This window comes from Variovorax sp. F042 (assembly GCF_057814215.1).
In genome coordinates this window covers 289,253-738,462 of record NZ_JBVASX010000002.1, presented here as the reverse complement: position 1 = coordinate 738,462, position 449,210 = coordinate 289,253, and the positions used below count along the sequence as shown (strand labels likewise).

Sequence of the window (449,210 nt, the reverse complement as noted above, 5' to 3'; positions counted from 1 at the left end):
TTGCCACGGCCTCCCGTGCGCTGGCCGGCTCCAGCCTGACCAACCACGCGACGCAGCGGCACGTGATCCAGGTCGCCGCCGCCCTCGGCTACCGCACCAACACCTTCGCCCGGGCGCTGAAAACCAAGCGCTCGCGGCTCATCGGCCTCACCGTGCACAACCTGGAGAACGCCTCGTTCCAGGTGCTCGCCTCGGTGGTGCAGACGCGCATGCAGGCGCTCGGCTACCAGGTCATCCTGAGCATCAGCGCCGACGACCCCGAGCAGGAACGCGACATCTTCAAGACCCTGGTCGACCACAGCGTCGACGGCCTGATCGCCGTGCCCAACGGTGCCAACGGCGCCCAGCTGCTGGCCATGGAGCACGCCGACATCCCGGTGATCTGCGCGGTGCGCCGCGTCGAGGGCGCCACGCTCGAATCGGTGCTCGCGGGCGACCTCGACGGCGCCTATGCCGGCACCAAGCACCTGCTCGACCTCGGCCACCGCCGCATCGGCCTGATCGTGGGCATGAGCGACACCACCTCCGGCAAGGAGCGCCTCGCGGGCTACAAGCGGGCCATGCAGGAAGCGGGCCTGCCCATCGATCCGGCGCTGATCCAGGCCGGCCGCTATGCGCCCGAAACAGGCGTGGTGGCCGCCAACGCGCTGCTGTCGATGCCCACGCCGCCCTCGGCCCTGTTCGTGGCCAACCACGAGTCGTCGCTCGGCGTGCTGCGCGTGGTGTCGGAGCGCAGGCTGCTGATTCCCGACGACCTTTCGCTGCTGTTCTACGAAGACTCGCCGTGGTTCGAGTGGCAGCGCCCCGCCATCAGCGTGGTGGACAGCGGCGCCTTTGAGATGGCCAACCTCGCGGTCGACCGGCTGGTGCAGCGCCTCTCCGGCGTGGCCAACAGCGGCCGCGAATACCGCGTCGGCTCGCGGCTGATACAGCGCGCCTCCTGCCGCGCCGTCGAAGCGCACTGAAACAACCTCTCCCCGACATGCCCTATCTCGAAATCCTGGCGCCCAGCGCCCCCGAAACCCGCAAGCGCACCGCCAGCCGCGCGCTGACCGACGGCGTCGTCACGTCGTTCGGCGTCGAGCCCTCGACCGTGACCCTGTACTTCATGTCCATCGCGCCCCACGACTATGCCCACGAGGGCCAGTTGGGCCACGACGGCGGGGGAGAGGGCACGCGCGTGTTCGTCAAGGTGCACGCCTACCGCCGCACGCCCGCCCAGCGCCGCGCGCTGGCCGCCGCCATCACGCCCGCGCTGGCTACCTGCTTCGCCACCGGCAGCCACAACGTGGCCGTCTATTTCCTCGACCGCGAACAGGACGAAGTCGCACACGACGGCCACCTGGCCAGCGACGAAGCAGAGCAGCAATCCGATCACACCGCCTGAAGACCATGACCCATTTCCTCACCGAAGACCAGATCTCGCTGCGCGACACCGCGCGCCGTTTCGCCGAGGGCGAAGTGCTGCCGCGCGCCGCGGCCATCGACCGCGAAGACAAGTTCGACCGCGTGCTGTACCGCGGCATGGCCGAACTCGGGCTGTTCGGCGTGAGCCTGCCCGAGGCGGCCGGCGGCTCGGGCTTCGACACCGTCAGCACCTGCCTCGTGATGGAAGAGCTGGCGCGCTGCTCGGGCGCCATCGGCAATGCGTTCGCGATTCCCGTCGAGGCGGCGCTGTTCCTGCACCACCACGGCAACGAGAGCCAGAAGGCGCTGATCCCCGGCATCCTCGACGGCTCCGTCGTCATGGCCACCGCGATGTCGGAGCCCGACTTCGGCTCCGACGTGGCCAGCATCACCACCACCGCGCGCGCCGTGGACGACGGCTGGGTGCTCAACGGCACCAAGGCCTGGGTCACGCTCGGCGGCGTGGCCGATCGCATCATGGTGTTCGCGCGCACCGGCAAGGAGGCCGGCCACAAGTCGATCAGCTGCTTCATGGTCGATGCGCACCAGGCCGGTGTGAGCCGCGGCAAGAACGAGGAACTGCTCGGCATGCACGGCCTGGAAGACTGCCAGATCGTGCTGCAGGACGTGCACGTGCCCAGGACTGCGCTGATCGGCGCCGAGAACCAGGCCTTCAAGACGGCCATGGGCAACTTCAACTTCAGCCGCCTGCTGATGTCGTCCATGGCGCTCGGCATGGCGCAGGCCGCGATGGAAGACGCCGTGGCCTACGCCACCACGCGCAAGCAGTTCGGCGAGCCGATCATGAACTTCCAGGCCATCCAGTTCATGGTGGCCGACATGGCGACCGACATCGCCGCGGCGCGCCTGCTAATCCACCACGGCGCGCGGCTGCAGGACGCCGGCCACTCCATCGCCAAGGAAGGCGCGCAGGCCAAGCTCTTCACTACCGACATAGCGATGCGCCACGTGTCGAACGCGCTGCAGATCCACGGTGGCAACGGCTACTCGCGCGACTACCGCATCGAGCGCATCTTCCGCGACGTGCGCCTGGCGCAGATCTACGAAGGCACCAACCAGATCCAGCGCCTGATCATCTCGCGCCAGGTCGTGAAAGAACTGGCTTGAGGACGCAGCCATGATCGACTGCATCACCCCCGACGCCGCCGCCGCGCTGCTGCGCGATGGCGACATGGTGCTGGCCGGCGGCAACGGTGGCTCGGGCGTGCCCGAAGCCGTGTTCGAAGCCATCGAGCGGCGCTTCACGGCCGGCGACGGCCCGCACGACCTCACGCTGTTCCACGTTACCGGCGTGGGCGCGCTCACCGAGAAAGGGATGTGCCACTTCGCGCACCCGGGCCTGGTGCGCCGCGTGATCGGCGGCAACTTCGGCATGCAGCTGCCGTTCATGAAGATGATCCTCGCGCAGGACGTGGAGGCCTACAACTTCCCCCAGGGCGTGATGACGCACCTGTGCCGCGCGATGGCGGGCCGCCAGCCCGGCGTGCTCACGCACGTGGGCCTCGAAACCTACATGGACCCGCGCCAGGACGGCGGCCGCATGAACGCGCGCACCACCGAGGCGCTGGTCGAGCTGGTGCACGTGGCCGACCGCGACTGGCTGTTCTACCGTGCGCCCGGGGTGCCGAACGTGGCGCTCATCCGCGGCACCTCGGCCGACGAAGACGGCTACGTGAGCATGGAGCACGAAGCCACCGCGCGCGAAGACCTCTCGATGGCGCAGGCCGTGCACAACGCTGGCGGCATTGTCATCTGCCAGGTCAAGCGCATCGTCAAGCGCGGCACGCTGCATCCGCACATGGTGAAGATCCCGGGCTTCCTGATCGATCACTTCGTGGTCGAGCCCGAGCAGATGCAGACCTACACCACGCGCTACGACCCGGCGCGCTGCGGCGAGATCGTGGTGCCGGCCTCGAGCATCGCGCCAGACCCGCTCGACGTGCGCCGCGTGGTGGCAAGGCGCGCGGCCTTCGAGCTGCGCCCGCGCGACGTGGTGAACCTCGGCGTGGGCATCTCCGCGATGATTCCCAACGTGGCCTCGGAAGAGGGCATTGCCGACCTCATCACGCTCACGGTCGAGTCGGGCGTGGTCGGCGGCGTGCCCGGTCATGCGCGCGAGTTCGGCACTTCGGTCAACCCGCGCGCGATCCTCGACCAGTCGTACCAGTTCGACTTCTACGACGGTGGCGGCCTGAGCTGCGCGTTTCTCTCGTTCGCGCAGGTCGACCCGCAAGGCAACGTCAACGTCACGCGTTTCGGCAAGCGCTACGACGGCGCGGGCGGCTTCATCAACATCACGCAGAACACGCAGCGGCTGGTGTTCAACGGTTCGCTCACTGGGGGCGACTTCGACATCGGCGTGGCCGACGGCGAACTCAAGATCCGCCGCGACGGTGCATTCAAGAAGTTCGTGCCGGCGGTCGATCAGATCAGCTTCTCGGGGCGGCTCGCGCGAGAGCGAGGCCAGCAAGTGAGCTTCGTGACCGACCGCGCCGTGTTCGAACTCGAAGCCGACGGGCTCGTGCTCACCGAGATTGCGCCAGGCGTGCGACTGAAGGAAGACGTGCTCGAGAAGATCGGCTTCGAGGTGCGCGTCAGCGAGCAGTTGCGCACCATGGACGCACGCATCTTCCGCAACGGCCCCATGGGCGTGCACGACGAGTTCATTGCGAAGGCACCACGCCACGCTGGCAACACGGCGCAAGGAGAGCGGGCATGAGTGACGTGTATTTCGAAGACGTGGTGATCGGCGCAGAACTGCGCAGCGAAAGCCACGTCGTGAGTGCCGATGACATCGGCCGCTTCTGCGATCTCACGCACGACCACCATCCATTGCATACCGATGCGGACTACGCGCAGTCGCGCGGCTTTCCGGGCGTCATTGCGCACGGGCTGTTCGGTCTCTCGCTGATGGAGGGGCTGAAGACCGCATTGAAGATTTACGAGAACAGTTCCATCGCTTCGCTCGGTTGGGATCAGGTCCGGTTCTTGCGACCTGTTGTTGCAGGCGATGCGGTGCACGTGGTGTTCCGCTTCACCGACAAACGTCTTTCGTCGCGCGGTGGCCGCGGCGTGGTGACCGAGAGCCTGCAGCTCGTCAACCAGCGCGCGGAGCCCGTGATCGAAGCCGTGCACGTGGCGCTGGTTGCATGTCGACAAGCGACCCAGGCGGCCTGACTTCGATTGCCCGAGTTCTTCTCTTTCTTTCCTTCCCTGTCTTCAACGAAAGCATCTCATGCACATGATCAAACTATCCCTGGGTTTCATCGTCGGCCTCGTGCTGAGCGGCTCGGTCCTTGCCCAGACCTGCACACCCAAAGTCTCCGCCGAACACCTGACCGCACCCGGCAAGCTCCAGATGTCCACCAATCCGACGCTGCCGCCGCAGCAGTTCGTCGACAGCAAGGGCGAGTTGCAGGGGCTCAACATCGAGCTCGGCCGCGCTGTCGCAAAGCAACTGTGCCTCGAGCCCGTCTTCATGCGCATGGACATGCCGCCGATGGTGCCCGCGCTGCAGGCCGGCCGCTTCGACGTGATCAACACCGGCCTGTTCTGGACCGAGGAGCGCTCCAAGCTCATGTTCCAGGTGCCGTACGGCCAGCAGTCGATGAGCATCTACACCGTGCCGAACAGCAAGCTCGCGCTGACCAAGTTCGAAGACCTCTCGGGGCACGTCGTCGGTATCGAGACCGGTACGTATGCCGAGCGCAAGTCGCGCGAATCGAATGCGGCCATGGTCGCCAAGGGCATGGCGCCTATCGACTTCCGCACCTTTGCAACGGCCTCCGAAACCACCGCCGCGCTGCGCGCCGGCCAGCTGGAAGCGGGCATCAACATCGACGAGACGGCCATTGCCTTCGAGGAGCGCGGCATCGTCAAGATCCGCGCGAGCGGCCTCTACGGCACCGACATCACGCTGTCGTTCCGCGACCGCGCGGTTGCCGAAGCCGTGGCGCAGGCCCTGACCGACCTGAAGGCCGACGGCACCTACGACAAGCTGTTCGACAAGTTCCGCATGACGCGCCTGAAGGACACCACGAAGTTCGCGATCCGCGGCCCCGGCCCGTCGCCGAAGTAAGCAGGTTGAAGAGGGTCCGGCCGTGTTCAATTTCGATGCCTTCCTGTCCTACTTCGTCAACCCGTTCCTCCTCGGGGGCGTGGGCATCACGATCGGACTGACCATCGCGACCATCGTGATCGGCCTGGCCCTGGCGCTGCCACTGGCGCTGGGCAGCATGTCTTCGCATCGATTGTTGTCGGCGCCGGCGCGTTTCTACATCTGGGTGTTTCGCGGCACGCCGCTGCTGGTGCAGATCGTCATCATCTACACCGGGCTGCCGCAGCTGGGCCTTCGCTTCGACGTGCTGACTTCCGCGGTGCTGGCGCTGAGCCTGAACGAAGCGGCGTACCTGTCGGAGACCATTCGCGGCGGCTTCTCCGCCATCGCGAAGGGGCAAATCGAAGCGGCCAAGGCGTTGAGCCTTTCGCGCTTCGCGACCTTGCGGCTGGTGACCCTGCCGCAGGTTTTGCGGGTGATCATTCCGCCACTGGGAAACTCGGTAAACGGGCTGCTCAAGGCAACCTCGCTGGCGTCGGTGATCTCGATGGAAGAGCTGATGCGCCGCGCCCAGGTGCTCATGCAGGAAAAATTCGAAGTGCTCGAACTCTATTGCGTCGCGGCCTGCTTCTACCTGGTGCTGACCACGCTCTGGGATCGCGTGCAGGTGCGGCTGGAGCGCCACTACGGCAGGGGCTATGCGGCTGCGCGTGGCGCGGCCTGAACCGGATTCATCTGAACCATGTCCACTTCAACCTCCGACTTCGACCTTGTCGTGCGCAATGCGCGCGTCGTCACCGCTTCAGACACCTTCGATTGCGATATCGGCATCAGCGAAGGGCGCATCGTGCAGCTCGGGGCGAAGCTCGGCACCGCCGCGCGCGAGATCGATGCGGCCGGCCGCACGGTAACGCCCGGTGGCGTGGATGCCCACTGCCATCTCGACCAGCCGATGCCGCCGCCCACGCGCAACGCCGACGACTTCGACACCGGCACGCGTTCGGCGGCTTGCGGAGGCACGACGACCGTGATTCCGTTCGCCGCGCAGCAGAAGGGCCAGTCGCTGCGCGCTGCGGTCGAGGACTATCGTGGCCGCGCCGCCGGCAAGGCCCACGTCGACTACGCCTTCCACCTGATCGTGAGCGACCCGACGCCCACGGTGCTGAAGGAAGAGCTGCCGGCGCTGATCAAGGAAGGCTTCACGTCTTTCAAGATCTACATGACCTACGACGACATGAAGCTCGACGACGGCCAGATCCTCGACGTGCTGGCGGTGGCGCGCGAACACGGCGCAATGGCGATGCTGCATGCCGAGAACTCCGACTGCATCGAGTGGCTGACCAAGCGGCTCGAGGCCGCAGGCCGCACCGCGCCGCGCTTTCACGCGCATGCGCGGCCGATGCTGGTGGAGCGCGAGGCGACGCACCGCGCCATTGCGCTGGCCGAACTGGTCGATGTGCCGATCCTGATCGTGCACGTGTCGGGCCGCGAAGCCGTCGAGCAGATCCGCTGGGCGCGTGCGCATGGCCTGAACGTGTTCGCCGAGACCTGCCCGCAGTACCTGTTCCTCACCGCTGAAGACCTGGGCATCGACGACAGCTACAAGGGCGCGAAGTGCGTGTGCAGCCCGCCACCGCGTGACAAGGCCAACCAGCAGGTGATCTGGGACGGACTCAACGACGGGCTCTTCACCGTGTTCTCGTCTGACCATGCGCCGTTCAAGTACGACGCACCGGAAGGCAAGAAGCCCGGTGGCGAAGAGGTCGCGTTCCGCCACATTCCCAACGGCATTCCGGGCATCGAGACGCGCATGCCGCTGCTGTGGTCCGAAGGCGTGCTCTCGGGCCGGATGACGGCCAACCGTTTTGTCGAGCTCACGGCCACGGGCCCGGCCAAGGCCTACGGTCTGCATCCGCGCAAGGGAACGATCGCGGTGGGTTCCGATGCAGACATCGTGATCTGGGACGAACGCGACTTCGTGCTGAAGAACGAGCAGCTGCACCATGAGGTCGACTACACGCCGTATGAAGGCATGCCGCTCAAAGCCTGGCCGGGCGTGACGCTGAGCCGCGGCGAGGTGGTGTGGGACGGCAGCAGCTTTCATTCGCACCAGGGGCGCGGCGAACTGCTGGCCTGCGGTGTGCCGACGTTGATGCCCAGGCGTCGTTGAGAAAACGCCGGAGGCCGCCAGTCGATGACATTGCGAACCGGTTAATCAAATCTTAAAACAGCTAAAAACTTATTAAAGCCATCCCTTCAGCATCGGCTCCAGAAGGCGACGACATGGTGTCTGTCGCCGACCATTCGTACTGGAGCCTCCATGCTGAACCACCTGAAGTCAAACTGTCTTTCGAGCCGAGAAAAGAACAGCCGCGCGCGCATACCTTTCAGAACCATCGCTGCGGGCGTCGCCTCTGCGGCATGCGTTTCGTCGGCATGGGCGCAAGTTGCACAAGACCAGCTCTCCGAAGCGGGTTCGCAATGGGGCATCGGCATTGCCGCTGGCATGGAGCGCAAGCCCTATCGCGACTTCGACAACAAGGGCCTGGCCATCCCCATGCTCACCTACGAGAACAAGTGGGTCAGCGTTGCGTTCCCGAGTGCCGATTTGAAGCTGACGTCCGTAGGGCCCGTCTCTTTGCGGCTGCGTGCGCGCTACGCGGGCGATGGCTATGAGGCCGACGATTCGCCCTATTTCGGCGGCATGGAAAAGCGCAAGGGCAGCCTGTGGCTGGGCGGAGCAGCCATCTGGCGCAACGACATTGCCAACCTGTCGGCCGAACTGCTGGCCGACGGGTCGGGCAACAGCAAGGGAACGCGGTTCAAGGTGCAGATCGACCGGCGCTTTTCTTCGGGTGCCTTCGGCTTCACGCCGCGCCTGGCCGCGCATTGGGTCGACCGCAAGTACGTCGACTACTACTACGGCGTGACGGCGGCCGAGGCCCGATCCGACCGGCCCGAATATGCCGGCAAGGCTACCGCCAACATCGAAGTGGGCCTGCGCGTGGACTACGCCGTGGCGCCGAAGCAGACAGTTTTCCTGGACGTGAGCGCGACCAGCTTCGGCAGCGGCATCAAGAACAGCCCTTTGGTCAGCCGGTCGAACCAGACCGGCGTGCGCCTCGGGTACGTCTACAGGTTCTGAGAAGAGGTCGACGGGGGTGGCGCTGCCGCCGCCGGGAACACCACCCGGATGGCAAAGCCGCGCCCCTCCAGTCCATCCCCGGTTTCGATGGTCGCATGATGCAGCTGGGCGATTCCAGCCACCAGCGACAGGCCGATGCCGCTGCCGCGCGTGGAAGTGCCGGCAGCCCGATGGAAGCGCTCGAAGATCGCCTTGCGCTCCGACAGCGGCACGCCGGGACCGTCGTCTGCCACTTCGAGATAGACCCTGTGCGTCTCTTCCTGCCCGACGGCCGGCTCATGGCCGCAGCTGACCCGAACGCGCCCGCCCTTGGGCGTGTAGCGCAGCGCGTTGTCGATCAGGTTGCGCAGCAGGATGCCCATCTCGTCGATGTTGCAGTGGATGGTGCACTTGCGAATATCGAGCAGGATCGAGCGCTCCTGCTGCAGGGCATGGGTGTCGAAATCGCGGGTCACGTGCAGGATGAGATCGCTCAGGTCTGCCCGCATGTGCTGCGGAGCATTGGCACTCGCATTCAGTCGTGCCAGGTCGAGCAACTGTTCGGACAGCCGCGAGCTGCTCTGTGCGACCCGAAGCAGCTTGGTCAGTGCCACGTCCTTGTCGGCGGCGGTGTTCGCGCGCAGCGCGATCTGGGCCTGCGCCTGCAGCGCAGCCAGGGGCGTGCGCAGCTCGTGGGCGGCATCGCCGATGAAGCGACGCTCGCCCTCGATCGATTCGGAAAGCTGCTCCAGCAGACGATTGAACGACGCGACCAGCGGATGCAGCTCGCGCGGCAGCGCGGCCGAGGACAGCGGCGTGAGGTCGAACCTGCGCCGGCTTCGCATGGCAGCTTCCAGCGCCACCACTGGCTTGAGCGAGCTGCGTACCACCAGCCACATCAGCGCGCCCACGATCAGCAACAGGATGGTGCTGAGTACCAGCCCGGTCAGGGCCTGGTGCTGCATTTCGGCGTCCACCACGCTGTGGAGGTTGCCGACCTGTACATAGATCCGGCCTTTGGAATCCGAGACCGAATAGACACGCCATCGTCTTCCCTCGATCACCGTGGTGGTGATGCCATCCTCGAAGCCTGGCCGCAGCGGCGATTCGGGAGCTCCGGGCGTACGCACGGACAACCGCTTGCGATCGATCCAGACTTGGAAGACGAGTTGCTCGCTCTCTGCCAGCGCGGGGTCCCGCAGTTGCAGCCCTGGCCCCGTCACAACCATGTCCTTGTCGGCCGGAATTGTCAGCAGGATGCGAGTGGCAATGACCTTGAGCTTGTCGTCCCAGATGCTGGCTTTGTTGTGCGCGAGATACGCGAAAAGCACCGCGAACGCCACGATCCAGCCCAGGACGATGGTCGCCCCGAGCATCAGGATCATTCGCGCATAGAGCGACTTCGACTTCGACTTCACGGCGGAGGCTGGCCGACGACATAGCCATGGCCGTGAACGGTGCGGATCAGGTCGTCGCCGAGCTTGCGGCGCAACTGGTGGATGAACACGGCAATGGTGTTGCTCTCGACGACGCTGGCCGTTCCGTAGACCACATCCTGCAGTTGATCGCGCGTGACGACGTGGCCGGGGCGTTCCAGCAAGGCGAGCAGGGTGCGGTACTCGTGCGCGCTCAACGGCACATCGACGCCGGCCTTGGTGACCACGCGGCGACTGCGGTCGACCGTGACGTCGCCACGGGAAAAAACGGGTATCACGCGACCCTGGCTGCGGCGAATGACCGAACGCACACGTGCCCACAGTTCGTCGAACTGGAAGGGCTTGACGAGGTAGTCGTCGGCGCCTGCGTCGAGGCCGTGGATGCGCTCGCTCAACTGATCGCGCGCCGTGAGAATCAGGACCGGTGTCGGGTCGTAGCGGCTTCGCATCGACCGCAGCACCGTCAGGCCCGACTCTCCGCCTGGCAGGCCCAGGTCCAGCAGCACGGCTGCATAGGCATGGTCGATCAGGGCGATCCGGGCGGCTGATGCATTGCCGACACGGTCGATGGACCAGCCGCTCTGGCGCGCGCCATCGCACACGGCTTCACCCAGCATGTCGTCGTCTTCTACGAGGAGCAGGTGCATGAGAGCGGAATTTCTTGTGGCCGAACGAAACAGCCCGGATGATGCGCCAGGATCATTAATGACTTTTTAAGATGTGCGAGAAGGCCATGAACGAAGTTGCGAGTAGAACCATGCGAGCCATCGTGCTGGACGCACCCGGGCCGCCCGAGGCGCTGCACTATCGCGAGCTGCCCATACCGACGCCGCTCAAGGGGCAGGTTCTCATCAAGGTCCGCGCGTTCGGGCTCAATCGATCAGAGCTTCATACGCGGCTGGGGCTGGCGGAAGGCGTGACCTTTCCCCGGGTGCTCGGCATCGAAGCCTGCGGGCAGGTCGCCGAGTGCCCCGGAGGCGAGTTCGAGGTCGACCAGCAAGTGGTTGCGGTGATGGGGAACATGGGGCGCACCTACGACGGCGGCTATGCCGAATACACCTGCGTGCCGGCAAGCCAGGTGATTCCGTTCAAGAGCACGCTTCCCTGGAGCACGCTCGGCGCCGTCCCCGAGATGCTGCAGACGGCCTATGGCTCGCTGGTCAACGCGCTCGATGCGCAACCTGGCCAATCGATCCTGGTGCGGGGCGGGACTTCGTCGGTTGGCCTGGCGACTGCCATCCTGGCCAGGCAGCGCGGCCTCGTGGTCTTCTCGACGACGCGCAACGCTGCAAAGCGGGATGTGCTCACGGCTGCCGGGGTCGACCACGTGATCGTCGATGACGGCGATGTGGCTTCGCAGGTCCGGAAGATCCTGCCGGGTGGCGTGGATCTCGCACTGGAGTTGGTCGGCACGCCTGCGTTGCCCGACACCTTGCGGGCCGTTCGGCCCAGGGGCGTCGTCTGCTTCACCGGGATGCTGTCGAACGAGTGGCTGGTCAAGGACTTCTATCCGATCGGCTATCTGAAGAACCTTGTGCGGCTTTGCGCGTACTCCGGCGATGCCTCCGACCTGCCTGCCTCGGTGCTTCAGGACTTTCTCGACGGCGTGAGCGCGGGCAAGCTGAGCGTGCCCATCGACCATGTGTACGGCTTCGACGAGATCGTCGAAGCTCACACGAAGATGGAGAGCAACAGTGCGGCCGGCAAGCTGGTGGTGGTCGTGTAGCAGACCGCATTGCCGATGACTTGAAGGTTTTCGGCTGCGCCTTCGAATGCCTTGCTCTTCCGGCTGAGGTGTCGCGCTTCATAGACTGAAGCGCATCGCTCAACGGGAGAACCGCGAATGAAAAATCCAGTCTTTGTCGTGCCTGGGCACGGCAATTCAGGCCCTGCGCATTGGCAGAGCATCTGGCAGTCGACTCGACCGGAATGGCTCCGGTTGCAGGTCGATGACTGGGATCGGGCGGTTTGCGACGACTGGGTCTCGGCGCTGGAGCAGCAGGCTGGCGGGTTGGGCCGCGATCTTGTGGTCGTGGCGCACAGCCTGGGTTGCCTGGCCGTGGTGCATTGGGCGATGCGGTGCACGCCCCGGATTCGAGGCGCATTGCTCGTCGCAGTGCCCGACCCTCAGGCCGCTGCCTATCCGGCGGAAACGTCGCTGGGGTTCGAGCCACTACCGCCCGCCCGGCTGCCGTTTCCGAGCATCGTGGTCGCCAGCAATGACGATCCCTATGGCAGCACGGCTTACGCGAGCGAGCGCGCACGCGCCTGGGGCAGTGAGTTCGTCGAGGTGGGGGCGCTTGGGCACATCAACGCTGCCAGCGGCCTCGGCGACTGGCCCGAGGGCTACCGCCTGCTGCAGCGCTTGCTCTGAACCGGGCGCTGCCTACAGCTGGTCCGTGGGCACGAACCACGAGAACAGCAGCAGCTGCAGCCGTGTCAGCATGCTCGAGTCCGGCTCGCTGTCGAGCACCTCGTTGTCGACGTCGCCGGTGCCGACCCATTGCACGTTCTGGCCATCGGGCTTGAGCGTGACGCGGTAGACGCCCTCGATGTCGTCGAGCTGGTAGGCGAAGAGCAGTGCCTGTGTCAGGTCGAAGCTGCGCACGCGCACGCCGAACTCGGTGTTGAGCCGGGCGGAACGCGGGTCGAGGTTCATCGAGCCGAGCAGCACCCACTGCCGGTCGACCAGTGCCAGCTTGGCGTGCAGGCGGCCGCGCGCCTTCTTGAGCAGGTCGCGGAACTGGCCGCTGCGCCGCAGCTGCTGGGTGCTGACCTCGTACAGGTTCACGCCCAGCTTGAGCATGTCGACGCGGTAGCGGTTGTAGTTGATGTTGACCAGTGGCTCGTCGCTGTCGGCCAGCGAGTTGGTGATGACGGTGATGTTCACGCCGTGGTCGCGGCCCATGCGGATGCGTTCCATGCCCTCGTCGCCGGGAATGAAGTAGGGCGAGATCACCACCACGTTCGACTGGGCCGTGGCCAGCATTTCGTGGAAGCGCTGCGCCAGCGATTCCGTGGGATGCGCCATGACGCCCAGTGCCTTGTTGGGGCTGTCGGCGGAGGCATGGGCCTCGGCGCGCATCCACTTGGCCTCGTCGATGTTGGCGAGCTGGGCGGCCAGTGGCGGGTCGCCGAGCAGGTCGGTGGCGGCCAGCGGGTCGGGCGGCGGTGCATGGGCGGGAGAGGTCGCCTCTTCGAAGTCCGCTTTGAGTTGCTGCGGCGTGCGGCTGGTGCTGGCCACCCGCTGCAGGGGGTAGACCACGTCGCTGTTCCAGTAGGTGTCGAAGATGGCGGCGGACTCGGGGACCACCGGGCCGGCCAGCAGCACCTCGAAATCGATGAAGTTCGCGCTCTCGCTGCGCAGGAAGTATTCGTCGGCCAGGTTGCGGCCGCCCGCGATGGCCATGGCGCCGTCGGCCACGAACAGCTTGTTGTGCATGCGGTGGTTGAGCCGCCTGAAGTCGGAGAAGAACTCCAGCCAGCGCCCCGACGAATGGTCGCGCGCGTTCACGAAGGGGTTGAACAGCCGGATCTCGGCATTGGGCTCGGCGGCCAGGCCGAGCAGCAGGCGGTCCATGCCGGCTGTGTAGAAGTCGTCGAGCAGCAGCCGCACGCGCACGCCGCGCCGGGCCGCATTGCGCATTTCGCGCAGCAGCAGGCGGCCGGTCTTGTCGTTGCCGAGCTGGTAGGTCTGGATGTCGAGCGATGACTTGGCGCGCCGCATCAGCTCAAGCCGTGCATCGAGCGCGAAGGAGGCTTCGATCAGCGGCCGCATGCTGGTCAGGCCGTCGGGCGGGGAATTGAGGCTGACGGCCGCGCGGCCGAGCTCGGTGGCGGGCGAGGCCGCAATGGCCAGCGTCGGCGGTTCGGGCGTGCGCGGCGGGAGGCCGGCGCAGCCGGTCAGCGCAATGGCAGTCGCAAGGACCATCAGCCGCAAAGCCGGACCGCGCAGCGCGGGAAACAGAAAGGCAATGAGCTTGAGCATGAGGGCTGCCAACGCACGGGAAGCGTGCGGGCGGCATGGTAGCCGGTTCACCCCTAACCCGAAGACGCAATTTCGCAACGCAACGCCCTTCACTCAGGGCGGTGATTGGAGGAAGCGGAAATTTGTCACGACTAAAATGCGAATCGTTCGTATTAATCAAAATTTCGAGGAGTGGAGCAGGAATGAAGAGGTTGGTGCTGATGGGGTGCCTGGCGATTTCCACACAGCACCAGGTGCTGGCCCAGACGACGAATGCGGGCTCGCTGCCCGAAGTGCGGGTCGACGCGAATGCCGAAGCCGAGACGGCGACCACGCCGGTGATCGGCTACCGTGCGAAAAATGCGGTCACCGCCACCAAGACCGACACGCCGCTGTCGGAAACGCCCCAGTCCGTGACCGTGATCACGCGCGACCAGATGGTCGACCAGGGCGCGATCAACGTGCAGGACGCGCTCAACTACGCGGCCGGCGTGCGCTCCGACGCCTACGGCCTCGATTCGCGAACCGATTCCGTGCGGGTGCGAGGCGCTTACCCCGACGTCTACCTCGACGGCCTGCGCCAGGCCTACGGCTACTACACCAGCACCACCCGCACCGAGCCCTACACGCTGGAGCGGCTCGAAGTGCTGCGCGGCCCCTCGGGCATGCTGTTCGGTGCCGGCACTGCCGCCGGCGTGGTCAACATGGTCAGCAAGCGGCCGCTGCAGGAGGCCCAGCGCGAAGTGGGCGTGCAGTTCGGCAGCTTCGGCCGCAAGCAGATCCAGGCCGACCTCACCGGCCCGCTGAACGCTGACGGCTCCCTGTCGTACCGCCTGATCGCGCTGCAGCGCAAGTCCGATACGCAGGTCGACTACGTGCCCGACGACCGCAGCGTGATCGCGCCTTCGCTGACCTGGCGGCCCAACGCCATGACCTCGCTGACGCTGCAAGGCCTCTGGCAGAAGGACAAGAGCGGCAGCAGCTCGCAGTTCCTGCCCTGGGAGGGCACCTTGCTGCCGAACCCGAACGGACGTCTTCCAGGCAGCCGCTTCATCGGCGAACCGGGCGACTACTACGACAGCGAGCGCAAGACCTTCGGCTGGCAGTTCGAGCACAAGTTCAACGACAGCTGGACGCTGCGCCAGAACTTCCGCTACGCGCGCAACGAAAACGACAACCGCTACCACTACGGCGGCGCGTTCGCGGGGGCTGAAAGCTGGGATGCCACCGACCCGATCTTCAAGCGCGTGCTGGGCCGCTACTACGACAGCTCGCTCACGCGCAACCGCACGCAGACGCTCGACAACCACGTCGAGGGCCACTTCCAGACCGGCGCCCTGAAGCACACGCTGCTCGTGGGTGCGGACTTCGCACGCCAGCGCGAGAACGTCTGGGTCGGAACGACTTTCGACACCATCGACGTCTATGCGCCGGTCTACGGCCATCTCGACGAGCCCGTGCGCGACGCGCGGCCACGCACCCGCCAGCGCCAGACGGGCGTCTATCTGCAGGACCAGATCAAGCTCGACAACTGGATCCTGGTGGCGGGCCTGCGGCACGACAGGGCCGTGTCCAGCGCCGCCGGCAGCAACGACGAGAAGAGCAGCGCCACCACCAAGCGCCTCGGCCTGATGTACGCCTCGCCCTCTGGCTGGTCTCCGTACCTGAGCTACAGCGAGTCGTTCACGCCGCAGGCTGCGCGCGAAGGCCGCATCTTCAGTCCGCTGCGCGGCGAGCAATGGGAGGTGGGCGTGAAATACGAGCCCAAGGACCGCGCCCTGGCCTTCAGCGCCGCGGTGTACGACCTGCGCGAGAAGAACCAGATCAGCGAGCCGCAGCTCAAGGTGTTCACGCAGCTCGGCGAAACCAAGACCCGCGGCGTGGAGCTGGAGGCCAAGGGATCGATCGGCCCGAACCTCGACCTCATTGCCCACTACAACTACACCGACGCCGACGCGCTGATCGAGGGCCTGCCCAAGCACCAGGCTAGCGTCTGGGCCAAGTACAAGTTCTCGGTCGGCGGCGTGAGCGGCTTCTCGGCCGGCGCCGGGCTGCGCATGATGAGTTCGTTCCGCGACATGCAGTCGGGCGTGGGTCCGCGCATCCCGGGCGTTGCGCTGGCCGACCTCGTGTTCGCCTACGAAACCGCCGCCTGGCGCTATGCGCTCAACATCAACAACGTGACGGACAAGGTCTACTTCAGCACCTGCCTGTCGCGTGGTGACTGCTGGTACGGCTCGCGCCGCAACATCGTCGCCAGCGCCACCTACCGTTTCTAGAATCCCTTTCTCCATCAGAGCCACCACGACATGAACAGCCGAAAGATCAAGACCTGGGCCTGGGTGCACAAGTGGAGCAGCCTCGTGTGCACGGTGTTCATGCTGCTGCTGTGCATCACGGGGCTGCCGCTGATCTTCCACCACGAGATCGGCCACCTGCTCGGCACCGAGGTCGAGGCGCCGAAGATGCCGGCGGGCACGCCGCACATCAGCCTCGATCGCGTGCTCGACATCGCGAAGGCGAAGCACCCCGACCGCGTGGTGCAGTTCGCCTCGCAGCCCGAGGACGACGACGGCCTGTGGTTCGTCACGCTCACGCCCACGCCGGAAGCCACGGACGACTTCAAGTCGGTCGCGATCGATGCGCGCACGGGCGAGGTGCTCGCACAGCCCAAGTTCGACGAAGGCTTCATGTACGTGATGTTCAAGCTGCACGTCGACCTCTTTGCCGGGCTGCCGGGCAAGCTGTTCCTTGGCTTCATGGGCCTGCTGCTGCTGGTGGCCGTCGTCTCGGGCGTGGTGCTGTATTCGCCCTTCATGCGCAAGCTCGACTTCGGCACGGTGCGGCGCGAGAAGCGGCCACGCCTGAAGTGGCTCGACCTGCACAACCTGCTGGGCATCGTCACGCTGGTGTGGGTGTTCGTGGTGGGCGCCACCGGCATGATCAACACGTGGGCCGACCTGCTCATCAAGTACTGGCAATACGACCAGCTCAGCGCACTTCTCACTCCTTACAAGAACGAGCCCATCGTGGCGGTGAACGAACGCGGCTCGGTGCAGCGCTCGATGGACGCCGCGATGCAGAAGGCGCCCGGCACGAAGCTGTCGTTCATCGCGTTCCCGGGCACGTCGTTCTCGAGCCCGCATCACACCACCTTCTTCCTGCGCGGCAACGAGCCCTTCACTTCGAAGCTCTTCCAGCCGGTGCTGGTCGACGCCAAAACGGCGCAGGTGACCGCGTCGCCGAAGCTGCCTTGGTATCTCTGGGCGCTGCTGGTGTCGCAGCCGCTGCACTTCGGCGACTACGGCGGCATGCCGATGCAGATCATCTGGGCGCTGCTCGACATAGCGACCATCATCGTGCTGGGCAGCGGGCTGTATCTCTGGCTCAAGCGGGGCAACCCCGTGCCTGCATCCAGCAAGAAGACGGCTGCGCATGAGCAGCATGCGCCTGCCACCCCGCAGGGCGAGCCGGCTCCGGCGATGAAGGTTCAGGCATGAAGCCGCATCAACACCATCAAAGCTTCTGGCGCATGTGGGGCTGGCCGATCGTGCTCGGCCTGCTGACCACCTTCGGGCTGATCTCGGCACTCTTCAGCGATGGCGGGCTGGGCGACATCCTGGCCTGGATCGCACTGGGCATTCCGTGCGTGGTGGGCGCCTGGTATGGCTGGCGCAAGGCGCCGGAGCGCTAGTTTTCCCTGAGAGTCGCGCCACCGCGACACGCGTAGCTGGTGCGCCGAAGCAGAATCGGCGCGATGAAACCTGCGCCCGTTGCCGCCGCCTGCCTTCTCTTGCTGGGTGTTCCGCTGGCCGCGCAGGCCCAGCAGGAGCCATCGGCCGATCCTGACACCAGCGGCGCGCGTCTGCGCGAGATCACCGTCTCCACGCCACGCGGCGAAGTCGCGCCTTTCAACGTGCCAGGCTCGGTAGACCGTGTCGATGGCGACGAGATGCGCGACAGCCGCCTGCAGGTCAATCTTTCGGAAAGCCTCGGAGCGGTGCCGGGGCTGCAGGTGCAGAACCGGCTGAACTACGCGCAGGACCTGCAGCTGTCGATCCGTGGCTTCGGCGCGCGCTCGACCTTCGGCGTGCGTGGCGTGCGGCTGTATGTCGATGGCATTCCCGCGACCTTGCCCGATGGCCAGGGGCAGACTTCGAACATCGACATCGGCTCGCTGGACCGGGTCGAGGTTCTGCGCGGGCCGTTCTCGGCGCTCTACGGCAATTCGTCGGGTGGCGTGGTGCAGGCATTCACCGCTTCGGGCGAGGGCTCGCCGCGGTTGGCGTACTCGCTCGCGGGTGGCAGCTTCGGCACCTGGCGACAGTCGCTGCAACTCAGTGGATCGCAGGGGGCGGTGGACTATCTGCTCGACGCGAGTCGCTTCCACACCGACGGCTGGCGCGAGCACAGCGCGGCGCGGCGCGACATCGCCAACGGCAAGCTCGGCATCGCGCTGGACAACGGCGACAAGCTGACGCTGATCTTCAACAGCGTGCGCATCGACGCGCAGGATCCGCTGGGCCTCACGGCCGACCAGTACGCCCTGGCACCGCGCAACGCCCCGCTGGCCACGCAGTACGACACCCGCAAGACGGTGGAGCAGACGCAGGCCGGTCTGCTCTACGAGCACCGCATCAACGCGCAGCAGGGGCTGCGCCTCATGGTCTACGGCGGCGAGCGCAAGACCACGCAGTTCCAGTCGATCCCGCCATCTGCGCAGCAGAGCCCGCTGCACGCGGGCGGCGTGATCGACCTGTCGCGGCAGTACGGCGGCGTTGACTTGCGCTGGAACGCCGCGCTTACGCTGGCCGACCGGCCCTTCGACGTGGCGGCGGGCCTGGCCTACGACAGCCTGCGCGAAAAGCGGCGCGGCTACGAGAACTACCTCGGGCCGGTTTCAGCGCCGGTGCTCGGCGTGCAGGGGCGGCTCAGGCGCAACGAGCTCAACGAAGCCTGGAACCTCGATCCTTACGCGCAAGCTACCTGGCGCTTTACCGACCGCTGGACGCTAGAAGCCGGCGTGCGCCGCAGCAGCGTGCATTTCAGCTCGCAGGACCGCTACATCGTGGGCGCGAACCGCGACGACAGTGGCAGCGCGCGCTACAGCAAGACCTTGCCCGTGGCCTCGCTGCGCTACCAGGCGACGCAGGACCTCGCGCTGTACGGCTCCATCGGTCGCGGCTTCGAGACGCCGACGCTGAACGAGCTTTCTTATCGGGCGAACGGCGCGAGCGGGCTCAACTTCGCGCTGCGGCCGTCGGTGAACGACAGCATCGAGGTCGGGGCCAAGGCGCGGCTTGCGGGCGGCCTGCTGACGGCGGCGCTGTTCCAGACCCGCACGCGCGACGAGATCGTCACGGACACCAACGTCGGCGGCCGCGCCACTTTCCAGAACGCGGGCCGCACCAGGCGCAACGGCTTCGAGCTGGGCTGGCAGCACGAGACCGCGAATCACTGGCGCACGCAGCTGGCCTACACGTGGCTGGACGCGACGTATCGCGATGCCTTCTGTTCACCGTCTCCGTGCGCGGCTGCAAACACCGTAGCGGCGGGCAATCGCATTCCGGGCATTGCGCGGCAATCGTTGTTCGCATCGCTGGGCTGGGTGCCGCCCGAGGGCTGGCGCGCCGGTGTCGAGATGCGTGCGCTGGGCCGAATGCAGGCCAATGACGTCAACACCGCGAGCGCGCCGGGCTATGCCGTCGCGGCGGTGTATGCGGGCTATCTGAAGAAATGGGAGCGTTGGGAGTTCAACGCTTTCGCGCGTGTCGACAACCTGTTCGACCGGCGCTACGTGGGCTCGGTCATCGTCAACGAGGGCAATGCGCGCTATTACGAGCCTGCGCCGGGCCGCAACTGGACGGTGGGTTTGAGCGGCGCTTACCGCTTCTGACCCACCGCCGTTTCTTGCTTCTTACTTGAGGCCGGCAGCTGCGCGCAGTGCGGGCGCCTGCGTCGTCGCTTCCCAGGTGAACTCGGGCTCTTCACGGCCGAAGTGGCCGTAGGCGGCGGTCTTCTGGTAGATCGGGCGCAGCAGGTCGAGCATCTGGATGATGCCCTTCGGACGCAGGTCGAAGTGCTCGCGCACGAGTTCGGCGATCTTGTCGTCGGGGATCACGCCGGTGCCTTCGGTGTAGACCGTGATGTTCATCGGCTGGGCCACGCCGATGGCGTACGCCACCTGGATCTGGCACTGGCGCGCCAGGCCGGCGGCCACGATGTTCTTGGCCACGTAGCGCGCGGCATAGGCAGCCGAGCGGTCGACCTTCGACGGGTCCTTGCCGGAGAACGCACCGCCGCCGTGCGGGCAGGCGCCGCCGTAGGTGTCGACGATGATCTTGCGGCCGGTGAGGCCGCAGTCGCCCTGCGGGCCGCCGATGACGAAGCGGCCGGTCGGGTTGATCAGGTAGCGCGTGTCCTTGAGCCACTCCTTGGGCAGCACCGGCTTGATGATCTCCTCGATGATGGCTTCGTTGAACGAGGCCTTCATCTTGGTCGAGGTTTCGCTCTGGTCGGGGCTGTGCTGGGTGGAGAGCACCACGGTGTCGATGCTGTGCGGCTTGCCGTCCACGTAGCGCATCGTGACCTGGCTCTTGGCGTCGGGGCGCAGGAAGGGCAGGCGGCCGTCCTTGCGCAGCTGGGCCTGGCGCTCGACGAGGCGGTGCGCGTAGTAGATGGGCGCGGGCATCAGCTCGGGCGTTTCGTCGCAGGCGTAGCCGAACATCAGGCCCTGGTCGCCGGCGCCGGTGTTCAGGTGGTCGTCGCTGGCATGGTCCACGCCCTGGGCGATGTCGTTGGACTGCTTGTCGTAGCAGACCATCACGGCGCAACCCTTGTAGTCGATGCCGTACTCGGTGTTGTCGTAGCCGATGCGCTTGATGGTGTCGCGCGCCACCTGGATGTAGTCGACGTGCGCGTTGGTCGTGATTTCGCCAGCTAGCACGACCAGGCCGGTGTTGGTCAGCGTCTCGGCGGCCACGCGGCTGCGGGGGTCCTGCTCGAAGATCGCGTCCAGGATGGCATCCGAGATCTGGTCGGCTACCTTGTCGGGGTGGCCTTCGGAAACCGATTCGGAAGTGAAGAGGAAATCGTTCGCCATTTGTTCAAACTCCTTGAAGTGGTTGGCGCGTTGCCAACTCTGCGGAGCCATGGCGAACGCTTTAGCAGATGCCGATGAATCGGCGGGGGCACAATCGCTTCGCGCTTGTGTTTGTCGCCCTGCAAGTTGTTCCGTAACTCGGCGACAATTTGCATTCTATTCGAGCCGCGCAATACCATGCGCGCGCGTCCGTTTTTTGACCCCCTCCCTCCCGTTTTCAATGATCACCCTGTTCCGCCTGCTTGCCCGCGTGCCGATGCCGTTGATGCATCGACTCGGCGCCATGCTGGGCTGGCTGGTCTGGTGGAGCGCGCCGGACTACCGCCGCCGCTTCAAGGCCAACGCCGAGAGCGCGGGCTTCGCCCCCGACCAGTACCGTCCCGCCATTGCCGCCGCCGGCAAGATGGCTTCCGAGCTGCCCTGGCTCTGGCTGCGCCCTCAGGGCCAGACCGTGCTGCACCGTGTGGTGCGCTGGGAGGGCGTCGAGGCCTTCGAGGCGGCCATGCAGGCCAAAAAGGGCGTGATCCTGGTGGCGCCGCATCTCGGCAGCTGGGAGATGTGCGGCCAGGCCATCGGCGAGCGCTTTCTCGCGGCCTACGGGCCGATCACGGCGCTGTTTCGCCCCGCGCGCAAGAAATGGATGGCCGACCTGATCGCCGCCGGCTCGCGCGACCGGCCCGGCCTGCAGACACTGCCCACCAACAACAGCGGCGTGCGCGGCCTGATCCGCACGCTGCGCGGCGGTGGCTACACCGGCATCCTGCCCGACCAGGTGCCGCCGTTGGGGCAGGGCGTATGGGCGCCGTTCCTGGGGCGCCCGGCCTACACCATGACCTTGCTTCCCCGCCTCGCGCAACAGACCGGCGCGGCCTGCTTCCTGAGCGTGTGCGAGCGCCTGCCGAACGGCGCGGGCTACGTGATCCGCTTCGAACCCATCGTCGGCACGGCGCTGACTGATCCGTCGGCCTCCATCGAGGACGCGTCGGCCGCCATGAACGACGCCATCGGCCGGCTGATCCACAGCCTGCCGGGCCAGTACGTGTGGGACTACGCCCGTTACAAGGAGCCGCGCGCCGAGCGCGTGGCCGCTGCAGCCGGGGAGGCCGCATGAGCCTCGGTTCCCGACTCGGCATCGGCTTCATGCGCGTGATCGCGCCGCTGCCGTTGCCGCTCGTACGCGGCTTTGGCGCATTCCTCGGCCGCATCCTCCACACCGTCGCCGTGCCGCGGCGGCGCGTGGTCGATACCAATCTGGCGGTCTGCTTCCCCGAGAAATCGGAGGCCGAGCGCCGCGCTATCGCGCGCGAGACATTCGTCTACGTGGCGCAGTCATGGCTGGACCGCAGCTGGCTATGGCATGCGCCCGAGAAGGTGGTGGCGAGCCGGCTCAAGGTGGTCGGGGCCGCTTCGGAGATCCGCGAGATCGCCGACGGCGACGAGCCGATGATCCTGTTCGCGCCGCACTTCTATGGCCTCGACGCCGCGGCCACCGCGCTGACCATGCACACGGCGCGCCCCTCGGCCACCATCTACACGACCCAGCGCGACCCGATGGTCGACGCCTGGATCCGCGAAGGCCGCACCCGCTTCGGCGACGTGGCGGCACTCAACCGGGTGGACGGCATCAAGCCGGTGCTGCAGGGCCTGCGCAAGGGCGGCCTGCTGTACCTGCTGCCCGACATGGACTTCGGGCGCGACCAGACCATCTTCGTGCCGTTCTACGGCGTGCAGGCGGCCACGGTGCCCTCGCTGTCGCGATTCGCGCGGCTGGGCAAGGCCAAGGTGGTGCCGGTGGTATCGAAGCTCACGCCCGGGGGCTACGAGATCGAGATCCTGCCGACCTGGCAGAACTTTCCGACCGACGACGTCGAGGCCGACACCACGCTCATGAACACGCGGCTGCAGGGCTACATCGACACGATGCCTGCCCAGTACTACTGGGTGCATCGGCGGTTCAAGACCCGCCCAGAGGGCGAGGCTCCTATTTACTGAGCGCGCTGCAGGAAGCCTTCGATCTCGCGGGCGACCAGCTGTGGTTGCTCGTGCACGATCCAGTGGGTCGCGTTCGGCACCTTTTTCACTTCGAGCTTCGGCACATAGTCTTCCAGCCCTTCGAGCAGCCCGGGCAGCAGCGCCGCGTCGTCGAGCGCCCAGAACACGAAGGTCGGCACGTCCACCGTGAGCCGTTCGCGCGGCAGCACGGGGATGCTGTCGATGGTCTGGCCCGGCAGCGGCGGCTTCATCGGCGTCACGCGGTAGAGATTGCAGGCGCCCGTGAGGCCCGCGCCCCAGACCTCGCGGTACTTCTGCTTCACTTCTTCGGTGAGCCAGCCGAAGCCGTCCGGGCCGGCCTTCATCAGCAGGAAGAAGGGCCACATGCGCTTGAAGTCGTCGGCCGCGAGCAGCCCCTCGGCGTCGGGGCGCGCGAGGAAGTTCATGTAGGCGCTCGCTTGCTGCTGCTCCGGGCTGTTGCGCAGTTCGCGGGTGAAGGTGCCCGGGTGCGGCGAATTGATGATGACCAGCTTGCCGACCTGCTGCGGGAAAGCGTTGGCGTAGCCCCAGGCGAAGGCGCCGCCCCAGTCGTGGGCCACCAGCGCGGCCATGGTGCTGTCGGCGCTTTCGGTCGCGACGAGCTGCTGGATGTCCTGGATCAGCAGATGGGCCTTGTAGGCCGCTACTTCCGTCGGCGCGCTCGACTTTTCGAAACCGCGCAGGTTGGGCGCCACGCAGCGGTAGCCGCCGTGGGCGGGGTCCGCGAAGTAGTCGAGCAGTTCGTCCCAGATGAACGCGGCCTCCGGGAAGCCGTGAAGGAACACCATCAGCGGCTGGCCCGGCTTGCCGACGGCGCGGCAGCTCAGGGTGGTGCCGTTGGGCAGGCTGCGTTGGAAGGTCTCGATCATGCTTCTTGTCTCCTTGGGTTGACTGTCGCTATTGTTTTGATAGTGAACTGCGCAGATGGGACGGTCGGTACAGCCTGTTTTGTGATCAGGCCTCTTCTGGCTCCGCCGGTGGCTCCGATGGCGTTGCCGGTGCGGCAGCCCCATCCGGATGCACCCAGCGCCACAGCAGCTCGGCTGCTTCGCCAACGCCCTGCTTCTTCAAAGCCGAGAACAGTTTCACCTCGCCGCCGCCGGCGTTCAGTCGCGTAATGGACAGCACCTTGGCGGCTTCGCTGCGCGTGAGCTTGTCGGACTTGGTCAGCAGCACGAGGAACTTGAGGCCCTGTTCCACGCGCGGGCGGATCACGTCGAGCAGGATCTCGTCGAGCTCGGTCAGGCCATGGCGCGGGTCGCACATCAGCACCACGCCGCGCAGGCTTTCGCGCGTCATCAGGTAGTTGCCCATCACGCGCTGCCAGCGCAGCTTGGCTTCGCGCGGAACGGCCGCATAGCCGTAGCCGGGCAGGTCGGCCAGCACCGCGTCGTCTACCTTCTGCTTGCCGATGCCGAACAGGTTGATGTGCTGGGTGCGGCCCGGCGTCTTGGAGGCGAAGGCCAGGCGCGTCTGCTGCGTGAGGGTGTTGATGGCGGTCGACTTGCCTGCGTTGGAGCGGCCGACGAAGGCGATCTCGGGCAGGTCGACGGGGGGCAGATGCTCCAGCTGGGGGGCGCTGGTGAGGAAGTGGGCGGTGTGCAGCCAGCCGAGCGCAACGCGCTCGCGTTCAGCGACCTGGGGGTCCGCGGCGGGGGCCGCGCGGGGAGGATAGGCAGCGGGCTTGGCGCGCGGGGAGGGCATCTACGGACTTTCGAAACAAGACCCACATTGTAGAATCGTGAGGTTTTGCGCCATAAATTCGAAGCCCCCGATATGAAGTTGTTTGCCAATATTCTGCTTGCAGCCCTCGTGGGCATCGCATCCAGCGCGAGTTTTGCAGCCGATGAACACGCGGCTGCTCCGGCCGCGGCGCCTGCAAAACCGGCCAAGCCGGACCCCGCCAAGGGGGACACGCTGTTCAATGCGAGCACTCCAACAGTGCAGAGCTGCGCCTCGTGCCACAACGCCGACGGCAACTCGACCATCGCGGCCAACCCCAAGCTGGCGCAACAGCATCCCGAATACATCCTCAAGCAGCTGGAAGACTTCAAGTCCGGCAAGCGCAAGAACAGCGTCATGAGTCCCATGGCCGCGAACCTCAGCGACCAGGACATGCGCGACATCGCCTGGTTCGTGGCCTCGAAGAAGGTCAAGACCGGCTTCTCGAAGAGCAAGGACACCGTGGCCTTGGGCGAGAAGATCTACCGCGGTGGTATCGGTGAGCGCTCCATCCCCGCCTGCGCCGGCTGCCACAGCCCCAACGGCGCCGGCTTGCCCGCTCAATACCCGCGCCTGGGCGGCCAGAACGCCGACTACACCGTGGCCCAGCTCAAGGCCTTCCGTGGTGACGGTACCCCCGTGCGTACCAACAGCGGCCCCATGACCGGCGTCGCTGCCAAGCTCAACGACCGCGAAATTGCCGCCGTGGCGGACTACATCGCCGGCTTGCGCTGATGACGATGCGCTCCAGAGCGTGAACTAACCGCCGACAACAACCCCAAACAAAGGGCGGGCCGATCCAGCAGGATGGCCCGCCTTTTTGCTTTCTTCCCTTCTTCCCTTACCTTCGCCCGATGTCCGTCTCCACCCATGGCCTTCGCGTTCATCGCGGCCCGCACATGCTTCGCGCTGCGGTGGAGCTGTTTTCGTCGATGCGCTTCGCGATCGCGCTGCTCACCATCATCTGCATCGCGTCGATCATCGGCACCGTGCTCAAGCAGCACGAGCCGATCAACAACTACATCAACCAGTTCGGTCCGTTCTGGGCCGAACTGTTCCGCGCGGCGCGGCTCGACTCCATCTACAGCGCCTGGTGGTTCCTGCTGATCCTGCTGTTCCTCGTGATCAGCACCACGCTGTGCATTGCGCGCAACACGCCGCGCATCCTGGTCGACCTCAAGACCTTCAAGGAAGACATCCGTGCGCAGAGCCTGAAGGCCTTCGGCCAGCGTGCTGAGAACCGGCTCGGTGAAACGCCCGAAGCAGCGGCCAACCGCATCGGGCAACTGTTGGTGAGCGGCGGCTGGAAGGTCAAGCTGCAGCAGCGCGAGGCCGTCGATGGCAGCCGGCCGACCTCCGCAGGCTGGATGGTCGCGGCGCGCGCCGGCGGCGCGCACAAGCTCGGCTACATCGCGGCCCACAGCGCGATCGTGCTGGTGTGCATCGGCGGCCTGCTCGACGGCGACCTCGTGGTGCGCGCGCAGACCTGGTTCAACGGCAAGAGCGTGTTCACCGGCGGCGGCATGATCGCCGACGTGGCGCCGGAGCACCGCCTGTCCGCCAGCAACCCGACCTTCCGCGGCAACATCCTCGTGCCCGAGGGCGGGCAGGGCAGCGTGGCCATCCTGAACCAGTCCGACGGCGTGCTGCTGCAGGAGCTGCCGTTCTCCATCGAGCTGAAGAAGTTCATCGTCGACTACTACTCGACCGGCATGCCCAAGCTGTTTGCGAGCGAGGTGGTGCTGCACGACCGCGAGACCGGCGAGCAGGTGCCGGCGCGCATCGAGGTCAACCACCCGGCCAGCTACAAGGGCGTGGAGATCTACCAGTCGAGCTTCGACGATGGCGGCTCCAAGGTGAAGCTCAAGGCAGTGCCGATGGCGGCCGCTGCCAAGTCTTTCGAAGTGGAAGGCATCATCGGCGGCCCGAGCACCGAGATCACCAACGGCAAGGACAAGCTCACGCTCGAATACGCTGCGCTGCGCGTGATCAACGTCGAGAACTTCGCCGACGCCGGCGCCATGGGCAGCGGCGCCGACGTGCGCAAGGTCGACCTGCGCCACGACATCGAATCGCGCCTGGGCGCCGCCAACAAGACCAACAAGCCGAAGGTGCTGCGCAACATCGGCCCGAGCATCGGCTACAAGCTGCGCGATGCTGCCGGCCAGGCGCGCGAGTATCAAAACTACATGGTGCCGGTCGACACCGGCGACGGCCAGCCGGTGTTCCTGCTCGGCATGCGCGAGAAGCCCGAAGACCCGTTCCGCTACCTGCGCGTGCCGGCCGACGAGCAGGGCTCGATGGATGGTTTCGTGCGCATGCGCGCCGCACTCGGCGACGCCGACACCCGCGCGCGTGCCATCGAGCGCTACATCGCCAAGGCGACCGACCCCAAGCGTCCTGAAATGGCCGAGCAGCTGCGCGTGTCGGCCGCGCGCGCGCTGGCGCTGTTCTCGGGCAGCGAGCGTGCCAAGGCCGACGCCACCACCGTAGGCGGCTGGCAGGCGATTGCAGAGTTCATGGAAGTCAACGTGCCCGAGGCCGAGCGCGAGCGCGCAGGCGGCGTGCTGGTGCGCATCCTGAACGATGTGCTGTTCGAAGTGCTCAACCTGAGCCGCGAAGGCGCCGGCCTGGCCGCGCTGCCGAACGACGAGAAGTCGCAGGCCTACCTGACCCAGGCCGTGCTGGCCATCAGCGACGCGCACTTCTACCCGGCCCCGGTCGCGATGATGATGACCGACTTCACCCAGGTGCAGGCCAGCGTGTTCCAGGTGGCGCGCGCCCCTGGCAAGAACGTCGTCTATCTGGGCTGTCTGTTGCTGATCGTCGGGATTTTTGCCATGCTGTACGTCCGTGAGCGGCGCCTCTGGGTGTGGCTGACGCCCGATGGCAACGGGACCGACGGTGCCACGGCGGCCACGATGGCGTTCTCGGTCAATCGCAAGACCATGGACAGCGACCGCGAATTCGAGCACCTCAAGCACAAGCTGCTCGCCCTGAACAAGACAGAACCCGAGACACCATGAACACCACGACCCTCACGCTCAATGAAAGCTGGCTCTCGCGCCGCAACCTGTTCGACTGGGTGTTTGCGGCGCTGGTGCTGGCCGGCGGCCTGTTCGCCTTCACGCGCTATGCGGGGTCGATGGACTATTACGAGAAGCCGATCCTCGTCGCCGCGGTGATCGCGATGATCTCCATCGGCTGGTTCTGGCGGCCGTTGCGCGTGCTGGCCATCGTGGTGGCCGCGGCGTCGCTGCTGGCCATCGCGTCCTACCAGGGCGACCTGGCACGCGCCGACACGGTGTTCTGGCTCAAGTACTTTTTGTCGAGCCAGTCGGCCATCCTCTGGATGAGCGTGCTTTTCTTCATGGGCACGCTGTTCTACTGGCTCGGCTTCTTCGGCGGCAAGCAGTCGGATGCTTTCGACATGATCGGCTCGCGCCTGACCTGGGCTGCAGTGACGATGGCGCTGATCGGCACCATGGTGCGCTGGTACGAAAGCCACCTGCTCGGCCCGGACATCGGCCACATCCCGGTCAGCAACCTGTACGAAGTGTTCGTGCTGTTCTGCTGGCTGACGGCCACGTTCTACCTTTACTTCGAAGAGCGCTACAACACGCGCGCGCTCGGCGCCTTCGTGATGCTGGTCGTCAGCGCAGCGGTCGGCTTTCTGCTCTGGTACACGATCGTGCGCGAGGCGCATGAAATCCAGCCGCTGGTGCCTGCGCTGCAGAGCTGGTGGATGAAGCTGCACGTGCCGGCCAACTTCATCGGTTACGGCACCTTCGCGCTGTCGGCCATGGTCGCCTTCGCCTACCTCATCAAGGAGCAGGCCAACGAGACGCGCTGGTACAAGCTCACGCCGATCTGGCTGCTGGGCGTGGCGCTGTGCTTCGTGCCGGTGGCGTTCCGCCAGCGCGTGCAGGAAGCTGGCGGCAGCTACTGGGTGGTCTATGCGGGCATCTCGGCGTTGATTGCGGCGGGCATCCTGCTGGGGCGCAAGCGCATCGCGGCGCGCCTGCCGGCCAACGACGTGCTCGACGACGTCATGTACAAGTCGATCACCGTCGGCTTCGCCTTCTTCACCATCGCCACCGTGCTGGGCGCCCTGTGGGCGGCCGATGCCTGGGGCGGCTACTGGAGCTGGGACCCGAAGGAAACCTGGGCGCTGATCGTCTGGCTCAACTACGCGGCCTGGCTGCACATGCGGCTCGTGAAGGGCCTGCGCGGCACCGTGGCGGCCTGGTGGGCACTGGGCGGGCTGGCGGTCACCACTTTCGCCTTCCTTGGCGTGAACATGTTCCTGAGCGGGTTGCACAGCTACGGCACGCTGTAGACGCAAGCTTGCGGTCTTTCGCGAAGAATTGAAACCGCGCGCCGCGACGGCGCGTAACCAAATCAGGGCTGGTCACGAACTACCCTGAGCACAACGATTCACGCGAAAGGCCTGTCATGTCGTTCCATTCCCGCCCGATCCGTCGCAACAGCAGCAGCGACAACGGCTTCACCCACCCGCTGTCGAGCGAGATCACGCCGCGCGCCGCCTACGAAAGCCGGCGCGACATGCTGAAGCTCATGGCTGGTGGCGCGGCAGGGGCGGCGCTGGCCGGTTTTGCCTCGCGCGAAGCGTGGGCTCAGGCCGAGCGCCCCAACAAGCTCGCGCCGCTGCCGGGCGCCAAGTCGGCGGTGCCGGGGGCCATGTCGATGGAAAAGCTCACCGACTACAAGGACGCGTCGACCTACAACAACTACTACGAGTTCGGCACCGACAAGGCCGATCCGGCCAAGAACGCCGGCACGCTGAAGACGCGGCCGTGGACCGTGGAGGTCGAAGGCCTGGTCAAGAAGCCGGGCAAGTACGGCATCGAAGACCTGCTCAAGCTCAGCGCGCAGGAAGAGCGCATCTACCGCCTGCGATGTGTCGAAGGCTGGTCGATGGTCATTCCGTGGGTCGGCTATTCGCTGGCCGAGCTGATCAAGAAGGTCGAGCCGCAGGGCAATGCCAAGTTCGTCGAGTTCGTGACGCTGGCCGACCCCAAGACCATGCCCTTCGTGGGCTCGCGCGTGCTCGACTGGCCCTATGCCGAAGGCCTGCGCATGGACGAAGCGATGCATCCGCTCACGCTGCTTGCCTTCGGCATGTACGGCGAGGTGCTGCCCAACCAGAACGGCGCGCCGGTGCGCCTGGTGGTGCCGTGGAAGTACGGCTTCAAGTCGGCCAAGTCGATCGTGAAGATCCGCTTCGTCGAAAAGGAACCGAGCACGGCGTGGAACAAGGCTGCGGCCAACGAGTACGGCTTCTATTCGAACGTGAACCCGAACGTCGACCACCCGCGCTGGAGCCAGGCGACCGAGCGCCGCATCGGCGACGGCGGCGGCCTGTTCGCCAAGCGGCGCAAGACCGAGATGTTCAATGGCTACGAAGCCCAGGTCGGCCAGCTCTATGCGGGCATGGACCTGAAGAAGAACTACTGAGCTTGCCTCTGCACCCGGCCATCGCTCCATGAACAAGCTGCTCATGCATCCGGCGACCAAGCCGGTCATCTTCTTGCTGTGCCTGCTGCCGTTCGCGCGGCTGGCCTACGGCGCGTTCACGGACGGGCTCGGCGCCAACCCTGCCGAGTTCCTGATCCGCGCCACCGGCGACTGGACGCTGCGCTTCATCTGCATCGTGCTGGTAGTGACGCCACTGCGCGTCATCAGCAAGTGGAACGCGCTTGCGCGCTACCGGCGCATGCTGGGCCTGTTCGCCTACTTCTACGTGGTGCTGCACCTGCTGTGCTACAGCTGGTTCGACATGGGTTTCGAGTGGGGCGATATCGCCAAGGACATCGCGAAGCGGCCGTTCATCCTGGTGGGCTTCTCGGCCTTCGTGCTGCTGACGCCGCTGGCGGCCACGTCGTTCAATCGCGCGATCAAGGCGATGGGGGCGAAGCGCTGGCAGATGCTGCACAAGCTGGTCTACGTGATCGCGGGCCTGGGCTTGCTGCACTTCTTCTGGATGCGCGCGGGCAAGAACAACTTCGCCGAAGTGTTCATTTACGTTGCGATCATCGGGGTGCTGCTTGCGTGGCGCGTGTGGAATTTTGCGAGCAAGCGCAAGGCGAAGTCGGCAGCAGGGGCAACAGGCGCGGTGCGCAACAGCGAGAAGCCGCTGCGCACCAACTGACAGACGGCAATCAGCCGTCGATCTCGCTGCGCAGCTGGTCTTCCATCGTCTCGCGGCGGCGGATCAGCCTGGCGCTGGCGCCACTTACCAGCACCTCGGCGGCACGGCCGCGCGTGTTGTAGTTGCTGGACATGCTCATGCAGTACGCGCCCGCCGACAGCACCGCCAGCAGGTCGCCCGCCACCACGTTGAGCGCGCGGTCGCGGCCGATCCAGTCGCCGCTTTCGCAGACCGGGCCGACCACGTCGTAGGTCGGCGCGTCGCCAGCGCGCGTGCGCACTGGCACGATGCGCTGGAAGGCCTGGTACATCGCGGGGCGCGGCAGGTCGTTCATGGCCGCGTCGACGATGCAGAAGTTCTTGTCCTCGCCGGGCTTGGTGTAGAGCACCTCGGTCACGCACACGCCGGCATTGCCGACCAGCGAGCGGCCGGGCTCGATCACCAGTTTGCGCTGGCCGAAGCCGCGCGCGTCCAGCTTGGCGAGCAACTGCTGCCACAGCGCATCGGCCTTGGGCGGCACTTCGCCGTTGTAGTCGATGCCCAGGCCGCCGCCGAAGTCCAGATGATGGATCGGCACGCCGGCCGCTTCGATTGCCTCGACCAGGTCGAGCACGCGATCGCAGGCGTCGAGGTAGGGCGAGGCTTCGGTGATCTGCGAGCCGATGTGGCAGTCGATACCGACCACTTCCAGGCCCGGCAGCCTTGCAGCATGTCGGTAGGCTTCGACCGCGCGATCATGCGCGATGCCGAACTTGTTGCCCTTGAGGCCGGTGGAGATGTACGGATGCGTCTTCGGATCGACGTTCGGATTGATGCGAATGCTGATGGGCGCGCGCTTGCCTTCGGCCACCGCCATTTCGTTGAGCACGTCGAGTTCGGCTTCGCTCTCGACGTTGAAGCAGGCGATGCCGGCGGCGAGGGCCTGACGCATTTCGGCGCGGGTCTTACCGACACCGGAGAAGATGATCTTCTTCGGATCGGCGCCCACGGCCAGCACACGAGCCAGTTCGCCGCCCGAGACGATGTCGAAGCCGCAGCCTGCTTCCGCGAAAACGCGCAGCACGCCGAGCGACGAATTGGCTTTCATCGCATAGCAAATCAGTGCATCGCGACCCTCGAAGCCGCGCTGGTAGGCCGCCAGGGCATCCAGCATCCACTGCTTCGAGTAGACGAAAAGAGGGGTGCCGTGCTCGCGGGCCAGCGCGTCGAGCGCAACGCCTTCGACGTGCAGTGCGCCATCGCGTTCTGCGATGTGCGGCTGGCCGGGGAGGGCGGGGGATGTGATATCGGCGCTCACTTGCGCGGTTCCGTGCTGTTGCTGGCCGGTGCACTTGCGGCAGCCGCTGGTGCGGGCGCAGCCTCGCTGGAGGAGGATGACGACCGCAAGCTTTCGGGTGTCATCAGCTGCGGCAACGTGGCTCGTCCGGCGGCGGCAGGATCGGTCGGCAGGTACAGCGCACCGCGCTGTCCGCAAGCAACCAGACCGGCAGCGCCTGCGACGAGGCAGACCATGAGCGCAGCGCGGGCGCGGGTGCTCACTAGAATTTGGCGAACGTTCAACATAGCGAAATTGTAATGACCGACACCGAGTACATGGACCGCGCCGAAGCCGCGCTCGCCGCCATCGAGCAAGGCTGCGACCGCATCAACGATGCGACCGACGCTGACATCGACAACCAGAGGGTGGGCGGGATGATCACGATTTCGTTCCGCAATGGCAGTCAGTTGATCGTGAATCTGCAAAAGCCCCTGCAGGAAATCTGGCTTGCCGCGCGCTCTGGCGGCTACCACTACCGCCATAACGGCCAAGCCTGGGTCGATACCAAGACCGGGGAAGAATTCTTCGGCAACCTGTCGCGCGAGGCGACCCTGCAGGCAGGCCAGCCGCTGGCGTTCGCGGCTGCCTGATTCTGCGTCTCCGCCGTCAGTTGCGGAAAAGATCGAGGATGCGGTTGCGCTCCTCGGGCGGGGCCGGCGGGCTCACCGGGGCGCCGGTCAGGGCTTCCGCTGGCGCCGCAGGCGTGGACTCCACGCCCAGGCTTGCCACACCGCGTCCCGGCGCATAGTCGTCGTAGTACCACTCGCCGCCGACGCTCACGATGCCTGAAGGCGGGTTGGCCGACAGCTCTGTCACCGGCACGCCCTTGATGGCGGTTTCCATGTAGGTGATCCAGATCGGCAGGCTCAGGCCGCCGCCGGTTTCGCGGTCGCCCAGGTTGCGCGGTGTGTCGTAGCCGATCCACGAGATGGCCGTCATGGTCGGCTGGAAGCCGGCGAACCAGGCATCGAGCGAGTCGTTGGTGGTGCCGGTCTTGCCGTACAGGTCGGGGCGCTTGAGCATGGCCTGTGCCTTGGCCGCGGTGCCGGCGCGAGCCACGGAATTCAGCAGCGTGTCCATGATGAAGGCGTTGCGCTGGGGAATGGCGCGCAGCGATTCGTTGAGCAGCGGCGGCTGCTTGTCGACCAGCACCTTGTCCTTGTGGTCGGTGATGCGGGTCACGAGGTAGGGGTTGACGCGGTAGCCGCCGTTGGCGAACACCGAATAGCCCACCGCCATCTGCATCGGCGTGACCGAGCCCGCGCCCAGTGCCATGGGCAGGTAGGCGGGGTGCTTGTCCTTGTCGAAGCCGAAGTTGGTGATCCACTCCTGCGCGTAGCGCGTGCCGATGGACTGCAGGATGCGGATCGACACGAGGTTCTTCGACTTCATGAGCGCGGTGCGCATCGACATCGGGCCGTCGTAGCCGCCGCCGTAGTTCTTCGGCTCCCAGGGTTGGCCGCCGGTGGTGCCGGCGTCGAAGAAGAGGGGGCCGTCGTTGATGACGGTGGCCGGGGTGAAGCCCTTTTCAAGCGCCGCGGAATAGATGAATGGCTTGAAGCTCGAGCCCGGCTGGCGCCAGGCCTGCGTCACGTGGTTGAACTTGTTCTTGCCGAAATCGAAACCGCCGACCAGTGCCTTGATGGCGCCGTCGCGCGGATCCATGGCGACGAAGGCGCCTTCGACCTCGGGCAGCTGCGTGATTTCCCAGGTGTTCTTGGGCGTCTTCACCACGCGGATGACCGCGCCGCGGCGGATCTTGATATTGGGCGGGGCCTTGTCGGAGAGGCCGGACTGCGCAGGCTTGAGACCGTCGCCGGTGATCTGCACTGGGTCGCCGTTGCCGCGCACGGCGTCGATCTGCTTGGCAGTGGCCTTGAGCACGACCGCTGCCATCACGTCGCCGTTGTCGGGGTGGTCGCTGAGTGCGTCGTCCACCGCCTCGTCGAGTTCCTTGGCGTCGTTCGGCAGATCGACGAACTTCTCGGGGCCGCGATAGATCTGGCGGCGCTCGTAGTCCATGATGCCCTTGCGCAGCGCCTTGTAGGCTGCCGCCTGGTCGGCCGCGACCAGCGAGGTGTAGACCTTCAGGCCACGCGTGTAGGTGCTGTCGCCGTACTGGGCGTACATCAGCTGGCGCACGGTTTCCGCGACGTATTCGGCGTGCAGGCGGTTCGGGTCGGCGGCATCGCGCAGATGCAGTTCTTCCTTCTTGGCTTCGGCGGCCTGTTCAGCGGTGATGAAGCCGGCTTCCTGCATGCGGTCGATCACGTAGAACTGGCGACCGCGTGCACGTTGCGGGTTGTTGACCGGGTTGTTCGCGCCCGGCGCCTTCGGCAGGCCGGCCAGCATGGCGGCCTGTGCGATCGTAAGTTCTTGCAACGGCTTGCCGAAATACGCTTCGGAGGCGGCGGCGAAGCCGTAGGCGCGGTTACCGAGGTAGATCTGGTTCAGGTAGATCTCGAAGATCTGATCCTTGGTGAGCAGGTGCTCCAGCTTGAAGGTCAGCAGCACTTCGTAGATCTTGCGGGTGAGCGTCTTCTCCGAGCTCAGGTAGACGTTGCGTGCCACCTGCATCGTGATGGTCGACGCGCCCTGGCTCTTCACGCGATTCATGTTGGCCAGGCCCGCGCGCACCATGCCCTTGTAGTCCACGCCGCCGTGGTCGTAGAAGCGTGCATCTTCGGCCGCGAGCACGGCGTCTTTCACGACCTTGGGAATGGCGGAAATTGGGGTGAGATTGCGGCGTTCCTCGCCGAATTCGCCGATCAGGGTGCCTTCGGCCGAGAACACCCGCAGCGGCAGCTTGGGCCGGTAGTCGGAGAGTTCGCTGATGTCCGGCAGGTTCGGATACGCGACGGCAAGAGCCACCGCCACCACGCAAAGCACCGCCAGCACACCGGCCGCGGCAATGCCGAAGCCCCAGAAGAAAAAGCGCAACAGCCATTTCAGCCAGGTCGGGCGCTTGGGGGGAGGGGTCTTGGCTGGCCCTTTGGGGCTTGAAGTTTCTTGCATGAGGGGCCGGAGAGTCACCGGACATTATAAAAAGCCGTCCTCTTTTCACGATCCGATCTTTGCTGCCCTTGCATCGCCATAATTCAAAAGTTACAAAATGCGGATTTGACGTCAGGTTTTGACAACGCTTCAGGGTTTTGCCCCCCGGCGCTGCTTGGTTGCCGCTACGCCTGCTGCTAGCATGCAACCGAACGCACATTTTTCTATTGGTTACAAATACAGGGGGAGAGGGACTTAACTTGGCTGCTCTTGGATCATTGTTTCGTCGTCAGAACGCTCCCCTGCTTGGGCTGGATGTCAGTTCGTCCAGCGTCAAGCTGGTCGAGCTCGGCCGTGAGGCCAGCGGCAAGCTGGTCCTGGAGCGCTGTGCCATCGAGCCCCTGGAACGTGGCTGGATCACTGACGGCAACGTCGAGAAATTCGACGAAGTGGCGGAAGCCGTCCGGCGCGTCGTCCGCAAGAGCGGCACGCGCACGCGCAATGTGGCGCTTGCACTGCCGCCGTCGGCCGTGATCACCAAGAAGATCATTCTTCCGGGCGGCATGAGCGAGCAGGAGCTCGAGATTCAAGTCGAGTCCGAAGCCAACCAGTACATCCCGTTCTCGCTGGACGAAGTCAGTCTCGACTTCTGCGTCACGGGGCCGAGCGCCACGTCCGCCGGCGACGTGGAAGTGCTGATTGCCGCGTCCCGCAAAGAAAAGGTGCAGGATCGCGAAGGCTTGGCGGAAGCCGCCGGCCTGAAGGCGATGATCCTCGACGTCGAGTCTTATGCATCGCGCCTGGCAACCGCCCGCCTGATCGAGCAACTACCCGGCAAGGGCGTGGATTCGATCGTGGCGCTCTTCGAAGTGGGCGCGTTCACCACCAGCATGCAGGTGCTTCGCAACCAGGAAGTGCTGTATGACCGCGATCAGGCATTCGGCGGCGCCCAGCTTACGCAACTGATCGTGCGCCAGTACGGTTTTTCCGCTGAAGAAGCCGAAGCCAAAAAGCGCAGCGGCGATCTGCCCGACGACTACGGTTCCGGTGTGCTCAAGCCTTTTGTGGAAGGCATCGCGCAGGAAATCGCGCGTGCGCTCCAGTTCTTCTTCACGAGCACGCCGCACAACCGTGTCGACTATGTGTTGCTGGCGGGTGGATCGGCATCGCTGCCGGGCCTGACCAACGCCGTGACGCGACAGACCTCGTTCGCCTGCTCGCTCCTGAATCCCTTCGACGGCATGGACTTCAGTTCGAACATCCGCGAGAAGAAGGTTCGTCGCGAGGCGCCGTCCTATCTGACCTCTTGCGGGTTGGCCATGCGGAGGTTCCTGCAGTGATCCTCATCAATCTGCTTCCGCACCGCGAAGCTGCACGCAAGCGGCGGCGCGAGGCTTTCTTTGGCACATTGGGCGCCGCAGCGGTGCTCGGTCTTCTGATTGCTGGCTTGGGCTACCTCTGGTTCGAGGCCCAGATCGCGGCGCAGCAATCGAAGAACAGCTTCCTCTCGGCCGAGATCAAGAAGCTCGAGGTCGAGATCAAGGAAATCTCGACCCTGCAGGAAGAAATCGCAGCGCTGCGCGCGCGCCAGCAGGCCGTCGAAGACCTGCAGGGCGACCGTAACCTGCCTGTGCACCTGCTCAACGAACTGGTCCGGCAACTGCCCGATGGCGTCTACCTGACCAGCATGAAGCAGGACAACCAGACGGTCACGCTGCAAGGCATGGCCCAGTCGAACGAGCGGGTCTCGGAGTTGCTGCGCAACCTGGGCAACAACAGCCCATGGCTCGTGAAGCCGGAGCTGGTCGAAATCACTTCGGCAAACGTGAACCTGAATCCGCGCGACCAGCGCCGCGTTGCGAACTTCACGATGCGCATTGGCCTGAAGCGCCCCACCGATGCTCAAAAGGCCGCTGCCGAGAAGGCCTTGGCCGCAACGGCGCAATCCAAGGGGTAACCGATCATGGCAAGCAATCGCCCCTCCCAAAAAATAGATGTCGGCGCTGCACTGCAGCGTTTCGGCGAACAGTTCCGCGGGCTCAACCCGAACGATCCGTCGATGTGGCCGTCGGTGCCCCGGTACGCGCTCTGCCTGGCGGTCACCGCGCTGGTACTGGTCGCCCTGTGGTTTGTCTGGCTGACCAATTCGAACGACGAGCTCGAAAGCGAGCGTTCCAAGGAAGTTGCACTCAAGGCCGATTACCAGAAAAAGGTGGCTCAGGCAGCGAACCTCGAACTGCTGAAGAAGCAGCGCGAACAGGTGCAGCAGTACGTGACCCTGCTCGAGAAGCAGTTGCCCAGCAAGGCTGAAATGGACGCCCTGCTGTCGGACATCAATCAGGCAGGTCTTGGCCGCAGCCTTCAGTTCGAGCTGTTCCGTCCGGGGCAGGTATCGGTCAAGGACTACTACGCCGAGCTTCCGATCGCTGTTCGCGTGACCGGGCGGTACCACGACATGGGTGCCTTCGCAGCTGACGTCGCCGGCCTCTCGCGCATCGTGACGCTGAACAACATCACCGTCACCCCGCAAAAGGACAAGGACGTGCTGACGATGGACGCCACCGCACGCACCTTCCGTTACCTCGATGAAGACGAGCGGGCCGCGCAGAAGCGCGCCGCTGCGCCGAAGGCGAAGAAATGAAGATCGCCGCCAAAGTACTGTGGCTGACGATGGCCGCGCTGGGGCTGAGTGCCTGCGACTCGGGTCAGGACGACCTGCAACGCTGGATGGCCGAACAGCGCGCCCAGGTGAAGCCTTCGGTGCCGCCCATTTCCGAGCCCAAAAAGTTCACGCCGCAGGCCTACACCGAGGCCTCGTCGTTCGAACCTTTCAACATCCTGAAGCTGACGCAGGCACTGCGCCGCGACTCGAACCAGCCGAGCACGTCGGAGCTGATCGCGCCCGAACTGGCACGCCGCAAGGAGGCGCTCGAAGCCTTCCCGCTCGACTCGATGGCGATGGTCGGCAGCATGAATCGCAACGGCCAGCCGGTGGCGCTGGTCCGTGTCGACAAGCTGCTCTACAAGGTGCGCGTCGGCGAATACCTGGGACTCAACTACGGGCGCATTACCCGTATCAACGAAACCGAAGTCGCCTTGCGTGAAATCGTGCAAGACGCCGCCGGTGAATGGATCGAACGCGTCGCGACGCTGCAGCTGCAAGAGAGTGCGAAATGAACCAAAACAAATCAACGATGGCACAGTGGCTGCGCGCTGCCGGCCTGGGTCTGCTGGCCTTCGGTGCATTGGCCGTGGCCCATGCGCAAAACGCCATCGAGGCCGTGACCAGCTCGACACAGTCCGGTGCGGAAGTGATCCGCATCGACCTTGCGCAGCCGCTCACCGCGGTGCCCGCCGGGTTTGCCGTGCAAACGCCGGCTCGCATTGCGCTCGATTTTCCGGGTGTCACGAACGCCATCGGCCGCTCTGCCATCGAAGTGAACCAGGGCAACCTGCGCTCGGTGAACGTGGTCCAGGCCGGTGAGCGCAGCCGGGTGGTGCTGAACCTGAAGCAGGCGACTGCGTACAAGGCCGAGATCCAGGGCAAGTCGCTGCTGGTCATTCTCGAACCGGTGGCTGGTTCGGCGCTTGTCACGTCTGCCGCCACGACTTTCGCTGAAAACCGCAACCGGGACATGTTGCCGTTGCGCGACGTCGATTTCCGCCTTGGCGCCGACAGCACGGGCCGCGTCATCGTCGATCTTCCGAACAACCAGGTCGGTGTCGACGTCAAGCAGCAGGGCAAGAACCTCGTTGTGGAGTTCACCAAGTCGACGCTGCCAGAGGGGCTGCGCCGCCGCCTCGACGTGGCCGACTTCGGAACGCCGGTCCAGCTGATCACCTCGCAGCAATCGGGCGACCGTGTCCGCATGACGATCGAAGCCAAGGGCGACTGGGAGCACAGCGCCTACCAGAGCGAGAACCAGTTCGTGGTCGAAGTCCGCGCCCGCAAGGTCGATCCGACCAAGCTGACGCAAGGCGTCGGCTACAACGGCGAGAAACTGTCGCTCAACTTCCAGAACATCGAAATCCGTTCGCTGCTGCAGGTGATTGCCGACTTCACGAACTTCAACATCGTGACCTCGGACTCGGTGAGCGGCGCGCTGACTCTGCGACTGAAGGACGTGCCCTGGGATCAGGCTCTCGACATCATCATGCAGGCGAAGAACCTGGGCATGCGCAAGAATGGCAGCGTGCTGTGGATCGCACCCAAGGATGAAATCAACGCCAAGGAAAAGCTCGAATTCGAGGCCAAGGCCGCGATCGAGAATCTGGAGCCGCTGCGTACCCAGTCGTTCCAGCTCAACTACACCAAGGCGATTGCCATTGCGCAGGGGTTGACGGGCACGGGTGCTTCATCGGGCGGTGGCGGCGGTACGACGACGCGCATCCTGAGCCCCCGCGGCAGCGTCATCGCCGAGTCGCGCACGAATCAGCTCTTCGTGTCGGACATCCCGTCGCGCCTGGCCCAGGTGACCGAGCTGATCCAGAAGCTGGACATTCCGGTTCGTCAGGTGCTGATCGAAGCCCGGATCGTCGAAGCGTCCGACACCTTTGGCAAGTCGCTTGGTGTGCGGCTGGGCGGCGGTATTGCTGGAGAGCGCTTTGCATCGTCCGCCGGCAGTCGGGCTTATGGCAACGTTGGCGTCATGCCCATCGTCACGCCAGGTACCAATGGCGCTGCCAGCACGGTCACCAGCACCTTTACCAATTCCAACTTCATCAACCTCCCGGCAGGCGATGCAGGCGGTACCGGCAACGCGGCGGGCACCTTCGCGATCTCGCTCTTCAATTCGAGCTTCTCGCGCATGCTGAACCTCGAAATCTCGGCGCTCGAAGCCGACGGCAAGGGCAAGCTGGTGTCCAGCCCCCGTGTCATCACGGCCGACCAGACCAAGGCGCTGATCGAGCAGGGTGAAGAAATCCCGTACCAGCAGGCCACGTCCAGCGGTGCTACCTCGATTTCGTTCCGCAAGGCGGTGCTGAAGCTCGAAGTCACGCCGCAGATCACGCCGGAAGGCAACATCATCCTGACGCTGGACGTGAGCAAGGACGCCCGCGGCGTGAATACCTCGGCAGGTCCGGCAATCAACACCAAGCACGTGCAAACCGAGGTGCTGGTGGAGAACGGCGGCACGGTCGTCATCGGTGGTATCTTCGAACTCACCGAAACCAATGACGAATCGCGCGTGCCGGTGCTGGGTGAAGTGCCCTACCTGGGGGCACTGTTCCGCAAGCGCGAACGCGTTGCCAACAAAACCGAAATGCTCGTCTTTATCACCCCGAAGATGATTACCGACCGCAACGCCGCGCGCTGACGCGCGGGCGTAGCAGCCACCGCGTGGCGGTCGCACTCGTCGGCTTGCCCGGCGCCGGAAAATCCGCAGTGGGCCGGCGCCTTGGGATGCGGCTGGGCTTCCCGTTCATCGACACCGATCATGTGATCGAGCAGCGCATAGGCTGCTCGATCCGCGATTACTTCGAGCGCGAGGGCGAAGTAGCCTTTCGGGATCTCGAACAAACCGTGATCGCCGACCTGGCCGCCAATGCCCAGGGCGTGCTGGCGACCGGAGGCGGCGCCGTGCTGCGGGAGGCCAACCGCACCCAGTTGCGCCATCACTTCCACGTGATCTACCTGCGCTCTTCCCCCGAGGACCTGTTCCGGCGCCTGCGCCACGACGTCAAGCGGCCCCTGCTGCAGGTGGCTGACCCGCTGGGCCGGCTGCGCGAACTGCACGATGCGCGCGACCCGTTCTACCGGGAAACGGCCCATGATGTGGTCGATACCGGTCGCCCGTCGATCGCCATGCTGGTGAACATCATCGTGATGCAGCTCGAATTGGCAGGCGTCGTCGAGCCGGGCGCCCATCCCGAAGAGCCCCCCGCCTGAGCCTGTCCGGGCCGCAGCGCCTAAACTCGCTGCCCATGTCCCTGCCCGTACTTTCCGCTCCGCCAGAACGCGTCGACATCCAGCTCGGCGACCGCAGTTACCCGATCCTGATCGGTGCCGGCCTGCTGGACGATCCCCAGAGCTTTGCCGTCACGCCCGCCGCGGCCACGGCCCTGATCGTCAGCAACACCACAGTGGCGCCGCTTTACGCCAAGGCGCTGCAGACTGCCCTGGCGGGCCGTTTCCGTACCGTGCACTTGCTCGAGTTGCCCGACGGCGAGGTCTACAAGAACCTGCAGACCCTGAACCTGATCTTCGACGACCTGCTGGGCCATGGCAGCGACCGCAAGACCGTGTTGTTCGCCCTGGGCGGTGGCGTGGTGGGCGACATGACCGGCTTCGCCGCCGCCAGCTACATGCGCGGCGTGCCTTTCGTGCAGGTGCCGACCACGCTGCTGGCGCAGGTCGATTCCTCGGTCGGCGGCAAGACGGCCATCAACCACCCGCTCGGCAAGAACATGATTGGCGCGTTCTACCAGCCGCAGCTCGTCGTGTGCGATCTGTCCACGCTGCAGACGCTCCCCCCACGTGAACTGAGTGCCGGCTTGGCCGAAGTCATCAAGTACGGCCCGATCCACGACATGGCGTTCTTCGACTGGATCGAGGCGAACATCGAGGCCCTCGTCGCAAGAGACCCGGCCGCGCTGGCCTACGCCGTCAAGCGCAGCTGCGAGATCAAAGCGCTGGTGGTCGGCCAGGACGAGCGCGAAACCGGCCTGCGCGCGATCCTCAATTTCGGCCACACCTTCGGCCACGCGATCGAATCGGGCCTCGGCTATGGCGAATGGCTGCACGGCGAGGCCGTCGGCTGCGGCATGGTCATGGCAGCGCACCTGTCGCAGCAGCTCGGCGGCGTCGATGCCGCCTTCGTCGAGCGGCTCACGCGCCTGATCGAGCGCGCCGGCCTGCCCATCGTCGGCCCCGCGCTGGGAGCCGAGCGCTATCTGGAGCTGATGCGCGTCGACAAGAAATCGGAAGCCGGCGAGATCCGCTTCGTGGTGATCGACCGACCCGGCTTCGCCGTGGTCCGCAGCGCGCCCGACGCGCTGGTGCGCGAAGTGCTCGCGCAGTGCTGCGCGGGATGAGCCTCGCGGCCTATGCCTGCCTGCCCGCGCAGTCGCGCGGCCGTCGGCATGCCGAGCCGCCCGCGCCCACGCGCGATGCCTTCCAGCGCGACCGCGACCGCATCGTGCATTCCACGGCCTTTCGCCGGCTGGTCTACAAGACGCAGGTGTTCCTGAACCACGAGGGCGACCTGTTCCGCACCCGGCTCACGCACTCGCTGGAAGTCGCCCAACTGGGGCGTTCGATCGCCCGGGCCCTGCGGATCAACGAGGACCTGGTCGAGGCGATTGCCCTGGCGCATGACCTGGGCCACACGCCCTTCGGGCACGCAGGCCAGGACGCGCTCAACGACTGCATGGCCGGGCATGGTGGCTTCGAGCACAACCTGCAGAGCCTGCGTATGGTCGATGCGCTGGAGCACCGCTATCCACAGTACGACGGACTGAATCTCAGCTTCGAGACCCGCGAGGGCATCCTCAAGCACTGCTCCCGCGCGAATGCGGAGCGCCTGGAGGCGGCCGAGCCCAACGGCGTGGCCCGGCGGTTTCTCGACCGTACGCAGCCGGGGCTCGAGGCGCAGCTGTGCAACCTCGCCGACGCCATCGCCTACAACGCCCACGACATCGACGACGGCGTGCGCTCGGGGCTCATCAGCGTCGAGCAACTGTCCGAGGTCGAGCTGTTCGAGCGCCATCGCCGCGAGGCGCTTGCCGAGCATCCGCAGTTGCAGGGCCGGCGCGTGCTCTACGAAACCATCCGGCGCATGCTGAGCGCGCAGGTCTACGACGTGATCGACGCGACGCGCGCGGCGCTCGAAGCCCTCGCGCCGGTCGATGCCGACGCGGTGCGCAAGGCCCCGCCTGTCGTCGCGTTCAGCGGCACCATGCAGGCCCAGTCGGAAGACCTGAAGCGTTTTCTCTTCCACAACCTCTATCGGCATCCGCAGGTCACCCAGACCACCGATCAGGCGCGTGACGTGGTGCGGGAGCTGTTCGAGGCCTATCTCGAACGCAGTGCCGAAATGCCAACTTCCTTCGCCGAGCGCGGCGACAGGCACCGAGCCGTGGCCGACTACATCGCCGGCATGACCGACCGTTTCGCAGTGCGCGAGCACGAGCGGCTCACCGGCCGCCGGGGGATCGCGTGAGTTCCGTCGCAGCACGTCCGCGCGTTCCCGCTGCGGCCTTCGCCGTTCTGCTGGGCGGCGTCAGCGGGGCCTTGCATCTGGGCAAATTGCCGCCGGCCGTTCCGGCGCTGCAGGCATCGCTCGGCATCGGCCTGGTCGAGGCGGGATTCCTGTTGTCACTGGTTCAGGTCGCGAGCATGACCCTGGGGCTGCTGGTCGGGCTTGCGGCAGACACCATCGGCCTGCGCCGCAGCATGCTGACGGGGCTGTTCGTGTTGACGGTCGCGAGCCTGCTGGGAGGCCTGGTCGGCTCCAGCGCAGATGGCGGCGCGCACGCCGTGCAATGGCTGCTTCTGCTGCGCGGCATCGAAGGCATCGGCTTCCTGCTGGCGGTCATGCCGGGACCGGGGCTGATCCGCGCCTTGACCCCGCCGGGCGCGGACAAGGCTGCGCTGGGCCTCTGGGGCGCCTACATGCCGCTCGGCGTGGCCCTTGCGCTGCTGCTTGGGCCCGCCCTGATCGCCTGGGGCGGTTGGACGGGCTGGTGGTGGGCGCTGTCGGTCGTGTCGGCTGGTGCTGCGCTCTGGGTGTGGACGGTCGTGCCTGGTGATCGCACCCGCCAGGCGGCGGCAGGCCAGCCCAGCGAAGGCTGGTCATCGCGCCTGCGCGCCACTGTCGGTGCGCGCGCCCCCTGGCTGGTTGCGCTGACGTTCGCCGTGTACTCGTCGCAGTGGATGGCCGTCATCGGCTTCCTGCCCGCCATCTATGCGGGTGCGGGCGTGCCGACTGCCTGGAACGCGGTGCTCACCGCGCTCGCGGCCGCGATGAATATCGTCGGCAACATCGCGGGTGGCCGCTGGCTGCAGCGCGGCGTGGCGCCCGAACGCCTGCTGCAACTCGGTTTCCTGACGATGGCGCTGGGCGGCGTGGCCGCCTTCGCGCAAGCAGGGCAGGGCGCCGGCGCCTTGGGCCTGCCACCCGCGCTGCGCTACATCGCCGTCTGTGCGTTCTCGCTGGGCGGTGGCATGGTGCCGGCCACTTTGTTCCTTCTGGGAGTGCGGCTGGCACCCGGGCCCACCACCGTGTCGACGACCGTCGGCCTCATGCAGCAGGCATCGTCGCTTGGCCAGTTCCTGGCCCCGCCCGCGGTGGCGTGGCTGGCCCACCGCGTTGGCGGCTGGCACTGGACCTGGACGGCCACGCTGGCCTGTTCGCTGGCCGGCATGGCGATCGCGCGGCGACTGGGGCGGATTCGCCCTGCGGCGGAGATGGCATGACCCATCCGACGACAATTGCAGTCGCCCAGGCCGAAGCCGACACGCGGCGCTGGCTCGAACGCGCGGTGATCGGCCTCAACCTGTGCCCCTTCGCAAAAGCCGTGCACGTGAAGGCACAGATCCACTACGCCGTGTACGAACCCGCCGAAGCGGCCGACCTGATGGACGCGCTACTGGCCGAAGCCAAAGACCTCGCAGCGCTCGACGCCGCCGTGCGCGACACCACACTTCTGATTGCACCGAATACCTTGGCCGATTTCCTGGACTTCAACGATTTCACGGCGCGTGCCGAACGCCGGCTTGCGCGCGCCGGTTTCGACGGCGTGTTCCAGCTGGCGAGCTTTCATCCGCAGTTCCAGTTCGCCGGCACCGAAGCCGACGACCTCGGCAACGCCACCAACCGCGCGCCATACCCCACGCTGCACCTGCTGCGCGAGGACAGCGTGAGCCGCGCGGTCGAAGCGTTCCCCGAGGCGGAGGCCATCTTCGAGCGCAACATCGACACGCTCGAAGCGCTGGGGTCCGATGGCTGGGCGGCGCTCGACGTCGGCCCCGGGAGTGCCAGGCCATGAATACCAAAGCCGCATCGAAACCGGTGACGAAGACGAACAAGGCCGCCAAGGCTGATGCCGAACTGGCCGAAGCCCTGCGCCCTGGCCAGTCCGTCGAGCTGCTCAAGGAACTGCACATCCTCACCCGCGAGGGGCGCCTCAACCAGGACTCGCGGCGCAAGCTCAAGCAGGTCTACCACTTGTTCCAGTTCATCGAGCAACTGCTGCGCGAGCTGCCGGAAGAGGGCGCAGGCGCAACGCTGGCCGATCATGGCGCGGGCAAGTCGTACCTCGGCTTCATCATCTACGACCTGTTCTTCCGGGCGCGGCAGGGCAGCAGCGGCCATGTCTACGGCATCGAGACGCGCGGCGAACTGGTCGAGCGCTCGCGCGCGTTGGCGCAGCGGCTGGGCTTCGACCGCATGTCGTTCCTGAATCTCACCGTGGCCGAATCGGCGCAGGCAAGCGAGCTGCCGGAGCAGATCGATGTGGTCACCGCGCTGCACGCCTGCGACACCGCCACCGACGATGCCATCGCCTTCGGCCTGGCCAAGAAGGCGCGCTGCATGGTGCTCGTGCCCTGCTGCCAGGCCGAAGTGGCCGCCTGCCTGCGCGAAACCAAGGCGCTGGCGCTTTCGCGCACGCCGCTGGCCGAGCTGTGGCGCCATCCGCTGCACACGCGCGAAATCGGCAGCCAGCTCACCAACGTGCTTCGCTGCCTGTATCTCGAAGCCAACGGCTACAGCGTCACCGTGACCGAACTGGTCGGCTGGGAGCACAGCATGAAGAACGAACTGATCCTGGCGCGCTACACCGGCCAGCGCAAGGCGAGTGCGGCGACGCGGCTGCGCGAGTTGCTGGCGCAGTTCGGGCTCGACACGCTGGGCGACACGCGCTTCCGTCTCGCCTGAGCGCCGGCGCGCAACTCGCGTCTGCAGACCCCATGGCCCGTCTTCCCCGTCTCACGCTGGCCGACATGCCGCACCACGTGATCCAGCGCGGCAATAACCGCCAGCCGATCTTCATGGACCGCGCGGATCACGAGAAGCTGCTCGCGCTGCTGGCCGAAAACGCCACGCGCTTCGGTATCGCGCTGCATGCCTATGTGCTGATGGACAACCACTTTCATCTGCTGGCCACGCCCAACAGCACCACCGGCCTGCCGCAGTTCATGCAATCGGTAGGCCGCAGCTACGTGCGCTACTTCAACGACCGCCACGGCCGCAGCGGCACGCTGTGGGAGGGGCGCTACCGGTCGACGTTGATCCAGACCGACCGCTACCTGCTGACCTGCATGGCCTACATCGACCTCAATCCAGTGCGGGCGGGCGTGGCGGTCGATGCGCGCGACTTCCCATGGTCCAGCCACGGCCACTACGCCGGCCTGCGGCATGACCGGCTGCTGACGCCCCATCCGCTGTACTGGGAGCTCGGCAACACGCCGTTCGCGCGGGAGGCTGCGTATGTCGAGTTGGTGCGCGGCGGGGTACGCGCGGCCGACCAGAGCGCGCTGACCGAAGCCACCTTGCGCGGCTGGGCTGCCGGTGACGACGATTTTCTCGATGGTCTGCAGAAGTCCACCGACCGCCGCGTGGTCAAAGCCAAGGCCGGCCGGCCGCCTTCGAACACCTCATCCTGAGCTGAAAAGCAGCGCCAATCTATTGTGCTGTCTGGTCTTTTTGCTCCTGTTTTTGATATGTCCCTAATTTAATTCCGAGAAGAAAACTCAACATTTAATAAGAATCTGACCCCTATTAAAGTGTTTGGCATTCTTTGTGCATCGCAATATGCTCCCTTTCCCTGCGAAAACTGAAGGAGCGCGCCCATGACGACGGCTGCCGAGATTCAACATCTCCAAGAACACGGTCTGTATTCCGGTGCCGACGAGCACGATGCCTGCGGCGTCGGCTTCGTTGCACATATCAAGGGCGAAAAAAGCCATGCCATCGTGCTGCAGGGCTTGAAGATCCTCGAAAACCTCGACCATCGCGGCGCAGTGGGCGCTGACAAGCTGATGGGCGACGGCGCCGGCATCCTGATCCAGCTGCCTGACCACCTGTACCGCGAAGAAATGGCGAAGCAGGGCGTCACGCTGCCCCCGCCGGGCGAATACGGCGTCGGCATGATCTTCCTGCCGAAGGAACACGCCTCGCGCGAAGCCTGCGAACAAGAGATGGAACGCGCCATCAAGGCCGAAGGCCAGGTGCTGCTCGGCTGGCGCGATGTGCCGGTCAACCGCGACATGCCCATGTCGCCCACCGTGCGCGAAAAGGAACCGCTGCTGCGCCAGGTCTTCATCGGCCGCGGCAACGACGTGATCGTGCAGGACGCGCTGGAGCGCAAGCTCTACGTGATCCGCAAGACCGCCAGCGCCAACATCCAGCGCCTGAAGCTCAAGCACAGCAAGGAATACTACGTTCCCAGCATGTCGAGCCGCACCGTGGTCTACAAGGGCCTGCTGCTGGCCGACCAGGTCGGCACCTACTACCTCGACCTGCAGGACAAGCGCTGCGTCTCGGCCCTGGGCCTGGTGCACCAGCGCTTCTCGACCAATACCTTCCCCGAGTGGCCGCTGGCCCACCCGTACCGCTATGTCGCCCACAACGGCGAAATCAACACGGTCAAGGGCAACTACAACTGGATGAAGGCACGCGAAGGCGTGATGTCCTCGCCCGTGCTCGGCGCCGACCTGCAGAAGCTGTACCCCATCAGCTTTGCCGGCCAGTCCGACACCGCCACCTTCGACAACTGCCTCGAGCTGCTGACGATGGCCGGCTACCCCATCAGCCAGGCCGTGATGATGATGATTCCCGAGCCCTGGGAACAGCACGCCACCATGGACCCGCGCCGCCGCGCGTTCTATGAATACCACGCCGCCATGCTCGAGCCGTGGGACGGCCCGGCCTCCATTGTCTTCACCGACGGCCGCCAGATCGGCGCCACGCTCGACCGCAACGGCCTGCGCCCCTCGCGCTACTGCGTGACCGACGACGACCTGGTCATCATGGCGTCGGAATCGGGCGTGCTGCCCGTGCCCGAGCAGAAGATCGTGCGCAAGTGGCGCCTGCAGCCCGGCAAGATGTTCCTCATCGACCTGGAGCAGGGCCGCATGATCGACGACGAGGAGGTCAAGGCCACCCTCGCCAACAGCAAGCCCTACAAGCAGTGGATCGAGAACCTGCGCATCAAGCTCGACAGCGTGAAGGCCGAGCCGGTCTCCGCGCCGCTGAGCCAGGTCGCGCTGCTCGACCGCCAGCAGGCCTTCGGCTACACCCAGGAAGACATCAAGTTCCTGATGAGCCCGATGGCCCAGGCCGGCGAAGAAGGCATCGGCTCCATGGGCAACGACAGCCCGCTGGCCGTGCTCTCGAGCAAGAACAAGCCGCTGTACAACTACTTCAAGCAGCTGTTCGCGCAGGTGACGAATCCGCCGATCGACCCGATCCGCGAAGCCATCGTGATGTCGCTGGTGTCCTTCATCGGCCCCAAGCCCAACCTGCTGGACATCAACCAAGTCAACCCGCCGATGCGGCTCGAAGTGAGCCAGCCGATCCTCGACTTCGCCGACATGGCGAAGCTGCGCGACATCGGCAAGTACACGCAGGGCAAGTTCAAGAGCTATGCGCTCGACATCACCTACCCGCTCGCCTGGGGCGACGAAGGCGTCGAAGCCAAGCTGGCCTCGCTGTGCGCCGAAGCGGTGGACGCCATCAAGGGCGGCCACAACATCCTGATCGTGAGCGACCGCGGCGTGAGCCCGACGCAGGTGGCCATTCCCGCCGTGCTGGCGCTGTCGGCCGTGCACCAGTACCTCGTTCGCGAAGGCCTGCGCACCACCGCCGGTCTCGTCGTCGAAACCGGGTCGGCGCGCGAAGTGCATCACTTCGGCGTGCTGGCGGGCTACGGCGCCGAAGCCGTGCACCCCTACCTCGCCATGGAAACGCTCGCGGCCATGCACGCCGACCTGCCGGGCGACCTGAGCGCCGACAAGGCGGTCTACAACTACGTCAAGGCCATCGGCAAGGGTCTGTCGAAGATCATGTCGAAGATGGGTGTCAGCACCTACATGAGCTATTGCGGCGCGCAGCTGTTCGAAGCCATCGGCCTGAACAGCGAGACGGTGAACAAGTACTTCACCGGCACCGCCAGCCGCGTGGAAGGCATCGGCGTCTTCGAGATCGCCGAGGAAGCCATCCGCATGCACAAGGCCGCTTTCGGCGACGATCCGGTGCTCTCCAACATGCTCGACGCCGGCGGCGAATACGCTTGGCGCACGCGCGGCGAAGAGCACATGTGGACGCCCGACGCCATCGCCAAGCTGCAGCACAGCACGCGCTCCAACAACTGGAACACGTACAAGGAATACGCGCAGCTCATCAACGACCAGAACCGCCGCCACCTCACGCTGCGCGGCCTGTTCGAGTTCAAGATCGATCCGGCCAAGGCCATTCCGGTGGACGAAGTCGAATCCGCTGCCGATATCGTCAAGCGCTTCGCCACCGGCGCGATGTCGCTCGGCTCGATCAGCACCGAGGCGCACTCCACGCTCGCCATTGCCATGAACCGCATCGGCGGCAAGAGCAACACCGGCGAAGGCGGTGAAGACCCGGCGCGCTACCGCAACGAGCTCAAGGGCATCCCGATCAAGTTGGGCGACACGCTCAAGAGTGTGATCGGTGCCGAGAACGTCGAGGTCGACCTGCCGCTGAAGGACGGCGACTCGCTGCGTTCGCGCATCAAGCAGGTTGCATCGGGCCGCTTCGGCGTCACGGCCGAGTACCTGCATTCGGCCGACCAGATCCAGATCAAGATGGCGCAGGGCGCCAAGCCGGGCGAGGGCGGTCAGCTCCCGGGCGGCAAGGTCACCGAGTACATCGGCAAGCAGCGCTATGCCGTGCCGGGCGTGGGCCTCATCTCGCCGCCGCCGCACCACGACATCTACTCGATCGAAGACCTGGCGCAGCTCATTCACGACCTGAAGAACACCGCGCCGCACGCCAGCATCAGCGTGAAGCTGGTGAGCGAGATCGGCGTCGGCACCATCGCGGCCGGCGTGGCCAAGTGCAAGAGCGACCACGTCGTGATCGCCGGCCATGACGGCGGCACGGGCGCTTCGCCATGGTCGTCGATCAAGCACGCTGGCAGCCCGTGGGAAATCGGCCTGGCCGAAACGCAGCAGACGCTGGTGCTCAACCGCCTGCGCAGCCGCATCCGCGTGCAGGCCGACGGCCAGATGAAGACCGGCCGCGACGTCGCCATCGGCGCGCTGCTGGGCGCCGACGAGTTCGGCTTTGCGACCGCGCCGCTGGTGGTCGAGGGCTGCATCATGATGCGCAAGTGCCACCTGAACACCTGCCCGGTGGGCGTGGCCACGCAAGACCCGGTGCTGCGCAAGAAGTTCTCGGGCAAGCCCGAGCACGTCGTCAACTACTTCTTCTTCGTTGCCGAGGAAGTGCGCCAGATCATGGCCCAGCTCGGCATCCGCAAGTTCGACGACCTGATCGGCCGCGCCGACCTGCTCGACATGCGCAAGGGCATCGAGCACTGGAAGGCTTCGGGCCTGGACTTCAGCCGCCTGTTCGCACTGCCGAACGTGCCGGCCGACGTGCCGCGCTTCCATGTCGAGAACCAGGACCACGGCCTCGACAAGGCACTGGACGTGAAGCTCATCGAGAAGTCGCGTCCCGCCATCGACAAGGGCGAGAAGGTGCAGTTCATCGAGGTGGCGCGCAACGTCAACCGCTCGGTGGGCGCAATGCTCTCGGGCGCGCTGACCAAGGTGCATCCGCAGGGCCTGCCCGATGACTCGATCCGCATCCAGCTCGAAGGCACGGGTGGGCAGTCGTTCGGCGCCTTCCTGGCGCGCGGCATCACGCTGTACCTGATCGGCGACGCCAACGACTACACCGGCAAGGGCCTTTCGGGCGGCCGCGTGGTGGTGCGCCCCAGCCTCGACTTCCGCGGCGAAGCGGTGCGCAACACCATCGTCGGCAACACCGCGCTGTACGGTGCGACCACCGGCGAGGCCTACCTGTGCGGCGTGGCCGGCGAGCGCTTCGCTGTGCGCCTGTCGGGCGCCACGGCGGTCATCGAAGGCACCGGCGACCACGGTTGCGAATACATGACCGGCGGCACGGTGGCCGTGCTCGGCAAGACGGGCCGCAACTTCGCGGCCGGCATGAGCGGCGGCGTTGCTTTCGTCTACGACGAAGACGGCCAGTTCGCCACGCGCTGCAACCTCTCGATGGTTTCGCTCGACAAGGTGCTGACCTCGGCCGAGCAGACCGCGAGCGTGCATCGCAAGATCTGGCACGGCGGCGTCACCGACGAAGCGCAGCTGAAGAAGTTGCTCGAAGAGCACCACCGCTGGACCGGCAGCAAGCGCGCACGCGAGCTGCTCGACAACTGGGCCGTGTCGCGCACGAAGTTCGTGAAGGTGTTCCCGAACGAATACAAGCGCGCGCTGGCCGAGCTGCACGACCGCAAGGTCGAACTCACCAGCAGCGGCAACAACGCGCACATCGGCCTCGAGCCGCACGCGCTGGCCCCCGCACCGCAAACGGCCCCGGCTTCGGTCTGAGCGCCCACGAGTACAGAGAACAAAGGAAAGCACGATGGGAAAGATCACCGGCTTCATGGAGCATGAGCGTGTCGAAGAGGGCTACAAGCCCATCGAAGAGCGCGTCAAGCACTACAAGGAATTCGTCGTCGGCCTGAACACCGAACAGGCCAAGGTGCAGGGCGCGCGCTGCATGGACTGCGGCACGCCGTTCTGCAACAGCGGCTGCCCGGTCAACAACATCATTCCGGACTTCAACGACCTCGTGTACCGCAACGACTGGCAAAACGCCTTCGCGGTGCTCGACTCGACCAACAACTTCCCCGAGTTCACCGGCCGCATCTGCCCCGCGCCCTGCGAGGCAGCCTGCGTGCTCAACGTGAACGACGACGCGGTCGGCATCAAGTCGCTGGAGCACGCGATCATCGACCGCGCCTGGGACGAAGGCTGGGTGGCGCCGCGCGTCGCCAAGCACAAGACCGGCAAGAAGGTGGCGGTGGTGGGTTCGGGCCCGGCCGGCATGGCGGCTGCGCAGCAACTCGCGCGCGCCGGCCACGACGTGACGCTGTTCGAGAAGAACGACCGCATCGGCGGCCTGCTGCGCTACGGCATTCCCGACTTCAAGATGGAGAAGTCGCACATCGACCGCCGCGTCGAGCAGATGAAGGCCGAAGGTGTGACCTTCCGCACCGGCGTGATGGTCGGCGCCGCGAAGGACCCGCTGGGCAAGGGCTCCAAGGTCACGAACCTGGCCAAGGAAACCGTCACGCCTGAGCAACTGCAAAAAGAATTCGATGCCGTGCTGCTCACGGGCGGTGCAGAGCAATCGCGCGACCTGCCGGTGCCCGGCCGCGACCTCGACGGCATCCATTTCGCGATGGAGTTCCTGCCGCAGCAAAACCGCGTCAACGCGGGCGACAAGGTCAAGGGCCAGTTGCGCGCCGACGGCAAGCACGTGATCGTCATCGGCGGTGGCGACACCGGCTCCGACTGCGTGGGCACCAGCAACCGCCATGGCGCGGTCAGCGTCACGCAGTTCGAGCTGATGCCCCAGCCGCCCGAGGAAGAAAACCGCCCGCTGACCTGGCCGTACTGGCCGATCAAGCTGCGCACCAGCTCCAGCCATGAAGAGGGCTGCGAGCGCGAGTTCGCGATCTCCACCAAGGAATTCATCGGCGAAAAGGGCAAGGTCACTGGCCTGAAGACCGTTCGTGTCGAATGGAAGGACGGCAAGATGCAGGAAGTGGCCGGCAGCGAGCAGATCCTCAAGGCCGACCTGGTGCTGCTCGCGATGGGCTTCATCAGCCCCGTTGCCACCGTGCTCGACGCCTTTGGCGTGGAGAAGGATGCCCGCGGCAACGCCAAGGCCACGGTCGACTTCATCGGCGGCTATGTCACCAACATTCCGAAGGTTTTTGCCGCCGGCGACATCCGCCGTGGACAGTCGCTGGTGGTGTGGGCCATTCGTGAAGGCCGCCAGGCCGCGCGCTCGGTGGATGAGTTCCTGATGGGGTTCAGCGACCTGCCGCGCTGAATTTTGTTTCAATTTCGCGGGGCCGGTCACGGCCCCGTTATCATCCGCGTCAAACCGCATGCCGGGATGCTTGAAAAAGCGCCCGGCTTTTTTATTGAGATGGACCCAGCCGCACCACTGCCACATCCCTTCGTAGAGTTCCGCGACGTCACGTTCGGCTATGGTGCACGCGCCATCCTCGACGGCGTTTCGTTCTCCGTGCCGCGAGGCAAGGTAACGGCCCTGATGGGAGCATCGGGCGGTGGCAAGACCACGGTGCTGCGCCTTATCGGCGGGCAGCAGAAGGCCCAGCGTGGCGAGGTGCTCTTCGACGGCCAGGATGTCGGCAAGTTCGATGCAACCGCGCTCTACGCGGCGCGGCGCCGCATGGGCATGCTCTTCCAGTTCGGCGCGCTGTTCACCGACATGACCGTGTTCGACAACGTGGCGTTTCCGCTGCGCGAGCACACACAACTCTCCGAAGCGCTGGTACGCGACGTGGTGCTCATGAAGCTCGACGCCGTCGGCCTGCGCGGCGCGCGCGACCTGATGCCCAGCGAGGTGTCTGGAGGTATGGCGCGGCGCGTGGCGCTGGCGCGTGCCATTGCGCTCGACCCCGACCTCGTGATGTACGACGAGCCTTTCGCCGGCCTCGACCCGATCTCGCTCGGCACCGCCGCGCGCCTGATCCGCCAGCTCAACGACACGCTGGGGCTCACCAGCATCATCGTGTCGCACGATCTCGAAGAAACCTTCCGCATCGCCGACCACGTGATCATCCTGGCCAACGGCGGCATCGCTGCACAGGGCACGCCCGACGAAGTGCGCCACAGCGCCGACCCGCTGGTCCATCAGTTCGTCAATGCGTTGCCCGACGGGCCAGTGCGTTTCCATTACCCGGGCGTCAGCATCGAGGACGACTTCGGCAATGTCGAAGGAGGGCGCTCATGAGCTGGTGGAAGCCTGCCGACGTCGGCTTCGGCGTGCGCCGCCATCTGGCCAACCTGGGCTATGGCGCGAAGCTGTTCATGCGCCTGGTCGGCCCGGGCGCGCAGATCATGCGCCGCTTCGGGCTGGTGCGTGACCAGATCCATTTTTTGGGCAACTACTCGCTCGCGATCATCGGCGTGTCGGGGCTGTTCGTGGGCTTCGTGCTCGGGCTGCAGATGTACTACGCGCTGCAGCGCTACGGCTCTTCCGAAGCGCTCGGCCTGCTGGTCACGCTGAGCCTGGTGCGCGAGCTCGGGCCCGTGGTGGCGGCCTTGCTGTTCACCGGGCGCGCGGGGACGTCGCTCACCGCGGAGATCGGTCTCATGAAGGCCGACGAGCAGCTGAGTGCCATGGAGATGATGGCGGTCGACCCGGTGCAGCGCATCCTCGCGCCGCGCTTCTGGGCCGGCGTCATCACCATGCCGCTGCTGGCGGCGGTGTTCAGCGCGGTCGGCATCATGGGCGGCTACGTGGTGGGCGTGCTGATGCTGGGCGTCGACCCGGGCGCGTTCTGGGGCCAGATGCAGGGCGGCGTCGACGTGTGGCGCGACGTCGGCAACGGCGTCATCAAGAGCATCGTCTTCGGCTTCACCGTGACCTTCATTGCGCTGCTGCAGGGCTATGAGGCCCAGCCCACGCCCGAAGGCGTGTCGCGTGCGACCACGCGAACCGTGGTGTCGGCATCGCTGGCGGTGCTGGGGCTGGACTTCCTGCTCACCGCCATGATGTTCAGTATCTAAAGAGGCTCGGCCTCCATCGTTCTAGACAGAGAGTCAAACCATGCAACGTTCCAACAACGACATCTGGGTCGGCCTGTTCGTCCTGATCGGCGCTGCGGCGCTGCTGTTTCTCGCGCTGCAGTCGGCCAACCTGCTGAGCCTGAATTTCCAGAAGACCTATGCGGTGACCGCGCGCTTCGACAACATCGGCGGGCTCAAGCCGCAAACCGCTGTGAAGAGCGCGGGGGTTGTGGTCGGCCGCGTGGAGTCCATCTCCTTCAACGACAAGTCCTTTCAGGCCGACGTCACGCTGGCTTTGCAAAACCGCTACAGTTTTCCCAAGGACAGTTCGCTCAAGATCCTGACCAGTGGCCTGCTCGGCGAGCAGTACATCGGGATCGAAGCGGGCGCCGAGGACAAGAACTTGCAGGCCGGCGACACCATCACCTCGACCCAATCGGCCGTGGTGCTTGAAAACCTGATCAGCCAGTTTCTGTACAGCAAGGCAGCCGAAGGCAATTCGACGCCTGGAACAGCCAACAAGAAATGAAAACACGATCTTTTTTGTCTTCTGCTATGAATAACGTAGCAATTCGCGCCCGTTGGGTGGGCGCCGCAGCTTTTCTTGCACTGGTGGCCGGTTGCGCCACCGGACCCAACGCCAATCCGGCCGACCCTCTCGAGCCGTTCAACCGCGGGGTCTCGCGCTTCAACGACACCGTTGACGACGCAGTGCTCGTTCCCGTGGCGACGGCCTACCAGAAGGCGCTGCCTTCGATGGTGCGCACCGGCGTGAACAACTTCTTCGGCAACATCGGCGATGTCTGGAGCCTGGCCAACAACGTGGCCCAGCTCAAGCTGCAGAACAGCGCCGAGACATTCATGCGCCTGAACGTCAACACCTTCTTCGGGCTCGGCGGCCTGCTGGACGTTGCGACCGAGGCCGGCATTCCCCGCCACGAGGAAGACTTCGGCCAGACGCTGGGCTACTGGGGCGTGGGCCCGGGCCCGTACGTCGTGCTGCCGCTGCTGGGCTCCTCGACACTGCGCGACACCGCGGCCAAGCCGCTCGACATGTACGGCGACCCGCTGGGCCATGTGGAAGACATCCCCTGGCGCAATTCGCTGACGGTGCTGCGCATCGTCGACACGCGCTCGCAATACCTGCGCGCAAGCCGCCTGCTCGGCGATGCGGCGCTCGACAAGTATTCGTTCACGCGCGATGCGTTCCTGCAGCGCCGCCGCAGCCAGGTCTACGACGGCAACCCGCCGGACGACGGCGGTGGCAGTGACGGTGGTGGCAGCGACAAGTAAGCCGCAAGAGGAGGGGGCGCTGCTTGCATCCGGTTGCAAGGCTTCACCTCCCGGACAGGAACCCGGTCGGCCCCAGGGGGCTCGAATCCGTTCCTGTCTCAGCACCCGGTTTTTTCGGGTGCCTGCAGATTTTCAAACTTGAATGAGGGACTCTTCATGAACAACAAGACCTTGCAACGTCGCGATCTCGGCCGCCTGGTGCTGGCCGGTGCCCTGCTGTTCGGTGCGGCTGTCGCCTTCGTCCAGCCCGCCCGTGCCGCTGATGAAGCGCCTGATGCGCTCGTCAAGCGCCTCTCGACCGACGTGCTCGAAACGATCAAGGCCGACTCGTCCATCAAGTCGGGCGACGTCAACAAGATCATGCTGCTGGTCGACAGCAAAATCATGCCCAACGTCAACTTCCAGCGCATGACGGCCTCGGCAGTCGGCCCGGCCTGGCGCACTGCAACGCCCGAACAGCAAAAACGCCTGCAGGACGAGTTCAAGGCGCTGCTGGTGCGCACTTATGCCGGCGCGCTCGACCAGGTGACCGACCAGACCGTCACCATCCGCCCGTTCCGCGGCTCGCCTGACGACAAGGACGTGCTGGTGCGCACCGAGGTCCAGGGCCGCGGTGATCCGGTGCAGCTCGACTACCGCCTTGAAAAGACCCCCGGCCAGGGCGCCGGCTGGAAGGTCTACAACCTGAATGTGCTGGGCGTGTGGCTGGTCGATACCTACCGCACCCAGTTCGCGCAGGAAATCAACAAGAGCGGCATCGACGGCCTGATCGCCGCGCTGGCCGCGCGCAACAAGGGCAACGGCAAGGGCTGACCGGGCGCACGCGATGCTGGTCCTGCCCACCCGACTTACCCACGACGAGGCCCCCGCCTGCATGCGCATGCTGCAGCAGGGGCTGAAAGGCCAGGCCGACTCGTCGTCCACCGTGGTCGACGCGACTGCGCTGGCCCAGTTCGATTCTTCGGCGCTAGCCGTGCTGCTCGAATGCCGGCGCGAGTCGAGCGCACTGGGCCGCGGCTTCTCCGTCAAGGGCCTGTCGCCTCGTTTGCGCGAACTCGCGGCGCTGTATGGCATTGCGGGCCTTTTGCCCGCCGCGCCCTGAAAAAGTAACGGCCCCTTAAAATCGCGGGCTCCCATGCCCGCGATTTCATTTCAATCGGTCTCCAAGACCTACCCCCCCTCCAGACAGCAAAAAGCCCAGGGCAAGCCAGGGCTCAAGGCCGTCGACGAGGTCAGCTTCCAGATCGAACCGGGCGAGTTCTTCGGCCTGCTCGGCCCGAACGGCGCGGGCAAGACCACCCTGATCAGCATGCTCGCGGGCCTGTCGCGGCCCACGGCCGGCGCCATCAGCGTCCATGGCTTCGACGTGCAGCGCGACTTTGCACAGGCGCGCCGCCAGCTCGGCATCGTGCCGCAGGAGCTGGTGTTCGACCCCTTCTTCAACGTGCGCGAATCGCTGCGCATCCAGTCGGGCTACTTCGGCATCAAGAACAACGAGGCCTGGATCGACGAGCTGCTGCAAAGCCTGGGCCTCGCCGACAAGGCCACGGCCAACATGCGCCAGCTCTCGGGCGGCATGAAGCGCCGGGTGCTGGTGGCACAGGCGCTGGTGCACAAGCCGCCGGTGATCGTGCTCGACGAGCCCACGGCCGGCGTCGACGTCGAACTGCGCCAGACGCTCTGGCAGTTCGTCGCCCGGCTCAACAAGCAGGGCAGCACCGTGCTGCTCACCACCCACTACCTCGAAGAGGCCGAGGCGCTGTGCAGCCGCATCGCGATGCTCAAGCAGGGCCGCGTGATCGCACTCGACCGCACCAGCGAACTGCTGAAATCGGCCGCGAGCAACGTGCTGCGCTTCAAGACCGACGCCATGCTGCCCTGGGCCATTGCCCAGCATGCGCGCATCACCGGGCGCATCGTGCAACTGCCGGCGCAGAACGCCCATGAAGTCGAACAACTGCTGGCCGCGATCCGCGAAGCCGGCGTCGCGGTGGAAGACGTAGAAATGCGCAAGGCCGACCTGGAAGACGTGTTCATCGACCTGATGGCCGGCGAGCAAACCCCGCTGGAGGTGGCGCGATGATGGCCGTGACCGGTTGGCGCGCGCTGCTCTACAAGGAGACGCTGCGCTTCTGGAAGGTCGGCTTCCAGACCGTGGGGGCGCCGGTGCTCACCGCACTGCTGTACCTGATGGTGTTCGGCCATGTGCTCGAAGACCACGTGAAGGTCTACGGCACGGTCGGCTACACGGCCTTCCTGGTGCCTGGCCTCGTGATGATGAGCGTGCTGCAGAACGCCTTTGCCAACAGCTCGTCGTCGATCATCCAGAGCAAAATCATGGGCAACCTGGTCTTCGTGCTGCTCACGCCGCTGTCGCACTGGGGCTGGTTCTTCGCCTATGTGGGCTCGTCCGTCATCCGCGGGCTGGCCGTGGGGCTCGGCGTGTTCGTCGTCACGGTGCTGTTCGCGCAGCCGAGTTTCGTCGCGCCGGTCTGGATCATCGTGTTCGCGCTGCTGGGCTCGGCCATGCTGGGAACGCTTGGCCTCATCGCCGGTCTCTGGGCCGAGAAGTTCGACCAGATGGCGGTGTTTCAGAACTTCCTGATCATGCCCATGACCTTCCTGTCGGGCGTGTTCTATTCGATCGGCTCGCTGCCGCCGTTCTGGCAAAGCGTGAGCCACCTGAACCCGTTCTTCTACATGATCGACGGCTTCCGCTACGGCTTCTTCGGCGTGAGCGACGCCTCGCCCTGGCTGAGCCTGGGCATCGTCGGCACCGCCTGGCTGGTGGTGAGCGCGATTGCCGTCCACCTGCTTCGCATCGGCTACAAAATCCGGGGCTGAACAAAGCCTCTTCCCACACCCCATGACCGCCGAACAACTCCAGGCCCTGATCCAGTCCCATCTCCCGTGCGAGCACATCACGCTCGAGGGCGATGGCCGACATTGGTACGCCACCATCGTCTCGGCCGAATTCGAGGGCAAGCGCTCGATCCAGCGCCATCAGCGGGTCTACGCCACCCTCGGTGCGAAAATGCACACCGACGAGGTGCACGCGCTTTCGATGAAGACCTACACGCCGGCCGAATGGGCGGCAGTGGAAAAATAACTCCCGGCCCCTCGTGGCCTCCTGACTTCGCTGGAACTTCGATGGACAAACTTCTGATTCGCGGCGGGCGAGAGCTCCGCGGCGAAGTACTCATTTCCGGCGCCAAGAACGCCGCGCTGCCCGAGCTGTGCGCGGCGCTGCTGACCGACCAGCCCGTGACGCTGCACAACGTGCCGCGCCTGCAGGACGTGTCGACCATGCTCAAGCTGGTGCGCAACATGGGCGTGACGGCCGAGCGCAACGACAACGGCACGGTCCGCCTGAATGCCGGCGACCTCGGCAACCCCGAGGCGCCCTACGAGCTGGTCAAGACCATGCGCGCCTCCGTGCTGGCCCTGGGCCCGCTGCTGGCGCGCTTCGGCCATGCCAGGGTGTCGCTGCCGGGCGGCTGCGCCATCGGCTCGCGGCCGGTCGACCAGCACATCAAGGGCCTGCAGGCCATGGGCGCCGAGATCGTGGTCGAGCACGGCTACATGGTCGCGCGCCTGCCCGAAGGCCGCACCCGCCTGAAGGGCGCGCGCATCCTGACCGACATGGTCACCGTCACCGGCACCGAGAATTTCCTTATGGCAGCCGCGCTGGCCGAGGGCGAAACGCTGCTCGAAAACGCCGCGCAGGAGCCCGAGATCGTCGACCTCGCCGAAATGCTGATCCGCATGGGCGCGAAGATCGAAGGCCACGGCACCAGCCACATCCGCATCCAGGGCGTCGAGAAGCTGCGCGGCTGCGAGCACGCCGTGGTGGCCGACCGCATCGAGGCCGGCACTTTCCTGTGCGCCGTAGCTGCTGCGGGCGGCGAGGCCTTCCTGCGCCACGCGCGCGGCGACCACCTCGACGCCGTGATCGACAAGCTGCGCGACGCGGGCTGCACCGTCGCCTCCGAAAAAGACGGCGTGCGCATCAGCTCCAAGGGCCCCGCCTACGAACACCTGAAGGCGCAGAGCTTCAGCACCACCGAGTACCCGGGCTTCCCGACCGACATGCAGGCCCAGTTCATGGCCCTGAACGTGATCGCGCGTGGCGCCTCGATGGTCACCGAGACCATCTTCGAGAACCGTTTCATGCACGTGAACGAGATGGTGCGCCTGGGCGCACGCATCCACGTCGAGGGCAAGGTGGCGATGGTCGAGGGCGTGCAGCAGCTCTCGGGCGCTACCGTGATGGCCACCGACCTGCGCGCCTCGGCCAGCCTGGTCATCGCCGGCCTCGTGGCCGAGGGCGAGACGCTGGTCGATCGCATCTACCACCTCGACCGGGGCTACGACCGCATGGAGTCCAAGCTGCGCGGCCTGGGCGCCGACATCGAACGACTGACCGGAGCTGCCGCCGCATGATCACGCTAGCCCTCTCCAAAGGCCGCATCTTCGAAGAGACGATGCCCCTGCTGGCCGCCGCCGGCATCGAGGTCACCGAAGACCCCGAGAAGTCGCGCAAGCTGATTCTCGAAACCACCCGCCCCGACGTGCGCGTGGTGCTGGTGCGCGCCTCCGACGTGCCCACCTACGTGCAGTACGGCGGCGCCGACCTCGGCGTGACCGGCCTCGACGTGCTGCTCGAGCACGGCAACCAGGGCCTGTACCAGCCGCTCGATCTGCGCATCGCAGCCTGCCGCCTCAGCGTGGCCGTGCGCGCCGACTACGACTACGCCTCGGCCGTGAAGCAGGGCTCGCGCCTGCGCGTGGCCACCAAGTACGTGGGCCTTGCGCGCGACTTCTTCGCCAGCAAGGGCGTGCACGTCGACCTGATCAAGCTCTACGGCAGCATGGAGCTGGCACCGCTCACGGGCCTGGCCGACGCCATCGTCGACCTGGTCTCGACCGGCAACACGCTCAAGGCCAACCACCTCGTCGAGGTGGAGCGCATCATGGACATCAGCGCGCGCCTCGTGGTGAACCAGGCCGCGCTCAAGCTCAAGCGCGAGCCCATCCGCCGCATCGTCGACGCGTTTGCGTCAGCCATTCCCACCGCCTGAACCTCAAGCACATGACTCTGAAAGCAGCCCCCGCCCGTCTGTCCACGACTTCAGCCAGCTTCGACGCTGAATTCAAGGCGCGGCTGCATTGGTCCGCGGACGACGACGCGGCCATCGAGAAGGTTGTGGCCGACATCCTCGCCGACGTGCAGAAGCGCGGTGACGACGCGGTGCTCGAATACACGAATCGCTTCGACAGGCTCGACGCCAAGACGCTGCCCGAGCTTGAACTGACGCAAGCCGAACTCAAGGCCGCCTTCGAGGCTCTGCCCGCCGCTCAGCGCGACGCGCTCGAAGCCGCCGCGCGCCGCGTGCGCAGCTACCACGAGGCCCAGAAGAAGGCCAGCGGCGAAAGCTGGAGCTACCGCGATGCAGATGGCACGCTGCTTGGCCAGAAGGTCACGCCGCTCGATCGCGTCGGCATCTACGTGCCGGGCGGCAAGGCGGCGTACCCGTCGAGCGTGCTGATGAACGCCATTCCCGCGCACGTCGCGGGTGTCGGCGAAATCATCATGGTTGTGCCGACGCCGAAGGGCGAAAAGAACCAGCTCGTGCTCGCCGCCGCCTACGTGGCCGGCGTGACGCGCGGCTTCACCATCGGCGGCGCGCAGGCCGTGGCCGCGCTGGCCTACGGCACCGCCACCATTCCTGCCGTCGACAAGATCACCGGCCCCGGCAATGCCTACGTGGCGGCCGCCAAGCGCCGCGTGTTCGGCACCGTGGGCATCGACATGATCGCGGGCCCGAGCGAAATTTTGGTGCTGGCCGACGGCACCACGCCGCCCGAGTGGGTGGCCATGGACCTGTTCAGCCAGGCCGAGCACGACGAGCTGGCCCAGAGCATCCTGCTGTGTCCCGACGCCGCCTACATCGACCGCGTGCAGGCCGAGATCGATCGCCTGCTGCCGGCCATGCCGCGCGCGGAAATCATCGCCGCCTCGCTCAACGGCCGCGGCGCGCTGATTCACACGAAGAGCATGGAAGAGGCCTGCGAGATCAGCAACCGCATCGCCCCCGAGCATCTGGAAGTCAGCAGCAGCGAACCGAACCGCTGGGAGCCGCTGCTGCGCCACGCCGGCGCGATCTTCCTGGGCGCCTTCACCAGCGAAAGCCTGGGCGACTACTGCGCCGGCCCGAACCACGTGCTGCCCACCAGCGGCACGGCGCGCTTTTCCAGCCCGCTGGGCGTGTACGACTTCCAGAAGCGCTCCAGCCTGATCGAGGTCAGCGAGGCAGGCGCCCAGGTGCTGGGCCCGATCGCCGTCACGCTGGCCGAGGGCGAGGGCCTGCAGGCGCACGCCGAAGCTGCCCGCATGCGGCTGCGTAAGATCTGAGCTCAAACAACCGGTCACCGGGAGGAGCAAGCAAGATGATCGATCGTCTCCGTCATTCGCGTCTTTTTCGATTTGCCACGGGCCTCGTTGCGGGCGCCGCACTGCTGGCCGCCTGCAGCCAGATGCCGCAGGCGCCGCGCACGTCGGCTGCCGTCAGCGCTACGCCCAGCGCCGCGCCGGCAGCGCCTGCCCCGCAGCTTGGCACGCAATGGGGCGAGGGCCTCGAATCGAAGACCCGCACGGTCATCACCAAGCGCCTGTCCGACCAGCCGGACGACGTGGCCTCGCTGGGCTACAACGAGGCCTCTGCCGTGCGCCGCTCCGTGGGCAGCAATCCTGAGAGCCGCCTGAGCCTGATGCTGGCCGACGGCGACGTCGAATGGTCGGTGCTCGGCGAAGACAGCCGCCCGCTGCCGCTGCAGCGTGCCCGTCGGGGCAGTGGCGGCGAAGACATGTTTCGCCTCGCCGGCGTGCAGGGCTCGCGCTACACGCTGCGCTTTCGCAACCTCAGCGAGCGCAGCTACGAGGTGATCGCCACGGTCGACGGTCTCGACGTGCTCAACGGCAAGCCCGGCAGCCTGCGCAACGGCGGCTACGTGCTGCGTCCGCTGCAGGCGCTGACCATCGAAGGCTTTCGCAAGAGCGAGAACGAGGTCGCGGCTTTCCGCTTTTCAGCGCCCGGCCGTGCCTACGCAGCGAACACCGAAGCGGGCGACGTGCGCAACATTGGCGTGATCGGCGCCGCGCTGTTCGAACTCGAGGAGCGCGACGCACCGCGCCGCCAGCGCCGCGACGCCACCCCGTCGCAGCCCAGCGCCTTCCCGGCCGACGGCGCCTACGCGCCGCCGCCGCGCTACCGCAAGTGATGCCGATGAAGCGTGCCGCCGCCTTCCTGCTGCTCGCGCTGGCGGCCGCCACCGGCGCGCAGGCCATGAGCATCCGCGAACTGCGCACGCTCGAAGCCAGCGAGAAAGACGGCAAGGCCTACGCCAGCTACTACTTGGTCGGCGTGCTCGAAGGCCTGCGCGAAGGCGTCGAATCGTCGCAGCGCAACGGGCAGAAGCCCGTGTTTTGCGTCGAGGGCCGCCGTCTCGAACCCTCCATGGCGCGCTCGCTCTACCAGACCGAGCTGACCCGCAACGCCGACAGTTACGAAGCCGACATGCCAGTGCAACTGGTCATGGCCGGCGCCCTCCGAAACAGCTACCGCTGCACCCGATGACCGCTGCTCCCGAATCCATCCGCCCGCCGCTCGACCGCATCCGCAACGACGTGCGGTCCATGCATGCCTACGCGGTGCAGGACGCGCGCGGCTTCGTCAAGCTCGACGCCATGGAAAACCCCTTCGGCCTGCCGCCCGCGCTGCAGGCCGAACTCGGCGCGCGCCTCGGTGCGCTGGCGCTCAACCGCTACCCGGGCGAGCGCGGCGCCGACCTTCAGCGCGCGCTGGCCGCGCACGCGCAGATGCCCGAGGGCTTCAGGCTGATGCTGGGCAACGGCTCGGACGAGCTGATCTCGCTGCTGGCCATTGCCTGCGACCTGCCCGGCGCCACCGTGCTGGCGCCCGTGCCCGGCTTCGTCATGTACGCCATGAGCGCGAAGCTGCAGGGCCTGAAGTTCGTCGGCGTGCCGCTCACGGCCGACTTCGAACTCGACGAAGCCGCCATGCTGGCCGCCATTGCGAGCGAGAAGCCCGCCATCGTCTACCTCGCGTACCCGAACAACCCGACCGCCAACCTCTGGGACGACGCCGTCGTCGAGAAGATCGTCGAAGCCCAGGGCGCGCAGGGCGGCCTGGTGGTGATCGACGAGGCCTACCAGCCCTTCGCCGCCCGCAGCTACATCGACCGGCTCGCGAAGCACGGCCACGTGCTGCTGATGCGCACGCTCAGCAAGTTCGGCCTGGCCGGCATCCGCCTGGGCTACCTCATGGGGCCGGCCGCGCTGGTCGCCGAGATCGACAAGGTGCGCCCGCCCTACAACATCAGCGTGCTCAACTGCGAGTGCGCGCTGTTCGCGCTGGAGCACGCCGAGGTGTTCGAGGCGCAGGCCCGGCAGATCCGCGAGGAGCGCGAACGCCTGATGATGGGCCTCGGCCGCCTGCCCGGCGTGAAGACCTGGCCCAGCGATGCCAACATGATTCTTTTGCGCGTGCCCGATGCCGCCAAGACCTTCGAGGGCATGAAGGCACACGGGGTTCTGATCAAGAACGTTTCTAAAATGCACGAACTGCTCGCAAACTGCCTGCGCCTCACCGTCGGAACGGCCGACGAGAATGCGCGGATGCTCGCGGCACTCGAAGCCTCACTATGACCACCCCCACCAACCCGGGCAGCGCCGATCGCACCGCGACGGTCACCCGCAACACCGCCGAGACGAAGATCACCGTCAGCGTCAACCTCGACGGCACCGGCAAGGCCAAACTTGCTACCGGTATCGGCTTCTTCGACCACATGCTCGACCAGATCGCCCGCCATGGGCTGATCGACCTCGACATCGACTGCCAGGGCGACCTGCACATCGACGGTCATCACACGGTGGAAGACGTCGGCATCACGCTGGGCCAGGCCGTGGCCAAGGCCATCGGCGACAAGAAGGGCATCCGCCGCTACGGTCACGCCTACGTGCCGCTCGACGAGGCGCTGAGCCGCGTGGTCATCGACTTCTCGGGCCGCCCCGGCCTCGTGATGCACGTGCCGTTCACCAGCGGCATGATCGGCACCTTCGACAGCCAGCTCACCTACGAGTTCTTCCAGGGCTTCGTGAACCACGCCTTCGTCACGCTGCACATCGACAACCTCAAGGGCGTCAATGCGCACCACCAGTGCGAGACGGTGTTCAAGGCCTTCGCGCGCGCCATGCGCGGCGCGCTCGAACTCGACCCGCGTTCCGTCGGCGTCATTCCCTCGACGAAGGGCTCGCTCTGAACGCGTTCGCCCATCAGCTATGAAATCTGTAGCAAATACCGTTGCCGTGGTCGACTACGGCATGGGCAACCTGCACTCCGTGTCGCAGGCCGTGCGCCATGCGGCCGACCAGGTCGGCGTGGAGGTGTTCGTCACCTCCGACCCCGACGTGGTTCGCAAGGCGACCCGCGTGGTGCTGCCGGGGCAGGGCGCCATGCCCGACTGCATGCGCGAGCTGCGCGACTCCGGCCTGCAGGAGTCGGTGCTCGAAGCCGCGGCGAGCAAGCCGCTGTTCGGCGTGTGCGTGGGCATGCAGATGATGCTGTCGCGCAGCGACGAAGGCCCCACCGATGGCCTGGGCCTCATTCCGGGCGAGGTCGTCAAGTTCGACCTGGCTGGCCGCCTGCAGCCCGATGGCAGCCGCTTCAAGGTGCCGCAGATGGGCTGGAACCAGGTGCGCCAGGCCCAGCCGCATGCCGTGTGGGCGGGGGTGCCAGACCAGAGCTACTTCTACTTCGTGCACAGCTTCTACGCTCGCCCGACCGACCCCAAACACAGCGTGGGCGAGGCGGAATATGGCGCGAGCTTTACCGCAGCCATCGCACGCGATAACATTTTTGCAACCCAGTTCCACCCGGAGAAGAGTGCGGACCACGGGCTGCAGCTGTATCGCAACTTCCTCCACTGGAGTCCCTGAACCTATTTTTCCGACCGGGCCGAACCTCTCACAGCCCGGATTCCGCACACTCGCGTCACTTCCATGCTCCTCATTCCCGCCATTGATCTCAAAGACGGCCACTGCGTTCGCCTCAAGCAGGGCGACATGGACCAGTCCACCATCTTCAGCGAAGACCCCGCTGCCATGGCCCGCAAGTGGGTCGAGGCCGGCGCGCGCCGGCTGCACCTGGTCGATCTGAATGGCGCCTTCGCCGGCAAGCCGCAGAACCACGCGGCCATCAAGGCGATCCTGAAAGAGGTGGGCGACGACATTCCGGTGCAGCTCGGCGGCGGCATCCGCGACCTCGACACCATCGAGCGCTACATCGACGACGGCCTGCGCTACGTGATCATCGGCACCGCCGCGGTCAAGAACCCCGGCTTCCTGAAGGACGCCTGCAGCGCCTTCGGCGGCCACATCATCGTGGGCCTGGACGCCAAGGACGGCAAGGTCGCCACCGACGGCTGGAGCAAGCTCACGGGCCACGAGGTGGCCGACCTGGGCAAGAAGTTCGAGGACTACGGCGTCGAGTCGATCATCTACACCGACATCGGCCGCGACGGCATGCTCTCGGGCATCAACATCGAGGCCACCGTCAAGCTCGCGCAGGCGCTGACCATTCCGGTGATCGCCTCGGGCGGCCTGTCGAACATGGCCGACATCGACAAGCTTTGCGCAGTCGAATCCGACGGCGTCGAGGGTGTGATCTGCGGCCGCGCCATCTATTCGGGCGACCTCGATTTCGCCGCCGCGCAGGCTCGCGCGGACGAACTGGCCGGCGCCTGACGCCTTTACCGCGCAGCGCGTGCTCTCCGCGCTCGCCATCGCCAATTACCGCTCGTTGCGGCAGCTGACCGTGCCGCTGGGCCGGCTCACGGTCGTGACCGGGGCCAACGGCAGCGGCAAGTCGAGCGTGTACCGGGCGATGCGTCTGCTGGCGGACATCGCCAATGGCGGCGTGATCCGCTCGCTGGTGCGCGAAGGCGGGCTTTCATCGACTTTGTGGGCCGGGCCCGAGCGCTTTTCCGCGGCCATGTTGCGGGGCGAGGTGCCGGTGCAGGGCACATCGCGCAGCGAGCCGGTCGCGCTGAAGCTGGGGTTCGCTGGCGTCGAGGCTGAAGATTTCGGCTACGCCATCGACATCGGCCTGCCGCCACCGAGTTCATCGACGGCCTTTTCGAGCGACCCGCAGATCAAGCACGAGGCCATCTGGAGCGGCCCGCTGCTGCGCCCCTCGACGCAGCTGGTCGACCGCAAGGGCGCCGCGCTGCGGCTGCGTGAGGGCAAGAGCTGGCAGGCCATCGGCCGGCCCATTCCTGCTTTCGCCAGCATGATGACGGAGCACGCCGACCCGCGCGACGCACCCGAGATGCTCACGCTGCGCGAGCAGATGCGCTCCTGGCGCTTCTACGACCACTTCCGCTCCGACGCCGATGCGCCCGCTCGCCAGCCTCAACTGGGCACGTACACGCCTGTGCTGTCCAACGACGGCGCCGACCTGGCCGCTGCATTGCAGACCATCCGAGAGATCGGTGACGGCGAAGCACTCGACCGCGCGGTGGACGACGCCTTCCCCGGCGCAAGCATCAAGGTTCAGGTGGCAGGCGACCGCTTCGAGACGCTGATGCGCCAGCACGGCCTGCTGAGGCCCCTTACGGCCGCCGAACTGTCCGATGGCACCCTGCGCTACCTGTTGTGGATCGCGGCGCTGCTCACGCCCCGTCCGCCGGCGCTGCTAGTGCTCAACGAGCCGGAGACCAGCCTGCACCCCGACCTGCTGCCGGCCCTGGGGCGGTTGATTGCGCAGGCCGCGCGGCAGTCGCAGGTGATCGTGGTGTCGCACGCCGCCCGGCTGATCGCCGCGCTGGACGACAGCGAAGGCCTGCAGCCGGTAGTGCTCGAAAAGCAGTTCGGCGAGACGCGCATCGCCAACCTCGACATGAGCGAAATACCGCGCTGGGAGTGGCCAGCGCGGTAGCAGTTGAATGAGGGCTTATTCGGCCTTCACCGACATCGTCTGGATGATCGTTTCCAGCTGCGCGCTCATCGGCAGGTTGATGCTTTCCCCCGACGGCAGCTTGCGCAGGAACCAGCGCTTGTACTGCCGCTCGATCTCGCCGTCCTCTGCCAGCACCTGGAAGGTGTCGACGACCACCTTGTTGAGCTGCGGGTCGCCCTTGCGGTACATGATCCCGTAGGGGTCGTAGGAGAGGAAGTCGCCGACCACCTCGTAGTCGGCCTTGGCGGCGTCCTGCGCGATCAGGCCGTAGAGCAGGACATCGTCGGTCGCGAAGGCATCGGCCTGGCCGCTCTTCACCAGCCCGAACGACTCCGCATGGTCGCGCGTCACCTGCAGGTTGATGTTCAGCTTGAACTTCTCCGACAGGTCGCGCAGCGTCTTCTCGTTGGTGGTGCCGGCCGTCACTGCCACCTTCCTGCCCGCGAGGTCGCGGAACGACTTGATCGGCGAGCCCTTCTTCACCAGCACCTTGGTGCCCGAGACGAACATCGTGGGCGAGAAACTCACGCGCTTCTGGCGTTCGAGGTTGTTGGTGGTCGAGCCGCATTCCAGGTCGACCTTGCCGCTCGCGACCGCGTCGATGCGCGAGTCCGACGTGACGGGCACCCACTTGATCGTGAGGCTCCTGTTCACCGCGTCCTCGATGGCCGTTACCAGCGCGCGGCAAAGCTCGATCGAATAGCCGATCGGCTCCTTGCGCGCATTGAGGTACGAGAACGGCACCGACGACTCGCGGTAGCCGATGGTGATGGCGCCGGTTTCGCGGGCCTTGGCGAGGGTGCCGGTCAGCGCGGTGGGCGCTGCCTGTTCCTGCGCCTGTGCCGGTGCCGCCAGCACGAACACGGCGGCCGCCAGCAGTCCGGCGAGGAAAACCGACAGCGTGGCCTTGGGCTTCATGGCGCGCCTCACGCGTGGGCGGGGTGGGCGAGGGTGGCGCTGGCTTCCTCGTCGAGCGCCTTGGCGTTGACCTCGGCATCGCTCTCGGACATCAGCTCGCCCTCCCACTTGGCAACCACCGCGGTGGCGATGGAGTTGCCCACTGCGTTGGTGGCGGAGCGGCCCATGTCGAGGAAGGTGTCCACGCCCAGGATCAGCAGCAGGCCGGCCTCGGGAATGTCGAAGTGGTTCAGCGTGGCTGCGATCACCACCAGCGAGGCGCGCGGCACACCGGCCATGCCCTTGGAGGTGAGCATCAGGATCAGCAGCATGGTGATCTGCGTGCTGATCGGCATGTGGATGTTGTAGGCCTGCGCGATGAAGAGCACGGCGAAGGTGCAGTACATCATCGAGCCGTCGAGGTTGAACGAGTAGCCCATCGGCATCACGAAGCTGGAGATCTTGCGCTTCACGCCGAAACGGTCGAGCGCCTGCAGGATCTTCGGGTAGGCCGCTTCCGAACTGGCAGTGGCAAACGACAGCAGGAAGGCTTCCTTGATGAGCACCAGCAGCTTGAACACGCGCGGGCCGAGGAACAGGAAGCCCGCCAGCACCAGCACGCTCCACAGCACGAACAGGCCCAGGTAGAAGTCGCCCATGAACACCGCGAACTTCAGCAGGATGCCCAGGCCGTTGACGGCCACCGTGGCGGCCATGGCGGCCAGCACCGCGAGCGGCGCGAGCTTCATGACGTAGCCGGTGATCTTGAGCATGGCGTGCGACAGCTCCTCGATGGCGGCGACCAGCGTCTTGGCCTTGTCGCCCAGCGAGGCGAGCGCCACGCCGAAGAACATCGAGAACACCACGATCTGCAGGATCTCGTTGTTGGCCATGGCCTCGACGAAGGACTTCGGCACCGTGTGGCTCACGAAGTCTTTCAGCGTGAATTTCGAGGTGGCAAGGTTGGCCGAGGCGCCGATGTCGGGCAGCGGCAGGCCGAGGTTTTCGCCGGGCTTGAGCAGGTTGGCCATGACCAGGCCGATGACCAGCGAGATCAGTGAGGCGGTGAGGAACCAGCCGATGGCCTTGCCGAACACGCGGCCGACCGACTTGGCGTCGCCCATGTGCGCGATGCCCACCACCAGCGTGGAGAACACCAGCGGGCCGATCAGCATCTTGATCAGGCGCAGGAACACGTCCGAGATGATGGAGACGTAGTCTGCGATTTCTTTCGCGGCTTTCTTGTCCGGAAAGCTGGAGAAGATCATGTAGCCCACGATGATGCCGAGCACCATCGCGATCAGGATCCAGGCGGCCATCGGCAGCTTCTTCATGCGTATCCCCTTGTCGTGTGAGAGTAGTTTTTCCGAGTGCACGGGACCGACTTGCACGTTGTCCCTCGATGCAAGCGATCACAGGGTATCCAAGAAGGCCCCGGGCACGCAATGGCCCTTGATGCCAATTCCGTGCCACGGTGCGGGTGCTGCCTACAATTCTCGCCATGGAAATCACCCCGATCGAGTTTCGCGGCCAGCCCGCTCTGCGTGCCAACGGCATCGATGGGAGCACCCTCACGGTGGCCTTGCATGGGGCGCAAGTGCTCTCTTGGACCGCGGCTGACGGGGTGGAAAGGCTCTACCTGAGCCCTTCGGCGGTGTTCGACGGGCATACGGCCATCCGCGGCGGCGTGCCCATTTGCTGCCCCCAATTCAACCAGCGCGGCATGTTGCCCAAGCATGGATTCATGCGCAATTTGCCTTGGGTGCACGAGGTTTCGGATGCGCCCGAAACGCTGAGGCTGACGCTTCGCGACTCCGAAGCCACCCGAAAGCTCTGGCCGCACGCTTTTGAGGCGCGGCTTGAAGCCGCTTTGTCCGGCGGCCAGCTGCGCACGACGCTCACGCTGGTCAATATCGATCGCGCACCCTGGACCTTTGCCGCCGCGCTGCACACCTACCTGCGCGTCGACGACATCGCCAACGTGCGGCTGGAGGGCCTGCAGGGCGCCAACCGCTGGGATTCGCTGCGCGACGACCGCTGGGTGGAAACCGCGGCAGCGTTGCATTTCGATGCAGAGTTCGACAGCGTCTATGCCGCGCCCGCCCAGCCGCTGCGGCTGGTTCAGCCGGGCGGCAAGCTCGAAATCTCCCAAAGCGCGAGCTGCAGCGAAACCGTGGTCTGGAACCCCGGCGCGGTGCTCGGTGCGAAACTCGCCGACATGCCTGCCGATGGCTTTCGCCACATGCTCTGCGTGGAGGCCGCCCGCATCGACGAGCCCGTGCTGCTGATGCCTGGCGCCCAATGGCAGGGCTGGCAACAGCTCCGCGTTCTCTGATTCCCTACCGGTTGTTCAACATCCCATGCTTGCCAAACGCATCATTCCCTGCCTCGACGTCACCGGCGGCCGCGTCGTCAAGGGCGTCAACTTCCTCGAACTGCGCGATGCCGGCGATCCGGTCGAGATCGCCGCGCGCTACAACGCCCAGGGCGCCGACGAACTGACCTTTCTCGACATCACCGCCACCAGCGATGGCCGCGACCTGATCCTGCCGATCATCGAGGCGGTGGCTTCGCAGATCTTCATTCCGCTGACCGTGGGCGGCGGCGTGCGCACGGTGGCCGATGTGCGCCGGCTGCTCAACGCCGGAGCCGACAAGACCAGCTTCAACTCGGCCGCCATCGCCGATCCGCAGGTGATCAGCGACGCCGCGCTGAAGTACGGCTCGCAATGCATCGTGGTCGCCATCGACGCCAAGCGCCGCAGTCCCGAAGAAGCCGCCACCCGCGGCGCGGGCTGGGACGTATACAGCCACGGCGGGCGCAAGAACACCGGCCTCGACGCCGTCGAGTGGGCGACCGAGATGGCGCGCCGCGGCGCCGGCGAGATCCTGCTGACCAGCATGGACCGGGACGGCACCAAGAGCGGCTTCGACCTGGAATTGACCCGCGCGGTGAGCAACGCCGTCAGCGTGCCGGTGATCGCCTCGGGCGGCGTGGGCAGCCTCGACGACCTGGCCGATGGCATCCAGACCGGCGGCGCCGACGCCGTGCTGGCGGCCAGCATCTTCCACTACGGCGAGCACACGGTGGGCGAGGCCAAGGCCCGCATGGCTGCGCGCGGCATTCCCGTGCGGATCGACGCTTGAAGCGTGTCCAAAGGGTCTTTTCCTATCCCCGACAATACTTCCATGAATTGGCTCGATGAAGTGAAGTGGGACGCGAACGGCCTGGTGCCGGTCATCGCGCAGGAACAGGGCAGCAACGACGTGCTGATGTTCGCCTGGATGAACCGCGAGGCGCTCGAAAAGACCGCCGAGCTGGGCCGCGCGGTGTATTTCAGCCGCTCGCGCAACAAGCTCTGGTTCAAGGGCGAGGAGTCGGGCCACGTGCAGACCGTGCACGAGATCCGCCTCGACTGCGACAACGACGTGGTGCTGCTCAAGGTCACCCAGCTCGGCCACGAGCCCGGCATCGCCTGCCACACCGGGCGCCACAGCTGCTTCTTCAGCAAGTACGAAAAGGGCCAGTGGACGGTGGTTGAACCCGTCTTGAAAGACCCGGAGTCGATCTACAAATGACGGCCACAGTGAACAGCAACAGCACCTCCGACGCCCTCGCACGCCTGGCCGCGGTCATCGAAAGCCGCCTGCCCGCGCGCGGCGGCGATCCCGAGAAGAGCTACGTCGCACGCTTGCTGCACAAGGGCCCCGACGCCTTCCTCAAGAAAATCGGCGAGGAAGCCACCGAGGTCGTGATGGCCGCCAAGGACGCCGACCATGGCGGCGACCGTTCGAAAATAGTGAACGAAGTGGCCGACCTGTGGTTCCACACCATGGTGGCGCTGGCGCACTACGGTTTTTCCCCGTCAGACGTCACCGCGGAACTCGAGCGCCGGGAGGGCACCAGCGGCATCGAGGAAAAAGCGCTGCGCAAGGTGCAGCAACGCGGCATCGAAGAGCAGCAGAAAGGCCAGGCCTCCGAATGAACGAAATCACCGCGATCGACGACATCTCCGGCAAGACGCCCGAGCAGCTGGAAAGCCTGCGCCAGATCACGCTGGCGGTGTACATCCTCTATGCGCTTTCGTGGTTCACGGGCGGCCTCACGGGGATCGTGGGCATCGTGCTCAACTATCTCAAGCGCGAGGATACGGAGGGCACGCTCTACCAAAGCCACTTCACCTGGCAGATCCGTACCTTCTGGTGGGGCCTGGTCTGGTCCATCCTGGGGTTCATCACCATCTGGATCCTGATCGGCTTCCCCATTCTCTTCGTCACTGCCGTGTGGATGATCTACCGGCTGGTCAAGGGCTGGCTGAACTGGAGCGAACGCAAGCCCATGGCTGTCTAACGAACAACCTCCATGTCACACGATCCCAACTGCATCTTCTGCAAAATCATCGAGGGCAAGATTCCCTCGCGCAAGGTCTACGAAGACGAAGACCTGTTCGGCTTCCACGACATCGCGCCCTGGGCGCCGGTGCATTTCATGCTGGTGCCCAAGAAGCACATCGCCTCGATGGCCCAGTTGACGCCCGACGACGAGGCGCTGATGGGCAAGATCATGATCCTGGCGCCCAAGCTGGCGCTGGAGCAGGGCTGCAGGCCCTATCCGGACGGCGGCTACCGGGTCGTGGTCAATACCGGCACCGAGGGTGGGCAGGAGGTTCACCATCTCCATGTCCATGTCATGGGTGGTCCCCGGCCGTGGCTTCGCGGCTGAGCGGCATTAAGCCAAACTGTCACATTCCGCCCGACTAAAATCGGACACATTCTTAGGAGTTCTCCATGGGTTCTTTTTCCATCTGGCACTGGCTGATCGTGCTGCTCGTAGTGGTCATGATCTTCGGCACCAAGAAGCTGCGGAACATGGGTTCGGATCTTGGCGGCGCCGTCAAGGGCTTCAAGGACGGCATGAAGGACGGCAGCTCGTCCGATGCCGCCGCTTCGTCGGCCCCCGCCCAGCAAGTGACCGGCCAGCCGGCCAACAGCGACAAGCCGACGATCGACGTCGAAGCGCGTCAGAAGTCCTGAGCGCGGACCGCACGTGCTCGATCTCGGCATTGAGAAGCTGGCGCTGATCGGCGTCGTGGCGCTGATCGTCATCGGCCCGGAAAAGCTGCCGCGCGTGGCCCGCACCGTCGGCACCCTGCTTGGCAAGGCGCAGCGCTACGTGAACGACGTCAAGGCCGAAGTCAACCGCTCGATGGAGCTCGACGAGCTCCGCAAGATGAAGACCACCGTCGAGGATGCGGCGCGCGACGTCGAGCACAGCATCCACACGGGCGCGAGCGAATTCGAGAAGCAGTTCAGCGGTTCGGGCGAAACCCTCTCGGCGCTGGCCGAACCCGAGCCGTCGCCGCCCGAATACAAGCATCCCCGTAAGAACTGGCGCCTGAAACAGGGCGCCACGCCACAGTGGTACAAGGCGCGCAACGGCGTGCGCACCAAGGCGCTGTCGGGCGCGGCGCGCGTTGCGCGCTTCCGCCCGCATACGATCAACAAGATCAACTAGCGCATCCACAACACCGCGTTCTGCGCGCGCCGCACGCCGGCCGACGTCACGCTATCTTCTTTTCCAATGGCCGATTCCGACAACAAGAACAAAGACAAAGAAGACGAGCTGGCGGGCACCGAACAGCCGTTCGTGGCGCACCTGGTCGAGCTTCGCGACCGCCTGCTCTATTGCGTCTACGGCCTCGTGGTCGCGGGCATCCTGCTGGCCATCTGGCCCGGCCCGGGCGGGCTGATCGACCTGATCGCGATGCCGATCAAGGCGCACATGCCGCACGACGCGAAGCTGATCGCCATCGGCGTGTTCTCGCCGTTCTTCGTGCCGCTCAAGGTGCTGATGATGGCCGCCGTGCTGCTGGCGCTGCCCTGGCTCATGTACCAGGCGTGGATGTTCATCGCGCCGGGGCTCTACAGCCATGAAAAGAAATTCGCGCTGCCGCTGATCTTCTTCGGCAGCCTGCTGGCCTATGCGGGCATCGCGTTCGTGCAGCTCTTCGTGCTGGACAAGATGTTCAGCTTCATCCAACGCTTCGCACCGTCCGCGGTGCAGGCAACACCCGACATTTCCTCGTACGTCGAGGCGATCCTGTCGCTCTACATCGCCTTCGGCGTGGCCTTCCAGGTGCCGATCGTCGTGATGCTGCTGGTGCGTTTCGAGATGGTGACCATCGAGAAGCTGAAGTCCTTCCGCGGCTACTTCATCGTGGTCGCGTTCGTCGTTGCCGCGGTGCTCACGCCGCCCGACGTGGTGTCGCAGCTGGCGCTGGCGGTGCCGATGTGCCTGCTGTACGAGGTGGGCATCATCGGTGCCAGGTACTTCGCCAGTTCCGGCAAGAAGCCAGAGGAAGAGGAAAGCGCTGATTCAGCGCAATCCTGATCGACCGACCTGACAGCCCGTTATTCGGGCTGACTCGGCGGTACCTGCCGGACCGGGCTCTTCGGGCGCAGACCCGGCGTCACATCCAGCTCCATCTTGTCGCTGCCGCGCTGCAGCGCGAACCGCGAGGTGCTGCCCGGCTTCAGGCCGGCCACGGCGGTCAGCAGCGCCTGTACGTTGTCCGTCTTCTTCTCGCCCACCGAGGTGATCACGTCACCCGGGCGAATGCCGGCCTTGGCGGCCGGGCCGTTCTGCAGCACGCCGGTGATGATCACGCCCGCGTCCGCCTTCACGCCGAAGGTCTCGGCGAGTTCGGGCGACAGGTCGCTCGGCTCCACGCCGATCCAGCCGCGGCGAACCTGGCCTTCCTTCACGATCCCTTCGAGCACGATCTTGGCCATCGACACCGGAATGGCGAAGCCGATGCCCATGCTGCCGCCCGAGCGCGAGTAGATCGCGGTGTTGATGCCCTGCAGGTTGCCGTTGACGTCGATCAGCGCGCCACCCGAGTTGCCGGGGTTGATGGCTGCGTCGGTCTGGATGAAGTTCTCGAAGTTGTTGATGCCGAGCTGGTTGCGGCCCAGCGCCGAGACGATGCCGCTGGTCACGGTCTGGCCCACGCCGAAGGGGTTGCCGATGGCCAGCACCTGGTCACCCACCTGCAGCGCGTCGGAATCGCCCAGCACGATCACCGGCAGCTTGTCGAGCTCGATCTTCAGCACGGCCAGGTCGGTGTCGGGATCGGTGCCGATCACCTTGCCGCGCGCATGGCGGCTGTCGTTGAGCGTCACTTCGATCTCGTCGGCGCCCTCGACCACGTGGTTGTTGGTGAGGATGTAGCCGTCGGGGCTCACGATCACGCCGCTGCCCAGGCCCACCTGGGGCTGGTCGTCCTGGTCGCCGAAGAAGAAGCGGAACCACGGGTCGTTGCTTCGCGGGTGGCGCTGCGCGGCCTTGCTGGTGTTGATGCTCACCACCGCCGGGGAGGCCTTCTTGGCCGGCACGCTCAGGCTGCCGGGCGTTGTCACGCCCGGGTTGCCGGCCGGTGCCTCGACGATCGACACCACGCCGCCCAGCGAGGTTGCGCGCTTGTTGATCCACTCGGGCTTGAGCGTCGCGACGACGAAGTAGGCCGCGAGCAGGACGGTCACGGCTTGGGCGAAGAGCAGCCAGGTGCGTTTCATGAAAGATTGGTGAAAAAGACGTTGGAAGGCTGCAGTGCAACGCAGCAATGTTGTCAATTGTCCCTCAACCGCTTGGTGCAGAAACCGCTCGCAGAGGTCGAGATTAAGACTTCCTGCGTACGTAAAGCCGGGTTAACACCTAGCATCGCAGGTCGGTCCCATCCGGCCCGTGTTTTTCAGGCCTCCCGCGCTGCCCACCCGGTGGAAGCGGCCAGGCATTTCGCCAGCGCGCCATTTTTCCGTTTTCTCACCCGGTCCCGCGGGCTGGCGCGCGATCACGATCTCCCTGCCAGCCATGACTTCAGAAGCAACCTTCCCGGACGGCGCGCAGCCGGCGCCGGCACGCACGCTCGACTCGAGCGACTACAAGACCCTCGGCCTGTCCGCTCTCGGCGGCACGCTGGAGTTCTACGACTTCGTCATCTACGTGTTCTTCGCCACCGTGCTGGGCGCGCTGTTCTTCCCGACCGACATGCCCGACTGGCTGCGGCAGCTGCAGACCTTCGGCATCTTCGCGGCCGGCTACCTCGCACGCCCGGTGGGCGGCATCGTCATCGCGCATTTCGGCGACATCTTCGGCCGCAAGCGCATGTTCACGCTGTCGATCTTCCTGATGGCGGCGCCCACGCTGGTGATCGGCCTGCTGCCGACCTACGCGAGCATCGGCGTTGCGGCGCCCCTGCTGCTGCTGGCGATGCGCGTGCTGCAGGGCGCGGCCATCGGCGGCGAGATGCCCGGCGCCTGGGTGTTCGTGGGCGAGCACGTACCGGCGAAGCGCTACGGCTTCGGCATCGGCATGCTGACTTCGGGCATCACCGGCGGCATCCTGCTGGGCTCGCTGATCGCGGTGGCCATCAACCGCCACTATTCGCCCGAGCAGGTGAGCGACTTCGCCTGGCGCATTCCCTTCATCCTGGGCGGCGTGTTCGGGCTGGTGTCGGTGTACCTGCGCCGGTTCCTGCACGAGACGCCGGTCTTCAAGGAGCTGGCCGGCCGCCGCAGCGTGGCGCGCGAGATGCCGCTGCGCACCGTGCTGCGCGAGCACCGCCTGGCCTGCGTGTACGTCGCGCTGCTGACCTGGGTGCTGTCTGCCGCCATCGTGGTCGTGGTCCTGTACACGCCCACGTATCTGCAGAAGGTGCACCACATTCCCGCTGCGCTGGCGCTCGAGGCCAACGCGCTCGCCACGCTCACCCTGACCCTCGGCTGCATGCTCACCGGCTGGGCCAGCGACCGCATCGGCACGCGCACCGTGATGCTTGTCGGCTGGGGTGGCCTGTTCGTCACGGCCTACCTGTTCTACAGCGGGCTGCCAGGCACGCCGGCCACGCTGTTCTGGCACTACGGGCTGGTGGGCCTGTTCGTGGGCACCATTGCTACCGTGCCGATTGCGGGCGTGCGCGCCTTCCCGGCGCCGGTGCGCTTCACCGGGCTTTCGTTCGCCTACAACATGTCTTACGCGGTCTTCGGCGGGCTGACGCCGGTGATCCTCACGCTCTGGCTGCAGCATGACACGATGGCGCCGGCGCACTACGTGGCGGTGCTGGCCGGGCTGGGCTTCCTGCTGGCGTTCCTGCCCCTGGCCGCGCGCGGCCATGCCATGCGGGATGGCGCGGCCCCCGCGGGCGGCGCGACAATGGCGCGATGAGCACCACCCGCCACGAACTGCTCCACGCATTCGACCTGCTGCTGGCCCCCGGGCGCTTCAAGGACTACGGACCCAACGGCCTGCAGGTCGAAGGGCGCACCGTGGTCCGCAAGATCGTCTCGGGCGTGACCGCCAGCCGCGCGCTGATCGAGGCCGCGATCCAGGCCGAGGCCGATGCCATCTTCGTTCACCATGGCCTGTTCTGGCGCGGCCAGGACGGCTGCGTCACCGGCTGGATGAAGCAGCGCCTGGGCCTGCTGCTGGGCGACGACGTCAACCTGTTCGCCTACCACCTGCCGCTCGATGCGCATCCCGAACTCGGCAACAACGCGCAGCTCGGCCTGAAGCTGGGGCTCGTGGCCCATGCCGGTTCGACCGGGCGCTTCGGCGAGCAGGAGCTGGGCTTTCTCGGAATGCAGGAAAGCGGCGAGAGCTTTGCCAACGCCAAGGCGCTCGCCATGCACGTCGAAGGTGTGCTTAAAAGGCCGGTCACGCTCGTCGATACGGCGCATCGCGCTATCAAAAACGTAGCTTGGTGCACGGGTGGCGCGCAGGGCTACTTCGAAGCCGCCATCGCGGCCGGCGCCGACGCCTTCATCACCGGCGAAATCTCGGAGCCCCAGGCTCACTACGCGCGCGAGATGGGCGTGGCTTTCCTGGCTTGCGGGCACCACGCCACCGAACGCTACGGCGCGCCGGCGGTGGCCGGGCATGTGGCGGCGCAGCTCGGGCTGAAGCACGAGTTCATCGACATCGACAACCCGGCATGAGCGCAGCGCCGGGCCGCCCCAAGCAAGCTCGCACCGCAGTGCGAAGCACGGAGGTATTTCAATGAGCGGGGCCATTGCCATCACGCTGGGCGATCCCGCGGGTATCGGGCCGGAGATCATCGTCAAGGCGTTTCGTGATGCACCTGACGCGACCCGCAGCGCCTTCGTCGCCGGCGACGTGGGCACGATGCGCCAGGCCTCGCAGGTCCTGGCCGGGCCGGGTCAGCTGGCTTGGCCTGTGCTCGAGATCGAATCCGTCGCCGAAGCCGCGACCGTACCGCCGGGCTGCATCCCCGTGCTGCAGGTGATCGCGCCGCCATCGCACATCGAAACGGGCCGCATCAGCGCAGAGGCCGGCCGCGTGGCGGGCGAATGCGTGATCTGGGCCGCGCGGGCCGCGTTGCGCGGCGAGATCGGCGCCATCGTGACCGCACCGCTGCACAAGGAAGCGCTGTCGGCCGCCGGCTTTCCGTACCCCGGCCACACCGAGCTGCTGCAGGCCGAGGCGGCCGCGCATCTGGGCCGCACCGTGGCCGACGTGCCGGTGCGCATGATGCTGGCCAATGACGAGCTGCGCACCGTGCTCGTCAGCATCCACATGTCGCTGCGCAATGCCATCGAGGCCGTGCGTTTCGAAGGCGTGCTCGAAACGCTGCGCATCACGCACCGCGCGCTGACGCATGCGCTGGGCCGCGCGCCGCGCATCGGCGTGGCGGGCCTCAACCCGCATGCGGGCGAGGGCGGTCTGTTCGGTTCGGAAGAGCGCGAGATCATCGCGCCGGCCATCGAGGCTGCGCGCGCTGAAGGCATCGACGCCAGCGGGCCCTATGCGCCCGACACGGTCTTCATGCGCGCACGCGCCAGGCACGGCGTGCCCTCAAGTGGCGAGTTCGACGTGGTGGTGGCGATGTACCACGACCAGGGCCTGATCCCGGTCAAGTACCTGGGCGTGGAGAAGGGCGTGAACGTGACGCTGGGCTTGCCGCTGGTGCGCACCAGCCCCGATCACGGCACCGCGTTCGACATCGCGGGAACGGGGCTGGCCGATGCGTCGAGCCTCGTCGAGGCGCTGCGCATGGCCCGGGTGCTCAAGGGCGCTTGATCAGGGGCGCTTGAGGCTGTCGCGGATTTCGCGCAGCAGCACCACGTCTTCGGGTGTCTCGGGGGCCGCGGCCGGTGCAGGCTCTTCGTTGCGCTTCAGGCGGTTGATCTGCTTGACCATGATGAAGATGATGAAGGCCAGGATCACGAAGTTGACTGCGATGGTGATGAAGTTGCCATACGCCAGCACCGGAACGCCGGCCTTCTTCAGGTCTGCCAGCGTGTTTGCCACGCCGGCGGGCGCCGTGCCCAGCACCACATAGAGGTTGGAGAAGTCGAGCTTGCCGAACACCACGCCGACCAGCGGCATGATGATGTCGGCCACGAGCGAGTCGACGATCTTGCCGAACGCTGCACCGATGATCACGCCGACCGCAAGGTCGATGACATTGCCCTTGACGGCAAATTCCTTGAATTCACTGAGGATGCTCATGATTCAAAAGGCTGCTGGAGCTCTGCTGTTGAAGGAAAGTCGAGTATGCCCGCGATTGCTCACTTCTCCAGCGAGCGTGGCGCAACATCGACATGCGCGGCCGGCAACCCTTCACGACTGCGCGCGGCAATTTGCCTGAAGCCGTCCTCGAGATGGTGCACGAAGCGCGGCGTGTCGAAGTAGCCGCGGCGCGCGTGCTTGGCCGCCACGAGCCGCGCGCGCAATGCGGCCAGCTCCTCCGGGTGCGTGGCGTAGTGGATGGCCTTCTGCACGTACTCGTCGTGGTTCGTAGCCACCAGCTCCGGCAGCCCGATGGCGCCGAGCAGGCTGCCCGCCATGCGCGACACCATCGTCGTGCCCGTGAGCGCCAGCAGCGGCACGCCCGACCACAGCACGTCGTTCGCGGTGGCGCCGCTGCTGTAGGGGAAGGTGTCGATGAACAGGTCGGCCAGGCCGATGCGCGCCAGATGCTGGTCGACCGGCATGCGCGGCGACACGATCAGGCGCTCGGCCGGCAGGCCCGCCTTGTCCCATTGCGCGCGCAGGTTGTGCTCGAAGCCGTGCGGGCCCTGTGCCAGCCACAGCACCGAGTTCGGAATGCCCTGCACGATGCGCACCCACGCCTCGAAGGTCTCGGGCTGGATCTTGAACGACTGCGAGAAGTTGCACAGCACGAAGGCGTCTTCGGGCAGGCCGTGCTCGGCGCGTGTGGCCTTTTGCGGGTTGACCGGGCGCTTCGTGTCGATCACCTGGAAGGTCTCGGGCAGGCGCAGCAGCTTCTCGGTGTAGCAGTCTTCCGTGCCCGGCGGCGAGAGGAAGTTGTCGGACACCAGGTAGTCGTAGTTAGGCGTGCCGCTGGTGCCCATGTAGCCCAGCCACATGAGCTGCGCCGGCGCCGCGTGATAGGCCATGACCTGCGGCTTGGCGCCGCGCGTGTCGCCCGAGAGGTCGATCAGGATGTCGATCTCGTCCTCGCGGATGCGCTCGGCCATCTGCTGGATCGACTGGCCGTGCATGTCGACGAAGTGCTCGGCCGACGCGGCGATGCGCGCCCGCGCAGGATGGCCGTCGTCCGGACCGTAGGAGTAGACGAAGACTTCGAAATCTTTACGGTCATGCTGGCCGTACAGCTCGGCGGTCAGGTGCGCGACCGGGTGGTTGCGGAAGTCGAATGAGTAGTAGCCCACGCGGATGCGCGGCGCCGTGCGGCGCGCGCCGGCATCGGCGAAAGGCCTGATGCCCGTGTTCCGGTCGGCCAGCGTGGCGGAGCGCTGGGTCCAGTTCATCAGCCGGCGCGCATCGTCGTAGTTCGACATCAGGATGAACGACGACACGGTCTGGTCGTTGTTCGGGTTGTCCAGCAGCGCCGCGATCCTGGCGCGCAGCTCGGGCACGCCGTTCCAGTCGGCGATGTGCGCCTTTTCGCCCAGCATCCACACCATGGCCGGCATGAAGTCGGGGTCGTCGCGCAGGCACTGCTCGAACTCCGCAATGGCCGCCTCCGACCGGCCGGCCATCACATAGGTCACGCCCAGGTTGCAGCGTGCGAGCACCTGGCGCGGATGCACTTCGAGCGCCTTCTTGAGCACTTGGATGGCGGTGTCGAAATGGCCGAGGCGGAAGTTCACCGTGCCCAGGTTGTTCAGCAGGAGCTCGTGCTCGGGCAGGCTTTCCAGCGCCAGCTTGTAGAGCTCGGCCGATTCCGCAAAGCGCATCGACACGCCTTCGAGCGCGCCGCACACGCCGTAGAGCGCGGCCACGCCTTCGGGGTCGCACAGCGCCTTGTGGCGCTCCTCGGCCGGCCAGTTGCGCATGGCGCGCTGCATGGGTGCGATGGCCTCTTCGGTGCGGCCGCAGCTCTGCAGCGCCCTGGAGAGCATGAATGCGGCCTCGCAATCCTGCGGGTCGGCTGCAGCCCGCTCGTACGAGTCGAGCGCGGAGGCCCAGTCTTTTTGATGCGCGCGGATCTTGCCGATGTTCTTGTGCGCGGCCGCATAGCCAGGGTCGAGCGCGAGCGCCTGGCGGAACTGCACGATCGCCTCGTCGAAGCGGTCCTGCTCCATGTCGATTGCGCCGGCGTTGTTCCATGCCGCGGGCGCCTGCGGTGCGAGCCGCGTGGCTTCGGCCGCGGCCTCGCGTGCCTGGCGGAACTTCTTCTGCTGGCGGTACACCGCCGACAGGTTCACGTAGGCCTCGGGGTAGTTCGGCAGCGCCTTGATCGCGCGGCGAAGGTCTTGCTGCGCTTCGGCCGGCAGGCCCATGTGCATGAAGATCGTCGCGCGGGTGTTGAAGTAGAAGTGGTGCGGCGACCGCGCGATTGCGCGGTTCACATAGTTCAGTGCCAGCTTCGGTCGTCCTTGCCGGTACAGCGCCTCGCCCGTCAGGTGCAGCGCATCGGCATGCTCCGGAAAGCGCGACAGCAGGGCTTCGTAGACCTGGATGGCCTCGGCGAAACGGCCCACCCGGTGCAGCACCAATCCCTGTTCCAGAAGGCTGCCGGCATCTGCTGCCGATGTGGAGGGTGCGGGGGCGAGAGAAGGTGAGTTCATGAAGCCGTGTGATGGACGGGTCAGAAGGTCGGCCGCTGCAGGAAATGCCGGCCTTCATGCAAGTGAAAAAGGCCGGCAACCCAGTATAGGGGCCGGCCTTCCGTTTCATCAGCAGGCGTTCCCGCAGCGCAGGGGCGCCGCAGGCACGCCGGGCCGGATTACCAGGACCAGGAGGCGCCGATGCCGCCGCCGACCTTGCCGCTGCTGCCGCTGCCGATGTTCACCTTGATCTGCGCGCCTTCGCCGATGCGGAAGCTGGCCGCCGCAGCGAGGGCCGAGCGGCCGTCGTACGAGCCCACGCCCACGCCGATGCCGAAGCTCTTGCCCGCTTCGAGCGCCGGCACCGAGGCTGCTGCCAGGGCGATGGCCGCACCGGTGCTGCTGGTCTTGCGCATGTCCTGCACTTCGTTGCGGACCTGGTTCAACTGCGACATGTTCGCGGCGTCCGTCGGCAGGACGCCGGGAGCCACGTTCTGCACGCGGCCGTTGGCGACCACGCCGTTGCCCGCCGTGATGGTGCCGCCCGCCGTCACGTTGCCCGTGACGTTGACCGTGCCCGCGTTCAGTGTCGTGACGTTGCCGGTCACGGCGTTGATCGTGGTGATGTTGCCGGTCTGCGTGTTCAGCACCGTGATGTTGCCGTTGGCCGCCGTGACCGTCTGGAAGTTGCCGGTGGTGGCGTTCACCGTGCTTGCATTCACCGTCGTGGCGCTCACCGTATTGGCGGTCAGCGCGTTGATGGTGGCGCTGGCTGCCGACAGGTTGGTGGTGCTGACGTTGGTTGCGCTCAACGTGTTGATCGTGCCGCGGCTCGCCGACAGGTTCGTTGTGCTGACGTTTGTGGCGCTCAGCGTGTTGATGGTGCCGGCGTTGGCTGTCAGGTTGGTGGTGCTGACGTTGGTGGCACTCAGCGTGTTGATCGTGCCGTTGCTGGCCGACAGGTTCGTCGTGCTGACGTTGGTGGCGCTCAACGTGTTGATGGTGCCGTTGTTGGCGGTCAGGTCCGTCGTGCTGACGTTGGTAGCACTCAGCGTGTTGATCGTGCCGGCGTTGGCCGTCAGGTTGGTGGTGCTGACGTTGGTGGCGCTCAACGTGTTGATGGTGCCGTTGTTGGCGGTCAGATCCGTCGTGCTGACGTTGGTAGCACTCAGCGTGTTGATCGTGCCGTTGCTGGCTGTCAGGTTCGTCGTGCTGACATTGGTCGAGCTCAACGTATTGATGGTGCCGTTGTTGGCAGTCAGGTCCGTGGTGCTGACGTTGGTGGCACTCAGCGTGTTGATGGTGCCATTGCTGGCAGTCAGATCCGTCGTGCTGACGTTCGTTGCGCTCAACGTGTTGATGGTGCCGTTGTTGGCCGTCAGATCTGTGGTGCTGACATTGGTCGCGCTCAGCGTGTTGATGGTGCCGTTTGCAGCCGTCAGGTCCGTAGTGCTGACGTTGGTTGCGCTCAGTGTGTTGATCGTGCCGTTCGACGCCGTCAGGTTCGTCGTGCTGACGTTGGCCGAGCTCAACGTATTGATCGTGCCGTTGCTGGCCGTCAGGTTCGTGGTGCTGACATTGGCGGAGCTCAGCGTGTTGATGGTGCCGTTCGACGCCGTCACGTTGGTGGTGCTGACGTTGGTGGACGTGAGCGTCGAGATGCTGCCGGTGTTCGACGTCAGGTTGGTCGTGACGACGCTGGTGGCATCGACATTGGTTGCCTGCACGTTGGTCGCGGTGATGCCGGTCGTCAGGATGTTGGTCGAGGTCAGCGACTGGATAGTGCCGTTGCCCGACGACAGGTTGCCCGTGGTCACGTTGCTCGCGCTCAGCGTGTTGATCGTGCCGTTGGCTGCCGAGATGCTGGTCGTGGCCAGGTTGTTGATCGTGCCGTTGGCGGCCGAGACGTTGGTGGCGCTGACGCTGCCGGCAGACACGGTGCCTGCGGTGAGGGTGGCCGTGCTGATGCTGGTGGAGGTCAGGTTGGTGACCGTGCCGGTGCCGGCCGTGACGGTCGCGGCACTGACGTTGCCTGCGGACACGGTGCCTGCGGTGATCGTGCCGGTGCTGATGCTGGTCGAGGTCAGGTTGGTGGCCGTTGCCGATGTTGCGCTCAGGCTGGTTGTGGTCACCCGGGTTGCGGTGATGCTGCCTGCGGCGACTGTGCCGGCCGTGATGCTGCCCGAACTCAACGTATTGATCGTGCCGTTGTTGGCGGTGATGGTGACTGCGCTGACGTTCGTGGCTGTCAAGCTCGTGGCTGTCAGGTTGGGAGTGGAGATCCCGTCGTCAGAAGTAAAAATCCCGTTGTTCGCGCCCGGGCCTCCAACAACATTGATGTTGTTTCCGCCCACCTGGACCTGGGCATATGCCACCGGCAACGTCATCGCATAGCCGGCGCCCACGAGCACCGAAGCGAGAAGGCGGCTGACGCCTGGGCGATGAACGATGAACGAGCGAACGCTGGAGCGCTTGGATGTAGTCATTTGGACTTTTTTCCTTGAAGAATCAGTTGCCATTTCTGGTCTTCCAAGCGCCCTCGTCGCGTGGAAGCAGGGTTGGGTTTCATTGCGTTACCCAATGCAACTGATGCTAGGAATCGAGGTCTTCGATGAACATCACCGAGATCCGTAGTTCTGGATGTATGCACGCAGCTTGACGACGCATCGGAAAATCAACGAGGTGCTCGCAAAGCCAACGCCCATGCGGCTTCGCAGACATCGCGCAAATCGCGTGGTGACGTTTCGATACGCGTTCCGGAGTGCGTTTCGTGTGGCGCGGTGCTACGTAACACACGCAGTAACCCGCACGTAACAACGGCGAAAAAACGGCCTTTTCAAGGCCTCCTCAAGCCCTCGTTTTTCGGGTCGTTCGAGGCAATTTCTTCAATGAAATCAAAGTACTACATGCGCTGGCGCGCCGTGCGCCCCGGTGTTCCTCCGCGCGGGCATCGTTCCTGCGGTATCTGAAACGAAAGTCAACATTTCGTCGCTACCTGCGGGTAGACACAGAGCCAGAGGACGTCGCGTGATCAATTTTTTCTTGGGCATTGAAAACGCATGCAGCGCGGGCGAAGTCCGCTGCGTGCCGGCAGGAGAGCGGTCATGGAAATGAGCATGCAATACGCCGCCGCCGTGCGGCATGTGCCATCGGCCGCGCAGTTGTATGGCGGCGTTTTTCACGCAGCGTTGATCGTCGCTGACGATTCCATCGCCGCCGACCGCATGCGGCGCATCCTCGCCGAACTCGCGCCGCATCGCCGCGTGGTGATCGCGTCGGGCCGGGCCGAGGCGCTCAACCTGCTGGCGGCATTGCCCTATGACCTCGTGCTGGTCGACATGCGGCTGCCGGGCAACGACGGCGCTGCGCTGCTTCATCATGTGCGCCAGGCTTATCCGCGCATCGAGAGCATCGGCATGTCGGCAACCGACGACCAGGAACTCGTGAACGCAGCAATCGCTGCCGGCGCCATCGGCTATCTGCTGACCGAAGCCGACGACGCCGAACTCGCCTATCTGCTGCGCTCCATCGAGCGCGGCGGCTCGCCGATGGATTCGCGCATCGCGCGGCGCATCCTCGGTTCGATTGCCGCCTACGCGAAGGCGCGCACGATCGAACCCATCCGCGTCCAGGCCCCGGTGCCGTCGTCGGAGCAGGTTTCTTCCGCCAGGCTGCCGCAGGGCCTGCTGTCGCCACGGGAACTCAAGGTGCTGCGCCTCATCGCACAGGGCTGGAGCAACCGTCAGATCGCGGACGCGGTCTATCTGTCGGTCAACACCATCGAGTTTCATGCGAAGAGCATCTATCGCAAGCTCTCCGTCAAGTCGCGGACCCAGGCGGTCCACGAGGCGATGCAGCACGGTCTTCTGAACTGAAGTCCCCGCGGCGACAGCCCTTGTCGCCCCCGGCGGGCGCCCCGCGAATGCGGCGCGCCTTGCCGTCGTTCGCCGGCCACGCGCATGGCGGCCATTGAATATCCCTTGAGCGCCCCGCTACAATCGCGGGTTGACTCCTGCTCCAGCGAAGAAGACAAGAGGATCCCCATGAGTGACATGACCTCCGGCTCGCCCCGGATCGACACCAGCAAGCGGACGTGGTTGATTGCATCCAGCTGCGCCGGCGTGGTGGGCGGCGTGGCAACCGCCGTTCCCTTTGTGAGCACTTTCCAGCCTTCCGAGAAGGCCAAGGCCGCGGGCGCCGCGGTCGAGGTCGATATCTCGGGCCTCAAGGTCGGCGAGAAAATCACCGTCGAATGGCGCGGCAAGCCGGTCTGGATCCTCAAGCGCACCCCCGCGCAGATCGCCGAACTTCCCAAGCTGGACGGCCAGCTGGCCGACCCCCTCTCCAAGCGTCATCCCGACGAATTCACCCCCAAGTACGCGCAGAACGAGCACCGCTCGATCAAGCCCGACGTGCTGGTCGTGGTCGGCATCTGCACCCACCTGGGCTGCTCGCCGACCGACCGCTTCCAGGCCGGTCCGCAGCCTTCGCTGCCGAACGACTGGGAAGGCGGCTTCCTCTGCCCCTGCCACGGTTCCACTTTCGACCTGGCTGGCCGGGTCTTCAAGAACAAGCCCGCGCCCGACAACCTGCCGGTGCCGCCGCACATGTACCTGTCGGACACCAAGCTCCTGATCGGTGAAGACTCCAAGAAGGCCTGAGGCGGAAGAAGAACATGGCTGAATTCCACGAGATTTCCCCCAACGCTCCTGCCAGCGAGAAGCTGCTGAACTGGGTCGACAACCGCTTCCCGCTCAGCAAGCTCTGGAACGACCAGTGGGGCAAGTACTACGCGCCGAAGAACTTCAACTTCTGGTACATCTTCGGCTCGCTGGCCATGCTGGTCCTGGTGATCCAGATCGTCACCGGCATCTTCCTCGTCATGCACTACAAGCCCGACGCGAACCAGGCGTTCGCATCGGTCGAGTACATCATGCGCGACGTGCCGTGGGGCTGGCTCATCCGCTACATCCACTCGACGGGCGCCTCGGCGTTCTTCATCGTGGTGTACCTGCACATGTTCCGCGGCCTCATGTACGGCAGCTACCGCAAGCCGCGCGAGCTGATCTGGGTATTCGGCTGCGCGATCTTCCTGTGCCTGATGGCCGAAGCCTTCATGGGCTACCTGCTGCCCTGGGGCCAGATGTCCTACTGGGGCGCCCAGGTCATCGTGAACCTGTTCGCCGCCATTCCCTTCGTCGGCCCCGACCTGGCCCTGCTGATCCGCGGCGACTACGTGGTGAGCGACGCCACGCTGAACCGCTTCTTCAGCTTCCACGTGATCGCCGTGCCGCTGGTGCTGCTCGGCCTGGTGGTGGCCCACCTGATCGCGCTGCACGAAGTGGGTTCGAACAATCCCGACGGCATCGAGATCAAGGCCAAGCGCGGCCCCGACGGCCATCCGCTGGACGGCATTCCGTCGCATCCGTACTACACGGTGCACGACATCTTCGGCGTGGTGGTGTTCCTCACGATCTTCTCGGCGGTGATCTTCTTCGCGCCTGAAGCCGGCGGGTACTTCCTCGAATACAACAACTTCATTCCGGCCGATTCGCTGAAGACGCCGAACCACATCGCTCCGGTCTGGTACTTCACGCCCTTCTATTCGATGCTGCGTGCGACCACCGACGACATGGTCAACGTGTTCGCGCTCATCGTTGCCGCGGCCGCCATCTGGAACCTCGTCAAGGGCAAGTCAGGCATGGGCCTGAAGATTGCCGGCGTCGTCGTGGCGGCTGTCGTGATCTTCCTGCTCAAGAACTTCGACGCCAAGTTCTGGGGCGTGGTCATCATGGGCGGCTCGGTCATCATCCTGTTCTTCCTGCCGTGGCTCGACCACAGCGAAGTCAAGTCGATCCGCTACCGTCCGGACTGGCACAAGTATGTGTACGGCGTGTTCGTGTTCTTCTTCCTGATCCTGGGCTACCTGGGCATCCAGGCGCCCGGCGTCTGGGGCAACCTGGTCATCGGCTCTTTCGCCCTCGACATCGCGCAGACCATTTCGCAGATCGGCACGCTCTTCTACTTCGGCTTCTTCCTGCTGATGCCGTGGTGGAGCCGCAAGGGCGAGTTCAAGACCGTGCCCGAGCGCGTGGTCTTCGCCGCTCATTGAGAACCAGAAGCGCAAGAGAGCTGAGAGAAACACGATGAAGAAAAGCATTTCCGGCTGGCTCGCGGTCCTGGGTCTCGCACTGGGCCTGACCTTTTCCGCGGCGGCATCGGCCGAGTCCGAAGGCATCGCGTGGGACAAGGCGCCCAACAAGACGACCGACGTGGCCGCCTTGCAGAACGGCGCCAAGCTGTTCGTCAACTACTGCCTGAACTGCCACTCGGCCGCCTTCATGCGCTACAACCGCCTGCAGGACATCGGCATCACCGAGCAGCAGATCAAGGACAACCTTCTGTTCGCGACCGACAAGGTCGGCGAAACCATGAAGGCCAACATCGACGCGCGCCAGGCCAAGGAATGGTTCGGCACCACGCCGCCCGACCTGACGCTGGTCGCCCGCTCGCGCGCCGGCCACGGCGGCACCGGCGCCGACTACCTCTACACGTACCTTCGCACCTACTACCGCGACGACACCAAGGCCACCGGCTGGAACAACCTCGTGTTCCCGAGCGTCGCCATGCCGAACCCCCTGTGGGAACTGCAAGGCGAACGCCGCCCGGTCTACACCAAGGTCGAACAGCACGGCCACGAAACCGAAGTGTTCAAGGGCTGGGAGCAAGTCACTCCCGGCACCCTGACGCCCGTGCAGTACGACAATGCGGTCGGCGACCTGGTGAGTTACCTGCAATGGATGGCCGAACCGGCACAGAACACCCGCATCCGCATCGGCGTGTGGGTGCTGCTGTTCCTGGCCATGTCGGTGGTATTCGTGTGGCGACTGAACGCCTCGTACTGGAAAGACGTCAAGTAGTTCCGTCCACGCCGACCGGATACCCTCGGGCATCCGGTCCCACAGAGTGGGTTGCCAACGCGACCCACTCTTTTTGATTTTTAGGAGTCTCTCGCCATGATGGTCTTGTATTCAGGAACGACCTGCCCCTTTTCCCACCGCTGCCGCTTCGTGTTGTTCGAAAAGGGCATGGACTTCGAGATCCGCGACGTCGATCTCTACAACAAGCCCGAAGACATCAGCGTGATGAACCCGTACGGCCAGGTGCCGATCTTGGTCGAGCGCGACCTGATCCTGTACGAGTCGAACATCATCAACGAGTACATCGACGAGCGCTTCCCGCATCCCCAGCTGATGCCCGGCGACCCGGTCGACCGCGCCCGCGTGCGCCTGTTCCTGCTCAACTTCGAGAAGGAGCTCTTCGTGCACGTCTCGACGCTCGAGAACCGCACCACCAAGGGCAACGAGAAGGCGCTGGAAAAGGCCCGCTCGCACATTCGCGACCGCCTCACGCAGCTGGCACCCGTGTTCCTCAAGAACAAGTACATGTTGGGCGACAACTTCTCGATGCTCGACGTGGCCATCGCGCCGCTGCTGTGGCGCCTGGACTACTACGGCATCGACCTCAGCAAGAACGCGGCACCGCTCTTGAAGTACGCCGAGCGCATCTTCTCGCGCCCGGCCTACATCGAAGCACTCACGCCTTCTGAAAAGGTCATGCGAAAGTAAGTAAGCTTCGTGCCTGCTTCCATCGTTTTCCGTCGCTTTTCATGATCAACGCGCTCGAGTCGTCTTCCACCCGCCCGTACCTCATCCGGGCGCTGTACGAATGGTGTACCGATAACGGGTTCACGCCCTATGTCGCGGTGCAGGTCGACGACACCGTCCAGGTGCCGCGCGAGTACGTGAAGAACGGCGAGATCGTGCTCAACATCAGCTTCGACGCGACCAGCTCGCTCAAGCTCGGCAACGACTTCATCGAGTTCAAGGCCCGTTTTGCGGGCACGGCGCGTGAAATCAGCGTGCCGGTTGGGCGCGTGATTGCCATCTACGCACGCGAAAACGGACAGGGCATGGCGTTTCCCGCGCCGGCGCCATCGGTTCCTGCGGAGCAGGATGGCAGCGATGGCCCGGTCTCCGCGCCTTCGCCTCAAGGTCCGGCCCGCATGCCCTTGCGTGACGCCTCGCGCGGCACCGAAGGCGATGCCGGCAAGATCGTTCACCTGGTGACGGGCGAGGACGGCGACGAAACGGTCGATGCGGGCTCGCCCGCCGATCCGATCGACGAGCCGCCGCGCCCGCCGGCCGGTGGCGGCACCAGGCCCTCGCTCAAGCGCATCAAGTAGCAGTGGCATGAGCGAGCAGCCGGGTATGCCGGCTGGCGCTACTAGAATCACGCACTGGAATTTCGCCGCTTTAGCTCAATTGGTAGAGCACCCGCCTTGTAAGCGGAAGGTCGTCAGTTCGATTCCGACAAGCGGCACCATGCAAAGAACCCCTGAGTCCTGAACCGGCTCAGGGGTTTTTTCATGCCGAGGCCGATTGCGCCACGCCCTGCATCAGCAAGCCGAGCATTGCCAGTTGCGCCACCAGCGCCGGCCGTTGCGCCGACCGCAGGTTCTCGAGCACGGCCTCCAGCAGCGTTGCGCCTCGCCCCAGCCCGGCTTGCTTCAACCGCAGCACCTGCGCTTGCGCCTTAGACAGTGCGCCACCGCCTTGATGGCGCAGGCCTTGGCGCAGCCACAGCGCCAGCAATTCCAGCGTGTCGCCGGCCAGCGCATTCAATGCGGGCACGTCCTCGACGTCGCTTTCCAGATCCAGCGGCTTCGGCGCGACCGCTTCGACTTGCAGTACCACGGCGCGCTGCGCCGTCAGCAGGCTCAGAGGCTGCATGACTGCCTGGCTGCCTTGCAGATGCACCGTGCCCGCCACGGCCCGCAGCGCGCCGTACTCGCCGGCGAGCGCGCGTGCCAGCGCATCGACCGCGCCAGGTGTGGCCGCGCGATGCGGCAACGCCAGGTGCAGCTGCGCGTCTTCGGTCTTGGCCTCGTTCGCTTCGTTCGCCGCCGCCTGTCCAAGCCGCGCATGCAGCACCTGCGCCGCCGCATCCCAGTGACAAGACGCCACCTCCATGCGTTCGAACGCCACCACATGCAGCTGCCCTGAGGCACCAGCCGACGCGCCGCTCGCAGCCTGCCGCGGCCGGACGAAATCGGGCTGAGCCTCTTTCAGATGCGCCACCAGCCCCGCCACGCTGTTTTGCCGCAGCGGTGCGACCAGGTCGTCCCACGATTTCGGCGACAGCGGCAGCACGCCGGTCTGCCGCGCGCCCGCCGTGATGTCGACCAGCCCGTTGGCGCGCCGCGTCGCGGTCTTGGTGATGACCTGTCCGCTCGCCAGTTGCCGCAGCGGAAAGCCCGCGACACGCCGGTTCAGCAGGTTGGGCGCCGCGCCGCCGGCCGCCGCATCGGCCTCGCGCGACCACTGGCGCTCCAGCACGGTCACGTTCTGCGTGTCGGGGTCGGCAAAGAGAATGTTCGCGCCCTCGGCCGTCTCGTCGGACCAGAGCTCCGCGCCGAGCGACACCAGCCGCAGATGATCGAGCGCGACCTCGCCCTTCACGCCGATGCCAAGGATCTGGCTGGCCGGTAGCGCGGGCCGCGCAGAGCCATCCTGCGGCCGCCCGGCATGCGCCGCCGCCTGCAGCCGCGCCCACAGCTCGGTCAGCACGCGTACCAGCCGCAGCGGCTCGAATCGGCTGCTGCGCGCCTGCTGGGCCTGCAGCAGCTGCCAGAGTTCGTCGAGCGCGTCGTCGATCCAGTTCCAGCCCAGCGCGCGCACCTGGCTGCGCACGGCCTCGAAGCGGGCCGCCAGCGCCATCAGCGGCTGGCTGGAACCGTCGAGCCAGAGCGACAGCAGCAGGGCGTCGATCTGCGCGCGCAGGGTCAGCGCGGCTTCGCCCTGCATGGCTGAGGGCAGCGGCGCGGGTTCCGTCGTGTCCACGCCCGCGGATGCGGACGGTTGCACCTCGACCATCACCTCCGCCGAACCGGGCGCCAGCAAGCCGGCTTGCCGGAAGGCCCACACCGCGATCACCACGTGCGCGCAGCCGCTGCCCTGCTTGCAGTCGCAGCGCGCATGAACCAGCGAGCTGCGCGAGAAGAAGCGCACGCTGCACATCGGCAGCCGCGCCACGGGCGGCGCACTGGCGCTGCGCCAGGCCTGCACGCCGACCACAGGGCGCGCGGCGGTGAGCTTGTTCGCCTGTTCGAGCACCGAGGGCGCGAGGCTCGCGGCCAGCGCGGCATCGTCGAACTGCGCGGGGCTCCATGCGCCGTCCGGCTCTGCCGAAGCCTCATCGGGCGTGTCCGGCGCATCGGCCTTTGCCGACGCAGCCTGCGCCTGGTACGCCAGCACCAGCATCACCCGATGCCGGCACATGCCGCTTGCCGGGCAGCTGCATTGCGCGTCGCGCAGCGTGCGTCCCGGCGGCAGGCTGGTGCGCACACCGTCGTCGAACTGCGCCTGCACCACGCCGTCCGCGCCTGTCTCCATCTTCGGCAGCAGGCCGGCCGCCACGTCCTTCTGCGCGCGCTTGACGAAGCCCGCATTGGCCAGCGCCGTCAGTGCCTCTGGCGTCAGCTCGAGCAGGTCGGCGCGCCATGTTGTCGTGGAGCCGCTCATCCCTGCACCTTCTCGGCCAGCCAGCCGGCGAGTTGGCCCGGCGTCATCGCGCCGATCTGCGCGCCTTCGCGCACCAGCCGCGCGGCCATCTCGCGGTCGTAGTTGGGCTCGGCCTTCGAATCGAGCGCGGCCAGCCCCAGCACCTTCGCGCCGGACTCGACCAGCGCCTTCACGCGGCGCACCAGTTCATGCTCGCTGCCGCCTTCGTAGAAGTCGCTCACCAGCACCACGATGCTCTTGCGCGGATTGGCGACGAGCGACTGCGCATAGGCCACAGCCTTCGCGATGTCGGTGCCCCCGCCCAGCTGCACCTTCATCAGCAGCTCGACCGGGTCCGACACGTCGGCAGTCAGGTCGACCACCGCGGTGTCGAAGGCCACGAGCCGCGTTCGCATGCCGGGCAATTGCCACAGGCAGGCGGCCATCACCGCGCTGTGGATCACCGAGTCGACCATCGAGCCGCTCTGGTCGATCAGCAAAATGATGTCCCATGGCTCCGCATGCCGTTTGGTGCGGCTGATGAACACCGGCCGCTCCACGTAGAGCTTGCGGCGTTCCGGGTCGTAGCGGTGCAGGTTGGCCGCCAGCGTCTGCTTGAAGTCGAAGTTGCGCGCCACTTTCATGCGCGAGCGGCGACGCCGGTCGCGGCTGCCGCTGAAGGCCTGGCGCACTTCGGTGGCGAGCTTTTCCATGATGCGCCGCACCACCTCGGCCACCAGCTTGCGCGCGGCCGCCAGCACCTGCGGGTTCATCAGGTGCTTGGTGTGCAGAACCGCGCGCAGCAGCGATTCCGAAGGCTCGATGCGCTCCAGCACTTCGAGATTCGTCACCACCTCGTCGATGCCGTAGCGCTCGACTGCGTCCTGCTCCAGCCGCTCGATCACTTCCTTGGGAAAGAGCGTGTGGATGGCGTTGATCCAGTCCGGCGTGCTCAGCGCCGACGGGCCCAGGCCCGCGCTGCGTTCGCCGCGGGTCGCACGGTCGCCGTCTCGGCCGTAGAGCCAGTCGAGCGCGGCATCGGCGGCCTGCGCCTCGGCGCTCAGGCTGCCGCAGGCCGATTCGGCGGGGTCGCCCAGCAGCAGGCGCCAGCGCTGCAGCGGATCGGGAATGTCGAGGCTCATGGGTGAGGCCTTCCTTGCGCGTCTTCCAGCGTCACGCCCCAGGCCGCGAGGCGCGCGAGCACGGCGTCTTCCACGCGGCGGGCCTCGGCCAGTTGCTCGGGCGCGGCCTCGCCGGCGCGGTGGGCCGTGAGCGCGCGGCGCGACAGGTGCGTGGCGTCGTGCAGCGCCAGCACCTGGTCGGCCAGCAGCCCGCGCTCCTGCGGCGGCAGCCAGGCGAAGGCAGCGCGCAGGCTGGGCATGGCACGCACGAAGTCGGCGTTGTCCAGCGCCTGCACGGTGCGGTCCATGCCGGCGACGAAAGCGGGCTCGGAAGACAGCGTTTCGCGCGCCAGCGCCAGCAGCCCGGTGAGCGCGTCGCCGAGCACCGGCGCGGGCAGCGAGTGCAGCAGCTGCATGGCTTCGCTCACGCCGTGATCGCTGTGCGCTTGAGCATCGGCAATCCGGCCAGCCAGGCTCAGCGTTGCGCCGAGCGCCGCGCCGCGGCTCACGGGCGCGGCGCTGGTGTCGGCGGCCTTGCGCTGCCATACGGCGAGCGCACGGGCCGGCTCCACGTCTAGCAGCGATGGTGCGTGCGTATCGTGCGCGTTGTCCTGTGCATGGGCCAGCACGTCGGCCGCGATCCGGCGCAGCGCGAGGTGGCCTTCGAGATGCGCCTGCATGTCTGCCGGCGTGATGGCGGCGGGCGGCTCCAGCAGCCACAGCGCACGGTCGAAGCCCGATTCGATCACCACGCGCAGCACCGGCGCATCGGCCATGCCCAGCATCTGGCCGTGGCGCAGCAGCGTGTGCAGCACCGACAGGGCAGGGCCCAGTGCCTCGAAGCGCGGCTCGCTGGTAATCGCGCCGCGCAACTCGCGCAGCAGCGCATCGCTGAGTGCCGACAGCCCCGCCCACGCGGCCTGGTTGAGTCCGTCGGCCAGCGGGCCGATGCGGCCGTGGGCCTGGCGCAGATCGTCCTCGAGCCGGGCGCGCGCCGCGTCGTGCAGGCTCGCGCCCCAGGCGCCGGCCTCGATCAGCGCGGCCTGCTGCTCCAGCGGCTCGCTCAGCGACCACAGCTCGGTGCGTTCGCCCGACATCGCGAGCTTCGGCCCCTGCGTGCGGCGCACGCCGGGCAGCCGCAGGATCGACAGCCGGTGCAGCACTCGGCTCTTCGCGCGGTCGGCATCGAGCAGCAGGTCGAGCTTGAGCTGGCCGCGCAGCACGATGCCGTGTGCCGCCAGCTCGGCCTGCACGGCGGCCACCAGCGGCGGCTGCGGCGTGCCGGGCGCGAGGCGGCCGACGGTGTCGCCGGCCAGCACGTCCATGGCCTGCACCAACACGGGATCGGTGCCGGGGCGGATCGCGCCGCGATAGGTCCAGGGCAGGGGCGCGTCGAGCGCGTCTTTCACGAGCGCGCCGGCCAGTGCGTCGAGCCAGTCGGAGCGCAGCGGCTTCTCGTGCCCACGCAACCGCGCGAGCCCTTGCGCGCGCAAGTGCACAGCCATCAGGTCGGCGGTGGAGGCGGGCAGTTTCTTCTCGCGCAGGCGCTGCATCACATGCTGCAGCGTGCGGTGTGCGGCGCCCTCGGGGCCGTGGTCCCAGACCCACTGGTAGTAGGCGGGGGAGGGCATGCCCGAGGCATAGCCCGCGAAGGCGTCGAGGCGCTTGAAGGTGTAGGGCACGAGGTAAGAGCCGAAGCGCAGCATGGCCTCGGGGTCGGGCGTCCCTGGTGCTTCTTCATCGTCTGAGGATTCGAGCGAAGGTTGTGGCGTGGCGGGCAGTTCAGTCGGCACGCTTTGCCACAGCCGCGCCAACGCGGGCGCGTGATAGCCGCCGCACACCACCAGTGCCTGCGCCCGGCCCGGTTCGCCCGGCTGCGCCATCGCCCAGGCGATCCAGCGCGCCATCATCTGCTCGCGCGCCTGGTTGCCTTGCGAGCCGCGGTCTTCGCCGCGCAGGTTGTCGAAATAGGTCGAGAGGCGCTGCGCCAGCTCGGCCGCATCGCAGCCGTCCTCGAACAGGTGGTCCCACAGCGCATCGCGGCCCTGCACCGAGAGCTTTTCGGTCAGCGCGCGCTCGTAGGCTTCGGCGCGCTCCTCGTGTTCGTGGTCGGCCACGTCGGCGTAGCGGTTCTCCATGCGCGAGAAGGCGTCGTGCCAGGCCGGCAGATCGATGAAGCGCACGGCGGCACCGACCTCGCGTGCCACCTGCAGCGCCTGCCACTCCGGCGAATGCTCGGCAAAGGGCGACCACGAACCGCGGTGCGTCTGGTCGCCCGAGAGATAGCTGTAGATCGCCACCGGCAACTGGTGCGGCAGGTACAGCTCGTCGAGCCGTTCGTTGAAGTCGGCTGGGCCTTCGATCAGCACGTACGCCGGGCGCAGCGTGCGGATGCGCTCGGCCACCAGCCGCGCGCAGGCGGGGCTGTGGTGGCGCACGCCGACGATGTGGGGTTGCTGCATCGGCGCGTGTTCAGGGCAGGCGGTGGCGTGCTTCGTAGTAGGCGCGCCAGTGGGCGCCGTTGCGCTTGGCTGCCTTCTGCTCGAAGTAGCGCCGCAGCTTTGCGCGGTCGTCTGCGTTGTCCTTCACCACCGTGCCGGCGATGCAGTCGACCAGGTCTGCGGGCGAGCCTTCGCGCTGTTCGAGGAACCAGGCGCGCACGCCGACCGCATGCGCCACGTTCACGGCTTCGGCGGTGGACATCACGGCGGTGAGCCGGTCCATGGCCGCATCGCTGCCCGCATTGCCGTTGTCGCCCTTCGCGGGCGCACCGCGCAGGTCGCGGAAGGTCGACACCAGGAGCTCCAGCACAGGTGCGGGCACCGTCTTCGGAATGCCGCTCTGCGCAAGCAGCCGCGTCGACGATTCCTGCACCAGCGCCAGTTCGCGGTCGAAGTCGAGAATGGGAAAGACCGTCTCGAAGTCGAAGCGCCGCTTCAGCGCCGCGCTCATCTCGTTCACGCCGCGGTCGCGCGTGTTGGCGGTGGCGATGATGTTGAAGCCCTCGCGCGCGTAGAGCATGCCGTGCTCGCCCGACAGCTCCGGCACCGCCATCACGCGGTCCGACAGCATGCCGAGCAGGCAGTCTTGCACTTCGAGCGGTGCGCGCGTGATTTCCTCGAAGCGCACCACCTGGCCCTTCTGCATACCCAGGAACAGCGGCGCCGGCACCATCGCGCGCGGGCTCGGCCCTTCGTTGATGAGCAGCGCGTAGTTCCAGCCGTATTTGATCTGGTCTTCGGTGATCGATGCGCCGCCCTGAATGGTGAGCGTCGAGATGCCAGAGATGGCCGTGGCCAGCAGCTCCGACAGCATCGACTTCGCCGTGCCCGGCTCGCCCACCAGCATCAGCCCGCGGCCGGTGGCCAGCGTGACGAGCATGCGCTCGATGCTGGCCACGGGCGCGACGATCTTGGGTGCGATGTCGAGCGCCGCGTCGCCGAGGATGAACGAGCGTGCGGCCTTCAGGCCGAGCACCCAGCCGGGCGGGCGCGGGTCTTTGTCCTGCGCCTGCAGCCGCGCGAGCTGTGCGGCGTACAGGATCTCGGCTGGCGGGCGCTGCAGGTTCGATGCGCCGGTGTCTGGGGAGGACTTGCTGGAAGTGGCCATGATGGGTGCGGGTGAAGCTAGAGGATCCTGTAGTGACCGGGCTTGCCGGTCTCGATCGTGATGTCCGTGTTGTCTTGAGAATAGGTGTGGGTGGACCTCAGCCGGATCTTGCCGCCCTGGAAAGCCTCGCCCCGGTCGTCCAGCCTGAGCACAGCCATGCCGTTCGACAGTTCCTTCACGAGCACTCGGGCCGTTCGCCGTGGCGTACCGCGCTCGCCAATGGTCAGCCATTCGATCCAGAGGCGCGAGTGCACATGCTCGAAGCCCTCGTCGGCAATCACGACGCGGAGCACGCCGCCGCCTTTCGGCGAGAGCCATTCGCCGCCTGTTGCCACCGTGCGGACCTGCGTCGGCACCTCGGGCGCCATGCCTTGGGCTGCGGCCGTGGTCACAGCCAGAGCGAGCCCTGTGGCCAACATCCAGCAGCGCAGCCTCATGCCCTGAGGCCTTCCATGTCGCGGATGAGTTCGCTGGCGGAAATCGGATCGAGCTGGTGCAGCGCCTCGGCATCGCGCATGTCGCCCCAGCCCGAGGGCTTGCCCACCTGCACCTGGCCGAGCGTCTGCTCGGGGTATTCGTCCACCATGCCGACGATGATGCCGGGGTCCAGGCTCAGCTCGATCACGCGGTCCGTGCCCAGCGGCTTGCTGAAATACCAGATGCAGCCGCCGTCCTGCGCCTGGCCGCGGCGCCAGCCCTTGTTGGCCAGCCCCAGCACGCGGCCGGTGGGCACTTTGGCGTCTTTCCAGCGCTCCAGCTTCAGGCTCTTCTTCTCTTCGTCGGTCAGCGTGTAGATGTCGCGGCCGATCTGCGCGAAGGGCTGCAGCAGTTCGTAGTCGGCGAACACCTGGCCGAAGGCCGCTGCGTCGGCGGCTGGCAGCTCCAGCGCATGCGGCACGCCGATGCGGATGTTCTCGCCCTCGGGCAGTTCGAACGGATCATCTTCCGCCGTGGTGTAGCTGCCGTCTTCCGCCACGCGGAAGCAGGCCTGCAGCGTGCCGCCGTAGCTGGCACTGCCTTGCACCGCGTACACGCCCCAGATCAGCCGCTGCACGATGTGGCGCACCAGCGGGTGCTCGACCAGGAACATGCGGAACACCTCGGGCGTCCAGCGGCGGCGCGCGCACATTGCCACTTCGAGGCGCAGCAGCTGCTGGCTGGCGATGGTGCGCACGTCCTTCTTCAGCAGCTTGAAGCGTTCGACCGCTTCCTTGCTCAGTTCGGCGTCGTCGGTCTTCTTGGGCTTGGGCAGGTCGGGCAGGCGCGCGCCGTCGACACCGTCGGCGCCGGTCTCGCGCACGTAGGGCTTGAGCGTTTCGTCGAAGCCGACCTTGAATGCGCGTGGGCCGAAGTCGAGCCGCATCGTGCCCTGCTCGTCGAGGCCGAGGTCGGGCGCGAGCCGGTCTTCGAGTTCCTCGGTGCTGAGGCCGCGTGCTTCGGCGATGGCATCGATCTTCTCGCGCGCCTTGTCCTGCAGGCCCTTGAACTTGACCTTCTGCGCAATGCCGTTGAGCAGCATCAGCGCGACGTCGCTGCCGATGGTGGCGAGCACGTCGAGCCCGGTCACTGCGCGCGCATGCGCGGCCTCGCCGGGCCAGGCGCGGATGAAGGGCGTGAGCTTGCGTGCGGTGTCGTCATTGCCGAAGAAGCCGAGCGCGGTGAGCGCCCAGCCTTCCTTGCTCGGGCCGCCGGCTTCGAGCCAGGCGGTGAAGGCGTCCCAGGCGAACTCGGCAAGCGAGTCGGCGTCGCAAGCCTCCTTGGCCACGGCGATGCCGCCGTAGATTTCCTCGTTGGTCGGAAAGGTCAGCATCTGGCCGAGGTTGTCGAGCACGTCGTCGGGCAGGGCCTTGCCGTTCTTCAGCGTGGGTCGGCGCCAGCCGCGCGGCTGCCAGAACTCGGGCAGCTTCGCGCGCCTGGTGGGAAAGCGGTCGAGCGGGCTTTCGTCGAGCACGGCGCGCAGCGCCTCAACAACTTCGGGCTTGCCGTAGCGGCCGGCCACGTCGAGCAACAGCGCTTCGTGGCCGTTGGCCTGCAGCAGGCGCAGCGCTGAACCCGCGCAGTCACGTGCTTCGCCGGCCTTGCCGAGCGCGGGCGCAATCAGGCCGGCGGCGGCGTGCTCTGGATATTTCAGCAGCCATTCGCGGCCTTCGGCGCGCAGCGTCTTGAGCTTGGCGAAGGCGCGCGCGGCCGGCATGGCCAGTTCGGCGGCGCCGTAGTTCAGGGCGTACGAGAGATTGTCGGTGGGCTTGGAGCGCACCATGGCCACCAGCCCCGGCAGCACGGCGAGGCCGTGCGTGGCCAGGATCATGCCGATGCTGTCGCTCTCGGCTTCGCCTGCGACCGCATTCCAGAACGGCACGCCGATTGCCGCCGGCAGCAGCGCCGAGAAGCTTGCATTGAAGGTGAACCAGTAGTAGCGGTCTTTCTTGCGCTCGGCCACCATCGCGCGCCAGCTGGCGGTCAGGCCGTCGGCGTCGCCGGCCGCGATGGCCGCCGCGGCGGTCTTGGCGAAGGGCGCCAGGCTGATCCTGCCCTTGTCGAAGCCCAGCGAGTCGAGCAGTGCCTCCGTGTTCTTGCGCGCGGCGTCGTAGCGGCCGGTTTGCCATGAGTTCAGGCGCAGCGCCTTCTCGCGCTCGCCTTCGCCCCACTGCTCCACCGGCGCCAGCGCCAGCGGCTCCAGCACGAGCGCGCCGGCCGCCTTCTTCTGCACCTTGGCGAGCCACGGCGGCGCTGCCAGCACGCCGGGCAGCTCGCTCGCGTCGGCCACTTCGGTGGGGCCGGCCAGCAGCGCCAGTTGCCGGTCGATCACCGCCTGCGCGCCGGCATCGAGCCAGGGCCGCAAGGCCGGCAGGGACGCGCTGTGCGCGCGCAGCAGGCGCGTGAGGCTGGGCGTGACGAGGTTGGCGTCTTTCCCTCCCGCCGCGACCAGCCTCGACAGCGCGGGAATGGCCGCCATTGGCCAGCGGTCGACGGCCAGCGCCAGCCGCGCCAGCGCACCCTTCGAATTGCTCGCCACGCGGGCCAGCGCCTGCACGGCTTCGGGCGTGCCGATGCAAGCCAGCGCATCGCCCGCATCGTCAGTGGCGGCGCCGCGCTCCAGCACCGGCACCGCGTCAAGGCCGCGCTCCTGCACCAGCGTGCTCGTCATGGGGCCGCTGCCCCAGAAGCCGGTCGAATAGCTCAGGCGGACCTTCGCGGCCAGCGCGATGGCGTCGGGGTCGGTGGCTGTCAGCAGCAGCCAGTGCATGGTTTCGGGCGTGGTCTTGTCGGCCGCGAGCGTGTGCACGAGCGTGTTCGAGATCTCGGGCGCATCGGGCAGCAGCATTGCCAGCGCGGGCTGACGGCTGGGGTGCACCTTGGGCAGGCCGGCTTCGATGCGGTCGCGGCAGTCCTGCCAGACATCGGGGGTAGCCAACGCCAGGTGTGCGCGCAGCGTCTGTTCGCCTTGCCCCAGCGGGCCGTAGTAAGAGTCGCCCATCTGGCGGGCGACGGCGGTGCCGAAGCTGCTCTGGTGCTTCTGGGTTGCGCGGTCGTAGGCGGTCTGCACATCGATCTGCTGCGCGGCCAGCGCCATGTCGACGGTGGCTGGCAGCCCGTACTGCTTCACGAGGTAGTTCACCAGCACGTTGCCTATCTCGTGCACGTTGTAGCGGCCCCCGGTGCCCAGCGCGAGCGCCAGCAGCACGGTGTCGGCCTCGGCGTCGGCCGCGGGGTCGGGCTGCGTGCTGCGGTCGACCATGCGCTGCGTGGCCGCCCGTAGGGCCGCGTCAGTGCCGGTCATGTTGACGTTGAGCTCGAGCTTGCGGCGCACCGGCAGCCAGGCTGCGGCCACGCTCACCGCTTCGTCGGAGGGCTTTGGCGGAAAGCGGCGCGACGGGAAGGCTTCGCGCTGCATGTCGGGCGAGAGCCGTATGGGCGTGCCGGCGGCGAGCCAGGGCGGGGTGTCGGCGCTTGCGGGTATTTCGACGCTGGTCGCGGGGGGAACTGCGTGCGATGCGCTTGGCGCTGCGGCGCCCAGTGCTTTCGCGATGGCCTGGGCGTCCTTGGCTGGCGTGCAACTGGTGCCCCAGCCTGACAGCAGGCCCTCGTTCTTGAGGCGCTTGAAGGCAAGCGCCGCGCCTTGCTCGCTCACGCCGTGCTGGCGCTTGAGAGTGCCGGCCGAGAGCGTGTCGCTGGAGGTCAGCGTGCCGGCTTCGATCTGCGCGCGCACGGTTTCGAACACGCGGTCGGCCTGGCTGTCGATGCCTTCGGTGGGCGCCGCATCCGCGGCCGTGGTGCTGGCGGCGACGGCCGTCGGCGTAGGGGGCTTTTCCGCAGGCTCTGCCTTCTCCACCTTCGGCTTCGCCTCGGCCACGCCCACTTCGGAGTAACCCTTGCCGGTCTTCTCGGCCACCAGCTTGGTCAGCGCGGTGCCTGCCTTGGTGGCGTCGTCGAACGACTTGGTCTGGCTCTGGCCCGCGGTGCCGATGCGGCCCCAGCGAATGTTGAGCTCGGTGTCTGCCTGCTCGATTTCCCAGAATTTGCTGGCGGTTCCCTCGATGAGTTCAAAGCGGCGCATGGAAAAAACATCCTCCTGTGAGTTCGCCGCAGAGGATAAAGGGCCTGCGTGAAAGCTCGGCCCCTCTACAGCAAGAAGATTTCGCTCCGCGCGACAACGCTTACGAAGAAATTATTCACGTGCCGCCGCGCCGCCCGCATGTTCCCCCGCGAAGGCATAGGCCGGCCCCATGCGCTGCCGCTTGCAATGCTGAAGCGCGCGGCCGGCCGATTCGAGCAGGCCGGCCAGCGTGTCGCCGTCGGCGGGGTGGCAGGCAATGCCCATGCTGAGCTCGCCCCCTGCGAGCAGCCGGCCTTCGTAGGCCACCGGCCTGGCGCCTGCGGTCTCGATGCGGATGGCCATCTCCGCGAGCTTCTGCCGCGGCGGGCTGCCGACCAGAAGAATCGCGAACTCGTCGCTGCCGAGCCGGGCGACCATGTCGTCGGCGCGCACCTGCTCGCGCAGGCGCTGGGCGATGGCGGTCAGCACCGCATCGCCACCCGCGCGGCCATGCCGCTCGTTCACGGCCTTGAAGCCGTTCAGGTCGATCAGCATCAGCGAGAAAGGCCGGCCGTCGCGCAGCCATTCTTCGGCGCGGCTCTCGAAGCCGGTGCGGCTGGCGGCGCCGGTGAGAGCGTCGGTGCCCGAGTCTCCCGCCTTCTGCTGGACGCGTGCCTCGCCAGCGCCATCGCCCCGCAGGCGCATGCCGAGCGCGAGGACGAAGACCACGAGTTCGGCGATCACTGCGGCCTGCACCAGGTTCGGCTGGGGCGGCGCCCACGCCGGCCCGATCCAGGCCGACATCCGCGCGGTCGAGAGGCCGCCGAGCAGCAGTGCCGCGCCGGCCAGGAAGAGCGCCGCCGGCCACGGCTGGCGGCGCAGCACCTTCACAGCGCCTGCCGCGAGGATCACGGTGGAAGCCACCGCCAGCGCCTGCACCATGCGCAGCGTCCACAGGCGCTGCGTCTCGAGGGCGGCATAGAGCGTGGCGATCGCGAAGATGACCAGGGTTGCCCGCGCGACCCGGTCGAGCCGGGGCGAGAAATCTTCCAGCCGCAGCAATTGCCGCACGAACTGCAGCCGGCAGGCCGTCCACAACACCAGCGCCGCCGCGGGCCATTGCGCGAATTGCGCGAAAGGCGCGAGGCTGTTCAACCCGGCGAAGGCTGCCAGCGCGCACGCGCAGCTCAACGCGTACCAGCCGTGGATCTTCGTGCCGAACACCAGCAGCAGCACCAGGCCGCAGGTCGTCAGGCCAGCCAGCAGGCCGTAGCTCACGCCGTCGAACATCGAGGCCTCTTAGAACTCAGCGCCTTCGACCAGGAAGCGCAGCCTGCGCACGCCCTGCCATTCATCGGCATCGAGCCGGAACGCCAGCTTGACCTTCGGCGGCAGCGGCTCGGTGTGGCTGAACCAGATCGCGTCGATAGGCTGACCCTGGTGCCTGAGCTTGAGCGACAGGTGCTTCTCACCCACCAGCCGCTGCGACACCACTTCCACCTCTTCGCTGAAGGTGGGCGGCGCAAAGCCCTGGCCCCACACCTCGCGGTGCAGCGTGTCGACGAGGTCGATGCGCATGTACTCGCGAGCTATCGGCCCGTCGGTCTCGATCTGCCGCGTGAGCTCGGCCTCGGCCAGCCATTCGCCGGCCACCTGCGCGAAGCCTTTTTCGAAGGTCTCGAAGTGCTCGCGCGCGACCGTGCAGCCGGCCGCCATCGCGTGGCCGCCGAAGCGCAGCAGCACGCCAGGGTGGCGCTTGGCCACGAGGTCGAGCGCGTCGCGCAGATGGAAGCCGGGAATCGAGCGGCCCGAGCCTTTCAGCTCCTGCTCCTTGCCCGGCGCGCCGCTCGCGGCGAAGACGAAAGTGGGGCGGTGAAAGCGGTCCTTGATGCGCGAGGCCACGATGCCGACCACGCCCTCATGAAAGCCCGCGTCGAACACGCTGATGGCAGGCGGCGGGGCTTCGATGCCTTCGCCATCGGTGGCGAACAGCGATTCGGCCAGCAGCAGCGCCTGGTCGCGCATGCCGCCCTCGATGTCGCGCCGCTCGCGGTTGATGCCGTCGAGCATGCGCGCAAGTTCTTCGGCGCGGCCTGCGTCGTCGGTCAGCAGGCATTCGATGCCCAGTGTCATGTCGGCCAGCCGGCCGGCGGCGTTGATGCGCGGGCCGAGTGCAAAGCCGAAGTCGAATGTTGTGGCGGCCGAGGCATTGCGGCCCGCGGCCTTGAAGAGCGCTGCCACGCCGGCGGGCATCGTGCCGGCACGGATGCGGCGCAGGCCCTGCGCCACCAGCCGGCGGTTGTTTGCGTCGAGCTTCACCACGTCGGCCACGGTGCCGAGCGCCACAAGCGGCAGCAGCACATCGAGCTTGGGCTGCGTGGCCGTGTCGTACACGCCGCGCTTGCGCAACTCGGAGCGCAGTGCGAGCAGCACGTAGAACATCACACCGACACCGGCGATGCTCTTGCTCTCGAACTCGCAGCCGGGCTGGTTCGGGTTGACCAGCACGTCGGCCGTGGGCAGCTCGGGGCCGGGCAGGTGGTGGTCGGTCACCAGCACCTGCAGGCCGCGCACCTTGGCGGCCGCCACGCCTTCGACGCTGGCGATGCCGTTGTCGACGGTGATCAGCATGTCGGCGCCGCTGTCGGCCACGCGCTCGGCGATGGGTGGCGTGAGGCCGTAGCCGTCGACCACGCGATCGGGCACGAGGTAGCTCACGTGCCTGGCGCCCAGCAGACGCAGGCCGCGCACGCCGACTGCGCAGGCGGTGGCGCCGTCGCAGTCGTAGTCGGCGACGATGCACAGGCGCTTGTCCTGCGCAATGGCGTCGGCCAGCAGCACTGCGGCCTCGTGCGTGCCGCGCAGCGTGTCGGGGAGCAGCAGGCGTGCGAGGCCATCGTCGAGCTCTTCCTTGGCGCGCACACCGCGGGCGGCGAAGAGCCTTGCCAGCAGCGGATGCACGCCGGCCTGCTCCAGCGCCCAGACGGTGCGCGGGGGAATCTCCCTGGCGATGATCTTCATAGCGCCTCCAGCACGGTGGCGGCCCGCTTGCGGTCGAACAGGCTCCTGGCCCAGCCGGCCAGGCCGCGCGGCTGCACGGTGTAGCGCTGGGCGGTGCGGTCGCCGCACAGCGTGAGCGACACGGCGTCGCCGCGCGTGTAGTCGGCCAGAAGCGCGGCGACGGGGCCCGCGTCCAGCTCTTGCCAGGCGGCGGCCCAGGCCATGCCGTCGTCGCGCAGGGCGGCGATGCGCAGGGCGTCGCTCACTGTCGGTGCCGCGGCCGGTGCCGCTTCCTTGTTCAGCGCGCCGGTGCCGCTGAGCCAGAACGAATTGATGGGCGGCACGCCGCGCGCGGCGCGGTCGTCGTTCACGCGCTGCGTGTACAGCAGCATCTGCATTTCGTTCTGCAGCCGGCGCAGCGGCCGCGCAGCATCGGCCAGCGGCGACCACTGCGAGATCGGGTAGCCCACGGCGCGGTCGATGGAGGCGGTGGCCAGGCCGTCGAAGATGCGCGCGCGTGCCAGCCATCGGCCGGGCACGGGGGAGGGGTGCAGCACGATGCCGTCTTCCTCGAAGAAGGGACGCGCGGCTTCCAGCAGGGCGGTCGATTCGTCGGCGTCGATTTCGATGGCGGCGGGGTCGCCCAGCACCACGTCGTCGATGCCGACCTGCCAGTTGCACAGCATGACGACGCCCCAGCCTTCGGTATCGCCGGGCGTGGCGATGCCCAGCCGCCGCGCATCGAGCGCGCCCCAGGGGATGCAGCCGTCGGCGGCGGAGATGCCCAGCGCCTGCGCCAGCGCGCGTTCATGCGGAGGCGAGCGCGTGCTTTCGTCCTGCGTGTCGGTGTCCGCGAGGGTGAGCCGCTGCAGCAGGGTTTCGAGATTGGGGAGCCGAAGCGTCGGCAGCGCCGCGCGGCATGCCGGGGAACCGCGGCCGGCAAAGGGGATCAACAAGTGACGTGGGGAGGTTTCGGCCATTCCCGTATTGTCCGGGAAGCCTCAAGGTCATCCGGAATGCCACAATTCCGCCCCTATGCGACTTCCTTATGAACTGCAGCTTGGCTGGCGCTACACGCGCGCAGGCCGGGCGACGCGGCGCAACGGCTTCATCTCCTTCATCTCCGGTGTCTCGATGCTCGGCATCGCGCTGGGCGTGGCGGCGCTGATCATTGTGCTCAGTGTGATGAACGGCTTCCAGAAGGAGGTGCGCGACCGCATGCTCGGCGTGGTGTCGCACATCGAGATCTTCTCGCGCGACGGGCAGGCGCTGCAAAGCCTCGACCAGATCATGGCCGCGGCGCGCAAGCACCCCGAAGTGGTCGGCGCGGCGCCTTTCATCAATACGCAGGCGCTCATTGCGCGTGGTGAGGACATGAAGGGCACGATCGTGCGCGGCATCGATCCCAAGCTCGAACCCGAAGTCACCGACATCAACGGCATCGCCTCGAAGGGCACCTTCGACAAGCTGGTGCCGGGCGAGTTCGGCATCGTGCTCGGCGCGGAACTGGCGCGTTCGCTCTTCGTGCAGCCGGGCGACCAGGTCACGCTGGTGGCGCCGGGCGGGCAGGTCACGCCGGCGGGCGTGGTGCCGCGGCTCAAGCAGTTCACCGTGGTCGGCACCTTCGACTCGGGCCACTACGAATACGACTCGGCGCTGGCCATGGTCCACGAGCAGGACGCGGCCAAGGTGTTCCGCCTCGAAGGGCCGACCGGCATCCGCCTGAAGCTCAAGAACCTCAACGAGGCACGCGACGTGGCCGACCAGCTGGCAGTGACCCTGCCGGGCGAGTTCCTCATCCGCGACTGGACGCGCCAGAACAAGACATGGTTCGCGGCCGTGCAGGTCGAGAAACGCATGATGTTCATCATCCTCACGCTGATCGTGGCGGTGGCGGCCTTCAACCTCGTCTCCACGCTGGTGATGACCGTGACCGACAAGCGCGCCGACATCGCCATCCTGCGCACGCTGGGCAGCTCGCCGCGCAGCATCATGGGCATCTTCGTGGTGCAGGGCGCGATGGTAGGCGTGATCGGCACCGTGGCCGGGCTGCTGCTGGGGCTTGGCATCGCCTACAACATCGACGTGATCGTGCCCTTCCTGGAGCAGCTGTTCCACGCGAGCTTCCTGCCCAAAGACATCTACCTGATCAGCAAGATGCCGAGCGATCCGCAGCGCAGCGACATCATGCCCATTGCAATCATCTCCCTCGTGCTGGCCTTCCTGGCCACGCTGTACCCGAGCTGGCGCGCCAGCCGCGTGAACCCGGCCGAGGCTCTGCGCTATGAGTGAAGTCGTATTGAAGGCCCGAGGCCTGACCAAGCGCTTCCACGAAGGCCGGCTCGACCTGACCGTGCTGCACGGCGTGGACCTCGACGTGCATGCCGGCGAAACGTTGGCAATCGTCGGCGCCTCGGGCTCCGGCAAGAGCACGCTGCTGCATTTGATGGGCGGGCTCGACGAGCCCACGGCCGGCAAGGTCGAACTGCTGGGCAAGGACATCGCGCACGCCGATGCGGCGGAGCAGGGGCGGCTGCGCAACCAGCACCTGGGCTTCGTCTACCAGTTCCATCACCTGCTGCCCGAGTTCAGCGCGCTCGACAACGTGGCCATGCCGCTGAAGATCCGGCGCGTGGAGCCCCATGCGGCCGCGCAGTCGGCCACGAAGATCCTCGAAAGCGTGGGGCTGGGCCAGCGCCTGCATCACCGGCCGGCCGAGCTGTCGGGCGGCGAGCGCCAGCGGGTTGCGATCGCGCGCGCACTGGTCACGAAACCGGCCTGCGTGCTGGCAGACGAGCCTACTGGCAACCTCGACCGCAGCACAGCGGACACGGTGTTCGAACTGATGCTCGAACTTGCGCACCGGCATGGCACTGCCTTCGTGATGGTCACGCATGACCAGGATCTGGCGAAGCGGTGCGATCGGGTGTTGCAGTTGGTGGCGGGGCGGCTGGCGGGCTAGACAGCCAGCAGTTCGGTCATTTCTTCCTGTTGCCGCACATCCAGCGGCAGCACGCACAACACCCTTCCACCCAGCGTGAGCACAAGGCCGAGCCGGCCGCCAATCTGCATCACCTGGCAGACCACGCGCGGAGCATCAGGCCTTGGGGCAGCCGTTGCCGACACTGCGACAGCACGCGTCGGTGGCTGCCGCAGCATCGCAAACAGCGTTCGTGCATCGCAGTCGCTCAGCGCCTGCCGATACACATGGAAGGCCGCTTCCGAGGCGCTTTCTGTTCCGTCCTTGTCCTGCCGAAGACGCAGCAGCGCCCGATGCAACTGCTGCCGGCAAGCCGCCTCAGTCTTGCCGCTGGCCTGGGCAATTTCCTTGAAGCTGGCTTCGAATACTTCGCGCAGCAGCACCGCGGCGCCGTCCGCTGGCGACAGCCTCGCGGCGATCAGACGCAGCGCCCGCTCGATGGATTCGGCCTGCGCCGCATCCACTTCCGCCGAAGGTGCCTCGGGCGCAAGCCCTTCGGCATCCCGCAGCCACCGCTGCATCCAGTTCTCCCGCCGCAACTTGTCGATGGCAAGGTTCTGCATCACCGTCGTCAGCCAGGCCTGCACCGAGTCGGGCTCGGGCATGCCGCCAGCCTCGAGCGCGCGCAGGTAGCTTTCCTGCACTACGTCCTCGGCATCCGCCGGGCCACCCAGCATTCGCGCCGCCGCGCGAACCAGCCGGCTTCGCAGCGCCGGGAATTGCGAGAGATAGCGTTCATCGAGCATCGCCGCAGCTTGCCATAGCGCGCAATGTCACGAAACTGTGGGCTTGTTCGTCAAGACAGTTCAACCACAGGAGCTTTCTCCATGCAGCCCATGTTTTCAATGGAATCCGACGACGACACCAAGCCCGCCGCCACCGCCGAGCCGCGCAACTCCTACCTGGAGGAGAAGGCGTTCAAGTCGCGCACGCTGCTGATCTTCGGCACCATCAGCGACTCAGTGGCGGCCGATGTGACGCGCCGGCTCATCGCACTTGACGCCGACAGCCCCGACAAGCCCATCGACATCCTCGTGAGCTCGCCGGGCGGGCATCTGGAGTCGGGCGATGCCATCCACGACATCGTGCGTTTCATCAGCGCGCCGGTGAACATGATCGGCACCGGCTGGGTCGGCAGTGCGGCCACGCACCTGTTCCTGGCGGCGCCGCGCGAGCGCCGCGTGTGCCTGCCGAACACGCGCTTCCTGATCCACCAGCCCAGCGGCGGCGCGGGCGGGCAGGCGACCGACATCGCCATCCAGGCGCAGGAAATCATCAAGGCCCGCCAGCGCATCGCGCACGAGATCGCGCGCGAGACCGGCAAGCCCATCGACGTGGTGCTGGCCGACATCGAGCGTGACCGCTGGCTCTCGGCCACGGAGGCCGTCGAATATGGATTGGTCTCGCGCATCATCCAGCGCAAGACCGAACTGCAGGCCTGATCAGGCCTTGGGCTTGTAGGCGACCACGTCGATCTCTACCTTGGCGTCGACCATCAGCCGCGCCTCGGTCGTCGAGCGCGCCGGCTTGTTTTCACCGAAGTAGCTCATGTAGATGCGGTTGAAGGCACCAAAGTCGCGCGCGTCCTGCAGCCAGACGGTGCTCTTGCACACGTCGTCGAGCGTGGCGCCGGCCAGCGCGAGCACGGTCTTGAGGTTTTCCATCACCTGGCGCGTCTGCGCCTCGATGCCGCCCACCACGATCTCTCCGTCCTTGTTGGCGGGCACCTGGCCCGACACATAGACGAAGTCGCCGGCGCGCACGGCCGGGGAGAAGGGGCGAACCTGGCGGTCGGAGGCGAGGGGCGGGGCGCCGAGGTATTCGAGAGGCATGGGAGGGCTCCTGGGGTTGAAGTCAACGATGGAAGGGGATTGGCGAGTATCCATCCAATCTGAAAATCTATTTCAGAAAAACCCTTTATCGAGGGTTAACACGGATGATTTGGCATGAATACTGCTTCAAAGTCCGGGCCGAAGAGAAATTTTCTTTCACAAACTCGCCCGCCCCATGAAGGAGTTCCCCATGCCCCACGTCGGTCTTGTCCAGCGCCTGCCCATGCTGTCGAAGCGCAGCCTGCTGGGCGCTTCCCTGCTCGCGATGCTGTGCGCCGCGCTGCCCTACCAGAGCGCCCAGGCCCAGGGCCCGCGCAACTTCGCCACGCTGGCGATGGTGGCCGAGCCGCAGACGCTCGACCCGATGGCCTCGACCGCCGACCTGGTCGGAACCATCATGCAGCACGTGTACGAGACGCTCTACACCTTCGACGCCAAGTGGAACGTGGTGCCGATGCTGGCCGAAGGCATGCCGAAGATCTCGGCCGACGGCAAGACCTACGCCATCACCCTGCGCAAGGGCGTCATGCTGCACAACGGCCGCGAACTCACTGCTGACGACGTGGTGGCCAGCCTGCAGCGCTGGATGGAACAGTCGCCGCGCGGCAAGGCTGTGGGCAAGGAAATCGACAGCCTCAAGGCCAAGGGCCCGCTGGCGGTCGAGGTGGTGCTGAAGGAGCCCTATGCACCGCTGCTCTCGCAACTCGCGCTGCCCAGCGGCATGGCCGCCATCATGGCCAAGGACTCCATCGCCTCGCCGCTGAAGGACTTCGTCGGCACCGGCCCCTACAAGTTCAAGGAGCGCCGCCCCGACCAGTTCGTGCTGCTCACGCGCTTCGACAAGTACACGGCGCGCAAGGAGCCCGCGAGCGGCTACGGCGGCAAGCGCGAAGCGGCCATCGAGGAGCTGCGCTTCGTGCCCGTGCCCAACGCCAGCACGCGCGTCGAAGGCGCGCTGGCCGGCCAGTACGACTTTGCCGACCTGCTGCCAGTGGAAGCACTGCCGCGCCTGGAAAAGTCCGGCGGCAAGACCGTGCCGATCATGACGCCCTCGTTCGGCTTCCCCTACCTCGTGCTCAACACCAAGGAAGGCGTGGCCGCCAGCCAGCCGGTGCGCCAGGCGATCCAGACCGCGCTGGGCGAAGGCGAAATGCTCGCGGCCGGCTTCGGCGACACGCGCTTCTTCGTGGCCGAGGGCAACCACTTCCCCAAGGGCTCGCCGTTCTATTCGACGGCCGGTGCCGACCAGTACAACCAGCGCAACGCCGCCAAGGCCAAGGAGGCTGCGGCCAAGGCCGGCTACAAGGGCGAGCCGATCCGCGTGCTCACCAGCCGCCAGTACGACTTTCACTACAACATGGCGCTGCTGATGGCCGAGCAGCTCAAGCGCGCCGGCTTCAAGGTCGACCTCAACGTGGTCGACTGGGCCACGCTGGTGCAGCGCCGCAACGACGCCAAGCTGTGGGACATCTACGTCACCCATTCGGGCCAGTTCCCCGAGCCGATGCTCTCGCCGCCGCAACTCGGCGACGGCGCGCCCGGCTGGTGGGACACGCCCGCGAAGAAGTCGGCGCTGCAGGCCTTCAATGTCGAGAGCGACCCGGCCAAGCGCGGCGCGCTGTGGGGCAAGGTGCAGCAGGTCGTCTATGACGAAGTGCCGTACATCAACGTCGGCAAGTTCAACGGCCTCTCGGCCAAGAGCCCGGCGCTGGACAACTACACGCCCGCGACCTGGCCGTTCTTCTGGAACGCGAAGATCAAGTAAGGCAGGGATACCAGCCATGCCATCGCGTCGCCAACTTCTGCAAGCCAGCGCACTGGCCTCCGGCCTCGGAGCCCTTGGCCTCACGGCCTCCACCGTTCAAGCCGCAACCTCCGGCCCCGTCTACGCCTACGTCGGCACCTACAGCGACGGCGGCAAGCCGTGGCGCGGCGGGCGCGGACTGGGTGTGCACCAGTTCGTGCTCGACAGCGCCACCGGCGCGCTCAAGCCCATCCCCGGCGCGCCGCCGGCCGTGACCAGTGCGGGCGAGGGCGCGAAGCTGCGCAACCCCGCGTCGCTCGCGCGCCACCCGAAACTGCCGATGCTCTATGCGGCCAACGAGTTCGAGGCCGGCTCGGTCTCGGCCTTCCGCATCGGTGCAGATGGCGCGCTGTCGTTCGTCTCCGAGACGGCCTGCGGCGGCAAGGACCCGGCCTACATCAGCGTGCACCCCGACGGCCGCTTCCTGTTCACGGCCAACTACGCCAGCGGCGACGTCAGCGTGATCGCGCTGCGCGCCGACGGCACGCCCGATGCCGGCACCCCCGCAGTCGTCTACAAGGACGTCGAGGCCTGCGGCGCATCCACGCCCTGCAAGCCCGGCGCCGACGTGGTGCCGGCAGCCGCGCGCTCGTACGAAGGCTTTGCCACCAGCGACCACGACGGCCCGCACGCGCACATGGTGCACGCCGACCCGAAGGGCAATTTCGTGCTGGTGGCCGACCTCGGGCTGGACCGCGTCATCTCCTACCGCTTCGACCGCATCACCGGCGTGCTGAGCCAGCCGAGCACGGTGGCCGTGTCGGAAAGCTCGGGCGCGCGCCACTTCGTGTTCCACCCGAACGGCAAGTGGCTCTACCTGGTGAACGAAGAAGCATCGACCATCGCATTCATGCGCTACGACAACGCCACCGGCGTGCTCACGCTGGTGAGCGAAACCTCGGCGCTGCCCAAGGGCTTCAAGGGCACCAGCTACGCATCGGGCATCCGCATGCTGCCGGACGGCCAGCACTTCGTGTCGCTCAACCGCCTGCACGACTCGATCTCGCTCTTCAAGATCGACGCACGCACCGGCGCGCCCACGCTGGTGCGCGAGGAATGGTCGCGCGGCAACTACCCGCGCAGCTGCACGCTCGACCCGAGCGGCAGGTTCCTCTACGTGTGCCACAACAAGCAGGGCGACAACGTCACCGTCTTCCGCGTGCAGGGTGGCGACATCAAGTTCACCGGCCAGTACGTTGCAGTGGGCAGCGCGGCGGCCATCGAGTTTTCCGCGTGATGAAGAAATCGATGTTCCGCTACATCGCCTCCCGCGCGGCGGGCATGCTGGTCGTGCTCGCCATCGTGGCGGTGCTCGTCTTCGTGCTCACGCGCGCGGCCTCGGGCGATCCGGTTTCGGTGCTGCTGGGCGACCAGGCCACCGCGGCCGACATCGCCCGCGTGCAGAAGGAGTACGGCCTCGACAAGCCGCTGCCCGTGCAGTTCGGCTATTGGCTGCGCGAGGTGCTGCAGGGCAACCTGGGCACTTCGATCTTCCTGCAGCGCCCCGTGACGCAGGCGCTGTGGGAGCGCTCCGAACCCACCACGCTGCTCGCGCTGATGGCGGTGGCCATCGCGGCGCTGATCGGCGTGCCGTGCGGCATCGTCTCCGCCGTGTTCCGCGGGCGCGCGGTCGACCAGCTGTTCACCGGCATCGCGATGCTGGGCGCGAGCATTCCGAGCTTCTGGCTCGGCATCGTGCTGATCCAGATCTTTGCCGTGTCCTTCGGCTGGTTCCCGGTGTCGGGCTATGGCGCGCCCGATGCGGCGCTGGCCGAGCGGCTGCATTCGCTGGTGCTGCCGGCCACGGTGCTGGGCCTGCTGAACTCCGCGCTCATCATCCGCTTCACGCGCGCCTCCATGCTCGACGTGCTCGGCGAAGACTATGTGCGCACCGCGCGCTCCAAGGGCCTGAGCGAAAGCACGGTGGTGCTCAAGCACGCGCTGCGCAACGCGCTGGTGCCCATCGTCACGGTGATCGGCCTCACGGTCGCGCTGATGATCGGCGGCGCCGTCATCACCGAGACCGTGTTCGGCCTGCCCGGCGTGGGCAACCTCGTGGTCAGTGCCGTGCTGCGGCGCGACTACCCCGTCATTCAAGGTGCGCTGCTCGTGATCGCCGCGATCTATGTGCTCATCAATTTCTCGATCGACCTGCTGTACGCGGTGGTCGATCCGCGCGTGAAGGTCTGAGCGATGCGTATGCCCCGAATGCTCCGTCAGCTGATGCATCGCCGCATCGTGATGGTTTCCGCCCTGGTGCTGCTGGTGATCGCGGTGCTCGCGATCGGCGCACCGCTGTTCGCCTCCATCGACCCCAACGACACGGCCGTGCTGGAGCGCCTGAAGGCGCCGAGCGCCGAGCACCTGCTCGGCACCGACGAACTGGGCCGCGACCTGTATTCGCGCATCGTGCACGGCGCGCGCTACTCGCTGGCCATCGCTGCGCTTACGGCGCTGGGCGCGGTCATCGCCGGCACGGTGCTGGGCCTGATGGCCGGCTTCTTCCGCCGGCTCGACGCGCCGCTGATGCGCGTGGTCGACGCGATGATGTCCTTCCCCGACATCCTGCTGGCCATCGCGCTGGTGGCCATCCTCGGGCCCTCGCTGATGAACACCGTGCTGGCGCTGGTGCTGGTCTACACGCCGCGTGTGGCGCGGGTGGTGCGGGCCTCGACGCTGGTGGTGCGAGAGCTGCTGTTCGTCGAGGCCGTGCGCGCGCTGGGCGTGCGCACCTCGCGCATCCTGTGGCGACACATCTTGCCGAATCTGATGTCGCCGATCCTCGTGCAGGTGTCATTCATCTTCGCGTACGCGATCCTGGCCGAGGCGGGCCTTTCGTTCCTCGGCGTCGGCGTGCCGCCCGAGATCCCGACCTGGGGCACCATGGTCGCGGGCAGCCAGCAGTACGCGCACCAGGCCTTCTGGGTGGTGCTGTTCCCGGGGCTCGCGATCATCTTCACGGCGCTGTCGCTGCAACTGCTGGGCGACGGTGTGCGCGACCTGCTCGACCCGAAGCTCAAGAAGACATCGTGATGACGAACGCCAATCAAACACCACGTCTCACGGTCAGCAACCTGAGCACCAGCTTCCCCACCGAAGACGGCCTCGTGCGTTCGGTGGCCGATGTGAGCTTCTCCATCCAGCCCGGCAAGACGACCGCGCTGGTCGGCGAATCGGGCTCGGGCAAGTCGGTCACCAGCCTCACGCTGATGCGCCTGCTGCCCAAGACCGCGAACGCGCAGGTCAGCGGCAGCGCCTCGTTCGTGACGCGCGAAGGCAAGACGCTCGACCTGCTGCAGATCGGCGAACGCGAGATGCGCTCGCTGCGCGGCAACCAGCTGTCGATGATCTTCCAGGAGCCGATGACCAGCCTGAACCCGGTGTTCACCATCGGCGAGCAGATCGCGGAAAGCGTGCGCCTGCACAAGGGCCTCGACCGCAAGGCGGCGCTGGCGCATGCGCTGCGCATGCTGGAGCTGGTCGAGATACCGGCCGCCGCGCAGCGCATTCACGAGTACCCGCACCAGCTCTCGGGCGGCATGCGCCAGCGCGTGATGATCGCGCTGGCCATGGCCTGCGACCCGACGCTGCTGATTGCCGACGAGCCCACCACCGCGCTCGACGTGACCATCCAGGCGCAGATCCTCGAGCTCATGCGCCGGCTGCAGGCCGAGACGGGCATGAGCATTCTCTTCATCACGCACAACCTCGGCGTGGTCGCGCACCATGCGGACGACGTTGTGGTGCTCTACGCGGGCCGCGTGGTCGAAAGCGCACCGGTTCGGCCGCTGTTCGCGCAGCCCGAGCATCCGTACACGCAGGGCTTGCTGGCCTGCCTGCCGGGCAAGGCGCGCCTGCCCGGCCAGCCCAAGCCCAAGCGCCTGTTCGCCATTCGCGGCCAGGTGTCGAGTCCGCTGGCACCGCCGCCGGGCTGCGCCTTCGAGCCGCGCTGCGATCTCGCGCTGGCCGGCTGCACCGCCGGGATGCCGCCGCTGATCGAAACGCACCACGGCCGCCAGGCGCGCTGCATCCGCGTGCAGCCGGCGCAACCACTCGTGAGGGTCGCATGACCGCTGTTTCTTCTTCTCCACTCATCGAAGTCCGCGGACTCAAGAAATACTTCGGCAGCAGCGACCGCCCGGTGCGCGCGGTCGACGACGTGTCGTTCGCGATCCAGCCCGGCGAAACGCTGGGCCTGGTGGGCGAATCGGGCTCGGGCAAGAGCACCATCGGCCGCACCGTGCTGCGCCTGCTCGAACGCACCAGCGGGCAAGTGCTGTACCGGGGCGACGACATCGGCACGCTGTCGGGCGAGCGCATGCGCAAGCTGCGCAGCAAGCTGCAGATCATCTTCCAGGACCCGTACGCCAGCCTGAACCCCAAGATGCGCATCAGCGCGATCCTCGGCGAGGCGCTGTCCACGCACGGCCTGCACAAGGGCGCGGCGGCGCGCGACAAGCGCATTGCCGAGCTGCTCGAGACCGTGGGCCTGCGCGCCGAGCATGCGAGCCGCTTTCCTCACGAGTTCTCGGGCGGGCAGCGCCAGCGCATCGGCGTGGCGCGCGCGCTGGCCGTGGAGCCCGAATTCATCGTGGCCGACGAGCCGCTGTCGGCGCTCGACGTGTCCATTCAGTCGCAGGTCATCAATCTGCTGGCCGACCTGCGCGAGCGGCTGGGCCTGACGATGCTCTTCATCTCGCACGACCTCGACGTGGTCGAGTACCTGTGCGACCGCGTGGTGGTGCTGTACCTGGGCAAGGTGATGGAAGTTGCCACCACCGAAGAGCTGTTCGCGCGGCCCTCGCATCCCTACACACAGGCGCTGCTGGCCGCGAGCCCGAAGCCCGACCCCGAGGTGGCGACCGAGCGCATTGCGCTGAAAGGCGACATCCCGAGCCCCATCTCGCCACCCTCGGGCTGCGTGTTTCGCACGCGCTGCCCGCATGCCATCGAGGCCTGCGCGCAGACTGTGCCGCCGCTCGAAGAAGTTTCGGCAGGACACTACAGCGCCTGCATCCGCAAAGAACTGCTATCCAACATTGCCGCATGACCATGACCGACAAAGCCGTCGCCGCCAACGATTTCAACGACCCGCTGCTGGGCAGCAACTTCAAGGGCTACCCGCGCACCCAGGCGCCGCGCCGCCGCAGCGAGATCGGCGCTGCCGGATGGAACGTGCTCGCCGGTGACCTGCCGCTGCCACTGGCCGTGCTCAAGCGCGAGGCGCTCGAACACAACCTCGCCTGGATGCAGTCGCGCGTGCGCGAATGGGGCATCGACCTCGCGCCGCATGGCAAGACCACCATGTCGCCGCAGCTCTTCCAGCGCCAGCTCGACGCCGGCGCCTGGGGCCTGACCTTCGCCACCGTCACGCAGCTGGCCGTGGGCGTGGCGGCCGGCGCGCGCCGTACGGTCATCGCCAACCAGGTGGTGAGCGACGAAGACCTCGCGGGAATCCAGATGCTGCTGAGCGAGCATGTCGACCTGCGCATCGTGTTCCTGGTCGATTCGCTGGCGCAGCTCGCGCTGATAGAGGACTGGGCGAAGCGCCACCCCGCGAGCGTGCCTTTCGAGGTGATGATCGAGATCGGCGTCGACGGCGCGCGCACCGGCTGCCGTACGCACGAGCAAGCCGTGGAGCTGGCCACACGGCTGCGCGCGAGCGATGCGGTCAAGCTCGTGGGCATCGAGTGCTACGAAGGGCAGGGCGCTACCGGCCAGAGCGAGCCCGATGCGGCCTACGCGAAGACGCTGATGGACCGTGTGGAAGCCGTGGCACGCCACTGCGACACCAACAAGCTTTTCGAGACCGACGAGGTGCTGGTTTCGGCCGGTGGCTCGGCCATCTTCGACCTCGTGGCAGGGCGCCTGAAGCCCGCGCTCGGCGCGCCGGTGCGCGGCCTGCTGCGCTCGGGCTGCTACGTCACGCACGACCATGGCTTCTACAAGCGCATGGTGAGCGCGGTCGATGAGCGCCTGGGCTGCGGCTGTGGCGAGAGCCTGGTGCCGGCGATGGAAGTCTGGGCCACGGTGCAATCGCGCCCCGAGCCGGGCCTGGCGATTCTTGCGGTCGGCAAGCGCGACATTTCCTTCGATCTCTCGCTGCCTGTGCCCATCGCACGTGCTGCACGGGGCGTGCTGCAGCCGCAGGCCGTGCCCGCGGGCTGGAAGATCACCGCGCTCAACGACCAGCACGCCTACCTGCGCTGGGACGCGAGCGAGGAAGCCGAAGCGCCCAAGGTCGGCGACCGCGTCGGCCTTGGCATTTCGCACCCCTGCACCACCTTCGACAAATGGCACTGGATGCCCGTGGTCGAGAACGACTACCGCGTGAGCGACGCCGTCGCCATGCACTTCTGAGCACGCTGCGATGACACCCTCCCTGCTTCAGAAAATCGCGCAGATCCGCAGCGACGCCCCGGCGACGCGGCGCGCGATTCTCGACCTGATCCTCGAAGACCCCGACCGCGTGCTCGAAGAGAGCTTCGAGCAGCTGGCCGAGCGCTCGCGCAGTTCGGTGCCCACCATCATGCGCACCTGCCGCGACCTCGGCTTTGCCGGGCTGCGCGAGTTCAAGCTCGCGCTCGCGCAGGAGCTGGCGCTCGGTGGCTCGCCGCTGCACCGCCGCGTGAACATCGAGGACGCGGCCGACGAAGTGGTCGGCAAGATCGCGCGCAGCGCTGCGGCATCGGTCTCGGGCGTGCGCGGCCAGCTCGACATGCAGGTGCTCGACGGCGCCGTGGCGGCGATTGCGGCCGCGCCGCACGTCGACCTGTACGGCGCGGGCGCCACATCATGGTTCATGGCCAACGACCTTCAGGCGCGGCTCTTCAGACTCGGCCTGTCGGCCAATGCCTGGGCCGACTACCACCTGCAGCAGGTGGCCGGCGCGGCGCAGCGGCCGGGCGGCGTGGTCATCGCCATCTCGCACGTGGGCGGCATGCCCTCGCTGCTCGACGCGGTGGACATCGCGCGCGGGCAGGGCGCCAAGGTGGTTGCGCTGACGCGGCCCGGCACGGCACTCGCGGCCAAGGCCGACTTTCTGCTAGGCCTGTCGGTGCCCGATGACGCGGTGATGCACGTGGGCATCGACGCCTACCTGACGCACCTCACAGCCATCGAGATCCTTACCGTGCTCGTGGCCCAGCGCCGCGGCGAACCCGCCGTGCAGCGCCTTCAGCGCGCGCGCGAGGCCTTCCAGCGCCACGGCATCGACGCCACCACGCACCCGCTGCAAAGCTGGGACGGCGGCGGCATCAACAGCAACAAGGGAGCCGCATCGTGAGTGCGACGACAGGCAAGGCCATCCTGCTCGAAGCTGGCCTGGTGGTCGACGGCTCGGGCGGCCCTTCGTGGCCCGGCGACGTACTGCTGCAGGGCGACCGCATCGTCGCGCTCGGCGAAGGCCTGCGCGAGCGGCTGCCCGATGGCCTCGCGCTGGCCGACGTCGAGATCGTCGACTGCCGCGCCAAGGTCATCGCCCCTGGCTTCATCGACGCGCATACGCACGACGACGCCATCGTGCTGCGCGACCCGCTGTGCCTGCCCAAGGTGTCGCAGGGCATCACCACGGTGGTGACGGGCAACTGCGGCATTTCGCTCGCGCCCTACCGCACGCCGCAGTCGCTGCCGCCGCTCACGCTGCTGGGCGCCGATTCGTTCAAGCACGCGACCATGGCGGAGTACCGCGCGGCGGTCGATGCGACGCAGCCTGCGCTCAACGTGGCAGCGCTGGTCGGCCACACCACGCTGCGCTTCGCGACCATGGAAGCGCTGGACCGGCCCGCCAGCGCCGATGAGATGGCGCGCATGGAAGCGCTGCTCGACAGCTGCATGGCCGACGGTGCGCACGGCATGTCGTCGGGCCTGTTCTACGAAGAGGCCTTTGCTGCGCCCGCCGAAGAAGTGACGGCGCTGGCGCGCGTCGTGGCACGCCATGGCGGTGTGTACGCCACGCACCTGCGCAGCGAGATGCAGCAGATCATCGAGGCGCTGCACGAGGCCGGCGACTCGGCTTTCAATGCCGGCGTGCCGCTCGTCATCTCGCACCACAAGTGCGCCGGCCCCGCCAACTGGGGCCGCACGAAAGAGACCCTGCCGCTGATCGAGTCGCTGGCGCAGCGCCAGAAGATCGCGATGGACGTGTACCCCTACGTGGCCGGCTCGACCGTGCTGCGCGAGGATCTTGTCGATGGCGTGATCGACGTGCTGCTCACTTGGTCCGACCCGCATCCGGAGATGACGGGGCGCCTTGTCTCCGACATCGCGCGCGAGTGGGGCGTCACCGAGCGGGAGGCCTGCCTGCGCCTGAAGCCGGGCGGCGCCTGCTACTTCCAGATGCAGGAGGAAGACGTGGAGCGTGTCATCGCGCATCCGCTCACCATGATCGGCAGCGACGGCCTGCCGCACGACCGGCATCCGCATCCGCGCCTGTGGGGGGCTTTTCCTCGCGTGTTTGCGCGCTACTGGCGCCAGCGCAGGCTGTTCACGCTGGAGCAGGCCGTGCACAAGATGACCGGCATGACCGCGCGCAACCTGCGCATCGCCGACCGCGGCCTGCTGCGCACCGGCGCGATGGCCGATGTGGTGGTGTTCGACCCCGAGACCATCGCCGACACCGCGACCTACGACCAGCCGCACGGCGTGAGTCTGGGCGTGGAGCGCGTGTTCGTGAACGGCGTGCTGGCCTACCGCGGCGGCGAGGCCGAAGCACGGGTGCTGGCGCGCGCGGGGCGGATGCTCACGCGCGGGAGCTGATCAGGCGAACACCAGGCAGGCCGGCGTCGGCACTTGTGCCACCTGCACCGGCTGGTCCAGCTTGCCGCTCGCGGGGTCGATGCGCAGGCGCAGGATGGCGTCGCCTTTCTGGCTGAGCGCGTAGAGGTGACTGCCACTGGGCGCCATCGCCAGCGCGCGCGGGAAGCGCAGGCCTTCGCTCCAGTGCTGCAGCGGTGTCAGCGTGCCGCTGGTTGCATCGACGCGGAATGCTGCAATGCTGTCGGCCAGCGGGTGTTCCGACTTCAGCCGGCGGTTGCTCGCGTAGAGAAACTGCCCCGAGGGATGCATCACCAGCGCCGCCGAGTTTTTCTGGCCGGTGAAGTCTTGCGGCACTGTCGAGATCCGCTGGCGTTGTCCGTCTATCAGGCCGCTGGCCGCGTCGTAGCCGAAGCAGGCGACCGTGGCATCGAGTTCGCTCACCAGGTACAGGAAGCGTTGCGACGGATGCAGCGCCAGGTGGCGCGGGCCGCTGCCGGGCTGCGTGGCAGTGCGGCCGACCAGTGCCAGCTTGCCGTCGGTGAGCGTGAAGACGTTGATGCGGTCGCTGCCGAGGTCGGTGGCTAGCACGCGCTGGCCCGAGGCGTCGAACTGCACCATGTGCGGGTGTGGCGACTCCTGCCGTTCGGTGTCGGGGCCGGAGCCGGTTTCCTTCTCAATGCTCGATACCTTGCCGAGCTTGCCGTCTGCATTGATCGGCAGCACGTTGTAGGCGCCGCCGCCATACAGCGCCACGACCAGGGCGCGCCCATCGGGTGCCACGGCCAGATGCGCCGGGATGACGCCCGACAGGGACAGCGGCTGGCGGTTGATCAGCGTCAGGCGGCCACTGCGTTCATCGATGGCATAGGCTTCGGCTGTTCCGGTGGGCAGGCCCTGGTAGGTGTCGATTTCGTTGATCGCGTACAGGAAGCGCTGGCTGGGGTGCACCGCTAGAAACGAAGGGTTCGCGCTGGTGACTGCTTGCACCTGTGTCCAGGCGCTGTCCTGAATGGCGAGCACGTAGATGCCCTTCGACGCTGGCCCGCCAGCGGTGCCGCCCGGGGCGTCACTGGTGTAGGTGCCGACATATGCAAAGCGCGGTGCGGGTGTGCTGCGAGTGGTGGCTGCGGCGTCTGGGGTTTGTGCGTTGGCAGGTAGCCACGGCGTCAAGGCACCGAGGGCGGAGGTGCCGCCGATCCATTGCATGACTGTGCGGCGTTGGGGGCGATGTGTCATGGGATTCCTCTTGTGATTAGGCTCGATGGTTTTTGTTCAGGGCGTGTACGAATGCCACCGGGTACTCCCCTCCGCGAATGTCCCCCGGCCTTCGGCCTCCTCCTTTATTTCGCTGCGGGGAGCACCCGATGCCATTCGCACATGGACGCAGTCGTTGTGCGGGCCGATCAAACGCTGCGCTGAACGATCACGTCGATGGGGTGCCTTGCGCAGCGAAATAAAGGAGGAGGCCGCAGGCCGGGGGACATTCGCGGAGCAAGGTACCCCGTCGGCGTGATCGCGCCCCGAAACGCAGCGACTCGAAAAGCGGGAGGTCATTTCAAGGCCGTACTGACATTGCATGGTGAAAGATGTTGTTCGGGTCATACCGACGCTTAACCTTTCGCAGGAAGTCATAGAGCCCCTGGTCTCCGTAGTAGAGCTGCGACCAGAAAGGGTAGGCCAGCATGTCGCTGTCCGGGTAGTTGATGTAGCAGCCCTCGTAGCGCTCGCCGGGGTAAGGGGTGCCGGCGTAGCGCTCGGGTACGTCGGGCGTGCCGTACACGTCTCGGTAGAAATCGTTGATCCAGCGCAGGTGGCCGGCATCGTCCTTCGCATCGCGCCAATAGGTCTGGTACTGCAGCTTCATGATCGAAGCGCGCTGCGGCACCGCGGTGTCTGCGATGCGCTCGGGCTTGTTGACGGCGCCGCCGTACGAATCCACCTGCACCAGCGACTGGCTGAGATCGACGCCCGGTATCACGCGCGTCAGGTGCGTGTAGATGCGCTGCGCCTCGCGGGTGCTGAAGTTCTGCTTCATGTAGGCCGACTTGTATTTGCCGCGCTGGTTATCGCCCGAGCCGTTGAGGTATTGCGTGGCTGTTAGCCAGTCGTAGCGCGTCACCGTGTGCGGCTTGGAGCACAGCAACTGCCCCGCGTCGCGTTGCGGGGCCGGGCCCACGCCCGGCGGCCGGCCCTTGGCGGGCACCGGCGCGCAGGCGCGAAAGCGATCGAGGAATTCGTTGAGCACCGTCAGGTCGTTGCAGGTGCCGTCGGGGTTGCAGAACTGCGTCAGCATCACGATCTGGCCCGACGAGCGATGCGTGAGCTTGAGCAGCGAGAACATGCCCCAGGTGTCGGGCGACTTGCCGCGGGTCGCCCAGTATTCGCCGTAGGTGGAGAGCAGGGTGGCAAAGCTCTCGGGCGTCATGGTGGCCCAGTCGAAGGCGACCACCGCCAGCGCAACCTCGCGCGGCGCGGGCGGCAGGGTGTCGAACACGTAGCTGGTGATCGCGCCGAAGTTGCCGCCGCCCGCGCCGCGACAGGCGCGGAACAGATCGGGCTCGCGGCGCGCATCCACGGTGCGCGGCACCACCTTGCCGCGAGAGTCCACCGTGAGGATGTCCACAGCGGAGAGCCAATCGACCGTCAGCCCCTGCAGGCGCGACAGCAGGCCGTAGCCGCCGCCGCAGATGTGCCCGCCCGCGCCGACCGAATAGCAGGAGCCGCCGGGCAGCGTGACGTTGCTGCGCTTGTACAGGTCGAGGTATTCGTTCCAGTTCTGCGTGCCGGGGCCGACACGGTAGCGCCCGTCGCCGCTGGCGGGGCTCGCCTGGTTGAGCAGGCTCAGGTCGAGGATCGCGCCGTCGGGGTTGTTGGAGACGAAGTCTTCATAACAATGCCCACCACTGCGCAACGTGGGCCGAAGGCCAGCATCGACGATGCGCTGCAGGGCGGCGGCCGCATCGCCGGCGTTCTCCGCCAGTTCGATGCGCGAAGCGGCGTCTGACTCCGTTGCAGGCCATCGCAGGTTGAAACCCTTTTTCAGGGTGTTGTAGCGAGCATCCTGGCGTGTCACGGTGATGGTCATGGGCACTTTCTGATGGTCGTCTTGCGACGGTGAGCGGGAAGCAGGCGCCTGAAATGAAAGACTTTTTCTTAATTTCCTTGATTTGACGAAAATATCGCGCTACGTCGCCTATATTGACGTCAATTATTGGATTGTTTGAAAGATATTTTCATAAGGACAACCCCGAATCGGTGCCCCTCAAAGTCAGGGGCCGCGGTACCGGCACTGCGTCGTATCCAGTTGGATATGACCCCACGACCCCTAAAGTTCTAACGCTCCCGGCAAAAATCGGTCAAACTGACGCACTCACCGGCCGTCGAATTCCGACTTGGAGCAAAGATGGACAAGGACGCTGAAGGCCTTGGCGCCGATTTCGAGCTGTGGCAGCAGCTCACTGATGACTACGAAGCAGCATTGGGCGCACTGGCCCGGGGTGAGCCGGGTGCGCGGGAGCGAGTGCTCCGGTTGTCTCTGGCGCTGCGGCAATTGCATCCGGACCTGTCCCCCGTCGACGACAACAGCTAGGACAGAAGCTCGCATTCAGCCGCGCGTCGTTTCCGTTTCCTCTTCTTCTCCCTCCGCCTGCGCCTGGAACATCCGCGTGAAGTCGCAGCATTCCTGCGCCAGCATCACGATGGATGAGGTGAGCGCGCTGCGGTGCTCGCCTTTGTGCATCGCCACGTAGCGCACCACGGGCAAGGCTGGCGTCACGTCGATCACCGTAAGCATCCCCGCCGCCACCAGCGGCTGCAGGCACTCGCGCGGCAGGTAGCTCACGCCCAGCCCCGACACGGTGAGCCCGGTCAGCGCTACCAGGTTGCTCACCACGATCACGTTGGCGGGCTGCACGCCTTGCTCTTTCATCCATGCGTCGTAGGCGCGGCCCGTGCCGGAGTTGTTGCCCTGCACCAGCATCCGATGGCGCGCCAGTTCGTGCAGTCGCACGGTGCCGCCGGCCGGCACCACGCCGGGCTTGCACATCCACGCGCTCTTCACCTGGCCGATGACCTTGTGCGGCAGGCGCGAGTCGGCAAAGGTGTCGGGCACGATGACCAGGTCAAGCTCGTCGGCCAGCAGCTTGTCGCGCAGCTGGAGGCTGTCGTCCACATCGGGCTCGAGGATCACCTTGGGATAGTGCTGCTGGATGAGGCCCACCAGCCGCGGCAGCCACGTCATCGCGGTGAGCTCGGTCACGCCCAGGCGTATGCGGCGCTCCACCACACCGGGCTTGCCGAACTGCTCGACGGCGGCGTCGCGCTGCTCCAGCAGCTTCCGGGCGAGCACGAACATCTCTTCGCCTTTCTCGGTGAGCCGCGCGGCGCGCTGGCTGCGGTCGAACAGCTCGGTGTCGAACAGCTGCTCCAGCTCGTGCACCCGCTTTGAGATGGCCGACTGCGAGGTGTTGAGCTGGTTGGCCGCCTGCGCGAAGCCGCCGAGCCGGGCGATCCAGTACAGGGCTTCGAGTTGCTTGAAGGTCATCACGGTGCGTTGCTCCTGTGAAGGCTGACTGAAAGAACGCTTTTATTCATGCGATTCGATCACAAAAAATCGCTTTTAGAAATTCATTGCGAGGCAGAAGATTCGCCAAAACCACCGCGTTCGACCAACGTCATCGACTCTTCAAGGAACTCTCCATGGACTTCAAGAAACTGCCCCTCGCGCTCGGACTTGTCTTTGCCTTCACCTGCGGCGCCGCCAGTGCCCAGGACGGCGGCACGCTGCAGAAGATCAAGGAGAGCGGCACGATCCAGATCGGCGCGCGCGACAGCCAGATCCCGTTCTCGTACAAGCTCAGCGCCGACAGCGCGCCCATCGGCTTCACCAACGACATCTGCCTGAAGATCGTCGACGCCGTGAAGGCCAAGCTGGGCCTGGCCAAGATCGAGGTGCGCTACACCATGCTCAACTCGACCAACCGCATTCCGCTGCTGCAGAACGGCACCGTCGACCTCGACTGCGCCACCACCACAAACACCACGCAGCGCCAGCAGCAGGTCGACTTCGCGCCCAGCCACTTCGTCACCAACATCACCGCCGCCGTGAAGAAGGCTTCGGGCATCAATGCACTGGGCGACCTCAACGGCAAGAACGTGGCCACCGTCTCGGGCAGCACCTCGATCCAGCTGCTGCGCGGCGCGCGCAAGAGCGGCACCATCGAAGTGAACGAGATCGCCGGCAAGGACACCTCCGACGGCTTCCTGCTGCTGTCCACCGGCCGCGCCGACGCCTATGTGCTCGACGACGTGCAGCTCGCCGGCATGATCGCCAGCGCGACCAACCCGGGCGACTACAAGATCCTGAAGGAATCGCTGCGCCAGGAGCCCTACGGGATCATGCTGCGCAAGGACGACCCGCAGTTCAAGGCACTCGTCGACGAGACCGTCACGGGCCTGATGAAGTCGGGCGCCATCGAGCAGCTCTACACCAAGTGGTTCATGTCGCCGATCCCGCCGAAGAACGCGAACCTCAACTTCCCGATGACGGATGCGGTGCGCGAGATCTACAAGAACCCGAACAACAAGGGCGTCTGAGCGATGACTCTCCAGCTTCCTGATCCCGACCGCGGCCAGGCCTTTTCCGATGCGCTGATGCGCGAGGTGAAAGCGCGCTTCCTGCAGGTCGACCATGACCACCACGGCCGCGAGCGCCTGTACTTCGACAACGCCGGCGGCTCGTTCCGCCTCAAGGCCGCGGTCGAGCGCTTCGCGCAGGTCGATGCCATTCCCGACAACGCCGAGCGCATCCACGCCACGGCCGTCGAGCTGCAGAACATCCAGGCCAAGGGCAGCGCCGACCTGCGCACCATCCTCAATGCCACGGGCGGCAGCGTGTACGCCTCGTTCAGCGCCTCGGGCGCCATGTTCGACATGGTGCGCGCCATCGCGGAGAACGTGCCGGGCACGAACATGGTCACCACCGTGCTCGAACATCCGTCGGCCTTCGACGCGATGAGCCTCTACGCCCAGCGCCTCGGCCGCGAGCTGCGCGTGGCGCAGAGCAACCCCGTCACCGGTGGCGTCGACGTGGAAGAGATCGTGCGACTGGTCGACAAAGATACCTGCCTGCTCAACGTGATCTACGCGTCGAACATCTCCGGCGCCAAGCTCGACATGGCCGAAATCGTGCGCCGCGCGCGCGAGATCAAGCCCGACCTGTACATCCTGGTCGACGCCGTGCAGCACGCGCCGCACGGCCTCATCGACCTGCAGAAGACGCCGGTGGACGGCATCAACCTCGCGCCCTACAAGTTCTTCGGCTGCCGGGGCTCGGGGCTCTCGTGGGTGTCCGAGCGCGCGGCCGTGCTGCCGCACCACAAGCTGGCGGGCAAGAAGCCCGACTACTGGGACCTGGGCAGCGCGGCGCCGTGGCAGTTCGCGGTGCTCACGGAAATCGTCGACTACGTTTGCTGGCTGGGCGGCCACTTCAGCGACGCCACCGACCGGCGCGCACTGTTCATCGCCGGCATCACGCACATCGAACTGCACGAGCGCGCGCTGCTGGCACTGCTGCTCGACGGCAACGCGAACGCCACCGGCATGCGGGAGATGAAGGGCGTCAACGTCTTCCTCGATCACGAAGACCTGACCAAGCGCGACCTGATCCTGGGCATCGGCTTCGACCGTATCGACTGCACGCAGGCGGTGGTCGAGTACGGCAAGCGCGGCGTGACCGTCTACGAGCGTGTGGCAACCAGCATCTACTCGAAGCGCATGCTCGAATCCTTCGGGCTCGCGGGCACCGTTCGGGTGTCGCCGCTGCATTGCAATTCCGTCGCCGACATCGAGAAATTCCTGCGCATTACCCAGGAAATAGCCACCGACATCTGACTGTCACAAACCGTCATATTCGGTAGTTAGCATGTTTCTCTACCCCCGTTCACAGGGGGAGAGGAGCATGAGATTTGGAAATCCGCAAGCTGATCGCACCAGCGCTGGCCGTCGTCCTGCTGGCCGCGGTCGGGTCCGGCGTCTGGTATTCGAACACCCGCCTGCACGATGAATCGGCCACCGCCGCCGCCGCGCGCATCGAGCAGCAGAAACAGGTCACGCTGCGGGGCCTGATCGGCTCCGAAAAAGAAACCTTCTTTGCCGACCCGCGCGTGCAGAAGGCGCTGGCGGCGCAGGACATCACCGTCACCGTCGAGAAGGCCGGTTCGCGTGCCATTGCCAGCCGCTACGACGCCACCAAGTTCGACTTCGGCTTTCCCTCGGGCGCGCCCGCTGCGGCGCAGCTCAAGACGCTCGCCAAGGCGCCTAACGTCTTCAACCCGTTCTACACGCCCATCGTGCTGGCCAGCTGGCGGCCGATTGCCGAGATCCTCGTGGCCAACGGCATCGCGCAGAAGCAGGGCGACTTCTACTACGTGGTCGACCTGCCGGGCCTGATGGCCATGATCGAGAAGGGCACGCGCTGGAAGGAGCTCAAGGCCAGCAGCGCGTTTTCCACCAGCAAGTCGCTGCTCATCAACTCGACCGACGTGCGCACCTCCAACTCGGCGGCCATGTACCTCGCGCTCGCGAGCTACCTCGCCAACAGCCAGCAGATCGTGCAGAGCCAGGAAGACGTGGACCGCGTCATGCCCGTGGTTGCACCGCTGTTCCTGCGCCAGGGCTTCCAGGAGCAATCGTCGGCCGGGCCGTTCGAAGACTATCTCGCGCTCGGCATGGGCAAGGCGCCGCTGCTGGTGGCCTACGAGTCGCAAATGATCGAGTTCTGGCTGAAGAACCCCGACCGGCTCAAGAGCGACATGGTGCTGCTCTACCCCAAGCCCACCGTCTATTCGAAGCACGTGCTGGTGCCCTACACGCCCGGCGGCGCGCGGCTCGGAGCGGCGCTGGAAAACGACCCGGCCCTGCGCGAGCTCGCGCACGAATACGGCTACCGCACCGGCGGCGACGCCAAGGGCCCCGAAACCTGGGCCGCGCGCGGCGTGAAGGTGCCCGACGTGCTGGTCGACGTGATCGACCCGCCGAGCTTCGAGTGGCTCGAGCGAATGACCACGGGCATCGAAGCCCGCTTCAAGTGAACGACCGAACGACTGAACCAAGGAACGCATTCATGAACGCGCCTGTCACCGCAACCACCACCACCGCAACGGCCCCCGCGCCCATCGACCTGCAGCCGCCGCAGGCCTTCACGCTCGAACCGCCCGCGCCCGTTGCCCTGGTGCCGGTCGAGTCGGCCAGCGGCAAGGTGCGCCTGAAGCCCGAGGACGTGGCCGAGCTCGACGCGCAGGTGGCGCGCTTCATCGACGACATCACCGCACACGACAGCCAGCATCCGCAGTTCAAAGAGGCCGTGGAGCGCATCCACTCGATGGGCAACAAGGACATCGAGGCCTCTGCATCGGTCTCCAACCGCATGCTCGACCGGCCCGTGGGTTCGCTGCGCAACGGCCTGTTCGACAAGGGCGCGCAGATCGGCCAGTCGCTGATCGACTTGCGCCACCAGGTGGAAGACCTCGACCCCTCGAAGCAGGGCGACCTGTTCTCGGCGCGCAAGCTGCTCGGCATCATTCCGCTGGGCAACAAGCTGCTGGCGTACTTCGAGCGCTACCAGTCGTCGCAGACGCACCTGAACGCCATCATCGAATCGCTCAAGCGCGGCAAGGACGAGCTGCTGCGCGACAACACCGCCATCGAGCAGGAAAAGGTCAACCTCTGGACGCTGATGGAACGGCTCGAGAAATACGTGCACATCGGCAAGGCGCTCGACAGCCAGCTCGACGCCAAGGCCCGCGCGCTGGAAACCACCGACCCCGAGAAGGCCCGCGTGATCCGCGAGGAAATGCTGTTCTATTCGCGCCAGAAGGTCACCGACCTGCTCACGCAGCTCGCGGTGAACATCCAGGGCTATCTCGCGCTGGACATGATCCGCAAGAACAACCTGGAGCTGATGAAGGGCGTGGACCGCGCCACCACCACCACCGTGGCCGCGCTGCGCACCGCAGTGATCGTGGCGCAGGCGCTGTCCAACCAGAAGCTGGTGCTCGACCAGATCAGCGCGCTCAACGCCACCACCGGCAACCTCATTGCCAGCACCAGCGAGATGCTGCGCGACCAGAGCAGTGCCATCCACCAGCAGGCGGCCTCCAGCACCATCGAGATCGCCAAGCTGCAGCAGGCCTTCGCCAACATCTACCAGACCATGGACACGATCGCCGACTTCAAGAGCAAGGCGCTCGACTCCATGCAGACCACGGTGGACACGCTGACGAATGAAGTCGCCAAGAGCCGCACCTATCTCGACCGCGTGCGCCGCCAGGAAACGACCGAGGCGCTGCAGTCGCCGCGCGGCGAGGTCGCGCTGTGAGTCTGCTGACCCGGCTGCTAGCTCTGACGGCTGTGGTGCTGGGCCTCGCGGCCTGTGGCAAGGAAGAGCCGCCACAGGCGATGAACGCCGCGCCGGCCGCGCAAGCCACCGCGACCTTCACCATCCTCGCGGGCTCCGAACTCAAAGACCTCGAAGCCCCCATCGTCGCCGCCGCAAAGGCAGCCGGCGTGGACGTGAAGCTCTCGTACGCCGGCACGCTCGATATCGTCGAGCGCATCAACGCTGGCGAGCGCTTCGACGCGATCCTGCCGCCCAACGGCGCGTACCCCGCGCTCGCGCTGCAGACCAAGCCGCTGGCGCGCGACAAGCTCTTCTATTCGCGCATCGCGCTTGGCGTGAAGAGCGCCAAGGCCGCGCAGCTCGGGTGGAACAGGAAACCGCCGGGCTGGGCCGAAATCGCGAGGGCCGCGGGCGCAGGCCAGCTGCGCTACGGCATGACCAACGCCACCAGCTCCAACACCGGCATGAGCGCGCTGTTCGCCGTGGCCTCCGCGCTCGCGGGCAAGACCGAAGACCTGACCGCGCAAGACGTGGACGAGAAAACGCTGAAGGCCTTTCTCTCCGGCCAGAAGCTCACCGCCGGCAGCTCGGGCTGGCTGGCCGATGCCTACATCAAGGACCCGTCGGCCATCGACGCGATGGTCAACTACGAAGCCGTGATCCTGCGCGCCAACGAGAAGCTGCCCGCCGCCGACCAGCTCACGCTGATCTACCCGCGCGACGGCATGATCTCGGCCGACTACCCGCTGATGCTGCTCAACGCCGACAAGCGCGAGGCCTACACCCAGCTGGTCGCCACGCTGAAGGCCGCGCCGTTCCAGCGCGATGCGCTCTCGGCTGCCTTTCTGCGCCCCGCCAACCCCGAGGTTGCCGCCGCCGGCGCCTTGCCCACCGCCGCCGTGGCCGAGCTGGGCTTTCCCAACCGGCTGGAGGTGATCGACGCGGTGCTCGGCACCTACCAGTCGAAATGGCGCAAGCCCGCCACCTCGATCTTCGTGCTCGACCTCAGCGGCTCGATGGCGGGCAAGCGACTGGCCTCGATGCGCGAGGCGCTCAAGTTGCTTTCGGGCGCCGACGAGGCCACCACCGCAAGCGCTCGCTATAGCGCCTTCCAGAGCCGCGAGCGCGTGGTGCTCATCACCTTCTCAACCGAGGTGCAGGAGCCGGTGTGGGTGCGCTTCGATGCCGACCGGATCGACGCGGCCCGCGCCACGCTGCGCGAGCAGGCCGACGCGATGACTGCCAACGGCGGCACGGCCATCTATTCGGCGCTCGCTGCCGCCGAAGAAGTGGCACGCAAGGAACAGCAGCGCGAACCCGACCGCTTCGTGAGCATCGTGCTGCTGACCGACGGCGAGAACAACGCGGGCCTGAAGCCGCGCGAGTTCCGCGAGCGCTATGCCGCGGGCGGCCTGCCCGCGCGCATCTTCCCCATCCTCTTCGGCGAGGCCAACGTGAGCGAGATGCAGGAGATCGCGCAGCTCTCGGGCGGGCGCGAGTTCGACGGCCGCAAGCTGCAGCTGGGGCAGGTGTTCAAGGAAATCCGGGGCTACCAGTGATGCCGGAGCGCTCGCTCAAACTGCGCGCGCTGCTGTTTCTCTACGGCAACGGCAACATCCTCGGCTGCGCGCTGGCGCTGCTGGGGCCGGCACTGCTGTTTGCCGGCGTCATCGACACCGGTTGGCTGCTGATCACTGCCGGCCTGTACGTGGCCGGCTGGCTGCTGGGCCGCAGGGCACCTGAACTCGAACGCCGCATCGAAGACAGCCTCAGCGTCGAGCAGACGCTGGAGCGCCTCGACCGCGTGGTCGCGCAGGCGCAGCCGCACCTCACCGAAGACATGCGCAAGAGCCTCGACAACGTGCGCGGCTCGGTGGGCGAAGTGCTGCCGCGCCTCGTCGGTACGGGCTCGCATGGCGACGACCTGTTCACCGTGCGCGAGACCGTGCTGCGCTACCTGCCCGAAACGCTCGCCAACTACGTCGCGCTGCCGCCGGCCTTTCGCATCACCCATGCGGTGAAGGACGGCAAGACCGCGCGCCAGTTGCTCGGCGAGCAACTGGGCCTGCTCGATGCAAAGCTGCGCGAGATCGTTGCCAACGTCGCTTCGAGCGATGCAGCCGCGCTGGTGGCCAACGGGCAGTTTCTTGAAAAGAAGTTTCGCCAGCCGGACTTTCTGGCGGGTTGAGGCGCCTGCCTCTCGAGCGAGCTCAGGCGGCAACCTGCGGTTGCACCGCGTCGTCCACACTCCAAGGCGCGTACACGTCGGCGTGCAAATCGGGCGAGTTCACCTTGGCCAGCAGGTCGCGCAGGTCATCCTTCACGCGCGCCAGCGACAGGCGCGCGCCGCGCACGCGCACATAGGCTGCGAAGTCGCACAGCGCCTCGATGCTGGTCGCGTCGAGGTCCGCCGACTCTTCCAGGCTCAGCACCATGCGCTGCAGGCCCGGCGTCGCGTCGATGCGTGCGCGGATCGATGCGAACACTGCATCCGCATTGCCGAAGAACAAGGGCACATCGGGCCGCGCGATCAGCACGCCAGGCGGCACCACGGCCTCGGGGTGGCGGGCCGTGTCTACAAAGTCGTGGCTCTGGCCCAGCCGCCCGAGCCAGCTCACGGTGGTGCGCGAGAAGCCGCGCAGCAGCAACAGCAGGCTCACGCCGATGGCAGCCAGCAGCCCGTTGAGCACGCCCAGCAGCAGCACCGCGGCAATCGCCACCAGCGCCACCAGCCGGTCGCGCCGCCACTGGAAGTACGGCCGCAGCGCCGCCGGGCTCAGCGTGTGGCTCACCGCGTGGATCACGATGGCCGCCAGCAGCGGCTCGGGCGTATGCGCGATCCACGGCAGCAGCGTGAGCACCGCCACCAGCACCACCAGCCCCGCTACGATGCCAGCCGTGCGAGTCTTCGCACCGGCCGATTCGTTGGCCGACGTGGCCGAGTAGCCCGCACCCACCGGCATGCCCTGGAACAGCGCCGACAGCAGGTTCGCGCCGCCGAGCGCCAGCAGGTCGCGGTTGGCCGACACGTTGTCGCCGTGGCGCATCGCAAAGGTGCGGATAGACCCGTAAGACTCGGCATAGAGGATCAGCGCCATCGCGAAGGCCAGCCCGCCGAGGCTCTGCCACTGTTCCCGGTCGAGCTGCGGCACACCCGGGTGCGAGAAGTCGAGCGAGATCGGCCCCACCGCCGCCACGCCCCAGGCATGGCATAGGCCATTCACGTCGAGCACGATACCGGCCACGATCACCAGCAGGGCCGCCGGCACCGCGCGCCATCGCGCCAGGCCGCGCAGAAGCACCAGCGCGACAAGCGCCATGGCCGCGCCCGCAAGGTTCCAGTGCCGCCATTCGGCCACCAGCCCCGCGGCAAGGCGGAAGAAATCGCTGTGCACCGGCTGCACCGCGAGCACCTTGGGCAACTGCTTGACCACGATGGTGAGCGCCAGCCCCAGTGCGAAGCCGCGCAGCACCGGCTTGGCGATCAGGCTAGACACAGCGCCGAGTCGGGCGATGCCCGCAATCACGAAGAACACCCCGGCCAGCAGCACGATGCCCGCGCCCAACGCCAGCCGCGTGACCGCATCGACACCCGTCACCGACATCGTGGCCGCGAACAGCACCGCGGCGGAAGACGAAGTGGCCGAGACGATCGCGAAGCGGCTGCTGCCGAAGAGGCCGTACACCAGCAGCCCCGCGAACAGCGCGATCACGCCGGCCTGCGGTGGCAGCCCCGCTATGCCCGAATAAGCGACCGCCTCGGGCAGCAGCAGGCCCGCGATGGAGACGCCCGCGACGACGTCGGCTAGGCCAGGGCGGCGTGGGGCGGTCGTGGGCGTGGGCATCGGGGGAGTTTCTGCGGTCATGGGCAAGTTTGTTGTTGTCGCTTCATGCTGGCAATGGGTAGCGGACCGGAACCTGACGGAGCAGGGAGATACCGGCGCGCGACCGTGCATACTCGCGCGCGCCCTAAAAACCATATTTCAGCAAGGATCCCATGTCAGGACACGGCTTTCACGTGCACGGCCCGCACGACCACGAACTGGAACACGCTGCATCAGGCGGCCATGGCGGTGGCCATGACGACGCAGCAGCAGCGCATTCCGGCGGCATGAGCATGACGAGCAAGATCGCGGTGTGCACCGCCGTGATCGCCACCGTCGGCGCGATCTTCTCGTACATGGGCGGGGCCACGCAGGCCAACGCCGGCCTCTACAAGAACAACGCCGCGATCAAGAAGACCGAGGCATCTAACCAGTGGAATTACTTCCAGTCGAAGAGCACCAAGCAGGCACTGGCCGAGTTCGCGCGCGACACCGCGACCGACGACACCCGCAGGCAGGGCTGGCAGGTCAAGGTAGCGCGCTACGAGCAGGAGAAGACCGACATCCAGACCGAGGCGAAGAAGCTGGAGGCGGAGGCGAGCCGGTGGGATGCGCAGTCTGACGAGCAGATGCACCAGCACCATCGGTGGGCCCAGGCGACTACTGTGCTGCAGGTGTCGATTGCGCTGGCTGCCATTGCGCTGCTGACGAAGAAGAAGTGGCTGGAGCGGGCGATGTTCGGTGTGGCGGCTGCGGGGCTTGTGGTGGGTGGGCTGGCGGCGTTTCACATCTAGCGCGCACCGCCTTCACACAAGGCGGCACGCAACGATTGAATTGTGATGTCGGCCGTTTCGATCCGCCGCTGCAATTCCTCATTGACCACCCGGACCAGCGCGCCGAGTTCGGTACGGGTCGGATGAACCTCTTCCGCATCGTTCACCTTCTGCGGAGCGATGAGCTTTTCGAGGCCGGCATATGCACGCTGCATCTCGTGAAGGCTGTCGATGTCATCGCAGGCTTGCAGCGCAAGCGATTCAACGCTGGTGACTTCAGAAGATTCGGGAAATGAAGAGACTTGCGCGGACGCGCGAGCGGATGCAGCCATGAATGGCCTCCAAGTGATTGCGGTTTGCTGAAACCGACGCACTCAACGCCAATTGAGGGCGGCAGCTCGACGGGTTGGCGTACCGGGCAATCACTTGCGTGAAACCGGCAGGGCGCGAGCCCTCCCGTCGAGCCGCCAAAACTGGAGGCACGAACGACAAAGCCGCAGACCCTGCGGGGTAACTGCGGCTTGCGTCGCAGTGATTGCGCGGGACGCCAATCCCGATCACGCCTGTTTTTGACGTGACGGGCGCAGTATAGCCACGCAGGTCAAGCGCCTACGACCCGCGCATGCGCGATGTGCGCAGCACCAGCCACCGCTCACCGATCAAGCAGCGCCCGCGCAAGCCGCCCCAGCCGCCGTACGCCGGCATCAATCCGCTCGGTCCACGCATGCCCGGCGCTCAGCCGCAGGCAGTTGCGAAAGCGCCGGCTTGCAGAGAACACATCGCCGGGCGCAAAGCAGATGCCATGCTCCAGCGCTTCTTCGAACAGCGCGCGCGAGTCGAACTGCTTGGGAAGCTCAAGCCAGAGCATGAAGCCGCCAGCGGGCCGGCTCACTTTTGTCTCGGCCGGAAAACTGGCCTCTATCGCACGCACCATGCGCGTGAGGTTTTCCTCGAGGATGCGCCGCACCCGGCGCAGATGAATGTCATAGGCGTTGCTCGCCAGGAACTCCGCAACCGTGAGTTGCGGCAAGACCGGGCTGCAAAGACTGAACGCCAGCTTGCGCTCCATCACCTGCTGCGAATAGGCGCCAGGCACGATCCAGCCGACCCGGTATCCCGGCGCAAGGCTTTTCGAGAAGGAGCTGCAGTAGATGACCCTGTTGGCGCTCCGAGCCAGCGCGATGAATGGCTTGGGTCTGTCGCGGCCAAAGTGGATGTCGCCATACACGTCGTCTTCGATCAAGGGGATGGAGTGTTCCGACAGCAGCGCGAGCAGCGACCTCTTGTCTGCTTCAGCCATCGCGGACCCCAATGGATTGTTGAAGCTCGACGAAAGCACGCAGGCCGCTACTGGCTCTTTTCCGAGCAGGCGCGCCAGCGCCGCGATGTCGACGCCACGAGTTGGGTCCGTCGGCAGTTCCAGCGCCTTCAGGCCCAGAACCTCGAGGGTGTGCAGTAGCCCGAAGTAGGTGGGTGATTCGACGGCTATCGTGTCGCCCGGCTTGGCCACGGCGCCGAGTGCGAGCGTCAGCGCCTCGGTGCAGCCGCTGGTGATGAGCACGTCGTCCGGAGAGAGCGCGTGCCCGATGCGCATCGACCGCTTCGCGATCTCGCGGCGCAGGCTGGGTTCGCCGCGCGGCGGGCTGTAGACGTTGTGACGCGAACCGTGCTGGCGCGCCATGCGTGCGAGCGTGAAGTCGAGCCGCTGCGACTGCAGCAAGCCCGCATCGGGCACTGCGCATCCGAGCGGAACGAGCGACATGTTCGAGGCGTGCTCGAGCAAGGTTGCAACAACACCGCTGATCGAAACGGTCGATGCCCTCGCGCGAGGCCGGGAGGTGGAAGGCAGGGCGAATGCTGCATGGCGCGCATTCGAAACGTAGAAGCCCGACTGCGGCCTCGCCACAAGAATCCCCTGGTCCTCGAGCATGCGATATGCCTGCAGTGCAGTCGCAATGCTGATCCGATGCTGCTCGCTGATGGCGCGAACGGACGGAACGCGCATCCCTGGGGAAAGCGCGCCGTTGTCGATCATGTCGACGATGAGGTCGGCCAGCTGTTCGTATCGGTAGGGTGCGTGCACGTCCATGGTTGCGCTCATCGTGAAGACGAGTGCGATTGTCGATTGCATGAGTGCGCTTTGCCAAGCGAACTGTGCTGGTCGAGAAAGCACAAAACTGTGGCTGTTGCGGTTGCCTCCGGCTCGATACGATTCGCCCGTTCCAGTATTGAAAACGGGATCGAGGCGAAAGAATGACAGCTGTTCAAGAGAGTCTTGCCGATGGCCGGCGAGCCAACCTGCGAGAGACAACTCCTTCGGTGTGGCGTGGAAGGTTTCCCTATAACGAGATCATTTCTCTTCTCGATGTGAACCGTCCGTTCAACCTGGCGGAAAGCACGTCGCAGGACCTGAGCCTCGGCGAGTTGCTGGACCTCCCCGGCCTGGAAAACATTCGCGACCTGAAGCTTGGCTATGGAACGTCTGCCGGTGCACTCGCTCTTCGCCAGGAGATCGCGGATGCCTGCAAGGTTTCGGCAGAACACGTCATCACGACGCAAGGCACGGCGCTGGGGCTTTTCCTGCTTGCGTTCGAAGTCTGCCGTTCCGGCGACGAGGCGGTGCTGGCGACACCGTGCTTTCCGCCCAGTCGCGACTGTCTCCTGGGGGCCGGCGTGATCGTACGCGAGGTGAAGCTTTCGTTCGAGAGCGGCTACCGCTTGGACCTGAATCAGATCGAGGCGAATCTGACATCGAAGACAAAGCTGGTGAGCATCGCCTCTCCCCAGAACCCGAGCGGTGTTCGCACCTCTCGCGCCGATGTCGAGAAGCTCCTAGGATTGATGGAGCGCCTGTCTCCGGATGCGCTTCTCTTCATCGACGAGACCTATCGCGAGGCCACTTACGGAGACGACGCGGCGGCCGAGAGCTTCGCAAGTCTCGATCCGCGCATCGTTACCGGTGCATCTGTTTCTAAGGCGCTCGGCGCGCCGGGGCTGCGGACCGGTTGGCTCACGGTTGCGGACGCCGAGCTCAGGTCACGCCTCATGATCGCGAAGATGAACACCGTGATCTCCGGATCGGTTCTCGATGAAACACTCGCTGCTGCGTTGTTGCGCCACAGGGAACGCGTGCTTGCGCCGAGACGCCGGCTTCTTGCTGGCGCCCTGCAGGAACTGTCGGATTGGTGTCAGGGTGAGCAAAGGCGCATCGAGTGGATAAGGCCGGAGGGCGGCGCGCTGTGCTGCCTCAGGCTACGCGCCGATGCGTTCGACGATGCTGCCGTCTCGCGCTTCTGGAACCTGCTGCCTCAGCACGACTTGCAGCTAGCGTCGGGCAAGTGGTTTGGTGAAAGCGACAGGGTGTTCCGGTTGGGCTTCGGGTATCTGCCTCCAGCGCGTCTGGGGGCGGCGTTGGCTGCTCTTTCATCGAGCCTCGATGCCGCTGCAGCGTGAGTGACAGAAAGAAGAGCCGTGTGTTTCTCTTTTGGAAAGTCGAGCAAAGCATGAAAGTACGAATCGCATACATCGAAGAGCCGCCTTTCTACTGGACAGGCCCGGACCGGGCCGCAACCGGAGCAGACATCGAACTGGCCGATGCAGTGCTTCGGGCCATCGGAGTTTCGAGCATCGAGCACCATCTCACCTCCTTCGGGGAACTCTTGCCCGGTGTGCAGGAGGGCCGCTGGGACATGAACGTGCCGATCTTCGTGACGCCCGAACGTGCCAGGCAGGTCACGTTCAGCGAGCCGGTCTGGGCAATCGGCGATGGGTTCCTGGTTCCGCGCGGAAATCCGAAGGCACTGACGGGCTACAAGGCAATAGCGTCAAGTAGCGATGCCCGGCTGGGGGCCGTCGTTAGCACCGTGCAGATCGACTCGGCGAAGTCTTCGGGTGTCGCTGAAGACCGGATCGTGACGTTCAAGGACCAGCCTGACGCAATTGCCGCGCTGCTGGCGGGGAAGATCGACGCATACGTGAGCACCACGGTCGGCAGCCGCGCTCTCGCAGCGACCCACAAGGACGTGGAGGTGGTTGCGAATGAAAACAGCGAGGGCGGACGGCTCCCTGTCGGGGCCTTCTCGTTCAACAAGAAGAATCAGGAGTTTGTGCAGGTGGTGAATAGGGAGCTTCGAGCGTACCTGGGCACGGCCGATCATCGAGCACGGATGGCGAAGTACGGAATCGAGGCGACAGAAATCGATGGCGTAGTCGCGGGCGAGCGATAGGAAGCCGAATCATGAAACGATCCTACAGAGTGGTCGATGTCTTCACCTCCAGGCCTTTCCTGGGTAACCCGGTTGCGGTGGTCCTCGATGCCGAAGGGCTCGATACCGGCGAGATGCAGGCCATAGCGGGCTGGACCAATCTGTCGGAGACGACCTTCGTGCTTCCGCCCTCGTCGGGGGAGGCCGACTATCGATTGCGGATATTCACTCCACGCAGCGAGCTTCCCTTTGCCGGTCATCCCACGCTCGGCAGCGCTCATGCGGTGCTGGAGTCTGGACGTGTCGTGCCGCGCAGCAGTGGGCGATTGGTTCAGGAGTGCAGCATCGGTCTTGTCGAGCTGACAGTTGGGCAAACAGGTGACAACCGCCGCCTGAGCTTCGCGCTGCCACCGGCAAGGTTGGACGCCTTGGGCAAGGCAGATCTGGCAGAGCTGGAGTCGATTCTCGGAAGCAAGTTGAAGATTGAACCGGCCATCGTGAATGTGGGGCCGGTCTGGCTCATCGCACACATGGACGATGCGGGCAGCGTCATCGGCTTGCATCCGGATCTTGCGAAGCTGGCTGATCTCGAACGCCGCCTGGGCGTTACGGGCCTGACAGTGTTCGGACCGCATCAGGCCGGAGATGCCGCAATAGAAGTTCGCACCTTTGCGCCTTCGTGCGGCGTGACGGAAGACCCCGTGTGCGGAAGCGGCAACGGCAGCGTGGCCGCATTCCTGTGGGCGCGAGGCCTGTTGCCCACCGATGGAAAGGACTACCTTGCGACCCAGGGGCGCTGTGTCGGTCGGGATGGACGCATCGAAGTGAACGTGGATGCAGGCGGGCGCATTCGCATCGGCGGTTCTTGCGTCACATGTGTCGAAGGCTCGATAGTGGGATGCGAGCTGGGCGCATGACAGGTACGATTTCGCCGTGACCGGCGCCAATGCGTTGCGCATCCGCCCAGTCACCGTCCGCCGGCTGCCCCGCGGACGAATCCCAACCTGAGCAATCTCGCCCATGATCGCCTCTCACCGCCAGCCTGTTGCACTGAACAAAGCCTATCGCCTGCTGAACCACGGCCCCACCGTGCTAGTGAGCGCTGCACATGGCGGCCAGCGCAACATCATGGCAGCGGCCTGGGCCATGCCGCTGGACTTCGATCCGCCCAAGGTGGCGGTGGTGCTCGACAAGAGTACCTGGACGCGCGAACTGCTCGAAGGCGCCGGCAGCTTCGCGCTGCAGGTGCCGGTGCGTGCTCAGCTCGACCTGACCGAGGCGCTGGGCAACAGCTCTGGCCGCGAGATCGTCGAGAAGTCGGGGCAGGACAAGTTCGCCGCCTATGGGCTGGAGACTTTCACAGGCACGGCCACCGATGCGCCGTTGCTCGAAGGCTGCGCGGCCTGGCTCGAATGCCGGCTGCTGCCCGAGCCCTCGATCCAGCAGCGCTACGACCTGTTCCTTGGCGAGGTGATCGCCGCGCAGGCCGATGAGCGCGTGTTTGCCAACGGTCGCTGGAACTTCACCGGGCACGACGAACTGCGCACCTTGCACCACGTGGCGGGCGGGCACTTCATCGTCGATGGCGATGCGGTCGACGCGCAGCCACTGCCGCCGCTGTCTCGCTAGAGGACGTTCAGGCCGAAGTGCCCCGCGCCGCGCGGGGCACCAGCATCGCCCGCAAGGCCAGCACGCCGCACACGGCTGCCGCCAGTGCCAGCAGCACGGCCCAGAGCAGGCGCGAGGGCGATGCAGCATCCAGCCAGTCGGCCAGCAGCAAGGTGGTGATGTTGTAGGCGGCGTGCAGCGCAATGCACGGAATGAGCGAGCGCGTGCGCTCGTACAGCCACGCGAGCACGGTGCCCATCACGAAGCCGACCACGAACTGGTAGATGTTCATGTGCGCCGCGCCGAAGAACAGCGCCGACATGAAGATTGCCTGCCCCCGCGGATAGCGCTGCAGGAAGCCGCGCAGCACGATGCCGCGGAACAGCATTTCCTCCAGCAGCGGCGCCAGCACGCACACCGCGAGCACGGCGGCGATGCTGCCGTCGGCCATGCGGCTGAACATCGATTCTTCCCAGGCCGACAGCGGAACAACGCGCATCAGCAGGTTGAGCGCGGAAGTAATCGTCAGCAGCAGCGCGGGCACCAGCAGCAGCACCGGCGGCACCACGAGCATGAGCACTGCCCCGGCGGAAGCCGGCGACTGGTGGAACAGCTCGCGGTACGTGAGCTTCTGGGCGTGCATCACCACCGCGAACACGCAGCCGTTGCCCAGCACGGCTGCAAGCACACCGATCTGCATGGTGTTGAGCTCCAGCCATCCGTTGGCGTCGCGCAGCGCTGCGCCAATGACGAACTCGCAGAGGAACAGCGCCACGAACAGGAGGGCGGCTTGCACCGCCGAGGGAAAGGCGGCGCTTTTCGGGGAGGGCATTGGGCGGGGCGCGGAGGGAGGGTGGCGCGGATGTTACGCGACCGGCTTGTCAGCCTCGCTGCAGGTGTTGCGAGAGCGGCGCGAGCGCTATCCCGCTGCTGCCGTCCTGCGCCGCCAGCACCAGTTCGCGCAGCAATGCGTACTCGCGCAACCGGGCAGCGCCGTGCGGGTCGCCCGGCTCGATCCCGGCGGAGGGGTGGCACATGAGCACGTCGCCGGTATTGCATGCCGAGATCCATTCGGACAGGCGCTGCTCGTGTTGCTGCATGTCGCCCGAAAAATCGTAGACGCCCAGCAGGTGGGTGCTCACGGGAATGCCGCGCCGCGCGGCCAGTGCGGCCAACTGCGGGCCACCCAGTGCGTGGATGACCCGGGCCTTCAGCCGCTCGGGGCCCTGGCGCAAGCCCGGCGCCGTGCTGCGGATCCAGGGCGGCGACGCGGCATAGCGCCGCGCGATTTCCTCCACCAGCAGATCGCGTACGACCGGGAACTGGTGCACGTGCCGGTGCCCGTCGACGAAGGCGGGCGCGCGGCCCAAGGCGTCCTCGAAGCGCGTCAGCTGGTCGCGGATGTCGGCCTGCAGCCCCGGTGCGAACACCGTGCGCGTGTACGTCCGTGCGAGCAGCCCCAAGAGCCCGGGCTCGGTGCCACCAGCACGGGCGGGCCGCGTGAGATCCAGATGCAGGCCGGTATCGAACCGCGCCGGGTCGATGCGCCGCAGCATCCTCGTTCCGGTCAGCCAGGCATCGCGTCGCACCATGCAGCTGGCCGCGGAGATTTTTCCCTGCTCGGCCAGGTCGAACACGGCGGAGTTGATGCCCGCGCTCATGCCGAAGTCGTCCGCGCAGATGCAGAGGTAGCGCAAGGCCTCACTCATCGCCGTTCGTTCCGGAGATCGGGGCGGGCGTGGCTTCCAGGCAATGCGGGTCGCTCGTGGCGCTGCCTGCGAAACGCCATACGGCGACGCCGTCGTTCACCGCCACCAGTTGCGCGCGGAAGAGCCAAGGGTGCGTGAGCTGCGCCGTGTTCGAAGCGACGAGCCATGTGGTGCGCGGCAGACACAGCGTGGCCGCGAGTTGCGTGCGGTCGATCAGCGTGCGGGCCGCGCGCTCCGGCTCGAAGCGGCCGGCGTCGGAGATCTCCTTGCGCCAGTTGTCGCGGGTGTCCAGCGCTGCCGCCTTCCAGTCGTCCGACACCAATACCGGCCCGCGCAGGTTCCAGTAGAAGGGAATGTCGTAGTAGTAGCTGTCGAGCATCAGCACCTGGTCGCCGGGCGCCACCGCCTGCCCGGCCGGCAGCCGCAGCCGTGTGCCCGGCGGCGATGAAAGGATCGAAATGGCAACCACGCAGGCGATGCACACGGCGGCGGCCCCCAGCGCCATTGCGCGCACCTTGGGTAGCAGCGTCTCCAGCACGCGGCCGGCGAGCACGCGCTGCGCGATCAGGTACGCCAGCGGCGGCAGGGCAGGCAGCACGTAGCCGACGAGCTTGGAGCGCGGCAGCGAGAAGAACACCACGATGACTGCGAGCCAGATCCACATCAACCAGTCGACATCGCTGAGCCGGGGGCGCGCGGTGCCGTCCTTGCCCCTGGGCACGAACACCCACGCGAACCACGGCAGCGTGAAGCCTGCGAGCACCGGCAGGTAGAACCAGAAGCCATGCTCGTTGTTGAAGCCCGACGAAGCAAAGCGCCGGAAGTGCTGCGTGATGACGAAGTAGTCGAAGAACTCCGGGTACTTCATCTGCATTGCGATGAACCAAGGGCCGGCCACCGCCAGCACTATTGCCCAGCCGGGCAGCCACAGCGCGAGCCGCAGTGTTGCGAGCCTGCGCGTTGCCGCGCACCAGATCGCGATCACCATCGCGGGCAGCACGAGGCCGATCAGGCCCTTGGCCAGCAAGCCGGCCGCGGCGAACAGGTAGGCGCCAGCCAGCAGCGCCTGCCATGGTTCCCCGCGCTCCTTCGCCATTGCGGCGCCGGCCGTCAGAAGCACCGTGGCAGAGATGCAGCCGGCCACCAGCATGTCGAGGTTCGCGAACTGCGCGCCCAGGAAGAAGAAGGGCGTGGTCACCAGCACCACCGTCGACAGCAGCGCCTGCGGCACCGTCGTCCACCGGCGCAGGAAGAAGAACAGCGAAGCCGCCGCTGCGCCACCACCCAGGACGGACGGCAGTCGCGCCGCCCATTCCACCGGCCCGGTCACCGCCATCGCGGCGGCGCCGATCCAGTAGAACAGCGGCGGCTTGTGGAAGAAGGGCAGGCCGTCGAGCCGAGGCACCAGCCAGTCGCCGGAGTGCAGCATCGCGAGCGCGACGCCGCCGTAGCGGCCCTCGTCAGGCGCCATCAGCGGACGGAGCCAGGCGGTGGCCAGCAGCCACGCGAAGAGCGCGGCAATGAGCCACAGCGGCCGGGGCACGGTCCGCCATGCAGAGTCGAATTGCTTCATGGCTTGCCGGTCTCGATCCCCGTGCCGCGCTCTTCGCGCACCACATACAGCGGGCGGCCCTTGACTTCCTCGTAGATGCGCGCGATGTATTCGCCCACGATGCCGGTAGAGATCATCTGGATGCCGATGAAGAACATCAGGCTCACCACGATGGTGGTCCAGCCCGAGACGGCATTGCCGAACAACAGGTGGTCGATTGCCACGAAGGCACCATAGCCGAAGGCCGGCAACGCCAGCAGCAGGCCCACCACGCTGACCATGCGCAGCGGCCAGGTGGTGAAGGCGGTGAGCCCGTCGATGGCCAGGCGCACCAGCCGGCGTGCGTTGAAAGTGCTGCGGCCTTCCGCACGCGGTGCGGGCGTGTAAGGCAGCGCCACTGCGCGAAAGCCTACCCAGGCGTACAGCCCCTTCATGAAGCGGCTGCGCTCCGGAAGGCTCATGAGCGCATCGACCACCTTGCGGTCCATCAGGCGGAAGTCGCCCGCATCCTTGGGCACGGCGAAGCGGTCCGACGAATTGACGAGGCTGTAGAAGAGCCGGCTGCCGATCTGCTTGAAGCGGCTCTCGTCGCTGCGCTCTTCGCGCACCGCATACACCACCTCTGCGCCGGCCACCCACTGCGCGACCATCGTGTGGATGAGTTGCGGCGAATGCTGCAGGTCGCCGTCGAGCAGCACCACCGCATCGCCCGTGGCAGCGGCAAGGCCTGCAGTGAGTGCGGCCTCCTTGCCGAAGTTGCGCGACAGAGAGATGCAGCGAAAGCCCGAGAGCTCGCACCACGCCTCGGCCACCGCGGCGGTGTCGTCGGTGCTGCCGTCGTCCACCACGATGATCTCCCAGCGCATGTGCGTGGCCCAGAGGATGTCTTCGAGCAGTGGCAGCAGGTGCCGCAGGTTGGCCGCCTCGTTGAAGCAGGGGATCACGCAGGAGATGCTGCGCGCTCCGGCCGGCGATGCGAGCGGCGTGGCCGTGCGCGGTGCTGGCGCCTCGGCCTGCTGCAGCCTGGCCGGTGCGCGCGAATGCCTGCTGGCGTTGGTCGGGGAGATCATGGATGCCTCCAGAAAGAAGCGGCCGCTGTCTTGTCGTCGCGCGTGCGGCCAGCGTGCGACGCCGGAAAAGAAATGAGCCGGTGCCCGATCCATTGCGCGGCGGCGAGCAGCCCTGCGATCGCGACCGCGAGCAGCAGGCCGGCTGCGATGTCGAGCGGGAAATGAACGCCCACGTAGACGCGCGCCCATCCGGTGATGGCGGCCAGCAGCAGCAGCGGCACGCTCAGCCTGCGCAGGCTGGGGCGCAGCAGGAAGGCCAGCGCCACCATGAACATCACCGTTGCGTGCGTGCTGGGCAGCGAGCCGCGACCCGCATGCTCGATGTACGAAGGCGCCAGCCCCAGCATGAAGGGCCGCGGAGCGTTGAGCGACAGCGCAATCGCGTGCGAGGCCATCGATGCGAAGCCCGCGAGCGCTGCCACGATGCAAAGGTAGGCCCGGTCGGCGCGATGCCGCCACAGCGCCACAACGAGCACGCCCGCGCACAGCCAGCTGCCCCAGAGCGCGAAGGCCGATGCAACCGACAGCACCCACGGCGTCGGCTGGCTGCCGGCCGTGAGCCATTGAAAGAGTGTGAGGTTCAGCGCATTCATGGCGCCACCTTCTTCGGCAAGCTGGAGAAAACAATGGGCGTGCGACAGCACCCGGTGCGGCGCGCGCACCAGAAAAATCCGGACATGGTCAAACCTTTCGAGAGGGACGCAGGAGCCCGCAGCGCGAAGCAGCGGACCACCAGACGCGCGAGGCGTCGTGTCTCAGATCCCGGAAGGTGGTGCAGCAGTGGGCGGCAGAAGCCGCCAGGGCTGCGAGAGAGGCGGGGCACCGCCGTGCGGCGGCACGTGTTCGGGCGCTTCGCGCACGATGGGTACCACCAGCCGTGCGACAGCCACGGCCAGCGGCAGCAGTGCCAGCACCATCGCCATCAGCGTGTTCAGCCCGAGCTTGAAGGCATCGGGGTGGTCGATGCTCGCCGGCGCCTGGGTGAACACCGTGGTCTCGCGGTCGGACGAATGATCCGCACGGTCGTCGGCTTCGAATTGCGTGGTTTCGCTGAGGTTGCGCAAGCGCAGCATCGGCTCGTCTTCCAGCCCGTCGCAGCGGAAATGCACTGCGATGAACGGCTGCAGAAAGATCAGCAGGATGCCGGCAACGCACCACGCCTTGTAGTGCGCCTCAGCAAAACGACGGATGCGTGCGAGCAGCATGCACGAATGCTAGGAGGCTCGTGTGAACAGAACCTGATCGGGCGGGTCAGCATCCCGCAAGGTTGAGGATGACGTGCGTGTGAAAAGGCCTTCGTGGGCTGCTTCATCGACCCCTCGTGCCGCAAGGCTGCTTCTTGACCCTGGAGTGGCTTTGGGGCTTTCAATCGCCTGCATGAATCCAGCTCTTCAGCATCAGGCTTTTGACCGTGAAATGTCATTCGCGCGCGCCGCACTGGCAAACGGCGACACCGCACAAGGGTGGCGTGCGCTCGAACTTGCACACGTCATCGGGCAGTCGCGCTTCCTTCTGCATCTGCGCGTCCATATGGCGATGCTCGGTGTCGCGGTGCGGCACAACGACCTGAAGGAAACGGGCGCACAACTGTTGCGCTTGGCCTTGGTTCCATTGGGTCACATGCTTGGCCGCCTGCCCGCCTTCAACCCCGGCAGTGGCCGCGTGAGTGCGCTATCGCCTGCTGACTGGCCTGGCGAACTCGACCCTCACTCTCTCGAGCGGATCGATCCTTCGGCATCACCACGCCGTTGCTGAACGGCGCTCACGCGGAGACGAGCTTCGGCCGCCCGCTAAAGCAAAAACGGAATAAACCGCCGCGTGCCCCGCATGTAAGCACGGTAGTCATCGCCGAAGTGCGCGATGCACTCCTGCTCGTCGCGCAGCGCCGTCAGAAACAGCAGCACCGTGGCCGCGAGCACCAGCGCCAGCGTGAGCCAGGTGAACTGCTTGAGAAAAGCGCCCCAGGCCAGCAGCATCAGCGCCGTGTACATCGGGTGGCGGATATAGCGGAAGGCGCCGGTGCTGACGATGGCCGAGGTTTTCTCGAAGCCGTACAGCGCGGGGTCGTCGCTGCGCGCCTCGGTCGGCTTGCCCTGCGCCTTGAGCAGTCGCACCGCGTGAATCGGCAGCCAGATCGACAGCACGAAGAAGAGCGACGAGACGATCTGCTTGGGCGAGAACGGATCGTCATGCCACATGGGCAGGTTCACGACGATCAACACCAGCATGCATTCCCATGCGAAGAAGCGGTAGAAACCGTGCGAGCCGGGCTGGCTCAGCGGGCCGCGCGACACGTACAGCAAAGCGGCCGTGCCGGCGACGAAAAGGAAGAGCTGAATCCAGAAGAGCATGGCGGGCGAATTTACACGGCCCGCGGGCATCAGCCCGAAATGGAAAACCCGCCGTCGACGGGAATGGCCGTGCCCGTCACGTAGTCCGACGCGGGGCTCGCGAGGAACACGGCGGTGCCGGCAATGTCGGCCGGCTGGCCCCAGCGGCCGGCGGCGGCGCGGGCCTTCACCCGCTCGTACAGGCCCGGAACCTGGCTGCGCGCGCCATCGGTCAGTTCTGTCTCGAACCAGCCCGGCAGGATCGCGTTGACCTGGATGTTGTCGGCCGCCCACGAGAGCGCCGTCGACTTGGTGAGCTGCACGATGCCGGCCTTGCTCGCGGCATAGGCCGGTGCGTAGGCCGCACCGAAGATCGACATCATCGAGCCGATGTTGATGATCTTGCCGCCGCCCGCGGCTTTCAGGTGCGGGTGCGCGGCGCGGCTGCACAGGAAGGCGCTGGTGAGGTTGGTGTTCATCACCTTGTGCCACTCGTCCAGCGAGAGCTGGTCGACCGGCTTGCGCACGGTGGTGCCGGCGTTGTTGACCAGGATGTCGAGCCGGCCGCAGCGCGCGGCGGCGTCGTCGAACAGCTTCTGCACCGAGGCTTCGTCGCTCACGTCGGCTTCGAGCGCGAAGCTGTCGCTGCCCAGCGCCTTCAGCGCTTCGACGGCAGCGGCCGACTTCTGCGCATTGCGCGCGGCGACGATGACACGCGCGCCGGCCTTGGCAAGGCCCTGCGCCATGCCGAGGCCGATGCCCCCGTTGCCGCCCGTGACGAGCGCGACTTTGCCAGTGAGATCGAACATCAGGTAGAGGCTGGAGTGGAGGTGGTTTCGGGTTTCTTGGAAACGAGCGTCAGGATATCGTAGCTGGCGACCAGCTCGCCGTCCTGGTTCGTCACTTCCACGTTCCATGCCACCACGCCCTGGCCCTGGCCGCTCGCGTCCTTCTTGTTGCGGTCGATCTTGCGCTTGCAGGTCAGGCGCGCCTGGATGGTGTCGCCGATGCCCACGGGCTTGGTAAAGCGCAGCGTGTCGAGGCCGTAGTTGGCCAGCACCGGGCCCGGCGATGGCGACACGAACAGACCGGCCGCGGCCGACAGCACGAAGTACCCGTGCGCAATGCGCTTGCCGAAGGGCGACTGCTTCGCGGCCACCTCGTCGAAGTGCATGTAGAAGTAGTCGCCCGAGATGCCGCCGAAGGCCACGATGTCGGCCTCGCCGACGGTGCGGCGGTGCGTGAGCAGCGAGTCGCCGATGCGCAGGTCTTCGAAGTAGCGGCGGAAGGGGTGCACATCGCTCTCGCGCACGGCCGCGCCGCGCACGTGCTCGCCGGTGATGGCGGCCAGCATGGTGGGCGAGCCCTGCACCGCGGCGCGCTGCAGGTAGTGCTTCACGGCGCGCAGTCCGCCGAGCTCTTCGCCGCCGCCCGCGCGGCCGGGGCCGCCGTGCTTGAGCTGCGGCAGCGGCGAGCCGTGGCCGGTCGACTCGGCCGCGGCCTCGCGGTCGAGCACCAGCAGGCGGCCGTGCCATGCGGCAGCAACCGGGATCGCCTTGGCCGCGATGGCCGGGTCGCGCGTGACCAGCGTGCCCACCAGGCTGCCGCGGCCGCGCGCGGCCAGTGCCAGCGCCTCATCGATGCCGTCGTAGGGCATCAGCGTGCTGACGGGGCCGAAGGCCTCGACGTCGTGCGCAGCGTCGTGTTCGAGCGGCTTGCGGCTCAGCAGCAGCGTGGGCGCGAAGAACGCGCCTTCGCTCACGCCGTCGCCCACCGGCGAGAAGCCGTCGCGCTCGCCGTACACCAGCTCCGCGCCCTTCAGCAGCGTGGCCACGCGTTCGGCCACGTCGGCTTGCTGGTCGCGCGAGGCGAGGGCGCCCATGCGCACTTCTTCGCGTGACGGATCGCCGACGACAGTTTTCGCGAGCCGTGCGCGCAGCCGCTCGGCCACCGCATCGAGATGCTGGCGCGGCACGATCGCGCGGCGGATGGCCGTGCACTTCTGGCCGGCCTTGGTGGTCATCTCGCGCGCCACTTCCTTCACGAAGAGATCGAACTCCTCGTCGTCGGGCGTCACGTCGGGCGCGAGGATCGCGCAGTTCAGCGAGTCGGCCTCGGCGTTGAACGGGATCGACTGGCGCACGATGTTCGGGTGCACGCGCAGCTTGGCAGCGGTATCGGCCGAGCCGGTGAAGGTCACCACGTCGGGGCCTTCGAGCCGGTCGAGCAGGTCGCCCGTGCTGCCGATCACGAGTTGCAGGCTGCCCGCGGGCAGGATGCCCGACTGCACGATGAGGCGCATCAGCGCTTCGGTGAGGTAGCTGGTGGCCGTGGCCGGCTTGCCGATGCAGGGCATGCCCGCGAGGAAGCTGGGCGCGAACTTCTCGAGCAGGCCCCAGATGGGAAAGTTGAACGCGTCGATGTGCACCGCCACACCGCCGCGCGGCACCAGGATGTGCGTACCCGCGAAGCCGCCCTTCTTGCCGAGCGGGAAGGCCGGGCCTTCGTGCACGAGGTTGCCCGAGGGCAGCTCGTTGGTGCCGATGCCGGCGTAAGCGCTCAGCGTGCCCGCACCGCCCTCGATGTCGATCCAGCTGTCGGCGCGCGTCGCACCCGTGTGGGCCGAGACGGCGTAGAGCGTTTCCTTGTTCGCGGCCAGGTACTTGGCCAATGCCTTCAGGCGTTCGGCTCGCTGCTGGAAGTCGAGCGCCATCAGCGCGGGAATGCCGGTGCGGCGCGCGTACTGCAGCGCCTCGGCGAAGTCGATGGCCTCGGCGTGCGTGCTCGCCACGGGCTGGCCGTTGACGGCACTGCGCAGTTGCTGCGCGGCCTGCTGGCCGATCCAGCGGCCGGCGATGTAGCTTTGGAGGGTGGTGGTCATGGTGCGTGTCCTTTGGTCAATGGCGCCGGGTCGAAGACTGGGTCAGTCCTTCTTGCCGATGCCCAGGTAGGTGTCGATGATTCGTTGGTCGTGCAGCAGGTCGCGCGCCTTGCCTTCGAGCGCCACGGCGCCCATTTCGAGCACATAGGCGCGGTCGGCCACCTGCAGCGCGGCGCGCGCGTTCTGCTCCACCAGCAGCACCGACACGCCATGGCTGCGCAGTTGCGACACCACGCGCAGCACTTCGCGCACCACCAGCGGTGCAAGGCCGAGCGAGGGTTCGTCGAGCATCAGCAGGCGGGGCCGCGCCATCAGCGCGCGGCCGATGGCCAGCATCTGGCGTTCGCCGCCCGAGAGCGTCGATGCCATCTGCGGACGGCGTTCGCGCAGGCGCGGGAAGATCTCGAAGATCTCGTCCATGCGCGCACGCTGGTCGCGCTTGCCCTTGCGCCACTGGTAGAAGCCGCCGAGCAGCAGGTTGTCTTCGACCGACATCTCGCCGAACAGCTCGCGCCGCTCGGGCACCAGCGCCACGCCGCGCGCCACCATCGTTTCGACGCCGGGGCGGGCGATGCGCTCGCCGCCCAGCGAGAGCCGGCCGGTGGACTGCAGCAGGCCCATGGCAGCGCACAGCAGCGTGGTCTTGCCGGCGCCGTTGGGGCCGATCACGGTGACGATCTCGCCTTCGTTCACCTGCAGGCGTACGCTGTGCACCGCCTCCACGGTGCGGTAGGCAACGCAAAAGTCCTCGAGTTGAAGCAGAGGGTGGCTCATCGTGCGTCTTCCAGCAGTTCGTCGTCGGCGCCGCCGAGGTAAGCCTCGAGCACGCGCGGGTTGGCCTGCACTTCGGCGGGCGTGCCGGTGGCGATGACGGTGCCGAATTCGAGCACCGTGATGCGGTCGGCGAGATTCATCACGAACTCCATGTCGTGCTCCACCACGAGGATGCCGAGGCCCTCGGCGCGCAACTGGCTCAGCAGCACAGAGAGGGCTCGCTTTTCAAGATGGCGCAGGCCGGCCGCGGGTTCGTCGAGCAGCAGCACCGAAGGCTGGCCAGCGAGTGCGCGGGCGATTTCCACCACGCGCTGCTGTCCCAAGGAAAGCGATGCGGCGGGCGTGTCGGCATGTGGGCCTAGGCCGCAGCGTTCGATCTGCTTGCGGGCTTCGGCCATCAGCGCGGCTTCTTCGGCGCGGTCCAGCCGCAGCATCGCCGCGAGCCAGCCGCGCTTTGCGCGCAGGTGGGCGCCGAGCGCGACGTTCTCGACCACGCTGCGCTGGCCGAGCAGGCGCACGTGCTGGAAGGTGCGGCCCAGGCCCAGTGCGGCAAAGGCGCGCGACGGCTTCGTTGCCATCGACTGGCCCGCGAGCTTCACCTCGCCCGAGGTGGGATCGTCCACGCCCGAGATCATGTTGAAGAAAGTGCTCTTGCCAGCGCCGTTCGGGCCGATCAGCGCGTGGATCTCGCCGGCTTTCAGCGTCATCGAGATCGAGTTGTTGGCGACGAGACCGCCGAAACGCTTGCTCACGTCGCTGGCTTGCAGCAGCAGTTCACCACTGGGTGGCAGGGCGCGTTGTGCGAGCTGCACGGTAGAGGGAGTCTTGGCGAGCGCTGCTGCTGCGGCGGCCTTGCCCGCCGAGTCATCGCGCACCCAGCGGCGCACGATGCGCGCCAGCGTGGGCCACAGGCCATCGGAGAAGCGCTGCAGCACGAAGAGCATCAGCAGACCGAACACGATCACTTCGAAATTGCCGCTGCTGCCGAGCAGCGCGGGCAGGATGTCCTGCAGCTTTTCCTTCAGCAGCGTGATCAGCGTTGCGCCCAGCACCGCGCCCCACAGATGGCCCGCGCCACCGACCACCGCCATGAACAGCAACTCGATGCCGATGTTCAGGTTGAAGGGCGTCGGGTTCACGAAGCGCTGCAGATGCGCGTAGAGCCAGCCCGACACCGCCGCGAGCAGCGCGGCCAGCACGAAGAGCTTGATGCGGTGGCGTGCCGTGTCCACACCCATCGACTCGGCCATGAGCCGCCCGCCCTTGAGCGCGCGGATGGCGCGGCCTTCGCGCGAATCGAGCAGGTTGTGCAGTGCCCACAGCGCCAGCAGCAGCGCCGCCCAGATCACCACGCCCAGCATGCGCGGCGTGGCCAGCGACACGCCGGCCACCACCAGCGGCGGCACGCCGGTGATGCCGGTCTGCCCGCCCAGGAAGTCCATGTTGCCCAGCAGGTAGTACAGGCTCAGGCCCCAGGCGATGGTGCACAGCGGCAGGTAGTGGCCTTGCAGCTTGAGCGTGACCGAACCCAGCGCCCATGCGAGTGCGAAGGTGAACACCAGCCCGAGCAGCAGGCCCGCCCATGGCAGCAGCGCCGGGCTGACCGCGCCGCCCAGCCACGCGGCGGCGGTGGGCGACGTGCAGATCCACGCCGTGGCATACGCGCCCATGCCCACGAAGGCGGCTTGCCCGAAAGAGGTCATGCCGCCCACGCCGGTCAGCATGACCAGCCCGGCCGCGACCAGCGCATACAGGCCGATGTTGCTGAGCACCGAGACGGTGAATTCGGGCAGGAAGCCCCAGGCCAATGCCAGCAGCACCACGCACACCAGCGTGAGCTGGCGCGGCGTGACCAGCGGCTTGCCTTCGGGTTGTGCGGGCACGGCAATGTTGTTCGAAGAAGACGCGCTCATTCTTCGTCCTCCACATGATGGCTGTTGAGCGAACGCCACCACAGCACGGGAATGATCAGGGTGAAGACCAGCACTTCCTTGAACGGGCTGGCCCAGAAAGAGGCAAACGATTCGAGCTGGCCGACCAGCAGCGCGCCGGCCAGTGCCAGCGGATAGCTCGCGAGCCCGCCGACGATGGCGGCGACGAAGCCCTTCAGGCCTATGAGGAAGCCGGTGTCGTAATACACCGTGGTGATCGGCGCGATCAGCAGGCCCGAGATGGCGCCGATGAGCGCCGCGAGCGCAAAGCTCAGGTCGCCCGACAGCTCGGTCGGAATGCCTGACAGCCGTGCACCTACGCGGTTGATGGCGGTTGCGCGCAGCGCCTTGCCCACCATCGAGCGGCCGAAGAACAGGAACATGGCAATCACCAGCAGCAGCGTGACGCCAACCACTACCAGCGATTGCCCGCTGACCGGAATGCCGCCGATGTCGAAGCGCGCTTCTGAGAACGGCGTGGTGCGCGAACCCTCGGCGCCGAAGAACAGCAGGCCCAGGCCGACCAGCACGCCGTGCAGCGCGACCGAGACGATCAGCAGCATCAGCACGTTGGCATCCGCCAGCGGCCGGTAGGCCAGGCGATAGAGCAGCGGGCCGAGCGGCATGATGAGCAGCAGCGTGGCGAGCGTCTGGCCCGCCATCGAGGTCGGCTTGAGCAGCAGCACCAGCGCGGCCGCGGCCGCCGGCAGCACCACGCACCAAGCGAGCGCGGAGGCCCAGTCGACCACCGCGCCGCGCTTCCAGCGCCAGAACTCCACCAGCAGCACCGCGACAGCCAGCACCAGCAGAAGCCACAGCGTGGCCGGCACGCGGCCGGCCTGCAGCATCGCCATGGAGAGCGCCCCGAAGGCGACGAACTCGCCCTGGGGAATGAAGATGACGCGCGTGACTGAAAACACCAGCACCAGCGCGAGCGCCATCAAACCGTAGACGGCACCGTTGACGATGCCGTCCTGCCCCAGCAAAAGGGCGATCTGCGAATCCATATAACAACAGCCTTCGGGCGGCGCCCGTTAGTCAGATCGGGAACACCGAGGAACCGGCTTTGCCGGGCCTCCGGTGTTGCCCCCGGTAGGGGGGTAGGAGAAGCGACACGAAGTGCGCGAAGCCTGGGGGCGAGCCCAGTTGATCAGGGCTGGTATTTCCAGGCGCCGTTTTCGATCTTCACCATCACGCGGGCGCGTTGGTCCAGGCCCAGGTGGTCCTTCTCGGTCATGTTGAAAACGCCATGCGCGCCGGACACTTCCTTGGTCTGCTCCAGCGCGTCGCGCAGTGCGGCGCGGAACTCGGGCGTGCCCGGCTGTGCCTTCTTCAGCGCGACCGGCACGGCCGAGCTCATCAGCAGGCCGGCGTCCCAGGCGTGCGCGCCGAAGGTCGACACCGTGCCCTTGCCGTAGGCGGCTTCGTAGGCTGTCACATAGGTCATGGCCGACTTCTTCACCGGGTTGCTGGCGGGCAGCTGGTCGGCCACGAGCACCGGGCCGGCCGGCAGGAAGGTGCCTTCCACGTCCTTGCCGCCGACGCGCAGGAAGTCGGCGTTCGCCACGCCGTGCGTCTGGTACATCTTGCCGGTGTAGCCGCGCTCCTTGAGCGCCTTCTGCGGCAGCGCGGCCGGAGTGCCCGCACCCGCGACCAGCACGGCGTCAGCCTTGGAGGCCATCATCTTCAGGACCTGGCCCGTCACCGAGGTGTCGGTGCGCGCATAGCGTTCGTTGGCGACCACGGTGATCTTCTTCAGCGCGGCGGCCTTGGCGAATTCTTCAGACCAGCCTTCGCCGTAGGCGTCGGCAAAGCCGATGAAGGCGACGGTCTTCACGCCGTTGGAGGCCATGTGCTCGGCAATGGCGAGCGACATCATGATGTCGTTCTGCGGCGTCTTGAACACCCAGCGCTTCTTGGCGTCCACCGGCTCGACGATGCGGGCCGAGGCGGCCACCGAGATCATCGGCACCTTGGCCTCGCTGACCACGTCGATCATGGCGAGCGAGGTGGGCGTGGTGGAAGAACCCAGCACGATGTCGACCTTGTTCTCGGTGATGAGCTTGCGCGTGTTGGCCACGGCTGCGGTGGTGTCCGATGCGTCGTCGAGCACGATGTAGTTGATCTTCTGGCCCCCGAGAGTCTTGGGCATCAGCGAGATGGTGTTCTTCTCGGGGATGCCGAGCGAGGCGGCTGGGCCGGTGGCCGAGACCGTCACGCCGACAGTGACGTCGGCCCACGATGCGGCGGCGGTGGCGCACAGCGCGGCGATCAGCAGGGGCTTGAAGAAGAATTTCATTTGGTCTTGTCTCCGGGTTGAAAAAAACGTTGAAGTGCTAGCGCTCGTCGAATGAGAGCGTTACTCGTTCGGTCAGGGGGTGGGCCTGGCAGGTCAGGATGAATCCCGCGGCTACTTCATTCTTGTCGAGCGCGAAGTTTCTTTCCATGCGGACTTCCCCGTCAACGCACTTTGCGCGGCAGGTGCCGCACACGCCCGAGGTGCAAGAGAAGGGCACTTCAAGGCCCGCGGCCGATGCCGCGTCGAGGATGCTGGGCTGCCCTTCGGTGTAGGTGATCTCGCGCTGCAGGCCGTCGCGCACGATGACGATGCGCGCCTGCTTGGCGTCTCCGGGCTGCGCCTCGTGCACCACCGCGCCCACCTGGGTGGCCGAGGGCAGGGCGACGCCGAAGCGTTCGATGTGGATGCGGTCTTCGGGCACACCGGCTGCCAGCAGCGCGGCCTCGGCTTCGTCGTTCATCTGGAACGGGCCGCACACGTACACGTGGTCGATCTGCGCTGCAGGCACCACGCTCTTGAGAAACTCGCCGATCTTCTCGCGGTTCATCACGCCGAAGCCCAGCGGCGAATCGGTGTGCTCGTCGGAGAACACATGCTGCAGCACGAGGCGCGTCATGTAGCGGTTCTTCAGGTCCTCGATTTCTTCCTTGAACATCGTGGACTGGAGCTGGCGGTTGCCGTAGATCAGCGTGAAGCGGCTCGCGGGCTCGCGCGCCAGCACCGTCTTCATGATCGACAGGATGGGCGTGATGCCGCTGCCGCCTGCAATGCCCACGTGATGGCGAGCCGAAGCCGGCTCGATGGGCACGAAGAAGCGGCCTTGCGGCGCCATCACCTGCAGGGTGTCGCCGGGCTGCAGGCTGGCGTTGATCCAGTTGGAGAACACGCCGCCGCGCACCTTGCGCACGCCGACGCGCAGCTCGCCGTCGTCGAGGCCGGCGCAGATCGAATAGGAACGGCGCAGGTCCTGGCCGTCGATGTCGTGGCGCAGGGTGAGGTACTGGCCCTGCGTGAAGCCGAAGACTTGCCGCAGGTCGCCCGGCACTTCGAACGAGACGATGACGGCCTCGGCCGTATCGGGCTCGATGGCCTTCACGCGCAAGGGGTGGAAGAGGGTGCTCATCGCTTGGGGCGCTTTTTAGATTGGCTTGAAATGTTCGAAAGGCTCGCGGCAGGCCATGCAGCGATAGAGCGCCTTGCAGGCGGTCGAGCCGAAGGCCGAAAGGCGCTCGGTACGCTCGCTCGCGCAGCGCGGGCAGGCGATGCGTTCGCCTGCGATGCGGCCGAAGAGCTTGATCGGCATTGCGGTGTTGGCCGCGGCTTCGGGTGTGAGGTGGGCCGGTGGCGCGATGCCGTAGGCCTTGAGCTTGGCGCGGCCTTCGTCGCTGATCCAGTCGCTGCTCCAGGCGGGGGCGCGGCGCAGGGTGGCGCGGGCGCGGCCGAGGCCGGCCTGCTCGATTGCGGCCAGCACGTCGTGCTCGATGGCTTCGGTCGCGGGGCAGCCGGAGTACGTTGGCGTGAGCACGATCTCCAGGCCGTCGTCGTGCTCGATCACATCGCGCACGATGCCGAGGTCGCAGACCGACACGGCCGGCACCTCGGGGTCGAGCACGGTGTGCAGCACGGCCCACGCGGCATCGACGCGCGAGGCTGCCATGAGGTCGGCCGTGGTCACCACACGCCCCCGGGGTAGCTGCGCTGCAGGTGCTGCATCTCCGCGAGGATGTAGCCCATGTGCTCGCTGTGCACGCCGCGCTTGCCGTTGCTGCGGAAGGCAGCTTCCTTGGGCATGGCGAGGCCGGCCGCGTCGAGCACCTGCTGCATCTCGGCCAGCCAGGGTTCGCGCAGCTCGCTCCACGCCGGGCCGAGGCCGCTGGCGCTGGCTTCGGCATCCACCGCATCGCTTTCGAACAGCTCGGGCATGTAGAGCCACAGCTGCTTCAGCGCTTTTTCAGTGCGTTGGCGCGATTCGTCGGTGCCGTCGCCCAGGCGCACCACCCAGTCGCCCGAGTGCTGCTGGTGGTAGCGCGCTTCCTTCACGGCCTTGCCGGCGATGGCGGCCACTTCGGCGTCATTCGACGCGGCGAGGCGCTGCCACAGCAGCTTGAGCAGCGTCGAAACCATCGTGTTGCGCACGACGGCAAAGGCGAAGTCGCCGCGCGGCAGTTCGGCGATGGTGAGGTTGAAGTAGTCGCGCTCGTCGCGCAGGTAGGCCAGCTGGTCTTCGTCGTGCTCGCGGCCGGCTCCTTCGAGTTTGCCGGTGTGCGTGAGCAGCGCGCGCGCCTGGCCGACGAGGTCGAGCGCGATGTTGGCCATCGCGATGTCTTCCTCCAGCACGGGCGCGTGGCCGCACCATTCGCCCAGGCGCTGCGCGAGCACGAGGCATGTGTCGCCGATGCGCAGCAGGTACTGCACGGCGGGTGTACGGTTCAGTTCGATCGATGCTTGCATGGTCCTGGCCTTGCTCACATGTGGTCGACCGACTTGGGCAGCGCGTAGAAGGTCGGGTGGCGGTACACCTTGTCTTCAGCCGGGTCGAAGAACATGTCCTTGTCACCCGGGTCGCTGGCCACGATCTGCTCGGAGCGCACCACCCAGATGCTGCTGCCTTCCTGGCGGCGGGTGTACACGTCACGCGCCATCTGGATCGCCATCTTCGAATCTGCCGCGTGCAGGCTGCCGCAGTGCTTGTGGTCGAGGCCGGCCTTGCTGCGAACGAACACTTCCCACAGGGGCCACTCTTGTTTCTGTTCGACGGTCATGCCGCCTCCTTCATTGGTTGCTTGTTGGCATGGGCCATCGCGGCTTCGCGCACCCATGCGCCGTCTTCCCAGGCGTCGACACGCGCCTGCAGGCGTTCGCGGTTGCAGGGGCCGTCGCCGCCGATCACGCGCCAGAACTCGCTCCAGTCGATGGCGCCGAAGTCATGCGCCTGGCGCTCTTCGTTCCACTTCAGGTCGGGGTCGGGCAGGGTCACGCCGAGGATGGCGGCCTGCTCGACGGCGGCGTCGATGAACTTCTGGCGCAGCTCGTCGTTGCTGAAGCGCTTGATGCCCCAGCGCATCGATTGCGCGCTGTTGGGCGACTGGTCGTCCGGCGGGCCGAACATCATGATCGACGGCCACCACCAGCGGTCGACCGCGTCCTGCACCATCGCCTTCTGTGCGTCGGTGCCGTGGGTCATCATGGTGAGCAGGGCTTCGTAGCCCTGGCGCTGGTGAAAGCTCTCCTCGCGGCAGATGCGGATCATGGCGCGGGCGTACGGCGCGTACGAGCAGCGGCAGATCGGCACCTGGTTCATGATGGCCGCGCCGTCGACCAGCCAGCCGATGGTGCCCATGTCGGCCCAGGTCAGCGTGGGGTAGTTGAAGATCGAGCTGTACTTGGCCTTGCCGCTGTGCAGCGCGTCGAACATCTGGTCGCGCGAGGTGCCCAGCGTTTCGGCGGCGGCATACAGGTAGAGGCCGTGGCCGCCTTCGTCCTGCACCTTGGCCAGCAGGATGGCCTTGCGCTTGAGCGTGGGCGCGCGGCTGATCCAGTTGCCTTCGGGCAGCATGCCGACGATTTCGGAGTGCGCGTGCTGGCTGATCTGGCGCACCAGCGTCTTGCGGTAGTGCTCGGGCATCCAGTCTTTTGCCTCGATGAAGTCGCCGGCATCGATGTGCGCGTCGAAGCGCTCTTCGAGCCGCATTTCCTCGGCGGAGCGCACGACCTTCTGCTTGCCGTCGCCTGCGTCCTTGCCCATGGTGTCCATTGCCTGGGTGTACATGTGCGTGTCCTTTCGGTGGGGTGTGAGGGGCGGCTCAGCGCGGGCGCGTGTCGATCACGCGGCGTGCCTTGCCGGTCTGGGTGCGTTCCATCTCGTTGGGCGCGTGAACCACCACGCGCGTGGAAATGCCGATGAGCGTCTTCACGCGGTGCTGCACCCATTCGCCGATGGCGGTGCGGTCCGCCGAGGCGGCGTCGGCGGGGTTGAGCTCGCAGTGCACCTCGACCTGGTCGAGCTTGTCGGCGCGGCTCACGTGCACCTGGTAGAGGCCCGACAGCGCCTTGTGCGCGAGCACGATTTCTTCGACCTGCGTGGGGAAGACGTTGACGCCGCGGATGATCATCATGTCGTCGCTGCGCCCGACGATCTTGCCCATGCGGCGGAACGAACGCGAGGTGGGCGCCAGCAGGCGCGTGAGGTCGCGCGTGCGGTAGCGCACGATGGGCATGGCCTCTTTGCTCAGCGAGGTGAAGACCAGTTCGCCTTCTTCGCCGTCGGCCTTCAGCTCGCCGGTCTCGGGGTCGATGATCTCGGGGTAGAAGTGGTCTTCCCAGATGACGGGGCCATCTTTGCTCTCGACGCATTCGCTGGCCACGCCGGGGCCCATCACTTCGCTCAGGCCGTAGATGTCGACGGCGTCGATGCCGGCCTTGGCCTCGATGTCGCGGCGCATGGCTTCGGTCCACGGCTCGGCGCCGAAGATGCCGACCTTCAGCGAGCTGTCTTTGGCGTCGAGGCCCTGGCGCTCGAACTGCTCGATGATCACCTGCATGTAGCTGGGCGTGACCATGATGATGTCCGGCTTGAAGTCCTGAATGATCTGCACCTGCTTCTCGGTCTGGCCGCCCGACATCGGGATGACGGTGCAGCCGGCGCGCTCGGCGCCGTAGTGCGCGCCGAGGCCGCCGGTGAAGAGGCCGTAGCCGTACGACACGTGCACCATGTCGCCGGGCCGCCCGCCCGCAGCGCGGATGGAACGCGCCACGAGATTGGCCCAGGTGTCGATGTCCTTCAGCGTGTAGCCGACCACGGTCGGCTTGCCGGTGGTGCCCGACGACGCATGGATGCGCGCGACGTTTTCGCGCGGCACGGCGAACATGCCGAAGGGGTAGTTGTCGCGCAGGTCGCTCTTCACCGTGAACGGAAACTTCGACAGGTCGGCGAGCGACTTCAGGTCGTCGGGGTGCACGCCCTTGGCATCGAAGGCCTTGCGGTAGTGCGGCACGTTGTCGTAGGCGCGCTGCAGCGTGGCGCGCAGGCGGGTGAGCTGCAGCGCGGCGATCTCGTCGCGGCTGGCGGTTTCGATGGGGTCGAGGTCGCCGGGGGCGGGGTGCTTCACGGTCATGTCTGTTGTCTCCTCAGGCGGCAGCGGCGTTCGGGACGGCGGGGCGGCCCTTGGCTGTGTAGGAACGGCCGCGGAACATCGCGATGCGCTCGCCGCGCTGGTTGGTGATTTCGGTGTCGTACACGCCGGTGCGGCCGGCCTTGGACACCTCGTGGCAGCGCGCGGTGAGCAGGTCGCCCTCGCGCGCCGGGGCGATGAAGTCGATGGCAAAGCCCGAGGCCACGGTCAGCTCGTTGTACGAGTTGCAGGCAAAGGCGAAGGTCGAGTCGGCCAGCGTGGCCATGAAGCCGCCGTGGCAAATGGCGTGGCCGTTGAGCATGTCGGCGCGCACGCGCATCTCGATGGTGGCCTGGCCGGGGCCGACCTCGACGATGCGCATGCCCAGGCCCTTGCTGGCGTTGTCGTTCTCGAACATGCCGTCGCGGACGTACTCGGCCGTCTGCTGGGGTGTGCGGGTGGTGTCGGTCATGGCTCAGCGATCCTTGAACACGGGGGCGCGCTTGGCGCGGAAGGCTTCGACGCCTTCGCGGTAGTCGTTGGCGTTGCCCATGTCGCGCTGGAGGCGGGCTTCTTCGGCGAGTGCTGCGTCAAGGTCCATGTCTTGCGCGGCGGCCATGGCCTGGCGCGTGGCGACGAGGGCGCGGGTCGGCATGCCGGCCAGCTTCAGTGCGAGCGCCGCCGTGGTTTCAGTCAGCGCCGCGTCGTCCACGCATTGCCAGATCAGGCCGATGCGAGCGGCTTCTTCCGCCGGCAGCTTGTCGCCCAGCAGCGCGATGCCGAGTGCGCGAGCCGAACCCACGAGGCGCGGCAGCAGCCAGGTGCCGCCGGTGTCGGGCACGAGGCCGATCTTGGTGAAGGCCTGGATGAAGCTGGCCGAGCGGGCCGCCACCACGAGGTCGCAACACAGCGCGAGATTGGCGCCTGCTCCGGCCGCAACACCGTTGACAGCTGCGATCACCGGCACCGGCATCGAGCGCAGGCGCGCGACCAGCGGGGCGTAGTAAGTGGAGATGACGTGGCCCAGGTCCTTGGGCGCGGCGCCGGGTGTCGGGTCGGGGGCGACCGAAGGGTCGGCCAGGTCCTGCCCTGCGCAGAAGGCACGGCCTGCGCCCGTGAGCACCACGCAGCGCACGCTTTCGTCTTGAGCCGCCAGCTCCAGCGCCGCCATGAGTTCGGCGTGCAGCTGCGTCGTGAAGCTGTTGAGCGCCGCGGGGCGGTTGAGGCTCAACGTGCGCACGGCGCCGGCGTTGCCGGTGAGTACCAAAGGCTCAGTCATCGCGTGTCTCTTTCATCCTTTGTGGGAGCGGATCGGAGCGCAAACACTATTGACCGACCGTTCGGTTGATTTTAGTATCGAGCCTGCAACCGGCACAAGCTGGAGCTATTCAGGGCAAACCCTGAGTCCCGCAAAAAATAAAGGAGACCGAATGCCCAGCTATTCCATCGACGGCGTAATTCCGGTCGTCGACCCGAGCGCGTACGTGCACCCCACTGCCGTGCTGATCGGCGACGTGATCGTCGGCCCGAACTGTTATGTAGGCCCCTGCGCCAGCCTGCGCGGCGACTTCGGCCGCATCGTGCTGGAGGAGGGCTCGAACGTGCAGGACCACTGCTGTGTGCACGGCTTTCCCGACAACGACACGGTGATCGAGGTCAACGGCCACATCGGCCATGGCGCGATCCTGCACAGCTGCATCGTGCGGCGCGACGCGCTGGTGGGCATGAACGCTGTGGTGATGGACGAGGCCGAGATCGGCGAGAAGGCCATCGTCGCGGCCTGTGCCTTCGTGCCGGCCGGCATGAAGGTGCCGGCACGTTCGCTGGTCGCGGGCATTCCGGCAAAGGTGAAGCGCGAGCTGAGCGAGGACGAGATCGCGTGGAAGCTCGAAGGCACGCAGACCTATCAGGAGCTCACGGTGCGCAGCCTGGCGAGCCTGCATGAGGTGGCGCCGCTCGCGCAGGTGGAGGCAGACCGCCCGCGCCTGCCGGCCACCGAGGTGCGTTCGCTCATTGCCACCAAGCGGGGCTGACCCCATTCGCGCTTCGTGCAAGATCGCGCGTTGTCTCCAACAGTCCAACCCAGGAAACCGACCCGATGCCGCGTGGAAGATCCGCCACTTACGACGATCAGCGTGAACTGATCCTCGCGCAGGCCGCCCAGCTGTTCGCGCGCAGCGGCTATCCCGCCACCTCGATGAACCAGGTGGCCGAGGCCTGCGGCCTCTCGAAGGCCACGCTCTATCACTACTACAAGGACAAGAGCAGCCTGCTGATCAGCATCGCCGAGACGCACGTCTCCAAGCTCGCGGCGCTGGTGGCCGAGGAAGAGGCCTCGACGCACACCGACGAGCAGCGCCTGCGCCGCTTCATCTACCGCATCGTCGAGGAATACGCCGGCGCGCAGGACGCGCACCGCGTGCTGACCGACGACGTGCGCTTTCTCGCGGAAGCCGACCGCGAACGCGTGCTCGACAAGGAGCGCGAGGTGGTCGCGGGCTTTGCGCGTGCGGTGTCTGCGCTGCGCCCCGGTGCGCCGAGTGACGACCTTGCCAAGCCGCTGACCATGCTGCTGTTCGGCATGATCAACTGGATGTTCACCTGGATGAAGCCGGGCGGCCGGCTCGACCACGCGGCCATTGCGCCGATCGTGGCCGATCTGTTCCTGGGGGGCATCGGGGCGGTCAAGACGCCCGATGCGCCTGCGGCCAAGCCACGCAGATCCTCTAAAGAATCCGGTTGAACCAGAGCAGCGACAGCCCCGCCGACAGCAGCGTCAGCACCGCCGCGCACATCGCGAACAGCGCCGAGATTTCGGTTTCCTTTTTCTCCACCGTGAGCTTGGAGCTCAGTGTCTCGTAGACCTTCTTCAGGTCGTTCGCGGTGCCGGCGTAGAAGTACTCGGCGTTCGTCTTGTTGGCGATGGCCTTGAGCGTGTCTTCGTCGAGCCGTACGCGCATCGACCAGCCTTCGAAGCCGATGGTTTCGCCATCGACGGTGCCCACGCCCACCGTGTAGATGCGCACGCCGCGGTCGGCCGCAGCCTTGGCCGCATCGAGCGGGTCGACGCCGGTGGTGCGCTGGCCGTCGGTCAGCATGATGATCGCGGCGGAGGTGAAGGAACCCGGCGCCACGGGTGTGAAGTCCTTGAGCTTCTTCTCGTTCTGGTCGATCGGCATGCCGCGCTGGCGGCTCGGCGCGCTGAACTGCTCGACGTCGATGCCCGCATCGGGGAACAGCGTGGCCAGCGACACCACGATGGCATTGCCCGTGGCGGTGGCGCGCTGGAGCTGGAAGCTGTCGATGGCGGTCACCAGGTCTTCGTGGTTGGTGGTGGGCAGTTGCGCCACCTGCGCGCTGCCCGCGAAGGCGACGATGCCTACCTTCACGCTGCGAGGCAGGTCCTTGATGAAGCTCTTGGCTGCCTCCTGCGCCGCCACGAGCCGGTTGGGCTGCACGTCGGCCGCGCGCATGCTGCCCGACACGTCCATTGCCAGGATGATGGTCTGCTGGTTCGACGGCAGCACCACCACCGCCATCGGCCGCGCTGCGGCCACCAGCATCGCAGCCATGGCCAGCAGGAAAAGCAAGGGCGGAATGTGCCGCCGGATGCTCTGCCCGGCGCCCATGGCTTCGCGCACGATCGACAGGCTGGCGTAGCGCACGGCCAGCTTCTTCTTGCGCCGCAGCAGCCAGAGATAGAGCAGGATCAGCAGTGGCAGGGCCGCCAGCAGCCAGAGGAATTGAGGCCAGAGAAAAGTCATGCTGCCACCGCCTTCATGCCAGCTGGGCCTCCGATGCGCGTGCGGCGCTTGCGCATATCGGCGAAACGGACGATGGCTTCCACCAGGTCGTCCTGGGTCGAGAGCTCGAGCGCGTCGACGCCTGCCCTTGCCAGCGCCTCGCGCAGTGCGGTTTCACGCTCGGACGCCAGGCGCGCGAAGCGCTTGCGAAAACCGGCGTCGTGGGTGTCGACCCACAGCTGCTCGCCGGTCTCGGCATCGCGCAGCGGCACCAGGCCGAGGTCGGGCAGTTCGAGTTCGAGCGGGTCGAACAGGCGCACGGCGACCACTTCATGGCGTTGCACCAGCTGGCCCAGCGGGCGCTCCCAGCCGGGTTCGCTCAAAAAGTCGGACACCACGAACACGGTGGAGCGGCGCGGCATCAGCGTGGCGGCCGACTTGAGCAGGCCATCCAGGCGCGTCATGCCTTTCTGCGTGGGGGCGGTCTCGGCCTTGCCGGCGCGCTTTTCCATCGCATGCAGCAGGTGCAGCACGTGGCGCCGTCCGCTGCGCGGCGGAATCACCGCTTCGAGGTCGCTGCCGTAGACCAGTGCTCCGACCCGGTTGCCGTGCCGCGTGAGCAGCCGTGCCAGCACGCCGACGAAGCCCGCCGAGATCTCGCGCTTGGCCTTCAGGCCCGAGCCGAAATCGACCGAGCGGCTCAGGTCGAGCACGAACCACGCGGCCATCTCGCGGTCTTCGGTGAACACGCGCACATGCGGCGTCTGCAGCCGCGCGGTGACGTTCCAGTCGATGTGGCGCACGTCGTCGTGGTGCTGGTACTCGCGCAGGTCGGCCAGGTCGAGTCCGGTGCCGCGCATCAGCGTGCGGTAGTCGCCCTGCAACAGGCCGTCGAGGCGGCGGATCACGGTCCATTCGAGCCGGCGCAGCGCGCGCTCGGCCCCACCGGCTTCTGCGGCGAGCCGTTCGTCGTTTGCGGCCGCGGGGGCCTTACGCCACCAGCTTTTCATGCGATTTCAGGGAACACCGCGGAACCGGCTTTGCCGGGCCGCTGGTGTTGCCCCCTGCAAGGGGGTTGGCGAAGCGACACGAAGTGCGCGAAGACTGGGGGTGTGCTCATTTCAGGCCACCAGCTTTTCATGTTCGAGCGGTTTCGGTGGAGCAGGGACTGCACGCATGATCTTCTCGACCAGGCCATCGGGCGTCAGGCCTTCGGACAAGCCTTCGTAGGAGAGCGTCACGCGGTGGCGCAGCACGTCGGGCACCAGCGCCGTCATGTCTTCCGGCAGCGCATAGCTGCGGCCACGCAAGAGCGCCAGGGCGCGTGCGCCTTCGGTCAGGCTGATGCTCGCGCGCGGGCTGGCGCCGAAGGTGATGAAGCGGCGCAGGTCCTTCAGGCCGTGCTTCTCGGGCGTGCGCGTGGCCGACACCAGCTTCACGGCGTACTGGATGAGCGAAGGGTCGACGTACACGCGCCGCGCCTCGGCCTGCAGCGCCGCGAGCTGCTCGGTGGTGGCGACCGGCGTGGCGTTGACGGGCGGGCCGATCACGCGCTGGACGATGACGAACTCTTCCTCGTCGCTCGGGTAGTCGACCAGCACCTTCATCATGAAGCGGTCGACCTGCGCCTCGGGCAGCGGATAGGTGCCCTCGGTCTCGATGGGGTTCTGCGTGGCCATCACGAGGAAGGGGCGCGGCACCTTGTGCGTTTCGCCGGCAATGGTGACCTGGCGCTCCTGCATCACTTCGAGCAGCGCGCTCTGCACCTTGGCCGGCGCGCGGTTGATTTCGTCGGCCAGCAGCAGGTTGGCGAACACGGGGCCGAGCGAGGTGCTGAACTCGCCGGTCTTCTGGTTGTAGATGCGCGTGCCCACGAGGTCGGCCGGAACCAGGTCGGGCGTGAACTGGATGCGCTTGAACTGGCCGCGCACGGTGTCGGCCAGCGTCTTGATGGTGAGCGTCTTCGCAAGGCCCGGCACACCTTCGACCAGCAGGTGCCCGCCCGCAAGCATGCCGACCATCACGCGCTCCAGAAAGCGGTCCTGGCCCACGACCACGCGCTTCACCTCATAGAGGATCTGCTCCATCAGTTCGGCGGTGCCGGCGGGCGTGGGATTGACGGTCTCTGCTGTGCTCATGCGAAGGACTTTCGAAGAAGGATCGGTCAGAACGGTGGCGAACCCGCGGCGGACGCGGCGTTCTCGATGGGCACCGCGAAGCCGATGCCGATGAAAGTGCGCTGCTGCGTCGGGTTGAGGATGGCGGTGACGATGCCGAGCACCTCGCCGTCCATGTTGATCAGCGGCCCGCCTGAATTGCCCGGATTGGCTGCGGCATCGAACTGGATCAGGTTGCCCAGCTCCTGCTTGCCTTCGGGCGAGCGGAACGAGCGCTTCAGGCCCGACACCACGCCAGCCGACACCGATGGCCCGATGCCGAACGGAAAGCCCACGGCCGCCACCTGGTCGCCGGGGCGCAGGTCGGCGGTCGAGCGCATGGTGGCGGGGATCAGGTCGTCGGGAATCTTTTGCGCCTGCAGTACCGCGAGGTCGTTCTCGGGCTGCACGCCGGTGATGGTGGCGATGGCTTCCAGCCCGTCGTAGAAGGTGACCTTGATCTTGTCGGCGCCTGCGACCACGTGCAGGTTGGTGAGGATCACGCCCTTGTCGACGATCACCACGCCCGTGCCCACGCCGCGCTCGACCTCGCCCGGGGCCTCGCCGTCGTTGGGTGCTTCAGGCGGCTTGCCCTTGGCGATGTTGCGTCCGCGCTTCTGGGTCTTGGCTTCGGGCGTGTGCTTTTCTTCGCCGTAGCTCACCACCCGTACCACCGAGGGCCGGATGATGTCGGCCGCCTTGGCCGCGGGCGAGGGCAGGGTGTTGGTCTGCAGCGTGCGCAGCACGGCCGCGTCGATGTCTTTTTGCGTGAGTGCCTTGGCGCCCGGGCGCGGCATCCACAGGGCGGCGCCGGTGACCAGCGCGGCCGACAGCAGGAAGAGCAGCGCGAAGCTGCGGCGACCGGGTTGCCAGCCGGGTTTTTTCGCGGGAGCAGCCTGCAGGGACTGGCCCCCGCCGGCGTTTTCAGCCGATGCTGGCGCATCCGCCCGTTCGGCCGCCTCGTCTGCGGCCGGTGGCAGCGTGCGGGGCGAACGGCTGTAGAAAGCGGGCCTGCGCATCGGAGCACCTCCGGCTAAAAAATCGCGTGAAGGAGTTCACAGTAGCACGCTTTCCGCGCCTGCGCATCCCATCAGGCATCATCGTGCGATGGCTACCTTCGTCGATACCCACTGCCATCTGGATGCGCCCGAATTCGGTGCGGAGATGCCGGCCCTGCGCGCCCGCGCCGCCGGGCTGGGGGTGGCGATGTGCGTGATCCCGGCGGTGGCCGTCTTCAATTTCGCCGCCGTGCGCGAACTGGCCCACGCGCAGGGCGATGCCTACGCGCTGGGAATCCACCCGTTGTGCACCGGCGAGGCGAAGGACGAAGACCTTGAAACCCTCGATGCCGAACTGACCGCACGGCGCGGCGACCCGCGGCTCGTGGCGGTCGGCGAGATCGGGCTCGACTACTTCGTCGAGGGGCTCGACGGCCCGAAGCAGGAGCGCTTTTTTCACACTCAGTTGCAACTGGCACGCAAGCATGGGTTACCCGTGCTCATCCACGTGCGGCGCTCGGTCGACAAGGTGCTCAAGCATCTTCGCCAGACGGCGGGCGGCAGGCCGTGGCAGGGCATTGCCCATGCCTTCAACGGTAGCGAGCAGCAAGCCCATGCGTGCATCGATCTCGGGTTGAAGCTGGGCTTCGGCGGCGCGGTGACCTTCGAGCGGGCCCTGCAGCTGCGGCGACTGGCAACCACGCTGCCAATCGAATCGATCGTGATGGAGACCGATGCGCCCGACATCCAGCCGCACTGGCTGTACCGCACGCAGGCCCAGCGCGACGCCGGCCAACCGCAGGGCCGCAACGAGCCGGCCGAGCTGCCGCGCATCGCCGAAGTGGTGGCCGGCCTGCGGGGCATGGGCATCGACGAACTGGCCGCGGCCACCACCCGGAACGCGCTCGAAACGCTTCCGCGTCTCGAAAACCTCATGGCCATGTCGGAGCGCCCGCCGCAACCCGCGTAGGCCAATGCCCCGACCTGCCCGGATGCGTGCAGATGCCGTGGATTTGCTGTCATCCTTGAACTTCACCAGTTCGTTGCTGGTTCAGTGGCAAGTCAGTCACTCAAAACTTCATCCAACAAGGAGCTTTACATGACCACGTCTTTCATTCGCACCGTGCCCGTCGTCCTCGCGCTGGCGCTCGCCTCCATCGGCGTGTCGGCCGTGGCCCAGACCACCGCGCCTGCTGCCACCGCCCCGGCCCCGGCCGAGCCCTCCACCACTGAAAAGGTGAAGGAAGCCGGCAAGGACGCTGTTGACGCCACCAAGCGCACCACCAAGAAGGCCGTCAACGCCACCGAAAAGGGCGCCAAGAAGGCCTGGAGCGCCACCAAGCGCACGACCAAGAAGGCGACCACCGCCACCAAGCATGCAGCCACCAAGACCGGCGAAGTCGTCGAGAGCGCCGGCCACAAGACGGCCGACGGCATGCGCAGCACCGGCAAGGCCATCGGCGAGAAGATCCCCGGCACGGCCGAGAACGAAGCCGCCAAGAAGTAAGAGCTGACAAGCCGGCTTCGGCTTTCGCGAAAGAACCCGCTTCGGCGGGTTTTTTCATGGGCCGCGCAAGTGCACGCGGGACGGTGGCACGATTGCCGCCCATGAATCCACCCGCCGCATCCGATGCCGCCAGCTCCATGCTCACGGGGTTGGCGCCCATCGTCTCGCCTGCAACGGCCGTGCTCATCCTCGGCAGCTTCCCCGGGGTCAAGTCGCTCGAGCGGCAGCAGTACTATGCACACCCCCAAAACCAGTTCTGGAAGATCTTGCAAGCTGTCTGGCCCGAAGTCCCTTTGCCGTCGGGCGTAGACAGCTACGCGCAGCGCTGCCGCTGGCTGCTCGACCGCGGCCTGGGCGTGTGGGACGTGTACGCGTCTTGCGAGCGCGAGGGCAGCCTCGACTCGGCCATCCGCGCGCCCGTGGCGAACGACATTGCCGGGCTGCATCTGCCGAAGCTCGCCGCCATTGCGCACAACGGCGGCGAGAGCTTCAAGCATGCGCGCCATACGCGCACCCTCGGCGTGCCGGTCTACCAGCTGCCTTCCACCAGTCCTGCCAATGCGTCGTGGAGCTTCGAGCGCAAGCTTGCGGCGTGGCGCGAGGTGCTGGCCACCCACAAACTAGTCGTCTGACGGCATCGATGGCATCGAGCAAAACTTCTATTTCTCTCCCCGAAGTCAATTTCTCCGACTGGGGCGACATCCGCTACCTGCACCTGGGCACCGAATGGGTCCAGGGTTCGATGAAGCTCGACGCGCCTTTCGAGATCGAACTCGAATATGTGCAGCGCATGATGGCCTGGCTGCTGTTTGCCGACGGCAAGACCGTGGCCACCCGCCATGCGATGCAGCTCGGCCTGGGGGCAGCCACGCTCACCAAGTTCAGCCGCAAGATCCTGCGCATGCGCACCACCGCGATCGAGCTCAATCCGCAGGTGGTGTCGGCCTGCCGCGGCTGGTTCAAGCTGCCGCCTGACGACCCGAAGCTGCGCGTGGTGATCGCCGACGCCGCAGCCGAGATCCGCAAGCCCGGATGGCACGGCACTGTCGATGCCTTGCAGGTCGACCTGTACGACCACGAGGCCGCCGCGCCTGTGCTCGACAGCGAAGACTTCTATGCCGACTGCCGCGCGCTGCTCACCGAAGACGGCTGCATGACGGTCAATCTCTTCGGCCGCTCGTCGAGCTACGAGCGCAGCCTCGAAAAGATCGCCGGCGCATTCGGCGCCGACGCCGTCTGGGCCTTCAAGCCGACGCGCGAAGGCAACACGGTGGTGCTCGCGCAGCGCACGCCGAGCCGTCCGAAGCGCGAGGCGCTTGCCGAGCGCGCCCAAACGATCCAGACTCGCTGGGGCTTGCCCGCGCCGAAATGGTTGCGAGTCTTCAAGCCCCTGAATATTTCAATCACTCGACCTGCCGGCTCATGAGCGCTGTTCCCGCTGTTTCTGCTCCCGCCCCCCTGGCCGCCCGCCACGAAGGCCCGCTCGACCTGCGGCGCCTTATTGAATGGCTCGCCGCCGATGGCGTGATTTCCCCGGTCGAAGCCAAGCGCACCATCGCGCGCTGCGCACAGGCCGAAAGCCGGCAGGCACCGCTGGTGCGGCTGGCCAACGTGGCCATGACGCGAGAGAGCGACAACAAGCCGCTGGACCTCGAAATGCTTACGCAATGGCTCGCGGGCCGCGCCGGGCTCACGTACCTGCGCATCGACCCGCTCAAGGTCGACGTGGGCAAGGTGGCCGACACCATGAGCGCCGCCTACGCGGAGCGCCACAAGGTGTTGCCGGTGCAGGTGCTGCCCAACGAGGTGGTGGTGGCCACGGCCGAGCCTTTCCTCACCGACTGGATCGCCGAGGTCGAGCGCCAGGCGCGCCGCTCGGTGCGCCGCGTGGTCGCCAACCCGGCCGACATCCAGCGCTACACGGCCGAGTTCTTCGCGCTGGCGAAGTCGGTGCGCGCCGCGCAGAAGGCCGGCGGCAACACCGGCGGCGCGAGCTTCGAGCAGCTGGTGGAGCTCGGCAAGAGCAACAAGCAACTCGACGCCAACGACCAGAGCGTGGTGCAGGTGGTCGACTGGCTGTGGCAGTACGCCTTCGACCAGCGCGCGAGTGACATCCACCTGGAGCCGCGCCGCGAGCAGGGCGTGATCCGCTTTCGCATCGACGGCATCCTGCATCCGGCCTACCAGATGCCGATGGGCGTGATGAACGCGATGGTCGCGCGCATCAAGCTGCTGGGCCGCATGGACGTGGTGGAAAAGCGCCGTCCGCTCGACGGCCGCATCAAGACCCGCAACATGCGCGGCGACGAAGTCGAAATGCGCCTGTCGACCCTGCCGACCGCCTTCGGCGAGAAGATGGTGATGCGGATCTTCGACCCCGACACGGCAGTGAAAGATCTCGACGCGCTGGGCTTTGCGCAGCACGACGCGCAGCGTTGGGAACAGCTGGTCACGCGGCCCAACGGCATCATCCTGGTGACTGGGCCCACGGGTTCGGGCAAGACCACCACGCTGTATTCCACGCTCAAGCGCGTCGCGACCGAAGAGGTCAACGTGAGCACGGTGGAAGACCCGATCGAAATGATCGAGCCCTCGTTCAACCAGACGCAGGTGCAGCCGCAGCTGGACTTCGGGTTTACCGAAGGCCTGCGCGCGCTGATGCGGCAGGACCCGGACATCATCATGGTCGGCGAAATCCGCGACCTCGCCACCGCCGAGATGGCGGTGCAGGCCGCGCTCACCGGCCATCTGGTGTTCAGCACGCTGCACACCAACGACGCGCCGAGCGCCATCACGCGGATGATGGAGCTGGGCGTGCCTTCGTACCTCATCAACGCGGTGATGCTGGGCGTGCTCGCACAGCGGCTGGTGCGCACGCTGTGCCCCAACTGCAAGCAGCCCGACGACACCGTCACCCGCGAGAAGCTGGAGACCATCGTCAAGCCGTGGCAGATCACGGGCTCGGTGCGCGCCTACAAGCCGGTGGGTTGTGTCGATTGCCGCATGACCGGGTACATGGGCCGCATGGGACTGTACGAACTGCTGAGCATCAGCGAGGCGTTCAAGGCGCAGGTCACGAAGGAGCCCAACCTGGGCGGGCTGCGCAGGCAGGCCGTGATCGACGGCATGCGGCCGCTGCGGCTGGCCGGCGCGCTGCGCGTGGCCGAAGGCGTGACGACCATCGAAGAGGTGCTGAGCGCCACGCCGCCGCTGGAATAATCCGGCAGTTCAGCATCTAAGAGGTCGCTGAGACCTTTCGGGTTATCCCTAGGCCGGCGGTTAGTGGAATCCACATCAGTCTGACCGGAAGCTGACTCGACAATCCCGCATCGAAATTTGTTCGAGGAGACTGTTCGTGAAGATCAAGAGTCAGAAAGACTTTTTCTCGGGTCTGATGTTCACGGTGGTGGGTGTGGCGTTCGCATGGGGCGCCACCACCTACACCGTGGGCACCGGGGCCCGCATGGGTCCGGGTTATTTCCCGTTGATGCTCGGCATCCTGATGGCCCTCATCGGCCTCGGGATCATGTTCAGCGGGCTCACCGTTGAAACCACCGACGGCGAAAAGATCGGCAAATGGGCCTGGAAGCAGGTGGTGTTCATCCTGGGCGCCAACCTCGCATTCGGCATTCTGCTCGGCGGCCTGCCGAGCATCGGCGTGCCGGCCATGGGCATGATCATCGCCATCTACGCGCTGGTGATCATCTCCAGCCTTGCGGGCCATGAGTTCAAGCTGCCCAGCGTGCTCGTCCTGGCCACTGTGCTGGCCGTCGGCAGCTATGTCGCGTTCATCTGGGCGCTGAAGCTCCAGATCCAGGTCTGGCCGACCTTCATCACCGGCTGAGAAGAAAGCTGCTCACATCATGGAATTGGTTGAACACCTCTCGATGGGTTTTGGCGTTGCCTTTACCTTCACCAACCTGCTGTACTGCCTCGTCGGCTGCATTCTGGGCACGCTGATCGGCGTGCTCCCGGGCATCGGCCCGGTCGCGACCATCGCGATGCTGCTGCCCGCCACGTACGCGCTGCCGCCCGTGTCGGCGCTGATCATGCTGGCCGGCATCTACTACGGCGCGCAGTACGGCGGCTCCACCACCGCGATTCTGGTCAACCTGCCGGGCGAATCATCGTCGGTGGTGACCGTGATCGACGGCTACCAGATGGCGCGCAAGGGCCGGGCGGGTCCGGCACTCGCCGCTGCCGGCCTGGGTTCGTTCTTCGCTGGTTGCGTCGGCACGCTGATCCTGGCCGCCTTCGCACCGCCGCTGACCGAGCTGGCCTTCAAGTTCGGCCCGGCCGAATACTTCTCGCTCATGATCCTGGGCCTGATCGGCGCCGTGGTGCTGGCTTCGGGCTCGCTGCTCAAGGCCATCGCGATGATCGTGCTGGGCCTGCTGATGGGTCTGGTCGGCACCGACGTGAACTCGGGTGTCGCTCGCTACAGCTTCGACATTCCGGAGCTCACCGACGGCATCGGCTTCGTGGCCATCGCCATGGGCGTGTTCGGTTATGGCGAAATCATTGCCAACCTCTCGCGCCCCGATGACGAGCGTGAAGTGTTCACTGCCAAGGTCTCGGGCCTGTTCCCGACCAAGGAAGACTTCAAGCGCATGGTTCCCGCGGTGCTTCGCGGCACGGCACTGGGCGCGGCTCTTGGCATCCTGCCTGGCGGCGGTGCGCTGCTGGCGGCTTTCGCGGCCTACACGATCGAGAAGAAGACCAAGCTGAAGCCGGGCGAAGTGCCCTTCGGCAAGGGCAACATCCGCGGCGTGGCGGCTCCCGAGTCGGCCAACAATGCCGGTGCGCAAACTTCCTTCATCCCGCTGCTGACGCTGGGCATTCCGCCCAACGCGGTGATGGCGCTGATGGTGGGCGCAATGACGATCCACAACATCCAGCCGGGTCCGCAGGTCATGACCAGCAACCCCGAGCTGTTCTGGGGCCTGATCGCCTCGATGTGGATCGGCAACGCAATGCTGATCATCCTGAACCTGCCGCTGATCGGCATGTGGATCAAGCTGCTGTCGGTGCCGTACAAGTACCTGTTCCCGGCGATCGTGCTGTTCTGCGCGATCGGCGTGTACTCGACCAACAACAACACCTTCGACATCTGGATGGTGGGCATCTTCGGTCTGGTGGGCTACACCTTCTTCAAGCTGGGTTGCGAGCCTGCGCCGTTGCTGCTGGGCTTCATCCTCGGGCCGATGATGGAAGAGAACCTGCGCCGCTCGCTGCTGCTGTCGCGTGGCGACTGGAGCGTGTTCGTGACGCGTCCGATCTCGGCGAGCCTGCTGGCTGCGGCTGCATTGCTGCTGATCATCGTGCTGCTGCCGGCTGTGAAGTCGAAGCGCGAAGAGGCCTTCGTCGAAGACTGACGGCGTTCTGCTCCCTTCAAGACGGCGCCTTCGGGCGCCGTTTTTCGTTGATGCGACGACTCTTTAGGTGAGCGTTCGGGGCGGCTTCATATGCTGCCGAGCCATCGCCAGAAAAGCCATGGCAGCCGGGTTGAGCGGGTGCTTGGCCAGCCGGATGGCGACCACCGGGTACTCCAGCGTGGGCCGCACCACGCCCAACGCCCGCAGGTTGGCCGGCATCAGCACTTCCACATAGCGCGGCAGCAGCGCTACCCCTGCACCCGCCTGGATGAGGCCGAAGGCTGTCGACAGCATCGACACGTGATGCACCACGCGCGGGTACACGTTGGCCATGCTCGACAGTTGGCGGCTCACCGCACGCCACACATTGGCGTCGGGGTTGACGTGGATGAAGGGCAGCGCCTCCAGGTGCCGGGCCTCGACCACGGCGTGCTGCGCCAACGCATGGTCGTCCCGCACGAAGAGGGCCATGCGGTCGGAGAACAGCGGCTCCGTTGCCAGCTCCGAGTGCTTCTGGCCGATGTCGGAGCCGAAGCCCAGGTCTGCCTCCTGCGAGAGGATGCGCGAGATCATCTGATCCGCGGTGCTGTCGAGCAGCGTGGTCGCGAGCGTCGGGTGCTTCTGCGAAAAACGGCCGAGCAACGGCGGCAACAGGGCGCCTGCAGTCAGATGGCCCACCGCCAGCACGATGCGGCCTTCGCGCAGCTGCGACTGCGAGCGGCAGGCATCGACGGATTCATCGATGAGCCGCAGCGCACGCACGGCCGTGTCGACCATCATCTGGCCCGCATTGGTCATGCGGATGCGGCGGCCGCGCACGACCAGCGGCTGCGCCAGCTCTTCTTCCAGGCGCTTGACCAGATGGCTGATGGCCGGCTGCGTGAGCTGCAATGCCTCGGCCGCCAGTGTGAAGCTGCCCGTTTCGGCCACCGCCGTCAGCGCCCGCAACTGCTGCAGCGAGATCTCTTCAGCGGTGTTCCTTGCCATAAACAGCTTTGATAGTTGAATAAGCAGAATTATCTGGCTTGATGCGCTGCCGCTGCATAGCATCCTTTTTTCGTTCACAGGCAAGAATTCCGTACATGAAACGCCTCCAGTTCCTCCAGGTGCTCGCCGTTGCGCTCGGCATGGCCGCTTCGTCCGCCAGCCTGGCCCAGGGCTACCCGAACAAGCCGATCCGCCTGATCGTGCCGTTCCCGGCGGCCGGCGCCACCGACCTCTTCGCCCGCACGCTGGGGCAGAAGATGGGCGAGAAGCTCGGCACCACGCTGGTGGTCGACAACAAGCCCGGCGCGGGTGGTGCCATCGGCTCCGACCAGGCTGCCAAGGCCCCGACCGATGGCTACACGATCCTGCTGGCCACCACCAGCACGCATTCGATCGGCCCGGCCGTCAGCAAGCTGCCCTACGACACGGTGCGCGACTTCACGCCCATCGCGCATGTAGGCGACGCGGCCAGCATCATGCTGGTGCCGGTCAATTCGCCCGCCAAGACGGTGCGCGAGTGGATCGACTACGCGAAGAAGAACCCCGGCAAGCTCAACTACGCATCGAGCGGCAACGGCACCATCGTGCAGCTCACGGCCGAGCTGTTCAAGGCGCAGGCCGGCGTGTTCGTCACGCACATTCCCTACAAGGGCACGGCGCTGGCCATTCCCGACCTGATCAGCGGCAAGATCGACGTGCTGTTCGACTCGCTGCCCACCGGCATGCCGCACGTGCGTGACGGCCGCCTGCGCGCACTGGGTGTTACCTCGCTCAAGCGCAGCCCGCTGGCGCCCGAACTGCCGCCGATTGCCGACACGCTGCCGGGTTACGAATCGAACACGTGGTTCGGCTTCTACGGCCCGAAGGGCCTGCCGGCCGACATCGTCGCGAAGATAAACAAGGCGGCCAACGAGGCACTTGCCGATCCTGAAGTGAAAGAGAAACTCGCGCGCCTGGGCATCGAGACCGCGACGCCGGGCACGCCCGACCAGTTCGCGAAGATGGTCGCCGCCGACGCTGCCAAGTGGAAGAAGATCGTCGTCGACCGCAAGATCACCAACGAATGAAGCAGAGAAAGAAGAGCACGCCGAAATGAACTTCGATTTCAACAACCCCTACCTCTCGACCCGCATCCCGATCTTCGCGCGCAACGTGGTGTCGACCTCGCACCCGCTGGCCTCGCAGGCCGGCCTGCGCATCCTGCAGCAGGGCGGCAACGCGGTCGATGCGGCCATTGCCACTGCCGCCGTGATGACGCTGGTCGAGCCGGTGAGCAACGGCCTGGGCAGCGATGCCTTCTGCATCCTGTGGGACGGCAAGGAGTTGCACGGCCTCAACGCCTCGGGCCCCGCGCCCAAGGCCTGGACGCCCGAGTACTTCAAGGCCAAGTACGGTGCCGACGCGGCCAATCCGCCCATGCGCGGCATCGACTCGGTCACGGTGCCGGGCGCTGTGCGCGGCTGGGTGGCCATGAGCGAGCGCTTCGGCAAGCTGCCGTTCGCCGACCTGCTGGTGCCGGCCATCGACATCGCCGAGCGCGGGTATCTTGTGCCGCCGGTGGTGCAGGGCAAGTGGGCTGCGGCCGCGCCGTTGCTGGGCTCGCAACCGGGCTTTGCGCAGACCTTCCTGCCGTGGGGCCGCGCGCCCGAGGTGGGCGAGCTGTTCCGCTTCACGGCCGCCGCGCGTGCGCTCAAGGCCATTGCACGCACCAAGGGCGAGGCCTACTACAACGGCGAGATCGCCGAGGCGCTGGCGAAGTTCTCGGCCGAGCAGGGCGGTGCGCTCACGGTGGCCGACCTCGCGGCCTACCAGCCCGAGTGGGTCAAGCCGATATCGCGCGACTACCGCGGCCACACGCTGCACGAGATTCCGCCTAACGGCCAGGGCATTGCCGCGCTCATCGCGCTCGGCATTCTCGAAAAGTTCGACATCGCCTCGCTGCCGGTCGACTCGGTGCAATCGCAGCATCTGCAGATCGAAGCGATGAAGCTGGCCTTTGCCGACGTGTACCGCTACGTGTCGGAACGCAAGACGATGGAAGTCACGACCGAGCAGATGCTCGACGATGCGTACCTCGCCTCACGCGCCCGCCTCATCGATGCGAAGAAGGCGCAAGACTTCAAGGCCGGCAACCCCGTCAAGGGCGGCACCATCTACCTCACGGCCGCCGACGAGAGCGGCATGATGGTGAGCTTCATCCAGAGCAACTACATGGGCTTCGGCTCGGGCTGCGTGGAGCCCGAATTCGGCATCAGCCTGCAGAACCGTGGTCACGGCTTCAGCCTGAAGGCCGAGAGCCCGAACGTGGTGGCGCCGGGCAAGCGCCCGTTCCACACCATCATTCCGGCCTTCCTCACCAAGGACGGCCAGCCGGTGATGAGCTTCGGCGTGATGGGCGGCAACATGCAGCCGCAGGGCCACATGCAGACGCTGGTGCGCATGCTCGACTACAAGCAGAACCCGCAGGCCGCCTGCGACGCTCCGCGCTGGCGCTTCAACGCGGGGCTCGAGATCAACGTCGAGGCCGCGATGAACCCGGCCACGGTGCAGGGCCTGCGCGACCTGGGCCACCACCTGGAAGTGATCAACGACTCGTACCAGGACTTCGGCGCCGGTCAGTTCATCTGGCGCGCGGGCGAGCCTTCGGTGGAAGGCTACGTGGCTGCCAGCGATCCGCGCCGCGACGGCCTGGCTGCAGGGTATTGAGCAAGGTCTCGAGGTTCCCGCGATGATCGGGGGATGAACAAGACAGCCGCATCGCTCGGCATCCCAACTCACGACGGCGCAAGAAAAGGCTATGCGTCCGGTCTGATACTCGCCACGCTGGGCGCCATCGCGTTCAGCGGCAAGGCCATCATCGTCAAGCTGGCGTACCGCTACGGCGTTGACGCCATCACGCTCATCATGCTGCGCATGCTGTTCGCGCTGCCGCTCTTTGCCGTGATGGCATTGTGGGCGGGGCGCGGCAAGCCCGCGCTCACCGGCCGCGACTGGATCGGCGTGATCGGGCTCGGCTTCTCGGGCTACTACCTCGCGAGCTTTCTCGACTTTGCGGGGCTCGCGTACATCTCGGCCAGCTTCGAGCGGCTGATCCTGTATCTCAACCCCACGCTGGTGCTGCTGTTCGGCTGGCTGATGTACCGGCGGCGCGCCACGCGCCAGCAGGTGCTGGGCATGGTCGTGAGCTATGCCGGCGTGCTGCTGGTGTTCGGCCACGAACTGTGGACCGGGGGCGGCGGCAAGGGCGGCGGGGCGGCGGCGTGGGGCGCGTTCCTGGTGTTCCTGAGCGCGGTGAGCTATGCGGGCTACCTCGTCTACAGCGGCGAGTTCGTCAAGCGCTTGGGGTCGCTGCGGCTCGTGGGACTGGCCACCACCGTGGCCTGCGTGCTGTGCATCCTGCAGTTCGTGCTGACGCGGCCGATGAGCGTGGCGATGCAGGTGGCGCCCGAGGTCATTTGGCTGTCGGTGCTCAACGCCACGCTTTGCACGGCAGTGCCCGTGCTGATGGTGATGATGGCCATCGAGCGCATCGGCCCGGCCGTGGCCGCGCAAACCGGCATGATCGGGCCGCTGTCGACCATCCTCATGGGGGTGGTCATACTGGGCGAGCCGTTCACGCCGTGGATCGCGGCCGGCACCGTGCTCGTCATCGCGGGCATTTTCGTTTTCACACGCAAGGGGCGCTGAAGCCCCTTGCCGTACTGACTTACTCACTGGAGCAACAACATGGATCTGGGTATTGCAGGCAAGACCGCGCTGGTGTGCGGCGCGAGCAAGGGGCTGGGCTACGGCTGCGCCGAGGCGCTGGTGCGCGAAGGCGTGAACGTGGTGATCGTGGCGCGCGGCGCCGAGGCACTGGAAGCGGCCGCGAAGAAGCTGACGGAAGCTGCAGGCGCATCGGGCCCGTTCGTCAAGCACGTGGCCGCCGACATCACGACCGAAGCCGGCCGCGCCGCAGTGTTCGCGCTGGGCCATGACTTCGACATCGTCGTCACCAACGCGGGCGGCCCGCCGCCCGGTGATTTCCGCAACTGGGACCGCGAGGCGTGGATCAAGGCGGTCGACGCCAACATGCTCACGCCCATCGAGCTGATCAAGGCCACGGTCGACGGCATGGCCAAGCGCGGCTTCGGCCGCATCGTGAACATCACGTCGAGCTCGGTGAAGTCGCCCATCGACATCCTGGGCCTGTCGAACGGCGCGCGCAGCGGCCTCACCGGCTTCGTGGCCGGCGTGGCGCGCACGCCCATCGCAGCGCAGGGCGTGACCATCAACAACCTGCTGCCGGGTTCCTTCGACACCGACCGCCTCAAGGGCACGATGGCCGGCGCGGCGCAGAAGTCGGGCCAGGACTTCGATACCGTCTGGGAAGCCCGCAAGAAGAACATTCCTGCGAAGCGCTTCGGCACGCCGGCCGAGTTCGGCGCCATCTGCGCGTTTCTCTGCAGCATGCAGGCCGGCTACATGACCGGCCAGAACGTGCTCGCCGACGGCGGGGCCTACCCGGGCACGTACTGAGCTCGCCCCCAGGCCGCGCGAGGCCCGGTGTTTTCAGCGCCGGGACGCCACCACGATCCCGCCCACGATAAGCAAAAACGCCGCGCCGTGGTACCAATGCGGCGGCTCCCGCAAAAAGGCCGCCGACAGCACCGCCGCGAACAGCGGCGTGAGGTTCATGAAGATGCTTGCCGCCTGCGGGCCCGCGCGTTGCACGCCGGTTCCCCAGCAGCGATACGCCACCACCGCGGGCCCGATGCCGATGAACAGCATCGCGGCGATGAGCGGCCAGCCCAGGTCGATGTGGGCGGGTGTCAGCGTCCATTCACCGGCGGCCAGCGCGCCCGACCATGCGACACCGAACACCAATTGCGACATCAGGAACGCGGCCCAGTCCTGCCGCACGGCCTTGGGCTCGTGCGTGCGCGCCAGTAGCCAGCTGTAGAAGGCCCAGGCGATGGTGCCCAGGATCATGTAGAGGTCGCCCGGCACCAGCCGCAGCCCAAGCAGTTGCTGCCATTCGCCGCGACTGAGCACCAGCAGCACGCCCACCATCGACAGCAGCGCGCCACCGATTTCGCGGGCACTGATGCGTGCGCCGAAGAACAGCGCCCCGGTCGCGAGCATCCACAGCGGCAGGCTGGAGCCGACCAGCGTCACGTTGATGGGCGTGGAGGTCTGCAGCGCCAAGTACTGGAACGCGTTGTACAGGCCGATGCCCAGCAGCCCGAGCACCGCGTAGCGTTTCCAGTGCGCCCACAGCGGGCTGTTGCGGCGCAACACCGGCGCGGCCAGCGGCAACAGCAGCGCGAACGCGATGACCCAGCGCACGAAGTTCAGCGTGAGCGGCGACACCATGTCGCGCACCAGCCGGCCGACCACGGCATTGCTGGCCCAGAGCAGCGGCGGAACGACGAGCAGGAGAACGGTGAGGGGAGCGAGGCGCTGCGGCTGTGTCTGCATGGCCGCCGACTCTACCGGGCAATGATGCCCCGCGCCGCCACGGGAAACCCAGACGTGGCAGGATGCCCATCCCTCTTCTTTTCCTGTGTGTGGAGACTGCAACGATGATGAGCAAAGCCGTCCGTATCGACCGCCATGGCGGCCCCGAAGAACTGAAGATCGTCGACGTGGAAGTCGGCGAGCCCGGCCCCGGCGAGATCCGCATCCGCCACAAGGCCGTGGGCCTGAATTTCATCGACACCTATCAGCGCAGCGGGCTCTACCCGTTCGCGATGCCGCTGCAGTTGGGCATGGAAGCCTCGGGCATCGTCGAGGCGGTGGGCGAGGGCGTGACGCACCTGAAGCCCGGCGATCGCGCCGCCTATGCCAGCCCGCCGCCGGGCGCCTACTGCGAACTGCGCGTGATGCCGGCCAAGTGCGTGTGCAAGCTGCCCGACGACATCTCCTTCGAGACTGGCGCGGCCATGATGCTCAAGGGCCTGACCACCCAGTACCTGCTGAAGAAGACGCTGCCGGCCGAAGGCCTGCAGGCCGGCGACTTCATCCTGTTCCATGCAGCGGCCGGCGGGGTGGGCCTGATCGCCTGCCAGTGGGCCAAGGCGCTGGGCCTGCAGCTGATCGGCACGGCCGGCAGCGATGCCAAGTGCAAGCTCGCGCTGGCGCACGGCGCGGCGCACGCCATCAACTACAGTACCGAGAACTTCGCGGCCCGCGTGAAGGAGATTACCGGCGGCAAGGGCGTGAAGGTGGTGTACGACTCGGTGGGCAAGGACACCTTCGAAGGCTCGATCGACTGCCTGCGCCCCTTCGGCCTGCTTGCCATCTTCGGCAACGGCTCGGGTCCGGTGCCGCCGGTCAACCTCGGCTTGCTGGCGTCCAAGGGCTCGCTCTATGTGACGCGGCCAACACTGTTCACGCACATGGCCACGCGCGAAAGCACGCAGGCGATGGCCGACGACCTGTTCGCGGTGGTGCGAAGCGGCGCGGTGAAGATCCCGATCGACCAGCGCTATGCACTGGCCGACGTGCAGCAGGCGCACCGCGACCTGGAGGCGCGCAAGACCACGGGCTGCACGATCCTGACGCTCTGAATGGCTCCGGTGGGGCAGGGCGCCAGTCTTGTCCTACCGGCGGTGGGGTGTCATGCCTTCGACTTGTGCCGGGTGCACTTTGTAGCCTGTGAACACAGCGTAGAGACGAGCCAGCCCATGACCACAGTTCGCACTTTCATCGTCGAAGACAACCCGACCATCCGCAAGAGCCTTGTGGGCACGCTGCGCGAGGTGGCGCGAGTCGATCCGGTCGGCGAGGCCGAGTCAGAGGAGGAAGGCTCGCGCTGGCTTTCAGACAACCTGTCGCAGTGGGACCTGGCCATCGTCGACCTGTTCCTGAAGGACGGCACCGGTTTTCGCGTGCTCGAAGCGTGTCGCCACCGCGACCCGTCGCAGAAGATGGTGGTGCTCAGCAACTACGCCACGCCCGACATGCGGCGCAAATGCGTGCACCTCGGTGCCGATGCCGTGTTCGACAAGGCCACCGAAATCGACGACCTGATCGACTACTGCCTGCGCCACCGTCAGGCGCAGTTCAGTTCGCCCGCCGCACACTGAGGCAGGGGCATTTTTCGCCGACCGGCAGCCGCTGCCGGACTTCGCCGAAAATGCACCCTCAAAGGCGCGAGGAGCACGCGCCGGGCTCCGCAAATTGGCGACGAGATTCATGCGCGGAAATCACACATTCCCCTGCTGAGTCGGCCTGCGCGCCTGCAACGCGCGCAGCGCCCCAAGTTGCAACATGTCCCGCCCCCGCTTTCTTCCCGACAACTTCACCTTCGCGCTTCTCTCGGTCGTGACCTTTGCCAGCCTGCTGCCTGCAAGCGGCAAGGTGGCGCATTTCTTCGAGCTGCTCACGACCGCCGCCATCGGGCTGCTGTTCTTCCTGCACGGCGCCAAGCTGTCGCGCGAGGCGATCTTGAACGGGCTCACGCACTGGCGGCTGCACCTGCTGGTGTTCGGCAGCACCTTCGTGCTGTTTCCCATGCTCGGGCTGGTGCTCAAGCCACTGCTCCTGCCGCTGGTGACACCAGAGCTCTACACCGGCGTGCTCTATCTGTGCGTGCTGCCTGCCACGGTGCAGTCGGCTATCGCCTTCACGGCGATGGCTCGGGGCAACATGCCCGCCGCCATCTGCAGTGCATCGGCCTCCACGCTGCTGGGTGTGTTCATCACGCCGATTCTGGTCAATCTGGTGGTGCTGCCGAACGGCGGCCACGCAAGCTCGTCGCTGGACTCGATCGGACGCATCCTGCTGCAGTTGATGGTGCCGTTCGTGGCGGGGCATCTGCTGCGGCCGTTGATCGGCAAGTGGATACAGCGCCGCGCCGCGGTGCTGAAGTTCGTCGACCAGGGCTCGATCCTGCTGGTCGTCTACACGGCATTCAGCGCGGCCGTGATCGAGGGGTTGTGGAAGCAGGTGCCCGCGCATGCGCTGGTCGGGTTGCTGGTGGTGTGCGCGGTGGTGCTGGGGCTGGCGCTGAGCCTCACGACCCTGCTGGCGCGCAAGCTGGGCTTCGATACCGAGGACGAGATCACGATCGTGTTCTGCGGCTCCAAGAAGAGCCTGGCCAGCGGCATACCGATGGCGAAGGTGCTGTTCGCTTCGCACGCGGTGGGCGCGATCGTGCTGCCGCTGATGCTGTTCCATCAGATGCAGCTGATGGTGTGCGCCGTGCTGGCGCAACGCTATGCGCGGCGGGGGCGCGAGGCTTCCGTGCTGAAGACGGCCGAGCAGGCCGACTAGTCGGTCAGCCCTCGATCTTTCCCAGTCGAGACTCTCTCAGCCGGCTGGGCGCCAAGGCTCCGGCCGACTCCAGGATCGGATACGCAATCGAGCAGATGTGCGAGTTGATCCGCTTCAGGTCGCTGATCAGGTCGATGTGCAGCGAACTGGTCTCGATGCTCAGCGTGGTGCGGTCCGACAGCCGGTCCAGGTGGGTTGTGGCGTAGGCCCGCTCCAGGTTCCGGAAGCGCACCTTCTCTTCGAGCAGCTTCTGCGCATCGCGCACGTTGCCGTTCAGGAACACGCTCATGCTCAGCCGCAGGTTGGCCACCAGCCGCCCATGCAGCTCGACGATTTCCGCCATGCCCGCTTCAGAGAAGTTGCGCTGCGGTTTGATCTTCTTGTCTTCCACGTCAATGATCACGCGCTCGATGATGTCGCCGATCTGCTCCATGTTGATCGTGAAGCTGATGATGTCGGTCCAGCGCCGGCTTTCCTCTTCGCCCAGCGCCTCGCGCGAGATGCGGGTCATGTAGTACTTGATGGCCGAGTACAGCTCGTCCACCGTGTCGTCGAGCTGCCTCAGTTCCTGCGCGAGCCGCAGGTCGTTGTGTCGGATCACGTCGAGCGTGCCGATCAGCATGGTCTCCACGATGTCGGCCTGGTGCAGCGCCTCGCGCGCCGCATTCGAAATGGCGAGCGAGGGCGTCGACAGCGCCGACGGATCGAGGTGATGCGGCCGTGATGTGCCGGCCGGCTGCTGCGGTACCGGCAGCATGCGCATTACCAGCTTGGCGACCCACTGCGTGAGGCCGATGAACCCCACGCTGATCACGATGTTGAATGCCAGGTGGAACAGCACGACCCCGTGCGTCTGGTTGGGCAGCTGCGGCTGCACGTAGCGGATCCACAGGCCGATGAAGGGGGCGACGACGGCCACGCCCAGTGCCTTGAAGAGCAGGTTGCCCACAGTCACCTGCCGCACGGCCACCGCCGACTTGGCCGTGGTCAGCACTGCGAGCAGGCCGCTGCCCAGGTTGGCGCCGAGCACCAGGCCGAGCGCCACGTCCAGCGGCACCACGTTCGACGTAGCCATGGCCGCGACCAGCAGCACCACCGCGAGGCTCGAATAGGCCACGATGGCCAGCACCGAGCCGATGGTGATTTCAAGCAGCACGTCGCTGCTGATCGATGCGAGCAGCGCGCGCACTGCCGGCGAGGAGAACAGCGGCTCGGTCGCCTCCACCACCAGCTGCAGCGCCAGCAGCATCAGCCCGAGCCCGATCAGCACCCGGCCGACGCGCCCCGCCACGGTGGCCGAGCGCGTGATGAAGAGCACCACGCCCACGAAGATGAACATTGGAGAAAGCCACGACAGGTCTGCCGAGAACAGCACCGAGATCAGCGCAGTGCCCACGTCGGCGCCCCGCATCACCGCCAGCGCCGCCGGCAGCGTAACCAGGCCCTGCCCGACGAAGGACGAGGTCATCAGCGAGGTGGCGGTGCTCGACTGCACCAGGGCCGTCACGCCGATGCCCGAGAGGGCGGCCGTGAAACGGTTGCGCATGCTCTGCACGAGGATCTTGCGCAGGTTGGCGCCGAACACACGCAGCACGCCGGTGCGGACCAGGTGCGTGCCCCATACCAGCAGGGCAACGGCTGCCAGCAGATTCAGGAGATGCTTCATGGGGGGCGGGTTCTATCCTTTTCGTTTTGCTTCGTTTCGACCCCATTTTCCACAAGTGAGCGCTTCAGTCGATCAGCGCTCCGTTGTCGTGGAAAGGATAGGGGCCTTCGAAGCTGCCTGATGCCGCGAGATGAGTGACGAGCCGGCGTCCGCGCGCTGACCACGCGTGCACTCGGAATGAAGGCGGTTCCAATGTCCAGGCCGAGTCAGCATTGGGGGCCAGATCCAGGCAGACCTGATGGGCCTGCGCCGGCGAGGTCGAGGCGATGGTGCCGCCGAAACGCACGTCGATGGCACGGTGCAGGTGGCCGCAGATAACACGCTCGACGTTGCTGTAGCGCGAGAGCAGGGCTTCCAGCGCATCGGCGCCTTGCAGCAGGCCGATCTCGTCCATGTGGCCGATCAGCGTTTCGAAGGGCGGGTGATGCATGGCGACGACGACGGGCTCGTTGCGGCAGGCGTCGAGCTGTGCCTCGAGCCAAGCCAGCCGCTTCTCGCACAGCGAGCCGTGGCTGGCACCGGGCACGCAGGTGTCGAGCGTGAGCAGGCGCAGGTCGCCGACGCGCACCGAGTACTGGATGAAGCCGTCGGTATTGGCGCCCGTGCCCATGTAGGCATGGCCGGGGAAGCTGCGGCGCAGCTGGTCGCGGTCGTCGTGGTTGCCGGGCATCAGGCAGACCGGCATGGTCAGCGGAGCCAGCAGGCGGGCGAGGTGCTCGTACTCGGCGGCGCGGCCGAAATCGGTCAGGTCGCCGGTGACGACCACCGCGTCGGGCTGCTGGCGCAGGGCCAGCACCGACTGCACGGCGCGCTCGAGGTAGGGCGCGGTATCGATGCGGCCATAGGCCAGTCGGCCCGGCTCGCGGATATGCAGGTCGGTCAGCTGGACCAGGAAGGTGTTCTTGCTCTGAGTTGTCGTCATGCGCTTGTTTCCTGCGACTTCATCAGCCGGTCGGGGTGGATGCGAAGACCCACCGCGTCGCCCGGCCCAAAAGGATTGTCGCGCCCTACATCGGCCACCAGCACGGGCTGGTCTCGCAGGCGCAGGTGCAATTGCACGCGGTCGCCGAGGAAGGTGCGGCGCTCGACTATGGCAGCGCCCCAATCGGGCTGCGGCGCGCTGACCTCGATGTCTTCAGGCCGCACGAGCAGCATCGCATGGCCTTGCCACGCGCCCGGGCAGGGCACGGTTGATCCACCGAGTCGGACAACACCTTGCGCGATGGCATCGGCCTCGCGCTCCAGGCGGTTGACCCGGCCCAGGAACTCGGCCACGAAAGGATGCGCGGGCGCGCGGTACAGGTCTTCGCCACGGCCCACCTGCACGATGCGGCCGGCGCGCATTACCGCGAGCCGGTCGGCGATGGCGAGCGCCTCCTGCTGGTCATGCGTGACGTGGATGGCCGTGATGTGCAGGCGACGCAGCAGCTCGGCCAGTTCGTCGCGCAGCGATTCCTTGAGCTTGGCGTCGAGTGCGGCCAGCGGCTCGTCGAGCAGCAGCACGCGCGGGCGCACGGCCACGGCGCGCGCCAGGGCCACGCGCTGGCGCTGGCCGCCGGAGAGTTCGGCGGGGCGCTTGTTTTCCAGGCCGCCGAGGCGCACCAGGTCGACCAGCTCGCCGACGCTGTGCTTTTCCTCATCGGGCGAGACGCCGCGAATGCGCAGGCCGTAGCCGATGTTGGCCGCCACCGTCATCTGCGGAAAAAGCGCGTAGCTCTGGAACACCATGCCTACGCCGCGGTGCTCGACCGGGCGCTGCGTGACGTCTTGGCCGCCGAACACGATGCGGCTGCCCGCGTCGGGCGCTTCCAGCCCCGCGATCAGCCGCAGCAGCGTGGTCTTGCCGCAGCCCGAAGGGCCCAGCAGCGCGAGCACCTCGCCAGCCTCGACCTTCAGGTCGGTGGGCTGCAGGCCGCGCGTGCCGTCTGCGTAGGTCTTTGCGCAGTTCGTAATGTCGACGGGGATGCGTTCAAGTTCCATGGCGTTTCTGCATCAGGTTGGCAAGGTACTGCAGGCCCCACAGCACCGGAAGAATGACGGCGAAGAAGACCAGCGTGTAGGCCGATCCGATCTCGATGCGCATCGAGGCATAGCTGTCGGCCAGGCCCACGGGCAGCGTGCGGGTGAGCGGGGTGTGCAGCATCCACGTGAGGTTGAATTCGCCCACCGACAGCGTGAACACCATCAGGCTGCCGGCCACGATGGCCGGGAACACGGCCGGCACCAGGATGCCCATGAAGCGCTGGCGGAAGTTGGCGCCCAGCGAGCGTGCGGCCTCTTCGAGCGCGAGCAGGTCGTCGCGCTGGAAGGCAGAGCTCACGGTGCGCACCATGAAGGGCAGCGTGAAGATCATGTGGCCGACGAGGATGAAGGCGAAGCTCTGGCGGAAGGCGGTGAGCTGGCCGTAGGCGAGGATCAAAGCCAGCGCCGTCGCAAGGCCCGGCACCGCGACCGGCAGTGTCAGCAGCTCTTCGAAGATGCGCGCGGCGCGCGAGCGGCTGCGCGCCAGCGCATAGGCACAGGGCACGCCCAGCAGCACGGTGCCGACGACGCAGGCCACGGCCAGCGCGAGCGACCAGCCGACGGTGCCGCCGTAGTTCTCCCACACCTCGCCGAGCCAGCGCAGCGTAAGGCCGCTCTTGAGCCCGGCGCTGTAGTTGTTGACGAGCCCCGCCATCACCGACAGCAACATCGGCGCGATCATGAAAAGGCTCACGATCACCGTGACGGCGAGCAGGAAGGGGGCCTTCGGTTGTGTGTTCTTGCGCATGTGCGTGGGTCTCAACGTGCGACGGGGTTCGCGCCGAAGCGGCGCGCCACGAACAGCACCAGCCAGGTCACGATGCCCAGCGAGATCGACAGCGACGCGGCGAGCGCGAAGTTGGCGTAGTTGGTGAACTCGTTGTAGATGGTGATCGGGATCACCTCGAACTTGCTGGCCAGCGTGAAGGCCGTGCCGAAGGCGCCCATCGAGGTGGCGAACAGGATGGCGCCGCAGGCCAGCGTGGTGGGGGCGAGTTCGGGCATCCACACGTCGCGTGCCACTCGCAGCCGCGAGGCGCCGAGCGAACGCGCCGCTTCTTCGAGCTGCGTGTTCATCGACTCGGCTGCCGCCGTGTAAGTTGCGATGGCGCGCGGCAGCGAGAAATACAGGTACGCCAGGAACAGCCCGAGCAGGCCGTAGGCGAAGGTGATGCGCTCGCCGAACAGGCTGTCGCCGATGTCGGCCACCACGCCTTGCCGCCCGCCCAGCAGGATCACGAAGAAGCCGATGATCACGCCCGGAAACGACAGCGGCAGCGTAAGCAGCGACAGCAGCACGCGCTTGCCGATAAAGGCATGGCGCGCGAGGTAGATGCCCACCGCCGCGCCCAGCACCAGCGTGGCCAGCGTCACGGCCACCGAGAGCGCGACCGTGTTGGCCATGCTCGTGAGGTAGCGCGCATCGGTCAGCACCGCGAAGTAGGTGGCCCAACCCTTATCGGCGGGCAGCGTGAGCAGGCGCACCACCGGCAGCAGCCAGAAGGCCGCGAAGAAGGCGGCCGCGGGCGCGACGCAGGCCAGCAGGCGCCAGCGCGGGTTCCAGGCGTTGGAAGCGTTGGAGAGAGTGGCTTGCGTCATCGCGCGTGGCGTCCGCTCAGCGGACTTCCTTCAGGTACTCGTCGGAGAAGGCGCGCTGCGCCGCGGCCATGCGGCCGTAGTCCACGCTCTTGGCGCGGGCGTATTCGCTCGCGGGCAGGAACTGCGCCTCGATGTCCTTGGGCATCGCATTGGCGCGCACCGGCCGCAGGTAGGCCTTGGCCCAGATCGCCTGGCCTTCGTCGGACAGAGTGAAGTCGAGCACCTTCTTCGCGTCGGCCGCGTGCGGGGCCTTGGCGACCAGGCTCATCACGTAGGGCACGGCCAGCGTGCCTTCGCTCGGGATCACGAAGGCGACGTTGGCCTTGTCCTTGTACTTGGCGCGGTAGGCGTTGAAGTCGTAGTCGAGCAGGATCGCGATTTCGCCCGACAGCACGCGCGCGTACGAGGTCTGCTTCGGCACGATGGGCTCGTTCTTCTGCAGCGCCTTGAAGTAGTCAATGGCCGGCTTGAAGTTGTCGAGCGTGCCGCCGCGCGCTTCGTTCACCGCGACCGCGCCGACGTAGCCGACGAAGGCCGAGGCCGGGTCGAGGTAGCCGATCAGGCCCTTGTATTCGGGCTTGAGCAGGTCGGCCCACGACTTCGGAATCGGCTTGCCCTTGAGCGCATCGACGTTGACCATGAAGCCGAGCGTGCCCGAGTGGATGGTGAACCAGTTGCCGGCCGGGTCCTTCAGGCCGTCGGGAATGTCTTTCCATGCGGCCGGCTTGTAGGGCTCGACCAGGCCGTCCTTGGCTGCCTGCACCGCGAAGGTCACGCCGAGGTAGGTGACGTCGGCCACAGGGCTGGCCTTCTCGGCCGCCATCTGGGCGAGCGACTGGCCCGAGTTCTTGTTGTCGGGCGGCACGGTGACGCCGGTCCTGGCCTTGATGGCCTTCAGCTGCGTGCCCCAGTCGGCCCATTCGGTCGGGCAGTTGTAGCAAATGGCGGTCTGCGCCATGGCGCTGCCGGCGACGAGCGTGGCGGCGAGCAGGCCGAGGCGGGCCATGCGGTGGAAGCGAAGAGACATGATGAAGAAGCTCCTTGGATGGATGTAGGCAAAGAACGAGAAGTGGTCAGGGTCGTGAAATGGCGGCGTTGTTGTCTTCGTGCACCGAAGCGCACGACTCGCCGTCTCGGAAGGCATGGGGAAGCAGCAGGCTCGCATCGGCCTGCAGCGTGGCGCCGCTGGCCATGGCCTGGATCAGCAGCTCTACGCTGTGGCGGCCGATGTCGCTGTTGGGTTGGGTGATGGTGGTAAGCGCGGGCGTGAGGTCTTCACCGAGCGCAATGCCGTCGAAGCCGACGACGCTGAGGTCGCCGGGCACCGACAGGCCGCTGAGATGCGCGGCGCGGATGCTGCGAATGGCCAGCAGGTCGTTGGAGCAGATCAGCGCGGTAGGGCGGTTGCGCGCCTGCAGCTGGCTGGAGAGCGCATCGACGGCCGTTTCGACGAAGGGCACTTCGATGAGCGCGGGCGCCGCGAGCCCGGCTTCGGCCATGCCCTTCAGGTAGCCGCGGTAGCGCTGCTGCGCTCGGTCCGACGCGGCGAGCGTGCCGCTGACCATGGCGATGCGGCGGTGGCCCAGCAGCACGAGGCGCGTGACCGCGTCGGCCACCGCGCCTTCGCTGTCGACCGATACACAAGGGTGGTCCGGGTGCCGGTTGTAGGCGAGCACATAGGGCACGCCGGCTGCCTGCAGGCGGGGCAGGGCGGCCGAAGTGGAGGGGTTCGACACCACGAGGATCAGCCCGTCGACATTGCCGGCCAGCAGCAGATGAACGGCACGCTCTTCTTCGTCGAGCTTGTAGCCCGTGGTGACGGGAATGATCGCGTAGCCACCCGCGACGGCCGCGCGCGCAATGCCTTGCAGGCACTCGGCGAAGGTCGGGTTCAGCAGCGTGGGCAGCACCACGCCGAGCACACGGCTGCGCTGGGTGCGCAAGGTGCGCGCGCTGGCATTCGGCACGTAGTTGAGTTCGTGCGCCACACGCTCCACCAGCTCGCGCGTGGCGGGCGTCACCTTGTCGGGGAAATTGAAGGCGCGCGAGACGGTGGCCACGGAGACCCCGGCTTTGGCTGCAACGGCTTGAATGCTCATTGTGCGGTGTTCATGTAATCGATTACATTGGACCGCCGCAGTATGACTTTGTTATGACATCGCGAGAAAGCGGGAGAAACCCGAGGGGCCTTTGTGAGGGTGGGCGGACCCAAAGAAGAAGGGGCCCATCGGGCCCCTGAGAAAACTTACTTGCCCCGACGAACCCGCCGGATCTCATCCAGGATCAGACAGATCGCCCCAAGCGTGATCGCACTATCCGCAGCATTGAAGGCCGGGAAGTACCAGTTCCCCGCGTGGAAACTCAGAAAGTCGACGACATAGCCGTGCATCATCCGGTCGACCACGTTCCCGATGGCCCCGCCCAGGATGCAGGCCATGGCGAACGAAAACAGCTTCTGCCCCGCGTGCGACTTCAGCATCCACACGATGAACACCGCAGCCGCCACGCCGATGATCGTGAACAGCCAGCGCTGCCATCCCGAGTGATCCGCGAGGAATGAAAAGGCGGCCCCTGTGTTGTGCGCGCGCACGACGTTGAAGAAGCTCGTCACATAGGTCGCGTCGCCGAGCTTGTAGTAGCCCAGGATCAGCGTCTTGGTGAACTGGTCGATGATCACGATGATCACCGCCAGCCCGAGCCACGGCCAGATGCTGCCGCCGCGCGAACGCGATGCAGAAGACATGGAGCGGGTGGCGGCCATCAGGCAACGCTCCGCGATTCGCCGGCGCCGAACAGGTTGCTCGTGCAGCGCCCGCAGATCGTCGGGTGTGCCGCATCGTGGCCCACGTCGTCGCGGTAGTGCCAGCAGCGCTCGCACTTCTGCGCGGCGCTTGGCGTTACCACCGTCGACAGCGTTTCACCGGCGGCCAGCGCGATGGCCGAGGTGATGAAGACGAACTTCAGGTCGTCGCCCAGCGAGCCCAGCAGCGCGAAGTCGTCGGCAGGCGCGGTCAGCTGCAGATTGGCCTGCAGCGACGAGCCGACCTTGCCTTCGGCACGCACCGCTTCGATGTCCTTGTTCACCGCATCGCGGATCTCGCGGATGCGGCTCCACTTGGCGAGCAGGGCTTCGTCGGGCGCGGCGAACTGGCTGTAGGTTTGCGCGAAGATCGATTCGCCCGGCTTGCCGGTGCTCACGAACTTCCAGGCTTCCTCGGCCGTGAAGCTCAGGAACGGCGCCATCCAGCGCAGCATGGCTTGCGAGATGTGCCACAGCGCCGTTTGAGCGCTGCGGCGAGCCAGCGAGCCCGGGGCCGTCGTGTAGAGCCGGTCCTTCAGGATGTCGAGGTAGAAGCCGCCCAGGTCTTCCGAGCAGTAGATCTGCAGCTTGGCCACCACCGGGTGGAACTCGTACACCTTGTAGTGCGCGAGGATCTCGGCCTGGAACTGCGCCGCGCGCGATAGCGCATAGCGGTCGATCTCGAACAGCTGGTCGAGCGGCACCGCATCTTTGGTGGCGTCGAAGTCGCTCGTGTTCGCGAGCAGGAAGCGCAGCGTGTTGCGGATGCGGCGGTACGCATCGACCACGCGCGCCAGGATCTTGTCGTCGCCAGCGATGTCGCCCGAATAGTCGCTCGCGGCCACCCACAGGCGGATGATTTCCGAACCCAGCTTGTTGCTGATTTCCTGCGGATCGATGCCGTTCTTGAGCGACTTGCTCATCTTGATGCCCTTGGCATCGACCGTGAAGCCGTGCGTCAGCAGGCCCCGGTACGGCGCGCGGTCTTCCAGCGCGCAGGCGATCAGCAGCGACGAGTGGAACCACCCGCGATGCTGGTCGTGGCCTTCGAGGTACAGGTCGGCTTCAGGCCCTGTGTCGTGGTGCACGGTGGGGTGCGTGCCGCGCAGCACGTGGGAGAAGGTCGAGCCCGAGTCGAACCACACCTCGAGGATGTCGGTGCTCTTGGTGTAGTGCGGTGCGTCTTCGGCGCCGAGGATCTCTTCGACCGTGGCGCGGCTCCAGGCCTCGATGCCGCCCTTTTCGACGATGTCGGCGGCCTGGTCGATGATTTCCATCGTGCGCGGATGCAGCTCGCCCGAATCCTTGTGCAGGAAGAACGGGATCGGCACGCCCCAGCTGCGCTGGCGGCTGATGCACCAGTCGGGACGCCCGGCGATCATGTCGTGCAGGCGCGCCTTGCCGTTCTCCGGATAGAAGCTGGTCTGCTCGATGGCGTCGAGCGCGGTCTGGCGCAGCGTCTTGGGCGCCTTGTCCTTGGTGAACACGCCTTCGCCTTCGTCCATGCGGATGAACCACTGCGCCGCGGCGCGGTAGATCACCGGCGTCTTGTGGCGCCAGCAGTGCGGGTAGCTGTGGGTGATGGTCTCGCTTGTCAGCACACGGTTGGCGTCGCGCAGCGCGGCGATGATTTCCGGCACGGCCTTCCAGATGTTCTGGCCGCCGAACAGCGGGAAGTCGGCCGCGTAGCTGCCGTTGCCTTGCACCGGGTTCAGGATGTCGTCGTACGCCACTCCGTGGGCGATGCAGGAGTTGAAGTCGTCCACGCCGTAGGCGGGCGAGGAGTGCACCAGGCCCGTGCCGTCGGTGGCGGTGGCGTAGTCGGCCAGGTACACGGGCGACAGGCGCTTGTAGCCGGCATCCACGTCGTACAGCGGGTGCTCGAATTCGAGGCCGCCGAGCTTCTCGCCCTTGACCGTGGCCAGCACCTTGCCGTCGAGCGCATAGCGCGTCATGCACATCTCGACCAGCGAGTTGGCAAGGATCAGCAGGCCGCGCTCGGTGTCGACCAGCGAGTACTCGAGGTCGGGGTTCAGGTTGATCGCCTGGTTGGCCGGGATGGTCCACGCGGTGGTGGTCCAGATCACGGCGAAGACGTCGCCGAGGATCGTGTGGTCGGTGCCGAAGGCCTTGAGCACCTTCTCGCGCTCGTGCGCCTTGAAGGCCACGTCGACGGTCTGGCTCTTCTTGTCGGCGTATTCGATTTCGAACTCGGCCAGCGAGGAGCCGCAGTCGAAGCACCAGTACACCGGCTTCAGGCCGCGGTAGACAAAACCACGCTCGATCACGCGCTTGAACGCGCGCAGCTCGCCGGCTTCATTGGCGAAGTCCATCGTCTTGTAAGGATGGTCCCACTCGCCCAGCACGCCCAGGCGCTGGAAGTCGACCATCTGCTGGGCGATCTGCTCGGTGGCGAAGGCGCGGCTCTTGGCCTGCATCTCGTCACGGCTCAGGTTGCGGCCGTACTGCTTTTCGATGGCGTTCTCGATCGGCAGGCCATGGCAGTCCCAGCCGGGCACGTAGAGCGCGTCGTAGCCTTCGAGCTGGCGCGCCTTGGTGATCATGTCCTTCAGGATCTTGTTCACCGCGTGGCCCATGTGGATCTGGCCGTTGGCGTACGGCGGGCCGTCGTGCAGGATGAACTTGGGCGCGCCGTGGCGAGCGTCGCGCAGGCGGTGGTAGCGGCCTTCGTCGTTCCATTCCTTCACCCAGCCCGGTTCGCGCTTGGGCAGGTCGCCGCGCATCGGGAAGGGGGTGTCGGGCAGGTTCAGCGTGGAACGGTAATCTTTGGGGGAAGCAGCGTCAGACATGTTGGGGTGCGAAACAGGGGGCTTCGACAGGCTCAGCCCGAACTGCATGAAGCGTGTCGGTGCGGAAGGTAAAGCCGTTCGCCCTGAGCTTGTCGAAGGGCGGCAGCACGGTGCGTGCAGGGCTAAATTCGGTCGCGCGTGGTCTGGCGGTGGGTTTCGGCGTGGGTCGATGCAAAGAACGCGCGCGCGTCGCGGCCATCCTTCGCGATGCCCGCAGTGAGGGCCTCGAGGCTGGTGTAGCGCAATTCGTCGTGCAGTTTGTGCAGAAGTTCCACGCGGACGATTTTACCGTAGGCCCCTTCGGCGCCCAGATGGGAGGGCCACTCCAGGCAATGCGTCTCCAGCAAAACACGCCCGGCGTTGACGTCGTTGGCGTCCAGCGAGGGGCGCACGCCGAGGTTCGCTACGCCCGGCAGCGGCTGGTCAGCCAGGCCGTGCACCAGCACCGCGAAGATGCCGCTGGCGGCCGGCTTCCAGTGCTTGAAGCGCAGGTTGAGGGTGCGAAAACCGTCGTCCTTGCCCGGTGCCGAGGCGCCCAGCGCCCGGCCGAGCTTGCGGCCATGGACCACGTGGCCGGAGATGGTGTACGGCCGCCCGAGCAGTGTCTGGGCGTCGGCCATGCGGCCTTCGGCCAGCGCTTCGCGCACGGCGGAACTCGAAACCCGCAGGCCGTGCACTTCGTAGCTGTTCATGCGCGCCACGTCGAAGCCGCGTGCATCGCCGGCTGCGTCGAGCATGGCGTAGTCGCCGGCCCGCTTGGCGCCGAAGCGGAAGTCGTCGCCCACCAGCACGTAGCGCGCGCCCAGGCCGTCGATCAGCACCTCCTGGATGAATTCCTCGGGCGACCGGGAGGCCAGCCTGCCGTCGAACGGCAGCACGATGGTCTGCGCCACGCCGCAGGCAGCCAGTTCGCTGAGCTTGTCTCGCAGCGTGCCGATGCGCGCCGGCGCCAGGTCGGGTTTCTTGGTGATGGCGGCGAAATAGTCGCGCGGGTGGGGCTCGAAGGTGAGCACGCAACTCGGCAGCCCGCGCTGGCGGGCCTCGGTCTGCAAGAGCGCGAGCATGGCCTGGTGGCCACGGTGCACGCCGTCGAAATTGCCAATGGTGAGGGCGCAGGCAGGAGCTACGCCCGGGTGCCGGAAGCCGCGAAAAACCTGCATTGGTGAGTATCTTTTTGATAGCGCCTTTCGCCCGTCAAATGGGCGAATCAGGCCGATTTGTCACAAAGCCGGTATATTGTGACGTAGTGCGTTGATTGGCGTCGGTCTTCAATGCGCTCCGTGTCCCTGGTCTTTCCGTGTTCTCTCACTTTTCGAGGAGGCGTGTGTGAAGGTCTTGAAGCTGTCGGCCCAAGGGCTGCCCCAGTCATGGATTTCGCTGGAACAGGCGGTGATCCACTATGCGGCGGACGAAGTTCGCTGGGAAGTGGGCGCGCAGGTGGCGGTGTTCCGTGGCGGCCACAACGCGATCACGGGCGAGCAGTCGCAGATTGCGATCAACAGCATCATCGGCACCAAGGGCGTGCCACGCATCAACCCCTTCGCGCAGCGGCCCGGGCTCACCAACAGCAAGTTGTTTTCGCGCGACCGCAACATCTGCGCGTACTGCGGCGGGCATTTCCACGAAGACGAGCTCACGCGCGAGCACATCATTCCGTTCGCCCAGAAGGGCATCGACACCTGGATGAACGTGGTCACGGCCTGCAAGCCGTGCAACCACCGCAAGAGCAGCCGCACGCCCGAACAGGCGAACATGCCGCTGCTGTACGCGCCCTACGTGCCCAGCCTCTGGGAAGATTTCATTCTGCGAAACAGGCGCATCCTGGCCGACCAGATGGAATTCCTGATGGCGCATCTGCCGCAAAGCTCGCGGCTGCACGACACCTAGCTTCTCAGCGCCTCCAGTCAGGCGGGCGCTTCTCGATGAAGGCCTGAACGCCTTCCAGCGCGCTCTCGTCCATCATGTTGCAGGCCATGGTCTGGCTGGCGTCGGCCAGCGCGGCCTCGATGCCGGTTTCCAGTTGGCGGTAGAACAGGGCTTTGCCCAAAGCGAGCGCCTGGCGGGGCTTGGCAACGATGCTGGCTACCAGCGTCTCGACGGCCGCGTCGAGTTCTTCGGGCGGCGCCACCCGGTTGACCAGCCCCTTCTCGCGCGCTTCCTGTGCGCTGATGAATTCACCCGTCACCAGCATCTCGAAGGCTTCCTTGCGGCCGAGATTGCGCGAGAGCGTGACGCTCGGCGTGGCGCAGAACAGCCCCACGTTCACGCCGCTGACCGCAAAGCGCGCCTCGCTCGAGGCCACAGCCAGGTCGCAGACCGCGACCAGCTGGCAGCCTGCCGCCGTCGCGATGCCGTGCACGCGCGCGATCACCGGCACTGGCAGCTTCTGGATCGACAGCATCATCGCGCCGCAGCGTTCGAACAGCTGCTGGTAGTAGTCGAGCGAGGGCTCGGCGCGCATTTCCTTCAGGTCATGGCCGGCGCAGAAAGCCTTGCCCGCCGCAGCGATGACGACGGCGCGCACGGTCTCGTCGGCCGCGATCTCGCCGAGCGCCTGTTCGAGCGCGCCCAGCATGCCTTCCGAGAGCGCGTTGAACGAGGCCGGCCGGTTCAGCGTCAGTGTGACCACGCCGCGCTCGTCGCGCGCCTGCAGGACGAAGGGGGTGTCCGTGTCGGTCATGGCCGCCTGTGCCTCAGTAGGTCAGCTCGAGCACGGTCGTGTGTTCGCTCGCGGCCGGCCAGGTGAGGCCCGTGATGCGCTCGCCGTTGAATTCGCCGCTCACGGCGCGCGGGGCGCCGCCGCCCTCGATGCGCAGCCGCGATGTCGACACGCCCGACCCCTTCGGCGGCACGCCGGCCGGCGGGCTCTTGCCATCGAAGCGCATGGTGTCGCGCTGTGCGTCGAAGTAGCCGCGTGGGCGCGTGAACACGACGACGGCACTGGCCCCGTTGTCGGCGGGTATGGCGCGCTCCGGCCGCAGGTTCACGACGCTGCTGCTGCGCGGGAACGGGCTGCGGTAGATATGCGTGGTGCCGTAGCTGGGAGTTGCCAGGACGAACTCGTAGGCCGCGTCGCCGCGCGCCTTGAAGGGCCCCCAGCGGCCGTCGGCGCCGACGGACTTGGTGAAGACGGCTTCGCCGAGCCGCGCGCCGGTGGCAGGGTCGACGGCATAGACGGTCACCTTCGCGCCGTTCAGCGAAAGGTTTTCCGCGCCGATCGCACGGCCGTTGAGCACCACATCCGTCTCCGCCGCGACGTCCGTGCTGCGCGGCGCCTGCCCGGTCAGGAATTGCCACGTCGCAGCGAATGCGGCGGGCGAGAACGAAGTCTCGCGGTGGTCGACGCGCGGCAGCACGATGTTGGTCGCACCCTTGAGCGCCGGCCCGTCGAAGCCGATGTTCGTCGGCTTGCCGGGCGTGCCGATCCACACGCCGTCGGGCTGCGCGTATTTGTCGTTGTTGTCCGAACGCAGGGTCATCCATTTAACGCCCGGCGTGACTTCTTCGCCGTTCGCTCCTTTCGGCGCATTGAGCTGCTGCATGAAACCTGACAGCCCCGAGAACTCGTTGTTCTCGCGGAAGCCCTTCACCGCCCAGATGCCGTGCGCCGGATTGCCGCCCAGCACAACGTGGCTCACGACTGCTGCGCCGCCGCCGTTCTGCACGTAGTTCCGGATGGTGTTGCCGCCGCGCGAGTTGCCGATCAGCACGACCTTGCTGGCGCCCGTCACCTTCAGCACCTTGTCGACTTCAGCCTTGAGGAACACCGCCGACTCGCCGGTCGAACTGCGCCCGGGCTGGGCCACGGCGTCGTCGTCGCGCGCGACCGGATTGGGTTGGTCGACCGTGAAGAGCCGGTCGCGCGGCCAGCCGTTCGACTCGAAGCGCCATATCGTCGTCTGCCAGAGCGCGGCCGAGTCGCCGTTGCCGTGCATGAACACGATGGGTGGGCGCTCGGTGTACGAAGGCGTAGGGGAGGTGGCGCAGGCGGTCAGCATGGCGATGGCGGCTGTCCCTGTGACGGCCATGGCAAGAAGAAGGGTGCGGCGGGATTGCATGTTTCGTTCCTGGGTTCCTGGAGTTCTGGGTTCCAAGTGAAAACGCCCGCCGGCGCGAAGGCGGGCGGGCGTTGGATGCTAGGGGAAAAAGTCCGTCAGGCGAAGACGCCAGCCGTGTCCTGCATGCGGGCCGACACTTCACCCAGATGGTGCAGCGTGTCGCCGAAGGTCATTTCCATCTGCGTGAGCTTGCGGAAGTAGTGGCTGCCGATGTATTCGTCGGTCACACCGATACCGCCGTGCAGCTGCACCGAGTTGGCGGCCACATAGCGCATCGACACGCCGAGCTGGTACTTGGCGCGGGCCAGCGCCTGGCGGCGCTCGTCGGCCGGGGCGTTGAGCTTGAGCGTCGCGTAGTAGCTCATCGAGCGCGCGAGTTCGAGCTGCATCTTCATGTCGGCGACGCGGTGGCGCAGCGCCTGGAAGGTGGAGATGGTCACGCCGAACTGCTTGCGCTGGTTCATGTAGTCGATGGTGACGGCCACGGTCTTGTCCATCACGCCGACCGCTTCGGCGCAGGTGGCGGCAATGCCGACGTCCACGGCGTACTCGAGTGCGGCCAGGCCGTCGAGTGTGACCAGCGTGGCGTCGGCCTTGTCGAACACCACTTCGGCGGCACGGGCGCCGTCCTGCGTGCCGTAGCCGCGGGCTTCGACGCCGCTGGCGCTGCGCTCGACCAGGAAGAGGGCGATCTTGCCGTCGACCTTGGCGGGCACGAGATAAGCGTCGGCTTCGTCGCCCACGGGCACCACGCTCTTGGCGCCGTTCAGCGACCAGCCGGTGCCGGTCTTTGCTGCGTGGGCGTCGCACACGTCGAGGCGGTAGCGTGCCTTGCGTTCCTGGTACGCCAGCACCACGATGACCTGGCCGCCCGCGATGCGCGGCAGCCAGCTGTCCTTGGTGTCGGCAGCGGCATAGCCGCTGAGCACGGCACCGGCGATCAGCGTCTGCGCGAAGGGCTCCAGCACGATGCCGCGGCCCAGCTCTTCCATGACGACCATGCCGGCCACCGGGCCCATGCCCAGGCCGCCGTCGTCTTCGCTGATATAGAGGCCGCCCAGGCCGAGCTCGGCCAGTTCGTCCCAGGCCTCGCGAGAGAAGCCGCCCTTGGCCTCGATGCCGCGGCGGCGCTCGAAGTCATAGCCCTTGTCGACCCACTTGCGAACGGCGTCGCGCAGTTGTTCCTGGTCGTCGGAAAAATTGAAATCCATGTGCGTGTCTCCTCAGCCCAGAACCGTCTGCGCGACGATGTTGCGTTGCACTTCGTTCGAACCGCCGTAGATGGTGGTCTTGCGCATGTTGAAGAAGGTCGACGTCAGCGGCGCGAGCGCCGGGTTGCCGCCCGGGAAGTTGCCTTGCCAGCCGGCTTCCATCGCCTCGCGGATCAGCGGCAGCGAATAGGGGCCGCCGGCCAGCATCATCAGTTCGCTGTAGCGCTGCTGGATCTCGCTGCCGCGGATCTTGAGCAGGCCAGCCACGTCGAGCGAGTTCTTGCCCGAGGTGGCGGCGGACAGCACGCGCAGCACCATCATCTCGAGCGCGACGATGTCGACTTCGAGCTTGGCGATCTCGTCGCGGAAGCGATGGTCTTCGTAGACGCCTTCGCTCCTGGCGATGCGCTTCAAGCGTTCGAGCTCGCGCTTGGCGCGGTTCACGTCGGCGATGTTGGTGCGTTCGTGCGAGAGCAGGTGCTTGGCGTAGGTCCAGCCCTTGTTCTCTTCGCCGATCAGGTTCTCGGCGGGCACTTCGACGTTGTCGAAGAACACTTCGTTCACTTCATGGCCGCCGTCGAGCAGCTTGATCGGGCGCACGGTGACGCCGGGCGACTTCATGTCGAGCAGCAGGAAGCTGATGCCGGTCTGGGGCTTGCCTTCGTTGCTGGTGCGCACGAGGTTGAACATCCAGTCGCCGTACTGCCCGAGCGTGGTCCAGGTCTTCTGGCCGTTGACGATGTATTTGTCGCCTTTGCGCTCGGCCTTTGTCTTGACAGACGCCAGGTCGGAGCCCGAACCGGGTTCGCTGTAGCCCTGGCTCCACCAGACTTCGCCGCTGGCGATGCCGGGGAGGAAGCGCTTCTGCTGCTCGGCATTGCCGAAGGCCATGATCACCGGTGCGACCATCACGGGGCCGAACGGGACGATGCGCGGTGCGCCGGCGAGGGCGGTTTCTTCCTCGAACAGATGGCGCTGGACGGCGGTCCAGCCCGGGCCGCCGAACTCGGTGGGCCAGCCGTAGCCCAGCCAGCCCTTCTTGCCGAGGATCTTGGCCCAGCCTTGCAGATCGTCGCGCGTCAGTTCGAGCGCGTTGTGCACCTTGTGCGAAATCTCCTTGGGGAGGTTTTCTTTGACCCAGGCGCGAACCTCTTCGCGGAACTTCTGTTCTTCGGGTGTGAAGCTCAAATCCATGCGTGCCTCGCTGTGTTGATCGGTTCACCGCAGACGCGGTGTGTCTCCGGAACTGCGAGTTTTAGCACGGTCGTGCTGTGAATCGGTGTCCGCGCGGCGACAAGACACGCGCCACGGATAATCCCACCTCCCATGAAGAACATCGTGATCCTGATCTCCGGCGGCGGCTCCAACATGGCGGCCATCGTGCGCGCCGCCGAGCGCGACCGCTGGGCCGAGCGTTTCGGCACTCGCATTGCCGCAGTAGTGAGCAACAAGGCCGAGGCCGGCGGGCTGGCGATCGCCAAGGCCCACGGCATCGACACCGCCGTGGTCCCGCACAAGGATTTCGCCTCCCGCGAGGCCTTCGACGAGGCGCTGGCGAAGGTGATCGACGGCTATGCGCCGGCGCTGGTGGTGCTGGCGGGGTTCATGCGCATCCTGACGCCGGGCTTCGTCGGCCGCTATGCAGGTCGGCTGGTGAACATCCATCCCTCGCTGCTGCCGGCGTTCCCGGGGCTCCACACGCACCAGCGCGCCATAGAGGCGGGCTGCAAGGTGGCGGGCGTGACGGTCCACCAGGTGACCACCGAACTCGACCACGGGCCGATCCTGGCGCAGGCCGTCGTGCCGGTGCTGCCCGATGACACCGCGGCCACCCTGGCCGGGCGGGTCCTGGCGCAGGAGCATCTGTTGTATCCGCGTGCCATCGCCGGATGGTTGTCAGATACATTGAGTCACAAACCTTAAAGTTGTTTATATTCGCGGGTTTTCGGGAGTCCAGAAAGTGAAAACCAAATCGTTGCTGTTGGCCGTTGCCGGCGCTGCCCTGATGGCGGGCTGTGCCGCTCCGGCGCCCGCGCCCGCCCCGGCACCTGCGCCGCCGCCTGAACCGGTCTACCAATGCAACGCAGATGGCGCCCGCTTTGCCGTAGGCCAGCCGCTGACGCCCCAGCTCGAAGCCGCCGCCCGCGTGCGCTCGGGCGCCGGAATCGTGCGAGTGCTGAAGCCTGGCGATGCGGCCACGATGGAACTCAATGGCGGACGGCTCAATCTCGATGTCGACGCCCGCGGCCGCGTAACGGACGTCCGCTGCGGTTGAAGGAATGTGGATTGCTACTGAAAAGGTAGCAATCTTTTGAGTCAGGACGGGCGTGCGCAGCCTGGCTGGCTAGATCGGAATAAATCTTCGCCGGGGCACGCCGTCAATCTCGACGGTTTCGCCGAACATGGCGGCTGGCCGGACCCAGAGGCCGTGGGCGCCATACAGGGCGCGGTACAGCGTCATCGGCTCCAGCGTCTCGCTGTGCCGCACGGTGCCGAGCACTTCGTATTCGCCGCCCTTGTAGTGGCGGTAGCGGCCGAGGGGCGTTTCGATCAGGGGAGGGAGGTCTTCGTCGTTCAACGGGGCTTCTTTCTTCAAAAACTGTCGGGGCTTGATTTGACGGGAGTCGGATGGATCGCGCTGATTTTGTTCACCTGGTTCGACTGAGCGAGCATGCCAGTGCGGACGACAGTGCGCGCTATCGACGCAGCGTCGCGGCCTTTGCCGCGCTCGGCTACCTGTGGGTGCTGGGCTGCCTCGGGCTCTCGGTGGGCCTCATCGTCTGGGTGCTCTCCTCGATCGGGGAGGTGCGATTCAACTTCACACGGGGCTGGCTGCTGCTGTTCGCCGCGGGCCTGCTTTGGGCCACGTTGCGAGCGCTCTGGGTGCGCTTCGACGAGCCTGAGGGCATCGAGCTCCATCGGGAAGACGCGCCGGCACTCTTCGAGGCGCTGGACCGCATTCGCAGCAAGATCAAGGGGCCGCCGGTCCACCACGTCTATCTCGACGACGAATTCAACGCCAGCATCCGGCAGGTGCCGCGCTTCGGGTTGTTCGGCGGCGCGGTCAACTCGCTGAGCATCGGCCTGCCGCTCTTGATGATGCTCGACCGGCGGCGGCTTCTGTCGGTGCTGGCGCACGAGTACGGCCACCTCCGCGGCAACCACGGCAAGCTGAGCGCGTGGATCTACCGCACCCGGCTGTCGTGGCTCAAGCTCGACGCCAACCTGCAGCGCAACGAAGGCGTGATGGCGCTGTTCTCGCAGGCCTTCTTCCGCTGGTACTTCCCGCGCTTTGCGGCCAAGACTTTCGCGCTGGCCCGCCAGGACGAGTACGAGGCCGACCGCATCTCGGGCCGGCTGCTGGGCAGTTCCGTGGCGGCGGCCGCGCTGACCGAGATCGCGATCAAGGGCAATTGGTACGCCAACGAATTCTGGCCGTGGCACTGGGCCCGCGCCGAGCACGAGCCGCAGCCGCCGGGCCCGTTCGCGGCCCTGCGCAAGCGCGTGCGCACGCCGCCCGGCGACGACTTCGCGCGCCAGGCATTGCGCGAGGCGATGCGCCGCGTCAGCGACCTGGAGGACACCCACCCGGTCTTGCGGGACCGCCTGGAGGCGCTCGGCCAGAAGGCGGCCATGCCCGAGTGGTCGATGCGTCCGGCGCTCGAATTGCTGGCCGACCGCAAGAAGTGGATCGAGTATTTCGACAGCCAGTGGCGCCGCGCCCATGCCGCCGACTGGAAGCAGCACCACGCGCACCGGGCGCGCATCCGCGAGCGCATCGCGGTGCTGGCCGCGCGAGGCGAGCGCAACACGCCGGACGAGATGGTCGAATGGGCCGATTCCGAGCGGCGGCTTGACCCGGCAGCTCCTGTGCGCTTGCGCTACGAGAGCGCCCTGCAGATCGCGCCGGAGCATCCCGGCGCGCTGCGGGGACTGGCCCAGATGCTGCCCGCGAGCGATCGCGAGGCGCGCCTTGCCGTGCTCGAGCGCTTGCATGGCTCCGGCGCGGCCAGCCGGTGGTGGGCGGCCAGGAGCGCCGTGGCCTCGCTCGAAGATCCAGACGCGGGCCCGCACGATGAAGAGGCGCTGAAGTTGTGGCGCGGCCGCCTCAAGGAAGCAGAAGAGGCCGAGGAGCGCGCCTGGGAAGAGATCACCGGCACGCCGTTTTTCAGCCAGATCTCGCGGCACGACCTCAACGACTACGAGCTGGGCGAACTGCGGGCTGACCTCGTGCGTTGCCTGCCCGCCTCGCGGGCCTGGCTGGTGCGCAAGAACTTGCGCGAATTCCCGTGGCGCCGTGCCTACATCGTGTTCGTCGAACTGCCGGGGCTCGACGACGAAGACCGCTGGAACCTGTGCCGTCAGCTGGAGCAGACCCTCACGCTGCCAGGCGCTGCGCTGGTGCTGTGGGCCGGTCATTCGCCCAAGCTGGAAGACATCGAACGGGAAGCCTTCGGGGCGGTCTGGACGCGCGGCGCATAGCCCTTCGGGGCAGGCAGGGCGGCGGCTGAGACAATCGGGGGATGCACCCCAAAGCCCTGTTGGAGGCCACCGCCGATCTGGTCGGCCTTGTCCTGAAATTCGATCACCCGGCCGACCAGGTCGTTTCGCGGTTCTTCCGCGACCACCGCGAGTTCGGTCCGCGCGAGCGCGCGACGCTTGCCGAAACCGTCTACACCGTGCTTCGCAAGAAGCTGCTGTTCGACCACCTCTCGCCCTCGGGCAGTGGCTCGAAGGAGCGCCGCATGGCGATCCTGGGCTTTCACGGCCCGCGCGACTTTTTGAAGGGCGCTCTCAACGACACCGAGAAGCGCTGGCTCGACAACTGCGACGCCGTCAAGCCGGACGATCTGCTGGAGCGTCATCGCCACAACCTGCCCGAGTGGCTGGTGGCCCCGCTGAAGGCGCAACTGGGCGATGGTTTCTGGCCGCTGGTCGAAGCCCTGCAACAGCCTGCGCCGCTCGATCTGCGCGTCAACGCGCTGACCGACAAGCGCGCGGATGTGAAGGCTGAGCTTGCGAAAGCTGCTATCAAATCGGAAGCGACACCGTTCTCGCCCTGGGGCTTGCGCATCGACGGCAAGCCGGCGCTGACCAAGCTGGATGCCTTTGTCCGTGGCGCCATCGAGGTGCAGGACGAGGGCTCGCAGTTGCTGGCGCTGCTGCTGGATGCCAAGCGCGGCGAGATGGTGGTCGATTTTTGCGCTGGCGCGGGCGGCAAGACGCTGGCCATTGGCGCGACGATGCGCAACACCGGCCGGCTGTATGCCTTCGACACGTCGGCGCACCGGCTCGACGCGCTCAAGCCGCGACTGGCGCGCAGCAAGCTCTCGAACGTTCATCCGGCTGCCATTGCCCATGAGCGCGACGACCGTATCAAGCGCCTGGCGGGCAAGATCGACCGCGTGCTGGTCGATGCGCCCTGCTCGGGGTTGGGCACGCTGCGACGCAATCCCGACCTGAAATGGCGCCAATCGGTCAAGTCGGTCGAGGAATTGACGGTCAAGCAGACCGCCATCCTGCAAAGCGCGGCGCGGCTCGTGAAATCGGGCGGCCGTCTGGTTTACGCCACCTGCAGCGTGCTGCCGGAGGAAAACGAGGCGATTGCGGAGGCTTTCAGCGCCGCCAATCCCGATTTCGTGCCCGTGGATGTGGCGGAATTGCTGCAGGGCCTGAAAATCGAGGGTTTCGAGGCGCTTTGCGCCGGCGGGGAGGGCGCAAAGCGCTACCTGCGCCTGTGGCCGCACCGCCATTCGACCGACGGTTTCTTTGCCGCGGTGTGGAACCGCAAATAGGGGCGGGACTCCAAACTAGGGTTAATCTGCGCTTTTCTTGAAGGTTTAAAGGCTTTGTTTTAGGCCTGCCGCTTTAAAATCGCGGGTTATCTGAAGGCTGCACCTTCGTGTGGCCATGGAGTACCTGACTCAATGTTGCTTCCTGACTCCGCCGTTTTGAACGCGGCCATCCAATGGCTCGGACACGGCCTGTGGGACATCGCATGGTGGCAAGTCGTGCTGTACACGCTCGTCACCACGCACATCACGATTGCCGCGGTCACGATCTTCCTGCACCGCACGCAAACGCACCGGGCCATGGATCTGGGCCCGATCCCGTCGCATTTCTTCCGCTTCTGGCTGTGGCTCGGCACCGGCATGGTGACGAAGGAATGGGTCGCCATTCACCGCAAGCACCACGCCAAGTGCGAAACGCAGGACGATCCGCACAGCCCGCAGGTCAAGGGCATCGACGAAGTGCTCTGGCGCGGCGCCGAGCTGTATCGCGCCGAGTCGAAGAACAAGGAAACGATGGAGCGCTACGGTCACGGCACGCCCGATGACTGGATCGAGCGCAACCTGTATTCGCGCTACAGCTGGCAAGGCGTGGGCCTGATGCTGGTGATCAACCTGGCGCTGTTCGGCACGCTCGGCATGGCCGTGTGGGCTGTGCAGATGCTCTGGATTCCCATCACCGCTGCCGGCGTCATCAACGGCATTGGTCACTACTGGGGCTATCGCAACTTCGAGGCGCCCGACGCCAGCCGCAACATCATGCCCTGGGGCCTGATCATCGGCGGCGAAGAGCTGCACAACAACCATCACACCTACCCGACTTCGGCCAAGTTCTCGGTCAAGAAGTACGAGTTCGACATCGGCTGGATCTACATCCAGGCGCTCCAGAAGCTCGGCTGGGCCAAGGTCAAGAAGGTGCCGCCGAAGATGTTGATGGGCGACATCCAGCCCGTGGCCAACGAGAAGACGCTCGAGGCCGTCATCGCCAACCGCTATGAAGTCATGGCCGGCTATGCGCGCGAAATGCGCCGTGCCACCAGCCAGGAGCTGGATGCGTTGAAGACCAAGGGTGCCGACCTGTCGGTGCTCAAGGCCGCCAAGCGCTGGCTGCACCGCGACGACGACAAGGTGCCTGCTTCGGCTCGCTCGCATGTCGTGCAGGCCCGCGCTGCCCACCCGGTGCTCGACAAGATGGTCACGATGCGCGAAGAGCTGCGTCAGCTGTGGCTGAACACCTCGCAATCGCGCGAGCAGCTGGCGGCCGATCTGGCGGCCTGGTGCCATCGGGCGGAAGCCAGCGGCATTGCCGGCCTGCGCGACTTCTCGACCCGCCTGCGCGCTGCCCGCGCCTGACGGTTCCGCGCTCAATGAAAAAGCCGACCCCAGGGTCGGCTTTTTTATGTCCGCCGTTCTTGCATTGCAAATCGACGGGCAACAAAAAACCCGCTGGGTTAGTAGCGGGTTTTTATTGGGAAAACCGGAGCCGAATTACTTCAGCTTGATTTCCTTGTATTCGACGTGCTTGCGCGCCTTCGGGTCGAACTTCATGATCGACATCTTTTCAGGCATCGTCTTCTTGTTCTTGCTGGTCGTGTAGAAGTGGCCGGTACCCGCGGTGGATTCCAGCTTGATCTTTTCGCGTCCGCCTTTGCTCGTTGCCATGTTTCAGCTCCTTAAGCTTGGCCGCGTGCGCGCAGGTCTGCGAGCACGGCGTCGATGCCGTTCTTGTCGATCAGGCGCAGTGCAGCGCTCGAAACACGCAGGCGAACCCAGCGGTTTTCAGTCTCGACCCAGAAACGGCGGTATTGCAGGTTCGGCAGGAACCGGCGCTTGGTTTTGTTGTTGGCGTGGGAAACGTTGTTTCCGACCATCGGGCCTTTGCCCGTTACGTCGCATACGCGTGCCATGAGGACACTCTTTCTTGAACAGCTGGCACCGGCGCAATCAGGGCGATTGCAGGGTGTTTTGCAGCTTGACCTCGCCAGAAACGGGTGGCGGTACCCCGACTTTGCCGCGGCTCGTGTGAGAGCCCTGTTTCGGCAAAGCCTCGGATTATAGCCCTTTTGGGGGCCGCATTGGCTACAGGGTGCCGTCCTGCTCCAGGAAGCGCTGGGCGTCGAGTGCCGCCATGCAGCCGGTACCAGCGCTCGTGATGGCCTGGCGGTATACGTTGTCCTGCACGTCGCCGGCGGCAAAGACGCCCGGAATGCTGGTCATCGTGGCAAAACCCTGCAGGCCCGAGCGGGTCAGGATGTAGTTGTCCTTCATCTCCAGTTGGCCCTGGAAGATGTCGGTGTTGGGGTGATGTCCGATGGCGATGAAGCAGCCCTTGAGGTCGATCTGCTCGGTAGCGCCGGTTTGCGTGTTCTTGATCCGGATGCCCGTCACGCCCGAGTCGTCGCCCAGCACCTGGTCGAGTTCGTTGTGCAGCTTCAGCACGATCTTGCCTTCGGCGACCTTCTCCTTGACCTTGTCGATCAGGATGGGTTCGGCGCGGAACTTGTCGCGGCGATGGACCAGCGTCACCTTGTTCGCGATGTTGGCGAGATAGAGTGCTTCTTCGACGGCCGTGTTGCCGCCGCCGATCACGCAGACCTCCTGCTCGCGGTAGAAGAAGCCGTCGCAAGTCGCGCATGCGGAGACGCCGCGGCCCATGAACTTTTGTTCCGAATCGAGGCCCAGATACTTCGCGGAAGCGCCCGTGGCGATGATCAGCGAGTCGCAGGTGTAGGTGCCGCTGTCGCCGGTGAGGGTGAAGGGGCGCTTGCTCAGGTCGACCTTGTTGATGTGGTCGAACACGATCTGCGTCTTGAAGCGTTCGGCGTGCTCCAGGAAGCGCTGCATCAGGTCGGGGCCCTGCACGCCATGAACGTCGGCCGGCCAGTTATCGACCTCGGTCGTGGTCATCAATTGCCCGCCCTGGGCGATGCCAGTGATGAGCAGGGGCTGAAGGTTTGCGCGGGCTGCGTAGACGGCGGCGGTATAGCCGGCCGGACCGGAGCCGAGAATCAAAACCTTGGCGTGTTGGGAAGCGGACATGGGTAGAAAACCTAGGATATGCGCTGCGTCAGCGTGTACATTTTCAGGGTGGTAGCGATATATATGGAGTATCACTGCCCGGTTCAACACCGGGTGAACGGTGTTTTCAATGCGCGCGATTGTAGTAATCCATTGGCTTGCCCTCTGGGTCGCTCCGTGCGCTGTCTCAGGGATTGATAAATGTCGATGCTGTCCAACCTCGAATTGCTTCGGCGCGTTCCTTTGTTCGCGTCGCTGACGGCCACGCAGTCCGCCAGCATCGCGGACGCGATCATCAAGAAGCGCTTCAAGCGCGCAGAAGTCGTCGTGGAGCAGGGCAAGAAGTCCGATGCGCTGTACATCATCCTGACCGGGCGCGCACGCGTCACCAGCGCCGACAGCCGTGGGCGCGAGGTCATCCTTGCCACGCTGCATCCCGGCGACTACCTGGGCGAGATGAGCCTGATCGACGACGAGCCGCACTCGGCCACCGTGCGCACCGAAATCCAGTGCGATGTGCTCATGCTGGGCCGCGACGCCTTCGCGCGTTGCCTGCCCGAGAACTCCTCGATGGCCTACAACATCATGCGCGGCCTGGTGCAGCGCCTGCGCCATGCCGACCGCAAGATCGAGTCGCTGGCGTTGATGGATGTCTACGGACGCGTGGCCCGCTCGCTGCTCGAATTCGCCATCGACGACGGCGCTGGCAATCTCAAGGTGCGCGACAAGATCTCCCGCCAGGACTTGGCCAAGATGGTCGGTGCCTCGCGCGAAATGGTGAGCCGCGTGATGAAGGATCTCGAAGAGCGCGGTTTCGTGCAGACCATGGATGACGGATCGATGATCGTCAAGGAACGGCTCCTGTCACTGGCTTGAGCCTCCGGGGCCGGGCCCGCCGTTACCGGCGGTCCCGGCCTTTTGTTGTAGTGTTCGTGCCTCCGGCCCCTGATTTCCCGGGCCGGGTGCCGTGTTTTTCATGACCTATTCGCTCAATACGCTTCAATCTTCTTCTGCTGCCGAGGGGCAACCCGTGCGCATGCGCGCGATGCGCTTCGCTCACGAAATCACGCTGATCGCAGGATTCGCAGCGCTGTTGTTCTGGCTGCTCGCAATGCTGAGCTTCACGCCTTCCGATGCCGCCTGGTCGACTTCGGGCACCGGGGGCGAAATCAAGAACTGGGGCGGCCGCATTGGCGCCTGGCTGGCCGATGGCAGCTACTACGTTGCAGGCTATTCCGTCTGGTGGTGCCTATTCGCCGGGTTGCGCGCCTGGTTGTCGTCGCTGGCCAACTGGCTGCGCGGCGGCGAACCGTCGTCCGGCGAACAACCGGCGCCGCGCGGTCGCTTCAACCGCAGCCGTCTCGCCTTCTGGTTCGGCCTCATCCTGCTGCTGTGTGCGAGCACCGTGCTCGAATGGTCGCGCCTGTACCGGCTTGAAGCCCACCTGCCGGGCTCTGGTGGTGGCGCACTGGGCTACCTCGTGGGTCCGGCCAGCGTGCGCTGGATGGGCTTCACTGGTTCGGCGCTGGTGGCTATCGCAGGCGGCGTGATCGGCTCGGCGCTGGTGTTCCGCTTCTCCTGGAGCCTGATCGCCGAGCGCATCGGTGCGCGCGCCTACTCGCTGTTCGAGTCGCGTCGCGAGAAGCGCGAACTGGCCGCCGACATCGCCATGGGCAAGCAGGCCGCCCGCGAGCGTGCCGAGGCTGACGAACCGGCATTCACGCGCGGTGGCGATCAGGGGCGCTCTGAGCCCTCGCTGGCACCGTCGTCCGGCGCCTTCGACGACGACGAAGAAGAAATCCGCATCGAGCCGCGCCCCAAGCGCCGCCCCCCTTCGCCGCCGGTGCAGATCGAGCCCGCGATGACCGAGGTGCCCAGGAGCGATCGCGTCGTCAAGGAGCGCCAGAAGCCGCTCTTCAAGGAACTGCCCGACAGCAAGCTGCCTCAGGTCGACCTGCTCGATGCCGCGCAGACGCGCCAGGAAACGGTGTCGGCCGACACGCTCGAGATGACCTCGCGCATGATCGAGAAGAAGCTCAAGGACTTCGGCGTCGAGGTGCGCGTGGTACTGGCCTCGCCCGGCCCGGTGATCACCCGCTACGAAATCGAGCCCGCCACCGGCGTCAAGGGTTCGCAGATTCTTGGCTTGGCCAAGGACCTGGCGCGTTCGCTTTCGCTGGTGTCGATCCGCGTGGTCGAAACCATTCCGGGCAAGAACTACATGGCGCTCGAACTGCCGAACGCCAAGCGCCAGTCGATCAAGCTCAGCGAAATCCTGGGCTCGCAGATCTACAACGAAGGCAAGTCGATGCTCACCATGGGCCTCGGCAAGGACATCATCGGCAACCCTGTGGTGGCCGACCTCGCGAAGATGCCGCACGTGCTGGTGGCCGGTACCACCGGGTCGGGCAAGTCGGTCGGTATCAACGCGATGATTCTTTCGCTGCTCTACAAGGCCGAGGCACGCGACGTTCGCCTGCTCATGATCGACCCGAAGATGCTCGAAATGTCGGTCTACGAAGGCATCCCGCACCTGCTGGCGCCCGTGGTCACCGACATGCGACAGGCGGCCCATGGCCTGAACTGGTGCGTGGCCGAGATGGAGCGCCGCTACAAGCTCATGAGCAAGCTCGGCGTGCGCAACCTGGCCGGCTACAACACCAAGATCGACGAAGCCAAGGCGCGCGAGGAGTTCATCTACAACCCCTTCAGCCTCACGCCCGACGATCCGGAGCCGCTCAAGCGCGAGCCGCACATCGTCGTCGTGATCGACGAGCTGGCCGACTTGATGATGGTGGTCGGCAAGAAGATCGAAGAGCTGATCGCCCGCCTCGCGCAGAAGGCGCGAGCCGCCGGCATCCACCTCATTCTTGCCACGCAGCGCCCGAGCGTCGACGTGATCACCGGCCTCATCAAGGCCAACATCCCTACCCGCATCGCCTTCCAGGTGTCGAGCAAGATCGACAGCCGCACCATCCTCGACCAGATGGGCGCCGAAGCGCTGCTCGGCATGGGCGACATGCTCTACATGCCCAGCGGCACGGGCCTGCCGATCCGCGTGCACGGCGCCTTCGTGAGCGACGAGGAAGTACACCGCGTGGTGGCCTACCTCAAGAGCCAGGGCGAGCCCGACTACATCGAGGGCGTGCTCGAAGGCGGGACGGTCGATGGCGATGGTGAAGGCGACCTGCTGGGTGGCAGCGATGGCGAAAAAGACCCGATGTACGACCAGGCGGTCGAGGTCGTGCTCAAGAACCGCAAGGCCAGCATCTCGCTGGTGCAGCGCCACCTGAAGATCGGCTACAACCGCGCCGCGCGCCTTGTCGAAGACATGGAGAAGGCCGGCCTCGTCAGCGCCATGAGCGGCAGCGGCCAGCGAGAAATCCTGGTGCCGGCACGCGCAGCGGAGTAATTCGCCGCAGGGCTTTCGTAATTCAGGTTACGTGCTGAAAGGCAATTTGCAAAAACGCCTTTCAGCATTGCAAATCTTCATCAAGGCCTACACCTGCCGCAATTCGCGGCGGGTAGGGTCGAAGCCCAGTGCCACAGCTATTCAGAGGAATCCAAATTGAAATTGCGTCATTGGCTATTGATCGCCCTCCTGAGTTCCGCCAACGCTTGGGCCGGCGGGCTCGAAAGCCTTGAAACCTTCGTGAAGACGGTCAAATCCGGCCGCGCCGATTTCACCCAGACCGTGACCGCCCCGGCACGCGAAGGGCAACCGGGCCGCACCAAGACATCGACCGGCACCTTCGAATTCCAGCGCCCCGGCAAATTCAAGTTCGACTACCAGAAGCCCTTTGCGCAGAACATCGTGGCCGACGGCAAGACGCTGTGGCTCTACGACGCCGACCTGAACCAGGTCACGCAGCGCGCGCAGGCGCAGGCGCTGGGCTCCACGCCCGCGGCGCTGATTGCCGCCGCGCCCGATCTGCGAGCCTTGCAGGCCGATTTCACGCTCGAAGCCGCGCCGGAGCGCGACGGCCTGCAGTGGGTCAAGGCAACGCCGAAGAACAAGGACGGCCAACTGCAGAGCGTGCAGGTCGGCTTCCAGGGCGATGCGCTGGCGGCGCTTGAAATCCTCGACAGCTTCGGCCAGCGCTCGGTGCTCAAGTTCAGCAAGGTCGAGGTGAACCCCTCGCTGCCGGCCAGCGTGTTCGACTTCAAGCCGCCGGCCGGCGCGGACGTCGTCAAGCAGTAAGCCACAGGCTTGGCCAACACTGCTCATCAACCCCTTGCCGAGCGCCTGCGTCCCAAGACGCTGGGCGAGGTGATCGGCCAGCAGCACCTGCTCGGCCCGGGCATGCCGCTGCGCATCGCCTTTGAGTCGGGCCAGCCGCATTCCTGCATCCTCTGGGGGCCGCCAGGCACCGGCAAGACCACCATTGCGCGGCTCATGGCCGATGCCTTCGACGCACAGTTCCTGAGCATCAGCGCGGTGCTGGGTGGCGTGAAGGACATCCGCGAAGCCGTCGACCGTGCCACCTCCGCGCGCGACGGGCTGGAGCAGCGGCGCACCATCATCTTCGTGGACGAGGTGCACCGCTTCAACAAGAGCCAGCAGGACGCCTTCCTGCCGCACGTGGAGTCGGGCCTCTTCACCTTCATCGGCGCGACCACCGAGAACCCTTCGTTCGAAGTCAATTCGGCCTTGCTCTCGCGTGCAGCCGTCTACGTGCTGCAGTCGCTGGGCGAAGACGACCTCAAGCAGATCGTGGCGCGCGCGCAGGCCATCCAGGCCGTGCCCGCCATCGACGCCGCAGCGGTCGACCGCCTCGTGGCCTATGCCGACGGCGATGCGCGCCGGCTCCTCAACACGCTCGAAACGCTCGCCGTCGCGGCCCGTGCCGAAAAGCTCGACCACATCACCGACGAGTGGCTGCTGCGCGTGCTCGGCGAGCGCATGCGGCGTTACGACAAGGGCGGCGAACAGTTCTACGACACCATCAGCGCGCTGCACAAATCCGTGCGCGGCAGCGACCCCGATGCCGCGCTCTACTGGTTCGTGCGCATGCTCGACGGCGGTGCCGATCCGCGCTACATGGCGCGCCGATTGGTTCGCATGGCCAGCGAAGACATCGGCCTGGCCGATCCGCGCGCGCTGCGCCTGGCGCTCGATGCGGCCGAGGTGTACGAACGCCTGGGTACCCCCGAGGGCGAACTGGCGCTGGCCGAATGCGTGGTCTACCTCGCGATCGCGCCCAAGTCGAATGCCGTCTACAAGGCCTACAACGCGGTGCGTGCCCTTGTGAAGACGGACAGCACACGCCCGGTGCCCATGCACCTGCGCAATGCACCCACCAAGCTCATGAAGGAGCTCGACTACGGCAAGGGTTATCGCTATGCGCACGACGAGGAGGGCGGTTTCGCCGCCGGCGAGCGCTACCTTCCCGACGGGCTGGAAGGCCAGGTTTTCTACGAACCTGTAGAGCGTGGACTCGAGATCCGCATCGCGGAAAAGCTGCGCGAACTGCGCCGCCGGAACGCCGAAGGCAACGGCTGACAAGATCGTCGATACCCGCATCGATACCGTCTTGCAGCATGCGCGCAAAGCGTGCATGACCCCACGCGCATACAGCATGACGTGAGCGGGTAAACCCCGGTCCAAGCGCACCAAATCAGCGCTGGTGCGTGCTTACAATCCCGCCCACAAATCCGCCAGCGACACATGTTGGCTGGTTTTTTGCTTGTCAGCTCAGGGGCGCCAAACCGGTGCCCTGGTGGGTGAATGGCACCCCGCAACGGTGCAACACATAGGGAATCGCGATATGGACATTTTGCTGCAGCAGATCATCAACGGTCTGGTTCTCGGCAGCATGTATGCCTTGATAGCCTTGGGCTACACCATGGTGTACGGCATCATCAATCTGATCAACTTTGCGCACGGAGAAGTGCTGATGGTCGGGGCTCTCACGAGCTGGACCATCATCGGACTCATGAAGGACGGCATGCCCAACACACCGGGCTGGCTGATCCTCCTCATCGCGTTGATCATTGCCTGCGTTGTCGCGGCAACCCTCAACTTCGTGATCGAGAAAGTGGCCTACCGGCCGCTGCGCAACAGCCCCAAGCTCGCGCCGCTGATCACCGCCATCGGCATGTCGATCCTGCTGCAGACGCTGGCAATGATCATCTGGAAGCCGACCAACAAGGCGTATCCCAACCTGCTGTCGACCGATCCCATCCACGTGGGCGGTGCGGTGATCTCGCCCACGCAGGTGATGATCCTCAGCGTCACGGCGTTCTCGCTCGTGGTGCTCATGTGGCTGGTCAACTACACCAAGCTCGGCCGCGCAATGCGCGCCACCGCCGAGAACCCGCGCGTCGCCGCGCTCATGGGCATCCGCCCCGACATGGTCATCTCGGCCACCTTCATCATCGGCGCCGTGCTCGCGGCCATCGCCGGCGTGATGTACGCGTCCAACTACGGCATCGCGCAGCACGCGATGGGCTTCCTGCCCGGCCTCAAGGCCTTCACGGCTGCCGTGTTCGGCGGCATCGGCAACCTGGCCGGCGCGGTGGTCGGCGGCATCCTGCTCGGCCTTATCGAGGCCATCGGCTCGGGCTACATCGGCACCATCACGGGCGGTGTGCTGGGCAGCAACTACAGCGACATCTTCGCGTTCATCGTGCTGATCGTCATGCTCACGCTGCGTCCGTCCGGCCTGCTCGGCGAACGCGTGGCGGACCGTGCGTAAGGAGCGAGACATGAAGAACAGCAAGAACCTCGCCCTCTACGTCATCGGCATCATCGCGGTGCTCGCGCTGCCTCTGCTGCTGCAGATGCAGGGCAACGCATGGGTGCGCATCGCCGACATCGCTCTGCTCTACGTGCTGCTGGCACTGGGCCTGAACATCGTGGTCGGCTACGCCGGCCTGCTCGACCTGGGCTACGTCGCCTTCTTCGCGGTGGGGGCCTACCTCTTCGCGCTCATGGGCTCGTCGCACCTGACCGAGACCTTCCCGTGGTTCGCGCAGATGTTCCCGAACGGCATGCACACCTCGCTGCTGATCGTGATACCGCTGGCGCTGGTGGTGGCCGCCGTGCTCGGCGTGCTGCTCGGCGCGCCCACGCTCAAGCTGCGCGGCGACTACCTCGCCATCGTCACGCTGGGCTTCGGCGAAATCATCCGCGTGTTCCTGAACAACCTCGACCAACCAGTCAACATCACCAACGGTCCGAAGGGCATCACGGCCATCGACTCCATCAAGTTCTGGGGCCTGGACCTCGGCAAGGCATGGAAGTTCGACGGCTTCTCGATCTCGTCGGTGTCGCTGTACTACTACCTGTTCCTTGCGCTGGTGATCGCCACCGTGATCATTTCGCACCGCCTGCAGGTCTCGCGCATCGGTCGCGCCTGGATGGCCATCCGCGAAGATGAAATCGCCGCCAAGGCGATGGGCATCAACACCCGCAACATGAAGCTGCTGGCATTCGGCATGGGCGCGAGCTTCGGCGGCGTGTCGGGCGCGATGTTCGCGGCCTTCCAGGGCTTCGTGTCGCCCGAATCCTTCAGCCTGATGGAGTCGGTGATGATCGTGGCCATGGTCGTGCTCGGCGGCATTGGCCATCTGCCCGGCGTCATTCTCGGTGCCGTGCTGCTTGCAGCGCTGCCCGAAGTGCTGCGCTACGTTGCCGGCCCGCTGCAGTCGCTGACCGGTGGCCGCCTCGACGCGTCCATCCTGCGCCAGCTCTTCATTGCACTCGCCATGATCATCATCATGCTGGTGCGTCCGCGCGGCCTCTGGCCCTCGCCGGAGCACGGCAAGACGCTGACGAAGAAGGGCGGCGTGCCCGTCGACCCGACCCATGCGGCCGTGGCCCCCGGATCGCTGCAAACGCACGCGCCGGGCATCGATACGCCTGCCGACGAAGTGCCGGGTGCGGCTTCGCGTCCCATGTCGATCAATCCCTGAACGCCGAAGGAAAAATCAACATGACGACAGACACCATCCTCGACGTTCGTGGAATTTCCAAGCGCTTCGGTGGGCTGCAAGCCCTGTCCGACGTGGGCATCACCATCAAGCGCGGCCAGGTCTACGGCCTGATCGGCCCCAACGGCGCTGGCAAGACCACCTTCTTCAACGTGATCACCGGGCTGTACACGCCCGACAGCGGCACCTTCGAACTCGCAGGCAAGCCCTACCAGCCGACGGCCGTGCATGAAGTGGCCAAGGCCGGCATTGCACGCACCTTCCAGAACATCCGCCTCTTCGCCGAAATGACGGCGCTGGAGAATGTGATGGTCGGGCGCCACATCCGCACGCAGTCGGGCATCTTCGGCGCCATGCTGCGCACGGGCAGCTTCAAGGCTGAAGAGAAGGCCATTGCGAAGCGCGCACAGGAACTGCTCGACTACGTGGGCATCGGCAAGTTCGCCGACTACAAGGCGCGCACGCTGTCGTACGGCGACCAGCGCCGTCTCGAAATTGCACGCGCACTGGCCACCGACCCGCAGCTCATCGCGCTCGACGAGCCCGCCGCCGGCATGAACTCCACCGAGAAGGTGCTGCTGCGCGAACTGATCGACCGCATCCGCAAGGACGACCGCACCATCCTGATCATCGAACACGACGTCAAGCTCATCATGGGCCTGTGCGACCGCGTCACCGTGCTGGACTACGGCAAGCAGATTGCCGAAGGTACGCCCGCCGACGTGCAGAAGAATGAAAAAGTGATTGAGGCCTACCTCGGCACGGGAGGCCACTGAAATGAGCACCGCAACCATGACAAGCGCTGAAGAAGCAACCCGGGCCAATGCCGCACAAGCCAAGGCCACCGGCAAGACGCTGCTGAAGGTCTCCGGCCTGAAGGTCGGCTACGGCGGCATCCAGGCCGTCAAGGGCGTGGACTTCGAGGTGCGCGAAGGCGAACTGGTGTCGCTGATCGGCTCCAACGGCGCCGGCAAGACCACCACCATGAAGGCCATCACTGGCACGCTGCCGGCCGGGGCCGGCAACATCGAGTTCCTGGGCCGCAGCATCAAGGGCCGCGGCGCGTGGGACCTGGTGGAAGAGGGCCTCGTGATGGTGCCCGAAGGCCGTGGCGTGTTCACGCGCATGACCATTACCGAGAACCTGCAGATCGGCGCCTACATCCGCAAGGACAAGGCCGCCATCGCGAGCGACATGGAGCGCGTGTTCGTCACTTTCCCGCGCCTGCGCGAGCGCAAGGACCAGCTGGCCGGCACCATGTCGGGCGGCGAACAGCAGATGCTGGCCATGGGCCGCGCGCTGATGGCGCGCCCCAAGGTGCTGCTGCTGGACGAACCCACCATGGGCCTGTCGCCGATCATGTGCGACAAGATCTTCGAGGTGGTGCAGACCGTGGCCTCGCAGGGCGTCACGATCCTGCTGGTGGAGCAGAACGCCAACCGCGCACTGCAGTTGGCCGACCGTGGCTACGTGATGGAGTCCGGCCTCATCACGATGAACGGCGATGCCAAGGAACTGCTGAGCGACCCGCGCGTGCGGGCCGCTTACTTGGGCGAGTAGTCCCGGTCTCTTCAAGAAATACCGCGGAACCGGCTTTGCCGGGCCGCCGGTATTGCCCCCTGCAAGGGGGGAGGGCGAAGCGACACGAAGTGCGCGCAGCCTGGGGGTTAGTCCACTTTCGCGCCGGTGGCCTTGACCACCGCTTCGTACTTGGAGAGTTCGCTCTTCATGAAAGCGCCGAACTGCTCCGGCGAGCCGGCCACCGGCTCCGCCAGCAGTCCGGCGAAGCGCGTCTTCGTTTCCGGTGCGTTCAAGGCTGCCACGAAGGCCTGATTGAGCTTCACGACCACGTCGTGCGGCGTACCCGCTGGCGCGACCAGGCCCCACCAGGTGTCGATCGAGAAGCCCTTGAGCGTGTCGGCGATGGGCGGCACGTCGGGCAGCGAGGCGCTGCGCTGCAGCGTCGTCACCGCAATCGCCTTCAGCTTGCCCGAGCGGATGTTCGGCGCGGCGGTGGCGAGGTTGTCGAAGTTGAAATCGACCTGCCCCGAGATCAGCGCCAGCTGCGCCGGGCTGCCGCCGTTGTACGGAATGTGCAGCGCGAAGATGCCCGCCTCTTTCTTGAACAGCTCGCCCGCCAGGTGCCCCGCGCTGCCGTTGCCGCCGCTGCCGTAGTTGAGCTTGGCCGGGTTGGCCTTGGCATAGCGGATCAGGTCGGCCACGCTGTTGATGTTCAGGCGCTTGGCCGTGTCGGCGTTCATCACCAGCACGTTGGGCACGCGGACCATCTGCGTGATTGGTGCGAAGTCGGTAGCGGCGTTGAACGGAATCTTGTTGTAGAGCCACGGATTCACCGCGTTGGTGGCGGTGGCCGCGATGCCGATCGTCAGGCCGTCGGCGGGCGCCTTTGCCACGATGTCGGCGCCGATGTTGCCGCCCGCGCCGGGCTTGTTGTCGATGATGACCGGGCCCAGCGTGTCCTTGACGCGTTCGGCCAGGATGCGTGCCGTGTTGTCGATCGGGCCGCCTGCGGCGTAGGGAACGACGAGGCGGATGGGGCGCTGTTGCTGCGCCATGGCGTGGCCGGCACCCAGCAGGGCGGTGGTGCTTGCGATCAGGGTGAGGAGGAAGTGTCTCGTTTTCATTTTTTCTTGGGATTCTCTTTTTGGTTTTGTCTCAGGGAAGGGCTTTATCAGCCTCTGTAGTGAACGCGTCGGCAAAAAATTCTTCCTCGGGCAGGCCCGCCAGCGCCACGTAGTCGCGCTTGGCCGAGTCGACCACGATGGGTGCGCCGCAGGCATAGACCTGGTGGCCCGACAGGTCGGCGAAGTCTTCGAGCACGGCCTGGTGAACGAAGCCGGTGCGGCCGGTCCAGTTGTCTTCGGGCGTGGCGTTGGAGATGACGGGCACGTAGCGCAGGTTCGGCATCTGCGTCATCTGCTCGCGTACCCAGGCGTCCATGTACAGGTCTTCCGGCCGGCGGCCGCCCCAGTAGAGCGTGGCGGGCCGATCGATGGCCTTGAACTGCATGTGCTCCAGCAGCGCCTTGATCGGCGCGAAGCCCGTGCCCGAGGCCAGCAGGATCATCGGCTTGGCGGAGTCCTCGCGCAGGAAGAAGCTGCCGAAGGGGCCTTCGATGCGCAGGATTTCCTTTTCCTTCATCGTGCCGAACACATGGTCGGTGAACTTGCCGCCGGGCAGGTGCCGCAGATGCAGTTCGATGCCCGTGCCGGGCTCGCCCAGCATGTGCGGCGCATTGGCCATCGAGTAGCTGCGGCGCGCGCCGTCGCGCAGGATGAACTCCACATACTGGCCAGCGTAGAACTGCAGCGGCTCGCCGGCCGGCAGCTGCAGGCGCACCATCATCACGTCGTGCGACTGGCGCGTGAGGGCCAGCACCCGCACCGGCATCTTGCGGATCGGCAGCGCTCCGGCCTCCGTGACCTGGCGCGATTCGAGCACCACGTCGCTCCTGGCGTGCGCGCAGCAGGTCAGCACGTAACCGGCGAGCTGTTCCTCGGCGCTCAGGGCCTTGCTCTGGTGCGGGCCGAGGGTGACCTCGCCCGAGAGCTTCTTGCACTTGCACGAGCCACAGGCGCCGTCCTTGCAGCCATAGGGAAGGCCGATGCCCTGGCGAATGCCGGCCGCCAGGATGGTTTCGTCGCCGTGGACCACGAAATGGCGTCCGCTGGGTTCGACGTGGATGGAAAAGCCCGCTTCATGCGGCGCTGTAGCAGTCATCGGTATTCTTCGAGGGTGAACTCTGCCCGGGCCGTGCGTAAGACCCGGTGAGCAACTGAATTGGGACAGGAACAGGATTTTGCCTTCAATCAATAGCCCCTCCGGCGCTCTGCCAGCGCGTTTCCGGCGCGAACGCCTGCTGATCGTCGGGTGCGGCGACGTCGGCCAGCGCGTGGCGCGCGACCTGCGCGGCCGCATGCAACTGGTGGCGCTTACTTCGTCGGCCGACCGCGTGGGCGCCCTGCGCACGGCCGGCATCCGCCCGCTGGTGGGCAATCTGGACGACGCAGCAACCCTGCGCCGCCTGGCGGGCATCGCAACGCGGGTGCTGCACCTGGCACCGCCCGCCCGTGACGGTGGCGCCGCCTGGTGGCGCGACCAGCGCACTACTGCACTGGCGCGGGCACTGCGGCTGCGGTCGGTGCCTTCCGCCTTCGTCTACGGCTCGACCAGCGGCGTATACGGCGACTGCGGCGGCGCCCGCGTGAACGAAACCCGCATCGTGCGCCCCGACACCCCACGCTCCCACCGCCGCGTGGACGCCGAACGAGCCGTGCGCTGGCTGGGCCGCAGCGCGGGCGTGCGCGCCAGCATCCTGCGCATTCCGGGCATCTACGCCCCCGACCGCGAAAACGGCACCCCGCGCGGCCGCCTGCAGCGCGGCACGCCCGTGCTGAGGCATGAAGACGACGTCTACACCAGCCACATCCACGCAGACGACCTTGCGCGCGCCTGTATCGCCGCGTTGTTTCGAGGCAAGCCACAGCGCATCGTGCATGCCTCGGACGACACCGAACTGCGCATGGGCGACTACGTAGACCTGGCCGCCGACATGTACGGCATGCCCCGCCCGCCGCGAGTGGCCCGTGGCGAGGCCGAGCGGCAACTGCCGCTGCAACTGCTGAGTTTCATGGGGGAATCGCGCCGGCTGGACAACACACGTCTCAAGCGCGAACTGCGGGTGCGGCTTGCGCACCCGACGGTGCATACGGGGCTGCGCGAGCAGACCGAGCCAAGATAAAGGGGGAAGGGGGAAGGGGCCCATTCCAGGGACACCGTGGAACCGGCTTCGCCGGGCCACCGGTGTCGCCCCCGGTAGGGGGAAGGCGAAGCGACACGAAGTGCGCGTAGCTTGGGGGCGAGCCAAAGTGTGGTGCCCGGGGCCGGAATCGAACCGGCACACCTTTCGGTGGGGGATTTTGAGTCCCCTGCGTCTACCAATTTCACCACCCGGGCAGGGTTCTGAACGAAGCCCAAAATTATGGCACAGTGGCTGCCATGAATTATCCGACGATCGAAGACGCCATTGGCAAGACCCCCCTGGTCGCCCTGCAACGCATCAACGCCGCAGAAAACGCCAAGCGCGGCAACGTGATTCTCGGCAAGCTCGAGGGCAACAATCCGGCTGGTTCGGTCAAAGACCGGCCGGCCCTCTCGATGATCCGGCGCGCCGAGGAGCGCGGCGAGATCAAGCCTGGCGATACCCTCATCGAAGCCACCTCCGGCAACACCGGCATCGCCCTGGCCATGGCCGCGGCCATCAAGGGCTACCGCATGGTGCTCATCATGCCGGAGGACCTCTCGGTGGAGCGCGCCCAGACCATGAAGGCCTTCGGCGCCGAGCTCGTGCTCACGCCCAAGAGCGGCGGCATGGAATACGCGCGCGACCTCGCCGAGCAGATGGTTGCGCAGGGCAAGGGCCGGGTGCTCGACCAGTTCGCCAACCCCGACAACCCGCGCATCCATTACGAGACCACCGGCCCCGAGATCTGGGCCGACACCAAGGGCAAGGTCACGCACTTCGTGAGCGCCATGGGCACCACCGGCACCATCACCGGCGTCTCGCGCTTCCTGAAAGAGAAGAACCCGGCAGTGCGCATCATCGGTGCGCAGCCGGCCGAGGGCTCGCGCATTCCGGGCATCCGCAAATGGCCTGCCGAATACATGCCGAAGATCTTCGACCCGAGCCGGGTCGACGAAGAAATCAGCGTGAGCCAGGACGACGCAGAAGAAATGTGCCGGCGCCTCGCGCGCGAAGAGGGCATCTTCGGCGGCATCTCGGCTGCAGGTGCGTTGTGGGCCGCGCTCGAAGTGGCGAAGACGGTCGAGAACGCCACCATCGTGTTCGTTGTCTGCGACCGGGGCGACCGCTACCTTTCGACGGGCGTCTTTCCCGCATAAGCAACGAACGGCGGCGGCGCCTGCTCAAGGCGCTCAGGCAGCCACAAAAAAGAAAAGAGACCCCATGCCCCATCCCAAGTTTTGCCAGGTCTGCGCTACGCCGCTCGAGTGGATCGCGTTAATGGAAGACGGCGGCCCCAAGGAGCGCCTGCGTTGCCCCAACTGTGGCCACACCCACTGGAACAACCCGACCCCCGTGCTCGCGGCCATCGTCGAGTACCGCGGCCAGGTGCTGCTGGCGCGCAATGCGGCATGGCCGGGCAAGATGTTCGCGCTGATCACCGGGTTCATGGAAGCCGGCGAGACGCCCGAGGAAGGCGTTGCGCGCGAGGTGAAAGAAGAAACCAACCTCGACGTCAGCGCCACCAAACTCGTCGGCGCGTATGACTTCCAGCGCATGAACCAGATCATCATCGCGTACCACGTGGTGGCCGATGGCGACGTGAAGCTCTCGCCCGAACTGGTCGACTACCGCCTCTACGACCTGCCCGATCTCCGGTGCTGGCCCGCCGGCACCGGCTATGCGCTGGCCGACTGGCTGCGCACGCGCGGGCACGAGCCCGTGTTCTTCACCGCCGCGGAAAACGAAGAGCGCCGCCGCGGCCTGAACCTGCCGCCGGAGCCGGGCAATGCAAGTTGACCGCGAGCTCGACACGCGCGGGCTGAACTGCCCATTGCCCATTCTCAAGGCGAAGAAATCGCTCAACGAAATGGCGAGCGGGCAACTGCTGAAGGTGGTGTCGACCGATCCGGGATCGATCCGCGACTTTCAGGCCTTTGCGCGCCAGACGGGCAACGAGCTGATGGAGCAGGAAACCGTCGGCAGCGACTTCATCCACGTGCTCAAGCGCCGCTGACGAAGCAAAAGAAACAAAAGAAAAGGGCCGCTACTGCGGCCCTTTGTTCATGATGGCACCTCGAAGCAGAGGCGATTACAGCTTCAGGCTCTTGAGGTATTCGCGGAATTCCGCGCCCACTTCGGGGTGCGCCAGCGCCAGTTCCACCGATGCCTGCAGAAAGCCTTCCTTGCTGCCGCAGTCGTAGCGGATGCCCTTGTACGAATAGGCGTAGACCGATTCCTTCTTCATCAGCGCCGCGATGCCGTCGGTCAGCTGGATCTCGCCGCCCGCGCCCTTGGGCTGGTTGCGAATTTCGTCGAACACGCCCGGCGTGAGGATGTAGCGGCCCGCCACGCCCAGGCGCGAAGGCGCGTCTTCGGGCTTGGGCTTCTCGACCATGCGGTTGACCTTTATCAGGCCTTCTTCGACCGCGTCGCCGGCCACGATGCCGTAGCGCTTGACGTGCGCGAGCGGCACTTCCTGCACTGCCAGCAGCGAGCCGCCGAGGCGGGCGAAAGCTGCGGTCATTTGCGCCAGCACGGGCTCGCCGCCATCGGGGCCGACCATCAGGTCGTCTGCCAGCAGCACGGCGAAGGGTTCGTTGCCCACCAGGTGTTCGGCGCACAGCACCGCATGGCCCAGGCCCAGCATGCGCGGCTGGCGCACGTAGGAGCAGGTCATGTCGTCGGGCATGACCGAGCGCGCGATGTTGAGCAGGGCGGTCTTGCCGCTGGCCTCGAGCTGGCTTTCGAGCTCGTAGGCGGTGTCGTAGTGATCCTCGATGGCGCGCTTGTTGCGGCCGGTCACGAAGATCATGTCGCGGATGCCCGCGGCATACGCCTCTTCGACGGCGTACTGGATCAGCGGCTTGTCGACCACCGGCAGCATTTCCTTCGGCTGCGCCTTGGTGGCTGGCAAGAAGCGAGTACCAAAGCCTGCAACGGGGAATACGGCCTTGCGGATGCGGGTCGAGGAAGTGGACATGGGCAGCTCAGCGTCTTTCTTGAAGAGGGGAGTTAGGAGGCGCAGCGGCGCGCAGCCGCTCCTGGAATCCTAAACGCCCTCAAAGCCCTGCGTCTGTCAGCCGAGGCGCACAAGCTGGTCGCGCAAACGCTCCAGAGTGGCCGTGAAGTCAGTCAGACGTTTACGTTCTTGCTCGATCACGGCCGGCGGAGCCTTTGCGACGAAGGCTTCGTTGCTGAGCTTGGCCTCGACTTTGGCCTTCTCGCTTTCGATTCGCTCGATATCCTTCTTGAGTCGCGCGCACTCGGCTTCCTTGTCGATCGGCACGAACAGGCAAACACGCACAGTTCCGACGACAGCCGTAGGCGCAGCTTCGGCGGCTTTTACCCACGAAGCTTCGTCGTCGAACACTTTCACTTCCTTGAGTTTTGCCAGGGCCTGCAGCACTGGCGCGGCGTCGCGCAGGAAAGCCGCGCTTTCCGCATCGTCGGCCACGGCATAGAGCGGCGGGCGCAATGCGGGCGACAGCTTCATTTCTCCGCGCAACGTGCGGCACGCATCGATCAGCGCCTTCAGCCGCGCCACATATGCCTCGGCCGCTTCATCGATCTTCTCCGGCTGGCTCTTCGGATAGGCCGCGATCATGATCGACTCGCCCTCACGTCCTGCAACCTTCGACACCTTCTGCCACAGCTCTTCCGTGATGAACGGAATCACCGGGTGTGCCAGGCGCAGCAGCGTTTCGAGCACGCGGATCAGCGTGCGGCGCGTGGCGCGCTTCTGCGAATCGTCGCCGGTCTGGATCTGCACCTTGGCAATTTCCAGGTACCAGTCGCAGAACTCGTCCCAGGCGAACTGGTAGATCGCATTGGCCACGTTGTCGAGGCGGTATTCCTCGAAGCCCTTGGCCACTTCGGCCTCCACGCGCTGCAGTTGCGACACGATCCAGTAGTCGGCGCGGCTGAATTTCAGGTAGCCATGCGCCGGGCCGCCGACCTTGCACTCTTCCTTCGTGTGCTCCAGCAGGCCGCAGTCCTGGCCTTCGCAATTCATCAGCACGAAGCGCGTGGCGTTCCACAGCTTGTTGCAGAAGTTGCGATATCCCTCGCAACGCTTCGAATCGAAGTTGATGCTGCGGCCCAGCGAAGCCAGCGAAGCGAAGGTAAAGCGCAGCGCATCGGCGCCAAAGGCCGGAATGCCATCCGGAAACTCCTTCTGCGTGTTCTTGCGCACCGCAGGCGCCGTCTCGGGCTTGCGCAGGCCTTGAGTGCGCTTGTCGAGCAGCTCGGGCAGCTGGATGCCGTCGATCAGGTCCACCGGGTCCAGCACGTTGCCTTCGGACTTGCTCATCTTCTTGCCCTGCGCGTCGCGCACCAGGCCGTGGATGTACACGTGCTTGAACGGCACCTTGCCGATGAAGTGCTTGGTCATCATGATCATCCGGGCGACCCAGAAGAAGATGATGTCGTAGCCCGTCACCAGCACGGTCGAGGGCAGGTACAGGTCGAGGTCCTGCGTCTTCGCGGGCCAGCCGAGCGAAGAGAAGGGCACCAGCGCCGACGAGTACCAGGTGTCGAGCACGTCCTCGTCGCGCACGAGCTTCTTGCCCGGCGCCTTGGCCTGTGCGTCGGCCTCGTTCTCGGCCACGTAAACGTTGCCGTCCTCGTCGTACCAGGCCGGGATCTGGTGACCCCACCACAGCTGGCGCGAGATGGTCCAGTCCTGGATGTTCTCCATCCAGTGGTTGTAGGTGTTGACCCAGTTCTCGGGCACGAAGCGCACTTCGCCCGACTTCACCACGTCGATGGCCTTCTGCGCGATCGACTGGCCGTCGGCGCCGGGGCGCGTCATGGCCACGTACCACTGGTCGGTGAGCATCGGCTCGACGATGGCGCCCGAGCGCGCGCAGCGCGGCACCATCAGCTTGTGCTTCTTCACCTCGACCAGCAGGCCCAGTGCGTCGAGGTCGGCCACGATGGCCTTTCGCGCCACGAAGCGGTCGAGGCCTCGGTACTTCTCGGGTGCGTTGTCGTTGATGGTCGCGTCCAGCGTCAGCACACCGATCATCTCGAGCTTGTGGCGCTGGCCGACTGCGTAGTCGTTGTAGTCGTGGGCGGGCGTGACCTTCACCACGCCCGTGCCGAATTCCTTGTCGACGTAGTCGTCGGCAATGATTGGGATGAGTTTGTCCACCAGCGGCAGCTTCACGTGCTTGCCGATCAGGTGCTTGTAGCGCTCGTCTTCCGGGTGGACCATCACGGCCGTGTCGCCCAGCATGGTTTCGGGCCGGGTGGTGGCCACGGTCAGCGTGCCGCTGCCGTCTTCCAGCGGGTAGGCGATGTGCCAGAGCGAGCCGTCTTCTTCTTCGCTCTCGACTTCGAGATCGCTCACCGAGGTCTTGAGCACCGGGTCCCAGTTGCCCAGGCGCTTGCCGCGGTAGATGAGGCCCTCTTCGTACAGCTTCACGAAGGTTTGCGTCACGACCGCCGAGAGGTCGTCGTCCATCGTGAAGTATTCGCGGCTCCAGTCCACCGTGTCGCCCATGCGGCGCATCTGCTCGGTGATGGTGTTGCCCGATTTTTCTTTCCACTCCCACACGCGCGCCACGAAGTTCTTGCGGCCCAGGTCATGGCGGCTGACCTTCTGCTCCTGCAGCTGGCGTTCCACCACGATCTGCGTTGCGATGCCGGCGTGGTCGGTGCCCGGCACCCACAGCGTGTTGTCGCCCTTCATGCGGTGATACCGCGTGAGGCTGTCCATGATCGTCTGGTTGAACGCATGGCCCATGTGCAGCGTGCCCGTCACGTTGGGCGGCGGCAGCTGGATCGCGAACGACTCTGCGCCTTCCTTGGGTTGCTGCGTGCCGCGGAAGCCGGCCTTGGCATAGCCGCGCTTCTCCCATTCCGGGCCCCAGTGCGCCTCGATGGCGGCGGGTTCGAACGATTTCGACAGGCTGTCGAGGCCGGGCTGGGCGGAAGGGGTGATGGGTTCGCTCATGGGAAATGCAGAACGGCCCTTCAGGGAGCCGTTGGGGGACAGGGTGGGATAGCCCGCGATTTTACCGGGGCGGCCTGGCGTCACGGCAGCCACTGATAATTCCGGGATGCTCTTCCTGCTTTCCCCTGCAAAGTCGCTCGATTACGACACCCCGCTCCCCTCCGAACTCCCCGCCACCCAACCCCATTTCGAGTCTCCGCGCGGCCCTTCGGTCGAGCTGATCAAGCTACTGCGCGAGAAGTCGCCCCAGCAGATTTCTGAACTCATGCACCTGTCGGACAAGCTCTCGGCCCTGAACGTGGCCCGCTACGAGGCCTGGTCCAGCAAGAGCAGCGCGAAGAACGCCCGCCAGGCCGCTTTCGCCTTCGACGGCGACGTGTACGGCGGCCTTGACGCCCGCACCCTCACCAGGGCGCAGCTCGACTGGGCGCAAGACCATGTCTGCATCCTCAGCGGCCTCTACGGCCTGCTGCGCCCGCTCGACCTGCTGCAGCCCTACCGCCTCGAAATGGGCACCCAGTTGGCCAACCGCCACGGCAAGGACCTGTACGCCTTCTGGGGCTCGCGCATCGCCGGGCACCTGAACGAGCGCCTGGCGGCCGATCGCACCCCGGTGGTCGTCAACGTCGCCTCGCAGGAGTACTTCAAGTCGGTCGACAAGAAGGTGCTCAAGGCCCGTGTGGTCGAATGCGTGTTCGAGGAGTGGAAGGGCGACAAGTACAAGATCGTGAGCTTCTTCGCCAAGCGTGCTCGCGGGCTGCTGGCGCGCTGGGCCGTGCAGCACAAGGCGGTCACGCCCAAGGCACTGGAAAAGTTCGACCTCGAGGGTTATGGTTTCGACGCTCAGGTGTCAACCGCCGAAAGGCTGGTGTTCAGGAGAAAAGTCTGATGTCCCAACCAATCAGTCCGGAACTGCGCGAGTGGCTGGTGGCCCAGCTCGCGGCCGGGCACTCGGTGCCGGCGCTGCGTGCGTCCATGCGCGCGGCCGGCTGGCACGATGCCGCCGCCGACACGGCGCTGGCCCAGCTCGAAGCCGGCTTCCCCAACATGGAAGTGGCCTTGCCGCCCGTGCACACGGAAATGCCCGGCCCCGACCTCGATGGCGCGCCGCTGCACCTCGACGCAGGCGACCGCCGAGTGCAGGTGCTGCAGACCATGCGGCATCCGCGTGTCATCGTCTTTGGCAACCTGCTGTCTGGCGAAGAGTGTGAAGGCCTGATTGCCGCTGCGCGCGTGCGGCTCGCGCGCTCGCTCACCGTGGAGACGCGCACCGGCGGCGAGGTACTCAACGTCGATCGCACCAGCGACGGCATGTTCTTCGAACGTGGCGAGAACGAGATCGTCGCGCGCCTGGAGCAGCGCATCGCAGCGCTGCTGCGCTGGCCGCTCGAATTCGGCGAAGGCCTGCAGATCCTGCGCTATGCCCCCGGCGCGCAGTACCGCCCGCACTACGACTACTTCGACCCGAACGAGCCGGGCACGCCCACCATCCTCAAGCGCGGCGGCCAGCGCGTCGCCACGCTCGTGATGTACCTGCAGGAGCCCGAGGGCGGCGGCGCCACCACCTTCCCCGACGTGGGCCTCGAAGTGGCGCCCGTGCGCGGCTGCGGCGTGTTCTTCAGCTACGACCGGCCCGACCCCGTCACCCGCACCCTGCACGGCGGCGCGCCGGTGCTGGCGGGCGAAAAGTGGGTCGCCACCAAGTGGCTGCGCGAGCGCGAGTTCAAGTAGAAGACCAGAGAAAGAAGACCAGGGAACCAATGAAAGTCACCGCCAACGGGCTGCAGATCGAAGTCGACGACACCGGAGGCGAAGGGCGCCCTGTCATCCTGCTCATCATGGGCCTGGGCATGCAGCTGGTGGCCTGGCCCACCGGCTTCGTGCAGCAACTGGTGGAGGCGGGTTTTCGCGTGGTGCGCCACGATAACCGCGACATCGGCCTGAGCCAGGGCTTCGACCGCGCGGGCGTCGGCAACCTGGTGTGGGAAACGATTCGCCACCGCCTCGGCCTGAAGGTGCGCTCGGCCTACACCCTGCAGGACATGACCCTCGATTCGCTCGGCGTGCTCGACGCACTCGGCATAGCCAAGGCCCACATCGTCGGCGCCTCCATGGGCGGCATGATCGCCCAGCGCCTGGCCGCCAGCGCGCCGCAGCGCGCGACCAGCCTCGTGAGCATCATGAGTTCGAGTGGTGCGCGCGGCCTGCCCGGGCCGCGCCGCGAAGTCACCTCCATGCTCATGCGCCGTCCGTCGGGCAGCAGCGAGCCCGAACTGGTCGCGCACAGCATCAGGCTGCTGCGGCTCATCCAGAGCCCCGCCTATCCGCAAAGCGATGAAGACCTGGCCGAGCGCCTCACCTTCAGCATGCGGCGCTCTTACCACCCGGCCGGCCTGATGCGCCAGATGCTCGCCATCGGCGCCGATGCCGACCGCCCCCAGGTGCTGCCGCGCATCCAGTCGCCCACGCTGGTGCTGCACGGCGAGGCCGATGCGCTCGTACCCATCGCCTGCGGCGAGGACACGGCCAAACGCATTCCGGGCTCGAAATTCGTCCCCGTTCCCGGCATGGGCCATGACCTGCCGCCCGAGGTGTGCACCATCCTCGCCAACCACATTGCTCCGTTCGCGCACGCGGCGGAATCCAGAGAAGCCAAGCCATGAGCCACGACCCGACGAACCCCAACACGCCCGAGCAATCGCAGCTCGGCCGCGCCTCGGCCTACGCCGACCACTACGACCCCACGCTGCTGTTTCCCATCGCGCGCGCCACGCAGCGCGAGGCCATGGGCATCAAGGCCGGCGCCTTGCCGTTCTTCGGCGCCGACCTCTGGACCGCCTTCGAAGTGAGCTGGCTCAACCTGCGCGGCAAGCCGCAACTGGCCATCGCGCACTTCACCATTCCGTGCGAGACGCCCAACATCATCGAGAGCAAGAGCTTCAAGCTCTACCTCAACAGCTTCAACAACAGCCAGTTCGCGAGCATCGACGCGGTGCGCGAGCGCCTGCGCGCCGACCTGTCGGAGGCCGCATGGCGCGGCAGCGACCAGTCGGCCGGCATCGGCGTGAATCTGCTCGCCCCCGACATGTTCGACCGCGAGCCGGTGCACGAACTCGACGGCCTCGACCTCGACCGCCTCGACATCGAGTGCACCCACTACCAGCCCGCCCCCGAACTGCTGGGCAGCGACGTCACGCAGGTGCACGTGAACGAAACCCTCACCAGCCGCCTGCTCAAGAGCAACTGCCTCGTCACCGGCCAGCCCGATTGGGGCAGCGTGCAGATCCGCTACAGCGGCCCGCCCATCGACCAGGCCGGGCTGCTGGCGTACATCGTGAGCTTTCGCAACCACAACGAATTCCACGAGCCCTGCGCCGAGCGCATGTTCACGGACATCTGGAGCCGCTGCAAGCCGACCAAGCTCATGGTGTATGCGCGCTACACGCGTCGTGGCGGGCTGGACATCAATCCGTTCCGCACGAGCTGGCCGCAGGCGCTGCCGTTGAATATCCGCACGGCGCGGCAGTAAGCCGAAGCAGCCCTTAAGCCCCTCTTCGGAAACCCGAAACCCGCTCCTGCTCCGCCTGTGGCATTCTGAAATTCGCCCGCGAACCCGCGAGCGGAACATCCGGAGCAGAGACAAACATGGTTGAAGGAAAAGTGGTCGTCGTCACGGGCGCGGGCGGCGGCATCGGGCGCGACATTGCGCTGGCCATGGCGGCCCACGGTGCGAAGGTGGTGGTCAATGACATCGGCGCCGCGCTCGATGGCGCACTCGACGCCGAAGGCAGCGGCCCAACCCGCAGCGCAGGCCCGGCCCAGCAGGTGGTCGACGAGATCCGCGCGGCCGGCGGGCAGGCTGTTCCCAACGCCGACAACGTGGCCGATGCCGCCAGCGCGGCACGCATCGTGCAGTGCGCGGTCGACAGCTTCGGGTGCATTGATGCGGTGGTCAACAACGCTGGCATCCTGCGCGATCGCTTCTTCCACAAGATGTCGGTCGACGAGTGGGACTCGGTGCTCAAGGTGCACCTGTACGGCTCCTACTACGTGAGCCGCGCGGCAGCCACGCATTTCAAGGAGCAGAACTCGGGCGCGCTGGTGCACATGACCTCGACCTCGGGCCTCATCGGCAACTTCGGCCAGGCCAACTACTCGGCCGCCAAGCTCGGCATCGTGGCGCTGTCGAAATCGATTGCGCTCGACATGCAGAAATTCAACGTGCGCTCCAACTGCATTGCACCCTTTGCCTGGAGCCGCATGATCGGCGCCATTCCCACCGACACCGACGAGCAGCGCGCCCGCGTCGACAAGATCAAGCAGATGACGCCCGCCAAGGTCGCGCCGCTCGCCGTCTACCTTGCGAGCGATGCGGCCGGCGCGGTCAACGGCCAGATCTTTTCGGTGCGCAACAACGAGATCTCGCTCATCAGCCAGCCGCGCCCGGTGCGCTCCATCCACCGCTCCGAAGGCTGGACGCCGCAGAGCATCGCCGAGCACGCCATGCCCGCGATGCGCGCCAGCTTCTTCCCGCTGGACCGCTCGGCCGACGTGTTCAGCTGGGACCCGGTCTGAGGAGAAACCCGCAAGAGGGTACGCACGGCACCATTCGCCGGACAATGCGCGTTCCCTTCCTCTTTGATGCCCGCGCCCGGTGAACCTGCATTTCGACCTGTTCGACCTGAAACTGTTCGTCTACGTGGCGGACGCGCGCAGCCTCACGCGCGGCGCCGAGAAGGCCTGCATCTCGCTGGCCGCCGCCTCCACCCGCATCAAGCAGATGGAAGAGGCCGTGGGCGGCAAGCTGCTGCACCGCAGTGCGCAGGGCGTGAGCCTCACTGCCGCGGGGCAGGCGGTGCTGTACCACGCCAAGCGCGTGATGCAGCAGATGGAGCACCTGCGCTGCGACATGCAGGACTTCGGCAAGGGCATCAAGGGCCATGTGCGCGTGTTCGCCAACACCACCTCGATCACCGAGTACCTGCCGCAGAAGCTGGCCGGCTTTCTCACGCAGCACCCGGCCGTGCAGGTCGACCTGCGTGAATACCTGAGCGAAGAGATCGTGCGTGCGGTGGCCGACGGCGAGGCCGACATCGGCATCCTCGCCGGCGACGTGCACACGGGCGACTTCGATGCACGCCCGTTCGGCAGCAACCAGCTCGTGCTGGTCGTGCCCACCACGCACCACCTCGCGGGCGCGTCTTCGGTGGCCTTTGCCGACACGCTCGACGAGCAGCACGTGGGCCTGCACCACGGCAGCGCCATCCACCGCTTCCTGCAGCGCCGCGCCGAGCTCGCGGGACGGGGCTTCAACCCGCGCATCCAGGTCAGCAGCTTCGAAGCCATCTGCCTGATGATCGAAGCGGGCGTGGGGGTCGGCGTGCTGCCGGCGTCTTCTGCGCAGCGGTTATCGATGGCGATGCGCATCTCGACCGTGGCGCTCAGCGATGCATGGGCCGAGCGCGAGCTGAAGCTGATCGCGCGCAATCGCGAGCAGCTGCCGGCCTCGGCGCGCGAGCTGTTCGACCACCTCGTCGCGCATTGAGGGCGCGGCCGTCATGTCCGCCGACCTGAAGTCGCTGCGCCTGTTCGTGGCCGTGGCCGATCACGGCAGCATCAGCGAGGGCGCCAAGCGCTGCCATATCGCGCTCGCGGCGGCCAGCAAACGAATCTCCGATCTTGAAGCCCGCGCGCGGCTGCCGCTGCTGGTGCGCCATGCGCGCGGCGTCACGCTCACGTCGGCGGGGCATGGCCTGCTGCTGCATGCGCGCGCGGTGCTCTCGGCCATGGACCGGCTCGGCGCCGAGCTGGACGATTTCCAGAACGGCGTGGCGGGCGTGGTCAGCATCACGGCCAATGCATCGACCATCGCGCAGTTTCTGCCGGCGCAGATCGGCTCCTTCCTTCGGCTGCACCCGGTGCTGAAGATCGACCTGCAGGAGCGCGCCAGCACCGAGGTGGTGAAGGCCGTGCAGGCAGGCCTGGCCGACATCGGCGTGATCGAGGGCAACACGTCCGCCGACGGCCTCGAATGCCTGCCCTACCGCAACGACGAGCTGGCCGTGGTGATCGCGCGCGACCACCCACTGGCCCGACGCAAGCGCATCGATGTAGACGAGGTGCTGCGCCACGACCATATCGTGGTGCGCGAAGGCACGGCCCTGCACCGCGTGCTGCTGGCCGCTGCGCTGGAGGCGCAGGTGCCGCTCAAGGTGCGCATGCAGGTGGGCAGCTTCGACATGGTGTGCCGCATGGTGGAGCAGGGCGTGGGCATCGGCGTGCTGCCCTATGCGGCCATCCTGCCGCAGCTGCAGATACTGAAGCTGCGCTGCCTGAAGCTCGATGCACCCTGGGCCATGCGCCGCCACCTGCTGTGCGTGCGCAGGCAGCAAGATTTGACCGTGGCTGCGCGCTCGGTGCTGGAGCACCTCGGCCGGCCAGACTGAGCACGAGGCTTCGCGCCGCGCGAAGCCTCGCGCCCGCCAAAAACGAATTGTTCTCTCGCGGCCCGCGCGCAAAGATCGCGCAAACCAAAGGAGACACCCTTGAAGATCGTTCGCGTCAGCGCCACGCCGCTGAACATTCCCGTCACCATCGACGTGGTCGGCCTGAACAAGCAGACCTCGCTGTCGCTGTGCCTCACAGAGATCGAGGCCGACACCGGCCTCGTCGGCCACGGCATGACTGCCATCACCGAGGAAGAAATCGTCGGCGCAGCCGTGCGCGAGGTGGCGGGCCCCGCACTGATCGGCGAAGACCCGATGGCCACCGAGCGCCTGTGGGACAAGCTCTACTGGCTGCTTTCCCCACGCGGCCAGACCGGCTACGCCAGCCATGCCATCGCAGCGCTCGACATCGCGCTGTGGGACATCAAGGCCCGCGCGCTGGGCCAGCCGCTGTGGCGCCTGCTCGGCGGTGCGCGCGCCAAGGTGCCGGTGTACGCCACCTTCGGCTTCGGCTTCTTCGAGCGCGACCAGCTCGCGGCCGCCGCGAAGCTGTGGGTTTCGCAGGGCTTCCAGCGCCTGAAGATGACCGTCGGCAACCACGCACTCGCGCGCCGCGACGAGCCGCGTCCGCTTGACGAAGTCATCGCCGAAGACGTGCGCCGCGTCGCCGCTGTGCGCGAGGCCGTGGGCCCCGACGTGAAGCTGTATGTCGACGCCAACTGCGGTCTCGACCTGTTCCATGCTACCGAACTCGCACACCGCATCGAGCCCTACGGCATCAGCTTCTTCGAGGAGCCGCTCACGCAGAACGACGTGCGCCAGATGGCACAGCTGCGCGCGCGCACCCGTATTCCGCTCGCCTGCGGCCAGAACGAGGGGCTGGCCTTCCGCTTCCGCGACCTGCTGGTGAACCAGGCGGCGGACGTGCTGCAGCCCAACGTGACCATCTCGGGCGGCTACTCGCAGTGCCTGAAGATCGCGGGCATGGCGCAGGCTTTCAATGTGCCCATCGACAACGGTGGTGCCTGGCCCTTTCACAACATGCATCTGCATGCGGGCGTGTCGAATGGCGGGCTGGTCGAATATCACTACGTCGCGGTGCAGATGCTCAAGCAGATCTTCGACGGCCTGCCGGTGCCCGAGCAAGGCTGGCTGACTCTGCCCGAGACGCCGGGCTTGGGCTTCGCGCCCAATGCAGAGCGCGTGCGAGAGCTGGCGAAGCTGCCGACCTCGCACGGCAAGGGCAAGGCCTGAGCCGCCCTGCGAATCAAAAAATAAGACGGAGACACGATGAAAGCCAGACAAGCGATTCGCGCGGCAGTGGCCCTGGGCCTTGCCGGCGCGCTGCTCGCAGCGCCCATGGCCTGGGCCCAGAAGTACCCTGACAAGCCCATCCGCCTCGTGGTCGGCTACTCGGCCGGCGGCGGCGTCGATGCCGCCGCGCGGCTGCTGAGCGCGCGCCTTCCCGCAATACTGGGGCAGCAGGTGATGGTCGAGAACCGCACTGGCGCGACCGGCATCATTGCCGCCGACTTCGTCGCCAAGGCGCCGCCCGACGGCTACACGCTGATGATGGGCGACAGCGCCTTGCTCATTGCCAAGCTGCTGCAGCCGAAGATCGGCATCGATCCGCTCACCAGCTTCAAGCCGGTGGCGGGCGCCTTCATCTCGCCGCTGATGATCGTCGCCAACAACGACTTTCCCGCGAAGACGCCGGCCGAGCTGGTGAAGGAGCTCAAGGCCAATGCCTCGCGCTATTCGTATGCCACGTCGGGTGTCGGCACGGTGCAGCATCTGGGCTTCGAGATGCTCAAACAGGCCACCGGCAGTTCGGTGGTGCATGTGCCGTACCGCGGCGCCGCGCAGATCGTGCCGGACGTGATCGGCGGGCAGATTCCTCTTGGCGTGGTGAGCGCGACGGCGGGCATGGCGCAGGCCAAGGCGGGCAAGCTGCGCGCGGTGGCGCTGATGAACACGGCCAAGCTGGAAGGCGCGGAGAGCGTGCCGCCGTTGGCCGATGCGCTGCCGGGGTTCGATGTGGCGCCGCGCATCTTTGTGCTGGCACCCGCGGGCACGCCGAACGATGTGGTCGAGAAGCTGTCGGCTGCGGTGAAGTCGGTGCTCGATACGCCGGAGGCCGGCACGGCTGCCGCGGCGCAGGGCACGCTGCGTGCCTATGCAACGCCTTCGCAGCTTGGGAAGGACATGGCTGCGGAGACTTCTCGGTGGAAGAAGATCATTTCTGATCAGCGCATCGTGGCTGAGGGGAATTGAGTTTTTTTGTTCGTGGGGCGCTCACGCCGACGGGGTACCTTGCTCCGCGAATGTCCCCCGGGGCTTCGCCCCTCCTCCTTTATTTCGCTGCGCAAGGCACCCCGCCGTCGTGATCGTTCAGAGCACTGGTTAATCAGCCGCAAACCGACAGCACGTCCGGTGCACAGGGCGCCGGGTGCTCCCCGCAGCGAAATAAAGGAGGAGGCCGCAGGCCGGGGGACATTCGCGGAGGGGAGTACCCGGTGGCCTGTGCACATACCCCGAAACAAGAGCCAAAAAAAGCATGGAGCCATCGAAATGACCACACCTCACCTGGGCCTGATCGTCCCCCCGGCAGCCGGCGAAGTGCCGGTAGACGGCCCGCTGCTTTACGGCGAACGCATCCGCTTCAGTGCCAAAGGCCTGGGCCTTGGAGAAATCTCGACACGCGGTTATCTCGACGTCATCGACTCCGTGGTCGAGAAAGCCGTGGCGCTCAAGGAGGAGGGCGTGAGCGCGGTCTCGCTCATGGGCACCTCGCTGAGCTTCTTTCGCGGTGCGGCCTTCAACCGGCAACTCGAAGTCGAGATGGCGCGTGCCACTGGATTGCCCTGCACCACCATGAGCAACGCCATCGTCGGCGCACTGCGTCACCTCGGAGTGCGGCGCGTGGCGGTGGCCACCGCGTACATCGACGAAGTCAACCTGCACCTGCGCAAGTACCTGGAACAGAGCGACTTCGAACCCCTCGCGCTCGAAGGCCTTTCCATCTCCGACGTGAAGGCCGTGGGCGAAGTTCCGACGCAGGTGCTGGTCGATCTGTGCCTGAAGGTCTTCGATGCCCAGCCCGGCGCCGACGGCATTCTCATCTCTTGCGGCGGGCTGGTCACGCTCGATGCGGTGCGCGAAGTCGAAGCGCGCCTGCGGGTGCCCGTGGTCTCGAGTTCGCCCGCAGGCTTCTGGGACCTCGTCGGCACCGCTGGGCTCGATCCGCGCGTGCCCGGCCAGGGGCGCCTGTTCGCCTGAGCCGCTTCAGCCGATAAGCCAGCGCCCCACGCGCGGCGTATCGGCCAGTTGCCAGACCCGCTCGCACAGCGCCTTCGCCTCGTCGGCGGTGGCGCCTTCGCCGTAGTGCGCCAGGCGCTGCATCTTGTCTTCGATCTCCGCGCGGTCCAGGCTGTTGCCGGGGTCGCCCTTCGGTTCATCCACACGGCCCTGCAGCGTGCGGCCGTCGGTGGTCTGCACGCTGACTTTGCCGATCCAGCGTGCGGGGTAGGCAGTGTCGACTTCATCGTCGAGCTGCATCGCCACCTTGTCGCGGAAGGCCGAGACCTCGGGCGCGAGAAAGTCGCGGTCGAACTCGCCTAGGCCCGCGCGGCCGTGCACGGCGATGAGGCCCAGCACTGTGCCCATCGAGAACTTGCCCTGGTGCACGGTGGCCGGCACGGTCACGCGGCCCAGCACGTCGATGGCGCCCTGGTGCACGTGCGTGGTCACGTGAGACACGTCGGTGGGCTTCAGCCTGTTCTGCGTCATCACCTGCAGCAGCGCGTCGGCGGCGGGGTGGGTGTGACGGCAGGAGGCGTGGTATTTGAAGGAGGTCTCGGCCAGCGTCCAGCGCGTGCCGAGGCCGTCGGTGAGCTTCGCAGGGTCGGCGTCGCTCGACATGCCGACGCCCAGGCCCTGCGCGCCTTCGAGGATCTTCGCGGCGCCGGTGAAGCCGTCTTGCGCGAGGTAGGCCGACATCAGCCCGCTCGCTGCCGCATGCGCGCAGTGCAGCTGCTTGGAATCGGCCGCGTCGCGCAGGAACTCCCACACGCCGGCCGACTGCGTGCCGGCCGAGCCGAAGGCGTGCAGCATCTGCTGCGGCGTGAGGTCCAGCAAACGGCCCACCGCAGCGGCGGCTGCGAGCGTGCCTGCAGTCGCGGTCGTATGAAAGGTCTTGTAGTGCGAGCGGCCGAGGAATTCGCCGACGCGGATGCCCACCTCGTAGCCCGCGACCACGGCCGTCAGCAGCTGTGCGCCGCTCGCGCCGAGGCTCTGCGCCACGGCCAGCGCAGGCGCAATCACCACGGCGGCCGGATGGAACACCGAGCCGTTGTGCACATCGTCCTGCTCCACGAAATGCGAGGCCGCTGCATTGACCAACGCAGCGAACACTGGCGAGCTGGTGCGGCGCGAGGTCAGTATCTCGCTGGGTCCGTCGGCGGGGCCCATCATCTGCGCGAAGCGTTCGATGCTGCGCACCGGCCGTGCGGTGCGGGCCGCGAGCACGGAGCCCAGCCAGTCGAGCATCAGGTCTTCGGTGCGGCGCAGCACGGGGGCGGGGATGTCGGCGAACTGCAATTCGGCGGCGAAGGTCGCGAGCAACTTGCTCGGGTGGTCGACTGGGTTCATGGCGATGAAGTCCTTCAGAACGAACGGGGCAGGCCGAGCATGTGCTCAGCCACGTAGCTCAGGATCAGGTTGGTCGAGATCGGCGCCACCTGGTACAGCCGCGTCTCCCTGAACTTGCGCTCGATGTCGTATTCGCACGCAAAGCCAAAGCCCCCGTGGAACTGCAGGCAGGCATTGGCCGCCTCCCAGCTCGCCTTGGCCGCAAGGTACTTCGCCATGTTGGCCTGCGCGCCGCAGGGCTGGTGCGCGTCGAAGAGGCGACAGGCTTCATAGCGCATCAGGTTCGCCGCTTCCACTTCGATGAACGCCTCGGCAATCGGAAACTGCACGCCCTGGTTCTGACCGATGGGCCGGCCGAACACCACGCGCTCCTTGGTGTAGGCCGTCACGCGGTCGATGAACCAGTAGCCGTCGCCTATGCATTCGGCCGCGATCAGTGTGCGCTCTGCGTTGAGCCCGTCGAGGATGTACTTGAAGCCCTGGCCTTCCTCGCCGATCAGGTTCTCGGCCGGGATCTCGAGGTTCTCGAAGAACAGTTCGTTGGTCTCGTGGTTCACCATGTTCAGGATGGGCTGTACCGTGAGCCCCTTGCCGATGGCCTCGCGCAGGTCGACGATGAAGATCGACATGCCCTCGGACTTCTTCTTCACGTCCGCCAGCGGCGTGGTGCGCGCCAGCAAAATCATCAGGTCCGAATGCTGGATGCGCGAGATCCACACTTTCTGGCCGTTGATGACGTAGCGGTCGCCCTTCTTCACCGCCGTGGTCTTGATCTTCGTGGTGTCGGTGCCGGTGGTGGGTTCGGTCACGCCCATCGACTGCAGGCGCAGTTCGCCGTTGGCGATCTTCGGCAGGTAGTTGCGCTTCTGCGCTTCGCTGCCGTGGCGCAGCAGCGTGCCCATGTTGTACATCTGGCCGTGGCAGGCGCCGGAGTTGCCCCCGCAGCGGTTGATTTCTTCCATGATCACCGAGGCCTCGGTCAGCCCCAGGCCCGAGCCGCCGTACTCCTGCGGGATCAGCGCGGCCATCCAGCCGGCCTTGGTGAGCGCGTCGACGAATTCGGCGGGGTAGCCGCGTGCCTCGTCGATCTTGCGGAAGTAGGCATCGGGAAACTGCGCGCACAGGTCGCGCACGGCGTCGCGGATGTCGGGAAAGCTCTTGTCGTTGGCGTTGTTCATCGGTCGTTGCTCAGTCAGTCCAGGCGGGGGCCGCCGGCTTCTTTCTCCACGCGTTGCCAGATCTCGATGGCCATCGGGTCGTCGATCTCTTCCAGGATGTGGCCCACGAGGCCGATGGCGCGCGCCATCACGCCGAAGCCGCGAATGATCTTCCACGGAAAGCCGAACTCGGCCGCAATGGCGCCGATGGCCCCGGTCGCGTTGATCGGTAGCGACTTGCCCGACACGCGCTCGGCTTCTTCCTGCACCGCCTGCATCAGCGCGACATAGTGCGTGGAGAGCCCGTTCTCCGCCGCGATCTGGAACAGGCGCGGCGTGCGCGGGTCGATGGGCTTGTGCAGCGGATGGCCGAGGCCCGGCACGATCTGCTTGCGCGCGCGGTGGTCGGCCACGATGTCTTTCGCCATGTCGGCGAGCGGGCGCGTGGGCTTCTCGCCGAAGGGAATCGCTTCGTAGAGCATCTTCGCGGCGCCCTCGGTGCTGCCGACGAACACCGTGCCCAGGCCGCAAAGACCGGCAGCCACGGCGGCTTGCAGTGCTTCGGGTGCGCCCGCATAAGTGAGGCGAGCAGCCAGCGCGCTGGGCGTGATGCCGTGCTCCACCAGTGTGACGACGATGGCGTTGAAGGTGACGGATTCCTGCGGCGTCGGGATGCGCCCTGTCAGCTCCAGGAAGGCCATATCGCCGAGATTCAGGTGGCCGAGGATTTCCGAAGGCAGGTCGCGCCCGCGCACGGTGATCTTGTCGGGCGTGCTGTGGCCCAGCTCGGTGTGCAGGGATTTCTTGATTTTCGTCATGGCAGCGAATCTAGCCCGCCCTCGCGCGGGGTGGTTCTCTGATTGCGAAACCCTCCCTTCGGCAAATGCAAATGCTCGCTCGCGGGGTCTTCAGGCACGCTGCGGCGATGGATCTTGAATCACTTTCGGCAGTGCGCGAATCGGCGCTCGACTACTTCGTTCGCAGCCGCGCTATCCAGCGGCGGCGCGCATGCATGGAACAACCCGGTGCCGACGAGGCCGAAGGCTGGGGCGGCATCGCCGCGCTGGGCTGGCCCGGCATGCTGGCGCCCGAATCGGCCGGCGGCCTCGCGTTGGGGCTCGACGGCGCGGCGGAGATCCTGCGGGCTGCGGGTGAGCATGTGGCGCCCGAGCCGCTGCTGGCCGTGGCCGGCCTCAGCGCGCTGCTGCTGGCGCGGCTCGGCACGCCGGGCGCGGATGCCCTGCTCGCTGAATTGGTCGCGGGCCGCAGCCTGCCCGCGCTGGCATGGCAGGAAAGCGCCGGCGACCTGAGTGCGGTGCCGCTGGCCTGCGGCTGCGAAGTACGGCCCGGGCACACAGGCGGCGTGCTGCTGCAAGGCGAAAAACTCATGGTGCTGCCCGGCGCGGCTGCCAGCGGCTGGCTGGTGTCGGCGCGCGGAGAGGACGATGCGGTGCTGCTGTGGGTGCGGCGCGGCACCGAAGGCGTGACCGAAACGCTGGTGCCACTGGTCGATGGCAGCCAGGCCTCGAACCTGCGCTTCGAGCAAGTGGCGTTGCCGCCCGGCGCAGTGCTGGCCGAAGGCCCGGCCGCGCAGGATGCGTTGCGCCATGCCCTTGCGGCCGGCCAGATCCTTCAATCAGCCGAGCTGCTGGGCGCGGGGCAGGCCATGCTGGCGCAGACGCTGGCCTACCTGCGCACGCGCTCGCAGTTCGGCAAGCCCATCGGCAGCTTCCAGGCGCTGCAGCATCGCTGTGTCGACATGTTCATCCACCTCGAAGTGGCGCAGGCCACGTTGAACGAGGTGCTGGCTCTGGCAGCACAGGGCTTGCCGGCGGACCGGATCGAAGCCGAGGCGAGCCGCGTCAACGCACGCTGCACGGCCGCTGCGCTGCAGGCGTCGCGAGCATCGGTGCAATTGCATGGCGCCATCGGCTACACGCAGGAGTGCGACCTGAGCCTGTTCTACAAGCGTGTGCTGTGCCTGTCGGCCTGGCTGGGTAACGTCAGCGCGCATCAGCGCCGGCATGCGTCGCTGTCGGGCTATGCGGAAGCCACGGCGGGTGCGGCCGAGTGGCAGGGTAATTTCCCGCGCACCGCCGACTGGTCAGCCATGCCCGAGGCCGATTTCCGCAGCATGGTGCGCGCCTTCCTGCAGCTGCGCTATCCGCCGCAACTGCGTTATCTCTCGCACCGCGCGCGCTGGAGCGAGATGCGCGAGTGGTATCTCACGCTGTCGGCGCAAGGCTGGATCGCGCCCGCGTGGCCGCAGGCGCATGGCGGCATGGGCCTGCCGGCGGACAAGCTCATCGCGTGGATCGAGGAGCTGGAGCAGCACGGCGTGGCGCGCGCGCCCGACCAGGGCATCGTGATGATCGGCCCGCTGCTCATCCAGCATGGCACGCCCGAGCAGCAGCAGCGCTTTCTGCCCCGCATCCTGAGCGGCGAGCATGTCTGGTGCCAGGGCTATTCGGAGCCCAACGCCGGCTCCGACCTCGCGGGCCTGCGCACCGAAGCCTTGCCTGCGCGCGACGCGCAGGGCGATCACTTCGTCGTGAACGGCCAGAAGATCTGGACCACGCTCGCGCAGGACGCCAACCACATCTTCATGCTCGTGCGCACCGACAAGGACGCACGCAAGCAGGAGGGCATCAGCTTCCTGCTGTGCGACCTGCGCACGCCGGGCATCACCATCCGGCCGATTCATACGCTGGCCGGCGAGCCCGAGTTCTGCGAAGTGTTCTTCGACAACGTGCGCGTGCCGGCAGAAAACCTCGTGGGCAAGCTGCATGGCGGCTGGACCATCGCGAAGGCGCTGCTGGGCTTCGAGCGCATCTTCCTGGGCAGCCCCAAGCAGTCGCAGTACGCGCTGGGCCAGCTGGCGTGGCTGGCGCAGGCGCGGCGCCTGTTTGCCGACCCGGTGTTCGCGCAGCGCTTCGCGGCGCTGCGGCTCGACGTGCTCGACCTGTCGGCAGCCTACACGGGCTTCGCGAACATCGTGCGCGCCGGCAAGCCGCTGCCGGCTTCGGTGTCGCTGCTGAAGATCTGGGCGAGCGAGACCTATCACCGCATCGGCGCGCTGCTGGTCGAGGCGGGCGAAGAGCAGGGTGCCGTGGCCGGCGACCAGTTGCTCGACGGGCAGAGCTTCAACGTGCTCTCTCCGCTCATCGGCTCCACCGCCGCAATGATCTACGGCGGCACCAACGAGATACAGCGCAACATCCTCGCGCGGCAGGTGCTCGACCTGCCGGCCTGAGCGATGTAGCCGACGAAGAAATACACAACAGGAGACAACGCTCATGACATCGACTCACTTCTCGCGCCGACACCTCATGGCCGCGATGGCAGGCAGCGCGGCGCTGGCCGCATTGCCGCATCGTGCTTTCGCGCAGCAGCCCTTGCCGCCGCTCATCAAGCTCGTCGTCGGCTATTCCGCAGGCGGCCCGGTCGACGGCGCCGCGCGCCTGCTCGCACCCGCGCTGAGCCAGGAGCTGGGCACGCAGGTCATCGTGGACAACCGTCCCGGCGCCAGCGGCTCGCTCGGCGGCGACGCGGTCGCCAAGGCCGCGCCCGACGGCACGATGCTGTTCTTCGGCGCGAGCCCGACCATCACCATCAACCCGAACGTGCAGCGCAAGATGGCCTTCGACCCGATGAAGGACCTGACGCCCATCGCGCCGCTGGTGGACTACACCAACGTGCTCGTCGTCAACAACGAAGTGCCGGTACGCAACCTCGCCGAGTTGCTGGCCTACGCGAAGGCGCGGCCCGGCAAGGTGTTCTACGGCTCGGCGGGCGTGGGCGCGTCCAACCACCTGAGCGGTGCGCTGCTGGAGAAGATGACCGGCGTGCAGCTGACGCACGTGCCCTACAAAGGCAGTGCACCGGCGCTCGCCGACGTGATGGGCGGCACCGTGACCATGATGTTCGACATCATCGCCACCTCGAAGCCCTTCATCCAGACGGGCAAGGTGCGCGCGCTGGCCGTCACCTCGCGTCAGCGCAACCGCATGCTGCCCGATGTGCCGACCATGATCGAGTCGGGCGTGCCCGGCTACGACGTGGGCGGCTGGTTCGGCCTCTACGGCCCGGCGCGCATGGACCCTGCGCTGGTCGCGCGCATGAACGCCGCGGCGCAGAAGATGCTGGCGCGCGAAGACATCGCGCACCGGCTGCGCGAGCAGGGCTACGACGTGTGGTCTGGTGCGGCCGACCTGCTGGCGACGAAGGGCAGGTCAGATCGCCAGCTCTGGGCGACGGCGTCCAAGGGCATCGAGGCGGAATAGGCGATGCAGAAGATTCATCAGTTGTTGGAGGCACGCGCGGCTCACACGCCGGAGGCTGTCTTTCTTTTCGAACCCGCTGGGACGACGACGTATGCGGCGCTGCAATCGATGGTCGATGCCGCCGCAAACGACCTGCTGGCCGCCGGTGTGCGGCCGACCGACCGCGTGGTGCTGGTGGCCGAGAACTGTGCCGCGCACATCGCGCTGCTCATGGCCTGCAGCCGCGTCGGGGCCTGGTCGTGCGGCGTGAATGCGCGCATGTCGCCGGGCGAGATCGCGGCCATTGCGGAGCGTGCGGATGCACGGCTTTGCTACTTCACGACCGGGGCATCCGAAGCTGCTGAAAGGCATGCGCAGAGAGCCGGTGCAGAGCCTTCCGCACTCGAAGGCGTGATGCGCTCGGCCGTGCGTGCCGAAGCACGCACCGAACCCGACCCGGCATTGGCCGACACGGCCGCCATCATCTTCACTTCCGGTACCTCGGGCACGCCCAAGGGCGTGATGGTGTCGCACCGCGGCCTGCTTCATTTTGGCCGCGTTTCGGCCCAGGTGCGAGCCCTGAGCGAGCGCGACCGCGCCTATGCCTTCCTGCCGATGACGCACATCTTCGGCATCGGCACGGTGCTGATGGCCGCGCTCACGGGCGGTGCCGCGCTGGTGCTGCGCGGCAGCTTCTCGCCGGCCGACATGCTGCAGGCGCTGGCGCACGAGCAGGTGTCGAACCTGCTCGGGCCGCCGACGATGTATGCGCGCCTGCTGGCCCACATCGAGGCGGAGGGCGTGGCGCCGCGCTTTCCGCAGCTGCGCTACGTCTATACCGGCTCGGCGCCGCTCGATCCGGCGCTCAAGCAGCGCGTGGAGCAGTTGTTCGGCCAGCCGCTGCACTATGGCTACGGGCTGTCCGAGTACGCGGGCTCGGTGTTTCTCACGCGCACCGAATCGCCGCGCGCAGACACCTCGGCGGGCTACGCGGTGGAAGGCGGCGAGGCCCGCATCGTGACCCTCGACGGCAATGACGCCGCGCCCGGCGATACCGGCGAGATCTGGCTGCGCGGCCCCGGCCTCATGCTCGGCTACTTCCGCGATGCCGCCGCCACAGCGCAGGTGATGCGCCCAGGCGGCTGGTACGCCACCGGCGATCTCGGGCGCTTCGGCAGCGACGGTGCGCTGTTCGTGGTCGGCCGGCTGAAGGAAATGATCATCCGCTCGGGCTTCAACGTATACCCGGCGGAGATCGAGGCGGTCATCGCCCGCTTCGACGGCGTGCACCTGTGCGCGGTGGTCGGCGTGCCCGAGGCCGACGGCAACGAGCAGGTCGTCGCCTTCGTCGAACTGAAGCCCGGCGCGGTGCTCGACGAGGCGGCTCTGCGCGCGCACCTTGTCGAGCACCTGTCGCCCTACAAGCGCCCGGCCCGCATCGAGGTGATCGACGCGATGCCGACCACGGCCAACGGCAAGCTGCTCAAGCGCGAGTTGCAGGCGCGCTGCACGCCGTTTCCGGACATTCCCAACCGGTGCGCGGGGCCATCGTAGGCACGCTCCTACACCCGCGCCCAGAGGCGGGCACGATACTTGTTAACTCCCCCGTTTCAGGAAGTACCTCGTGACCGTGCCGATGAACCCGACGCCCGTGGCTGCTGCGCAATGAAGGCCTCGCCCAGTGCGCGCAGCTGGATCGCCGCCGGCGTGCGCCACGAACTGCTCACACGTGCGTTGCCCGCCCTGCGGCACGACATGGCGGCGCCCGTCTCGGTGATCCGCATGGCGCTGCTGATGCTCAAGCGGCAGGTTGGCGCCGCCACCATCGACGCCGTGGCCTGCGAAGAGCGGGTGGCGCTGATCGACAACCAGGTGTCGGAGCTGATCGAAGCCGTCCGCTCGCTGCGCGATTGGGAACTGGCCACCACCGACGACGGCATCACCCGCAGCGCGCTGGTGGCGCAATGCGTGGCGCTGATGCGCTCGGCCTTCGATCTGCACGGCGTGTCGCTCGACGCCGATGCCTCGCTCGATCCGCAGGAAGACGAGCACCGCTGGCCTGCCGCGGCGGCCCTGCGCTACCTGTTCCTCGGGGCGTTGGGGTACCTGCACGACGGTGCGGCCGAGGCGGGGGCGATCCGTGTCGAGGCAGATGGTGCGAATGCACTGCGCCTCACGGCCCTGCCGCGCGAACCCGGTGGCACGCCCGCCGTGCTCGATGCGCACCGCGCACCGCGCGCCCTGGCCATCGATGCCGTCGCGCTGCAGAACCTGGCTGAAGACCTTGGCTACGCCGTGGCGCTGGATGGCGACAGCGTGCGCCTCGTGCTCGCGACCGGTAACTGAGCCTTGCTGTTGCGGCCTCGCGCCGCCTGCCTCCGCCGTGGCGCTCGCAGGAAGGCCAGCAGCCGCCGTTCGGCCGCATGCAGCCCACGTGATGGCCTGGCCGTGCCGTGCCCGGCGATCCTTTCGAACAGTGCGCCGGTGGCTTCGTCGCCCTCCGAGAGCGCGCTGCCCAGCGCCAGCACGGCCGGGTGCACGTACGCCTTCTTGCAGACTGCTGGCGTGTTGCCGAGTTGCCTGGCGACGGCCGCGAGGATGTCCTTTGCGCTGTAGCGAGTGCCGTCGGCAGCGGCGCGGCCCGGCTCGCAGGCCAGCCGGGTGAGTTCCAGCGCCTGCACGGTGCCGTGCCAGGTGCGGAAATCCTTCGCGGTGAAGCGCTCACCCTGCGCGGCTTCGGCCAGGTAGTCGTTCACGTCGGTGGACGAGACGCTGCGCAGTTCGCCATTTCCGCCTCCCTCTGCATCCTCGTCCACGTACTGGAACAGCGCCTGCCCCGGCAACTGCTGGCATTGCCGCACCACCCTGGCCACGCGCGGGTCGTCGAGCTTCGCCTCGTGCATCACGCCGCTCTTGCCCCGAAAGCGCAGCCGCAGGGCCTGGCCCTGCACGGCCGCATGCCGGTTGCGCAGCGTGGTGAGGCCGTAGGAGCCGTTGCTGCTCGCGTATTCCTCGTTGCCCACGCGCAGCAGCGTGGTGTCGAGCAGGCGCACCACCGCCGCGAGCACCTGGCTGCGGCCCGGCGCCTTCTGGCCCCTTGGCAATTGCAGGTCGCGCGCCACACGGGCGCGGATGCGCGGCAGCGCGAGCGCGAAGGCTTCGAGGCGGTCGAACTTGGTCTCGTCCTTCATCGAGCGCCAGTCGGCGTGGTAGCGGTACTGCTTGCGCCCGCGCGCGTCGATGCCGGTGGCCTGCAGATGGCCGTTGGGCAGCGGGCAGATCCACACCTGGGTGTAGGCCGGCGGAATGGCCAGCATGCGGATGCGCGAGATCTCGTCCACGTCGCGCAGCCATTGCCCCTTGGCATCGCGGTAGCGAAAGCGCTCGCCGTGCTTCAGGCGGCGTATGCCGGGCATGTCGGGGTTCACGTAGACGAGGCCGTTGGCGATGGGCGTCGGCTTTGACGGAGGCTTTGCAGGAGTGGAAGAGTCCGGCATGGTGTTTGCGTGATGGCGTTACATCGCGCTTTTGCCAGCACCGACAATCGGCGGTTGTAGGACGCCGGGCGCGCTTGTTGTCCTTGTCCTGCCGTCTTTGTCCTTCTTAACGGGTTCCAGAATGACTTCTTCCAAGTCCTCCTTTTTCACCGCCCGCTGGCTGGCTGTGCCCGCCGCGGCGCTGCTGTTCACGGCCTGTGCTTCCACTTCGACCCCGACCGCATCTGCCCCGGCTGCGCCCGTGAAGGTCAAGGTCTTCGTCGCCGCCATGTTCGAGATCGGCCAGAACACCGGTGACCGCGCCGGCGAGTTCCAGCACTGGTACGAGCGCTACTGGAAGGGCGCCAGGCCCATTGCGGTGCCCGGCGCACTGCAGCCCGTGTACTGCAACACCGACGGCGTGTGCGGCGCGGTGCTCGGCATGGGCAAGGTCAACTCGTCGTCGTCTATGCAGGCCATCTTGCTGAACCCGCAGTTCGACTTCTCGCAGAGCTACTACGTGATCTCGGGCGTGGCCGGCACGCCGCCCTCGCGCGGCACCATCGGCGAAGTGAGCTGGGCCACCTGGCTGGTCGACTACGACCTGGGCCACCGCTGGGCACCCGAAGAGAACAAGCCAGGCGAACCGACCTTCATGCCGCGCAAGGGCTACGAGGAATACCGCCGCTTCAAGCTCAACCCCGACCTCGTGGGCTGGGCCATGAAGCTCTCGGCCGACACGCCGCTGAAAGACGCCGACTCGGCCCGCAAGTACCGCCTGCGCTACCCCGATGCCGCGGCCCGCCGCGCGCCCTTCGTAGGTACCGGCACGCACATGACCGGCGACACCTTCTTCCACGGCCCCGGCATGTCGAAGCAGGCGCAGTACATCGCCAAGCTCTACGGTGCCGACGACTACGTCATCACCGAAATGGAAGCCGCCGCCATCACCCTCGTGATCAAGCGCACCCACGGCACCGACCGCGTGATGAGCCTGCGCGGCGCCGTCAACTTCGACCAGGGCAGCCCGAAGGAAACCACGCTGCAGCACCTGGACCCTGCACCGGGCGAAACGGCCGGCGGCTTTGCCGAGACGGTGGAAAACATCGAGCTGGTGGGCAGCCGCGTGGTCGATCACATCGTCGCGAACTGGCCGCAGTGGTCGGCCGGCGTGCCCAAGCCCTGAGCTTCGTCGCTCAGGGCCGCACCGGCTTCAGGTGCCACGTCACCGTGAAGTCGAAGGGCGTCCAGCGGCTGACGATGACGCCCGAGCGCCGCAGCCCGCGCCCAGTCCAGGTGTTGCAGGTCTCGAAGAGGTTGTAGCCGCCTTCGGCTTCGTAGAAGGCGTCCTGGCTGTCGTAGTGCGCGCCCGCAATGGGCGTGGCCTGGCCCGAGGGCAGCGCGGCGCGCACGTAGCCGGCCAGTTGCGCGTACTGCGCCTGCGAGAGCGGCAGGCTGTAGGCGCCGCGCCCCAGTTGGTTGCGCCGCAGGTAGCTCACATGCATCAGCGCGCGGTTGCCGCCCGACAGCGCCCCGAAGGCGCGCGCCGCCGTCAGGTCGCCCCAGGTGGGCGTGTTCAGGTAGAACTCGCGGTCGCCCCAGCCGATGGCGATGAACTCGGCATCGGGCGGCGGCGCCTTGAAGTCTTTCAGCGGGAACACCTGCAGCCAGTCGACGGTGGCCGAGCGGATGGGGAACACGTAGTCGGTGTGCACGCCGTTGCTCAGCACCCAGGCCTGTACGTCGGCGGTTGCATCGTTCGATGGCTGCGCATTGGCCGGCCAGAATACCAGCACGCAAGCCGTGGCCACGTAGAGGCCGACCAGCGCGACGAAGCCCAGCAGCGTGAAGGCGATGCGCCGCAGCCAGCGTTTCACCATGGCGTGTTCAGAACAGCGACGCGGTGGTCGCCGCCGGTTCCGACGCGGCGCGATGCGCACCGGCCCCGGCGGGCGCCAGCGCCTCGGGGCTGCCCGCCTTTGCCAGCGCGCCCACACGCACGCCCAGGAGGCGCAGCGGGCGCTCCAGCGGCACGCGTTTCAGGCACAGACCGCCCGTGTGGCGGATGGTCTTCGCGTCGTCCGTGAAGCGGTCGATGGTCTGGTCGCGCGTGGCGATCTTGAAATCGTCGTAACGCAGCTTGATGCCGATGGTCTTGCCCACGTAGCCCTTGCGCTGCAGGTCGGCGGCGAGCTGCTCGCACAGCTGCGTGAAGATCGCGCCCAGCTCGGCGCGGTCGCGCACCGCGTGCAGGTCGCGGTCGAAGGTGGTCTCGCGGCTCATCGACACGGGCTCGCTCTCGGTCACCACCGGGCGGTTGTCGCGGCCCCAGGCCACCTCGTGCATCCATGCGCCGGTGGCCTTGCCGAAGGTGGCAATGAGCCAGTCGCGGTCGCGCGCCGCGAGCTGGCCTACGGTCTCGATGCCGAAGCGCTTGAGCTTCTCGTCGGCCTTGGGGCCGATGCCGTTCACCTTGCGGCAGGGCAGCGGCCAGATGCGCGATTCGAGATCGTCCTCGTAGACGATGGAGATACCGTTGGGCTTGTTGAACTCGCTCGCCATCTTGGCGATGAGCTTGTTGGGCGCCACGCCGATGGAGCAGGTCAGGCCGGTGGCATCGAAGATGGCTTTTTGCAGCAGTCGTGCCAGCGAGCGCCCGCCGTCGCGCTGGCCGCCGGGCACGTCGGTGAAGTCGATGTACACCTCGTCCACGCCGCGGTCTTCCATGAGCGGCGCGACCTCCAGGATGAGGTTCTTGAAGGCGCGCGAATAGCGCCGGTACTCGTCGAAGTCCACCGGCAGGATGATGGCCTGCGGGCACAGCTTGGCCGCCTTCATGAGCCCCATGGCCGAGCCCACGCCGAACTGCCGCGCCGGGTAGGTGGCGGTGGTGATCACGCCGCGGCCGGTGTAGTCCTTCAGCAGCGGAAAGGACTCGACCGGAATGTCGGCCAGCGTGCCGCCCTCGGGCAGGTTGCGGATGGCTTCGTCCACGCGCCGCCGCCCGCCGCCGATCACCACCGGCAGGCCCTTGAGCTGCGGATAGCGCAGCAGCTCGACCGACGCGTAGAAGGCGTCCATGTCGAGGTGCGCGATGCGGCGGATCGGCGGTGGCGCAGGTGACGGTGGCTGGGTCTGTGAACTCACGGCCACGATTGTCTCGCGGTCGGGCGGCGTGTGCCCGTGCGGGGGAGATCCGGTCAGCGGGTTTCGACGGTCACGAGCAGCGGCGATTCGAACATCGCCACCGGCGAGATCACCGGCTCGTCCATCGGCACCTTGTCGCCATAGCGCTCGCGCATCTTGGCGCGCACCGCAGGGTCGCCCAGGTTGAATTCGCGGATCTTCTGCAGCTCGCCGATGCGCACGCCCAGCGCGCGCTGGTAGAGCTTCCACACGAGTTCGGAGCAGTAGATGCGCTTGTCGGACCATTCGAAGGTCAGGTCGTAGGGCCGCCCTTCGAAGTCAGAGGTGCCCGCGCGCAGTTTGGCCACTGCGCCTGGTGTCAGTAGCGTGTCGGCATTGCGCAGCCGCTTCACCACGTAGTGCCCGCCGTTGCCGCGCGCGGTCCATTGCGCAAGCGGCGTGTAGCGCACCGTCGACACCGCCTCGAACACATAAGGCTTGCCGCCCCGCAACAGCACGATGCCCATGTGGCTGTAGCGCGAGCCGGTGGCGCGCTGCACCGCGATGCTCTGCGCCGAACGCGAGGTGTGGAAGATGATGTCGCCGTCTTTCAACGCCGCCGCGTGGCTGGCGCTGGAGGACAGGACGAGCGCGAGCGCGACGGGGAGCTTGAATGTCATACGCCGCGCATTGTGCGGCACGCCGCGGCGCTATTTCTCCTCTGGTGGAGCGGCGCTGTCGCCGGTGTCGGGCGGCGCCATCTCGCGCATCAGGCGGTCCACCGCTTCATCGTTCATCGGCTCGGCGGGCGCGAGCGCGGTTGGCGAGGTGCGCAGCCAGCGCGTGGTCTCGGGCAGCGCCATCACCAGTGCTGTCACGGTGGCGAGCACCGCCAGGTAAGGCGCCAGTGCCCGCGCTACGGCAGCCACCGGCGGGCGCGGCGCGACCTGTCCGCGTGCCAGCACCAGCGCATAGCCGAAAGGCGGCAGCAGGAAGCCGGCCTGCAGCACCAGCAGGGTCAGGGTGGCGATCCATGCGGCGTCGTCGAGCTGGGCGAGCACCGGCGGCATGACGATGGGCACGATGAGGAAGATCAGTTCGAAGGCGTCGAGAACGAAGGCGCAGGCCAGCAGCACGGCCAGCACCGCCATGAGCCCGACCATGGGGTGGCCCTGCAGCGACAGCATGAGCCGCGCGATCAGCCCGTCGGTGCCGAAGCCGCGCAACAGCAGAGAGAAGGTGGTGGCCGCCACCAGCAGCGCATACAGTGCGCCGGTGAGCGCCATCGCGTCGTCGAGCACCTGCCACAGCACCGCTCGCGTGAGCTGGCGCGACACCAGGCCCCAGCCGAGCAGCAGCACGCAGGCGGCGGCCGCGCCCTCGACCGCGCGCACCCTGCCCAGCGTGACCAGCACGAGCAGGGCGCCGATCAGCAGGGGCACGAGCAGCAGCGTCCAGCCTTCACGCGGCTGCATCGGCTCGCGCGGTGCTGCAGTGGCGGCGGGCTTGCCGCGCCGGGCGCCGAACCACGCGACCGCGAGCCAGCCGATCAGCAGCGCCGCTGCTGGCACCAGTGCGGCCTGGAGGATGTCCTGTGTGTTGACGATGCGGTTGGCATTGGCTGTGGGCAAGGCCAGCGTGCGCGCCATGTTCACGCCCTCGGTGTGGGCGCGCAGCATCGCGTCGCCGAGCAGCAGAAGCACAAGCGATGGCGGCACGATCACGCCCAGCGTGCTGGTCACGGCCACGAGCGCGGTGCGTTGTGCCGCGGGCAGGCCTTCGGCTGCCCAGCCCTTGCCGGCCGTGCGCGCCAGCGTCAGCAGGCTGGCGCCGACCGAGCCGTTCATCGGCGCGAGCATCAGCCCCAGCACCATGCCGGCCAGCTCCGATGCGGCGCGCGGGGCGACGAAAGCCAGCGCCTTGCGCAAGCCGTTGTACAGGTGCTCGGCCAGCGCCAGCCGGTTGAGCAGCGCGCCCACCAGCGCGTAGAGCGCCAGCGCCTGAAGCAGGTCGTGCTCCAGCAGGCCGACGATGCGCCACGGAAGGTTCTGCAGCAGCGCCGCATCGAACGCACCCAGCGCCAGTCCGGCCAGCGCGCCCAGCGTGCACACGCCGAGCAGCACGGCATAAGTCGGCCAGCCGGTGGTCATCATCAGCGCCAGGGCCAGCGCGAGCAGGGCGAGTCCGAGCCAGGCCATTCAGTGCCCGCGTGGATGGCGCAGTTCGCGCAGGAGATCGAGCGCGCTCTGCACCGCCAGCAACACCGCGAGCAGCAGCAGCGCCACCTTGATCATGAAATAGCCGGGGTTGAAGGTGTCGGGGAACAGCTCGAACGCGGCCACCGAGCGCCACACCGGCACCGTGGCCGTCACGATCAGGAACAGAGCCCACGGCAGCACGCACAGCGCCGCCCCGATGCGGCGCGCCCGTGCAAAGCGCCCGCTGGTGTCGGCAGCCAGGTCGGGCCGCGCCACGAGGTGCGCGCCGCGGCGCCCGGCGTGCCGCAGCGCCACCGCAACGTACAGCGCGAACAGCCACTGCGCGAGGTCGTTGGCCTGCGTGGGGCCATTGCCCGAGCCGGCCAGGTCGCGCAGCGGCCATTGGGCGAACAGCAGCAGGGCGATTGCGATGGCAAAGGGCATCGCCGCGCGGTCGATCCAGTCGAGCCAGCGCGGCGCCTGCGGCGGGGGAGGGGCTGGAAGATCGGCAGGTGGCGGCGTCATGCGACGCCGATAGTCTTCCCGGAACCTGACCACCACCTGCGGCCGCGCGGGTCATTGCTTGCGTGGTGCAGCATGCCGGTGCCATCATCCGCGCCATGCAAACAGTCGCCTCCATCCTCTGGCGCAGGCTCGATGTACCGGGCCACGACGCCTGCCGTCTAGAACGCAATGCCACGGCCTGGCAACTCGATGGCGCGGCCGTGTTCCGACAGGAAGACGGCCGCATCGGCCAGCTGCATTACCGCGTGCGCTGCGACCTGCACTGGCACACCCAATGGGGCACCGTGCGCGGCTGGCTGGGCGACGCGGCCGTCGATCTGTCGATTGCCCGCGACGCGCGTGGCCACTGGAAGCTCAACGACGAGGCGGTGCCCGACCTGTCGCACTGCGTCGATCTCGACCTGGGCTTCACGCCTGCTACCAACCTGCTGCAGTTGCGACGGCTCAACCTGGCGAAGGGCGAGGGCGCCGATGCTCCGGCGGCCTGGGTCGATCTGGATGGTGGTGGCGTGCTGAGCGAGCTGGCGCAGCGCTACGAGCGGCGTAGCGAGAGCGAATATGCCTATGAGGCCAAGCGCTTCGACTATGCGGCGATGTTGAGCGTGACGGAAGACGGCTTCGTGCGCGACTACCCGAGGCTCTGGGTCGCCGAGAAGTAATCAGTCGAACTGTGAGCGGTCGCCCGCGACCAGTTCGCGATTGTGCCGTCGATCAACCGCTATCTCGTGCGCGAAATCGTCGGTGCCACCACCGGCCGGCAGGTTGTAGGCCCCACGCAGCCGCGCACGCACCACACTGCTGTCCAGCACACGATTGATCTCCGCATTGAGCCGCTGCACCACCGCCACCGGCGTGCGCGCAGGCGCGAAGATGCCGAAGAGCGAATCGCGGTTCGCCTTCTCGAAGCCCAGCTCCGCGAGCGTGGGCACCGCTGGCAGTGCCTCGATGCGAGCAGGCGCGCCGACTGCAAGCGCCTGGAAGCGCCCGCCTTCGATGTACTGAAGCTGCTGCGCCGCGACGTTGGTCGACAGCACCTCGAACTGTCCGCTCAGCGCATCGTTGAGTTGCGGCCCGCCGCCCTGGTAGGGGATGTGCGTGATGTCGGTGCGGCTCTGCACGCGCACCTGCGCCAGCACCAGGTGGCCGATGGTCGCCACGCCCGAGGTGGCCCAGCGCACCTCGCCCGGTTGCCTGCGCGCCTGCGCGATCAGCTCGCCGAAGCCGTGCCCTGTGAAGGCCGGCGTGCCCACCACAAGCACCGGCGTGCGCATCACGCTGGCTACGGGCACGAAGGCACGCTGCGGGTCGTAGGGCACGCGCGCCAGCAGCGGGTGCAGCGTGAGCGGGCTGATGGCGGAGAAGGCCAGTGTGCAGCCGTCGGGCGTTGCGCGCGCGAGCGCATCCATGCCGAGACTGCCGCCCGCACCGGGACGGTTTTCGATCAGCACCGGCACGCCCAGCGACTGCGCCAGAGGCTCCGCCAGCACGCGTGCCATGCCGTCGCTCACCCCGCCGGGCGGGTAGACCACGATCAGGCGCACCGGGCGGCTTGGCCATGGCGCGGCATGCGACACCTCCGGCAGTGCGCACATCGCCGCCGCGAGCGCGCCGCCCGCGCGCTGGATGAAATGACGACGCCGCAGCAAGCTCATGACCCCGGATTTTCGACAGCCAACCTGCGCAGCAGCTCCGCGAAATGCTGCGCGGGCAGGTTGTCTTCCTCGACGCGCGACACCAGCGTGAGCGGCGCATCGAGCTGGCCGCCATCGGCCAGCCGCGCATAGGCGATGGCATGCGCGTGCACGCCGGTCATCGAGGCCGGCACCACCGACAGGCCGACACCGGCAGCCACTAGGTTCAGGTTGGTCATCATGCGATCGACTTCGGCCACCACGCGCGGGCGCAGGCCCTTGGCGTGGCACAGCGCTAGCAGGTCGGCATAGAGGCCGGGCGCGCCGGGGCGGCGCACGAGGATGATGCCTTCCTCGCACAGCTTCGCGAGCGGCAGCGGGCGCGAGGCCTTGTTGCGGCCGAGGGCAAAGCGATGGTCGCTGGGCATGGCAACGAGCACTGGCTCGCGCAGCAGCGTCTCGAACACCAGCCCCTCGGGCCGCGCGACCGGCACGCGCAGCAGGCCGCAGTGCAGTCGGCCCGCGGCCAGCGCCTCGGTGAGTTCGGCGGCGTTGTCTTCGCGCAGCTGAAGCTCCACCGCCGGGTACGCCCGGCGGAACTCGCGCAGCGCCTCGGGCATGAAGCGGTGCGCCGCGGCCGAGCTGGTGAAGCCGACTGCGAGCGTGCCGGCCTGGCCCTTGGCTACACGCACCATGCGCTGCTTCATGGCGTCCATGTCCTGCAGCATGCGCAGCGCCTCGGTCTGAAAGAGCCGGCCCGCGTCGGTGAGGGCCACGCCGCGCGGATGGCGGCGAAACAGCAGCACACCCAGCTCGCGTTCCAGCGCCTTGATCTGCTGGCTGAGCGGCGGCTGCTGGATGCCCAGTTGCTCGGCCGCGCGTGTCATGTGGCCGGTCTCCGCGACGGCGGCGAAGTAGCGCAGTGCCCGTATGTCCATATTTTTTTCGTATGAAGAGTGCCTTGTTATTTTATTTGACCCTAAGTCACCCTGAATCTATCGTCCGGCCGCCTATTCAAAAAGCGGCCCACCGAGGCCGCATGCCGGAGACAAATCCATGCGCAAAACGCGCCCCGCCTCGATGTTTCGTGCCGTCGTTTCCGCGATCGGTATTGCGCTGATCCTTGCCGCCTGTGGTGGCGGCGGTGGGGGAGGCGGCGGTGCCGGCTTCCTCCCGATCCTGCCCACAACCCCGCCCGCCAGCGACGGCAATAACCCGCCCGCCGACAACCCGCCGGACGGCCCGCCCGACAACCCGCCGCCCCCGCCCGTGCAGCCGGTTGTCTCGTGTGCCGACCTGTCGGGCAAGAGCCTGCCTGCCTCGCTCATCAGTCTGCCCACGCAAGGCGCCACCGTCACCAGTGCCACGCCCGTGGCCGCGGGCGACGTGGGCAACACGCTCGGCGACTACTGCCGCGTGCGCGGCACCATCCAGCCGGTGGACCCCGCTTCGCAGGTCATCAACTTCGCGGTGAACCTGCCCGAGAAGTGGAACCAGAAGACCATCCACTTCGGCGGCGGCGGCTTCGACGGCGTGCTCATCGACGGCACCGAGGTCATCCGCTTCGGCCCCGCCGACAAGCCCGCGCCGCTGGCGCTGGGCTACGCCACCTACGGCGACGACTCGGGCCACCAGTCGGGCAGCATCACCGACGGCAAGTTCGCGGCCAACGACGAGCAGCTTGCCAACTACGGCGGCCTCTCGCTCAAGAAGACGCGCGACGTGGCGCAGGCGCTGGTGCTCGCGCGCTACGGCATGGCGCCCAAGCACGCCTACTTTCTCGGCACCTCGACCGGCGGGCGCGACGCGCTGAGCTACATCCAGCGCTGGCCGCTGGACTACGACGGCGTGATCGCCAACGAGCCCGCGCTCAACTACACCGGCACGCGCCTGTCGAACGTGGCCGTGGGCCGCGCCCTGTACCGCAACGGCGGCGCGGGCTGGATGAACCTGACCAAGACGCTGCTGGTGCAGAAGACCGTGATGAACGCCTGCGACAAGCTCGACGGCGCAGCCGACAACCTCATCAGCAATGTGGAGAGCTGCCGCCTGCTGAACACGCAGATCCTGGCCTCGCTGCGCTGCCCCGGCGGCACGGACACGGGCAACACCTGCCTGTCGGACGCGCAGCTCGACACCGTGCGCGCCATCGAGAACCCGCTGGACTTCACGACCTACTCGCTGGCCAACGGCGTGAAGCGCGCGGGCGGCTACAACATCCTCGAAGGCACGCTGGTGGCCGGCCCGTACACCACGCGCGACCTCGGCACGCGCGCCGTGCCGGGCAACCCGGCGACCTCGCTGGACGCCAACATGTACGTCACCGGCGACCAGTGGGTGAAGTACTTCGTCACGCGCATCGACGCCTTCGATTCGCTCACCTTCGACCCACTCGACCCGGGCGCCTACACCGCGCGAGTGACAGCGGTATCGAACCTCACGGACGCGACCAACCCCAACCTGGCGCCGTTCTTCGGCCATGGCGGCCGGCTCATCATGCTGCACGGGCTGGCCGACGAGGTGATCAGCAACAACTCGACCATCGACTACTACAAGCAGGTCGTCGCCACGCTGGGCCAGGCGGCGGTCGACCAGGGCATGCGCTTCTACACCGTGCCCGGCATGGGCCACGGCACCGGCAGCTTCATTCCCAACTGGGACTCGCTCGCCGCGCTCGAAGGCTGGGTGGAAGGCGGCCTCGCGCCCGCCACCGGCATCGCGGCCGACGCGGTGGCCGGCACCTATGGCCGCACGCGCCCTCTGTGCCGGTTTCCGGCATGGCCCAAGTACCGCGGCAGCGGCAGCCTGGACGCGGCCGTCAACTACAGCTGCGTGACCGAGGTCGGCGACCCGCTGGCCTGCCCGAACCTGCCCGCCTCCGTCACCAGCTACAAGGGCGGCAACAGCTTCGGCGAAGAGCTGCGCGTGCAGATCGACCCCGCCGCCATGACCTACACCGTGACCATCGATGCCAGCCTGCAGCGCACCGTGGGCACGCAACGCACCGGCTCGCTCATTGCCGAGGGCAACTGCAGCTATTCGAGCGCCGAGAGCGGCGCGGTGTTCAGCTTCGGGCCCGGCGGCGTGGTGTCGGGCGGCGTGAACGCGCCCAGCGGCGGCGGCTTTGCGCCCCTGGTGGCGTTCCAGAACACCTTCGCGGCGGCGCCGGTGTCGGGCGACTTCAAGTCGGTGGCGAACATCTTCAACGCGGTGGGCGTGCAGCAGGGCACGGGCGGCACCAGCGCGCAGTCGCTGGCCGTGCGGCTGCGCAATGCGGGCACCTTCCAGTACTGCCGCGACCCGGTGTCGGGCGGCTTCATGATCTACGACGCCAACTGCACGCAGACCGAGAAGGGCTACGTCGCCTACAACACCACGCGCGCCTCGTTCGACCTGTTCACCACCTCGCCCACGGGCAGCGCCGTGACCACCGGCGGCACGCTCACCGGCTCGATGGTGATCGGCCTGGTCAACGGCGTCGCCGTGCCGGTGCACCTGGTGCGCGAGTCGGCCGCGAATGCGGGGCTGCGTGTGTTCGGCCTGCAGCAGAGCCTGACGCCCGGCACGGCCGACGGGAGCTATGCGCTGGTCAGTGTCAAGGGCGAGAACCACGATGCCACGGTGGCCGGCAACGGTTTCAATCTGGCGGGTGCTGCCGCGGTGCTGAGCTACGACGCGCCCGTGCTGGGCGTGGTGCAGGCCGATGCGGGCCGACCGGGCAATTTCATCTTCAACAGCGGCGTTCTCGCCTTCGTCTCCGACCCGGGAGCGAACGCGGCGCTCGAATTCGGAGTACGCCATTGAAAAAACGACTGTCCAGCCTCGCGGCATTCGCACTGATCGGCGCTGCGCCGATGTTGTCTGCGCATGCGGCGGCGACCGTACCCAAGGCCGCCACCTGCCCCGCGCCGGTGCCCGAGGCCGCGCGCTGCTACACCGGTGAGGACGGCACGGGTGCCCTCTACTGGATCGCCATTCCGAAGGACTGGAACCGCGGCGTGCTCGTCATGCACGCCCACGGCGGCCCCGAGACCGGACCGCCCAAGCTCGAGCGCAGCGCGGAAGACCTCAAGCGCTGGGCCGTCACCGTGAAGGCCGGCTACGCCTGGGCCGGTTCCACCTACCGGCGCGGCGGCTACGGCGTGACCATGTCGGCCGAAGACACCGAGCGCCTGCGCCAGATCTTCGTGAGCCACTTCGGCCAGCCGCGCCGCACGCTGCTGCACGGGCAGAGCTACGGCGCCGGCGTGGCGGCGAAAGCGGCCGAGCTGTATGCGCCGGCCGGCGGCGCGAAGAGCCCGTACGACGGCCTGCTGCTGACCAGCGGCGTGCTCGGCGGCGGCAACAGCGCCTACGACTTCCGGCTCGACCTGCGCGTGGTGTACCAGTACGTCTGCCGCAACCACCCGCGCCCCGACGAGCCGCAGTACCCGCTGTGGATGGGCCTGCCGATGGACTCGAAGCTCACACGCGCCGACCTCGCCGCGCGCGTGCAGGAGTGCACCGGCGTCGGCCTGCCCGCCGCGCAGCGCACGCCGGAGCAGGCGGCGAAACTGAAGACCATTCTTTCGGTCGTGAAGATCCAGGAGCGCTCGTTGGTGGGGCACCTCACATGGGCGACCTGGCTGTTCCAGGACCTGGTGCAGAAACGGCTGAACGGCCGCAACCCCTTCGGCAACATCGGCGTGGTCTACAGCGGCTCGGCCGACGACGCGGCGCTCAATGCCGGCGTGGCGCGCTACGCGGCCGACCCGCAGGCCAAGGGTGCACTGGCGGCCGACAGCCAGCCCACCGGCCGCACCGCGCTGCCCACGGTGGGCCTGCATGCCATCGACGACCCGACCGCTTTCGTCGAGCTGGAAAATTCCTATCGCCGCATCCGCGATGCGGCAGGCACCGGCGACCTGCTGGTGCAGAGCTTCAGCAACGAGCGCGAGCACAGCTACCTCAGCGATTCGGAATACCCCGCGCTCTTTGCCGCGCTGCTCGACTGGATCGACAAGGGCGAGAAGCCCACGCCCGAAAGCCTCGCGCAGCGCTGCAAGTCGCTGATGCCTCGCTACGATGCCGACGGCAAGAACGGCTGCCACATCCAGCCCACGTGGCAGCCGCCCGCGCTCGAAAGCCGCGTGCCGTCACGCGCGCCCTGATCTACTTTTTTCATCCATTTTTTTCCAACGTCCCGGAGACTCCATGAAGAAACTGTTCGCCCTCGCGGCGATCGCCGCTGCCGCCGTCGCTGCCCACGCGCAGGACTTTCCGGGCAGCAAGCCCGTCACCATCGTCGTGCCCTTCGCGGCCGGCGGCCCGACCGACCGCGTGGCGCGCGACCTCGCCGAGGCGTTGCGCAAGCCGCTCGGCGGCAACACCGTCATCATCGACAACGTGCCCGGCGCCGGCAGCTCCATCGGCGCGGCCAAGGTGGCGCGCGCCGCGCCCGACGGCTACACGCTGCTGCTGAACCACATCGCGATGGCCACCGTGCCGAGCCTGGTGCGCAACGTGCCGTTCAAGGTCGAGACCGACTTCGAATACCTGGGCATCGTCAACGACGTGCCGATGACGCTCATCTCCAAGCCCAGCATTCCCGCCAGCAACTACAAGGAGCTGAGCACCTGGATCGCCGCCAACAAGGGCAAGATCAACATCGGCAACGCGGGCGTGGGCTCGGCCTCGCACCTGTGCGGCCTGCTGTACCAGAGCGCCACCAAGACCGAGATGACGCCCGTGCCCTACAAGGGCACCGCCCCGGCCATCACCGACCTGATCGGCGGCCAGATCGACCTGCTGTGCGACCAGACCACCAACACCACGCCGCAGATCCAGGCCGGCAAGGTGAAGGCCTTTGCCGTCACCACATCGAAGCGGCTTGCGCTGCCGATGCTGAAAGATTTGCCGACGCTCGACGAAGCCGGGCTGAAGAACTTCCAGGTCACCATCTGGCACGGTCTCTATGCGCCGAAGGGCACGCCTGCGCCGGTGCTGAAGAAGCTGAATGACGCGCTGAAGGTTGCGCTGAAAGACCCGGACTTCATCCATCGTGAAGAGCTGCTGGGCGCCGTGGTGGCTACCGATGGCCGCATCGAGCCGGCGGGTCACAAGAAGTTCGTGATCGATGAGATTGCCAAGTGGACGCCTGTGATCAAGGCGGCTGGCGTCTACGCGGACTGAGGGCTGGCTCTCTTTCCTCGCTGCGGATGATCTGGTGCAGGGTGCGCAGCAGCACCTCCGGCTGAACCGGCTTGAACATCACGACCAGATCGCTGGCGTAAGCGGCACGCACACGCTCGGGGTCGGTATCGCCCGTGACCAGGATCGTGGGCACGCGACGGCCGGCAAGCTGGCGCAGTTCCGCGGTCGCCTGGATGCCGTCCTGCGGGTCAGCAAGCCGAAAGTCGACGATGAAAGCGTCGAAGTCTTCCGGCGTTGCCCGCACCTGTGCGCAGGCATCGGACAGCCGGGTGGTGATTTCGATGCGCTCGCAATAGGGGGCCAGCCACATGCGCACCGCCTCACCCACAGGTTGCTCGTCGTCGAGCAGCAGCACGCGTGGCGGCACCAGCGGTAGCTCCGTGGTGTCGATCGAGGCGGGAGCGGGCGTAGCCGTGGGCGCGAGGGCCGGGGCTGCCGGTGCCGGTGGTCGGCGCGGCAGGTCGACCCAGAACACGCTGCCATGGTCCTGCCGGGAACGCACGCCGACTTCACCGCCGAGCAGGTCGACCAGGCGCTTGACGATGGCCAGCCCGATGCCCAGGCCACGCGCGACATCACGTTGCGGGTTGTCGACCTGGTAGAACTCGTCGAACACATGAGGCAGATGCTCGGGTGCGATACCCAGGCCCGTGTCCCACACGGCCAGGCGCAAACGGTCGCCGCGTGGTCGCGCGCTCACAAGAATGCCGCCGCGCCGTGTGTACTTGAGGGCGTTGTCGACGAAATTGTTCAGCACGCGCAGCAGCAGGTCGGCATCGGTTTTCAGCCATTCGGGCCCGGTATGGAACCGCAGCGAGAGCCCCGCCTGCTGGGCACGCGGCTCGAAGAGTTGCGACAGCCGCAGGAACAGCGGGTCCACGGCGATCTCCATGGGCTGGGGCACCACCGTGCCCGCATCGATCTTGGAGATGTCCAGCATCGCGTTGAGCAGGCCGCTCACTGCGTCGGTCGCCTGCACGACGCGGCCGGCCACGGGGGCAAGCGGGTGGTCCGCGAGGTCGCGCTCCAGCGAGCGCGAGAACAGCGCCAGTGCATGCACGGGTTGGCGCAGGTCATGGCTGGCCGACGCGAAAAACCGGCTGCGCTCGCGGTTGAGCCGCTGCAGCTCGAACGACTGGCGCAGCAGCTGTTCGCTCAGCAGTTCCTTGTCGATCTGGTCAGACAGGCTGCGCCGGATGAGCTGGTGCTGCGACAGTGCGTAGCGCGCCATCGAGCCGCCGAACAGCAGGCCGACCACGCAGGTGAACCAGCCGTCCGTGCCGCCCATCCACGCGAAGCGCGTCACCACGCCCAGCGTGAGCGGAATGGTGACCACAGGCACCATGGCGCGCCATGTGGCGATCACCGGCACCGAGCCCATCAGCACGGCGAACATGCCCAGCAGCAGTATCAAGATTCGCATGGGCGATTCCGTACCCGGCGGCATCAGCGCCCAGGGCGCCAGTGTCCACATGGACATGTAGGCACCCAGCGGGCACATGAAACGCCACGCGCCATCGGGCTGGCGCAAGGTGAACTCGGGCTCCGGGTACAGACGCGCGTTCCAGCGCATGAACACCAGCCTCAGGCCGAGCAGCGCGCAGATCACGAAGCCCCATATCAATGCGCCGAGGCCGCGCGTCATCCAGAAGAACACGCCGGCCATCGCGATGACCGCGGCCAGCGCTGTGAGCACCGTGGGCGGGCCCATCACGAACATGCGGCGCAACAGGCGTTCGCGAACCAGCTGGGCATGGGAGTCGCCGGGGCCAGGCGGTGCATCTGCGCCCGTGATCGTGTTGCCTGGCGCGGATGAGGGTGAGCCCTGCGTACTCATGAAGGGCAGTGTAAGGGAGGCGATACGTGTGCAAGGCTTGCAGGAGTTCGTGCGGCGCGCTCCGGTGCTTTCAAGGTGCGCGTGCAACGACCATCCAGCAGGCTGCGGTCAGGCGCACTTCGTCGCCATGCACAAAAGGCTCGAAGGCGGCACGCACCGTGTCGATTACCTGTGCACGCATGTGCTCGTCCGCCTGCTGAAGCACATTGCCGACAGGGCCGAGCCGGCTCAGGTAGCCGAGCAGTTCTTTCTCGTGCATGGTGCAGGGCACGTCGATGGGCTGGATTTCGATGCCGGCCCAGCCGCTCTCTTCGAGGATGGCGTGGACCCGGCGCTTGTCGCCGAAGGCGAACTGGCCCGGTGCATCCGGCCGGCGGGCGGGGAGGTTCGGCAGCAGCGGCGCGGCGGCGCGCTCGGCGGTGGTCATGAACGGGTTTTCTGCCGCACTGCGCCAGGCGATGAAGCGCAGCTCGGCGTTGTCCCTTGCGACAGTCCGCAGGTTGGCAAAGGCCCGCGCGGGGTCGTCGAAGAACATCACGCCGAAGCGCGACATGATGCTGTCGAAGCTCGCGGGCTCGAAGGCGTGGGTCTGCGCGTTGGCACAGATGAAGCTTGCCGGCGAGCCTTCGCGTTCGGCGCGGCTGCGGGCGACGGCAATCATCGGCTCCGAGATGTCGATGCCGACGCAGCCTGCTTCGGCGCCATGCAGCCGTGCGAATGCGAGCGTGGTGCTGCCGGTGCCGCAGCCCACGTCGAGCACGCAGCTTCCCGGTCGGGCGGACGCAGCCTCGACGAGCAGGTCTTCGAAGGGCTGGAACAGGCGGTCGAGCGTTGCCTGCGTGTCGACCCAGGCGCGTCCGGCCGAGCCGTTCCAGAGCCTTGCCTGTTCGTCGCCGGCCTGCGGGTTGGTGTCGTCCATGGTCGTTTCCTTTGGCTTGCCTTCATGAGGCGGAAAACGCACTATGCAAGTTCAAGTCGGCTTGAGGTCAAGAGGGTAATGAAACATCTGGATATCGGCGAGGTTGCGCAGCGCTCCGGCGTGCCCGCCTCGACGCTGCGCTATTACGACGAGAAGGGGCTGATCGCCTCGACCGGGCGGCAAGGCCTGCGTCGCCTGTTCGATGCCGGCGTGCTGGAGCGGCTCGCACTCATTGCACTGGGGCGCGCCGCCGGCTTCTCTCTGGACGAGATCGCGCGCATGTTCGGGCCCAACGGGCAGCCGCGCATCGACCGGTTGATGCTCACAGCCAAGGCGGAAGAACTCGACAGGACGATCCGCAGCCTGAGCGCCATGCGCGACGGCCTGCGGCACGCTGCTGTGTGCCGCGCGCCCAGTCACATGGAATGCCCCACCTTTTGCCGCATCCTCGGGGCTGCGGCGTCCGGGGCCATCGGGGGGCGAAAGAAGAAGGCGCCCAAGCCTCCCGGGAACTAGGCGTTCGCGAGCAGCGAGAGGTCGCGCGCAGCCTGCAGCATCAGTTCGCGCGCGCGGTCCAGCGACGGAATGGTATGGCGGTCGATGCGCCGGATGTACGGCGTGGTGAGCACCGCCAGCGCATGCCCGTGCGGGCCGAGGATGGGGCACGAGATGTCGATCACGCCGAAGTACTGCATGCTCTCGCGCTGCCGGTAGCCCGTGGCGCGCACGGCTTCGAGCATGTGCTCCAGCTCGTCGGGCGGTATCTGCACCTCGCCGTCGAGCGCCACGTGCTCGGCCACCATCTGCTTGCGCCGCTCGTCCGATTCGCAGGCCAGCAGCACCTGGCCCGAGCCGGTGTCGAGCAGGTTCACGCGTGTGCCGGGCCGCACTGTCATGTTGCTCGCCGCCGGGCTGTTGACCTGCGCCACGATCTGAACGTTGCCCCGGTCGTACACGCCCAGGTGGCACGACTGCTCGGCCTCCTTTACGTAGCGGTCCATCACCGGAAGCGCCTGCGTGACCAGCCGGTGGTTCGGCGGGTAGCGGTGCGCCAGGTCGAACATCTTCAGGCTCAGGCTGTAGCGGTCGCCCGCGAGCGAACGCAGCACGTACTGCCGCGCCACCAGCCGTTCGAGCATGCGGTAGATCTCGCTCGGGCCACGGTCGAGCGCCTTCACGATCTCGCCGCGCGTCAGGCCCTCAGGCTGGTCGGCCAGCAGTTCGAGGATGTCCAGGCCCTTGTCGAGCGCGGGCGCGCGGTAGCGCTCAGGGTCTTCGGCGGGCTTGCTCAGGATGTCGGTTTGAATCGATTTGTTCACTGGTGAATTTCAACAGCAGACATTGCTTTTTGCAAGTTTCGTTCTACGGGTAAGCACCCATGAAGTGCGCTTGACGCTAAAAGTTCGTATGTAAATACTCTGTTCACACATGGACTAGAGAGGCAAGGCGTTCGGCAGCATACCGCTGCCCGCGACCCGACATGATCCAGCGCATCGACTCGCACCAGCATTTCTGGCGGCCCGCACGCGGCGACTACACGTGGTTGAGCGCGAGCGTGCCGACGCTGGCCCCGCTGGTGCGCGACTTCCTGCCCGAAGACCTCGCGCCGCTGCTGCAGGCGCACGGCGTGGGCCGGACCGTGCTGGTGCAGGCTGCCGAATCGAAGGCCGAAACCGACTTCATGCTCGACCTGGCCACGGCGCACGACGTCATCGGCGGCGTGGTCGGCTGGGTCGACCTGAGCCGGCCCGGCGCCGTCGCCTCGCTGGAGCGGATGGCGCGGCACCCCAGGTTCAAGGGCGTGCGGCCGATGCTGCAGGACCTGCCCGACGACGACTGGATCGCGCACCGGCCGCGTCCTGATGCGCTGCGCACCTTGCTGCGACTCGGCCTGCGCTTCGATGCGCTGGTGAAGCAACGGCACTTGCCGCCGCTGCTGCGCTTCCTGAAGCAATGGCCGGAGCTGCCGGTGGTGGTCGACCATGGGGCCAAGCCACCCGTCGGCGCGCACGGCAGCGAAGACTTCGAGCGATGGCGCAAGAGCATTGCGGCGGTCGCGGCACTGCCGCAGGTGTGCTGCAAGTTCTCGGGGCTGTGGGGTGAGGCTCCGCCATTCACGCACGGCGACGTCAATGCGGCGGTGCACGCCGTGCGCCCGGTGTGGGAGCACCTGCTCGACGTGTTCGGGCCCGATCGCCTGATGTGGGGCAGCGACTGGCCCGTGCTCACGCTGGCCGGCGACTACGCGGGCTGGGTCGCAGTGAGCGAGGCCTGCATCGGCAGCCTTTCGCCGAGCGAGCAGGCCAGCGTGTGGCACGGCACCGCGCAGCGCTTCTACGACCTGCCGTTGCACTGACAGGGAAAGTTCATGACGCAACCCATCGTCACCCTTCGCGACCTGAGCAAGTCTTTCGCCGGCGTGCGCGCGCTCGACAAGGCGCAGTTCGATCTGCTGCCCGGCGAGGTGCATGCGCTCATGGGCGAGAACGGCGCGGGCAAGTCCACGCTGATGAAGGTGCTGGCGGGCGTGTACCGCAAGGACTCCGGCGAAGTGCTGCTCGACGGCCAGCCAGTGGACATCGCGAGCCCGCGCGCTGCGCAGGCCCTGGGCATCGGCATCATCCATCAGGAGCTCAACCTGATGAACCACCTGAGCGCCGCGCAGAACATCTTCATCGGCCGCGAGCCGCGCGGGCGCTTCGGCCTCTTCATCGACGAAGAGGCCATGTGCGCTGAGACGCAACGCATCTTCGAGCGCATGAACCTGCGGCTCGACCCGCGCACGCCGGTCGGCGAGCTCACGGTGGCCAAGCAGCAGATGGTGGAGATCGCCAAGGCGCTGTCGTTCGACTCACGCGTGCTCATCATGGACGAGCCCACCGCCGCGCTGAACAACGAAGAGGTGGCCGACCTGTTCCGCATCATCGGGCGGCTGAAGTCGCGGGGCGTGGCCATCGTCTACATCTCGCACAAGATGGACGAGCTCAAGCGCATCGCCGACCGCGTGACCGTGATGCGCGACGGCCAGTACATCGCCACCGTGCCGATGGCCGAAACGCCGATGGATTCGCTCATCGCCATGATGGTGGGCCGCCAGCTCGCGGAAGTGGAAACCGACATGCCCGACACCTCGGGCAACGAGATCGTGCTCGAGGCCAGGGGCATCTGCCGAGGAACGATGGTGCGCAACGCGAGCTTCATGCTGCGCCGCGGCGAGATCCTCGGCTTTGCGGGCCTGATGGGCGCGGGCCGCACCGAGCTGGCGCGCGCCGTGTTCGGCGCCGACCGTATCGACGCGGGCGAGGTCTTCGTGCACGGCAAGAAGGTGTCGATCAAGTCGCCCGAGGACGCGGTGGCCCACGGCATCGGCTATCTGTCGGAAGACCGCAAGCACTTCGGTCTGGCCACCGGCATGGACGTGGAAACCAACATCGCGCTGCCGAGCATGAAGAAGTTCCTGTCGATGGGCCTGTTCATCGACCAGGGCGCCATCGAGGCGGCCGGCGAGCGCTACGTGAAGCAGCTCAGCATCAAGACGCCTTCGGTGCGCCAGCAGGTGCGGCTGCTGTCGGGCGGCAACCAGCAGAAGATCGTGATCGCTAAGTGGCTGCTGCGCGACTGCGGCGTGCTCTTCTTCGACGAGCCCACGCGCGGCATCGACGTGGGCGCCAAGGCCGAGATATACCGCCTGCTCAACGAGCTTGCCGCGCAGGGCAAGGCCATCGTGATCATCTCTTCGGAGCTGCCCGAGATATTGCGCATGAGCCACCGCGTGCTCGTGATGTGCGAAGGCCGCATCACCGGCGAGCTGCCGGCGCGCGAAGCCTCGCAGGAAAAGATCATGCAGCTCGCCACCCGGCGTGAAACCACCGCTGCTGCTGCCGCCACCGCATGACGATTGGAGACACCCTTTGACGACCCCCACCGCCACCACTGCTGTCACGCCCGGCTTCTCGCTGAGGGCACGGCTCTTCCGCCCCGCCACCAGGCAGAAGCTGCTGGCCTTTGCCAGCCTCGTCGCGCTGATGGTGTTCTTCAGCGTCGCGTCGCCGCAGTTTCTGCAGGCCGACAACCTCGTGAGCATCCTGCAGTCGACAGCGGTGAACGGCGTGCTGGCCATTGCCTGCACCTTCGTCATCATCACCGCGGGCATCGATCTGTCGGTTGGCACGCTGATGACCTTCTGCGCCGTCATGGCCGGCGTGGTGCTCACCTACATGGGCATGCCGCTCGCACTCGGCATTGCGGCCGCGATTCTCTTCGGCGCGCTGGCAGGCTTTGTCTCTGGCGTGCTGATCGCCAAGCTCAAGATACCGCCCTTCATCGCGACGCTGGGCATGATGATGCTGCTCAAGGGCTTGTCATTGGTGATCTCGGGTACCAAGCCGATCTACTTCAACGACACGCCGGACTTTCCGGCGATCTCGCAAGACTCGCTCATCGGCTACTTCATTCCGGCGCTGCCGATTCCAAATGCGGTGCTGATCCTGTTCCTGGTGGCGGTGGCCGCGAGCATCGTGCTCAACAAGACCATCCTGGGCCGCTACACCTTCGCGCTCGGCAGCAATGAAGAAGCGGTGCGCCTGTCGGGCGTGAACACCGACTTCTGGAAGATCGTGGTGTACACGGTGAGCGGTGGCATCTGCGGCATTGCGGGGCTGTTGATTGCCTCGCGCCTGAACTCGGCGCAGCCCGCGCTGGGGCAGGGCTACGAACTCGACGCGATTGCGGCCGTGGTCATCGGCGGCACGTCGCTCAGCGGCGGCACCGGCACCATCGTCGGCACGATCATCGGCGCCTTCATCATGAGCGTGCTCACCAACGGCCTGCGCATTCTTTCGGTCGCGCAGGAGTGGCAGACGGTGGTCACGGGCGTGATCATCATCCTGGCCGTGTACGCCGACATCCTGCGCCGCCGCGGCAGCAAGACGCATTGATTCCCCTCGCTTTCGTTTCGTTCTACAACCACAGGAGACTTCGCATGATCCAGAGAAGAACAGCCGTTGCGTGCACGCTGGGCGCGGCGCTCATCGGCCTTGCCGGCATCGCGCAGGCGCAGACGCAAGAGGTCTACATCCCGCTCGTGTCGAAGGGCTTCCAGCACCAGTTCTGGCAGGCCGTGAAGTCGGGCGCCGAGCAGGCCGCGAAAGACTACAAGGTCAAGGTCACTTTCGAAGGCCCCGAGACCGAGGCCATGGTCGACAAGCAGATCGACATGCTTTCTGCCGCGCTTGCCAAGAAGCCGCAGGCCATCGGCTTTGCCGCGCTCGACAGCCAGGCGGCCATTCCGCTGCTGAAGAAAGCGCAGGCCGCGAAGATTCCGGTGGTGGCATTCGACTCGGGCGTGGACAGCGACATTCCCGTGACCACCACGACCACCGACAACAAGGCTGCCGCCGCGCTCGCAGCCGACAAGATGGCCGAGCTGATCGGCAAGAGCGGCGAAGTCGCGCTGGTGGTGCACGACCAGACCAGCCGCACGGGCGTCGACCGGCGCGACGGCTTCGTGAACCGCATCAAGTCGACCTACCCGAACATCAAGATCGTGAGCGTGCAGTACGGCGGCGGCGACCAGTTGAAGTCGACCGAGATCACCAAGTCGATATTGCAAGCCTCGCCCAACCTCAAGGGCATCTTCGGCGCCAATGAAGGCTCTGCCATCGGCGTGGTCAACGGCGTGAAGGAGATGAAGCGCAATGGCAAGGTCGTGATCATCGGCTACGACTCCGGCAAGCAGCAGAAGAACGCCATCATGGACGGCAGCATGGCCGGCGCCATCACGCAGAACCCCGTGGGCATGGGCTACAAGACCGTCGAGATGGCCGTGAAGGCCATCAAGGGCGAGAAGCTGCCGAAGGTGGTCGACACCGGGTTCTTCTGGTACGACAAGACCAACATCGCCGATCCGAAGATCGCAGCGGTGCTGTACGACTGATCGCTCGCCCGCAAAGTCCCATGACCATCGTCCGATCCATGCGCGTGCTCGACGTGCGCTTTCCCACCTCGCAGCATCTGGACGGCTCCGATGCGATGAACCCCGACCCCGACTATTCGGCGGCGTACGTCGTGCTCGAAACCGACCAGCCGGGGCTCGAAGGCCACGGCCTCACCTTCACCATCGGCCGCGGCAACGAGATCTGCTGCGCGGCCATCGAGGCGATGCGGCATCTGGTCGTGGGGCTCGACCTGGCATGGGTGGCCGAGGACATGGGCCGCTTCTGGCGGCATGTGACATCGGACAGCCAGCTGCGCTGGATCGGCCCCGACAAGGGCGCGATTCATCTTGCGACCGGCGCGGTGGTCAACGCGATGTGGGACCTGTGGGCCAAGTCCGAAGGCAAGCCCGTGTGGCAGCTGGTAGCCGACATGAGCCCCGAGGAACTGGTGCGATGCATCGACTTTCGCTACATCACCGACTGCATCGCGCCGGACGAGGCACTGGCCCTGCTGCGCGCGGCGGCCGTTGGCAAGGCCGAACGCATCGCCACGCTGCAGGCCGAGGGCTACCCCTGCTACACCACATCGGCCGGCTGGCTGGGCTACTCCGACGAGAAGCTGCGGCGCCTCGCGCAAGAGGCTGTGGATGCGGGCTTCAACCACATCAAGCTGAAGGTGGGGCGCGACCTGCAGGACGACATCCGCCGCCTGCGCGTGGCGCGCGAGGTGCTCGGGCCCGACCGGCACCTGATGATCGACGCCAACCAGGTGTGGGAAGTCGGCCAGGCCATCGACTGGGTGCGCCAGCTGGCGTTTGCCAAGCCGTGGTTCATCGAGGAACCCACCAGCCCCGACGACGTGGAAGGCCACCGCAAGATTCGCGAGGGCATCGCACCGGTGAAAGTGGCCACGGGCGAGATGTGCCAGAACCGCATCATGTTCAAGCAGTTCATCATGCGCGGCGGCATCGACGTGGTGCAGATCGACGCGTGCAGGCTAGGCGGCGTGAACGAGATTCTTGCAGTGATGCTGATGGCCGCGAAGTACAAACTGCCCGTGTGCCCGCATGCAGGGGGCGTGGGGCTGTGCGAGTACGTGCAGCACCTGTCGATGATCGACTACCTCTGCATCTCGGGCACGCGCGAAGGCCGCGTGGTCGAGTATGTCGACCACCTGCACGAGCACTTCGTCGAGCCCTGCGAGATTCGCAATGCGGCCTACATGCCGCCGAAGGGCGCGGGCTTCTCGATCACGATGAAGCCGGAGTCGCTGGAGAAATACCGCTTTCGTGGATAAGGAAAGGCATCGCACAGCATGGACCTGAATCTGAAGGACAAGGTGGTGATCGTTACCGGTGGCGGCAGCGGAATCGGCGCGGCCATTTCGATGACGCTGGCACAGGAGGGCGCGGTGCCTGTGATCTGCGGGAAGAATCCGCTCGAAGCGCCTTTTGAAGAGGCATTGCGTTCGCTGCAGCCGCGTGCGCGGTTCTTCCAGTTCGAGCTGATGGAAGAAACCGCTTGTGCCAAGGCCATTGCCGATACCGCCGCCGAGTTCGGTCGCATCGATGGCCTGGTCAACAACGCGGGCGTGAACGACAGCGTGGGGCTGGAGGCGGGACGCGAGGCCTTCGTACGTTCACTCGAACGCAATCTCGTCCACTGCTACGTGATGGCGCATTACTGCCTGCCGCACCTGAAGGCCAGCCGCGGCGCGATCGTGAACATCTCGTCGAAGACGGCAATAACGGGGCAGGGCAACACCAGCGGCTACACCGCCGCCAAGGGCGGGCAACTGTCGCTGACGCGTGAGTGGGCTGCTTCATTGCTGGAGGACGGCGTTCGCGTGAACGCGGTGATCCCGGCCGAGGTGATGACGCCGCTGTACCAGCGCTGGATTTCCGCGTTCGACGAGCCTGATCGCAAGCTCGCGGAGATCACCGACAAGATCCCGCTTGGCCGCCGCATGACGACTCCACAGGAGGTTGCGGACAACGTCGTGTTCCTGTTGTCGGAGCGTGCCGCGCACACCACCGGGCAATGGGTGTTTGTGGACGGCGGATATACGCATCTGGATCGGGCGCTGACCTGATTGATTCCCTGCTTTGATCGGAACAAGCCATGCGCCATTTCCTGACTCTCGATTTGAAAGACGACCCCGCATTGATCGCCGAGTACGAGGCTTATCACCGCAGCATCTGGCCCGAGGTGCGCGAGCACCTGAATGCGCACGGCATAACGGCCATGGAAATCTACCGGCTCGGTACGCGGATGGTGATGCTGATGGAGACGGACGATGCCTGCTACAACGCCGATGCCATGGCGCTTGCCACGCGGAGCAATCCAAAGATCAGGGAGTGGGAAGAACTGATGTGGAAGTTCCAGGCGCCCACGCCCTGGACGCCTGAAGGGGAGAAGTGGGTCGCGATGACGCGGATCTTCGCTTTGTAATCAAAAGATTCAAATTTGATCCAAGATTTGACATTTTTGTCCCGTGTTTACATTTGCTGGGCACAATGCCGGCATGCCAAACATTGCATCCATCCTTAAATCTGAAATCTCGCGTGTCGCCCGCAAGGAAGTCCGCGCAGAAATGGAAACCCTCAAGAAGGCATCGGTTCATCACCGCGCGGCCATAGCGGCATTGCGCCGCCAAGTGAGTTCACTGGAGAAGGAACTGCGCAACGTTGCCAAAGGCACGGCCCGCAGTGCACGCGCGAGCGAACCAGACGAGTCGGATGAAGGCGGAACCAAGCGCCGCTTCAGTGCCGGGCGCCTGGCTGCGCATCGCACGAAGCTGGGTATTTCCGCCGCGTCTTATGGAAAGCTGGTGGGCGTGTCGGGCCAGACGATCTACCACTGGGAACAGGGCAAGGCCCGGCCCAGGGCAGCGCAACTCGAGAACCTTGCTTCGGTGCGCGGGCTGAGCAAGCACGAAGTGGCGCAGCGTCTGGAAGCCGAGTAGCCAGCCGCCAGTGTTGGTTCAGTGATCGTGATGAAGGTAGCTCGCTTGCCTCGGCAGGCGCAGGCTCACCAGGAACGCGATCACCATCATCGCGCTCACGTACCAGAAGAACGCCGACTCGTGTCCCAGTGACTTGAGTCCCAGCGCCACGTATTCGGCCGAGCCGCCGAAGATCGCGTTGGCCACGGCATAGGCCAGTCCTACGCCCAGCGCCCGTACTTCAGGCGGGAACATCTCCGCCTTCACGATCCCGCTGATCGACGTGTAGAAGCTCACGATGGCCAGCGCCACGATGATCAGCACGAAAGCCATCACCGGGCTCGTCGTGTGCTGCAGTGCGGTAAGGATGGGCACGGTCGTCAGCGCGCCGAGTCCGCCGAACAGCAGCATGTTGTTGCGCCGCCCGATGCGGTCCGACAGCGCGCCGAACACCGGCTGCATGCACATGTAGGCGAACAGCGCCCCGGTCATCACATAACTTGCGGTCTTGATGGGCAGGTGCACGGTGTTCACCAGGTACTTCTGCATGTACGTGGTGAAGGTGTAGAAGATCAGCGAGCCGCCGGCCGTGTAGCCCAGCACCGTGAGGAAGGCGGGCGTGTGATGCCTGAACAGGCCGGCCATGCTGCCGGCCTCCTTGTTCTTCTTGGCTTCGTCGGTCTGCGTTTCATGCAGCGTGCGGCGCAGCAGCAGCGCGACAACCGCTGCGATGGCGCCGATGACGAACGGAACACGCCAGCCCCAGGCCTTGAGTTCGGCCTCGGTCAGCAGTTGTTCGAGCACCACGATCACCAGCACCGCGAGCAGTTGCCCGCCGATCAGCGTGACGTACTGGAATGACGAGAAGAAGCCGCGCTGGCCGCGCAGTGCCACCTCGCTCATGTAGGTGGCGGTGGTGCCGTATTCGCCGCCGACCGACAGCCCCTGGAACAGGCGGCAGATCAGCAGCAGGAAGGGCGCCCACGCGCCTATCTGCGCGTGAGTCGGCAGGCACGCGATGACGAGCGAGCCGGCGCACATCATCGTCACCGAGATCAGCATCGACGTCTTGCGCCCCAGCCGGTCGGCCACGCGGCCGAAGAGCCAGCCGCCGATGGGCCGCATCAGGAAGCCGGCCGCGAACACGCCGGCGGTGTTCAGCAACTGGGCGGTGGGGTCCGATTTGGGAAAGAAGGCCGGCGCAAAGTACAGCGCCGAGAACGCATACACATAGAAGTCGAACCACTCGACCAGGTTGCCGGAAGAGGCCGCCATGATCGCGAAGACGCGGTGGCGCTTTTCTTCGGCCGTGTAGTGCGGGAGTGGCGAAGCAGAGGCCGCTGGGCCTCCCGGAACAGGCGTGACTGCGCTCATGGTGCCTTCTTGTGCCGTGCAGGCAATGTTGTTGTTGCCAAAACATTCTGCGCCGGCAAGAGGCTGCGGCGTGTCGGTCAACGCCGCATCGGCCTACCCCCGAAGTGGCCTTCGGGAGGCCTTCAGGCAAGCCTAGAACGTACCCGGCAGCAGGATGCTCGAATCGACTTCGTCGATGTTCGTGCGGCCGCAGAAAGCCATCGTGATGTCGAGCTCCTTGTGGATGAGCTGCAGCGCGCGCGTTACGCCCTCTTGCCCGTAGGCGCCCAGGCCATACAGGAAGCTGCGGCCGATCATGGTGCCGCGTGCGCCCAGCGCGCGGGCCTTGAGCACGTCTTGCCCGCTGCGGATGCCGCCGTCCATCCACACCTCGATCTCGGTGCCCACCGCGTCGACGATGGCGGGCAGCGCAGCAATGGATGAAGGTGCGCCGTCGAGCTGCCGGCCGCCGTGGTTCGACACGATGAGCGCATCGGCGCCGCTCGAGGCTGCAAGGCGCGCGTCTTCCACGTCCATGATGCCCTTGAGGATGAGCTTGCCGCCCCAGAGCTTCTTGATCCATTCGACATCGGCCCAGCTCAGCGCGGGGTCGAACTGCTCGGCGGTCCATGACGACAGCGACGACAGGTCTTTCACGCCCTTGGCGTGGCCCGCGATGTTGCCGAAGGTGCGGCGCTTGGTGCCCAGCATGCCCATGCACCAGCGCGGCTTGGTGGCCAGGTTGATCAGGTTCTTGATGGTGGGCTTGGGCGGCGCTGTGAGGCCGTTCTTGATGTCCTTGTGGCGCTGCCCGAGGATCTGCAGGTCGAGCGTGAGCTGCAGGGCCGTGACGTTGGCGGCCTTTGCGCGCTCGATCAGGCGTTCGATGAAGTCGCGGTCCTTCATCACGTAGAGCTGGAACCAGAAGGGATGGCGGTCGGTGCCTTCGGCAATGTCTTCGAGCGAGCAGATGCTCATGGTCGACAGCGTGAACGGAATGCCGAAGGCCTTGGCTGCGCGCGCGCCGAGGATCTCGCCGTCGGCATGCTGCATGCCGGTGAGGCCGGTGGGCGCAATGGCCACGGGCATTGCGGCCTCCTGGCCGACCATGGTGGTACGGGTGGAGCGGCCTTCCATGTTCACGGCCACGCGCTGGCGCAGCTTGATCTTCTGGAAGTCGCTCTCGTTGGCGCGGTAGGTGCCCTCGGTCCAGGCGCCGGAGTCGGCGTAGTCGTAGAACATCTTCGGCACACGCCGCTTGGCGATCACCCGCAGGTCTTCGATGCTGGTGATCTTGGAAAGGTCGGACACGGGCTGTCTCCTGGCTGGTTCTTGTGGATTGACGAAGGCGAACCGGCCATTATCGGCAGGCGCTCCGGTGCGCCATCTGAAAAAAGCCGGGCTCGCAACTGAAAAAAATTCAGATCGGTCGCTTCACTTGCGCAGGGCCTCGCGCAGCCACTCGACGAAGGTCGCGCACTCCCAGCGCTCCATGGCGCCGGGCCGCCAGCACAGGAAGTAGGCGTTGGGCGAAGGCACGCTGCGCTGCGACAGCCGCACCAGCCGCCCGTTGTCGAGCCAGGCGCTGCCCAGCCGCAGGTGCATCAGCACCACGCCGAAATCTTCGGCCGCCGCGTCGAGCGCCAGCCCGAGGTCGTTGAACTGGTGTCCCGTGGCCGGCTCGGGCAGGCCCACGCCGCAGGCCTTGAACCAGGTGCGCCACGACTCCAGCGGCGTGCGCAGCAACTGCGCGCGCGACACCTCGGCATCGGTGGCAAAGCCGTCGAAGGGGCCGTGGCGCTTCAGGTAGGCGGGGCTGCACACCGGCGAGACCTCGTCGGCCAGCAGTTGGACAAACTCGCGATCGTGAAAGGGCCCGGTGCCGAAGCGCAACTCGATGTCGGCCTCTTCGACCGTGACGTTGCGCACCGGCATGGTCACCTGCAGCATCAGCTCGATGTTCGGGTACGCGTCGCGAAATCGCGCGAGCCGCGGCAGCAGCATCTGCCGCGAGAAGGTCGGCGTGACCGCCACGCGCAGCCGCCGCACCTGCGACTCGGGCTCGCGGCCCGGCACCTGCTGCAGCGCCGCAATGGCCTCGCGCACGCGCGCCAGGTAGGCCATGCCGTCGGCGCTGAGGCTGAAATCGCTACCCACGAAGAACTTCAGCCCCAGCAGCAGTTCGAGCTGGCGGATGCGGTGGCTCACCGCGCTGGGCGTCACGCTGAGCTCTTCGGCGGCGAGGTTCACGCTGCGCAGGCGTGCAACGGCCTCGAAGGCCTGCAGGCCCTGGGTCGAGGGGAGACGCGGAGAAACCATCTTTTGCTGGCGAGGGGAGCGGGTTAGGATGGTAGCGAACGCTTTCGGCCGCTCGTGGCAGGACCATTCCCGCCTCGTGTTGCCGACTCAAAAAGATTCCAACAAAGAGGAGACAAGCGCATGGTCTGGCAACAGGTTTACAACCCGTTCGGCAACATGATCGTATCGACGGCACTGGCCGCGATACCGGTGGTGGTGATGCTGGTGTGCCTCGGGTTGCTTCACGTCAAGGCGCACTACGCGGCGGGGCTCGGCCTGCTGAGTGCGGTGGTCATCGCGGTGTTCGCTTTCGGCATGCCGGCCGACATGGCGGGCAAGGCGGCCTTTCTGGGCGGCATCACCGGCCTGCTGCCCATTGGCTGGATCGTGCTGAACATCATCTTCCTGCAGCAGCTCACGCAGCAGAACGGCAGCTTCCAGATACTGCAGGACTCCATTGCCGGCATCACGGAAGACAGGCGCCTGCAGCTGCTGCTCATCGCCTTTGCCTTCGGTGCCTTCTTCGAAGGTGCGGCCGGCTTCGGCACGCCGGTGGCGGTCACGGCGGCCATTCTCATCGGGCTGGGCTTCTCGCCGCTCGCGGCCTCGGGGCTCTCGCTCATTGCCAACACGGCGCCGGTTGCCTTCGGCGCGCTGGGCACACCGGTCATCACGCTGGCCAAGGTGCACGGCTACGACCTGATGGCGGTCACCGCGATGATCGGGCGGCAGCTGCCGTTCTTCTCGCTACTGGTGCCGTTCTGGCTCATCTGGGCCTTCGCGGGGCGCAAGGGAATGATGGAGGTGTGGCCGGCCATCCTGGTGACGGGCGTGTCCTTTGCGATTCCGCAGTTCCTGGTGTCGAACTACATCGGTCCCGAGCTGGTGGACATCATCGCGGCCATCGTGTCGATGGTTTGCCTGGTGCTGTTCCTGCGCGTGTGGAAGCCGAAGAAGATCTGGACCTCGGTGTCGCTCAAGGGGCACGAAACCGACGGCGGCGAGGCCGGCCCGGCCGTTGCGCCCGCGAAGCATTCGAGCGCCGCCGTGATCCGCGCCTGGACGCCGTGGCTCATTCTCACGGTGTTCGTGTTCATCTGGGGCCTGCCTGTGGTGAAGACCTGGCTCAACGGCATCTTCGCGCCCAACTTCCCCATCGAGGGGCTGCACAACATGATCGAGAAGGTGGCGCCCGTGGTGCCCAAGCCGACGAAGGAGGGCGCTGTGTACCAGCTGCTGCTGCTCTCGGCCACGGGCACCGGCATCCTGGTGTCGGCCATCGTGGGCGGGCTGGTGATGAAGTACAACCCGATCCAGCTCGTGGCCGCCTATGGCCGCACGCTGTGGCTGGTGAAGTTCTCGCTGCTCACCATCATGCTGATGCTCGCGCTGGGAACGCTCACGCGCTACTCGGGGCTGGACACCACGCTGGGGCTGGCCTTTGCCAACACCGGCATGTTCTACCCGTTCTTCGGCACGCTGATGGGCTGGCTGGGCGTGGCGCTCACGGGCTCCGACACGGCGTCGAACGTGCTCTTCGGCGGTATGCAGAAGGTGGCTGCCGACCAGCTGGGCCTGAGCCCGAACCTGATGGGCGCGGCCAACAGCTCGGGCGGCGTGATGGGCAAGATGATCGATGCACAGTCGATCGTGGTTGCCTCCACCGCCACGCGCTGGTTCAACCACGAAGGCGAGATCCTTCGCTACGTCTTCTTCCACTCCATCGCGCTGGCCTGCCTCGTGGGCTTCTACGTGACCTTGCAGGCTTATGTGTGGCCGTTCACGCTGATGGTCGTGAAGTGACGAGCGCGGCTGTCAGCGCCTGAAGCAAGCGGCGCAGGTCGTCGACCGCTTCGCGCGCGAGTGCGGCGTCGCCCATCTGCGCCTTGACGATGGCGCCGTCGACGCCCAGCGCGGCCGCCTGCGCAATGGCCGTGCGCTGTGGTCCGTCGGGCATGAGGCCCGCAATTACCTCGACCATCTCGCGCTTGTGCTCGCGCGCGATTTCGCTGGCACCGGCCACGCTCGTGCCCACTTCCACCACCGAGTTGATGAACGCGCAGCCGCGGAACACCGGGTCGGCAAACCATTCGGCCATCACGTCGGCCAGCATCTCCAGCGCCTGTGCGTCGCCGATGCGCTGCTGCGCGCCGCGCCGGCCGAGCGCATCGATGAACCATGCCATCCATCGTCCGTGCCGGTGGTCGAGAAAGGCTCGCACCAGGTCGTCCTTCGAAGGAAAGTGCCGGTAGAAGGTGACCTTGGTGACGCCCGACGCGGCAATGACGCGGTCGATGCCGGTGGCGCGAATGCCGTCGGCATAGAAGAGGTCGTGCGCGGTGAGAAGGATGCGCTCGCGCGCAGGCAGCGCAGAGATGACGGAGATGTCCATGCCGCGATTGTAGGCATGTAGACAGGTCTGTCTACATGTGGCACATTGCGGCGCATTCCCCTTCACCACTTCAACGAAAGACCCTCATGGAATCCCGCCCGCCGCTGCCGCCCTTCACCCTTGAATCGGCCACCAGGAAAGTCCAGGCTGCCGAAGACGCCTGGAACTCGCGCGACCCCGTGCGCGTGAGCCTGGCCTACACGCCCGACACTGAATGGCGCAACCGCGCCGAGTTCGTCAATGGCCGCGAGCAGGTGGTCGAATTCTTGTCGCGCAAGTGGGTGCGCGAGCTCGACTACCGGCTGAAGAAGCAGCTGTGGGCCTTCATGGACAACCGCATCGCGGTGCGCTTCGAGTACGAATGGCACGACGACGCGGGCCATTGGTATCGCAGCCACGGCAACGAGAACTGGGAGTTCGCGGAGAACGGCCTGATGCAAAGGCGCTTTGCGAGCATCAACGACCAGCCCATCAAGGAGGCGGATCGCAAGTTCCACTGGGCGCGCACCTGACCTTGCCGGGTGCTGCGGGCACGGCTGTTGCTTGCTTTTGGTGCATGGAGACGCCCTTACTGAACCCGACCGCCAGCCACCCGCTCTGGCAGCACCAGCTTGGCCTGCTGCTTGAGTCGACGGGCGAGGGCATCTTCGGCATCGACCTGGACGGTCATTGCATGTTCATCAACCGGGCCGGCGCGCAGATGCTCGGCCACGAGGTGCGCGACGTGCTCGGTTCGAACATGCACGAGCTCACGCACCACTCGCACCCCGACGGTTCGCACTACGCCGACACCGACTGCCCCATCTTCAACGCCTTCAGACGCGGCCTGCCGTGCCGCATCGACACCGAGGTGTTCTGGCGCCGCGACGGCACCGCCTTCGCGGTCGAATATTCGAGCCACCCCATCATGGATGGCGCGCAGGTGCGCGGCGCCGTCATCACCTTTGTCGATATCACCGAACGCCGCCGCCAGGCCGAAGCCTTGCAGCAGGCCAAGGACGAACTCGGCCTGCGCGTACAAGAGCGCACCCGCGAACTCAGCGACGCGCTGGTGCAACTGCGCGAACTCTCTGCCTGGCTCGACAAGGTGCGCGAAGACGAGCGAACCCGCATCGCGCGCGAGGTGCACGACGAGCTCGGAAGCCTGCTGGTGGCGCTGAAGATGGACGTCAACTGGATCGGCAAGCGCCTGGGCGAACAGCAGGAGCGCACGCCCGACGCGGCACAAGCCATGCGCGACCAGATGCGCTGCAAGTGCACGAACATGAGCCAGCTCATCGAACGCGCGGTAGACAACGTGGGGCGCATCATCACCGACCTGCGTCCCAGCATCCTCGACCATCAGGGCCTGTGGGCCGCGCTCGAATGGCAGGCGCACGAGTTCGTGCAGGCGGCGGAGCTCGAACTGGACTGGCGCTTCGACGTGCCGCCTGGCGTGGAGCTGCCCGAGCCTGCGGCTATTGCAGTGTTCCGTATCTTCCAGGAGATGCTGAGCAACGTCGGCCGGCATGCGCGGGCGCACAGCCTCGACATTCGCATCGGTGTCGAACAAGAGCAACTGAGCATCAGCGTGCGCGACGACGGTGTCGGTGCACCGGCGCAGGCCTTCGAGGCTGCCACTTCCTATGGCGTGCTCGGCATGCGAGAGCGTGCGCGCCACTTCGGCGGGCGCATAGATATCGAAAGCCACGTGGGGGAGGGAAGCACCTTCTTTTTGCACCTGCCGCTGCCATGAAGCCCTGTCTTTCGATTTGCTGCGTCGGTTTGGGGCGCGATCACGCCGACGGGGGACATTCGCGGAGGGGAGTACCCGGTGTCATCCGCACGCACCCCGAACAAGAACAAGAAAACACGGACAAATGAGATGACCGACATCCGCGTACTGATAGCCGACGACCACCGCATCGTGCGAGAGGGCCTCAAGCAGATGCTCGGCGACCTCTCCAACGGCCTGCCCACCATGACCGTGCGCGCCGAAGCACAGACCGGCCCGGAAGTGCTGGAAACGGTACAGGCGCTCGGAGGCCAGGAAGGCCTCGACGTGGTCCTGCTCGACATCGCATTGCCGGGCCGCGACGGCCTCGACGTGCTGCAAGCCTTGCGCAAACAGTGGCCCACGCTCCCCGTGCTGATGCTCAGCACGTACCCCGAGAAGCAGTACGCCGTACGCTGCATCAAGCTCGGCGCCTCGGGCTATCTCAACAAGAGCGCCGACGCCGACGACATGGTCGGTGCGGTGCGCAAGGTGGCGGCCGGTGGGTTGTATGTGTCGGCGGCCACGGCCGAGGCACTGGCCACTGCCGTGGGCCGTGGCGCCGGGCAGGGCGCCGAAATGCTCTCGCACCGCGAGCATCAGGTGTACCGCCTGCTCAGCGCCGGGCACAGCGTGAGCGAAATCGGTGCGCAGCTGGGCCTGGCGCCCAACACCGTGAGCACCTACCGCGCGCGCATCCTCGAAAAGACCGGCACCAAGAACGACGTGGAACTGGCCCTGTATGCCGAACGCCACGGCAAGCAGGGTGCGACTGGCTGAAAACACGGCCGGTGTGCACCGGCTTGTAGTGCCAGCCCTACAAGGCCTCGACATCGGCGGCACGATCTGGAGCCGCAACGTGTCGAAAGGGAGTTGCGGCGCATTTCCGGCCCGGCGCTTGCAACGGCTGCTGCATCTTTCCAACGAGGTGCACCACCATGTCCAGCCCGCGCGAACAGACCGCCTGCGATCCCTACGATGCCGACCGGCCACTGAAGATGCGCTGCGCCTGCGGGCGCGTGCACGGCGCGGGGGTGCTGCCAGAAGACAAGCTCGAAGCCAGCCTCATGAAGGCGCTGTTCCCTGTCGACAGCGTGCGGCGCGGCTTCCTGCGCGCCGTTGGCGCCAACACCGCGCGCGCCGCCATCGCCTCGGTATTTCCGCTCGGCGCGCTGCAGGCCATGGCGCAGGAGAAAGCGCCGCTCGAGAAGACCAGGCTCAAGATCGGCTTCATTCCAATCACCTGCGCAACGCCGCTCATCATGGCGCACCCGCTGGGCTTCTATCAGAAGCAGGGCCTCGACGTGGAAGTGGTGAAGACGGCGGGCTGGGCGCTCATCCGCGACAAGATGCTCAACAAGGAGTACGACGCTACACACTTCCTGTCGCCCATGCCGCTGGCCATTTCGATGGGCGCGGGCTCCAACGCGGTGCCCATGAACGTCGCGACCATCCAGAACACCAACGGTCAGGCCATCACCCTGGCCAACAAGCACAAGGACAAGCGCGACCCGAAAACCTGGAAGGGCATGAAGTTCGCCGTGCCCTTCGAGTACAGCATGCACAACTTCCTGCTGCGCTACTACGTGGCGGAAGCGGGCCTGAACCCCGACACCGACATCCAGATCCGCGTGGTGCCGCCGCCCGAGATGGTGGCCAACCTGCGCGCCGGCAACATCGACGGCTACCTCGGCCCCGACCCGTTCAACCAGCGCGCCGTGTTCGAGGAAATCGGCTTCATCCACCTGCTCACCAAAGAGTTGTGGAACGGCCACCCGTGCTGCGCCTTCGGCTCCTCGACCGAGTTCATCGAGAAGAACCCCAACACTTTCGCCGCGCTGGTGCGCTCGGTGCTCACCGCATCGGCCATGGCGCGCGATCCGAAGAACCGCGAGCTCATCGCGAAGGTGATCGCGCCCGCGCAGTACCTGAACCAGCCCGAGACCGTGCTCATGCAGGTGCTCACCGGCAAGTTTGCCGACGGGCTGGGCAACATCCGCACCGTGCCCGACCGAGCCGACTTCGACCCTATTCCCTGGCAATCGATGGCCGTGTGGATGCTCACGCAGATGAAGCGCTGGGGCTACGTGAAAGGCGACATCAACTACAAGCAGATCGCCGAAAAAGTCTTCCTGCTCACCGACGCGAAGAAGCGCATGAAGGACCTGGGCCAGGCCGTGCCCGATGGCGCCTACCCCAAGTTCACGATCATGGGCAAAGTGTTCGATCCGGCGAAGCCCGACGACTACGTCAAGAGCTTCGCCATTGCGAAGATGGCCTGAGCCATGCCGAAGAAGGCCCTCTCGTTCAAGGCGGCGCTGGTGTCGCTGCTGATGTTCCTGCTGCTGGTCGGCGTGTGGCAGCTGGCGACCGCACCGACCACCGGTGCCTCCGCTGTAGCAGGCATGACAGCCGAGCAGATCGAATACCAGAAGATGCTTGGCAAGGACCCGACGCAGGGCCAGGTGAAGAGTTCGGGCTTTCCCACGCCGGCCGAGATGGGCGCCACCGCGTGGAAGCACCTGTCGAATCCGTTCTACGACAACGGGCCCAACGACAAGGGCATTGCCATCCAGTTGGCCTATTCGCTGGCACGCGTGGGGTTGGGCTTTGCGTTGGCGTGCCTGGTTGCAGTGCCGCTGGGCTTCGTCATCGGCATGTCGCCGCTGCTGCACAAGGCATTCGATCCGTTCATACAGGTGCTCAAGCCGATCTCGCCGCTGGCGTGGATGCCGCTGGCGCTCTACACCATCAAGGACTCGTCGGTCAGCGGCATCTTCGTGATCTTCATCTGCTCGGTGTGGCCGATGCTGCTGAACACGGCCTTCGGCGTGGCCTCGGTCAAGCGCGAATGGCTCAACGTGGCCAGCACGCTCGAGGTGAAGCCGCTGCGCCGCGCGTTCCGCGTGATCCTGCCGGCGGCAGCGCCGACCATCCTCACGGGCATGCGCATCAGCATGAGCATTGCGTGGCTTGTCATCGTGGCGGCCGAGATGCTGGTGGGCGGCACGGGCATCGGCTACTTCGTGTGGAACGAGTGGAACAACCTGTCGCTCACCAACGTGATCTTCGCGATCTTGCTGATCGGTGTCGTGGGCATGCTGCTCGACCAGGCCTTCGCGGGCCTGCAGCGGAAGGTGACGTATGTGGAGTGAGCGCACCGATCTTGCGACCCAAGGCGAAGTCATGACTCAACCCGTTGCATCCACTGCCGCCGTGGAGGCGCCAGGCGCCCGCGGCTTCCTGCGCATCGAAGGGCTCGCCAAGGCCTTTGTGCCAACACGGCCTGTGTTCGCGGACGTGTCGTTCACCCTCGACCGTGGCGAATTCGTCTGCATCATCGGCCACTCGGGCTGCGGCAAGACCACCATCCTCAACGTGCTGGCAGGCCTCGACCAGGCCAGCGCAGGCCACGTCTTCATGGATGGACGCGAGGTGGCGGGCCCCAGCCTGGAGCGCGGCGTGGTGTTCCAGAGCCATGCGCTCATGCCGTGGCTCACCGTGCGCAAGAACATCGCGTTCGCCGTGGTTTCGCGCTGGCCCGACTGGTCGGCCGCGCAGGTCGATGCGCAGGTGGAGCGCTTCGTTGCCATGGTCGGCCTGCAGGCGGCCATCGACAAGAAGCCGTCGCAGCTTTCGGGCGGCATGAAGCAGCGTGTGGGCATTGCGCGCGCCTTTGCCATCCAGCCCAAGATGCTGCTGCTCGACGAGCCCTTCGGCGCGCTCGATGCGCTCACGCGCGGCACCATTCAAGATGAATTGATGGCCATCGTGCGGCAGACGCAGCAGACCGTCTTCATGATCACGCACGACGTGGACGAGGCCATCCTGCTGGCCGACCGCATCCTGCTGATGACCAATGGCGCCGACCTGCCGCAGGGCGGCTACCGTGCGGGGAACATCGTCGAGACGGTGGTCAACCCGCTGCCGCGCGAGCGCACGCGCGCCTCGCTGCACCACCTCGACGGCTACTACGCGCTGCGCAATCACATCGTCGACTTTCTCGTCACGCGCGCGAAGGCGTCGTGAGCCTTCCGCTTTTCTTCAATCCAATCAGGAGCAAACCCGCATGAACCGCAACGACGTCACCGAGAAAATCATCACCGTCAAGGTGAGCAAGGGCATCCAGTGGGCCGACGTGGCCAGGAAGGTCGGTCTCTCGAAAGAGTGGACCACCGCCGCTTGCCTCGGCCAGATGACGCTCGACGACAAGCAGGCCAAGGTCATCGGCAAGATCTTCGGCCTCACGGTCGAGGAACAGAAGTGGCTGCAGGTGGTGCCCTACAAGGGCTCGCTGCCCACGCCTGTGCCGACCGATCCGCTCATCTACCGCTGGTACGAGGTGGTGAGCGTGTACGGCACCACCATCAAGGAGCTGATCCATGAAGAGTTCGGCGACGGCATCATGAGCGCCATCGACTTCAGCATGGACATCCAGCGCCAGGCCGACCCGAAGGGCGACCGCGTCAACGTGGTGCTGTCGGGCAAGTTCCTGCCGTACAAGACTTATTGAATTACTGGACGTACACGGAGGGATGCGGCTTCTGCCTGCTGGGCGGCCGCATCGCTCCGGCCGTGATGCCATAGCCTTCGATGGCCCCGGCAATCGACCGGGCCACGGCATCCACCGGCACTGCAAGCCGCCGGTTCGTGCGCATGCGTTCGCGGGCGTAGCTGGCCGCGATGCGCTCGGCCAGCGGGTCGCTCGGGCCGTTCACGTCGGGGCTCACCACCGTCACGTGCAGGCGGCCGGCGTGCTCCTGCCGCAGCCCCTCGGAGATCGCGTTCACCGCGTACTGCGTGCCGTGGTACACGGCCGAGTTGGGCGACACGCCCTGCATCGCCACCGGCGCCACGTTCACGATGTGGCCCCAGCCCTGCTCCTGCATCGTCGGCAGCACGGCCGCGATGCCGAGCAGCACGCCGCGCAGATTCACGTCGATCATGAGTTCCCACTCCTCGATCTTGCGGTTCCACAGCGGCGACATCGGCATCACGCCCGCGGCGTTGACGAGCACGTCGATCTGCTCATGCGTCTCGAGGGCGAATTCGGCAAAGGCTTCCACGTCGGGCCGGTGCGTCACGTCGAGCCGCTGGAAGCTCGCCGTGCCGCCCGTGGCCTCGATTTCGGCCACGAGTGCCGCGAGCCTGTCAGTGCGGCGCGCACCGAGCACCACCTTGGCGCCGCGCCGCGCAAGCAGCCGCGCGGTCGCTTCGCCGATGCCGCTGCTCGCGCCGGTGATGAGAACGACTTTTTCCTGGATTGCGGTCATGGAGAACTCCTCGTGCTGGTCTGGTTGCCGTGGGGCTCACGCAGAAAAGAGCATGAGCCGGGCATGGAAAGAAGTTTCGCTTCCGAGGTGCTTGAGGTGGTATCCGAATCGAACGTGGTTTTTGCCTGATCCTGCAAAACGCGAGGCTGATCCGGTTGCCGCTCAGCGCCGCGTAGTGCTTTTGCTTTCGCGGTAGAGCACCATGCCGGCGTGGTACAGCACGCCTTCGCGGAACTCGCCGTCGGCCGTGAAGCCGGTGTCGTCGACGTAGTCGATGTGATTGCCAGTGAGCGTGTAGCGGCCCTGGTAGGCGCTCTGGCGCGTGCCACGGGCTTCGTCGTAGCGGCCGTTTGGAAGCAGTTCGTGGCGGATATGGCCGTCTTGTGTCACCCACATGCCCACGTAGCGTTTCGGGTCTTCGAGCAGCCTGGGGCGTTGCGCCTGGGCCTGCGAAGGCCCGGAGGCCATGGCGAGGGACAGCGAGAGCGCGGTGATTGCGCCGGTGCGATGTGCGGTGTTCATGGTGCGCCTTGGGTCGTGAATAGAGGGAGCGTCCATTCTTGAAAAAGGCGCGAGCGGGGCGGTAGTCGCTTTATGCGAGTTTCTTGCCTGATTCCCCGAAGGCCGGGGATTGGTGCCGTGCGCCTGATGCATCCATCGGTAAGTCGCTTCACACCATGTTGCCGAGATTGAGCCGAGCTCGGAAATCGATGATGCTCTGTCGATGGACAAATCTCCCGAGATCCCGGCCCGCCCGCGCATCTACCTGGCGGGCCCGGACGTCTTCCGTCCCGACGCGAGAGATCACTTCATCCGGCTGACTGCCGCGTGCGATGCGGCCGGCCTCACGGCACTGCTACCCGCCGACGGCAACGAGGAGCAAACCCCCGACGCCCCGGAAATGCAGATCTACGAAGCCAACCTGCAGCGCCTTCGCAGCGCAGACGGCGTCGTTGCCAACCTCCAGTGCTTCAGAGGCATGGAGCCCGATTCCGGCACGGTGTTCGAAGTTGGCGCGGCGATTGCGCTGGGGATTCCGGTGGTGGCCTACGGCGTGCCCGAAGGCAGCTATGCAGATCGCGCGCGGGCGGCATTGCAGTGCGAGGTCGACGCGAATGACGTGCTGCGCGAAAGCGGCACGGGCATCGCGGTCGAAGACTTCGGCCAGCCGCTGAACCTGATGCTGGCCTGCTCGATCCACATCGAGCCGACGCCGGAAGCTGCGTTGAAGAAGATGGCCGCGCTACTGGCTGTCCGCCACGCGACAGAGGCTGGAAACCCCTGATCGAAGCTCCGTTCATCAGCACCTAGGATGGTGCTCCCTTCAAATCGGAGCACCGCATGCCCACCACCGAGACCCACTTCGAACTGACCGCCAACGACGGCGTCACGGTGGAGGTCCATCGCTGGCAGGGCGCGACGCAGCGGGCCGTCATCCAGCTGGCGCACGGCATGGGCGAGCATTCGCTGCGCTACCGGCATCTGGCGGATGCGCTGGTGCAGGCCGGCTACGTGGTCTATGCGAACGAGCACCGCGGCCATGGCAAGGGCGCTTCGGAGCGCGGAGAGCTGGGCGAGTTCGGACCGCGCGCGTTCGCCGGGCTGGTGGACGACATGGCGCTGCTGAGCCATCACGTGCGCGGCGTGCATCCCGGCCTGCCGCTGATTCTTGTGGGCCACAGCATGGGCTCGTTCGCCACGCAGTACTACCTCGTCAAACACAGCGCGCTGCTGGCGGGCGCGGTGCTCTCGGGCACTTCGGCGCTCGACTTGCTGGGTGCCGCATTGCAGTCTGGCTTCAAGCTGGAAGACATGAACGCCGCATTGCCAGACGTTCGCACGCCCTTCGACTGGCTCAGCCGCGATCCGGCGCAGGTCGATGCCTACATTGCCGATCCGCTGTGCGGCTTCACGGTATCGGCCGAGGGGCTGGGTTCGATGTTCGCGAATCTCGCCGACCTGACGCCTGCCGCGATGCGCAAGCACATCCGGCCCGAGCTGCCGCTCTATCTGTTCATCGGTGATGAGGACCCGGTCAGCAACAAGGCCGAGTGGTTCTATCCGCTGGTGCAGCGCTACCGCGAGGCGGGGCTGCGCGATGTGTCGTGCCACGTGTTCGGCGGCGCGCGACACGAGACGCTGAACGAGGTCAACCGTGAGGAAGTCGAGGCGGTGTTGCTGGCTTGGATTGCGCGGGTGGTGAGGAAGCGCTGAGCGCTGCCCCGTCTACTTCCTGCAGTCGCCGCCGACGGACACGGTGCCGTCCTTGCATTCGGTGAGGATCGGTTCGCCCGACGATGTGGGCGGGACCGCCGGGGCCGAGCCCGGCCCGGACCCGGCGTCCTTCAGGTACACGACCTTCTTGCTGCCGAGCTCGCAGCTGCCCACCACCTGGCCGTTCGCCGATGCGTTGGCATCGACGACGGTGACGGTGAAGCGCGCCACGCCGGCCGCGGCAATCTTCGATTCGACGCGGGTGCGCAGGGCTTCGCAGTCTTCGGCCCCGTGCGCAGTGCCTGCCGCGCCAGCCAGGGCCAGCGCGGCGGGAAGCATTGCGAGCCAAGGCTTCATGGCTGCCACCCGCTCGATACGCATCAGCCCTGGGCCGACGCCAGCGCCGCGTTGAGCGTGGCGCTCGGGCGCATCACGGCTTCGAACTTGGCGGGGTCCGCCAGGTAGTAGCCGCCGATGTCCACCGGCTTGCCCTGCACGGCCGAGAGTTCGTCGACGATCTTCTGCTCGTTGCTGGCGAGCGTGCCGGCCAGCTTCACGAACTGGGCCTGCAGTTCCTTGTCGTCCGTTTGCGCGGCGAGTTCCTGCGCCCAGTACATGGCCAGGTAGAACTGGCTGCCGCGGTTGTCGAGCTGGCCGGTCTTGGGCGACGGGTTCTTGTTGTTGTCGAGCAGCTTGCCGGTGGCGGTGTCGAGCGTCTTGGCCAGGATGGCGGCTTTCTTGTTGCCGGTCTTCAGGCCCAGGTCTTCCAGGCTCACGGCCAGCGCAAGGAATTCGCCCAGCGAGTCCCAGCGCAGGTGGTTTTCTTCCACCAGCTGCTGCACGTGCTTGGGGGCCGAGCCGCCCGCGCCGGTCTCGTACAGACCGCCGCCGGCCATCAGCGGCACGATCGACAGCATCTTGGCCGAGGTACCCAGTTCCATGATGGGGAACAGGTCGGTCAGGTAGTCGCGCAGGATGTTGCCGGTGGCGCTGATGGTGTCCAGGCCGCGCACGACGCGCTCCAGCGTGTAGCGCATGGCGCGCACTTGGCTCATGATCTGGATGTCCAGGCCCGAGGTGTTGTGCTCGTGCAGGTACATCTTGACCTTGGTGATCAGCTGCGCCTCGTGCGGGCGGTAGGCGTCCAGCCAGAACACCACCGGCATGCCCGAGTTGCGCGCACGGGTAACGGCCAGCTTGACCCAGTCGCGGATCGCGGCGTCCTTGACCTGGCACATGCGCCAGATGTCGCCTTGCTCCACGTTCTCGCTCATCAGCACTTCGCCGCTGTCCAGGTCGGTGATGTTGGCGACGCCGTCCTCCGGGATCTCGAAGGTCTTGTCGTGCGAGCCGTACTCCTCGGCCTTCTGGGCCATGAGGCCCACGTTGGGCACCGTGCCCATGGTCTTGGGGTCGAAGGCGCCGTGCCACTTGCAGAAGTTGATGATCTCCTGGTAGATGCGGGCGAAGGTCGATTCGGGCATCACGGCCTTCACGTCCTTCAGGCGGCCGTCGGCGCCCCACATCTTGCCGCCGTTGCGGATCATCGCGGGCATCGAGGCGTCCACGATCACGTCGTTGGGCGAATGGAAGTTGGTGATGCCCTTGGCCGAGTCGACCATCGCCAGCTCGGGGCGGCCCTCGTGGCAGGCGTGCAGGTCGCGCTTGATCTCGTCCTGCGTGCTCTGCGGCAGCGTGGCGATCTTGTTGTAGAGATCGATCATGCCGTTGTTGACGTTGATGCCCAGCTCGTCGAACAGCTTGCCGTGCTTCTCGAAGGCTTCCTTGTAGAAGATCTTCACGCAGTGGCCGAACACGATGGGGTGCGAGACCTTCATCATGGTGGCCTTGACGTGCAGCGAGAACATGACGCCGGTCTTGTGCGCGTCCTCGATCTCCTTTTCATAGAAGGCCAGCAGTGCCTTCTTGCTCATGAACATGGAGTCGATGACCTCGCGGTCCAGCAGCGCGACCTTGGGCTTGAGCACGATGGTCTTGCCGCTCTTGGTGATCAGCTCCATCTTGACGTTGCGCGCGCGGTCCAGCGTCATGGACTTTTCGCCATGGTAGAAGTCGCCGCCGTGCATGTGCGAGACGTGCGAGCGCGAGGCCTGGCTCCAGTCGGCCATGCTGTGCGGGTTCTTGCGTGCGTATTCCTTCACGGCCTTGGGCGCGCGGCGGTCGGAGTTGCCTTCGCGCAGCACAGGGTTCACCGCGCTGCCGGTGCACTTGTTGTAGCGCGCGCGGATGTCCTTGTCCTCGTCCGAGGTCGGGTTCTCCGGGTAGTCGGGGATCTTGTAGCCCTTGCCCTGCAGTTCCTTGATGGCCGACTTGAGCTGGGACACCGAGGCGCTGATGTTGGGCAGCTTGATGATGTTGGCCTCGGGCTTGAGCGTGAGCTTGCCCAGTTCGGCCAGGTTGTCGGGCACCTTCTGGTCGTCGCTCAGCAGCTCGGGAAATTCGCCCAGGATGCGGGCCGCCACGGAGATGTCGCTGGTGGCCACGTTGATGCCGGCCGGGTTGGTGAAGGCGCGGATGATGGGCAGAAACGCGTAGGTCGCCAGCAGGGGCGCCTCGTCGGTGAGGGTGTAGACGATGGTGGGTTGCTTCGAGCTCATGCGCTTGCTTCCGTAGATCCTGGGTTGTCGGGTTGGCTGGAACTTCCGGCGGAACGGGGATAGGGGTGTTTTCGCCGGAATCCCCGATTGTCGCCCGGCTGGAGCCGGGTTTGGCCGGGCTGGGCCCGATGCCCCCCACTGGAGGGCGTCTTAAGGCTTCAGCATTTCCCGCGCCAGGTCGACAAAAGCGCGCAGCTTGGGTGCCTGCGCCGCGCGGCGCGGAAAGTACAAAAACAGCCCCGGCTCGTCGAAAGCCGTGCGCGGCAGCAGCTGCCGCAGGCGGCCGTCGCGCAGTTCGGTGCGCACCAGCGGCTCGAAGATGTAGGCAATGCCCACGTCGGCCAGTGCCAGATCACGGGCATACAGCGCGTCGGTGACGCGCACCGTGCCCGGCACTTCGACCGATACGTGGGCGCCTGCTTTGTCGCGCAGGTCCCAGGCGTACACGCCGCCCGAAGTCACGAAGCGAAAGCCGATGCAGTTGTGCTGCTGCAGCGCGTCGATATTGCGCGGCTCTCCGGCCGTGGCCAGGTAGCGCGGCGTGGCCACCATGATGGCCTGGAAGGGCGGCGTGAGCCGCACGGCGACCATGTCTTGCGCCACCGTGTGGCCCAGCCGCACACCCGCGTCGTGGCCGCCGGCGACGATGTCGGCCAGGCCGTCGTCGCAGGTAATTTCGACCGTGAGTTCGGGGTGGCGGCGCGACATTTCGGCCACCAGCGGCGTCATGGCCAGTGGCAGCGCCACGTGCGGCGCGTTGATGCGCAGCACGCCGCTCACGCGCCCCAATGCTTCACCAAAGCGGTCGACCGCATCGGCAATCTCGCCCATGGCGGGGCCGAGCATGCCGATGAAGCCGGCGCCGGCCTCGGTGAGCCGCACGCTGCGGGTGGTGCGCGCGAACAGCGGCTGGCCCAGGTGGTCTTCGACGGCGCGCACCGCGTGGCTCACGGCCGAGGCGCTCATGCCCAGTTCGGCCGCGGCAGCCGCGAAGCCGCCGCGCCGGTGCACCGCCAGCACGATCGTGAGGTGCGGGAGCAGGGTGCGGTCCATTCATGCATTGTATCGCAAGGTGCATTCGATTTGAACCGTCTAGTCGATGAATGCGATTGCTGGAACAGTCACGCCATGCCTCTCCAACAACCCGCAAATACCGAAGGAGCCACCCTCATGCCCATCACCGCCAACACTCCCGAAACCCGCAAGACCTGGTTCATCACCGGCGCTGCTTCCGGCTTCGGCCACGCCTTTGCCGAACACGCGCTGGCGCAGGGCCACAACGTGGTCGCCACCGCCCGCGACGCCGGCCGCCTCGCCGATCTCGTGGCGCTGGCGCCCGACCGCGTGCTGGCCACGCCGCTCGACGTGGATGTGGCCGGCGCAGCCGAAGCCGCCGTTCAAGCCGCGGTCGCGCGCTTCGGCCGTATCGACGTGCTCATCAACAACGCCGGCTACGGCGTGGTCGGCGCGCTAGAAGAAACTCCCGACGCCGAGCTGCGCGCCCTGATGAACACCAACTTCTTCGGCGCCATGGCCGTCACCCGCGCCGCGCTGCCGGTGCTGCGTGCGCAGAAGTCGGGCGCCATCGTCAACATCTCCAGCCTGGGCGGGCAGTTGTCGTTCTCGGGCTTCAGCGCGTACTCGGCCTCCAAGTTCGCGCTGGAAGGCGCCTCGGAAGCGCTGGCGCAGGAAGTGGCGCCCTTCGGCATCAAGGTGCTGATCGTTGAGCCGGGCCAGTTCCGCACGCAGCTCGCGGGCAGCGGCATGCGCCACATGCCGGTGATCGAGGCCTACCAGCCGGTGGTGGGCGCCACGCGCGAGTTCGCGCACACCATGCACAACACGCAGGCCGGCGATCCGCGCAAGGCGGCGGTGGCCATCGAGAAGGCGCTGGACGCCGAACACACACCGCTGCGCCTGCAACTGGGCGACGATTCGGTCGATGCGGTGCGCGCGCATGCGCAGGCGCTGCTCAAGGACATGGAGGCCTGGGAGGCCGTGAGCCGCAGCACGAACTTCGACGCGGCCTGAAGAGACGCTTCAGCCGAGCGGCAGCTCGATGGTGGCCGCGAGCGGCACCGTGTCGATGCGCGCCGCGCTGGCCGCGATGACCGCCTGCTTCGACTGGTCCGCAAAGCCGGTGAGCGTGGCCCACAGGCAGCGGGTCGATGGTGCATCGAGCCCGGCCGTCGGCTCGTCGAGCAGGATGAGCGGGCGGCCCGATGCAAGCCCGGCCGCCATCCACACCTTGCGCTTCGAACCGGTCGAGAGCATGAACATCTTCTTGTCCAGATGCGGGGCGAGCGCAAAGCCGTCGGCAATGGCCTGCCACTTCGCGTCGCTGAAGCCCGCGTCGCCCTCGACGAGCGAGGCCGTGCATTCGCGTGCGGTGAGCTGGTCGAAGCGGTCGGTCACCGGATCGACGAAGAACACCTGGCGGCGATACGCCTCGGGCGCGGCATCGAGGCTCACCCCCGCCACCGTCAGCCGCCCGGTGGCGGGCAGCGTGCCTGCAATCACCTGGAGCAGCGCCGATTTGCCGGTGCCCGTGTCGCCATAAAGCAGCGTGACGCCCGGGCCGATGGATGCGCTCCAGTTCGACACCAGCGCAGGCTGGTCGGGGTACGCGAAGCGCAGCGCATCGATCCGGAGGAGGGGAGGAGAAGAAAGATTCATGGTCGGAGCCGACTTTAGCAAGCTACCCTCGCGCAACGCCCAGGCCGTGGCTACCATTCGGCTCCATGAAAAAGCTGTTGCCGCTGCTGCTCTCCCTGCCGTTCGCCGCTCCCGTGCTCGCCGCGCCGTCCGCGCAGGTGTTCGATGCCGTGAAGAAGCCCGAGTCGCTCGATGCGCAATGGCGAGCGCACCTCTGCGGCTTGCTGCCGCAGCCCTGCGACGTGCAGGAGCTCGGCCTGTACCGCCCGCGCGGCGCTTCGCCCAATGACTATGTGGTGCTCTCTGGCGAGCCGTTGGTCATGGCGCGCATCAAGCGAGGCATCGATGCGAAGAGCTGGCAGCTCGATCGCCTCCATGACTTCTCGGACTACGCGCAGGGCCTGAAGAAGGACGCCGACCGGCCCGACACGCACCTGTCGCTTGCGCCCGCGCTCTATCCGCTGGCTGAAGGCAAGTGGGCCGTGGCCGTGCTGCAGACCGTGTTCGAGGGGTACTCCGGCGGCGGCGCCTCGTTCGACACGGCCGACTTCATCCCGCTCGAAGGCGGCAAGGCCGTGCAAGAAGGCATTCCGTTCTCGTGCTTCAAGATGATCCGCGCCTGCTTCAGCGAGAAGGAATACAAGACCTCGAAGCACTGCCACGACGAAAGCAACGGCAGCCTGCGCATCGCCTACGGCGAAGCCGCGAAGCCGGGTGCGTCGTATGAGTGGCAATACACCTGGCTGCAGAGCGAGTGGCCGCAGAACGAGCCGAAAAGCTCAGCGAGCAGCACACGCATCCGCTTCACCGCGAAGACCACCGAACGCGCGGATTTCTGCGGCGGGCCGCAGTAAGGAAGCAGACTTGCTCAGTGCCGCGGCACGGTCGTCGTGCCCACGTGCATCGTGCGGCCGGCGCCCAGCCCCGCGACGACGAGCGCGATGCCCAGCCCGATGAAGAGCCACGACGAGGCGCGAAAGCTCCCCGTCCAGCCGTGCAGCAGCCCGGCCACCAGCGGACCGAAGGCCGCCACCATGTAGCCCACGCCCTGCGCCATGCCCGAGAGGTGCGCGGCCACGTGCGAGTCGGGCGAGCGCAGCACGATCATCGTGAGCGCCAGCGCGAAGGTGCCGCCCTGCGCAATGCCCAGCAGCACGGCCCAGGCCCATACCCCACCGAGCGGCGCGAACAGCATCGCCAGCATGGCGCCCACCGTGAGCATCGCCAGCACCACGGCCAGCCCGCGCTGGTTGCGCAGCTTCACCGCCAGCGCCGGCACCACGAGGCAGGTGACCACCTGCGTCATGACCGACAGCGACACCACGTAGCCGGCTGTTTCGCTGCCGAGGCCGCGCTCGCGCAATATCGGCGCGAGCCAGCCCATCACGATGTAGGCAAGGGCTGATTGGAGCCCCATGAAGAAGGTGACCTGCCACGCCAGCCTGTCGCGCCACAGGCCGCGCACCGTGAAGCCCGATTCGCTCGCTACCGGCTTCAGCGGCAGCGCCTGCGGCGCCCAGATCAGCGTGACCAGCGCGGCCGGCAGCGCCCACATAGCGAGCGCCATGGTCCAGCCGCCGCCCAGCGCGTGCTCGATGGGCACTGTGAGGCCGGCGGCGCTGGCCGCGCCGCCGCACACGGCCATGGTGTACAGGCCCATCATCAGCGCCGCCTGCGCCGCGAAGTCGCGCTTCACCAGGCCTGACAGCAGCACGTTCGACACCGCGATGCCGCTGCCCGCGATGGCCGAGGCCAGGAACAGCAGCGGAATGTTGCCGGTGCCGCGCAGCACCGTGCCGACCAGGATCAGCACCATGCACGCGAGCAGCGTGCGCTCTGTGCCGAAGCGCCGGCCCAGGCCGGGCGCGAGCGGCGCGAACACGCCGAGGCAGACGATCGGCAACGTGGTCAGCAGGCTCGCGGCGGTGGACGAGAGCCCGGTGGCCTTGATGATTTCCGGCAGCACCACCGAGAGGCTGGCGAACACCGGGCGCAGGTTGAAGGCGATCAGCACCACGCTCGCGCCGAGCAGGATTCGGCGGGCGAGTGTTGGCGCGGGTGTGGGCCGCGGCATGGGCAGGCTGTCGGCTTCGGCGTCGATCAGCAGGTCGTTGCTTGCGTGGCGCGTAGTGGCGCCGTTGCCCGGCGCGAAGGTGGCCGAACTCATCACGAGCCCAGCGCCAGCGCGTTGATCATCGGCGCCATGAAGGTGCGCACCGCCGCGGCGGCCACGTCGGGGTCGCGGCTGGCAATGCCTTCGACGATGGCGCGGTGCGCGGCTTCGTCGGGCTCGGGCAGGTTGCTGCTGCCCAGCGAGCTCGCGATGGTTTCCTTGATGTAGCCCGTGATGAAGCGGCAGGTTTCGGCCAGCGCGAGATTGCCCGACACGTCGACGATGGCGAGGTGAAAGGCGAGGTCGCGTTCGATGAAGCCCGCGCCGTTGTCGCTGGCGTCGAAGGTGCCGCGCTTGTCGAGCAGGGTGTGCAGGCGGCGCAGGTCGCGCGCCGTGTGGCGCACCGCCGCGAGCCGCGCGGCCTCCACTTCGAGTGCGCGGCGCACTTCGAACTGGTCGCGCAGGCTGGCCAGGCGCATCTTCTGCAGGCTGGAAGACGGGTCGAAACCCGAGCGAACGTAAGTGCCCGAGCCCTGGCGCACTTCGAGCAGCCCGCGCGACACCAGCGTCTTGACCGCCTCGCGCACCGTGCCGCGGCTCACGCCCAGCAGTTGTGCGAGCTGCGGCTCGATGGGTATGCGGGAGCCGACGGCCCAGCGGCCGGCGGAGATTTCGGCGCGGATGCTGTCGGCAGCGGTGTCCGCCAGAGATGTGCGAGGGGCTTGGGCAAGCATCAGGTGGGCCTAGTCATTCAATGATTGGACGAATTTTGCCGTCCAAAGCCCGGACTGTACATCCGCTGATTGGCCCGGACGGCAACCGGGCCAATTACCGGCGCGCGCTTTTCGTCACCACGCCCGCGCCGCGCACTTCGAGCCGGCGCTGGTCGACCACCTTGCCGCTGGCGTCCACCAGCTCGATCACGTGGCGCCCGGGCCAGGGAAACCACTGCACGCTGTTGCCGCGCGCAAAGGGCTTGCCGTCGACGCGCCACTGCACGCCGCGGCCTTCCGAGTCGAAGCGCACGCGCTGGCGCTGGGGCGGAATGTCGGGGTCGAGCGCGATGATGGTGCCGTCGGTCGGCGCGGTGATGCGCGCCGAGACGGTGTCGGCCGCCATGCCGGTGTCGAGCGCGAACAGCGGCTGCTCGGTGCCCTGCAGGAACCATTCGCTGCGCGCCGCTTCGAGCGGGTTGCCGTCGGCGCCGGGGCCGAAGCTCACGCGCGTTTCGACGAGGCCCGGCGGCGGCGCGGGTGCGCGGCTCGGCTCGCGTGCGTGCAGGAAGCGCATCACCTCGGCCCACACCGGCGCGGCGCCGCTGGTGCCGCTCACGTCCCACATCGATTCGCCGCTGGCGTTGCCGACCCACACGCCCACCGTGTAGCGCTGCGACCAGCCCACGGCCCAGTTGTCGCGCATGTCCTTGCTGGTGCCGGTCTTCACGGCCGTCCAGAAGCGGGTGGAGAGGATGCTGTCGAGGCCGAAGGTGCGCGTGCGCGCGTTCGGGTCGGAGAGGATGTCGCCGACGATGAAGGCGGCGCGCGGGTCGAGCAGCGGCGGGGCGCCTGCCTTCGTCTTGTCCGCAGGCACAGGTGGCCGCGCGGTCAGCGTCGTCGTGCCGTAGCGCCCGCCGTTGGCCAGCATGCGGTAGGCATTGGTGAGCGACAGCAGCGATACCTCGGCGCTGCCCAGCGCGAGGCTGTAGCCGTAGTAGTCGCCGCTCTCGCGCAGCGGCAGGCCGGCTGCACGCAGCTCGCGCGCGAAGGCCTCGGGCGACACCATCACCAGCGTGCGCACCGCCGGCACGTTGAGCGACGCTGCCAGCGCGGTGCGCGCCGATACCGGGCCCTTGAAGCGGCGGTCGTAGTTCTGCGGAATGTAGAGGCCGCTGGCGGTGCTGATCTGCGCCGAAGAATCCTCGATCAGCGAGGCCGCGGTAATGCGCCGCTCGGCAATCGCCTGGCCATAGAGCAGGGGCTTGAGCGTGGAGCCAGGCTGGCGCAAGGCGGTGACGCCATCGACCTCGGCCGCCTGGCTCAGCGGACCGGAGGAGCCGACCCAGGCGAGCACTTCGCCCGTTGCGTTGTCGAGCACGACGAGCGAACCGTCTTCCACATGGCGCTCGCGCAATTCGCGCAGGTGGCGCTGCAGGGAGTCGAGCGCAAAGCGCTGCAGCGGTGCGCGCAGCGTGGTTCGCACGCCGACTTCCCTGCCTTTCTCCTTCGGCCGCTGGGCGAGGGGCGGGGCGGGGGCTGCCCCCGCATTCGCGTCCCTCAGTTCCCGCAGCACACGCCGCGCCGCATGCGGCGCAATCCCTTCGTTCGCCTCGAAGGCCTTTCGCTGCACCGCCGCGCTGGTGAACATGTCGAGCGCCTCGCAGTCGGTCTTCTGCTGCGGCTCCATCGCGCGCAGCACCTCGCAGGCGCGCTGCGCCACCACGGCGGGCTTGGCATTCGGCGCGCGCACCAGCGCCGACGCAACGGCCGCCTCGCGCGCATCGAGCCCGCTCGGCGCCTTGCCGAACAGCGTACGCGAGAGCGCGTCGATGCCTACGATCTCGCCGCGGAACGGCACGGTGTTGAGGTACGCCTCCAGAATCTGGTCCTTGCGCCAGTTGCGCTCCAGCTGCGCGGCCGCCACCGTCTGCCCGATCTTCTGCGTGAAGCTGCGCCCGCCCGAGTTGCGGCGCAGGTCTTCGTCGAGCAGGCCCGACAGCTGCATCGTGATGGTCGAGGCGCCGCGCGTGCGCGTGTTCCACAAGTTGCCCCAGGCGGCCGCCGAAACTGCGCGCCAGTCGATGCCGCTGTGCTCGTAGAAGCGCTTGTCCTCGCTCAGCACCATGGCCGTGCGCAGCGCTGGCGACACATCGGCCAGCGCGGTCCACTGGCCGCGCCGCACGGTGGGGTCGGTGCGCACGCGCTGCAGCAGCTCGCCGTTGCGGTCGAGCACCGCGGTGTCGGACGAGCGGAAATCGCGCTTCACTTCCTCGAAGCTGACGAGAGCCCAGGCAGGGTGCGCGCAAGCCACGGCCAGCAAGGCAGCGGCGAGGGTCTTGCGGGCGGGAATGAGGGGCGCGAGCTGCATCGAAAAGATTCGTGTCCGAAAGGCGTGAGGCCACGACATTCTCGGCGATGCACCACGGGAACCTCGCCTACTCGGGGACGGGCGGCCCGCCGCCTTGCCGGAGCTGGAACTCCGGCTCAGAGTTCTCTTCAGGTTCCACATCCGGTAACGAACTTCACGCAAGGGCCTCAATCGAGAAACCCAACGCGTACCGGCGTGGCCTTCAATGCAGTACCGGCTCGCAGGAGGCGAACCCCGGTTTCACAAACACTCCAAGGAGAACTCACATGACGAAGACATTGGCGATCCTGCTGGCCGCATCGGCCATCCTGGCCGGCTGTGTGGTCGCACCCTACGACCGTCCGCCGCCGCCGCGCGGCCAGCACTACGGCGATCGCGATCGCGACGGCGTGCCGAACCGCTATGACAGGGACCGTGACAACGACGGCGTTCCCAACCGCTACGACCGCAATCCGAACAACCCGTACCGCAACTGAGCGGCAACGAAAGAAAAGGCCGCGAAGCATGGCGCTTCGCGGCCTTTTTCATGGAGCTGTGCGGGTCGGCTACACCGGCCGGCGCGCCATCAGTGCCCAGATGCCCGCCGCACTCAGCAGCGAGCCACCCGCGAAGTTGAAGCGCCGCTGCGCGCGTGGCGACGACAGCAGCTTGCGCGCCGAGCCAGCGAACACTGCATAGAGCGTCGCGTTGGTCGCCGCCAGCACCACGAAGGTGACGGCCAGCACCCAGAGCTGGCGCGTCACGTCGGCCGCCGGGCTGATGAACTGCGGCAGGAAGGCCACGAAGAACACGATGCCCTTCGGGTTCAGCGCCGTCACCAGGTAGGTGTTGGCGAACAGCCGCAGCCGCGAGGCGGGCGCGGCCGGTGCGGCCACCTCGGTGGACGAGATGCCCGCGCGCAGCAACTTGATGCCGAGGTACAGCAGGTACAGCCCGCCCACGCACTTGACTACCGTGAACCAGAAGGCCGAGGTGGCCAGCAGCGCACCCAGCCCCAGCAGCGACACCACCAGCGCCGTCGAGTCGCCGAGCGCCACGGCCGCCACCAGCGGCACGTTGGCGCGGCGGCCGTGCGACATGGAATAGCTGATCACCGTGAGGATGGTCGGCCCCGGAATGATCAGCATGACGGCGGAGGCCGCGACGAAGGCGAGCCAGAGTTCGATGGGCATGTGTATATCTCCAGATGGTGGTTTGTGCGGGAAGCGGTTCTCTTCGTCAGATTCCGATGGCTGTGCGCGCGACGTGCCAGGTGCCGCGGTGTCCGTCCACGTAGCTTATCGGCGAGTTGGCGAGGTCGTCGAGGTCCATGTCGTCCAGGCAGGTCACGTTCACGCCATAGGCGCTCGCGCCGGTCTCGGGGGAATGGCCCACGCCGAAGGAGCGCACGCTGCAATGCCTGCAGACGATGTAGTGGCTGTTGCGGGTGTCGAGCATCTGCTCGCTGAGTTCGGATTCGCCTTCGATCAGCCGGAAGGCATCGGTCGCAACGATGGCGGGCCAGAAGCGGGTCTTGGTGCAGATCGAGCAGTTGCAGCGCAGGGTGCCCAGGCTCAGGTCGATATCGGCTTCGAATCGAACGGCGCCGCAATGGCAGCCGCCCGTGTAGGTCTTTTTCATACGCTCGGAATTCGCATGGTGGTGCTGGAGAGCACCATATCAAAGGCGATGCCGCGACGCTGGCAGCAGGTTATCCGGCGGTGCTGCTGCCGAAGCGCACGGCGGCGCGGGCCTTGGCGCGCTCGGCCTCGATGGCCCGATCGCGCGGCTCGGCCGTGGTGACCAGCGAGTCGATAAGCCGCGCCGCGGTGGCGGCCACCTCATCGACAGCGCGTTCGAAGGCTTCCTCGTTGGCCCTGGACGGCACGCTGAAGCCGCTGAGCTTGCGCACGAACTGCAGCGCGGCGGCGCGGATCTCCTGCTCGGTGGCCGGCGGCTCGAAGTTGTAGAGGGTCTTGATGCTGCGGCACATGGGCACTCTCCATTTGGTTCATGCGCGACATTCATGCACGGATTCGCGCTTCCAGTTGCTGTTTTACCGCCGGCCACTCGTCGTCGATGATGCTGAAGCGCACCGAATTGCGCTTGCGGCCGTCCGGCATGATCCGTTCGTTGCGCACGACGCCTTCCTGCTTCGCACCGAGCCTAAGAATGGCCGCGCGCGACTTGGCATTGATCTCGTCGGTGGTGAGCTGTACGCGCACGCATTGCAGTTCTTCGAAAGCGTAGCGCAGCATCAGCAGCTTGGCCTCGGTGTTGACGAAGGTCTTCTGCCATGAGGCCGCGATCCAGGTGCTGCCGATTTCCAGCTTGCGGTTGATGCGGTCGATCTTCCAGAAGCGCGTGGAGCCGATGACCTTGCCGGTCTCGCGCAGCACGGTGGCGAAGGGCATCACGGTGCCGGCGTCCCGGCCGGCGAGGGCGTTGCCGATGTAGGCATCGACGGTTTCGGCCGAGGGCACGACGGTGAACGGCAGGCTCCAGAGTTCGCCGTCAGAGGCTGCCTCGACGAGCGCCGCCGCGTCGGAATCGAGCAGCGGGCGCAGCAGAAGGCGGGGGCCGGTGAGTGAGGGTTGCGCGAGCGACATGAACAGGACGATAGCCGATGACCCCGGGGCAGGGCAGCCACCAGTGGACGGCAGCGGGCCAATGCCCATAATGTGCCGGTCGTCCCAAGCCCCATGGCGTGGAGGAAAACCAAGATGTCTGCTGCCATGTTTGCCGCCCTGTTCTTCACGGTGGCACTTCTCGTCACGACGGCTTACTTCATCATGGGTTCCATCCCGCTCCTGGTGCTGAAGCACGACACGCCGCTCGACGCCCGCTTTGTGCGTGGCTTCTTCAACATCTACTACCGCGCCGCATTCGTTACCGCGGCTGCAACGGCCGTCAGCTTTGCATTTGCGGGTCGCCCGGGGCTCGCGGTGGGTGCTGCGGCGCTGGCGTTGATTGCCGTCGCGCTGCGCAAGAAGGTCATTCCCAAGATGGACGCGCTCGGGGCGCAGATCCAGTCCAACTACATGGATGCGATCCCGGGATTCCGCAGGACCCACATCACCGCAATCCTGATCAACCTCGCCCAGCTCGTGGCGATCGTGTGGAGCCTTATCGCCTTGAGCCGGTAACGGGCGGCTCAGGGGGCGATGAAGTGCGCCGCACGCTCCGCCACCATCACCGTCGGTGCATTCGTGTTGCCCGAAACCATGCAAGGGAACACCGAGGCATCGGCCACATAGAGGCCTTCGATGCCATGAACCTTCAACGTCGGGTCCACGACTGCCAGGTCGTCGATGCCCATCTTGCAGGTGCTGGTCGGGTGATACAGGGTGGATGCGTGGCCGCGAACGAAATCGCGCAGATGCGCATCGGTGACTGCGCCCGCACTGGCTGAAATCTCATTGCCGAGGTGTTCGGCGATGGGCGCCTGGCGCAAGATCTCTCGGTTCAGGCGGATGCCTTCCACCAGAAGCTGCAGGTCGCTACCCTGCGCGTCGCTGAAGTACCGAGGGTCGATGGCCGGCGCCTCGAGCGGATCGGCGGAACGCAGGCGCAGCTCGCCATGGCTCTGCGGTCGCTGCAGGACCGAGAAAAGCGTGATGCCCGGGCCTGCCGAGAGATGGCGGTTGTGGTCGCGGTTGGCGCTGGGGATGCAATAGAGCTGAAGGTCGGGGTCGCCGGTGCCGGGCCCGACGCGCGCGAAGCCCCCGCATGAAGACCAGTTCGAGGCGAGCGGTCCGCTGCGGTCTTGCTCCCACAGCTTCATGTGGAGCGCCGCTTCCTCGTCCGCAGCCTGTGCAATGCCGAACCGCTCGTGCGTGGCACAGGTGATGGAAGCGTTGACGTGGTCCTGCAGGTTCTTGCCGACGCCGGGCAGGTCGATCAACGGGCGTATGCCGACGCGGGAAAGCTCGTCGGCCGCACCGATGCCCGAGTTCAGCAGCAGGTGAGGCGAGCCCACGGCGCCTGCACAGAGCACCACCTCGGAAGAGGCGGTGATGCGTCCGGGAATCCCGTTGTGAAGAAACTCCACGCCGGTCGCCCGCGTACCGTCGAAGATCAGGCGCAGGAGCGTCACGCCGGTGTGCAGGGACAGGTTGGGACGCGCCAGCGCGGGCGCCAGGAACGCACTGCCGGTGCCGAAGCGCGCGCCGTCCTTCACCGTGGCCTGGAACAGCCCGACGCCTTCCTGGCGCGGGCCATTGAAATCTTCGTTCGCCGGCAAGCCGGCTGCCTGCGCGGCCTGCAGCCAGAGGCGCTCCACCGCGTCGACGTGCGCGATGTCGGAGACGACCAGCTCCCCTTCGCTGCCGTGCAGGGGCGAAGCGCCAAGCCGAAGGTTCTGCTCGGACCGCTTGAAGAACGGCAGTACCTCTTTCCAGCTCCATCCGGCGCATCCGGCCGCTGCCCAGCGGTCGTAGTCGGAGGGCACGCCGCGCATGTAGATCATCGCGTTCAGGGCGCCCGATCCACCGACCATCCTGCCTCTGGGCCAGTACAGGCGCCTTCCCTTGCAACCCGGCTGCGGCTCGGTATGAAAGCTCCAGTCCACCTCGGTGTTCAACATCGACGACCACAGCGCCGGAATGCTGGAGGCGCGGGGCGCGGCCCTGCCCGCCTCGAGCAGCAGCACCTTGCGGGCCGGATCGGCCGACAGCCGGTTCGCCAGCACGCAGCCTGCTGTGCCGGCGCCCACGATGATCGTGTCGTACGCCTTCAAAGCGCCGGATGCCGCTGGTGCCAGTCGGTCGCCTGCTGAAAGGCCCAGCCCGCGCGCACCAGCAGTTCTTCCTCGAAATGGCGGGCGACGAACTGGAAGGCAACCGGCGTGCCGGCCTCGGTGAAGCCGCCCGGCAGCGTGATCGTGGGGCTGCCGCTCATGTCGAAGGGGCATGTGTAGCGCAGCATGGCGGACATCAGCGCGGCGTCCTCGCCGAAGGTGGCCATGCGCGCGAGCGTGGGCGACGCCACGCCGTGGGCCGGCACTAGCAGCAGGTCGATGCCCTCGAACATCGCCCGCACCCGGCCGCTGAAGGCATGGCGGTTCAGCACGATCTTCTGGTAGTCCATGCCGCTCTGCGCGCGGCCGAGGTCGAGCAGGCCGGACAGGGCCGGGCCGTACATGTCCTTGCGTGCGGGGTAGGTCGACTCGTGCACCACGGCCGCCTCGATGCCGCAGAGCGGAAACCAGTCGGCGATGACCTGCGCCGGGTCGGGGAAGGCAACTTCGCGCACCTCGGCGCCCAGCTCGCGCACAGCCGCGAGCGCGCCTTCCATCACCTTCAAGGTCTGCGCATCGACGCCCTCGCCATTCCAGCGCGCATCGATGCCCACGCGCAAGCCGCGCAGGCCCCCCTGCATGCCCGCCAGGTAGTTGGGCACGGCCGCCAGGCTCGCGGTCGGGTCCTTGGGGTCGGCGCCCGCGATGGCGCCGAGCATCGCGCCCGCATCGGCGGCGCTGCGCGTCATCGGGCCGATGTGGTCGAGTGTCGCGGCCAGCTCGAAGGCACCGTAGCGGCTCACGCGGCCCCAGGTCGGCTTGAGGCCGGTGAGCCCGTTGGCGGCGCTGGGGAAGCGGATCGAGCCTCCCGTGTCGGTGCCCAGCGAGCCATAGCAAAGCCCCCGCCGCGGTCGCGACGCCCGAGCCGCTCGATGACGCACCCGACCAGTGCGCCGCATTCCACGGATTGACCGGCGGCGTGACTGTGGGGTGGTGGTCGGCATATGCGCTCTCGGTGAGCTGCAGCTTGCCGAGGATCACGGCGCCGGCCTCGCGCAGCTTGCGTACGGCCGTGCCGTCCTCGGTGGGCACGAAGTCCCGGTAGAGCGTCATGCCGGCGGCGGTGGCCACGCCCTCGGTCCAGCACAGATCCTTTACCGCGATGGGCACGCCATGCAGCGGCCCGCGGACCTGGCCCTTTGCGATCTCGGCCTCGGCGCGGCGCGCTTCGGCCAGCGCCTGTTCGGCCGTCACGATCGCATAGCTTTTCAGCGCGCCGTCGACCTTGCCGATGCGGTCGAGCTGCGCTTGCGTGACCTCGACCGGCGAGAGCTCCTTGCGCTGGATGCGCTGGCCGATGTCCACCAGCTCGAGGTAATGCAGTTCGTTGCTCATCCATGGACTCCTGTGTATTGACTCATGATTTCGAAATCGCCGAGGTGCTCGCGCGGGATCTCCCCGCCGATCTGGCCGCGCTTGATGACGAGCACTCGCTGCGACACGGCGGCGATGAATTCGAGGTTCTGCTCCACCAGCACGATCGTGAGCTTCATGCGGTCGCGCAGCGCCGCCAGCGTTTCGGCGATCTCCTCGATGATCGAAGGCTGGATGCCTTCGGTGGGCTCGTCGAGCAGCAGCAGCGTGGGCTTTCCGGCCAGTGCGCGGGCCAGTGCCAGCAACTGCTGCTCGCCGCCCGAGAGCGAACCGCCGGGCCGTTCGAGCAGCGGCTTGAGGCGCGGAAAGTCCTCCAGCAGCGCCTCGATGGTGTGCAGCGTGCGCTCGCCGGTCTTCACCAGGCCCATGCGCAGGTTGTCCATCGCGCTCAGCGTCGGAAAGATCTCGCGCCCCTGCGGCACGTAGGCCATGCCCAGGCGGGCTCGCGCATGCGGCGCAAGGCGCGTGACGTCGGCATCGCCGAAGCGCACGGTGCCCGATGTGGCACGCAGCGCGCCGATCAGCGTGCGCAGCATGGTGGTCTTGCCCATGCCGTTGTGGCCGAGGATGCCGACCGATTCGCCTTGTGCGATCTTCAGCGAGATGTCGTGCAGCACGGGGATGGCCCCGTAGCCTGCGTGAAGACCCGATACGTCCAGCATGTTGTGGTGCGCCTTCGGGTTCAGTGCGGCTTCTTGCCGAGGTAGATCTGCTGGATCAGCGGGTCGCTCATGATGCGGTCCGGCGTGTCCTCCTTGATCACGGCGCCCTGGTGCAGCACGGTGACCTTCCTGGCGATCATGCGGATGAAGTTCATGTCGTGTTCCACCACCACCAGCGCATGCTGGCGGTTGATTTCCAGGATGAGTTCGGCCGTGCGCGCCACTTCGGCGTCGCTCATGCCGGCGGCTGGTTCGTCGAGCAGGATCAGCGGCGGATCGGCCGCGATCACCACGCCGATCTCGACCCACTGCCGCATGCCGTGCGCCAGCAGCCCGGCCGTGACGTCGCGGTAGGCATGCATGCCCACGCGTTCGAGCGTCTCGCGCGTGATGCGGTCGGCCTGCGCGGTGCTGTTCAGGCGCCGCGCCGAGAGCCACACGTTCTCCCACACGCTCAGCCCGTTGAAGAGGCTCGGCACCTGGGTCTTGATGCCGATGCCCAGGCGGCCCGGGTCGTGCGGCTGCATCTTCGAGATGTCCTGACCGCGGAACAGGATCTGGCCCGAGGTCGGCTTGACCTGGCCGGTCAGCAGCTTGAAGAAGGTGCTCTTGCCGGCGCCGTTCGGGCCGATCACGCAGCGCAGCTCGGCTTCGGCCAGCGTGAAGTTCACGTCGCGCGTGGCGTGCACGCCGCCGAAGCGCACGTTGAGGTTGCGGGTCTCGATCAGGGGTGTCGTCATGGGGCCGTCTCCGTTGCGGCCAGCGCGTGCGGCGCTTCGACCGGGGCCTTGGGGACTGCCGCGGGCGAGGCCACCTTCGGGGCATGGGCCGGCGTCTTGCGCAGGCGCCGCCACGCCATGTCGATCAGGTCGCCGAGGGTCGGCACGATGCCGCGCGGCACCAGCAGCACGAAGACCACCAGGATGCCGCCGAGCACCAGGTTGGAATTGAAGGTCTGCTGCGTACCGATCTGCGAGGTGAGCCACTGGATCGCGATGCAGCCGACGATCGGCCCGACCAGCGTGCCCAGGCCGCCGACGATGACCCAGATGATGATCTGCGCCGACTGCCCGAGGCCGAAGATGGTGGGGCTCGTGAACGCGCCCCAGTTCGCGAACAGGCAGCCCGCCAGGCCCGCGATGGCGCCGCCCAGCGTGAAGCTGAAGAGCTTGTAGGCGCGCGCGTCGTAGCCCAGCAGCAGCACGCGCTGCTCGTTCTCCTTGGCCGCGACGATCACGCGGCCGATCTTCGAGCTGATCAGCACGCGCAGCCCCAGATAGACCAGCAGCAGGCAGCTGAAGGTGACGTAGAACAGGTCCTTCGGCGTGAGCACCTCGTCCTGCTGCCCGGGCCAGTTGAGCGTCGGTATCGCCGGGATGCCGTTGAAGCCGCCCAGCGGCGCGCTGCCGATGCGCCACTCCGGCCCGGCGGTCGAGTTGATCAGGTTGAACAGGATCAGCGTGACGGTGAGGGTGATGACGCCCATGTACACGTCCGACAGCCGGCCGTAGAAGATCACGTAGCCCAGCAGCGCGGCGAACAGCGCGGGGACCACGATCGCGAGCAGGAAGGGCACGGTGCTGTCGCCCATGTTCATCATCGCGATCGCGTAGGTGTACGAGCCGAGCCCGAAGAAGGCTGCCTGCCCGAAGCACAGGATGCCGCCGAAGCCCCAGATGAAGGCCAGGCTCACGCCGAGGATCGACATGACGGCGTAGATCGTGACTTCGATCAGCGTGTAGTCGTCCATCACGCCGGGCAGGCCGAAGAGCAGCGCGACGCCAACGGCCAGGCTGATCGCCGCGCTGGCCCAGGACTTGGCAAAACGATTCACAGGGACCCCTTGAAGAAACGCCCGGTGATGCCTTGCGGCAGCAGCCGCAGCATCACGATCGCGGCCACGAGCAGCGCCACCTCGCCCAGCACCGGCGTGGTCACGAAGGTCGCGAGCTGGTTGATGGCGCCGAACAGCGCCGATGCGCCGATCAGGCCTGCCAGGATGGCCGGCCCGCCGCCGATCACGGTGATGAAGGCCTTGGCCACGAAGGCGGCGCCCATGGTCGGCACCACGCCCGTCAGCGGCGCGAGCAGCCCGCCGGCCAGGCCGGAGAGCGCGGCACCCACCGCGAAGGTGACCGAGTACACGCGGCTCGGGCTGATGCCGAGTGCGTTCGCCATGTCGGGCTTCTGCATGGTGCCGCGTGCGATCAGGCCAAGCTGCGTGCGCGTGAGCACGAAGCGGATCGCGAGTGACAGCGCCACGGCAACCGCGATGATCACCAGCGTGTATCCGCTGACCGAATAGGCGCCGACGGAGAAGCTGCCCAGCGGCGCCGAGACGCCGGCCGTGGTGTTGCCCGCCACCGAGGTGACGATGCCCACCAGCAGCAGCGACAGCCCCCAGGTGGCCAGCATGGTGTCGACCATGCGGCCGTAGAGGCGGCGGATGACCAGCCGCTCCAGCACCACGCCGACCAGGCCCACCGCGATCGGCGCGACGATGAACATCGCGATCCACAGGTTGATGCCGATCTTGAGCGCCGCGATGACGGCATAGGCACCGAGCATCATGAACTCGCCGTGCGCGAGGTTGATGACCTTCATCATCCCGAAGATGACGGCCAGCCCGGCCGAGACGATGACCAGGCTCGCCACCGCGTAGAGCACCTGGATGAGAACGACGAGTGCGAGATCCATGCCGGTGCCTTGCCTTCAGACCTTGATCACGTACTGCTGGTTGTCCTTCGGGTTCTTCACGAGGTTGCAGACCGCGCTGGTGTCCACCGGGGGCTGCTGCTGGAAGGTCTCGACGATGTTGAGCTGCTTGTTGCGCACCTCCGCGATGCTCACGTTCAGCACGCAGTGGTGGGTTGCCGGGTCGAGCGAGACCTTGCCGCTCGGGCCGTCGATGCTGATGCCGGTCTCCAGGGCGGCGATCATCTTCTCGCGGTCCAGTGAACCGGCCTTCTTCACGCCCTCGGCCCAGAGCTTGAAGCCCTGGTAGGTACCCATCGCGAGTTCGGTGATGTTGGGATAGTCGGCGCCGAAGCGCTTGTAGAAGCGCTCCTTGAAGGCCTTGTTCTGCGGCGTGTCGAGGTTCTGGAAGTAGTTGTAGGAGATGAGAAAGCCGTCGGCCTCGGCCTGCGACAGCACGATGTGCTCATTGCCGCCCGCGAAAGTGGTGGACGCGAGCGGGATCTTCTTCGTCAGGCCCGCGGCTGCCCACTGGCGGTAGAAGGAGATGTGCGCGCCGCCGACCAGCGCCGAGACGATCATGTCGGGCTTGGCCGCCTCGATCTTCGAGATGGTCGGGCCGAAGTTGGTCACGTCGAGCGGGAAGAAGTCGATGGAGGCGACCGAGCCGCCGTTCTCCTGCACGAACTTCTTGACCCATTGCGACGTGATCTGGCCGTAGTTGTAGTCGGCCGCCACCACGTAGACCTTCTTGCCCCACTTCTTCATCGCGTAGGGAATGAGCTTGGCGACGGTCTGGCCGGGCGTGACGCCGGTGCAGAAGGTGTTGCGGTCGCACACGCCTCCTTCGTACTGCGTGTTGTAGAAGTACAGCGTCTTGTTGCGCGTGAGCACCGGCCGGATCACCTCGCGCGAGGCCGAGGTGATGCCGCCCATCACGACCGTCGACTTGTCCTTCAGCGCCGACTGCTGCGCGAATTGCGCATAGAGCTGCATGTTCGACTGCGGGTCGTAGGTGGCCAGCCTGATCTTCTTGCCCAGCAGGCCGCCGGCGGCGTTCTGCTCCTCGACCGCGAGCGTCATGCAGTCGGCCATCGGCTTGCCGTAGATGTCCAGCCCGCCCGACATGTCGACGATGCTGCCGACGACGATCTCGTCGGCGGCCATGGCTGCCATCGGAAACAGCGGCACCGCGGTGCCCGCCAGGGCAGCGGCCGAAGACTGGATGAAGGAACGACGATCCATGGAACTAACTCCTCGTTGCTCGGCGGGCGCAGCCGCCACTGTGTTGTCGGGAAGGGCAGGAACAGAAGAAAGCGGGCGAAAGCGTCAGATGGCTTTCCAGTCGCCGGCCTGCTCGAAGGCATAGGCGGCGCGGTAGATGGTGGCCTCGTCGTAGCAGCGGCCGGTGAGCATCATCCCGACCGGCAGGCCGTCGATCAGCCCGCAGGGCACGCTCATCGAGGGATGGCCGGTGACGTCGAAGGGGCAGGTGTTGGGCAGCACCTCGAAGGCGCGCGTGACCACCTCCTCGATGCTGGCGCCTGGCGCCGGCAGCGGCGTGGCCGTGATCGGCAGCGTGGGCATCAGCAGCAGATCGACATCGGACAGGGCGCTGTCGTAGGCCGCGGTCAGCTGGCGGGCCAGGTTCTGCGCCTTGGCGTAGTAGTGGCCGCGGTAGTGCTTGATGAAATACTCGCCCAGCACCATGGTGAGCTTGAGCGTTTCGGAGAGCTCGTCGGCGCGGTGCTTCCAGCCGGCGTGGAAGTCGACCATGCTGGTGACGTAGAGCCCCTTCCAGTTGAAGCCGTGGCCGTTGTCTTTCATCATCTGCTGGGTGGCGCCCTCGGCGGCAATCGGCAGCCAGATCGCCGGGCCGACCGAGTGCATGGGGACCGACACCTCGCTGACGATCGCGCCCAGCCGGGTGAACACCTCGGCCGCCTTGCGCACCTTGGCACCGACGGCGGGGTCCGACTGGGGCCAGCCGAAGCCTTCCTTGACGATGCCGATGCGCAGGCCGCGCACGCCGTCCTTCATGAGCTCGCTGTAGGGCTTGGCGGCCTGGCCTGCATGCTGGCGGGGGTCGAGTCCGTCGGGGCCGGCCAGCACTTCGAGCATCAGCGCGTTGTCGGTCACGTTGGCCGTCATCGGGCCGGTGTGGTCGATGGTGAGTTCGATCGGCATCACGCCGGTGTAGGGCACCAGGCCGTGGGTGGCCTTCATGCCGTAGATGCCGCAGTAGGACGCCGGCATGCGGATGGAGCCACCCTGGTCGCCGCCGATCGCGAGGTCGACCTCGCCCGCGGCCACCAGCGCTGCGCTGCCCGACGAGGAGCCTCCGGCCGAGTAGCCCATGCGGTGCGGGTTGTGGACCGGCCCGGAGGCACTGGTGTGCGAGCCGCCCGAGAAGCAGAAGTATTCGCAGACCGACTTGCCCACCACCGTGGCGCCGGCATCGAGCAGCCGGGTGACGACGGTGGCGTCGACGTTCGGCACATAGCCTTCGAGCGTGGAGGCGCCGTTCATCATCGGCACGCCGGCGAGGCAGACGTTGTCCTTGAGCACCACGGTCTTGCCGGCGAGCTTGCCCTCGGCCTTGCCCTTGATCGTGGTCTTGACGTACCAGGCGCCGTACTTGTTTTCTTCGCCCAGGGGACGGTAGCCGGGCGTGCGCGCATAGCTCACGACAGGCAGGTAGTCGGGCATCGCGTCGACCGCATCGTAGGCATCGAAGTTGGCCTGCAGCAGCGCGTTGTAGCTGCTGGCCTGCGCTTCGGACAGATGGATGCCCAGGCCCAGGGCAACGTCCTGCAGCTGGTCGAGGGTGGGGCGCTTGATGGCCATGAGCGGACTCCGCGTTCTTCGTTGAGTGGGCGCCGGCAGCCCCGAAGAGGCGGCCGGATCAGCGTTGCGTCGGCCTTGCCGCACCGTGCGAAGCAGCGGGCGCCTACAGGCTCGTCACGGCTTTATTCTGTGTGCCGATATTTTCCAAGTCAAGGATTTTATTTTCCTTGGAAAATAAAACAGACCCGTTCTCAGCTCACTCAAAGTCGCGTGATGACGCGAAACGCATTGCCTTCGGCCCGGGCCAGATAGATCGGCGTGCGGTTCACTCCACCGCCCTGGTAGTCGGCTTCCCGCGCGCTGCGGTAGTGGATCGGCGTGCCGCCCAGGTGTTCCAGGCAGGCCATGGGCTGCCTGCTTCCGGCGAACAGCGCGCCCAGGAAATGCATGCCCTCGTAGGTCGACTGGCCGAAGGTGTTGAGGGTCGGCGCGCGCTCGCCGAAATGCGCGTGGTAGCGCTCCTTGAAGGCCAGGTTGGCCTCCGTGTCGAGCGTGGCGAAGTAGCCGCAGGCCATGTAGAGGTCTTCCGCGTTGTCGGCGCCGATGCCCAGGAGTTCGTTCTCCCCGATGGCGCAGGACAGCCGCAGCATGGCGCGCGACAGGCTCGTGCGGCCGAAGGCCCGGTTGAACTCGATGGCATCCTGTCCGATGAGCGAGAGCAGGACGGCGTCGACGCTGCCCTTGTGGAGCGCGTCGAGCACCTGCGAGAAATCCGTGGTTCCGAAGGGAACGTACGTCTCGCCGACCAGCTCGCCGCCGGCTTGCGCGATGTAGCCGCGCGCCATCCGGTGCGAGACGTGCGGCCAGATGTAGTCGTTGCCGACCGCGAACCAGCGCCGCGGGTGCTTGTGGCGGCCCAGCCAGCCGATCGCCGGCTGCAGCTGGCGTGCGGCGGTCTCGCCGATCGCGAAGACACCTGGCGTGGATTCCCCGCCTTCGTACAGCGGCGTATAGACGATCGGGATCTGCCCCCCCACGGCGCGCAGGATGCGGTGGCGCACGGCGCTGGTGTGCATGCCGATGATGGCGTCGATGTCGCCGGCCTGCACCAGTTCGGTCAGCGTGGCTTCGATGTCGGCCGAATCGCCCGCGGCATTGACGGTCAGCAGCCGGCATGAGCGGCCCCCGATGCCCGCGTCGCGGTTGAGCTCGGCCTGCGCCAGCTTGGCGCAGGCGAGGGAAGAGGGAGCCCATATGCCGGCCGTGCCGCCCAGCGGCACGCACAGCGCGATGTTGAGTTCCTGGCGCGCAAGCAGGGGCCGCGGCCGTTGCGCGCGGGCCGCAATCCTGTTCGATGAGAGGGCGGGCATGGGACGAGTGACCGGTGCGGAGGATGGAAGGACGGCGACTGGGGCTGAGCATGCTGCAAAAATCGCGCCAATACTTTCCAAGGCAAACGATTCTGCGTAGACTCACCCGCATCCGATTCCGACGCAGACCGCCCCGCCGCCCATGCCCGAGCAAGACATTTCCCAGTACCTGGCCTACCTGCTGGCCTCCGCCAACCGGCGCATGCGCATCGGCCTGGCCCAATCCATCGCCGCGGAAGAGGTGACGGAAGAGCACTGGCGCATCCTGCAGGTGCTGGCCGACGAGCAGGGGCGTTCCATGGGCGACCTGGCGGAAACCGTGCTGCTGAACCACCCGGCGCTGACCAAGAACATCGACAAGCTGGTGAGCCGCGGGCTGGTGCAGCGCGCAGCCGACGCCACCGACAGCCGCAGGGTGCTGGTCTACATCAGCGACCTGGGCCTGGAAACGGTCTCGCGCCTGAAGAAAAGCGTGGACGCGCACCACGATGTCATCGAAGAAGCGCTGGGCCCGCGCAAGACCAGCCAGCTCAAGAAGCTGCTCGAGAACTTCATCGACGAGTGCGAAGCGCCCTGACGCGACGCCCTACAGCGCCGCCGTCACGATGATCTCGACGCGCAGGTCGGGCGCTGCCAGCCTGGCCTCGCAGGTGGCCCGTGTGGGCATGGCATCGGCGGGAATCCACTCTGCCCAGGCGGCGTTCAGGCCGGCGAAATCTCGGTCGATGTCCTGCAGCCAGATCTGCACCGACAACAGGCGCGACTTGTTCGTGCCGACGCTCGCAAGGTAGCCGTCGATCTTGGCGAGGATGTCCGCGGCCTGCGCCTGGGCGTCGCCGCTGCGGTCGTTCGCGGTGACGCCTGCGACGTAGACCACCGAGTTGTGCACGACGATGCGGGAAAGGCGTGCGTTGGAGTCGTAGCGCTGGATGTCGCTCATGATGGTTGTCCTTGCTGGAGTGGTTGAAAAGTTGCGGCCGCTCGACGCGCGAAGCGGTCGACGGCAAAGGCTTCGATGGGCAGCGTGCTGCGGCCTTCGGTCACGAGCTCGGCAACGATCTGCCCGCCGATCGGCCCGAGCTCGAAGCCGTGCGCAGAAAAGCCGAAGGCATGCACGAGGTTCGGCGCCGCGCGGCTCGGGCCGATCACGGGAATACCGTCGGGCATGAAGGCCTCGACGCCGGCCCAGGCGCGGTTGACGCCCAGCGGCTTCAGGTGCGGGAACAAGTCGGTCACCGTGCGCGCGCTGCGGGCGAGCTTCGGCATGTCGACGATGCCATGCCGCGCGTCGAGGTCCGCGGTGCAGCGCAGCCCACCGCCGATCAGCACCGTGCCGTTCGCGAACTGCTTGAAGGACAGCGGCCGGCCGGTCGCGCCGAGCACCGGCGTGACGAAGGGCGGTGCACGGTGCGTGATCATGAGCATCAGCCCGCCCCCTTCGACCGGCACCGGGTCACCGGCCTGCGCGGCCAGCGTGCCGGCCCAGGCACCGGCGGCGTTGACCAGATGGGTGGCATCGAAGCTGCCACGCGTGGTTGCCACGTGCCAGCGGCCGGCGCGATGGTCGATGCGTTCGACGCGCGTCTCCTCGTGCACTTCTGCGCCGGCGCGCTGGGATGCCAGCCGGAATGCGGTGACGGCGCGGTACGGCAAGGCATGGCCGTCATCGCGCACCCAGATGCCGCCGACGACGTGCGGCGCAATGGCGGGCACGAGTTCGCGCACCTGTTTGGCGTCGACGAGTTCTTCATGGCCGAAGCCAAGCGAATGCAGACGCGCAACGGTGTCGCGCAGCGTCTGCAGTTCCTCATCGGTCTCGGCAACCTTCAATTGGCCGCTGGGCGCAAAACCCGCGTCATCGCCGACGAGTTCGGCCAGCCGGTGCCACATTGTTCGCGACGCCAGCGCGAGCGGAATCTCGGCGACGTGGCGCCCGAGCGTTCGCACGCCGCCCGCATTCACGCCGGAAGCATGGCGGCCACAGAACTCGGCTTCGAGCACGATGACCGCCAGCCCGCGCTGCGCAAGATGCAACGCGCTCGACAGGCCGTGCAGGCCGCCGCCAACGACGATCACATCCGCCGATCGCTTCATTCCGCGCCCGCGAGCTCGCCCAGCGAGATCGGCTTGATCGGCGGCCGGATGCGGTAGTAGCCCACTTCGGCCGGCGTCACGCCGCGCGCGTCCGCGATCAGCTCGGTCACGGTCAGGCCGCACTGGCGCCCCTGGCACGGGCCCATGCCGCAACGCCCGAAGGCCTTCGCCTGGTTCGGTCCGTCGCAGCCGAGCGCCACGAAATGCCGGATGGCGCCGGCAGCGACTTCCTCGCAGCGGCACACGATCACGTCGTCTGCCGGAATGCGGTTGGCCTTCTTGGGCCGGTACAGCGCATCGAGGAAGGGGCGGATGCGCAGGTGCTCGCGCAGCGCCGCGCGAAGCGGCTCGGCAAGCTTGTCGCGCTCCGCGGTGGTGATCCGGCCGAGCCCGTGCATCGCGCCGAGCGCCGCAAGCTCGCCCTGCTGCGCCGCCGCCAGCGCACCACCGATGCCGAGGCCGTCGCCGGCGACGTGGATGCCGGGCACGTCGAGTGCACCCCAGGCATCCGCCTCGGGCCGCCAGCACAGTTGTGCATCGTCCCACGTGTGTCTGGCCCGCAGCGACCAGGTGAATTGCGTGTTCGGCACCACGCCGTGGTGCAACAGAAGGGTCGAGGTTTCGATGCGATGCGCCTTGCCGCCGGCCGTGAAGCGCAGCGCCTCCACGCCGTCATCGCCTTCCGCTGCGAGGTTCTCGGCACCGGTGTGGAAGGGCACACCGGCGCGCTTCAGCACACGCATGAGCGACAGCCCTTTCTTCAGGTAGCGCCAGCCGGCCAGCGCGCCGCCGAGGTGCGAGAGCGCGCGGCGGTAGTCTTCCATCGACGTCGTGTCGACCAGCGCGCGAATTGGCACGCCCGCGCGCACGTACTGCCAGCCGAGCAGGTAGAGCAGCGGTCCGCAGCCCGCGAGCACGACGGGCTCGGCCGGCACCACGTCGGCGCTCTTCAGCAGGATTTGCGCAGCGCCAGCGGTGAGCACGCCCGGCAGCGTCCAGCCCGGGATCGGGAACGGACGCTCCATGGCGCCCGAGCAGAGCACGACGCGTCCGGCCTGCAGCGTTGAGGTCGCGCCGTCGCGCAGGTAATGCACAGCGCCGTCGGGCGTCACCTGCCAGACGGCGGCGTTGGTCAGGTGCCGGGCGCCGCTTGCAGCGAAGGCATCGGCGAGCGAGCGGCCGGCGGCGTAGTCCGGCCCGAGCAGGTCGACCCGGCGCGCCGGCGCGTCGGTGATGGCGCGATAGATCTGCCCGCCCGCACCGCGTTGCTCGTCGAGCACGACGACGCTGGCGCCGAGCCGCGCGGCAACGATGGCGGCCGACATGCCGGCCGGTCCGGCGCCAACGATGGCGATGTCGCAACGTTCATTCGACATGCGCGGCCTCTTCGGCTATCACGGCATCAGCGCCGTCGAAGGAACGCAGGCCGGCCTGCGTCTTTACCTGCATGCCTTCGGCCACCGCGACGAGGCAGCTCTGCCGGTTGGGCTGGCCGTCGATATCGACCAGGCAATCGAAGCACGCGCCCATCATGCAGTAGGGCGCGCGCGGCGCCCCGCTCACGGGCGTGGTGCGGAAGGTAGAGACACCGTTGGCGAGCAGGGCCGCGGCCACGCTGCAACCGGCCGGAGCCTGCAGGCCACGGCCATCGAAAAACAGGTTGACCATCGGCTCGCCGCGCGGCGAAGCATCGGCCGGAACCAGGGAGCGAAAGCGGACGTTAGTGGGCATGTTGGAAGGTCTCGTTGCCGTTGAGGAAGCGGTCACCGCTGAAAGATTCGATGCCGGCCGGTGCGCCGTCCCCGGCGCTGCCGGCGATCCACGGCGCGATGGAGAACGCATGGTTGGCGGCCAGCGTCACGCCGCTGTGACAGGTCACGACGAATGCGCCAGGGCACTGCGTCGATGCTTGGTAGATCGGAAAGCCGTCGGGCGTCATCACCCGCAGCGCGCCCCATGCGCGCACCAGCCGCAGGCTCTCCAGCACCGGAAAGCTGCGCACGCCGCGACGCGCGATGGTGCTCAGTACGTCGGCGGTCGTGCCGTCGTCGAGGCCGACGTCCTCGAGCGAATCGCCGAGCTGGATCGTGCCTTCGTCCGTCTGGCGCACGTAGGTGGTCGGATGGTCGAGAAAGCGGGCGACGCGTTCGCCGACCAGCACCTGGCCCCGGTTGGGTTGCACTGGCGCAAAGAGGCCGACCTGCGGCGCCAGCTCGCGGTTGCCGAGGCCGGCCGCGAGCACCACGCGCGGCGCGTGCCATATGGCCGTGCCGGCCTCGATCTCGAAGCCGCCGGCCTGCGGCGTGATCCGCATCGCCCGGCTGCCCTGCGCGAAGCGCACGCCGTGATGGCGGCAGGCCGCGTGCAGCGCCCGCAGCAGCTTCAGCGGATTGGCGTGGCCATCCATCCGCGTATAGCTCGCGCCGGCGACCGCGGGCCCGATGCCGGGCAGCCGTGCCTTGAGCGATGCGTGGTCCAGCATTTCGAAGGAGTAGTTGCCGTCGAGCGCGTCGCTGATGCTGCGCATGCGCGCTTCGCGTGCCTGCATCTCCTCGTCGGAAAAGCAGAAATGAAAGCCGCCGGGCTGGCGCAGCTGCACGTCGATGCCGGTGTCGGTATTCAGTGCCTCGGCGAGCTGCGGCCATTGCGCGGCCGACCTCATCGTCCAGCGCGCATACGGCGTCATGCCGAAGCCCTTGCCCTGGACCCATACGAGTCCGAAGTTGCCGCGCGACGCACGAAAGGCATCGTCGCCCTCGTCGAGGACGGTCACGCGAGTGCCGTTGCGCGCCGCGCCGTAGGCCAGCGCGGTGCCGACCAGGCCGCCGCCGACGACGATCAAATCACTTGTGTTCATGGAATGCAGAAAAAGAAATGCCCGGATGCGAGCAGATGGGCAGAGGCGGGCAGGGCGCGCTCAGCCCTTGCCGATCAGCACGCGGTCGAGACCGACGAGGCGGTCGAGCAGCACCATCAGCACCACCGTGCCGGCGATGAGCACGGTCGATACCGACGCCACCAGCGGGTCGATGGTCTGCGCGATCTGGTTGTACATGGCGACCGGCAGAGTCGTGGTGCCCGGCGTGGCGACGAACACGGTCATGGTGAGCTCGTCGAAGCTCTGGATGAAGGCGAGCATCCAGCCGCCGACCACGCCCGGCAGGATCAGCGGCAGCACGATGCGGCGGAACGCGGTCATGCGGTTCGCGCCGAGCGAGAGCGCGGCCTTCTCTGCATCGCGATCGAGGCCCGTGGCCGAGGCCAGCACCAGCCGCAGTGCGTAGGGCATGACCACCACCACGTGCGTCAGCGCGAGCCACGCGAACGACCCCGACACGCCCACCGTGGTGAAGAAGCGCAGGAACGCCACGCCCAGCACCACATGCGGAATCATCAGCGGCGACATGAAGAAGGCCGCGAGCACGCCGCGCCCCGGAAAGCGGTAGCGCACCAGCGCCAGCGCGGCCGGCACTGCCAGCACCACGGCGACGGTCGCGCTCGCAAGGCCGAGCCAGAGCGAGATCCAGAACGCGTTGACCAGCTCGGTGGCGCCGCCGATGGCGCGGAACCAGCGCAGCGAGAAGCCGTCGGTCGGCAGCGAGATGTAGCCCTTGCCTGTGAACGACACCAGCACCACCACGACCAGCGGCGCCAGGATGAAGGCGATGAAGATCGCGTGGTAGACGAGGGAGAGCAGTCCGTTCTTGCGCATGTCGTGCCTCTTTTTCTCAGCCTTCGAAGACCTGTGCGTAGCGCCGCTCGAGCCAGCGGTTGAAGCCGGCGATGACGATGACGTTGGCCACCAGGAGCAGGATCGCGATCGACGCGCCCAGCGGCCAGTTCAGCGTGCTCAGGAACTCGTCGTACGCGGCCGTGGCCACCACCTTGAGCCGGCGCCCGCCAAGAATGGCCGGCGTGGCGAAGGCCGAGGCCGCCAGCGCGAACACGATGATCCCGCCCGACAGGATGCCTGGCAGGATCTGCGGCAGGATGACCCGGCGAAACACCGTGAAAGGCGCCGCGCCGAAGGAGAGCCCCGCGTTCTCGACCTGCGGATCGAGCTTCTGCAGCGAGGCCCACACCGAGATCACCATGAACGGCATCAGCACGTGCGTGAGCGCGATGACCACCCCGGTCATCGTGAACAGCAGGCGTACCGGTTCGTCCGTGAGGCCGAGCGCCCGCAGGCCCGCATTGATGAGCCCGTTGTTGCCCATGAGGATGGCCCAGCCCAGCGTGCGGACCACGACCGAGACCAGCAGCGGGCCAAGAATGACGATCAGGAAGATGCCGCGCCACGGCGCCTTCATGCGCGACAGGATGATGGTTTCCGGGACGCCGAACAGCACCGACAGCAGCGTGACCGCGAGCGCCAGGCCGGCCGTGCGCAGGAAGATCTCGTAGTAGTACGGGTCCGAGAAAACTTCGAAGTAGTTGCGCGCGGTGAAATCCGGCAGCACACCGCGCGTGCCGTCGAACGAATGGAATGACAACACCGCGGTGAGCGCGAGCGGAATCACCAGCAGCCCGAGAAACAGCAGCAGCGCGGGCGCGCTGAGGAACCAGGGCGCAGAACCCGCGCGCGGCCCGGAGGCTGCCTCAGCCATTCGCGGCCTCCGTGTCGAGCAGGCGCAGGTCGTCGTCCAGCCAGTGCAGCGCGACGGCTTCGCCTTCGGCCGGTGGCACCGCGCCGATGTTGGGATGGCTTACGCGCATCGGCCCGAGCGCGCTGTCGACCTCGACCAGCCAGTGGTTGCCCAGGAAGAGCCTCGTGCGGATGGTGGCCGGAATGCCGTTCGCGGCCGAGGCCGGCGCAAGCTTCACCTTCTCGGGCCGAACATAGACGTTGACCTCGCGCGCAAGCGGCTTTTCCTGGTGCGGCACGTGCAGCAGCGAATCGCCGACACGCACTTCGCAGCAGCGCATGTTGCGGGCTTCGACGACACCTTTCAGCACGTTCGTCTTGCCGAGGAAGGACGAGGCGAATGCGGATTCGGGTCGCTCGTACGCCTCGTAGGGCGTGGCGAGCTGCACGATGCGCCCGCCGTGCATGACCGCGATGCGGTCGCTCATGGTCATGGCCTCGACCTGGTCGTGCGTGACCAGGATCGTGGTGATGCCAAGGTGCCGCTGGATGCCGCGCAGCTCGACGTGCATGTCCTCGCGCAGCTTCGCGTCGAGGTTCGACATCGGCTCGTCGAGCAGCAGCACCTCGGGGCGCACCGCCAGCGCACGGGCGATGGCAACGCGTTGCCGCTGGCCGCCCGAGAGTTCCTTTGGATAGCGCTTGCCCAGGCCCGGCAGCCGCACGAGCTCGAGCGTCTCGTCGATGCGTTTCAACTTCTCGGCGCCCCGCATGCCGCGCATCTCGAGGCCGAAGCCGATGTTGTCGGCCACGGTCATGTGCGGAAACAGCGCATAGCTCTGGAACACTACACCCATGCCGCGCTTCTCCGGCCGCATGGCCGTGATGTCGGCGCCGTTCAGGCGGATGCGTCCGCGCGTCGGCTCGACGAAGCCCGCCACCATCTGCAGGGTGGTGGTCTTGCCGCAGCCCGAGGGGCCGAGCAGCGAGATGAACTCGCCGCGCTCGACGTCCAGGCTCAGGCTCTCCACGGCGCGGAAGTCGCCGAAGGTCTTGCCGAGTTGATCGAGTTGAAGGAAGGTCATGCTTGCTCAGCGTTCGACGGTGCGGTTCCAGCGGTTGGTCCACTCGGCGCGCTTCTCGTTGACCAGCGTCCAGTCGGTGGGCAGCAGCTTGTCCATCTGTTCCTTGCCGTACGGCACCTTGGCCGCCACTGCCGGTGCCAGCTTGGTGGTCGAGTTGGCCGGGCCCCAGCCCTGCGTGTCGGCGAGGATGGCTTGCACTTCAGGCGTCAGCAGGTAGTTGACGAAGGCCTGCGAGAGCGCCGGGGCGGTGTTCTGCGCCACCGGGCAGGCAGCTATCAGCAGGGCCGGCGCGCCTTCCTTCGGAATCACGAATTGCACCGGGAAGCCCGTGTCCTTCAGCGCCTGCACGCGGCCGCTGCCCCACACGGCCAGCATGATGTCGTTGTTCTGGAACAGCTCGGTCATCTTGCCCGGCGACGGTTCCCACGCCAGCACGTTGGGCCCGACTTCGCGCGCCATTGCCGTGAAACCCGGGTCGATGTTCTTGTCGCCGCCCTTGCGCAGCTTGGCGAAGGTCAGCAGCGTCTGCAGGCCGTAGGTGTTGCTGATCGGCGGGATCGCGACCTTCTGCTTGAAGCGCTTGTCGGTGAGCACCTCCCACGAATCCGGCGGAGGCAGGTTCGCCTTCTTGAAGGCTTCGGTGTTGTAGGCGATGCCGGCGGCGACGATGCCCACGCCGACTGCGCTGTCGGTCATGCGTGCGACGGAGTACAGGTCTTTCAGCACCGGCTGGTTGCCCAGCTTGTCGCAGAAGCCGAACTGCACGGCCTGGTACATCGGGCCGTCGTCGAGCAGCACGACGTTGAGTTCCTGCTTGCCCTTTTGTGCCTGCAGCTTGGCCAGTGTGTCGGTCGAGTTGCCCGACACGTAGACGATCCTGGCGTTGTGCTTAGCCTCGAACGCGGGGATCAGCTTCTCCTTGAAGGCCTTCTCGGTCGAGCCGCCGTAGGAGCCGACGTAGAGCGTGGTCGGCTGCTGGGCTGACGCGATGGTTGCTGCGGCAAGGGCGCAGAAGGCCAGCACGGTGGACAGCGCCGCATTCACGGCCGCGGAAACGGGACGAAGCATCATGGGATTTCCTTTGTTGCGCACCAAAAAGTCCGGGTTTTCCCTATCGTGATGCGTTTCTCTTATGGTGCACCAGAATGGGTTCCGCAGTTCGTTTCACTCGAAGAACGCAGATTAACGATGCGTTTGTTCGCTGAACAATCGTTTTTTTTCAGAAGGCCATAACATTCATGTATGGAGTGCCCGACATGAAGATTCGTCAATTGGAGGCCTTTCGCGCCGTGATGCTGTGGCAAACCGTGACACGCGCGGCCGAGTCGCTGCACGTGTCGCAGCCTGCCGTCACGCGGCTGATTGCCGACCTGGAGGAAAGCGTGGGCTTCCCGCTTTTCCTGCGTGTGCGGGGGCGCCTGCAACCCACCGCGGAGGCCGAGGCGCTGAACGAGGAGGTCGAGCGCTCGCTGCTCGGCATGGAGCGCATTGCGCGAACCGCCGAGGAGATCCGGTCGCTGCAGCGCGGCGCGCTGCGCATTGCCGCCGCGCCGGCATTGGCGCTGTCTTTCCTGCCGCGCGCAATTGCGGGCTTCCTGGCCGAGCACAACGACATCCGGGTGTCGCTCGCCAACCATTCCTCGCGCACGGTGGTGGACCTGGTGGTGGGCGAGCGCTGCGACGTCGGATTCGTCATCCTGCCGGTAAGCCATTCGAGCACGCACGGTGAGCGGCTGATCGCGACCCGGATGGTCTGCGTGATGCGCAGCGATCACCGGCTCGCGAAGAAAAAGGTGATCCGTCCTCCGGACCTGGCTGGCGAGCACTTCGTCTCGCATCCGCATGTGATCGAATCGCGGCTGCATGTTGACGCGCTCTTCGCGTCCTACGGCATCGAGCGCAAGCTGCAGGTCGAGACACAGGTGTCGGCCGGCGTTTGCGCCATGGTGGCTGCCGGCCTCGGCGTGTCGCTGGTGGACCCGATCACCGCGCTGGAGCACGCCGGCCAGGGCCTGAGCTTCCTGCCCTTCGAGCCGGAAATGGTGACGGATTTTTCCGTGCTCACGCCGGTGCGGCGGAGCTCGTCATTGCTGGTGAGCGCCTTCGTCGATCACGTGCGCAAGTTCGCCGTGGCGCAACTCGACCCGAGATTCGTCAGCCCCTGATTTACGTTCCGGATTCGGGCAGCGCAGCCTCCACAGCCAGCGCCACCGCCGCGAGCCGTGCGTCGTCGCCGCGCACCGAGGCCAGCATCAGCCCCACCGGCAGTTTGCCCGGCGCATGGCAGGGCAGGCTGAAGGCGCAGCCGTCGAGCAGGTTGATCGCGAAGGTGTTGCGCAGCAGTAGGCCGTTGGCCTTGAAGAAGGCGGCGTCTTCCGCCAGCGCCGCAATGGGCGGCGCGACGATCGGCACGGTCGGGCACACGAGGGCGTCGAAGCCTTCGATGGCCTGTTCGACGCGGCCGATCCAGTCGCGCCGGCGGTCCTGCATGGCGATGTAGTCGGCGGCGCGCACTTCGGTGCCGAGCGCAATGCGGGCGGCCACGCGCGAATCGAAGCCGCTGCGCTTTGCGGCGAAGCGCTCGCGGTGCACCGCAGAGGCCTCGACCGGCGAGAAGCCGCCGGGCGCGTTGACGGTCGCGATCTCGGCGAGTTCGGCCAGCGTGATGTCCACGATCTGCGCGCCAGCGGCCGATAGGGCCTGCAGCGCGCGGTCGAAGGCGTGCGCCACTGCGGGCTCGATATCGTCGAACATCATCGTCCGCGGCACGGCAAGGCGCATGCCCTGCAGCGGGCGGCGGCGCACCGCGAGCGGTGCATCGGCAATGGCCGCATCGGCGATCAGGCAGTCTTCCACGCTGCGGGCCATGGCGCAGACCGTGTCGAGCGAGCGCGCCAGTTCGAAGGCGCCGGTGCGCGGCACGCGCGACTGGGTGCTCTTGAAGCCCACGAGCCCGCACAGCGCGGCAGGAATGCGGATGGAGCCGCCCGTGTCCGAGCCCAGCCCCGCGACAGCGAGGCCGAGCGCCACCGACACCGCAGCGCCCGACGACGAACCACCCGGGATGCGCGCCGTGGCTTCGTCGGCCGGGTTGTGCGGCGTGCCGTGGTGCGGGTTGATGCCCACGCCCGAGAACGCGAACTCGGTCATGTTGGTCTTGCCGACGATGGCGGCGCCTTGCGTGCGCAGCCGCGTCACGGCGACTGCGTCGCGCGTGGCCGGCGGCTCGCCTGCGCAGACGGCGGAGCCGGCCATGGTGGTCTCGCCGGCCACGTCGTAGAGGTCCTTGACCGACACGGGCAGGCCGGCGAGCGGGCCGAGTTCGATGCCGGCCTTGCGCGCCGCATCGGCGTGCCGGGCTGTAGCGAGCGCGGCATCGGCGTAGAGCCGCGTGAAGACGTGCTCGGCAGCGGGTTGCGTGGCCGCTTCGAGCACCTGTTCGATCAGTGCCTCGTGCGACAGCTCGCCGCGCGCGATGCGTTCGCGCAGGGCTGCGATGGTGAAGACGTCTTTCATCACGCCACCACCGGCAGCGCTTCCACCGCATAGCGATGCACGATGCGGCGCTGCAGCTTCGGGTCGTGCAGTTCGATTTCCATCTGCCCGGCGGGGCGGATGCCTTCGCCCTTCGCGTTGGGCAGTGCGCCCAGCGTGCCGCAGGTCATGAACAGCCCCTCGGGTGCGCTGCCGGCGCCGGGCATGCCGTCGCGCAGCGCGGCCAGCGGCCGGATCGATGCGAGCGTGCCGCGCTGGTAGTCGGTCCAGCGGCCATCCTCGAAGATGCGCGAGCGCAGTTCGAGTGAGTCCTGGTGCGCCTGCACGTCGCGCCAGCGCCATGCGGTCTCGGCCACGGGCTTGGCGCACATCTGCTTCGAAACGGCCACCGAATAGCTCTCGACATGCCGGTCGGTGTGATCAGAGGCCACGCTCAGCCACCACTCGCCCTGCGAGAAGAAGAACACGGGCTCGGCCTCGCCGGAGCTCTGGTCGCCCAGCGCCTCGATGGCCGGCGATTGCGTCAGCAGCTGGGCCGCCACGCGGTAGTACAGCGGCACGCTCGAAGGGCGCGGCACGCCGAGCTCCACCAGTTCTTCGATGTGGTGCTCGATGGCAGCGATGTCGCGGCCGGTCCAGCCCGCCACCACCAGCGCACGGGGCGCGATGCTGTGCAGGGCGGTAGAGCGGGTGCCGTCGTCGGCAATGCTCTCGCAGGCGAAGCGCAGGGGGGAGTGCAGAGGGGAATGCATGCTCGTCGTCATCAGTTCTCCAGTGGGCGCTTGGCGGTTTCGCGGGCCACCACGAGGGCGATCAGCGTCAGGCCCAGTGCGGCCACCACGTACAACGACACGGCCACCGTGGTGCCCCACGACTTGAACAGGCTCGCGATGATCAGCGGCGCGAAGCCACCGCCCACGATGCCGGCCAGCGTGTAGGCCAGCGAGGCGCCCGCATAGCGCACGCGGCCGGGGAACTGCTCGGTCACGAAGGCGGCCTGCGGGCCGTACATCATTGCGTGGATCAAGAGGCCAACCACCACCGCCGCGCAGATGGCGACCGGTTGCGCGCTGTCCATCAGCACGAAGAACACGAAGGCCCACACCATGCCCAGCAGCGCGCCGGCAATGTAGACCGGCCGGCGGCCGATGCGGTCAGACAGGCTGCCGAACCACGGCACTGCAATCGCGTTGCAGGCCGCGCCGATCATCGTGGCGGTGAGCGCCAGCGGCCGCGACAGGTGCAGCACCGTCGTCACGTAGGTCAGCGTGAACACCACCACCAGCGCGTACAGCACGTCGGAGCCGATGCGCGAGCCGCCGGCCACCAGCAGGCTGCGCCAGTGCTGGGTGAACACTTCCTTGATGGGGGTCTTGGCGGTGGCCTTCTTCTCTTCCATCTCGCGGAACACGGGAGTCTCGTCAACACCGCGGCGCAGCCACAGGCCGAACAGCACCAGCGCGACGCTGGAGATCAGCGGCAGGCGCCAGCCCCAGGCCTGGAACTCTTCCGGGCTCAGCCAGGCCGACACGATGGCGATGAAGCCGGTGCCGATCAGCGTGCCGCACGACGGGCCGACCTGCGTGAACGAGGCGTTGCGGCCGCGCTCGTCGGGCTTGCCGTGTTCCATCGACAGCAGCACCGCGCCGGCCCATTCGCCGCCGAGCGCCACGCCCTGCACGAAGCGCAGCGCAACCAGTGCCACCGGCGCCCAGATGCCCCAGGTCGCATAGGTGGGCAGCAGGCCCATCAGGCCAGTGGACACACCCATGATGACCAGCGTGGCCACCAGCACGAAGCGCCGGCCCAGCCGGTCGCCGAGGTGGCCGAACACCATGCCGCCCAGCGGACGCGAGATGTAGCCGACCGCATAGGTCGAGAACGCGAGGATGGTGCCGGTGAGCGGGTCGAACGACGGGAAGAACACCGCGTTGAAGACCAGCGCGGCCATGATGTTGTAGACGGTGAAGTCGTACCACTCCAGCGTGGTGCCGATGGAGCTGGCCATGGCCAGGCGGCCCATCTTGGCGGACCCGGGCGCGGGCGGCGTGGCTGCGGTGGCCGCAGCGGGGAGAACATGTTCGGTCATCGGAATACCTTTGTTCAGGGAGGAGATGGAAGTCGGGTCAGCCCAGCTCGGCCGCGCTCAGCTTCCAGCCGAGAGCGAGCAGCCAGCCTGTGGTGGGGTCGGCATCGAAGGCGCCGGCGGCCGTGGCACGTGCGGTGCGTGCGGCAGCGGCGCTGCTGGTTTCGATCACCAGCATCGGCTGCAGCACGCGGCCTTCGGTGGATTCGCGCGGCAGCGGCGTGCTGAGCGCGGTGTCGGGCACGAGCAGGTACGACTGCACGAAGCCTGCCTGCTCTTTCTTCAGCTGAAGGCCGGTGCGCTCTGCGCTTTGCACCAGCGCTTCAGCGTCGGCGGCCACCGGCAGGGGCAGCACGACCACGTGGCTGCCGCTGCCGAAACCCGTGACGGCGCGCACGGCGCAGACGCGGCGTACTGGCTGGCGCATGCGGTCGAGGTTGGCGATGGACCACGGCGTCTGCTTCTCGAAAGCGGCGCGGTAGCCGGGCGAACCGAACACCGCCAGCGATTCGGTGCGGTACAGCCCGAGGTACTTGCGGCCGCCTTCGAGCGAGAAGTAGCGCGCGCCCGAGAGAAAGCCGGGGATGCGCACGCGCTCTTCCACGTGCTCCTGGTCGTACCAGCGGTTGAAGTCGGCATCGTCGGCCGGCTCGACATCGGAAGCGACGAACAGCAGGCCGTTCGCGTTCGCTGCGGGGAAAGAAAGGTCAGGTGTGTTCATGGCGGCGGAAGAGCAGGCGGGCCTTCGAAAAATGAAGGCGCGATCTTCCGTCGCGGGGTCGAACTGTCACAAACGAGTTTTTCTGGGCTACAGCCACAAGAATTACTGGCCCCTTTTCGGGGCCGAAATGCGCTGTTTTGAGGGTTAACCCTCTGCCGATGCGCTCCAGGTTGGTGCGATTGCCGACGTGGTGAACTGGTCGGAAGCGCGGCACGCCAGCTCGGCCACGAGCCGGATGGCGTCGGAGTCTGCGGCTTCGAGGTGGCTCACCACGATGCGCTGCGGCGAGATGAGCGCGTCGCACTCGATGATCCGCACGTCGCCGATGGCCACGTATTCATAGCAGGGCGGCAGCGGCACCAGCGCGTTGCCGAAGCCCGCCTTCACCAGCCGCGCCAATGCAGAGATCGAGCTCACGCAGTGCACCTTGCCCAGCGGAATGCCGGCCGCGCGGAACAGGTTCTTCAGCGCCTCGTGCGGCTGCGAGCCGGGGCTCATCGTGAGCACGGGCTGGCGCAGCAACTGCTCGACCGTCTGCATGGGCTCGGCGCCGGGCGGCCCGACCCAGCCCATGGGCATCGGCAGGCAGGGCGTGCTCACGATGCCCGCGCCGGCGATGTGATCGGTCTGCAGCGCGATGTCGAGCGCGCCTTCGCGCAGGCCTCGGTGCAGGGCCAGCGTGGTCTCGGAGGTCAGCTGCACCTCGATGCCCGGGTAGGTGGAGCGCAGGTTGGTGAGAAAGCCCAGCAGCCAGGTATGGACGACGGTCTCGATGGCGCCGATGCGAACCAGGCCGAGGATGTCTTCGCGCGGACGGCCGAGCGAGACGATCTCGCGGCGCAACTCGAGCAGGCGCTCGCCGTAGTCCATCAGCCGCACGCCGACCGGTGTGAGCCGCAGCTCGCGCGCATCGCGTTCGAACAGGCGCGCGCCGATGTCTTCTTCGAGGGAGGCGACGCGGTTGGACACCGCCGCCTGCGTGATGTGGAGCCGGTCGCTCGCCGCGCGGAAGCTGCCGAGCCGTGCGGCCCAGAGAAAGGCTTCTACAAATCGTGTATTCATGGGGGCACCTGCAGGCATTTTGCCGGTGTTCGTGCCCCCGGGGCGCCTCAGCCGCCCATCGAATAGAAGAACTCTTCGCGCACGATGGCCCCGTCCTTGACGGTGTAGAGGCCTGCTTCTTCCATCTGGAAGCGCTGGCCCGTGGGCTTCATGGTCACGTCGAAATCGAAGCCGACGATGAAGCGGTCGTCATGCGGCCAGGGGCCAGTGATCTTGAACGAATGCACTTCGTGGTTGTCGCTCCACCACTTGCCCTTGGCCTCGATGGCTGCCAGGCCGACGGCTTCGCGCTGCTGGCCGGGCGGGGCGCCCGCCTCGACGCTCACCGCGTCATCGGCGTAGAGCGATTTCGCGTCCTCGAACTTTCCTTCTCTGCACAGCGCGACGAGCTTGTTCGCGATTTCGAGCGTGGTCATGGTTGTCTCCTGGGGAAGGGGCGGGTGGGAAAGCAGTTTAGGCCGATGGGCGCGTCAGAGGGCGTTCAACACTGCCTGTGTCGCGGTCAGCCGGGGTTCAGTGACGGCGTCAGCAGAAAACAATCGCCGTCTTGTGCGCAATGCTCAGCCGCGCCGATTCATACAGCAGCAGCCAAGACACGTATTCCCGGTACAGGCCGCCGTCTTCCTCGATCAGCGCGTCGATGCGTTCCGCTTCCTCGTCCGAGAGCTTGCCGTTGTCGAGGTGGATGCCCAGGGCCGGAGCCACGAACACGAGTTCTTCGAGCAGGCGGTAGGACGAGCCGAGCATGCCGCCGGGGAGGCCGGCTTCCTCTTCCTCCTCGTCTTCGTCGTCCTCGTCATCCTCTTCGCAGCTGTCATCCCCGTCGAACAGCACATCCTTGAAATCGATGGGAACGTAGAAGCCTTCCGCATCCGAGTGGCACAGCAGGTGGCTTGCCGAGCCGTCGAGCAGCGCCTGGATCTTCGGGTCGGCCGTGGGGTCGACGTCGTCCGGCAGCGGCGTCGCTACCCAGTCGGGCGAGAGCAGTCGGTGGGCGTAGGCGCGGCGCAGGTAGTGGATGAAGGAATACGGGAAGCCGTCGATCGAAGCGCGCGAGTCGAGCTCCATCGGCTCGCGTGGCTCCGTGTGCTGGGGAAGCCCCGCGGCGGCCAGCACGCGGTTGGCTTCGGCCAGTTCTTCCTCGAAGCCCTCGGCGCTTTCGGGATCGTCTTCGAGCAATTCGGCGAGCATGCCGACACAGACAGCCAGACCCATGATCTTTCCTCCAGGTTGTTGGTTCGCCGCGATGGTGACGACCGCCGGTGAAGAAGCGATGACCGCTAAATTGTTACTTCGCCGCCTCCACCTTCACCCGTGCATTCGGCGCCTCGCCGAACATCTCCGGCGCGTACATCGCCTCGACGCGGCTTGGCGGCAGCGCGAAGTCGCCGACGTTGTTCAGGCGCACGGTGTATTCCATCTTCACCACGCCCTTGGGCAGGTACTCGTAGTAGCTGCGGAAGGCCTCGAAGCTGCGTTCCTCGAAGGCGGCCCAGCCGGCGCCCGACTTCTTCTCGCCCTGGGTGGCGATCTGCGAGTCGCGGCCGAGGCCGCCGCCGAGGATGGTGGCACCACCAGGAATCGGGTCGCTGATGACGACCCAGGTCATGTCGGCGCTGGCGTTCACCTCCAGCGTCACGCGCAGCACGTCGCCGCGCGTGTACTTGCCGGCGGTGGCCTGCTCGACCGGCGTGATGGTCTTCTTGATGGCGTAGCCGGCCGCGAACGGCGCCTTCAGCTGCACGGCGGCAATCGACTGCAGCGTTAGCCACGGCTTGCCGGTGCCTTGCTGCGTTACCAGCAGGGTGTCGCGCACCGGTGCGCCCGACGGCGATGCTGCCCACGGCAGGAACATCGTGTTGTTCTTCAGGTTGCCCGGCGATGCGGGCGCGCCGAAGAAGGTGGTCTGGTTCGGTGCACCGGCCGGGTCGCTGGTCTTCACGCGTTCGACCTGGCTCCAGTTGACCTGGGCCTTCACTGCACCGAGCGTGGCGGCAGTGACGCCGGCCACCGGCGTGCTTTCGAACACCTTGCTGAACTTCTCCAGCGCCAGCCCGCCCCACAGGTTGGCGGTGGTGGTGTGCCATGCGCCGTTCTGCTGACGGCCGATGAAGCCGTTGGCGAGCTTGCCGATGTCGTCCTTCCAGCTCGGGTCGTCCATCACGCTGAGCAGCAGGCGGGCGGTGTTGACGTCGCCGTTGGTCATCAGCCACCACCAGTAGTCGTCCTGCTCGGTGCTGAAGATCAGCTTGGTGCCCTGGTATGAGAGGCGGGCCTTCAGCACGTTGTTGGCTTCGTCCAGGCGCTGCTGGCGCTGCGGCACGTCGTTCACGCGCTTGAGGATGTTGAGCCAGTCGATCACCGCGCTGGTGGGCCACTGGTTCGGCGCGATGGTGATGCTGCCGAGCATGCTGCCCTTGGCCTTGCCGTAGCGCGAGAGCGCTTCGAGCGCGGCGAGCTTGCGCACGTCGAGGTCCTTGCGCGGGCTCCAGAACTCGCGCGTGATGCGGCCTTCGACGAAGGCGATCAGGCCCGACTCCATCGGTGCGCGCACGTCGTCGGCCAGCGCGAAGGCCGGGTTGAGCTGCGCGGCCTCGTTCGTCGCCGCGAGCAGGTACGACGTGAGGATGTCGCTGCCGCGGTTGGCCTCGCCGTCGCGCGGCGGGAAGTAGTTGGCCAGGCCGTCGCTGTCGAGGTACGTCGGCAGCTGGGCCAGCACGCCCTGCCACATCTTCGCGTCGCGCAGGCCGACCGATTTGCTGGTCTTCTGTTCGAGGCAGATGAAGGGGTAGTTCGCGAACCAGTCGCGCACGCCTGGCAGGCCTTCGGCCAGCTTGGGCTGCAGAGACAGCTTGAGGCCGCCGCGGCCGGGGAGGGCGTCGGCGGGCGGTGCCACGTCGAGCGTGAACGGCCCATCGACCTGCACCAGCGTGGCCTGCTGCACCGTGAGCGGCACCGAAGGCACGATGCGCTGGCGCACCTTGAGCGCATCTCTCGCACCTTGCGCGCCGCTGATGATGTCTTTCGCCTCGATCTCCCACAGGATGGCTTCGGCGCGCGTCTGCGCGAGCTGCGCGGGCGCGGTCACGGTCCATGCCACTTCACGCGCCTCGCCGGCCGGAATGTCCACGGTCTGCGGCTCCAGCGTGAGCAGGGTGGCGCGCGGCGTGGCCTCGACCTTCATCGGCTTCTGCGTGGTGTTGCGCAGCGTGATCTGCGCGCGGAACTGGTCGTCCTCGCGCACCAGCGGCGGCAGGCCGCTGATGATCTGCAGATCCTGCGTGGCCTGGATGCTGGCCTGGCCGGTGCCGAACAGGCTGGTGCCCGAATCGGCCACCGCCACGATCTTGAAGGTGGTGAGCGCGTCGTTCAGCGGCACCGTCACCACGGCCTGGCCGTTGGCATCGAGCACCACTTTCGGGTTCCACACCAGCAGGGTGTCGAGCAGTTCGCGCGTCTGGCCCTTGCCGCCGCCACCGCCCGCGGGCACGGCCTTGCGCCCGTAGTGGCGCCGGCCGACGATTTCCATCTGCGCGGTGGAGGTGCTCACGCCCCAGCTGCGTCGCTGCAGCATGGCGTTGAGCAGGTTCCAGCTGTCGTTGGGCATCAGCTCCAGCAGGGCCTGGTCGACCGCGGCCAGCGCCACTTCGGCACCTGCCGCCGGCTTGCCGTCGGGCAGCTTCGCGCTGATGGTGACCTGCGCCTTGCTGCGGATCGGGTAGCTGGGCTTGTCGCTGGTGACGGTCACGTCGAGCTGGTGGGCGCGCGTGCCGACGCGGATCTCGGCCATGCCGAGGCGGTAGGCCGGCTTGCTCAGGTCGACCATGGCGGTCGGCGCCACGTATTCCTTGCCTTCGTACCAGAAGGCCGTCCACCACTCGCGCGGCGACTTGAAGCCCCAGGTGAAGAAGCTGTACCACGGCACTTCGCGCAGGCGGCCGCGCAGGGCGAGCACGCTCACGTAGGCATTCGGGCCCCACTCGGGCTTGACCTGCAGGGTGACGGTCGGGTCCTTGCCGTCGAGCTGCACCACGTGCGTTTCGATGATGCCTTCGCGTTCCACCGCGACCAGCGCGGTCGCGAAGCGGAAGGGGCTGCGCACCTGGAACTTGGCGACTTCGCCGGGCTGGTAGCTCTTCTTCTCGGGCAGCACGTCGATGCGGTCGTTGTCCTCGCCGCCGAACCAGAGCTCGCCCTGCTTCGTCACGTAGACGGAGCTCACGGCCTTGGCGTCGCGGCCGTCGCTGTCGGTGGCGCTGGCAATGAGTTCGACTTCGCCGGCTTCCTTCAGCTCCGACTCGCACAGCAGCAGGCCGCGTGCGTCGCTCTTGCCGCTGCAGACGGTGCCGATGTCCTTGGTCTCGGTCTTGTTGTCGTAGGTGTAGAAGCCGCCCACCATGCGCTTGCGGCTGGTGGTGGTGATGCGCGCCACGGCGCGCACGTTGAGCGTTACGTTGGCCTGGGGCTTGCCCGTGAGGTCGAGCGCGAGCGCCTGGAACTTCAGCTTCTGGGCGGTGGAAACCCAGCCCTCGGTCTTGATGCCGGCGATGACGGATGCGGGCCACAGCGTCTGCGTGCTGCGGATGGTCTGCACCTCGCCGTTCGGGTCGGCGTACGTGGCTTCGAGCAGCAGCTCGCGCGCGGCCTTGACCTTGGGCACCTTGTCGATGGTGACCTTGCCGCCGCCGTCCTTGTTCAGCGTGAGCGGCAGCTTGTCGGCGATCACGCGGGTGTCGTTCACGCTGTTGAGGTCTTCCTCGCCGGCGCTCGTGTCCGCGGCCGGTGTGGCGGCCTCGGTGCCGTCGCCCTGCGTGGCGCGCGGCGGGTTGAAGCTGAAGGCGTCGTAGTCGGAGAAGCTCAGGGCCTTGCCGCGCACCATGGCCGACACGCGCACCGGCAGGTTGGCGGCGCCGCCACCGGCAACGTAGTTGATCTGCACGTCGGTGGGCACGCTGGTGGCTGCCACCAGCGGCTTCTTCTCGGTGGGCGAGATGCGGCCTTCGAGCACGGGCAGGCGGAATTCCTCGACGCGGAACATGCCGGTGCTGAAGCTGCGGGCGTAGTCCTCGTCGCCGTCGGACTCGCCTTCTCCGTTGGCATCCTTGCCTTTGCCGGTGCGCAGCATCACCTCGTACACGCCGAGCTTGGCTGCCGGTGGAATGGGGAATGTGTTCTCCGCGCTCAGGCCGCCGGTGGCCGTCTTGCGCCAGTTCAGCGGCTGCGTGAAGCGCTGGCCGCTGCCCGTGTGGGTAATGACGAGGGTGTCGGGCCGGTTCTCCGGCAGGCCGAAGCCCTTGCTGGTCTGCGTGCGGATCAGGCTCTTCATCGACACCGTTTCGCCGGCGCGCAGCAGCGTGCGATCGAAGATGGTGTGGGCGACGCGATCGGGTTCGGCCTGCAGGTTGGTCGGCACGTTGAAGCGCCAGGGCTCGATGCCGCGCTGCCAGTCGCTCCAGGTGAAGGCGAGGTCTTCGACGCCCTTGTCGTCCTTGGCGCGGGCGCTGACGAACCAGGCGCCCGTTTCGTATTCGTTCGGGCCGTTGCACGACGGCGGCTGCGGCGACACGCCGTTCAGCATGACGATGCCGTTCGCATCGGTGGTGCCGCTGGCCACGGCCTTGCCGTCGCAGCCGGACACGCGCACTTCGGCGCCGGCCACGACCTTGCCCTTGTCGAGCGTGGTCACCCAGGCCATCGAGTTCTCGCGGCCCAGCTTGAAGTGCACGGCCAGGTTGGTGGCCAGCGCGGTGGTGCGCACGTACATCGTGCGGCCGGCGTTGTAGCGCTCATCGAGCAGCGCCTCGCCGAGTTTCTGCGAGGCGATTTCCAGCACGTGGAAGCCGGGAGTCAGCGGAATGCCGATGACTTCGAAGGGGCGCGGATCGCCGGCGTCCGACTTGGGCATGTCGAGCGCCTTCACGCCCGACTGGCCCGCCAGCAGCGACAGCATGCGCGTTTGCAGCGTGGTGCGGTCGTCCTTGTCGATGACCGGCGGCAGCGGGCCCTTCACGTCCTTTCGGGCTTGCTCGCGCGAGATGGTGAAGCTGTCGTAGCGGCGCACCTTGCGGAACCACGCGATGATTTCCGCGTCGGTCTTCGGGTTCATGTCGCTCACCTTGCCGGGCGTGAGGGCGTTCACCATCAGCTTCGGCTCCACGCGGCGCACGGTGACCGGCATCATGGCCGGGGTGTCGGGCTCGGCCAGTCGCTCGACCACGCCGAAGGGCGAGGCGGCGAACTTGGCCAGCGGCGGCATCATGCCGGTCGCCACCTTCAGCGGGAAGGTGCCGGGCGAAGCCAGCGGGCGGCCCGAGGCGTCCTCGAACTTGGAGGGCAGCTCGATGCTGTATTGAGTGCTCTCGGCCAGCGGCGGCTCGAAGCTCACGCCGTTGACCACGTCATCGTCGCTCTGCGTGCCGCCCTCGTTCTCGAGCTTGGCCTTGATGGTCTTGTCGCCCTTGAGCTGGATCTGCGCGGCCAGCTTGCGCGTGACCGGTGCATTGAACGTCAGCTGCATCGGGCGCAGCGGCAGGCAGGCGGCCTGCGCGTTCTCGCGCTCGCAGGTGAACGAGACGGCGAAGGGCTCGCGCACCTGGAAGTCGAGGCGGCGTTCCACGTTGTTGGGCACGCCGGAAGGCGTGGCCACGCCCTTGCCGTAGACGACCTGCACCTTGGCGCCGGGCGTCAGCGTGCGGTTGCACTGCATGGTGACGAAGCGCAGCGGGTCTTTCTCGGCCGCCTTGTCGCGGCCGAAGGCCTTGAGCAGGCCTGCGCGCTGCTCGCCGTCGAGCAGCTTGACGGGAATGCGCTCGCCCACGCCGTCGGCGGCGCACCAGATGTTCTGGCGCACGCTGTCGAGCGTGGCCGCGCCGTTGAGCTCGAGCACGAACATCTGCTGTTCGTCGATGCGGCTGTAGCTGCCCGGCATGTAGTTGCGCACGAAGGGGCCGCCGGTGTTGAACTGGTAGCGCTCGGGGCCGGTCAGCTCGCCGCTGGCGGGCTTGAAGGTGGGAATGCGGGTGACCGTGCAGCGCACGCCGGGCGGCAGGTCGTTCTCGAAGTCGTAGACCCAGGCCTTGGCGTCGGTCCAGCGGCCCGTGCCCTTGGCGGCCTGCGCGTCGGTGCAGCTCACCGTGAGCGGGGCGGGGGCCTTGGGGTCGCCGAAGTTGACGGCGGCCTGGTCGAACTTGGCAACGACCTGGCGTACGCGCGCGACCTCGCCCTGGGGCGTGAGGCTGGTGATCTGGAGGGCAAAGCCCGGGCCGGCCATGAGGACGCCGCCGGCCAGGAGCAATGTTGGAAGGAAACGGTTCACTTTTTTGTATCTCCACCTTGAGGCAGCGCGCAGCGTAGCCGATTTGCGCGACGCTTCGGCAGTGCCAACAGTCATAGGCCGTCGGCGCTGTCCGGAGGTGCGCTCACTACGACGGTGTCATTCGCGCGCACCCCGGAACGTCTTTACACCGGCCTTCTTACAATCAGCCGCTGTCGTGCGTGCGCCGCGCGGACCGCCACCAAGACCTCGCCGCCGACCGATGAAACGCTACTGGGAAATAGACGCCTTGCGCGGGCTGATGCTCGTGCTGATGACCGTCACCCACCTTCCCACCCGGCTGACCGATCCGCTGGGCCAGCCTTTCGGGTTCGTTTCGGCGGCAGAGGGCTTCGTGCTGTTGTCGGCCTTCGTGGCCGGGCTGGTGTACAGCCGCATCGGCTATCTGCGCGGGGTCGATTCGATGCGCCAGGCCTTCTGGCGGCGCGTGCTGAAGGTCTACCTGTGCCAGGCGGCGATCCTGCTGTTCCTGTTCACGGTGATCGCGGCGGTGGGGCTGCACATCGACCAGCCGGCCGTGAAGAACCTGGTGTCTTACTACCTGGCGGAGCCGCGTGAGGGCTTCCTGTTCGGGCTGCTGCTCATCTACGAGCCGGCGCTGCTCGACATCCTGCCGATGTACATCTTTTTCATGCTTTTGAGCCCCTGGGTGCTGGCCTTCGCCATGCGCCATGGCTGGACCTGGGTGATGGTGGCAAGCGCGACCGTGTGGGCGGCGGCGCAGTTCGGGCTCAGCGAATGGGTCTACGGGCTGGCAGAGCGCTACCTGGGTGTGCCGGTGCCGTTCCACGAGATGGGCGCGTTCAACACCTACGCCTGGCAGTTCCTGTGGTTCGCGGGGCTGTGCATCGGCGCCACCCGCAACGGGCCGGAAGCCCGGCCGCTGCGCTTTCCGGCGTGGCTGCTGGTGCTGGCGGCGGGCATCGCGCTGTACGGCGTCTATTGGCGCCACACCGGCATCAACGGGCAGGCGCCGTTCGGCGGCGACGTGGAGCTGAACCTGCTGTTCGACAAATGGCAGCTCGGGCCGCTGCGGCTGGTGAACCTGGTGGCGCTGGGCATCCTGGCGGTGCGCTTCGGGCCCTGGCTGATGCGGCGCATTCCGCGGCTACGCTGGCTGGAGGCGATGGGCTCGGCCTCGCTGCCGGTGTTCTGCGCGCACCTGGTGGCGGTGCTGCTGGTGCTGGCCTTCTACGGCGACAGCCAGACGGCGCGGCCATGGTGGGGCGACGGCCTGCTGCTGCTGGCGGTGTTCTCGGGGATGTACTTCGTGGCGCGTTTCACGCGTGGGGCGGACGTGCCGCCGCCGGCGGACGACGTGCCGTCGGAGCCCGCGCCGGCCTGAGCGCCCAGGTTCAGGGCAGGCTGGCCGTCGGCGGCGCGGGCGGAACAGGCAGGTGCGGCGCGATCACCGAGTGCCAGAGCCGGTAGCCCTCGTCCGTCATGTGCAGCCTGTCGCCCCGGAACAGCTCCATGCGCGGGCGGCCATCCGCGCCGAGCATCGGCGTGTAGATATCGATGAACTCACTGTTGGGCAGCAGGTTCAGGTAGGCCGAGATCACGTGATTGGTCTCGCGGATCTGCGGCATCAACTGCTCGCGCGAGGGGCTGGGCTTGACCGAGATGAAGCTGATGCGCGCATCCGGCAGCTCGGCGCGCACCGCGTTGGCAAAGCGCGCGAAGCTGTCGAGCACCTGCAGCGGCGTGCGGCCCTCGGCCAGGTCGTTGTCGCCCGCATAGACCATCACCTGCCGGGGCTTGTAGCGCACCACGAGGTCGCGCGCGAAGAGGCTGCAGTCTTGCAGCGTCGAGCCGCCGAAGCCGCGGTTGATCACGCCGCCGGGCACGCGCGCGAAATCTTGCTGCAGGCGGGTCCACATGCGCACCGTGGAACTGCCGACGAACACCACGCCGCCGGGCGCGGGAAAGCGTTCCTGGTCGGCGCGCGCAAAAGCCGCGAGCTCGTTGTGCCAGCGGTCCTTGGCGGCCAGGTAGTCGCGCGCGGCCGCGGCCTCGGCAGCGGCCGTCTCGGATTCCTGGGGGAAGAAGCTGGACTGGGCGTGCGCTGTGAGCGCTGCGGCGAGCAGGGCGATCGCGGCCAGCGCGGTTTTCATCGAATGCATCGGAAGAACGGAAGAAGGGCGGGGAGCGAGCGGTAGGCGGATTTTCCATCACGACGCCCAAGGGGCCGTGATCGTTGACAGCCGGGTCTCGCCTAGATGGTTTTCTCGATGAGCGCGCCCTTGAACAGGACCGGTCCTTTCGGCCCGCTGCCCGGCGGGACGCCGCCCTTGGCTTCGAGCGTGATGGCCAGCGCAGGCACGGCATGCACGTCGGACTCCGATGCCGCGAGGCGCAGGCCCGGGGCGTTGTCGAGCACACCCAGCGATCGCGGCGCGCCGCCCGGCGGCAGGGCCCAGAGCTGCAGCGACTTGTCGTTGCCTTCATTGAAGCCGCCCACGCGCTGAAGCACCAGCTGCTTTTTCTTGGGGTCGAAGGTCACGAGCATCGAGGCTGCGTCCTTGTCGTCGCTCAGCACGGCCACGTACTGCACCGCCGGGGCGTTGTGCAGCTGGTCGCGCAGGTTCAGGCCGACCGCCACGGCCAGCACCGTGGCCAGCGCGCCGGCGGCGGTGGCGCCGCGCCACAGCGTGAGGCTGCGCAGCCAGCCGCCTTGGCGCGGCTCGCTGTCGGCCTTGGCATTGGCGGCATCGCGTTGCCGTTCGATGGCGAGTGCCGACTGCTCGGCGTCGATCATGTTGCGGATGCGGGTCCACACGGCCGGGTCGGGCGCGACCGAGGTTTGCAGCTCGGTCATGCCCGCGAGCCGGCCTTGCCAGACCAGCGCGGCGGCGCGCACCGGCGCCTGTTCGCGGGCCAGGGCTTCGAAGCGGCGTCGGGCGCCGCCGCGCAGCGTGCCGAGCGCATGGCTCGCGGCCAGCAGTTCGAGCAGTTCGGGGTGGGCGATGAGGTTCATTGGGAGGCTGCCTTGTTCATCGTCGCTCTCACGCAAAGCGCCCCATGCAGACGCGCAGCTTTTCCAGCCCGCGCCGGATCCACGTCTTGACCGTGCCGAGCGGCAGCTTCAGTTGCTCGGCCAGCTCGCCGTGGCTCATGTCGCGCAGGTAGGCCAGGCTGACCACCTCGCGCTGGCGGCCCTCTAGCTGGCTCAGGCACTGGTGCAGCGCCCAGGCCTGCTCGCTCGCATCGGCGGTGTCGGCCGGGTTGGGCGCGTCCGATTCGAGCTGGTCGGCCATGAGCTCGTCGAATTCCTGGGTCAGCTGGGCGCGGTCGGCGGTGCGGCGGCGCAGCAGGTCGAGCGCCCGGCTGCGCACGATCAGCCCGAGCCACGCCAGCGGCGGGCTGAGCGAGGCGCGATAGTCGCCAGCGACTCGCCAGACAGTCAGGAAGGCCTCCTGGAGCACGTCCTCGGCCCATTCGCGCTGCCGCACGACGCGCATCGCCAGGCCCATCAGCCTGGGCGAGGTGCGGTCGTAGAGCTGGCGCAGGGCGGCTTCGTCGCGATGGCCGATGCGGTCGATCAGCGCCATCAGTTCGGCGTCGGGGCTGGGAGCTGGCATCCGCGGATTGTGGGGCATCGATGCACATGCCAGATATACGGGGCGCCCGGGTGGCCGGATTCATGCTGCAGGCCCGATTTCAGGTCGAATGCAGTCTTTAGGAAACATTCGGCAACGTATACTGCCCGCAAAATTTAGAGGGACGCGCACACGCGCGAGCGGGGAAATGAAGCAAATTGCGATTGCGATCGTGCTCTGCGTGGGCGCGTGGTATTTCTTTATCGGCGGTCGCAAGCTCGACGAGCCGGTGGTGCGCGACTACTACCAGAAGGAAGCGCGCGCCATTGCCGCCCGCGACGCCGACAAGCTGTGCAAGCAGCTCAGCCGCAAGGCCGTCATCGACAGCAAGACGACCATGATGGGCCGCACGGAAGAGACCTCGCACAACCGCGACGAGGCCTGCGAGGCGCAGCACAAGACCTTCGAGATCCTGCGCCGCGTCGGCGACCAGATGGGCGGCATCCTCACCCTCGACTACGACTACCACATCGATTCCGTCGAAGTGGCGCCCAACCGCAAGAGCGCCATCGTCAAGGGCACCAGCGTGCTGCAGATGGGCGAGTCGGTCATTCAGCTCAAGACCAGCTTCACGCAGCGTCTGGAGAGCGAGCTGGGCCAGATGCGCCTGGTGCATGCCGAAGAGGCCACCGTGGTGCGCCTGGGCGGCCGGGGCGCCATGAGCCAGAGCGATTTCTTCCGCAAGTAAGCGAATCCATAAAAACAGGGGGTCGTTGCCATGATCGTCGTCAAGGATGCGGCGCCGCCGCCACCGCCGTTCTGGCACCGCCTGAACAGCTTCTTCGCCTTTCCGTTCCAGATGCGGCCGCTGGCCTATGGGCTGCTGCTGTCGTTCTGCAGCCTGTTCTTCGACGCCATCTTCTTTTTGCCCGACGCGCTGGCGCTCTTCGTCATCGAGGTCGGCATCATGCTGGCGGCCAGCCGCTACGGCTTCAAGATCATTGCGCTGGGCGCGCGCGGCATCCGCGATTCAGCCGACTTCGGCCGCGAGTCCAGCGACGACTGGACCTACCTGCCGTGGAAGCTGTTCGCGATCACGATGGTGCAGGCCTTTCTCATCGGCTGGCTTGCCTGGTACGCGCCGATCCTCGGCACGGTGGGGCTGTTCGTCATGTCGTTCACGTTCCCGGCGGCGGTGATCGTGCTGGTGCAGTCGGCCAGCTTCTTCCAGGCGATGAACCCTGGCAACGTGATGGACGCGATGCGCATCATCGGCTGGCCGTATGCGCTGCTGTGCTTCTTCCTGTTCCTGCTGAGCACGGGCGCGCAGGTGGCGCTGTCGATGCTGCTGCCGATGTTCGACGGGCGCATCGCGCTGCCGGTGATCAACTTCGCCTTCATCTACTTCGGCTGGGTCATGGCGAGCCTGCTGGGCTACGTGATGTTCCAGCACCACGACGCCTTCGGCTTCGACGCCGTGCCGGGCAGCGAGCTGGGCGACGGCGCCACGGTCGACCGCCGCACGCCCGAGCAGATCGCCGCGCAGCGCATGGACGCAGAAGTGGCGCAGCTGATCACCGAGGGCGACCTCGCCGCCGCATTGGGCTCGGCCTACGAGGCCCAGCGCACGGCCGCGTCCGACGACCTCGCGGCGCAGCGCCGCTACCACCGCGTGCTGGCGCTGATGCCCGACAAGAAGGACACGATGCTCGATCAGGCGCGGCGCTTCATCCCGCTGCTGATGCGGCGCGACCTGGCCTCGGAGGCGCTCAAGGTCTTCAAGGTCTGCAAGGAAAAGGACAAGGCCTTCGCGCTCGACGATGCCGCCATGGTGATCGCGATGGCGCGCGCCGAATGGCGCAACGGCGATGCGCACGCCACGCTGGCACTGCTGTCGGGCTTCGACAAGCGCTTTCGCGGCAACGAGGCGATTCCGCAGGCCTACGAGCTGGCCGCCCGCGCGCTGGTGCAGGGGCTGGGCCGGGCCGACATGGCGCAGCCCATCCTGACGACGATGGAGTCGCGCTACCCCGACAGCGAGCAGACGCAGGAAGTGCGCTGGTTGCTGCGGCCGACCCCGGCGGCCTAGCGCGCGGTATTACGAGGCGCGGCGCCACGGCGGCGCCCTCGATGCCGTGCCGTTTCAGCGCCTCGCCAACGAAGCCTGATGCCTTCATCTCCTCGATGAAATCGCTGAGCCACGCCTGCGCAGCGAGCCGGCCCTTCGGCACGCCCATGGCCTGCTCGATCACCATGAAGCGGCCCGGCAGCAGGCGCACGCCGCCCACTCGCGCGGCATCCGCTTCCAACTGCTGCTTCACGCCGGCGGCCACGTCCAGGTTCTGGGCCAGGAACTGGTTCGTGACCTCGGGCGAGGTCGGCGCGCGCACCAGTGTGGCGGCCTTCAGCTCGCGCGTGAGGAACAGGTCGTAGGCGCTGCCGCGGCCCACCACGACGCGGGTTCCCGCACGGTCGACATCGGCGTTGCGCTGCAGCGGCGAGCCGTTGCGAACCAGGTAGGCGCCTTCGATGATCACGTAGGGCGCGGTGTATTCCATGTCCGCCGCGCGCACCGGGTCGATGGCGACAAAGGCCATGTCGACCTGCCGCGCCTTGACGGCTTCGACCACGTTGCCGGCGGAGTTGAACTGCACCAGCTCGACGGCCAGGCCGAGGCGGCGCGCCGCCTCGCGCGCAAGGTCCACCGAGACGCCGCTCGGCACGCCACCCGCGCCGCGGCTGGCGAGGATCGGGTTGCCGAAGTTGATGGCGGCGCGCAGCTTGCCGGTGCCGCCGAGCTCCGCCGCCGCGGCTGCCTGCGAGCTGGCCCTGGTGCCGGCGCAGCCCGCCAGCAGGAGTCCGCCCGCGGCGCAGAAGGCGCGGCGGGCGATGGCGTGGGAAAGGTCGGACGGTTTCATGCGTGCCTCCGTTCTCCGTATCAGGGCCGGGCCAGCGCCACAAGGCTGCGCACATCGGCGGCAGTGCCCAGCGACCAGCAGGCCGCAAGAAGCTCGCTCGTGCGCTCCGCGCCCAGGATGCCGTCAGACAGTCCATGGAACTTGCGCTCCAGGTCCGCGTCGCTCATGGGGCGTTGCAGCGAGCCAATCGCGTGTTCGATGAACACGTGCTCGCGGCGGCCATCGGTCAGCACCGCGGTCACGTCGGCGCTGGCTTCGTCGATGCTGTCGTCCACCGTGGCCACCACCTTGCGACGCAGGGCGACCACGTCGGGCCGCGTCACGATGTCGTCGGCGAACTCTTCCTCGGCCGCGCGGCCGAACAGCAGGCCGGCCGCGCACCCGTGGTACACGCTGAACTTGCCTTGCAGCCCGTCGGCCGGCTCCTTCTTGCCCGTGAGTTCGAGCACCAGCGAGTGCACCTTGAGCTCGATGCGTTCGATCTGCTCCGGTGCAATGCCGCGCTCGCGCAGTTGCACGCAGGCGTCGATGCTCGGGTGGATCACGATGCCGCAGGCAAAGGGCTTGTAGCTGTTGAATGAAATCTCGAAACGCTCGCCGAGCTCGTCGGTGACTTCGTTCCATGCGTACCTGGTCGACACCACCTGCGCCCAGCCGCGCGGCGCCTCGATCGCCTTCGGGCTCGCGGTGTAGCCGTGCCGGGCCATCAGTGCGGCCATCAGGCCGGCGCGCGCCGCGCCGCCCGGATGGAATGGCTTGGTCATGGTGCCGAACTGCTCGCGCAGGCCGACCGGCTGCGATGCGGCGATGCCGAGCGCCATCGCCGTGCGGTCCGCATCCAGGCCGAGCAGGCGCGCGCAACCCGCCGCGGCGCCGAACATGCCCGTGGTGCCGGTGATGTGCCAGCCGCGGTCGTAGTGCTCGGGGTAGACGGTGTTGCCCAGGCGGCAGGCAACGTCGATGCCCAGCACCAGCGCATCGAGCACCGCGCGGCCGCTCGCACCGGTGTGCTCGGCCAGCGCCAGCACGGCGGAGGCCACCGGGCCGGCGGGGTGGATGATGGTCTTCAGGTGCGTGTCGTCGAAATCGAAGGTGTGCGAGCTGATGCCGTTGAGCAGCGCCGCGTTCGCGATGTCGACTTTCTCCGTGCGGCCGAGCACGGTGGCCTGCGGTGCGGGCTGCAGCATCTGCACGGCAGCCAGCGCGGCCTCGACGGCTTCGTGCCGCGCGGCGCCCACGGCGCAGCCCAGCCAGTTGAGGAAGGTGCGGTGCGCCTCGTGGTCCACCGCGTCGCTCCAGCCGCGCGAGGCATGGCCCGCGACGTACTCGGCAAGGATGCGGGTGATGGGAGGTGCGTTGTGGTCTGCGGCGACCTGGGTATTGCGGGCCATGTGTGTGAAAGCCTTTGGTGGATAGCTGGGAAGGAAAAAAGGAAAACTGTGGCGGGCTTCAGGTCGTGAGCTCGATCTTGCGGTCGCGCGCGAGTTGGGTCCATCGCGCGACGTCGGCGCGGATGTAGTCGCCGAACTGCTGCGCGCTCATGGGCATGGGCTCGACGGCCTCGATCGCCAGCTTCTCGCTGAGATCGGGCGCCTTGAGCACGGTGTTGAGCGTGTCGTTGAGCAGCTTCACGACGGCGGGCGGTATGTTGGCCGGGCCGACCACGCCGTACCACTGCATCGCGTCGAAGCCTTTCAAGCCCAGCTCCTCGAGCGTGGGCACGTCCTTGATCTGTGGGTGGCGCGCCTTGCCGGTCACTGCCAGCGGACGCACGCGGCCCGACTTGATGTGCGGCATTGCCGCGGCCAGGCCGGGGAACATGGCCTGCGTCTGGCCGCCCATCAGGTCGTTGAAGGCTGGCGCCACGCCGCGATACGGCACGTGCGTCATCTGCAGGTCGGTCTGCTGCTTGAAGAGCTCCATCGTCAGGTGCGTCAGCGAGCCCGCACCGGCCGAGCCATAGCTGAGCTTGCCCGCGTTGGCCTTCGCGTACTCGACGAACTGCCTGAAGTCCTTCGCGGGCAGGTCGGCGTTGACCACCAGCACGTTGGGCGTGCCGCCGATCATGCCGATCGGCGTGAAGTCCTTGACGGGGTCGTAGGGCACCTGGCGCGTCGCGGGGCTGGTGCCGTGCGTGGCGACGTAGCCCTGCATCAGCGTGTAGCCGTCGGCCGGAGCGCGGGCGGTGTTCTGCGAGGCGATCACGCCGCCTCCGCCGCCCTGGTTGTCGACGATGAAGGTCTGGTTGAGCAGCTTGCCCCAGCGCTCGGTGACGGTGCGGCCCACCATGTCGCTGCCGCCGCCGGCCGCGACCGGCACGATGTAGCGGATGGGCTTGTTCGGAAAGTCCTGCGCACGCGCAAGACCGTGCATCCCGAGGAATGCGGAAGTAGGAATGGCCAGTGTGAAGGCGCGGCGTTGCATGAATGTCTCCTGGTAGTTGTTCGGGCAAGAGCGGCTGCGCCGCGCGTTCAGTGGCGACGGCTCTGCAGGCGGTCGTAGGCGTCGCTCACGTGGCGCGCCATGAGGTCTTCGCAGCGGGCGATGTCGCCCTTGCGCAGCGCGCGGGCAATGCGCGTGTGCTCGGCGATCGACGCGCGCATGCCCATGTCCTGCGAGAGGTTCTTCAGGCGCGACAGGTGCAGCTTCTGCACGATCGTCCGGTAGGTCTGGGCCAGCGCGTGGTTGCCCGCCGCCTCGACGATGGCCCAGTGGAAGGCGAGGTTCTCGCGGTAGTAGCGCTGCACGTCGTGGGCGGCAAAGGCCGCGTTCATGGCGGCGATGGAGGCGTCGAGCACATCGGCCAGCGCGATGCGTTCCGGCTCGGCCAGCCGCGCCGCGCGGCGCCCGGCAAAGCCGTCGAGCAGGCCGCGCATCTCGTAGAGGTCGTGCACTTCGTCGCTGGTCGGCTCGCGCACGAAGACGCCGGCGTGCTTGCGCGCGACCACGAGTCCGGTGCTTTCTAGTTCGCGCAGGGCCTCGCGCACCGGCACCCGCGAAACGCCGAGCCGGGCGGCAACGTCGGGCTCGTTGATGCGCTGGCCGGTCTTCAATTCGCCCCGCAGGATCATCGCCAGCATGTCGTCTCGCACCAGCTTTGCGAGCGGGGTGTCGCGCACGGTCGAGAGGTGATCGGAGGCCTGTTCGGCGAGCCAGGGCAGCATGCGGAGATCCTTTGTTTGCCGGAATATCGTATACGATTGCCGCCTTTAATGTCCACTGTTTATATAAAAGTGTTGACACTTTGGGTTGTCGATGAAAACAATCTGGCCCGTTCAAGGTCCTTCTTCATCGAGCCCGCATGCCCCATCTGCCTGCCTCTTCCGCCCTGCAACGCTTTCGCGTCATCGACCTGACCCAGGTGCGCGCCGGGCCCACGGCCTGCAGGCAGCTCGCCGACTGGGGCGCCGACGTGATCCAGGTGCAGATGCCCGAGCACATGCGCGGCGACGACACGCTTGGCGGGCAGGACGGCTCCGACTACCAGTACACCCACCGCAACAAGCGCTCGATCACGCTCAACCTGAAGGAAGAAGAGGGCGTCGCCACCCTGAAGCGCCTGATCGCCAGTGCCGACGTGGTGGTCGAGAACTTCAGGCCCGACGTGAAGTTCCGCCTGGGCATCGACTACGAAACGCTCTCGGCCGACAACCCGGGCCTGGTCTACGCCAGCATCTCGGGCTTCGGCCAGAGCGGTCCGCTTGCCAAGCGACCGGGCTTCGACCAGATCGCGCAGGGCATGGGCGGCCTGATGTCGGTGACCGGCCTGCCGGGCGACGGCCCGGTGCGCGTCGGCATCCCGATTGCCGACCTTTGCGCCGGCATCTTCGCGGCGCAGGGCATCCTCGTGGCCCTGCTGGAGCGCGAAGCATCGGGCCGCGGCCAGTGGCTGCACACCTCGCTGCTGGAGGCGATGGTCTACATGATGGATTTCCAGACCTCGCGCTACCTGATCGACGGCGAAGTCGGCACGCAGGCGGGCAACTTCCACCCGACCAGCATCCCGACCGGCGTCTACAAGGCACGCGACGGCTATCTCAACATCGCCGTGTTCGGCTCCAAGATCTGGGAGCGCTTCTGCCAGATCCTCGGCGCGCCGGAATGGACCGAAGACCCGCGCTATCACGACAAGGCTTCGCGCTCCGTCAACCGAGACACGCTCAACGCCGAGATCGACCGCCGGCTGGCCGCGCAGGACTGCAGCCACTGGATCGAGCAGTTCAACGCCGGCGGCGTGGCCTGCGGCCTCATCAGCGACATGCGCGAAGTGTTCGAGGAGCCGCAGATCCGGCACCTCGGCATGGTCAAGGACGTGGTCTCGGCGCGCCTCGGCCCGCAGCGGTTGGTCGGCCAGCCGATGCAGCTCGAACGCACGCCCAGCACCATCGCCCGCGCAGCGCCGCGGCGCGGTGAACACACGGAAGAAGTCCTCGGCGAACTGGGCCTCGGCCCGGACGAGCTTGCCCGAATGAAAGCGACCGGAGTCTATTGAAGAGAAGAGCATGACCAACCCCACCTACGCACCCAGCACCGAACGCGTGCAGACCTGGCTCGACGCCAGCACGCTGCACATCCGCTTCAACAACCCCGCGCGGCACAACGCGCTGTCGGTCGACATGTGGGAGGCTGTGCCGCATCTGCTGCGCGTGGCGCAGGACGACGACCGTGTGCGCCTGGTCGTCTTTTCGGGCGCGGGCGAGAAGGCCTTCGTCTCGGGCGCCGACATCTCGCAGTTCGAGGACATGCGCGCGGCGCGCGAGGCCGTGGCCCGCTACGAGGCCATGGCCGAAGACGCGCTGATGAGCATCCACGACTTTCCCAAGCCCACGCTCGCCTGCATCCGCGGCTACTGCATCGGCGGCGGCGTGAACGTGGCGATCAGCTGCGACATCCGCATCGCGGCGCAGGACGCGGTGTTCTCCATTCCGGCGGCGCGCCTCGGCCTGGGCTACCGCTACTCCGCGATGAAGAACCTGGTCGACCTGATCGGCCCCGGCGCGGCGAAAGACCTGTTCTTCACGGCCCGCCGCATCGATGCAGCCGAAGCCAAGGCACTGGGCCTGGTAACGCGCGTGAGCGAGCCGGATGGGCTGGAACAACTGCTCGCCGAATACACCGGCGCGATGGCGGAGAACGCGCCGCTCACCATTGCGGCGGGCAAGGCGATCACGCGCGAAATCCTCAAGCCCTCGCCGGAGCTCGACCTGGCGCTGTGCAACTCGCTGATCCGCGGCTGCTTCGAAAGCGCCGACTACACCGAAGGCCGCACCGCCTTCATGCAGAAGCGCAAGCCGGTCTTCACCGGACGCTGAGAAGAAGCAAGGAGACAAACACCATGCAGTCGTACTGGATGCAGATGAGCGACGAGGCCGCGGCCCTCGAAATACGCGACACGGCTGTGCCGCAGCCGGGAGCGAACCAGCTGCTGGTGCGCATGCGGGCCGCGTCGCTCAACCGCGGTGAGTTCGTGTCGGGCCATGGCCTGCACGGCCAGGCCGGGAGCTGGAAGGCGATCGGCGGGGAGGGGGCCGGCGAGGTCGTTGCCGTCGGCGCGGAGGTCACGCGCTTTCGCGCGGGCGACCGGGTGATGGGCCGCTGCGCAGGGGCTTTTGCCGAATACGCGCTGATGGAAGACATCGAGGCGATGGCCATGCCGGCCAGCCTGTCGTGGGAAGAGGCCGCCAGCGTCGCGCTGACCTTCCTGGTGTCGTACGACATGCTCGTGCTGCAAGGCCGGCTGCGCGCGGGCGACTGGGTGCTGATCAACGGCGTGTCTTCCGGCGTGGGCGTGGCTTCGCTTCAACTTGCCAAGGCGCTCGGCGCCAAGGTGATCGGCACCTCGGGCTCGGCCGACAAGCTGGCGCTGCTGCAAAGCCTGGGGCTCGATGTCGCGATCTGCACGCGCACACCCGACTTCGCGGCCGCCGTGCTGGAGGTGACGCAGGACCACGGCGCCGACATCGTCATCAACACCGTCGGCGGCACGGTGTTCGCGGAAAACATCCGCGCCATGGCCTTCGAAGGCCGGCTCGCCACCGTCGGCTATGTCGACGGCGTGGTGAAGGCCGAGCTCGACCTGGCGGCCCTGCATGCGAAGCGGCTGGCCGTGTTCGGCGTGTCCAACAAGCTGCGCAGCAAGGCGCAGCGCGCAGCGGCGCTGCCCGCCTTCGTGGCCGACGTGCTGCCGCACATTGCCGCGGGGCGGATCAAGCCGCACGTCGACCGCGTCTTCGACTTCGCCAGGCTGCAGGAAGCGAAGGACCGGATGGAAGCCGGCGGCCATGTCGGAAAGATCGTGCTGCGAATGCCGCCCGCGGGCTGATCGATCCGTCCCGAAGCGCGCGACGAAAAACACAATGAAGGAGACAAGCGCATGAACACCAGAAACCTCGTCATGACCCTCGGGCTGTGCGCCTTCGCGAGTACCGGCTGGGCGCAACCGGCGGACTACCCGAGCAAGCCGGTGCGCCTCGTGATCGGCTTCGCCCCGGGCGGCGCGGCCGACTATGTGGCCCGCGCGATGGGCGATGCCTTCGCCAGGGCGCTCGGGCAGCCGGTGGTGATCGACAACAAGCCCGGCAACGGCTCGAGCATTGCCGCGGAAATCGTGGCCAAGGCACCGCCCGACGGCTACACGCTGCTGATCGCAAGCCCGAGCAGCATCTCGGTGAACCCGGCGCTCAACCCCAGGCTGGCCCACTCGGCGCGCGACCTCGCGCCCGTTACCAAGATCACCACCTCGCCGCTGGTGCTGGCCGTCAACCCCGCGACCGGCATCCGCTCGGTGGCCGACCTTGTCGCGGCGGCGAAGAAGGACCCGGGCAAGCTCAACTACTCGACTTCTGGCAACGGCTCGGCGCCGCACCTGGGCGCGGCGCTGTTCGGCCAGATCACCGGTGCCGAGATGACGCACATTCCCTACCGGGGCGGCAGCCTGGCGATCCAGTCGGTGATGGCGGGCGACACGCAGCTGACCTTCGGCACCTCGCCCTCGGTGCTGCCCATGGCCAGCGGCGGCAAGCTGCTCGCGCTGGCCGTCAGCACGCGCGAGCGCTCGCCGCTGGTGCCCGGGCTGCCGGGCATGAAGGAGGCGGGCCTGCCCGACTACCACCTCGAGTTCTGGTACGGCATGTTCGTGCCCGCCGGCACGCCGCCGGCCGTGGTGAAGAAGATCTACGACGCGACCGTCACCGCGATGCAGCAGCCTTCGGTCAAGGCCTCGCTGGCGCGAGACGGCACCGAGGTGTCGGTCTCCGCGTCGCCCGAGGCGTTCGGCAGCTTCCTGGCGGAGGACGGCAAGTTCTGGGTGAAGCTGGTGAAGAGCGCGAACGTCAAGGTCGACTAGCCGCCGGCCAAGGCGAGGCTGGGCGGAGCGCAGTTGGTCTGAAGTTAGGATTGCCGCATGCCTCCGCCATCTTCCAGCACCCGTGGTTCCGCACTGTCGGATGCCATCGTCAATGAACTCAAGCAGCTGATCTACACCGGGGAGTTCAAGCCGGGGGAGCGGCTCAACGAGGCGGCCCTGGCACTGCGCATGGGCACCAGCCGCGGACCGATCCGCGAGGCCATCAAGGTGCTGGCGGGGCTGGGCATCGTCAATGCGGTAACCAACCGCGGCGTGTACGTGCGGCAGCTTTCGCTGCGCGAGATGCTGGAGATCTACGAGATGCGCGCACTGGTGTTCGGCTACGCGGCCGACCGCGCCTGCGAGCACCTCACCGAAGAGCACAAGAAGCAGTTCGAGTCGCTGCTGTCGGCAATGGACGCCGCCTGCGACGCGGAAGACGGCACGCTCTACTACGAGCTGAACCTGCAGTTCCACGCGCTGATCCTCACGCTGTCGAACAACCGTCGCGCCCACCAGGCCTACGACGACTACGTGAAGGAACTGCACCTGGTGCGGCGCAAGTACTTCAACGCACCGGGCAACATGCGCCGCTCGAACATCGAGCACCGCGCGATCTTCGAGGCGATCGTGGCGTCGAACCGCGCGCGTGCGCGCTCTGCCGCCGAACGCCATGTGCTGGCTGGCCGGGCGCGGCTGCTGTCGAATTTCGAAGAGCCGATGCCGGGCGGCTGACGCCCGCTCAGGCGCTTGTCAGGCGCGCTGCAGGGCGCGCGTGACCATGTCGTTCGGCGCCAGCCGCAGCAGGTGCGGCAACAGGCCCAATGCCTTTTCACGTTCGCCGGCATGCAATAACCCGTTCGCGCACACGGAGAGTGTGTCGGCCAGCTGCGGATGATCGGGCGCGGTCTTCAGCAGGATGCGGCACAGCATGTCGGCATCGCCGAACTCGCGGATGCGGGCGAAGCGGCGCGCGAGCCGGGCCATGTCGTCGGGCTTCAGGCGCAGCCCCGGCTTGGCCTGGTCGAGGTAGGTCTTGTAGCTGGTGTGCTGCAGAGCGATCGTCTCGGGGTCGGTGCCAGGCAGGCGGAAGATGCGGCGCGCGGCCTGGTGGAAGTCGTCGCTCGCGGGCTGCAGCCGCGCGGTGTTGAACCAGGCGCGCAGCGTGTCGGCGTCGTTGGGGCGCAGGGCGGCGGCGGCGCGCCACTCGGCGCAGGCGGGCTCGAACTTCATTGCGGCGGCCAGCCGGCGTGCGGCGGCCACGTGCGCATCGAAGTGGTCGTCGTCGTTCGTCATTTCCGACTTGACGGTTTCGGGCGTTTTCACGCGGCCCAGCAGCATGGCGCCGGTCATCAGCGCAGCGCCGGTCAGCAGGCCACCCAGGTGAGCCATGTAGGCGATGCCCTGGCCGCCCAGCCAGTGCTGCATCAGCTCGTTGACGATCCAGGCCGGCAGCAGCAGCAAGGCCGGTGCGGTGACGTAGTTGAAATAGAAGAACAGCTGGTAGAAGAAGCGGATGCGCCGCAGCCGGTACATCACCGCGTACATGCCCATCAGCGCCGAGATGGCGCCCGAGGCGCCGAGCCCGTAGCCCTCCTTGCCGGCATAGGCCCAGCCGGCCAACAGGGAGGAGCCGACGGCGCCCAGCAGATAGAACGTCAGGTAGGTGCCGCGCCCCAGCGCCAGCTCGACCGAGAAGCCGAACAGGAAGAGGAACAGCATGTTGCCCAGCAGGTGGCCGGTGCTGCCGTGCAGGAAGGCGGCGGTGATCCAGGTCCAGGGCTTGAACTCGGCGTCCTTGTTGTAGTCCTGCGACCAGCGCTCGGTGAAGGGCGCCGGCAGCATCGCCTCGTACTGCTGGCGGTCGCGCTTCCATTCGCCGTACTGCGGGTTCGTGGGCTTGATGACCTCGTCGGCCCGCAGCTTTGCCAGGAACTTCTTGTCGTTCTGCAGGCCTTCCAGCAACTGCGCATAGGCCTCTTCGTGCGGCAGCATGCGCCGGGCCAGCTTGCCGCGCTTGGGGTCGGTTTTTTCCAGCCATTCGACGAAGGGCGGCAGCTCCAGTTCGGGCAGCACGCTCTTCGTGTAGTAGTTGGCGGCACGCTCGCGCGTGTTCTCTTCACTGCGCTGCGGCCCCCAGAACACGAGCATGTTCAGGAGGATCAGCAGCACCGTCATCCACGGTGGGTTGCGCCAGCTCGGTTTGTTCTCGAGCGGGATGGCGTAGAACACGGTGCGGCCGCCGGTGCGATCAGCCGAGGCGGGCGCGGTGGCGCGCCACTTGCGCCTTCACCTGCGCCGGGGCGGTGCCGCCCAGGATGTTGCGTGCGTTCAGCGAGCCGCGCAGGCTCAGCACGTCGTACACGTCCTTCTCGATGCCCGGGTTGAACTGCTGCAGCACGGCCAGCGGCAGCTCGGCCAGGTCGACCTTGTGCGAGGTGGCGGCCTTGACGGCATGCGCCACCGTTTCGTGCGCGTCGCGGAAGGGCAGGCCCTTCTTCACCAGGTAGTCGGCCAGGTCGGTGGCGGTGGCGTAGCCGCGCAGCGCAGCCATTTCCATGGCCTCGGGCTTCACGGTGATGCCGCCGATCATCTCGGCAAAGATGCGCAGGGTGTCCTTGAGCGTGTCGACGGTGTCGAACAGCGGCTCCTTGTCTTCCTGGTTGTCCTTGTTGTAGGCCAGCGGCTGGCCCTTCATGAGCGTGATGAGCGCCATCAGGTGGCCGACCACGCGGCCGGTCTTGCCGCGCGCCAGCTCGGGCACGTCGGGGTTCTTCTTCTGCGGCATGATCGACGAGCCCGTGGTGAAGCGGTCGGCGATCTGGATGAAGCTGAAGTTCTGGCTCATCCACAGGATGAGTTCTTCGCTCATGCGGCTGATGTGCACCATGCACAGGCTGGCCGCAGCGGTGAATTCGATCGCGAAGTCGCGGTCGCTCACGGCGTCCAGGCTGTTCTGGCACACGCCGTCCATGCCCAGCGTCTTGGCGACCAGTTCGCGGTCCAGCGGGTAGCTGGTGCCGGCCAGCGCGGCGGCGCCCAGCGGCAGGCGGTTGACGCGGCGGCGCACCTCGCCCATGCGTTCCGCATCGCGGCTGAACATCTCGACATACGCCAGCATGTGGTGGCCGAAGCTCACCGGCTGCGCCACCTGCAGGTGGGTGAAGCCCGGCAGGATCACGTCGACGTTCTTCTCGGCGATGTCCACCAGTGCCTTCTGCAGCTCGACCAGCAGGTCGCCGATGAGGTCGATTTCGCCGCGCAGCCACAGGCGCACGTCGGTGGCGACCTGGTCGTTGCGGCTGCGGCCGGTGTGCAGGCGCTTGCCGGCGTCGCCGACCAGCTGGGTCAGGCGGGCCTCGATGTTCAGGTGCACGTCTTCGAGGTCGAGCTTCCACTCGAAGGCGCCGGATTCGATTTCGGCGCGAATCTGCGCCATCCCGCGTTCAATGGCGGCGTGGTCCTGCACGCCGATGATCCCCTGTGCGGCCAGCATGCCGGCGTGGGCCAGCGAGCCCTGGATGTCGGCCTGCCACAGGCGCTTGTCGAAGAAGACGCTGGAGGTGTAGCGCTTCACCAGGTCGCTCATCGGTTCGGAGAAAAGGGCCGACCAGGCTTCGGATTTCTTGTCGAATTGGTTTTGGGTCATGGGAGCCGTCCAGGAGGCAATAATGGGTTGGTCACCCGATGGATCTGATGTCTGCGATGCGCAACCCGGCGATTTTATCGGCCAGCTCTACCCCCACGCCCCCGTCATCGTCGGAAAGGGTGCGCACGCCCCTGCGCGGCGACCCATCGATCTTCGACGCCTGCCAGATCGGGGTGGTGCTGCGCACCGTGGTGTTCGTCGAGGCGGTGGTGGCCATCGCCACCCTGTTCGTGGCCTCCACGCCCGGCGAATGGCTCGTGCAGACGGCCACGGTCACGGGCGGGGCCCTGCCAGCCACCCTGATGTGGCTGGTGAGCGCCTGCGGGCTCAAGAAGCCGCTGCGGCGCCTGCCGAAGCAGTGGCAGTACGCGGCCGGGGCCGTGCTCGGCGCGGTGTCGGCGCTGTATGGCTGTGGCCTGCTGCGGCTGACGGGTGTTCTTGCCAGTGCGCCGTGGCTGGCCAGTGCGTTGACCGGAGCCCTGTTCGCGGGGCTGGTGATGGCCGCGATGGTGCTGCGCGCCCGGGGCCAGACGCCGGCGGCGACCACCGCGCGGCTCGAAGAACTGCAGTCGCGCATCCGCCCCCACTTTCTGTTCAACACGCTCAACAGCGCCATCGCGCTGGTGCGCGAAGAGCCGGCCAAGGCCGAGACCATGCTCGAAGACCTGGCCGAGCTGTTCCGCCAGGCGCTGGCCGACCCGGGCGAATCGTGCACGCTGGCCGACGAGATCGCGCTGGCCGAGCGCTACCTGGCCATCGAGCAGGTGCGCTTCGGCGACCGCCTGCGCATCCGCTGGGACCTGGACGCCGCCGCCAGCAACGCGCGCCTGCCGCCCCTGCTGCTGCAGCCGCTGGTCGAGAACGCCATCAAGCACGGCGTGGAGCCCAGCCCCGAGGGCGCCAGGCTGCGCATCCGCACCGAGCGGCGAGGTTCCATGGTGGTGATCGAGGTGGTCAACAGCCTGCCGCCGCTGCGCTGGGCCGACGAGCCGCTGCCGCGCGGCCACGGCATTGCGCTGGCCAACGTGCGCGACCGGCTGCGGCTGCTGCACGACATGCAGATGCAGTTCAGCGCCGGCATGGACCAGAAAAGCTACCGGGTGCGCATAGCGATCCCCGCCGAATCATGACCCTCAAGACACTCATAGTTGACGACGAAGCCCTGGCGCGATCGCGCCTTCGCACGCTGCTGCGCGACTGCACATCGCCCGCCGCCGAAGTGGTGGCCGAGGCTTCGCAGGGTGCCGAGGCGCTGCAGCACCTGACGACGATGGCACTCGACCTGGTGCTGCTCGACGTACACATGCCTGGCGTCGACGGCATCGAGGTGGCGCGCGCGCTGCGCAGCCGCTCCGATGCGCCGGCCGTGGTGTTCGTGACCGCGCACGCGACCCACGCGGTGACGGCCTTCGACCTCGATGCGGTCGACTACCTCACCAAGCCCGTGCGCGCCGAGCGCCTGCAGCAGGCGCTGCAGAAAGCCGAGCGCTTTCTCAAAGAGCGCCGCGCGCTGCAGGCCGAGGCCGTGCCCGAGACGGTGCTGATCCAGGACCGCGGCCGAGCCGAGCGCGTGCCGCTGTCTGAAGTGCTCTACCTCAAGTCCGAATACAAGTACCTCACCGTGCGCACCGCCACGCGCAGCCACATCCTCGACGGCTCGCTCAACGAGTTCGAGGAGCGCTATCCGAACCGCTTCCTGCGCGTGCACCGCAATGCGCTGGTGGCGCGCTCGGCGATTCGCGCGCTTGAGAAATACGACGACGGCGAGGATGCCGAGGGCTGGGCCCTGCGCCTCGACGCCATTCCAGAACCCGTGGCCGTGTCGCGTCGCCAGCTTGCCGCGGTGCGCGAAGTGCTCAAGGAAGCGCGATGAGCGACGACAAGCCCGCGGCTGCCGAGGCGCCACCGCCGCCTGAGCCAAAGCCGGAACCGGCTGCCGAGCCACCGCAGGCCGCAGCGGTCGAGCCCGCACCTGCGCCCGAGGCGCAAGAGCCCGAACCGGTCACCGAGCCTGAACCGGAGCCAGAGCCGCCCACGCCCGCACGCGACCGCCTGCTGCTGCACATGCCCGTCGACGTACGCAGCGCCTCGCTGGTGGTGCTCGCGGTGCTGGCCAGCGTGTTCGCGCTGCAGTGGGGCCAGGCCGTGTTCATTCCGCTGATGCTGAGCCTGCTGCTGACCTACGCGCTTTCGCCGCTGGTGGACCTGCTCCATCGCTGGAAGCTGCCGCGCTGGATTGGCGCGGCGCTGATCCTCGTGGGGCTGTTCGGCGGGCTGGGTTGGACCGGCTATTCGCTGTCGGGCAGCGCCTCGCAATTGCTCGATTCGTTGCCGGTGGCCGCGCAGAAGCTCGGCCAGGCCATGCGCCGCGACAAGGGCGCCAGCGCCACGCCGCTCGAAAGCGTGCAGCAGGCCGCCGCGCAGCTCGAAAAAGCAGCCGAAGAAAACTCCGCCCGCGTCGCAGCGCGCAAGGGCGTGGCGCGCGTGGTCATCGAACGGCCGGGCTTCAACGTGCGCGACTACCTGCTGAGCGGCACCGTCGGGCTGCTGAGTGCGATGGGGCAGCTCACGCTGGTGGCTTTCCTCACTTACTTCGCGCTTTGCTCGGGCGACACCTTCCGCCGCAAGCTCATCAAGATCACCGGGTCGAGCCTGCAGAAGAAGAAGGTCACGGTGCACGTGCTGGACGACATCACCCGCAACATCGAGCGCTACCTGCTGGTGCAGATACTGGTGAGCGGGGTGGTGGGCGTGGCGACCGGGCTGGCGTTCTGGGCCCTCGGCGTGGAGAACGCGGCGGTGTGGGGAATCATCGCGGCAGTGACCAACCTCATTCCCTACATCGGCTCGGTGATCGTGCTGGCGGCCGCGGGGCTGGTGGCCTTCCTCCAGTTCAACAGCCTGCAGATGGGCATCGTGGTGGGCGGCGTGTCGCTGGCGATCCACACGATCATCGGCAACCTGCTGATGCCCTGGCTCACCAGCCGCACCAGCCGCATGAACCCGGTGGCAGTGTTCGTGGGCGTGATTTTCTGGGGCTGGCTCTGGGGCATCTGGGGCCTGCTGCTGGGCATTCCGATCACGATGGTGATCAAGTCGATCTGCGACCGGGTGGAAGACCTGCAGCCGATCGGGGAGCTGCTGGGGGAGTAGGCCTAGCCCAGCAGGGCCTTCAACTCGCCAGCCGCAGCCGTGAGGATCTCCCGCGAAAGAGCCTCGTCGTTGACCGCACGCGACAGCGACACTGCACCCACCAGCGAAGACAGCGCCGAGAATCGGGCGACCGGCTGCAGTGGGTGGGGAACGTGAACGGCGCCGAGACCGTCTACGAGAGCGACCCCGGCGTCGACTTCGGTACGCGGCTGCAGCTGTGGCTGCTTTTCCCGTTCATCAGCGAGAGCCTGCTTTAGTCGCTGTTGTTGCCGTTGCCGTTCTTGCCGGCAGTTTCTTCACGAAGGTGAGATCCGGGTCCAGCGGCTTTCCATCGCGCGTGCGCAGGTCGATCTTCGGCACCGGCTTGCCGCTGTCGCGCTCGAGCAGCACCGAATGCCGCTCGCCCTTGGCGTACAGGTGCGCTTCGCCCCAGTGCCGCAGGCCCACCACCACGGGGAATAGGCCCTTGCCCTTGGCCGTCAGCACGTACTCTTGGTAGAGCGAGCCGTCGGAGGCGGGCACGAGGTCGAGCACGCCTTCCTGCACGAGATTTTTCAGCCGGTCCGACAGGATGTTCTTCGCGACACCCAGGCTCTGCTGGAATTCGCCGAAGCGCTTCATGCCGTCGAACGCATCGCGGATGACGAGCAGCGACCACTGGTCGCCAACGATCTCGAGCGCGCGTGCCATCGGGCATGCGTCGGTTTTGAGGCTTCTTCTTCGGGCCATGGCTTTTCTTCCTGCGTTGGGCGCGAGTTTAGATCGCAATGGCCGTTCGGTTGCAGAGTAAAACTGCAATGACTAGCATCAGCCTGAAGGAATCCCCACATGCCCTATCTCCAACTCGATGTGAACGGCCGCCACCCCGTGGCCGACAAGAAACGCCTCGCCAAGAAACTCAGCGAAACCTACGCGCAGATGATGAGCGTCGACATCCGCCGCATCAGCATCGCAATCCGCGAAGTGGGCGAGGGCGGCGTGTGGCGCATGGTGGACGGCGAGCCCGCCGAGGTGTCGGTGCTCATGTGCGACATCCGGCGCGGCCGTTCGGCCGAACTGCGGCTCGAAGTGGCCAAGGCGCTGTGCCGCGACTGCATCGAGATCCTGGGCCTGCGCGAAGACCGGCTCAACGTCGAGTTCACCCAGCATTCGGGCGACGAGATGTACCACCCGACGCTCGGCGGCTACAGCCCCGAGTGGTCCGAGGGCGAAGAAGCTCAGTGAGCAGCAGCCGCGTGTGCACGGTGCAGCCGTGAGAAGCGCGCGATCATCAGCGGCCCCAGCAGTGCGCCCAGCCCGACCGAACTCCACGCCGCCACCCAGCCGTGCGTGCTGCCCAGGCCGAAGCGCGTCTGCCCCCAGTCCAGCGCGAGGCCGAACACCCACGGGCTGAGCGCACACGCGCCGAAGCCCATCACCGAACGCACCGAATACGCCACGCCCAGCCGGTGCGGCGCCACCACGTCGGCCAGCGCGGTCGAGTAGACCGACGAATCCGCGATGGCGAGCAGGTTGTAAATGGCGGCGGCCGCAGCCAGAAGCCACAGCGGCCAGCTCCACATCCAGCCGAAGGCGAAGGACATGCACAGGCTTGCGACGGTGGCGATCATCATCACCCGCGCGCGGCCAAGCCGGTCGGAGGCTGCGCCGCCCGCGATGCTGCCGAACACGCTGACGAGGTGCGCCAGCGCGGCAAGCGCGATGCCCGCGCCTTGCCACGATGTCGCCGTGCCCGACGACGCCACCAGATAGGCCGGCAGCCACGCCCACAGCGCCATGAGCTCCCAGCAATGGAAGGCATAGGCCCAGTTGCCAGCCATCGCGGGCTTGTCGCGTACCGTGGCGGCCAGCGCGTGCCAGGTGCCTTCGCGGACCGCGCCAGGCACGGGCGCCGAAGGCGGCCGCATGCGGCGCAGCGCCTGCAGCGTCAGCAATGCGCCCGCCACGGTGCAGCCCGCCGCGACCAGCAGGCCCAGCCGCCAGTGCTGCAGATGGCTGAATGCCGCCACCACCGCAAGCGAGAGCGCATAGCCCATCGACGACGAACCGATGAAAAGGCCCATCGCACGCCCACGTACGGCGGGCTCGGTGTTGCGCGCCAGCAGCTGCAGGCCCGGCGTGTACGAGGCCCCCGCGCACAGCCCGGCCAGGCCGTAGAGCAGCATCGCCGAGAGATGGTCGCGCGCGAAGATGGCGAAGGCCAGTGCCGCCATCGCGCTGATGGCGCTGCCGGCGAAGAAGATGCGGTGCGGCCCGTAGCGGTCGGCCAGCAGGCCCACGGCGAACAGCGAGCTCATGTAGCCCACGTGCCAGGCGCTCTGGATCGAGCCGGCCTGCGCGGCCGTCATGTGCCAGTCGGCCATCATGAACGGCAGCACGCCGGAATAGGCGGTGACGATCATCGCCTGCAGCAGCCGGCTCGTGCACAGCAATGCCAGCCAGCCGCGCTGCGGGGCGGGCTCAGCGCAATGCACGTTGCAGGAGCACGGTGTCGACCCACTGCCCGAACTTGAAGCCGATGTCGCGCAGCACGCCGACCTGCTCGAAGCCCAGGCTCTCGTGCAGCCGCAGCGAGCCTGCGTTGGCGCTGTTGCCCACGCACGCCACCATCTGCGTGAAGCCGCCGTCGGTGCAGCGCCGGATCACTTCGCGCAGCAGCGCCTTGCCGATGCCATGGCCGTGCATGCCTTGCGCGACGTAGATCGAGTCTTCCACCGTGTGCCGATATGCGGAGCGGGCGCGGTAGGCGGTGGCGTAGGCATAGCCGACCACCTCGCCGTCCTTCAGCGCGACGAGGTAGGGAAGGCCGCGCTGGAGCACATCGGCGCGGCGCGCCTGCATCTGGTCGACGGTGGGTACTTCTTCCTCGAAGGAGCACAGGTCGTTCAGCACGTAGTGGCTGTAGATGGCCTGCACGGCGGCCATGTGATGCGGCTCGGCGTCGAGGATTTCAACGGTGGCGGAAGTGAGGCATGGAGATGACATGGCCCGATCTTGACGATCCACACTTGATAAGTGAAGCTTCGCTGAGCTATGCAAGGCATAAGAAATACTTTGGATAAATCACTGAATCTAGACCAGCTCAGGTCCTTCGGGCTGGTGATCGAAACCGGCAGCTTCTCGGCAGCGGCCGACCGGCTAGGCATCTCGCAGCCGGCCGTGAGCCTGCAGATTCGCCAGCTGGAGCGCCACTTGGCGGTGCGCCTCGTCGAGCGGGTCGGCAAGCGCGCGAAGGCCACGCCAGCGGGCATGGAGCTGCTGCGCCACGCGCAACACATCGAGACCGCGGTCGAGAACGCCGTCGATGCATTGGCCGACCATGCCAGCGGCATCGCGGGCCGCGTGCGGCTGGGCACTGGCGCGACGGCCTGCCTGCATTTCCTGCCGGCCGTGCTGCGCGGACTGCGCGAGCAGTTTCCGGAGCTGGGCGTGGTGGTCAGCACCGGCAACACCGAAGACCAGGCGCGCAAGGTGGAAGAGAACAGCCTCGACCTCGTGCTGGTCACGTTGCCGGCGGCTGGGCGTTCGTTGACGGTGATGCCGGTGCTCGACGACGAGTTCGTCGCAATCGGCCGGGCAGACCTCGCACCGCTGAAGGCGAGGGTGGCGCCGGCCGATCTGGGCGCGCTGCCGCTGGTGCTGTTCGAGCCCGCTGCCAACACGCGCAAGCTGGTCGACCGCTGGTTCGCCGCCGGTGGCCTGCAGCCGCAGCCCGTAATGGAGCTGGGCAGCGTCGAGGCGATGAAGGAGATGGTGGCCGCGGGCTTGGGCTATGCCATCGTGCCCGGCATGTCGATGGTGGGCCGCGGCGCCCACCCCGAGCTGAAGACCAGCCGCCTGAATCCCCGCATGCACCGCACGCTGGCCGTGGTGATCCGGCGGGACAAGCCCGTCAACAAGGCCTTGCGCGTGGTGCTCGATGCGATCGTGGCGGCCGGAAAGAAGCCCGGCCGCCGCTGATCGATCTTCTTCGGTGCCGCGTTATTCCGGAACCGCAGCCAACGACGCACCACCGCGTGCCCGGCCCAGCGTACCGACGATGAGCGCAGCGATCAGCACCAGCACGCCGCTGAGCACCATCGCGCTGGAGATGCCGAAGTTGTCGACCGTCACGCCGCCGATCAGCGCGCCGGAGGCAATCGCCACCTGGAAGCCGCTCACCAGCAGGGCCTGGCCGGCTTCGGGTGCGTCGGGCACCGCTTCCATCATCCAGCCCGTGAGCGCCACGGGGATCAGGCCGAAGGCCACGCCCCAGATCACCACCACCACCGCGCCTGGCACGAAGCCGGAGCCGATCACCGTCGTCAGCAGCAAGGCAGTGGCGAGCATCAGCGCCGCCAGCAGGGTGGTGCCGCGCACGCTGCGCGCCACCAGGCTGCCGCCGACGAAGGTGCCGACGAAGCCCACCGCGCCGTAGACCAGCAGCAGTGTCGAGACCGAGTTGGGCGCCAGGCCGAACACCTGCTGCAGCAGCGGCTTCAGGTAGGTGTAGGCCGCGAAGTGGCCGGCGATGAAGAACAGCACCGCGAGCAGGCCGACCTGCGCCATGCGGCGCGTGAGCGGCGTCAGCAGGTCGCGTGCGCCGATGGCGCGCACCGGCGGAATCGCGGGCAGCAGCCACAGCTGCACCAGCAGCACGACGGCCGCCAGCGCACCGGTCACTGCGAACGAGGCACGCCAGCCGAACAGCGTGCCGAGGAACGAACCTGCCGGCACCCCGAGCACCGTGGCGGCCGACACACCGGCCAGCACCAGCGACATGGCGCGTGCCTGCGAGGCATGCGGCACCAGCTGCGTGGCGGCGGCGGGCGCAAAAGTCCAGAAGCCGCCGACGCACAGGCCGAGCAGCAGGCGCGCCACCAGCATCGTGCCGAAGTTGGGCGCGAAGGCGGCGAGCAGGTTCGAGGCAATCAGCAGCGTGGTGAGCGCGATCAGCACGGTGCGGCGGTCGAGCTTGCCCGACGCCACGATCAACGCCGGGCCGGCGAATGCGGCCAGCACGCCGGGCATGGTGACCATCAGGCCGGCCGTGCCGTCGGACACGTTGAGCCCGCGCGCAATGTCGGTCAGCAGGCCGATGGGCATGAACTCGGTCGAGACCATCGCGAAGGTGCCGACGGCGATGGAGCTGACGGCGAGCCATGCGGAGCGGGACGCAGGCACTGGTGCGGAGACCGGCGCCGGTGCAGCGAGGTCGTCGATGCACGGGTTGCTGCTTGGGGAATTCATCATGGGAAGCGGTCCTTGGAAGCATCGGCGACGCCTGGGCCAATGCTGGTGAAGAGGCATTGGAGTGTGCGAGCCGTCGCCTCCGCGACAAAGACGCCGGGGAGCAGTAGTCAGTTTCCCTGGGGCGAACAATCGACCCTTTTGATGGCTGTAGCCATCCGCGTATCCGTATTTGCTGGCTTTGCTGGCGCGGTCCGCAGCTACAGCACCCGGCCGTCGGCGATGAACGAGTCGCCGATCAGTACACGAAAGGCCGCACCCTGCGCAAACTTCGGTTGCGCCACGGCCGGCGAGAGGAATTCGACCTCCAGCGCCGCAGGCTTGCCGCGCTCCAGCGCATCGCCCGGTGGCACGACCCAGCGCGCCGAGAAGCCTTCCTTGTCGATCACCAGTGCGCAGCGGTATTCGCCCGGCGCAATCGGCACGTCCTGCGAGGGCAGCGCGGGCTTGCGGAAGGTGAGCTCGACGCGCGCATGCGGCGTGAAGGCGCCTGCCGTGTCGAAGCTCGGCGGCATGACGGCCGGCGCACTCGGCGCACGGCGCGGGCGCTTGCTGATGAGCCATGCAATCACGTTGCCGATGATCGGCACCCACAGCACCATCAGCAGCGTGGCGATGTCGCGCGTGGTGGTGCCGGGTGTCGCGTAGTGACGGACGACGGCGCCACCGACGGCCACGCACAGCAGGACGATGACGATGACCTTGCGGCGGAACTGGATCTTGGTGGTGCTCATGTTCTGGGTGGCGCCGCTTCGGGAAGCGATGGAATGTCGGATGCGTGATCGAGTCACGACTTCTGATGCGAGGTCTGGTTGCGAGTCTAGGGCCACCGCGAGTGCCGGCTCATCCCACCCGCAGCACCGCATCGGTCGGCAGCGCCTGCCAGTCGATCCATTCGCCCACCGCCAGCTGATGCGTGGAGGCGGCAGCGCCTTGCAGATCGCCCCATTGCAGCGTGAGCTTGCGCGCGCCGAGTCGCAGTGCGATCTCGAAGCCCGGCCAGTGCGCAGGCACGCGCGGCGTCAGCGAGAGCTGGCGACCCTTCACGCTCAGGCCCAGCAGCGTTTCGACCGCCGCACGGTGCAGCCACGCGGCCGAGCCGGTGTACCAGCTCCAGCCGCCACGGCCCACGTAGGGCGCGGCACCGTAGATGTCGCCCGCCATCACGTAGGGCTCCAGCTCGTAGGCCGGGCCGCGCTCGGGGTGCTGTGCGCGATGGGCAGGGCTCAGCCCCTCGAAGCTCCGCCACGCGGCCTCGTGGTCGCCCTGCAGCGCCTGCGCCATCAGCGCCCACACCGCGCCGTGCGAGTACTGCCCGCCGTTCTCGCGCACGCCGGGCGGGTAGGCCTGGATGTAGCCCGGGTTGTTGCCCGAACGCGCGAACGGCGGCGTCAGCAGGCGCAACAGGCCGGCCGGTTCGTCGTGCAGCAGTTTCTTGACGGATTCCATGGCCGGCCCCGTGTGCGCCGCGTCCGAGGCGCCCGACAGCACCGACCACGCCTGCGCAATCAGGTCGATGCGGCATTCGTCGTTGGACGACGAGCCCAGCGGCGCGCCGTTGTCGAAGAAGGCGCGGCGGAACCACGCGCCGTCCCAGCCCGCGTCGTGCAGCGCGGCGATCCAGCCGGTGCGTGCCGCGGTCCAGCGCGCGGCGCGTTCGTGCTCGCCGCGTGCCTGGGCCAGCGGCGCAAACTGCGCGACCACGCTGCACAGGAACCACGCGAGCCACACCGATTCGCCGCGGCCTTCGTTGCCCACGCGATTCATGCCGTCGTTCCAGTCGCCGGTGCCCATCAGCGGCAGGCCGTGCACGCCGGTCTTCAGGCTGCGGTCGATGGCGCGCGCGCCGTGCTCGAACAAGCTGGCCATCTGGCCGCTGCGCTGCGGCGCGTAGTAGGCGTCTTCGGCACCGTCGGGAATGGCGGGGCCTTCGATGAAGCCGGCCATCTCGTCGAGCAGAGATGCATCGCCCGTCACCTCGACATAGTGCGCCGACGCGTACGGCAGCCACAGCAGGTCGTCAGAGAAATGCGTGCGCACGCCGGCACCGCCGGGCATGTGCCACCAGTGCTGCACGTCGCCTTCGGGAAACTGCCGCGCCGCGTTGACCAGGATCTGCTCGCGCAGCCGCGCCGGGTCGGTGAGCGCGAAGGCCATCGCGTCCTGCAGCTGGTCGCGAAAGCCGAAGGCGCCGCCTGCCTGGTAGAAGCCCGCTTTCGACCAGAGGCGGCAGGCCAGCGTCTGATAGATCAGCCAGCGGTTGACCAGTGCGTCGAACAGCGGATCGGGCGTGCGCACCTGCAGGCGGCCGAGCAGCTCGTCCCAGAAGCCGCGCACCTGCGCCAATGCTTCGGGCACGTCGCGCTGGCGCCAGCGGCGCGCGAGCTCGAGTGCGGCGTCGGCGCTGTCCGCGTGGCCCAGCACGAAGGTGAAGCCCGCGGTACCGCCGGCCGCCACCACGAACTCGCCGCCGATGGCCGCGCAGGCGTCGAGCCCGCTGCCGGCGCGCCGTGCGAGCGTGTCGGGTACTTCGACCATGCCGCGATCACCGAAGAATTCATTGCGGTCGCAGGTCCATTGCGTGGCACCTTGCAGCCCCGCCAGCAGCAGGAAGGCCGTGCTGCCGCCGAAGCCCGCGCCCGATTCGCGCTGCTGGCCGAACACTGCCGGCTGGTCTTCCGGCTTCCAGCAATGCACGGTGCGCCGCGTGCCCCGCGCGTCGCCGAGCTGCCACTCGGCCATGGCCAGTGCGCGCAGGCGGCGCGTGCCGGTGCCGCCGTTTCGCACGCGCACATGCACGAGCTTGACGGCCTCGTCGCGGTCCGCGAAGAAGGTGGTTTCCAGCGCGAGATCGTTCGCCTTGTGCTCGAACACCGTGTAGCCCTGTCCGTGCCGAACACGGTGGCGTGCGCTGCCCGCGCTGCCGCCGGCAGGTGTCAGCGGCAGCATCTCGCGCGAAGCAAGGTCCTGCAGCAGGTAGTGCTCGAAGGCCGGGTCCTGCACCGGATCGTTCGACCACGGCGTCACCTGGTGCATGCGGCTGTTGCCGGCCCAGGTGAAGCCTGTGCCCCACTCGGACACCTGGAAGCCGAAGCCCGCATTGGCGATGACGTTGATCCACGGCCGTGGCGTGCGCCGGCCCGCGCCGACCTCGAAGCGGAACTCGCCGGAGCCGGCGTCGAAGTCGCCGGTCGGGGCGGTAGCCGATGGCGTCGGGGCAGGGCGCGGCAGCAGGGGCACGCCCGGCAGTGCGGCGGCGTCATTGACCATCGATGCCGTGTCGTTGCGGGCCTCGTGCAGCGCAGCCACCTGCACTTCGAGCGGGCGCCCGTCGGCCGTGAAGACCGCGCGCGCCAGGCTGGAGAACGCGGCCTTTTCCGAGGGCACCACGTCCTGGTCGCGCAGCAGGTAGAAGCCGGCCGTGTCGTTGCGCGGAAAGCTGTTCTGCGTCTGCTGCGCGACGCGCGCGCGCAGGCTTTCTATTTCGCGCTGCAGCGGCATCAGGTACGAGTTGGGCTCGCTGTTGAGCACCACCAGGTCGCAGGCCACGCCGCCGAAGCCCCACCAGGGCTGGGCGCGCAGCAGCGTGTTGATGAGCCCCATGCCGATCATCGAATGGATGTGCACCAGCACGATGGGCTTGTCGCCCGAGATGCCGAAGCGCCAGATCTGCCGCAGGTCGATCAGCCCGCGGTCGCGCATGACGCGCGGCGTGGTGTAGGTGAGGATGGTCGTCAGGTCCTGCAGCGCCAGGTTCTGCGCGGGCGCGATGCTCAGGTCGCGCAGCCGCACCTGCGCCAGCGTGGCGGCCATGCGGGTGGCGCGCTCCACGTGCATCGGCTGCATGTAGCGGTCGATGCCGGGCATCAGCGCATCGATGTTCTTGTCGGCCGCGGTGGCAAAGCTCAGGCGCGCGGTGGCACCGGGCGCAATCGACAGCCGCACCCGCAGGCAGGCGATGGGGTCGAGCCCGTTGACCTGCTTGCCGTTGGGCGTGAGCGGCTGCGCGTCGAGCGCGGGGTTGGCCAGCGTGCGGTTGCGCCCGATGAAGGCGCGCCGGTCGGTCATGCAGTCGACCGAGAGCACGTGCGCGTCCGCCGAGGCCAGGAAGTGCGCGGCGGCCATCACCGCGTCGCCATGCAGGCGCGGCTTGCGCGACATCAGCAGCGCGCGCCATGCGGGCTCCCAGCGCGACTCGACGAACAGGTTGGCGAAGGCCGGATGCGCCTCGTCGGCCTTGGGGTTCGACAGCACCGGCTCGAAGTACGAGACCAGTTCGAGCGTGCGCGTTTCCTCGCCCGAGTTGTGCAGCGTGATGTTGCGCAGCTCGGTGTCGTCCTCGGGGCTGATGAGCACAGTGGTACGCACCTGCAGGCCGGGGCCGGTCGCGTCGAACTGCACGTGGTCGGCAAGGAAGCGGGTGCGGTAGCGCCAGCCGTCGCCCGGCGCGGGCAGGGCGGTGAGCGAGGTGAGTTCCTGGGTGCCCTCGTCGCGCACGAAGAAGAAGGTGCCATAGCTGTCGCGCAGCGGGTCGTCGCGCCAGCGCGTCACGTTGAACGAATGCCAGCGGCTCACACCGGCGCCGTTGGCGCGCAGGGCAACGGTGTAGCGGCCGTTCGACAGCAGGTGCGTGGGCTGGAAGCCGGGCGCCATCGGGTCGACAAGGCGGGGCTGGAACAGCGGCGCCAGCTCGGCCTGGCTGGGCTCGGGCGGCGTGCGCGGATCGGCGCTGCCGATGATCTGCCGCGGCGTGCGCTCGTGCAGCAGCGACTCGTGCGCCTGCACCAGCGCGGCGCTGCCGAACCAGCGGCGCGGCGCATCGGCGCACAGCACATTGCACAGCGCCACCAGCGACATGCCCTGGTGGTGCGCCATGAAGTTGCGCACCACGGTGAAGTCCTGCCCCTCGGGTTGGCGCGAGACGGTGAAGTCGACCGCGTCGTGAAAGCCGAACTCGCCGCGCGCGCCGAGCGATTCGAGCTGTTCCAGATTGATCACCGCCGCCCCGGGCGCGAACGGCGCGGCCATGGCGCTCGCATAGGGCGCCACCACGCGGTCGGTGGGCGGCGTGCGCCGCAGCGCGAGGCGCGGCACGCCGAAGGGCGAGTACTGGTAGGCCAACGAGTGGTCTTGTGCGAAGTAGGCCGATTCGGAAACGCCCCACGGCAGGTTCTGCGCCCGCCCGAAGGCCTGCTGCTCGGCGATGGCGGCGGCGTTGGCCACTTGCAGCAGGCCGTCGGTGGGCTCGGTCATCACCAGCGCGGGCATCACGTACTCGAACATCGAGCCCGACCACGACTTCAGGCTGGGCCGGAAGCCCACCAGAAGGAACGGTCGGCCCAGTGCCATCCAGTGGCGGCGCGGCACGTCGCCCTTGGCAATCGCCAGGAAGCTCAGCAGCCGCGATTCGGAAGCCAGCAGGTCGTAGTAGCTTGCGTCGAGCACGTTCTCCTCGACCCGCAGGCCGATATGGAACAGGTGACGCTTGGGGTCGTAGAGGCCGCTGAAGTCCATGCCGGCGTGCAGTGCGTCGCAGCGCACGGCCAGTGCTTCGAGCGCGGGCGCTTCATGCGGCTGGCAGCCTTCGGCGGCGAAGGCGCGGCAGGCCTGCGCCACGGCCACGAGGTGGCCCGCAAAGTTGCCGCTGTCCACGCTCGACACGTAATCTGGCGGCAGCGGCTTCAGCGTTTGCGTGTCGTACCAGTTGAACAGGTGGCCGTCGTGCTTCTGCATGCGGTCCACGCTGTCGAGCGTGGCGGCGATGCGGGCGAGCAGGGCGGCGGTGTCGATCCACCCGAACTCGCGCGCGCAGCAGGTAGCCAGCAGGTACATGCCGATGTTGGTCGGCGAGGTGCGATGCGCGACGGTGGGTTGCGGCTCCAGCTGCAGGTTGTCGGGCGGCAGGTGGTTGTCGTCCGGACCCACCACGTGCTCGAAGAAGCGCCATGTGTCGTGCGCAAGCTTTTCGAGGTAGGTGCGCTGGTCGGTGCTGAGCGGGTCAGGTGCCTTTGCTTCAGAACGGCTGCCCCACCAGGCCGCGACCGGCGCCAGCGCCCACAGCACGAACAGCAGCGTGCCGATCACGGGGTATGCGCTCCAGTGCGCCGCCACGGCGAGCGCGAGGCACGCCACGCTGCTCGCGGCGGCATTGCGCACAAAGGGCGCGAGGCGACCGCTCGATTGCGCCTGCGCCTGCGCGGCCGTGGTCCATTCGAGCAGATGCCGGCGGCTGACCACGAGGCGCCATGTCGCGCGGAACCATGCGTCGAGCAGCAGCCGCGTCTGCGCCGCGAGTTGAACGAACTGCCAGGCCGCGCCGGCCATGGCACGCAGCAGCTCGACCGCGCCCACGTCGAAGAAATGGCGCAGCTCGATGGCGCGGCGCGTGGGCACCAGCCCGGCCAGCGCGCCGAGCAAGGGCCCGAGTGTGAGCGCCGACGCCACGGCCGCCAGCGCCCAGCCCAGCGGCATGGCCTGCGTGAAGATCACCAGCACCAGCAGCGCGAAAGAAGCCGGCACCACCAGTGAGCGGCGCAGGTTGTCGCTCATCTTCCAGAGACCCAGCGCATCGATGCCGAAGCGGCGCGCGCGCCACATCAGCGGCAGCAGCTGCCAGTCGCCGCGCACCCAGCGGTGCACGCGCGACGCCGCAACGCCGGCATGGTGCGGATGGTCCTCGACAAGTACGACGTCGCTCACCATCGCGCAGCGCGCGACCGTGCCTTCGAGCAGGTCGTGGCTGAGCACTGCGCCGTCGGGCAGGCGGCGATCGAGCGTGGCGTGCAGCGCACGCACGTTCAGCAGGCCCTTGCCGGTGAAGGAGCCGCTGCCGAACACGTCCTGGTAGATGTCGGAGGCGCCGCTGCCGTAGGGGTCTAGCCCGCACTGGCCGGCGAACACCCAATGGAAGAAGGAGCGCTCGTGGCGCTGCGGAAACGGCGTGACGATCCGCGGCTGCAGGATGCCGAAGCCGGCGACCACGCGCTGGCGTTGCACGTCGATTTCGGGCGCGTTGAGCGGATGCGCGGCAATCGACACCAGGTCGCGCAGGGCGCCCGGCGGCAGGCCGGTGTCGCTGTCGAGCGTCAGCACATACGGCGTGCGGCCGGCGGCGAGCCGCAGGCCCGGTGCGAGCGGCAGGAAGCCGCTGGCGTCACCGGCTGCGAGCAGGCGCACCAGCATTTCGAGCTTGCCGCGCTTGCGTTCCCAGCCCATCCAGCGCTGCTCGGTGTCGCTCCAGCTGCGCGGGCGGTGCAGCAGCAGGAAGCGTGGCGCTTCGCCTGGCGCCACGGGGTATTTGGTGTTGAGCGCGGCGATGCGCTGCAGGGCGTCGTCGAGCAGGGGGCCGTCTTCGGGCAGCGAGGCCAGCGGTGCATCGGCCCAGTCGGTGAGCAGTGCGAACTGCGCATTTGTTTCGCGGTTGGCGAGCCAATGCAGTTCGAGCCGGTGTGCGAGCTGCGCGTTGTTCGCGGTCGAACCCAGCAGCGTGGGCATGACGACGAGCGCGCGGTGCCGCTCGGGAATGCCGTTCGCAAAGTCCAGGCGCGGCAGGCCCTGCACTCGCACCGACTCGGCCATGATGCGTTGCGCAAGCGCGAGCAGCGCTTCGGACAGCGGCCACGCCAGAAGGACGAGCGCCAGCACGGTGGTCCAGTCTTCGCGGTGCGGCAGGCTGTGCACCACGGCGAACAGCAGCAGCGCGGTGCCCAGCGCAACGGAGCCGACGTAGACGGGCAATCGCCAGCCGCGATGGCTGCGTGCCTGCCGCGTGTCGGGCGCCCGCCCGGCACGGCCCGCATGACCGTTCGATTGCAGCGCCGCGATGAGCGCGGGCCGGCCCTGGCCGAAGAGGTAGTAGCCGGCGGTGCCGTCGGCGCGGTCGGTCTCCGCGCCCGCGTCGTCGGCCGGCGCGCTGGCGGCCAGTTGCACCACGGCTTGCGCGATGGCGCGCTCGGGCTGTTCGCTGCTGCGCGCCACTTGCTCCATCGCATGCGTGATCTGCTGGCGCGTGAGTTCGCTCTCGTTGGCGAAGCTCGGCAGTTCGCGCAGCACACGCAGCGAACGGCTCACGGGCTCGATCAGGTCGCTCCACTCGACCTGGCCGATCATGTGCAGCGTGGTGATGATGTTGCCGACCGTGAGATTGGCGGCGGCCTGTGCGTTCTGCGCTTCGCCGATCAGTGCCGGCCCGTTGGGGCAGTGCTGCTCGGTCCAGCGCACCAGCGCGGGCATGTCTTCGCCGTGCTCGACGGGCAGGCGCTGCCACAGCTGCGTGAGGTAGTTGTCCTGCAGGCCGTGGCTTTGCAGCGCGCGGTAGAGCACGTCGAGGTCTTGCACCGAAAGGTGCGGCGCGGCGTCCCATGCGGCATGCGCAATCTCGCGCGCCACCTTGTTCTCGGCAATGCTCTCGGCCACGCGGCGCAGGTTTTCGAGCAGCACCACGCGCAGGGTGGTGGGCAGCGCCCACAGCTCGCCGAGCGTGAGCTCGTCGATGTCCTGATAGGCATTGAGGAAGGCGGTGAACAGCGTCTTGTTGAGCACGCTGTCGGTATGGGCCACGTAGGCCCATGCAATGCCGTACACGCGCGGCAGCCCCGCCAGCGGCGGCGCGGCGAGCTTGGGCAGGCGCGCGTAGTAGCTGCGCGGCACGCCGTCGTGAATCTGCTGGAGCTGCGCCTCGACCAGGTGGAAGTTGTCGAGCAGCCACTCGGCCGCGGGCGACACGTAGCGCCCGCTGAGCGAGATCAGCGCGATGTAGTCGAAGGCGTTGCGCAGCGACGCGAGGTTTTCGTCCACGCGCGGAAAGAAGGGCGCGCCCTCGCGCGCGAGGCGGCGGTCTTCTTCCACCACCTGGGCGCGGGCGAGGCTATGGCCGTGCTGCTCGAAACGCTGGATGCCGAAGAGTTCGGCGCGGATCGGTGCGGCTACCGGATCATGCGGGCCGAGCAGCAGCGCCCGGGCGTACGGACTGAGTCCCTGGAGACGGTCGACGACGGCTGCGGCGCTCAAGCGATGGCGAAGAGACCGATACCCAGCACCACGGCCACGCAGGCGATCGTGACGATGCGGCCCGCAGCGAGCGCGCGCACCCGTTGCATGTGGCTTCGCAGCGAGAACCAGCGCCCGTGAGCGCGCGCGCAGTGGCGCATGTGGGAGGCCAGCGCCTCGGCGTCGTTGCCGACGAAGTCGATGGGCGAATGGGTGAGGGACTGCGGGACTGGCATGGCAACGGGCTCCTTGTAACGACTTCGAGCTGCCGCGCGATTGCGAGAACTGTGAACGTGTCCGACCGTACCCTTTTAAATGACCTTACAGGTGCCTGATTGCCGATGCCAGACGTAGGAAAGGGCGCCGAAGCGCCCTTTGCCGTGGTCGGAATGGGTGTGGTCAGCCCGTGTTGCGCAGCCCCGCCGCCACCCCGTTGATCGAGATGTGGATGCCGCGCTGCAGCCGCTCGCCGCCGTCGCCCGCGCGGTAGCGCCGCATCAGCTCGACCTGCAGGTGGTGCAGCGGGTCGATGTACGGAAAGCGGTGGCGCACCGAGCGTTGCATCTCGGCATTGCCTTCGAGCCGCTGCTTCGCGCCGGTGATGAGTGTGAGTGCGTCGGAGGTGCGGTGCCATTCGGCATCGATCATCGAGAACACCTTCTGGCGCAGCTTGCGGTCGGTGACCAGCTCGGCGTAGCGCGAAGCCAGCGCGAGGTCGCTCTTGGCCAGCACCATGTCCATGTTCGACAGCAGCGTGCGGAAGAAGGGCCACTGCTCGTACATGCGCTGCAGCAATGCCTGGCGCTCCTTCTTCCCTGCAGCCGTGCCCGCTGCGGCGAGGAACTGTTCGACGCCCGAGCCGAAGCCGAACCAGCCAGGAATGGTGAGGCGGCACTGGCCCCAGCTGAAGCTCCACGGCACCGCGCGCAGGTCGTCGATCTTGTGGCTGGGGTTGCGCGAGGCGGGGCGCGAGCCGATGTTGAGCTCGGCAATTTCGCGGATCGGCGTGGAGCCGAAGAAATAGTCGCCGAAGCCCGGGGTTTCGTAGACCAGCTTGCGGTACGCGGCCATGCTGGCGGTCGACAGTTCGCCCGCAGCCGAGAGAAAGGTGGCGGGCGCCGACTTGCCTTGCGGCAGCAGCGTGGCTTCGAGCGTGGCAGCCACCAGCGTTTCGAGGTTGCGCCGGCCGATCTCGCGGTTGGCGTACTTCGAGCCGATCACTTCGCCCTGCTCGGTCAGCCGGATCTGGCCGCGCACCGTGCCGGGCGGCTGCGCGAGGATGGCCTGGTAGCTCGGGCCGCCGCCGCGGCCCACGGTGCCGCCGCGGCCATGGAACATGCGCAGGCGAATGGGGTTGGCCTTCTTCTTGTTGAGCTCGTCGAACAGCGACACCAGCGCGATGCCCGCGCGGTACAGCTCCCAGTTGCTGGTGAAGATGCCGCCGTCCTTGTTGCTGTCGGAGTAGCCGAGCATCACGTCCTGCTCGGCGCCCGAGCGTTCGACGAGCGCCTGGATGTTCGGCAGCGCATAGAAGGCGCGCACGATGGGCGCGGCGTTGCGCAGGTCTTCGATGGTTTCGAACAGCGGCACCACGATCAGGTCGCAGGTCGCGTTGCTGTCCATCGCGCCGCGCAGCAGGCCCACTTCCTTTTGCAGCAGCAGTGCTTCGAGCAGGTCGCTCACCGTTTCGGTGTGGCTGATGATGTAGTGGCGGATGGCCGCGGCGCCATAGCGCGCACGCGAAACGCGGGCGGCAGCGAAGATGGCCAGCTCGCTCTTCGCAAGCGGCGAGTAGTCGGCGTCGGGCACGCGCAGCGGGCGGGCGTCGTCGAGCAGCCTGAGCAGCAGCGTCTGCTTGGCCTCTTCGGCGAGCGACGCATACGAGGGCTCGATGCGAGCGGTGGCCAGCAGCTCGGCGATCACCGCCTCGTGCTTGTCGGAGCTCTGGCGCAGGTCGACCGTGGCCAGGTGAAAGCCGAACACCTCGACCGCGCGAATCAGCGGCAGCAGGCGCGGCGCGGCAAGCACGGTGCCGTGCTTTTCTTCGAGCGATTCGGCCACGGTGCGCAGGTCGGCCAGGAACTCTTCGGCCGTGGCGTACGGGTTCTGCGGCGCGACGGCGTGGCGCGCGGCCTCGCCGCCGGTGAGCTCGCGCAGCGTGGCCGCAAGGCGCGCATACACACCGGTGAGGGCGCGGCGGTAGGGCTCGTCCTTGCGGTGCTCGTTGGTGTCGGGCGAGCGTTCGGCCAGCGCCTGCATCTCGACCGTCACATCGACCAGCGTGGCCGACAGCGACAGCTCGCCGCCCAGGTAGTGCACTTCGGTGAGGTAGTGGCGCAGCGCCAGCTCGCACTGGCGGCCCAGGGCGTATTCGAGCGTCTGGGCGGTGACGTTGGGGTTGCCGTCGCGGTCACCGCCGATCCACTGGCCCATGCGCAGGAAAGGCGCGACCGAAGGCGTGTGGCCGCCCTGGGCGAGGGCCTTTTCGAGGTCGGCGTAGACGCGCGGAATCTCGCGCAGGAAGGTGGCTTCGTAGTAGCTCAGCGAGTTCTCGATTTCGTCGGCCACCGTGAGCTTGGAAAAGCGCAGGATGCGCGTCTGCCAGATCTGCGTGACGCGGGTGCGCATCTGCGTTTCGTTCTCGGCAAATTCGAGCGGCGAGAGCGCATCCTTGCCGCCCGCATAGGCGCTCTGGCGCAGCCTGATCTCGTCGCGCACGGTGAGCAGTTGCGCGATGGCGCGCTCGGCATCGAGGATGCTCTTGCGCTGCACTTCGGTCGGGTGCGCGGTGAGCACCGGCGACACATAGCTGTGGGCCAGCGAGGCGACGATGTCGTCGGGCTTCACGCCGGCCTTGCGGATGCGCGCGAGTGCCGTTTGCAGGTCGCCCTCGACGCTTTCGCCGGCGCGTTCCGTTTCCGTGCGGCGGCGGATCTGGTGGCGGTCTTCCGCAAGATTGGCCAGGTGGCTGAAGTAGGTGAAGGCGCGAATCACGCGCACCGTTTCGGCCGCGCTCAGGCCCTTGAGCAGGTTCTTCAGCGCGCGGTCGGCGGCGTGGTCGGCGTCGCGGCGGAAAGCCACGGACAAGGTGCGGATCTTTTCGACCAGCGCGTAGGTTTCGTCTCCTTCCTGCTCCCGGATCACGTCGCCGAGGATCCGGCCCAGCAGCCGGATGTCGTCGATCAGTGGCTGGTCTTCGGTCTGGCGGCGCTTGGGGGGAGCAGGGGTCTTGCTGGCTTTCATTCGATGTTTGTCCTGGACTTTTTGACTTCTTGAATGGATGCGCCGCCTGCGTTGTTGCGGCGCAACATGCTAGCATTCCGGCGGTTTAGAACATGTACTTTTGGAACCGGTCTTGAGCAATATCGTGATCGCCACGCGCGAAAGCCGCCTGGCACTGTGGCAAGCCGAACACGTCCGGGCGCTTTTGCAAGAAAAGGGCCATACGGTCAGCCTGCTCGGCCTGACGACCACCGGCGACCAGATCCTCGACCGCACGCTCAGCAAGGTGGGCGGCAAGGGGCTCTTCGTGAAAGAGCTCGAGCTCGCGCTCGAAGAAGGGCGTGCCGACATCGCGGTCCATTCGCTCAAAGACGTGCCGATGGACCTGCCCGAAGGCTTCGCGCTGGCCTGCGTGCTGGAGCGCGAAGACCCGCGCGACGCGCTGGTCTCCCCCCGCTATGAATCGCTCGACGCGCTGCCGCAGGGTGCGGTGGTCGGCACTTCGAGCCTGCGCCGTGTGGTGCTGCTGCGCGCGCTGAGGCCCGACCTGCGCATCGAACCGCTGCGCGGCAACCTCGACACCCGCCTGCGCAAGCTCGACGAAGGGCAGTACGACGCCATCGTGCTGGCGGCGGCCGGGCTCAAGCGGCTGGGGCTGGAAAGCCGCATCCGCGTGGCCTTCGATCCCGACACCATGCTGCCGGCCGCCGGGCAGGGCGCATTGGGCATCGAGGTGCGCGCGGACCGTACCGAACTCATCGAATTGCTGCGCTCGCTGGCCCACCAGGGCGACTGGCTTTCCACCGCCGCCGAGCGCGCTGTGAGTCGCGCGATGGGCGGCAGCTGCTCCATGCCGCTGGCGGCCCATGCACGCTGGCAGGCCGACGGCGCGCTGCGCATCGACGCCGCTTGGGGCGATCCGGAGGGCAGCGCGCCGCTGGTGAAGGTGCATGCGCTGGCGCAGGCCGGCGATTTCGCGCAGGCCGATGCGCTCGGCGAGCGCGCCGCGGCGCTGCTGCGCGACGCCGGGGCTCACTGAGATCGGTGGTCATCGTATGACCGCCCGCCCCGTCATCGTCACGCGGCCGGCGCGCGAGGCGGCGCAATGGGTGAGTGACCTGCGCGCCGCTGGGCTCGATGCGGTGGCGCTGCCGCTCATCGTGATCGAGCCGGTGGTCGATGCCGAACCGCTGCGCACGGCGTGGCGGCAGTTGGTGAATTACGCGGCGCTGATGTTCGTGAGCGCCACGGCCGTCGAGCATTTCTTCCAGCACAAGAACGCTGCCGATACGCTGGCAGGGCGCCGCTTCTGGGCCACGGGCCCAGGCACCACGCGCGCCTTGCTTCGCGCCGGCGTGCCGCTGGAACTCATCGACGCACCACCTCCTGAGGCCACGCGTTTCGACTCCGAAGCGCTGTGGGAGCGGGTGCAGGCCCAGGTGTCTGCCGGCGTGCGCGTGCTGATCGTGCGTGGCGGCGACGAAGCCGGGCACCCCACAGGGCGCGACTGGCTCGCCAATGAAATCGATGTCGCGGGCGGCCATCGCGACACCGTGGTGGCTTATCGCCGGTTGCCGCCGTCGCTGGATGTCGTACAACGTCGGCTGGCCATTGATGGCGCCGAAGGCCGCGCGATCTGGCTCTTCAGCAGCTCAGAGGCCATCGGCAATCTGCAGCGCGCGATGCCCGGTGTGCAATGGCACGCCGCGAGCGCGGTCGCCACGCATGCACGAATCGGCGAAGCCGCACGGGCCGCGGGTTTCGGGGCGTTGCGTGTATGCACACCACTGCGGGATGGGCTGATCGCGTCTATAGAATCCTTGGCATGAGCGCCGCGTCCCCGTCAGACGATTTTTCCTCTCCTTCCCCAACCGCTGCCACGGCGCCGGTGCCCGCCACGCTGGCACCGCACCAGACGCCGGCCGCACAGGCAGCAGGGGCGCTGATCCTCTCTCGCATCGCATTCGGCCTCGTGGCCCTCGTGGCGCTGGCCGCCTTGCTGATGACGATCGCGCTGTGGCAGAAGGTCGGCGGCATGAAGGAACAGCTGGCACGCCAGAGCGCCGATGCCATCGCGCAATCGATGGAGGCGCGCACGCTGGCCCGCCAGGCAAGCGACACCGTGCGCGAGGCCTCGGCCCGCGTGGCTCTGGTCGAAACCCGCGTGGCTGAAGTCGCGCTGCAACGCTCGCAGCTCGAAGAGCTCATTCAAAGCCTCTCGCGTTCGCGCGACGAGAACCTCGTGGTCGACATCGAGTCGGCCGTGCGCCTTGCCCTGCAGCAGGCACAGGTCACCGGCAGCGTCGAGCCGCTGCTGGCTGCGCTGAAGGCCGGCGACGTGCGCATCGCGCGCGCCGCGCAGCCGCGGCTGACGCCACTGCAGAGGGCCATGCAGCGCGATGCCGACCGCCTGCGCAGCACCGCAAGCACCGACAGCGCCGAAGCGCTGCAGAAGCTCGACGAACTGATGCGCGGCGTGGACGACCTGCCCACGCTCAACGCCGTTGCCGTGCGCGGCACCGGCACCAACGCCTGGCAGCCCGAGCCGATTCCCGCCGACGCGCCGTGGTGGCGCCGCGTGCTGCTCACCGTGCGCGGCGAGGCCCGCTCGCTGGTGCGCGTCGGCCGCATCCAGAGCCCGGAGGCGATCCTGCTGGCGCCCGAGCAGTCTTACTTCCTGCGCGAGAACCTGAAGCTCAAGCTGCTCAATGCGCGCCTGTCGCTGCTGTCGCGGCAAATGGAGGCCACGCGCGGCGAGCTGTCGCAGGTAACTGCCTCGCTCAACCGCTATTTCGATCCCGCATCGCGCCGCACCCAGGCCGCCGCCACGCAGCTGCAGCAGCTGCAGGCGCTGGTGAAGACGTCCGAGCCGGTCCGCATCGACGACACGCTCGCGGCACTGGCCACCGCCGCAGCAGGACGCTGATCGGACATGCGCGCCGCAATCTGGCTCCTCGCGCTGTTCGCTGTTGCAGCAGCAGTCGCTCTTTTCGCAGGCAACAACCAGGGCACGATCACCGTGTTCTGGCCGCCCTGGCGTGTCGACCTGTCGCTGAACCTCGTGCTCGTGATCCTGCTGGTGGCCTTCGTGCTGATGCACGTGGCTTTGCGGGCACTGGCAGCACTGTTCTCGCTGCCGACGCAGGCGCGCCAGTGGCGGCTGCAGCAGAAGGAGCGCACGCTGCATGCAGCCTTGCTCGATGCGATGGTGCAGCTGATCTCGGGTCGCTTCTCGCGTGCACGCAAGGCCGCGCAGGCCGCGCTCACGCAGGAGAAAACGCTGTCGGCGCTCGGCGCCAGCCTGCCGCAGGCGCAGCAGGTGCGCGTGCTGTCGCACCTGCTGGCGGCCGAGAGCGCACAGGCACTGCAAGACAAGCCAGCTCGCGATGCCCATCTGCAGCAGGCCCTCAACGAAAGCGCCGATCGCGCCGTGCTCGCCAGCCCGGAGACGCGCGAAGGCGTGCAACTGCGCGCGGCGCGCTGGGCGCTCGAAGACCGCGATGCAGCCGCGGCACTTGCGCGGCTCGAAGAACTGCCGCAAGGCGCGCAACGCCGCACGCTCGCATTGCGCTTGCGGCTCAAGGCGGCACGGCAGGATCGCCGCACGCTCGAAGCGCTCGAAACCGCGCGCCTGCTGGCCAAGCACCGCGCCTTCTCTGACGCCGCGGCACAGAGCATCGTGCGTGGGCTGGCGACCGAGCTGCTGACGGGCGCACACGATCCGGCACAGCTGCTTCGCGCGTGGACTGAGCTCGATGCCAATGAGCGCGACATGCCCGAAGTGGCGATTCACGCTGCCCAACGGATGGTCGCGCTGCGTGGCGACCTTGCTCTGGCGCGCGGCTGGCTGCTGCCGGCCTGGGAGCGCATGGTGGCCAACCCACGCGCGCTCGGCGATGCGCTGCGCGTCAAGCTGGCGCGTGCGCTCGAAGCAGGGCTCGACTCGGTCGATGCCGACTGGCTGGCGCGCATCGAAAGCGCGCAGCGCAACAACCCGCGCGACCCGAACCTCCAATACCTCGCAGGCATGGCCTGCATGAAGCGCCAGCTGTGGGGCAAGGCCCAGCAGCTGTTGACGCAGGCCGGCCTTGGGCTGCAGGACACCGATCTGTACCGCCGTGCCTGGCTCGCCTTGGCCCAGTTGGCCGAAGACCGCGACGATGCAGAGCAAGCCGCCGAGGCGTGGAAGCGCGCGGCGCAGATCGAGAACACCTGAGCGTTTTCAGGGGCAGGACCCTTCAGCCTTCAGGCCCGATGACCGCGCCAGTGGTTTGCCACTGCCGAAGATCAGCAGACTGACGCCGGCCAGCACCCAGACGCCGACTCCCCCGTAGAGCATCACCAGCCCGAAGCTGTTCACCAGCGCCGCATGCACGACGGCGCCGGACGGGTCTGCCTGCGACAGCGCCGGAAAGCCTTCGGCAAGCGATGCGAAGTTGCCGGCCGCGATCTTTTCCGCCAGCGCGCGCAATTGCATTGCGTCCAGCGATGCCGACAACGCGCCGCGCAGATGCGCATGAACGCCTTCGAGCAGGATGAAGCCCATCAGCGCGATGTTGATGGCCAACGTGATCAGCCGTGCGCTCATGTCCATGCCCGAGGCCATGCCCGCGCGCGAACTCGGCACCGAACCGGTGGTGGTGTTGGTGACGGGCGTGTTGGTCAGGCCCAGCCCGATGCCGGCCAGCAGGCAGCCGGGCAACATCGTCATCCAGCCCGCGTGAACCATGCCGCTGCCATAGCGCATTGCAATGAAGCCGAGCCCGATGACGAACAGGCCCGCGGGAATGACCGCGCCGGGCCGGTAGCGCAGCGACAGCCGCTCGGCCAGCGGCGGCAGCACGAGCGTGGGCAGCGTGTAAGCCAGCAGTGCCGAGCCGGCCGTGACCGCGTCGTAGCCCAGCGCGCCCTGGAAGTAGATGGGCAGGTAGATCATGAACGGCCAGAAGCTGAAGTTCATGCCGATGGAGCCGATGATCGAACCCGAGAAATTGCGAATCTTGAAGACCGAGAAGTCGAACATCGGATGCGGGTTGATCTTTTCCACCCACAGGAAGAGCGCGAAGCTCGCGGCCGACGCCGCGATCACGCCGATGGCCAGCGGGCTCGCAAAGCCGAGACCCGGCCCCTGCGTGATGAAGTACGTCAGGCCCAGCACCGCAAGCGACAGCGTGACGATGCCAGGCAGGTCGAGCTTTTGCGCATCGGGGTCGCTCGACTCTTCCACGCTGCGGAACACCAGGGCAACGGCCACCGCCGCCAGCGGCACATGGACCAGGAACACCCACTGCCAGTTCGACAGCGCCACGATGGCACCGCCGATGATCGGCCCGAACCCCAGGCCCATGCCGAAGACCACGCCCCAGATGGCGAAGGCCTTGCTGCGTTGCTTGCCTTCCTGGAACTGGTGCGAGAGCACGGCGAGCTGGCAGATCAGCATCGCGCCGCCGCTCAGGCCCTGGAGGAAGCGCGCGACGATCAGCACCGGCGCGCTCTGCGCCAGCCCGCAGGCCAGCGAGGTGAGGCCGAAGAGCACCACGCCGACGACGAGGAGGCGCTTGCGGCCGTAGCGGTCGGCAAGCGTGCCCGCGGCCATCAAAACCGTGGTGCAGGCGATGGTGTAGGCGTTCATGATCCACTGCATGTCGCTGAAGTCGGCGTGCAATGCCTGTTCGAGCGTGGGAAGAATGACCGGCACGCTGGAGATTTCCAGGCCGAACATCAGGGCAATGAGGCAGATCGCGGCCAGCGCGACCCGGTTCTTGCCGGTATGGGAGAGAGGCATCGGAAGTCTTTCGGGAGTCTTTGGCAAAGAGGTCCGGGCGATTCTGGGGAAGGCCTCTTCATGATGGAAATGATTTAATTTCCTAGAATCCATGACGATTCATCATTGATTGGTTGCTTGCCATGGATTTCGACCCCGCGCTGCTGCGAGCCTTCGTGGCCGTCAAGGAAACCGGCGGCTTCACGCGCGCCGCCCAGCGGCTGCACCTGACGCAGTCGGCCATCAGCCACCAGATCCGGCGGCTCGAGGAACAAGTGGGCCGGCCGCTGCTGCATCGAACGACACGCCGCCTCACGGTGACGGAAGACGGCGAAGACTTCCTTCGCTATGCGCAGCAGATCCTCGACACGCTCGACACGATGACGCGGCGCTTTCAACCCTCGCTGATCTCGGGCGTGGTGCGCTTCGGCGCGCCAGACACCTTCATGGGCGACCGGCTGCCGCCGCTGCTCTCGCAGTTCGCGCGCTCGTTTCCCGCCACGCGCATGGAGGTCAGCGTGAGCATGCACCTCGACTTTCGCGCAATGATCAAGGCGGGCGAGCTCGACCTCGCGGTGGTGATGTCGCCGGCCGATTGCGAGGAGGGCACGCGCTTGCGGCGCACGCAACTGGTGTGGGTGGCGGCTGAGACTTTCGAGCCGCCCGCCGGCGCGTCGCTGCCGCTGGCGTACTTTCCGAAGCCCTGCGTCAACCGTGAACTGGCCGGCGCAGCGCTGGATGCGACGCCGGTCGACTGGCATGTGGTATTCACCTCCGCGAGCCAGCATGGCATTCGCGCGGCCGTGCTGGCGGGGCTGGCCGTGACGGTGCTCACGCGCGAGGACGTGGAGCCGGGCATGAAGATCGTCGACGGCCGCTATGGCCTGCCGCCTTTGCCGAACGTGGATTTTTCGCTGATCTGGAGCGAGGGCGGCAAGACGGAATGCGCCTGCCGGTTCGGCCAGCTGATCCTGGAGATGCCGGAACTGCCGGCGCACGACAAGGCATAAAAAAACGGCGCCACTGGCGCCGTTTTTACTTGGGAGCGTGTGTCGCTCAGAGGCTGCGTTGCTGCTCTTGCTCGAACGGCAGCGACATCGAACCGAGGTCGCGGCGGGTTTCGACCAGCACCAGCGGGCCCTCGTCGAGCACAACCACCGGCGGGCGTTCGCGCGGCACGTGCACCGGCTTCGGCTCGGCTTCGATGGCGGCGCGTGCTTGCGCGATGCGTTCGGCATCCGAATTGACCCACTGCAGGCCCGAGCTCTCGGCGATCTGCGCGAGCTCGTTCAGCGGCAGTTCGAAAGGCTGGACCTTGGGCAGTGCGCGGCCGTTGGCGGCGACAGGCGCCTTGGCGCTTTCGACGACGATCGGCGCAGCTGCTGCCACGACAGCCGGTGCCGGCGCGGGGCGCTCAGCGCGGACCTGCTGCGGTGCTGCCACGGGTTCTCGGACTTCCGGTGCCGCAGCGGCTTCGACTGCTTCGAAGCGTTCCGACGCCAGCGGCAGTTGCTGCTGCGGGGCTTGCTGCTGTGCATCGCCCGTGGCTTCCGTTGCGGCGCCTTCGGCGGTGGCTTCGGCTTCATCGCGCGGGCCGCGTTCGCGGCGGTCACGGCCGTAGCGGTCACGCGAACGGCCGCGGCGCTCGTCGCCTTCGCGGCGCGGTGCCTGCTCGTTGCTGCCGTTGATGCTGGCTTCGCCGCCTTGATCGACATCGGCTGCTGCGGCCTCGGCGCCGCGTGCATCCGCTTCGGCTTGAGGTGCGTCGTTGCGGCGTTCGCGGCGGCCGTCGTTGCGGTCGCTGCGTTCGCCACGCGGTGCGCGCTGCTCGTCGCGGCCGTTGCGGGGCTGGCGTTGCTCGCCTTGTGCGGCGCCTTCGCCGGCTTCGGCATTGTTGCGTTCGCGGGCGCCGTTGTTGTCGGCGCCATTGCGTTCGCCACCACGTTCACCGCGCTCGCCACGTTCACGGCGTTCGCCGCGGGCGCGGGGTGCGCGTTCCGCTGCGTTGCCTTCGTCGCCTGCAACGGCGCCGGGCGCCAGTTGCTGGGCTTCGAGGTTGACGTTGCCGTCGAGTGCTTCGGCCGGTGCGTTGTTGCGACCTTCGCGGCCTTCGCCTTCGCGGCGCTCGCCACGACCGTTGCGGCGTTGCTCGCCGTCGCGTGGTGCGCGCGCTTCACGCGGCTCGCGGGGCTCACGCTGCTCGCGCGGTTCGCGTTGTTCACGCGGCTGGTTGGCGGCGTCGTTGCGCAGTTCGCTGCTGCGGCCTTCACGGCCTTCGCGACCTTCACGGCGCTCGCCACCACGGCCGCCACGGCGTTCGCCGTCGCGACCGCCGGAGCGTCCGCCGTTCTCGCCGCGGCCTTCGCCGCCGCGGCCGCCACGGCGCTGTTCGCCGTCACGTGCGCCGCCGCGTGCTTCGCCGTCGCGGCCAGGACGGCCGTCGCGACGGGGCTTCGGTGCCTCGACCGGGATCGCGGACGGCGCAGGCGCCGCAGCGGGGGCCGGCGTGCCGCCGAACAGGTTCTTGATCCAGGCGAAGAAGCCGGTCTGCGCCGGAACCGGTGCGCTCACCACGGGCGGTGCGACCGGTGCGGGTGCTGCTGCGACAGGCGCACGCACTGCTTCGGGCTTGGGCGGCACCACGGGCGCGGGCGCATCGGGCAGCACGCCCTTGATGACCGGCGTCTGCTTGTTGGTGGGCTCTTGCGAACGGCGCGTGACCGAGGTCGGGTCTTCGATCTCGTCGGCCATCTTGTAGCTGGCTTCGATGTGGTCGAGGCGCGGATCGTCGTGCTTCAGGCGCTCGAGCTTGTAGTTCGGCGTTTCGAGCGTCTTGTTGGGCACCATCAGCACGGTGACGCGCTGCTTGAGCTCGATCTTCGCGATTTCGGGGCGCTTTTCGTTCAGCAGGAACGAGGCGACTTCCACGGGCACCTGCACATGCACGGCGGCCGTGTTGTCCTTCATGGACTCTTCCTGAATGATGCGCAGGATCTGCAGCGCGCTCGATTCGGTGTCGCGGATGTGGCCCGAGCCGCCGCAGCGGGGGCAGGGGATCGACGAGCCTTCGGAGAGCGCGGGCTTCAGGCGCTGGCGGCTCATTTCCATCAGGCCGAACTTGCTGATCGAGCCGAACTGCACGCGGGCGCGGTCCTGGCGCAGAGCGTCGCGCAGGCGGCTTTCGACTTCGCGGCGGTTCTTCGACTCGTCCATGTCGATGAAGTCGATGACGATCAGGCCGCCCAGGTCGCGCAGGCGCATCTGGCGGGCCACTTCGTCGGCGGCTTCGAGGTTGGTGCGGGTGGCGGTCTCTTCGATGTCGCCGCCCTTGATGGCGCGGGCCGAGTTCACGTCGACCGAGACCAGTGCTTCGGTGTGGTCGATCACGATGGCGCCGCCCGAAGGCAGCTGCACGGTGCGGGCGTAGGCCGATTCGATCTGGTGCTCGATCTGGAAGCGGCTGAACAGGGCCGCGTCGTCGCGGTAGCGCTTCACGCGGGCGGCATGCTCGGGCATGACGTGCGCCATGAACTGCTGCGCCTGGTCGTAGATGTCGTCGGTGTCGATCAGGATGTCGCCGATGTCGTGATTGAAATAGTCACGAATGGCGCGGATGACGAGCGACGATTCCTGGTAGATCAGGAAGGCACCCTTGCCGCCCTTGGCCGCGCCGTCGATGGCGGTCCAGAGCTTGAGCAGGTAGTTCAGGTCCCACTGGAGTTCGGACGCAATGCGGCCGATGCCAGCGGTGCGCGCGATGATGCTCATGCCCTTCGGGTACTCGAGCTGGTCCATCGCCTCCTTGAGTTCGGCGCGGTCGTCACCCTCGATGCGGCGCGAAACGCCACCGCCACGGGGGTTGTTCGGCATCAGCACGACATAGCGGCCGGCCAGCGAGATGAAGGTGGTGAGGGCCGCGCCCTTGTTGCCGCGTTCTTCTTTTTCGACCTGGACGGTGAGTTCCTGGCCTTCGCGGATCGCGTCCTGGATGCGGGCCTGGCTGGCAGACACGCCTTCGGCGAAGTACTGCTTGGAGATTTCCTTGAACGGCAGGAAGCCGTGGCGGTCTTCGCCGTAGTCGACGAAACAGGCTTCGAGCGAGGGCTCGACGCGCGTCACGACGGCTTTGTAGATGTTGCCCTTGCGCTGTTCGCGCCCTTCGATTTCGATTTCGTAGTCGAGCAGTTTCTGCCCGTCGACGATGGCCAGGCGGCGTTCTTCGGCCTGCGTGGCATTGATCAGCATCCGCTTCATGATGCGTTGTCCTTATATGTATCGTTCTACCGGCCCTTGATGGGCCAACGATGCACGGACGACGCCCGCGAAACCAGGGAATTGCCGCTTGGGCCCCGGATGCTGTTCACTGCCGCGCCAGGCGCGAGCAGGCCTCTCGAGCGTTAGCTCAAGAAGACAGCCGGGGTGGGGGCGCGTGGATGGGCGCGAGCCAGATTCGGTGTTGGTCAGCTATCTTTTTGATAGCTGGTTGCGCAAGAGTGGCGCACGCTGCCAACGATTCAATGCCTGAGGCCACTGGTCGAAACCAGGTTGGCCAGCGCAGGCACATTTGAATCAGCAGCATCAACACAACAAGGGACTCGCTTCGATCCGCCGGCAGCTTGGAAGCTGCAGGCTGGGTATTCCGTATCGGTGTTTCGTGGGTGTCGGCTTGACTTGGGTGCCTGGTCTGCCACTTTGCGCAATTGCGCGGGGTTTGCAGCTCGGCGCCAAAGCGGCATCGACCTCACAGCGCCGTCCTGGGTATTTGATGGCAGTGGACTAAACTTCTGTCTAATCAAGCACTTACATGACCGCGCTGGTGAAAAACATTATAGGTGCGAAGCAAGGCCCCGCGGCTGCTCCAAATCCCGCAGGCCAAAAAGCCCCAGGCGAAGCCGGGGCGCCGCATTCGGCCATCACATTCCTCACGGTCGACGCTGAATCTGCCGGGCAGCGGCTCGACAACTTCCTTTTCCGCCATCTGAAAGGCGTTCCGAAGACGCACGTCTACCGGATCATCCGGTCGGGCGAGGTGCGCATCAACAAGGGCCGGGTGCAGGCCGAAACCCGCATCGAGGCGGGCGACGTGCTGCGGCTGCCACCGATCCGCATCTCGCCGCGCGCTGAAGAGGGCGGCACCCCGCCGGCACCGGCGCGCGAATTTCCGGTGCTGCTCGAAGACGAAGCCGTGCTGGCCATCGACAAGCCGGCCGGCGTGGCCGTCCATGGCGGCAGCGGCGTGAGCTTTGGCGTGATCGAGCAACTGCGCACCGCCCGGCCCGCCGCCAAGTTCCTGGAACTGGTGCACCGGCTGGACCGCGAAACCTCCGGCATCCTGCTCGTCGCCAAGAAGCGCAGCGCGCTGGTCGCGCTGCAGGACCAGTTCCGCGAACGCGAAACCGGCAAGACCTATCTGGCGCTGGTCGAGGGCGCTTGGCCCGCCAACAAGAAGGTGCTCGACGCGCCGCTGGCCAAGTATTTGCTGCCCGACGGTTCCGGCGCTGGCGCCGGCGAGCGCCGCGTGCGCGTGGTCGCCAAGGACCATCCGGACGCCATGCGCGCCGTCACGCTGGTGCGGGTGCTGGCGCGGCTCTCGCTGCCGGGCGATGCCGCGCCGCTGTCGTTGCTGGCAGTGACTATCAAGACCGGGCGCACGCATCAGATTCGCGTTCACCTCGCGTCGGCCGGGCATCCGATTGCCGGCGACGACAAGTACGGCGAGTCCGAACGCCAGCGCGCATTTCAGAAACTCGGCCTCAGGCGCATGTTCCTGCACGCCTGGCGGCTGCAATTCAACCATCCGGCCAGCGGCGATCGCGTGGCGCTGCAGGCCGACCTGCCGCCCGAACTGCACGCGCTGATGCCGCCCGCCGCCCTCGAGGCACTGGCCCAACACCCCACTCCCACGGCCCATGACTGATTTTTCCAGACCTCTTCGCTTCGACCTGATTGCCTTCGACTGGGACGGCACGCTCTATGACTCCACGCGTCTGATCGTGCGCTGCATCCAGGCCGCGGTGATCGACGTCGGCGGCGCCAAGCCGAGCGAGAACGACGCCGCCTGGGTGATCGGCCTCGGCCTGGCCGAGGCGCTCGCGCGTGCGGCGCCCGACGTGCCGAAAGAAAAATACCCGGAGCTTGGCGCCCGTTACCGCTACCACTATCTTCAGCACCAGGACGACCTCGTGCTGTTCGATGGCGTGCTGCAGATGCTCGATGCCCTGCGCGCGCGCGGCCACAAATTGGCCGTGGCCACCGGCAAGTCGCGCCGCGGCCTCAATGAGGCGCTCAAGTCGGTCGCGCTGCGCGACCGCTTCGACGCCTCTCGCACTGCCGACGAAACCTTCGGCAAGCCGCATCCGCGCATGCTGCTGGAGCTGATGGAAGAACTCGACGTGCCGCCGGAACGCACCCTGATGATCGGCGACACCACGCATGACCTGCAGCTTGCGCAGAACGCCGGCTGCGCCAACGTGGGTGTGAGCTACGGCGCGCATGAACCCGCCAGCTTCGACGAATTCAAGCCGCTGCACATTGCGCATTCGGTGGCCGACCTCGAGGCGTGGCTCCTCGGAAACGCTTGAAAAAGTCCTGCCATGAGCGACGAAGAACACATCCCGTTGTGCAATGCCGCGGACCTGGTTGAAGGCAGCCTGGCCGTGCCCTTCGACGTGGTCTATGGCGGAGAAACCTGCCGCGCCTTCGCGATACGTTTCGAGGGGCAGCCGCATGCGTTTCTCAACCGGTGCAGCCACGTCGCGATGGAACTCGACTTCCAGCCCGACCGCTTCTTCGACGACACCGGCCAGTGGCTGCTGTGCGCGACGCACGGCGCGGTCTACAAGCCCGACACCGGCGAATGCGCGGGCGGGCCGTGCCGCGGCGGCCTCGTGAAGATCGCCTTGAGCGAGCATGACGGCGTAGTGCACTGGCATACTGGCTGGAACCTTCACCCCCTGACCTTCTGACATGACCGACCCGAACCGAACGGAACCCGCCGGGTTCGAACCATTTGAGCAGGCCCCTCCCACGAATATGGCCAAAGATCCCACGCAGCGCCCCGGTTGGGAGCGCGCCACCCTCGAAAAGCTGGCCTTCGCTTCGTTGAACGAACAGAAGGCCACGCGCCGCTGGAAGACCTTCGTGCGTCTGTCCTGGCTTGCCTTCTTCGTCTTCCTGGCGTGGTTCGCGCTCTCGCGCAGCGCGCCGAGCACGGCCAAGACCACGGCGCACACCGCCGTCGTCGAGATCAAGGGCGAAATCGCCAATGGCGGGGATGCGAGCGCGGAGTTCGTGGTCGCCGCGATGAAGACGGCCTTCGAGGACGAAGGCGCCAAGGGCGTGGTCCTGCTGATCAACTCGCCCGGCGGCAGCCCGGTGCAGGCCGGCATCATCAACGACGAGATCAAGCGCCTGAAGGCCAAGTACAAGAAGCCGGTCTATGCCGTGGTCGAGGAGACCTGCGCCTCGGCCGCCTATTACATTGCCGCCGCCGCAGACAAGATATATGTCGACAAGGCCAGCATCGTCGGCAGCATCGGCGTGCTGATGGACGGCTTCGGCTTCACCGGCGTGATGGAGAAGGTCGGCGTCGAGCGCCGCCTGCTGACCGCCGGCGAGAACAAGGGCTTCCTCGATCCGTTCAGCCCGATGAGCGATGCGCAGCGCGCGCACGCGCAGACGATGCTCAACCAGATCCACACGCAGTTCATCAATGTGGTGAAGGCCGGCCGTGGCGACCGCCTGAAGCTTGACACCCCCGGCCTGTTCAGCGGACTGTTCTGGAGCGGCGAGCAGGCTGTCGAATACGGCCTGGCCGACCAGCTGGGCAACGTCGACTACGTGGCCCGCGAAGTGATCAAGGCCGAAGAGGTGATCGACTACACGCGGCGCGACAACGTGGCCGAGAAGCTGGCCAAGAAGTTCGGCGCGGCGATGGCTGAAACCACGGTGCGCCTGATGCATACCGCGCCGGCCCTGCGCTGATCTCTTATTTGTTTTCGCCGCTGGCGGTGTAGCGCGCAGATGCCGCCAGCGCCGCGGCGAAGACCACGACGACATAGAGCGCGGCGGTCAGCGAGGTCGCCCGCGCCAGCAGCCCGATCACTGCCGGGCCTGCCATGAACCCCAGATAGGCAAGGGCCGAGACCGACGCAATGCCGCGTGCGGGCTCGATGCCCGGAACTTTCGCCGAGGCCGAGAACAGGATCGGGACTACGTTCGCAAAGCCGACCCCCACGCCCGCGAAGCCGACCAACGCCAGCCAGGGCAGGTCGGTGATGAGCACCAGCGCCATCGACGCCGCGGCCAGCAGGCCGCTGCCGAGCAGCAGCGTGCTCGGCGAGAAGCGGGCGCGCAGCGCGTCGCCGCCGAAGCGCGCCGCGGCCATCGCGGCCGAGAAGCTTGCATAGGCCAGGGCGGCCTGTTGCTGCGGGCTGCCGATCTCCTGCTGCATATAGAGCACGCTCCAGTCGTAGATCGCGCCTTCGGCGATCAGACCCAGTGCGGCGAGCACGCCCAGCACCGCGAGCGTGCCGCGGGGCAGCAGGAAGCCGTGATCGGCCTCGGTGGCGCCGCTGGTGGCGGGGCGGGGCAGCATGCGTGTCGAGGCTACGGCAACGAGCAGCACCATCGCGGCCGAGACCAGCAGCAGGTGCGCCTGCGCGCCGAGCCCGGCCGCCAGCGCGGCGCTGCCGCTCGCGGCACCGGCCATGCCGCCCAGGCTGAACATGCCGTGCATGCCGCTCATCAGGGGCGTGTCGCCGTGCAGTTCGAGTTGGGCGGCTTCGGTGTTGATCGAGACGTCGAACACGCTGGTCACGAGGCCGAAAGCCGCCAGCAGAACCAGCAGCGCGGCATAGCCGGGCATCGCGATCAGGCCGGCCAGCAGCAGTGCATAAATGCAGCCGCAGATGCCGGCCACGCGACGCGGGCCGTGGCGGCCGATCCAGCGGCCTGCACTGGTCAGGCCGAACATCGCACCGGCACCGGCCGCGAGCATCGCCAGCCCGAGCTGGGCTTCGTCGATGCCGTAGTGCGCCTTGACCGTGGGCACATGCACGCCCCAGGTCGCGAAGATGAAGCCGGCGGCAAAGAACTGCGCGCGCGATGCCCAGCGCGTGGCTGCGGTAACACCCACCATCGTCAGCGGCCGATCGCGAACACGGCGGGCAGGCGTTCGTCTGTGGTGGCTTGTGGCTTGGCGCGCCAGGATTTGACCGTTTCGCTGCGCACGTGGGCGGTGGCGAGCGTCAGGCCGTGTGCCACGGCGAGCCGGGTGTTGTGCTGCAGGGTCTGCACGAGGGCCTGCAGCAGCGCGGCGTTGCGATAGGGCGTCTCGATGAACAGCTGCGTCTGGCCCGACTTGAGCGCGAGCGCTTCGAGTTCGCGGATGCGGGTCTGGCGCTCGCCGGCGTCCTGCGGCAGGTAGCCGACGAAGGCGAAGTTCTGGCCGTTGAGTCCGCTCGCGGCCAGTGCGAGCAGCAGCGAGACCGGGCCGGTCAGTGGAACCACGGTAAGGCCCAGGTCGTGCGCGGCACGCGCCACCGAGGAGCCCGGGTCGGCCACCGCTGGCATGCCTGCCTCGCTCAGCAGGCCGATGTCGTGGCCTTCGAGCGCGGCGGCCAGCAGGGGGCGGGCGTCGAACTGGCCTGCGTGATCACCTTTCTTGTGCACTTCGCGTGGCAGTTCCTGGATGCTCTGCGCCTGCAGCGCAGCGGCCAGTGGCGCCACTTCGTCGATGCGCTTCAGGTAGGCGCGCGCGGATTTCGCGTTCTCGCAGATCCAGTGGGTGATGCCGGCGGCTGTCTGCAGCGTGCCCAGCGGGAGGGCGTCTTGCAGCGGGGCTTGCACGTCGCAACCGAAGTCGAGCGGCGCGGGAACGAGGTAGAGCTTGCCTTTTTGTTGTGTCACAGCAGATCGACCCCCGCGGCGCGCAGCATCTGGCAGGTGCGGATCAGCGGCAGGCCGACCAGTGCGGTCGGGTCGTCGCTGTCGATGGCGCTCAGCAGCGCGATGCCAAGGCCTTCGCTCTTGGCGCTGCCGGCGCAGTCATAGGGCTGCTCGGCCTGCAGATAGTGTTCGATGGCGGCGTCGCTGAGGTCGCGGAACACCACGCGCACGGGCGCGATGTCGCGCTGGACGAAGCCGGTGGCCTTGCAGACGACGGCCACGGCCGTCTGGAAGATCAGCGTCTGGCCGCGCATGCGGCGCAATTGGGCGGTGGCGCGGGCATGGTCGCCGGGCTTGCCCAGCGCCTCGCCGGCCAGGTCGGCCACCTGGTCCGAACCGATGACCACGGCTTCTGGGAAGCGGGTAGCCACGGCGTTTGCCTTTTCCAGCGCGAGGCGCACGGCCAGGTCGTGCGGCGTTTCGCCGGGCTGGGGCGTTTCGTCGACTTCCGGCGAGTGCACATCGAAGGGCAGGCGCAGGCGGGTGAGCAGTTCGCGGCGGTAGCGCGAGGTCGAGGCGAGGATCACGGTGCGTTGCATGGTGACGATTGTGCGTGAGCCGCCCAGAACTCTCAGGTATGCCCCAAGCCGGTGAAATGGCCGGCACGCTAGACTGGCGCGGATGAAGAGAGAATTTGCCCCCGAACGGCTCAATGTGCCCGGCTTTACCGCCGCTGCCGCCACCCTGGAAGCCGCCGATCCGGTTCCGAACTATGTACGCCTGGTCGCCGAACTGGCCGTCCCGGCGCCCGACGCGGTGGTCCGATGGGAGGCCCACGGGGAAGAGCGCCCCGGTGCGGATGGCAAGGCCGCGCCCTGGCTGCACCTGGAGGCTGAAGCCTCCGTGCCGCTGGTTTGCCAGCGTTGCCTGTCGCCGGTCGACACGCTGCTTTCCGTGGATCGCTGGTTCCGTTTCGTGGCCGACGAGGCCACTGCCGAGGCGCAAGACGAGGAATCCGAGGAAGACCTGCTCGTCGTGAGCCGGGATTTCGACCTGCGTGCCCTGATCGAGGACGAGCTGCTGATGGAAATCCCCGTCATGCCCGTCCACGATGTCTGCCCCACGCCGGTGCAACTTTCGTCCAGCGACGAGGACTTCAAGGCGGCTGAAGAGGCCAAGCCGAACCCCTTCGCAGTGCTCGGCGCGTTGCGTTCGCGCAAGCCCGAAGAGGGAAAGTAGCCCTTTCCCGCAGGCTGGGCTATAATCATGGGCTTCGCGCGCGCCGCCGTGAGCAGCAGTACAGATAAAGGCATTCCATACATGCCGTTAAATTTTTTGTATTGCCACCGCTTGAGCCCGCATCCAATCACTCACCTAACAGTCCAGGAGCCATCATGGCCGTCCAGCAAAACAAGAAGTCGCCTTCCAAGCGCGGCATGCACCGTTCCCACAATGCGCTGGTCGTGCCCGGCATCGCCGTGGAACCGACCACCGGCGAAACGCACCTGCGCCACCACATCAGCCCCAACGGTTTCTACCGTGGCCGCCAGGTGCTCAAGAACAAGTCTGAAGCCTGATCTCGCATTCCAAGGCCAAGGCCCGAAGCTACTTCTGCTGTAGCGTCGGGCCTTTGTTTTGATGGCTACGCCTTCTTCCCCCGAAATCACTGCTGCGCCTTCTGCAATCACGCTCGCCGTGGATTGCATGGGAGGCGATCATGGGCCGCGCGTCACGCTCGCGGCCTGCCGCGCGTTTCTCGAGCGGCACAGCGAAGCCTCGTTGTTGCTGGTCGGCGCGCCGGCCGCACTGGCGGGGTTTGCCGCGCATCCGCGTGCCCGCATCGTCGCTGCAAGCGAAGTGGTGGGCATGGATGACCCGGTTGAAATCGCCCTGCGCAAGAAGAAAGACTCTTCAATGCGCGTCGCGATCCAGCAGGTCAAGGACGGCGCCGCCCAAGCCGCCATCTCCGCCGGCAACACCGGCGCCCTCATGGCGATTGCGCGCTACCTGCTCAAGACGCTCGAAGGCATTGATCGCCCCGCGATCGCACCGCAGCTTCCTAATGCCAAGGGCGGGGCAACGACCGTGCTCGATTTGGGTGCGAACGTCGATTGCGACGCCGAAGACCTGCTCCAGTTCGCCGTGCTCGGCTCGGCCCTGGTGTCGGCGCTGACTGGCAATGAGGCGCCCTCGGTCGGCCTGCTCAATATCGGCGAGGAAGCCATCAAGGGCAGTGAAACGATCAAAAAAGCGAGCCAACTGCTGCGTACAGCTGCCAACTCCAAGGATCTGAACTTCTACGGCAACGTGGAAGGCAACGACATCTTCAAGGGCACGACCGACATCGTTGTCTGTGACGGCTTCGTCGGAAATGTGGCTCTGAAGGCCAGCGAGGGCGTGGCTTCAATGATCGGTGAATTCATTCGCGTCGAATTCTCTCGGAGCATTTTTACCAAGGTGGCGGCAATTGTTGCCTATCCGGTTCTAAAAGCGTTCAAAAGTCGCCTGGATCATCGTCGCTACAACGGCGCAGCCTTGCTGGGGCTGCGTGGCCTGGTTTTCAAGAGCCATGGCTCGGCTGACGAAGTGGCTTTCGGCCATGCGCTGGATCGCGCTTATGATGCCGCTCGCAACAACCTGCTCGATCGCGTGCGGGCCCGCATCGCCCACGCCGCGCCTTTGCTAGCGCGACAGGAACCGGCGGCGCCGGTCGACGCGACGGCCCTTCACGTTTGATGACCCCTTCTTATTCACGCATTACCGGCACCGGCAGCTATCTGCCCCCACGCCGCGTGACCAATGACGATCTCGCCAAGGATCTGGCGACGCGAGGCATCGAAACCTCCGACCAGTGGATCGTCGAGCGCACCGGCATCCACGCTCGGCACTTCGCCGCGCCGGATGTCACGAGCAGCGACCTTGGTCTTGAAGCGGCCCGACACGCCCTGGAGGCTGCCGGCCGTAAAGCCAGCGACATCGACCTGATCATCGTCGCGACCTCGACGCCCGATATGGTGTTTCCGTCGTCGGCCGCCATTCTCCAGAACAAGCTCGGCATTGCCGGCTGCCCGGCATTCGACGTCCAGGCGGTTTGCAGTGGTTTCGTCTACGCACTGACCGTCGCCGACGCGATGATCCGCACGGGCACAGCGCGTTGCGCGCTGGTGGTGGGTGCCGAAGTGTTCTCCCGCATCCTCGATTTCAACGACCGCACCACCTGCGTGCTGTTCGGCGATGGCGCGGGCGCGGTGGTGCTTGAAGCCAGCGAAGAGCCCGGCATCTTGGCCAGCGACCTGCATGCCGATGGCAAGCACGTCGGCATTCTTTGCGTGCCAGGCCACGTTTCAGGCGGCAATGTGCTGGGCACGCCGCTGCTGCACATGGACGGCCAGGCTGTCTTCAAGCTCGCGGTCCGCGTGCTCGAAGAGGCTGCGCGCGCCACGCTGGCCAAGGCCGGCAAGGTCGACACCGACATCGACTGGCTTATTCCGCATCAGGCCAACATCCGCATCATGGAAGGCACGGCGAAGAAGCTGAAGCTTCCGCGCGAGAAGCTGATCGTCACGGTGAACGAGCACGGCAATACTTCCGCCGCCTCGATTCCGCTGGCGCTCGACGAGGCCGTGCGCTCCGGCAAGGTGAAGAAAGGCGAAACGCTCATGCTCGAAGGCGTGGGTGGCGGCTTCACCTGGGGCGCGGTGCTATTGAATCTGTAGTGCGTTGCGTCGCCCTGGAAGAGGGCGGCCGCGATGCGAGATGGCGCATACAACAATGAAATCCTTTGCTTTTGTCTTTCCGGGTCAGGGCTCGCAGGCGGTCGGCATGCTCGACGCCTGGGGCGATCACCCGACCGTGGCTGAAACGCTGCGCGAAGCTTCCGAAGCGCTCGGCGAAGACGTCGGCGCGCTGATCAAGAACGGCCCCAAGGAAGAGCTGGCGCTCACCACCAACACTCAGCCCGTGATGCTGGTGGCTGGTGTTGCTGCATGGCGCGCCTGGTTGGCCGAGGGTGGTGCCGCGCCTTCTGTGGTGGCTGGTCATTCGCTCGGCGAGTATTCGGCGCTGGTGGCTTCGGGTGTTCTGACGCTCGCGCAGGCTGCGCCGCTCGTGCGTTTCCGCGCGCAAGCGATGCAACAGGCGGTGCCCGTCGGTGTCGGCGCGATGGCTGCGGTGCTCGGCATGGAGTCGGGCAAGGTGGTGGCAGGCTGCGCGGAAGCCACTGCCAGCTTTGGCTCTGGCAGCGCGGAAATCGTCGAGGCGGTGAATTTCAACGACCCCATGCAGACAGTGATCGCCGGCAGCAAGGCCGCGGTCGACAAGGCCTGCGAACTGCTCAAGGCCAACGGCGCCAAGCGGGCGCTGCTGTTGCCGGTTTCGGCGCCTTTCCATTCGAGCCTCATGAAACCTGCCGCGGAAGCGCTGCGCGACAAGCTGGCTTCCATCACGCTGGCCACGCCGCAAATTCCGGTGCTGAACAACATCGACGTCGCCATCGAGACCGATGCCGACCGCATCCGCGACGCCCTGGTGCGCCAGGCCGCCGGCCCGGTGCGCTGGGTCGAGAGCGTGCAGGCCTTGAAACTGCGCGGTGTAGCCGCCATCATCGAGTGCGGTCCCGGCAAGGTGCTGGCCGGCATGGTGAAGCGCATCTCCCCCGATCTGGAAGCCGCGTCGGTGTACGACCCGGCCACGCTCGCGGACACCCGACAATCGCTCGCCGGCTGACCGGCGCAAGGCTCCGACACTTTTTCTTATGAGCATTCCCAAATTTGAAGGGCAAGTCGCCCTGGTCACCGGCGCAACGCGCGGCATCGGCGCGGCGATCGCGTTGGAGCTGGCGCAGCGCGGCCTCAAGGTCGTGGGCACCGGCACCACCGACGATGGCGCGGCCAAGATCACGTCGGCCCTGAGCGCCTACGGCGGCCGCGGTCGTGCGCTCGACGTGAACGACGGCGCCGCCGTCGAGGCCCTGATCGACGAGATCGTGCAGGCCTACGGCGCCATCCACGTGCTGGTGAACAACGCCGGCATCACGCGCGACACGCTCGCCATGCGCATGAAGGACAGCGACTGGGACGCGGTGCTCGACACCAATCTCAAGGCGGTCTTCTCCCTCTCGCGCGCGGTGATCCGCCCGATGATGAAGCAGCGCTACGGCCGCATCATCAGCATCACCAGCGTGGTCGGCGCTTCCGGTAATGCCGGCCAGGCCAACTACGCCGCTGCCAAGGCAGGCGTCGCGGGCATGACCCGTGCGCTGGCCCGCGAACTGGGCAGCCGCAACATCACCGTCAACTGCGTCGCACCCGGTTTCATCGAAACCGACATGACGGCCAGCCTCCCCGAAGCCCAGCAACAGGCGCTGCTCCAGCAGATCCCGCTGGGCCATCTGGGCAAGCCGGCCGACATCGCGCACGCGGTGGCTTACCTCGCATCGCCCCAGGCGTCCTACGTCACGGGGCAAGAGCTGCACGTCAACGGCGGCATGCACATGTAGCCGCAAGGCGCAAGTTTTTCCCGTACCGGACGCGCGGCAAATGCCACAATGCGCCCGGCTAAAATCCACCGATTACCTACAACCCTCAGAGGGAACCAAATGAGCGATATCGAAGCACGTGTCAAGAAAATCATCGCCGAGCAGCTCGGCGTGGAAGAGTCCCAAGTGACGAACGAAAAGGCTTTCGTGGCCGACCTCGGCGCTGACTCGCTCGACACGGTCGAACTCGTGATGGCACTCGAAGACGAATTCGGCATCGAAATTCCCGACGAAGATGCCGAGAAGATCACCACGGTGCAAAACGCCGTCGACTACGCCACCAAGAATCAAAAGGCCTGATAGGCCAGCTGACAACACTGCAACTGCGGCCGGCGGCTTTTCCTTTAAAAACCGCACGCGCCGACAGGCAACTGTTCAGCGCTTCCAGAAAGGTTTGCCGGCATGACCAAACGCCGCGTCGTCGTGACCGGACTCGGTTGCATCGCTCCTGTCGGAAACACCGCAACCGAATCCTGGGCCAACCTGTTGGCCGGGAAGTCGGGTATTGCGAACATCACCGCGTTCGATGCAAGCGCCTTCGCCTGCAAGTTCGCCGGTGAGGTCAAGGGTTTCGACATCACCCAATACATCTCGGAGAAAGAAGCGCGCCACATGGACCGCTTCATTCATCTGGGTCTCGCCGCCGCCATCCAGGCGGTGCAGGACAGCGGACTGCCGACCGGCGAAGCGCTGTCCTATGAAAAAGCCGTGCGCATCGGATGCAACATCGGCTCCGGCATCGGCGGCCTGCCGATGATCGAAGAGACGCACGGCGAACTGATGAGCCGCGGCCCGCGCCGCGTCTCGCCGTTCTTCGTGCCGGCATCGATCATCAACATGATCTCGGGCCACGTCTCGATCAAGTACGGCTTCAAGGGCCCGAACATCGCGGTCGTGACCGCCTGCACCACGGGCCTGCATGCCATTGGCACGTCGGCACGCATGATCGAGTACGGCGATGCCGACGTGATGATCGCGGGTGGCGCGGAGTCGACCATTTCTCCGCTCGGCATCGGCGGCTTCACCGCGCCTCGCGCGCTGAGCACCCGCAACGACGATCCCGCCACGGCCTCGCGTCCGTGGGACAAGGACCGCGACGGCTTCGTGCTGGGCGAGGGGGCCGGCGTGCTGGTGCTCGAAGAATACGAACACGCCAAGGCACGTGGTGCCAAGATCTACGCGGAAGTCGCGGGCTTTGGCCTGACGGGCGACGCGTATCACATGACCGCGCCCGACGTCGACGGCCCGCGCCGCTCGATGGCCATGGCGCTGGCCAATGCCGGTGTCAATGCTGATCAGGTGCAGTACCTCAATGCGCACGGCACTTCGACGCAGATCGGCGACGTCAACGAGACCAATGCGGTCAAGCTGGCATTCGGCGATCACGCGAAGAAGCTCGTCGTCAATTCGACCAAGTCCATGACCGGCCATTTGCTGGGCGGCGCGGGCGGCATCGAATCGGTGTTCACGGTGCTGGCGCTGCACGAGCAGAAGAGCCCGCCGACCATCAACATCTTCAATCAGGATCCGGAATGCGATCTCGACTACTGCGCCAACGAGGCGCGCGATCTGAAGATCGACGTCGCGGTCAAGAACAACTTCGGCTTCGGCGGCACCAACGGCACGCTGGTGTTCAAGCGCGCTTGAGCACCGCTCTTTCATGCACAGCGCACCGTCGGTGACCTATCCGGTGGGGCGCTCGCGTGGCGCAACCCGGATTCTCGTTGTCCTCTGGGCCCTGGGCGCTTGCTGTGCGGGTGCATCTTGCTATCTCTTCGATAGCGCCGGATGGCGCCAGCTGCTGCTGGTTCTCAGTGTCGTGTTTGCAGGTGTCGCCGCGGGCTTCGGCTTGCGACGCGATGGCGCGGGCGTTCTGCATTTCGACGGCCTCTACTGGTCGTTGACGGGAGGCCATGCCTCCCGGGCCGTGCATGCTGCCAGGGCGTTCGTGGCGCTCGATTTCCAGTCGCTGATGCTGGTGCGGCTCAGCGAGCCGGGCCGCGCCCGCCGCTGGGTCTGGATCGAGCAGCGGGCCATGCCTGAGCGCTGGCGCGACGTGCGCCGTGCGGTATATTCGCGCCCCCCGTCCGCAGCACCTGCGGGCGACCCCTGGCGCGCGACGGCTCCCGCCGACGCGCCCTGATCCTCCGTCGATGACCACTTCTCCGCCTGTGCCGCCGGATTCCGGCCTGAACGATGCGCCCGCCGTGGTGCGTCCGGGCGAGGTCGATTTCCAGCTGGTCCAGCGCACCGTCGCGGGCGACCAGAAGGCATTCGAGTTGCTGGTCATCAAGTACCAGCGCCGCATCGAGCGCCTGATCGGGCGGATGGTGCGCGATGTCGACCTGGTCGAGGACATTGCGCAGGAAACCTTCATTCGCGCGTATCGCGCGCTGCACCAGTTCCGCGGTGAGGCGCAGTTCTACACCTGGCTCTACCGGATCGCCGTCAACACCGCCAAGAAGGCGCTGGTGGACATGAAGCGCGATCCGACTGTCTCCGAGGCCGCTCTCAGGCCTTCTTCTGAGGACGACGATGAAACTTACCGTCCCGGAAACGAACCAACCACCGACGAAACCCCCGAATCGGTCATGGCGGCGAATGAAATCGCCAGTGCCGTCGAGGCGGCCATGGAAGCACTCCCTGCCGAGTTGCGCCAGGCGGTCACGCTGCGCGAAATCGAGGGCATGAGTTACGAAGAGATTGCCGAGGTCATGGATTGCCCTATCGGCACGGTGCGTTCGCGTATTTTCCGGGCGCGCGAGGCCATTTCGGCCAGGGTCAAGCCGCTGCTGGACAACCAGTCCGGCAAGCGTTGGTAAGTAAGCAGGTGAATGAAATGAATCAGACGATGACGGTTCGGGAACAGGTGTCCGCACTTGCGGATGGTCATTTGCAGGGCGAGGCGTTCGCGCAGGCGATCGAAGCTGTCTGCGCCGAAGGCGAATCGCGCGCGGCATGGCAGGCCTACCACGTGGTGGGCGATGTGCTGCGTTCGGGCTCTCATTCGCCGTGCAGCGACACCTCGGCATTCCTGGCGCGCTTCCAGCAGCGATTGGCGGCGGAGCCTGTGATGGTCGCCCCCATGCCGGTGCCGGTCGCCGCACCGGTGGCACTGCCCGCGCAGCGCAGGGCGGAAGCGGCCAACGAGCCTGTGTTCCGCTGGAAGCTTGTGGCTGGTGCCGCGTCGCTGATGGCCGTGGCTGCCATCAGCTGGACCCTGGTCGGCAACGGCACAGCGGTGCCGCAGAGCGGCGCGCAACTGGCTTCAGTCCAGCAGCAACAGCAGCCGGCGGTCAATTCGGTGTTGGCGGCGGCAGCGGTCAACAGCCCGCAACCCGCGAGCAACACGCTGACCCCGACTCGCGTGATCGTGGGTAACGGCAATCCGCAGGTCATGCTGCGTGACCCGCGGCTCGATCAACTGCTCGAAGCGCATCAGCAAGCCGGCGGTGCTTCGCAAATGCCTTCCGGTTTCCTGCGCAATGCCACCTTCGAGGGCCCGACGCGCTGAGTGCGCGCACCCCTAGCTGCCCGTAATGACCGTTCCGATGCCGATCTCCGCGCGCGCTTTCGTGCTTGTGTTTGCTGCTTTTTGCCTTGCGCAGACTGCCACCGCGCAGACCCGCTCGGGCGCTGCGAATACGAAGAGCGCGGCAACTGCGCAGACGGACGAGCCACCGGCCATGAGCGTGACCGAGTGGTTGCAGCGCATGCACGCGGGCGCCCGGCAGCGCAATTACGTGGGCACCTTCGTGGTGTCGGCGCCGGGCGGCGACCTGTCGAGCGCACGCATCTGGCATGTGCGCGACGGCGAGCATCAGATCGAACGCATCGAAGCTCTCTCGGGGCCGCCGCGCTCGACCTTCCGGCGTAACCGCAATGTCATGACCTTCCTGCCGGAGGCGAAGGTGGTGAAGGTCGAGAAGCGCGAGAACCTCGATCTCTTCCCGAACCTGCCGGACAAGCCCGATTCGTCGATTGGCGATTTCTACGACGTGCGCGCGATCGGCAAGGACCGCGTGGCCGGCTTCGATGCCGACGTGGTGCAACTGGTGCCGCACGACGCGCTGCGCTTCGGCTATCGCATCTGGAGCGAGCGCCGTTCGGGCCTGGTGGTGAAGCTGCAGACCATTGACGGCGACTCCCGCGTGGTGGAGCAGTCGGCGTTTTCCGAGCTGCAGCTCGACGCGCCGGTGAAGGCGCAGGCGCTCTCCCAGATGATGTCCAACACCTCCGGCTACCGCATCGAGAAGCTGGAGCTCGAGCGCAGCAATGCGCAGGACGAAGGCTGGACGCTGCGCACGCCTGTGGCCGGATTTAAGCCCCGAAGCTTCTTCCGTCGCCCGACAGCGGGCGGTGATGGCGACAGCAGCGGCAAGTCGAAGCAGGACGCGGCCACGGTCCAGTGGACCTTCTCCGATGGCCTCGCCTCGGTGTCGCTTTTCATCGAGCGCTACGACGCAGCGCGCGCGCCCCGCGACGGCGTGCTGACCATCGGAGCGACCAACGCCATCCGTCGGCGCCTGCCCGAGCCGGCCAGCGACTGGTGGCTGACCGCAGTCGGCGAGGTGCCGCAGCAGACGCTCAATGCATTCGCCCAAAGCCTCGCGCGCACGCGCTGACAGGCCAAATAGGCGCCAATTGCGCTGAACCAAGCACACAGCGCAAACTCATAGCACTTGTTTTCAGCCGCTCTGTTCTTTTGAAAGAAAACCGATGATCTTCAAAGTCGAGGGACACAAGCTTCGTTCCGGTCTGCTGGCTTGCGCGCTCGCACTGACTGCAAGCGCCACATTCCTTCCGGTCGAGCCGGTCCATGCGCAAACACGCACGCTGCCCGATTTCACCGATCTGGTCGACCAGGTCGGCCCTTCCGTCGTCAACATCCGCACCGTCGAGAAGGTTGCCCAGCGCGGTGGCAATGGCGAGATGGACGAGGAGATGCAGGAGTTCTTCCGCCGTTTCTTCGGCCAGCCTCTGCCTGGCCAACCGCGTCAGGGCCCGACCCCGAAGCGCCCGCAGCAGCCGCAGGAAGAAGAGCGTCCGCGTGGCGTCGGATCCGGCTTCATCCTGACAGCCGACGGCTATGTGATGACCAATGCGCACGTGGTCGAAGACGCTTCCGAAGTGCTGGTCACGTTGCCCGACAAGCGCGAGTTCAAGGCCAAGATCGTTGGCGCCGACAAGCGCACCGACGTCGCGGTCGTCAAGATCGAGGCCACCGGCCTGCCAGCGGTGAAGGTTGGCGACATCTCCAAGCTGCGTGTCGGCGAATGGGTGATGGCCATCGGTTCGCCCTTCGGCCTCGAGAACACCGTCACGGCCGGCATCGTGAGCGCCAAGCAGCGCGACACCGGCGAGTACCTGCCGTTCATCCAGACCGACGTGGCCATCAATCCCGGCAACTCGGGCGGCCCGCTGATCAACATGCGCGGCGAAGTGGTCGGCATCAACAGCCAGATCTACTCGCGCTCGGGCGGCTTCATGGGCATCTCGTTCTCGATCCCGATCGACGAGGCGATTCGCGTGAGCGATCAGCTGCGCACCTCGGGCCGCGTTTCGCGCGGCCGCATCGGCGTGCAGATCGACCAGGTCACCAAGGACGTGGCCGAGGCCATCGGCCTGGGCAAGGCACAGGGTGCGCTGGTGCGCGGCGTCGAAGCCGGCTCGCCGGGCGAAAAGGCCGGTGTCGAGCCGGGCGACGTCATCACCAAGTTCGACGGCAAGCCCATCGAGAAGCCGAGCGACCTGCCGCGCCTGGTGGGCAACACCAAGCCGGGCACCAAGAGCACGCTCACCGTATTCCGCCGCGGCGCTTCGCGCGACCTCAGCGTGACCATTGCCGAGATCGAGCCCGACAAGCCGGGCAAGCGTGCGGGCGACCGCGACGAGCCGGCGCCGAAGCCGCCCGCATCTGCAGCCGCCAAGTCGCTCGGTCTGGCTGTGAGCGATCTCACCGACGCGCAGAAGAAAGAACTCAAGCTGAAGGGCGGCGTGAAGGTCGATGCTGCCAGTGACGCTGCTGCCCGTGCAGGCCTGCGCGAGGGCGACATCATCCTGTCGGTTGGCAATGTCGAGGTGTCGAATGCGCGCGAATTCGAGTCCGCCATCGGCAAGGCCGACAAGAGCAAGGCGCTCAGCGTGCTGTTCCGCCGTGGCGATTGGGCGCAGTACGCGCTGATTCGCCCTGCACGCTGATCTGGCGCTGGCGTCAAGTGGCCCCACCCGGCAGTCGGGTTTGGGGCCGTTTTTTTGAGGTGTTTACGACGTTCAGGCGCCGGCCTCTAAAAAAATCTGAGGGCTCGGAAATGCCGATTTTTGTTTGTGCTCACTAACTTTTAAAGAGGCTAAGGACGGATTTCGGTAGAATAGGGCGCTCTCGGCGGTCGGTCGGCGCATAAGGAGTGCCCTGACCTTCACCATGCGAGATGTCAGACAGCAGTCCACCGGTGCTCCACAGATCGCCCACAAGTTGTTCAGTGACCGCTCCACCGATCCTGTTGATAACCTGTTCATATCTTTCATGTTGTGGACCTGCAACGACCCCTTTGGACCCCGTTCCCGGATGTACGCGCTTCCCTTTTTGCCTACAATGAAGTTCCAACTACTGCAGTTGCCATTGCTTGTTGGTTCAGGGCGCGTCTCCAGAAGACGCGCCCTTTTTTCTTGCCTGTCGCACTCTGCGCACGAGCCAATTCAAGTACTTAAGCGTTCCCGTTGATGAATCACATCAGAAATTTTTCGATCATTGCGCACATCGACCATGGCAAGTCGACGCTCGCAGACCGTTTGATCCAGCGTTGCGGCGGCCTCGCAGACCGCGAGATGGAAGCGCAGGTGCTCGACTCGATGGACATCGAAAAAGAGCGTGGGATAACCATCAAGGCGCAGACCGCTGCGCTGCACTACAAGGCACTCGATGGGCAGGTCTACAACCTCAATCTGATCGACACGCCGGGCCACGTCGACTTCTCGTATGAAGTGAGCCGCTCGCTGTCGGCGTGCGAAGGCGCACTGCTCGTCGTCGATGCATCGCAAGGTGTCGAAGCGCAGACAGTGGCCAACTGCTACACCGCGCTCGACCTCGGAGTCGAAGTGGTGCCCGTGCTCAACAAGATCGATCTGCCCAACGCGGACCTCGACAACGCGCGCACCGAAATCGAAGACGTGATCGGCATCGACGCAACCAATGCGATCCCGTGCTCGGCAAAGACCGGCGTGGGCATCGACGACATTCTCGAAGCCATCGTTGCCAGGATGCCCGCGCCGCGCGGCAACCCCGACGGCCCGCTGCGCGCGATGATCGTCGACAGCTGGTTCGACCCGTACGTCGGCGTCGTCATGCTGGTGCGCGTGGTCGACGGCCGGCTCGCGAAGGGTGATCGCATCAAGATGATGGCGTCGGGTGCGATGTACAACGCCGACAGCGTCGGCGTCTTCACGCCCGCCAACGAACCCCGCAATTCGCTCGAAGCGGGCGAGGTGGGCTACATCATCGCGGGCATCAAGGAGCTGCAGGCTGCAAAGGTCGGCGACACGGTCACGCTGATCAAGGCCGGCACCGGTGGCGCTGCGGCAACGGCGACCGAGGCGCTGCCCGGCTTCAAGGAAATCCAGCCGCAGGTGTTCGCGGGCTTGTACCCGACCGAAGCGAGCGAGTACGACTCGCTGCGCGACGCACTCGAAAAGCTCAAGCTCAACGATTCGTCGCTGCGCTACGAGCCCGAGGTGAGCCAGGCGCTCGGCTTCGGCTTCCGCTGCGGCTTCCTCGGCTTGCTGCACATGGAAATCGTGCAGGAGCGCCTGGAGCGCGAGTTCGACCAGGACCTGATCACGACCGCGCCGAGCGTGGTCTATCAGGTGGTCAAGAACGACGGCGAAGTGATCATGGTCGAGAATCCGTCCAAGATGCCCGACGTTGGCAGGATGGCGGAGATCCGCGAGCCGATCGTCACCGTTCATCTCTACATGCCGCAGGAATACGTCGGCTCCGTCATGACGCTGGCGAACCAGAAGCGTGGCGTGCAGATGAACATGGCCTACCACGGCCGCCAGGTCATGCTGACCTACGAGATGCCGCTCGGCGAGATCGTGCTCGACTTCTTCGACAAGCTGAAATCGGTGAGCCGGGGCTACGCCTCGATGGACTACGAGTTCAAGGAGTACCGCGCGTCCGACGTGGTGAAGGTCGACATCCTGCTCAACGGCGACAAGGTCGACGCGCTGTCGATCATCGTGCACCGCAGCCAGTCGCAGTACCGCGGCCGGGCCGTGGTGTCGAAGATGCGCGAGATCATTTCGCGCCAGATGTACGACGTTGCGATCCAGGCGGCCATCGGCGTCACCATCATTGCGCGTGAGACAATCAAGGCGCTTCGCAAGAACGTGCTGGCCAAGTGCTATGGCGGCGACATCACCCGCAAGAAGAAGCTGCTCGAGAAGCAGAAGGCGGGCAAGAAAAGAATGAAGCAGATCGGCTCCGTCGAGGTCCCGCAAGAGGCCTTCCTCGCCATTCTGCAAGTCGAAGACTGATCAAAAAAATGGCATTCATCACCACCCTGGTCCTCGCGGCCTTCGCCGCCTATGTCGGCGCCTGGTATTTCAACGCGATCGAAGGCAACTTTGCCTTGCTGCTGTTCCTGGCGACGGTGGTCACCGGCCTCTACTGGCTGGCCGAGCGCTTCTATTTCCTGCCCCGGCGCGAACAGGCCGCCGCCAAGCTGGAAGCTTCGCTGACCGAGCGCAATGCGCGCCTGTCCGAGCAGGGTATCAAGCAGGTCGACACGGCCGACGCGAAGGCGAGCGAACGGCTGCTGATGCAGCCCTGGTGGCTCGACTGGACCGCCGGCCTGTTCCCTGTGATCCTGGTGGTGTTCCTGCTGCGCTCGTTCCTCTACGAGCCTTTCAAGATCCCGTCGGGCTCGATGATGCCCACGCTGCTGACCGGCGACCTGATCCTGGTCAACAAGTTCACCTACGGTCTGCGCCTGCCCGTGATCAACACCAAGATCACCGACGGTACGCCGCTGGCGCGCGGCGACGTGGTGGTGTTCCGCTACCCGCCCAAGCCGAGCATGGACTACATCAAGCGCGTGGTCGGCGTCCCGGGCGACGAGGTGGCCTACCTGAACAAGAAGCTCACGATCAACGGCCAGCCGGTGTCCAAGGAGTCGGATGCCGACTACCTCGACGGCGAATCGATGCGCCTGCTCAAGCAGTACACCGAGAACCTCGGCGGCAAGCAGCACAAGATCCTCAACGACGAAACCACGCCATCCTACGTTCCCGGTGCCAGTGGCTTCAATTTCCCGGGCATCGAAAACTGCCGCTACTCGGTCGAGGGTGTGGTCTGCAAGGTGCCGGCCGGCAACTATTTCATGATGGGCGACAACCGCGATAATTCGGCGGACTCGCGTTTCTGGGGCTTTGTGCCGGACAAGAACATCGTGGGCAGGGCGTTCTTCGTCTGGATGAACTTCGGCGATCTGGGTCGCATCGGTCCGTTTCAATAAGCATTCATCTGAATAGTTCAGTTCGAGGGGTATGAGGGCATGAGAACACATCGGTTCGTTCGCAGCAGGGCTGCGCAACAACGCGGCATTTCGTTCATCGGCTTGGTGTTCGTCGCGGTCGTGCTCGGGTGTCTGGGCGTGGTCATCGCGCAGGTCATCCCGACGCTGATCGAATGGCAGGCCATCGACAAGGCGGTCAACAAGGCCAAGGAAGGCACGACCGTGCCTGAAGTGCGCGCCATCTTCGATCGTGCCCAGGCCATCGACGACTTCAAGTCGGTCAGCGGCAAGGATCTCGACATCAAGAAGGTCGGCGACAAGGTGGTCGTGTCGTACTCGTACGAGCGTGAGATCCCCCTGTTCGGCCCGGCCTACCTGACGCTCAAGTACAAGGGCGAATCCCGCTGAACACGGCGCCCAAAAAGGTGGAGGGCAGCCTCGCCGCGCTGCAGGCGCGCCTCCAGCACACCTTCTCCGATCCGCGGCTGCTCCAGCTCGCGCTCACGCATCGCAGCTTCTCGGCCGACCACAACGAGCGCCTTGAATTTCTCGGCGACTCGGTGCTGAACCTGGCGGTCTCGCACCTGCTCTACATGCGCCTGTCGGCTCTGCCCGAAGGCGACCTGTCGCGCGTGCGGGCCAACCTGGTCAAGCAGGACACCCTGCACCGCCTGGCGGTAGGGCTGGCGCTGTCGCCGCTGCTGCGGCTCGGCGAAGGCGAGGCGCGCTCGGGCGGGCCCAACCGGCCGTCGATCCTGGCCGACGCGCTCGAGGCGCTGATCGGCGCCGTCTATCTCGACGCCGGCTTTGCGGCCGCACAGTCGCTGGTGCACCGGCTCTACGAGGCGGTCGAAATCAATCCGCGCATGGAAGCCGCAGCCAAGGATCCCAAGACCGAATTGCAGGAATGGCTGCAGGGTCACAAAATGAAGCTGCCGGTGTATCGCGTGGCCGCCACACTGGGCGCAGCGCACAAGCAGACTTTTGATGTCGAGTGCGAGGTGCCCGAGTTGGGGCTTCGCGAACGCGGCATCGGCGGCTCGCGCCGCGCCGGCGAGCAGGCGGCTGCGGCCGCCATGTTGATCCGGCTCAAGGCACGCGGCACCGCGTGAAACCAGAATGAACGATGCTATCAATCCCGTAGCGGAACCCGAAGACACTGCAGGCGATGCGCCTGCCACCGGACCCCAACACTGCGGCCTCATCGCCATCGTCGGCAAGCCCAATGTAGGCAAGTCGACGCTGCTCAATGCGTTGGTCGGCCAGAAGATCAGCATCACCTCGCGCAAGGCGCAGACCACGCGCCACCGCATCACCGGCATGCGCACGCTGGGCGCCACGCAGTTCGTGTTCGTCGACACGCCGGGCTTCCAGACCCTGCACGCCAACGCGCTGAACAAGTCGCTCAACAAGACGGTGCAGGGCGCGGTCGGCGATGTGGACCTGATTCTTTTCGTGGTCGAGGCCGGCAGCTTCACGCCGGCCGACGAGCGCGTGCTCAAGCTGCTCGGCAAGGGCATTCCGACCGTGTTGCTGGCCAACAAGCTCGACAACGTGCACCGCCGCGGCGACATCGCGCCCTGGCTGAAGACCATGCAGGAAAAGCACAGCTTCGCCGAGTTCGTGCCCATGTCGGCGAAGAATGCCAAGGACGTCGAGCGCCTGTTCGGCATCTGCGAGAAGTACCTGCCCGAACAGCCCTGGTTCTACGACGAGGACGAACTGACCGATCGCAGCGAGAAATTCCTTGCCGGCGAACTCGTGCGCGAGAAGCTGTTCCGCCTCACCGGCGACGAGCTGCCCTACACCTCGACCGTCATCATCGACAAATTCGAGGAAGAGCCGCCCCAGAAGAAGGGCCAGAAGCGCCTGCTGCGCATTGCCGCCACCATCGTGGTCGAACGCGACGGCCACAAGGCCATGGTGATCGGCGACAAGGGCGAGCGCATCAAGCGCATCGGCATGGAAACCCGCGTCGAGCTCGAGAAGCTGGCCGACGCCAAGGTGTTTCTCGAACTGTGGGTGAAGGTGCGTTCGGGCTGGGCCGACGACGAAGCCCGTGTCCGTTCGTTCGGCTACGAATGAAGTGGCCGCTGCCCACCGCGTTTCGCACGAACCGGCCTATGTGCTCCATCGCTACGACTGGAGCGAGTCGAGCCTGATTCTCGAAGTCTTCACCCGCCACCACGGGCGTATCGCGCTTGTGGCAAAGGGGGCGAAGCGGCCGAGTTCCAACTTCCGGCCGGTGTTGCTGCCGTTGCAGCCCCTGCAGCTCAACTACGGCGGCGACGCCGAAATCCGCACGCTCAAGGGCGCCGAATGGATGGGCGGCCATGTGATGCCGACCGGCGAGGCGCTGCTGTCGGGCTATTACGTCAACGAGCTGCTGCTGCGCCTGCTGGCGCGTGACGATGCCCATGAAGCGCTGTTCGATGCCTACGCCGGGGTCGTTCAGGTGCTGGCAGGCGATCACGTCGGCGCGCAGGCCGCGACCCAGGCTGCTGCGCTGCGTGCTTTCGAGTTGCTGCTGCTGCGCGAGGTCGGCCTGCTGCCGTCGCTCGATGTGCAGACCCTCACGCTGGAGCCGCTTGCCGCCGAGCAGCGCTACAGCCTCGTGCCGGAAGCCGGCCTGCGCCAAGCCGCCGACGACGAGGCCGCGCTGAATGGCGCCGACTGGCAGGCTCTGCAGGCAGTTCTCGACGACCGCGCCCCTTTTACCGCCACGTTGCGTGAAATTGCCACCATGAACGCCGGCAGCAACAGTGCCCTGCGAAACCAGTTGCGCACCTTGCTCAACTACCATTGCGGCGTGTCCACGCTGCGCACGCGGCAAATGATGAGAGATCTGCAAGCACTATGAGCACTTCAGGCACCACCGGCACTGCCACCTCGCTGTCCGTCAACCTCAACAAGGTGGCCCTGGTCCGCAACACGCGCCACCTGGGCATCCCGAGTGTGGTGAAAGCTGCCCAGGCCTGCCTGGCAGCCGGCGCGCACGGCATCACAGTGCACCCGCGGCCCGATGCCCGCCACATTCGCGCACACGACGTGAGCGACCTGTCGGCGCTGCTCGCCAAAGACTGGCCCGCGATCGAATTCAATATCGAAGGCAACCCCTTCCAGAACCTGATGGATTTCGTGCGCACGCTGAGGCCGCACCAGGCCACCTTCGTGCCCGACAGCGAAACCCAGTCGACCAGCGACCACGGCTGGACCTTCCCCGACGACGCCGAGCGCCTGCGCCCCCTGATCGCCGAAGCCAAGGCGCTGGGCGTGCGCGTCAGCCTGTTCATGGACCCGATTCCCGAAATGATGGCGGCGGTCAAGGCCGTGGGCGCCGACCGCGTCGAGCTCTACACCGAAGGCTATGCCGCATCGCGCGGAACGCCCGACGAGAAGGCCGTGCTCCAGCGTTATGCCGACACGGCGCGCGCGGCCCATGCCGCAGGCCTGGGCATCAACGCCGGCCACGACCTGAGCCGCGACAACCTGACGGCTTTCCTGCGTGCCGTGCCTGGCGTGCAGGAGGTCTCGATCGGCCATGCCTTCGTGGCCGACGCGCTCGAGCTTGGCTATACGGCCGCCACGCGCGACTACCTGCGCTGCATCAACGAGGCGCAATGAGCGCCGGCGCCGCATGATCTACGGCATTGGCACCGACATCTGCGACCTGCGTCGCATTGCCGCGACCTTCGAGCGCCAGGGCGAACGCTTTGCCCGCAAGGTGCTGAGCGACGCTGAATTCGCAGTCTGGAAGGCTCGCAGCGAACGCTGGCCCAAGCGCGGCCTGAGTTATCTGGCGACCCGCTTCTCCGCCAAGGAGGCCTTCAGCAAGGCCATCGGCCTGGGCATGCGCATGCCCATGAGCTGGCGCCTGTGCGAGATCGCCAACCTGCGCAGTGGCAAGCCCGTCATCGTGCTGCATGGCGGCCTGAAGGACTGGTTCGAGGCGCAGGGCCTCACGGCCCATGTGACCGTGACTGACGAAACCGAATACGCCGCGAGCTTCGTGGTGGTGGAGAAGCTATGACTGCCGGGCCCGCCGCTCGCCCCCATGCGCCGCTGATCATCGATGTGGCGGCTACCGAGCTCAACGACGCCGACCGCCGTCGCCTCGCCAATCCGCTGGTCGGCGGAGTGATCCATTTCGCCCGCAACTGGCAGGACCGCGCGCAGATGACCGCGCTCAATGCCGAGATCAAGGCGATCCGCCCCGACCTGCTGATCTGCGTCGACCACGAGGGCGGCCGCGTGCAGCGCTTTCGCACCGACGGCTTCACGCACCTGCCGTCGATGCGCGCACTCGGCGAGCTGTGGATGCGCGACGCCATGCGCGCCACCCAGACCGCGACCGCGGTCGGACAGGTGCTGGCGGGCGAGTTGCGCGCCTGCGGCGTCGACTTCAGCTTTGCGCCGGTGCTCGACCTGGACTACGGCGGCAGCAGCGTCATCGGCAGCCGCAGCTTTCATCGCGATCCGCGCGTGGTGGCGCTGCTGGCCAAGAGCGTGATGCACGGCATGCTGCAGATGGGCATGCGCAACTGCGGCAAGCATTTTCCGGGGCATGGCTTCGTGCAGGCCGATTCGCATGTCGAGATCCCGGTGGACAAGCGCGGCCTCAAGGCCATCCTTGACGACGACGCACGGCCGTACGACTGGCTGTCGGGCACGCTCGGCGCGGTGATGCCGGCGCACGTGATCTATCCGAAGGTCGACAAGCGGCCGGCGGGGTTTTCGTCGAAATGGCTCAAGGCGATCCTGCGGCAGCGCTTTGCCTTCGACGGCGCCGTGTTCAGCGACGACCTGAGCATGGAGGCGGGCCGTTACATCGATGGCCGGCTGCTCAGCTATACCGATGCGGCGCTGACCGCGCTGGAAGCCGGATGCGACATGGCGCTGCTGTGCAACCAGAGCATCGGCGAGGGGAGCCTGCTCGACGACTTTCTCGAGGGCTTCGAGGCTGCCGCGCGCGCGGGCCGATGGCTGCCGGACGCGAGCAGCGAAGCGCGCCGCCAGGCGCTGCTGCCGCAGGGCGCCGCACCCGATTGGTCGACGCTCGTCGCTTCGCGCGGGTACCGCGATGCGAGGCGGATGACGGACGTTTGAAGGCTGTCCAGCCGATCCGGAATTGGCGCATTTGTGAACAAGCTGGCAAATACGCCAGATAAGTCAGCCGCGCCGTCCTATAGAGTCAAATGTTCTGAATCGGGCAGTTTCGGGGGACATTTCTCATGGCGCACATCGGCGAATCCTGGCTGACTTTCGACAGCTTGACGCAGCACGTCGTCAAGACGATCAATCCCAAGCGCATCCTGGACATCGGTGCCGGGGGCGGCAAATATGGAGCCTTGCTCAAGAACGTCGTGCCCGAATGCGAGCTGACCGCGCTGGAGTGTGACGAAGTGGCGTTCCCTCAACTGCGCGAGGTCGGCTACCACCAGATTCTTCCGATCGCGGCCGACAAGCTCTATGAACGCAGCGGCGATCTCTACGACGTAGTGATCCTGGGCGATGTCATCGAGCACATGCTCCATTCGCAAGGCCGCGACCTGCTGGAATTTCTCAACTACCGCTCCCGCTATCTCATCATTTCCACGCCGGAATGCATGCCGATGAGCCGTCCCATCTTCTTCGAAGGTCACAACTCGCTGTGGCGTCCCGATTCGTTCGGCTGGCACGACTACTGGGCGCACCAGCAGTGCGGCGTGATGCACTTCTATCTGCTCAGGGGGCACGACAACTGGGCTGGGCCGGGTCTGGCAGAGGTAGTGAGTGCGGTCAATGGAGCGGGAATTTTCAACGACCATTCCAGCGACAAGAAGCAGGCCGTCAACCTGACGATTCATGACACGCGCTACAAGGAGCCGGCCGACGAACACAACGTCGTGCTGTACCGCCCCTTCTGACGGACGTTGTTTCATGACGGCAACCGACAAGATCTCCCTTCGCGATATAGACATCATCGTTTCGTACAGGGAGGCGACCGAAGAGCGGCGCGAGAACCTCTATGCCGTGCTGGCGCATCTGGCCTACACCTATACCGACTACCGGCTGTGGTTGATGGAGGCGGCGACGGCGCCGCGCTTCGACTGGCAGCGGCTGTGCGATCCGAAGATCCGGCATGTCTTCATCCATCACGGTGGGCCGTTTCCCAAGTCGATGCTCTACAACACGGGCGTCCGGCTGGCCCGCAGCCCTGTGATCTGCTTCCACGACGCCGATTCCATTGCCCAGCCTTCAACGCTGCGTGGCTGTGTCGATGTGCTGCTGGACCGGGACAGCAGCGAGGTGCTGTGCCCCTACTGGAGCGTCATCAACGTGACGGGTGAACTCAAGCGCGATTTCATGCAGTTGCCCGACTACGCCCGATTCGCATCGATCGACGTGGAGCAACTGCCTCCGGATGCCGGCGTGCTGTACTCGAATGCCAATGGGGGCATCGTGCTGTTCAAGCGCAGCGAGTACATCCGAGTCGGCGGGTACAACGCACGCCTGGAAGGATGGGGCGGCGAGGACGATGAACTGCTGCGCAGGGCAGGGCGGCTGGGTCTGCGTTGGCACTCGATGCACGTGCCCCTTTTCCACTTGCACCACGATTCGGGTTCGCGCAATGAATTGATCGAGAGCCTTCATGGCACCGAGAACCTGCGTGCGTCGCATGCCATCGAGACCATATCCCAGGAAGAGGTCGAGGTGCTGGCGCGCGAGCTGTCCGCGTTCTTCGCGTCCGACTGATCAGGGCCGGGAGCTGGCGTCCCAGAGCCGACGGCCGTTCATGTCCAGGTGCGTCAGATACAGCCGCAGGTCGAATTCAAGCTGCTGGTAGTCCGGCTCCATGTGCGTGCACAACGCATAGAAGGCCTTGTCGTGCTCCCGCTCCTTCATGTGGGCAAGTTCGTGCACGACGATCATCCGCAACCAGGCCAGCGGCACGCCCTTGAACAGGCTCGCCACCCGGATCTCCCGCTTGGCCTTGAGCTTCCCGCCCTGCACGCGCGACACCGTGGTGTGCGTGCCCAGCGCGTTGCGGATCACGTGCAGCTTGTTGTCGAACATCACCTTCGACAGCGGTTCGGCCTTGCGCATGAACTCGCTCTTGAGCTCGTTCACGTACTCGTAGAGCGCGCGGTCGGTCTGCACGTTGTGCACTCCGTCCGGATAGCGCTTGCCGAGCAGCACGGCGAGCTTGTCCTCGGCGATCAGCTGGCGGACCTGGTCCAGCAGGGGCGCCGGATAGCCCGCCAGGTATTTCATGCGCGACGGCGCTCCGTGCGCGCCGCGCAGGCCAGCCCCGTGGCCACGCCGCCGAACAGGTCGCCCTCGACCAGGTTCACGCCCGCGAAGCTCTTGCGCAGCGCGTGCTGGAATGGGCGCAACGCAGAAGAGCCGCCGGTGAGGTAGATCGCGTCGAGGTCGCCGCTGCGCAGGCCCGCGCGCTTGACGCAGGCGTGTGCGCACGCGATCACGTTCTCGAGCGGTCCGGCCAGCTGCTGTGCCATATCGTCCGGCGTGAGCGAGGCCACCAGCCCGTGTTCGGCGCAGGAGAGGTCGATGGCCGTCGCCGCATCGGTCACCGAGGCATCGATCTTGGCCGCTTCCACCGCACTCGCGATGCGATGCCCGTGCCGCTCTTCGAGCACGGTCATCAGCCGATCGTGCAGTTGTGTGTCGCTGTAGCTTGTGCGTAAGTCCTTTGCCTGGCGCACCGCTTTGGCAGCATAGAGCCAGTTGATCAGGTGCCAGGACGAAAGCTCGAAGAACACCTTGCTCGGCACTTCGCGTCCCTGCGGGCCGTGGTGGCGAAAGCCGAATTGCGGCATCACGCGCTCGAGGTTCAGGCGCTGGTCGAAGTCGGTGCCGCCGATGTGCACGCCGCTGGTGGCCAGTACGTCGTCGCTGCGGTCCTCGCGCGCGGCGCGCTCGGGGCCGACGCGCACAACGGTGAAGTCAGAGGTGCCGCCGCCGATGTCGACGATGAGCACGATCGACTCTTTGACGATGCGCTGCTCGTAGTCGAAGGCGGCCGCAATAGGTTCGAGCTGGAAGGCGATCTCGCGGAACCCCGCCGCGCGCGCTGCGTGGCGCAGGCTCTCTTCGGCACGCTCGTCGCGCCTGGCATCGTCGTCCACGAAATGCACGGGCCGTCCGATCACCACGCGCTCGGGCATCCGGCCGAGCTCGCGGCTGGCGCGCACGGCCAGTTCGCGCAGGAAGCGCGCGATGATGTCCTCGAAGCTCACGAGGCCGTCGTAGATCGCGGTCTTCTCCTGCATCAGCGCGCTGCCGAGCAGGCTCTTCAGCGAGCGCATCAGGCGGCCTTCGGTGCCCGAGAGGTACTGGCCGATGGCGTCGCGGCCGAAGTGGGTCGTGCGGTCTTCGGCGTTGAAGAAGATCGCGGTGGGCAGGGTGGTGGCCGCGCCTTCGATGGGCAACAGGCGGGCCTCGCCATCGACCCGGCAGGCCACGGCGGAGTTGGAGGTGCCGAAGTCGATGCCGATCGTCGGCAGCGACGACGGTGACAACACGCTCAAGATTCCCTGCGCAGCGCCGGGAACAGGATCACGTCGCGAATGCTCGGCGAATCCGTCAGCAGCATCATCAGCCGGTCGATGCCGATGCCGCAGCCGCCGGTGGGCGGCATGCCGTATTCGAGCGCACGCACGAAGTCGTGGTCGTAGTACATGGCTTCGTCGTCGCCGCTGTCCTTGGCGGCCACCTGCGCGTTGAAGCGCGCGGCCTGGTCCTCGGCGTCGTTCAGCTCGCTGAAGCCGTTGCCGAACTCGCGGCCGGTGATGTACAGCTCGAAGCGTTCGGTGACCTCGGGGCGCTCGTCGTTGGCGCGCGCCAGCGGCGAGATCTCGGTCGGGTGCTCCATGATGAAGGTCGGCTGCCAGAGCTTCTCTTCCACAGTCTCCTCGAAGTACATCACCTGCAGGCTGGCCAAACTGCGCTGCGAGAGCTTGTCCTTCTCTTCGCTCAGGCCGATCTTGCGCAGGGCGTTGATGAGCCAGGCGGCGTCGTCGACGCCATCACCGGCCTCGGTGTACTTCAGGATCGCCTCGCGGATCGTCAGGCGCTCGAAGGGCTGGGTCAGGTCGACCGGCTTGCCTTGGTAGGTGAGCTGCTGCGTGCCCACGGCCTTGTCGGCGATGGTGCGGATCAGCGTCTCGGTGAAGTCCATCAGGTCGCGGTAGTTCCAGTAGGCCGCGTAGAACTCCATCATCGTGAACTCGGGGTTGTGCCGCACCGAGATGCCCTCGTTGCGGTAGCTCCGGTTGATTTCGAAGACGCGCTCGAAGCCGCCGACGATCAGGCGCTTGAGGTACAGCTCGGGCGCGATGCGAAGGAACATCTCCTGGTCGAGCGCGTTGTGGTGCGTCTTGAAGGGCTTGGCGTTCGCGCCGCCCGGAATCGGGTGCAGCATGGGCGTCTCGACTTCGAGGAAGTCGTTGGCCACCATGAACTCGCGCAGCGCGCTCACGGCCTTGCTGCGCGCGGTGAAGCGCACGCGTGCCGATTCGTCGGTGATCAGGTCGACGTAGCGCTGGCGGTACTTCTGCTCCTGGTCGGCCATGCCGTGAAACTTGTCGGGCAGCGGGCGCAGGCTCTTGGTGAGCAGGCGCAGCTTGGTCACCTTGACCGACAGCTCGCCGGTCTTGGTCTTCATCAGCGTGCCTTCGGCGCCAACGATGTCACCCAGGTCCCAGCGCTTGAAGTCGGCGTAGATGTCTTCGCCGACCGCGTCGCGCGTCACGTAGAGCTGGATGCGGCTGGTGGCATCTTGCAGGGTGGCGAAGCTGGCCTTGCCCATCACGCGCTTGAGCATCATCCGGCCGGCTACGCTCACTGCAACGGCTTGCGCCTCGAGGGCTTCGGCCTCGGTGGCGTCATGCGCCTCGGCGAGTGCCGCCGCACGGTGGCCAGGCTTGAAGTCGTTCGGGAACGCAACGCCTTTGCCCTCGGCCTGCGCCGTGCGCAGCAGCTTGAGCTTTTCGCGGCGTTCTGCGATGAGCTGGTTTTCGTCGACGGGGGGCGGAGGAGGCGAGGGGGTCTTTTGATCGGACATGGGAGGCGGGTGGCGCGCATCCGGGAGCGTGCGCGGGGCTGGCATTTTAGCCCATCGGGTTTGAATAAAACCTGCGCCCAGCGCCCGTCAATCCTGCGCAATGTGCTACAAAAAAAGTAGCGGACTATTCAGTGATGCCCGTGCGTGCGAGCAGATCGCTGACCAGTTCGAGCCGCATCAACGGACTGTCGAGCTCCATCAGGCGCTGGCGCAGTTCGAGTTGCATCGGCACCAGTTCGCACCAACGGTTGGCCACCCAGCCGCAATCGTTGAGCTGATAGGGCGCGCCGATGGGCAGCCGCACCGCTTCGCCTTGCGCACGCCGGCGCTCTTCCAGCGTGTCGATCAGGCGCTGCAGCGCGGTGGCGGTGTGCCGCAGGTCGTCGGGGATTTCAAGCGCGACGTCGTCGCTCACGGCCTCGACTTCGGCTACCCACAGGCCGTGCTTCTGCAGCTCATTGCTGCGAACCCGAAAGCGTTGCGTGCCCACGCATTCGATCTGCAGCAGGCCGCTCTGCGGCGATTCGAACTCGCGGATCATGGCCAGCGTGCCGATGGCGGCGAAGCTTTCCGCATCGGCGCCGGCCTTGCGCACTTCGCTGCCGCTGGTGAGGCTCACCACACCGAAGGGCGCGTCGGCCTTGCGGCACTTGCCGATCATGTCGAGATAGCGAACCTCGAAGATGCGCAGTGGAAGAAGGCCACCCGGAAACAGGACCGTACCGAGCGGGAACAATGGCAGTGAATGCAAAAAGGGTTGTGTCGTCATCGAAGAGCCTTGCGTGGCTATCATCGCATTCCGCTCACGGCCACGCCCCATGCTCTATCAGATTCCCTCGTTCCTTCTCGACGTGATCGTCGGCCTCCTCGGCGGCGCATGTCTGCTGCGGCTCTACATGCAGTACCACCGGGTGCCGTTCGGCAATCCGCTCGGGCGCTTCGTGTTCGCCATCACCGACTGGATCGTGCTGCCGCTGCGGCGCATCGTGCCCGCGGTGAAGCGCTGGGACATGGCAAGCCTGATCGCGGCCTGGCTGCTGGTGATGCTGAAGTTTCTGCTGCTGTGGCTGCTGGTGGGCAACCTGGGGCGCATCGCGACCTTGCCGCTGGTGTCGCTGGTCGGGCTGATGCAATTGGCGGTTTCCGGCCTGACCGCGCTGCTGGTGGTCTACGCGGTGCTGTCGTGGATTCCAAACGCCTCGCCGATGCTGCTCGACCTGATCTCGCGCCTGGCCGAGCCGCTGGTGCGGCCGTTTCGCCGCTTCATTCCGCTGATCGGCGGGGTCGACCTGTCGCCGTTGGCCGCCATCGTCGTGCTGCAGGTGATCGCGATCGTGCTGGGCAACCTGCTGGTGTTTGCCTATCAACTGACTTTCTGAAGCAAAAATAAAAAAGGGCCCGGATGCATCGCACCCGGGCCCTTTTGCTTTTGCCCTGTTTCGCTCAGCTGACCGCGTCGGCCGGCTGGCGCAGCAGCATGGCCAGCGTGCTGGCGATGGTCTTGCGCAGTTCGCGGCGGTCGCTGATGAAGTCGATGGCGCCCTTGGTCTGCAGGAACTCGGCGCGCTGGAAGCCCTCGGGCAGCGTCACGCGCACGGTCGATTCGATCACGCGCGGGCCGGCAAAGCCGATCAGCGCCTTGGGCTCGGCGATCACCACGTCGCCCACGAAGGCGAAGCCTGCCGACACGCCGCCCATGGTCGGGTCGGTCAGCACGCTGATGTAGGGCAGGCCTTTCTTCGCCAGGCGCGTGAGCGCGGCATTCGTCTTGGCCATCTGCATCAGCGAGAGCAGGCCTTCCTGCATGCGCGCACCGCCGGTGGCGGTGAAGCAGATGAAGGGCACCTTCTGCTCGATGGCGGTCTCGACGCCGCGCACGAAGCGCTCGCCGACCACGCTGCCCATGCTGCCGCCCATGAATTCGAACTCGAAGCAGGCCACGACCACGCTGATGCTGTGGACCGAGCCGCCCATGACGACCAGCGCATCGGTTTCGCCGGTGTTTTCCAGGGCTTCCTTCAGGCGCTCGGGGTACTTGCGGCTGTCCTTGAACTTCAGGGCGTCGACCGGCAGCACTTCCTGGCCGACTTCATAGCGGCCCTCGGCATCGAGGAACGCGTCGAGCCGCGCGCGGGCGCCGATGCGATGGTGGTGGCTGCAGCTGGGGCAGACGTTCTGGTTGTGCTCGAGATCGGTCTTGTACAGAACGGTCTCGCAGGCGGGGCATTTGATCCACAGGCCCTCGGGCACCTGGCGGCGCTCGGACGGGTCGGTTTGTGCGATCTTGGCGGGTAGCAGTTTTTCAAGCCAGCTCATAAGGGGCTCCTTGTGTTGGCGGTGATTATCGACCAGCCGCGTTCTTGGCCGTGGCGGCAGGCAGCGCGTCGAGCGCCTCGCGGATGCCCGCAAGGAATTCGCGCACCGCCGGCACCACCCGCTCGCGGGGCTGGTCTTCGATGAGTTGAATGATCTTGGTGCCGATGATGACCGCATCCGCGGCCGATCCGACCGCCTGCGCCGTGCGCGCATCGCGGATGCCGAAACCCACGCCGACCGGGATGCTCAAGTGCTGGCGGATGCGCGGGACCATCTGGCCGACCGCCTCGGTGTCGAGGTGGCCAGCGCCCGTCACGCCCTTGAGCGACACGTAGTAGACGTAGCCGCTGGCGATGCGCGCGACCTGCGCCATGCGCTCGTCGGTGCTGGTCGGGGCCAGTAGGAAGATCAGGTCGATGCCGGCAGCCTTCAGTTCGGCGGCGAAGTCTTCGCACTCTTCCGGCGGGTAGTCGACCACCAGCAGGCCGTCGACGCCGGCGGCGACCGCATCGCGGATGAAGGCTTTCTTGCCGTGCACGAGGTCGTAGCGCTCGACCGGGTTGGCATAGCCCATCAGCACCACGGGCGTCGTCGAGTCCTTCTGGCGGAAGGCGGCCACGATGGCGAGCACCTGCTTCATGCCGATGCCCAATGCCAGCGCGGCTTCGCCGGCTTTCTGGATCACGGGCCCGTCGGCCATGGGGTCGGAGAAGGGCACGCCCAGCTCGATCACGTCGGCTCCGGCCTCGACCATGCCGTGCATCAGCTCGGGCGTGATGTCGGCGAAGGGGAAGCCGGCGGTCACGTAGGGAATCAGGGCGCGACGGCCGTCTTTTTTCAGCGCGTCGAAGGTGGCGGCAATGCGGCTCATCACTTGCCTCCCTTCACGCTCAGACCGCGCATCGAGGGCCGGTCGTAGAAATCGACGCCCGACAGGTCGGCGACGGTGCCGATGTCCTTGTCGCCGCGGCCCGAGAGGTTCACCAGGATCGACTGGTCGGGGCGCATGGTCTTGGCGAGCTTCATTGCATGGGCCAGGGCATGGCTGGATTCGAGCGCGGGGATGATGCCCTCCGTTCGGCACAGGTAGTGGAAGGCTTCGAGCGCTTCGGTGTCGGTGATGCCGACGTATTCGGCGCGGCCGATGTCGGCCAGGTACGCGTGCTCGGGGCCCACGCCTGGGTAGTCGAGGCCCGCGCTGATGCTGTGGGTCTCGGTGATCTGCCCGTCCTCGTTCTGCAGCAGGTAGGTGCGGTTGCCGTGCAGCACGCCGGGGCTGCCGCGCAGGATCGACGCCGAGTGCTTGCCGCTGTCGAGCCCTTCGCCAGCCGCTTCCACGCCGATCAGGCGAGTGCCAGCGAACGGGATGTAGGGATGGAAGATGCCCATGGCGTTGCTGCCGCCGCCCACGCAGGCGACGACCACGTCGGGCTGCCTGCCCTCGGCCTCGCCGGTGATGCCGTCGGCCGCGAGCATGGCCGGCATCTGCTCGATGCACTCGGTGCCGATCACGCTCTGGAAGTCGCGCACCATCGTCGGATAGGGGTGCGGGCCGGCGACGGTGCCGATGATGTAGAAGGTGTTTTCCACATTGGTGACCCAGTCGCGCATCGCCTCGTTGAGCGCGTCCTTCAGCGTCTTGCTGCCGGATTCGACGGGCACCACGGTCGCGCCGAGCAGGTTCATGCGGTAGACGTTGGGGCTCTGGCGCTTCACGTCCTGGCTACCCATGTAGACCACGCATTCGAGGCCATAGCGCGCGCAGATGGTGGCGGTGGCCACGCCGTGCTGGCCGGCGCCGGTTTCGGCAATGACGCGGGGCTTGCCCATGCGGCGAGCAAGCATCGCCTGGCCGATCACGTTGTTGATCTTGTGCGCGCCGGTGTGGTTCAGGTCTTCGCGCTTCAGGTAGATCTGCGCGCCGCCCATTTCACGGCTGGTGCGTGCGGCGTGGTAGATCGGCGAGGGGCGGCCGACGAAGTGCTTCAGCTCATAGTGGAATTCGGCGAGAAACGCCGGATCGTCTTTGAACTTCGCATACGCGTCGCGCAGTTCGTTGATCGCGTGGGTGAGCGTTTCGCTCGCGAAGGTGCCGCCGTAGTTGCCGAAATGGCCGGTGGCATCGGGTTGCTGGTAGTCCTGGAATTGGCTTTGCATGGTTCTCGATCGGTGAGCCGCAGCCCGACAACGATCGGCTGCGGCGGCTAACTGGAGAAGGACGCGTCGGCAGCCCTGACGGCTGCGACGAATTGCCGGATCTTTCCGGCGTCCTTGAGGCCCTTGTTCCCGGGACCGTCGATTTCGACGCCCGAGCTCACATCAACGGACAGCGTCTTGCAGCGCGTCCGCAGGATGCGAATGCCATCGCTCACGTTTGCAGGTGTGAGCCCACCACTCAAGACGAGGTGAGCGTCGACGGCGGGTGGAAGAAGTGACCAATCGAATGCCTTGCCGCCACCGCCATAACCTTCGACATGGGCGTCGAGCAGGATGGCCTGGGCGTGGGAGTAATCGGACGCGTATTTTACGAGGTCGAAGCCGGCCCCGGCAGCCCCCAGCGGAATGCGGGCCGCGCGCATGTAGCGAAAGCGCCCCGGACCGCTGGCTTCTTCGCACTGTTCGGGCGTCTCCTCGCCGTGGAATTGCGCGATGGCGCCCTTCACGCGGCTGAGTGCTGCTATGACTTTGGGAGCATCCTCGTTCACGAACAGCAGCACGGGCGTGATGAACGGGGGCAGGCGCGAGGCCAGTTCGGCGGCGCGCTCGGGTGTCACGGCGCGGGGGCTCTTCGCATAGAGCACGAAGCCGATGGCGTCGGCGCCGGCTTCGACTGCCGCATCCACGTCGGCCTCACGCGTCAGGCCACAGATCTTGATGCGGGTGCGGGGAACGGGAGGCGCGGTCATGGCGGGCCATCATACGGAGCCCCGCCGGCCTGCAGCGTGGCTTCCGCCGGCAGACCCCACTTGGCGTCGTACAACGGGCCCAGGAAATACAGGCCGTCCGCGGAAAAGGTGGGCGCCGCCACCTTGCGGCTGCGCGCCTCGAGCACTTCAGAAATCCACTCGGGCGGTTCGTCGCCACGGCCGATGCGCACCAGGCAACCCATCAGGTTGCGGATCATGTGGTGCAGGAAGGCGTCGGCTTCGAATTCGAAATGCCAGCGGCAGCGTTCGTCGTCGCCCACGCGCGTGATCTCGATGCGCCGCAGGTCCTTGACTGGCGAGCGCGCCTGGCAGGCCGAGGCGCGGAACGAACTGAAGTCGTGCCGCCCAACGAGCAGCGCGGCCGCGGCGCGCATCGCATCGCCGTCGAGCGCATGCATCGACCAGCCGACCCGGCCCGTATCGAGGCTGGGCCGCACCGGCGATTGAGAAAGCACGTAGAGGTAGCGGCGCGCCAGGGCGCTGGCACGGCAGTGGAATTCGTCGGGCACCGGCTGCGCCCACTGCACCGCGATGTCGTCGGGCAGGAAGCGGTTGGTGCCGCGCATCCAGGAGAAGGGTTCGCGCTCGACGGTGGTGTCGAAGTGCACCACCTGCATCAGCGCGTGCACGCCGGCATCGGTGCGTCCGGCGCACAACGTGCCGATGGGCTGCGCGGCGAACTTCGTGAGGGCCGCTTCGAGCTTGTCCTGCACCGTGCGGCCCGAGCGCTGGCTTTGCCAGCCCTCGTACGCTTGGCCGTTGTACCGGATGCCGAGCGCCAGCCTCACGAATTCAGGAAGAACGACAGGAGCGGCAATCGCTCAGCGCAGTTCTGCGAGCAGTTGACGGGCTTGCGACTTGAGGTCGCCGGCGCTTTCGGCTTCGACTTCCTCGACCAGCGAACGGGCGCCTTCGACGTCGCCGATGGCTTGCAGTTCGCGAGCGAGCGACAGCTTGACGGCGTGCGGGCTGTCATCGCCTTCGTCGTCAGGCGCGGTAGCCGCAGGCCTTGCAGTTTCGGCCGAGCGGGCAGCCGGCAGGCCTGCCAGTGCGCTCATGTCGAACTCGATGAAACCCGAGTCGGCCGGCAGCGCATTGCGCAGCGCGGCGGGGCGGGTGTTGTGTTCCGCATCGCTCAGCGAGCTGGGGAGCGTGTCTGCCGACAGCGCGCCGGGGGCGGTGTCGAAATCGTTCTCGAGATCGACAGGCGTTGCGGCGTGGCCGTTCGACAGGGGCGGCGCGGGACGCGCGGTCGTCGGAGCGGGCGCGTAGACCGACTTCGGCAGGCTGGCGCCGACCGGTGCGTGCTGGACCGGCGTAGGGGCGGGTGCCGGCGGCGTGGTCAGGTCGAGGTCGAAGTCCAGCGGTGCCACCGAGGGCACGAAGGCAGGCGGCGCAACGGCCACTGGCGGTGCTGCGGGAGGCGGAACTGCTGCCGGCTTGGCGGCCGAAGCGAGGGCGCCTGCGAAGGCGGCCGTCTCGGCAGCGCTGGCACCGCCACCGCTGCGGGGAGCGCCCGATTCGTACAGCGGGTTGCCCGGATCGAGATCCTTGCCCATGTCGACCACGCGGGTCCAGTCGGAGCCGAGGCCGCCGGTCAGCTTGTGCACTTCGGTAGCCAGGCCTTCGTAGGCGCGCACATCGCGGCGCTTGGCGTGGATTTCGAGCAGCTTCAGGTGGATGGCGGTGCGGTCGGGGTTCAGGCGCAGCGCTTCACGCAGGATTTCCTCGGCCTGCAGGTCGCGGCCGTAGGCCAGGTACACGTCGGCTTCGGCCACGGGGTCCACGTCGCCCGCGTCGAGCTGGCTCGGCGAGTACGACAGCGACGAGACGGTGGAGTCGCCGCGATGCTTGGTGTCGACCGATTCACCGCCGCTGGCGCCGAAGAACGAGTCCTTCGGGATGCGGCTTTCGAGGAACACGCTTTCGCTCATTTCCTCGCGCCGACGGCCCAGCACGCGGTACAGCAGGAAGCCGATCAGCAGCGCGATCAGCGCCGCGCCGGCCAGCATCAGCGGGTTGTCCAGCAGTTCTTCGAGGAAGGTGGGCTCCGGCGGGGGTGGCGGAGCGGGCTTCTTCACGGCTGGTTTCGGTGCAGCGGCGGCCACTGCGGCGCTGGCTGCCGCGGTTGCGGGAGCGGCACCGGCGTCGGTTGCAGCTGGCGCGGCAGCGGCTGCGGCCTCGGCCGTCGGAGCCGGTGCAGCAGCAGGGGCTGCAGCCGTTGCCTCGGGCGTGGGGCTCGGTGCTGCTGCGGCGGGAGCGGCTGGCGCGGCTGCTGCAACGGGGGCGGGAGCCGGAACTGGTGCAGCGGCAGGTGCCGGAGCAGGGCTTGCTACCGGGGGAGCGGTCGTGGCACTGGTGGTCGGTGCCGGAACCGGGATGCCCGGCGTCGACGGTGCGGCCGGTGCAGCGGCAGCAGGTGCCGACGAACCGGCGCCCGTTGCAGCCTTGAGCTTGTTCAGCTCGTTGATGTTCTTCGACAGTTCCGCGACGCGGTTGTTGTTGTCTTGTGCCTGACGGGTCTGCGCGACCTTCTCGTCGGCGGCGCGGGTGGCCGCGTTGCCTTGCGAGATCGTGAGCTTGTCGGGGGCACTGGCCGCTGCATTGCGGTCTTCGACGTTGGCTTGCAGCTTGCCCGAGGCCTTGCGGCTGGCGGCGGCCACATTCGAGGTCGGCGCGTTGTCGGCCAGGCGCTGGCGGTAGGCGCCGAAGTCGCGGCTCTGTGCCGTAACCGTGCGGCGGGCTTCGTCCGGCAGAATGGCGGCCGCCTCGGCACCGCTCGGCAGGTCGAGCACCGCGCCGGCGCGCATGCGGTTGACGTTGCCGCCGACGAATGCATCGGGATTGGAGAGCAGCAGCGCCACCAGCATCTGGTCCAGCGACACGTCGGCTGGCTTGTGGGCGCCGGCGATCTTGCTGGCGGTGTCGCCGCGCTGAACGGTGACTTGTTCGCCGCCACCGCTGCGAACCGCCGGAGCGGCTGCGGTGACAGGGGCGGGTGCTGCCGCAGCGGGCGCAGGCGCCGGTGCAGCTGCCGCAGGTGCAGAGGGGGCTGCCGAAGGCGCAGCCGGCACCACCGGAGGGCGCTCGCGGCGAGCACGGGCTGCCGGGGCAACGCGTTCGGTCGGCGTGGCGATCTGGGGCGAAATGGGCGTGGCCGGTGCCGCCGCCTGGCGCGTGGCCGGCGGATCGAGCAGCACGGTGTAGTCGCGCACGATGCGGCCCGACGAACCGTTGGCCTCGAGCAACAGGTCGATGAACGGGTCGTTCAACGGGCGGTTACCGCTCAAGCGCACCACGTATTGGCCGCCGGCGCGGCGCTGAAGCGTCGCCTTGACGTCGCTCAGTGCCGAGTTGTACGGAACGCCCGCGCTCTTGAAAGCTTCGGCCGTGGCGATGTTGATCTTCAGACCGTCCGCCTCGTTGGCGGCGATTTCGGTCACGTCGATCTCGGCGCGCAAGGGTTCGCCCAGCGCCGATTGCACCTTCAGCTGACCCAGCGCGAATGCGCTGGCGTCGGTGCTGACGATGCCCAGGGCCACGGCTGCCGCCGCGCCAAGGATGGAAAGGCGCCAGCCATTCGATGGCAGAGGCGGGCGAGCGGCCGATGGGCTGGCCGCAGGCAACAGATGTCTTGTCATGCTGATAGGGGGCGGCTCAGGCCCAGAATTTGTAAGAGGACGTTAGCACCATCACCGGGCACTGACAAGGCAATGCGCTTGTTCTACCCAGTGCGCGCATACTTACGCACACATTCGATGTTGCCGTAAGGCAACAATTCATGTTTCAAAAGGCCCTGAGCAGCCCGCATCAGGCTTCGAGCAGGATACGCAGCATGCGGCGCAGCGGTTCCGCGGCGCCCCACAGCAGCTGGTCGCCGATGGTGAAGGCGCCGACGTATTCCGGGCCCATCGCCAGCTTGCGGATGCGGCCAACAGGAATGTCCATGGTGCCCGTCACGGCCACCGGCGTCAGGTCCTTCAGGGTGGCTTCGCGCGTGTTCGGCACGACCTTCGCCCAGGGGTTGTCGGCGGCGATCATCGCTTCGATGTCGGCGACCGGCACGTCCTTCTTGAGCTTGAAGGTCAGGGCCTGGCTGTGGCAGCGCATCGCGCCGATGCGAACGCAGAAACCGTCGACCGGCGTGGCAGCGGTGCTGAAGCCCGGGCCCTGGCCGAGGATCTTGTTGGTCTCGGCGCCGCCCTTCCACTCTTCCTTGGACATGCCGTCGCCCAGGTCCTTGTCGATCCAGGGGATCAGCGAGCCGCCCAGCGGCGCGCCGAAGTTGGCCGTTTCAGCGGCGCTGAGGGTCTGCTGCTTGTGCAGCACCTTGCGGTCGATTTCGAGGATGGCCGACTTCGGGTCGTCCAGCAGGGCGCGCACTTCGGCGTTGAGGGTGCCGAACTGGGTCAGCAGCTCGCGCATGTGCTGCGCGCCGCCGCCCGAGGCTGCCTGGTAGGTCATGCTGGTCATCCACTCGACCAGGCCTGCCTTGTAGAGGGCGCCCACGCCCATGAGCATGCAGCTCACGGTGCAGTTGCCGCCGATCCAGTTCTTGCCGCCCTTGGCGAGCGCGTTCTCGATGACCGGCAGGTTGACCGGGTCGAGCACGATGATCGCGTCGTCCTGCATGCGCAGGGTGGAGGCGGCGTCGATCCAGTGGCCGTTCCAGCCGGCGGCGCGCAGCTTGGGGAACACTTCGCTGGTGTAGTCGCCGCCCTGGCAGGTGATGACGATGTCGCACTTCTTCAGTGCCTCGATGTCGTTCGCATCCTTCAGCGCGGTTTCGTTCTTGGCCATCGCCGGGGCCTTGCCGCCGGCGTTGGAGGTCGAGAAGAAGACCGGCTCGATGAGACCGAAGTCGCCTTCGGCCTGCATGCGGTCCATCAGGACCGAGCCGACCATGCCGCGCCAGCCCACGAGGCCGACCAGAGGTTGAGATGCGTTCGCCATTTCAGTTTGCCCTTATGAAAAAAGAAAAATTTGTCTTTTCTTGCCCCCGACTCGTCGAGCCGGGGAGGGGCGTGACGAAGCGGGCTGCGGTTAGCCGGTAATCGTCTTTTTGGTGATTGCTGCAACGACCGCGTCGCCCATTTCGCGGGTGCCGACGCGCTTCGTACCTTCTGACCAGATGTCGCCCGTGCGCAGCCCGGAGGCAAGCACGTCCTTGACCGCCGACTCGATACGGTCGGCAGCTTCGGCTTGGTTGAGTGAGAAGCGGAGCATCATGGCAGCGGACAGGATTGTAGCCAAAGGATTGGCAACCCCTTTGCCGGCAATGTCGGGGGCGCTCCCGTGGCTGGGCTCGTACAGGCCCTGGTTGCTCGAATTGAGCGATGCCGAGGGCAGCATGCCGATGGAGCCGGTGAGCATCGCGGCCTCGTCCGAGAGGATGTCGCCGAACATGTTGCCGGTGACCACCACGTCGAATTTCTTGGGGGCCTTCACGAGCTGCATGGCCGCGTTGTCGACCAGCATGTGGTCGAGTTCGACGTCCGGATATTCCTTCGCGATGTCGAGCATCACGTCTTTCCACAGCTGCGAGGTTTCCAGCACGTTGTTCTTGTCGACGCTGGTCACGCGCTTGCTGCGCTTGCGGGCCGCCTCGAAGGCCACGCGGGCGATGCGTTCGATCTCGGGGCGCGAATAGCGCATCGTGTCGAACGCCTCTTCGGCGCCCGGGAAGTGCCCGTCCGTCGCGATGCGGCGGCCGCGCGGCTGGCCGAAGTAGATGTCGCCGGTCAGCTCGCGAATGATGAGGATGTCCAGGCCCGCGATCAGCTCGGGCTTCAAGCTCGATGCATCCACCAGTTGCTCATAGCAGATGGCGGGACGGAAGTTCGCGAACAGGCCGAGGTTTTTGCGCAGCCCTAGGATGGCCTGCTCGGGCCGCAGCGGTCGGTCGAGCTTGTCGTACTTCCAGTCGCCGACGGCGCCGAACAGCACTGCGTCCGATTCCTTCGCCAGCTTGAGCGTCGATTCAGGCAGCGGATGGCCGTGCGCCTCGTAGGCCGCGCCGCCGACCAGCGCCGACTCCATCTCGAACTTCAGGTCGAGCACGTCGAGCACCTTGACGGCTTCCGCCACGATTTCGGTGCCGATGCCGTCACCCGGGAGAACTGCGATTTTCATAAATTGGTCTGAGGTTTTTTGAAAACGGAAATGCGCGCGATCAGGAGATCATCGTGTGCGCGAGCCACGGCTTCTGCGCCAGGCGCTCGGCCTCGAAGGCCTTGATCTTGTCCTTGTGGCGCAGCGTGAGGCCGATGTCGTCCAGCCCGTTGATCAGGCAGTACTTGCGGAAGGCCTGCACGTCGAACGCGAACTCCTGCCCATCGGGCTTCACGACCACCTGGCGTTCCAGGTCGATGGTCAGCTGGTAGCCCGGGAACGCGAAGGTCTCGTCGAACAACTGGGCCACCTGCGCTTCGGGCAGCACGATCGGCAGCAGGCCGTTCTTGAAGCTGTTGTTGAAGAAGATGTCGGCGTAGCTCGGCGCGATGATTGCGCGAAAGCCGTATTGGTCGAGCGCCCACGGCGCATGCTCGCGCGACGAGCCGCAGCCGAAGTTCCTGCGCGCCAGCAGCACCGAGGCGCCGGCGTAGCGCGGCTGGTTCAGCACGAAGTCGGGGTTCGGCTTGCGGCTGGCCGGGTCCTGGCCCGGAAAGCCGGCGTCGAGGTAGCGCCATTCGTCGAACAGGTTCACGCCAAAGCCGGTCTTCTTGATCGACTTCAGGAACTGCTTCGGAATGATCGCGTCGGTGTCGACGTTCTCGCGGTCCATCGGGGCCACGAGGCCCTTGTGCACGGTGAATTTCTGCATGTGTTGTCTCCAGATCAGGCGAAGGTGCGCACGTCGACGAAGTGGCCGTGCACGGCAGCAGCGGCAGCCATCGCGGGGCTCACGAGGTGGGTGCGGCCGCCGGCGCCCTGGCGGCCTTCGAAGTTGCGGTTGCTGGTGGATGCGCAGCGCTCGCCGGGCTCGAGCCGGTCGGCGTTCATTGCGAGGCACATCGAGCAGCCGGGCTCGCGCCATTCGAAGCCAGCGGCCTTGAAGATCAGGTCGAGCCCTTCGCGCTCGGCCTGTTCCTTCACCACGCCCGAGCCGGGCACGACCATCGCGAGCTTCACGTTCTTCGCGACCTTCTGGCCGAGCTTCTTCACCACGGCGGCGGCTTCGCGCATGTCTTCGATGCGGCTGTTGGTGCAAGAGCCGATGAACACCTTGTCGATGAAGATGTCGTTCATGGCCTTGTTCGGCTCCAGGCCCATGTAGACCAGCGCGCGCTCGATGGCGCCGCGCTTGTTCGCATCTTTTTCCTTGTCGGGATCGGGCACGCGGCCGTTGATATCGACCACCATCTCGGGCGAGGTGCCCCAGGTCACCTGCGGCTGGATCTGCGCGGCGTCGAGCTCGACCACGGCGTCGAAGGTCGCGCCAGGGTCGGACTGCAGCGTGCGCCAGTAGGTCACGGCCTGGTCCCACTCCACGCCGGTGGGCGCGAGCGGACGGCCCTTCACGTAGCTGATGGTCTTTTCGTCGACCGCCACCAGCCCGGCGCGCGCGCCGGCCTCGATGGCCATGTTGCAGACCGTCATGCGGCCTTCCATGCTCAGGTCGCGAATGGCCGAGCCAGCGAACTCGATGGTGTAGCCCGTGCCGCCGGCCGTGCCGATCTTGCCGATGATGGCCAGCACGATGTCCTTGGCGGTGCAGCCGAGCGGCAGCTTGCCCTCGACCTTCACGAGCATGTTCTTCGCCTTCTTGCCAAGCAGCGTTTGCGTGGCCATCACGTGCTCGACTTCGCTGGTGCCGATGCCGTGCGCGAGCGCGCCGAATGCGCCGTGCGTGGATGTGTGCGAGTCGCCGCAGACGACAGTCATGCCCGGCAGCGTCGCGCCCGACTCGGGGCCGATCACGTGCACGATGCCCTGGCGCTTGCTCAGGAACGGGAAGAACGCGGCCGCGCCGAATTCGGCGATGTTGTGGTCGAGCGTGGTGACTTGTTCCTTGCTGGTCGGATCGGCAATGCCTTCGTAGCCGCGCTCCCAGCCCGTGGTGGGCGTGTTGTGGTCGGCGGTGGCCACGACCGAGCTGATGCGCCACAGCTTGCGACCGGCTTCGCGCAGGCCTTCGAAGGCCTGAGGGCTGGTCACTTCATGCACCAGGTGGCGGTCGATGTAGAGGATCGCGGTGCCGTCTTCCTCGGTGTGGACGACGTGTTCGTCCCAGATCTTGTCGTAGAGCGTGCGTGCCATGTCGGTCTCTTGTCTTTCGTGGGGAAATGGATTGTCTGTCGTTGCGGCCGTGAATTCGAGGTTCAGGCCGCGATCTGTTCTGCGGCGTCCGCAGCCGCGTGCAGGTGATTCACCAGCGAGCGCGCCGCCACCGGCAGGGTGGAGAAGTCGCGCGCCACCAGCCGGATCTCGCGCGCCGCCCAGGCGTCGTTGAGCGCCACGCTCACGAGACCGCGGCCGATGCCGTTCTGCATGAGCTCGAAGGCGCGCTGTGGCATCACGCCGATGCCCAGGCCGTTCTCGATCATCCGGCACATGGCGTCGAGGCCCGTCACGTGGATACGCAGCTTGATGCTGCGGCCGGCGTCGAGCGCGGCTTCGTGCATCGCGACGTAGATCGAGCTGTTGGTGTGCAGGCCGACGTGGTCGAAGTCGAGCGAATCCACGAAGTCGATAGCGCCCTGCGCCGCCAGCGCATGCCCCGTGGGCACGATCAGCGCGAGGCGGTCGTGCCGGTAAGAAAGGCTTTGCAACTCACCCGCGCCGCCGGCCACGTGGCACACGCCGAGGTCGGCCGCGCCTTCCTGCACCGCGCGGATCACTTCGCTGCTCAGGTGTTCTTCAAGGTCGATCTTGATGGCCTCGTGGGCGCGCGTGAATACGCCCAGGTCTTCGGGCAGGAACTGCACGATCGCCGAGATGTTGGCGTGCACCCGCACGTGGCCGCGCACGCCGTCGGCGTATTCGCTGAGTTCGCCCTGCATCTTCTCCAGGCTGTAGAGCACCGATCGGGCGTGATGCAGCAGGCTTTCGCCGGCGGGCGTGAGGTCGACGCCACGCGCGTGGCGGTAGAGCAGGGTGGTGCCGAGCGTGGCCTCGAGGTCGGACAGCCGCTTGCTGATGGCCGAGGCCGCGATGAACTCGCGCTCGGCAGCGCGGCCGATGCTGCCCAATTCGCACACGGCAACGAACAGCTGCAGCGACGTGAGGTCGATGCGGCGGGCGAAGTTGCGTTCGGATGTGCTCATGGGGCCGTGGGGCATCGCGTCTGGCGATGAGGGGGCTATTTTCTCCTTGTTTTTATGCGTCAGGCATCGTGATATGAGATGACCTTGTTGCCGGGAGGCGACGGCAATCGGCAGCTGCGGTGGGCTGCCTTGCGAGCCCGGATCAGTCCGCGGGAACCCCCGCACTCCAGGCGGACCAGTTGCCCACGATCGCATCCACCAGAGGACGGCCCGCGATCAGGAGATTGCCGGTGGCGATCGGGAATCCGCCCGACTCGGCATTCAACGAGGCGTAAGCGGTCTGCCCCTGGTAGGGCCGATCGAAATTGGATGCCGTGCGAAGAACCGCCACGCGCTGCAGGTCGAGCAGCCCCGCGCTGGCGCCTCGCTTCAATGCCTCGTAGGTGGCGTTGTCTTCCTGCTGGGTGGTGCAGTACCTGCCCTGCCCGTCGGTCACGAGTGAAATCCAGCGCGTGGCGGTTTCGCCCAGGAACCTGCCGTGCCAGTAGGTGTCGCCGGCCGCGGTGTCGCATTGCAGGACCGACGGGCGGGCCTTGGCGGTTGCCTGCGAATACCTGGCGCGGTAGGCGCGTGCCTTGTCGTTGTCGGCCAGCGGTGCATTGGCCGAGAGCTTCAGGGCCTTCTGCAGCAGCTTTTCGTTGAGGCGGAAGACCTCGGTCCGGTACTCGAACTTGGGCTTCGAGTCCGGATCCTTGGCGCCGATGCCGAAGTAGCCAGAGCGCCAGGTCGACGGCATTTCACGCGCATCGATCTCATGCGCGATGCCGAAGTCGACCAGGAACCGGGCCCAGGTGGCAGAACCGATGGTCGAGACATTCGGGTCGACGCCCGCGATGCCGGCCACCAGGAAGTAAGTCTTCGAGAGGTCGAACTTCCCGCTGAACACCAGTGCCGTGATGGAAGCAGCCGCGTTGGTATGGCCCATGCCGGTGGTGACCTGGCACACCGAATCGGCGTTGCACCTGACCAGCGGATCGTCGGCGGACAGGCCGGGCACCTTGATCTCCCGGGTCAGCTTCAGCGGCTCGAACCACACCTGTGCCTCGGGCTTGAACATGCTGATGATGAGAACCTTCACTGCAATCTGCTGTGGCGGCTTTGCGCCGGGAGCGTCGGTAGCGCAGCCGAACAGCAGCGTTGTCGCGAAGGCGATGAATGCCGCCCTCGCGCCAAACCAGGTCACGCGTTGAAAAACTGACATTCGCCTTCTCCTTCTTGAGCCCAAAGAGATCGCAATTTACAGGCCAAAAAAAAGCTGCCCGAAGGCAGCTTTTCTGATCATCGAGATTCGACGGAAGCTCAGCGAGCCGTGATCGGCTTCACGTCGCGCTTCGGCGAACCTTCGAACAGCTGGCGCGGGCGGCCGATCTTGTACTCGGGGTCGCCGATCATTTCGTTCAGCTGGGCGATCCAGCCGACCGTGCGGGCCAGCGCGAAGATCGCGGTGAACAGCGGCACCGGGATGCCGATGGCGCGCTGCACGATACCCGAGTAGAAGTCGACGTTCGGGTACAGCTTGCGCGACACGAAGTACTCGTCTTCCAGGGCGATCTTTTCCAGTTCCTTGGCGAGCTTGAACAGCGGGTCTTGTTCCAGGCCCAGCTCGGTCAGCACTTCGTTGCAGGTTTCCTGCATCAGCTTGGCGCGCGGGTCGTAGTTCTTGTACACGCGGTGGCCGAAGCCCATCAGCTTGACGTTCGAGTTCTTGTCCTTGACCTTCTTGATGAACTCGCCGATCTTCTCCACGCCACCTTCCTTCTGGATGTCGTAGAGCATGTTCAGCGCCGCTTCGTTGGCGCCGCCGTGGGCGGGGCCCCAGAGGCAGGCCACGCCGGCCGCGATGGCCGCGAAGGGGTTCGTGCCCGACGAGCCGCACAGGCGCACCGTCGAGGTCGAGGCGTTCTGCTCGTGGTCTGCGTGCAGGATGAAGATGCGGTCGAGCGCGCGCTCAAGCACCGGGTTCACCTTGTACTCTTCGCACGGCGTGGCGAACATCATGTGCAGGAAGTTGCCGGCGTAGCTCAGGTCGTTCTTCGGGTACATGTACGGCTGGCCGATCGTGTACTTGTAGGCCATGGCCACGAGCGTGGGCATCTTCGCGATCAGGCGGATCGCGGCGATCTCGCGGTGCTCGGGATTGTTGATGTCCGTGCTGTCGTGATAGAAGGCCGACAGGGCGCCCACCAGGCCGGTCATGATGGCCATCGGATGCGCGTCGCGGCGGAAGCCGCGCAGGAAGAACTGCATCTGCTCGTTCACCATCGTGTGGTTGGTCACGAGCTTGGTGAAGTTGGCCTTCTTGGCCGTGTCCGGCAGTTCACCGTACAGCAGCAGGTGGCAGGTCTCCATGAAGTCGCAGTTGGTCGCGAGCTGCTCGATGGGGTAGCCGCGGTACAGCAGCTCGCCCTTGTCGCCATCGATGTACGTGATGGCCGACTGGCAGGCGGCGGTCGACATGAAGCCCGGGTCGTACGTGAACATGCCGGTCTGTGCGTACAGCTTGCGGATGTCGATCACGTCGGGGCCCACGGTGCCCTTGTAGATCGGCAGTTCGACGCTGTCGCCGCCGTTGCTGAACGACAGCGTGGCCTTGGTATCGGATGCTTTCATTTCGGTTTACTTTCAGAGGTGGATTCAGGACGAAGGAGAGATTGCGGGACGCTGCGCGCCGTCGGTACGCATCAGCTGCAGCAATGCGACCACCTCGGCCCCGGCCCATGCGGGCTCGGGCTCCTTCCTGCGCAGAAGGAGGTCAAGGAGGTCGTTGTCCGACAGGTCCATCAGTGTCTCCATCGCTCCCGCTTGACCCACGGTCATGCGGAATTCGTGCCGCTCGAAGAAGCGGGCGATGAACAGGTCGTTCTCGAGCAGTCCGCGCCGGCAGCTCCATTTGAGCTTGCTCAGCGCACGTTCACTGAGCAGGTCGGCGGAGTCGGCGGCGGGTTGCATGGTGGCTTCTCGAACAAATGGATCAGGTCAGATGGCGCGGCGCACCATCAATTCCTTGATCTTGCCGATGGCCTTGGTCGGGTTCAGGCTCTTCGGGCACACGTCCACGCAGTTCATGATCGTGTGGCAGCGGAACAGGCGGTACGGGTCTTCCAGGTTGTCCAGGCGCTCGGCGGTGGCTTCGTCGCGGCTGTCGGCGATGAAGCGGTAGGCCTGCAGCAGGCCGGCGGGGCCGACGAACTTGTCGGGGTTCCACCAGAAGCTCGGGCAGCTCGTGGAGCAGCTCGCGCACAGGATGCACTCGTACAGGCCGTTGAGCTCTTCGCGCTCTTCGGGCGACTGCAGGCGTTCCTTTTCGGGCGGCACGGTGTCGTTCTGCAGGTACGGCTTGATCGAGTTGTACTGCTTGAAGAACTGCGTCATGTCCACGATCAGGTCGCGGATGACGGGCAGGCCCGGCAGCGGCTTGAGCACGACGGTGCCCTTGAGCGTGTTCATGTTGGTCAGGCAGGCCAGACCGTTCTTGCCGTTGATGTTCATCGCGTCGGAGCCGCAGACGCCTTCGCGGCACGAGCGGCGGAACGACAGCGTCGGGTCTTGCGCCTTGAGCTTCATGAGGGCGTCGAGCAGCATGCGCTCGTGGCCGTCGAGTTCGATCTCGACCGTCTGCATGTAGGGCTTGGCGTCCTTGTCCGGGTCGTAGCGGTAAATCTGGAATGTGCGCTTCATCGTAGTGACCTTGTGAATGCTTTGTATGAGCTGACTGTGAGCCGTTCTCTTAGAACGTGCGGACCTTGGGTGGAACCGAGGCCACGGTGAGCGGCTGCAGCTTGACCGGCTTGTACGAGAGGCGGTTGTCCTGGCTGTACCAGAGCGTGTGCTTCATCCAGTTGACGTCGTCGCGGCCGAGCGGTGCGACAGGGTCGTCCGCCGGGCGTTCGTAGTCTTCGACCGTGTGGGCGCCGCGGCATTCCTTGCGGGCGGCGGCCGAAACCATGGTGGCCTGCGCCACTTCGATCAGGTTGTCGACTTCCAGCGCTTCGATGCGGGCGGTGTTGAACACCTTCGACTTGTCTTTCAGGCCGATGGCCTTGACGCGCTCGCGCACGGCGGCGATCTTGGTCACGCCTTCGTCCATCGAGGCCTGCTTGCGGAACACTGCCGCATGCTGCTGCATGACGGCGCGGATCTCGCCGGCCACGTCCTGGGCGTATTCGCCGGTGGTGGTCGACTCGAGGCGGTTCAGGCGCTCCAGCGTGCGGTCGGCCGCATCGTTGGGCAGGGGCTTGTGTTCCTTGAGCTTGTCGTTGAACTCGACGATGTGGTTGCCGGCCGCGCGGCCGAACACCAGCAGGTCGAGCAGCGAGTTCGTGCCCAGGCGGTTGGCGCCGTGCACGCTCACGCAGGAGCATTCGCCCACGGCGTAGAGGCCGTTCACCACTGCGCTGTTCTCTTCACCCTTCTGGATGACGACCTGGCCATGGATGTTGGTCGGGATGCCGCCCATCTGGTAGTGGATGGTGGGCACGACCGGAATCGGTTCCTTCGTGATGTCGACGTTGGCGAAGTTGACGCCGATTTCGTACACCGAGGGCAGGCGCTTGTGGATGGTTTCGGCGCCCAGGTGGTCGAGCTTGAGCAGCACGTAGTCCTTGTTGGGACCGCAGCCTCGGCCTTCCTTGATTTCCTGGTCCATCGAGCGCGACACGAAGTCGCGCGGCGCCAGGTCTTTCAGGGTGGGCGCATAGCGCTCCATGAAGCGTTCGCCGTTGCTGTTCAGCAGGATCGCGCCTTCGCCGCGGCAGCCTTCGGTCAGCAGCACGCCCGCGCCGGCCACGCCGGTCGGGTGGAACTGCCAGAACTCCATGTCCTGCAGCGGGATGCCCGAGCGGGCGGCCATGCCGAGGCCGTCGCCGGTGTTGATGAAGGCGTTGGTCGAGGCCTGGAAGATGCGGCCTGCGCCGCCGGTGGCCAGCAGCACGGTCTTGGCCTGCAGGATGTGCAGGTCGCCGGTTTCCATTTCGAGCGCGGTCACGCCGACCACGTCGCCTTCGTCATCACGGATGAGGTCGAGCGCCATCCATTCGACGAAGAACTGGGTGCGGGCTTCGACGTTCTTCTGATAGAGCGTGTGCAGCATCGCGTGGCCGGTACGGTCGGCCGCGGCACAGGCGCGCTGCACGGGCTTCTCGCCGTAGTTGGCCGTGTGGCCGCCGAACGGGCGCTGGTAGATGGTGCCGTCGGGGTTGCGGTCGAAGGGCATGCCGAAGTGTTCGAGCTCGTACACGACCTTCGGGGCTTCGCGGCACATGAACTCGATCGCGTCCTGGTCGCCGAGCCAGTCGGAACCCTTGATCGTGTCGTAGAAGTGGTAGTGCCAGTTGTCTTCGCTCATGTTGCCGAGCGATGCGCCCACGCCACCTTGAGCGGCGACGGTGTGCGAACGGGTCGGGAACACCTTGGAGAGCACGGCCACGTTGAGGCCGGCACGTGCGAGTTGCAGCGAGGCGCGCATGCCGGAGCCGCCGGCACCGACGATCACGACGTCGAACTTGCGCTTGGTGATTTTTTCTTTTGTGTAGGTCATGGTGGGGTCAGATCTTCCAAAGCACTTGAATGGCCCAACCCGCACAACCGACAAGCCAGACGATGGTGAAAATTTGCAGCACGAGACGGATGCCGACGGGCTGGACGTAGTCCATCCAGACGTCGCGCATGCCGACCCACACGTGGTAGAGCAGGGCGACGATCACGGAGAACGTGAGCACCTTCATCCACTGCGCGGCGAAGATGCCGGCCCAGAGGTCGTAGCCGATGGGGCCGCGGGTGAAGATCAGTTGCGCGAGCAGCACGATCGTGAAGAGCGCCATCAGGCCGCCCGTAATGCGCTGGCTGAGCCAGTCGCGCAGACCGTAGTGCGCGCCGACGACGATGCGCTTGGAGCCGTAATTCACAGACATGGTTGGCTCCTTCTCAGTACAGGCCGAACAGCTTGGCGCCGAGCACCACGGTGAGCAGGATGCTCAGTGCCAGCGTGACGACAGCCGAGGTATGGCCGAATTCCTTGGTCACGGCAGCGTGGCTCACGTCCATCCAGAGATGGCGCAGGCCGGCGATGAAGTGGTGCAGGTAGGCCCAGATGAGCGCGAGCGCGACCAGCTTGAAGAACCACCCCGGAACGAAACCAAGGCCGCTGTTGAAGGCGGCCTTGAACTTGGCGAACGAATAGTCGGAAGACAGCGAGGTGTCGAACATCCAGATGATGAACGGCAGCAGCAGGAACATCAGCACGCCGCTGACGCGATGCAGGATCGACACGATGCCGGCCGGCGGCAGCCGGTAGGTCGTGAGGTCGGTGAAGGCATTGATGTTGCGGAATTCGCGACGCGGAGGCCGGGGGGGAGTTGCAAGCTCTGTCATTGGGGGAAGTGCTTTCGTGGCTTTTGTGACTTGTTGGCTTGTTCTGAGAGCGAACGCTTTTGTTTCTTCTGCGGAAATGCAAACAACGCAAAATTCTATTGCAATGCACCATCGCGCAGCGGACATGCACGAGTCGGCGCACCGTTGCAGTCGGATGCTATTGACTTCGTAGCGCAATGCGCAGCTTGTATGCGCACATCGGCGCGGCGGTATTCGGCCTTCGTCTGCATCGGGATCAGCCCAGCTGGTTCCTGTAGTGGTGCGTGTCGGTGCGATAGAGCCCGCGGCGCAGCTCCATCGGCATGTCATGGTAGGTGTGCGCCACGCGTTCCACGCTCAACAGGGGCATCTGCAGCGTCACGTCGAGCAGCGCGGCCTGTTCGGCATCGGGCAGCACGGCGCGGATTTTTTCTTCTGCGCGCACCATGCGCACGCCGAACTCGGTTTCGAACAGCGCGTACATCGGGCCGGGCCACGCGCGCAGCCGCTCGGCGGTGAGCCCCTTGAAGGGCGCACCGGGCAGCCAGAGGTCTTCGAGGATGGTGGGCACGCCGCCGTAGGCGAGCACGCGCCGCACCTGCAGCACCGCGTCGCCCGTACGCAGGCCGAGCGCGCGTGCCACGTCGGCCGATGCGCGCTGGCGCTTGCAGTCGACGATGGTGCGCACCGCCGGGCCCTCGGTGTTCGGGTCGCCCGCATCGGGCACGAGCTTGAGGAAGCGGTACTGCACATGCTGCTCGGCATGCGTGGCGACGAAGGTGCCCTTGCCCTGGCGGCGCACCACGAGGTTTTCGGCAGAGAGTTCGTCGATGGCCTTGCGCACCGTGCCCTGGCTCACCCGATAGCGCACGGCCAGATCCATCTCGCTCGGGATGGGCTCGCCAGGCTTCCACTCGCCCGCCTGCAGGCTCTGCAGGATCAATGTCTTGATCTGCTGGTAGAGCGGGCTGAAGGACGGCGTCGCGGGCTCGTCGAATGTGGTGGGCGTGTTCATGGCAGCGGTGGGGTGCGCCTTGGCGGACCCCCGGAGGATATCTTATATAAGACATAAGACGAGGCTCATTGAATCGGCTTAAAATGCGGCCGGTCTCGCGCTGCGAGAAGTATTCCCAGCCCGCAGAACCCCTGGCGCCCCACGAGAGCGCCGACACCGTTTCATTACCTTCTGGAGTCTTCCCATGAGCAAAAAGCCCGTCCGCGTTGCCGTCACCGGTGCCGCCGGTCAAATCGGTTACGCCCTGTTGTTCCGTATCGCCTCCGGTGAAATGCTCGGCAAAGACCAGCCGGTCATCCTGCAACTGCTCGAAATCCCCGACGAGAAGGCCCAGAAGGCGCTCAAGGGCGTGATGATGGAACTCGACGACTGCGCCTTCCCGTTGCTGGCCGGCATGGAAGCCCACGGCGACCCGATGACCGCCTTCAAGGACGCCGACTACGCGCTGCTCGTCGGTTCGCGCCCCCGCGGCCCCGGCATGGAACGTGCCGAACTGCTGGCCGTCAACGGCGCCATCTTCACCGCGCAAGGCAAGGCCCTCAATGCCGTCGCCAGCCGCAACGTCAAGGTGCTGGTGGTCGGCAACCCGGCCAACACCAACGCCTACATCGCCATGAAGAGCGCCCCCGACCTGCCGCGCAAGAACTTCACCGCCATGCTGCGCCTGGACCACAACCGCGCCGCCAGCCAGATCGCCGCCAAGACCGGCAAGGCCGTGGCCGACATCGAGAAGCTCACCGTCTGGGGCAATCACTCGCCCACGATGTACGCCGACTACCGCTTCGCCACCATCAACGGCGAAAGCGTCGCCAAGATGATCAACGACCAGGAATGGAACGCCAACACCTTCCTGCCAACCGTCGGCAAGCGCGGCGCTGCCATCATCGAAGCACGCGGCCTGTCGTCGGCTGCCTCGGCTGCCAACGCCGCCATCGACCACATGCGCGACTGGGCCCTGGGCACCAATGGCAAGTGGGTCACCATGGGCATTCCGTCGGACGGCCAGTACGGCATTCCGAAGGACGTGATGTTCGGCTTCCCGGTCACCTGCGAAAACGGTGAATACAAGCTGGTCGAAGGCCTCGAGATCGATGCATTCAGCCAGGAACGCATCAACAAGACCCTGGAAGAACTGGAAGGCGAACGCGCCGGCGTCGCTCACCTGCTCTAAAGCACGACCAGCCAGCATGCTCGACTGGAACCCCGCGCTCTACCGTCGCTACGAGGACGAGCGCACCCGACCCGCACAGGAGCTCCTGGCGCGGGTGCCACTGACCGAGGCCGCCCGCGTGGTCGACCTCGGGTGCGGACCGGGCAACTCCACCGAGCTGCTGGTCAACCGGTTTCCGAAGGCGCAAGTCCTCGGAACCGACAACTCCGAAGCCATGCTTGTCAGCGCGCGCGAGCGCCTGCCGCAGGCGCGCTTCGAGTTGAGCGACATTGCGGCCTGGGCGCCGCAATCCCAGGAAGAAGCTCCTGACCTCATTTATGCCAACGCGTCCCTGCAGTGGGTGCCCGATCACGAAAAGCTGATCCCGCGCCTGTTCGACGCGCTGGCCCCGGCTGGCGTGCTCGCCATCCAGATGCCCGACAACCGCCAGGAGCCCACGCATCGCCTGATGCGTGCGTTGGCCGCTGAAGCACCGTGGGCCGAACGCATCGGCGACGCCGACAAGCTGCGCACCCTGCTGCTCGACCTCGGTGGCTACTACGACCTGCTGGCGCCGCGTGCGGTGCACGTCGATGTCTGGCACACGATCTACCAGCACCGCATGGCCGATGCCGCATCCATCGTCGAATGGGTGCGCGGCACGGGGCTGAAGCCTTTCGTCGACCGCCTGCCGCCGGACCTGCAGGCGAGCTACCTTGCCGAGTACGAGCGTCGAGTGAACGAAGCCTATCCGGCGCGCACCGACGGCAAGCGGCTGCTCGCCTTCCCGCGCATGTTCATCGTGGCGCAGAAAAAGGCATGACGAAGACCGCGCATCCCGCTGAAGTACTGCTCGGCGCGCAAGCCGGCGCTGTGACGTTGCCCGTGTGCGACCACTACAGCGGCGTCGAGGCGCGCATGAAGAAGAGCCTCGCGCTCCAGGCCGAAATGGCCGAGGAGTTCGGCGCCTGCGTGTTCGACGTTACCCTCGATTGCGAAGACGGCGCCCCGGTGGGCGGCGAAGCCGAGCATGCCGCGCTAGTCACCGAACTAGCGTTGGCCGCCAAACCCGGCATGCGCGTCGGCGTGCGCGTGCACCCCGTCGACCATCCCGCCTTTGCCGGCGACCTGATCACCATTGCCGGCCGTGCCGCCCAGCGCCTGAGCCATCTGATGGTGCCGAAAGTCGAATCGGTGGCCGATGTGTTGCAGGCTGTGGCGGCGCTCGAAGCGGCTGATGCCGATACGTTGCCGCTGCACGTGCTGATCGAGTCGCCGCTCGCCGTGCACAACGCCTTCGAGATTGCCGCCCATCCGCGCGTGCAGTCGCTGAGCTTCGGCCTGATGGATTTCGTCTCGGCCCACGCCGGCGCGATCCCTGCCGATGGCATGGGTGCGGCAGGGCAGTTCAGCCACCCGCTGGTGGTGCGCGCCAAGCTGGCCATCGCATCGGCCGCGCATGCCTACGGCAAGGTGCCTTCGCACTGCGTGGTCACCGAGTTCAGCAACACCGATGCCATGCGCACGGCCGCCCGCAAGGCGGCCACCGAATTCGGCTACACGCGCATGTGGAGCATCCACCCGAACCAGATCCGCCCCATCCTCGAGGCCTTTGCGCCCGACGAGGCGCAGATTCAAGTTGCCACACAAATCATTGCAAAAGCGGCGCTTGCTGATTGGGCTCCGACACAAATTGATGGCACATTGCACGACCGCGCGAGCTACCGCCACTTTTGGCAGGTCTTGACGCGCGCCCACGCAACAGGGCGCGCGTTGCCCCCCGAGGCGAAAGCCTGGTTTGCGCTCGCGGCCTCCTGAAACTCTCTGAATCCAGCCTCAAGGAAACCCACACATGAAGAAAATTGCCCTGATCGCCGCCGTCGCCCTGGCCCTGCCGCTTGCAGCAGTCGCGCAGGACGCCAAGCCCGCGGCCAAGCCTGCGGCAAAGGCCGAAGCCAAGAAGACGCCTCCCAAGCGCCAGGTCACCCGCAAGGCGGCCAAGGCTGTCGAGGAAGTCACGCCGATCGCCGACGACACCAACGTCGTGCTCACCGATGCCGACCTGGCTGTCGCCCAGCGCGTGTCGATCGGCCGCGCCCAGTGCGAACTCGGCGCCGACGTGACCGTCACGCCCGACGAGAAGAAGCCCGGCTTCTTCACCGTGACCACCAAGGGCCTGAAGTACCGCATGCACCCGGTCGAAAGCCGCACCGGCGCCATCCGCCTCGAAGACCCGCGTGCCGGCGCCATGTGGCTCCAGCTCGGCAACAAGTCGATGCTGATGAACCAGAAGGCCGGCCTGCGCATTGCCGATGAATGCCAGACTGACGCCCAGGTCGCATTTGCCGCAGAAATGAAGAAGAACCCGCCGAAGGCCCTGTTCGAAGGCGCCGACGGCGAAAAGAAGTAAGTAACGAAACGGCGTGCGGCGCGGCTCTTGCTTGCCGTACTGCACGCCCGCCAGCTCAGTTTCCGGAGAAAAGAAGATGTTGCAAGCCTACGTTGACCATGTTGCCGAACGCGCCGCGCTCGGTATCCCGCCGCTGCCCTTGAGCGCGAAGCAGACCTCTGAAGCGATCGAGCTCCTCAAGAGCGCGAACGCCAAGGACGGTGCTTTCCTGCTCGACCTGCTCACCTATCGCGTGCCCGCCGGCGTCGACGACGCCGCCAAGGTCAAGGCGAGCTACCTCGCGGCCGTGGCCCACGGCACCGAGAAGAGCGAGTTCATTTCGCGCGCCCGCGCGACCGAACTGCTCGGCACCATGCTCGGCGGCTACAACATCAGCCCCATGATCGACCTGCTCGACGACGCTGAAGTCGGCGCTGTGGCAGCAGAAGGCCTGAAGAAAACCCTGTTGATGTTCGACCAGTTCCACGACGTCAAGGAAAAGGCCGACAAGGGCAACGCCAACGCCAAGGGCGTGCTGCAAAGCTGGGCCGATGCCGAGTGGTTCACCAGCCGCCCCGAAGTGCCCGAGAGCATCACCGTCAGCATCTTCAAGGTGGCCGGCGAAATCAACACCGACGACCTGTCGCCCGCACCCGACGCGACGACCCGTCCCGACATTCCGATGCACGCGCTCGCGATGCACAAGAACGCGCGCCCGGGCATCGTTCCCGAAGAAGACGGCAAGCGCGGCCCGGTGAAGTTCATCGAAGACCTGCGCGCGCGCGGCCACCTCGTGGCCTATGCCGGCGACGTGGTCGGCACGGGTTCGTCGCGCAAGAGCGCCACCAACTCGGTGCTCTGGTTCACCGGCGAAGACATTCCCTTCGTGCCGAACAAGCGCTTCGGCGGCGTCTGCCTCGGCGGCAAGATCGCTCCCATCTTCTACAACACCATGGAAGACTCGGGCGCGCTGCCCATCGAGCTCGACGTGGCGCAAATGAACATGGGCGACGTGGTCGAGCTGCGTCCCTACGAAGGCAAGGCGCTGAAGGACGGCAAGGTCATCGCCGAGTTCCAGGTCAAGAGCGACGTGCTGTTCGACGAAGTGCGCGCCGGCGGCCGTATTCCGCTGATCATCGGCCGCGGCCTGACGGCCAAGGCGCGCGAGGCGCTGGGCCTGCCGGTTTCGACGCTGTTCCGCCTGCCGCAAAGCCCCATCGACACCAAGAAGGGCTTCTCGCTGGCACAGAAGATGGTCGGCCGCGCCTGCGGCCTGCCAGAAGGCCAGGGCGTTCGCCCGGGCACGTACTGCGAACCCAAGATGACCTCGGTCGGCTCGCAGGACACCACCGGCCCGATGACGCGCGACGAGCTGAAGGACCTGGCTTGCCTGGGCTTCTCGGCCGACCTCGTGATGCAGTCGTTCTGCCACACGGCGGCGTACCCCAAGAAGGTCGACGTCAAGATGCACCACGAACTGCCCGAGTTCATGGCCAACCGCGGCGGCGTGTCGCTGCGCCCCGGCGACGGCGTGATCCACTCGTGGCTCAACCGCCTGCTGACGCCCGACACCGTGGGCACGGGCGGCGACAGCCACACCCGCTTCCCCATCGGCATCAGCTTCCCGGCAGGCTCGGGCCTCGTGGCCTTCGCGGCCGCCACCGGCGTGATGCCGCTGGACATGCCCGAATCGGTGCTCGTGCGCTTCAAGGGCAAGATGCAACCCGGCGTGACGCTGCGTGACCTGGTCAACGCAATTCCGCTGTATGCCATCAAGTCCGGCCTGCTGACGGTCGAGAAGAAGGGCAAGAAGAACATCTTCTCGGGCCGCATCCTCGAAATCGAAGGCCTGCCCGACCTGAAGGTGGAGCAAGCCTTCGAGCTGAGCGACGCCTCGGCCGAACGCTCGGCCGCCGGCTGCACGGTGCACCTGAACAAGGAGCCGATCATCGAGTACATCAACAGCAACATCACGCTGATGAAGTGGATGATTGCCGAAGGCTACGCCGATGCCCGCACGCTGCAACGCCGCATCGCCGCGCAGGAAGCCTGGCTTGCGGATCCGCAACTGCTCAAGGGCGATGCCGACGCTGATTACGCCGCCGTGATCGAGATCGACCTGGCCGAGATCCACGAACCCATCGTGGCCTGCCCGAACGACCCCGATGACGTGAAGACGCTCAGCGATGTGGCCGGCGCCGTGATCGACGAAGTGTTCATCGGCTCGTGCATGACCAACATCGGCCACTTCCGCGCCGCGTCGAAGCTGCTCGAAGGCAAGCGCGACATCCCGGTCAAGCTGTGGATCGCTCCGCCCACCAAGATGGACGCGCAGCAGCTCACCGAGGAAGGCCACTACGGCGTGTTCGGCAATGCCGGTGCCCGCACTGAAATGCCGGGCTGCTCGCTGTGCATGGGCAACCAGGCACAGGTGCGCGAAGGCGCGACGGTGATGTCGACCAGCACGCGCAACTTCCCCAACCGCCTGGGCAAGAACACCAACGTGTACCTCGGCTCGGCCGAACTGGCCGCCATCTGCTCGCGCCTGGGTCGCATCCCGACCCGCGAGGAGTACATGGCCGCCACGGGCGTGCTCGATGCGTCCAGCGCGCAGATCTACCAGTACCTGAACTTCGACAAGATCGAAGACTACAAGGGCGTGGCGGACACGGTCGCGGCCTGATCTTCTTCGGCTCGCTCCAATCAGAAAGCCCCGCTTCGGCGGGGCTTTTTTGTGGGCGATGCGCCTTCGTTCAGCTCAGAGCGAGGGCGCGTTGGGCTGCAGGTACTCCTGGCCCGTGAGCACCATCTTCGCGCCGACCGGGCCGCCCACCGCGTGGGGCAGGGAGGTCAGCAGCGAGTTGGCGAAGTCGCCGCGGTACAGCTTGGCGCCCTGGTGTGTCAGGTTGGAATTGGCGTCGATGTAGATCGACTCGCCCAGCCCCGACCACAGGCGGCAGAAGCCGTAGTCCTCCGAGAGATAGCGGCGCGTCTGCGGGTCGACCATCACGTCGAAGAAGCGGTAGTGCAGGCCCAGGTCGGCCTCGCCGATGCTGTCGGGCACGTAGGCGAGGTCGGGGTAGCTCGCCATGAGCCGCTCGAACACGGCGCGCTTGATCACCATGAAACCGGTCGGTGCCTCGGTCACCTCCATGAAGCCGTCGGGCTGGATCTTGAGTTCGACCTGCGAAGTGGTCTCCGAGGCCTTGGCGTTGACCGTGTAGCGGGTGAAGGTGGCCTCGAACTGCTGCTGTGTCGTGCCCGCGGCCACGCCGTCGTCGGGCCAGTTCTCCCGCTTGAGCGGATAGACGCCGGCCGCGATGTCGTAGCCCGACAGCAGCAACCGGAAGGCCGCCTGCGCCGAGAAGCCGATGTCGGCGTCGATCCAGAACAGGTGGGTCCATTGCGGATTGGCGAGGAACTGGGCCACGCAGTTGTTCCGCGCACGCGTCACCAGGCTCTCGCCCTGGTGCATCAGCACCTGCATGCGCATGCCGGCGCGCTCGGCCTGGACAGTGAAGTTCAGCATCGAGGCGACGTAGTTCTGGAAGAACTTGCCGTCGTGGCTCGGTGTCACGACCACGGGAAAGAACTGCCGGAGTTCGGACGAGTCAAGCATTTCGGGCTCCGTGTGCCTGTCTATCGGGCGGGGCGCTGCATCAGGCCGAGCAGCAGGTTGTTGTAGACCTCGGTGGCCGCGGCGTTGCCGGGGAGGTAGCGGTCGATCAGGCTGCGCTGGCGCTCGCGATAAGCGATTGCCTGCGCATCATGCGTGTCGATGGCTTCGAGCACCCGGGCGCTGCCGCCGGCCACGTCGTTGCCCTGGTAGTAGTAGCCGAGGTCCGCGCACAGGTGCGCGTTGTGCACCAGCGGGTAGCCCTGCCAGCAGGTTTCCAGGTAGAAATAGTTGAGCGGGTTCTCCCACTGGTGCGAGACCACGATGTCGGTGTTCTGCGCCAGGAAGACCGGCGTTTCGTGCCGGCCGAGAAACACCGCCTTGTGCTCTCGCACCAGGTCGAGTTGGTTCATCAGCGTGATGAACTCCATGTTCTCCCTGGCCAGCCGTTCGGCATTGGTGACCTGCAGCAGCGCGATGGCTTCGGGCCGGGCGCGGTAGGCCAACTCGGCGATCAGAACCGGATAGAGGCAGAACTTCACCACGTTGATGTTCGGCTCCATCACGCTGAGGCGGCGCGGCCCGGCGTGCGGCTGGTAGACGCCGGCGTCGGGGAGGGCGCGCGTGCGTTCGTCCAGGAATACCGGGCTCCACACGAAAGGCACGGGGCGCGCCTCGGCCCGGCGCAGCACCTCGAAGTACGGCTGGCTGATGTTCGCCACCTGCGGAACCATCCAGATGTCGTCGTAGCGCTGGTTCACGAACAGGTTCTGCCCCCAGAGCGGCTTGTTGAACAGCATCGACTCCATGGCGTGCACGTATTCGAAGCCGCAGCAGTAGGACACCAGCCGCGCGCCACGCTGCTTCAGGTAGTCGGTCTGCGCCGGGTCGATCTGGCCGCCGAGCTCGATCAGCACGTCCACGTTGTCCTTGGCCGCCTCGAAGGTCACGGTAGGCCAGCGTGTCTGGTCCCAGGGCAGGGCCGGGGTGATCGGGATCGCCGTGGTGTTGACCAGTACCACCGAGGCCACATCCGGGCAGTGCTTCAGTGCTTCCGCCAGGAACACGGCGTTCTGCTTGATGCCGTTGTTCCAGAGGGTTTCGGCCTCGTGGTGGAGGCCGATGGTGATGCCGATGCGCAGCTGAATGGCGGACCTCATTTAATTGTTTCAAGAATGTTAATTGCCATCCGCGGCGATTGGAGATCGTTTTCTGGGGTTGGCAATTAATTAACTGCTATGTGACGAAATTCCTATTTCAGCGGGCTTTGTCATTCTTCGAGGCTTGCAAAGAGCAGACGCACTGTTCTTTGAGCCGGCGGCGAGAAGAAGGAGAAAGGGAGCTTATCGGCGAAGTTGTGTGAAAAAAGTCCGCTGAAGCCGCGCTTTGGATTCTATGTGGCCTCCCGCTTTCAGTGGCTTGTCGGCAACCCTCGGGCCTGAATGAGTTCACTCATATTTCATTTTTGTGAACTAAATCATTGGTTCGAAATTTCCCTATTGCGGCATGCGAACTGAAATGTAAACAAGTCCGTACATTCCAGCATTCCTGTAATCGAGGCACTCCCAAGCGCGTGCCTTCAGCGATGGAACCTGACGCAGGGGCATCGCATTTTTTGTCGATCTGAACCCGTCAATCCATTCACCGCGAGCCGAACAGTAAATGAACAAGTCATACAGAAGCATATGGAACGAAGCCCTGGGGGCATGGGTGGCGGCTTCCGAGCTCACCTCGGCGTGCGGCAAGCGAAGCGGTAGCGCGAAGCGGTCGACATTCCGTCTCCTGGCCGTGGCGGCCATCTATGGGGTGATGCAGGGCGGAGCCGGGGTGGCGTACGCCAACGTCATCAATACCGACGGCACCTGTGTGACGGGATCGAGTGGCATCGTCGGCCGCCTGAATCCCGGAAGCACCAGTGGAGCGACCGGTGCACCGACGCAAGACGGTACCGGCACCTACTCGCTGGTGGCGGGATGCAACGCGACCGGTACGGGCTCGACCGCGGTGACCGTGTACGGCGCGTTCGCCCAGGGCCGGGCAACCGGGGCTTCCGCATTCGGCTTCCTCAGCAACGCGAGCGGCAAGTGGAGCAGCGCCTACGGGCTGGAGTCGAGCGCGGGCGGCATCTCCAGCATCGCGATGGGCTTCGGCAGCAACGCTGCCGCGCTCAATTCCGTAGCCATCGGCGGCGCTGGCGGGGACGGCACCACCCCGCTGACCGTTGCCAACTCGACCACCGCCTCGGGCAGCGGGGCGGTGGCCATCGGCAGCAACGCGACCAAGGGGGCGCAGGCGACCGCGACGGATTCCATCGCCATCGGCGGCCAGGCTTTTGTCAGTTCCGGGGCCACTTCGGGCGTAGCCATCGGCCGCGGCGCCAACGTCGCGGGTACCAGTGCGATTGCGCTCGGTGACGGCGCGAACGCGATCGGCAGCAATGCCATCGCCATCGGCACGAATGCCAATGCTGCGACTACCGGCGCCTCGAATCTTGCGATCGGCTGGGGCGCCGTGGCGACGGGTACGGCTGCATCGTTGGGCGATTCCACCGCCGTTGGCACGGGTGCCAAGGCCACCGGCCAGGATTCGACCGCCGTCGGTGGCCAGACCACGGCCAGTGCCTTGAACACGCTGGCGATCGGCAACAACGGCACCACGGCTTCTGCCAGCGGCGCGACCGCCTTCGGAGTGGGAGCCAAGGCCACGGGCCAGAACTCGCTGGCAGCGGGCAATGGCACGCTGGCTTCGAACACCGGCTCCATCGCCATCGGCAGCAACACCACCGACGTGGCCAAGTCGGCGGCCGTCGACGGCATCGCCATCGGCGGTCAGTCTTCGGTGGCGGCTGCCGCCAACTCCGGTATCGCGGTCGGTCGCGGCTCGATCGTCAGCGGCACAGCCGGTGTTGCCGTTGGCGACGGCGCCAATGCGTCGGCCCTCAACGCGGTAGCCCTCGGCGTTTCTGCCATTGGCTCTGGCGCCAACGCAGTCGCGGTCGGCGCCGGTGCCAAGGCCAATGGCGGCGGCGCGACGGCCTTCGGCAACAACGCCAATGCAGCCTTCGGCAACGACATGGCTTTCGGCACCAACGCGCGTGCCGTTGGCGATGCATCGGGACTGGCACCTTCGACCGCTTTCGGCAACAGCGCAAATGCCACGGGCAGCGGTTCCACGGCGTTCGGGACCCTTTCGAATGCCCAGGGTGCCACCTCCGCAGCTATCGGTTATGCCGCGCAGACCGGCGCCGGTGCAACAAACGGCCTGGCGGTCGGCACCAATGCTTCTTCCATGGGTGACCGCAGCGCTGCCATTGGCTCGGGAGCCAACGCCACAGGCGCCTACTCCGTGGCCCTTGGCCGGACAGCGAATTCGTTCGCTGACGGATCCACCGCGATCGGCTCCAACGTCACCAGCGGGGCGAAGGCGCTTGCGAACGATTCGATCGCCATTGGTGGGCAGTCCGCTGTCGCTGCGACGGCAACCTCCGGCATTGCCGTCGGACGTGGATCAGCCGTCAATGGCGCGTCCGGCATTGCCGTCGGCGACAACGCCAATGCAGCGTATGCAAACAGCGTCGCAATTGGCGCGGGCAGCGTGACCGGCGCCGCGGCGCCTACCGGCAAGGGGTTCCTCACCAACACCAACGCGCCTGCGTCCGAGGTCTCGGTGGGTTCGTCTTCCGCCCTGCGGCGAATCACGAACGTTGCCGATGGCGCGGCGCCCCAGGACGCTGTGACCGTAGCTCAGTTGAGCACGGGCATGAGCACTACCGCGAGCAGCATCGGCAGCCTGTCCACGGGCCTGAGCACAACGAACAGCAATGTGACCAGTCTGTCGACCTCGACCTCGACGGGCCTGAGCACTGCGACGAGCAACATTGGCAGCCTTTCGACCGGGCTCAGCACGACCAACAGCAGGGTTTCCAGCCTGTCGACCTCGACTTCGACCGGTCTGAGCACTGCGACGAGTGGTATCGGCAGCCTGTCGACTGGCCTGAGCACGACCAACAGCACCGTCAGCAGCCTGTCCACTGGCCTGAGCGCGTCGGCGAGCAGCATCGGTAGCCTGTCGACCGGCTTGAGCAGCACGAACAGCAGCGTGACCAGCCTGTCCACGTCGACCTCCACGGGTCTGAGTACGGCGACTAGCGGCATTGGCAGCCTGTCCACTGGCCTGAGCACGACAAACAGCAATGTCTCCAGCCTGTCGACGTCGACCTCGACTGGTTTGAGCACCGCGACGAGCAGCATCGGCAGCCTGTCGACTGGCCTGAGCACCACGAACAGCAACGTGACCAGCTTGTCGACCTCGACGTCGACGGGTCTGAGTACAGCGACGAGCAGCATCGGCAGCTTGTCGACAGGCCTGAGCACCACGAACAGCAACGTGACCAGCCTGTCGACCTCGACGTCCACAGGTCTGAGCACCGCGACAAGCAGCATCGGCAGCCTCTCGACCGGCTTGAGCACGACCAACAGCAATGTCTCCAGCCTGTCGACTGGTTTGAGCACCACGAACAGCGCCGTTGCGAGTTTGTCGACCTCGACCTCGACCGGCTTGAGCACCGCGACCAGCAGCATCGGCAGTCTGTCTACAGGCCTGAGCACGACCAACAGCAACGTTGCGAGCCTGTCGACTTCGACCTCGACGGGTCTGAGCACCGCCACGAGCAGCATTGGCAGCCTGTCTACCGGCTTGAGCACGACGAACAGCAACGTGACCAGCCTGTCGACTTCGACGTCGACAGGTCTCAGCACTGCGACGAGCAGCATCGGCAGTCTGTCTACAGGCCTGAGCACGACCAACAGCAACGTGACCAGCCTGTCCACCGGCTTGAGCACCGCAACGAGCGGCATCGGCAGCCTGTCGACTGGCCTGAGCACGACCAACAGCAACCTTGGCACCCTGAGCTCGTCGGTCAGCTCGATCTACAACACCGGTACGAAGTACTTCCACGCCAACAGCACCGGCGCGGACAGCCAGGCCAACGGCGCCGACAGCGTGGCCATCGGCCAGAACGCGATCTCCAACGGCGACAACAGCGTGGCGGTCGGCAAGAACGCCCAGACCACCAAGCCTGACAGCGTGGCGCTGGGTGCGAACTCGGTTGCGAGCGTGGGCGCGTTGGCCAACTACGACGCGTTCGGCCTGACGAGCAAGCAAAGCTCATCGGGTGAAGTGAACGTGGGCAACCGCCAGATCACAGGCGTGGCGCCGGGCAGCGCGGACCAGGACGCCGTCAACGTCCTGCAAGTCAAGACCGTCACAGCTTCGTTGTCGAGCAGCATCGGCACCGCAACGAGCAGCATTGCCAGCCTTTCGACGGGCCTGAGCACGACGAACAGCAATGTGACCAGTCTGTCGACCTCGACGTCGACGGGTCTGAGCACAGCGACAAGTAGCATCGGTAGCCTGTCCACTGGCTTGAGCACGACGAACAGCAACGTGACCAGTCTGTCGACGTCGACCTCGACCGGGCTGAGCACTGCGACGAGCAGCATTGGTAGCCTGTCTACAGGTTTGAGCACGACGAATAGCAACGTGACCAGCCTGTCGACCTCGACGTCGACCGGTCTGAGCACAGCCACCAGCAGCATCGGCAGCCTGTCGACCGGCCTGAGCACGACGAACAGCAATGTGACCAGCTTGTCGACTTCAACGTCGACCGGTCTGAGCACGGCGACGAGCAGCATCGGCAGTCTGTCGACCGGCTTGAGCACGACCAACAGCAATGTGACTAGCCTGTCGACTTCGACCTCCACGGGCCTGAGCACAGCGACAAGCAGCATCGGCAGCCTGTCGACCGGCTTGAGCACGACCAACAGCAATGTGACCAGCTTGTCGACTTCAACGTCGACCGGTCTGAGCACGGCCACGAGCAGCATTGGTAGCTTGTCTACCGGCCTGAGCACGACCAACAGCAATGTGACCAGTCTGTCGACCTCGACGTCGACTGGTCTGAGCACTGCGACGAGCAGCATCGGTAGCCTGTCGACTGGCCTGAGCACCACGAACAGCAACGTGACCAGCCTGTCGACGTCGACCTCGACCGGGCTGAGCACTGCGACGAGCAGCATTGGTAGCCTGTCTACAGGTTTGAGCACGACGAATAGCAACGTGACCAGCCTGTCGACTTCGACGTCGACGGGTTTGAGCACTGCGACGAGCAGCATCGGTAGTCTGTCCACCGGCTTGAGCACGACGAACAGTAATGTGACCAGCCTGTCGACTTCGACGTCGACGGGTCTGAGCACCGCGACCAGCAACATCGGTAGCCTGTCGACTGGCTTGAGCACGACGAACAGCAATGTCACCAGCCTGTCGACTTCGACGTCGACTGGTCTGAGCACTGCGACGAGCAGCATCGGTAGTCTGTCCACCGGCTTGAGCACGACGAACAGTAATGTGACCAGCCTGTCGACTTCGACGTCGACGGGTCTGAGCACCGCGACCAGCAACATCGGTAGCCT

Annotated in this window: 412 protein-coding genes, 2 tRNA genes and 4 pseudogenes (1 of these 418 cut by a window edge); 232 read left to right on the top strand and 186 right to left on the bottom strand. The window is 66.6% G+C overall.

Annotation, left to right across the window (positions count from 1 at the left end):
• The 9 genes from ACZYSP_RS11950 to ACZYSP_RS11910 all read left to right on the top strand — a co-directional run.
• A protein-coding gene (locus ACZYSP_RS11950; RefSeq protein ID WP_489014282.1) for a LacI family DNA-binding transcriptional regulator crosses the window boundary here: on the top strand, positions 1–965 show its 3' portion. 46 nt of this gene lie to the left of the window's left edge; the window shows 965 of its 1,011 coding nt (coding positions 47–1,011); the start codon falls outside the window, past its left edge; its stop codon occupies positions 963–965.
• Positions 966–982: 17 nt separating this feature from the next.
• Complete coding sequence (locus ACZYSP_RS11945) at positions 983–1,387, top strand: tautomerase family protein (protein ID WP_489014280.1); 405 nt, start codon at positions 983–985, stop codon at positions 1,385–1,387.
• A 5-nt stretch (positions 1,388–1,392) separates the two neighbouring features.
• A complete protein-coding gene (locus ACZYSP_RS11940) occupies positions 1,393–2,535 on the top strand; it encodes an acyl-CoA dehydrogenase family protein (RefSeq protein ID WP_489014278.1) in 1,143 nt (380 codons plus the stop codon).
• A 10-nt stretch (positions 2,536–2,545) separates the two neighbouring features.
• Positions 2,546–4,147 carry an acyl CoA:acetate/3-ketoacid CoA transferase gene (locus tag ACZYSP_RS11935; protein ID WP_489014276.1) on the top strand — a complete coding sequence of 534 codons (1,602 nt, stop codon included), beginning with the start codon at positions 2,546–2,548 and terminating at the stop codon, positions 4,145–4,147.
• Complete coding sequence (locus ACZYSP_RS11930) at positions 4,144–4,605, top strand: MaoC family dehydratase (protein WP_093075913.1); 462 nt, start codon at positions 4,144–4,146, stop codon at positions 4,603–4,605. Before ACZYSP_RS11935 ends, ACZYSP_RS11930 begins: the two co-directional genes overlap by 4 nt.
• Positions 4,606–4,669: 64 nt before the next feature.
• Positions 4,670–5,506: an ABC transporter substrate-binding protein gene (locus ACZYSP_RS11925; protein WP_218137487.1), complete on the top strand. Its 837-nt coding sequence runs from the start codon at positions 4,670–4,672 to the stop codon at positions 5,504–5,506.
• Positions 5,507–5,528: 22 nt separating this feature from the next.
• Positions 5,529–6,209, top strand: coding sequence for an amino acid ABC transporter permease (locus tag ACZYSP_RS11920; RefSeq protein WP_093048470.1), 681 nt, complete (start codon positions 5,529–5,531; stop codon positions 6,207–6,209).
• 18 nt (positions 6,210–6,227) lie between these two features.
• Entirely contained in the window at positions 6,228–7,655 is a 1,428-nt protein-coding gene (hydA, locus tag ACZYSP_RS11915; protein ID WP_489014273.1) for a dihydropyrimidinase, read from the top strand.
• Positions 7,656–7,805: 150 nt separating this feature from the next.
• Positions 7,806–8,630: a MipA/OmpV family protein gene (locus tag ACZYSP_RS11910; RefSeq protein WP_093172524.1), complete on the top strand. Its 825-nt coding sequence runs from the start codon at positions 7,806–7,808 to the stop codon at positions 8,628–8,630.
• On the opposite strand, the gene ACZYSP_RS11905 is transcribed toward ACZYSP_RS11910, so the two are convergent.
• Together ACZYSP_RS11905 and ACZYSP_RS11900 are read right to left on the bottom strand one after the other, a co-directional pair.
• Positions 8,618–10,027, bottom strand: a complete 1,410-nt coding sequence (locus ACZYSP_RS11905; protein WP_354337441.1) for a sensor histidine kinase — start codon at positions 10,025–10,027, stop codon at positions 8,618–8,620. The genes ACZYSP_RS11910 and ACZYSP_RS11905 overlap by 13 nt on opposite strands.
• The gene (locus ACZYSP_RS11900) at positions 10,024–10,692 is read right to left on the bottom strand and encodes a response regulator transcription factor (RefSeq protein ID WP_093075909.1); all 669 of its coding nucleotides are present in this window, start codon (positions 10,690–10,692) and stop codon (positions 10,024–10,026) included. The genes ACZYSP_RS11905 and ACZYSP_RS11900 overlap by 4 nt, the downstream gene beginning before the upstream one ends.
• Before the next feature lie 110 nt (positions 10,693–10,802).
• Here ACZYSP_RS11900 and ACZYSP_RS11895 point away from each other — a divergent pair, with 110 nt between their 5' ends.
• Both ACZYSP_RS11895 and ACZYSP_RS11890 read left to right on the top strand, forming a co-directional pair.
• Complete coding sequence (locus tag ACZYSP_RS11895) at positions 10,803–11,771, top strand: zinc-binding alcohol dehydrogenase family protein (protein ID WP_489014269.1); 969 nt, start codon at positions 10,803–10,805, stop codon at positions 11,769–11,771.
• A gap of 117 nt (positions 11,772–11,888) precedes the next feature.
• Positions 11,889–12,419: an RBBP9/YdeN family alpha/beta hydrolase gene (locus ACZYSP_RS11890; protein WP_489014267.1), complete on the top strand. Its 531-nt coding sequence runs from the start codon at positions 11,889–11,891 to the stop codon at positions 12,417–12,419.
• A gap of 12 nt (positions 12,420–12,431) precedes the next feature.
• On the opposite strand, the gene ACZYSP_RS11885 is transcribed toward ACZYSP_RS11890, so the two are convergent.
• Positions 12,432–14,033: a phospholipase D family protein gene (locus ACZYSP_RS11885; RefSeq protein ID WP_093048479.1), complete on the bottom strand. Its 1,602-nt coding sequence runs from the start codon at positions 14,031–14,033 to the stop codon at positions 12,432–12,434.
• Positions 14,034–14,215: 182 nt separating this feature from the next.
• Here ACZYSP_RS11885 and ACZYSP_RS11880 point away from each other — a divergent pair, with 182 nt between their 5' ends.
• The 4 genes from ACZYSP_RS11880 to ACZYSP_RS11865 all read left to right on the top strand — a co-directional run bounded on the left by ACZYSP_RS11880 (position 14,216) and on the right by ACZYSP_RS11865 (position 19,908).
• A complete protein-coding gene (locus tag ACZYSP_RS11880; RefSeq protein WP_489014265.1) occupies positions 14,216–16,291 on the top strand; it encodes a TonB-dependent siderophore receptor in 2,076 nt (691 codons plus the stop codon).
• Between the two features lie 30 nt (positions 16,292–16,321).
• Positions 16,322–17,512 (top strand): PepSY-associated TM helix domain-containing protein, encoded by a 1,191-nt coding sequence (locus tag ACZYSP_RS11875; protein ID WP_354337436.1) that lies wholly within the window; start codon positions 16,322–16,324, stop codon positions 17,510–17,512.
• Positions 17,509–17,706, top strand: a complete 198-nt coding sequence (locus ACZYSP_RS11870; RefSeq protein ID WP_093048485.1) for a hypothetical protein — start codon at positions 17,509–17,511, stop codon at positions 17,704–17,706. The genes ACZYSP_RS11875 and ACZYSP_RS11870 overlap by 4 nt, the downstream gene beginning before the upstream one ends.
• A gap of 63 nt (positions 17,707–17,769) precedes the next feature.
• Positions 17,770–19,908, top strand: coding sequence for a TonB-dependent receptor domain-containing protein (locus tag ACZYSP_RS11865; RefSeq protein ID WP_489014262.1), 2,139 nt, complete (start codon positions 17,770–17,772; stop codon positions 19,906–19,908).
• A 21-nt stretch (positions 19,909–19,929) separates the two neighbouring features.
• Here the strand turns inward: ACZYSP_RS11865 and metK are convergent, their stop codons facing one another.
• Positions 19,930–21,114, bottom strand: a complete 1,185-nt coding sequence (gene metK, locus ACZYSP_RS11860; RefSeq protein ID WP_093050301.1) for a methionine adenosyltransferase — start codon at positions 21,112–21,114, stop codon at positions 19,930–19,932.
• Between the two features lie 220 nt (positions 21,115–21,334).
• Between metK and ACZYSP_RS11855 the strand changes: the two genes are divergently transcribed.
• Both ACZYSP_RS11855 and ACZYSP_RS11850 read left to right on the top strand, forming a co-directional pair.
• Positions 21,335–22,225 carry a lysophospholipid acyltransferase family protein gene (locus tag ACZYSP_RS11855; RefSeq protein ID WP_093075898.1) on the top strand — a complete coding sequence of 297 codons (891 nt, stop codon included), beginning with the start codon at positions 21,335–21,337 and terminating at the stop codon, positions 22,223–22,225.
• Positions 22,222–23,106 (top strand): LpxL/LpxP family acyltransferase, encoded by an 885-nt coding sequence (locus ACZYSP_RS11850; protein ID WP_093048494.1) that lies wholly within the window; start codon positions 22,222–22,224, stop codon positions 23,104–23,106. Before ACZYSP_RS11855 ends, ACZYSP_RS11850 begins: the two co-directional genes overlap by 4 nt.
• Here the strand turns inward: ACZYSP_RS11850 and ACZYSP_RS11845 are convergent.
• Together ACZYSP_RS11845 and yihA are read right to left on the bottom strand one after the other, a co-directional pair.
• Positions 23,100–24,014, bottom strand: a complete 915-nt coding sequence (locus ACZYSP_RS11845; protein WP_489014259.1) for an alpha/beta fold hydrolase — start codon at positions 24,012–24,014, stop codon at positions 23,100–23,102. The genes ACZYSP_RS11850 and ACZYSP_RS11845 overlap by 7 nt on opposite strands.
• Before the next feature lie 85 nt (positions 24,015–24,099).
• Positions 24,100–24,849: a ribosome biogenesis GTP-binding protein YihA/YsxC gene (yihA, locus tag ACZYSP_RS11840; RefSeq protein ID WP_093048504.1), complete on the bottom strand. Its 750-nt coding sequence runs from the start codon at positions 24,847–24,849 to the stop codon at positions 24,100–24,102.
• 72 nt (positions 24,850–24,921) lie between these two features.
• Here yihA and ACZYSP_RS11835 point away from each other — a divergent pair, with 72 nt between their 5' ends.
• From ACZYSP_RS11835 to msrQ, 5 genes are all read left to right on the top strand, one after another.
• Positions 24,922–25,602 (top strand): c-type cytochrome, encoded by a 681-nt coding sequence (locus ACZYSP_RS11835; protein WP_093075895.1) that lies wholly within the window; start codon positions 24,922–24,924, stop codon positions 25,600–25,602.
• A gap of 119 nt (positions 25,603–25,721) precedes the next feature.
• Positions 25,722–27,893 (top strand): cytochrome c biogenesis protein ResB, encoded by a 2,172-nt coding sequence (locus ACZYSP_RS11830; RefSeq protein WP_093048509.1) that lies wholly within the window; start codon positions 25,722–25,724, stop codon positions 27,891–27,893.
• Positions 27,890–29,206 carry a c-type cytochrome biogenesis protein CcsB gene (gene ccsB, locus ACZYSP_RS11825; RefSeq protein WP_489014255.1) on the top strand — a complete coding sequence of 439 codons (1,317 nt, stop codon included), beginning with the start codon at positions 27,890–27,892 and terminating at the stop codon, positions 29,204–29,206. Before ACZYSP_RS11830 ends, ccsB begins: the two co-directional genes overlap by 4 nt.
• A gap of 116 nt (positions 29,207–29,322) precedes the next feature.
• On the top strand, positions 29,323–30,345 hold the full coding sequence (msrP, locus tag ACZYSP_RS11820; protein ID WP_489014253.1) for a protein-methionine-sulfoxide reductase catalytic subunit MsrP: 1,023 nt from the start codon (positions 29,323–29,325) through the stop codon (positions 30,343–30,345).
• A 28-nt stretch (positions 30,346–30,373) separates the two neighbouring features.
• Positions 30,374–31,039, top strand: a complete 666-nt coding sequence (gene msrQ / locus ACZYSP_RS11815; RefSeq protein ID WP_489014251.1) for a protein-methionine-sulfoxide reductase heme-binding subunit MsrQ — start codon at positions 30,374–30,376, stop codon at positions 31,037–31,039.
• A gap of 10 nt (positions 31,040–31,049) precedes the next feature.
• Here msrQ and lysA read toward each other — a convergent pair whose 3' ends face one another.
• Both lysA and lptM read right to left on the bottom strand, forming a co-directional pair.
• Positions 31,050–32,336: a diaminopimelate decarboxylase gene (gene lysA, locus ACZYSP_RS11810; RefSeq protein WP_489014249.1), complete on the bottom strand. Its 1,287-nt coding sequence runs from the start codon at positions 32,334–32,336 to the stop codon at positions 31,050–31,052.
• Positions 32,333–32,551, bottom strand: coding sequence for an LPS translocon maturation chaperone LptM (lptM, locus tag ACZYSP_RS11805; protein ID WP_256330706.1), 219 nt, complete (start codon positions 32,549–32,551; stop codon positions 32,333–32,335). The genes lysA and lptM overlap by 4 nt, the downstream gene beginning before the upstream one ends.
• Positions 32,552–32,614: 63 nt before the next feature.
• Between lptM and cyaY the strand changes: the two genes are divergently transcribed.
• A complete protein-coding gene (gene cyaY, locus ACZYSP_RS11800; protein WP_093172500.1) occupies positions 32,615–32,947 on the top strand; it encodes an iron donor protein CyaY in 333 nt (110 codons plus the stop codon).
• A 16-nt stretch (positions 32,948–32,963) separates the two neighbouring features.
• Here the strand turns inward: cyaY and ACZYSP_RS11795 are convergent, their stop codons facing one another.
• The gene (locus ACZYSP_RS11795; protein WP_093048530.1) at positions 32,964–35,372 is read right to left on the bottom strand and encodes a penicillin-binding protein 1A; all 2,409 of its coding nucleotides are present in this window, start codon (positions 35,370–35,372) and stop codon (positions 32,964–32,966) included.
• A gap of 239 nt (positions 35,373–35,611) precedes the next feature.
• Here ACZYSP_RS11795 and ACZYSP_RS11790 point away from each other — a divergent pair, with 239 nt between their 5' ends.
• From ACZYSP_RS11790 to ACZYSP_RS11630, 33 genes are all read left to right on the top strand, one after another.
• Positions 35,612–36,691 (top strand): pilus assembly protein PilM, encoded by a 1,080-nt coding sequence (locus tag ACZYSP_RS11790; protein WP_093048533.1) that lies wholly within the window; start codon positions 35,612–35,614, stop codon positions 36,689–36,691.
• The gene (locus ACZYSP_RS11785) at positions 36,688–37,308 is read left to right on the top strand and encodes a PilN domain-containing protein (protein WP_093048536.1); all 621 of its coding nucleotides are present in this window, start codon (positions 36,688–36,690) and stop codon (positions 37,306–37,308) included. Before ACZYSP_RS11790 ends, ACZYSP_RS11785 begins: the two co-directional genes overlap by 4 nt.
• A gap of 6 nt (positions 37,309–37,314) precedes the next feature.
• Positions 37,315–37,992 (top strand): type IV pilus inner membrane component PilO, encoded by a 678-nt coding sequence (locus ACZYSP_RS11780; protein ID WP_489014246.1) that lies wholly within the window; start codon positions 37,315–37,317, stop codon positions 37,990–37,992.
• Positions 37,989–38,528 (top strand): pilus assembly protein PilP, encoded by a 540-nt coding sequence (locus ACZYSP_RS11775; protein WP_093048542.1) that lies wholly within the window; start codon positions 37,989–37,991, stop codon positions 38,526–38,528. The genes ACZYSP_RS11780 and ACZYSP_RS11775 overlap by 4 nt, the downstream gene beginning before the upstream one ends.
• Positions 38,525–40,669 (top strand): type IV pilus secretin PilQ, encoded by a 2,145-nt coding sequence (locus tag ACZYSP_RS11770; protein ID WP_489014244.1) that lies wholly within the window; start codon positions 38,525–38,527, stop codon positions 40,667–40,669. The genes ACZYSP_RS11775 and ACZYSP_RS11770 overlap by 4 nt, the downstream gene beginning before the upstream one ends.
• A 23-nt stretch (positions 40,670–40,692) precedes the next feature.
• Positions 40,693–41,241: a shikimate kinase gene (locus tag ACZYSP_RS11765; RefSeq protein ID WP_489014242.1), complete on the top strand. Its 549-nt coding sequence runs from the start codon at positions 40,693–40,695 to the stop codon at positions 41,239–41,241.
• Between the two features lie 35 nt (positions 41,242–41,276).
• Positions 41,277–42,386: a 3-dehydroquinate synthase gene (gene aroB, locus ACZYSP_RS11760; RefSeq protein ID WP_489014240.1), complete on the top strand. Its 1,110-nt coding sequence runs from the start codon at positions 41,277–41,279 to the stop codon at positions 42,384–42,386.
• Positions 42,383–43,513, top strand: a complete 1,131-nt coding sequence (locus tag ACZYSP_RS11755) for a deoxyguanosinetriphosphate triphosphohydrolase (RefSeq protein ID WP_489014523.1) — start codon at positions 42,383–42,385, stop codon at positions 43,511–43,513. Before aroB ends, ACZYSP_RS11755 begins: the two co-directional genes overlap by 4 nt.
• Complete coding sequence (locus ACZYSP_RS11750) at positions 43,510–44,769, top strand: MFS transporter (protein ID WP_489014238.1); 1,260 nt, start codon at positions 43,510–43,512, stop codon at positions 44,767–44,769. The genes ACZYSP_RS11755 and ACZYSP_RS11750 overlap by 4 nt, the downstream gene beginning before the upstream one ends.
• Positions 44,766–45,341, top strand: coding sequence for a DUF1415 domain-containing protein (locus tag ACZYSP_RS11745; RefSeq protein ID WP_489014236.1), 576 nt, complete (start codon positions 44,766–44,768; stop codon positions 45,339–45,341). The genes ACZYSP_RS11750 and ACZYSP_RS11745 overlap by 4 nt, the downstream gene beginning before the upstream one ends.
• Complete coding sequence (locus ACZYSP_RS11740; protein ID WP_354337420.1) at positions 45,338–46,231, top strand: class I SAM-dependent methyltransferase; 894 nt, start codon at positions 45,338–45,340, stop codon at positions 46,229–46,231. Before ACZYSP_RS11745 ends, ACZYSP_RS11740 begins: the two co-directional genes overlap by 4 nt.
• Positions 46,232–46,263: 32 nt before the next feature.
• Positions 46,264–46,959, top strand: a complete 696-nt coding sequence (locus ACZYSP_RS11735) for a transposase (protein ID WP_489014233.1) — start codon at positions 46,264–46,266, stop codon at positions 46,957–46,959.
• A gap of 186 nt (positions 46,960–47,145) precedes the next feature.
• Entirely contained in the window at positions 47,146–51,900 is a 4,755-nt protein-coding gene (locus ACZYSP_RS11730) for a glutamate synthase-related protein (protein WP_093172484.1), read from the top strand.
• Between the two features lie 34 nt (positions 51,901–51,934).
• Complete coding sequence (locus tag ACZYSP_RS11725; RefSeq protein ID WP_093048566.1) at positions 51,935–53,413, top strand: glutamate synthase subunit beta; 1,479 nt, start codon at positions 51,935–51,937, stop codon at positions 53,411–53,413.
• Between the two features lie 66 nt (positions 53,414–53,479).
• Positions 53,480–54,343: an ABC transporter ATP-binding protein gene (locus ACZYSP_RS11720; RefSeq protein ID WP_489014230.1), complete on the top strand. Its 864-nt coding sequence runs from the start codon at positions 53,480–53,482 to the stop codon at positions 54,341–54,343.
• Positions 54,340–55,122, top strand: coding sequence for a lipid asymmetry maintenance ABC transporter permease subunit MlaE (gene mlaE / locus ACZYSP_RS11715; protein WP_093048571.1), 783 nt, complete (start codon positions 54,340–54,342; stop codon positions 55,120–55,122). The genes ACZYSP_RS11720 and mlaE overlap by 4 nt, the downstream gene beginning before the upstream one ends.
• A gap of 40 nt (positions 55,123–55,162) precedes the next feature.
• Entirely contained in the window at positions 55,163–55,651 is a 489-nt protein-coding gene (gene mlaD / locus ACZYSP_RS11710; protein ID WP_489014227.1) for an outer membrane lipid asymmetry maintenance protein MlaD, read from the top strand.
• A gap of 26 nt (positions 55,652–55,677) precedes the next feature.
• Entirely contained in the window at positions 55,678–56,415 is a 738-nt protein-coding gene (locus tag ACZYSP_RS11705; RefSeq protein ID WP_426391657.1) for an MlaA family lipoprotein, read from the top strand.
• Between the two features lie 156 nt (positions 56,416–56,571).
• Positions 56,572–57,228, top strand: a complete 657-nt coding sequence (locus ACZYSP_RS11700) for an MlaC/ttg2D family ABC transporter substrate-binding protein (RefSeq protein ID WP_093048580.1) — start codon at positions 56,572–56,574, stop codon at positions 57,226–57,228.
• A gap of 13 nt (positions 57,229–57,241) precedes the next feature.
• Entirely contained in the window at positions 57,242–57,517 is a 276-nt protein-coding gene (locus ACZYSP_RS11695; protein WP_093048583.1) for an STAS domain-containing protein, read from the top strand.
• Between the two features lie 33 nt (positions 57,518–57,550).
• A complete protein-coding gene (locus ACZYSP_RS11690) occupies positions 57,551–58,498 on the top strand; it encodes an ABC transporter ATP-binding protein (protein WP_093048586.1) in 948 nt (315 codons plus the stop codon).
• Between the two features lie 5 nt (positions 58,499–58,503).
• Positions 58,504–59,259, top strand: a complete 756-nt coding sequence (locus tag ACZYSP_RS11685) for an ABC transporter permease (protein WP_093173222.1) — start codon at positions 58,504–58,506, stop codon at positions 59,257–59,259.
• Between the two features lie 22 nt (positions 59,260–59,281).
• Complete coding sequence (locus ACZYSP_RS11680; protein ID WP_093048598.1) at positions 59,282–59,524, top strand: BolA family protein; 243 nt, start codon at positions 59,282–59,284, stop codon at positions 59,522–59,524.
• A 41-nt stretch (positions 59,525–59,565) separates the two neighbouring features.
• Positions 59,566–60,858 (top strand): UDP-N-acetylglucosamine 1-carboxyvinyltransferase, encoded by a 1,293-nt coding sequence (gene murA / locus ACZYSP_RS11675; protein WP_489014223.1) that lies wholly within the window; start codon positions 59,566–59,568, stop codon positions 60,856–60,858.
• Positions 60,855–61,496: an ATP phosphoribosyltransferase gene (gene hisG, locus ACZYSP_RS11670; protein ID WP_093048604.1), complete on the top strand. Its 642-nt coding sequence runs from the start codon at positions 60,855–60,857 to the stop codon at positions 61,494–61,496. Before murA ends, hisG begins: the two co-directional genes overlap by 4 nt.
• A gap of 11 nt (positions 61,497–61,507) precedes the next feature.
• Positions 61,508–62,830 (top strand): histidinol dehydrogenase, encoded by a 1,323-nt coding sequence (hisD, locus tag ACZYSP_RS11665; RefSeq protein WP_489014221.1) that lies wholly within the window; start codon positions 61,508–61,510, stop codon positions 62,828–62,830.
• 35 nt (positions 62,831–62,865) lie between these two features.
• Entirely contained in the window at positions 62,866–63,696 is an 831-nt protein-coding gene (locus tag ACZYSP_RS11660) for a hypothetical protein (RefSeq protein ID WP_093048610.1), read from the top strand.
• Between the two features lie 5 nt (positions 63,697–63,701).
• Positions 63,702–64,052 carry a hypothetical protein gene (locus tag ACZYSP_RS11655; protein WP_256216704.1) on the top strand — a complete coding sequence of 117 codons (351 nt, stop codon included), beginning with the start codon at positions 63,702–63,704 and terminating at the stop codon, positions 64,050–64,052.
• On the top strand, positions 64,049–65,143 hold the full coding sequence (gene hisC / locus ACZYSP_RS11650; protein WP_426391661.1) for a histidinol-phosphate transaminase: 1,095 nt from the start codon (positions 64,049–64,051) through the stop codon (positions 65,141–65,143). Before ACZYSP_RS11655 ends, hisC begins: the two co-directional genes overlap by 4 nt.
• The gene (hisB, locus tag ACZYSP_RS11645; protein WP_093048619.1) at positions 65,140–65,757 is read left to right on the top strand and encodes an imidazoleglycerol-phosphate dehydratase HisB; all 618 of its coding nucleotides are present in this window, start codon (positions 65,140–65,142) and stop codon (positions 65,755–65,757) included. The genes hisC and hisB overlap by 4 nt, the downstream gene beginning before the upstream one ends.
• Positions 65,758–65,776: 19 nt before the next feature.
• Entirely contained in the window at positions 65,777–66,433 is a 657-nt protein-coding gene (hisH, locus tag ACZYSP_RS11640; protein ID WP_489014217.1) for an imidazole glycerol phosphate synthase subunit HisH, read from the top strand.
• A gap of 63 nt (positions 66,434–66,496) precedes the next feature.
• Positions 66,497–67,240 carry a 1-(5-phosphoribosyl)-5-[(5-phosphoribosylamino)methylideneamino]imidazole-4-carboxamide isomerase gene (gene hisA, locus ACZYSP_RS11635; protein WP_093048625.1) on the top strand — a complete coding sequence of 248 codons (744 nt, stop codon included), beginning with the start codon at positions 66,497–66,499 and terminating at the stop codon, positions 67,238–67,240.
• 19 nt (positions 67,241–67,259) lie between these two features.
• Positions 67,260–68,432 (top strand): AAA family ATPase, encoded by a 1,173-nt coding sequence (locus tag ACZYSP_RS11630; protein ID WP_489014215.1) that lies wholly within the window; start codon positions 67,260–67,262, stop codon positions 68,430–68,432.
• Between the two features lie 15 nt (positions 68,433–68,447).
• Here the strand turns inward: ACZYSP_RS11630 and ACZYSP_RS11625 are convergent, their stop codons facing one another.
• Both ACZYSP_RS11625 and ACZYSP_RS11620 read right to left on the bottom strand, forming a co-directional pair.
• Positions 68,448–69,371 (bottom strand): amino acid ABC transporter substrate-binding protein, encoded by a 924-nt coding sequence (locus ACZYSP_RS11625; RefSeq protein WP_093048631.1) that lies wholly within the window; start codon positions 69,369–69,371, stop codon positions 68,448–68,450.
• Positions 69,372–69,379: 8 nt separating this feature from the next.
• Positions 69,380–70,684 (bottom strand): dicarboxylate/amino acid:cation symporter, encoded by a 1,305-nt coding sequence (locus tag ACZYSP_RS11620; protein WP_093048634.1) that lies wholly within the window; start codon positions 70,682–70,684, stop codon positions 69,380–69,382.
• Between the two features lie 167 nt (positions 70,685–70,851).
• Here ACZYSP_RS11620 and ACZYSP_RS11615 point away from each other — a divergent pair, with 167 nt between their 5' ends.
• From ACZYSP_RS11615 to tatC, 9 genes are all read left to right on the top strand, one after another.
• On the top strand, positions 70,852–71,685 hold the full coding sequence (locus ACZYSP_RS11615; RefSeq protein ID WP_093075859.1) for a D-hexose-6-phosphate mutarotase: 834 nt from the start codon (positions 70,852–70,854) through the stop codon (positions 71,683–71,685).
• A 25-nt stretch (positions 71,686–71,710) separates the two neighbouring features.
• Positions 71,711–72,496, top strand: coding sequence for an imidazole glycerol phosphate synthase subunit HisF (hisF, locus tag ACZYSP_RS11610; RefSeq protein WP_489014211.1), 786 nt, complete (start codon positions 71,711–71,713; stop codon positions 72,494–72,496).
• Positions 72,497–72,538: 42 nt separating this feature from the next.
• Positions 72,539–72,928 (top strand): phosphoribosyl-AMP cyclohydrolase, encoded by a 390-nt coding sequence (gene hisI, locus ACZYSP_RS11605; protein WP_013539725.1) that lies wholly within the window; start codon positions 72,539–72,541, stop codon positions 72,926–72,928.
• A complete protein-coding gene (locus ACZYSP_RS11600; protein ID WP_093075857.1) occupies positions 72,925–73,335 on the top strand; it encodes a phosphoribosyl-ATP diphosphatase in 411 nt (136 codons plus the stop codon). The genes hisI and ACZYSP_RS11600 overlap by 4 nt, the downstream gene beginning before the upstream one ends.
• Positions 73,332–73,700, top strand: a complete 369-nt coding sequence (locus ACZYSP_RS11595; protein WP_176928690.1) for a DUF4870 family protein — start codon at positions 73,332–73,334, stop codon at positions 73,698–73,700. Before ACZYSP_RS11600 ends, ACZYSP_RS11595 begins: the two co-directional genes overlap by 4 nt.
• Before the next feature lie 12 nt (positions 73,701–73,712).
• Positions 73,713–74,072 carry a histidine triad nucleotide-binding protein gene (locus ACZYSP_RS11590; RefSeq protein WP_093048646.1) on the top strand — a complete coding sequence of 120 codons (360 nt, stop codon included), beginning with the start codon at positions 73,713–73,715 and terminating at the stop codon, positions 74,070–74,072.
• Positions 74,073–74,137: 65 nt separating this feature from the next.
• The gene (gene tatA / locus ACZYSP_RS11585) at positions 74,138–74,383 is read left to right on the top strand and encodes a Sec-independent protein translocase subunit TatA (protein WP_093048649.1); all 246 of its coding nucleotides are present in this window, start codon (positions 74,138–74,140) and stop codon (positions 74,381–74,383) included.
• A 13-nt stretch (positions 74,384–74,396) separates the two neighbouring features.
• Complete coding sequence (tatB, locus tag ACZYSP_RS11580) at positions 74,397–74,864, top strand: Sec-independent protein translocase protein TatB (protein WP_007835284.1); 468 nt, start codon at positions 74,397–74,399, stop codon at positions 74,862–74,864.
• Positions 74,865–74,930: 66 nt separating this feature from the next.
• Positions 74,931–75,740 (top strand): twin-arginine translocase subunit TatC, encoded by an 810-nt coding sequence (gene tatC, locus ACZYSP_RS11575; RefSeq protein WP_093075856.1) that lies wholly within the window; start codon positions 74,931–74,933, stop codon positions 75,738–75,740.
• A 20-nt stretch (positions 75,741–75,760) separates the two neighbouring features.
• Here the strand turns inward: tatC and ACZYSP_RS11570 are convergent, their stop codons facing one another.
• On the bottom strand, positions 75,761–76,924 hold the full coding sequence (locus tag ACZYSP_RS11570; protein ID WP_093048655.1) for a trypsin-like peptidase domain-containing protein: 1,164 nt from the start codon (positions 76,922–76,924) through the stop codon (positions 75,761–75,763).
• 295 nt (positions 76,925–77,219) lie between these two features.
• Between ACZYSP_RS11570 and ACZYSP_RS11565 the strand changes: the two genes are divergently transcribed.
• The 3 genes from ACZYSP_RS11565 to pdxA all read left to right on the top strand — a co-directional run bounded on the left by ACZYSP_RS11565 (position 77,220) and on the right by pdxA (position 80,444).
• Positions 77,220–78,572, top strand: a complete 1,353-nt coding sequence (locus ACZYSP_RS11565; RefSeq protein ID WP_489014206.1) for an MFS transporter — start codon at positions 77,220–77,222, stop codon at positions 78,570–78,572.
• Complete coding sequence (locus ACZYSP_RS11560; RefSeq protein ID WP_489014204.1) at positions 78,569–79,342, top strand: Nif3-like dinuclear metal center hexameric protein; 774 nt, start codon at positions 78,569–78,571, stop codon at positions 79,340–79,342. The genes ACZYSP_RS11565 and ACZYSP_RS11560 overlap by 4 nt, the downstream gene beginning before the upstream one ends.
• Before the next feature lie 61 nt (positions 79,343–79,403).
• Complete coding sequence (gene pdxA / locus ACZYSP_RS11555) at positions 79,404–80,444, top strand: 4-hydroxythreonine-4-phosphate dehydrogenase PdxA (RefSeq protein ID WP_489014202.1); 1,041 nt, start codon at positions 79,404–79,406, stop codon at positions 80,442–80,444.
• Here the strand turns inward: pdxA and mscL are convergent, their stop codons facing one another.
• From mscL to ACZYSP_RS11540, 3 genes are all read right to left on the bottom strand, one after another.
• Positions 80,445–80,876, bottom strand: a complete 432-nt coding sequence (gene mscL, locus ACZYSP_RS11550; RefSeq protein ID WP_093048667.1) for a large conductance mechanosensitive channel protein MscL — start codon at positions 80,874–80,876, stop codon at positions 80,445–80,447.
• A gap of 59 nt (positions 80,877–80,935) precedes the next feature.
• Entirely contained in the window at positions 80,936–83,425 is a 2,490-nt protein-coding gene (locus tag ACZYSP_RS11545; protein WP_489014200.1) for a tetratricopeptide repeat protein, read from the bottom strand.
• A gap of 158 nt (positions 83,426–83,583) precedes the next feature.
• Positions 83,584–85,890 (bottom strand): YadA-like family protein, encoded by a 2,307-nt coding sequence (locus ACZYSP_RS11540; protein ID WP_489014198.1) that lies wholly within the window; start codon positions 85,888–85,890, stop codon positions 83,584–83,586.
• Between the two features lie 618 nt (positions 85,891–86,508).
• Here ACZYSP_RS11540 and ACZYSP_RS11535 point away from each other — a divergent pair.
• The 7 genes from ACZYSP_RS11535 to ACZYSP_RS11505 all read left to right on the top strand — a co-directional run bounded on the left by ACZYSP_RS11535 (position 86,509) and on the right by ACZYSP_RS11505 (position 91,789).
• Entirely contained in the window at positions 86,509–87,279 is a 771-nt protein-coding gene (locus ACZYSP_RS11535) for a response regulator transcription factor (RefSeq protein ID WP_093048673.1), read from the top strand.
• Between the two features lie 168 nt (positions 87,280–87,447).
• Positions 87,448–88,065 carry a ubiquinol-cytochrome c reductase iron-sulfur subunit gene (gene petA, locus ACZYSP_RS11530; protein ID WP_093048676.1) on the top strand — a complete coding sequence of 206 codons (618 nt, stop codon included), beginning with the start codon at positions 87,448–87,450 and terminating at the stop codon, positions 88,063–88,065.
• 14 nt (positions 88,066–88,079) lie between these two features.
• Complete coding sequence (locus ACZYSP_RS11525; protein WP_489014195.1) at positions 88,080–89,516, top strand: cytochrome b; 1,437 nt, start codon at positions 88,080–88,082, stop codon at positions 89,514–89,516.
• Positions 89,517–89,550: 34 nt separating this feature from the next.
• Positions 89,551–90,324 (top strand): cytochrome c1, encoded by a 774-nt coding sequence (locus ACZYSP_RS11520; RefSeq protein ID WP_093048682.1) that lies wholly within the window; start codon positions 89,551–89,553, stop codon positions 90,322–90,324.
• A 96-nt stretch (positions 90,325–90,420) separates the two neighbouring features.
• The gene (locus ACZYSP_RS11515; protein WP_007835362.1) at positions 90,421–91,032 is read left to right on the top strand and encodes a glutathione S-transferase N-terminal domain-containing protein; all 612 of its coding nucleotides are present in this window, start codon (positions 90,421–90,423) and stop codon (positions 91,030–91,032) included.
• Positions 91,033–91,073: 41 nt separating this feature from the next.
• Positions 91,074–91,649: a ClpXP protease specificity-enhancing factor gene (locus ACZYSP_RS11510; protein WP_489014191.1), complete on the top strand. Its 576-nt coding sequence runs from the start codon at positions 91,074–91,076 to the stop codon at positions 91,647–91,649.
• Positions 91,650–91,713: 64 nt separating this feature from the next.
• Positions 91,714–91,789, top strand: a tRNA-Thr gene (locus ACZYSP_RS11505).
• A gap of 41 nt (positions 91,790–91,830) precedes the next feature.
• Here ACZYSP_RS11505 and ACZYSP_RS11500 read toward each other — a convergent pair.
• The 9 genes from ACZYSP_RS11500 to ACZYSP_RS11460 form a co-directional block, all read right to left on the bottom strand.
• The gene (locus ACZYSP_RS11500; RefSeq protein WP_489014189.1) at positions 91,831–93,987 is read right to left on the bottom strand and encodes an SWIM zinc finger family protein; all 2,157 of its coding nucleotides are present in this window, start codon (positions 93,985–93,987) and stop codon (positions 91,831–91,833) included.
• Positions 93,984–95,108, bottom strand: a complete 1,125-nt coding sequence (locus tag ACZYSP_RS11495; protein WP_093172457.1) for a VWA domain-containing protein — start codon at positions 95,106–95,108, stop codon at positions 93,984–93,986. Before ACZYSP_RS11495 ends, ACZYSP_RS11500 begins: the two co-directional genes overlap by 4 nt.
• A complete protein-coding gene (locus ACZYSP_RS11490; protein ID WP_489014187.1) occupies positions 95,105–97,549 on the bottom strand; it encodes a DUF5682 family protein in 2,445 nt (814 codons plus the stop codon). The genes ACZYSP_RS11495 and ACZYSP_RS11490 overlap by 4 nt, the downstream gene beginning before the upstream one ends.
• Positions 97,550–97,559: 10 nt before the next feature.
• Positions 97,560–98,696 (bottom strand): ATP-binding protein, encoded by a 1,137-nt coding sequence (locus ACZYSP_RS11485; RefSeq protein ID WP_093075842.1) that lies wholly within the window; start codon positions 98,694–98,696, stop codon positions 97,560–97,562.
• A gap of 17 nt (positions 98,697–98,713) precedes the next feature.
• Positions 98,714–99,133, bottom strand: a complete 420-nt coding sequence (locus ACZYSP_RS11480) for a hypothetical protein (RefSeq protein ID WP_093075841.1) — start codon at positions 99,131–99,133, stop codon at positions 98,714–98,716.
• Complete coding sequence (locus ACZYSP_RS11475; protein WP_489014184.1) at positions 99,130–103,254, bottom strand: WGR and DUF4132 domain-containing protein; 4,125 nt, start codon at positions 103,252–103,254, stop codon at positions 99,130–99,132. Before ACZYSP_RS11475 ends, ACZYSP_RS11480 begins: the two co-directional genes overlap by 4 nt.
• A gap of 111 nt (positions 103,255–103,365) precedes the next feature.
• Positions 103,366–104,523, bottom strand: coding sequence for a GGDEF domain-containing protein (locus ACZYSP_RS11470; protein WP_093075838.1), 1,158 nt, complete (start codon positions 104,521–104,523; stop codon positions 103,366–103,368).
• 9 nt (positions 104,524–104,532) lie between these two features.
• A complete protein-coding gene (recJ, locus tag ACZYSP_RS11465; RefSeq protein ID WP_093075836.1) occupies positions 104,533–106,254 on the bottom strand; it encodes a single-stranded-DNA-specific exonuclease RecJ in 1,722 nt (573 codons plus the stop codon).
• On the bottom strand, positions 106,251–107,213 hold the full coding sequence (locus ACZYSP_RS11460; RefSeq protein WP_093075835.1) for a hypothetical protein: 963 nt from the start codon (positions 107,211–107,213) through the stop codon (positions 106,251–106,253). The genes recJ and ACZYSP_RS11460 overlap by 4 nt, the downstream gene beginning before the upstream one ends.
• A gap of 55 nt (positions 107,214–107,268) precedes the next feature.
• Here ACZYSP_RS11460 and ACZYSP_RS11455 point away from each other — a divergent pair, with 55 nt between their 5' ends.
• On the top strand, positions 107,269–108,525 hold the full coding sequence (locus ACZYSP_RS11455; RefSeq protein ID WP_093048715.1) for a lipoprotein-releasing ABC transporter permease subunit: 1,257 nt from the start codon (positions 107,269–107,271) through the stop codon (positions 108,523–108,525).
• Positions 108,518–109,195 carry a lipoprotein-releasing ABC transporter ATP-binding protein LolD gene (gene lolD, locus ACZYSP_RS11450; RefSeq protein ID WP_093048718.1) on the top strand — a complete coding sequence of 226 codons (678 nt, stop codon included), beginning with the start codon at positions 108,518–108,520 and terminating at the stop codon, positions 109,193–109,195. The genes ACZYSP_RS11455 and lolD overlap by 8 nt, the downstream gene beginning before the upstream one ends.
• Here lolD and ACZYSP_RS11445 read toward each other — a convergent pair.
• A complete protein-coding gene (locus ACZYSP_RS11445; protein WP_093075833.1) occupies positions 109,192–109,959 on the bottom strand; it encodes a sigma-70 family RNA polymerase sigma factor in 768 nt (255 codons plus the stop codon). The two genes, lolD and ACZYSP_RS11445, sit on opposite strands and share 4 nt — an antisense overlap.
• Before the next feature lie 99 nt (positions 109,960–110,058).
• Here ACZYSP_RS11445 and ACZYSP_RS11440 point away from each other — a divergent pair, with 99 nt between their 5' ends.
• The gene (locus tag ACZYSP_RS11440) at positions 110,059–110,655 is read left to right on the top strand and encodes an ATP-dependent Clp protease proteolytic subunit (RefSeq protein WP_093048724.1); all 597 of its coding nucleotides are present in this window, start codon (positions 110,059–110,061) and stop codon (positions 110,653–110,655) included.
• On the opposite strand, the gene ACZYSP_RS11435 is transcribed toward ACZYSP_RS11440, so the two are convergent.
• On the bottom strand, positions 110,656–111,045 hold the full coding sequence (locus ACZYSP_RS11435) for a RidA family protein (protein ID WP_093048728.1): 390 nt from the start codon (positions 111,043–111,045) through the stop codon (positions 110,656–110,658).
• 190 nt (positions 111,046–111,235) lie between these two features.
• On the opposite strand from ACZYSP_RS11435, the gene ACZYSP_RS11430 reads away from it, so the two are divergent.
• Genes ACZYSP_RS11430 through ACZYSP_RS11390 form a run of 9 tightly spaced genes read left to right on the top strand, consistent with a single transcriptional unit; the run spans position 111,236 to position 121,606 of the window.
• Positions 111,236–112,810 carry an ABC transporter substrate-binding protein gene (locus ACZYSP_RS11430; protein ID WP_093075832.1) on the top strand — a complete coding sequence of 525 codons (1,575 nt, stop codon included), beginning with the start codon at positions 111,236–111,238 and terminating at the stop codon, positions 112,808–112,810.
• Positions 112,811–112,826: 16 nt separating this feature from the next.
• Positions 112,827–114,086: a lactonase family protein gene (locus ACZYSP_RS11425; protein WP_093075830.1), complete on the top strand. Its 1,260-nt coding sequence runs from the start codon at positions 112,827–112,829 to the stop codon at positions 114,084–114,086.
• Positions 114,087–114,097: 11 nt separating this feature from the next.
• A complete protein-coding gene (locus ACZYSP_RS11420) occupies positions 114,098–115,039 on the top strand; it encodes an ABC transporter permease (RefSeq protein WP_093050319.1) in 942 nt (313 codons plus the stop codon).
• A gap of 3 nt (positions 115,040–115,042) precedes the next feature.
• Positions 115,043–115,882 (top strand): ABC transporter permease, encoded by an 840-nt coding sequence (locus tag ACZYSP_RS11415; RefSeq protein WP_093048736.1) that lies wholly within the window; start codon positions 115,043–115,045, stop codon positions 115,880–115,882.
• Complete coding sequence (locus ACZYSP_RS11410; protein WP_093048739.1) at positions 115,882–116,919, top strand: ABC transporter ATP-binding protein; 1,038 nt, start codon at positions 115,882–115,884, stop codon at positions 116,917–116,919. Before ACZYSP_RS11415 ends, ACZYSP_RS11410 begins: the two co-directional genes overlap by 1 nt.
• Complete coding sequence (locus ACZYSP_RS11405; protein WP_093075829.1) at positions 116,916–117,899, top strand: ABC transporter ATP-binding protein; 984 nt, start codon at positions 116,916–116,918, stop codon at positions 117,897–117,899. Before ACZYSP_RS11410 ends, ACZYSP_RS11405 begins: the two co-directional genes overlap by 4 nt.
• 2 nt (positions 117,900–117,901) lie before the next feature.
• Positions 117,902–119,209 (top strand): amino acid deaminase, encoded by a 1,308-nt coding sequence (locus ACZYSP_RS11400; protein WP_256216702.1) that lies wholly within the window; start codon positions 117,902–117,904, stop codon positions 119,207–119,209.
• Positions 119,210–119,219: 10 nt separating this feature from the next.
• Positions 119,220–120,134, top strand: a complete 915-nt coding sequence (locus ACZYSP_RS11395; protein WP_093048748.1) for a MurR/RpiR family transcriptional regulator — start codon at positions 119,220–119,222, stop codon at positions 120,132–120,134.
• On the top strand, positions 120,131–121,606 hold the full coding sequence (locus tag ACZYSP_RS11390) for an N-acyl-D-amino-acid deacylase family protein (protein ID WP_093075826.1): 1,476 nt from the start codon (positions 120,131–120,133) through the stop codon (positions 121,604–121,606). Before ACZYSP_RS11395 ends, ACZYSP_RS11390 begins: the two co-directional genes overlap by 4 nt.
• On the opposite strand, the gene ACZYSP_RS11385 is transcribed toward ACZYSP_RS11390, so the two are convergent.
• Both ACZYSP_RS11385 and ACZYSP_RS11380 read right to left on the bottom strand, forming a co-directional pair.
• Positions 121,607–122,842: a lactonase family protein gene (locus tag ACZYSP_RS11385; RefSeq protein ID WP_093075824.1), complete on the bottom strand. Its 1,236-nt coding sequence runs from the start codon at positions 122,840–122,842 to the stop codon at positions 121,607–121,609.
• A gap of 319 nt (positions 122,843–123,161) precedes the next feature.
• The gene (locus tag ACZYSP_RS11380) at positions 123,162–124,691 is read right to left on the bottom strand and encodes an FAD-binding oxidoreductase (protein WP_093075823.1); all 1,530 of its coding nucleotides are present in this window, start codon (positions 124,689–124,691) and stop codon (positions 123,162–123,164) included.
• Positions 124,692–125,009: 318 nt separating this feature from the next.
• On the opposite strand from ACZYSP_RS11380, the gene ACZYSP_RS11375 reads away from it, so the two are divergent.
• The gene (locus ACZYSP_RS11375; RefSeq protein ID WP_093048758.1) at positions 125,010–125,195 is read left to right on the top strand and encodes a hypothetical protein; all 186 of its coding nucleotides are present in this window, start codon (positions 125,010–125,012) and stop codon (positions 125,193–125,195) included.
• Between the two features lie 15 nt (positions 125,196–125,210).
• Here the strand turns inward: ACZYSP_RS11375 and ACZYSP_RS11370 are convergent, their stop codons facing one another.
• Positions 125,211–126,149 carry a LysR family transcriptional regulator gene (locus ACZYSP_RS11370; protein ID WP_093048761.1) on the bottom strand — a complete coding sequence of 313 codons (939 nt, stop codon included), beginning with the start codon at positions 126,147–126,149 and terminating at the stop codon, positions 125,211–125,213.
• 155 nt (positions 126,150–126,304) lie between these two features.
• Between ACZYSP_RS11370 and ACZYSP_RS11365 the strand changes: the two genes are divergently transcribed.
• From ACZYSP_RS11365 to ACZYSP_RS11340, 6 genes are all read left to right on the top strand, one after another.
• Positions 126,305–127,201: a transporter substrate-binding domain-containing protein gene (locus ACZYSP_RS11365; protein WP_093048764.1), complete on the top strand. Its 897-nt coding sequence runs from the start codon at positions 126,305–126,307 to the stop codon at positions 127,199–127,201.
• Positions 127,202–127,204: 3 nt separating this feature from the next.
• Complete coding sequence (locus ACZYSP_RS11360; protein ID WP_093075821.1) at positions 127,205–128,497, top strand: aminotransferase class V-fold PLP-dependent enzyme; 1,293 nt, start codon at positions 127,205–127,207, stop codon at positions 128,495–128,497.
• A 74-nt stretch (positions 128,498–128,571) separates the two neighbouring features.
• Positions 128,572–129,696, top strand: coding sequence for a hypothetical protein (locus ACZYSP_RS11355; RefSeq protein WP_093075819.1), 1,125 nt, complete (start codon positions 128,572–128,574; stop codon positions 129,694–129,696).
• A 32-nt stretch (positions 129,697–129,728) separates the two neighbouring features.
• Positions 129,729–130,982: a toxic anion resistance protein gene (locus ACZYSP_RS11350; protein ID WP_093075818.1), complete on the top strand. Its 1,254-nt coding sequence runs from the start codon at positions 129,729–129,731 to the stop codon at positions 130,980–130,982.
• Positions 130,979–132,562: a vWA domain-containing protein gene (locus tag ACZYSP_RS11345; protein ID WP_256216701.1), complete on the top strand. Its 1,584-nt coding sequence runs from the start codon at positions 130,979–130,981 to the stop codon at positions 132,560–132,562. Before ACZYSP_RS11350 ends, ACZYSP_RS11345 begins: the two co-directional genes overlap by 4 nt.
• On the top strand, positions 132,562–133,191 hold the full coding sequence (locus tag ACZYSP_RS11340) for a hypothetical protein (protein WP_093048775.1): 630 nt from the start codon (positions 132,562–132,564) through the stop codon (positions 133,189–133,191). The genes ACZYSP_RS11345 and ACZYSP_RS11340 overlap by 1 nt, the downstream gene beginning before the upstream one ends.
• 22 nt (positions 133,192–133,213) lie before the next feature.
• Here the strand turns inward: ACZYSP_RS11340 and ACZYSP_RS11335 are convergent, their stop codons facing one another.
• A complete protein-coding gene (locus ACZYSP_RS11335; protein ID WP_093075815.1) occupies positions 133,214–134,869 on the bottom strand; it encodes a SulP family inorganic anion transporter in 1,656 nt (551 codons plus the stop codon).
• Between the two features lie 131 nt (positions 134,870–135,000).
• Between ACZYSP_RS11335 and ACZYSP_RS11330 the strand changes: the two genes are divergently transcribed.
• Entirely contained in the window at positions 135,001–135,621 is a 621-nt protein-coding gene (locus ACZYSP_RS11330; RefSeq protein ID WP_093048790.1) for a DUF4337 domain-containing protein, read from the top strand.
• Here ACZYSP_RS11330 and ACZYSP_RS11325 read toward each other — a convergent pair.
• Together ACZYSP_RS11325 and ACZYSP_RS11320 are read right to left on the bottom strand one after the other, a co-directional pair.
• Complete coding sequence (locus tag ACZYSP_RS11325) at positions 135,618–135,932, bottom strand: hypothetical protein (protein WP_489014171.1); 315 nt, start codon at positions 135,930–135,932, stop codon at positions 135,618–135,620. The genes ACZYSP_RS11330 and ACZYSP_RS11325 overlap by 4 nt on opposite strands.
• Before the next feature lie 320 nt (positions 135,933–136,252).
• Positions 136,253–137,689 carry an aminotransferase-like domain-containing protein gene (locus ACZYSP_RS11320; RefSeq protein ID WP_093076075.1) on the bottom strand — a complete coding sequence of 479 codons (1,437 nt, stop codon included), beginning with the start codon at positions 137,687–137,689 and terminating at the stop codon, positions 136,253–136,255.
• A 164-nt stretch (positions 137,690–137,853) separates the two neighbouring features.
• On the opposite strand from ACZYSP_RS11320, the gene ACZYSP_RS11315 reads away from it, so the two are divergent.
• The 4 genes from ACZYSP_RS11315 to ACZYSP_RS11300 all read left to right on the top strand — a co-directional run bounded on the left by ACZYSP_RS11315 (position 137,854) and on the right by ACZYSP_RS11300 (position 141,434).
• The gene (locus ACZYSP_RS11315; protein WP_093075812.1) at positions 137,854–139,053 is read left to right on the top strand and encodes a pyridoxal phosphate-dependent aminotransferase; all 1,200 of its coding nucleotides are present in this window, start codon (positions 137,854–137,856) and stop codon (positions 139,051–139,053) included.
• 50 nt (positions 139,054–139,103) lie between these two features.
• Entirely contained in the window at positions 139,104–139,826 is a 723-nt protein-coding gene (locus tag ACZYSP_RS11310) for a transporter substrate-binding domain-containing protein (RefSeq protein ID WP_093076073.1), read from the top strand.
• A gap of 11 nt (positions 139,827–139,837) precedes the next feature.
• Positions 139,838–140,722, top strand: coding sequence for a PhzF family phenazine biosynthesis protein (locus ACZYSP_RS11305; RefSeq protein ID WP_093075810.1), 885 nt, complete (start codon positions 139,838–139,840; stop codon positions 140,720–140,722).
• Positions 140,723–140,825: 103 nt separating this feature from the next.
• Entirely contained in the window at positions 140,826–141,434 is a 609-nt protein-coding gene (locus ACZYSP_RS11300) for a flavin reductase family protein (RefSeq protein WP_093075809.1), read from the top strand.
• Between the two features lie 7 nt (positions 141,435–141,441).
• On the opposite strand, the gene ACZYSP_RS11295 is transcribed toward ACZYSP_RS11300, so the two are convergent.
• The 6 genes from ACZYSP_RS11295 to ACZYSP_RS11270 form a co-directional block, all read right to left on the bottom strand.
• The gene (locus tag ACZYSP_RS11295) at positions 141,442–142,245 is read right to left on the bottom strand and encodes a CPBP family intramembrane glutamic endopeptidase (protein WP_093075807.1); all 804 of its coding nucleotides are present in this window, start codon (positions 142,243–142,245) and stop codon (positions 141,442–141,444) included.
• A gap of 49 nt (positions 142,246–142,294) precedes the next feature.
• Positions 142,295–143,122 (bottom strand): ChbG/HpnK family deacetylase, encoded by an 828-nt coding sequence (locus ACZYSP_RS11290; protein WP_093075806.1) that lies wholly within the window; start codon positions 143,120–143,122, stop codon positions 142,295–142,297.
• Positions 143,115–144,695 (bottom strand): ArnT family glycosyltransferase, encoded by a 1,581-nt coding sequence (locus ACZYSP_RS11285; RefSeq protein ID WP_093075804.1) that lies wholly within the window; start codon positions 144,693–144,695, stop codon positions 143,115–143,117. Before ACZYSP_RS11285 ends, ACZYSP_RS11290 begins: the two co-directional genes overlap by 8 nt.
• Positions 144,692–145,744, bottom strand: coding sequence for a glycosyltransferase family 2 protein (locus tag ACZYSP_RS11280; protein WP_093075803.1), 1,053 nt, complete (start codon positions 145,742–145,744; stop codon positions 144,692–144,694). Before ACZYSP_RS11280 ends, ACZYSP_RS11285 begins: the two co-directional genes overlap by 4 nt.
• The gene (locus ACZYSP_RS11275) at positions 145,741–146,337 is read right to left on the bottom strand and encodes a phosphatase PAP2 family protein (RefSeq protein WP_093075802.1); all 597 of its coding nucleotides are present in this window, start codon (positions 146,335–146,337) and stop codon (positions 145,741–145,743) included. Before ACZYSP_RS11275 ends, ACZYSP_RS11280 begins: the two co-directional genes overlap by 4 nt.
• A 162-nt stretch (positions 146,338–146,499) precedes the next feature.
• Positions 146,500–146,949: a hypothetical protein gene (locus ACZYSP_RS11270; RefSeq protein ID WP_489014165.1), complete on the bottom strand. Its 450-nt coding sequence runs from the start codon at positions 146,947–146,949 to the stop codon at positions 146,500–146,502.
• Positions 146,950–147,121: 172 nt separating this feature from the next.
• Between ACZYSP_RS11270 and ACZYSP_RS11265 the strand changes: the two genes are divergently transcribed.
• Positions 147,122–147,499, top strand: a complete 378-nt coding sequence (locus ACZYSP_RS11265; protein ID WP_093048810.1) for a DUF3703 domain-containing protein — start codon at positions 147,122–147,124, stop codon at positions 147,497–147,499.
• Between the two features lie 35 nt (positions 147,500–147,534).
• Here the strand turns inward: ACZYSP_RS11265 and ACZYSP_RS11260 are convergent, their stop codons facing one another.
• From ACZYSP_RS11260 to ACZYSP_RS11190, 15 genes are all read right to left on the bottom strand, one after another.
• Positions 147,535–148,095 carry a methyltransferase family protein gene (locus tag ACZYSP_RS11260; RefSeq protein WP_093076072.1) on the bottom strand — a complete coding sequence of 187 codons (561 nt, stop codon included), beginning with the start codon at positions 148,093–148,095 and terminating at the stop codon, positions 147,535–147,537.
• 29 nt (positions 148,096–148,124) lie between these two features.
• Positions 148,125–148,883, bottom strand: coding sequence for an SDR family NAD(P)-dependent oxidoreductase (locus ACZYSP_RS11255; protein WP_093075799.1), 759 nt, complete (start codon positions 148,881–148,883; stop codon positions 148,125–148,127).
• Entirely contained in the window at positions 148,883–150,955 is a 2,073-nt protein-coding gene (gene paaZ, locus ACZYSP_RS11250; RefSeq protein WP_093075797.1) for a phenylacetic acid degradation bifunctional protein PaaZ, read from the bottom strand. Before paaZ ends, ACZYSP_RS11255 begins: the two co-directional genes overlap by 1 nt.
• Before the next feature lie 42 nt (positions 150,956–150,997).
• Positions 150,998–151,729, bottom strand: coding sequence for an ABC transporter ATP-binding protein (locus tag ACZYSP_RS11245; RefSeq protein ID WP_093048821.1), 732 nt, complete (start codon positions 151,727–151,729; stop codon positions 150,998–151,000).
• Positions 151,726–153,642 carry a branched-chain amino acid ABC transporter ATP-binding protein/permease gene (locus ACZYSP_RS11240; protein WP_093075796.1) on the bottom strand — a complete coding sequence of 639 codons (1,917 nt, stop codon included), beginning with the start codon at positions 153,640–153,642 and terminating at the stop codon, positions 151,726–151,728. The genes ACZYSP_RS11245 and ACZYSP_RS11240 overlap by 4 nt, the downstream gene beginning before the upstream one ends.
• On the bottom strand, positions 153,639–154,667 hold the full coding sequence (locus tag ACZYSP_RS11235) for a branched-chain amino acid ABC transporter permease (RefSeq protein WP_093075794.1): 1,029 nt from the start codon (positions 154,665–154,667) through the stop codon (positions 153,639–153,641). Before ACZYSP_RS11235 ends, ACZYSP_RS11240 begins: the two co-directional genes overlap by 4 nt.
• A gap of 143 nt (positions 154,668–154,810) precedes the next feature.
• A complete protein-coding gene (locus ACZYSP_RS11230; protein ID WP_093075793.1) occupies positions 154,811–155,959 on the bottom strand; it encodes an ABC transporter substrate-binding protein in 1,149 nt (382 codons plus the stop codon).
• Positions 155,960–155,996: 37 nt separating this feature from the next.
• Positions 155,997–157,082 (bottom strand): 1,2-phenylacetyl-CoA epoxidase subunit PaaE, encoded by a 1,086-nt coding sequence (paaE, locus tag ACZYSP_RS11225; protein ID WP_093075791.1) that lies wholly within the window; start codon positions 157,080–157,082, stop codon positions 155,997–155,999.
• A gap of 15 nt (positions 157,083–157,097) precedes the next feature.
• Positions 157,098–157,616, bottom strand: a complete 519-nt coding sequence (paaD, locus tag ACZYSP_RS11220) for a 1,2-phenylacetyl-CoA epoxidase subunit PaaD (protein WP_093076070.1) — start codon at positions 157,614–157,616, stop codon at positions 157,098–157,100.
• Positions 157,617–157,630: 14 nt separating this feature from the next.
• Positions 157,631–158,410, bottom strand: coding sequence for a 1,2-phenylacetyl-CoA epoxidase subunit PaaC (paaC, locus tag ACZYSP_RS11215; RefSeq protein WP_093075789.1), 780 nt, complete (start codon positions 158,408–158,410; stop codon positions 157,631–157,633).
• Positions 158,411–158,424: 14 nt separating this feature from the next.
• Positions 158,425–158,721, bottom strand: a complete 297-nt coding sequence (gene paaB / locus ACZYSP_RS11210; protein ID WP_081265691.1) for a 1,2-phenylacetyl-CoA epoxidase subunit PaaB — start codon at positions 158,719–158,721, stop codon at positions 158,425–158,427.
• The gene (paaA, locus tag ACZYSP_RS11205) at positions 158,718–159,728 is read right to left on the bottom strand and encodes a 1,2-phenylacetyl-CoA epoxidase subunit PaaA (protein WP_093075788.1); all 1,011 of its coding nucleotides are present in this window, start codon (positions 159,726–159,728) and stop codon (positions 158,718–158,720) included. The genes paaB and paaA overlap by 4 nt, the downstream gene beginning before the upstream one ends.
• Positions 159,729–159,762: 34 nt before the next feature.
• A complete protein-coding gene (gene paaK, locus ACZYSP_RS11200; protein WP_093075786.1) occupies positions 159,763–161,073 on the bottom strand; it encodes a phenylacetate--CoA ligase PaaK in 1,311 nt (436 codons plus the stop codon).
• A 13-nt stretch (positions 161,074–161,086) separates the two neighbouring features.
• Complete coding sequence (gene paaI / locus ACZYSP_RS11195) at positions 161,087–161,542, bottom strand: hydroxyphenylacetyl-CoA thioesterase PaaI (protein ID WP_093075785.1); 456 nt, start codon at positions 161,540–161,542, stop codon at positions 161,087–161,089.
• 3 nt (positions 161,543–161,545) lie between these two features.
• Positions 161,546–162,349 carry an enoyl-CoA hydratase-related protein gene (locus tag ACZYSP_RS11190; RefSeq protein WP_093075783.1) on the bottom strand — a complete coding sequence of 268 codons (804 nt, stop codon included), beginning with the start codon at positions 162,347–162,349 and terminating at the stop codon, positions 161,546–161,548.
• A 151-nt stretch (positions 162,350–162,500) separates the two neighbouring features.
• On the opposite strand from ACZYSP_RS11190, the gene ACZYSP_RS11185 reads away from it, so the two are divergent.
• Complete coding sequence (locus ACZYSP_RS11185) at positions 162,501–163,103, top strand: phenylacetic acid degradation protein PaaY (protein ID WP_093048851.1); 603 nt, start codon at positions 162,501–162,503, stop codon at positions 163,101–163,103.
• A 65-nt stretch (positions 163,104–163,168) separates the two neighbouring features.
• The gene (locus tag ACZYSP_RS11180; protein WP_093048854.1) at positions 163,169–163,813 is read left to right on the top strand and encodes a TetR/AcrR family transcriptional regulator; all 645 of its coding nucleotides are present in this window, start codon (positions 163,169–163,171) and stop codon (positions 163,811–163,813) included.
• Here the strand turns inward: ACZYSP_RS11180 and ACZYSP_RS11175 are convergent.
• The 4 genes from ACZYSP_RS11175 to ACZYSP_RS11160 all read right to left on the bottom strand — a co-directional run bounded on the left by ACZYSP_RS11175 (position 163,797) and on the right by ACZYSP_RS11160 (position 167,988).
• A complete protein-coding gene (locus ACZYSP_RS11175; protein ID WP_093075782.1) occupies positions 163,797–164,834 on the bottom strand; it encodes a VWA domain-containing protein in 1,038 nt (345 codons plus the stop codon). The two genes, ACZYSP_RS11180 and ACZYSP_RS11175, sit on opposite strands and share 17 nt — an antisense overlap.
• Complete coding sequence (locus tag ACZYSP_RS11170) at positions 164,831–165,823, bottom strand: DUF58 domain-containing protein (RefSeq protein WP_093075780.1); 993 nt, start codon at positions 165,821–165,823, stop codon at positions 164,831–164,833. Before ACZYSP_RS11170 ends, ACZYSP_RS11175 begins: the two co-directional genes overlap by 4 nt.
• A 111-nt stretch (positions 165,824–165,934) precedes the next feature.
• Positions 165,935–166,951 carry an AAA family ATPase gene (locus ACZYSP_RS11165; RefSeq protein WP_093048863.1) on the bottom strand — a complete coding sequence of 339 codons (1,017 nt, stop codon included), beginning with the start codon at positions 166,949–166,951 and terminating at the stop codon, positions 165,935–165,937.
• 26 nt (positions 166,952–166,977) lie between these two features.
• Positions 166,978–167,988 (bottom strand): S1C family serine protease, encoded by a 1,011-nt coding sequence (locus tag ACZYSP_RS11160; RefSeq protein WP_093048866.1) that lies wholly within the window; start codon positions 167,986–167,988, stop codon positions 166,978–166,980.
• Positions 167,989–168,076: 88 nt separating this feature from the next.
• Between ACZYSP_RS11160 and ACZYSP_RS11155 the strand changes: the two genes are divergently transcribed.
• The 7 genes from ACZYSP_RS11155 (at position 168,077) to ACZYSP_RS11125 (ending at position 174,849) form a co-directional block, all read left to right on the top strand.
• Entirely contained in the window at positions 168,077–168,937 is an 861-nt protein-coding gene (locus tag ACZYSP_RS11155; protein WP_093075779.1) for a TatD family hydrolase, read from the top strand.
• A gap of 129 nt (positions 168,938–169,066) precedes the next feature.
• Positions 169,067–169,474 (top strand): hypothetical protein, encoded by a 408-nt coding sequence (locus tag ACZYSP_RS11150; protein WP_093075777.1) that lies wholly within the window; start codon positions 169,067–169,069, stop codon positions 169,472–169,474.
• A gap of 101 nt (positions 169,475–169,575) precedes the next feature.
• Positions 169,576–170,106, top strand: coding sequence for a DNA-deoxyinosine glycosylase (locus ACZYSP_RS11145; RefSeq protein WP_093048874.1), 531 nt, complete (start codon positions 169,576–169,578; stop codon positions 170,104–170,106).
• Positions 170,107–170,114: 8 nt separating this feature from the next.
• Positions 170,115–170,900, top strand: a complete 786-nt coding sequence (locus ACZYSP_RS11140; RefSeq protein WP_093075776.1) for a class I SAM-dependent methyltransferase — start codon at positions 170,115–170,117, stop codon at positions 170,898–170,900.
• Positions 170,897–172,693, top strand: a complete 1,797-nt coding sequence (gene tfpB, locus ACZYSP_RS11135; protein ID WP_093048880.1) for a type IV pilus assembly ATPase TfpB — start codon at positions 170,897–170,899, stop codon at positions 172,691–172,693. Before ACZYSP_RS11140 ends, tfpB begins: the two co-directional genes overlap by 4 nt.
• A 136-nt stretch (positions 172,694–172,829) precedes the next feature.
• Positions 172,830–173,318, top strand: a complete 489-nt coding sequence (locus ACZYSP_RS11130; protein ID WP_093048883.1) for a tripartite tricarboxylate transporter TctB family protein — start codon at positions 172,830–172,832, stop codon at positions 173,316–173,318.
• Positions 173,319–173,337: 19 nt separating this feature from the next.
• Positions 173,338–174,849, top strand: coding sequence for a tripartite tricarboxylate transporter permease (locus tag ACZYSP_RS11125; protein WP_093048886.1), 1,512 nt, complete (start codon positions 173,338–173,340; stop codon positions 174,847–174,849).
• Positions 174,850–174,912: 63 nt separating this feature from the next.
• Here ACZYSP_RS11125 and ACZYSP_RS11120 read toward each other — a convergent pair whose 3' ends face one another.
• The gene (locus ACZYSP_RS11120) at positions 174,913–175,836 is read right to left on the bottom strand and encodes a LysR family transcriptional regulator (protein ID WP_093075774.1); all 924 of its coding nucleotides are present in this window, start codon (positions 175,834–175,836) and stop codon (positions 174,913–174,915) included.
• Positions 175,837–175,931: 95 nt separating this feature from the next.
• On the opposite strand from ACZYSP_RS11120, the gene ACZYSP_RS11115 reads away from it, so the two are divergent.
• The 4 genes from ACZYSP_RS11115 to ACZYSP_RS11100 are packed head-to-tail and all read left to right on the top strand — an operon-like array spanning position 175,932 to position 180,354.
• On the top strand, positions 175,932–176,903 hold the full coding sequence (locus ACZYSP_RS11115; RefSeq protein WP_093075773.1) for a Bug family tripartite tricarboxylate transporter substrate binding protein: 972 nt from the start codon (positions 175,932–175,934) through the stop codon (positions 176,901–176,903).
• A 25-nt stretch (positions 176,904–176,928) separates the two neighbouring features.
• Positions 176,929–178,542, top strand: coding sequence for a gamma-glutamyltransferase family protein (locus ACZYSP_RS11110; protein WP_093075771.1), 1,614 nt, complete (start codon positions 176,929–176,931; stop codon positions 178,540–178,542).
• A 33-nt stretch (positions 178,543–178,575) separates the two neighbouring features.
• The gene (locus tag ACZYSP_RS11105) at positions 178,576–179,523 is read left to right on the top strand and encodes a DMT family transporter (protein WP_093075770.1); all 948 of its coding nucleotides are present in this window, start codon (positions 178,576–178,578) and stop codon (positions 179,521–179,523) included.
• A 39-nt stretch (positions 179,524–179,562) separates the two neighbouring features.
• Positions 179,563–180,354, top strand: coding sequence for an SDR family oxidoreductase (locus ACZYSP_RS11100; protein WP_093048901.1), 792 nt, complete (start codon positions 179,563–179,565; stop codon positions 180,352–180,354).
• A 33-nt stretch (positions 180,355–180,387) separates the two neighbouring features.
• On the opposite strand, the gene ACZYSP_RS11095 is transcribed toward ACZYSP_RS11100, so the two are convergent.
• Positions 180,388–181,296, bottom strand: a complete 909-nt coding sequence (locus tag ACZYSP_RS11095; protein ID WP_093075768.1) for a DMT family transporter — start codon at positions 181,294–181,296, stop codon at positions 180,388–180,390.
• Between the two features lie 107 nt (positions 181,297–181,403).
• Between ACZYSP_RS11095 and ACZYSP_RS11090 the strand changes: the two genes are divergently transcribed.
• From ACZYSP_RS11090 to ACZYSP_RS11080, 3 genes are all read left to right on the top strand, one after another.
• A complete protein-coding gene (locus ACZYSP_RS11090) occupies positions 181,404–182,387 on the top strand; it encodes a quinone oxidoreductase family protein (protein ID WP_093050337.1) in 984 nt (327 codons plus the stop codon).
• A gap of 117 nt (positions 182,388–182,504) precedes the next feature.
• Entirely contained in the window at positions 182,505–182,906 is a 402-nt protein-coding gene (locus ACZYSP_RS11085) for a response regulator (RefSeq protein WP_093075767.1), read from the top strand.
• 184 nt (positions 182,907–183,090) lie between these two features.
• Complete coding sequence (locus ACZYSP_RS11080) at positions 183,091–184,095, top strand: bile acid:sodium symporter family protein (RefSeq protein ID WP_093075765.1); 1,005 nt, start codon at positions 183,091–183,093, stop codon at positions 184,093–184,095.
• Positions 184,096–184,099: 4 nt separating this feature from the next.
• Here the strand turns inward: ACZYSP_RS11080 and ACZYSP_RS11075 are convergent, their stop codons facing one another.
• The 10 genes from ACZYSP_RS11075 to ACZYSP_RS11030 form a co-directional block, all read right to left on the bottom strand.
• Positions 184,100–185,761, bottom strand: coding sequence for a Na/Pi cotransporter family protein (locus ACZYSP_RS11075; protein WP_093048912.1), 1,662 nt, complete (start codon positions 185,759–185,761; stop codon positions 184,100–184,102).
• Positions 185,762–185,825: 64 nt separating this feature from the next.
• Complete coding sequence (locus ACZYSP_RS11070) at positions 185,826–186,683, bottom strand: phosphodiesterase (protein WP_093075764.1); 858 nt, start codon at positions 186,681–186,683, stop codon at positions 185,826–185,828.
• Complete coding sequence (locus tag ACZYSP_RS11065; protein WP_093075762.1) at positions 186,680–187,741, bottom strand: ABC transporter ATP-binding protein; 1,062 nt, start codon at positions 187,739–187,741, stop codon at positions 186,680–186,682. The genes ACZYSP_RS11070 and ACZYSP_RS11065 overlap by 4 nt, the downstream gene beginning before the upstream one ends.
• Positions 187,731–188,531 (bottom strand): ABC transporter permease, encoded by an 801-nt coding sequence (locus ACZYSP_RS11060; protein ID WP_093048921.1) that lies wholly within the window; start codon positions 188,529–188,531, stop codon positions 187,731–187,733. The genes ACZYSP_RS11065 and ACZYSP_RS11060 overlap by 11 nt, the downstream gene beginning before the upstream one ends.
• 11 nt (positions 188,532–188,542) lie before the next feature.
• Positions 188,543–189,382 (bottom strand): ABC transporter permease, encoded by an 840-nt coding sequence (locus tag ACZYSP_RS11055; RefSeq protein WP_093075761.1) that lies wholly within the window; start codon positions 189,380–189,382, stop codon positions 188,543–188,545.
• A gap of 16 nt (positions 189,383–189,398) precedes the next feature.
• Positions 189,399–190,409 carry an ABC transporter substrate-binding protein gene (locus tag ACZYSP_RS11050; RefSeq protein WP_093075759.1) on the bottom strand — a complete coding sequence of 337 codons (1,011 nt, stop codon included), beginning with the start codon at positions 190,407–190,409 and terminating at the stop codon, positions 189,399–189,401.
• Between the two features lie 46 nt (positions 190,410–190,455).
• On the bottom strand, positions 190,456–191,481 hold the full coding sequence (locus tag ACZYSP_RS11045) for a LacI family DNA-binding transcriptional regulator (protein ID WP_093075757.1): 1,026 nt from the start codon (positions 191,479–191,481) through the stop codon (positions 190,456–190,458).
• A gap of 146 nt (positions 191,482–191,627) precedes the next feature.
• Complete coding sequence (gene lspA / locus ACZYSP_RS11040) at positions 191,628–192,143, bottom strand: signal peptidase II (protein WP_093048934.1); 516 nt, start codon at positions 192,141–192,143, stop codon at positions 191,628–191,630.
• Entirely contained in the window at positions 192,143–194,992 is a 2,850-nt protein-coding gene (gene ileS, locus ACZYSP_RS11035; RefSeq protein ID WP_093076069.1) for an isoleucine--tRNA ligase, read from the bottom strand. Before ileS ends, lspA begins: the two co-directional genes overlap by 1 nt.
• 122 nt (positions 194,993–195,114) lie before the next feature.
• Positions 195,115–196,152 (bottom strand): bifunctional riboflavin kinase/FAD synthetase, encoded by a 1,038-nt coding sequence (locus ACZYSP_RS11030; protein ID WP_093048937.1) that lies wholly within the window; start codon positions 196,150–196,152, stop codon positions 195,115–195,117.
• 166 nt (positions 196,153–196,318) lie between these two features.
• Between ACZYSP_RS11030 and ACZYSP_RS11025 the strand changes: the two genes are divergently transcribed.
• Complete coding sequence (locus ACZYSP_RS11025) at positions 196,319–196,879, top strand: HNH endonuclease (protein WP_093048940.1); 561 nt, start codon at positions 196,319–196,321, stop codon at positions 196,877–196,879.
• Between the two features lie 4 nt (positions 196,880–196,883).
• Here the strand turns inward: ACZYSP_RS11025 and ACZYSP_RS11020 are convergent, their stop codons facing one another.
• The 4 genes from ACZYSP_RS11020 to ACZYSP_RS11005 all read right to left on the bottom strand — a co-directional run bounded on the left by ACZYSP_RS11020 (position 196,884) and on the right by ACZYSP_RS11005 (position 201,455).
• Positions 196,884–197,672, bottom strand: coding sequence for an enoyl-CoA hydratase (locus ACZYSP_RS11020; RefSeq protein ID WP_489014145.1), 789 nt, complete (start codon positions 197,670–197,672; stop codon positions 196,884–196,886).
• Between the two features lie 13 nt (positions 197,673–197,685).
• A complete protein-coding gene (locus ACZYSP_RS11015; protein ID WP_489014143.1) occupies positions 197,686–199,050 on the bottom strand; it encodes an alpha/beta fold hydrolase in 1,365 nt (454 codons plus the stop codon).
• A gap of 95 nt (positions 199,051–199,145) precedes the next feature.
• The gene (locus ACZYSP_RS11010; protein ID WP_093075753.1) at positions 199,146–200,261 is read right to left on the bottom strand and encodes an acyl-CoA dehydrogenase family protein; all 1,116 of its coding nucleotides are present in this window, start codon (positions 200,259–200,261) and stop codon (positions 199,146–199,148) included.
• 12 nt (positions 200,262–200,273) lie between these two features.
• Entirely contained in the window at positions 200,274–201,455 is a 1,182-nt protein-coding gene (locus ACZYSP_RS11005) for an acyl-CoA dehydrogenase family protein (RefSeq protein ID WP_093048951.1), read from the bottom strand.
• Positions 201,456–201,587: 132 nt separating this feature from the next.
• Between ACZYSP_RS11005 and purN the strand changes: the two genes are divergently transcribed.
• Together purN and ACZYSP_RS10995 are read left to right on the top strand one after the other, a co-directional pair.
• Positions 201,588–202,184 (top strand): phosphoribosylglycinamide formyltransferase, encoded by a 597-nt coding sequence (purN, locus tag ACZYSP_RS11000; RefSeq protein WP_093075751.1) that lies wholly within the window; start codon positions 201,588–201,590, stop codon positions 202,182–202,184.
• Between the two features lie 37 nt (positions 202,185–202,221).
• Positions 202,222–202,536 carry an I78 family peptidase inhibitor gene (locus ACZYSP_RS10995; protein WP_093048957.1) on the top strand — a complete coding sequence of 105 codons (315 nt, stop codon included), beginning with the start codon at positions 202,222–202,224 and terminating at the stop codon, positions 202,534–202,536.
• A gap of 69 nt (positions 202,537–202,605) precedes the next feature.
• On the opposite strand, the gene ACZYSP_RS10990 is transcribed toward ACZYSP_RS10995, so the two are convergent.
• Positions 202,606–202,839 carry a DUF1653 domain-containing protein gene (locus tag ACZYSP_RS10990; protein ID WP_093048960.1) on the bottom strand — a complete coding sequence of 78 codons (234 nt, stop codon included), beginning with the start codon at positions 202,837–202,839 and terminating at the stop codon, positions 202,606–202,608.
• 50 nt (positions 202,840–202,889) lie between these two features.
• Between ACZYSP_RS10990 and ACZYSP_RS10985 the strand changes: the two genes are divergently transcribed.
• The 3 genes from ACZYSP_RS10985 to ACZYSP_RS10975 all read left to right on the top strand — a co-directional run bounded on the left by ACZYSP_RS10985 (position 202,890) and on the right by ACZYSP_RS10975 (position 207,403).
• Positions 202,890–204,743: a M48 family metallopeptidase gene (locus ACZYSP_RS10985; protein ID WP_093075750.1), complete on the top strand. Its 1,854-nt coding sequence runs from the start codon at positions 202,890–202,892 to the stop codon at positions 204,741–204,743.
• Between the two features lie 41 nt (positions 204,744–204,784).
• Positions 204,785–206,056: an RsmB/NOP family class I SAM-dependent RNA methyltransferase gene (locus tag ACZYSP_RS10980; RefSeq protein ID WP_093048966.1), complete on the top strand. Its 1,272-nt coding sequence runs from the start codon at positions 204,785–204,787 to the stop codon at positions 206,054–206,056.
• A gap of 132 nt (positions 206,057–206,188) precedes the next feature.
• Positions 206,189–207,403: a DesA family fatty acid desaturase gene (locus ACZYSP_RS10975; RefSeq protein ID WP_093048969.1), complete on the top strand. Its 1,215-nt coding sequence runs from the start codon at positions 206,189–206,191 to the stop codon at positions 207,401–207,403.
• A 135-nt stretch (positions 207,404–207,538) separates the two neighbouring features.
• Here ACZYSP_RS10975 and rpmG read toward each other — a convergent pair whose 3' ends face one another.
• The 3 genes from rpmG to trxB form a co-directional block, all read right to left on the bottom strand.
• Positions 207,539–207,712 (bottom strand): 50S ribosomal protein L33, encoded by a 174-nt coding sequence (gene rpmG / locus ACZYSP_RS10970; protein ID WP_007830291.1) that lies wholly within the window; start codon positions 207,710–207,712, stop codon positions 207,539–207,541.
• Between the two features lie 11 nt (positions 207,713–207,723).
• Positions 207,724–207,957, bottom strand: coding sequence for a 50S ribosomal protein L28 (rpmB, locus tag ACZYSP_RS10965; RefSeq protein WP_007830293.1), 234 nt, complete (start codon positions 207,955–207,957; stop codon positions 207,724–207,726).
• Positions 207,958–208,129: 172 nt separating this feature from the next.
• Positions 208,130–209,089 carry a thioredoxin-disulfide reductase gene (gene trxB, locus ACZYSP_RS10960; protein WP_093075748.1) on the bottom strand — a complete coding sequence of 320 codons (960 nt, stop codon included), beginning with the start codon at positions 209,087–209,089 and terminating at the stop codon, positions 208,130–208,132.
• Positions 209,090–209,269: 180 nt separating this feature from the next.
• On the opposite strand from trxB, the gene ACZYSP_RS10955 reads away from it, so the two are divergent.
• The 8 genes from ACZYSP_RS10955 (at position 209,270) to ACZYSP_RS10920 (ending at position 218,563) form a co-directional block, all read left to right on the top strand.
• Positions 209,270–209,944 (top strand): Crp/Fnr family transcriptional regulator, encoded by a 675-nt coding sequence (locus ACZYSP_RS10955; protein WP_093048975.1) that lies wholly within the window; start codon positions 209,270–209,272, stop codon positions 209,942–209,944.
• A 100-nt stretch (positions 209,945–210,044) separates the two neighbouring features.
• The gene (locus ACZYSP_RS10950; protein WP_093048978.1) at positions 210,045–212,480 is read left to right on the top strand and encodes a DNA translocase FtsK; all 2,436 of its coding nucleotides are present in this window, start codon (positions 210,045–210,047) and stop codon (positions 212,478–212,480) included.
• A gap of 156 nt (positions 212,481–212,636) precedes the next feature.
• A complete protein-coding gene (gene lolA, locus ACZYSP_RS10945; protein WP_093048981.1) occupies positions 212,637–213,269 on the top strand; it encodes an outer membrane lipoprotein periplasmic chaperone LolA in 633 nt (210 codons plus the stop codon).
• A 9-nt stretch (positions 213,270–213,278) separates the two neighbouring features.
• On the top strand, positions 213,279–214,571 hold the full coding sequence (locus tag ACZYSP_RS10940; RefSeq protein ID WP_093075747.1) for a replication-associated recombination protein A: 1,293 nt from the start codon (positions 213,279–213,281) through the stop codon (positions 214,569–214,571).
• Between the two features lie 265 nt (positions 214,572–214,836).
• Positions 214,837–215,766: a branched-chain amino acid ABC transporter permease gene (locus ACZYSP_RS10935; RefSeq protein ID WP_093048988.1), complete on the top strand. Its 930-nt coding sequence runs from the start codon at positions 214,837–214,839 to the stop codon at positions 215,764–215,766.
• A gap of 10 nt (positions 215,767–215,776) precedes the next feature.
• Positions 215,777–216,985, top strand: a complete 1,209-nt coding sequence (locus ACZYSP_RS10930; protein ID WP_093075745.1) for a branched-chain amino acid ABC transporter permease — start codon at positions 215,777–215,779, stop codon at positions 216,983–216,985.
• A gap of 20 nt (positions 216,986–217,005) precedes the next feature.
• On the top strand, positions 217,006–217,779 hold the full coding sequence (locus tag ACZYSP_RS10925) for an ABC transporter ATP-binding protein (protein ID WP_093048994.1): 774 nt from the start codon (positions 217,006–217,008) through the stop codon (positions 217,777–217,779).
• Between the two features lie 16 nt (positions 217,780–217,795).
• The gene (locus tag ACZYSP_RS10920) at positions 217,796–218,563 is read left to right on the top strand and encodes an ABC transporter ATP-binding protein (protein ID WP_093050343.1); all 768 of its coding nucleotides are present in this window, start codon (positions 217,796–217,798) and stop codon (positions 218,561–218,563) included.
• A gap of 107 nt (positions 218,564–218,670) precedes the next feature.
• Here ACZYSP_RS10920 and ACZYSP_RS10915 read toward each other — a convergent pair whose 3' ends face one another.
• Positions 218,671–219,648 carry a Bug family tripartite tricarboxylate transporter substrate binding protein gene (locus ACZYSP_RS10915; protein WP_093048997.1) on the bottom strand — a complete coding sequence of 326 codons (978 nt, stop codon included), beginning with the start codon at positions 219,646–219,648 and terminating at the stop codon, positions 218,671–218,673.
• A 31-nt stretch (positions 219,649–219,679) separates the two neighbouring features.
• Positions 219,680–220,744, bottom strand: coding sequence for a CDP-6-deoxy-delta-3,4-glucoseen reductase (locus ACZYSP_RS10910; RefSeq protein ID WP_093075744.1), 1,065 nt, complete (start codon positions 220,742–220,744; stop codon positions 219,680–219,682).
• 79 nt (positions 220,745–220,823) lie between these two features.
• On the opposite strand from ACZYSP_RS10910, the gene ACZYSP_RS10905 reads away from it, so the two are divergent.
• The gene (locus ACZYSP_RS10905) at positions 220,824–221,765 is read left to right on the top strand and encodes an NAD-dependent epimerase/dehydratase family protein (RefSeq protein ID WP_093075742.1); all 942 of its coding nucleotides are present in this window, start codon (positions 220,824–220,826) and stop codon (positions 221,763–221,765) included.
• A gap of 130 nt (positions 221,766–221,895) precedes the next feature.
• Here the strand turns inward: ACZYSP_RS10905 and ACZYSP_RS10900 are convergent.
• Positions 221,896–221,980 (bottom strand) — tRNA-Leu (locus ACZYSP_RS10900).
• Between the two features lie 42 nt (positions 221,981–222,022).
• On the opposite strand from ACZYSP_RS10900, the gene cysM reads away from it, so the two are divergent.
• The 3 genes from cysM to ACZYSP_RS10885 all read left to right on the top strand — a co-directional run bounded on the left by cysM (position 222,023) and on the right by ACZYSP_RS10885 (position 223,782).
• Entirely contained in the window at positions 222,023–222,925 is a 903-nt protein-coding gene (gene cysM / locus ACZYSP_RS10895) for a cysteine synthase CysM (RefSeq protein WP_093049007.1), read from the top strand.
• 64 nt (positions 222,926–222,989) lie between these two features.
• The gene (locus tag ACZYSP_RS10890; protein ID WP_093075741.1) at positions 222,990–223,565 is read left to right on the top strand and encodes an NUDIX domain-containing protein; all 576 of its coding nucleotides are present in this window, start codon (positions 222,990–222,992) and stop codon (positions 223,563–223,565) included.
• On the top strand, positions 223,555–223,782 hold the full coding sequence (locus ACZYSP_RS10885; protein ID WP_056509850.1) for a sulfurtransferase TusA family protein: 228 nt from the start codon (positions 223,555–223,557) through the stop codon (positions 223,780–223,782). Before ACZYSP_RS10890 ends, ACZYSP_RS10885 begins: the two co-directional genes overlap by 11 nt.
• Positions 223,783–223,857: 75 nt before the next feature.
• Here ACZYSP_RS10885 and galU read toward each other — a convergent pair whose 3' ends face one another.
• Together galU and ACZYSP_RS10875 are read right to left on the bottom strand one after the other, a co-directional pair.
• Positions 223,858–224,748: a UTP--glucose-1-phosphate uridylyltransferase GalU gene (gene galU / locus ACZYSP_RS10880; protein WP_093075739.1), complete on the bottom strand. Its 891-nt coding sequence runs from the start codon at positions 224,746–224,748 to the stop codon at positions 223,858–223,860.
• Positions 224,749–224,844: 96 nt separating this feature from the next.
• Complete coding sequence (locus ACZYSP_RS10875; RefSeq protein ID WP_093075738.1) at positions 224,845–227,724, bottom strand: valine--tRNA ligase; 2,880 nt, start codon at positions 227,722–227,724, stop codon at positions 224,845–224,847.
• A 106-nt stretch (positions 227,725–227,830) separates the two neighbouring features.
• Here ACZYSP_RS10875 and yaaA point away from each other — a divergent pair, with 106 nt between their 5' ends.
• From yaaA to ACZYSP_RS10825, 10 genes are all read left to right on the top strand, one after another.
• Positions 227,831–228,613: a peroxide stress protein YaaA gene (gene yaaA / locus ACZYSP_RS10870; protein ID WP_489014127.1), complete on the top strand. Its 783-nt coding sequence runs from the start codon at positions 227,831–227,833 to the stop codon at positions 228,611–228,613.
• Positions 228,613–229,455, top strand: coding sequence for a 2OG-Fe(II) oxygenase (locus tag ACZYSP_RS10865; RefSeq protein WP_093075735.1), 843 nt, complete (start codon positions 228,613–228,615; stop codon positions 229,453–229,455). Before yaaA ends, ACZYSP_RS10865 begins: the two co-directional genes overlap by 1 nt.
• 29 nt (positions 229,456–229,484) lie before the next feature.
• Positions 229,485–230,387 (top strand): alpha/beta fold hydrolase, encoded by a 903-nt coding sequence (locus ACZYSP_RS10860; protein ID WP_093075733.1) that lies wholly within the window; start codon positions 229,485–229,487, stop codon positions 230,385–230,387.
• The gene (gene queF / locus ACZYSP_RS10855) at positions 230,384–231,253 is read left to right on the top strand and encodes an NADPH-dependent 7-cyano-7-deazaguanine reductase QueF (RefSeq protein ID WP_093075731.1); all 870 of its coding nucleotides are present in this window, start codon (positions 230,384–230,386) and stop codon (positions 231,251–231,253) included. The genes ACZYSP_RS10860 and queF overlap by 4 nt, the downstream gene beginning before the upstream one ends.
• A gap of 116 nt (positions 231,254–231,369) precedes the next feature.
• On the top strand, positions 231,370–232,299 hold the full coding sequence (locus tag ACZYSP_RS10850; protein WP_093075730.1) for an SDR family NAD(P)-dependent oxidoreductase: 930 nt from the start codon (positions 231,370–231,372) through the stop codon (positions 232,297–232,299).
• 79 nt (positions 232,300–232,378) lie between these two features.
• Entirely contained in the window at positions 232,379–233,269 is an 891-nt protein-coding gene (locus ACZYSP_RS10845; protein ID WP_093049037.1) for a LysR family transcriptional regulator, read from the top strand.
• A gap of 13 nt (positions 233,270–233,282) precedes the next feature.
• Positions 233,283–234,170: a LysR family transcriptional regulator gene (locus ACZYSP_RS10840; RefSeq protein ID WP_093075728.1), complete on the top strand. Its 888-nt coding sequence runs from the start codon at positions 233,283–233,285 to the stop codon at positions 234,168–234,170.
• Between the two features lie 99 nt (positions 234,171–234,269).
• Entirely contained in the window at positions 234,270–235,424 is a 1,155-nt protein-coding gene (locus ACZYSP_RS10835) for a mandelate racemase/muconate lactonizing enzyme family protein (protein ID WP_093075727.1), read from the top strand.
• A gap of 36 nt (positions 235,425–235,460) precedes the next feature.
• Complete coding sequence (locus ACZYSP_RS10830; protein ID WP_093075725.1) at positions 235,461–236,444, top strand: Bug family tripartite tricarboxylate transporter substrate binding protein; 984 nt, start codon at positions 235,461–235,463, stop codon at positions 236,442–236,444.
• A gap of 297 nt (positions 236,445–236,741) precedes the next feature.
• On the top strand, positions 236,742–237,449 hold the full coding sequence (locus ACZYSP_RS10825) for an arylmalonate decarboxylase (RefSeq protein WP_093049049.1): 708 nt from the start codon (positions 236,742–236,744) through the stop codon (positions 237,447–237,449).
• A 6-nt stretch (positions 237,450–237,455) separates the two neighbouring features.
• On the opposite strand, the gene ACZYSP_RS10820 is transcribed toward ACZYSP_RS10825, so the two are convergent.
• The 3 genes from ACZYSP_RS10820 to ACZYSP_RS10810 are packed head-to-tail and all read right to left on the bottom strand — an operon-like array spanning position 237,456 to position 240,795.
• The gene (locus tag ACZYSP_RS10820) at positions 237,456–238,820 is read right to left on the bottom strand and encodes an MmgE/PrpD family protein (protein WP_093075724.1); all 1,365 of its coding nucleotides are present in this window, start codon (positions 238,818–238,820) and stop codon (positions 237,456–237,458) included.
• Positions 238,821–238,834: 14 nt separating this feature from the next.
• On the bottom strand, positions 238,835–239,998 hold the full coding sequence (locus ACZYSP_RS10815) for an acyl-CoA dehydrogenase family protein (protein ID WP_093049052.1): 1,164 nt from the start codon (positions 239,996–239,998) through the stop codon (positions 238,835–238,837).
• A gap of 14 nt (positions 239,999–240,012) precedes the next feature.
• Entirely contained in the window at positions 240,013–240,795 is a 783-nt protein-coding gene (locus ACZYSP_RS10810; RefSeq protein WP_093075722.1) for a citryl-CoA lyase, read from the bottom strand.
• 107 nt (positions 240,796–240,902) lie between these two features.
• Here ACZYSP_RS10810 and ACZYSP_RS10805 point away from each other — a divergent pair, with 107 nt between their 5' ends.
• The 4 genes from ACZYSP_RS10805 (at position 240,903) to ACZYSP_RS10790 (ending at position 246,585) form a co-directional block, all read left to right on the top strand.
• Positions 240,903–243,230 (top strand): acyl-CoA dehydrogenase family protein, encoded by a 2,328-nt coding sequence (locus tag ACZYSP_RS10805; RefSeq protein WP_093075720.1) that lies wholly within the window; start codon positions 240,903–240,905, stop codon positions 243,228–243,230.
• A gap of 43 nt (positions 243,231–243,273) precedes the next feature.
• Positions 243,274–244,260, top strand: coding sequence for a Bug family tripartite tricarboxylate transporter substrate binding protein (locus tag ACZYSP_RS10800; protein ID WP_093049060.1), 987 nt, complete (start codon positions 243,274–243,276; stop codon positions 244,258–244,260).
• Between the two features lie 3 nt (positions 244,261–244,263).
• Positions 244,264–245,793 (top strand): class I adenylate-forming enzyme family protein, encoded by a 1,530-nt coding sequence (locus ACZYSP_RS10795; RefSeq protein WP_093075719.1) that lies wholly within the window; start codon positions 244,264–244,266, stop codon positions 245,791–245,793.
• 111 nt (positions 245,794–245,904) lie between these two features.
• A complete protein-coding gene (locus tag ACZYSP_RS10790; protein WP_093049069.1) occupies positions 245,905–246,585 on the top strand; it encodes a hypothetical protein in 681 nt (226 codons plus the stop codon).
• Here ACZYSP_RS10790 and ACZYSP_RS10785 read toward each other — a convergent pair.
• Positions 246,528–247,736 carry a DNA topoisomerase IB gene (locus ACZYSP_RS10785; protein WP_093075717.1) on the bottom strand — a complete coding sequence of 403 codons (1,209 nt, stop codon included), beginning with the start codon at positions 247,734–247,736 and terminating at the stop codon, positions 246,528–246,530. The genes ACZYSP_RS10790 and ACZYSP_RS10785 overlap by 58 nt on opposite strands.
• Positions 247,737–247,857: 121 nt before the next feature.
• On the opposite strand from ACZYSP_RS10785, the gene ACZYSP_RS10780 reads away from it, so the two are divergent.
• Positions 247,858–248,901: a purine-nucleoside phosphorylase gene (locus ACZYSP_RS10780; protein ID WP_093075716.1), complete on the top strand. Its 1,044-nt coding sequence runs from the start codon at positions 247,858–247,860 to the stop codon at positions 248,899–248,901.
• Positions 248,902–248,911: 10 nt separating this feature from the next.
• On the opposite strand, the gene ACZYSP_RS10775 is transcribed toward ACZYSP_RS10780, so the two are convergent.
• The 5 genes from ACZYSP_RS10775 to ACZYSP_RS10755 all read right to left on the bottom strand — a co-directional run bounded on the left by ACZYSP_RS10775 (position 248,912) and on the right by ACZYSP_RS10755 (position 253,564).
• Positions 248,912–249,595 carry a TIGR02117 family protein gene (locus tag ACZYSP_RS10775; RefSeq protein ID WP_093075714.1) on the bottom strand — a complete coding sequence of 228 codons (684 nt, stop codon included), beginning with the start codon at positions 249,593–249,595 and terminating at the stop codon, positions 248,912–248,914.
• 7 nt (positions 249,596–249,602) lie between these two features.
• On the bottom strand, positions 249,603–250,796 hold the full coding sequence (locus tag ACZYSP_RS10770; protein WP_093049081.1) for a Y-family DNA polymerase: 1,194 nt from the start codon (positions 250,794–250,796) through the stop codon (positions 249,603–249,605).
• A gap of 119 nt (positions 250,797–250,915) precedes the next feature.
• On the bottom strand, positions 250,916–251,521 hold the full coding sequence (locus tag ACZYSP_RS10765) for a YiiX family permuted papain-like enzyme (protein WP_093075713.1): 606 nt from the start codon (positions 251,519–251,521) through the stop codon (positions 250,916–250,918).
• Between the two features lie 30 nt (positions 251,522–251,551).
• A complete protein-coding gene (locus tag ACZYSP_RS10760) occupies positions 251,552–253,039 on the bottom strand; it encodes a TRAP transporter large permease subunit (RefSeq protein ID WP_093075711.1) in 1,488 nt (495 codons plus the stop codon).
• The gene (locus ACZYSP_RS10755) at positions 253,040–253,564 is read right to left on the bottom strand and encodes a C4-dicarboxylate ABC transporter substrate-binding protein (protein WP_093075710.1); all 525 of its coding nucleotides are present in this window, start codon (positions 253,562–253,564) and stop codon (positions 253,040–253,042) included.
• A gap of 95 nt (positions 253,565–253,659) precedes the next feature.
• On the opposite strand from ACZYSP_RS10755, the gene ACZYSP_RS10750 reads away from it, so the two are divergent.
• Entirely contained in the window at positions 253,660–254,223 is a 564-nt protein-coding gene (locus ACZYSP_RS10750) for a putative glycolipid-binding domain-containing protein (RefSeq protein WP_093076067.1), read from the top strand.
• Here the strand turns inward: ACZYSP_RS10750 and ACZYSP_RS10745 are convergent, their stop codons facing one another.
• A complete protein-coding gene (locus ACZYSP_RS10745) occupies positions 254,224–255,216 on the bottom strand; it encodes a Bug family tripartite tricarboxylate transporter substrate binding protein (protein ID WP_093075708.1) in 993 nt (330 codons plus the stop codon).
• Positions 255,213–256,133: a LysR family transcriptional regulator gene (locus ACZYSP_RS10740; RefSeq protein ID WP_093075707.1), complete on the bottom strand. Its 921-nt coding sequence runs from the start codon at positions 256,131–256,133 to the stop codon at positions 255,213–255,215. Before ACZYSP_RS10740 ends, ACZYSP_RS10745 begins: the two co-directional genes overlap by 4 nt.
• Before the next feature lie 118 nt (positions 256,134–256,251).
• On the opposite strand from ACZYSP_RS10740, the gene ACZYSP_RS10735 reads away from it, so the two are divergent.
• Genes ACZYSP_RS10735 through ACZYSP_RS10725 form a run of 3 tightly spaced genes read left to right on the top strand, consistent with a single transcriptional unit; the run spans position 256,252 to position 261,366 of the window.
• Positions 256,252–258,999, top strand: a complete 2,748-nt coding sequence (locus tag ACZYSP_RS10735) for a tannase/feruloyl esterase family alpha/beta hydrolase (protein WP_093075705.1) — start codon at positions 256,252–256,254, stop codon at positions 258,997–258,999.
• A 50-nt stretch (positions 259,000–259,049) separates the two neighbouring features.
• Positions 259,050–260,345 carry an alpha/beta hydrolase family protein gene (locus tag ACZYSP_RS10730; RefSeq protein ID WP_371258804.1) on the top strand — a complete coding sequence of 432 codons (1,296 nt, stop codon included), beginning with the start codon at positions 259,050–259,052 and terminating at the stop codon, positions 260,343–260,345.
• Positions 260,346–260,388: 43 nt separating this feature from the next.
• Positions 260,389–261,366 carry a tripartite tricarboxylate transporter substrate-binding protein gene (locus ACZYSP_RS10725; RefSeq protein ID WP_093075702.1) on the top strand — a complete coding sequence of 326 codons (978 nt, stop codon included), beginning with the start codon at positions 260,389–260,391 and terminating at the stop codon, positions 261,364–261,366.
• Here ACZYSP_RS10725 and ACZYSP_RS10720 read toward each other — a convergent pair.
• Complete coding sequence (locus tag ACZYSP_RS10720; RefSeq protein ID WP_093075700.1) at positions 261,338–263,224, bottom strand: ATP-binding response regulator; 1,887 nt, start codon at positions 263,222–263,224, stop codon at positions 261,338–261,340. The two genes, ACZYSP_RS10725 and ACZYSP_RS10720, sit on opposite strands and share 29 nt — an antisense overlap.
• A 70-nt stretch (positions 263,225–263,294) precedes the next feature.
• Positions 263,295–264,143, bottom strand: coding sequence for a class I SAM-dependent methyltransferase (locus ACZYSP_RS10715; RefSeq protein ID WP_093075699.1), 849 nt, complete (start codon positions 264,141–264,143; stop codon positions 263,295–263,297).
• A 78-nt stretch (positions 264,144–264,221) separates the two neighbouring features.
• On the opposite strand from ACZYSP_RS10715, the gene ACZYSP_RS10710 reads away from it, so the two are divergent.
• Positions 264,222–264,659: a helix-turn-helix domain-containing protein gene (locus ACZYSP_RS10710; protein WP_093075697.1), complete on the top strand. Its 438-nt coding sequence runs from the start codon at positions 264,222–264,224 to the stop codon at positions 264,657–264,659.
• Here ACZYSP_RS10710 and ACZYSP_RS10705 read toward each other — a convergent pair.
• Positions 264,656–265,435: an IclR family transcriptional regulator gene (locus ACZYSP_RS10705; protein WP_093076066.1), complete on the bottom strand. Its 780-nt coding sequence runs from the start codon at positions 265,433–265,435 to the stop codon at positions 264,656–264,658. The two genes, ACZYSP_RS10710 and ACZYSP_RS10705, sit on opposite strands and share 4 nt — an antisense overlap.
• Positions 265,436–265,623: 188 nt before the next feature.
• On the opposite strand from ACZYSP_RS10705, the gene ACZYSP_RS10700 reads away from it, so the two are divergent.
• From ACZYSP_RS10700 to ACZYSP_RS10665, 8 genes are all read left to right on the top strand, one after another.
• On the top strand, positions 265,624–266,499 hold the full coding sequence (locus ACZYSP_RS10700) for an amidohydrolase family protein (RefSeq protein ID WP_093075696.1): 876 nt from the start codon (positions 265,624–265,626) through the stop codon (positions 266,497–266,499).
• 12 nt (positions 266,500–266,511) lie between these two features.
• Entirely contained in the window at positions 266,512–268,038 is a 1,527-nt protein-coding gene (locus ACZYSP_RS10695; RefSeq protein WP_093075694.1) for a sugar ABC transporter ATP-binding protein, read from the top strand.
• Positions 268,039–268,054: 16 nt separating this feature from the next.
• Complete coding sequence (locus tag ACZYSP_RS10690) at positions 268,055–269,080, top strand: ABC transporter permease (RefSeq protein ID WP_093049123.1); 1,026 nt, start codon at positions 268,055–268,057, stop codon at positions 269,078–269,080.
• Positions 269,081–269,124: 44 nt separating this feature from the next.
• Positions 269,125–270,078, top strand: a complete 954-nt coding sequence (locus ACZYSP_RS10685; RefSeq protein WP_093049126.1) for an ABC transporter substrate-binding protein — start codon at positions 269,125–269,127, stop codon at positions 270,076–270,078.
• 20 nt (positions 270,079–270,098) lie between these two features.
• Positions 270,099–271,376, top strand: a complete 1,278-nt coding sequence (locus ACZYSP_RS10680; protein ID WP_093075693.1) for an L-fuconate dehydratase — start codon at positions 270,099–270,101, stop codon at positions 271,374–271,376.
• 18 nt (positions 271,377–271,394) lie between these two features.
• Entirely contained in the window at positions 271,395–272,171 is a 777-nt protein-coding gene (locus ACZYSP_RS10675) for an SDR family oxidoreductase (RefSeq protein WP_093075691.1), read from the top strand.
• A 29-nt stretch (positions 272,172–272,200) separates the two neighbouring features.
• On the top strand, positions 272,201–272,530 hold the full coding sequence (locus tag ACZYSP_RS10670; protein WP_093075690.1) for an L-rhamnose mutarotase: 330 nt from the start codon (positions 272,201–272,203) through the stop codon (positions 272,528–272,530).
• Positions 272,531–272,603: 73 nt separating this feature from the next.
• The gene (locus tag ACZYSP_RS10665) at positions 272,604–273,044 is read left to right on the top strand and encodes a helix-turn-helix domain-containing protein (RefSeq protein WP_093075688.1); all 441 of its coding nucleotides are present in this window, start codon (positions 272,604–272,606) and stop codon (positions 273,042–273,044) included.
• Positions 273,045–273,062: 18 nt separating this feature from the next.
• Here ACZYSP_RS10665 and ACZYSP_RS10660 read toward each other — a convergent pair whose 3' ends face one another.
• The 3 genes from ACZYSP_RS10660 to ACZYSP_RS10650 form a co-directional block, all read right to left on the bottom strand.
• Positions 273,063–274,397, bottom strand: a complete 1,335-nt coding sequence (locus ACZYSP_RS10660; RefSeq protein WP_093076064.1) for an MFS family transporter — start codon at positions 274,395–274,397, stop codon at positions 273,063–273,065.
• A 132-nt stretch (positions 274,398–274,529) separates the two neighbouring features.
• Entirely contained in the window at positions 274,530–275,687 is a 1,158-nt protein-coding gene (locus ACZYSP_RS10655; protein ID WP_093049139.1) for an alpha-hydroxy acid oxidase, read from the bottom strand.
• A 123-nt stretch (positions 275,688–275,810) separates the two neighbouring features.
• Positions 275,811–276,695: a LysR substrate-binding domain-containing protein gene (locus ACZYSP_RS10650; RefSeq protein WP_093075686.1), complete on the bottom strand. Its 885-nt coding sequence runs from the start codon at positions 276,693–276,695 to the stop codon at positions 275,811–275,813.
• 120 nt (positions 276,696–276,815) lie between these two features.
• Here ACZYSP_RS10650 and ACZYSP_RS10645 point away from each other — a divergent pair, with 120 nt between their 5' ends.
• Positions 276,816–278,477 carry an L-lactate permease gene (locus ACZYSP_RS10645; RefSeq protein ID WP_093075685.1) on the top strand — a complete coding sequence of 554 codons (1,662 nt, stop codon included), beginning with the start codon at positions 276,816–276,818 and terminating at the stop codon, positions 278,475–278,477.
• Here ACZYSP_RS10645 and ACZYSP_RS10640 read toward each other — a convergent pair.
• Positions 278,455–279,066 carry a TetR/AcrR family transcriptional regulator gene (locus ACZYSP_RS10640; protein WP_093075683.1) on the bottom strand — a complete coding sequence of 204 codons (612 nt, stop codon included), beginning with the start codon at positions 279,064–279,066 and terminating at the stop codon, positions 278,455–278,457. The two genes, ACZYSP_RS10645 and ACZYSP_RS10640, sit on opposite strands and share 23 nt — an antisense overlap.
• 86 nt (positions 279,067–279,152) lie before the next feature.
• Here ACZYSP_RS10640 and ACZYSP_RS10635 point away from each other — a divergent pair, with 86 nt between their 5' ends.
• The 7 genes from ACZYSP_RS10635 (at position 279,153) to cynS (ending at position 285,332) form a co-directional block, all read left to right on the top strand.
• Entirely contained in the window at positions 279,153–279,578 is a 426-nt protein-coding gene (locus ACZYSP_RS10635; RefSeq protein WP_093075681.1) for a nuclear transport factor 2 family protein, read from the top strand.
• A 44-nt stretch (positions 279,579–279,622) separates the two neighbouring features.
• Positions 279,623–280,801 (top strand): sensor histidine kinase, encoded by a 1,179-nt coding sequence (locus ACZYSP_RS10630; RefSeq protein ID WP_093075680.1) that lies wholly within the window; start codon positions 279,623–279,625, stop codon positions 280,799–280,801.
• A 129-nt stretch (positions 280,802–280,930) separates the two neighbouring features.
• Positions 280,931–281,599 (top strand): response regulator transcription factor, encoded by a 669-nt coding sequence (locus ACZYSP_RS10625; protein WP_093075678.1) that lies wholly within the window; start codon positions 280,931–280,933, stop codon positions 281,597–281,599.
• 218 nt (positions 281,600–281,817) lie between these two features.
• Positions 281,818–283,101, top strand: a complete 1,284-nt coding sequence (locus ACZYSP_RS10620; protein WP_371258803.1) for a CmpA/NrtA family ABC transporter substrate-binding protein — start codon at positions 281,818–281,820, stop codon at positions 283,099–283,101.
• A 3-nt stretch (positions 283,102–283,104) separates the two neighbouring features.
• Complete coding sequence (ntrB, locus tag ACZYSP_RS10615; protein WP_093075675.1) at positions 283,105–283,974, top strand: nitrate ABC transporter permease; 870 nt, start codon at positions 283,105–283,107, stop codon at positions 283,972–283,974.
• 31 nt (positions 283,975–284,005) lie between these two features.
• Positions 284,006–284,848, top strand: coding sequence for an ABC transporter ATP-binding protein (locus ACZYSP_RS10610; RefSeq protein ID WP_093075674.1), 843 nt, complete (start codon positions 284,006–284,008; stop codon positions 284,846–284,848).
• Positions 284,849–284,888: 40 nt separating this feature from the next.
• Positions 284,889–285,332, top strand: coding sequence for a cyanase (gene cynS, locus ACZYSP_RS10605; protein ID WP_093049166.1), 444 nt, complete (start codon positions 284,889–284,891; stop codon positions 285,330–285,332).
• Between the two features lies 1 nt (position 285,333).
• Here the strand turns inward: cynS and ACZYSP_RS10600 are convergent, their stop codons facing one another.
• The gene (locus ACZYSP_RS10600) at positions 285,334–286,092 is read right to left on the bottom strand and encodes an SDR family oxidoreductase (RefSeq protein WP_093049169.1); all 759 of its coding nucleotides are present in this window, start codon (positions 286,090–286,092) and stop codon (positions 285,334–285,336) included.
• A gap of 162 nt (positions 286,093–286,254) precedes the next feature.
• Positions 286,255–286,614, bottom strand: coding sequence for an Atu4866 domain-containing protein (locus ACZYSP_RS10595; protein WP_256216700.1), 360 nt, complete (start codon positions 286,612–286,614; stop codon positions 286,255–286,257).
• 202 nt (positions 286,615–286,816) lie between these two features.
• Between ACZYSP_RS10595 and ACZYSP_RS10590 the strand changes: the two genes are divergently transcribed.
• Both ACZYSP_RS10590 and ACZYSP_RS10585 read left to right on the top strand, forming a co-directional pair.
• Positions 286,817–287,377 carry a nucleoside 2-deoxyribosyltransferase gene (locus tag ACZYSP_RS10590; protein WP_093075672.1) on the top strand — a complete coding sequence of 187 codons (561 nt, stop codon included), beginning with the start codon at positions 286,817–286,819 and terminating at the stop codon, positions 287,375–287,377.
• A gap of 56 nt (positions 287,378–287,433) precedes the next feature.
• The gene (locus ACZYSP_RS10585) at positions 287,434–288,306 is read left to right on the top strand and encodes an alpha/beta hydrolase (RefSeq protein WP_093075671.1); all 873 of its coding nucleotides are present in this window, start codon (positions 287,434–287,436) and stop codon (positions 288,304–288,306) included.
• Positions 288,307–288,318: 12 nt separating this feature from the next.
• On the opposite strand, the gene ACZYSP_RS10580 is transcribed toward ACZYSP_RS10585, so the two are convergent.
• The 3 genes from ACZYSP_RS10580 to ACZYSP_RS10570 form a co-directional block, all read right to left on the bottom strand.
• Positions 288,319–288,663 (bottom strand): DUF1161 domain-containing protein, encoded by a 345-nt coding sequence (locus ACZYSP_RS10580; protein WP_093076061.1) that lies wholly within the window; start codon positions 288,661–288,663, stop codon positions 288,319–288,321.
• Between the two features lie 23 nt (positions 288,664–288,686).
• Complete coding sequence (locus ACZYSP_RS10575; RefSeq protein ID WP_093049177.1) at positions 288,687–290,924, bottom strand: NADP-dependent isocitrate dehydrogenase; 2,238 nt, start codon at positions 290,922–290,924, stop codon at positions 288,687–288,689.
• 150 nt (positions 290,925–291,074) lie between these two features.
• Positions 291,075–291,977 carry a LysR family transcriptional regulator gene (locus ACZYSP_RS10570; RefSeq protein WP_093075669.1) on the bottom strand — a complete coding sequence of 301 codons (903 nt, stop codon included), beginning with the start codon at positions 291,975–291,977 and terminating at the stop codon, positions 291,075–291,077.
• A 117-nt stretch (positions 291,978–292,094) separates the two neighbouring features.
• Between ACZYSP_RS10570 and ACZYSP_RS10565 the strand changes: the two genes are divergently transcribed.
• Positions 292,095–292,955: an oxidoreductase gene (locus tag ACZYSP_RS10565; protein ID WP_093075668.1), complete on the top strand. Its 861-nt coding sequence runs from the start codon at positions 292,095–292,097 to the stop codon at positions 292,953–292,955.
• A 9-nt stretch (positions 292,956–292,964) separates the two neighbouring features.
• On the opposite strand, the gene ACZYSP_RS10560 is transcribed toward ACZYSP_RS10565, so the two are convergent.
• Positions 292,965–293,600: an ABC transporter ATP-binding protein gene (locus ACZYSP_RS10560; protein ID WP_093075666.1), complete on the bottom strand. Its 636-nt coding sequence runs from the start codon at positions 293,598–293,600 to the stop codon at positions 292,965–292,967.
• Positions 293,601–293,665: 65 nt separating this feature from the next.
• Here ACZYSP_RS10560 and ACZYSP_RS10555 point away from each other — a divergent pair, with 65 nt between their 5' ends.
• Entirely contained in the window at positions 293,666–294,433 is a 768-nt protein-coding gene (locus ACZYSP_RS10555) for a hypothetical protein (protein WP_093075665.1), read from the top strand.
• Positions 294,434–294,447: 14 nt separating this feature from the next.
• Here ACZYSP_RS10555 and ACZYSP_RS10550 read toward each other — a convergent pair whose 3' ends face one another.
• The 3 genes from ACZYSP_RS10550 to pbpC form a co-directional block, all read right to left on the bottom strand.
• Positions 294,448–295,746 (bottom strand): CynX/NimT family MFS transporter, encoded by a 1,299-nt coding sequence (locus ACZYSP_RS10550; RefSeq protein ID WP_093049190.1) that lies wholly within the window; start codon positions 295,744–295,746, stop codon positions 294,448–294,450.
• On the bottom strand, positions 295,746–296,426 hold the full coding sequence (locus tag ACZYSP_RS10545) for a FadR/GntR family transcriptional regulator (protein ID WP_093049192.1): 681 nt from the start codon (positions 296,424–296,426) through the stop codon (positions 295,746–295,748). Before ACZYSP_RS10545 ends, ACZYSP_RS10550 begins: the two co-directional genes overlap by 1 nt.
• A gap of 94 nt (positions 296,427–296,520) precedes the next feature.
• The gene (gene pbpC / locus ACZYSP_RS10540; protein WP_093075663.1) at positions 296,521–298,776 is read right to left on the bottom strand and encodes a penicillin-binding protein 1C; all 2,256 of its coding nucleotides are present in this window, start codon (positions 298,774–298,776) and stop codon (positions 296,521–296,523) included.
• A 266-nt stretch (positions 298,777–299,042) separates the two neighbouring features.
• Here pbpC and ACZYSP_RS10535 point away from each other — a divergent pair, with 266 nt between their 5' ends.
• A complete protein-coding gene (locus ACZYSP_RS10535) occupies positions 299,043–299,252 on the top strand; it encodes a thrombospondin type 3 repeat-containing protein (RefSeq protein WP_093049198.1) in 210 nt (69 codons plus the stop codon).
• A 69-nt stretch (positions 299,253–299,321) separates the two neighbouring features.
• On the opposite strand, the gene ACZYSP_RS10530 is transcribed toward ACZYSP_RS10535, so the two are convergent.
• The 4 genes from ACZYSP_RS10530 to ACZYSP_RS10515 form a co-directional block, all read right to left on the bottom strand.
• On the bottom strand, positions 299,322–299,948 hold the full coding sequence (locus ACZYSP_RS10530) for a LysE family translocator (RefSeq protein ID WP_093050364.1): 627 nt from the start codon (positions 299,946–299,948) through the stop codon (positions 299,322–299,324).
• A 46-nt stretch (positions 299,949–299,994) separates the two neighbouring features.
• On the bottom strand, positions 299,995–300,396 hold the full coding sequence (locus tag ACZYSP_RS10525) for a GFA family protein (protein WP_093075662.1): 402 nt from the start codon (positions 300,394–300,396) through the stop codon (positions 299,995–299,997).
• Between the two features lie 70 nt (positions 300,397–300,466).
• Positions 300,467–300,748, bottom strand: coding sequence for a DUF2277 domain-containing protein (locus tag ACZYSP_RS10520; protein WP_093050367.1), 282 nt, complete (start codon positions 300,746–300,748; stop codon positions 300,467–300,469).
• Positions 300,749–300,779: 31 nt separating this feature from the next.
• Complete coding sequence (locus ACZYSP_RS10515; RefSeq protein WP_093075660.1) at positions 300,780–301,364, bottom strand: GNAT family N-acetyltransferase; 585 nt, start codon at positions 301,362–301,364, stop codon at positions 300,780–300,782.
• 126 nt (positions 301,365–301,490) lie between these two features.
• Here ACZYSP_RS10515 and ACZYSP_RS10510 point away from each other — a divergent pair, with 126 nt between their 5' ends.
• On the top strand, positions 301,491–301,901 hold the full coding sequence (locus tag ACZYSP_RS10510; protein WP_256330673.1) for a hypothetical protein: 411 nt from the start codon (positions 301,491–301,493) through the stop codon (positions 301,899–301,901).
• A gap of 8 nt (positions 301,902–301,909) precedes the next feature.
• On the opposite strand, the gene ACZYSP_RS10505 is transcribed toward ACZYSP_RS10510, so the two are convergent.
• The 9 genes and pseudogenes from ACZYSP_RS10505 to ACZYSP_RS10465 form a co-directional block, all read right to left on the bottom strand.
• On the bottom strand, positions 301,910–303,493 hold the full coding sequence (locus ACZYSP_RS10505; RefSeq protein WP_093075659.1) for a GMC family oxidoreductase: 1,584 nt from the start codon (positions 303,491–303,493) through the stop codon (positions 301,910–301,912).
• Positions 303,490–304,888 (bottom strand): annotated as a pseudogene (locus ACZYSP_RS10500) (amidase). The gene ACZYSP_RS10505 and the pseudogene ACZYSP_RS10500 overlap by 4 nt, the downstream one beginning before the upstream one ends.
• Positions 304,885–305,589 carry an ABC transporter ATP-binding protein gene (locus ACZYSP_RS10495; RefSeq protein ID WP_093049219.1) on the bottom strand — a complete coding sequence of 235 codons (705 nt, stop codon included), beginning with the start codon at positions 305,587–305,589 and terminating at the stop codon, positions 304,885–304,887. The pseudogene ACZYSP_RS10500 and the gene ACZYSP_RS10495 overlap by 4 nt, the downstream one beginning before the upstream one ends.
• 20 nt (positions 305,590–305,609) lie before the next feature.
• A complete protein-coding gene (locus tag ACZYSP_RS10490) occupies positions 305,610–306,329 on the bottom strand; it encodes an ATP-binding cassette domain-containing protein (protein ID WP_093049222.1) in 720 nt (239 codons plus the stop codon).
• On the bottom strand, positions 306,326–307,423 hold the full coding sequence (locus ACZYSP_RS10485) for a branched-chain amino acid ABC transporter permease (RefSeq protein WP_256216699.1): 1,098 nt from the start codon (positions 307,421–307,423) through the stop codon (positions 306,326–306,328). The genes ACZYSP_RS10490 and ACZYSP_RS10485 overlap by 4 nt, the downstream gene beginning before the upstream one ends.
• The gene (locus ACZYSP_RS10480; RefSeq protein WP_093075656.1) at positions 307,420–308,286 is read right to left on the bottom strand and encodes an ABC transporter permease subunit; all 867 of its coding nucleotides are present in this window, start codon (positions 308,284–308,286) and stop codon (positions 307,420–307,422) included. The genes ACZYSP_RS10485 and ACZYSP_RS10480 overlap by 4 nt, the downstream gene beginning before the upstream one ends.
• 15 nt (positions 308,287–308,301) lie before the next feature.
• On the bottom strand, positions 308,302–309,528 hold the full coding sequence (locus ACZYSP_RS10475; protein ID WP_093049228.1) for an urea ABC transporter substrate-binding protein: 1,227 nt from the start codon (positions 309,526–309,528) through the stop codon (positions 308,302–308,304).
• Between the two features lie 84 nt (positions 309,529–309,612).
• Positions 309,613–311,130, bottom strand: coding sequence for an amidase (locus ACZYSP_RS10470; protein ID WP_093075653.1), 1,518 nt, complete (start codon positions 311,128–311,130; stop codon positions 309,613–309,615).
• A 200-nt stretch (positions 311,131–311,330) separates the two neighbouring features.
• Positions 311,331–312,440: a substrate-binding domain-containing protein gene (locus ACZYSP_RS10465; RefSeq protein WP_093049234.1), complete on the bottom strand. Its 1,110-nt coding sequence runs from the start codon at positions 312,438–312,440 to the stop codon at positions 311,331–311,333.
• A gap of 142 nt (positions 312,441–312,582) precedes the next feature.
• Between ACZYSP_RS10465 and ACZYSP_RS10460 the strand changes: the two genes are divergently transcribed.
• Positions 312,583–313,017, top strand: a complete 435-nt coding sequence (locus ACZYSP_RS10460; RefSeq protein WP_093049237.1) for a MarR family winged helix-turn-helix transcriptional regulator — start codon at positions 312,583–312,585, stop codon at positions 313,015–313,017.
• Positions 313,018–313,026: 9 nt separating this feature from the next.
• Here the strand turns inward: ACZYSP_RS10460 and ACZYSP_RS10455 are convergent, their stop codons facing one another.
• The 9 genes from ACZYSP_RS10455 to ACZYSP_RS10415 are packed head-to-tail and all read right to left on the bottom strand — an operon-like array spanning position 313,027 to position 321,275.
• Positions 313,027–313,380 carry a RidA family protein gene (locus ACZYSP_RS10455; RefSeq protein WP_093049240.1) on the bottom strand — a complete coding sequence of 118 codons (354 nt, stop codon included), beginning with the start codon at positions 313,378–313,380 and terminating at the stop codon, positions 313,027–313,029.
• Positions 313,377–314,534, bottom strand: a complete 1,158-nt coding sequence (locus ACZYSP_RS10450; protein WP_093049242.1) for an NAD(P)/FAD-dependent oxidoreductase — start codon at positions 314,532–314,534, stop codon at positions 313,377–313,379. The genes ACZYSP_RS10455 and ACZYSP_RS10450 overlap by 4 nt, the downstream gene beginning before the upstream one ends.
• The gene (locus ACZYSP_RS10445) at positions 314,531–315,910 is read right to left on the bottom strand and encodes an NAD(P)/FAD-dependent oxidoreductase (protein ID WP_093075651.1); all 1,380 of its coding nucleotides are present in this window, start codon (positions 315,908–315,910) and stop codon (positions 314,531–314,533) included. The genes ACZYSP_RS10450 and ACZYSP_RS10445 overlap by 4 nt, the downstream gene beginning before the upstream one ends.
• On the bottom strand, positions 315,900–316,265 hold the full coding sequence (locus ACZYSP_RS10440; protein ID WP_093075650.1) for a (2Fe-2S)-binding protein: 366 nt from the start codon (positions 316,263–316,265) through the stop codon (positions 315,900–315,902). The genes ACZYSP_RS10445 and ACZYSP_RS10440 overlap by 11 nt, the downstream gene beginning before the upstream one ends.
• Complete coding sequence (locus tag ACZYSP_RS10435) at positions 316,255–317,391, bottom strand: NAD(P)/FAD-dependent oxidoreductase (protein WP_093075648.1); 1,137 nt, start codon at positions 317,389–317,391, stop codon at positions 316,255–316,257. Before ACZYSP_RS10435 ends, ACZYSP_RS10440 begins: the two co-directional genes overlap by 11 nt.
• A gap of 60 nt (positions 317,392–317,451) precedes the next feature.
• Entirely contained in the window at positions 317,452–318,246 is a 795-nt protein-coding gene (locus ACZYSP_RS10430; protein WP_093049254.1) for an ABC transporter permease, read from the bottom strand.
• A gap of 16 nt (positions 318,247–318,262) precedes the next feature.
• Positions 318,263–319,141 (bottom strand): ABC transporter permease, encoded by an 879-nt coding sequence (locus ACZYSP_RS10425; protein WP_093049256.1) that lies wholly within the window; start codon positions 319,139–319,141, stop codon positions 318,263–318,265.
• Positions 319,134–320,204: an ABC transporter ATP-binding protein gene (locus tag ACZYSP_RS10420; RefSeq protein ID WP_093075647.1), complete on the bottom strand. Its 1,071-nt coding sequence runs from the start codon at positions 320,202–320,204 to the stop codon at positions 319,134–319,136. The genes ACZYSP_RS10425 and ACZYSP_RS10420 overlap by 8 nt, the downstream gene beginning before the upstream one ends.
• Positions 320,205–320,210: 6 nt before the next feature.
• Positions 320,211–321,275, bottom strand: coding sequence for an ABC transporter substrate-binding protein (locus ACZYSP_RS10415; RefSeq protein ID WP_371258798.1), 1,065 nt, complete (start codon positions 321,273–321,275; stop codon positions 320,211–320,213).
• A gap of 185 nt (positions 321,276–321,460) precedes the next feature.
• On the opposite strand from ACZYSP_RS10415, the gene ACZYSP_RS10410 reads away from it, so the two are divergent.
• Positions 321,461–322,369, top strand: a complete 909-nt coding sequence (locus ACZYSP_RS10410; RefSeq protein ID WP_093075645.1) for a LysR substrate-binding domain-containing protein — start codon at positions 321,461–321,463, stop codon at positions 322,367–322,369.
• Position 322,370: 1 nt separating this feature from the next.
• Here the strand turns inward: ACZYSP_RS10410 and ACZYSP_RS10405 are convergent, their stop codons facing one another.
• The 8 genes from ACZYSP_RS10405 to ACZYSP_RS10370 form a co-directional block, all read right to left on the bottom strand.
• A complete protein-coding gene (locus ACZYSP_RS10405; protein ID WP_093075644.1) occupies positions 322,371–323,720 on the bottom strand; it encodes an amidase in 1,350 nt (449 codons plus the stop codon).
• Positions 323,720–324,463 (bottom strand): DUF2848 domain-containing protein, encoded by a 744-nt coding sequence (locus tag ACZYSP_RS10400; protein ID WP_093075642.1) that lies wholly within the window; start codon positions 324,461–324,463, stop codon positions 323,720–323,722. Before ACZYSP_RS10400 ends, ACZYSP_RS10405 begins: the two co-directional genes overlap by 1 nt.
• A complete protein-coding gene (locus ACZYSP_RS10395) occupies positions 324,463–325,788 on the bottom strand; it encodes an MFS transporter (RefSeq protein WP_426391782.1) in 1,326 nt (441 codons plus the stop codon). The genes ACZYSP_RS10400 and ACZYSP_RS10395 overlap by 1 nt, the downstream gene beginning before the upstream one ends.
• Before the next feature lie 37 nt (positions 325,789–325,825).
• Complete coding sequence (locus ACZYSP_RS10390; RefSeq protein ID WP_093075641.1) at positions 325,826–326,506, bottom strand: DUF4286 family protein; 681 nt, start codon at positions 326,504–326,506, stop codon at positions 325,826–325,828.
• A gap of 144 nt (positions 326,507–326,650) precedes the next feature.
• Positions 326,651–327,568, bottom strand: coding sequence for a LysR family transcriptional regulator (locus tag ACZYSP_RS10385; protein ID WP_093049270.1), 918 nt, complete (start codon positions 327,566–327,568; stop codon positions 326,651–326,653).
• 47 nt (positions 327,569–327,615) lie between these two features.
• Positions 327,616–327,984 (bottom strand): nuclear transport factor 2 family protein, encoded by a 369-nt coding sequence (locus ACZYSP_RS10380; RefSeq protein ID WP_093049273.1) that lies wholly within the window; start codon positions 327,982–327,984, stop codon positions 327,616–327,618.
• Positions 327,985–328,093: 109 nt separating this feature from the next.
• Positions 328,094–328,783 carry a hypothetical protein gene (locus tag ACZYSP_RS10375; RefSeq protein ID WP_093049279.1) on the bottom strand — a complete coding sequence of 230 codons (690 nt, stop codon included), beginning with the start codon at positions 328,781–328,783 and terminating at the stop codon, positions 328,094–328,096.
• Between the two features lie 73 nt (positions 328,784–328,856).
• On the bottom strand, positions 328,857–334,838 hold the full coding sequence (locus tag ACZYSP_RS10370) for an alpha-2-macroglobulin family protein (protein WP_371258802.1): 5,982 nt from the start codon (positions 334,836–334,838) through the stop codon (positions 328,857–328,859).
• A gap of 265 nt (positions 334,839–335,103) precedes the next feature.
• Here ACZYSP_RS10370 and opgC point away from each other — a divergent pair, with 265 nt between their 5' ends.
• Positions 335,104–336,246: an OpgC domain-containing protein gene (opgC, locus tag ACZYSP_RS10365; RefSeq protein WP_093049285.1), complete on the top strand. Its 1,143-nt coding sequence runs from the start codon at positions 335,104–335,106 to the stop codon at positions 336,244–336,246.
• Positions 336,247–336,256: 10 nt separating this feature from the next.
• Here the strand turns inward: opgC and ACZYSP_RS10360 are convergent, their stop codons facing one another.
• From ACZYSP_RS10360 to ACZYSP_RS10350, 3 genes are all read right to left on the bottom strand, one after another.
• On the bottom strand, positions 336,257–337,015 hold the full coding sequence (locus ACZYSP_RS10360; protein WP_093050382.1) for an SGNH/GDSL hydrolase family protein: 759 nt from the start codon (positions 337,013–337,015) through the stop codon (positions 336,257–336,259).
• A 101-nt stretch (positions 337,016–337,116) separates the two neighbouring features.
• Positions 337,117–337,878 carry an anti-sigma factor gene (locus ACZYSP_RS10355; protein WP_093075638.1) on the bottom strand — a complete coding sequence of 254 codons (762 nt, stop codon included), beginning with the start codon at positions 337,876–337,878 and terminating at the stop codon, positions 337,117–337,119.
• 28 nt (positions 337,879–337,906) lie between these two features.
• Positions 337,907–338,482: an RNA polymerase sigma factor gene (locus ACZYSP_RS10350; protein ID WP_371127341.1), complete on the bottom strand. Its 576-nt coding sequence runs from the start codon at positions 338,480–338,482 to the stop codon at positions 337,907–337,909.
• A 166-nt stretch (positions 338,483–338,648) separates the two neighbouring features.
• Between ACZYSP_RS10350 and ACZYSP_RS10345 the strand changes: the two genes are divergently transcribed.
• Positions 338,649–339,188, top strand: coding sequence for a hypothetical protein (locus ACZYSP_RS10345; protein WP_489014088.1), 540 nt, complete (start codon positions 338,649–338,651; stop codon positions 339,186–339,188).
• Between the two features lie 30 nt (positions 339,189–339,218).
• Positions 339,219–340,529: a hypothetical protein gene (locus ACZYSP_RS10340; RefSeq protein WP_093075636.1), complete on the top strand. Its 1,311-nt coding sequence runs from the start codon at positions 339,219–339,221 to the stop codon at positions 340,527–340,529.
• Positions 340,530–340,548: 19 nt separating this feature from the next.
• On the opposite strand, the pseudogene ACZYSP_RS10335 reads toward ACZYSP_RS10340, so the two are convergent.
• From ACZYSP_RS10335 to ACZYSP_RS10320, 4 genes and pseudogenes are all read right to left on the bottom strand, one after another.
• A pseudogene (locus ACZYSP_RS10335) lies at positions 340,549–341,358 on the bottom strand (ABC transporter substrate-binding protein); the annotation flags it as partial.
• Positions 341,359–341,378: 20 nt separating this feature from the next.
• Positions 341,379–342,749, bottom strand: coding sequence for an MmgE/PrpD family protein (locus ACZYSP_RS10330; RefSeq protein WP_093075635.1), 1,371 nt, complete (start codon positions 342,747–342,749; stop codon positions 341,379–341,381).
• A 58-nt stretch (positions 342,750–342,807) separates the two neighbouring features.
• Complete coding sequence (locus ACZYSP_RS10325) at positions 342,808–343,782, bottom strand: Bug family tripartite tricarboxylate transporter substrate binding protein (protein ID WP_093049305.1); 975 nt, start codon at positions 343,780–343,782, stop codon at positions 342,808–342,810.
• A 47-nt stretch (positions 343,783–343,829) separates the two neighbouring features.
• Positions 343,830–344,522, bottom strand: coding sequence for a GntR family transcriptional regulator (locus ACZYSP_RS10320; protein WP_093075633.1), 693 nt, complete (start codon positions 344,520–344,522; stop codon positions 343,830–343,832).
• Positions 344,523–344,659: 137 nt separating this feature from the next.
• Here ACZYSP_RS10320 and ACZYSP_RS10315 point away from each other — a divergent pair, with 137 nt between their 5' ends.
• The 5 genes from ACZYSP_RS10315 to ACZYSP_RS10295 are packed head-to-tail and all read left to right on the top strand — an operon-like array spanning position 344,660 to position 349,438.
• Positions 344,660–345,850: a CaiB/BaiF CoA transferase family protein gene (locus tag ACZYSP_RS10315; protein WP_093075631.1), complete on the top strand. Its 1,191-nt coding sequence runs from the start codon at positions 344,660–344,662 to the stop codon at positions 345,848–345,850.
• 10 nt (positions 345,851–345,860) lie between these two features.
• A complete protein-coding gene (locus ACZYSP_RS10310) occupies positions 345,861–346,670 on the top strand; it encodes an enoyl-CoA hydratase (protein WP_093075630.1) in 810 nt (269 codons plus the stop codon).
• Positions 346,671–346,693: 23 nt separating this feature from the next.
• Positions 346,694–347,680: a zinc-binding dehydrogenase gene (locus ACZYSP_RS10305; protein ID WP_093075628.1), complete on the top strand. Its 987-nt coding sequence runs from the start codon at positions 346,694–346,696 to the stop codon at positions 347,678–347,680.
• 51 nt (positions 347,681–347,731) lie between these two features.
• Positions 347,732–348,703, top strand: coding sequence for a Bug family tripartite tricarboxylate transporter substrate binding protein (locus ACZYSP_RS10300; RefSeq protein ID WP_093075627.1), 972 nt, complete (start codon positions 347,732–347,734; stop codon positions 348,701–348,703).
• A 57-nt stretch (positions 348,704–348,760) separates the two neighbouring features.
• Complete coding sequence (locus ACZYSP_RS10295) at positions 348,761–349,438, top strand: GntR family transcriptional regulator (RefSeq protein WP_093075625.1); 678 nt, start codon at positions 348,761–348,763, stop codon at positions 349,436–349,438.
• Between the two features lie 18 nt (positions 349,439–349,456).
• Here ACZYSP_RS10295 and ACZYSP_RS10290 read toward each other — a convergent pair whose 3' ends face one another.
• Together ACZYSP_RS10290 and argH are read right to left on the bottom strand one after the other, a co-directional pair.
• On the bottom strand, positions 349,457–350,935 hold the full coding sequence (locus ACZYSP_RS10290) for a rhomboid family intramembrane serine protease (protein ID WP_093075624.1): 1,479 nt from the start codon (positions 350,933–350,935) through the stop codon (positions 349,457–349,459).
• Positions 350,936–350,954: 19 nt separating this feature from the next.
• Positions 350,955–352,352 carry an argininosuccinate lyase gene (gene argH / locus ACZYSP_RS10285; RefSeq protein WP_093049331.1) on the bottom strand — a complete coding sequence of 466 codons (1,398 nt, stop codon included), beginning with the start codon at positions 352,350–352,352 and terminating at the stop codon, positions 350,955–350,957.
• A gap of 56 nt (positions 352,353–352,408) precedes the next feature.
• On the opposite strand from argH, the gene ACZYSP_RS10280 reads away from it, so the two are divergent.
• The 3 genes from ACZYSP_RS10280 to ACZYSP_RS10270 are packed head-to-tail and all read left to right on the top strand — an operon-like array spanning position 352,409 to position 355,505.
• Positions 352,409–353,482: a sensor histidine kinase gene (locus ACZYSP_RS10280; RefSeq protein ID WP_143062572.1), complete on the top strand. Its 1,074-nt coding sequence runs from the start codon at positions 352,409–352,411 to the stop codon at positions 353,480–353,482.
• Positions 353,479–354,225: a LytR/AlgR family response regulator transcription factor gene (locus ACZYSP_RS10275; RefSeq protein ID WP_093049334.1), complete on the top strand. Its 747-nt coding sequence runs from the start codon at positions 353,479–353,481 to the stop codon at positions 354,223–354,225. The genes ACZYSP_RS10280 and ACZYSP_RS10275 overlap by 4 nt, the downstream gene beginning before the upstream one ends.
• On the top strand, positions 354,222–355,505 hold the full coding sequence (locus tag ACZYSP_RS10270; RefSeq protein ID WP_093075622.1) for an AI-2E family transporter: 1,284 nt from the start codon (positions 354,222–354,224) through the stop codon (positions 355,503–355,505). The genes ACZYSP_RS10275 and ACZYSP_RS10270 overlap by 4 nt, the downstream gene beginning before the upstream one ends.
• A gap of 237 nt (positions 355,506–355,742) precedes the next feature.
• Here ACZYSP_RS10270 and ACZYSP_RS10265 read toward each other — a convergent pair whose 3' ends face one another.
• On the bottom strand, positions 355,743–356,234 hold the full coding sequence (locus tag ACZYSP_RS10265) for a winged helix-turn-helix transcriptional regulator (RefSeq protein WP_093049340.1): 492 nt from the start codon (positions 356,232–356,234) through the stop codon (positions 355,743–355,745).
• A 99-nt stretch (positions 356,235–356,333) separates the two neighbouring features.
• On the opposite strand from ACZYSP_RS10265, the gene ACZYSP_RS10260 reads away from it, so the two are divergent.
• Complete coding sequence (locus tag ACZYSP_RS10260) at positions 356,334–356,729, top strand: tautomerase family protein (protein ID WP_093049343.1); 396 nt, start codon at positions 356,334–356,336, stop codon at positions 356,727–356,729.
• Here ACZYSP_RS10260 and ACZYSP_RS10255 read toward each other — a convergent pair.
• Together ACZYSP_RS10255 and ACZYSP_RS10250 are read right to left on the bottom strand one after the other, a co-directional pair.
• A complete protein-coding gene (locus tag ACZYSP_RS10255) occupies positions 356,723–357,979 on the bottom strand; it encodes an MFS transporter (protein WP_489014080.1) in 1,257 nt (418 codons plus the stop codon). The two genes, ACZYSP_RS10260 and ACZYSP_RS10255, sit on opposite strands and share 7 nt — an antisense overlap.
• Complete coding sequence (locus tag ACZYSP_RS10250) at positions 357,966–358,490, bottom strand: GNAT family N-acetyltransferase (RefSeq protein ID WP_093075619.1); 525 nt, start codon at positions 358,488–358,490, stop codon at positions 357,966–357,968. Before ACZYSP_RS10250 ends, ACZYSP_RS10255 begins: the two co-directional genes overlap by 14 nt.
• Before the next feature lie 48 nt (positions 358,491–358,538).
• Here ACZYSP_RS10250 and ACZYSP_RS10245 point away from each other — a divergent pair, with 48 nt between their 5' ends.
• Positions 358,539–359,465: a LysR family transcriptional regulator gene (locus ACZYSP_RS10245; RefSeq protein WP_093075617.1), complete on the top strand. Its 927-nt coding sequence runs from the start codon at positions 358,539–358,541 to the stop codon at positions 359,463–359,465.
• 21 nt (positions 359,466–359,486) lie between these two features.
• Here the strand turns inward: ACZYSP_RS10245 and ACZYSP_RS10240 are convergent, their stop codons facing one another.
• The 5 genes from ACZYSP_RS10240 to ppc all read right to left on the bottom strand — a co-directional run bounded on the left by ACZYSP_RS10240 (position 359,487) and on the right by ppc (position 372,965).
• Complete coding sequence (locus tag ACZYSP_RS10240; protein WP_093075616.1) at positions 359,487–360,737, bottom strand: MFS transporter; 1,251 nt, start codon at positions 360,735–360,737, stop codon at positions 359,487–359,489.
• 197 nt (positions 360,738–360,934) lie between these two features.
• On the bottom strand, positions 360,935–361,468 hold the full coding sequence (locus ACZYSP_RS10235) for a hypothetical protein (RefSeq protein WP_093075614.1): 534 nt from the start codon (positions 361,466–361,468) through the stop codon (positions 360,935–360,937).
• Between the two features lie 109 nt (positions 361,469–361,577).
• Positions 361,578–369,743 (bottom strand): glycoside hydrolase family 94 protein, encoded by an 8,166-nt coding sequence (locus ACZYSP_RS10230; protein ID WP_489014076.1) that lies wholly within the window; start codon positions 369,741–369,743, stop codon positions 361,578–361,580.
• The gene (locus tag ACZYSP_RS10225) at positions 369,740–369,958 is read right to left on the bottom strand and encodes a hypothetical protein (RefSeq protein ID WP_093049364.1); all 219 of its coding nucleotides are present in this window, start codon (positions 369,956–369,958) and stop codon (positions 369,740–369,742) included. Before ACZYSP_RS10225 ends, ACZYSP_RS10230 begins: the two co-directional genes overlap by 4 nt.
• Positions 369,959–370,121: 163 nt before the next feature.
• On the bottom strand, positions 370,122–372,965 hold the full coding sequence (ppc, locus tag ACZYSP_RS10220; protein WP_093049367.1) for a phosphoenolpyruvate carboxylase: 2,844 nt from the start codon (positions 372,963–372,965) through the stop codon (positions 370,122–370,124).
• Positions 372,966–373,077: 112 nt separating this feature from the next.
• Between ppc and hemC the strand changes: the two genes are divergently transcribed.
• The 4 genes from hemC to ACZYSP_RS10200 are packed head-to-tail and all read left to right on the top strand — an operon-like array spanning position 373,078 to position 377,160.
• Complete coding sequence (gene hemC / locus ACZYSP_RS10215) at positions 373,078–373,983, top strand: hydroxymethylbilane synthase (RefSeq protein WP_256216698.1); 906 nt, start codon at positions 373,078–373,080, stop codon at positions 373,981–373,983.
• Positions 373,984–373,999: 16 nt separating this feature from the next.
• On the top strand, positions 374,000–374,773 hold the full coding sequence (locus ACZYSP_RS10210; RefSeq protein WP_093075610.1) for a uroporphyrinogen-III synthase: 774 nt from the start codon (positions 374,000–374,002) through the stop codon (positions 374,771–374,773).
• On the top strand, positions 374,770–375,870 hold the full coding sequence (locus ACZYSP_RS10205) for a uroporphyrinogen-III C-methyltransferase (protein WP_093049375.1): 1,101 nt from the start codon (positions 374,770–374,772) through the stop codon (positions 375,868–375,870). Before ACZYSP_RS10210 ends, ACZYSP_RS10205 begins: the two co-directional genes overlap by 4 nt.
• Before the next feature lie 6 nt (positions 375,871–375,876).
• Positions 375,877–377,160 (top strand): heme biosynthesis protein HemY, encoded by a 1,284-nt coding sequence (locus tag ACZYSP_RS10200; protein WP_093075608.1) that lies wholly within the window; start codon positions 375,877–375,879, stop codon positions 377,158–377,160.
• A 6-nt stretch (positions 377,161–377,166) separates the two neighbouring features.
• On the opposite strand, the gene ACZYSP_RS10195 is transcribed toward ACZYSP_RS10200, so the two are convergent.
• Positions 377,167–378,729, bottom strand: a complete 1,563-nt coding sequence (locus ACZYSP_RS10195) for an MFS transporter (protein WP_093075607.1) — start codon at positions 378,727–378,729, stop codon at positions 377,167–377,169.
• Between the two features lie 122 nt (positions 378,730–378,851).
• Here ACZYSP_RS10195 and ACZYSP_RS10190 point away from each other — a divergent pair, with 122 nt between their 5' ends.
• Positions 378,852–379,718, top strand: a complete 867-nt coding sequence (locus ACZYSP_RS10190; protein WP_093049383.1) for a LysR family transcriptional regulator — start codon at positions 378,852–378,854, stop codon at positions 379,716–379,718.
• 46 nt (positions 379,719–379,764) lie between these two features.
• On the opposite strand, the gene ACZYSP_RS10185 is transcribed toward ACZYSP_RS10190, so the two are convergent.
• Positions 379,765–382,962: an Rne/Rng family ribonuclease gene (locus ACZYSP_RS10185; RefSeq protein ID WP_489014071.1), complete on the bottom strand. Its 3,198-nt coding sequence runs from the start codon at positions 382,960–382,962 to the stop codon at positions 379,765–379,767.
• Between the two features lie 562 nt (positions 382,963–383,524).
• Here ACZYSP_RS10185 and ACZYSP_RS10180 point away from each other — a divergent pair.
• Genes ACZYSP_RS10180 through ACZYSP_RS10165 form a run of 4 tightly spaced genes read left to right on the top strand, consistent with a single transcriptional unit; the run spans position 383,525 to position 386,691 of the window.
• Positions 383,525–384,625 (top strand): RluA family pseudouridine synthase, encoded by a 1,101-nt coding sequence (locus ACZYSP_RS10180; protein ID WP_093076054.1) that lies wholly within the window; start codon positions 383,525–383,527, stop codon positions 384,623–384,625.
• Positions 384,618–385,289, top strand: a complete 672-nt coding sequence (locus ACZYSP_RS10175) for an HAD family hydrolase (protein WP_093075604.1) — start codon at positions 384,618–384,620, stop codon at positions 385,287–385,289. Before ACZYSP_RS10180 ends, ACZYSP_RS10175 begins: the two co-directional genes overlap by 8 nt.
• 12 nt (positions 385,290–385,301) lie before the next feature.
• The gene (locus ACZYSP_RS10170) at positions 385,302–385,673 is read left to right on the top strand and encodes a Rieske (2Fe-2S) protein (protein ID WP_093075602.1); all 372 of its coding nucleotides are present in this window, start codon (positions 385,302–385,304) and stop codon (positions 385,671–385,673) included.
• Position 385,674: 1 nt separating this feature from the next.
• On the top strand, positions 385,675–386,691 hold the full coding sequence (locus ACZYSP_RS10165) for a S49 family peptidase (RefSeq protein WP_093075601.1): 1,017 nt from the start codon (positions 385,675–385,677) through the stop codon (positions 386,689–386,691).
• Between the two features lie 4 nt (positions 386,692–386,695).
• On the opposite strand, the gene ACZYSP_RS10160 is transcribed toward ACZYSP_RS10165, so the two are convergent.
• The 3 genes from ACZYSP_RS10160 to ACZYSP_RS10150 are packed head-to-tail and all read right to left on the bottom strand — an operon-like array spanning position 386,696 to position 389,195.
• Positions 386,696–387,847, bottom strand: coding sequence for an MFS transporter (locus ACZYSP_RS10160; RefSeq protein ID WP_093075599.1), 1,152 nt, complete (start codon positions 387,845–387,847; stop codon positions 386,696–386,698).
• 2 nt (positions 387,848–387,849) lie between these two features.
• On the bottom strand, positions 387,850–388,617 hold the full coding sequence (locus ACZYSP_RS10155; protein ID WP_093075598.1) for an SAM-dependent methyltransferase: 768 nt from the start codon (positions 388,615–388,617) through the stop codon (positions 387,850–387,852).
• Entirely contained in the window at positions 388,614–389,195 is a 582-nt protein-coding gene (locus tag ACZYSP_RS10150; RefSeq protein ID WP_093075596.1) for a Maf family nucleotide pyrophosphatase, read from the bottom strand. Before ACZYSP_RS10150 ends, ACZYSP_RS10155 begins: the two co-directional genes overlap by 4 nt.
• A gap of 82 nt (positions 389,196–389,277) precedes the next feature.
• On the opposite strand from ACZYSP_RS10150, the gene ACZYSP_RS10145 reads away from it, so the two are divergent.
• The 24 genes from ACZYSP_RS10145 to ACZYSP_RS10030 all read left to right on the top strand — a co-directional run bounded on the left by ACZYSP_RS10145 (position 389,278) and on the right by ACZYSP_RS10030 (position 410,382).
• Positions 389,278–389,835, top strand: coding sequence for a YceD family protein (locus ACZYSP_RS10145; RefSeq protein WP_093075595.1), 558 nt, complete (start codon positions 389,278–389,280; stop codon positions 389,833–389,835).
• Positions 389,836–389,990: 155 nt separating this feature from the next.
• On the top strand, positions 389,991–390,173 hold the full coding sequence (gene rpmF / locus ACZYSP_RS10140) for a 50S ribosomal protein L32 (protein WP_007830466.1): 183 nt from the start codon (positions 389,991–389,993) through the stop codon (positions 390,171–390,173).
• A 61-nt stretch (positions 390,174–390,234) separates the two neighbouring features.
• A complete protein-coding gene (gene plsX / locus ACZYSP_RS10135) occupies positions 390,235–391,332 on the top strand; it encodes a phosphate acyltransferase PlsX (protein WP_093049410.1) in 1,098 nt (365 codons plus the stop codon).
• Positions 391,332–392,312 (top strand): beta-ketoacyl-ACP synthase III, encoded by a 981-nt coding sequence (locus tag ACZYSP_RS10130; RefSeq protein WP_093049413.1) that lies wholly within the window; start codon positions 391,332–391,334, stop codon positions 392,310–392,312. The genes plsX and ACZYSP_RS10130 overlap by 1 nt, the downstream gene beginning before the upstream one ends.
• Positions 392,313–392,367: 55 nt before the next feature.
• On the top strand, positions 392,368–393,321 hold the full coding sequence (gene fabD, locus ACZYSP_RS10125; RefSeq protein WP_093075593.1) for an ACP S-malonyltransferase: 954 nt from the start codon (positions 392,368–392,370) through the stop codon (positions 393,319–393,321).
• A 28-nt stretch (positions 393,322–393,349) separates the two neighbouring features.
• On the top strand, positions 393,350–394,093 hold the full coding sequence (gene fabG / locus ACZYSP_RS10120) for a 3-oxoacyl-ACP reductase FabG (RefSeq protein WP_093049420.1): 744 nt from the start codon (positions 393,350–393,352) through the stop codon (positions 394,091–394,093).
• 99 nt (positions 394,094–394,192) lie between these two features.
• Complete coding sequence (gene acpP, locus ACZYSP_RS10115; RefSeq protein ID WP_007830471.1) at positions 394,193–394,432, top strand: acyl carrier protein; 240 nt, start codon at positions 394,193–394,195, stop codon at positions 394,430–394,432.
• Between the two features lie 102 nt (positions 394,433–394,534).
• A complete protein-coding gene (gene fabF / locus ACZYSP_RS10110; protein ID WP_093049422.1) occupies positions 394,535–395,779 on the top strand; it encodes a beta-ketoacyl-ACP synthase II in 1,245 nt (414 codons plus the stop codon).
• A gap of 13 nt (positions 395,780–395,792) precedes the next feature.
• Complete coding sequence (locus ACZYSP_RS10105; protein ID WP_093049425.1) at positions 395,793–396,275, top strand: hypothetical protein; 483 nt, start codon at positions 395,793–395,795, stop codon at positions 396,273–396,275.
• 10 nt (positions 396,276–396,285) lie between these two features.
• Positions 396,286–396,954 carry an RNA polymerase sigma factor RpoE gene (gene rpoE, locus ACZYSP_RS10100; RefSeq protein WP_093049428.1) on the top strand — a complete coding sequence of 223 codons (669 nt, stop codon included), beginning with the start codon at positions 396,286–396,288 and terminating at the stop codon, positions 396,952–396,954.
• Between the two features lie 17 nt (positions 396,955–396,971).
• Complete coding sequence (locus tag ACZYSP_RS10095) at positions 396,972–397,646, top strand: sigma-E factor negative regulatory protein (RefSeq protein WP_093075592.1); 675 nt, start codon at positions 396,972–396,974, stop codon at positions 397,644–397,646.
• Between the two features lie 25 nt (positions 397,647–397,671).
• A complete protein-coding gene (locus tag ACZYSP_RS10090; RefSeq protein ID WP_093049434.1) occupies positions 397,672–398,757 on the top strand; it encodes a MucB/RseB C-terminal domain-containing protein in 1,086 nt (361 codons plus the stop codon).
• A 94-nt stretch (positions 398,758–398,851) separates the two neighbouring features.
• A complete protein-coding gene (locus tag ACZYSP_RS10085) occupies positions 398,852–400,333 on the top strand; it encodes a DegQ family serine endoprotease (protein WP_093075590.1) in 1,482 nt (493 codons plus the stop codon).
• Positions 400,334–400,855: 522 nt separating this feature from the next.
• Positions 400,856–402,667 carry a translation elongation factor 4 gene (gene lepA / locus ACZYSP_RS10080; protein WP_093049440.1) on the top strand — a complete coding sequence of 604 codons (1,812 nt, stop codon included), beginning with the start codon at positions 400,856–400,858 and terminating at the stop codon, positions 402,665–402,667.
• Between the two features lie 8 nt (positions 402,668–402,675).
• Positions 402,676–403,647, top strand: coding sequence for a signal peptidase I (lepB, locus tag ACZYSP_RS10075; RefSeq protein WP_093049443.1), 972 nt, complete (start codon positions 402,676–402,678; stop codon positions 403,645–403,647).
• Between the two features lie 39 nt (positions 403,648–403,686).
• Positions 403,687–404,055, top strand: a complete 369-nt coding sequence (locus ACZYSP_RS10070) for a DUF4845 domain-containing protein (protein WP_093075587.1) — start codon at positions 403,687–403,689, stop codon at positions 404,053–404,055.
• A 17-nt stretch (positions 404,056–404,072) separates the two neighbouring features.
• On the top strand, positions 404,073–404,759 hold the full coding sequence (gene rnc / locus ACZYSP_RS10065; protein ID WP_093049449.1) for a ribonuclease III: 687 nt from the start codon (positions 404,073–404,075) through the stop codon (positions 404,757–404,759).
• Between the two features lie 7 nt (positions 404,760–404,766).
• Entirely contained in the window at positions 404,767–405,732 is a 966-nt protein-coding gene (gene era, locus ACZYSP_RS10060) for a GTPase Era (protein WP_093075586.1), read from the top strand.
• 1 nt (position 405,733) lies between these two features.
• Positions 405,734–406,507 (top strand): DNA repair protein RecO, encoded by a 774-nt coding sequence (gene recO, locus ACZYSP_RS10055; RefSeq protein ID WP_093075584.1) that lies wholly within the window; start codon positions 405,734–405,736, stop codon positions 406,505–406,507.
• Positions 406,504–407,271: a pyridoxine 5'-phosphate synthase gene (locus tag ACZYSP_RS10050; protein WP_093075582.1), complete on the top strand. Its 768-nt coding sequence runs from the start codon at positions 406,504–406,506 to the stop codon at positions 407,269–407,271. The genes recO and ACZYSP_RS10050 overlap by 4 nt, the downstream gene beginning before the upstream one ends.
• Before the next feature lie 13 nt (positions 407,272–407,284).
• Positions 407,285–407,677, top strand: coding sequence for a holo-ACP synthase (gene acpS / locus ACZYSP_RS10045; RefSeq protein ID WP_093049461.1), 393 nt, complete (start codon positions 407,285–407,287; stop codon positions 407,675–407,677).
• The gene (nagZ, locus tag ACZYSP_RS10040; protein WP_093049463.1) at positions 407,674–408,753 is read left to right on the top strand and encodes a beta-N-acetylhexosaminidase; all 1,080 of its coding nucleotides are present in this window, start codon (positions 407,674–407,676) and stop codon (positions 408,751–408,753) included. The genes acpS and nagZ overlap by 4 nt, the downstream gene beginning before the upstream one ends.
• A gap of 125 nt (positions 408,754–408,878) precedes the next feature.
• Positions 408,879–409,553 carry a class I SAM-dependent methyltransferase gene (locus ACZYSP_RS10035; protein WP_093075580.1) on the top strand — a complete coding sequence of 225 codons (675 nt, stop codon included), beginning with the start codon at positions 408,879–408,881 and terminating at the stop codon, positions 409,551–409,553.
• A 13-nt stretch (positions 409,554–409,566) separates the two neighbouring features.
• Positions 409,567–410,382, top strand: coding sequence for a glycosyltransferase family 2 protein (locus tag ACZYSP_RS10030; protein ID WP_177192747.1), 816 nt, complete (start codon positions 409,567–409,569; stop codon positions 410,380–410,382).
• Here the strand turns inward: ACZYSP_RS10030 and ACZYSP_RS10025 are convergent, their stop codons facing one another.
• From ACZYSP_RS10025 to ACZYSP_RS10010, 4 genes are all read right to left on the bottom strand, one after another.
• Complete coding sequence (locus ACZYSP_RS10025) at positions 410,383–410,901, bottom strand: M48 metallopeptidase family protein (protein ID WP_093075576.1); 519 nt, start codon at positions 410,899–410,901, stop codon at positions 410,383–410,385.
• Positions 410,898–412,178, bottom strand: a complete 1,281-nt coding sequence (locus ACZYSP_RS10020; protein ID WP_371258797.1) for an Hsp70 family protein — start codon at positions 412,176–412,178, stop codon at positions 410,898–410,900. The genes ACZYSP_RS10025 and ACZYSP_RS10020 overlap by 4 nt, the downstream gene beginning before the upstream one ends.
• The gene (gene lysS / locus ACZYSP_RS10015) at positions 412,175–413,713 is read right to left on the bottom strand and encodes a lysine--tRNA ligase (RefSeq protein ID WP_093075573.1); all 1,539 of its coding nucleotides are present in this window, start codon (positions 413,711–413,713) and stop codon (positions 412,175–412,177) included. The genes ACZYSP_RS10020 and lysS overlap by 4 nt, the downstream gene beginning before the upstream one ends.
• Before the next feature lie 124 nt (positions 413,714–413,837).
• Complete coding sequence (locus ACZYSP_RS10010; protein ID WP_256216697.1) at positions 413,838–414,482, bottom strand: LON peptidase substrate-binding domain-containing protein; 645 nt, start codon at positions 414,480–414,482, stop codon at positions 413,838–413,840.
• Positions 414,483–414,531: 49 nt separating this feature from the next.
• Here ACZYSP_RS10010 and ACZYSP_RS10005 point away from each other — a divergent pair, with 49 nt between their 5' ends.
• Positions 414,532–415,092, top strand: a complete 561-nt coding sequence (locus ACZYSP_RS10005) for a YggT family protein (protein ID WP_093049480.1) — start codon at positions 414,532–414,534, stop codon at positions 415,090–415,092.
• A 64-nt stretch (positions 415,093–415,156) separates the two neighbouring features.
• Here ACZYSP_RS10005 and accD read toward each other — a convergent pair whose 3' ends face one another.
• The 19 genes from accD to ACZYSP_RS09910 form a co-directional block, all read right to left on the bottom strand.
• Positions 415,157–416,029: an acetyl-CoA carboxylase, carboxyltransferase subunit beta gene (accD, locus tag ACZYSP_RS10000; protein WP_012746558.1), complete on the bottom strand. Its 873-nt coding sequence runs from the start codon at positions 416,027–416,029 to the stop codon at positions 415,157–415,159.
• 25 nt (positions 416,030–416,054) lie between these two features.
• Positions 416,055–416,900, bottom strand: coding sequence for a tryptophan synthase subunit alpha (trpA, locus tag ACZYSP_RS09995; RefSeq protein WP_093049483.1), 846 nt, complete (start codon positions 416,898–416,900; stop codon positions 416,055–416,057).
• Positions 416,900–418,186, bottom strand: a complete 1,287-nt coding sequence (gene trpB / locus ACZYSP_RS09990) for a tryptophan synthase subunit beta (RefSeq protein ID WP_489014055.1) — start codon at positions 418,184–418,186, stop codon at positions 416,900–416,902. The genes trpA and trpB overlap by 1 nt, the downstream gene beginning before the upstream one ends.
• Positions 418,187–418,233: 47 nt before the next feature.
• On the bottom strand, positions 418,234–418,935 hold the full coding sequence (locus ACZYSP_RS09985) for a phosphoribosylanthranilate isomerase (protein ID WP_093049489.1): 702 nt from the start codon (positions 418,933–418,935) through the stop codon (positions 418,234–418,236).
• Positions 418,932–419,744, bottom strand: a complete 813-nt coding sequence (gene truA, locus ACZYSP_RS09980) for a tRNA pseudouridine(38-40) synthase TruA (RefSeq protein WP_489014053.1) — start codon at positions 419,742–419,744, stop codon at positions 418,932–418,934. The genes ACZYSP_RS09985 and truA overlap by 4 nt, the downstream gene beginning before the upstream one ends.
• 33 nt (positions 419,745–419,777) lie before the next feature.
• Positions 419,778–422,597 carry a FimV/HubP family polar landmark protein gene (locus tag ACZYSP_RS09975; RefSeq protein ID WP_489014051.1) on the bottom strand — a complete coding sequence of 940 codons (2,820 nt, stop codon included), beginning with the start codon at positions 422,595–422,597 and terminating at the stop codon, positions 419,778–419,780.
• A 169-nt stretch (positions 422,598–422,766) separates the two neighbouring features.
• The gene (asd, locus tag ACZYSP_RS09970) at positions 422,767–423,909 is read right to left on the bottom strand and encodes an aspartate-semialdehyde dehydrogenase (RefSeq protein ID WP_093049497.1); all 1,143 of its coding nucleotides are present in this window, start codon (positions 423,907–423,909) and stop codon (positions 422,767–422,769) included.
• A gap of 90 nt (positions 423,910–423,999) precedes the next feature.
• Positions 424,000–425,088, bottom strand: a complete 1,089-nt coding sequence (gene leuB, locus ACZYSP_RS09965) for a 3-isopropylmalate dehydrogenase (RefSeq protein ID WP_093172144.1) — start codon at positions 425,086–425,088, stop codon at positions 424,000–424,002.
• A gap of 40 nt (positions 425,089–425,128) precedes the next feature.
• On the bottom strand, positions 425,129–425,779 hold the full coding sequence (gene leuD, locus ACZYSP_RS09960; RefSeq protein WP_093075564.1) for a 3-isopropylmalate dehydratase small subunit: 651 nt from the start codon (positions 425,777–425,779) through the stop codon (positions 425,129–425,131).
• Positions 425,780–425,793: 14 nt separating this feature from the next.
• Positions 425,794–427,215 carry a 3-isopropylmalate dehydratase large subunit gene (leuC, locus tag ACZYSP_RS09955; RefSeq protein ID WP_093049506.1) on the bottom strand — a complete coding sequence of 474 codons (1,422 nt, stop codon included), beginning with the start codon at positions 427,213–427,215 and terminating at the stop codon, positions 425,794–425,796.
• A gap of 62 nt (positions 427,216–427,277) precedes the next feature.
• The gene (locus tag ACZYSP_RS09950) at positions 427,278–428,222 is read right to left on the bottom strand and encodes a LysR family transcriptional regulator (protein ID WP_093172142.1); all 945 of its coding nucleotides are present in this window, start codon (positions 428,220–428,222) and stop codon (positions 427,278–427,280) included.
• 142 nt (positions 428,223–428,364) lie between these two features.
• Positions 428,365–429,423, bottom strand: coding sequence for a purine-nucleoside phosphorylase (locus ACZYSP_RS09945; protein ID WP_489014047.1), 1,059 nt, complete (start codon positions 429,421–429,423; stop codon positions 428,365–428,367).
• 98 nt (positions 429,424–429,521) lie between these two features.
• Entirely contained in the window at positions 429,522–430,832 is a 1,311-nt protein-coding gene (gene gltA / locus ACZYSP_RS09940) for a citrate synthase (protein ID WP_093049522.1), read from the bottom strand.
• Between the two features lie 24 nt (positions 430,833–430,856).
• Positions 430,857–431,171: an FAD assembly factor SdhE gene (locus ACZYSP_RS09935; RefSeq protein WP_489014045.1), complete on the bottom strand. Its 315-nt coding sequence runs from the start codon at positions 431,169–431,171 to the stop codon at positions 430,857–430,859.
• 27 nt (positions 431,172–431,198) lie between these two features.
• The gene (locus ACZYSP_RS09930) at positions 431,199–431,900 is read right to left on the bottom strand and encodes a succinate dehydrogenase iron-sulfur subunit (RefSeq protein ID WP_093049529.1); all 702 of its coding nucleotides are present in this window, start codon (positions 431,898–431,900) and stop codon (positions 431,199–431,201) included.
• Between the two features lie 49 nt (positions 431,901–431,949).
• On the bottom strand, positions 431,950–433,758 hold the full coding sequence (gene sdhA, locus ACZYSP_RS09925; RefSeq protein ID WP_093049532.1) for a succinate dehydrogenase flavoprotein subunit: 1,809 nt from the start codon (positions 433,756–433,758) through the stop codon (positions 431,950–431,952).
• A gap of 7 nt (positions 433,759–433,765) precedes the next feature.
• Positions 433,766–434,131: a succinate dehydrogenase, hydrophobic membrane anchor protein gene (gene sdhD, locus ACZYSP_RS09920; RefSeq protein WP_093049535.1), complete on the bottom strand. Its 366-nt coding sequence runs from the start codon at positions 434,129–434,131 to the stop codon at positions 433,766–433,768.
• Positions 434,132–434,144: 13 nt separating this feature from the next.
• The gene (sdhC, locus tag ACZYSP_RS09915; protein ID WP_093049538.1) at positions 434,145–434,591 is read right to left on the bottom strand and encodes a succinate dehydrogenase, cytochrome b556 subunit; all 447 of its coding nucleotides are present in this window, start codon (positions 434,589–434,591) and stop codon (positions 434,145–434,147) included.
• A 235-nt stretch (positions 434,592–434,826) separates the two neighbouring features.
• Positions 434,827–435,585: a GntR family transcriptional regulator gene (locus ACZYSP_RS09910; protein ID WP_093049541.1), complete on the bottom strand. Its 759-nt coding sequence runs from the start codon at positions 435,583–435,585 to the stop codon at positions 434,827–434,829.
• A gap of 184 nt (positions 435,586–435,769) precedes the next feature.
• Here ACZYSP_RS09910 and ACZYSP_RS09905 point away from each other — a divergent pair, with 184 nt between their 5' ends.
• From ACZYSP_RS09905 to ACZYSP_RS09885, 5 genes are all read left to right on the top strand, one after another.
• Positions 435,770–436,756, top strand: a complete 987-nt coding sequence (locus ACZYSP_RS09905; protein ID WP_042578072.1) for a malate dehydrogenase — start codon at positions 435,770–435,772, stop codon at positions 436,754–436,756.
• Positions 436,757–436,772: 16 nt separating this feature from the next.
• A complete protein-coding gene (gene tam, locus ACZYSP_RS09900; protein WP_489014040.1) occupies positions 436,773–437,558 on the top strand; it encodes a trans-aconitate 2-methyltransferase in 786 nt (261 codons plus the stop codon).
• A complete protein-coding gene (locus ACZYSP_RS09895) occupies positions 437,555–438,553 on the top strand; it encodes an HpcH/HpaI aldolase/citrate lyase family protein (protein ID WP_489014038.1) in 999 nt (332 codons plus the stop codon). Before tam ends, ACZYSP_RS09895 begins: the two co-directional genes overlap by 4 nt.
• Before the next feature lie 34 nt (positions 438,554–438,587).
• Positions 438,588–439,145 (top strand): hypothetical protein, encoded by a 558-nt coding sequence (locus tag ACZYSP_RS09890; RefSeq protein WP_093049550.1) that lies wholly within the window; start codon positions 438,588–438,590, stop codon positions 439,143–439,145.
• Between the two features lie 76 nt (positions 439,146–439,221).
• A complete protein-coding gene (locus ACZYSP_RS09885) occupies positions 439,222–441,807 on the top strand; it encodes a bifunctional aconitate hydratase 2/2-methylisocitrate dehydratase (protein WP_489014036.1) in 2,586 nt (861 codons plus the stop codon).
• 75 nt (positions 441,808–441,882) lie between these two features.
• On the opposite strand, the gene ACZYSP_RS09880 is transcribed toward ACZYSP_RS09885, so the two are convergent.
• Both ACZYSP_RS09880 and ACZYSP_RS09875 read right to left on the bottom strand, forming a co-directional pair.
• Positions 441,883–442,743: a hypothetical protein gene (locus ACZYSP_RS09880; protein ID WP_489014034.1), complete on the bottom strand. Its 861-nt coding sequence runs from the start codon at positions 442,741–442,743 to the stop codon at positions 441,883–441,885.
• A gap of 20 nt (positions 442,744–442,763) precedes the next feature.
• The gene (locus ACZYSP_RS09875) at positions 442,764–443,900 is read right to left on the bottom strand and encodes a DUF2827 domain-containing protein (RefSeq protein WP_489014032.1); all 1,137 of its coding nucleotides are present in this window, start codon (positions 443,898–443,900) and stop codon (positions 442,764–442,766) included.
• 502 nt (positions 443,901–444,402) lie between these two features.
• Between ACZYSP_RS09875 and ACZYSP_RS09870 the strand changes: the two are divergent.
• A pseudogene (locus ACZYSP_RS09870) lies at positions 444,403–444,894 on the top strand (ESPR-type extended signal peptide-containing protein); the annotation flags it as partial.
• A gap of 396 nt (positions 444,895–445,290) precedes the next feature.
• Positions 445,291–449,210: pseudogene (locus tag ACZYSP_RS09865) on the top strand (beta strand repeat-containing protein); the annotation flags it as partial.

Bases quoted from the DNA above. Each gene is read 5' to 3' on its own strand.
- ACZYSP_RS11145 (WP_093048874.1), top strand. From the start codon at position 169,576: ATGAATCCACCCGCCGCATCCGATGCCGCCAGCTCCATGCTCACGGGG.
- ACZYSP_RS10670 (WP_093075690.1), top strand. From the start codon at position 272,201: ATGCGCCATTTCCTGACTCTCGATTTGAAAGACGACCCCGCATTGATC.
- ACZYSP_RS10915 (WP_093048997.1), bottom strand. From the start codon at position 219,648: ATGAAAACGAGACACTTCCTCCTCACCCTGATCGCAAGCACCACCGCC.
- ACZYSP_RS10720 (WP_093075700.1), bottom strand. From the start codon at position 263,224: ATGAGTACGCAGGGCTCACCCTCATCCGCGCCAGGCAACACGATCACG.
- rpmF (WP_007830466.1), top strand. From the start codon at position 389,991: ATGGCCGTCCAGCAAAACAAGAAGTCGCCTTCCAAGCGCGGCATGCAC.
- ACZYSP_RS10250 (WP_093075619.1), bottom strand. From the start codon at position 358,490: ATGTCATCTCCATGCCTCACTTCCGCCACCGTTGAAATCCTCGACGCC.
- ACZYSP_RS11430 (WP_093075832.1), top strand. From the start codon at position 111,236: ATGCCCCACGTCGGTCTTGTCCAGCGCCTGCCCATGCTGTCGAAGCGC.
- ACZYSP_RS10350 (WP_371127341.1), bottom strand. From the start codon at position 338,482: ATGCCAGCTCCCAGCCCCGACGCCGAACTGATGGCGCTGATCGACCGC.
- ACZYSP_RS11245 (WP_093048821.1), bottom strand. From the start codon at position 151,729: ATGAGCCACCCTCTGCTTCAACTCGAGGACTTTTGCGTTGCCTACCGC.
- ACZYSP_RS10780 (WP_093075716.1), top strand. From the start codon at position 247,858: ATGACTTCTTCCAAGTCCTCCTTTTTCACCGCCCGCTGGCTGGCTGTG.
- pbpC (WP_093075663.1), bottom strand. From the start codon at position 298,776: ATGCAGCTCGCGCCCCTCATTCCCGCCCGCAAGACCCTCGCCGCTGCC.
- ACZYSP_RS10715 (WP_093075699.1), bottom strand. From the start codon at position 264,143: ATGGACGACACCAACCCGCAGGCCGGCGACGAACAGGCAAGGCTCTGG.
- ACZYSP_RS10585 (WP_093075671.1), top strand. From the start codon at position 287,434: ATGCCCACCACCGAGACCCACTTCGAACTGACCGCCAACGACGGCGTC.
- ACZYSP_RS11120 (WP_093075774.1), bottom strand. From the start codon at position 175,836: ATGGCAAGGAACACCGCTGAAGAGATCTCGCTGCAGCAGTTGCGGGCG.
- ACZYSP_RS10595 (WP_256216700.1), bottom strand. From the start codon at position 286,614: ATGAACACCGCACATCGCACCGGCGCAATCACCGCGCTCTCGCTGTCC.
- ACZYSP_RS11660 (WP_093048610.1), top strand. From the start codon at position 62,866: ATGATCGATCGTCTCCGTCATTCGCGTCTTTTTCGATTTGCCACGGGC.
- ACZYSP_RS10025 (WP_093075576.1), bottom strand. From the start codon at position 410,901: ATGAAATACCTGGCGGGCTATCCGGCGCCCCTGCTGGACCAGGTCCGC.
- ACZYSP_RS11175 (WP_093075782.1), bottom strand. From the start codon at position 164,834: ATGACTTTTCTCTGGCCTCAATTCCTCTGGCTGCTGGCGGCCCTGCCA.
- ACZYSP_RS11425 (WP_093075830.1), top strand. From the start codon at position 112,827: ATGCCATCGCGTCGCCAACTTCTGCAAGCCAGCGCACTGGCCTCCGGC.
- ACZYSP_RS11440 (WP_093048724.1), top strand. From the start codon at position 110,059: ATGGAATCCGACGACGACACCAAGCCCGCCGCCACCGCCGAGCCGCGC.
- ACZYSP_RS10400 (WP_093075642.1), bottom strand. From the start codon at position 324,463: ATGACGACGAGCATGCATTCCCCTCTGCACTCCCCCCTGCGCTTCGCC.
- ACZYSP_RS10640 (WP_093075683.1), bottom strand. From the start codon at position 279,066: ATGGACATCTCCGTCATCTCTGCGCTGCCTGCGCGCGAGCGCATCCTT.
- ACZYSP_RS11385 (WP_093075824.1), bottom strand. From the start codon at position 122,842: ATGACACATCGCCCCCAACGCCGCACAGTCATGCAATGGATCGGCGGC.
- ACZYSP_RS10620 (WP_371258803.1), top strand. From the start codon at position 281,818: ATGCGCTGCGCCTGCGGGCGCGTGCACGGCGCGGGGGTGCTGCCAGAA.
- ACZYSP_RS11625 (WP_093048631.1), bottom strand. From the start codon at position 69,371: ATGAAGCCCAAGGCCACGCTGTCGGTTTTCCTCGCCGGACTGCTGGCG.
- queF (WP_093075731.1), top strand. From the start codon at position 230,384: ATGAGCCACGACCCGACGAACCCCAACACGCCCGAGCAATCGCAGCTC.
- paaK (WP_093075786.1), bottom strand. From the start codon at position 161,073: ATGACCGTGAAGCACCCCGCCCCCGGCGACCTCGACCCCATCGAAACC.
- ACZYSP_RS10330 (WP_093075635.1), bottom strand. From the start codon at position 342,749: ATGGCCCGCAATACCCAGGTCGCCGCAGACCACAACGCACCTCCCATC.
- ACZYSP_RS10750 (WP_093076067.1), top strand. From the start codon at position 253,660: ATGCAAACAGTCGCCTCCATCCTCTGGCGCAGGCTCGATGTACCGGGC.
- ACZYSP_RS09910 (WP_093049541.1), bottom strand. From the start codon at position 435,585: ATGAACACGCCCACCACATTCGACGAGCCCGCGACGCCGTCCTTCAGC.
- ACZYSP_RS11560 (WP_489014204.1), top strand. From the start codon at position 78,569: ATGAGCACCACCCGCCACGAACTGCTCCACGCATTCGACCTGCTGCTG.
- ACZYSP_RS10465 (WP_093049234.1), bottom strand. From the start codon at position 312,440: ATGCCCGCCCTCTCATCGAACAGGATTGCGGCCCGCGCGCAACGGCCG.
- aroB (WP_489014240.1), top strand. From the start codon at position 41,277: ATGTCCCTGCCCGTACTTTCCGCTCCGCCAGAACGCGTCGACATCCAG.
- msrQ (WP_489014251.1), top strand. From the start codon at position 30,374: ATGAACAAGCTGCTCATGCATCCGGCGACCAAGCCGGTCATCTTCTTG.
- ACZYSP_RS10860 (WP_093075733.1), top strand. From the start codon at position 229,485: ATGAAAGTCACCGCCAACGGGCTGCAGATCGAAGTCGACGACACCGGA.
- ACZYSP_RS11455 (WP_093048715.1), top strand. From the start codon at position 107,269: ATGCGACTTCCTTATGAACTGCAGCTTGGCTGGCGCTACACGCGCGCA.
- paaA (WP_093075788.1), bottom strand. From the start codon at position 159,728: ATGTACACCCAGGCAATGGACACCATGGGCAAGGACGCAGGCGACGGC.
- ACZYSP_RS11570 (WP_093048655.1), bottom strand. From the start codon at position 76,924: ATGAAACGCACCTGGCTGCTCTTCGCCCAAGCCGTGACCGTCCTGCTC.
- ACZYSP_RS10160 (WP_093075599.1), bottom strand. From the start codon at position 387,847: ATGGTGGGTGTTACCGCAGCCACGCGCTGGGCATCGCGCGCGCAGTTC.
- lspA (WP_093048934.1), bottom strand. From the start codon at position 192,143: ATGGCCGCCACCCGCTCCATGTCTTCTGCATCGCGTTCGCGCGGCGGC.
- paaB (WP_081265691.1), bottom strand. From the start codon at position 158,721: ATGACCGTCGAACAGAAACAAGAGTGGCCCCTGTGGGAAGTGTTCGTT.
- rpmG (WP_007830291.1), bottom strand. From the start codon at position 207,712: ATGGCAACGAGCAAAGGCGGACGCGAAAAGATCAAGCTGGAATCCACC.
- hisI (WP_013539725.1), top strand. From the start codon at position 72,539: ATGAATTGGCTCGATGAAGTGAAGTGGGACGCGAACGGCCTGGTGCCG.
- ACZYSP_RS10145 (WP_093075595.1), top strand. From the start codon at position 389,278: ATGAAGAGAGAATTTGCCCCCGAACGGCTCAATGTGCCCGGCTTTACC.
- ACZYSP_RS10930 (WP_093075745.1), top strand. From the start codon at position 215,777: ATGAAGAACAGCAAGAACCTCGCCCTCTACGTCATCGGCATCATCGCG.
- ACZYSP_RS10510 (WP_256330673.1), top strand. From the start codon at position 301,491: ATGTTTGCCGCCCTGTTCTTCACGGTGGCACTTCTCGTCACGACGGCT.
- ACZYSP_RS10010 (WP_256216697.1), bottom strand. From the start codon at position 414,482: ATGACGACACAACCCTTTTTGCATTCACTGCCATTGTTCCCGCTCGGT.
- ACZYSP_RS10325 (WP_093049305.1), bottom strand. From the start codon at position 343,782: ATGCAACGCCGCGCCTTCACACTGGCCATTCCTACTTCCGCATTCCTC.
- ACZYSP_RS10950 (WP_093048978.1), top strand. From the start codon at position 210,045: ATGACCTATTCGCTCAATACGCTTCAATCTTCTTCTGCTGCCGAGGGG.
- ACZYSP_RS11755 (WP_489014523.1), top strand. From the start codon at position 42,383: ATGAGCCTCGCGGCCTATGCCTGCCTGCCCGCGCAGTCGCGCGGCCGT.
- ACZYSP_RS11150 (WP_093075777.1), top strand. From the start codon at position 169,067: ATGACCACGTCTTTCATTCGCACCGTGCCCGTCGTCCTCGCGCTGGCG.
- ACZYSP_RS10520 (WP_093050367.1), bottom strand. From the start codon at position 300,748: ATGTGCCGCAGCATCAAGACCCTCTACAACTTCGAGCCGCCGGCCACC.
- ntrB (WP_093075675.1), top strand. From the start codon at position 283,105: ATGCCGAAGAAGGCCCTCTCGTTCAAGGCGGCGCTGGTGTCGCTGCTG.
- argH (WP_093049331.1), bottom strand. From the start codon at position 352,352: ATGACCCAAAACCAATTCGACAAGAAATCCGAAGCCTGGTCGGCCCTT.
- ACZYSP_RS10920 (WP_093050343.1), top strand. From the start codon at position 217,796: ATGACAAGCGCTGAAGAAGCAACCCGGGCCAATGCCGCACAAGCCAAG.
- ACZYSP_RS11535 (WP_093048673.1), top strand. From the start codon at position 86,509: ATGGAAATGAGCATGCAATACGCCGCCGCCGTGCGGCATGTGCCATCG.
- rpmB (WP_007830293.1), bottom strand. From the start codon at position 207,957: ATGGCACGCGTATGCGACGTAACGGGCAAAGGCCCGATGGTCGGAAAC.
- ACZYSP_RS11850 (WP_093048494.1), top strand. From the start codon at position 22,222: ATGAGCCTCGGTTCCCGACTCGGCATCGGCTTCATGCGCGTGATCGCG.
- ACZYSP_RS10710 (WP_093075697.1), top strand. From the start codon at position 264,222: ATGAAACATCTGGATATCGGCGAGGTTGCGCAGCGCTCCGGCGTGCCC.
- ACZYSP_RS10910 (WP_093075744.1), bottom strand. From the start codon at position 220,744: ATGACTGCTACAGCGCCGCATGAAGCGGGCTTTTCCATCCACGTCGAA.
- ACZYSP_RS11155 (WP_093075779.1), top strand. From the start codon at position 168,077: ATGGCTACCTTCGTCGATACCCACTGCCATCTGGATGCGCCCGAATTC.
- ACZYSP_RS10175 (WP_093075604.1), top strand. From the start codon at position 384,618: ATGACTGATTTTTCCAGACCTCTTCGCTTCGACCTGATTGCCTTCGAC.
- paaC (WP_093075789.1), bottom strand. From the start codon at position 158,410: ATGCAAGCATCGATCGAACTGAACCGTACACCCGCCGTGCAGTACCTG.
- ACZYSP_RS11925 (WP_218137487.1), top strand. From the start codon at position 4,670: ATGATCAAACTATCCCTGGGTTTCATCGTCGGCCTCGTGCTGAGCGGC.
- asd (WP_093049497.1), bottom strand. From the start codon at position 423,909: ATGGCGAACGCATCTCAACCTCTGGTCGGCCTCGTGGGCTGGCGCGGC.
- ACZYSP_RS11065 (WP_093075762.1), bottom strand. From the start codon at position 187,741: ATGGAACTTGAACGCATCCCCGTCGACATTACGAACTGCGCAAAGACC.
- tatC (WP_093075856.1), top strand. From the start codon at position 74,931: ATGGCCGATTCCGACAACAAGAACAAAGACAAAGAAGACGAGCTGGCG.
- ACZYSP_RS11495 (WP_093172457.1), bottom strand. From the start codon at position 95,108: ATGAGCCTCGACATTCCCGATCCGCTGCAGCGCTGGCGCCTGCTGCTG.
- ACZYSP_RS10825 (WP_093049049.1), top strand. From the start codon at position 236,742: ATGACCACACCTCACCTGGGCCTGATCGTCCCCCCGGCAGCCGGCGAA.
- ACZYSP_RS10865 (WP_093075735.1), top strand. From the start codon at position 228,613: ATGTCCCAACCAATCAGTCCGGAACTGCGCGAGTGGCTGGTGGCCCAG.
- ACZYSP_RS10260 (WP_093049343.1), top strand. From the start codon at position 356,334: ATGCCCTATCTCCAACTCGATGTGAACGGCCGCCACCCCGTGGCCGAC.
- ACZYSP_RS11865 (WP_489014262.1), top strand. From the start codon at position 17,770: ATGAAACCTGCGCCCGTTGCCGCCGCCTGCCTTCTCTTGCTGGGTGTT.
- ACZYSP_RS10630 (WP_093075680.1), top strand. From the start codon at position 279,623: ATGGAGACGCCCTTACTGAACCCGACCGCCAGCCACCCGCTCTGGCAG.
- ACZYSP_RS10185 (WP_489014071.1), bottom strand. From the start codon at position 382,962: ATGAAGCGGATGCTGATCAATGCCACGCAGGCCGAAGAACGCCGCCTG.
- ACZYSP_RS11315 (WP_093075812.1), top strand. From the start codon at position 137,854: ATGACAGCTGTTCAAGAGAGTCTTGCCGATGGCCGGCGAGCCAACCTG.
- ACZYSP_RS11350 (WP_093075818.1), top strand. From the start codon at position 129,729: ATGAACGCGCCTGTCACCGCAACCACCACCACCGCAACGGCCCCCGCG.
- ACZYSP_RS10815 (WP_093049052.1), bottom strand. From the start codon at position 239,998: ATGAACAACGCCAACGACAAGAGCTTTCCCGACATCCGCGACGCCGTG.
- ACZYSP_RS11680 (WP_093048598.1), top strand. From the start codon at position 59,282: ATGACCGCCGAACAACTCCAGGCCCTGATCCAGTCCCATCTCCCGTGC.
- ACZYSP_RS10420 (WP_093075647.1), bottom strand. From the start codon at position 320,204: ATGACCTTCCTTCAACTCGATCAACTCGGCAAGACCTTCGGCGACTTC.
- ACZYSP_RS09905 (WP_042578072.1), top strand. From the start codon at position 435,770: ATGAGCAAAAAGCCCGTCCGCGTTGCCGTCACCGGTGCCGCCGGTCAA.
- ACZYSP_RS10680 (WP_093075693.1), top strand. From the start codon at position 270,099: ATGACCATCGTCCGATCCATGCGCGTGCTCGACGTGCGCTTTCCCACC.
- ACZYSP_RS10495 (WP_093049219.1), bottom strand. From the start codon at position 305,589: ATGCTGGACGTATCGGGTCTTCACGCAGGCTACGGGGCCATCCCCGTG.
- ACZYSP_RS10665 (WP_093075688.1), top strand. From the start codon at position 272,604: ATGCCAAACATTGCATCCATCCTTAAATCTGAAATCTCGCGTGTCGCC.
- ACZYSP_RS10985 (WP_093075750.1), top strand. From the start codon at position 202,890: ATGGATCGCGCTGATTTTGTTCACCTGGTTCGACTGAGCGAGCATGCC.
- hisH (WP_489014217.1), top strand. From the start codon at position 65,777: ATGAAATCTGTAGCAAATACCGTTGCCGTGGTCGACTACGGCATGGGC.
- ACZYSP_RS11445 (WP_093075833.1), bottom strand. From the start codon at position 109,959: ATGCTCGATGAACGCTATCTCTCGCAATTCCCGGCGCTGCGAAGCCGG.
- ACZYSP_RS09895 (WP_489014038.1), top strand. From the start codon at position 437,555: ATGACGAAGACCGCGCATCCCGCTGAAGTACTGCTCGGCGCGCAAGCC.
- trpA (WP_093049483.1), bottom strand. From the start codon at position 416,900: ATGAGCCGCATTGCCGCCACCTTCGACGCGCTGAAAAAAGACGGCCGT.
- ACZYSP_RS10745 (WP_093075708.1), bottom strand. From the start codon at position 255,216: ATGAGCTTGCTGCGGCGTCGTCATTTCATCCAGCGCGCGGGCGGCGCG.
- fabF (WP_093049422.1), top strand. From the start codon at position 394,535: ATGACCAAACGCCGCGTCGTCGTGACCGGACTCGGTTGCATCGCTCCT.
- ACZYSP_RS10050 (WP_093075582.1), top strand. From the start codon at position 406,504: ATGAGCACTTCAGGCACCACCGGCACTGCCACCTCGCTGTCCGTCAAC.
- ACZYSP_RS10560 (WP_093075666.1), bottom strand. From the start codon at position 293,600: ATGAATCTTTCTTCTCCTCCCCTCCTCCGGATCGATGCGCTGCGCTTC.
- msrP (WP_489014253.1), top strand. From the start codon at position 29,323: ATGTCGTTCCATTCCCGCCCGATCCGTCGCAACAGCAGCAGCGACAAC.
- ACZYSP_RS10730 (WP_371258804.1), top strand. From the start codon at position 259,050: ATGTTGTCTGCGCATGCGGCGGCGACCGTACCCAAGGCCGCCACCTGC.
- ACZYSP_RS11510 (WP_489014191.1), top strand. From the start codon at position 91,074: ATGATCAACGCGCTCGAGTCGTCTTCCACCCGCCCGTACCTCATCCGG.
- ACZYSP_RS11185 (WP_093048851.1), top strand. From the start codon at position 162,501: ATGCCCAGCTATTCCATCGACGGCGTAATTCCGGTCGTCGACCCGAGC.
- ACZYSP_RS11275 (WP_093075802.1), bottom strand. From the start codon at position 146,337: ATGAATGCGCTGAACCTCACACTCTTTCAATGGCTCACGGCCGGCAGC.
- ACZYSP_RS10830 (WP_093075725.1), top strand. From the start codon at position 235,461: ATGAAAGCCAGACAAGCGATTCGCGCGGCAGTGGCCCTGGGCCTTGCC.
- ACZYSP_RS11180 (WP_093048854.1), top strand. From the start codon at position 163,169: ATGCCGCGTGGAAGATCCGCCACTTACGACGATCAGCGTGAACTGATC.
- ACZYSP_RS11075 (WP_093048912.1), bottom strand. From the start codon at position 185,761: ATGAAGCATCTCCTGAATCTGCTGGCAGCCGTTGCCCTGCTGGTATGG.
- ACZYSP_RS10515 (WP_093075660.1), bottom strand. From the start codon at position 301,364: ATGTCGCTCGCGCAACCCTCACTCACCGGCCCCCGCCTTCTGCTGCGC.
- fabD (WP_093075593.1), top strand. From the start codon at position 392,368: ATGAAATCCTTTGCTTTTGTCTTTCCGGGTCAGGGCTCGCAGGCGGTC.
- ACZYSP_RS11545 (WP_489014200.1), bottom strand. From the start codon at position 83,425: ATGAACTCACCTTCTCTCGCCCCCGCACCCTCCACATCGGCAGCAGAT.
- ACZYSP_RS10480 (WP_093075656.1), bottom strand. From the start codon at position 308,286: ATGGATCTCGCACTCGTCGTTCTCATCCAGGTGCTCTACGCGGTGGCG.
- ACZYSP_RS10165 (WP_093075601.1), top strand. From the start codon at position 385,675: ATGACCGACCCGAACCGAACGGAACCCGCCGGGTTCGAACCATTTGAG.
- ACZYSP_RS10300 (WP_093075627.1), top strand. From the start codon at position 347,732: ATGAACACCAGAAACCTCGTCATGACCCTCGGGCTGTGCGCCTTCGCG.
- ACZYSP_RS10385 (WP_093049270.1), bottom strand. From the start codon at position 327,568: ATGAATACACGATTTGTAGAAGCCTTTCTCTGGGCCGCACGGCTCGGC.
- ACZYSP_RS11235 (WP_093075794.1), bottom strand. From the start codon at position 154,667: ATGGATTCGCAGATCGCCCTTTTGCTGGGGCAGGACGGCATCGTCAAC.
- ACZYSP_RS10305 (WP_093075628.1), top strand. From the start codon at position 346,694: ATGCAGTCGTACTGGATGCAGATGAGCGACGAGGCCGCGGCCCTCGAA.
- ACZYSP_RS10570 (WP_093075669.1), bottom strand. From the start codon at position 291,977: ATGGACCGCACCCTGCTCCCGCACCTCACGATCGTGCTGGCGGTGCAC.
- mscL (WP_093048667.1), bottom strand. From the start codon at position 80,876: ATGAGCATCCTCAGTGAATTCAAGGAATTTGCCGTCAAGGGCAATGTC.
- hisB (WP_093048619.1), top strand. From the start codon at position 65,140: ATGACCACCCCCACCAACCCGGGCAGCGCCGATCGCACCGCGACGGTC.
- ACZYSP_RS11875 (WP_354337436.1), top strand. From the start codon at position 16,322: ATGAACAGCCGAAAGATCAAGACCTGGGCCTGGGTGCACAAGTGGAGC.
- ACZYSP_RS11775 (WP_093048542.1), top strand. From the start codon at position 37,989: ATGAAGATCGCCGCCAAAGTACTGTGGCTGACGATGGCCGCGCTGGGG.
- ACZYSP_RS11795 (WP_093048530.1), bottom strand. From the start codon at position 35,372: ATGCAAGAAACTTCAAGCCCCAAAGGGCCAGCCAAGACCCCTCCCCCC.
- ACZYSP_RS11400 (WP_256216702.1), top strand. From the start codon at position 117,902: ATGACCGACAAAGCCGTCGCCGCCAACGATTTCAACGACCCGCTGCTG.
- sdhA (WP_093049532.1), bottom strand. From the start codon at position 433,758: ATGACCTACACAAAAGAAAAAATCACCAAGCGCAAGTTCGACGTCGTG.
- opgC (WP_093049285.1), top strand. From the start codon at position 335,104: ATGAAACGCTACTGGGAAATAGACGCCTTGCGCGGGCTGATGCTCGTG.
- ACZYSP_RS10555 (WP_093075665.1), top strand. From the start codon at position 293,666: ATGAAAAAGCTGTTGCCGCTGCTGCTCTCCCTGCCGTTCGCCGCTCCC.
- ACZYSP_RS09885 (WP_489014036.1), top strand. From the start codon at position 439,222: ATGTTGCAAGCCTACGTTGACCATGTTGCCGAACGCGCCGCGCTCGGT.
- ACZYSP_RS10660 (WP_093076064.1), bottom strand. From the start codon at position 274,397: ATGAGCGCAGTCACGCCTGTTCCGGGAGGCCCAGCGGCCTCTGCTTCG.
- ACZYSP_RS11435 (WP_093048728.1), bottom strand. From the start codon at position 111,045: ATGCCTCTCGAATACCTCGGCGCCCCGCCCCTCGCCTCCGACCGCCAG.
- ACZYSP_RS10545 (WP_093049192.1), bottom strand. From the start codon at position 296,426: ATGCTTGCCCAAGCCCCTCGCACATCTCTGGCGGACACCGCTGCCGAC.
- ACZYSP_RS10980 (WP_093048966.1), top strand. From the start codon at position 204,785: ATGCACCCCAAAGCCCTGTTGGAGGCCACCGCCGATCTGGTCGGCCTT.
- ACZYSP_RS10395 (WP_426391782.1), bottom strand. From the start codon at position 325,788: ATGACCGAACATGTTCTCCCCGCTGCGGCCACCGCAGCCACGCCGCCC.
- ACZYSP_RS10295 (WP_093075625.1), top strand. From the start codon at position 348,761: ATGCCTCCGCCATCTTCCAGCACCCGTGGTTCCGCACTGTCGGATGCC.
- ACZYSP_RS11330 (WP_093048790.1), top strand. From the start codon at position 135,001: ATGTCAGGACACGGCTTTCACGTGCACGGCCCGCACGACCACGAACTG.
- acpS (WP_093049461.1), top strand. From the start codon at position 407,285: ATGATCTACGGCATTGGCACCGACATCTGCGACCTGCGTCGCATTGCC.
- ACZYSP_RS10195 (WP_093075607.1), bottom strand. From the start codon at position 378,729: ATGCCTCTCTCCCATACCGGCAAGAACCGGGTCGCGCTGGCCGCGATC.
- ACZYSP_RS11380 (WP_093075823.1), bottom strand. From the start codon at position 124,691: ATGACCATCACCGTGACACGCCAGGATGCTCGCTACAACACCCTGAAA.
- ACZYSP_RS11490 (WP_489014187.1), bottom strand. From the start codon at position 97,549: ATGCAGCAACCCCACATCGTCGGCGTGCGCCACCACAGCCCCGCCTGC.
- galU (WP_093075739.1), bottom strand. From the start codon at position 224,748: ATGTCCACTTCCTCGACCCGCATCCGCAAGGCCGTATTCCCCGTTGCA.
- fabG (WP_093049420.1), top strand. From the start codon at position 393,350: ATGAGCATTCCCAAATTTGAAGGGCAAGTCGCCCTGGTCACCGGCGCA.
- ACZYSP_RS10275 (WP_093049334.1), top strand. From the start codon at position 353,479: ATGACCCTCAAGACACTCATAGTTGACGACGAAGCCCTGGCGCGATCG.
- hisD (WP_489014221.1), top strand. From the start codon at position 61,508: ATGACTCTGAAAGCAGCCCCCGCCCGTCTGTCCACGACTTCAGCCAGC.
- ACZYSP_RS10435 (WP_093075648.1), bottom strand. From the start codon at position 317,391: ATGAACACAAGTGATTTGATCGTCGTCGGCGGCGGCCTGGTCGGCACC.
- ACZYSP_RS10775 (WP_093075714.1), bottom strand. From the start codon at position 249,595: ATGGTGAAACGCTGGCTGCGGCGCATCGCCTTCACGCTGCTGGGCTTC.
- ACZYSP_RS10490 (WP_093049222.1), bottom strand. From the start codon at position 306,329: ATGACGACACCCCTGATCGAGACCCGCAACCTCAACGTGCGCTTCGGC.
- ACZYSP_RS10470 (WP_093075653.1), bottom strand. From the start codon at position 311,130: ATGGCCATCAAGCGCCCCACCCTCGACCAGCTGCAGGACGTTGCCCTG.
- tatA (WP_093048649.1), top strand. From the start codon at position 74,138: ATGGGTTCTTTTTCCATCTGGCACTGGCTGATCGTGCTGCTCGTAGTG.
- ACZYSP_RS11745 (WP_489014236.1), top strand. From the start codon at position 44,766: ATGACCCATCCGACGACAATTGCAGTCGCCCAGGCCGAAGCCGACACG.
- ACZYSP_RS11415 (WP_093048736.1), top strand. From the start codon at position 115,043: ATGCGTATGCCCCGAATGCTCCGTCAGCTGATGCATCGCCGCATCGTG.
- ACZYSP_RS11285 (WP_093075804.1), bottom strand. From the start codon at position 144,695: ATGAAGCAATTCGACTCTGCATGGCGGACCGTGCCCCGGCCGCTGTGG.
- ppc (WP_093049367.1), bottom strand. From the start codon at position 372,965: ATGAAAGCCAGCAAGACCCCTGCTCCCCCCAAGCGCCGCCAGACCGAA.
- ACZYSP_RS11855 (WP_093075898.1), top strand. From the start codon at position 21,335: ATGATCACCCTGTTCCGCCTGCTTGCCCGCGTGCCGATGCCGTTGATG.
- ACZYSP_RS11700 (WP_093048580.1), top strand. From the start codon at position 56,572: ATGAACAACAAGACCTTGCAACGTCGCGATCTCGGCCGCCTGGTGCTG.
- cyaY (WP_093172500.1), top strand. From the start codon at position 32,615: ATGACCGACACCGAGTACATGGACCGCGCCGAAGCCGCGCTCGCCGCC.
- ACZYSP_RS11060 (WP_093048921.1), bottom strand. From the start codon at position 188,531: ATGCGCAAGAACACACAACCGAAGGCCCCCTTCCTGCTCGCCGTCACG.
- trpB (WP_489014055.1), bottom strand. From the start codon at position 418,186: ATGCAAAGCCAATTCCAGGACTACCAGCAACCCGATGCCACCGGCCAT.
- ACZYSP_RS10035 (WP_093075580.1), top strand. From the start codon at position 408,879: ATGGCGCACATCGGCGAATCCTGGCTGACTTTCGACAGCTTGACGCAG.
- ACZYSP_RS10810 (WP_093075722.1), bottom strand. From the start codon at position 240,795: ATGACGAAAATCAAGAAATCCCTGCACACCGAGCTGGGCCACAGCACG.
- ACZYSP_RS10525 (WP_093075662.1), bottom strand. From the start codon at position 300,396: ATGAAAAAGACCTACACGGGCGGCTGCCATTGCGGCGCCGTTCGATTC.
- ACZYSP_RS11540 (WP_489014198.1), bottom strand. From the start codon at position 85,890: ATGACTACATCCAAGCGCTCCAGCGTTCGCTCGTTCATCGTTCATCGC.
- ACZYSP_RS11255 (WP_093075799.1), bottom strand. From the start codon at position 148,883: ATGTTCGATCTCACTGGCAAAGTCGCGCTCGTCACGGGCGGCAACGGG.
- ACZYSP_RS11340 (WP_093048775.1), top strand. From the start codon at position 132,562: ATGCCGGAGCGCTCGCTCAAACTGCGCGCGCTGCTGTTTCTCTACGGC.
- ACZYSP_RS10475 (WP_093049228.1), bottom strand. From the start codon at position 309,528: ATGGATCGTCGTTCCTTCATCCAGTCTTCGGCCGCTGCCCTGGCGGGC.
- ACZYSP_RS10785 (WP_093075717.1), bottom strand. From the start codon at position 247,736: ATGCCGGACTCTTCCACTCCTGCAAAGCCTCCGTCAAAGCCGACGCCC.
- ACZYSP_RS11260 (WP_093076072.1), bottom strand. From the start codon at position 148,095: ATGCTCTTCTGGATTCAGCTCTTCCTTTTCGTCGCCGGCACGGCCGCT.
- ACZYSP_RS11240 (WP_093075796.1), bottom strand. From the start codon at position 153,642: ATGAGCGCGTCTTCTTCGAACAACATTGCCGTGCCCGCACAACCCGAA.
- ACZYSP_RS11010 (WP_093075753.1), bottom strand. From the start codon at position 200,261: ATGGATTTCAATTTTTCCGACGACCAGGAACAACTGCGCGACGCCGTT.
- ACZYSP_RS10200 (WP_093075608.1), top strand. From the start codon at position 375,877: ATGCGCGCCGCAATCTGGCTCCTCGCGCTGTTCGCTGTTGCAGCAGCA.
- ACZYSP_RS10310 (WP_093075630.1), top strand. From the start codon at position 345,861: ATGACCAACCCCACCTACGCACCCAGCACCGAACGCGTGCAGACCTGG.
- lolD (WP_093048718.1), top strand. From the start codon at position 108,518: ATGAGTGAAGTCGTATTGAAGGCCCGAGGCCTGACCAAGCGCTTCCAC.
- ACZYSP_RS10925 (WP_093048994.1), top strand. From the start codon at position 217,006: ATGACGACAGACACCATCCTCGACGTTCGTGGAATTTCCAAGCGCTTC.
- ACZYSP_RS09945 (WP_489014047.1), bottom strand. From the start codon at position 429,423: ATGTCAGTTTTTCAACGCGTGACCTGGTTTGGCGCGAGGGCGGCATTC.
- ACZYSP_RS11420 (WP_093050319.1), top strand. From the start codon at position 114,098: ATGTTCCGCTACATCGCCTCCCGCGCGGCGGGCATGCTGGTCGTGCTC.
- yaaA (WP_489014127.1), top strand. From the start codon at position 227,831: ATGCTCTTCCTGCTTTCCCCTGCAAAGTCGCTCGATTACGACACCCCG.
- ACZYSP_RS11370 (WP_093048761.1), bottom strand. From the start codon at position 126,149: ATGACCTTCAAGCAACTCGAAGCCCTGTACTGGATCGCCCGGCTCGGC.
- trxB (WP_093075748.1), bottom strand. From the start codon at position 209,089: ATGTCCGCTTCCCAACACGCCAAGGTTTTGATTCTCGGCTCCGGTCCG.
- ACZYSP_RS10210 (WP_093075610.1), top strand. From the start codon at position 374,000: ATGACCGCCCGCCCCGTCATCGTCACGCGGCCGGCGCGCGAGGCGGCG.
- ACZYSP_RS11770 (WP_489014244.1), top strand. From the start codon at position 38,525: ATGAACCAAAACAAATCAACGATGGCACAGTGGCTGCGCGCTGCCGGC.
- ACZYSP_RS11140 (WP_093075776.1), top strand. From the start codon at position 170,115: ATGGCATCGAGCAAAACTTCTATTTCTCTCCCCGAAGTCAATTTCTCC.
- ACZYSP_RS10685 (WP_093049126.1), top strand. From the start codon at position 269,125: ATGATCCAGAGAAGAACAGCCGTTGCGTGCACGCTGGGCGCGGCGCTC.
- ACZYSP_RS10090 (WP_093049434.1), top strand. From the start codon at position 397,672: ATGACCGTTCCGATGCCGATCTCCGCGCGCGCTTTCGTGCTTGTGTTT.
- ACZYSP_RS10270 (WP_093075622.1), top strand. From the start codon at position 354,222: ATGAGCGACGACAAGCCCGCGGCTGCCGAGGCGCCACCGCCGCCTGAG.
- ACZYSP_RS10455 (WP_093049240.1), bottom strand. From the start codon at position 313,380: ATGAGCGACATCCAGCGCTACGACTCCAACGCACGCCTTTCCCGCATC.
- ACZYSP_RS10675 (WP_093075691.1), top strand. From the start codon at position 271,395: ATGGACCTGAATCTGAAGGACAAGGTGGTGATCGTTACCGGTGGCGGC.
- ileS (WP_093076069.1), bottom strand. From the start codon at position 194,992: ATGTCTGACGCTGCTTCCCCCAAAGATTACCGTTCCACGCTGAACCTG.
- ACZYSP_RS09880 (WP_489014034.1), bottom strand. From the start codon at position 442,743: ATGCTTGACTCGTCCGAACTCCGGCAGTTCTTTCCCGTGGTCGTGACA.
- ACZYSP_RS11830 (WP_093048509.1), top strand. From the start codon at position 25,722: ATGTCCGTCTCCACCCATGGCCTTCGCGTTCATCGCGGCCCGCACATG.
- ACZYSP_RS10850 (WP_093075730.1), top strand. From the start codon at position 231,370: ATGGTTGAAGGAAAAGTGGTCGTCGTCACGGGCGCGGGCGGCGGCATC.
- mlaD (WP_489014227.1), top strand. From the start codon at position 55,163: ATGCAACGTTCCAACAACGACATCTGGGTCGGCCTGTTCGTCCTGATC.
- ACZYSP_RS11375 (WP_093048758.1), top strand. From the start codon at position 125,010: ATGGACAAGGACGCTGAAGGCCTTGGCGCCGATTTCGAGCTGTGGCAG.
- ACZYSP_RS10415 (WP_371258798.1), bottom strand. From the start codon at position 321,275: ATGATGCTTCGTCCCGTTTCCGCGGCCGTGAATGCGGCGCTGTCCACC.
- ACZYSP_RS11105 (WP_093075770.1), top strand. From the start codon at position 178,576: ATGAACAAGACAGCCGCATCGCTCGGCATCCCAACTCACGACGGCGCA.
- ACZYSP_RS09875 (WP_489014032.1), bottom strand. From the start codon at position 443,900: ATGAGGTCCGCCATTCAGCTGCGCATCGGCATCACCATCGGCCTCCAC.
- ACZYSP_RS11005 (WP_093048951.1), bottom strand. From the start codon at position 201,455: ATGGATTTGAGCTTCACACCCGAAGAACAGAAGTTCCGCGAAGAGGTT.
- ACZYSP_RS11695 (WP_093048583.1), top strand. From the start codon at position 57,242: ATGCTGGTCCTGCCCACCCGACTTACCCACGACGAGGCCCCCGCCTGC.
- ACZYSP_RS11720 (WP_489014230.1), top strand. From the start codon at position 53,480: ATGCTTGAAAAAGCGCCCGGCTTTTTTATTGAGATGGACCCAGCCGCA.
- paaI (WP_093075785.1), bottom strand. From the start codon at position 161,542: ATGACCGACACCACCCGCACACCCCAGCAGACGGCCGAGTACGTCCGC.
- ACZYSP_RS11080 (WP_093075765.1), top strand. From the start codon at position 183,091: ATGTCCCGCCCCCGCTTTCTTCCCGACAACTTCACCTTCGCGCTTCTC.
- ACZYSP_RS11500 (WP_489014189.1), bottom strand. From the start codon at position 93,987: ATGAGCGGCTCCACGACAACATGGCGCGCCGACCTGCTCGAGCTGACG.
- ACZYSP_RS11735 (WP_489014233.1), top strand. From the start codon at position 46,264: ATGGCCCGTCTTCCCCGTCTCACGCTGGCCGACATGCCGCACCACGTG.
- ACZYSP_RS11100 (WP_093048901.1), top strand. From the start codon at position 179,563: ATGGATCTGGGTATTGCAGGCAAGACCGCGCTGGTGTGCGGCGCGAGC.
- ACZYSP_RS10190 (WP_093049383.1), top strand. From the start codon at position 378,852: ATGGATTTCGACCCCGCGCTGCTGCGAGCCTTCGTGGCCGTCAAGGAA.
- ACZYSP_RS10085 (WP_093075590.1), top strand. From the start codon at position 398,852: ATGATCTTCAAAGTCGAGGGACACAAGCTTCGTTCCGGTCTGCTGGCT.
- ACZYSP_RS11885 (WP_093048479.1), bottom strand. From the start codon at position 14,033: ATGCTCAAGCTCATTGCCTTTCTGTTTCCCGCGCTGCGCGGTCCGGCT.
- hisG (WP_093048604.1), top strand. From the start codon at position 60,855: ATGATCACGCTAGCCCTCTCCAAAGGCCGCATCTTCGAAGAGACGATG.
- ACZYSP_RS10320 (WP_093075633.1), bottom strand. From the start codon at position 344,522: ATGCTGCCCTGGCTCGCCGAACAGGCCTCCGATCACCTCTCGACCGTG.
- ACZYSP_RS10820 (WP_093075724.1), bottom strand. From the start codon at position 238,820: ATGAACCCAGTCGACCACCCGAGCAAGTTGCTCGCGACCTTCGCCGCC.
- ccsB (WP_489014255.1), top strand. From the start codon at position 27,890: ATGAACACCACGACCCTCACGCTCAATGAAAGCTGGCTCTCGCGCCGC.
- ACZYSP_RS11520 (WP_093048682.1), top strand. From the start codon at position 89,551: ATGAAGAAAAGCATTTCCGGCTGGCTCGCGGTCCTGGGTCTCGCACTG.
- ACZYSP_RS11890 (WP_489014267.1), top strand. From the start codon at position 11,889: ATGAAAAATCCAGTCTTTGTCGTGCCTGGGCACGGCAATTCAGGCCCT.
- ACZYSP_RS10610 (WP_093075674.1), top strand. From the start codon at position 284,006: ATGACTCAACCCGTTGCATCCACTGCCGCCGTGGAGGCGCCAGGCGCC.
- ACZYSP_RS11045 (WP_093075757.1), bottom strand. From the start codon at position 191,481: ATGAGCATTCAAGCCGTTGCAGCCAAAGCCGGGGTCTCCGTGGCCACC.
- ACZYSP_RS11730 (WP_093172484.1), top strand. From the start codon at position 47,146: ATGACGACGGCTGCCGAGATTCAACATCTCCAAGAACACGGTCTGTAT.
- paaD (WP_093076070.1), bottom strand. From the start codon at position 157,616: ATGGCAGCCTCGCGCGTCGATGCCGCGTGGGCCGTGCTGCACACCGTG.
- ACZYSP_RS10590 (WP_093075672.1), top strand. From the start codon at position 286,817: ATGGACAAATCTCCCGAGATCCCGGCCCGCCCGCGCATCTACCTGGCG.
- ACZYSP_RS11020 (WP_489014145.1), bottom strand. From the start codon at position 197,672: ATGACCGACACGGACACCCCCTTCGTCCTGCAGGCGCGCGACGAGCGC.
- ACZYSP_RS10390 (WP_093075641.1), bottom strand. From the start codon at position 326,506: ATGAACACACCTGACCTTTCTTTCCCCGCAGCGAACGCGAACGGCCTG.
- ACZYSP_RS10875 (WP_093075738.1), bottom strand. From the start codon at position 227,724: ATGAGCGAACCCATCACCCCTTCCGCCCAGCCCGGCCTCGACAGCCTG.
- ACZYSP_RS10565 (WP_093075668.1), top strand. From the start codon at position 292,095: ATGCCCATCACCGCCAACACTCCCGAAACCCGCAAGACCTGGTTCATC.
- ACZYSP_RS11160 (WP_093048866.1), bottom strand. From the start codon at position 167,988: ATGCGCAGGCCCGCTTTCTACAGCCGTTCGCCCCGCACGCTGCCACCG.
- purN (WP_093075751.1), top strand. From the start codon at position 201,588: ATGAAGAACATCGTGATCCTGATCTCCGGCGGCGGCTCCAACATGGCG.
- ACZYSP_RS10360 (WP_093050382.1), bottom strand. From the start codon at position 337,015: ATGAAAACCGCGCTGGCCGCGATCGCCCTGCTCGCCGCAGCGCTCACA.
- leuB (WP_093172144.1), bottom strand. From the start codon at position 425,088: ATGAAAATCGCAGTTCTCCCGGGTGACGGCATCGGCACCGAAATCGTG.
- ACZYSP_RS11835 (WP_093075895.1), top strand. From the start codon at position 24,922: ATGAAGTTGTTTGCCAATATTCTGCTTGCAGCCCTCGTGGGCATCGCA.
- tfpB (WP_093048880.1), top strand. From the start codon at position 170,897: ATGAGCGCTGTTCCCGCTGTTTCTGCTCCCGCCCCCCTGGCCGCCCGC.
- lepA (WP_093049440.1), top strand. From the start codon at position 400,856: ATGAATCACATCAGAAATTTTTCGATCATTGCGCACATCGACCATGGC.
- ACZYSP_RS11410 (WP_093048739.1), top strand. From the start codon at position 115,882: ATGACGAACGCCAATCAAACACCACGTCTCACGGTCAGCAACCTGAGC.
- ACZYSP_RS10430 (WP_093049254.1), bottom strand. From the start codon at position 318,246: ATGCGCAAGAACGGACTGCTCTCCCTCGTCTACCACGCGATCTTCATC.
- ACZYSP_RS11845 (WP_489014259.1), bottom strand. From the start codon at position 24,014: ATGATCGAGACCTTCCAACGCAGCCTGCCCAACGGCACCACCCTGAGC.
- ACZYSP_RS10805 (WP_093075720.1), top strand. From the start codon at position 240,903: ATGGATCTTGAATCACTTTCGGCAGTGCGCGAATCGGCGCTCGACTAC.
- ACZYSP_RS11475 (WP_489014184.1), bottom strand. From the start codon at position 103,254: ATGCGCCGCTTTGAACTCATCGAGGGAACCGCCAGCAAATTCTGGGAA.
- paaE (WP_093075791.1), bottom strand. From the start codon at position 157,082: ATGAGCACCCTCTTCCACCCCTTGCGCGTGAAGGCCATCGAGCCCGAT.
- ACZYSP_RS10550 (WP_093049190.1), bottom strand. From the start codon at position 295,746: ATGAGTTCGGCCACCTTCGCGCCGGGCAACGGCGCCACTACGCGCCAC.
- ACZYSP_RS10205 (WP_093049375.1), top strand. From the start codon at position 374,770: ATGAGCGCCGCGTCCCCGTCAGACGATTTTTCCTCTCCTTCCCCAACC.
- ACZYSP_RS11870 (WP_093048485.1), top strand. From the start codon at position 17,509: ATGAAGCCGCATCAACACCATCAAAGCTTCTGGCGCATGTGGGGCTGG.
- ACZYSP_RS11360 (WP_093075821.1), top strand. From the start codon at position 127,205: ATGACTCTCCAGCTTCCTGATCCCGACCGCGGCCAGGCCTTTTCCGAT.
- ACZYSP_RS11090 (WP_093050337.1), top strand. From the start codon at position 181,404: ATGAGCAAAGCCGTCCGTATCGACCGCCATGGCGGCCCCGAAGAACTG.
- ACZYSP_RS10005 (WP_093049480.1), top strand. From the start codon at position 414,532: ATGCTCTATCAGATTCCCTCGTTCCTTCTCGACGTGATCGTCGGCCTC.
- ACZYSP_RS11900 (WP_093075909.1), bottom strand. From the start codon at position 10,692: ATGCACCTGCTCCTCGTAGAAGACGACGACATGCTGGGTGAAGCCGTG.
- ACZYSP_RS11165 (WP_093048863.1), bottom strand. From the start codon at position 166,951: ATGAGCACAGCAGAGACCGTCAATCCCACGCCCGCCGGCACCGCCGAA.
- ACZYSP_RS09935 (WP_489014045.1), bottom strand. From the start codon at position 431,171: ATGCAACCCGCCGCCGACTCCGCCGACCTGCTCAGTGAACGTGCGCTG.
- hisF (WP_489014211.1), top strand. From the start codon at position 71,711: ATGCTTGCCAAACGCATCATTCCCTGCCTCGACGTCACCGGCGGCCGC.
- ACZYSP_RS10600 (WP_093049169.1), bottom strand. From the start codon at position 286,092: ATGACCGCAATCCAGGAAAAAGTCGTTCTCATCACCGGCGCGAGCAGC.
- ACZYSP_RS10130 (WP_093049413.1), top strand. From the start codon at position 391,332: ATGACCCCTTCTTATTCACGCATTACCGGCACCGGCAGCTATCTGCCC.
- ACZYSP_RS10225 (WP_093049364.1), bottom strand. From the start codon at position 369,958: ATGCCAGTCCCGCAGTCCCTCACCCATTCGCCCATCGACTTCGTCGGC.
- ACZYSP_RS10170 (WP_093075602.1), top strand. From the start codon at position 385,302: ATGAGCGACGAAGAACACATCCCGTTGTGCAATGCCGCGGACCTGGTT.
- pdxA (WP_489014202.1), top strand. From the start codon at position 79,404: ATGAGCGGGGCCATTGCCATCACGCTGGGCGATCCCGCGGGTATCGGG.
- ACZYSP_RS11110 (WP_093075771.1), top strand. From the start codon at position 176,929: ATGAACTTCGATTTCAACAACCCCTACCTCTCGACCCGCATCCCGATC.
- cynS (WP_093049166.1), top strand. From the start codon at position 284,889: ATGAACCGCAACGACGTCACCGAGAAAATCATCACCGTCAAGGTGAGC.
- ACZYSP_RS10575 (WP_093049177.1), bottom strand. From the start codon at position 290,924: ATGAGCTCGAAGCAACCCACCATCGTCTACACCCTCACCGACGAGGCG.
- ACZYSP_RS10800 (WP_093049060.1), top strand. From the start codon at position 243,274: ATGACATCGACTCACTTCTCGCGCCGACACCTCATGGCCGCGATGGCA.
- ACZYSP_RS11595 (WP_176928690.1), top strand. From the start codon at position 73,332: ATGAACGAAATCACCGCGATCGACGACATCTCCGGCAAGACGCCCGAG.
- ACZYSP_RS10445 (WP_093075651.1), bottom strand. From the start codon at position 315,910: ATGTCGAATGAACGTTGCGACATCGCCATCGTTGGCGCCGGACCGGCC.
- lepB (WP_093049443.1), top strand. From the start codon at position 402,676: ATGGCATTCATCACCACCCTGGTCCTCGCGGCCTTCGCCGCCTATGTC.
- era (WP_093075586.1), top strand. From the start codon at position 404,767: ATGAACGATGCTATCAATCCCGTAGCGGAACCCGAAGACACTGCAGGC.
- ACZYSP_RS10405 (WP_093075644.1), bottom strand. From the start codon at position 323,720: ATGAAAGACGTCTTCACCATCGCAGCCCTGCGCGAACGCATCGCGCGC.
- ACZYSP_RS11600 (WP_093075857.1), top strand. From the start codon at position 72,925: ATGACGGCCACAGTGAACAGCAACAGCACCTCCGACGCCCTCGCACGC.
- ACZYSP_RS11055 (WP_093075761.1), bottom strand. From the start codon at position 189,382: ATGACGCAAGCCACTCTCTCCAACGCTTCCAACGCCTGGAACCCGCGC.
- ACZYSP_RS10450 (WP_093049242.1), bottom strand. From the start codon at position 314,534: ATGAAGCGATCGGCGGATGTGATCGTCGTTGGCGGCGGCCTGCACGGC.
- ACZYSP_RS10410 (WP_093075645.1), top strand. From the start codon at position 321,461: ATGAAGATTCGTCAATTGGAGGCCTTTCGCGCCGTGATGCTGTGGCAA.
- ACZYSP_RS10265 (WP_093049340.1), bottom strand. From the start codon at position 356,234: ATGGCCCGAAGAAGAAGCCTCAAAACCGACGCATGCCCGATGGCACGC.
- ACZYSP_RS10700 (WP_093075696.1), top strand. From the start codon at position 265,624: ATGATCCAGCGCATCGACTCGCACCAGCATTTCTGGCGGCCCGCACGC.
- petA (WP_093048676.1), top strand. From the start codon at position 87,448: ATGAGTGACATGACCTCCGGCTCGCCCCGGATCGACACCAGCAAGCGG.
- ACZYSP_RS11295 (WP_093075807.1), bottom strand. From the start codon at position 142,245: ATGCCCTCCCCGAAAAGCGCCGCCTTTCCCTCGGCGGTGCAAGCCGCC.
- ACZYSP_RS10070 (WP_093075587.1), top strand. From the start codon at position 403,687: ATGAGAACACATCGGTTCGTTCGCAGCAGGGCTGCGCAACAACGCGGC.
- acpP (WP_007830471.1), top strand. From the start codon at position 394,193: ATGAGCGATATCGAAGCACGTGTCAAGAAAATCATCGCCGAGCAGCTC.
- ACZYSP_RS10890 (WP_093075741.1), top strand. From the start codon at position 222,990: ATGCCCCATCCCAAGTTTTGCCAGGTCTGCGCTACGCCGCTCGAGTGG.
- gltA (WP_093049522.1), bottom strand. From the start codon at position 430,832: ATGAAAGCATCCGATACCAAGGCCACGCTGTCGTTCAGCAACGGCGGC.
- ACZYSP_RS11515 (WP_007835362.1), top strand. From the start codon at position 90,421: ATGATGGTCTTGTATTCAGGAACGACCTGCCCCTTTTCCCACCGCTGC.
- ACZYSP_RS11895 (WP_489014269.1), top strand. From the start codon at position 10,803: ATGCGAGCCATCGTGCTGGACGCACCCGGGCCGCCCGAGGCGCTGCAC.
- ACZYSP_RS11365 (WP_093048764.1), top strand. From the start codon at position 126,305: ATGGACTTCAAGAAACTGCCCCTCGCGCTCGGACTTGTCTTTGCCTTC.
- ACZYSP_RS10530 (WP_093050364.1), bottom strand. From the start codon at position 299,948: ATGCCCATCGAACTCTGGCTCGCCTTCGTCGCGGCCTCCGCCGTCATG.
- mlaE (WP_093048571.1), top strand. From the start codon at position 54,340: ATGAGCTGGTGGAAGCCTGCCGACGTCGGCTTCGGCGTGCGCCGCCAT.
- ACZYSP_RS10535 (WP_093049198.1), top strand. From the start codon at position 299,043: ATGACGAAGACATTGGCGATCCTGCTGGCCGCATCGGCCATCCTGGCC.
- ACZYSP_RS11085 (WP_093075767.1), top strand. From the start codon at position 182,505: ATGACCACAGTTCGCACTTTCATCGTCGAAGACAACCCGACCATCCGC.
- leuD (WP_093075564.1), bottom strand. From the start codon at position 425,779: ATGCAGAAATTCACCGTGCACAAGGGCCTCGTGGCCCCGATGGACCGC.
- ACZYSP_RS09985 (WP_093049489.1), bottom strand. From the start codon at position 418,935: ATGACCGCGCCTCCCGTTCCCCGCACCCGCATCAAGATCTGTGGCCTG.
- ACZYSP_RS11880 (WP_489014265.1), top strand. From the start codon at position 14,216: ATGAAGAGGTTGGTGCTGATGGGGTGCCTGGCGATTTCCACACAGCAC.
- ACZYSP_RS10315 (WP_093075631.1), top strand. From the start codon at position 344,660: ATGCCCCATCTGCCTGCCTCTTCCGCCCTGCAACGCTTTCGCGTCATC.
- rpoE (WP_093049428.1), top strand. From the start codon at position 396,286: ATGACCACTTCTCCGCCTGTGCCGCCGGATTCCGGCCTGAACGATGCG.
- ACZYSP_RS11910 (WP_093172524.1), top strand. From the start codon at position 7,806: ATGCTGAACCACCTGAAGTCAAACTGTCTTTCGAGCCGAGAAAAGAAC.
- ACZYSP_RS11470 (WP_093075838.1), bottom strand. From the start codon at position 104,523: ATGTTCGACGGCGTGAGCTACGGCCTGCTGGCTGGCCTGACGACCTGC.
- ACZYSP_RS10375 (WP_093049279.1), bottom strand. From the start codon at position 328,783: ATGGGTCTGGCTGTCTGTGTCGGCATGCTCGCCGAATTGCTCGAAGAC.
- ACZYSP_RS10340 (WP_093075636.1), top strand. From the start codon at position 339,219: ATGATCGTCGTCAAGGATGCGGCGCCGCCGCCACCGCCGTTCTGGCAC.
- ACZYSP_RS10760 (WP_093075711.1), bottom strand. From the start codon at position 253,039: ATGGCCTGGCTCGGACTCGCCCTGCTCGCGCTGGCCCTGGCGCTGATG.
- ACZYSP_RS09975 (WP_489014051.1), bottom strand. From the start codon at position 422,597: ATGACAAGACATCTGTTGCCTGCGGCCAGCCCATCGGCCGCTCGCCCG.
- ACZYSP_RS10695 (WP_093075694.1), top strand. From the start codon at position 266,512: ATGACGCAACCCATCGTCACCCTTCGCGACCTGAGCAAGTCTTTCGCC.
- ACZYSP_RS10650 (WP_093075686.1), bottom strand. From the start codon at position 276,695: ATGGTTTCTCCGCGTCTCCCCTCGACCCAGGGCCTGCAGGCCTTCGAG.
- ACZYSP_RS11620 (WP_093048634.1), bottom strand. From the start codon at position 70,684: ATGAAGAAGCTGCCGATGGCCGCCTGGATCCTGATCGCGATGGTGCTC.
- ACZYSP_RS10235 (WP_093075614.1), bottom strand. From the start codon at position 361,468: ATGAGCACCACCAAGATCCAGTTCCGCCGCAAGGTCATCGTCATCGTC.
- metK (WP_093050301.1), bottom strand. From the start codon at position 21,114: ATGGCGAACGATTTCCTCTTCACTTCCGAATCGGTTTCCGAAGGCCAC.
- ACZYSP_RS10280 (WP_143062572.1), top strand. From the start codon at position 352,409: ATGCGCAACCCGGCGATTTTATCGGCCAGCTCTACCCCCACGCCCCCG.
- ACZYSP_RS09930 (WP_093049529.1), bottom strand. From the start codon at position 431,900: ATGAAGCGCACATTCCAGATTTACCGCTACGACCCGGACAAGGACGCC.
- ACZYSP_RS10460 (WP_093049237.1), top strand. From the start codon at position 312,583: ATGCCCGAGCAAGACATTTCCCAGTACCTGGCCTACCTGCTGGCCTCC.
- ACZYSP_RS11740 (WP_354337420.1), top strand. From the start codon at position 45,338: ATGAATACCAAAGCCGCATCGAAACCGGTGACGAAGACGAACAAGGCC.
- ACZYSP_RS11310 (WP_093076073.1), top strand. From the start codon at position 139,104: ATGAAAGTACGAATCGCATACATCGAAGAGCCGCCTTTCTACTGGACA.
- ACZYSP_RS10755 (WP_093075710.1), bottom strand. From the start codon at position 253,564: ATGACGCCGCCACCTGCCGATCTTCCAGCCCCTCCCCCGCCGCAGGCG.
- ACZYSP_RS11690 (WP_093048586.1), top strand. From the start codon at position 57,551: ATGCCCGCGATTTCATTTCAATCGGTCTCCAAGACCTACCCCCCCTCC.
- ACZYSP_RS11460 (WP_093075835.1), bottom strand. From the start codon at position 107,213: ATGGCCGAAACCTCCCCACGTCACTTGTTGATCCCCTTTGCCGGCCGC.
- ACZYSP_RS11655 (WP_256216704.1), top strand. From the start codon at position 63,702: ATGAAGCGTGCCGCCGCCTTCCTGCTGCTCGCGCTGGCGGCCGCCACC.
- ACZYSP_RS10625 (WP_093075678.1), top strand. From the start codon at position 280,931: ATGACCGACATCCGCGTACTGATAGCCGACGACCACCGCATCGTGCGA.
- lysS (WP_093075573.1), bottom strand. From the start codon at position 413,713: ATGTCCGATCAAAAGACCCCCTCGCCTCCTCCGCCCCCCGTCGACGAA.
- ACZYSP_RS10975 (WP_093048969.1), top strand. From the start codon at position 206,189: ATGTTGCTTCCTGACTCCGCCGTTTTGAACGCGGCCATCCAATGGCTC.
- ACZYSP_RS11125 (WP_093048886.1), top strand. From the start codon at position 173,338: ATGGAATTGGTTGAACACCTCTCGATGGGTTTTGGCGTTGCCTTTACC.
- ACZYSP_RS11945 (WP_489014280.1), top strand. From the start codon at position 983: ATGCCCTATCTCGAAATCCTGGCGCCCAGCGCCCCCGAAACCCGCAAG.
- ACZYSP_RS11405 (WP_093075829.1), top strand. From the start codon at position 116,916: ATGACCGCTGTTTCTTCTTCTCCACTCATCGAAGTCCGCGGACTCAAG.
- ACZYSP_RS11930 (WP_093075913.1), top strand. From the start codon at position 4,144: ATGAGTGACGTGTATTTCGAAGACGTGGTGATCGGCGCAGAACTGCGC.
- ACZYSP_RS11170 (WP_093075780.1), bottom strand. From the start codon at position 165,823: ATGAAAAGCTGGTGGCGTAAGGCCCCCGCGGCCGCAAACGACGAACGG.
- ACZYSP_RS10440 (WP_093075650.1), bottom strand. From the start codon at position 316,265: ATGCCCACTAACGTCCGCTTTCGCTCCCTGGTTCCGGCCGATGCTTCG.
- ACZYSP_RS10095 (WP_093075592.1), top strand. From the start codon at position 396,972: ATGAATCAGACGATGACGGTTCGGGAACAGGTGTCCGCACTTGCGGAT.
- ACZYSP_RS11320 (WP_093076075.1), bottom strand. From the start codon at position 137,689: ATGGACGTGCACGCACCCTACCGATACGAACAGCTGGCCGACCTCATC.
- ACZYSP_RS11480 (WP_093075841.1), bottom strand. From the start codon at position 99,133: ATGAGGCTGCGCTGCTGGATGTTGGCCACAGGGCTCGCTCTGGCTGTG.
- ACZYSP_RS11590 (WP_093048646.1), top strand. From the start codon at position 73,713: ATGTCACACGATCCCAACTGCATCTTCTGCAAAATCATCGAGGGCAAG.
- ACZYSP_RS10370 (WP_371258802.1), bottom strand. From the start codon at position 334,838: ATGGCCGGCCCGGGCTTTGCCCTCCAGATCACCAGCCTCACGCCCCAG.
- ACZYSP_RS11115 (WP_093075773.1), top strand. From the start codon at position 175,932: ATGAAACGCCTCCAGTTCCTCCAGGTGCTCGCCGTTGCGCTCGGCATG.
- ACZYSP_RS11270 (WP_489014165.1), bottom strand. From the start codon at position 146,949: ATGCTGCTCGCACGCATCCGTCGTTTTGCTGAGGCGCACTACAAGGCG.
- ACZYSP_RS10030 (WP_177192747.1), top strand. From the start codon at position 409,567: ATGACGGCAACCGACAAGATCTCCCTTCGCGATATAGACATCATCGTT.
- tam (WP_489014040.1), top strand. From the start codon at position 436,773: ATGCTCGACTGGAACCCCGCGCTCTACCGTCGCTACGAGGACGAGCGC.
- ACZYSP_RS10770 (WP_093049081.1), bottom strand. From the start codon at position 250,796: ATGGACGCCTTCTACGCGTCGGTCGAGCTGCTGCGCTATCCGCAGCTC.
- ACZYSP_RS11780 (WP_489014246.1), top strand. From the start codon at position 37,315: ATGGCAAGCAATCGCCCCTCCCAAAAAATAGATGTCGGCGCTGCACTG.
- ACZYSP_RS09890 (WP_093049550.1), top strand. From the start codon at position 438,588: ATGAAGAAAATTGCCCTGATCGCCGCCGTCGCCCTGGCCCTGCCGCTT.
- ACZYSP_RS10885 (WP_056509850.1), top strand. From the start codon at position 223,555: ATGCAAGTTGACCGCGAGCTCGACACGCGCGGGCTGAACTGCCCATTG.
- ACZYSP_RS10735 (WP_093075705.1), top strand. From the start codon at position 256,252: ATGCGCAAAACGCGCCCCGCCTCGATGTTTCGTGCCGTCGTTTCCGCG.
- ACZYSP_RS10765 (WP_093075713.1), bottom strand. From the start codon at position 251,521: ATGACATTCAAGCTCCCCGTCGCGCTCGCGCTCGTCCTGTCCTCCAGC.
- hisC (WP_426391661.1), top strand. From the start codon at position 64,049: ATGACCGCTGCTCCCGAATCCATCCGCCCGCCGCTCGACCGCATCCGC.
- ACZYSP_RS11705 (WP_426391657.1), top strand. From the start codon at position 55,678: ATGAATAACGTAGCAATTCGCGCCCGTTGGGTGGGCGCCGCAGCTTTT.
- accD (WP_012746558.1), bottom strand. From the start codon at position 416,029: ATGAGCTGGCTTGAAAAACTGCTACCCGCCAAGATCGCACAAACCGAC.
- ACZYSP_RS11565 (WP_489014206.1), top strand. From the start codon at position 77,220: ATGACTTCAGAAGCAACCTTCCCGGACGGCGCGCAGCCGGCGCCGGCA.
- ACZYSP_RS11030 (WP_093048937.1), bottom strand. From the start codon at position 196,152: ATGCAGGTTTTTCGCGGCTTCCGGCACCCGGGCGTAGCTCCTGCCTGC.
- ACZYSP_RS10725 (WP_093075702.1), top strand. From the start codon at position 260,389: ATGAAGAAACTGTTCGCCCTCGCGGCGATCGCCGCTGCCGCCGTCGCT.
- ACZYSP_RS11050 (WP_093075759.1), bottom strand. From the start codon at position 190,409: ATGTCTCTTCGCTTCCACCGCATGGCCCGCCTCGGCCTGCTCGCCGCC.
- sdhD (WP_093049535.1), bottom strand. From the start codon at position 434,131: ATGTCTGTGAATTACGGCTCCAAGCGCATCGTCGTCGGCGCGCACTAC.
- ACZYSP_RS11265 (WP_093048810.1), top strand. From the start codon at position 147,122: ATGAATCCAGCTCTTCAGCATCAGGCTTTTGACCGTGAAATGTCATTC.
- recJ (WP_093075836.1), bottom strand. From the start codon at position 106,254: ATGAAGATCATCGCCAGGGAGATTCCCCCGCGCACCGTCTGGGCGCTG.
- hisA (WP_093048625.1), top strand. From the start codon at position 66,497: ATGCTCCTCATTCCCGCCATTGATCTCAAAGACGGCCACTGCGTTCGC.
- ACZYSP_RS10245 (WP_093075617.1), top strand. From the start codon at position 358,539: ATGCAAGGCATAAGAAATACTTTGGATAAATCACTGAATCTAGACCAG.
- ACZYSP_RS10840 (WP_093075728.1), top strand. From the start codon at position 233,283: ATGTCCGCCGACCTGAAGTCGCTGCGCCTGTTCGTGGCCGTGGCCGAT.
- ACZYSP_RS11615 (WP_093075859.1), top strand. From the start codon at position 70,852: ATGGAAATCACCCCGATCGAGTTTCGCGGCCAGCCCGCTCTGCGTGCC.
- ACZYSP_RS11485 (WP_093075842.1), bottom strand. From the start codon at position 98,696: ATGGCCACTTCCAGCAAGTCCTCCCCAGACACCGGCGCATCGAACCTG.
- ACZYSP_RS11335 (WP_093075815.1), bottom strand. From the start codon at position 134,869: ATGACCGCAGAAACTCCCCCGATGCCCACGCCCACGACCGCCCCACGC.
- yihA (WP_093048504.1), bottom strand. From the start codon at position 24,849: ATGCCCTCCCCGCGCGCCAAGCCCGCTGCCTATCCTCCCCGCGCGGCC.
- ACZYSP_RS11280 (WP_093075803.1), bottom strand. From the start codon at position 145,744: ATGATCTCCCCGACCAACGCCAGCAGGCATTCGCGCGCACCGGCCAGG.
- ACZYSP_RS10955 (WP_093048975.1), top strand. From the start codon at position 209,270: ATGTCGATGCTGTCCAACCTCGAATTGCTTCGGCGCGTTCCTTTGTTC.
- ACZYSP_RS10150 (WP_093075596.1), bottom strand. From the start codon at position 389,195: ATGCAACGCACCGTGATCCTCGCCTCGACCTCGCGCTACCGCCGCGAA.
- hydA (WP_489014273.1), top strand. From the start codon at position 6,228: ATGTCCACTTCAACCTCCGACTTCGACCTTGTCGTGCGCAATGCGCGC.
- ACZYSP_RS10645 (WP_093075685.1), top strand. From the start codon at position 276,816: ATGGTCTGGCAACAGGTTTACAACCCGTTCGGCAACATGATCGTATCG.
- ACZYSP_RS10240 (WP_093075616.1), bottom strand. From the start codon at position 360,737: ATGATGAATTCCCCAAGCAGCAACCCGTGCATCGACGACCTCGCTGCA.
- ACZYSP_RS11725 (WP_093048566.1), top strand. From the start codon at position 51,935: ATGGGAAAGATCACCGGCTTCATGGAGCATGAGCGTGTCGAAGAGGGC.
- ACZYSP_RS11525 (WP_489014195.1), top strand. From the start codon at position 88,080: ATGGCTGAATTCCACGAGATTTCCCCCAACGCTCCTGCCAGCGAGAAG.
- ACZYSP_RS10355 (WP_093075638.1), bottom strand. From the start codon at position 337,878: ATGAACCTCATCGCCCACCCCGAACTGCTCGAACTGCTGGCCGCGAGC.
- sdhC (WP_093049538.1), bottom strand. From the start codon at position 434,591: ATGACAGAGCTTGCAACTCCCCCCCGGCCTCCGCGTCGCGAATTCCGC.
- ACZYSP_RS10740 (WP_093075707.1), bottom strand. From the start codon at position 256,133: ATGGACATACGGGCACTGCGCTACTTCGCCGCCGTCGCGGAGACCGGC.
- ACZYSP_RS10795 (WP_093075719.1), top strand. From the start codon at position 244,264: ATGCAGAAGATTCATCAGTTGTTGGAGGCACGCGCGGCTCACACGCCG.
- cysM (WP_093049007.1), top strand. From the start codon at position 222,023: ATGAATTATCCGACGATCGAAGACGCCATTGGCAAGACCCCCCTGGTC.
- leuC (WP_093049506.1), bottom strand. From the start codon at position 427,215: ATGGCACGCACGCTCTACGACAAGATCTGGGACGAACACGTCGTCCAC.
- murA (WP_489014223.1), top strand. From the start codon at position 59,566: ATGGACAAACTTCTGATTCGCGGCGGGCGAGAGCTCCGCGGCGAAGTA.
- ACZYSP_RS11190 (WP_093075783.1), bottom strand. From the start codon at position 162,349: ATGACTGAGCCTTTGGTACTCACCGGCAACGCCGGCGCCGTGCGCACG.
- ACZYSP_RS11095 (WP_093075768.1), bottom strand. From the start codon at position 181,296: ATGCAGACACAGCCGCAGCGCCTCGCTCCCCTCACCGTTCTCCTGCTC.
- ACZYSP_RS10425 (WP_093049256.1), bottom strand. From the start codon at position 319,141: ATGGCTGAGGCAGCCTCCGGGCCGCGCGCGGGTTCTGCGCCCTGGTTC.
- ACZYSP_RS10380 (WP_093049273.1), bottom strand. From the start codon at position 327,984: ATGACCACGCTCGAAATCGCGAACAAGCTCGTCGCGCTGTGCAGAGAA.
- ACZYSP_RS11305 (WP_093075810.1), top strand. From the start codon at position 139,838: ATGAAACGATCCTACAGAGTGGTCGATGTCTTCACCTCCAGGCCTTTC.
- ACZYSP_RS11935 (WP_489014276.1), top strand. From the start codon at position 2,546: ATGATCGACTGCATCACCCCCGACGCCGCCGCCGCGCTGCTGCGCGAT.
- ACZYSP_RS11070 (WP_093075764.1), bottom strand. From the start codon at position 186,683: ATGACGACAACTCAGAGCAAGAACACCTTCCTGGTCCAGCTGACCGAC.
- ACZYSP_RS11015 (WP_489014143.1), bottom strand. From the start codon at position 199,050: ATGCAATCCCGCCGCACCCTTCTTCTTGCCATGGCCGTCACAGGGACA.
- plsX (WP_093049410.1), top strand. From the start codon at position 390,235: ATGGCTACGCCTTCTTCCCCCGAAATCACTGCTGCGCCTTCTGCAATC.
- ACZYSP_RS11290 (WP_093075806.1), bottom strand. From the start codon at position 143,122: ATGAGTGAGGCCTTGCGCTACCTCTGCATCTGCGCGGACGACTTCGGC.
- ACZYSP_RS09950 (WP_093172142.1), bottom strand. From the start codon at position 428,222: ATGAGCACATCCGAACGCAACTTCGCCCGCCGCATCGACCTCACGTCG.
- ACZYSP_RS10635 (WP_093075681.1), top strand. From the start codon at position 279,153: ATGGAATCCCGCCCGCCGCTGCCGCCCTTCACCCTTGAATCGGCCACC.
- nagZ (WP_093049463.1), top strand. From the start codon at position 407,674: ATGACTGCCGGGCCCGCCGCTCGCCCCCATGCGCCGCTGATCATCGAT.
- ACZYSP_RS11395 (WP_093048748.1), top strand. From the start codon at position 119,220: ATGACACCCTCCCTGCTTCAGAAAATCGCGCAGATCCGCAGCGACGCC.
- ACZYSP_RS11325 (WP_489014171.1), bottom strand. From the start codon at position 135,932: ATGGCTGCATCCGCTCGCGCGTCCGCGCAAGTCTCTTCATTTCCCGAA.
- ACZYSP_RS11940 (WP_489014278.1), top strand. From the start codon at position 1,393: ATGACCCATTTCCTCACCGAAGACCAGATCTCGCTGCGCGACACCGCG.
- ACZYSP_RS10935 (WP_093048988.1), top strand. From the start codon at position 214,837: ATGGACATTTTGCTGCAGCAGATCATCAACGGTCTGGTTCTCGGCAGC.
- ACZYSP_RS10580 (WP_093076061.1), bottom strand. From the start codon at position 288,663: ATGAAGCCTTGGCTCGCAATGCTTCCCGCCGCGCTGGCCCTGGCTGGC.
- ACZYSP_RS10345 (WP_489014088.1), top strand. From the start codon at position 338,649: ATGAAGCAAATTGCGATTGCGATCGTGCTCTGCGTGGGCGCGTGGTAT.
- lptM (WP_256330706.1), bottom strand. From the start codon at position 32,551: ATGGTCTGCCTCGTCGCAGGCGCTGCCGGTCTGGTTGCTTGCGGACAG.
- ACZYSP_RS10105 (WP_093049425.1), top strand. From the start codon at position 395,793: ATGCACAGCGCACCGTCGGTGACCTATCCGGTGGGGCGCTCGCGTGGC.
- ACZYSP_RS11230 (WP_093075793.1), bottom strand. From the start codon at position 155,959: ATGAAATTCTTCTTCAAGCCCCTGCTGATCGCCGCGCTGTGCGCCACC.
- ACZYSP_RS11300 (WP_093075809.1), top strand. From the start codon at position 140,826: ATGATCGCCTCTCACCGCCAGCCTGTTGCACTGAACAAAGCCTATCGC.
- paaZ (WP_093075797.1), bottom strand. From the start codon at position 150,955: ATGACCACCACCCTCCAAAGCTACATCGCCGGCCGCTGGATCGGCCAG.
- ACZYSP_RS10790 (WP_093049069.1), top strand. From the start codon at position 245,905: ATGAAGGCCTCGCCCAGTGCGCGCAGCTGGATCGCCGCCGGCGTGCGC.